Origin of the sequence: Yimella lutea (assembly GCF_006715095.1) — a bacterium.
GTDB classification, from domain to species: Bacteria; Actinomycetota; Actinomycetes; order Actinomycetales; family Dermatophilaceae; genus Yimella; species Yimella lutea.
Genome location: NZ_VFMO01000001.1, coordinates 1,086,397 through 1,541,619, shown reverse-complemented (window position 1 = coordinate 1,541,619; position 455,223 = coordinate 1,086,397). Strand labels below are relative to the sequence as shown.

General features: G+C 66.7%; 451 protein-coding genes, 8 tRNA genes and 3 pseudogenes (2 of these 462 cut by a window edge). 168 read left to right on the top strand and 294 right to left on the bottom strand.

What is annotated here, in order from left to right:
* The 4 genes from FB459_RS07330 to FB459_RS07315 form a co-directional block, all read right to left on the bottom strand.
* Positions 1-289: the beginning of a TRM11 family SAM-dependent methyltransferase gene (locus tag FB459_RS07330; RefSeq protein ID WP_170221771.1), read on the bottom strand. It extends 662 nt beyond the left edge of the window; only the first 289 of its 951 coding nucleotides appear in the window; it begins with the start codon at positions 287-289; its stop codon lies beyond the left edge, outside the window.
* Between the two features lie 93 nt (positions 290-382).
* Positions 383-2,029: an alkaline phosphatase D family protein gene (locus FB459_RS07325; protein ID WP_141927987.1), complete on the bottom strand. Its 1,647-nt coding sequence runs from the start codon at positions 2,027-2,029 to the stop codon at positions 383-385.
* A 118-nt stretch (positions 2,030-2,147) separates the two neighbouring features.
* Positions 2,148-3,191, bottom strand: a complete 1,044-nt coding sequence (locus tag FB459_RS07320) for an LLM class flavin-dependent oxidoreductase (RefSeq protein ID WP_141927986.1) — start codon at positions 3,189-3,191, stop codon at positions 2,148-2,150.
* Between the two features lie 49 nt (positions 3,192-3,240).
* Complete coding sequence (locus tag FB459_RS07315) at positions 3,241-3,462, bottom strand: hypothetical protein (protein WP_141927985.1); 222 nt, start codon at positions 3,460-3,462, stop codon at positions 3,241-3,243.
* A 202-nt stretch (positions 3,463-3,664) separates the two neighbouring features.
* On the opposite strand from FB459_RS07315, the gene FB459_RS07310 reads away from it, so the two are divergent.
* Entirely contained in the window at positions 3,665-4,114 is a 450-nt protein-coding gene (locus tag FB459_RS07310; RefSeq protein WP_141927984.1) for an META domain-containing protein, read from the top strand.
* A 69-nt stretch (positions 4,115-4,183) separates the two neighbouring features.
* Here the strand turns inward: FB459_RS07310 and FB459_RS07305 are convergent, their stop codons facing one another.
* The 5 genes from FB459_RS07305 to FB459_RS07285 all read right to left on the bottom strand — a co-directional run bounded on the left by FB459_RS07305 (position 4,184) and on the right by FB459_RS07285 (position 10,824).
* Positions 4,184-6,655: a polyribonucleotide nucleotidyltransferase gene (locus tag FB459_RS07305; RefSeq protein WP_141927983.1), complete on the bottom strand. Its 2,472-nt coding sequence runs from the start codon at positions 6,653-6,655 to the stop codon at positions 4,184-4,186.
* Between the two features lie 179 nt (positions 6,656-6,834).
* Entirely contained in the window at positions 6,835-7,104 is a 270-nt protein-coding gene (rpsO, locus tag FB459_RS07300) for a 30S ribosomal protein S15 (protein WP_129624911.1), read from the bottom strand.
* A gap of 122 nt (positions 7,105-7,226) precedes the next feature.
* Positions 7,227-8,051, bottom strand: a complete 825-nt coding sequence (locus tag FB459_RS07295) for an ECF transporter S component (RefSeq protein ID WP_141927982.1) — start codon at positions 8,049-8,051, stop codon at positions 7,227-7,229.
* Positions 8,048-9,676 carry an ABC transporter ATP-binding protein gene (locus tag FB459_RS07290; RefSeq protein ID WP_141927981.1) on the bottom strand — a complete coding sequence of 543 codons (1,629 nt, stop codon included), beginning with the start codon at positions 9,674-9,676 and terminating at the stop codon, positions 8,048-8,050. Before FB459_RS07290 ends, FB459_RS07295 begins: the two co-directional genes overlap by 4 nt.
* Positions 9,673-10,824, bottom strand: a complete 1,152-nt coding sequence (locus FB459_RS07285; RefSeq protein WP_141927980.1) for an energy-coupling factor transporter transmembrane component T — start codon at positions 10,822-10,824, stop codon at positions 9,673-9,675. Before FB459_RS07285 ends, FB459_RS07290 begins: the two co-directional genes overlap by 4 nt.
* Before the next feature lie 87 nt (positions 10,825-10,911).
* Between FB459_RS07285 and FB459_RS07280 the strand changes: the two genes are divergently transcribed.
* The gene (locus FB459_RS07280; RefSeq protein ID WP_141927979.1) at positions 10,912-11,490 is read left to right on the top strand and encodes a hypothetical protein; all 579 of its coding nucleotides are present in this window, start codon (positions 10,912-10,914) and stop codon (positions 11,488-11,490) included.
* A 363-nt stretch (positions 11,491-11,853) separates the two neighbouring features.
* Here FB459_RS07280 and FB459_RS07275 read toward each other — a convergent pair whose 3' ends face one another.
* The 7 genes from FB459_RS07275 to FB459_RS07245 form a co-directional block, all read right to left on the bottom strand.
* Positions 11,854-13,206 (bottom strand): prenyltransferase/squalene oxidase repeat-containing protein, encoded by a 1,353-nt coding sequence (locus FB459_RS07275; RefSeq protein WP_141927978.1) that lies wholly within the window; start codon positions 13,204-13,206, stop codon positions 11,854-11,856.
* A 238-nt stretch (positions 13,207-13,444) separates the two neighbouring features.
* The gene (gene mrdA, locus FB459_RS07270; protein ID WP_246092359.1) at positions 13,445-15,490 is read right to left on the bottom strand and encodes a penicillin-binding protein 2; all 2,046 of its coding nucleotides are present in this window, start codon (positions 15,488-15,490) and stop codon (positions 13,445-13,447) included.
* Positions 15,487-15,975, bottom strand: coding sequence for a rod shape-determining protein MreD (locus tag FB459_RS07265; RefSeq protein ID WP_141927977.1), 489 nt, complete (start codon positions 15,973-15,975; stop codon positions 15,487-15,489). Before FB459_RS07265 ends, mrdA begins: the two co-directional genes overlap by 4 nt.
* A complete protein-coding gene (mreC, locus tag FB459_RS07260) occupies positions 15,972-16,805 on the bottom strand; it encodes a rod shape-determining protein MreC (protein ID WP_141927976.1) in 834 nt (277 codons plus the stop codon). The genes FB459_RS07265 and mreC overlap by 4 nt, the downstream gene beginning before the upstream one ends.
* Position 16,806: 1 nt before the next feature.
* A complete protein-coding gene (locus FB459_RS07255) occupies positions 16,807-18,135 on the bottom strand; it encodes an aspartate aminotransferase family protein (protein WP_141927975.1) in 1,329 nt (442 codons plus the stop codon).
* A 49-nt stretch (positions 18,136-18,184) separates the two neighbouring features.
* Positions 18,185-19,213, bottom strand: coding sequence for a rod shape-determining protein (mreB, locus tag FB459_RS07250; protein ID WP_281279542.1), 1,029 nt, complete (start codon positions 19,211-19,213; stop codon positions 18,185-18,187).
* 34 nt (positions 19,214-19,247) lie between these two features.
* Positions 19,248-19,508 carry a hypothetical protein gene (locus FB459_RS07245; protein WP_141927974.1) on the bottom strand — a complete coding sequence of 87 codons (261 nt, stop codon included), beginning with the start codon at positions 19,506-19,508 and terminating at the stop codon, positions 19,248-19,250.
* 195 nt (positions 19,509-19,703) lie between these two features.
* Here FB459_RS07245 and FB459_RS07240 point away from each other — a divergent pair, with 195 nt between their 5' ends.
* Positions 19,704-20,246 (top strand): MarR family winged helix-turn-helix transcriptional regulator, encoded by a 543-nt coding sequence (locus FB459_RS07240; protein ID WP_141927973.1) that lies wholly within the window; start codon positions 19,704-19,706, stop codon positions 20,244-20,246.
* Positions 20,247-20,321: 75 nt separating this feature from the next.
* Here the strand turns inward: FB459_RS07240 and ndk are convergent, their stop codons facing one another.
* The 7 genes from ndk to FB459_RS07205 all read right to left on the bottom strand — a co-directional run bounded on the left by ndk (position 20,322) and on the right by FB459_RS07205 (position 28,136).
* The gene (gene ndk, locus FB459_RS07235; protein WP_141927972.1) at positions 20,322-20,744 is read right to left on the bottom strand and encodes a nucleoside-diphosphate kinase; all 423 of its coding nucleotides are present in this window, start codon (positions 20,742-20,744) and stop codon (positions 20,322-20,324) included.
* Positions 20,745-20,770: 26 nt separating this feature from the next.
* Positions 20,771-21,610: an undecaprenyl-diphosphate phosphatase gene (locus FB459_RS07230; protein WP_129624898.1), complete on the bottom strand. Its 840-nt coding sequence runs from the start codon at positions 21,608-21,610 to the stop codon at positions 20,771-20,773.
* On the bottom strand, positions 21,610-21,993 hold the full coding sequence (locus tag FB459_RS07225; RefSeq protein WP_239702110.1) for a DUF4233 domain-containing protein: 384 nt from the start codon (positions 21,991-21,993) through the stop codon (positions 21,610-21,612). Before FB459_RS07225 ends, FB459_RS07230 begins: the two co-directional genes overlap by 1 nt.
* Complete coding sequence (locus FB459_RS07220) at positions 21,990-23,381, bottom strand: bifunctional folylpolyglutamate synthase/dihydrofolate synthase (RefSeq protein WP_141927971.1); 1,392 nt, start codon at positions 23,379-23,381, stop codon at positions 21,990-21,992. Before FB459_RS07220 ends, FB459_RS07225 begins: the two co-directional genes overlap by 4 nt.
* On the bottom strand, positions 23,378-23,908 hold the full coding sequence (locus tag FB459_RS07215) for a GNAT family N-acetyltransferase (RefSeq protein ID WP_129624896.1): 531 nt from the start codon (positions 23,906-23,908) through the stop codon (positions 23,378-23,380). Before FB459_RS07215 ends, FB459_RS07220 begins: the two co-directional genes overlap by 4 nt.
* Positions 23,905-27,231 carry an isoleucine--tRNA ligase gene (gene ileS, locus FB459_RS07210; RefSeq protein ID WP_129624895.1) on the bottom strand — a complete coding sequence of 1,109 codons (3,327 nt, stop codon included), beginning with the start codon at positions 27,229-27,231 and terminating at the stop codon, positions 23,905-23,907. The genes FB459_RS07215 and ileS overlap by 4 nt, the downstream gene beginning before the upstream one ends.
* 338 nt (positions 27,232-27,569) lie before the next feature.
* Positions 27,570-28,136 carry a GAD-like domain-containing protein gene (locus FB459_RS07205; RefSeq protein WP_168990161.1) on the bottom strand — a complete coding sequence of 189 codons (567 nt, stop codon included), beginning with the start codon at positions 28,134-28,136 and terminating at the stop codon, positions 27,570-27,572.
* A gap of 138 nt (positions 28,137-28,274) precedes the next feature.
* Between FB459_RS07205 and valS the strand changes: the two genes are divergently transcribed.
* The 10 genes from valS to FB459_RS07155 all read left to right on the top strand — a co-directional run bounded on the left by valS (position 28,275) and on the right by FB459_RS07155 (position 38,874).
* Positions 28,275-30,914, top strand: coding sequence for a valine--tRNA ligase (gene valS, locus FB459_RS07200; protein ID WP_129624893.1), 2,640 nt, complete (start codon positions 28,275-28,277; stop codon positions 30,912-30,914).
* Between the two features lie 120 nt (positions 30,915-31,034).
* Positions 31,035-31,721: a DUF4129 domain-containing protein gene (locus FB459_RS07195; protein WP_141927970.1), complete on the top strand. Its 687-nt coding sequence runs from the start codon at positions 31,035-31,037 to the stop codon at positions 31,719-31,721.
* On the top strand, positions 31,714-32,205 hold the full coding sequence (locus tag FB459_RS07190) for a hypothetical protein (protein WP_141927969.1): 492 nt from the start codon (positions 31,714-31,716) through the stop codon (positions 32,203-32,205). Before FB459_RS07195 ends, FB459_RS07190 begins: the two co-directional genes overlap by 8 nt.
* Positions 32,202-33,188, top strand: a complete 987-nt coding sequence (locus tag FB459_RS07185) for an AAA family ATPase (RefSeq protein WP_141927968.1) — start codon at positions 32,202-32,204, stop codon at positions 33,186-33,188. The genes FB459_RS07190 and FB459_RS07185 overlap by 4 nt, the downstream gene beginning before the upstream one ends.
* Entirely contained in the window at positions 33,181-34,455 is a 1,275-nt protein-coding gene (locus tag FB459_RS07180) for a DUF58 domain-containing protein (protein ID WP_141927967.1), read from the top strand. The genes FB459_RS07185 and FB459_RS07180 overlap by 8 nt, the downstream gene beginning before the upstream one ends.
* Positions 34,452-34,979 (top strand): hypothetical protein, encoded by a 528-nt coding sequence (locus FB459_RS07175; RefSeq protein WP_141927966.1) that lies wholly within the window; start codon positions 34,452-34,454, stop codon positions 34,977-34,979. Before FB459_RS07180 ends, FB459_RS07175 begins: the two co-directional genes overlap by 4 nt.
* Before the next feature lie 85 nt (positions 34,980-35,064).
* Positions 35,065-36,084: a siderophore ABC transporter substrate-binding protein gene (locus FB459_RS07170; RefSeq protein WP_141927965.1), complete on the top strand. Its 1,020-nt coding sequence runs from the start codon at positions 35,065-35,067 to the stop codon at positions 36,082-36,084.
* A complete protein-coding gene (locus tag FB459_RS07165; protein WP_141927964.1) occupies positions 36,081-37,094 on the top strand; it encodes an ABC transporter permease in 1,014 nt (337 codons plus the stop codon). Before FB459_RS07170 ends, FB459_RS07165 begins: the two co-directional genes overlap by 4 nt.
* Positions 37,091-38,119: an iron chelate uptake ABC transporter family permease subunit gene (locus FB459_RS07160; RefSeq protein ID WP_141927963.1), complete on the top strand. Its 1,029-nt coding sequence runs from the start codon at positions 37,091-37,093 to the stop codon at positions 38,117-38,119. Before FB459_RS07165 ends, FB459_RS07160 begins: the two co-directional genes overlap by 4 nt.
* The gene (locus tag FB459_RS07155) at positions 38,116-38,874 is read left to right on the top strand and encodes an iron ABC transporter ATP-binding protein (RefSeq protein ID WP_141927962.1); all 759 of its coding nucleotides are present in this window, start codon (positions 38,116-38,118) and stop codon (positions 38,872-38,874) included. The genes FB459_RS07160 and FB459_RS07155 overlap by 4 nt, the downstream gene beginning before the upstream one ends.
* Before the next feature lie 68 nt (positions 38,875-38,942).
* Here FB459_RS07155 and clpX read toward each other — a convergent pair whose 3' ends face one another.
* From clpX to FB459_RS07130, 5 genes are all read right to left on the bottom strand, one after another.
* The gene (gene clpX, locus FB459_RS07150; protein WP_129624883.1) at positions 38,943-40,217 is read right to left on the bottom strand and encodes an ATP-dependent Clp protease ATP-binding subunit ClpX; all 1,275 of its coding nucleotides are present in this window, start codon (positions 40,215-40,217) and stop codon (positions 38,943-38,945) included.
* 204 nt (positions 40,218-40,421) lie between these two features.
* The gene (locus tag FB459_RS07145; protein ID WP_129624882.1) at positions 40,422-41,069 is read right to left on the bottom strand and encodes an ATP-dependent Clp protease proteolytic subunit; all 648 of its coding nucleotides are present in this window, start codon (positions 41,067-41,069) and stop codon (positions 40,422-40,424) included.
* A 29-nt stretch (positions 41,070-41,098) separates the two neighbouring features.
* Complete coding sequence (locus FB459_RS07140; protein ID WP_129624971.1) at positions 41,099-41,686, bottom strand: ATP-dependent Clp protease proteolytic subunit; 588 nt, start codon at positions 41,684-41,686, stop codon at positions 41,099-41,101.
* Between the two features lie 269 nt (positions 41,687-41,955).
* Positions 41,956-43,329 (bottom strand): trigger factor, encoded by a 1,374-nt coding sequence (tig, locus tag FB459_RS07135; RefSeq protein ID WP_141927961.1) that lies wholly within the window; start codon positions 43,327-43,329, stop codon positions 41,956-41,958.
* A gap of 41 nt (positions 43,330-43,370) precedes the next feature.
* Positions 43,371-43,444, bottom strand: a tRNA-Gly gene (locus FB459_RS07130).
* Between the two features lie 115 nt (positions 43,445-43,559).
* On the opposite strand from FB459_RS07130, the gene FB459_RS07125 reads away from it, so the two are divergent.
* Positions 43,560-43,633, top strand: a tRNA-Pro gene (locus FB459_RS07125).
* A 65-nt stretch (positions 43,634-43,698) separates the two neighbouring features.
* Here FB459_RS07125 and FB459_RS07120 read toward each other — a convergent pair.
* The 5 genes from FB459_RS07120 to FB459_RS07105 form a co-directional block, all read right to left on the bottom strand.
* Positions 43,699-44,685, bottom strand: coding sequence for an IS3 family transposase (locus tag FB459_RS07120; RefSeq protein ID WP_170221769.1), 987 nt, complete (start codon positions 44,683-44,685; stop codon positions 43,699-43,701).
* Positions 44,682-45,170, bottom strand: coding sequence for a hypothetical protein (locus FB459_RS17230; RefSeq protein WP_170221731.1), 489 nt, complete (start codon positions 45,168-45,170; stop codon positions 44,682-44,684). Before FB459_RS17230 ends, FB459_RS07120 begins: the two co-directional genes overlap by 4 nt.
* Positions 45,171-45,319: 149 nt before the next feature.
* Entirely contained in the window at positions 45,320-46,450 is a 1,131-nt protein-coding gene (locus tag FB459_RS07115) for a PP2C family protein-serine/threonine phosphatase (protein ID WP_141927959.1), read from the bottom strand.
* Between the two features lie 129 nt (positions 46,451-46,579).
* Positions 46,580-47,047: a ribose-5-phosphate isomerase gene (locus tag FB459_RS07110; protein WP_129624879.1), complete on the bottom strand. Its 468-nt coding sequence runs from the start codon at positions 47,045-47,047 to the stop codon at positions 46,580-46,582.
* Between the two features lie 16 nt (positions 47,048-47,063).
* The gene (locus FB459_RS07105; RefSeq protein WP_129624970.1) at positions 47,064-47,681 is read right to left on the bottom strand and encodes a mycothiol-dependent nitroreductase Rv2466c family protein; all 618 of its coding nucleotides are present in this window, start codon (positions 47,679-47,681) and stop codon (positions 47,064-47,066) included.
* A gap of 147 nt (positions 47,682-47,828) precedes the next feature.
* On the opposite strand from FB459_RS07105, the gene pepN reads away from it, so the two are divergent.
* Positions 47,829-50,402: an aminopeptidase N gene (gene pepN / locus FB459_RS07100; RefSeq protein ID WP_129624878.1), complete on the top strand. Its 2,574-nt coding sequence runs from the start codon at positions 47,829-47,831 to the stop codon at positions 50,400-50,402.
* A 60-nt stretch (positions 50,403-50,462) separates the two neighbouring features.
* On the opposite strand, the gene malQ is transcribed toward pepN, so the two are convergent.
* Positions 50,463-52,673 (bottom strand): 4-alpha-glucanotransferase, encoded by a 2,211-nt coding sequence (gene malQ, locus FB459_RS07095; RefSeq protein ID WP_141927958.1) that lies wholly within the window; start codon positions 52,671-52,673, stop codon positions 50,463-50,465.
* Positions 52,674-52,742: 69 nt separating this feature from the next.
* Here malQ and FB459_RS07090 point away from each other — a divergent pair, with 69 nt between their 5' ends.
* Genes FB459_RS07090 through FB459_RS07080 form a run of 3 tightly spaced genes read left to right on the top strand, consistent with a single transcriptional unit; the run spans position 52,743 to position 55,895 of the window.
* Positions 52,743-53,654: a mechanosensitive ion channel family protein gene (locus FB459_RS07090; RefSeq protein WP_141927957.1), complete on the top strand. Its 912-nt coding sequence runs from the start codon at positions 52,743-52,745 to the stop codon at positions 53,652-53,654.
* 53 nt (positions 53,655-53,707) lie between these two features.
* Complete coding sequence (locus FB459_RS07085) at positions 53,708-54,124, top strand: globin (RefSeq protein WP_281279541.1); 417 nt, start codon at positions 53,708-53,710, stop codon at positions 54,122-54,124.
* A gap of 46 nt (positions 54,125-54,170) precedes the next feature.
* A complete protein-coding gene (locus tag FB459_RS07080; protein ID WP_141927956.1) occupies positions 54,171-55,895 on the top strand; it encodes a glycoside hydrolase family 13 protein in 1,725 nt (574 codons plus the stop codon).
* A 54-nt stretch (positions 55,896-55,949) separates the two neighbouring features.
* Here FB459_RS07080 and FB459_RS07075 read toward each other — a convergent pair whose 3' ends face one another.
* Together FB459_RS07075 and FB459_RS07070 are read right to left on the bottom strand one after the other, a co-directional pair.
* Positions 55,950-56,567 carry a DUF8185 domain-containing protein gene (locus FB459_RS07075; RefSeq protein ID WP_141927955.1) on the bottom strand — a complete coding sequence of 206 codons (618 nt, stop codon included), beginning with the start codon at positions 56,565-56,567 and terminating at the stop codon, positions 55,950-55,952.
* The gene (locus FB459_RS07070) at positions 56,564-57,010 is read right to left on the bottom strand and encodes an acyl-CoA thioesterase (protein WP_141927954.1); all 447 of its coding nucleotides are present in this window, start codon (positions 57,008-57,010) and stop codon (positions 56,564-56,566) included. Before FB459_RS07070 ends, FB459_RS07075 begins: the two co-directional genes overlap by 4 nt.
* A gap of 48 nt (positions 57,011-57,058) precedes the next feature.
* On the opposite strand from FB459_RS07070, the gene FB459_RS07065 reads away from it, so the two are divergent.
* Positions 57,059-58,009: an acyl-CoA thioesterase gene (locus FB459_RS07065; RefSeq protein WP_129624872.1), complete on the top strand. Its 951-nt coding sequence runs from the start codon at positions 57,059-57,061 to the stop codon at positions 58,007-58,009.
* A 110-nt stretch (positions 58,010-58,119) separates the two neighbouring features.
* On the opposite strand, the gene FB459_RS07060 is transcribed toward FB459_RS07065, so the two are convergent.
* Positions 58,120-58,521: a hypothetical protein gene (locus FB459_RS07060; protein ID WP_129624871.1), complete on the bottom strand. Its 402-nt coding sequence runs from the start codon at positions 58,519-58,521 to the stop codon at positions 58,120-58,122.
* A 388-nt stretch (positions 58,522-58,909) separates the two neighbouring features.
* On the opposite strand from FB459_RS07060, the gene FB459_RS07055 reads away from it, so the two are divergent.
* Together FB459_RS07055 and FB459_RS07050 are read left to right on the top strand one after the other, a co-directional pair.
* Positions 58,910-59,545 carry a TetR/AcrR family transcriptional regulator gene (locus tag FB459_RS07055; RefSeq protein WP_170221767.1) on the top strand — a complete coding sequence of 212 codons (636 nt, stop codon included), beginning with the start codon at positions 58,910-58,912 and terminating at the stop codon, positions 59,543-59,545.
* Complete coding sequence (locus FB459_RS07050) at positions 59,538-60,740, top strand: ABC-2 transporter permease (protein WP_141927952.1); 1,203 nt, start codon at positions 59,538-59,540, stop codon at positions 60,738-60,740. The genes FB459_RS07055 and FB459_RS07050 overlap by 8 nt, the downstream gene beginning before the upstream one ends.
* Here the strand turns inward: FB459_RS07050 and FB459_RS07045 are convergent.
* Positions 60,701-61,021, bottom strand: coding sequence for a MerR family DNA-binding transcriptional regulator (locus tag FB459_RS07045; RefSeq protein ID WP_141927951.1), 321 nt, complete (start codon positions 61,019-61,021; stop codon positions 60,701-60,703). The two genes, FB459_RS07050 and FB459_RS07045, sit on opposite strands and share 40 nt — an antisense overlap.
* Positions 61,022-61,107: 86 nt before the next feature.
* Between FB459_RS07045 and FB459_RS07040 the strand changes: the two genes are divergently transcribed.
* Complete coding sequence (locus FB459_RS07040) at positions 61,108-61,695, top strand: GNAT family N-acetyltransferase (RefSeq protein ID WP_141927950.1); 588 nt, start codon at positions 61,108-61,110, stop codon at positions 61,693-61,695.
* Here the strand turns inward: FB459_RS07040 and FB459_RS07035 are convergent, their stop codons facing one another.
* Together FB459_RS07035 and FB459_RS07030 are read right to left on the bottom strand one after the other, a co-directional pair.
* Positions 61,696-62,235, bottom strand: a complete 540-nt coding sequence (locus FB459_RS07035) for a GNAT family N-acetyltransferase (protein WP_246092357.1) — start codon at positions 62,233-62,235, stop codon at positions 61,696-61,698. It lies immediately after the preceding gene.
* A gap of 156 nt (positions 62,236-62,391) precedes the next feature.
* A complete protein-coding gene (locus FB459_RS07030; protein ID WP_141927949.1) occupies positions 62,392-63,996 on the bottom strand; it encodes an HNH endonuclease signature motif containing protein in 1,605 nt (534 codons plus the stop codon).
* Between the two features lie 155 nt (positions 63,997-64,151).
* On the opposite strand from FB459_RS07030, the gene FB459_RS07025 reads away from it, so the two are divergent.
* Together FB459_RS07025 and FB459_RS07020 are read left to right on the top strand one after the other, a co-directional pair.
* A complete protein-coding gene (locus tag FB459_RS07025) occupies positions 64,152-64,919 on the top strand; it encodes a class I SAM-dependent methyltransferase (RefSeq protein WP_246092355.1) in 768 nt (255 codons plus the stop codon).
* A complete protein-coding gene (locus FB459_RS07020) occupies positions 64,916-65,443 on the top strand; it encodes a GNAT family N-acetyltransferase (protein WP_141927948.1) in 528 nt (175 codons plus the stop codon). Before FB459_RS07025 ends, FB459_RS07020 begins: the two co-directional genes overlap by 4 nt.
* A 9-nt stretch (positions 65,444-65,452) precedes the next feature.
* On the opposite strand, the gene FB459_RS07015 is transcribed toward FB459_RS07020, so the two are convergent.
* The 7 genes from FB459_RS07015 to FB459_RS06985 all read right to left on the bottom strand — a co-directional run bounded on the left by FB459_RS07015 (position 65,453) and on the right by FB459_RS06985 (position 73,418).
* Complete coding sequence (locus FB459_RS07015; RefSeq protein ID WP_141927947.1) at positions 65,453-66,301, bottom strand: DUF402 domain-containing protein; 849 nt, start codon at positions 66,299-66,301, stop codon at positions 65,453-65,455.
* Positions 66,302-66,378: 77 nt separating this feature from the next.
* Entirely contained in the window at positions 66,379-68,061 is a 1,683-nt protein-coding gene (gene ettA / locus FB459_RS07010) for an energy-dependent translational throttle protein EttA (RefSeq protein WP_129624866.1), read from the bottom strand.
* Positions 68,062-68,117: 56 nt separating this feature from the next.
* Entirely contained in the window at positions 68,118-68,540 is a 423-nt protein-coding gene (locus FB459_RS07005) for a single-stranded DNA-binding protein (protein ID WP_129624865.1), read from the bottom strand.
* A gap of 130 nt (positions 68,541-68,670) precedes the next feature.
* Entirely contained in the window at positions 68,671-70,317 is a 1,647-nt protein-coding gene (locus FB459_RS07000; RefSeq protein WP_141927946.1) for a GTPase family protein, read from the bottom strand.
* On the bottom strand, positions 70,314-72,026 hold the full coding sequence (locus tag FB459_RS06995) for a dynamin family protein (RefSeq protein ID WP_129624863.1): 1,713 nt from the start codon (positions 72,024-72,026) through the stop codon (positions 70,314-70,316). The genes FB459_RS07000 and FB459_RS06995 overlap by 4 nt, the downstream gene beginning before the upstream one ends.
* 61 nt (positions 72,027-72,087) lie before the next feature.
* A tRNA-Arg gene (locus FB459_RS06990) sits at positions 72,088-72,164 on the bottom strand.
* A gap of 39 nt (positions 72,165-72,203) precedes the next feature.
* Positions 72,204-73,418: a PrsW family intramembrane metalloprotease gene (locus FB459_RS06985; RefSeq protein ID WP_141927945.1), complete on the bottom strand. Its 1,215-nt coding sequence runs from the start codon at positions 73,416-73,418 to the stop codon at positions 72,204-72,206.
* A gap of 41 nt (positions 73,419-73,459) precedes the next feature.
* Here FB459_RS06985 and orn point away from each other — a divergent pair, with 41 nt between their 5' ends.
* Positions 73,460-74,107: an oligoribonuclease gene (orn, locus tag FB459_RS06980; RefSeq protein ID WP_425472372.1), complete on the top strand. Its 648-nt coding sequence runs from the start codon at positions 73,460-73,462 to the stop codon at positions 74,105-74,107.
* Positions 74,108-74,183: 76 nt separating this feature from the next.
* Positions 74,184-74,259, top strand: a tRNA-His gene (locus FB459_RS06975).
* A 57-nt stretch (positions 74,260-74,316) separates the two neighbouring features.
* Here FB459_RS06975 and FB459_RS06970 read toward each other — a convergent pair.
* Positions 74,317-76,038 (bottom strand): YihY/virulence factor BrkB family protein, encoded by a 1,722-nt coding sequence (locus FB459_RS06970; protein WP_141927944.1) that lies wholly within the window; start codon positions 76,036-76,038, stop codon positions 74,317-74,319.
* A gap of 178 nt (positions 76,039-76,216) precedes the next feature.
* Here FB459_RS06970 and FB459_RS06965 point away from each other — a divergent pair.
* The 3 genes from FB459_RS06965 to FB459_RS06955 all read left to right on the top strand — a co-directional run bounded on the left by FB459_RS06965 (position 76,217) and on the right by FB459_RS06955 (position 78,649).
* A tRNA-Lys gene (locus tag FB459_RS06965) sits at positions 76,217-76,292 on the top strand.
* A gap of 121 nt (positions 76,293-76,413) precedes the next feature.
* Positions 76,414-77,451 (top strand): L-threonine 3-dehydrogenase, encoded by a 1,038-nt coding sequence (gene tdh / locus FB459_RS06960; protein WP_141927943.1) that lies wholly within the window; start codon positions 76,414-76,416, stop codon positions 77,449-77,451.
* A 1-nt stretch (position 77,452) separates the two neighbouring features.
* Positions 77,453-78,649, top strand: a complete 1,197-nt coding sequence (locus tag FB459_RS06955) for a glycine C-acetyltransferase (RefSeq protein WP_141927942.1) — start codon at positions 77,453-77,455, stop codon at positions 78,647-78,649.
* A gap of 49 nt (positions 78,650-78,698) precedes the next feature.
* On the opposite strand, the gene FB459_RS06950 is transcribed toward FB459_RS06955, so the two are convergent.
* The gene (locus FB459_RS06950; RefSeq protein WP_129624966.1) at positions 78,699-78,995 is read right to left on the bottom strand and encodes a GroES family chaperonin; all 297 of its coding nucleotides are present in this window, start codon (positions 78,993-78,995) and stop codon (positions 78,699-78,701) included.
* 22 nt (positions 78,996-79,017) lie between these two features.
* The gene (locus FB459_RS06945) at positions 79,018-79,290 is read right to left on the bottom strand and encodes a DUF3618 domain-containing protein (RefSeq protein ID WP_129624858.1); all 273 of its coding nucleotides are present in this window, start codon (positions 79,288-79,290) and stop codon (positions 79,018-79,020) included.
* A gap of 76 nt (positions 79,291-79,366) precedes the next feature.
* Here FB459_RS06945 and bcp point away from each other — a divergent pair, with 76 nt between their 5' ends.
* Both bcp and FB459_RS06935 read left to right on the top strand, forming a co-directional pair.
* The gene (gene bcp / locus FB459_RS06940) at positions 79,367-79,834 is read left to right on the top strand and encodes a thioredoxin-dependent thiol peroxidase (RefSeq protein ID WP_129624857.1); all 468 of its coding nucleotides are present in this window, start codon (positions 79,367-79,369) and stop codon (positions 79,832-79,834) included.
* Between the two features lie 100 nt (positions 79,835-79,934).
* A tRNA-Leu gene (locus FB459_RS06935) sits at positions 79,935-80,016 on the top strand.
* A gap of 171 nt (positions 80,017-80,187) precedes the next feature.
* On the opposite strand, the gene rdgB is transcribed toward FB459_RS06935, so the two are convergent.
* From rdgB to FB459_RS06900, 7 genes are all read right to left on the bottom strand, one after another.
* Positions 80,188-80,793 carry an RdgB/HAM1 family non-canonical purine NTP pyrophosphatase gene (rdgB, locus tag FB459_RS06930; protein ID WP_129624856.1) on the bottom strand — a complete coding sequence of 202 codons (606 nt, stop codon included), beginning with the start codon at positions 80,791-80,793 and terminating at the stop codon, positions 80,188-80,190.
* Positions 80,790-81,554 (bottom strand): ribonuclease PH, encoded by a 765-nt coding sequence (rph, locus tag FB459_RS06925; RefSeq protein ID WP_141927941.1) that lies wholly within the window; start codon positions 81,552-81,554, stop codon positions 80,790-80,792. Before rph ends, rdgB begins: the two co-directional genes overlap by 4 nt.
* A 65-nt stretch (positions 81,555-81,619) precedes the next feature.
* Positions 81,620-82,657: a S66 family peptidase gene (locus FB459_RS06920; RefSeq protein WP_246092352.1), complete on the bottom strand. Its 1,038-nt coding sequence runs from the start codon at positions 82,655-82,657 to the stop codon at positions 81,620-81,622.
* 29 nt (positions 82,658-82,686) lie between these two features.
* Positions 82,687-83,469: an MBL fold metallo-hydrolase gene (locus FB459_RS06915; RefSeq protein WP_141927940.1), complete on the bottom strand. Its 783-nt coding sequence runs from the start codon at positions 83,467-83,469 to the stop codon at positions 82,687-82,689.
* The gene (gene murI, locus FB459_RS06910) at positions 83,466-84,290 is read right to left on the bottom strand and encodes a glutamate racemase (RefSeq protein ID WP_141927939.1); all 825 of its coding nucleotides are present in this window, start codon (positions 84,288-84,290) and stop codon (positions 83,466-83,468) included. Before murI ends, FB459_RS06915 begins: the two co-directional genes overlap by 4 nt.
* Before the next feature lie 82 nt (positions 84,291-84,372).
* The gene (locus tag FB459_RS06905; protein WP_141927938.1) at positions 84,373-85,143 is read right to left on the bottom strand and encodes a fumarylacetoacetate hydrolase family protein; all 771 of its coding nucleotides are present in this window, start codon (positions 85,141-85,143) and stop codon (positions 84,373-84,375) included.
* A 4-nt stretch (positions 85,144-85,147) separates the two neighbouring features.
* A complete protein-coding gene (locus FB459_RS06900) occupies positions 85,148-86,008 on the bottom strand; it encodes an SGNH/GDSL hydrolase family protein (protein ID WP_141927937.1) in 861 nt (286 codons plus the stop codon).
* Between the two features lie 103 nt (positions 86,009-86,111).
* On the opposite strand from FB459_RS06900, the gene FB459_RS06895 reads away from it, so the two are divergent.
* A complete protein-coding gene (locus tag FB459_RS06895) occupies positions 86,112-87,008 on the top strand; it encodes a 3-methyladenine DNA glycosylase (protein WP_141927936.1) in 897 nt (298 codons plus the stop codon).
* Positions 87,009-87,127: 119 nt separating this feature from the next.
* Here FB459_RS06895 and cimA read toward each other — a convergent pair whose 3' ends face one another.
* From cimA to FB459_RS06830, 13 genes are all read right to left on the bottom strand, one after another.
* Positions 87,128-88,723: a citramalate synthase gene (gene cimA, locus FB459_RS06890; RefSeq protein ID WP_141927935.1), complete on the bottom strand. Its 1,596-nt coding sequence runs from the start codon at positions 88,721-88,723 to the stop codon at positions 87,128-87,130.
* A gap of 326 nt (positions 88,724-89,049) precedes the next feature.
* A complete protein-coding gene (locus FB459_RS06885) occupies positions 89,050-90,147 on the bottom strand; it encodes a branched-chain amino acid aminotransferase (RefSeq protein ID WP_141927934.1) in 1,098 nt (365 codons plus the stop codon).
* 102 nt (positions 90,148-90,249) lie between these two features.
* The gene (locus FB459_RS06880) at positions 90,250-91,320 is read right to left on the bottom strand and encodes a 3-isopropylmalate dehydrogenase (RefSeq protein WP_141927933.1); all 1,071 of its coding nucleotides are present in this window, start codon (positions 91,318-91,320) and stop codon (positions 90,250-90,252) included.
* Positions 91,321-91,720: 400 nt separating this feature from the next.
* Positions 91,721-92,755: a ketol-acid reductoisomerase gene (gene ilvC, locus FB459_RS06875; RefSeq protein ID WP_141927932.1), complete on the bottom strand. Its 1,035-nt coding sequence runs from the start codon at positions 92,753-92,755 to the stop codon at positions 91,721-91,723.
* 54 nt (positions 92,756-92,809) lie between these two features.
* Positions 92,810-93,322: an acetolactate synthase small subunit gene (gene ilvN / locus FB459_RS06870; protein ID WP_129624844.1), complete on the bottom strand. Its 513-nt coding sequence runs from the start codon at positions 93,320-93,322 to the stop codon at positions 92,810-92,812.
* Between the two features lie 34 nt (positions 93,323-93,356).
* On the bottom strand, positions 93,357-95,252 hold the full coding sequence (locus FB459_RS06865) for an acetolactate synthase large subunit (protein WP_246092351.1): 1,896 nt from the start codon (positions 95,250-95,252) through the stop codon (positions 93,357-93,359).
* 172 nt (positions 95,253-95,424) lie between these two features.
* Positions 95,425-95,928: a SixA phosphatase family protein gene (locus tag FB459_RS06860; RefSeq protein ID WP_141927931.1), complete on the bottom strand. Its 504-nt coding sequence runs from the start codon at positions 95,926-95,928 to the stop codon at positions 95,425-95,427.
* A gap of 2 nt (positions 95,929-95,930) precedes the next feature.
* Entirely contained in the window at positions 95,931-96,932 is a 1,002-nt protein-coding gene (locus FB459_RS06855; RefSeq protein ID WP_141927930.1) for a hypothetical protein, read from the bottom strand.
* A gap of 4 nt (positions 96,933-96,936) precedes the next feature.
* Positions 96,937-97,884, bottom strand: coding sequence for a 2-hydroxyacid dehydrogenase (locus FB459_RS06850; RefSeq protein WP_246092348.1), 948 nt, complete (start codon positions 97,882-97,884; stop codon positions 96,937-96,939).
* Between the two features lie 84 nt (positions 97,885-97,968).
* Positions 97,969-99,474, bottom strand: a complete 1,506-nt coding sequence (gene gatB, locus FB459_RS06845) for an Asp-tRNA(Asn)/Glu-tRNA(Gln) amidotransferase subunit GatB (protein ID WP_141927929.1) — start codon at positions 99,472-99,474, stop codon at positions 97,969-97,971.
* Positions 99,474-100,988 carry an Asp-tRNA(Asn)/Glu-tRNA(Gln) amidotransferase subunit GatA gene (gene gatA / locus FB459_RS06840; RefSeq protein ID WP_141927928.1) on the bottom strand — a complete coding sequence of 505 codons (1,515 nt, stop codon included), beginning with the start codon at positions 100,986-100,988 and terminating at the stop codon, positions 99,474-99,476. Before gatA ends, gatB begins: the two co-directional genes overlap by 1 nt.
* Before the next feature lie 56 nt (positions 100,989-101,044).
* Positions 101,045-101,341, bottom strand: a complete 297-nt coding sequence (gene gatC, locus FB459_RS06835; RefSeq protein ID WP_129624839.1) for an Asp-tRNA(Asn)/Glu-tRNA(Gln) amidotransferase subunit GatC — start codon at positions 101,339-101,341, stop codon at positions 101,045-101,047.
* Positions 101,342-101,403: 62 nt separating this feature from the next.
* Positions 101,404-102,936 carry an SDR family NAD(P)-dependent oxidoreductase gene (locus FB459_RS06830; RefSeq protein ID WP_141929445.1) on the bottom strand — a complete coding sequence of 511 codons (1,533 nt, stop codon included), beginning with the start codon at positions 102,934-102,936 and terminating at the stop codon, positions 101,404-101,406.
* Between the two features lie 91 nt (positions 102,937-103,027).
* Here FB459_RS06830 and FB459_RS06825 point away from each other — a divergent pair, with 91 nt between their 5' ends.
* Positions 103,028-103,747 carry a hypothetical protein gene (locus FB459_RS06825; protein ID WP_141927927.1) on the top strand — a complete coding sequence of 240 codons (720 nt, stop codon included), beginning with the start codon at positions 103,028-103,030 and terminating at the stop codon, positions 103,745-103,747.
* Between the two features lie 24 nt (positions 103,748-103,771).
* Here the strand turns inward: FB459_RS06825 and FB459_RS06820 are convergent, their stop codons facing one another.
* Genes FB459_RS06820 through FB459_RS06795 form a run of 6 tightly spaced genes read right to left on the bottom strand, consistent with a single transcriptional unit; the run spans position 103,772 to position 109,556 of the window.
* Positions 103,772-104,221, bottom strand: coding sequence for an NUDIX hydrolase (locus FB459_RS06820; RefSeq protein WP_141927926.1), 450 nt, complete (start codon positions 104,219-104,221; stop codon positions 103,772-103,774).
* Positions 104,222-104,230: 9 nt separating this feature from the next.
* Positions 104,231-105,139, bottom strand: coding sequence for a DUF3626 domain-containing protein (locus FB459_RS06815; protein ID WP_141927925.1), 909 nt, complete (start codon positions 105,137-105,139; stop codon positions 104,231-104,233).
* Between the two features lie 9 nt (positions 105,140-105,148).
* On the bottom strand, positions 105,149-105,655 hold the full coding sequence (locus FB459_RS06810; RefSeq protein ID WP_141927924.1) for a mycothiol transferase: 507 nt from the start codon (positions 105,653-105,655) through the stop codon (positions 105,149-105,151).
* Positions 105,648-107,846, bottom strand: a complete 2,199-nt coding sequence (gene ligA, locus FB459_RS06805) for an NAD-dependent DNA ligase LigA (RefSeq protein ID WP_246092346.1) — start codon at positions 107,844-107,846, stop codon at positions 105,648-105,650. The genes FB459_RS06810 and ligA overlap by 8 nt, the downstream gene beginning before the upstream one ends.
* Before the next feature lie 14 nt (positions 107,847-107,860).
* Positions 107,861-108,871: a uroporphyrinogen decarboxylase/cobalamine-independent methonine synthase family protein gene (locus FB459_RS06800; protein ID WP_246092345.1), complete on the bottom strand. Its 1,011-nt coding sequence runs from the start codon at positions 108,869-108,871 to the stop codon at positions 107,861-107,863.
* Between the two features lie 10 nt (positions 108,872-108,881).
* Positions 108,882-109,556 carry a septum formation family protein gene (locus tag FB459_RS06795; RefSeq protein WP_246092534.1) on the bottom strand — a complete coding sequence of 225 codons (675 nt, stop codon included), beginning with the start codon at positions 109,554-109,556 and terminating at the stop codon, positions 108,882-108,884.
* Here FB459_RS06795 and FB459_RS17760 point away from each other — a divergent pair.
* Positions 109,495-109,794, top strand: a complete 300-nt coding sequence (locus tag FB459_RS17760) for a hypothetical protein (RefSeq protein WP_246092582.1) — start codon at positions 109,495-109,497, stop codon at positions 109,792-109,794. The genes FB459_RS06795 and FB459_RS17760 overlap by 62 nt on opposite strands.
* 13 nt (positions 109,795-109,807) lie before the next feature.
* On the opposite strand, the gene FB459_RS06790 is transcribed toward FB459_RS17760, so the two are convergent.
* Complete coding sequence (locus tag FB459_RS06790) at positions 109,808-110,482, bottom strand: septum formation family protein (protein ID WP_129624832.1); 675 nt, start codon at positions 110,480-110,482, stop codon at positions 109,808-109,810.
* Between FB459_RS06790 and FB459_RS06785 the strand changes: the two genes are divergently transcribed.
* Complete coding sequence (locus FB459_RS06785) at positions 110,472-110,864, top strand: hypothetical protein (protein WP_141927921.1); 393 nt, start codon at positions 110,472-110,474, stop codon at positions 110,862-110,864. The genes FB459_RS06790 and FB459_RS06785 overlap by 11 nt on opposite strands.
* Here FB459_RS06785 and mnmA read toward each other — a convergent pair.
* Entirely contained in the window at positions 110,836-111,918 is a 1,083-nt protein-coding gene (gene mnmA, locus FB459_RS06780; protein WP_141927920.1) for a tRNA 2-thiouridine(34) synthase MnmA, read from the bottom strand. The two genes, FB459_RS06785 and mnmA, sit on opposite strands and share 29 nt — an antisense overlap.
* Entirely contained in the window at positions 111,918-113,120 is a 1,203-nt protein-coding gene (locus FB459_RS06775) for a cysteine desulfurase family protein (protein WP_425472371.1), read from the bottom strand. The genes mnmA and FB459_RS06775 overlap by 1 nt, the downstream gene beginning before the upstream one ends.
* 99 nt (positions 113,121-113,219) lie before the next feature.
* On the opposite strand from FB459_RS06775, the gene FB459_RS17225 reads away from it, so the two are divergent.
* Complete coding sequence (locus tag FB459_RS17225) at positions 113,220-114,359, top strand: hypothetical protein (RefSeq protein ID WP_170221615.1); 1,140 nt, start codon at positions 113,220-113,222, stop codon at positions 114,357-114,359.
* 42 nt (positions 114,360-114,401) lie between these two features.
* Here the strand turns inward: FB459_RS17225 and FB459_RS06765 are convergent, their stop codons facing one another.
* From FB459_RS06765 to FB459_RS06740, 6 genes are all read right to left on the bottom strand, one after another.
* Complete coding sequence (locus FB459_RS06765) at positions 114,402-115,634, bottom strand: alpha/beta fold hydrolase (protein ID WP_141927918.1); 1,233 nt, start codon at positions 115,632-115,634, stop codon at positions 114,402-114,404.
* Between the two features lie 75 nt (positions 115,635-115,709).
* On the bottom strand, positions 115,710-116,666 hold the full coding sequence (locus FB459_RS06760) for an electron transfer flavoprotein subunit alpha/FixB family protein (RefSeq protein ID WP_141927917.1): 957 nt from the start codon (positions 116,664-116,666) through the stop codon (positions 115,710-115,712).
* A gap of 26 nt (positions 116,667-116,692) precedes the next feature.
* Positions 116,693-117,472 (bottom strand): electron transfer flavoprotein subunit beta/FixA family protein, encoded by a 780-nt coding sequence (locus FB459_RS06755; RefSeq protein WP_129624826.1) that lies wholly within the window; start codon positions 117,470-117,472, stop codon positions 116,693-116,695.
* 113 nt (positions 117,473-117,585) lie between these two features.
* Positions 117,586-118,110: a hypothetical protein gene (locus FB459_RS06750; RefSeq protein ID WP_141927916.1), complete on the bottom strand. Its 525-nt coding sequence runs from the start codon at positions 118,108-118,110 to the stop codon at positions 117,586-117,588.
* Between the two features lie 112 nt (positions 118,111-118,222).
* Positions 118,223-119,011, bottom strand: a complete 789-nt coding sequence (locus FB459_RS06745) for an enoyl-CoA hydratase/isomerase family protein (protein ID WP_141927915.1) — start codon at positions 119,009-119,011, stop codon at positions 118,223-118,225.
* On the bottom strand, positions 119,011-119,592 hold the full coding sequence (locus FB459_RS06740) for a hypothetical protein (protein ID WP_141927914.1): 582 nt from the start codon (positions 119,590-119,592) through the stop codon (positions 119,011-119,013). Before FB459_RS06740 ends, FB459_RS06745 begins: the two co-directional genes overlap by 1 nt.
* A gap of 34 nt (positions 119,593-119,626) precedes the next feature.
* Between FB459_RS06740 and glgX the strand changes: the two genes are divergently transcribed.
* Positions 119,627-121,768: a glycogen debranching protein GlgX gene (glgX, locus tag FB459_RS06735; RefSeq protein WP_141927913.1), complete on the top strand. Its 2,142-nt coding sequence runs from the start codon at positions 119,627-119,629 to the stop codon at positions 121,766-121,768.
* 227 nt (positions 121,769-121,995) lie between these two features.
* On the opposite strand, the gene FB459_RS06730 is transcribed toward glgX, so the two are convergent.
* Both FB459_RS06730 and FB459_RS06725 read right to left on the bottom strand, forming a co-directional pair.
* Positions 121,996-122,862: a hypothetical protein gene (locus FB459_RS06730; protein ID WP_141927912.1), complete on the bottom strand. Its 867-nt coding sequence runs from the start codon at positions 122,860-122,862 to the stop codon at positions 121,996-121,998.
* Positions 122,863-122,951: 89 nt separating this feature from the next.
* A complete protein-coding gene (locus FB459_RS06725; RefSeq protein WP_141927911.1) occupies positions 122,952-123,608 on the bottom strand; it encodes a DUF6318 family protein in 657 nt (218 codons plus the stop codon).
* Positions 123,609-123,731: 123 nt separating this feature from the next.
* Between FB459_RS06725 and FB459_RS06720 the strand changes: the two genes are divergently transcribed.
* Complete coding sequence (locus tag FB459_RS06720) at positions 123,732-125,423, top strand: HNH endonuclease signature motif containing protein (RefSeq protein ID WP_141927910.1); 1,692 nt, start codon at positions 123,732-123,734, stop codon at positions 125,421-125,423.
* A 310-nt stretch (positions 125,424-125,733) separates the two neighbouring features.
* Here the strand turns inward: FB459_RS06720 and FB459_RS06715 are convergent, their stop codons facing one another.
* Complete coding sequence (locus FB459_RS06715; RefSeq protein ID WP_141927909.1) at positions 125,734-126,156, bottom strand: hypothetical protein; 423 nt, start codon at positions 126,154-126,156, stop codon at positions 125,734-125,736.
* Positions 126,146-126,514 (bottom strand): hypothetical protein, encoded by a 369-nt coding sequence (locus tag FB459_RS06710; protein WP_141927908.1) that lies wholly within the window; start codon positions 126,512-126,514, stop codon positions 126,146-126,148. The genes FB459_RS06715 and FB459_RS06710 overlap by 11 nt, the downstream gene beginning before the upstream one ends.
* A gap of 204 nt (positions 126,515-126,718) precedes the next feature.
* On the opposite strand from FB459_RS06710, the gene FB459_RS06705 reads away from it, so the two are divergent.
* From FB459_RS06705 to FB459_RS06680, 7 genes are all read left to right on the top strand, one after another.
* Positions 126,719-129,259 carry a glycogen/starch/alpha-glucan phosphorylase gene (locus FB459_RS06705; protein ID WP_141927907.1) on the top strand — a complete coding sequence of 847 codons (2,541 nt, stop codon included), beginning with the start codon at positions 126,719-126,721 and terminating at the stop codon, positions 129,257-129,259.
* A gap of 88 nt (positions 129,260-129,347) precedes the next feature.
* A complete protein-coding gene (locus tag FB459_RS06700) occupies positions 129,348-131,354 on the top strand; it encodes an alpha-1,4-glucan--maltose-1-phosphate maltosyltransferase (RefSeq protein ID WP_141927906.1) in 2,007 nt (668 codons plus the stop codon).
* Positions 131,355-131,359: 5 nt separating this feature from the next.
* Positions 131,360-133,081: a maltose alpha-D-glucosyltransferase gene (treS, locus tag FB459_RS06695; RefSeq protein ID WP_141927905.1), complete on the top strand. Its 1,722-nt coding sequence runs from the start codon at positions 131,360-131,362 to the stop codon at positions 133,079-133,081.
* Between the two features lie 11 nt (positions 133,082-133,092).
* Entirely contained in the window at positions 133,093-137,022 is a 3,930-nt protein-coding gene (glgB, locus tag FB459_RS06690) for a 1,4-alpha-glucan branching protein GlgB (protein WP_141927904.1), read from the top strand.
* 93 nt (positions 137,023-137,115) lie between these two features.
* Positions 137,116-137,280: a hypothetical protein gene (locus tag FB459_RS17220; RefSeq protein ID WP_170221762.1), complete on the top strand. Its 165-nt coding sequence runs from the start codon at positions 137,116-137,118 to the stop codon at positions 137,278-137,280.
* Positions 137,281-137,292: 12 nt separating this feature from the next.
* Positions 137,293-138,927, top strand: coding sequence for a phosphoglucomutase (alpha-D-glucose-1,6-bisphosphate-dependent) (gene pgm / locus FB459_RS06685; RefSeq protein WP_141927903.1), 1,635 nt, complete (start codon positions 137,293-137,295; stop codon positions 138,925-138,927).
* Positions 138,928-139,053: 126 nt separating this feature from the next.
* Positions 139,054-139,605: an AAA family ATPase gene (locus tag FB459_RS06680; RefSeq protein WP_170221759.1), complete on the top strand. Its 552-nt coding sequence runs from the start codon at positions 139,054-139,056 to the stop codon at positions 139,603-139,605.
* An 87-nt stretch (positions 139,606-139,692) separates the two neighbouring features.
* On the opposite strand, the gene FB459_RS06675 is transcribed toward FB459_RS06680, so the two are convergent.
* The 11 genes from FB459_RS06675 to FB459_RS06625 form a co-directional block, all read right to left on the bottom strand.
* Entirely contained in the window at positions 139,693-140,931 is a 1,239-nt protein-coding gene (locus FB459_RS06675) for an ATP-grasp domain-containing protein (protein ID WP_141927901.1), read from the bottom strand.
* Between the two features lie 27 nt (positions 140,932-140,958).
* Positions 140,959-141,714, bottom strand: coding sequence for an esterase family protein (locus FB459_RS06670; protein WP_141927900.1), 756 nt, complete (start codon positions 141,712-141,714; stop codon positions 140,959-140,961).
* Positions 141,711-142,703: an alpha/beta hydrolase gene (locus FB459_RS06665; protein ID WP_141927899.1), complete on the bottom strand. Its 993-nt coding sequence runs from the start codon at positions 142,701-142,703 to the stop codon at positions 141,711-141,713. The genes FB459_RS06670 and FB459_RS06665 overlap by 4 nt, the downstream gene beginning before the upstream one ends.
* 15 nt (positions 142,704-142,718) lie before the next feature.
* A complete protein-coding gene (locus FB459_RS06660) occupies positions 142,719-143,657 on the bottom strand; it encodes a tetratricopeptide repeat protein (RefSeq protein WP_141927898.1) in 939 nt (312 codons plus the stop codon).
* A 199-nt stretch (positions 143,658-143,856) separates the two neighbouring features.
* A complete protein-coding gene (locus FB459_RS06655; RefSeq protein ID WP_141927897.1) occupies positions 143,857-145,194 on the bottom strand; it encodes a cytochrome P450 in 1,338 nt (445 codons plus the stop codon).
* A 53-nt stretch (positions 145,195-145,247) separates the two neighbouring features.
* Positions 145,248-145,748 (bottom strand): GNAT family N-acetyltransferase, encoded by a 501-nt coding sequence (locus tag FB459_RS06650; protein WP_141927896.1) that lies wholly within the window; start codon positions 145,746-145,748, stop codon positions 145,248-145,250.
* Complete coding sequence (locus tag FB459_RS06645) at positions 145,745-146,053, bottom strand: thiamine-binding protein (RefSeq protein WP_129624802.1); 309 nt, start codon at positions 146,051-146,053, stop codon at positions 145,745-145,747. Before FB459_RS06645 ends, FB459_RS06650 begins: the two co-directional genes overlap by 4 nt.
* Before the next feature lie 19 nt (positions 146,054-146,072).
* A complete protein-coding gene (locus FB459_RS06640) occupies positions 146,073-146,387 on the bottom strand; it encodes an NAD(P)H-dependent oxidoreductase (protein ID WP_246092343.1) in 315 nt (104 codons plus the stop codon).
* Between the two features lie 64 nt (positions 146,388-146,451).
* The gene (locus FB459_RS06635; RefSeq protein ID WP_141927894.1) at positions 146,452-148,206 is read right to left on the bottom strand and encodes an NAD(P)/FAD-dependent oxidoreductase; all 1,755 of its coding nucleotides are present in this window, start codon (positions 148,204-148,206) and stop codon (positions 146,452-146,454) included.
* Between the two features lie 17 nt (positions 148,207-148,223).
* Positions 148,224-149,183, bottom strand: coding sequence for a methylmalonyl Co-A mutase-associated GTPase MeaB (gene meaB, locus FB459_RS06630; RefSeq protein ID WP_141927893.1), 960 nt, complete (start codon positions 149,181-149,183; stop codon positions 148,224-148,226).
* A 29-nt stretch (positions 149,184-149,212) separates the two neighbouring features.
* Positions 149,213-150,421 (bottom strand): acetyl-CoA C-acetyltransferase, encoded by a 1,209-nt coding sequence (locus FB459_RS06625; RefSeq protein ID WP_141927892.1) that lies wholly within the window; start codon positions 150,419-150,421, stop codon positions 149,213-149,215.
* A 110-nt stretch (positions 150,422-150,531) separates the two neighbouring features.
* Between FB459_RS06625 and mce the strand changes: the two genes are divergently transcribed.
* Entirely contained in the window at positions 150,532-150,975 is a 444-nt protein-coding gene (gene mce, locus FB459_RS06620; RefSeq protein WP_141927891.1) for a methylmalonyl-CoA epimerase, read from the top strand.
* Between the two features lie 156 nt (positions 150,976-151,131).
* Here the strand turns inward: mce and FB459_RS06615 are convergent, their stop codons facing one another.
* A complete protein-coding gene (locus tag FB459_RS06615; protein ID WP_141927890.1) occupies positions 151,132-151,431 on the bottom strand; it encodes a hypothetical protein in 300 nt (99 codons plus the stop codon).
* A gap of 1 nt (position 151,432) precedes the next feature.
* Positions 151,433-153,094 carry a 3-hydroxyacyl-CoA dehydrogenase family protein gene (locus FB459_RS06610; RefSeq protein ID WP_141927889.1) on the bottom strand — a complete coding sequence of 554 codons (1,662 nt, stop codon included), beginning with the start codon at positions 153,092-153,094 and terminating at the stop codon, positions 151,433-151,435.
* Positions 153,095-153,161: 67 nt separating this feature from the next.
* On the opposite strand from FB459_RS06610, the gene nucS reads away from it, so the two are divergent.
* A complete protein-coding gene (gene nucS, locus FB459_RS06605; RefSeq protein ID WP_141927888.1) occupies positions 153,162-153,857 on the top strand; it encodes an endonuclease NucS in 696 nt (231 codons plus the stop codon).
* Positions 153,857-155,401, top strand: a complete 1,545-nt coding sequence (locus FB459_RS06600; RefSeq protein WP_141927887.1) for a gamma-glutamyltransferase — start codon at positions 153,857-153,859, stop codon at positions 155,399-155,401. Before nucS ends, FB459_RS06600 begins: the two co-directional genes overlap by 1 nt.
* Before the next feature lie 3 nt (positions 155,402-155,404).
* Here FB459_RS06600 and FB459_RS06595 read toward each other — a convergent pair whose 3' ends face one another.
* Positions 155,405-155,770: an STAS domain-containing protein gene (locus FB459_RS06595; protein ID WP_211345146.1), complete on the bottom strand. Its 366-nt coding sequence runs from the start codon at positions 155,768-155,770 to the stop codon at positions 155,405-155,407.
* Positions 155,771-155,960: 190 nt separating this feature from the next.
* Between FB459_RS06595 and FB459_RS06590 the strand changes: the two genes are divergently transcribed.
* The gene (locus FB459_RS06590) at positions 155,961-156,572 is read left to right on the top strand and encodes a cob(I)yrinic acid a,c-diamide adenosyltransferase (RefSeq protein ID WP_141927885.1); all 612 of its coding nucleotides are present in this window, start codon (positions 155,961-155,963) and stop codon (positions 156,570-156,572) included.
* A gap of 51 nt (positions 156,573-156,623) precedes the next feature.
* Here the strand turns inward: FB459_RS06590 and FB459_RS06585 are convergent, their stop codons facing one another.
* The 4 genes from FB459_RS06585 to FB459_RS06570 form a co-directional block, all read right to left on the bottom strand.
* The gene (locus FB459_RS06585) at positions 156,624-157,049 is read right to left on the bottom strand and encodes a DUF2550 family protein (protein WP_170221757.1); all 426 of its coding nucleotides are present in this window, start codon (positions 157,047-157,049) and stop codon (positions 156,624-156,626) included.
* Positions 157,050-157,060: 11 nt separating this feature from the next.
* Positions 157,061-157,336: a F0F1 ATP synthase subunit epsilon gene (locus tag FB459_RS06580; protein ID WP_141927884.1), complete on the bottom strand. Its 276-nt coding sequence runs from the start codon at positions 157,334-157,336 to the stop codon at positions 157,061-157,063.
* 119 nt (positions 157,337-157,455) lie between these two features.
* Positions 157,456-160,101, bottom strand: a complete 2,646-nt coding sequence (asnB, locus tag FB459_RS06575) for an asparagine synthase (glutamine-hydrolyzing) (RefSeq protein ID WP_141927883.1) — start codon at positions 160,099-160,101, stop codon at positions 157,456-157,458.
* An 80-nt stretch (positions 160,102-160,181) separates the two neighbouring features.
* Entirely contained in the window at positions 160,182-161,207 is a 1,026-nt protein-coding gene (locus FB459_RS06570) for a peptidoglycan-binding protein (protein ID WP_170221756.1), read from the bottom strand.
* A gap of 165 nt (positions 161,208-161,372) precedes the next feature.
* Between FB459_RS06570 and FB459_RS06565 the strand changes: the two genes are divergently transcribed.
* Entirely contained in the window at positions 161,373-161,771 is a 399-nt protein-coding gene (locus tag FB459_RS06565) for a VOC family protein (RefSeq protein ID WP_141927881.1), read from the top strand.
* 4 nt (positions 161,772-161,775) lie between these two features.
* On the opposite strand, the gene FB459_RS06560 is transcribed toward FB459_RS06565, so the two are convergent.
* The 17 genes from FB459_RS06560 to FB459_RS06480 form a co-directional block, all read right to left on the bottom strand.
* Positions 161,776-162,432 carry a hypothetical protein gene (locus FB459_RS06560; protein ID WP_141927880.1) on the bottom strand — a complete coding sequence of 219 codons (657 nt, stop codon included), beginning with the start codon at positions 162,430-162,432 and terminating at the stop codon, positions 161,776-161,778.
* A gap of 33 nt (positions 162,433-162,465) precedes the next feature.
* Entirely contained in the window at positions 162,466-163,452 is a 987-nt protein-coding gene (locus FB459_RS06555; RefSeq protein ID WP_141927879.1) for a peptidoglycan-binding protein, read from the bottom strand.
* Between the two features lie 165 nt (positions 163,453-163,617).
* Positions 163,618-164,943: a uracil-xanthine permease family protein gene (locus FB459_RS06550; RefSeq protein WP_141927878.1), complete on the bottom strand. Its 1,326-nt coding sequence runs from the start codon at positions 164,941-164,943 to the stop codon at positions 163,618-163,620.
* Between the two features lie 118 nt (positions 164,944-165,061).
* On the bottom strand, positions 165,062-166,519 hold the full coding sequence (gene atpD / locus FB459_RS06545) for a F0F1 ATP synthase subunit beta (protein WP_129624786.1): 1,458 nt from the start codon (positions 166,517-166,519) through the stop codon (positions 165,062-165,064).
* 19 nt (positions 166,520-166,538) lie between these two features.
* Complete coding sequence (locus FB459_RS06540; RefSeq protein ID WP_141927877.1) at positions 166,539-167,450, bottom strand: F0F1 ATP synthase subunit gamma; 912 nt, start codon at positions 167,448-167,450, stop codon at positions 166,539-166,541.
* A 53-nt stretch (positions 167,451-167,503) separates the two neighbouring features.
* Entirely contained in the window at positions 167,504-169,138 is a 1,635-nt protein-coding gene (atpA, locus tag FB459_RS06535; RefSeq protein WP_141927876.1) for a F0F1 ATP synthase subunit alpha, read from the bottom strand.
* Between the two features lie 73 nt (positions 169,139-169,211).
* Positions 169,212-170,024, bottom strand: a complete 813-nt coding sequence (locus tag FB459_RS06530) for a F0F1 ATP synthase subunit delta (protein WP_141927875.1) — start codon at positions 170,022-170,024, stop codon at positions 169,212-169,214.
* Positions 170,024-170,623, bottom strand: coding sequence for a F0F1 ATP synthase subunit B (locus FB459_RS06525; RefSeq protein ID WP_425472370.1), 600 nt, complete (start codon positions 170,621-170,623; stop codon positions 170,024-170,026). The genes FB459_RS06530 and FB459_RS06525 overlap by 1 nt, the downstream gene beginning before the upstream one ends.
* Positions 170,624-170,690: 67 nt before the next feature.
* The gene (locus tag FB459_RS06520; protein ID WP_115923601.1) at positions 170,691-170,903 is read right to left on the bottom strand and encodes an ATP synthase F0 subunit C; all 213 of its coding nucleotides are present in this window, start codon (positions 170,901-170,903) and stop codon (positions 170,691-170,693) included.
* Between the two features lie 87 nt (positions 170,904-170,990).
* Positions 170,991-171,821: a F0F1 ATP synthase subunit A gene (atpB, locus tag FB459_RS06515; protein WP_129624782.1), complete on the bottom strand. Its 831-nt coding sequence runs from the start codon at positions 171,819-171,821 to the stop codon at positions 170,991-170,993.
* Positions 171,822-171,891: 70 nt separating this feature from the next.
* Positions 171,892-172,170, bottom strand: coding sequence for an AtpZ/AtpI family protein (locus FB459_RS06510; protein ID WP_141927874.1), 279 nt, complete (start codon positions 172,168-172,170; stop codon positions 171,892-171,894).
* Positions 172,167-172,631 carry a Cg1360 family ATP-synthase-associated protein gene (locus FB459_RS06505; RefSeq protein WP_141927873.1) on the bottom strand — a complete coding sequence of 155 codons (465 nt, stop codon included), beginning with the start codon at positions 172,629-172,631 and terminating at the stop codon, positions 172,167-172,169. Before FB459_RS06505 ends, FB459_RS06510 begins: the two co-directional genes overlap by 4 nt.
* Positions 172,632-172,742: 111 nt before the next feature.
* Positions 172,743-173,843 (bottom strand): glycosyltransferase family 4 protein, encoded by a 1,101-nt coding sequence (locus FB459_RS06500; RefSeq protein ID WP_141927872.1) that lies wholly within the window; start codon positions 173,841-173,843, stop codon positions 172,743-172,745.
* Positions 173,844-173,914: 71 nt separating this feature from the next.
* Positions 173,915-175,192, bottom strand: a complete 1,278-nt coding sequence (locus tag FB459_RS06495; RefSeq protein ID WP_141927871.1) for a serine hydroxymethyltransferase — start codon at positions 175,190-175,192, stop codon at positions 173,915-173,917.
* 8 nt (positions 175,193-175,200) lie between these two features.
* Positions 175,201-176,031, bottom strand: coding sequence for an L-threonylcarbamoyladenylate synthase (locus tag FB459_RS06490; protein WP_141927870.1), 831 nt, complete (start codon positions 176,029-176,031; stop codon positions 175,201-175,203).
* Entirely contained in the window at positions 176,028-177,200 is a 1,173-nt protein-coding gene (locus FB459_RS06485; RefSeq protein ID WP_141927869.1) for a PLP-dependent cysteine synthase family protein, read from the bottom strand. Before FB459_RS06485 ends, FB459_RS06490 begins: the two co-directional genes overlap by 4 nt.
* Before the next feature lie 64 nt (positions 177,201-177,264).
* Positions 177,265-178,251, bottom strand: coding sequence for a GNAT family N-acetyltransferase (locus FB459_RS06480; protein ID WP_170221754.1), 987 nt, complete (start codon positions 178,249-178,251; stop codon positions 177,265-177,267).
* A gap of 74 nt (positions 178,252-178,325) precedes the next feature.
* Here FB459_RS06480 and FB459_RS06475 point away from each other — a divergent pair, with 74 nt between their 5' ends.
* The gene (locus tag FB459_RS06475; protein ID WP_141927867.1) at positions 178,326-178,895 is read left to right on the top strand and encodes a pentapeptide repeat-containing protein; all 570 of its coding nucleotides are present in this window, start codon (positions 178,326-178,328) and stop codon (positions 178,893-178,895) included.
* Positions 178,896-179,129: 234 nt separating this feature from the next.
* On the opposite strand, the gene prmC is transcribed toward FB459_RS06475, so the two are convergent.
* The 3 genes from prmC to rpmE form a co-directional block, all read right to left on the bottom strand.
* Positions 179,130-179,981, bottom strand: a complete 852-nt coding sequence (gene prmC, locus FB459_RS06470; protein WP_129624772.1) for a peptide chain release factor N(5)-glutamine methyltransferase — start codon at positions 179,979-179,981, stop codon at positions 179,130-179,132.
* Positions 179,978-181,072 carry a peptide chain release factor 1 gene (prfA, locus tag FB459_RS06465; protein WP_129624771.1) on the bottom strand — a complete coding sequence of 365 codons (1,095 nt, stop codon included), beginning with the start codon at positions 181,070-181,072 and terminating at the stop codon, positions 179,978-179,980. The genes prmC and prfA overlap by 4 nt, the downstream gene beginning before the upstream one ends.
* A 98-nt stretch (positions 181,073-181,170) precedes the next feature.
* Positions 181,171-181,383, bottom strand: coding sequence for a 50S ribosomal protein L31 (rpmE, locus tag FB459_RS06460; RefSeq protein ID WP_129624770.1), 213 nt, complete (start codon positions 181,381-181,383; stop codon positions 181,171-181,173).
* 249 nt (positions 181,384-181,632) lie between these two features.
* On the opposite strand from rpmE, the gene FB459_RS06455 reads away from it, so the two are divergent.
* Positions 181,633-183,501: an N-acetylmuramoyl-L-alanine amidase gene (locus FB459_RS06455; RefSeq protein ID WP_141927866.1), complete on the top strand. Its 1,869-nt coding sequence runs from the start codon at positions 181,633-181,635 to the stop codon at positions 183,499-183,501.
* 121 nt (positions 183,502-183,622) lie between these two features.
* On the opposite strand, the gene rho is transcribed toward FB459_RS06455, so the two are convergent.
* The 5 genes from rho to lysA form a co-directional block, all read right to left on the bottom strand.
* Complete coding sequence (gene rho / locus FB459_RS06450) at positions 183,623-185,725, bottom strand: transcription termination factor Rho (RefSeq protein WP_141927865.1); 2,103 nt, start codon at positions 185,723-185,725, stop codon at positions 183,623-183,625.
* 179 nt (positions 185,726-185,904) lie between these two features.
* A complete protein-coding gene (gene thrB / locus FB459_RS06445; protein WP_129624767.1) occupies positions 185,905-186,834 on the bottom strand; it encodes a homoserine kinase in 930 nt (309 codons plus the stop codon).
* A complete protein-coding gene (gene thrC, locus FB459_RS06440) occupies positions 186,834-187,919 on the bottom strand; it encodes a threonine synthase (RefSeq protein ID WP_141927864.1) in 1,086 nt (361 codons plus the stop codon). The genes thrB and thrC overlap by 1 nt, the downstream gene beginning before the upstream one ends.
* A 6-nt stretch (positions 187,920-187,925) precedes the next feature.
* Positions 187,926-189,227 carry a homoserine dehydrogenase gene (locus FB459_RS06435; RefSeq protein ID WP_141927863.1) on the bottom strand — a complete coding sequence of 434 codons (1,302 nt, stop codon included), beginning with the start codon at positions 189,225-189,227 and terminating at the stop codon, positions 187,926-187,928.
* Between the two features lie 4 nt (positions 189,228-189,231).
* Positions 189,232-190,569 (bottom strand): diaminopimelate decarboxylase, encoded by a 1,338-nt coding sequence (gene lysA / locus FB459_RS06430; protein ID WP_141927862.1) that lies wholly within the window; start codon positions 190,567-190,569, stop codon positions 189,232-189,234.
* A 356-nt stretch (positions 190,570-190,925) separates the two neighbouring features.
* On the opposite strand from lysA, the gene FB459_RS06425 reads away from it, so the two are divergent.
* From FB459_RS06425 to FB459_RS06370, 13 genes are all read left to right on the top strand, one after another.
* Positions 190,926-190,997, top strand: a tRNA-Arg gene (locus FB459_RS06425).
* Between the two features lie 98 nt (positions 190,998-191,095).
* Positions 191,096-192,274: a sensor histidine kinase gene (locus FB459_RS06420; RefSeq protein WP_141927861.1), complete on the top strand. Its 1,179-nt coding sequence runs from the start codon at positions 191,096-191,098 to the stop codon at positions 192,272-192,274.
* Between the two features lie 9 nt (positions 192,275-192,283).
* Positions 192,284-193,009 carry a LytR/AlgR family response regulator transcription factor gene (locus FB459_RS06415; RefSeq protein ID WP_141927860.1) on the top strand — a complete coding sequence of 242 codons (726 nt, stop codon included), beginning with the start codon at positions 192,284-192,286 and terminating at the stop codon, positions 193,007-193,009.
* Positions 193,009-193,392, top strand: a complete 384-nt coding sequence (locus tag FB459_RS06410; protein WP_129624761.1) for a DUF485 domain-containing protein — start codon at positions 193,009-193,011, stop codon at positions 193,390-193,392. Before FB459_RS06415 ends, FB459_RS06410 begins: the two co-directional genes overlap by 1 nt.
* Positions 193,389-194,894 carry a sodium/solute symporter gene (locus FB459_RS06405; RefSeq protein ID WP_141927859.1) on the top strand — a complete coding sequence of 502 codons (1,506 nt, stop codon included), beginning with the start codon at positions 193,389-193,391 and terminating at the stop codon, positions 194,892-194,894. The genes FB459_RS06410 and FB459_RS06405 overlap by 4 nt, the downstream gene beginning before the upstream one ends.
* Before the next feature lie 196 nt (positions 194,895-195,090).
* Positions 195,091-195,429 carry a DUF485 domain-containing protein gene (locus tag FB459_RS06400; RefSeq protein ID WP_129624759.1) on the top strand — a complete coding sequence of 113 codons (339 nt, stop codon included), beginning with the start codon at positions 195,091-195,093 and terminating at the stop codon, positions 195,427-195,429.
* Complete coding sequence (locus FB459_RS06395; RefSeq protein ID WP_141927858.1) at positions 195,429-197,075, top strand: solute symporter family protein; 1,647 nt, start codon at positions 195,429-195,431, stop codon at positions 197,073-197,075. Before FB459_RS06400 ends, FB459_RS06395 begins: the two co-directional genes overlap by 1 nt.
* A gap of 93 nt (positions 197,076-197,168) precedes the next feature.
* A complete protein-coding gene (gene acs, locus FB459_RS06390) occupies positions 197,169-199,106 on the top strand; it encodes an acetate--CoA ligase (RefSeq protein WP_246092533.1) in 1,938 nt (645 codons plus the stop codon).
* A gap of 156 nt (positions 199,107-199,262) precedes the next feature.
* Positions 199,263-200,279, top strand: coding sequence for an ABC transporter ATP-binding protein (locus FB459_RS06385; RefSeq protein WP_246092342.1), 1,017 nt, complete (start codon positions 199,263-199,265; stop codon positions 200,277-200,279).
* The gene (locus FB459_RS06380) at positions 200,279-201,067 is read left to right on the top strand and encodes an ABC transporter permease (protein WP_141927855.1); all 789 of its coding nucleotides are present in this window, start codon (positions 200,279-200,281) and stop codon (positions 201,065-201,067) included. The genes FB459_RS06385 and FB459_RS06380 overlap by 1 nt, the downstream gene beginning before the upstream one ends.
* Positions 201,068-201,194: 127 nt before the next feature.
* Positions 201,195-205,121 carry a multifunctional oxoglutarate decarboxylase/oxoglutarate dehydrogenase thiamine pyrophosphate-binding subunit/dihydrolipoyllysine-residue succinyltransferase subunit gene (locus FB459_RS06375; RefSeq protein ID WP_246092341.1) on the top strand — a complete coding sequence of 1,309 codons (3,927 nt, stop codon included), beginning with the start codon at positions 201,195-201,197 and terminating at the stop codon, positions 205,119-205,121.
* 19 nt (positions 205,122-205,140) lie between these two features.
* A complete protein-coding gene (locus FB459_RS17215; protein ID WP_168990149.1) occupies positions 205,141-205,314 on the top strand; it encodes a DUF6104 family protein in 174 nt (57 codons plus the stop codon).
* Complete coding sequence (locus FB459_RS06370; RefSeq protein WP_141927853.1) at positions 205,311-205,982, top strand: GDSL-type esterase/lipase family protein; 672 nt, start codon at positions 205,311-205,313, stop codon at positions 205,980-205,982. The genes FB459_RS17215 and FB459_RS06370 overlap by 4 nt, the downstream gene beginning before the upstream one ends.
* A 25-nt stretch (positions 205,983-206,007) precedes the next feature.
* On the opposite strand, the gene FB459_RS06365 is transcribed toward FB459_RS06370, so the two are convergent.
* Genes FB459_RS06365 through rfbB form a run of 3 tightly spaced genes read right to left on the bottom strand, consistent with a single transcriptional unit; the run spans position 206,008 to position 209,392 of the window.
* A complete protein-coding gene (locus FB459_RS06365; protein ID WP_141927852.1) occupies positions 206,008-207,474 on the bottom strand; it encodes a sugar transferase in 1,467 nt (488 codons plus the stop codon).
* Between the two features lie 17 nt (positions 207,475-207,491).
* Entirely contained in the window at positions 207,492-208,343 is an 852-nt protein-coding gene (gene rfbD, locus FB459_RS06360) for a dTDP-4-dehydrorhamnose reductase (protein ID WP_141927851.1), read from the bottom strand.
* A complete protein-coding gene (rfbB, locus tag FB459_RS06355; RefSeq protein ID WP_129624751.1) occupies positions 208,340-209,392 on the bottom strand; it encodes a dTDP-glucose 4,6-dehydratase in 1,053 nt (350 codons plus the stop codon). The genes rfbD and rfbB overlap by 4 nt, the downstream gene beginning before the upstream one ends.
* 83 nt (positions 209,393-209,475) lie before the next feature.
* Between rfbB and rfbA the strand changes: the two genes are divergently transcribed.
* The 8 genes from rfbA (at position 209,476) to FB459_RS18035 (ending at position 214,874) form a co-directional block, all read left to right on the top strand.
* On the top strand, positions 209,476-210,366 hold the full coding sequence (gene rfbA / locus FB459_RS06350) for a glucose-1-phosphate thymidylyltransferase RfbA (protein ID WP_141927850.1): 891 nt from the start codon (positions 209,476-209,478) through the stop codon (positions 210,364-210,366).
* Positions 210,363-210,959, top strand: a complete 597-nt coding sequence (locus FB459_RS06345; protein WP_211345145.1) for a dTDP-4-dehydrorhamnose 3,5-epimerase family protein — start codon at positions 210,363-210,365, stop codon at positions 210,957-210,959. The genes rfbA and FB459_RS06345 overlap by 4 nt, the downstream gene beginning before the upstream one ends.
* 224 nt (positions 210,960-211,183) lie before the next feature.
* Complete coding sequence (locus tag FB459_RS06340) at positions 211,184-212,095, top strand: ABC transporter substrate-binding protein (protein ID WP_141927849.1); 912 nt, start codon at positions 211,184-211,186, stop codon at positions 212,093-212,095.
* A complete protein-coding gene (locus FB459_RS06335; protein ID WP_141927848.1) occupies positions 212,095-213,036 on the top strand; it encodes an amino acid ABC transporter permease in 942 nt (313 codons plus the stop codon). The genes FB459_RS06340 and FB459_RS06335 overlap by 1 nt, the downstream gene beginning before the upstream one ends.
* Positions 213,033-213,869: an amino acid ABC transporter ATP-binding protein gene (locus FB459_RS06330; RefSeq protein WP_141927847.1), complete on the top strand. Its 837-nt coding sequence runs from the start codon at positions 213,033-213,035 to the stop codon at positions 213,867-213,869. The genes FB459_RS06335 and FB459_RS06330 overlap by 4 nt, the downstream gene beginning before the upstream one ends.
* Positions 213,870-213,880: 11 nt before the next feature.
* A complete protein-coding gene (locus FB459_RS06325; protein WP_141927846.1) occupies positions 213,881-214,222 on the top strand; it encodes a S24 family peptidase in 342 nt (113 codons plus the stop codon).
* A gap of 75 nt (positions 214,223-214,297) precedes the next feature.
* On the top strand, positions 214,298-214,699 hold the full coding sequence (gene sodN, locus FB459_RS06320; protein ID WP_129627272.1) for a superoxide dismutase, Ni: 402 nt from the start codon (positions 214,298-214,300) through the stop codon (positions 214,697-214,699).
* A gap of 52 nt (positions 214,700-214,751) precedes the next feature.
* Entirely contained in the window at positions 214,752-214,874 is a 123-nt protein-coding gene (locus tag FB459_RS18035; protein WP_281279536.1) for a hypothetical protein, read from the top strand.
* A gap of 71 nt (positions 214,875-214,945) precedes the next feature.
* Here FB459_RS18035 and FB459_RS18210 read toward each other — a convergent pair whose 3' ends face one another.
* Positions 214,946-215,020 carry a 50S ribosomal protein bL37 gene (locus FB459_RS18210; RefSeq protein ID WP_370447367.1) on the bottom strand — a complete coding sequence of 25 codons (75 nt, stop codon included), beginning with the start codon at positions 215,018-215,020 and terminating at the stop codon, positions 214,946-214,948.
* A gap of 418 nt (positions 215,021-215,438) precedes the next feature.
* Here FB459_RS18210 and FB459_RS06315 point away from each other — a divergent pair, with 418 nt between their 5' ends.
* Both FB459_RS06315 and FB459_RS06310 read left to right on the top strand, forming a co-directional pair.
* Complete coding sequence (locus FB459_RS06315) at positions 215,439-216,677, top strand: HD-GYP domain-containing protein (protein WP_141927845.1); 1,239 nt, start codon at positions 215,439-215,441, stop codon at positions 216,675-216,677.
* On the top strand, positions 216,674-217,945 hold the full coding sequence (locus FB459_RS06310; protein WP_141927844.1) for an HD-GYP domain-containing protein: 1,272 nt from the start codon (positions 216,674-216,676) through the stop codon (positions 217,943-217,945). Before FB459_RS06315 ends, FB459_RS06310 begins: the two co-directional genes overlap by 4 nt.
* Positions 217,946-217,971: 26 nt before the next feature.
* Here the strand turns inward: FB459_RS06310 and rsrA are convergent, their stop codons facing one another.
* The 4 genes from rsrA to FB459_RS06290 form a co-directional block, all read right to left on the bottom strand.
* Complete coding sequence (gene rsrA, locus FB459_RS06305; RefSeq protein WP_141927843.1) at positions 217,972-218,244, bottom strand: mycothiol system anti-sigma-R factor; 273 nt, start codon at positions 218,242-218,244, stop codon at positions 217,972-217,974.
* Positions 218,241-218,948: a sigma-70 family RNA polymerase sigma factor gene (locus FB459_RS06300; protein WP_141929440.1), complete on the bottom strand. Its 708-nt coding sequence runs from the start codon at positions 218,946-218,948 to the stop codon at positions 218,241-218,243. Before FB459_RS06300 ends, rsrA begins: the two co-directional genes overlap by 4 nt.
* 231 nt (positions 218,949-219,179) lie before the next feature.
* Entirely contained in the window at positions 219,180-219,824 is a 645-nt protein-coding gene (locus tag FB459_RS06295) for an alpha/beta hydrolase family protein (protein ID WP_246092340.1), read from the bottom strand.
* 3 nt (positions 219,825-219,827) lie between these two features.
* Positions 219,828-220,661 (bottom strand): SOS response-associated peptidase, encoded by an 834-nt coding sequence (locus tag FB459_RS06290; protein ID WP_141927842.1) that lies wholly within the window; start codon positions 220,659-220,661, stop codon positions 219,828-219,830.
* 51 nt (positions 220,662-220,712) lie between these two features.
* On the opposite strand from FB459_RS06290, the gene aroA reads away from it, so the two are divergent.
* The 4 genes from aroA to hisN are packed head-to-tail and all read left to right on the top strand — an operon-like array spanning position 220,713 to position 225,647.
* The gene (gene aroA, locus FB459_RS06285) at positions 220,713-222,014 is read left to right on the top strand and encodes a 3-phosphoshikimate 1-carboxyvinyltransferase (RefSeq protein WP_141927841.1); all 1,302 of its coding nucleotides are present in this window, start codon (positions 220,713-220,715) and stop codon (positions 222,012-222,014) included.
* A gap of 3 nt (positions 222,015-222,017) precedes the next feature.
* Positions 222,018-223,031 (top strand): ribosome small subunit-dependent GTPase A, encoded by a 1,014-nt coding sequence (gene rsgA, locus FB459_RS06280; RefSeq protein WP_141927840.1) that lies wholly within the window; start codon positions 222,018-222,020, stop codon positions 223,029-223,031.
* 10 nt (positions 223,032-223,041) lie between these two features.
* On the top strand, positions 223,042-224,802 hold the full coding sequence (locus FB459_RS06275; protein ID WP_141927839.1) for an FUSC family protein: 1,761 nt from the start codon (positions 223,042-223,044) through the stop codon (positions 224,800-224,802).
* 47 nt (positions 224,803-224,849) lie between these two features.
* On the top strand, positions 224,850-225,647 hold the full coding sequence (gene hisN, locus FB459_RS06270) for a histidinol-phosphatase (protein WP_141927838.1): 798 nt from the start codon (positions 224,850-224,852) through the stop codon (positions 225,645-225,647).
* Between the two features lies 1 nt (position 225,648).
* Here hisN and FB459_RS06265 read toward each other — a convergent pair whose 3' ends face one another.
* On the bottom strand, positions 225,649-226,992 hold the full coding sequence (locus FB459_RS06265; RefSeq protein WP_141927837.1) for a M16 family metallopeptidase: 1,344 nt from the start codon (positions 226,990-226,992) through the stop codon (positions 225,649-225,651).
* On the bottom strand, positions 226,989-228,263 hold the full coding sequence (locus FB459_RS06260) for a M16 family metallopeptidase (RefSeq protein ID WP_141927836.1): 1,275 nt from the start codon (positions 228,261-228,263) through the stop codon (positions 226,989-226,991). Before FB459_RS06260 ends, FB459_RS06265 begins: the two co-directional genes overlap by 4 nt.
* Before the next feature lie 153 nt (positions 228,264-228,416).
* On the opposite strand from FB459_RS06260, the gene FB459_RS06255 reads away from it, so the two are divergent.
* The 4 genes from FB459_RS06255 to FB459_RS06240 all read left to right on the top strand — a co-directional run bounded on the left by FB459_RS06255 (position 228,417) and on the right by FB459_RS06240 (position 234,143).
* Positions 228,417-229,661 (top strand): FHA domain-containing protein, encoded by a 1,245-nt coding sequence (locus tag FB459_RS06255; RefSeq protein ID WP_141927835.1) that lies wholly within the window; start codon positions 228,417-228,419, stop codon positions 229,659-229,661.
* A gap of 87 nt (positions 229,662-229,748) precedes the next feature.
* The gene (locus FB459_RS06250; protein ID WP_141927834.1) at positions 229,749-232,355 is read left to right on the top strand and encodes an FHA domain-containing protein; all 2,607 of its coding nucleotides are present in this window, start codon (positions 229,749-229,751) and stop codon (positions 232,353-232,355) included.
* 85 nt (positions 232,356-232,440) lie between these two features.
* On the top strand, positions 232,441-232,920 hold the full coding sequence (smpB, locus tag FB459_RS06245; RefSeq protein WP_129627308.1) for an SsrA-binding protein SmpB: 480 nt from the start codon (positions 232,441-232,443) through the stop codon (positions 232,918-232,920).
* Between the two features lie 32 nt (positions 232,921-232,952).
* On the top strand, positions 232,953-234,143 hold the full coding sequence (locus FB459_RS06240; RefSeq protein ID WP_141927833.1) for a PQQ-dependent sugar dehydrogenase: 1,191 nt from the start codon (positions 232,953-232,955) through the stop codon (positions 234,141-234,143).
* Here FB459_RS06240 and FB459_RS06235 read toward each other — a convergent pair whose 3' ends face one another.
* The 8 genes from FB459_RS06235 to FB459_RS06200 form a co-directional block, all read right to left on the bottom strand.
* Positions 234,144-235,442, bottom strand: a complete 1,299-nt coding sequence (locus FB459_RS06235) for a M23 family metallopeptidase (RefSeq protein ID WP_170221750.1) — start codon at positions 235,440-235,442, stop codon at positions 234,144-234,146.
* A gap of 26 nt (positions 235,443-235,468) precedes the next feature.
* Positions 235,469-236,374, bottom strand: coding sequence for a permease-like cell division protein FtsX (ftsX, locus tag FB459_RS06230; RefSeq protein WP_246092339.1), 906 nt, complete (start codon positions 236,372-236,374; stop codon positions 235,469-235,471).
* A 16-nt stretch (positions 236,375-236,390) separates the two neighbouring features.
* Positions 236,391-237,116 (bottom strand): cell division ATP-binding protein FtsE, encoded by a 726-nt coding sequence (gene ftsE / locus FB459_RS06225; protein WP_141927830.1) that lies wholly within the window; start codon positions 237,114-237,116, stop codon positions 236,391-236,393.
* Positions 237,117-237,445: 329 nt separating this feature from the next.
* Positions 237,446-238,552 (bottom strand): peptide chain release factor 2, encoded by a 1,107-nt coding sequence (gene prfB / locus FB459_RS06220; RefSeq protein WP_141927829.1) that lies wholly within the window; start codon positions 238,550-238,552, stop codon positions 237,446-237,448.
* An 87-nt stretch (positions 238,553-238,639) separates the two neighbouring features.
* The gene (locus FB459_RS06215; RefSeq protein ID WP_141927828.1) at positions 238,640-239,119 is read right to left on the bottom strand and encodes a pilus assembly protein TadG-related protein; all 480 of its coding nucleotides are present in this window, start codon (positions 239,117-239,119) and stop codon (positions 238,640-238,642) included.
* Positions 239,116-239,577 carry a pilus assembly protein gene (locus FB459_RS06210; protein ID WP_141927827.1) on the bottom strand — a complete coding sequence of 154 codons (462 nt, stop codon included), beginning with the start codon at positions 239,575-239,577 and terminating at the stop codon, positions 239,116-239,118. The genes FB459_RS06215 and FB459_RS06210 overlap by 4 nt, the downstream gene beginning before the upstream one ends.
* Entirely contained in the window at positions 239,574-239,981 is a 408-nt protein-coding gene (locus FB459_RS06205; RefSeq protein WP_141927826.1) for a TadE family protein, read from the bottom strand. Before FB459_RS06205 ends, FB459_RS06210 begins: the two co-directional genes overlap by 4 nt.
* The gene (locus FB459_RS06200) at positions 239,950-240,153 is read right to left on the bottom strand and encodes a hypothetical protein (protein ID WP_211345143.1); all 204 of its coding nucleotides are present in this window, start codon (positions 240,151-240,153) and stop codon (positions 239,950-239,952) included. Before FB459_RS06200 ends, FB459_RS06205 begins: the two co-directional genes overlap by 32 nt.
* 228 nt (positions 240,154-240,381) lie before the next feature.
* Here FB459_RS06200 and FB459_RS06195 point away from each other — a divergent pair, with 228 nt between their 5' ends.
* From FB459_RS06195 to FB459_RS06185, 3 genes are read left to right on the top strand one after another with little or no spacing between them, the layout of a single operon-like run.
* Positions 240,382-240,570, top strand: coding sequence for a hypothetical protein (locus tag FB459_RS06195; RefSeq protein ID WP_141927825.1), 189 nt, complete (start codon positions 240,382-240,384; stop codon positions 240,568-240,570).
* Positions 240,567-240,821, top strand: coding sequence for a hypothetical protein (locus FB459_RS06190; RefSeq protein ID WP_141927824.1), 255 nt, complete (start codon positions 240,567-240,569; stop codon positions 240,819-240,821). The genes FB459_RS06195 and FB459_RS06190 overlap by 4 nt, the downstream gene beginning before the upstream one ends.
* Positions 240,822-240,851: 30 nt before the next feature.
* Positions 240,852-241,184: a hypothetical protein gene (locus FB459_RS06185; RefSeq protein ID WP_141927823.1), complete on the top strand. Its 333-nt coding sequence runs from the start codon at positions 240,852-240,854 to the stop codon at positions 241,182-241,184.
* 360 nt (positions 241,185-241,544) lie between these two features.
* Here FB459_RS06185 and FB459_RS06180 read toward each other — a convergent pair whose 3' ends face one another.
* From FB459_RS06180 to FB459_RS06090, 21 genes are all read right to left on the bottom strand, one after another.
* Positions 241,545-242,282: a potassium channel family protein gene (locus tag FB459_RS06180; protein WP_141927822.1), complete on the bottom strand. Its 738-nt coding sequence runs from the start codon at positions 242,280-242,282 to the stop codon at positions 241,545-241,547.
* Between the two features lie 121 nt (positions 242,283-242,403).
* A complete protein-coding gene (locus FB459_RS06175; protein ID WP_141927821.1) occupies positions 242,404-242,787 on the bottom strand; it encodes a hypothetical protein in 384 nt (127 codons plus the stop codon).
* Complete coding sequence (locus FB459_RS06170) at positions 242,780-243,100, bottom strand: hypothetical protein (RefSeq protein WP_211345142.1); 321 nt, start codon at positions 243,098-243,100, stop codon at positions 242,780-242,782. The genes FB459_RS06175 and FB459_RS06170 overlap by 8 nt, the downstream gene beginning before the upstream one ends.
* Before the next feature lie 321 nt (positions 243,101-243,421).
* Entirely contained in the window at positions 243,422-244,264 is an 843-nt protein-coding gene (locus tag FB459_RS06165) for a hypothetical protein (protein WP_141927820.1), read from the bottom strand.
* On the bottom strand, positions 244,261-244,428 hold the full coding sequence (locus FB459_RS17210; protein WP_170221748.1) for a hypothetical protein: 168 nt from the start codon (positions 244,426-244,428) through the stop codon (positions 244,261-244,263). Before FB459_RS17210 ends, FB459_RS06165 begins: the two co-directional genes overlap by 4 nt.
* The gene (locus FB459_RS06160) at positions 244,425-244,685 is read right to left on the bottom strand and encodes a hypothetical protein (protein WP_141927819.1); all 261 of its coding nucleotides are present in this window, start codon (positions 244,683-244,685) and stop codon (positions 244,425-244,427) included. The genes FB459_RS17210 and FB459_RS06160 overlap by 4 nt, the downstream gene beginning before the upstream one ends.
* Positions 244,682-244,951: a WhiB family transcriptional regulator gene (locus tag FB459_RS06155; RefSeq protein WP_141927818.1), complete on the bottom strand. Its 270-nt coding sequence runs from the start codon at positions 244,949-244,951 to the stop codon at positions 244,682-244,684. Before FB459_RS06155 ends, FB459_RS06160 begins: the two co-directional genes overlap by 4 nt.
* Complete coding sequence (locus tag FB459_RS06150) at positions 244,948-245,151, bottom strand: hypothetical protein (RefSeq protein ID WP_141927817.1); 204 nt, start codon at positions 245,149-245,151, stop codon at positions 244,948-244,950. Before FB459_RS06150 ends, FB459_RS06155 begins: the two co-directional genes overlap by 4 nt.
* Entirely contained in the window at positions 245,148-245,423 is a 276-nt protein-coding gene (locus FB459_RS06145; RefSeq protein ID WP_141927816.1) for a hypothetical protein, read from the bottom strand. The genes FB459_RS06150 and FB459_RS06145 overlap by 4 nt, the downstream gene beginning before the upstream one ends.
* Before the next feature lie 308 nt (positions 245,424-245,731).
* Entirely contained in the window at positions 245,732-246,808 is a 1,077-nt protein-coding gene (locus FB459_RS06140) for an AAA family ATPase (RefSeq protein ID WP_211345141.1), read from the bottom strand.
* Entirely contained in the window at positions 246,805-247,017 is a 213-nt protein-coding gene (locus FB459_RS06135; protein WP_141927815.1) for a hypothetical protein, read from the bottom strand. The genes FB459_RS06140 and FB459_RS06135 overlap by 4 nt, the downstream gene beginning before the upstream one ends.
* The gene (locus tag FB459_RS06130; protein ID WP_141927814.1) at positions 247,014-247,325 is read right to left on the bottom strand and encodes a hypothetical protein; all 312 of its coding nucleotides are present in this window, start codon (positions 247,323-247,325) and stop codon (positions 247,014-247,016) included. The genes FB459_RS06135 and FB459_RS06130 overlap by 4 nt, the downstream gene beginning before the upstream one ends.
* Positions 247,318-247,650: a hypothetical protein gene (locus tag FB459_RS06125; RefSeq protein WP_141927813.1), complete on the bottom strand. Its 333-nt coding sequence runs from the start codon at positions 247,648-247,650 to the stop codon at positions 247,318-247,320. Before FB459_RS06125 ends, FB459_RS06130 begins: the two co-directional genes overlap by 8 nt.
* Positions 247,647-247,859, bottom strand: coding sequence for a DUF6011 domain-containing protein (locus FB459_RS18205; protein WP_425472291.1), 213 nt, complete (start codon positions 247,857-247,859; stop codon positions 247,647-247,649). Before FB459_RS18205 ends, FB459_RS06125 begins: the two co-directional genes overlap by 4 nt.
* Complete coding sequence (locus FB459_RS06120) at positions 247,856-248,203, bottom strand: hypothetical protein (protein WP_141927812.1); 348 nt, start codon at positions 248,201-248,203, stop codon at positions 247,856-247,858. Before FB459_RS06120 ends, FB459_RS18205 begins: the two co-directional genes overlap by 4 nt.
* The gene (locus FB459_RS06115; protein WP_141927811.1) at positions 248,200-248,406 is read right to left on the bottom strand and encodes a hypothetical protein; all 207 of its coding nucleotides are present in this window, start codon (positions 248,404-248,406) and stop codon (positions 248,200-248,202) included. Before FB459_RS06115 ends, FB459_RS06120 begins: the two co-directional genes overlap by 4 nt.
* A gap of 146 nt (positions 248,407-248,552) precedes the next feature.
* On the bottom strand, positions 248,553-249,071 hold the full coding sequence (locus FB459_RS06110; protein ID WP_141927810.1) for a hypothetical protein: 519 nt from the start codon (positions 249,069-249,071) through the stop codon (positions 248,553-248,555).
* Positions 249,072-249,135: 64 nt separating this feature from the next.
* Entirely contained in the window at positions 249,136-250,503 is a 1,368-nt protein-coding gene (locus tag FB459_RS18200) for a recombinase family protein (RefSeq protein ID WP_141927809.1), read from the bottom strand.
* An 18-nt stretch (positions 250,504-250,521) separates the two neighbouring features.
* The gene (locus FB459_RS06100; protein ID WP_141927808.1) at positions 250,522-251,379 is read right to left on the bottom strand and encodes a type II secretion system F family protein; all 858 of its coding nucleotides are present in this window, start codon (positions 251,377-251,379) and stop codon (positions 250,522-250,524) included.
* The gene (locus FB459_RS06095) at positions 251,376-252,236 is read right to left on the bottom strand and encodes a type II secretion system F family protein (RefSeq protein ID WP_129627339.1); all 861 of its coding nucleotides are present in this window, start codon (positions 252,234-252,236) and stop codon (positions 251,376-251,378) included. The genes FB459_RS06100 and FB459_RS06095 overlap by 4 nt, the downstream gene beginning before the upstream one ends.
* Entirely contained in the window at positions 252,233-253,459 is a 1,227-nt protein-coding gene (locus FB459_RS06090) for a TadA family conjugal transfer-associated ATPase (RefSeq protein WP_141927807.1), read from the bottom strand. Before FB459_RS06090 ends, FB459_RS06095 begins: the two co-directional genes overlap by 4 nt.
* A gap of 193 nt (positions 253,460-253,652) precedes the next feature.
* On the opposite strand from FB459_RS06090, the gene FB459_RS06085 reads away from it, so the two are divergent.
* Positions 253,653-257,786: a type VII secretion EssC family protein gene (locus FB459_RS06085; RefSeq protein WP_141927806.1), complete on the top strand. Its 4,134-nt coding sequence runs from the start codon at positions 253,653-253,655 to the stop codon at positions 257,784-257,786.
* Here FB459_RS06085 and FB459_RS06080 read toward each other — a convergent pair.
* The 5 genes from FB459_RS06080 to FB459_RS06060 all read right to left on the bottom strand — a co-directional run bounded on the left by FB459_RS06080 (position 257,705) and on the right by FB459_RS06060 (position 263,186).
* Positions 257,705-259,369, bottom strand: a complete 1,665-nt coding sequence (locus tag FB459_RS06080) for an HNH endonuclease signature motif containing protein (protein ID WP_141927805.1) — start codon at positions 259,367-259,369, stop codon at positions 257,705-257,707. The two genes, FB459_RS06085 and FB459_RS06080, sit on opposite strands and share 82 nt — an antisense overlap.
* 72 nt (positions 259,370-259,441) lie before the next feature.
* Entirely contained in the window at positions 259,442-261,484 is a 2,043-nt protein-coding gene (locus FB459_RS06075; RefSeq protein ID WP_141927804.1) for an NADPH-dependent 2,4-dienoyl-CoA reductase, read from the bottom strand.
* Positions 261,485-261,492: 8 nt separating this feature from the next.
* Positions 261,493-261,897, bottom strand: coding sequence for a nuclear transport factor 2 family protein (locus FB459_RS06070; RefSeq protein ID WP_141927803.1), 405 nt, complete (start codon positions 261,895-261,897; stop codon positions 261,493-261,495).
* Positions 261,894-262,430, bottom strand: coding sequence for a PadR family transcriptional regulator (locus FB459_RS06065; RefSeq protein ID WP_141927802.1), 537 nt, complete (start codon positions 262,428-262,430; stop codon positions 261,894-261,896). The genes FB459_RS06070 and FB459_RS06065 overlap by 4 nt, the downstream gene beginning before the upstream one ends.
* 48 nt (positions 262,431-262,478) lie before the next feature.
* Positions 262,479-263,186, bottom strand: a complete 708-nt coding sequence (locus tag FB459_RS06060; RefSeq protein WP_211345140.1) for a YflT domain-containing protein — start codon at positions 263,184-263,186, stop codon at positions 262,479-262,481.
* 87 nt (positions 263,187-263,273) lie between these two features.
* On the opposite strand from FB459_RS06060, the gene FB459_RS06055 reads away from it, so the two are divergent.
* From FB459_RS06055 to FB459_RS06030, 6 genes and pseudogenes are all read left to right on the top strand, one after another.
* Complete coding sequence (locus FB459_RS06055) at positions 263,274-264,089, top strand: transglutaminase-like domain-containing protein (protein WP_141927801.1); 816 nt, start codon at positions 263,274-263,276, stop codon at positions 264,087-264,089.
* Positions 264,086-264,799: an SDR family oxidoreductase gene (locus FB459_RS06050; RefSeq protein ID WP_141927800.1), complete on the top strand. Its 714-nt coding sequence runs from the start codon at positions 264,086-264,088 to the stop codon at positions 264,797-264,799. The genes FB459_RS06055 and FB459_RS06050 overlap by 4 nt, the downstream gene beginning before the upstream one ends.
* Positions 264,800-265,014: 215 nt before the next feature.
* Complete coding sequence (uvrA, locus tag FB459_RS06045; RefSeq protein ID WP_141927799.1) at positions 265,015-267,381, top strand: excinuclease ABC subunit UvrA; 2,367 nt, start codon at positions 265,015-265,017, stop codon at positions 267,379-267,381.
* On the top strand, positions 267,378-267,713 hold the full coding sequence (locus FB459_RS06040; protein WP_141927798.1) for a hypothetical protein: 336 nt from the start codon (positions 267,378-267,380) through the stop codon (positions 267,711-267,713). The genes uvrA and FB459_RS06040 overlap by 4 nt, the downstream gene beginning before the upstream one ends.
* Positions 267,714-267,820: 107 nt before the next feature.
* Positions 267,821-268,648: pseudogene (locus FB459_RS06035) on the top strand (oleate hydratase); the annotation flags it as partial.
* A gap of 54 nt (positions 268,649-268,702) precedes the next feature.
* On the top strand, positions 268,703-269,440 hold the full coding sequence (locus FB459_RS06030) for a hypothetical protein (RefSeq protein ID WP_141927796.1): 738 nt from the start codon (positions 268,703-268,705) through the stop codon (positions 269,438-269,440).
* A gap of 71 nt (positions 269,441-269,511) precedes the next feature.
* Here FB459_RS06030 and FB459_RS06025 read toward each other — a convergent pair.
* Positions 269,512-269,588: transfer RNA gene (locus FB459_RS06025), tRNA-Met, on the bottom strand.
* 182 nt (positions 269,589-269,770) lie between these two features.
* Here FB459_RS06025 and FB459_RS06020 point away from each other — a divergent pair.
* Genes FB459_RS06020 through FB459_RS06010 form a run of 3 tightly spaced genes read left to right on the top strand, consistent with a single transcriptional unit; the run spans position 269,771 to position 271,829 of the window.
* Entirely contained in the window at positions 269,771-270,517 is a 747-nt protein-coding gene (locus FB459_RS06020; protein WP_129626986.1) for an ABC transporter ATP-binding protein, read from the top strand.
* Positions 270,514-271,248, top strand: a complete 735-nt coding sequence (locus FB459_RS06015; RefSeq protein WP_129626988.1) for an ABC transporter permease — start codon at positions 270,514-270,516, stop codon at positions 271,246-271,248. The genes FB459_RS06020 and FB459_RS06015 overlap by 4 nt, the downstream gene beginning before the upstream one ends.
* Positions 271,245-271,829 (top strand): TetR/AcrR family transcriptional regulator, encoded by a 585-nt coding sequence (locus FB459_RS06010; protein ID WP_170221746.1) that lies wholly within the window; start codon positions 271,245-271,247, stop codon positions 271,827-271,829. The genes FB459_RS06015 and FB459_RS06010 overlap by 4 nt, the downstream gene beginning before the upstream one ends.
* On the opposite strand, the gene FB459_RS06005 is transcribed toward FB459_RS06010, so the two are convergent.
* On the bottom strand, positions 271,830-274,871 hold the full coding sequence (locus FB459_RS06005; protein ID WP_141927794.1) for a UPF0182 family membrane protein: 3,042 nt from the start codon (positions 274,869-274,871) through the stop codon (positions 271,830-271,832). It lies immediately after the preceding gene.
* Positions 274,872-274,985: 114 nt separating this feature from the next.
* On the opposite strand from FB459_RS06005, the gene FB459_RS06000 reads away from it, so the two are divergent.
* The gene (locus FB459_RS06000; RefSeq protein ID WP_246092337.1) at positions 274,986-275,594 is read left to right on the top strand and encodes a PPA1309 family protein; all 609 of its coding nucleotides are present in this window, start codon (positions 274,986-274,988) and stop codon (positions 275,592-275,594) included.
* Between the two features lie 4 nt (positions 275,595-275,598).
* On the opposite strand, the gene FB459_RS05995 is transcribed toward FB459_RS06000, so the two are convergent.
* Positions 275,599-276,741, bottom strand: a complete 1,143-nt coding sequence (locus FB459_RS05995; RefSeq protein ID WP_141927793.1) for a YlbL family protein — start codon at positions 276,739-276,741, stop codon at positions 275,599-275,601.
* Positions 276,738-277,160, bottom strand: a complete 423-nt coding sequence (locus tag FB459_RS05990) for a molybdenum cofactor biosynthesis protein MoaE (protein WP_129626996.1) — start codon at positions 277,158-277,160, stop codon at positions 276,738-276,740. The genes FB459_RS05995 and FB459_RS05990 overlap by 4 nt, the downstream gene beginning before the upstream one ends.
* 179 nt (positions 277,161-277,339) lie before the next feature.
* Between FB459_RS05990 and FB459_RS05985 the strand changes: the two genes are divergently transcribed.
* Positions 277,340-278,776: a zinc-dependent metalloprotease gene (locus tag FB459_RS05985; protein ID WP_141927792.1), complete on the top strand. Its 1,437-nt coding sequence runs from the start codon at positions 277,340-277,342 to the stop codon at positions 278,774-278,776.
* Positions 278,773-279,372 (top strand): NUDIX hydrolase, encoded by a 600-nt coding sequence (locus tag FB459_RS05980; RefSeq protein WP_141927791.1) that lies wholly within the window; start codon positions 278,773-278,775, stop codon positions 279,370-279,372. The genes FB459_RS05985 and FB459_RS05980 overlap by 4 nt, the downstream gene beginning before the upstream one ends.
* On the opposite strand, the gene FB459_RS05975 is transcribed toward FB459_RS05980, so the two are convergent.
* Positions 279,305-279,853, bottom strand: a complete 549-nt coding sequence (locus tag FB459_RS05975) for a M48 metallopeptidase family protein (RefSeq protein ID WP_141927790.1) — start codon at positions 279,851-279,853, stop codon at positions 279,305-279,307. The genes FB459_RS05980 and FB459_RS05975 overlap by 68 nt on opposite strands.
* A 171-nt stretch (positions 279,854-280,024) precedes the next feature.
* On the opposite strand from FB459_RS05975, the gene FB459_RS05970 reads away from it, so the two are divergent.
* Together FB459_RS05970 and FB459_RS05965 are read left to right on the top strand one after the other, a co-directional pair.
* Positions 280,025-280,780: a hypothetical protein gene (locus FB459_RS05970; RefSeq protein ID WP_129627008.1), complete on the top strand. Its 756-nt coding sequence runs from the start codon at positions 280,025-280,027 to the stop codon at positions 280,778-280,780.
* Positions 280,781-280,935: 155 nt separating this feature from the next.
* Entirely contained in the window at positions 280,936-282,246 is a 1,311-nt protein-coding gene (locus FB459_RS05965) for an ABC1 kinase family protein (RefSeq protein ID WP_141927789.1), read from the top strand.
* A gap of 132 nt (positions 282,247-282,378) precedes the next feature.
* Here FB459_RS05965 and FB459_RS05960 read toward each other — a convergent pair whose 3' ends face one another.
* The 4 genes from FB459_RS05960 to nudC all read right to left on the bottom strand — a co-directional run bounded on the left by FB459_RS05960 (position 282,379) and on the right by nudC (position 286,286).
* On the bottom strand, positions 282,379-282,684 hold the full coding sequence (locus tag FB459_RS05960; protein ID WP_141927788.1) for a WhiB family transcriptional regulator: 306 nt from the start codon (positions 282,682-282,684) through the stop codon (positions 282,379-282,381).
* A 104-nt stretch (positions 282,685-282,788) separates the two neighbouring features.
* Positions 282,789-283,016: a hypothetical protein gene (locus FB459_RS05955; RefSeq protein ID WP_141927787.1), complete on the bottom strand. Its 228-nt coding sequence runs from the start codon at positions 283,014-283,016 to the stop codon at positions 282,789-282,791.
* A 136-nt stretch (positions 283,017-283,152) separates the two neighbouring features.
* Positions 283,153-285,273, bottom strand: a complete 2,121-nt coding sequence (locus tag FB459_RS05950) for an ATP-dependent DNA helicase UvrD2 (RefSeq protein ID WP_141927786.1) — start codon at positions 285,271-285,273, stop codon at positions 283,153-283,155.
* Entirely contained in the window at positions 285,270-286,286 is a 1,017-nt protein-coding gene (gene nudC, locus FB459_RS05945) for an NAD(+) diphosphatase (RefSeq protein WP_141927785.1), read from the bottom strand. Before nudC ends, FB459_RS05950 begins: the two co-directional genes overlap by 4 nt.
* A 41-nt stretch (positions 286,287-286,327) precedes the next feature.
* Between nudC and FB459_RS05940 the strand changes: the two genes are divergently transcribed.
* Complete coding sequence (locus FB459_RS05940) at positions 286,328-287,482, top strand: phosphotransferase (RefSeq protein WP_129627022.1); 1,155 nt, start codon at positions 286,328-286,330, stop codon at positions 287,480-287,482.
* Between the two features lie 5 nt (positions 287,483-287,487).
* On the opposite strand, the gene FB459_RS05935 is transcribed toward FB459_RS05940, so the two are convergent.
* The 3 genes from FB459_RS05935 to moeB form a co-directional block, all read right to left on the bottom strand.
* Positions 287,488-290,847 (bottom strand): ATP-dependent helicase, encoded by a 3,360-nt coding sequence (locus tag FB459_RS05935; protein WP_141927784.1) that lies wholly within the window; start codon positions 290,845-290,847, stop codon positions 287,488-287,490.
* Complete coding sequence (locus FB459_RS05930; RefSeq protein WP_141927783.1) at positions 290,847-293,978, bottom strand: ATP-dependent helicase; 3,132 nt, start codon at positions 293,976-293,978, stop codon at positions 290,847-290,849. The genes FB459_RS05935 and FB459_RS05930 overlap by 1 nt, the downstream gene beginning before the upstream one ends.
* Positions 293,979-294,048: 70 nt before the next feature.
* Positions 294,049-295,221 carry a molybdopterin-synthase adenylyltransferase MoeB gene (gene moeB, locus FB459_RS05925; protein ID WP_141927782.1) on the bottom strand — a complete coding sequence of 391 codons (1,173 nt, stop codon included), beginning with the start codon at positions 295,219-295,221 and terminating at the stop codon, positions 294,049-294,051.
* A gap of 62 nt (positions 295,222-295,283) precedes the next feature.
* On the opposite strand from moeB, the gene FB459_RS05920 reads away from it, so the two are divergent.
* The 3 genes from FB459_RS05920 (at position 295,284) to FB459_RS05910 (ending at position 296,741) form a co-directional block, all read left to right on the top strand.
* The gene (locus FB459_RS05920) at positions 295,284-295,919 is read left to right on the top strand and encodes a TetR/AcrR family transcriptional regulator (RefSeq protein WP_370447364.1); all 636 of its coding nucleotides are present in this window, start codon (positions 295,284-295,286) and stop codon (positions 295,917-295,919) included.
* Between the two features lie 63 nt (positions 295,920-295,982).
* Entirely contained in the window at positions 295,983-296,204 is a 222-nt protein-coding gene (locus FB459_RS05915; RefSeq protein WP_129627033.1) for a DUF3107 domain-containing protein, read from the top strand.
* Positions 296,205-296,453: 249 nt separating this feature from the next.
* The gene (locus tag FB459_RS05910; RefSeq protein WP_141927781.1) at positions 296,454-296,741 is read left to right on the top strand and encodes a GlsB/YeaQ/YmgE family stress response membrane protein; all 288 of its coding nucleotides are present in this window, start codon (positions 296,454-296,456) and stop codon (positions 296,739-296,741) included.
* Positions 296,742-296,811: 70 nt separating this feature from the next.
* Here FB459_RS05910 and FB459_RS05905 read toward each other — a convergent pair whose 3' ends face one another.
* Complete coding sequence (locus FB459_RS05905; RefSeq protein ID WP_141927780.1) at positions 296,812-297,537, bottom strand: ferritin-like fold-containing protein; 726 nt, start codon at positions 297,535-297,537, stop codon at positions 296,812-296,814.
* 197 nt (positions 297,538-297,734) lie between these two features.
* On the opposite strand from FB459_RS05905, the gene FB459_RS05900 reads away from it, so the two are divergent.
* Positions 297,735-299,471, top strand: coding sequence for a DEAD/DEAH box helicase (locus tag FB459_RS05900; RefSeq protein WP_141927779.1), 1,737 nt, complete (start codon positions 297,735-297,737; stop codon positions 299,469-299,471).
* Entirely contained in the window at positions 299,468-300,493 is a 1,026-nt protein-coding gene (locus FB459_RS05895; RefSeq protein ID WP_141927778.1) for a helix-turn-helix transcriptional regulator, read from the top strand. Before FB459_RS05900 ends, FB459_RS05895 begins: the two co-directional genes overlap by 4 nt.
* A 276-nt stretch (positions 300,494-300,769) precedes the next feature.
* Here FB459_RS05895 and FB459_RS05890 read toward each other — a convergent pair whose 3' ends face one another.
* Positions 300,770-301,618, bottom strand: a complete 849-nt coding sequence (locus FB459_RS05890; RefSeq protein ID WP_141927777.1) for a PHP domain-containing protein — start codon at positions 301,616-301,618, stop codon at positions 300,770-300,772.
* A gap of 163 nt (positions 301,619-301,781) precedes the next feature.
* Here FB459_RS05890 and FB459_RS05885 point away from each other — a divergent pair, with 163 nt between their 5' ends.
* From FB459_RS05885 to FB459_RS05875, 3 genes are read left to right on the top strand one after another with little or no spacing between them, the layout of a single operon-like run.
* The gene (locus FB459_RS05885; RefSeq protein ID WP_141927776.1) at positions 301,782-302,285 is read left to right on the top strand and encodes a hypothetical protein; all 504 of its coding nucleotides are present in this window, start codon (positions 301,782-301,784) and stop codon (positions 302,283-302,285) included.
* Between the two features lie 9 nt (positions 302,286-302,294).
* Entirely contained in the window at positions 302,295-303,014 is a 720-nt protein-coding gene (locus tag FB459_RS05880; protein WP_141927775.1) for a DUF1795 domain-containing protein, read from the top strand.
* A 25-nt stretch (positions 303,015-303,039) separates the two neighbouring features.
* On the top strand, positions 303,040-304,524 hold the full coding sequence (locus FB459_RS05875; RefSeq protein ID WP_141927774.1) for an aminopeptidase P family protein: 1,485 nt from the start codon (positions 303,040-303,042) through the stop codon (positions 304,522-304,524).
* A gap of 376 nt (positions 304,525-304,900) precedes the next feature.
* Here FB459_RS05875 and FB459_RS05870 read toward each other — a convergent pair whose 3' ends face one another.
* A complete protein-coding gene (locus FB459_RS05870) occupies positions 304,901-306,202 on the bottom strand; it encodes a hydroxyacid-oxoacid transhydrogenase (RefSeq protein ID WP_141927773.1) in 1,302 nt (433 codons plus the stop codon).
* Positions 306,199-307,116 (bottom strand): TetR-type transcription factor C-terminal domain-containing protein, encoded by a 918-nt coding sequence (locus tag FB459_RS05865; protein ID WP_141927772.1) that lies wholly within the window; start codon positions 307,114-307,116, stop codon positions 306,199-306,201. Before FB459_RS05865 ends, FB459_RS05870 begins: the two co-directional genes overlap by 4 nt.
* 174 nt (positions 307,117-307,290) lie before the next feature.
* On the opposite strand from FB459_RS05865, the gene FB459_RS05860 reads away from it, so the two are divergent.
* Genes FB459_RS05860 through FB459_RS05835 form a run of 6 tightly spaced genes read left to right on the top strand, consistent with a single transcriptional unit; the run spans position 307,291 to position 313,582 of the window.
* Complete coding sequence (locus FB459_RS05860; RefSeq protein WP_141927771.1) at positions 307,291-308,244, top strand: cyclase family protein; 954 nt, start codon at positions 307,291-307,293, stop codon at positions 308,242-308,244.
* A gap of 28 nt (positions 308,245-308,272) precedes the next feature.
* Entirely contained in the window at positions 308,273-309,958 is a 1,686-nt protein-coding gene (locus FB459_RS05855) for a long-chain-fatty-acid--CoA ligase (protein WP_141927770.1), read from the top strand.
* Positions 309,959-309,967: 9 nt separating this feature from the next.
* On the top strand, positions 309,968-310,444 hold the full coding sequence (locus tag FB459_RS05850; RefSeq protein ID WP_129627074.1) for a hypothetical protein: 477 nt from the start codon (positions 309,968-309,970) through the stop codon (positions 310,442-310,444).
* Between the two features lie 30 nt (positions 310,445-310,474).
* A complete protein-coding gene (locus FB459_RS05845) occupies positions 310,475-311,788 on the top strand; it encodes a magnesium transporter MgtE N-terminal domain-containing protein (RefSeq protein ID WP_129627077.1) in 1,314 nt (437 codons plus the stop codon).
* Complete coding sequence (locus FB459_RS05840) at positions 311,785-312,417, top strand: DUF1003 domain-containing protein (protein ID WP_129627080.1); 633 nt, start codon at positions 311,785-311,787, stop codon at positions 312,415-312,417. Before FB459_RS05845 ends, FB459_RS05840 begins: the two co-directional genes overlap by 4 nt.
* 28 nt (positions 312,418-312,445) lie before the next feature.
* Positions 312,446-313,582, top strand: a complete 1,137-nt coding sequence (locus tag FB459_RS05835) for an Mrp/NBP35 family ATP-binding protein (protein ID WP_129627083.1) — start codon at positions 312,446-312,448, stop codon at positions 313,580-313,582.
* Between the two features lie 10 nt (positions 313,583-313,592).
* Here the strand turns inward: FB459_RS05835 and FB459_RS05830 are convergent, their stop codons facing one another.
* From FB459_RS05830 to sigE, 4 genes are all read right to left on the bottom strand, one after another.
* Positions 313,593-313,967 (bottom strand): twin-arginine translocase TatA/TatE family subunit, encoded by a 375-nt coding sequence (locus tag FB459_RS05830; RefSeq protein WP_129627087.1) that lies wholly within the window; start codon positions 313,965-313,967, stop codon positions 313,593-313,595.
* 79 nt (positions 313,968-314,046) lie between these two features.
* The gene (locus FB459_RS05825) at positions 314,047-315,075 is read right to left on the bottom strand and encodes a S1C family serine protease (protein WP_168990295.1); all 1,029 of its coding nucleotides are present in this window, start codon (positions 315,073-315,075) and stop codon (positions 314,047-314,049) included.
* Between the two features lie 291 nt (positions 315,076-315,366).
* Positions 315,367-315,867, bottom strand: coding sequence for an anti-sigma factor family protein (locus FB459_RS05820; RefSeq protein ID WP_129627093.1), 501 nt, complete (start codon positions 315,865-315,867; stop codon positions 315,367-315,369).
* Positions 315,864-316,517 (bottom strand): RNA polymerase sigma factor SigE, encoded by a 654-nt coding sequence (gene sigE, locus FB459_RS05815; protein ID WP_129627120.1) that lies wholly within the window; start codon positions 316,515-316,517, stop codon positions 315,864-315,866. Before sigE ends, FB459_RS05820 begins: the two co-directional genes overlap by 4 nt.
* A gap of 218 nt (positions 316,518-316,735) precedes the next feature.
* Here sigE and FB459_RS05810 point away from each other — a divergent pair, with 218 nt between their 5' ends.
* Complete coding sequence (locus tag FB459_RS05810; protein WP_129627096.1) at positions 316,736-317,368, top strand: O-methyltransferase; 633 nt, start codon at positions 316,736-316,738, stop codon at positions 317,366-317,368.
* 71 nt (positions 317,369-317,439) lie between these two features.
* On the opposite strand, the gene FB459_RS05805 is transcribed toward FB459_RS05810, so the two are convergent.
* A complete protein-coding gene (locus FB459_RS05805) occupies positions 317,440-317,607 on the bottom strand; it encodes a DUF3117 domain-containing protein (RefSeq protein ID WP_115923734.1) in 168 nt (55 codons plus the stop codon).
* Between the two features lie 234 nt (positions 317,608-317,841).
* Between FB459_RS05805 and FB459_RS05800 the strand changes: the two genes are divergently transcribed.
* The 4 genes from FB459_RS05800 to FB459_RS05785 are packed head-to-tail and all read left to right on the top strand — an operon-like array spanning position 317,842 to position 321,252.
* Entirely contained in the window at positions 317,842-318,627 is a 786-nt protein-coding gene (locus FB459_RS05800; protein WP_129627099.1) for a PaaX family transcriptional regulator, read from the top strand.
* Between the two features lie 38 nt (positions 318,628-318,665).
* Positions 318,666-319,457 (top strand): enoyl-CoA hydratase-related protein, encoded by a 792-nt coding sequence (locus tag FB459_RS05795; RefSeq protein ID WP_129627102.1) that lies wholly within the window; start codon positions 318,666-318,668, stop codon positions 319,455-319,457.
* 25 nt (positions 319,458-319,482) lie between these two features.
* Entirely contained in the window at positions 319,483-319,929 is a 447-nt protein-coding gene (locus tag FB459_RS05790) for an NfeD family protein (protein ID WP_129627105.1), read from the top strand.
* Positions 319,930-321,252: an SPFH domain-containing protein gene (locus FB459_RS05785; protein WP_129627108.1), complete on the top strand. Its 1,323-nt coding sequence runs from the start codon at positions 319,930-319,932 to the stop codon at positions 321,250-321,252.
* A 192-nt stretch (positions 321,253-321,444) separates the two neighbouring features.
* Here FB459_RS05785 and FB459_RS05780 read toward each other — a convergent pair whose 3' ends face one another.
* From FB459_RS05780 to dapE, 5 genes are read right to left on the bottom strand one after another with little or no spacing between them, the layout of a single operon-like run.
* The gene (locus tag FB459_RS05780) at positions 321,445-322,686 is read right to left on the bottom strand and encodes a hypothetical protein (RefSeq protein ID WP_141927769.1); all 1,242 of its coding nucleotides are present in this window, start codon (positions 322,684-322,686) and stop codon (positions 321,445-321,447) included.
* A complete protein-coding gene (locus FB459_RS05775) occupies positions 322,683-323,270 on the bottom strand; it encodes a DNA-3-methyladenine glycosylase I (RefSeq protein ID WP_141927768.1) in 588 nt (195 codons plus the stop codon). The genes FB459_RS05780 and FB459_RS05775 overlap by 4 nt, the downstream gene beginning before the upstream one ends.
* Before the next feature lie 9 nt (positions 323,271-323,279).
* A complete protein-coding gene (locus FB459_RS05770) occupies positions 323,280-323,576 on the bottom strand; it encodes a DivIVA domain-containing protein (protein ID WP_129627724.1) in 297 nt (98 codons plus the stop codon).
* Between the two features lie 37 nt (positions 323,577-323,613).
* Positions 323,614-324,366 (bottom strand): LOG family protein, encoded by a 753-nt coding sequence (locus FB459_RS05765; protein WP_129627733.1) that lies wholly within the window; start codon positions 324,364-324,366, stop codon positions 323,614-323,616.
* Positions 324,367-324,416: 50 nt separating this feature from the next.
* Positions 324,417-325,511, bottom strand: coding sequence for a succinyl-diaminopimelate desuccinylase (gene dapE / locus FB459_RS05760; RefSeq protein ID WP_129627721.1), 1,095 nt, complete (start codon positions 325,509-325,511; stop codon positions 324,417-324,419).
* Positions 325,512-325,574: 63 nt separating this feature from the next.
* Between dapE and dapD the strand changes: the two genes are divergently transcribed.
* Both dapD and FB459_RS17520 read left to right on the top strand, forming a co-directional pair.
* Positions 325,575-326,546 carry a 2,3,4,5-tetrahydropyridine-2,6-dicarboxylate N-succinyltransferase gene (dapD, locus tag FB459_RS05755; protein WP_129627718.1) on the top strand — a complete coding sequence of 324 codons (972 nt, stop codon included), beginning with the start codon at positions 325,575-325,577 and terminating at the stop codon, positions 326,544-326,546.
* On the top strand, positions 326,543-327,568 hold the full coding sequence (locus FB459_RS17520; RefSeq protein WP_211345139.1) for a hypothetical protein: 1,026 nt from the start codon (positions 326,543-326,545) through the stop codon (positions 327,566-327,568). The genes dapD and FB459_RS17520 overlap by 4 nt, the downstream gene beginning before the upstream one ends.
* A gap of 208 nt (positions 327,569-327,776) precedes the next feature.
* On the opposite strand, the gene FB459_RS05745 is transcribed toward FB459_RS17520, so the two are convergent.
* The 3 genes from FB459_RS05745 to fdxA all read right to left on the bottom strand — a co-directional run bounded on the left by FB459_RS05745 (position 327,777) and on the right by fdxA (position 330,683).
* The gene (locus FB459_RS05745) at positions 327,777-329,063 is read right to left on the bottom strand and encodes a citrate synthase (RefSeq protein WP_141927767.1); all 1,287 of its coding nucleotides are present in this window, start codon (positions 329,061-329,063) and stop codon (positions 327,777-327,779) included.
* A gap of 168 nt (positions 329,064-329,231) precedes the next feature.
* A complete protein-coding gene (dapC, locus tag FB459_RS05740; RefSeq protein WP_141927766.1) occupies positions 329,232-330,344 on the bottom strand; it encodes a succinyldiaminopimelate transaminase in 1,113 nt (370 codons plus the stop codon).
* Between the two features lie 12 nt (positions 330,345-330,356).
* The gene (gene fdxA / locus FB459_RS05735; RefSeq protein ID WP_129627706.1) at positions 330,357-330,683 is read right to left on the bottom strand and encodes a ferredoxin; all 327 of its coding nucleotides are present in this window, start codon (positions 330,681-330,683) and stop codon (positions 330,357-330,359) included.
* A 64-nt stretch (positions 330,684-330,747) separates the two neighbouring features.
* Here fdxA and FB459_RS05730 point away from each other — a divergent pair, with 64 nt between their 5' ends.
* On the top strand, positions 330,748-331,746 hold the full coding sequence (locus tag FB459_RS05730; protein ID WP_141927765.1) for a GNAT family N-acetyltransferase: 999 nt from the start codon (positions 330,748-330,750) through the stop codon (positions 331,744-331,746).
* A gap of 356 nt (positions 331,747-332,102) precedes the next feature.
* Positions 332,103-333,920, top strand: a complete 1,818-nt coding sequence (locus FB459_RS05725) for an HNH endonuclease (protein ID WP_141927764.1) — start codon at positions 332,103-332,105, stop codon at positions 333,918-333,920.
* 12 nt (positions 333,921-333,932) lie between these two features.
* Here FB459_RS05725 and FB459_RS05720 read toward each other — a convergent pair whose 3' ends face one another.
* From FB459_RS05720 to FB459_RS05710, 3 genes are all read right to left on the bottom strand, one after another.
* Positions 333,933-334,781, bottom strand: a complete 849-nt coding sequence (locus FB459_RS05720; RefSeq protein ID WP_141927763.1) for a siderophore-interacting protein — start codon at positions 334,779-334,781, stop codon at positions 333,933-333,935.
* Between the two features lie 77 nt (positions 334,782-334,858).
* Entirely contained in the window at positions 334,859-335,686 is an 828-nt protein-coding gene (locus FB459_RS05715) for an ABC transporter permease (RefSeq protein ID WP_141927762.1), read from the bottom strand.
* Complete coding sequence (locus FB459_RS05710; protein WP_129626230.1) at positions 335,683-336,579, bottom strand: ABC transporter ATP-binding protein; 897 nt, start codon at positions 336,577-336,579, stop codon at positions 335,683-335,685. Before FB459_RS05710 ends, FB459_RS05715 begins: the two co-directional genes overlap by 4 nt.
* Positions 336,580-336,710: 131 nt before the next feature.
* On the opposite strand from FB459_RS05710, the gene FB459_RS05705 reads away from it, so the two are divergent.
* Together FB459_RS05705 and FB459_RS05700 are read left to right on the top strand one after the other, a co-directional pair.
* On the top strand, positions 336,711-337,928 hold the full coding sequence (locus FB459_RS05705; protein WP_141927761.1) for a sensor histidine kinase: 1,218 nt from the start codon (positions 336,711-336,713) through the stop codon (positions 337,926-337,928).
* A complete protein-coding gene (locus FB459_RS05700) occupies positions 337,925-338,566 on the top strand; it encodes a response regulator (RefSeq protein WP_211345138.1) in 642 nt (213 codons plus the stop codon). The genes FB459_RS05705 and FB459_RS05700 overlap by 4 nt, the downstream gene beginning before the upstream one ends.
* A gap of 34 nt (positions 338,567-338,600) precedes the next feature.
* Here FB459_RS05700 and FB459_RS05695 read toward each other — a convergent pair whose 3' ends face one another.
* The 4 genes from FB459_RS05695 to typA form a co-directional block, all read right to left on the bottom strand.
* Positions 338,601-341,438 (bottom strand): FAD-binding and (Fe-S)-binding domain-containing protein, encoded by a 2,838-nt coding sequence (locus tag FB459_RS05695; RefSeq protein ID WP_141927760.1) that lies wholly within the window; start codon positions 341,436-341,438, stop codon positions 338,601-338,603.
* Positions 341,439-341,448: 10 nt separating this feature from the next.
* Positions 341,449-343,272 (bottom strand): VanW family protein, encoded by a 1,824-nt coding sequence (locus FB459_RS05690; protein WP_170221744.1) that lies wholly within the window; start codon positions 343,270-343,272, stop codon positions 341,449-341,451.
* Positions 343,273-343,350: 78 nt separating this feature from the next.
* Positions 343,351-343,863 (bottom strand): flavin reductase family protein, encoded by a 513-nt coding sequence (locus FB459_RS05685; RefSeq protein WP_246092335.1) that lies wholly within the window; start codon positions 343,861-343,863, stop codon positions 343,351-343,353.
* A gap of 27 nt (positions 343,864-343,890) precedes the next feature.
* Entirely contained in the window at positions 343,891-345,792 is a 1,902-nt protein-coding gene (gene typA, locus FB459_RS05680; protein ID WP_141927757.1) for a translational GTPase TypA, read from the bottom strand.
* 203 nt (positions 345,793-345,995) lie between these two features.
* Here typA and FB459_RS05675 point away from each other — a divergent pair, with 203 nt between their 5' ends.
* The 5 genes from FB459_RS05675 (at position 345,996) to FB459_RS05655 (ending at position 351,947) form a co-directional block, all read left to right on the top strand.
* On the top strand, positions 345,996-347,657 hold the full coding sequence (locus FB459_RS05675) for an ABC transporter substrate-binding protein (protein WP_141927756.1): 1,662 nt from the start codon (positions 345,996-345,998) through the stop codon (positions 347,655-347,657).
* Positions 347,658-347,763: 106 nt separating this feature from the next.
* The gene (locus FB459_RS05670; RefSeq protein ID WP_141927755.1) at positions 347,764-348,774 is read left to right on the top strand and encodes an ABC transporter permease; all 1,011 of its coding nucleotides are present in this window, start codon (positions 347,764-347,766) and stop codon (positions 348,772-348,774) included.
* Positions 348,775-348,781: 7 nt separating this feature from the next.
* Complete coding sequence (locus tag FB459_RS05665) at positions 348,782-349,753, top strand: ABC transporter permease (RefSeq protein WP_141927754.1); 972 nt, start codon at positions 348,782-348,784, stop codon at positions 349,751-349,753.
* Positions 349,754-349,758: 5 nt separating this feature from the next.
* Positions 349,759-350,799 carry an ABC transporter ATP-binding protein gene (locus FB459_RS05660; RefSeq protein WP_246092334.1) on the top strand — a complete coding sequence of 347 codons (1,041 nt, stop codon included), beginning with the start codon at positions 349,759-349,761 and terminating at the stop codon, positions 350,797-350,799.
* Positions 350,796-351,947, top strand: coding sequence for an ABC transporter ATP-binding protein (locus FB459_RS05655; RefSeq protein WP_141927753.1), 1,152 nt, complete (start codon positions 350,796-350,798; stop codon positions 351,945-351,947). Before FB459_RS05660 ends, FB459_RS05655 begins: the two co-directional genes overlap by 4 nt.
* A gap of 64 nt (positions 351,948-352,011) precedes the next feature.
* On the opposite strand, the gene FB459_RS05650 is transcribed toward FB459_RS05655, so the two are convergent.
* From FB459_RS05650 to FB459_RS05640, 3 genes and pseudogenes are all read right to left on the bottom strand, one after another.
* Positions 352,012-352,962 (bottom strand): L-lactate dehydrogenase, encoded by a 951-nt coding sequence (locus FB459_RS05650; RefSeq protein WP_141927752.1) that lies wholly within the window; start codon positions 352,960-352,962, stop codon positions 352,012-352,014.
* Between the two features lie 41 nt (positions 352,963-353,003).
* A complete protein-coding gene (locus tag FB459_RS05645) occupies positions 353,004-353,426 on the bottom strand; it encodes an NUDIX domain-containing protein (protein ID WP_141927751.1) in 423 nt (140 codons plus the stop codon).
* Positions 353,423-354,898 (bottom strand): annotated as a pseudogene (locus tag FB459_RS05640) (DHA2 family efflux MFS transporter permease subunit). Before FB459_RS05640 ends, FB459_RS05645 begins: the two are co-directional and overlap by 4 nt.
* 150 nt (positions 354,899-355,048) lie before the next feature.
* Between FB459_RS05640 and FB459_RS05635 the strand changes: the two are divergent.
* Complete coding sequence (locus tag FB459_RS05635; RefSeq protein WP_141927750.1) at positions 355,049-355,780, top strand: VIT1/CCC1 transporter family protein; 732 nt, start codon at positions 355,049-355,051, stop codon at positions 355,778-355,780.
* A gap of 91 nt (positions 355,781-355,871) precedes the next feature.
* On the opposite strand, the gene FB459_RS05630 is transcribed toward FB459_RS05635, so the two are convergent.
* On the bottom strand, positions 355,872-357,554 hold the full coding sequence (locus tag FB459_RS05630; RefSeq protein ID WP_141927749.1) for a formate--tetrahydrofolate ligase: 1,683 nt from the start codon (positions 357,552-357,554) through the stop codon (positions 355,872-355,874).
* Between the two features lie 137 nt (positions 357,555-357,691).
* On the opposite strand from FB459_RS05630, the gene FB459_RS05625 reads away from it, so the two are divergent.
* The 4 genes from FB459_RS05625 (at position 357,692) to FB459_RS05610 (ending at position 361,658) form a co-directional block, all read left to right on the top strand.
* Positions 357,692-358,867 carry an acyl-CoA dehydrogenase family protein gene (locus FB459_RS05625; protein ID WP_141927748.1) on the top strand — a complete coding sequence of 392 codons (1,176 nt, stop codon included), beginning with the start codon at positions 357,692-357,694 and terminating at the stop codon, positions 358,865-358,867.
* A 6-nt stretch (positions 358,868-358,873) separates the two neighbouring features.
* A complete protein-coding gene (locus tag FB459_RS05620) occupies positions 358,874-359,947 on the top strand; it encodes an acyl-CoA dehydrogenase family protein (RefSeq protein ID WP_141927747.1) in 1,074 nt (357 codons plus the stop codon).
* 52 nt (positions 359,948-359,999) lie between these two features.
* Positions 360,000-360,869 (top strand): universal stress protein, encoded by an 870-nt coding sequence (locus FB459_RS05615; RefSeq protein WP_141927746.1) that lies wholly within the window; start codon positions 360,000-360,002, stop codon positions 360,867-360,869.
* A gap of 114 nt (positions 360,870-360,983) precedes the next feature.
* A complete protein-coding gene (locus FB459_RS05610; protein ID WP_168990261.1) occupies positions 360,984-361,658 on the top strand; it encodes a DsbA family oxidoreductase in 675 nt (224 codons plus the stop codon).
* Between the two features lie 3 nt (positions 361,659-361,661).
* On the opposite strand, the gene FB459_RS05605 is transcribed toward FB459_RS05610, so the two are convergent.
* A complete protein-coding gene (locus FB459_RS05605) occupies positions 361,662-362,108 on the bottom strand; it encodes an SRPBCC family protein (protein WP_129626190.1) in 447 nt (148 codons plus the stop codon).
* A gap of 97 nt (positions 362,109-362,205) precedes the next feature.
* Between FB459_RS05605 and FB459_RS05600 the strand changes: the two genes are divergently transcribed.
* Together FB459_RS05600 and FB459_RS18115 are read left to right on the top strand one after the other, a co-directional pair.
* Positions 362,206-362,658 (top strand): Fur family transcriptional regulator, encoded by a 453-nt coding sequence (locus FB459_RS05600; protein WP_129626188.1) that lies wholly within the window; start codon positions 362,206-362,208, stop codon positions 362,656-362,658.
* A complete protein-coding gene (locus tag FB459_RS18115) occupies positions 362,651-363,304 on the top strand; it encodes a hypothetical protein (protein ID WP_211345137.1) in 654 nt (217 codons plus the stop codon). The genes FB459_RS05600 and FB459_RS18115 overlap by 8 nt, the downstream gene beginning before the upstream one ends.
* A 73-nt stretch (positions 363,305-363,377) precedes the next feature.
* Here the strand turns inward: FB459_RS18115 and FB459_RS17205 are convergent, their stop codons facing one another.
* The 4 genes from FB459_RS17205 to FB459_RS17510 all read right to left on the bottom strand — a co-directional run bounded on the left by FB459_RS17205 (position 363,378) and on the right by FB459_RS17510 (position 366,819).
* Positions 363,378-363,554, bottom strand: a complete 177-nt coding sequence (locus FB459_RS17205) for an MFS transporter small subunit (RefSeq protein WP_168990254.1) — start codon at positions 363,552-363,554, stop codon at positions 363,378-363,380.
* The gene (locus FB459_RS05590; RefSeq protein ID WP_141927744.1) at positions 363,551-364,960 is read right to left on the bottom strand and encodes an OFA family MFS transporter; all 1,410 of its coding nucleotides are present in this window, start codon (positions 364,958-364,960) and stop codon (positions 363,551-363,553) included. Before FB459_RS05590 ends, FB459_RS17205 begins: the two co-directional genes overlap by 4 nt.
* A gap of 351 nt (positions 364,961-365,311) precedes the next feature.
* Positions 365,312-366,196 (bottom strand): polyphosphate kinase 2, encoded by an 885-nt coding sequence (ppk2, locus tag FB459_RS05585; RefSeq protein WP_246092333.1) that lies wholly within the window; start codon positions 366,194-366,196, stop codon positions 365,312-365,314.
* Between the two features lie 119 nt (positions 366,197-366,315).
* Positions 366,316-366,819 carry a flavin reductase family protein gene (locus FB459_RS17510; protein ID WP_211345136.1) on the bottom strand — a complete coding sequence of 168 codons (504 nt, stop codon included), beginning with the start codon at positions 366,817-366,819 and terminating at the stop codon, positions 366,316-366,318.
* Positions 366,820-367,054: 235 nt separating this feature from the next.
* On the opposite strand from FB459_RS17510, the gene glsA reads away from it, so the two are divergent.
* Positions 367,055-368,029: a glutaminase A gene (glsA, locus tag FB459_RS05575; RefSeq protein WP_141927742.1), complete on the top strand. Its 975-nt coding sequence runs from the start codon at positions 367,055-367,057 to the stop codon at positions 368,027-368,029.
* A gap of 53 nt (positions 368,030-368,082) precedes the next feature.
* Here the strand turns inward: glsA and FB459_RS05570 are convergent, their stop codons facing one another.
* From FB459_RS05570 to FB459_RS05545, 6 genes are all read right to left on the bottom strand, one after another.
* Complete coding sequence (locus FB459_RS05570; protein WP_246092332.1) at positions 368,083-368,385, bottom strand: type II toxin-antitoxin system VapC family toxin; 303 nt, start codon at positions 368,383-368,385, stop codon at positions 368,083-368,085.
* A gap of 996 nt (positions 368,386-369,381) precedes the next feature.
* On the bottom strand, positions 369,382-370,665 hold the full coding sequence (locus FB459_RS05565; RefSeq protein ID WP_141927741.1) for a hypothetical protein: 1,284 nt from the start codon (positions 370,663-370,665) through the stop codon (positions 369,382-369,384).
* Positions 370,662-371,873: a DUF4365 domain-containing protein gene (locus tag FB459_RS05560; RefSeq protein WP_170221742.1), complete on the bottom strand. Its 1,212-nt coding sequence runs from the start codon at positions 371,871-371,873 to the stop codon at positions 370,662-370,664. Before FB459_RS05560 ends, FB459_RS05565 begins: the two co-directional genes overlap by 4 nt.
* The gene (locus FB459_RS05555) at positions 371,873-372,700 is read right to left on the bottom strand and encodes a TIGR02391 family protein (protein WP_141927739.1); all 828 of its coding nucleotides are present in this window, start codon (positions 372,698-372,700) and stop codon (positions 371,873-371,875) included. Before FB459_RS05555 ends, FB459_RS05560 begins: the two co-directional genes overlap by 1 nt.
* A gap of 9 nt (positions 372,701-372,709) precedes the next feature.
* On the bottom strand, positions 372,710-373,492 hold the full coding sequence (locus FB459_RS05550; protein ID WP_141927738.1) for a PIN domain-containing protein: 783 nt from the start codon (positions 373,490-373,492) through the stop codon (positions 372,710-372,712).
* 319 nt (positions 373,493-373,811) lie between these two features.
* The gene (locus FB459_RS05545) at positions 373,812-374,573 is read right to left on the bottom strand and encodes a DUF7669 domain-containing protein (RefSeq protein ID WP_141927737.1); all 762 of its coding nucleotides are present in this window, start codon (positions 374,571-374,573) and stop codon (positions 373,812-373,814) included.
* 112 nt (positions 374,574-374,685) lie between these two features.
* Here FB459_RS05545 and hsdR point away from each other — a divergent pair, with 112 nt between their 5' ends.
* The 4 genes from hsdR to FB459_RS05525 all read left to right on the top strand — a co-directional run bounded on the left by hsdR (position 374,686) and on the right by FB459_RS05525 (position 377,932).
* Entirely contained in the window at positions 374,686-376,326 is a 1,641-nt protein-coding gene (gene hsdR / locus FB459_RS05540; RefSeq protein ID WP_141927736.1) for an EcoAI/FtnUII family type I restriction enzme subunit R, read from the top strand.
* A 4-nt stretch (positions 376,327-376,330) separates the two neighbouring features.
* Positions 376,331-377,053, top strand: coding sequence for a type I restriction-modification enzyme R subunit C-terminal domain-containing protein (locus FB459_RS05535; RefSeq protein ID WP_141927735.1), 723 nt, complete (start codon positions 376,331-376,333; stop codon positions 377,051-377,053).
* Between the two features lie 72 nt (positions 377,054-377,125).
* Positions 377,126-377,320, top strand: a complete 195-nt coding sequence (locus FB459_RS05530; protein WP_141927734.1) for a type IV toxin-antitoxin system AbiEi family antitoxin domain-containing protein — start codon at positions 377,126-377,128, stop codon at positions 377,318-377,320.
* Between the two features lie 15 nt (positions 377,321-377,335).
* A complete protein-coding gene (locus tag FB459_RS05525; protein WP_281279533.1) occupies positions 377,336-377,932 on the top strand; it encodes a site-specific integrase in 597 nt (198 codons plus the stop codon).
* A 67-nt stretch (positions 377,933-377,999) separates the two neighbouring features.
* Here FB459_RS05525 and FB459_RS05520 read toward each other — a convergent pair whose 3' ends face one another.
* Genes FB459_RS05520 through FB459_RS17740 form a run of 3 tightly spaced genes read right to left on the bottom strand, consistent with a single transcriptional unit; the run spans position 378,000 to position 382,245 of the window.
* Entirely contained in the window at positions 378,000-379,673 is a 1,674-nt protein-coding gene (locus FB459_RS05520; protein ID WP_141927733.1) for a UvrD-helicase domain-containing protein, read from the bottom strand.
* Positions 379,670-381,610, bottom strand: coding sequence for an ATP-dependent nuclease (locus FB459_RS05515; RefSeq protein ID WP_141927732.1), 1,941 nt, complete (start codon positions 381,608-381,610; stop codon positions 379,670-379,672). Before FB459_RS05515 ends, FB459_RS05520 begins: the two co-directional genes overlap by 4 nt.
* Positions 381,607-382,245 carry an ImmA/IrrE family metallo-endopeptidase gene (locus FB459_RS17740; protein ID WP_246092331.1) on the bottom strand — a complete coding sequence of 213 codons (639 nt, stop codon included), beginning with the start codon at positions 382,243-382,245 and terminating at the stop codon, positions 381,607-381,609. Before FB459_RS17740 ends, FB459_RS05515 begins: the two co-directional genes overlap by 4 nt.
* Positions 382,246-382,251: 6 nt before the next feature.
* On the opposite strand from FB459_RS17740, the gene FB459_RS17735 reads away from it, so the two are divergent.
* Positions 382,252-382,695 (top strand): hypothetical protein, encoded by a 444-nt coding sequence (locus tag FB459_RS17735; protein WP_246092330.1) that lies wholly within the window; start codon positions 382,252-382,254, stop codon positions 382,693-382,695.
* Here the strand turns inward: FB459_RS17735 and FB459_RS18195 are convergent.
* From FB459_RS18195 to FB459_RS05480, 7 genes and pseudogenes are all read right to left on the bottom strand, one after another.
* Positions 382,633-382,764: pseudogene (locus FB459_RS18195) on the bottom strand (helix-turn-helix domain-containing protein); the annotation flags it as partial. The gene FB459_RS17735 and the pseudogene FB459_RS18195 sit on opposite strands and share 63 nt — an antisense overlap.
* Before the next feature lie 98 nt (positions 382,765-382,862).
* Complete coding sequence (locus FB459_RS05505; RefSeq protein WP_141927730.1) at positions 382,863-383,480, bottom strand: hypothetical protein; 618 nt, start codon at positions 383,478-383,480, stop codon at positions 382,863-382,865.
* Between the two features lie 246 nt (positions 383,481-383,726).
* Positions 383,727-384,806, bottom strand: a complete 1,080-nt coding sequence (ychF, locus tag FB459_RS05500; protein WP_141927729.1) for a redox-regulated ATPase YchF — start codon at positions 384,804-384,806, stop codon at positions 383,727-383,729.
* A 98-nt stretch (positions 384,807-384,904) separates the two neighbouring features.
* Complete coding sequence (locus FB459_RS05495) at positions 384,905-385,474, bottom strand: hypothetical protein (RefSeq protein WP_141927728.1); 570 nt, start codon at positions 385,472-385,474, stop codon at positions 384,905-384,907.
* A 16-nt stretch (positions 385,475-385,490) separates the two neighbouring features.
* On the bottom strand, positions 385,491-386,216 hold the full coding sequence (locus FB459_RS05490) for a class F sortase (protein ID WP_141927727.1): 726 nt from the start codon (positions 386,214-386,216) through the stop codon (positions 385,491-385,493).
* A gap of 34 nt (positions 386,217-386,250) precedes the next feature.
* Positions 386,251-387,024, bottom strand: coding sequence for a CHRD domain-containing protein (locus FB459_RS05485; protein WP_141927726.1), 774 nt, complete (start codon positions 387,022-387,024; stop codon positions 386,251-386,253).
* A 170-nt stretch (positions 387,025-387,194) separates the two neighbouring features.
* Positions 387,195-388,547: an MFS transporter gene (locus tag FB459_RS05480; RefSeq protein ID WP_141927725.1), complete on the bottom strand. Its 1,353-nt coding sequence runs from the start codon at positions 388,545-388,547 to the stop codon at positions 387,195-387,197.
* 107 nt (positions 388,548-388,654) lie between these two features.
* On the opposite strand from FB459_RS05480, the gene FB459_RS05475 reads away from it, so the two are divergent.
* Positions 388,655-389,854 carry a DNA recombination protein RmuC gene (locus FB459_RS05475; RefSeq protein WP_141927724.1) on the top strand — a complete coding sequence of 400 codons (1,200 nt, stop codon included), beginning with the start codon at positions 388,655-388,657 and terminating at the stop codon, positions 389,852-389,854.
* A 1-nt stretch (position 389,855) separates the two neighbouring features.
* Here FB459_RS05475 and FB459_RS05470 read toward each other — a convergent pair whose 3' ends face one another.
* Positions 389,856-390,365 (bottom strand): DUF4188 domain-containing protein, encoded by a 510-nt coding sequence (locus tag FB459_RS05470; protein WP_141927723.1) that lies wholly within the window; start codon positions 390,363-390,365, stop codon positions 389,856-389,858.
* Between the two features lie 64 nt (positions 390,366-390,429).
* Here FB459_RS05470 and FB459_RS05465 point away from each other — a divergent pair, with 64 nt between their 5' ends.
* Positions 390,430-391,017 (top strand): TetR/AcrR family transcriptional regulator, encoded by a 588-nt coding sequence (locus FB459_RS05465; protein WP_141927722.1) that lies wholly within the window; start codon positions 390,430-390,432, stop codon positions 391,015-391,017.
* 7 nt (positions 391,018-391,024) lie between these two features.
* Complete coding sequence (locus tag FB459_RS05460; protein ID WP_141927721.1) at positions 391,025-392,278, top strand: threonine/serine exporter family protein; 1,254 nt, start codon at positions 391,025-391,027, stop codon at positions 392,276-392,278.
* A 109-nt stretch (positions 392,279-392,387) separates the two neighbouring features.
* Here the strand turns inward: FB459_RS05460 and FB459_RS05455 are convergent, their stop codons facing one another.
* Entirely contained in the window at positions 392,388-393,422 is a 1,035-nt protein-coding gene (locus tag FB459_RS05455; RefSeq protein WP_141927720.1) for a 4-hydroxy-3-methylbut-2-enyl diphosphate reductase, read from the bottom strand.
* A 252-nt stretch (positions 393,423-393,674) separates the two neighbouring features.
* Here FB459_RS05455 and xseA point away from each other — a divergent pair, with 252 nt between their 5' ends.
* Positions 393,675-394,913: an exodeoxyribonuclease VII large subunit gene (gene xseA, locus FB459_RS05450; protein ID WP_141927719.1), complete on the top strand. Its 1,239-nt coding sequence runs from the start codon at positions 393,675-393,677 to the stop codon at positions 394,911-394,913.
* Positions 394,914-394,923: 10 nt separating this feature from the next.
* Positions 394,924-395,181 carry an exodeoxyribonuclease VII small subunit gene (locus FB459_RS05445; RefSeq protein WP_141927718.1) on the top strand — a complete coding sequence of 86 codons (258 nt, stop codon included), beginning with the start codon at positions 394,924-394,926 and terminating at the stop codon, positions 395,179-395,181.
* Between the two features lie 62 nt (positions 395,182-395,243).
* Here FB459_RS05445 and FB459_RS05440 read toward each other — a convergent pair whose 3' ends face one another.
* Entirely contained in the window at positions 395,244-395,846 is a 603-nt protein-coding gene (locus tag FB459_RS05440; protein WP_170221740.1) for a DUF4245 domain-containing protein, read from the bottom strand.
* A 120-nt stretch (positions 395,847-395,966) separates the two neighbouring features.
* On the opposite strand from FB459_RS05440, the gene glpX reads away from it, so the two are divergent.
* Entirely contained in the window at positions 395,967-396,956 is a 990-nt protein-coding gene (gene glpX / locus FB459_RS05435) for a class II fructose-bisphosphatase (protein ID WP_141927716.1), read from the top strand.
* Between the two features lie 14 nt (positions 396,957-396,970).
* The gene (locus FB459_RS05430) at positions 396,971-397,894 is read left to right on the top strand and encodes a carbohydrate kinase family protein (RefSeq protein WP_141927715.1); all 924 of its coding nucleotides are present in this window, start codon (positions 396,971-396,973) and stop codon (positions 397,892-397,894) included.
* 70 nt (positions 397,895-397,964) lie between these two features.
* Here the strand turns inward: FB459_RS05430 and FB459_RS05425 are convergent, their stop codons facing one another.
* From FB459_RS05425 to FB459_RS05395, 8 genes are all read right to left on the bottom strand, one after another.
* Complete coding sequence (locus FB459_RS05425) at positions 397,965-398,720, bottom strand: energy-coupling factor ABC transporter ATP-binding protein (protein WP_211345134.1); 756 nt, start codon at positions 398,718-398,720, stop codon at positions 397,965-397,967.
* Positions 398,717-399,478, bottom strand: coding sequence for a cobalt ECF transporter T component CbiQ (gene cbiQ / locus FB459_RS05420; RefSeq protein ID WP_141927713.1), 762 nt, complete (start codon positions 399,476-399,478; stop codon positions 398,717-398,719). The genes FB459_RS05425 and cbiQ overlap by 4 nt, the downstream gene beginning before the upstream one ends.
* Positions 399,479-399,483: 5 nt before the next feature.
* Positions 399,484-399,843: a PDGLE domain-containing protein gene (locus FB459_RS17200; protein ID WP_170221737.1), complete on the bottom strand. Its 360-nt coding sequence runs from the start codon at positions 399,841-399,843 to the stop codon at positions 399,484-399,486.
* Complete coding sequence (locus FB459_RS05415) at positions 399,840-400,532, bottom strand: energy-coupling factor ABC transporter permease (protein ID WP_170221735.1); 693 nt, start codon at positions 400,530-400,532, stop codon at positions 399,840-399,842. The genes FB459_RS17200 and FB459_RS05415 overlap by 4 nt, the downstream gene beginning before the upstream one ends.
* Positions 400,533-400,738: 206 nt before the next feature.
* A complete protein-coding gene (locus tag FB459_RS05410; protein ID WP_141927712.1) occupies positions 400,739-402,043 on the bottom strand; it encodes an ABC transporter ATP-binding protein in 1,305 nt (434 codons plus the stop codon).
* A gap of 42 nt (positions 402,044-402,085) precedes the next feature.
* The gene (locus FB459_RS05405) at positions 402,086-402,949 is read right to left on the bottom strand and encodes a carbohydrate ABC transporter permease (protein ID WP_141927711.1); all 864 of its coding nucleotides are present in this window, start codon (positions 402,947-402,949) and stop codon (positions 402,086-402,088) included.
* A gap of 3 nt (positions 402,950-402,952) precedes the next feature.
* Positions 402,953-403,903, bottom strand: coding sequence for a carbohydrate ABC transporter permease (locus tag FB459_RS05400; RefSeq protein ID WP_246092329.1), 951 nt, complete (start codon positions 403,901-403,903; stop codon positions 402,953-402,955).
* Complete coding sequence (locus FB459_RS05395) at positions 403,900-405,219, bottom strand: extracellular solute-binding protein (RefSeq protein WP_141927710.1); 1,320 nt, start codon at positions 405,217-405,219, stop codon at positions 403,900-403,902. The genes FB459_RS05400 and FB459_RS05395 overlap by 4 nt, the downstream gene beginning before the upstream one ends.
* A gap of 258 nt (positions 405,220-405,477) precedes the next feature.
* Here FB459_RS05395 and FB459_RS05390 point away from each other — a divergent pair, with 258 nt between their 5' ends.
* Genes FB459_RS05390 through FB459_RS05375 form a run of 4 tightly spaced genes read left to right on the top strand, consistent with a single transcriptional unit; the run spans position 405,478 to position 409,396 of the window.
* Positions 405,478-407,163, top strand: coding sequence for a fumarate hydratase (locus FB459_RS05390; RefSeq protein WP_141927709.1), 1,686 nt, complete (start codon positions 405,478-405,480; stop codon positions 407,161-407,163).
* Between the two features lies 1 nt (position 407,164).
* A complete protein-coding gene (locus tag FB459_RS05385) occupies positions 407,165-407,656 on the top strand; it encodes a beta-class carbonic anhydrase (RefSeq protein ID WP_141927708.1) in 492 nt (163 codons plus the stop codon).
* Between the two features lie 36 nt (positions 407,657-407,692).
* A complete protein-coding gene (locus FB459_RS05380) occupies positions 407,693-408,550 on the top strand; it encodes an SCO6745 family protein (protein WP_141927707.1) in 858 nt (285 codons plus the stop codon).
* A gap of 3 nt (positions 408,551-408,553) precedes the next feature.
* On the top strand, positions 408,554-409,396 hold the full coding sequence (locus FB459_RS05375; RefSeq protein ID WP_141927706.1) for an MOSC domain-containing protein: 843 nt from the start codon (positions 408,554-408,556) through the stop codon (positions 409,394-409,396).
* A gap of 111 nt (positions 409,397-409,507) precedes the next feature.
* Here FB459_RS05375 and glmM read toward each other — a convergent pair whose 3' ends face one another.
* Positions 409,508-410,857, bottom strand: coding sequence for a phosphoglucosamine mutase (gene glmM, locus FB459_RS05370; protein ID WP_141927705.1), 1,350 nt, complete (start codon positions 410,855-410,857; stop codon positions 409,508-409,510).
* A gap of 186 nt (positions 410,858-411,043) precedes the next feature.
* Here glmM and FB459_RS05365 point away from each other — a divergent pair, with 186 nt between their 5' ends.
* Complete coding sequence (locus FB459_RS05365) at positions 411,044-411,577, top strand: winged helix-turn-helix domain-containing protein (protein WP_141927704.1); 534 nt, start codon at positions 411,044-411,046, stop codon at positions 411,575-411,577.
* Positions 411,578-412,168: 591 nt separating this feature from the next.
* On the opposite strand, the gene rpsI is transcribed toward FB459_RS05365, so the two are convergent.
* From rpsI to truA, 3 genes are all read right to left on the bottom strand, one after another.
* Positions 412,169-412,675 (bottom strand): 30S ribosomal protein S9, encoded by a 507-nt coding sequence (gene rpsI, locus FB459_RS05360; RefSeq protein ID WP_129626130.1) that lies wholly within the window; start codon positions 412,673-412,675, stop codon positions 412,169-412,171.
* Between the two features lie 33 nt (positions 412,676-412,708).
* Entirely contained in the window at positions 412,709-413,158 is a 450-nt protein-coding gene (rplM, locus tag FB459_RS05355) for a 50S ribosomal protein L13 (RefSeq protein WP_129626128.1), read from the bottom strand.
* A gap of 250 nt (positions 413,159-413,408) precedes the next feature.
* Positions 413,409-414,239, bottom strand: coding sequence for a tRNA pseudouridine(38-40) synthase TruA (gene truA / locus FB459_RS05350; RefSeq protein ID WP_141927703.1), 831 nt, complete (start codon positions 414,237-414,239; stop codon positions 413,409-413,411).
* A gap of 163 nt (positions 414,240-414,402) precedes the next feature.
* Between truA and FB459_RS18030 the strand changes: the two genes are divergently transcribed.
* Complete coding sequence (locus tag FB459_RS18030; protein WP_281279531.1) at positions 414,403-414,537, top strand: hypothetical protein; 135 nt, start codon at positions 414,403-414,405, stop codon at positions 414,535-414,537.
* A 202-nt stretch (positions 414,538-414,739) separates the two neighbouring features.
* Positions 414,740-416,107: a M1 family metallopeptidase gene (locus FB459_RS05340; RefSeq protein WP_170221733.1), complete on the top strand. Its 1,368-nt coding sequence runs from the start codon at positions 414,740-414,742 to the stop codon at positions 416,105-416,107.
* A gap of 163 nt (positions 416,108-416,270) precedes the next feature.
* Here the strand turns inward: FB459_RS05340 and FB459_RS05335 are convergent, their stop codons facing one another.
* From FB459_RS05335 to rpsJ, 38 genes are all read right to left on the bottom strand, one after another.
* Positions 416,271-417,797 (bottom strand): serine/threonine-protein kinase, encoded by a 1,527-nt coding sequence (locus FB459_RS05335; RefSeq protein WP_141927701.1) that lies wholly within the window; start codon positions 417,795-417,797, stop codon positions 416,271-416,273.
* An 87-nt stretch (positions 417,798-417,884) separates the two neighbouring features.
* Positions 417,885-418,418: a 50S ribosomal protein L17 gene (gene rplQ, locus FB459_RS05330; RefSeq protein WP_129626118.1), complete on the bottom strand. Its 534-nt coding sequence runs from the start codon at positions 418,416-418,418 to the stop codon at positions 417,885-417,887.
* Positions 418,419-418,460: 42 nt separating this feature from the next.
* The gene (locus tag FB459_RS05325; RefSeq protein WP_129626116.1) at positions 418,461-419,480 is read right to left on the bottom strand and encodes a DNA-directed RNA polymerase subunit alpha; all 1,020 of its coding nucleotides are present in this window, start codon (positions 419,478-419,480) and stop codon (positions 418,461-418,463) included.
* Positions 419,481-419,620: 140 nt separating this feature from the next.
* Positions 419,621-420,229: a 30S ribosomal protein S4 gene (gene rpsD / locus FB459_RS05320; protein WP_129626114.1), complete on the bottom strand. Its 609-nt coding sequence runs from the start codon at positions 420,227-420,229 to the stop codon at positions 419,621-419,623.
* 29 nt (positions 420,230-420,258) lie between these two features.
* Positions 420,259-420,663, bottom strand: a complete 405-nt coding sequence (gene rpsK / locus FB459_RS05315; RefSeq protein WP_129626112.1) for a 30S ribosomal protein S11 — start codon at positions 420,661-420,663, stop codon at positions 420,259-420,261.
* A 77-nt stretch (positions 420,664-420,740) separates the two neighbouring features.
* Entirely contained in the window at positions 420,741-421,112 is a 372-nt protein-coding gene (gene rpsM / locus FB459_RS05310) for a 30S ribosomal protein S13 (protein ID WP_129626110.1), read from the bottom strand.
* Positions 421,113-421,343: 231 nt separating this feature from the next.
* The gene (gene rpmJ / locus FB459_RS05305) at positions 421,344-421,457 is read right to left on the bottom strand and encodes a 50S ribosomal protein L36 (protein ID WP_019286332.1); all 114 of its coding nucleotides are present in this window, start codon (positions 421,455-421,457) and stop codon (positions 421,344-421,346) included.
* 71 nt (positions 421,458-421,528) lie between these two features.
* Positions 421,529-421,750: a translation initiation factor IF-1 gene (gene infA / locus FB459_RS05300; RefSeq protein WP_006946284.1), complete on the bottom strand. Its 222-nt coding sequence runs from the start codon at positions 421,748-421,750 to the stop codon at positions 421,529-421,531.
* 148 nt (positions 421,751-421,898) lie between these two features.
* The gene (locus tag FB459_RS05295; protein WP_141927700.1) at positions 421,899-422,621 is read right to left on the bottom strand and encodes a hypothetical protein; all 723 of its coding nucleotides are present in this window, start codon (positions 422,619-422,621) and stop codon (positions 421,899-421,901) included.
* A gap of 21 nt (positions 422,622-422,642) precedes the next feature.
* Entirely contained in the window at positions 422,643-423,704 is a 1,062-nt protein-coding gene (locus FB459_RS05290; RefSeq protein ID WP_129626106.1) for a sulfate/molybdate ABC transporter ATP-binding protein, read from the bottom strand.
* Entirely contained in the window at positions 423,701-424,495 is a 795-nt protein-coding gene (locus FB459_RS05285; protein ID WP_246092328.1) for an ABC transporter permease, read from the bottom strand. Before FB459_RS05285 ends, FB459_RS05290 begins: the two co-directional genes overlap by 4 nt.
* An 11-nt stretch (positions 424,496-424,506) precedes the next feature.
* Positions 424,507-425,235, bottom strand: a complete 729-nt coding sequence (gene modA / locus FB459_RS05280; protein ID WP_246092327.1) for a molybdate ABC transporter substrate-binding protein — start codon at positions 425,233-425,235, stop codon at positions 424,507-424,509.
* A 32-nt stretch (positions 425,236-425,267) separates the two neighbouring features.
* Complete coding sequence (locus tag FB459_RS05275; protein ID WP_141927698.1) at positions 425,268-425,675, bottom strand: TOBE domain-containing protein; 408 nt, start codon at positions 425,673-425,675, stop codon at positions 425,268-425,270.
* A 248-nt stretch (positions 425,676-425,923) separates the two neighbouring features.
* Complete coding sequence (map, locus tag FB459_RS05270) at positions 425,924-426,790, bottom strand: type I methionyl aminopeptidase (RefSeq protein ID WP_141929430.1); 867 nt, start codon at positions 426,788-426,790, stop codon at positions 425,924-425,926.
* A 7-nt stretch (positions 426,791-426,797) separates the two neighbouring features.
* Positions 426,798-427,370 (bottom strand): adenylate kinase, encoded by a 573-nt coding sequence (locus FB459_RS05265; protein ID WP_205744761.1) that lies wholly within the window; start codon positions 427,368-427,370, stop codon positions 426,798-426,800.
* A gap of 129 nt (positions 427,371-427,499) precedes the next feature.
* Positions 427,500-428,879, bottom strand: coding sequence for an NAD(P)/FAD-dependent oxidoreductase (locus FB459_RS05260; RefSeq protein ID WP_141927697.1), 1,380 nt, complete (start codon positions 428,877-428,879; stop codon positions 427,500-427,502).
* 107 nt (positions 428,880-428,986) lie between these two features.
* On the bottom strand, positions 428,987-430,294 hold the full coding sequence (gene secY, locus FB459_RS05255) for a preprotein translocase subunit SecY (RefSeq protein ID WP_141927696.1): 1,308 nt from the start codon (positions 430,292-430,294) through the stop codon (positions 428,987-428,989).
* 201 nt (positions 430,295-430,495) lie between these two features.
* Positions 430,496-430,960, bottom strand: a complete 465-nt coding sequence (gene rplO / locus FB459_RS05250) for a 50S ribosomal protein L15 (RefSeq protein ID WP_129626096.1) — start codon at positions 430,958-430,960, stop codon at positions 430,496-430,498.
* Positions 430,960-431,142, bottom strand: a complete 183-nt coding sequence (gene rpmD, locus FB459_RS05245; RefSeq protein WP_129626094.1) for a 50S ribosomal protein L30 — start codon at positions 431,140-431,142, stop codon at positions 430,960-430,962. Before rpmD ends, rplO begins: the two co-directional genes overlap by 1 nt.
* The gene (gene rpsE, locus FB459_RS05240; protein WP_129626092.1) at positions 431,142-431,840 is read right to left on the bottom strand and encodes a 30S ribosomal protein S5; all 699 of its coding nucleotides are present in this window, start codon (positions 431,838-431,840) and stop codon (positions 431,142-431,144) included. Before rpsE ends, rpmD begins: the two co-directional genes overlap by 1 nt.
* Positions 431,841-431,877: 37 nt before the next feature.
* The gene (gene rplR / locus FB459_RS05235) at positions 431,878-432,258 is read right to left on the bottom strand and encodes a 50S ribosomal protein L18 (protein WP_141927695.1); all 381 of its coding nucleotides are present in this window, start codon (positions 432,256-432,258) and stop codon (positions 431,878-431,880) included.
* Positions 432,259-432,261: 3 nt separating this feature from the next.
* Complete coding sequence (gene rplF, locus FB459_RS05230) at positions 432,262-432,801, bottom strand: 50S ribosomal protein L6 (RefSeq protein WP_129626089.1); 540 nt, start codon at positions 432,799-432,801, stop codon at positions 432,262-432,264.
* Between the two features lie 25 nt (positions 432,802-432,826).
* On the bottom strand, positions 432,827-433,225 hold the full coding sequence (rpsH, locus tag FB459_RS05225) for a 30S ribosomal protein S8 (protein ID WP_129626087.1): 399 nt from the start codon (positions 433,223-433,225) through the stop codon (positions 432,827-432,829).
* 118 nt (positions 433,226-433,343) lie between these two features.
* A complete protein-coding gene (locus FB459_RS05220; protein ID WP_115923839.1) occupies positions 433,344-433,529 on the bottom strand; it encodes a type Z 30S ribosomal protein S14 in 186 nt (61 codons plus the stop codon).
* Position 433,530: 1 nt separating this feature from the next.
* Positions 433,531-434,103 (bottom strand): 50S ribosomal protein L5, encoded by a 573-nt coding sequence (gene rplE / locus FB459_RS05215; RefSeq protein WP_141927694.1) that lies wholly within the window; start codon positions 434,101-434,103, stop codon positions 433,531-433,533.
* Positions 434,103-434,444 carry a 50S ribosomal protein L24 gene (gene rplX, locus FB459_RS05210; protein ID WP_211345133.1) on the bottom strand — a complete coding sequence of 114 codons (342 nt, stop codon included), beginning with the start codon at positions 434,442-434,444 and terminating at the stop codon, positions 434,103-434,105. The genes rplE and rplX overlap by 1 nt, the downstream gene beginning before the upstream one ends.
* A gap of 3 nt (positions 434,445-434,447) precedes the next feature.
* A complete protein-coding gene (rplN, locus tag FB459_RS05205; protein WP_129626083.1) occupies positions 434,448-434,816 on the bottom strand; it encodes a 50S ribosomal protein L14 in 369 nt (122 codons plus the stop codon).
* A 251-nt stretch (positions 434,817-435,067) separates the two neighbouring features.
* Positions 435,068-435,373, bottom strand: coding sequence for a 30S ribosomal protein S17 (rpsQ, locus tag FB459_RS05200; protein WP_141927693.1), 306 nt, complete (start codon positions 435,371-435,373; stop codon positions 435,068-435,070).
* A 2-nt stretch (positions 435,374-435,375) separates the two neighbouring features.
* Complete coding sequence (gene rpmC, locus FB459_RS05195) at positions 435,376-435,636, bottom strand: 50S ribosomal protein L29 (protein WP_129626079.1); 261 nt, start codon at positions 435,634-435,636, stop codon at positions 435,376-435,378.
* Positions 435,636-436,055 (bottom strand): 50S ribosomal protein L16, encoded by a 420-nt coding sequence (rplP, locus tag FB459_RS05190; RefSeq protein ID WP_129626077.1) that lies wholly within the window; start codon positions 436,053-436,055, stop codon positions 435,636-435,638. Before rplP ends, rpmC begins: the two co-directional genes overlap by 1 nt.
* The gene (gene rpsC / locus FB459_RS05185; RefSeq protein ID WP_141927692.1) at positions 436,055-436,927 is read right to left on the bottom strand and encodes a 30S ribosomal protein S3; all 873 of its coding nucleotides are present in this window, start codon (positions 436,925-436,927) and stop codon (positions 436,055-436,057) included. Before rpsC ends, rplP begins: the two co-directional genes overlap by 1 nt.
* A gap of 3 nt (positions 436,928-436,930) precedes the next feature.
* Positions 436,931-437,299, bottom strand: coding sequence for a 50S ribosomal protein L22 (gene rplV, locus FB459_RS05180; protein WP_129626246.1), 369 nt, complete (start codon positions 437,297-437,299; stop codon positions 436,931-436,933).
* Between the two features lie 62 nt (positions 437,300-437,361).
* The gene (rpsS, locus tag FB459_RS05175) at positions 437,362-437,643 is read right to left on the bottom strand and encodes a 30S ribosomal protein S19 (RefSeq protein WP_129626073.1); all 282 of its coding nucleotides are present in this window, start codon (positions 437,641-437,643) and stop codon (positions 437,362-437,364) included.
* A 3-nt stretch (positions 437,644-437,646) separates the two neighbouring features.
* A complete protein-coding gene (gene rplB, locus FB459_RS05170; RefSeq protein WP_129626071.1) occupies positions 437,647-438,483 on the bottom strand; it encodes a 50S ribosomal protein L2 in 837 nt (278 codons plus the stop codon).
* Between the two features lie 25 nt (positions 438,484-438,508).
* Complete coding sequence (gene rplW / locus FB459_RS05165) at positions 438,509-438,817, bottom strand: 50S ribosomal protein L23 (protein WP_129626069.1); 309 nt, start codon at positions 438,815-438,817, stop codon at positions 438,509-438,511.
* Positions 438,814-439,815, bottom strand: coding sequence for a 50S ribosomal protein L4, sunset domain variant (gene rplD, locus FB459_RS05160; protein WP_246092531.1), 1,002 nt, complete (start codon positions 439,813-439,815; stop codon positions 438,814-438,816). Before rplD ends, rplW begins: the two co-directional genes overlap by 4 nt.
* Entirely contained in the window at positions 439,812-440,480 is a 669-nt protein-coding gene (gene rplC, locus FB459_RS05155; RefSeq protein WP_141927690.1) for a 50S ribosomal protein L3, read from the bottom strand. Before rplC ends, rplD begins: the two co-directional genes overlap by 4 nt.
* Positions 440,481-440,495: 15 nt before the next feature.
* Positions 440,496-440,804 (bottom strand): 30S ribosomal protein S10, encoded by a 309-nt coding sequence (gene rpsJ / locus FB459_RS05150; RefSeq protein WP_006946210.1) that lies wholly within the window; start codon positions 440,802-440,804, stop codon positions 440,496-440,498.
* Positions 440,805-441,455: 651 nt separating this feature from the next.
* On the opposite strand from rpsJ, the gene FB459_RS17195 reads away from it, so the two are divergent.
* A complete protein-coding gene (locus tag FB459_RS17195; RefSeq protein ID WP_170221731.1) occupies positions 441,456-441,944 on the top strand; it encodes a hypothetical protein in 489 nt (162 codons plus the stop codon).
* The gene (locus tag FB459_RS05145) at positions 441,941-442,927 is read left to right on the top strand and encodes an IS3 family transposase (RefSeq protein ID WP_170221729.1); all 987 of its coding nucleotides are present in this window, start codon (positions 441,941-441,943) and stop codon (positions 442,925-442,927) included. The genes FB459_RS17195 and FB459_RS05145 overlap by 4 nt, the downstream gene beginning before the upstream one ends.
* A 233-nt stretch (positions 442,928-443,160) precedes the next feature.
* Here FB459_RS05145 and FB459_RS05140 read toward each other — a convergent pair whose 3' ends face one another.
* Complete coding sequence (locus FB459_RS05140) at positions 443,161-444,030, bottom strand: type IV toxin-antitoxin system AbiEi family antitoxin domain-containing protein (RefSeq protein WP_141927688.1); 870 nt, start codon at positions 444,028-444,030, stop codon at positions 443,161-443,163.
* A gap of 64 nt (positions 444,031-444,094) precedes the next feature.
* Here FB459_RS05140 and FB459_RS05135 point away from each other — a divergent pair, with 64 nt between their 5' ends.
* The 5 genes from FB459_RS05135 to FB459_RS05115 are packed head-to-tail and all read left to right on the top strand — an operon-like array spanning position 444,095 to position 448,398.
* Positions 444,095-444,970, top strand: a complete 876-nt coding sequence (locus FB459_RS05135) for an SIR2 family NAD-dependent protein deacylase (protein WP_141927687.1) — start codon at positions 444,095-444,097, stop codon at positions 444,968-444,970.
* On the top strand, positions 444,928-445,857 hold the full coding sequence (locus FB459_RS05130) for an ABC transporter ATP-binding protein (RefSeq protein ID WP_246092326.1): 930 nt from the start codon (positions 444,928-444,930) through the stop codon (positions 445,855-445,857). Before FB459_RS05135 ends, FB459_RS05130 begins: the two co-directional genes overlap by 43 nt.
* Positions 445,854-446,771, top strand: coding sequence for an ABC transporter permease subunit (locus FB459_RS05125; protein ID WP_141927685.1), 918 nt, complete (start codon positions 445,854-445,856; stop codon positions 446,769-446,771). The genes FB459_RS05130 and FB459_RS05125 overlap by 4 nt, the downstream gene beginning before the upstream one ends.
* Positions 446,768-447,682, top strand: coding sequence for an ABC transporter ATP-binding protein (locus FB459_RS05120; RefSeq protein ID WP_129626054.1), 915 nt, complete (start codon positions 446,768-446,770; stop codon positions 447,680-447,682). The genes FB459_RS05125 and FB459_RS05120 overlap by 4 nt, the downstream gene beginning before the upstream one ends.
* Positions 447,679-448,398 (top strand): ABC transporter permease, encoded by a 720-nt coding sequence (locus tag FB459_RS05115; RefSeq protein WP_141927684.1) that lies wholly within the window; start codon positions 447,679-447,681, stop codon positions 448,396-448,398. Before FB459_RS05120 ends, FB459_RS05115 begins: the two co-directional genes overlap by 4 nt.
* Before the next feature lie 61 nt (positions 448,399-448,459).
* On the opposite strand, the gene ppsA is transcribed toward FB459_RS05115, so the two are convergent.
* The 3 genes from ppsA to FB459_RS05100 all read right to left on the bottom strand — a co-directional run bounded on the left by ppsA (position 448,460) and on the right by FB459_RS05100 (position 453,166).
* A complete protein-coding gene (gene ppsA, locus FB459_RS05110) occupies positions 448,460-450,835 on the bottom strand; it encodes a phosphoenolpyruvate synthase (protein ID WP_141927683.1) in 2,376 nt (791 codons plus the stop codon).
* A gap of 35 nt (positions 450,836-450,870) precedes the next feature.
* Positions 450,871-451,704 (bottom strand): pyruvate, water dikinase regulatory protein, encoded by an 834-nt coding sequence (locus tag FB459_RS05105; protein ID WP_240796033.1) that lies wholly within the window; start codon positions 451,702-451,704, stop codon positions 450,871-450,873.
* A gap of 190 nt (positions 451,705-451,894) precedes the next feature.
* On the bottom strand, positions 451,895-453,166 hold the full coding sequence (locus tag FB459_RS05100; RefSeq protein WP_281279530.1) for an aspartate aminotransferase type Ic: 1,272 nt from the start codon (positions 453,164-453,166) through the stop codon (positions 451,895-451,897).
* A gap of 202 nt (positions 453,167-453,368) precedes the next feature.
* Here FB459_RS05100 and FB459_RS05095 point away from each other — a divergent pair, with 202 nt between their 5' ends.
* Positions 453,369-454,208, top strand: a complete 840-nt coding sequence (locus tag FB459_RS05095) for a hypothetical protein (RefSeq protein WP_141927682.1) — start codon at positions 453,369-453,371, stop codon at positions 454,206-454,208.
* Between the two features lie 142 nt (positions 454,209-454,350).
* A protein-coding gene (locus FB459_RS05090) for an endonuclease domain-containing protein (RefSeq protein ID WP_141927681.1) crosses the window boundary here: on the top strand, positions 454,351-455,223 show its 5' portion. 18 nt of this gene lie beyond the right edge of the window; the window shows 873 of its 891 coding nt (coding positions 1-873); the start codon lies at positions 454,351-454,353; its stop codon lies off the right edge, out of view.

Sequence of the window (455,223 nt, the reverse complement as noted above, 5' to 3'; positions counted from 1 at the left end):
CCCGGACGATCCCATCCCGTACGGTGGGGTCCTTCTCATGGACCCGGAACGCGACGTCGCCGTCGAATCCGGCCGCGCGGCACAGCTTTTCAGCATCCTCCAGCGGCGCTCCGGGCGACCAGGACATGGCCACCCTGTCGACCATGGGGTTCGAGCGGACCACATCGATCTCGTCCACGGTGACTGTCAATTCACCCTCGCCGCTGACGACCGCTCGGGCGCCCGCCTGCTGCAGGTCGCCGCGCAGGAGGTCTTCGAGGCCGACGGCACAGGTGACGATCAGATGCATCCCCCCATCTTCGCCGAGTGGCCGGGCCATGAACCACCGGCCGGGCTATATCCCGGCCACCAGGTCATACCCCGGCCACTCGACAAGACGGTGTCAATCGATGAGAACCGTTGCGACGCGGACGAGCCCCGGGTTGTCATAATCGTCACCCTCGACGTCACCGCGGGCCCAGGTGAGCAGCAACCGCGGACCGAGTACCTCGACGCGGGCCAGGTTGTTGTCGAACCACGGACCGTGGGTGGTCTCCCAGTCGAAATCGGGCTTCTTGACCTTGGGGAACTTGCTGACCAGCGAGCGCATCGGGCCGCCCATCCAGCCCGCGAGCGTGCCCTGCAGCATGCGGACGTGGCGCGGCAGCGGGTTGCGGATCGGCGAGCAGACGGCCTGGACGATCTTGGACTCGATCGGCTCGCGGGTCCTGGTGACCTCGTTGACGTAGGAGTTGTGGACGTCGCCGGACAGGAAGGTGATCGTGGCGGGCGCCTTGCCGCGCTCGCCGCGCGCCACCTGCATCACCATCTGCGAGACGTCGCGAAAGGACTTCTCGAACGCGGCCCAGTGCTCGAGGTCGACGGCCTGCCGCACCTTCTCACCGAGCTTCGCCAGGCGAGGACGGTCACCCTGCGCCCAGGTCTCGTTCATCGACTCCAGGTCGTGGATTCCGGTCGGGAGCAGGAAAGGCAAGGACGATCCGATGAACAGGTGCTGGCAGTCGCCGCGCATCTGCTCGTCGAGCCAGGCGAGTTCGTCGGCGTCGAGCATCGCCCGGTGGTCCGGACGCAGGTCGCGCGCCGCCCGTGAATCGATCACGATGACGCGGGACTCCCCCAGGTCACGGGTGAACGAGAAGCGGTACGTGGTGGGGTCCTTGTCGACCTCCTCACCGAACGCGTCGACGACCTCCGTGAGGTCGAGCTCGCTCGAATCGCGGTGTGCAGCAATGATCTTCCAGATCTTGTCGTCCTGCAGCGCCTCGTGGTCGAGGTTGCCGGCGTGCTGATAGATCCAGTACGAACCGAGGGCGCCGACGATGCGCTCGTGCCACCACGGCTTCTTGTTCATCTCCTCGTGCCAGGCGGCCGAGGTGTTCCAGTCGTCACGGACGTCGTGGTCGTCGAAGATCATCGCGCTCGACAGCGTGGACAGCAGCCACCGGTTGGCCGGTTCGGTCCAGGCGAGGCGGTAGAGCTCGGCGTACTCGATGAAGTCCTTGACCTCCTCGCCGGGCGGGTCGTCGAGGCCTCGCCGCTTCTCGATGAAGTCGCGCATCTGCGGCGAGGTGTCGTCGGCGTACAACTGGTCACCGAGGAAGAGAACGAAGTCGGGCCAGTGGTCGGGGTTGCGCCGCATCTCGTACGCATACGAACGCATCGCGTCGACGCCGTGCAGGTCGGTGCCCTCCTTGTCGTGCGACACCGAGGTGCGGCACGAACCGAACAGGAAGGACGCGTCCTTGGCGGGGTCGAGCGTTGCGATCCGGCTCGGCGGGAACTCGCTGTCGGCTTCGGGCCAGACCTGCCGGTCGCCGAGATCGACCGAATAGTCCTGGATGCTGGCCGGCTCGAGGCCGTCGACGAGCACGATCGCGTAGTGGTGTCCGTGCGCGGAGAAGGTCTGACACGACCACTCGCGCCCCTCGCTGCGAACGGTCACCCGGCAATGCTCGTCGGTCTCGACGAAGATCGTCGCGTTCGTCTCGCCCACATAGCGCAGGACGGGACCAAGAACCAATGAAGCCATGCCCTCATCCCACCACTCGAAGGGGCCTGGAACGGCTGTCCGAGACCGACGAGTCCATCACGCCTCTACACCCGAAGTTCAGCGTTCCGGTCGCCATCACGACCGGAACCGGCGTCGTTCAGCCGATCGGATCGCCCTGCACCGGACCGTCGGTGTTCGGCTTCCACCCGAGCGCCGGCGCGACATGTTCGGCGAACGAACGCAGCACGTGCAGGTTGTACTCGACGCCCAGCTGAGCCGGGATGGTCAACATCAGGGTGTCGGCCGACATCACCGCCGCGTCGTCGCGCAATTGTTCGATGAGCACGTCCGGCTCGGCGGCGTAGGTCTTGCCGAACGTCGAGCGGAAGCCGTCGATCACACCGACCTGGTCGGCGCTGTCGCCCGATCGCAGACCGAAGTACATCTGGTCCTGCGCGTTCATCAACGGAAAGACGCTGCGGCTCACCGAGACTCTCGGCGTCCAGTCGTGCCCGGCGGCCTTCCACGCAGTGCGGTAGCGATCGATCTGCTCCGCCTGCAGGTCACCGAACGCCTGGCCGGTGGCCTCGGTGAGCAGGGTGGAACTCATCAGGTTCACGCCCTGTGCCGCAGCCCACTCGGCGGTGTCACGGCTACCCGCTCCCCACCAGATCCGACGGTCCAGCCCCGGTGCGTGCGGTTCGATGCGCAACTTCTGGCCGGGACCGAACTGGGCCGGGTCGGCGTCGGCCACCGGCACGCCACGTACGGCGTCCATGAAACGTTCGAACTTCGGACGCGCGATGTCGGCGCCGCGGGGGTCGGCGGAACCGGTGTACCCGAACGCCTCCCAGCCGCGCAGCGCCGGTTCGGGTGACCCACGACTCACGCCCAGCGCCACCCGGCCGTCCGACAGCAGGTCCAGGGCCGCCGCTTCCTCCGCGAGGTAGAGCGGGTTCTCGTAGCGCATGTCGACGACGCCGGTGCCCACCTCGATGTTGTCGGTGCGCGCAGCAATGGCGCTCAGCAGGGGCATCGGGGACGCCGCCTGCTTGGCGAAGTGGTGCACGCGAAAGTACGCGCCGTTGACGCCGATCGCGTCGGCACCGACCGACAACTGCACGGCCTGCTGCAACATCTCGCGGGCTTCGTAGCCGGAGAAGCCGTAGTGGCCGAAACTCAAGAAACCGAAAGCCTTCATGGATACGACAACCACGGGCCGGTCGTTGCTGTTCCAGGGTCCTGCCCGACTACGCGCGGGGCAGCAGGAACCTCGTCCCACTACCGAGCACCGATGGCTTTCCACTGTCGGGAACTGCGAGCAGCAGCATCAACACAGCAGGGCGGCGCAGGCTGTGGGTGGGTTGCGTCGACCCCTTCATCACCTTGGCGACCTCAGGGCTGAACCAGAGCTCGTACTTGTCGGACGCAGCCGTCCAGTCGCAGTCGAGGGTGACCATGGCGAGCGTCATGGCTCCGGTCCGTTGCATCCGAACCGCCTGGGTGCCGACCAGCGTGGCCTTGCGCGCATCCGATCGAGCCCGGTCGCCCCAGCCTGCACAGTCGTAGCTGATCCGCACCCGATCGGTGACCGGAATATTTTTCTGACCACCGATTTACACAGGTAAGCACTTCGTAAAGGCTGTCGGCCGACTCGTAGGGGACAATGGTTTCGTGATGGGAGCGAGGAACAAGCGCATCGCGGCCGGCGGTGTCGCCGCAGCCGGCCTTGCTGCCGCCATCGCGTGGTCCTCCTCTGCGGAGTCGAATGCCGGACTCACCGGTCGCTCCTGGACGCTCGCCTCGGTCGCCGAACCCGGCTCTCCCAGTCAGGACGCGTCCGGCTCCGGCGCGCGAATCCAACTGAGCGGCAACAACATCGAGGGCAGCGACGGCTGTGCACCGTTCAGGGGCAAACTTGTGGAAACGGCGGACGCTCGCTATTCGACGGACGCCGTCGCGGTGGCGACGGTCGCCTGCCTCAACCCACAGGCCGGCAAGGGCGCCTCGATCGAGGCAATGAACGCGTTGCTGGGCACGGAAAACTTCTCCCTGACCTCCAAGGACGGACGCCTGGTTGCGACGACGGACGACGGCTGGCGCCTGGTGTTCGACCGCCGCTGACCGCAACCGCCCACGCACGACGAAGGCCGCCGACCCTTTCGGATCGACGGCCTTCGCCTGGAGTGAGGATCACTCGGAGTCGGAGTCCGACCCCTCGTTGTTGTCACCCTCGTCGTTCTTGCGGCCACGTCCGCGACCACCACGACGGCGACGGCGACGCTCGCCCTCACCATCGCCCGACTCGTCCGAGGAACCCTCGGCGTCGGCGTGGTTGTCGCCCTTGACCTCGTCGGCCTGGGTGTCGACCTGAGCTTCGGACCGGTCATCGGACGCCGGGGCGTCGGCAACCGGGCCGGTGGCGGCGTCCGGCACATCGGACGAAGCGGCCGGGGCCGAGTCGTCGGAGGAACCTGCAGCCTCGACCACGGCAAGCGAGAGCTTGCCGCGCGGGTCGATCTCCTTGAGCTCGACCTGGACCTTCTGGCCGATCTTCAGGACGTCGTCCACCGAGTCGATGCGCTTGCCACCGACGAGCTTGCGCACCTCGGAAATGTGCAGCAGACCATCCTTGCCCGGCGTCAGGGAGACGAACGCACCGAAGGTGGTCGTCTTGACGACGGTGCCCAGGAAGCGCTCGCCGACCTCGGGCATCTGCGGGTTGGCGATCGCGTTGATCGCCGCGCGCGCAGCCTCGGCCGACGGACCATCGGTCGCACCGATGTAGACGGTGCCGTCGTCCTCGATGGAGATGTCGGCGCCGGTGTCCTCCTGGATCTGGTTGATCATCTTGCCCTTCGGGCCGATGACCTCACCGATCTTGTCGACCGGCACCTTCACCGCGATGACGCGCGGAGCGAACGGCGACATCTCGTCGGGAGCGTCGATCGCCTCGTTCATCACGTCGAGGATGTGCAGGCGCGCGTCGCGGGCCTGGGTCAGCGCACCGGCGAGCACGTCGGCGGGGATGCCGTCGAGCTTGGTGTCGAGCTGGATCGCGGTGACGAACTCCTTGGTACCGGCGACCTTGAAGTCCATGTCACCGAAGGCGTCCTCGGCACCGAGGATGTCGGTCAGCGCGGCGTACTGCACCTCGCCGTCGACCTCCGCGGAAACCAGACCCATGGCGATGCCGGCGACCGGGGCGCGCAGCGGCACACCGGCGTTCAGCAGGGACAGGGTGGACGCGCAGACCGAGCCCATCGAGGTCGAACCGTTGGAGCTGAGCGCCTCGGAGACCTGACGGATGGCGTACGGGAACTCCTCGCGGGTCGGCAGCACCGGCATGAGCGCACGCTCGGCCAGGGCGCCGTGACCGATCTCGCGGCGCTTGGGCGAACCCACGCGGCCGGTCTCACCGGTCGAGTACGGCGGGAAGTTGTAGTTGTGCATGTAGCGCTTGCGCGACACCGGCGAAAGGGTGTCGAGCTGCTGCTCCATGCGCAGCATGTTCAGCGTGGTGACACCCATGATCTGGGTCTCGCCGCGCTCGAATATCGCCGAGCCGTGAACGCGCGGGAGCACCTCGACCTCGGCCGAGAGCGCACGGATGTCCTTCAGGCCACGGCCGTCGATGCGCACCTTGTCGCGCAGGATGCGCTCGCGGACGAGCTTCTTCTGCAGCGAACGGAACGCAGCGGAGATCTCCTTGTCGCGGCCCTCGAACGGACGGCCTTCGCCGCCCAGGTCGGCCTTCAGCGAGTCCTTGATCTCGTCGAGTCGGTGCTCGCGCTCCTGCTTGTCACCGATCTGCATCGCAGCTTCGGTGTCGGCGAGGCCGGCCTGCTCGACAGCCTTGTAGGCGTCGTCCTGGTAGTCCAGGAACAGCGGGAACTCCTGCACCTCCTTGGCAGCCTTCGAAGCAAGCTCCGACTGCGCCTCACAGAGCACGCGAATGAAGCCCTTGGCGGCCTCCAGACCCTGGGCGACGACCTCTTCGGTCGGCGCCTGAGCACCCTGGTTCTTCACCAGGTCCCAGGTGGACTCGGTCGACTCGGCCTCGACCATCATGATCGCGACGTCGTCGCCGACGACCCGACCGGCGACGACCATGTCGAAGGTCGAACGCTCGATGTCGGAGAAGTTGGGGAACGCAACCCACTGACCGTCGATCAGCGAGACGCGGGTGGCACCGATCGGGCCGGAGAACGGCAGACCGGAGATCTGGGTCGACGCCGAGGCGCCGTTGATCGCCAGCACGTCGTACTGATGGTCGGGGTTCAACGACAGCACCGTGATGACGACCTGGACCTCGTTGCGCAGACCCTTGACGAAGGCCGGACGCAGCGGGCGGTCGATCAGACGGCAGGTGAGGATCGCGTCGGTCGAGGGACGACCCTCGCGACGGAAGAAGCTGCCGGGGATCTTGCCGGCGGCGTACATGCGCTCTTCGACGTCGACCGTCAGCGGGAAGAAGTCGAACTGGTCCTTCGGTTGCTTGCCGGCCGCAGTGGTCGCAAGCAAGGTGGTCTCTTCGTCCAGGTAGCAGAGCACAGCTCCACCGGCCTGCTTGGCGAGGCGTCCGGTCTCGAACCGGACCGTACGAGTGCCGAACTTGCCGTTGTCGATGGTGGCTTCGGCGAACGTGATTTCTGGACCCTCCATGTGGGCCCTCCTGTTCTTCTCAATCTCGTCGCACATCGTCGTTGTGTGCGAACGGGCTTTCTTCTCAAGGGGATCGGGTGAGGCGACGCATTCGGTACGTCCTACCTCGCGGACGGTCCCCTCCTACGCGACAAGGCGATCCACCCGCAGGTGGATCGCCTCGTGACGCAAGTCTTCAATTATCGGCGCAGGCCCAGACGCTTGATCAGCGAACGGTAACGCTCGATGTCGATCTCCTCGAGGTAACGCAGCATGCGCTTGCGCTGACCGACCAGGAGCAGCAGACCACGACGGCTGTGGTGGTCGTGCGGGTGCTGGCGCGAGTGCTCGGTGAGCTCACGAATGCGCTCGGTGAGCAGTGCGACCTGCACCTCGGGCGAACCGGTGTCGCCTGCGGCGCTGCCGTACTCGGCAACGATCTCGGCCTTACGGGCGGTGGTGAGTGGCATGTTGCGGCGACTACCTTTCGTCATGTTGTTGCGCGGTGCACCTGGGCTTGTTCACCAGGGCGCTCTGGATCCGCGGCCGTTGGACGGCATTGCCAAAGGTACCAGCGGCCCGGCGTCCCGCCCTAATCGGCGAGGCTCGTCGGTCGACCGAATGCTGCCTTGCGGGACGCGCGACGCAGGGTGAGCAGGATCGGACGTCCGGTGATGGCGATCAGGACGGACGTGGTGATCGCGCGGCCGAGGTCCCAGCCGAGGGACGTGGCCAGGTTGAACGCCAGGAAGTGCTTGAGGTTGGTCAGCAGCGGACCACCGGGAACGACCGAGATCGCGGGCTCCCCGGTCGTGCCGAGGGGCCAGAAATAGAAGTTCAGGATCCAGCCGTACAGCAGGCTGGAGATGATTCCGTAGCCGATCAGCATGAAGATCTCCGCCCGTCCGCGCAGCGGTGGCAGCAGACCGGCGCCGAGCGCGATCCACCCCGCCCCTAGCATCTGGAAGGGCAGCCAGGGACCGATGCCCGCGGTGAGGATCGCCGAGGCGAACATGCTCGTACATCCGAGGACGAAGCCGAAGCCGGCGCCGAAGACCCGTCCGGACAGCACCAGCAGGAAGAACATCACCTCGATGCCCCCGGTGCCGGCGCCGAGCGGCCGCATCATCGCGTCGACGGCCGACAGCACACCGAGCATCGCGATCGCTTTGGAGTCGATGCCGCCCTCGCTCACCTCCGACAACACGACCGCCAGCAGGAGCGGGAGCATCAGTGCGAACAGCAACGGAGCATCATTGGTGTGCGAGGCGAGCGTCGAGTCGGCCGTGATGAACAACGGCCACGCGAACCCGATCACGCCCACGATGCTGACCAGCGCGATCGCGAGCGCGGAGCGCGGACGCAACGGGATCGCCTTCGCCCGACCGCTGGGTACATGCGTGGTGGTGGCCGTCATGAGCGCGCGCGCCTGACCTGGTCGACGGTCAGCAACGGCAACGGCGCCAGGATCTTGGCCATCTGAGGCGCGAACGCAGGCGAGCCGAGCAGTACGTCCGAGGTCGTTCCGGACGCGACCACGTCGCCATCGGCCATGAAGATCACGTCGTCGGCCGTTTCGGCGATGAACTCGACATCGTGGCTGGACACGAGTACGGCCTGGCCACGATCGGCGCACGTCCGCAGCGTCGCGCGCAGGGCCGCCTTGGCGGCGTAGTCGAGGCCGCGCGTGGGTTCGTCCAGCAGCACGACCGAGGGTCGGGCGGTCAATTGGACGGCGAGCACGAGAGCCAGGCGCTGACCTTCGGAAAGGTCGCGCGGGTGCCGGTCGAGGACGATGTCGGGCACCATCTCGCGCAGCAGGCGCTCGCAGGTGCCCGACGGTGCGTCGCTCTCGGCGTCCGCCTGAGTGCACTCAGCGCAGACCGTGTCGAGATAGAGCAGGTCACTCGCACTCTGCGGCACCAACCCGACACGCGAGCGGCGTTGCGGCACAGCGATCTTGGACGGTTCGACCCACGTTCCGTCGGCGTCGACAGTCACCGTGCCGGACGCCGGACGGGTGGCTCCCTGCAGCGCCCACATCAGCGTGGACTTGCCGCACCCGTTACGCCCCATGAGTGCGGTGATGCCGCCTCGACGCAGTTCCAGGTCAACATCGTTCACCGCGGTGAAGTCGCCGTAGGTGACGCGAATTCCCTTGGCACGCAGGGCGACCGGACCGCTGGTGAGGTTCGCGGGTGGCTCCAGGTCGTCGTGTTGTTCGAGTTCGGTGTGCAGTCCGCGTGCTTTGCGCCGCGCGTCCCGCACCGACAGCGGCAAGGGTGACCAGCCCTGGTCACGTCCGAGTTCGACGACGGGCGGCGCGACCGTGGCGGTGCGCATGATCTCGGCGGGCTCCCCCACCTCGACCAGCCCGTCCCGCGTGACGTGGATGAGCGTGTCGGCGTACTGCAGCACGCGCTCGATGCGGTGCTCGGCCATGACAACCGTGACCGACAGGTCGTGCACCAGCCGGGTGATCGTCGCCAGCACGTCCTCGGCTCCGGTGGGGTCGAGCGCGGAGGTCGGTTCGTCGAGCACGAGCACCTGGGGCTGCAGGGTCAGCACGCTGCCGATGGCGACACGTTGTTGCTGTCCCCCGGACAGGTCACGCAGCGCCAGATGCCGCAGGTCGGCGATGCCGAGCAGGTCGAGCGTCTCCTCGACGCGCTTGCGCATCACCTGCTGCGGGATGCCGAATTGCTCCATCGCGTAGGCGAGTTCCTCCTCGACGGTGTCGGTGACGAACCCCGCGAGCGGGTCCTGCCCGACATACCCGATGAGGTCGGCCATCTCCCGCGGCAGATGGTCGCGGGTATCACGTCCGTGTACCCGCACGTGCCCGGTGAGCAGTCCGCCGGTGAAGTGCGGCACGAGTCCGTTGATCGCGCCGAGCAGCGTCGACTTGCCCGACCCGGTGCGTCCGACGAGCACCGCGAGTTCACCTTGCTCCAGTTCGATGCTCACATCGCGTACTGCGGGTGTGGGTTCGTCGGCGTAGGTGATGGTGACGCGGTCGAACTCGATCGCCGGGAAGCTCATGAGATCTCCTGCATCTGCTGGTTCTGTCGGGGTCCCCGCTTGGGTTTGGGCGGCAGCGGCGGGGTGACGAAGGCCGGCAACGCCGCCACGAGCAGCCCGAGCACCGCAGTGAGCGGCACGAGCGGGGTGCCGAGGGTCGGCTCGAGCGGCATGATCGTCGCGAGCGGGTTTCGTTCCAGCGCAACGATCATCGCGACCAGAGCGGTGACCCCGCACAGCGACACGATCGTCTCGGCGGACTTCCACGGATCCGACCGGTACACCGAACGCGGCACTCGACGTCCGCCCCACCAGACCGCGAGCGCGCCGAGCACGAGGCCGGCCACTGTCGCGACCGTCGCCCACAGCGGGATGGCCTGGTCACCGCGATCGTCGAGCAGTCCGTAGAGCCCGACACACACCGCCATCAGCCCGCCGAGCGACAGCACTCCGATGAGGCGGCGGTCACGATGGCTCACCGAGAGGCGGGTGCCGAACCCGCGTGAGTCCATCGAGGCAGCCAGCAACAACGAACGGTCGAGGGTGTCCTGCAGGACCGGGAGCGCGATCACGCGCAGGGCACGCACCCCCTTGACCGAGGTCCCGCGAAGTTCTCGCGCCCGGGCCACACGCTTGGCGCTCTCGGCCAGTTGCGGGACGACGGTGAGCGCGATGACGACCGCGGTGCCGATGTCCCGGACGGCAGCGGGCAGCGCGCGCAGCAGACGCCGCGGGTTGGCGAGCGCGTTGGCGGCGCCGAAGCAGAGCAACATGGTCGCCAGGCGCAGGCCTTCACACAATGCCGCGATGAGGTCTTCCAGCGGGATCGGGCCGAGCAACTGGATACCCGCAGCCCAGGACGGAAGGTCGACCGTCGGCAGGGTCACCAGGATCGTCGGGCCGGCCTTGGATCCGATCAGCACGAACAGCACCATGCGGGTGACGATGACGAACAGTCCCAGCCAGGCGTACATCGTGAACGATCTCGCCCACGGTGCGTCCGGACGGCGCGCGATCACGACGAGGACGACGACGGTGAGGGCCAGGAGCAGGAGCACCGGGTTGGTCGTGCGGGTGACCGCTGCCGCGAGGCAGCATGCCCACAGCCACCAGGCGCCCGGGTGTACGAACCGGGCAGCCTGGGCCGACGACCGACCCGGTGTGCTCACTCCTGCGGTCGACGGCGCAGCGCCAGCACGCCCGCCAGGCCGGCGAGCGCGACCGTGGCACCACCGCCGATCAACAGGCCGAGGTTCGTGCCGCCGCCACCGGAGTTCGTGCGCTGCGAGGCCGCGACCTCGGTGCGCTGCCCAGTCGCCGCCGGGCCATCGACGCTGGAGGTGGCCGGGGCCTGCGTCGAGGCAGCCGATGACGGCTGCGCACTGGCCGCGGACGTCTTGTCAGCGGCACTCGAACTCGCCGTCGCCGACGTGGATCCTTTGGGTGAATTCGACTGTGCCGCAGCACTCTTCGAAGCGCTCGAGGACGCCGAAGCACTCTGCTTCGGCGAGGCCCCGGACGCTGTCGAGCTCGGCTGCGTTCCCGCCGGCCGGCCCGAGGTCGACGACGATTTCGAACCCGACGTCGGACGTGCCGCGTTCGACGACGGACGGGGCGCAGTGCTTGTCGGCCTGCTCGTCGGCCTGCTCGTCGAACTGCTGGTCGACGTGCTCGACGGCCGCGGCGCCGTGGTGCTCGGTCGCGGAGTCTGCGTCGGGGTGGCGGTCGGTTTCGGCGCCGAGGGCACCACCGAGGGCGCTCCCCCGGACCCGAACCGGAAGCCGATCCAGGTGCCGGCCGGAGCCGAGAACGTGGCGACGCCGGTGTTGGAGTAGGTCCACCCCGAGCCCGCGCGACCGTGGAAGAAGGCCCAGTAGGCGCTGGCCGGAGCAGTGCGCATACACGGGTCGGAGGTCGGGTTGCCGTCGATCCGGCACAGGAAGTAGCCGGGCTGCAGTTGCGCCCGCTGCGGGGTGTGTCCCGCCGCGCGCAATGCATCGAGCGCGGAACCGTAGGAGCCCGGGGCGCAGCGGGTGCTGGCTCCCCCGGTGTACTGCACGACCACGGTCACACCCGAGCAACTCGCAGCGGCGGTCCGCACCGAGCTGCTTGCCTGCCCATGTGCAGGAGCGACGCCGATGAGAGCGAATGCGAGCGTGAACGCAGCCAACAGTCGCACCCAGACCCGCGTACGGGAATCAGCGACGACGACGGCCATGAGCCACTGCCCCCGCACCGATGCTTGCGAAGAACGCGCCGACGCCGGCCAGCACGCCGAGGTCCGCTCCACCGTCGGAGGAGGTCGGACCGTCGGTGACAACCGGCGGACCGGTGACGATCGACGTGGTCGAGGACATGGTCGAGGACGTGGTCGCAGTACCGGCCGAGGTCGTCGTCGTGCTGGATGTCGTGCTGGATGTCGTGCTGGACGTCGTGGTGGATGTCGAGCTCGACGGGCTCGAGGTCGAACTCGGCGAAGCCGTAGCCGTGGGAGACGAGGTCGGGTTCGTTCCGCAGTCCAGTGCCGCGACACCGGCGGAGCCGCCCGCAATGGTCCGGACGTAGGGCGTGAGGGTGAGCGCCAGCATCGCCTGCGGGGTCGCGCGCGTCTCCTGGTCGGTGACCACCGCGCGGGAGCCGGCGGCGATCTTCGCATCGAACGCCGGCTTGTCGTAGGCGATCGCACCGCGCAGCGCAGCGGGCGCCGAGCAGCCGAACTGGAGCGTCTTCACGAAGGCCTTCGCCTTCGCCGCGTTGTCGGTGCGGCCGGCCAGGGTGAAGGCCACGGCGGCAAGTCCGGCGCTGTTGGAGTTGGGGCTCTCGGTCGAGGTGCCACCGCGCACTCCACCCGATGCGACCTGCTGCGTGGCCAGGTAGCCGGCGGCCTTCGACACCGCGGTTGTGCGGCCGTTGGCCGCGAGAGCCTGCACGGCGAACGAGGTCACATCGGAGTCACTGGTGCACTTCGCTGCGCCGAGTTCGAGACGGAAGCCACCGTCGGCGCACTGCTGCGCGACCAGGAAGTCGATCGCCTTGGTCGGGACCGCCTCACCGGAACGCTTGAGCGCGATCAAGGCCCACGACTGGCCGATCGTGTTGGAGTAATCGCCGTACTCGGACTTGTCGCTGAAACGACCCGCGGCGGTCTGCATGCTCTTGAGCTTGGTCAGCAGGGCGCCGGAGGGACGGCCGGTGGCCTGCAGCATCACGACCTGCTTGGCAAGCGACCCGGCATACGCCTCGGAACCGGCTCCGTAGTACGAGGTGCCGTTGGCGACCAACCAGTCGGCGGTCTTGGAGATCTGCGCCGTGCCGGTGCCGGTACCGGCAACACCGAGCAGAGCGTCGATCGTGAGGCCGTAGTCCGGGTAGCTCTCGCCACCGAACTCGGCGTTCAGGTAGTTGCCCTTCGCGGCGAGCTGGCCCGCCATGAAGGCGGACGCGGCGTCATCAGGGGTGGTGGCGGCGTGGGCCGGCGCGATGGCGAGCGCAAATGCGGCAAGGGTCGCGGTGCCCGCGAAACCCGCACGGGCGGTGGTGAGGAGAGTCATGGTTCCTTCTTCCAGACGGCCCTGGGCGCGGGCCGCCGAAAGAGGTTCGGCGCTCGCCCGTAGACCTCGACGGGGATGTGAGCTGACATCGGCTAAGGAGCTCCGGCTCGTTCCTCGTTGCCGAGGAACCTACGGTTGCGGGTCAGCGCCGGACTTGGACCGGCTTTCCCCCCACTGATGCGCAGCATCACTCTACTCGCCCGTGCCGAGCCCATGAACCACCCTGCACATCGCGAACTCAGGGGCGGGTGCGCAACACGTCCCAGATCTGGCGGGCAGCCGGCACCGCAGCTCGCGCTGCGAGACCGCCTTGTTCGATCATGACCACCACGACGTACTGCTTGCCGCTCCTGGTCTTCGGGCCGTACGAGGCGAACCACGCGGTGGCGTCCTTTCCGTACACCTCACCGGTGCCGGTCTTGCCCGAGATGGGGTAGTCGTCGGGGAAATCGACGAACGCCGGGTGCGCGGTGCCGGTCGGTTCGGTGACGACGCGGCGCAACCCGTCGGTGAGAACCGTCTGAGCGGCGGCCGACAACACGAGCCGCCCGTTGGCGACCGGCGAGATCCGTGAGGCGGCAGAACCGTCCGAGGTGCGTGTGGCCGCGGCGACTTGCGGTTGCCAGATGGTGCCGCCGTTCGCAACGGCTGCATACCCGACCGCCAGCTGCAGCGGCGAGACGAGCATGTCTCCCTGTCCGATCGAGAGGTTCACCGCGTCGCCGGCCTGCCATTGATAACCGTAGGAGCAGTTCTCCTGTGCCAACTTCTTGAAGTACTCCGCCTGCTTCGTGTCAGAGACCTCGGGGTAGCCGCTCTTGGCCCGGCGACACATCGATGCCTTCGTGGTGTTCCAACGCTCGAGCTTCCACGCGCGGCTGGGGACATTGCCCGCCACTTCACCGGGCAGGTCGATGCCCGTGCGTCGGCCGAAGCCGAACTGCTTCGCCATCTGCGAGTACGGATCGGTCTTGCTCACGTCGCCCTTCAGGCCTCCCTCGGAGATCCAACGGGCGAACGCCCAGCGATAGAACACCGTGTCGCACGACACCTGCAGGGCCGCCGGCATGTCGATGGCGCCGAAGGCGGCCGACTCGTAGTTCTTGAAGACCCGGCTGCCGACCGTCACCTGCGAGGAGCACTCGTACCGCCCCTTCGGGTCGACGCCGGACGCGATGGCCGCCGGCATGGTGACCGCCTTGAACGTGGACGCCGGTGGTTGCAGAGTTCCGATCACCCGGTTGGTCAGCGGATTGTGTGCCTTCGGATCGCTGAGCTTGCGGTACTCCGCCGCGGTGATGCCCCCGGTCCACACGAGTGGGTCGTACGTCGGGTTGCTGGCCATCGCGACCACAGCCCCGGAGGACGCGTCCAGGACGACAGCCGCTCCCCCGGTCACCGGTCGTTTCGCCGTGCGCAACCGACCGATCGTCTCGGCGAGTGCGGACTCGGCGGCCCGTTGCACCGGCACGTCAAGGTGCGTCAGGACGTCCTGGCCACCGACGGCCGGGGTGGTGCTGACCGTCCTGACCGGCAGTCCGCGCGCGTCGACAGCCAGCACGGTGCGTCCGGAGGTGCCGCGCAGCACCTTGTCGTAGCTGGACTCCAGTCCGCTGCGGCCGAGCAGGTCGGCGGCGTTGAGCGACGAATCACGTTGCAGGTCAGCGGCATTGGTGCGTCCGAGGTAGCCGACCACCTGAGCGGCATTCACTGCCGACGGTGCCGGGAACCGGCGTACCTGCTGCTGACGCACAGCCAGTCCCGGGAAGTCCTCCGGACGCTCGAGCAGTGTCATCGACAGCCCGGGGTCGACGTTGCTCAGCACGGGTATCGGCTCGACGGGGCTGCCGGAGAAGCACACCGGTGCCGGCGGGGCGTCCTTGGTGCCGCACGCCTTGGTGCGCCCGAGCATCTCCTCGACGTCACCGCCGATCAGGCGCTGGACGCGAGTGAGGACCGCGCGCCCACCGTCCCGGCTCTCGGCGAGGGTCGTCGGGTCCATGGTGAGCACCCAGGTGGAACCATTGGTGACCAGCGGTGTCCCGTCCGCGGCCAGGATGCGGCCGCGGGTCGCGGGGGCGTCGACGGTGCGCGTGTTGATCCGTTGTGCGGCCTGCTTCATCGCGGGACCGTCGACCACCTGCAACTGGAACAATCGTCCTGCAAGCACGCCGAGCACGAGCACGGTGATGACCAGGATCGCCCAGATGCGGGCTGTGTACGGCGCTGCGACGTTCGCCCGGTAGCCACGCGGATACTCGATCGAGTCGCGACGCCACCTCACGCCAGACCTCTTGCGACCAAGTAGGACTCCGCTCGGATCACGAGTGGCACGATCACCGCGCCGGCCAGTGCGGTACAGACGATCAATGCGGATGCATGGGTCAGGTTCGGCGTCTGCCCGGCAGCGAGCGAGGTCAGCAGACGCAGCAACTGGATCCCGGTGGCCGCGAGCGCCACGGTGACGATCGGCACCAGGATCGAGGCACGCACCGAGCGCTGAAGCACCCCACAGCCGGCACCGACAGCAGCGTGGGTCAGGGCGGTGAGACCCAGCGGTGCCGAACCCGGTGGCACCAGGTCGACCGTCAGCCCGGCCGCGAGGCCGAACAGCGCACCGGCCTGAGTGCCGGAACTCAGGCCCACTGCGACGACGAGGACGAGCACCAGATCCGCCGGTACACCCCCGGACGGAAGCACGGTGACGGTGAGCAGCGCGGCGAGCGACAACAGCAGCGCCCGCAGGACGGTGAGTCGGCTGGGGATCACGAGCCGCCCCGGATCGCCGGACGCGCGGGAACACTGCCCGCAGGGAACACGACGCCGACGAGGTCGAGGCGCGTCGGGTCGACCGCCGGTCGGACGACCGCGGTCGGGCCGCCCTGTCCACGGTCGGGATCCACGGCGACCACCGTGCCCACCGGAACCTCGCGCACGAACGGGGTCTCCTCGATGCTGCCGAGGGTGGTGACCCGGTCTCCGACCTTCGCCGGCGTCAGACCGGCGATCCGTACCGTGAGCAGTCCTGCTTCACGGCCGGGCAGTCCTGCGGGGGCGGTGGAAGCGAGCGAGGCGAGCAGCCGGTCGTCCCCCACCCGTACGCCGACCACGCTGGACGGGTCGGTCAGCAGTTGAACGGTCGCCGAACGGGTGCTCACCAAGACGACCCGGCCGACAAGACCTCCGGCCGCTATCACCGTGAGGTTGGTCCGGACACCGTCGCTCGACCCGGCATCGATGGTGACCTGTTTCAACCTGCCGACAGTGACTCCGGGGGTGAACCCGATGACCTGCGCCGCGACGAAGGTGCGACCGTCGGCCGCCGCCGATCCGCGCAACGTCCGTAACGCGGCCAGGTCGGCAGCGTTCGATCTCGTGTCTGCGGACGACCGCCGGGCCTCGTCCCGTTCGCGCGTGAGCCGCGCGATCTCGTCGTCGTGCCCGGTGAACACGTCCTGTACCGGAGAGACGATCTCGGCGGCCGCTCGGCGCAGCGGGGCGGTCGCCGAGGGCGCCGCCTGGTCGACGACGGCGATCGCCAGGCACCCGGCCAGGCCGACGGCGAGGACCCGCCGTCGGGTCTGTGGCCGGAACGCCATCTCAGCCTTGAGCCTGCGCGTCCCCGACCTCGAGAGCGGCGTCGAGAATGGTTAGCCCCTCCCGCAGTTGGTCGTCGGGGATGTTCAGGGCGGGCACGACGTGGATCCGGTTGTAGTTGACGAAGGGCAGCAGACCGTTCTTCTTGCACTCGGCGACGACCGCGTCCATCGCCGGGCTCGATCCGCCGTACGGTGCGAGGGGTTCGCGAGTTTCCTTGTCCCGCACCAGTTCCAGCGCCCAGAAGGCGCCGACACCGCGTACATCGCCGAGGCAGGCATGGTCGCCCGCCATCTTCTGCAGGGCCGGCCTGATGATGTCGTCGCCCAGGCGGCGGGCGTTCTGCACCATCCCCTCCTCGCGCATCGCGTTGATCGTGGCGACAGCGGTGGCACACGCCAACGGGTGTCCGGAGTAGGTCAGGCCACCCGGATAGGGCTTCTCGGCGAACGACTCGAACACCTTCGGCCCGACGATCACACCGCCGAGCGGGATGTATCCGGACGTGATGCCCTTGGCGAACGTGATGAGGTCGGGTTCCACGCCGTGGTCGTCCAGCGCCAGCCAGTTGCCGGTGCGGCCGAAACCGGCCATCACCTCGTCGGCGATGTAGACGATGCCGAACTCGTCGCACAGGTCGCGCACACCCTGCAGATATCCCGGCGGCGGCGGCATGATGCCGGCGGTGCCGGGGATGGTCTCCAGCAGGATCGCCGCGATCGTGGACGGACCCTCCAACTCGACGGTGCTGCGCAGGTGGGCCAGCGCGCGCTCGCACTCCTCCTGCTCGGTGGTGGCGTGGAACTGCGAGCGGTACAGGAACGGACCGCGGAAGTGGACGATGCCGGCGTTCCCGTAGTCGCTGGCGAACCGGCGCGGGTCGCCGGTGGCATTGAGGGCGGTCTGGGTGCCCCCGTGGTAGCTGCGGTAGCGGGTCAACACCTTGATGCGTCCGGTGTGCAGCCGCGCCATCCGGATCGCGTGCTCTATCGCCTCCGCGCCGGCATTGGTGAAGAAGGTGTGGTTCATGTCACCGGGTGCGATCTCGGCGATCAGGCGAGCAGCCTCGGAACGCTCGGCGTTCGCGTGCGCCGGCGCGATGGTGCACAGCTTGGCCGCCTGGTCCTGGATCGCCTTGACGACCTTCGGGTGCTGGTGACCGATGTTGGTGAACACCAGTTGCGAGGTGAAGTCCAGGTAACGCTTGCCCTCGTCGTCCCACAGGTAGGAGCCCTCGGCGCGGTCGACCACCATCGGGTTGATCTTGCGCTGAGCCGACCAGGAGTGGAAGACGTGGGCGCGGTCGAGTTCGAAGGCGCGGGAGGGGCTCATCGGGTTCCTTCCGGGTTGCAGGACACGAGTGGATTCGAGGGCGGAGAAGTCAGTACCGCTTGCTGTCTACCAGCACTCGCTGCAGGGTGCCGAACTCCTCGACACATCGTCCCGCACCGCGAGCGACCGAGCGCAGCGGCTCATCGGCCACGCGCACCGGTACGCCGAGTTCATGGCGCAATCGCGCGTCGATGCCGCGCAGGAGTGACCCGCCGCCGGTGAGCACGATGCCGTGATCGAGGACGTCGCCGGCCAGTTCGGGCGGGCAGACGTCCAACGTCGCGCGCACCAGTTCGCAGATCTGCAGCAGCGGCACGTCGATCGCCCGCCGCACCTCCTGGGAGGTGACCGTGACCGTCTTGGGCAGGCCGCTCACCAGGTCGCGCCCGCGCACCCGCATGGTGCGTTCTTCACGCAGCGGGAACGCCGATCCGATCTCGACCTTGATGTCCTCGCTGCTGCGCTCCCCCAGCAGCAACGAGTACTCGTTCTTCACGAACGCGACGATCGCCTCGTCGATCTCATCGCCGCCCACCCGGATCGAGCGGGCCTGGACGATGCCGCCGAGGCTGATCACGGCGACGTCCGTCGTGCCGCCGCCGATGTCGAGCACCATGCTCGCCTTGGCCGCTTCGACCGGGAGTTCGGCGCCGAGCGCAGCCGCCATCGCTTCCTCGATCACGTAGACCCGGCGGGCGCCGGCACGGGTGGCCGCATCCTCCAGCGCCCGGCGTTCGACCCCCGTGACCTCGCTCGGCACGCACACCACCATGCGCGGACGCAGCAGTCGGGACGGGTGCACCTGGGCGATGAAGTAGCGCAGCATCCGTTCGGCGACGTCGGCGTCGTTGATCACCCCGTCGCGCAGCGGCCTCATCACGTCGACGTGGCCGGGCGTCCGGCCGAGCATCTCGCGGGCCTTGGATCCGGCCGCGATGAGCCGTCCGGTGCCTACTTCGAGCGCGACGACCGACGGCTCGTCGAGCACGACGCCGCTCCCGCGCGCGTAGACGACGGTGTTGGCGGTGCCGAGATCGACTGCTAGGTCACGCCCGGTGGGCAGCAGTCGGCGGGTCACCAACTGATCGTAATTGGCTGCGCCGGTTGCCCGTTCAGTACCCGCGGTACGACCCCTTGATCGCGTCGAGGATGGCCGGGTGCAACAGGGTCGACGGCGGCATCATGAGCTGTGCCCGATCGGGCGGGAAGGTCTGCGCCGCGAGGAGCACCCGCGAGTCGACGAACCTCATCGCAGATGCATCGCCGGGCACCGCTACCCGCGGCGTGCTGCGCGCGGCGAGGTGGAATCCCCAGTCGCCGAAGCTCGGCACATCGACGTGATAGGCGGCGGTCTTCAGGCCTACACTGCGCAAGGTGGCCTGGATGGTCCAGTAGGCCCGCTGGCCAGGGGGACGACGGCCGGGTCGAGGTCGACCGGCGTCACCTGCTGAACACCGGGGTACTTCAGCACCCGCGCTGGGCCCCGTTTTTGGCCCGGTTCCGACAATCGCGCCCGGTGGGCCGGACGTCGTGCGCAGCAGAGCCGCAGCGGTGGCACACTTGAGGGGATGAGTCCTTCCAAATCGAGACGTAAGTCGGTCCGTCAGGAGTACGAGGCCGAGGTCGCGGCGTACGTCGAAGCGGGCGGCAACGAGCAGGTCCAGCGGGTGATCACGGCCGTTCAGGGCCTCACCCGCAAGCTGTCTCAGTGGTACGCGGTGAGCCTGTCCGAGGTCGGTCTGACCAGCGGCGAGTGGTCGGTGTTGTCCAACCTCGCCCTGCAGCCGCGCGACACCGCCGTCACGCCGTCCCATCTCGCCGAGGCGGTGGCAGTGGCCCCGTCGTCGATGACGCACCGCCTGGACAAGATGGCCGAGCGCGGGCTCATCGAGCGCAGCCCCGACCCCACCAACCGCACGCGGGTGCTGGTCACGCTGACCACGACCGGGTGGGAGACCTTCCGACAGGTCATCCGCGAAAGCGACCTGCTGGAGTCCGACGTGCTGGCCCGCCTCACCGGGCCGCAGCGCGAGCAGTTGGCCACCCTGTTGGAGAAGGCGATCGCCGGGCTGGACGACCTGTCCTCCACCCGCGATCAAGCAGCTGGCTGAACCCACCCACGTCCGGGCAACGCACGGGGCCCGTCACCGATCGGTGACGGGCCCCGTGCGTTGCTCCGAGAGTGATCAGGCGAACCAGATGCCGATCTCCCGCTCTGCGGATTCCGGCGAGTCCGAACCGTGCACGATGTTCTCCTGCACCTTCTTGCCCCAATCGCGACCGAGGTCGCCGCGAATGGTGCCGGGAAGCGCGGCCGTCGGATCGGTCGCTCCGGCAAGGATACGGAAGCCCTCGATACAGCGCTGACCCTCGACGACCACGAAGGTGGCCGGACCGCTGCTCATGAAGTCGACCAGCGGTTCGTAGAACGGCTTGCCTTCGTGCTCGGCGTAGTGCTGAGCCAGTCGCTCGCGATCGGGCGTCATCACCTGCAGGGAGGCGAGGGTGTAGCCCTTGGCCTCGATGCGCCGCAGCACCTCCCCGGTGAGTCCACGGCGGTAGCCGTCGGGCTTGACGATGACCAGGGTGCGTTCGATCTGCTCGCTCACGGTGCAGAGCCTAGGACACCGCGTCGTCACGCCACCGGCGGGGCGCTGTCGATCACACCGAAGCCGAGCAGCACGAACAGGATGATCGCCAGGATGATCCGGTAGAAGACGAACGCCTTGAAGTCGTGGGTCGAGATGTAGCGCAGCAGCCAGGCGATGACCGCGTACCCGATGAGTCCGGAGATGACGGTCGCGATGACGATCGGCCACCATCCGTCCGGGTTCGGCTTACCGGCGATGTCGGCGAGTTCGAAGAAGCCGGACGCGAGCACGGCCGGGATGGCGAGCAGGAACGAGTAGCGCGCGGCGTCCTCGCGGCGGTACCCCATGAACAGCCCACCGGCGATCGTTCCGCCCGAGCGGGAGACACCCGGGATCAGCGCGCACGCTTGGGCCAGTCCGAACATGACACCGTCACGCGCGTTGAGGTTCTCCAGCGTCTTGCGCTGCGACGCGGTCGAGTCGGCGACCGCGATGACCAGGGCGAAGACCAGCAACATCGTCGCGGTGACCCACAGGTTGCGCACCGGCCCGTGGATGACGTCCTTCAGCAGGACTCCGAGCACGCTGATCGGGATGGTGCCGATGATGACCCACCAACCCATGCGCGCGTCAGGGTCGCTCCTTGGCACCTTGCCGACCAACGACAAGGCCCACTGCTTGATGATGCGGACGATGTCGCGCCAGAAGTAGACGAGCACGGCCGTCTCGGTGCCCAGCTGTGTGACGGCGGTGAAGGCCGCCCCGCCGCCGTCGTTGTCGAAGAACAACCGGCTGACGATCAACTGGTGCGCCGACGACGAGATCGGCAGGAACTCGGTGAGTCCCTGCACGATGCCGAGCACCATGGCTTGGAAGAAGTCCACTACGAAGCTCCGGAGAATTCACGGGTCAGTCGGTCCATCTTCCGACCCTGGACGAGCGCGGTGATCCACAGAGCACCGAAGACCAGACCGACGAAGAACATCATCGGAACGATGAATGCCGCTGCCAGGGTAGCCACTTCGATGACCCATCCGAGCGTCACACCCCACGGACGACGCATCGCGCCGGCGGCGACGATGCACAGCACGGCGAGCACGCACCCGACGACGAGGTAGGTGGTGTGCGAGGAATCGTCCTGCGCCTTCGCCATGCCGTAGGCCACGAGTGCCCCGAAGAAGACCACCAGCGATTGCGAGCCGATCACGATGGCGGCGAAGCGCCGCGTCATCTTCTCCCCGACGCCGTGGAAGAAGACGTCCCTCACGTGTCGGTCACCCCGAGTGCAGCGCGGACGTCGGCGGCCGTCACGACGGAGCCGGTGGCCAGTACGCCACCGCCGACACCGCCCTGTTCGTCGGCGAGATTCGCGGCCTTGTCGATCGCCGCCACCAGATGCGGCTCGACGTGCACCCGGTCCGCTCCGAACACCTCGGTGGCGAGCTCACCGAGATCGCGCGGGCTCATCGAGCGCGCCGAGGAGTTGCGGGTCACCACGATCTCGTCCAGCACCGGCTCCAACTGCTCGAGCATCGATTCGGCGTCCTTGTCGCCCATGATCGCCACAAGTCCGATGAGCCGGGTGAAGGTGAACGAGTCGTTCATCGCCTCGCGCAGCGCGAGCACGCCGCCGCCGTTGTGCGCGGCGTCGACCACGATCGTGGGTGAGCGGCGGACGATCTCGAGCCGTCCCGGAGAGCTCACTTCGGCCAGCGCGGTCTGCAGCACGTCGCGGTCCAGCGGCTGTTCCCCGCCGCCGATGAACGCCTCGACGGCGGCGATCGCCATGGCTGCGTTGTGAGCCTGATGCTCCCCGAACAGCGGCAGGAACAGGTCGGCGTACTGACCGGCCAGGCCCTGGACGGTGATCTGCTGACCGCCGACCGCGGTCTCGCGTTCGGTGATGCCGAAGGAGATGCCGTCGCGTTCGAGCTCGGCGTCGACCTCCTGGGCTCGTTCCCGGATGAGTTCGTCGGCCTCGGGCAGTTGGCGTCCGACGATCGCGATGGAGTCGGGCTTGATGATGCCGCGCTTCTCGGTGGCGATGTCCTCGACCGTGTTGCCGAGCAGGCGCTGGTGATCGATGGAGATCGGGGTGATCACCGACACCTTCCCGTCGGCGACGTTGGTGGCGTCCCACACTCCCCCCAGGCCGACCTCGACGATCGCGACGTCGACCGGCGCATCCGAGAAGGCTGCATAGGCGAGCACGACCATGACCTCGAAGTAGGTCATCCGCGGGCCACCCGCGGCCTGCGACTTCTGGTCGACCATCTCGATGAAGGGCAATGCGTCGTCGTAGACGTCGATCAACCGCTGCGGTTCGATCGGCATGCCGTTCAAGGAGATCCGCTCACGCATGTCGTGCAGGTGCGGTGAGGTGAACCGTCCGGTCGACAGACCCATCTCCCGCAGGATCCGCTCGATGATGCGCGTCGTCGTGGTCTTGCCATTGGTGCCGGTCAGATGGATCATCGGGAAGTTGTGCTGCGGGTCCCCCATCAACGTCATGCACTCGGCGACCCGGTCGAGCGAGGGCTCCGGATTGTTCTCCGGGGTACGCGCGAGGATCTCGGCTTCGATCTCCCGGATCCGCTTGTGCACCTCGAGCTTGCGCGCGGCCTCGAGTTGGGCGGCGTCAGGACGTGGGGTCATCGGTCGTTCTCCTTGGGGTTGCGCATCTTGGGGTCGCGCAGTTGCAGCCGCACCCAGATCGAGTCCGGGATGCCGGAACCGCCGTGTTCGCGCTCGTACTCCACGAATCCGTGACGCTCGTAGAACGTCGCCGCGTGATCGTTGCCGACCAGGTAGGACAGACGGACCTGCTCGTAGTCCTCGCTGTGCGCGCGATTGATCGCCGCGGTGAGCAGGCGGTGTCCGAGCCCGGCGCCCTGGGCTTCGGGGACGACGTACAGCTTCCAGATCATGAAGTGTCCGTCGAGTGGGCCGAACGAGGTCATGCCGACGATCTCGCCGTCCACCTCGGCGACCAGGACGCGTCCGGCTCGGATCGCGGGGATCGTCGCCTCGTCGGTCCACCACTTCGACAGCCCCATCGCGACGTAGTCCTTGCCGGCGATGGGCGCGTAGGTGGCGGGCCAGGTGCGCAGCCCGACCTCGATGACCGCCTGCAGGTCCTCTCCCCCGGCCTGCCGGATCACCGCGGCCGGCGCCTGGTTCACGACCGGGCTCCGGAGTCGACCTTCTTCAGCGCGACACTCGCCTTCAGTCCGTCGGACAGCGTCATCGGGGTGGCGTTCGGCAACACCTGGTCACCGCCGGCCGCACCGAGTTGGACGGCGAGGGTCTCGCCCATGATCAGGCCCTGGTGCTCCAGCACGGCTTGCCACACCGGCTCGTCACCGATGATCGCGACGCTGATCCGGTCGCTGACGTCGAGGCCGGCCTCGCGACGGGCCTGCTGGACGCCGCGGACGACGTCGCGGGCGATGCCCTCCGAGCGCAGCGCGTCGGAGACCTCTGTGTCGAGCACGACGAACCCGCCACCCGGCAGCATGGCGGGCGCCTTGGCCTGCGAAGCACCCTGGGAGACAACGGTTTCGAGCGTGTATTCGCCCTCTTCGAGGGCCAGACCACCGCTGGTGACCGTGCCGTCGTCGGCGACCGACCAGTCCTCGCTCTTGCTGCCTTTGATCGCGAGCTGAACGTCCTTGCCCAAACGCGGTCCGGCCGCACGGGCGTTGACGGTGAGTCGACGGGTGAGACCGAAGTCCTCCTCGGACGCATCCGCCAGGTCGACCAGGTCGACCTTCTTGACGTTGACCTCGTCCGCGATCAGTGCGGCGAAACCTTCGATGGCCGCGGGGTCGGGCACCACGACGGTGAGCCCGCCGAGCGGCAGGCGTACGCGTAGGTTCTCCGCCTTGCGCAGGCTCGAGGTGGTCGAGCAGACCGCACGGACGCGGTCCATCGCGGTGACCAGTGCGTCGTCGGCCGGCAGGTCGTCCGCGACCGGCCAGTCGGTCAGGTGCACCGAACGTCCTCCGGTCAGGCCACGCCACACCTGCTCGGCGGTGAACGGCAACAACGGCGCGGCGACGCGGGTCAGCGTCTCCAGCACGGTGTACAGGGTGTCGAAGGCCTCTTCGTCGGCGTCCTTGCCCACCGACCAGAACCGGTCACGGGAACGACGGATGTACCAGTTGGTGAGCACGTCGGCGAAGGCGGCGATCGAGTCACACGCACTCGCGACGTCGTACGCGTCCAACTGGTCCTGCACCTGGTGCACCAGCACGCGGGTCTTGGCGAGCAAGTAGCGGTCCAGCACGTTGGTGGACGCTGTTGACCACTTCGCCTCGTACCCGGCGGCATTCGCGTACAGGCTGAAGAAGTACCAGCTGCTCCACAGCGGCAGCATCACCTGACGCACGCCGCCGCGGATGCCCTCCTCGGAGACGATCAGGTTGCCGCCGCGCAGGATCGGGCTGGACATCAGGAACCAGCGCATCGCGTCCGCGCCGTCGCGGTCGAAGACCTCGTTGACGTCGGGGTAGTTGCGCAGCGACTTGCTCATCTTCTGGCCGTCGGAGCCGAGCACGATGCCGTGGCAAATGACGTTCTCGAACGCCGGACGGTCGAACAGCGCGCCGGCGAGCACGTGCAGCGTGTAGAACCAGCCGCGGGTCTGACCGATGTACTCCACGATGAAGTCGGCCGGGTAGTGGTGCTCGAACCAGTCGGCGTTCTCGAACGGGTAGTGCACCTGGCCGTAGGGCATCGAACCGGAGTCGAACCATACGTCCAGCACGTCTTCCACCCGGCGCATCGTGGACCGCCCGGTCGGGTCGTCGGGGTTGGGACGGGTGAGCTCATCGACGAACGGACGGTGCAGGTCGGGTTCGCCGTCGGTGTTCTTCGGCAGGGTGCCGAAGTCGGCCTCCAACTGCGCGAAGGAGCCGTAGACGTCGACCCGCGGGTACTCCGGATTGTCCGACTTCCACACCGGAATCGGGCTGCCCCAGAAGCGGTTTCGTGAGATCGACCAGTCGCGGGCGTTCTCCAGCCACTTGCCGAACTGGCCGTCCTTGACATTGCCGGGCACCCAGTTGATCTGCTGGTTATTGGCCAGCAGCTGCTCCTTGATCGAGGTGACTGACACGAACCACGACGACACCGCCATGTAGATCAGCGGGTTACGGCAACGCCAGCAGTGCGGGTAGCTGTGGTCGTAGGTCTCGCGCCGCAGCAGCACGGTGCCCTCGGTGACCGCGCCACGCTCGCCGTCGCCACGGGTGGCAGCCCGCAGGTGGTCGATGACATGCGGGTTGGCGTCGAAGACCTGCATGCCTTCGTACTCCGCCACCGGGTAGGTGAACGCGCCGTTGGGCCCGACCGGGATCACCGGGGCCATGCCCTCCCGGTCGGTGACCATCATGTCGTCCTCGCCGAATGCACCGGCGCTGTGCACCAGCCCGGTTCCGTCGGTGGTGGTGACGAAGTCGGCTTCGACGACCCGGAAGGAGTTCTCGTGGCCGAGGTAGTAGGAGAACGGCGGCGTGTAGGTGGCGCCGAACATGTCGCGGCCCTTGAGGCGGCGCACGACCTTGTCGGCCCACTCGGCCTTGGCGTCGCCGAACAACTCCTTGGCGTAGCTCTGCACCCGCGCCTCGGCGATGACGTAGCGCTCGGTGCTACCGGTGAAGTCGGACTCGACCACGACGTAGTCGATGTCGGGGTGCACCATCACCGCGAGGTTGCTCGGCAGCGTCCACGGCGTGGTGGTCCAGATCAGGAAGTACGCACCTTCGAGTTCACCGCTGCCGCAACGGAATCCCACAGTGACCGCGGGGTCCTGGCGCATCTGGTAGACGTCGTCGTCCATGCGCAGTTCGTGGTTCGACAGCGGGGTCTCGTCGTTCCAGCAGTACGGCAGCACCCGGAAGCCTTCATAGGCCAGGCCCTTGTCGTGCAATTGCTTGAACACCCACAGCACCGATTCCATGAAGGTGGAATTGAGTGTCTTGTAGTCGTTCTCGAAGTCGACCCAGCGGCCCATGCGGTTGACATAGGCCTCCCATTCGTCGGTGTACTTCAGCACCGACGAGCGCGCGGCCGCATTGAACTTCTCGACCCCCATCGCCAGGATCTCGTCCTTGGTTTTCAGACCCAGCTGGCGCATCGCCTCGAGTTCGGCGGGCAGACCGTGGGTGTCCCAACCGAACCGGCGCTCGACCTTCTTGCCACGCATGGTCTGGAAGCGCGGGACGACGTCCTTGGCGTAGCCGGTGAGCAGGTGGCCGTAGTGCGGCAGCCCGTTGGCGAAGGGCGGACCGTCGTAGAAGACGAACTCGTTGGCCCCGTCGACGCCCGCGTCCCGCTGCTCGACGGACGCCCGGAAGGTGCCGTCCTCGTCCCAGTAGCGCAGCACTGCCTGCTCGATCGCCGGGAAGTTCGGGGTCGAGGAGACACCGGCGGCCGTGGTAGCTGCAGTGGTGCCGGTGGACTCGCCGGAGTCGGCGGTGAGGTCGACCTTGGGGTACGCCATCGGGTGCGTCTCTTTCGCGTGATCATCAACTCGGTCATCGATCGAGGACGACGTCGCCGGAATCGTCCGGCAGCACCGCGGTACCACCCCGCTTTGCCGCAGCAGATGCTGCGACCGCTTGTTCGTGAGCTGTGACGGGCTCGTCCCGTCCGGGTCTACTGGGAGCTCGCGCTCTGTTCTTCCGGAAGCTCGCCGCTGATGACGGCTCGGACGCTTCTGCTGCGCAGTCTACGCCTGCATCGGGCAGCTTCTCCAACCCGCCGGCGAACGTCCTACTTCCCGGCCGAACCTATTGGGTGTACTCAGTGGGTTCGGCGAAACAGTAGGTTCGCGGAGGGTCAGCGGTTGGCTGCGGTGCCTTCGTGGATCTCGGTGAGCTTTGCGATGCCGTCGGCGAGATCCAGGGTGTCGGGGCCGACGTGCCCGCCGAGGCTGAGCGGCGGGTTGAAGCAGTAGATCTGTCCTTCGTCGAGTTCACCGAACTGCGAACGAGCGCCCCCGCGCGGACCTTCGAGATCGGCCAGGTGCGAGGACGAGCTCGGCAGGTGGTCGTTGAAGAATCCGACGACATCGGGCGCGACGAAGTTGTTGGTCACGAAGTGCGGGTCGAGGCACTGCACCGGGCCGTCGCCCTCCACGTGGTAGACGTGACCGAAGCTGGTCACGGCGAACGGGATGCTGCGGACGTCGCTGCCCAGCCAGCGCTGCAGCACCGGCGTCCACTCGGCCGGGTCGACCAGCGCGATGCGCTGTTCGCCGTAGAAGCCCAGGCCGTGGGTGCTCCACAACTCCACAAGTTCCTGCGGCGCGTGCTGCGCCGCGTACTCCAGGAAGGCGCGGCCGGGCACCTCGACGTCCGAGTCGGGGGCGTAGGTGTCGAGGAAACGCTGCACGGTGATGCTCATGCGCCACATGCTAACCAGCGCATCGCCGCAGCGCGGGCGTACAAGGGGATGGACGAGGGAGCACGGCGGTCGGTGCGAGGCGCCGAGCACTCGAAACCCGGGTGAAACGCACCCCGGGCGGATGGGAACATAGGCCGCATGACTGACGCCAACGCCACGCCCACCAGGGTCCCCGACAAGCCCACCGTCGACGGCTTGGAGGACAAGTGGGGAGCGGTATGGCAGGAGCAGGAAACGTATGCGTTCGACCGCGAGCGTGCGCTGTCGCTGCCACGTGAGCAGGTCTTCTCGATCGACACACCCCCGCCGACGGCGAGCGGCAGCCTGCACGTGGGCCACGTCTTCGGGTATACCCACACCGACTGCATGGCGCGCTACCAGCGGATGCTCGGCAAGGAGGTCTTCTACCCGATCGGCTGGGACGACAACGGCCTGCCGACCGAGCGCCGCGTCCAGAACTACTACGGCGTGCGCGGTGACCACGGTGCCGCCTTCGACCCGAACTTCACCCCGCCGTTGCAGGGCGCCGAGGGCAAGTCGGTCAAGGCCGCCGACCAGGTGCCGATCAGCCGTGCCAACTTCATCCCGCTGTGCGAAGAGCTCACGGCCGAGGACGAGAAGTCGTTCGAGTCGATGTTCCGCACTCTCGGCGCGTCGATCGACTGGAGCCAGACCTATCGCACGATCGACGACCGTTCACGCGCCGTGGCACAGCAGGCCTTCCTGCGCAACGTCGAACGCGACGAGGCCTATCAGGCTGAGGCGCCCGGACTCTGGGACGTCACCTTCCAGTCCGCGGTCGCCCAGGCCGAGCTGGAAGCACGCGACTACCCCGGCGCGTTCCACAAGGTGAGCTTCCACAAGCCGGACGGCGGCACGGTCGAGATCGAGACGACCCGTCCGGAGCTCATCCCTGCCGTCGTCGCCCTCATCGCCCACCCGGACGACGAGCGGTACCAGGACCTCTTCGGCACCACCGTCACCTCCCCGTTGTTCGGTGTCGAGATCCCCGTGCTCGCCCACCAGGCGGCGGAGCCGGACAAAGGCGCGGGCATCGCGATGTGCTGCACCTTCGGTGACCTCACCGACGTCATGTGGTGGCGCGAACTGCAGCTGCCCATCCGTTCGATCATCACGCGCAACGGCCGTATCAGCGGTGAGACTCCGGAGTGGATCACCGGCGGCGCCGGAGAATCCCTCTACGTCGAGCAGCTCGCGACCAAAACGGTGCATTCGGCCCGCGAGGCGGTCGTCACCGCCCTGCGCGAGAGCGGCGATCTGATCGGTGAGCCGGTGAAGACGCAGCGCAAGGCCAACTTCTTCGAGAAGGGCGACAAGCCGCTCGAGATCGTGACCAGCCGGCAGTGGTACATCCGCAACGGCGGACGCAGCAAGGAGTTGCAGGACGAACTCATCGCGCGTGGCCAGGAGATCGACTTCCACCCCGCGTTCATGCGCAGCCGCTACACCAACTGGATCAGCGGGCTCAACGGCGACTGGTTGATCAGCCGACAGCGCTTCTTCGGGGTGCCGTTCCCGGTCTGGTACCCGCTCGATGCAGAGGGCGAGACCGACTACGACCACCCGATCCTCGCCGCGGAAGAGACCTTGCCGGTCGACCCCCAGACTGACGTCCCGCCCGGGTACGACGCCGAACAGCGAGGTGTGGCAGGCGGATTCGTCGGCGACCCCGACATCATGGACACCTGGGCGACCTCGTCCCTCTCTCCGCAGATCGCGACGGGGTGGCCGGTCGCGAGCAACGCCGGTGAGCGCAACGACGCGGAACTCTTCGCGAAGATCTTCCCGATGGACATGCGTCCGCAGGGCCACGACATCATCCGCACCTGGCTGTTCGCGACCGTCGTCCGCGCCCACTTCGAGAACGGCACGGTCCCGTGGACCGGCGCCGCGATCAACGGCTGGATCCTCGACCCCGACCGCAAGAAGATGAGCAAGTCGAAGGGCAACGCGGTCACGCCCGAGGAGGTGCTGCGCCAGCACAGCGCGGACGCCGTCCGTTACTGGGCGCTCGCCGGACGCCTCGGCGTCGACGCGGCCTACGACGAGAGCCAGATGAAGGTCGGTCGGCGGTTGGCGATGAAGCTGCTCAACGCAAGCAAGTTCGCGCTCACGATGGGCGATGTGGCCGACGACGCCCCGATCACCAACGAACTCGACCGGTCGGTGCTCGCGAACCTGCGCGAGGTCGTCGAGCAGGCCACCAAGGGCTTCGAGACCTGGGACTACACCCGCAGCCTCGAGGTCACCGAGACCTTCTTCTGGACCTTCTGCGACGACTACATCGAGTTGGTCAAGGACCGCGCGTACGGCGGTCAGGGCGAGGCGGAGGCGGCGAGCGCCCGCGCCACGCTCCGCCTGACGCTGAAAACGCTGCTTCGTCTGTTCGCCCCGTTCCTGCCTTACTCGACCGAGGAAGTCTGGTCGTGGTGGCAGGAGGGCAGCGTGCACCGGCAGGCGTGGCCGAGCCTCGAGGAACTCCGAACCGACGGGGACCCGACGGTGCTCGGCGCCGTCGGTCAGGCGCTCGCGGGCGTCCGTAAGGCGAAGTCGGACGCCAAGATGGGCATGCGTGCCGAGGTGAGTTCGGTGACCTTCGCCGGGCCGGCCGAGATCACCGACCGGGTCCGTGCGGGCGAGGCCGACCTGCGCGCGGCGGGCAAGATCACCGCGCTGCAGTACGCGGACGGCGAAACGTTCGAGGTGCGCGACGCAGAACTGATCCCGCCGCCGCCGAAGACACCCGCGCAGAGCTGAACGACGTGCAACGCGGATCCTGTTGATCATCGACGGGGTCCGCGTTCATGTTCCAGGCCCGCAGATCGGCCCAGGATCCAGTTGCAGGACAACGTAGGACGTGACGCATAGGGTCGGTGCATGAGTCGACGGGAAGCGCGCGCGCCGTGGATGGTGCCCGTGTTGGTCGCCTCCGCGGTCTTCGGGTTGGCCACTGTTGCGGTTGTCTCCACCGGTGACCCGGTCATCGGCACGCCTACCGGCAGTCGCCCGGAGCGGCAGCCCCGACAGACGCCGACGCGCACCGACATCCCGAAACCGCCGACGGCCGGTGGCGGTGACTCGACCCCGTTGGCCTTCACCGAATGGGTGATCAAGGCGATCGTCGTGGCCGCCGCAATCGCGCTGTTGTGCTTGCTTTTGCTCGGGGTACGTGCATTGTTCCGACTGCGCTGGGAGCGCACCGTTCCGCAGCCGGAGCAGGACAGCAAAGCGGCGATTGAGGAGACGGTCAGCCGCAGCCGGGAGCTGCTGCGCACCGACACCCCCTCGAACGCGGTGATCGCGTGCTGGACGGCTCTCCTGGAGGGGGTCGCGGCACTCGGACTGCAGGCGCACCCGTCCGAGACGGCCACAGATGTGATGCAGCGGGTGATGTCCGACCTGGATGTCGACGACGACGCACTCGACGAACTGGCCGACCTCTACCGCGAGGCGCGGTTCTCCGACCACCCACTCACCGACGAACATCGCCTCGTTGCGCAGGACGCCCTGGACCGAGTCCAGCACTCGCTCGGAGCGCGAGAAGAGGTCGGGACCCGTGAATGAGCCCGAGTTCCGGCGTTGGCTCAAGCGCATCGCGATCGGCGCAGTGTTCGGTGCGAGCTTCTGGGCCGTGCTGCGTGTGTTCGACACCCCGGCGAACCTTCCGGCGCTCATCGCGGGCGGCATCGTGATCGCCGTCTGCACCGGTTACGTCCGCGATGTGCGAGAGGGGTGGTCGATCACGAACAACCTGCACACTCGGGACGAGAGCTACGAACCGTCCACCCGCAACGAGGGTCGCCTGTTCACCCTGCACAACCTCTGCTGCGACGTCACCGCCAAGACTCACCGGGTCGGGCACGCCGATCGAAACCTTCAACGGTCACTGCGCACCGTGGTGGAGCATCGGATCAATCCCTCCGGGGCACAGTTCGTCTCGTTGAAGGAACTCCCCCAGGAGTTGCGCGCCTACCTGGAGTCCGATCCCCCGCCCCGCCTGACCCGCGCCGACCTCAACGCCATCGTCGATCGAATCGAGCAACTATGACCCAGCACCTCACCGTCGCCGAGACCGCGGATCTTGCCGCCCGCCTCCTGGACCGGGTCGAAGAGGTGGTCGTGGGCAAACGTGGTCCGCTGGAAACCGTGCTGGCGACCGTCCTCGCCGGTGGGCACGTGCTGCTCGAGGACAACCCCGGACTCGGCAAGACTCTTGCCGCCCGCAGCCTGGCCCAGGCGCTGGGTCTCGACTTCACCCGTGCGCAGTTCACACCCGACCTGTTGCCGTCCGACCTCACCGGGTCGTTCGTGTTCGACCAGTCCCGAAGCGACTTCGACTTCCGACCCGGCCCCGTCTTCACCGGACTGTTGCTCGCCGACGAGATCAACCGAACGCCACCCAAGACGCAGGCTGCGCTGTTGGAGGCGATGCAGGAACGCCAGGTGACTGTCGAGGGACGCACTTTCCCTCTCCCGGAACCGTTCCACGTCCTCGCGACCGCGAACCCCGTCGAGTACGAGGGCACCTATCCCCTGCCCGAGGCACAACTCGACCGGTTCCTCACCCGCGTCTCGTTCGGATACCCCTCTGCAGCAGACGAATTGGGGGTCCTCACCCGGCGGATGGAACGCCAACAGGAGGCGACCGTCCTGGACGCCGTCACCGACCCGGCCGGCCTGCTCGCCATGCAACGGTCCGTCGAGCAGGTTCACGTCGAGGACACCGTCCGCGCATACTGCGTGAACCTCGCTTCGTCGACCCGCAGTCACCAGCACGTCCTCATCGGCGCATCACCCCGAGGATCATTGGCGCTCATGCTCGTTTCGCGTGCGATCGCGGTGATCCGCGGCCGGGACTTCGTCACCCCGGACGACGTCAAGGCCATCGCCCCCGCCGTACTCGGTCACCGGATCAATCTGCGCCCGGAGCTGTGGATGTCGAATCTGTCCACGTCGACCATCGTCGACGAATTGCTGTCGAGCGTTCCGGCGCCTTCGGTGACCGTCGCACCCGCCCGCGTCGATGGTTGAGGACAATCCCACCCGCTGGGTGCCGAGTTCTCTGCTGCTGCAGCTGATCCTGTGGGCAGGCGTGCTGCTCGCGGCCGCTGTCGCGTTCCGCCGAGCCGATCTGCTCGTCCTTGGTCTGCCCTTCGTCGTGTTGAGCACGTGGTGCATCGCCACCCGCCCGAGGTCCCGACCCACGGTCCGGCATGGTTTGGAACGGACGGCCCCGACCGAAGCCGAGCGCACCAGGTTGATCGTCGAAGCGCGCGGTCTGGACGGCGCGGAGTCGTGGACCGTCCAGACGGACCGGACGGCACGGGTGCGCTGGGACAAATCCGTGACATCGGCCCTGGCGGACGTCGACCGGATCGAGCTGACCTGGTGGCCGAGCCGAACCGGCCCGGTGTGGGTCGGCGGCGTCCACGTTCAGTTCTCGTCACCGTGGGGCGCCTATCGCTTCGGTGCGCTCCACCTACCGCCGCTCGAAGCGAGAGCCCTGCCCCGTGCCGAGGCTTTCGACAGTCGCACCCCGGTGCCACATCCGATCGGCCTCGTCGGCCTGCACCGTTCGAGTCGTCCCGGTTCCGGCACCGAGTTCGCCGACGTGCGCGAGTTCCGGCCGGGAGACCGGCTGCGCTCGGTGCACTGGCCGCTGACCGCTCGCACGGGCACGTTGCACAGTCGCACCAACTACGCCGAACAGGACGCCGAAGTCCATCTCGTGGTCGACGCTTCAGTCGACTTCGGTGACCGGTCTCGAGGCACCACGATCGACACCGGCCTGCGGGCGGCAGCGGGCATCAGCGAGTTCTTCCTGCGCCAGGGTGACCGGGTCGGGCTGCGAGTGGTGGGCAGCGAACGACCGTTGAATCTGCGACCGTCCCTCGGTCTGCAGCACCGTCGCCGTGTGCTCGATCTGCTCAGCGCCGTGAACCCCGGCCGGCTCGGTGATCGAGATGCGTCCGGCTTGCGATGGAACATTCCGTCGGGAGCCACGGTCGTCATGATGTCGCCGCTGCTCGGTCCATTCGCCTCGACCGTCGCGGCCACCCTCGCAGTACGCGGTCTCACCATCGTGGTCGTCGACACTCTGCCGACCGAACCACTCGACACAGTGCAGGATTCGGGACACCTGATCGCCATGAGGATCCGGCTTCTCGAGCGGCAGATGGAGATCGATGCCCTGCGTCGTCGCGGAGTGCCGGTGGTCGCGTGGCGGGGGCCGGGAACGCTGGACGATGTCATGCGCCGGCTGGCTCGGCGACCTCCCGCGCGGGCGGCTGCCCGATGAGCCGGCTGCTGTCCCGATGGGCGTCGATGCACCGGGATCGCCGCATCGCGCACCTGACGGCGTGGATGTTCGTCGCGCTGTTCGCTGCTGTCACCACGTTCGGCGGAGCACCCGATCCCATACCCCTGATCACTCTCGCCGTGGCAGCGTTGGTCACCGCCTTCGAGACCACCGGCGCCTGCGTCGGCCTGCTCGGTCTGGCCGCCGTCTGGACCTGGGTCTCCGCCGGTTTCGCCCCCGACACCTGGTGGAGCCTGCCCGCGGCGCTGTGCATGCTGGGGTTCCAGTGCTGCTTCCTGCTGGCGACCGACGGCGCAGATCAGACGTCGATCGCGAGACCGGTGCTGAACCGCTGGGTCACTCGTACCCTCACAGCGAGCGCTCTCGTCGCAGCGGGCGCATCCCTGGTGTTGGTCGCCACCGGCGCACCGCGTCCATCGGCCGGCTGGCTCGTGCCGCTCGGACTGTTCGTGATCGCCGCCACCTTCGTCGCCGTCGCACGTACGCACGGGCCTGCCAACTGACCGACCAAGTAGACCCCCGGGTTGACGATTAGGTGACCCTTAGTTACCTTAGGCACACCTAATTCAGTCTCGGAAAGGTTCCACCGTGCTCGTCTCCGCTTCACGCTCAGCCCGCACCATCGCCCTGACCGCCGCACTCGGCCTGGTGCTCACCGCCTGCGGCTCTGCGGACGCCGAGAAGAAGACCGAGGCTGCTGGCGCCGGTACCGGCCAGAACTCCACGACCTCCGCCAGCAAGGCCAACGGCCCGGTGACCGTCAAGGACGCTCAGGGGCGTGCGGTGAAGGTCGCCGCGAACCCCGGCAAGGTCGTCGTCCTCGACTGGAGCGTCGCCCGCAGCCTGACCCAGCTCGGTGTGCCGATCGCCGCCGTGCCGAAGCCCAACGGTGAACTACCCACCGACTTGACGCCGCTGAAGTCGGTCAAGACGGTCGGCACGCTGTTCGAACCCGACTATGAGGGCATCGCCGAACTCGAGCCCGATCTCATCATCATCGGCGGCCGTTCGGGTAATGCGAAGGTGCTGAAGGAAATGAGCAAGATCACTCCCAATGTGATCGACATGTCCGTGCGCACCGATGACCCGAAGCAGCGCATGGAGGTCGTCGCCGACCGCTACGAGACGCTCGCCTCCATCTGGGGCAAGTCCGCGCAGGCCAGGACGAACCTCGCCGCGATGGACAAGTCGATCAGTGATGTCAAGACCAAGGCCGCCAAGGCCGGCGGCACGACGATGTTCGTCCAGGTCTCCGGCGGGAAGGTCGCCGCGTACGGGCCCGGCTCGCGCTTCAGCGCCGTCTGGTCCGAGTTCGGATTCAAGCCGGTGAACGCACCGTTCAAGAAGGACGGCGGTCACGGCGAGGAGATCAACCAGGAGTTCTTCCTGAAGTACAACCCCAGCCGCATCGTGGTGCTCGACCGCAGCCGCGCGATCGGCCAGTCCGGCAAGCCCGCGCTCGACGTGTTGAACTCCGGGCTGGTCAACAAGACCGACGCCGCGAAGAACAAGAAGATCTCCACCGTCGACGGCTTCTCCTGGTACCTCGCCGCGGACACGCCGCTGTCCTACATCGCCGCTGCGAACGACCTCACAAAGGTGCTGTGAGCGCTTCGGCCACCGCAGTGAAGGCGTCCGGGGAGGGTCGTTCGCTGCGTCCGTCCCCGGTGTCCGTGGCCGGCGTCCTGGTCGTCGTCCTGAGCGCACTGTCGCTCGGTGTCGGCGTCGCGGGCGTCGGCCCGCTCGACGTCTTCAGCCCGAACGCCGCGCAGTGGGAAATCCTGCGCGTCTCGCGCATCCCTCGATTGGTCGCGCTGCTGCTGGCAGGTGCCGCCATGGCGGTCGCGGGTCTGATCATGCAGCGAATCACCGGCAACCGCTTCGTCTCACCGAGCACCTCGGGCACCGTCGAGGCCGCCGTGCTGGGCGTCATCGCCAGCGCGCTCCTCGTCCCGTCCGCCGGCCTGCTGGCGCAGATGGGTTTTGCGATCGGTACCGCGATCATCGGCACCATCGGATTTCTCTTTCTGCTGCAGACCCTGCGCCGGGCCGACACGCTCACCGTCGCGCTCGTGGGCATGATGTACGGCGGTGTCCTCGGCGCGGTCGGTGCCTACCTGGCTTACCAGGCCGACCTGCTGCAGATGCTCGAACTCTGGACGACCGGCGCCGGTTCGTCGCTGCGCGAAGGCACCTACGAACCGCTCTACCTGGTGCTCGCCGTCGGCGCGATCGGCTATCTGTTCGCCGACCGCTTCACCGTCGTCGGTATGGGTGAGGACGTCGCCACCAATCTCGGTGTGAAGTACCGCAGCGTCCTGTACATCGGCCTGGTGGTGGTCTCGATGATGGCCGCGCTCGTCGTGGTCGTCGTCGGGGCGATCCCCTTCCTCGGCCTGATCGTGCCGAACATCGTCTCGATGATGCTCGGCGACAACGTCCGACGCGTGCTGCCGATCACCGCGCTGGCCGGCGCCGGTTTCGTCGTGGCTTGCGACCTGGTCGGACGCCTGGTGCGCTTCCCGTACGAGGTGCCGTTCGCAACCATCGCCGGCATCATCGGTGCCGCCGTGTTCATCGTGCTGATCCTGCGGGCTGCGCGAGGTGACCTGCGATGACCACGACCGCCACGCGTCCTGCCGATCACGCACCTGCCGACCGGCCGATCGTCACCGAGTTCGAGCGTGCCCGCCGCCGTCGGATCCACACCGGACTCCTGGTTCTGGCGGCCGTCGCCGTTGCCGCCGTCGCGGTCTACCAGTTCTGGGACCTGCCGAGCGCCAGTTCCTACGCGCTGGACCTGCGCCGTCGCCAGCTCGCGAGCCTGGTCATCGCCGGCGTCTCGTGCGGTGTCTCGGCCGTTCTCTTCCAGACCCTCGCCGGTTCTCCCCTGCTGACTCCCGGAGTGATGGGATTCGATGCGCTGTACGTCCTGCTCGGCACGCTGATCGTGCTGATGCTCGGCACCGACACGCTCGTCGGGATGTCACCGGTCACCACGACTGTTCTGAATGCCGCAGCGTTGAGCCTGTTCGGCGTGGTTATCTTCGGGCTGCTGTTGCATGTCTCCGGGCGCAACCTTGTAGTGATGGTGCTCATCGGGATGGTGTGCAGCGCGTTGTTCTCCTCGTTGGGGTCCTTCGCCTCCCGGATGCTGTCCCCCACCGACTTCCTGACCGTGCAGGACATCATGTTCGCCTCCTTCAGTACGGCCGACGAGTCGGTGCTGAAGGCGACAGCAGTCCTCACCGCCGTGGCTGTGGCGGCATGCGTTCCACTGCTGAAGTACCTCGACCTGCTGAACCTCGGCACCGAGCGCGCGATCATCCTCGGCCTGCGCTACCGCTTGGTCGTCGGTCTGACGCTCACGGTGATCACCGTGCTGGTCGCCAGTTCCACGGCACTGGTCGGACCGATGACCTTCCTCGGCCTGATCGTCGCCAATGTCGCCCGCCAGGTCGTCGCCTCCCCCGGGCATGGTCCGTTGATCCTCGGCGCGATGCTGGTCGGCATCTGCGCCACGGTGTTCGGTCAGTTGCTGGTCAGCCGTGTCCTCAACTTCGGCGCGCCGCTGTCGGTCGTGATCAATCTGATCGGCGGCGCCTACTTCATCTACCTGCTCATGAGGAGAGTCCGCCTGTGATCGAGCTCCACGACCTCACCGTCCGCTACGACGAGGCCACCGTGCTCGACGTCCCGTCCTTGTCGATCCCGGACGGTCGCTTGACGGCGCTCGTCGGTCCGAACGGCGCGGGCAAGTCGACGCTGCTGTCGGTGACCGGGCGTCTGCTGAAGCCCACCAACGGGCGCGCCCTGGTCGGCGGGCTCGACGTGCAGCACAGCCCCAACGTCGAGATCAGCAAGGTCGTGTCGATCCTGCGGCAGGAAAACCACCTCACCGCGCGGCTGACCGTCGCCGATCTGGTCCGCTTCGGACGTTTCCCGCACTGCAAGGGACGCCTGCGCCCCGAGGACCACCGCCACGTCGAGGAGGCGATCCGTTTCGCCGATCTGGTCGACCTGCGCGACCGCTACCTCGACCAGCTGTCCGGCGGCCAACGACAACGCGCGTTCATCGCAATGGTGCTCGCGCAGGACACCCCGCACATCCTGCTCGACGAGCCACTGAACAACCTCGACATCAAGCACGCGGTCGCGATGATGCAACGCCTGCGCTCACTGGTGCACGACCTCGGCAAGACCGTCGTCGTCGTGCTGCACGACATCAACATCGCCGCCGCCTACTGCGACCAGATCATCGCGATGCGCGACGGTCGGGTGCTCGCGCAGGGCTCCCCCGAACTCATCATCGACCCGGACGTGCTGCGTGAGGTGTACGAGGTGGACGTCGAGGTGCTCGAGGCGCGCGGACGCCGCGTGGCCGTCTACTTCGAGTGAGTCCGCCACGCGACCAAACAGATCGGCCCCCTCGAGATGGATCTCGAGGGGGCCGATTTCGTTGTCTGTCAGGCAGATTCCTTGCGCTGCGTGCGCTTGCGGGGCTCGCGCTTCACGATCGTCGGCAGGACGTTGTCGAGCACGACCTCACGAGTGACCACAACACGAGCGATGTCGTCGTCACTGGGGACGTCGAACATGACCGGCATGAGCACCTCTTCCATGATCGCGCGCAGGCCGCGAGCGCCGGTGCCCCGCAGGTTCGCCTGCTCGGCAACGGCCTCGATCGCGTCCGGGGTGAACTCCAACTCGACGCCGTCGATCTCGAACATCTTCTGGTACTGCTTCACCAACGCGTTGCGCGGCTCAGTGAGGATCGACACCAGGCCGTCGCGGTCGATCGGCTCGACAGTGGTGATGACCGGCAGACGCCCGATGAACTCGGGAATCAGACCGAACTTCATCAAGTCCTCGGGCAGCACCTCGGCGAAGCTGGACATCGGGTCGGACGCCTGACGCAGTTCGGAGCCGAAGCCCAGGCCCTGCCGGCCGGCGCGGCTCTCGATGATCTTCTCCAGGCCGGCGAACGCTCCACCTACGATGAACAACACATTGGTGGTGTCGATCTGGATGAACTCCTGGTGTGGGTGCTTGCGTCCGCCCTGCGGGGGCACCGAGGCGCTGGTGCCTTCCAGGATCTTCAGCAGCGCCTGCTGCACGCCCTCGCCGGAGACGTCGCGGGTGATCGAGGGGTTCTCGCTCTTGCGGGCGACCTTGTCGATCTCGTCGATGTAGATGATGCCGGTCTCGGCCTTCTTCACATCGAAGTCGGCGGCCTGGATCAGCTTCAGCAGAATGTTCTCGACGTCTTCACCGACATAACCGGCCTCGGTCAGCGCGGTGGCGTCGGCGATCGCGAACGGGACGTTGAGCATGCGGGCGAGGGTCTGCGCCAGGTAGGTCTTGCCGCACCCGGTCGGGCCGATCAGCAGGATGTTGCTCTTGGCGATCTCGACACCGTCGGCGTCCTTCTTCGGCGCCTGCTCGGCGGCCTGGATGCGCTTGTAGTGGTTGTAGACCGCGACGGCCAGCGAACGCTTGGCGGGAGTCTGACCGATGACGTACTGCTCGAGGAACTCGAAGATCTCCTTGGGCTTGGGCAGCTTCTCCAGGCCCAGCTCGCTGGTCTCGGCCAGCTCTTCCTCGATGATCTCGTTGCACAGGTCGATGCACTCGTCGCAGATGTAGACGCCCGGTCCGGCGATGAGCTTCTTGACCTGCTTCTGGCTCTTTCCGCAGAACGAGCACTTCAGCAGATCGCTGCTCTCTCCCATACGTGCCACGCGCTTCCTTCTCCCTGCTCGACTCGTCATGCGTCCTTGGTTCGCATGACTCGGACGACGCTACCTGCTGGCTACGACATCCACCTTCATTGAACCCCGGTGTCGGGCGTCGCGTCACTCGTGTCCGCCGAGGGCTTAACGCTGAGGGCCCCGATCCACCCGGGATCGGGACCCTCACCTCACGTGCGCACCATCACCGGGCGCTCACGGCTGAAGCGAGGCCTTACGCGAAGCCAGCACCTCGTCGATGAGGCCGTACTCCTTGGCCTCGGCGGCGGTCAGGATCTTGTCGCGTTCGATGTCACGCTCGACCTGCTCCTTGGAACGGCCGGTGTGCGTGGCGATCGTCTGCTCCAGCCAGTCACGCATCCGGAAGATCTCGTTGGCGGTGATCTCCAGGTCGGAGGCCGTACCGCCCGAGCCCTCCATCGCCGGCTGGTGGATCAGGATGCGCGCGTTCGGCAGTGCGAACCGCTTGCCCGGTGCACCCGCGCCGAGCAGGACGGCGGCAGCCGAGGCGGCCTGACCGATCACGAAGGTCTGCACATCCGGCTGGATGTACTGCATCGTGTCGTAGATCGCGGTCAGCGCGGTGAACGAACCACCCGGGCTGTTGATGTACATGAGGATGTCGCGGTCGGGGTCCTGGCTTTCCAGCACGACCAACTGGGCGATGATGTCGTCCGCGGACGCGTCGTCGACCTGCACGCCGAGGAAGATGATGCGGTCCTCGAACAGCTTGTTGTACGGGTCGGACCGCTTCATGCCGTACGAGGTGCGCTCCTCGAACTGCGGAAGGATGTAGCGGTTGCTCGGCGGCACGTAGAGCCCGCCCTGGTTGTTCGAATTCATCTGTGCTCCAAGCCGATTCATCGAGTAGCTCATGCCTGCACCTCACCCGGGGCGTCGACCGAACGCTCGAAGACGTGGTCGACGAAGCCGTACTCCTTGGCCTCACGGGCCGAGAACCAACGGTCGCGGTCGGAGTCCTTCTCGACCTGGTCGACCGACTGGCCGGTGTGCTCGGCGATGAGTTCGGCGAGTTCCTTCTTCATGCCCAGCAGCAGTTCGGCCTGGGTACGGATGTCGGAGGCCGTACCGCCGATACCACCGGAGGGTTGGTGCATCATGATGCGCGCGTGCGGGGTGGCGTAGCGCTTTCCCTTGGTGCCGGCCGAGAGCAGGAACTGGCCCATGGAGGCAGCCAGGCCCATCGCCACGGTCGCGACGTCGTTGGGAATCCAGTTCATCGTGTCGTAGATCGCCATACCTGCGGTCACCGAACCACCGGGGCTGTTGATGTACAGCCAGATGTCCTTCTCCGGGTCTTCGGCCGCCAACAGCAGCAGCTGCGCGCAGATGGCGTTCGCGTTGTCGTCGCGAACGTCCGAGCCCAGGAAGATGATGCGTTCCTTGAGCAGCCGGTTGTAGATCTGGTCGTCGAGGCCGGCGACCGGCTGGGTGGCCATGCCGACCGGCGTGCCGACCGGCGCGTTGCTGCGCTCCGTCATCGTTACTCCATCTGTTCGTTCTTCGTTCCTACGGGACCGATGTCCACTTCCACTCGACCCTAACGCGCACCACCGACGGTTTCGTCCCGACCCGGACCCTTGTTCGCCCTGAGCGCAAGACCCACCGGCCGCACGTTCTTCGGTCGGTCCACCCCGGGGACGGCGAAGGCGCACGAGCGGGTGCTCGTGCGCCTTCACGCGGTGTTCGCGCAGTGTGCGGAGCCTGATCAGGCGTCCTTCGTGCCCTCGTCCTCGGCCGAAACATCGGCGGTCTCGGTCTCGCTCTCGATGTCGTCCTCGTCGCTGCCGTCGAGTTCGCCGTCGAAGTGGTCCTCGACCTCCATCTCCTGGTTCAGGTCGACGGTGTTGCCGTCGGTGTCGACAACCTCGACCTTCTCCAGGACGGACGCCAGCGCCTTGCGCCGACCGACCTCGGACATCACCTGCGGCACCTGGCCCTGCTGGTCGAGCGCCTGCGCGAAGGTGTTCGGGTCCATGCCGTACTGCTGCGCCGACATGATGAGGTACTCGATGAGTTCCTCCTGGGAGACCTTGACGTCGTCCTGGGCCACGATCTTGTCCAGCAGGATCTGCGACTTCAGCGCCCGGCGGGTCGACTCGTCGACCTCCGCGCGGTGCTCGTCGTCGTCCATGCGGCCTTCGCCCTCGAGGTGGTTGTTGACCTCGGCGTCGATAATGCTCTGCGGCAGCGCGATCTCGACATTCTCGAGCAGGTGCTCCAGCACCTTGTCACGCGCCTGCACACCCTGCTGGAAACGCTTGGAGTTCTCCGCCTGCTGGCTCAACTGCTCACGCAGTTCGTCCATCGTGTCGTGCTCGGAGGCCATCTGGGCGAAATCGTCGTCGAGTTCGGGCAGCTCGCGCTCCTTGACCGCCTGCAGCGTCACGGTGCAGGACGCGTCCTGACCCTCGTGCTCGCCACCGGCCAGCGCCGCGGTGAAGTCCTTGGACTCGCCTGCCTTCAGGCCCTCGAGTGCCTCGTCCATGCCCTCGAGCATGTTGCCCGCACCGACCTCGTAGGAGATGCCCTCGACGCTGTCGATCTCCTCGTCACCGATGGACGCCTTGAGGTCGATCGTCACGAAGTCGCCCTTGGTGGCGGCGCGCTCGACGGTCTTCAGGGTGCCGAAACGCTCACGCAGCGCCTCGACCTCGGCGTCGACGTCCTCGTCGGTGACCTTCAGCGGATCGACCTCGACCTTGATGGCCGACAAGTCGGGCAGGTCGAACTCGGGAAGCACGTCGACCTCGGCGGTGAAGACCAGCGGGTCGTCGCCCTCGGTCGGAGCGCCGGTCACGTCGACCTCGGGCTGACCCAGCGGCTGCAGGTCGTTCTCCTCGATGGCCTGGGCGTAGAAGTTCGGCAGGGCCTCGTTGATCGCCTCGCTGACGACCGCACCGCGGCCGAAGCGCTGCTCGATGATCCGGGCCGGCACCTTGCCCTTGCGGAAGCCGGGGATCTGAACCTGGTTGCCGATCGCGGTGTACGCGGCGTCCAGGCTCGGCTTGAGCTCCTCGAACGGCACCTCGACGGTCAGCTTGACCCGGGTCGGGTTGAGGGTCTCGACGGCGCTCTTCACTACAGGCACTCCAAAGGGTTGGGAACGGTCTCGCTCATTACTGGAGCGGGCGACGAGAATCGAACTCGCGTAATCAGTTTGGAAGACTGAGGCTCTACCATTGAGCTACGCCCGCACGGAACATCGGCGACCTTCGCGTCGGGCGGCCCGACGTCCGGTCTGATGTACCGAGGGGTTAGCCTACCTACTCTGCCGACCGCAGCAAAAACCGGTCGGCAGACATACCGATACGGGGTATGGCGCAGCTTGGTAGCGCGTCCGCTTTGGGAGCGGAAGGCCGCCGGTTCGAATCCGGCTACCCCGACGTCCGGGCTTCGCCTGTAGTAGATGCGCGAGTTATCGACGGTCGCGCAGGTCATACGGAATGAATCAAGCTGTTTGGGACAGCTGTGGGTTGGGTGTGTTGGGTTTGTTGATCCAGACGGTGTCTGGGGGCATGTGCGTGATCGGCGGTTTGTGGTGCCGGGCGGTGTGCTTGGCGGCGTAGGCGGCTTTGGTGGTTGCCCACTGGTCGTGGGTACTGCTCCAGGTGCCGTGGTGGACTCGGGCCGGGGTGTGTCCGGCGAGGCCGGCGTGGTGGTGGCGGGTGTTATACCGGTCGAAGAACTCGGCACTCCACTGCCGCGCGTGTTCTAAGGAGTCGAACTCTTCGGGGTAGTCCAGGTCGTACTTCACCGTTTTGAACAACGCCTCGGCGAACGCATTGTCGTTCGACACCCGAGGGCGTGAGTACGAGGCGTGGACGTGCATCGTGGCCAGCAGTTCTCGCACGGTCCCGGCTCGCATCACGCCACCGTTGTCGGCATGGATGACCTGCGGTGTGCCCTGCTGGGCGGTGAACGCGTTGTTGAACAGTTCCTGGGTGAACCGGTGGTCCTCGACGTGCTCGACGCGGTACCCGACCACGTACCTCGAGTACAGATCGATCATCGAGTACAGCTTGAAACTCATCCGTCCTGGACCGGGCAGGTTGGTGATGTCCCAGCACCACACTTGTCCCGGGGCGGTGGCGTGCAACCGGGGAGTGGACCGTGCACCGTACCCGCGGTGCGCGGTGTGCCGGCGGCGATCACTGGACTGCCCTTCGCGACGCATGATGCGGTGCATCGAGGGCAACGAACACAGGTACACGCCCTGATCCAGTAGTTCGAAGTGTGCCTGCCGGATCGATAACCCTGCCAACTCGACCGTGTTGAGGGCCTGCACCACGGCCTTCGCCTCGGCAGCGGTGACACGGTTGGGGTACGCCCGTTCCGTGTGGGGCACCACCACCCCGATCCGTGGGGGCGGATTGAGATATCGGTAGTAGGACGACCGAGCGATCCCCAGCCAGGCACAACCCTGGACGATGCTCACTCCGGCATGGCCGAGGGCCGTGACGGTATCGGCGGCAACCTCGAAGTATCGGGGTCTCTCAACCAGTCCGGCATCCCCGGGCGGGGTGGTGGTTCCTCCTGGTTGGGGCCCGCGCTCTTGGCCAATCCCTCCAAGAGCGCGGCAGCTTTTCCCAGCAGTTCCACCGCGGACTGCGATTGCTCCAGTTCTTGTTGCAACCGCTGGTTCTCACGCCGCAACCGTTCCAGCTCAACGCGTTCGTCATATTTCAACACGTGCCTCGCTACCGTCGTTGGCTCTTTGGTGGCCGGGTCGACCAACCGGCCAGCGTCCCGCCACATCGACCACTTCTTGATCGAGAACGGCGTGACACCGACCCTACGCAGGAACGCGGCCTTCGCACCACGCTCGAGGCACTGGTCATGCTCCAGCAGCAGAGCCCACCGCTGCTCATCAGTGAAAGCCGCATGACGCGACGGACGAAACGGCACCTCATCAGAAACCATCAGGGAAATCCTTTCCCCACCCAGCTGTCTCACAACAGCCTGACGCACTGGGGCATAGCGTGCGCAACTGTCGTGGACTCGCGCGTTGCCGAATACGAGGGCGAAATCGACGGCCTGAAAAGCCGCCGAGCCGAAGTCGGCGAGAGGGGTCAGTTACGGCGCAGGACGACGACCGTGCGGTCGTCGGTCTCGCCGGCCCGGGCGGTCTGGCAGATGCGCTTGGCCGAGCCCACGATCGAGGAACTGATCTCGCGCTCCGCATGACCGAGCATGCGGTCGATGCCCTGGGAGATGTCGACGTCCTTGTGCTCCACGACGCCGTCACTGAACAGCACCAGGATGTCGCCGGGCAGCAGTTGTCCGCGCACCCGGGGGTAGTCGCGCTCGGTGAGGTGGTCGATGATGCCGAGGACGACCCCGGCCTCAGTGGTCATCGCTTCCCAGCGTCCGGCGCCGGCGTGAAACTGCACGGCGGCCGGATGCCCGGCCGAACCGAGCGAGAAGGCACCGTCGGCGAGGTCGACGGCGACGTGGGTCGCGGTCGCAAAACCGTCGGTCCAGCCCTGACGGACCAGGTAGTCGTTGATGGCGGGCAGGACGCGGGACGGTTCAAGGGCACCGAGCAGACCGGAGACCGCGCCACCGAGCAATACGGCCCGGGATCCGGCGGTCGAGCCCTTGCCCGACACGTCGAGCACCGCAGCATTGAAGACTCCGCTGACCTCGCAACCGACCACGACGTCGCCGCAGAACGCCTCGTCGTGAGCGGGCATGACCGCGCTGTCGAGACTCCAGCCCGGTGGCAGGTCGGGCATGTGGGTCTGCACCTCGTGCCGCTGGCGTAGGTCGGTGAGCAGGGTCGCCGCAACCTGGTGGGAGATGCCGCTGCTGCGCGTCCAGGTGCGGTCCAGGGCCGCCACGATGGCGGCGGTCACGCCGATCGCGATCGCGCTGGTGGCCGCACGCTCGGTGAGGTCGGGGGTGCGGATGAAGGCGACCAGGACGAACGCCAGACAGCAATAAGCGAGCGCGACCCCCATGAGCCGGCCACTGAGCATCAGACCGCTCGCGAGCACCGGCGGGAGGAAGAGGCCGTAGCTGTAGTCGGGACGAACCTCGAACAACAACACCAGGAAAGTCGCGATCGTGACGATTGCGGCGGTGATGATCCAGGCCGAGCGTGGCAGGTCGAAGGTGGGTGCCGCCGTCCGCTGCCGACGCAGGAGCCAGCGCATCGGCCGGGACGACAGTCCCGGTGACAGCGATTGCTCGATTCCCATGCCGCAACGCTAACCGTCCGGCGATGTATAGGGAAATGAAGTTGGACAAATCCATACCCGTTTCTCCCCCATCGAGCCGCGAGGGGCGTACCCTGCCCTCCCGCCAAGCACCCGTGCGGGTGTGTCGGGCTAGTCCTCGGCGGGCAACTCTCCACTGTTCTCATACGCAGTCACCATGTCCAAGCGCCGCTGATGACGGGCAACTCCGGCGTACGGCGTCTCGAGGAACACTTTCACCATCGCCTGGGCCTGTTCCTGGGTATGGAAGCGTCCACCCAACGAGATGATCTGAGCGTCGTTGTGCTCACGGGCGAGCTGCGCCAACTCCGTCGAGTAGCACAGCGCCGCGCGGATGCCCTTCACCTTGTTGGCCGCCATCTGCTCGCCGTTGCCGGACCCGCCGAGCACGATGCCCAACGATCCCGGGTCTGCGGCGACACCTTCGGCGGCGCGCAGCACATAGACCGGGTAGTTGTCATGCTCGTCGTACTGCGCCGGACCGTGGTCGACGACCTCGTGGCCCTGCTCGACCAGCCATTCGACCAGGCCGCGCTGCATCTCGTAGGCGGCGTGGTCGCCACCGATGTGAACTCGCATGAGGCTTCTCTCTCTTTCAGCTGAAGTCGGGGTCGGCGTCGCGGGTGCGCTTGAGTTCGTAGAAGCCGGGCGTGCCGGCGACCAGCAGGCAGCCGTCCCAGAGCTTGCCGGCGGCCTCGCCCTTGGGTGCCGGGGTGACCACCGGGCCGAAGAACGCGACGCCCTCGAACGCCACGACCGGCGTCCCGACCTCGTCACCGACCAGGTCGATCGCCCGCTGGTGCGAAGCACGCAACGCCTGGTCGACCTCGTCACCGGGGACGTTCTCGGCGCGGTCGATCAGATCGGCCGGCAGACCGGCGTCCTCGAGCGCCTCGACGCAGACCTGACGCAGGTCCTTCTCGTCGCGTCCGCGGCCTTCGAGGTGGATGCGCTGACCCATCGCGTCGTACAGCTTCTTACGGACGTCGTTCCGCTCGTCCTGCGGCACCGAGAGTTCGGCGGCGATCACCGTTCGCACCGGCAGCCACCCGCGGTCGAGCATCTCGCGGTAGCTCTGCGGCAGATCGCGGCCCTCGTTGAGGACGCTGAGCGACATCACCGACCAGGTGACGTCGACGTCACGGACCTGCTCGACCTGCATCATCCAGCGGGAGGTCATCCAGGCCCACGGGCACATCGGATCGAAGAACATCTCGGCCGTCTTTCGGCCGCCCTGCGGGGCGTCGGTGTCAGTCACGTGCTCATCCTGCCAAACGCGTCGGACGCCCGCGTGGGAGCATGTCGTCCGCGTGCGCCCGACGAAGTGCTCACGTCCGGATCCCCACGAAGGAGTTCATCGGTGGCAACCACCAACCTGACCCGTACCGAGGCCGAGGGCCGCTCGACACTGATCGACGTCGCGTCCTATGACGTGACCCTCGATCTGACGAGCGAGGAGAAAACGTTCGGATCCGTCACCGAGGTGGTCTTCACCGCCGAGCAGGACGGCGACACCTTCATCGACTTCGTCGACGGCACCGTCACCGGCCTCGAACTCAACGGCGAATCGCTCGACGCCGCCGGCAGTTACGACGGTGCGCGCATCGCGTTGACGGTGCGCTCCGGCGAGAACCGGCTGCGGGTCGAAGGCACCGGCACCTACATGAACACCGGTGAGGGCCTGCACCGTTTCGTCGACCCGGTCGACAACGAGGTCTACCTCTACAGCCAGTTCGAGGTCGCCGACTGCCGCCGGATGTTCGCCGTGTGGGATCAGCCCGACCTCAAGGCCACGTTCCGCTTCACCGTCACCGCGCCCGCCCATTGGCAGATCGTCTCCAACCAGCCGACCCCCGAACCGCAGCCCGCCGAGCACACCTGGCGCGACCCTTCCGGCAACGAGCGCCCGACCGCAACCTGGTCGTTCGGGGCCACCCCGGTCATGTCGTCCTACATCACTGCGCTCGTCGCAGGCCCGTACGACGTCGTCCGCGACAGCGTCTCGACCCGTCGCGGCGAGGTGCCGCTGGCGATCTACTGCCGCAGGTCGTTGAGCGAGTTCCTCGACTCCGACAACGTGTTCGACTGCACCAAACGCGGATTCGAGTTCTTCGAGAACGAGTTCGACTGCGAGTACCCGTTCGAGAAGTACGACCAGATCTTCACCCCCGAATACAACGCGGGGGCGATGGAGAACGCCGGCTGCGTGACCTTCAACGAGATCTACATCTTCCGTTCGAAGGTCTCGGACGCGAAGATCGAACGCCGCGCGCTCACGATCCTGCACGAACTCGCGCACATGTGGTTCGGCGACCTGGTCACCATGAAGTGGTGGAACGACCTGTGGCTCAACGAGTCGTTCGCCGAGTGGGCGTCCACCGTCTGCCAGGCGGAAGCGACCGAATGGGACGAGGCCTGGACGACCTTCTCGATCTTGGAGAAGACCTGGGCCTACAACCAGGACCAGCTGAGCTCCACCCACCCGATCGTCGCCGACATCGGCGACCTCGAGGACGTCGAGTCCAACTTCGACGGCATCACCTACGCCAAGGGTGCGTCCGTGCTGAAGCAACTCGTCGCGTACGTCGGCCGCGACCGGTTCGTGCAGGGTCTGCGCTCCTATTTCGCCAAGTACGCGTGGGGCAACACGACCCTGCCCGACCTGCTGACAGAACTTGCGGACGCCTCCGGCCGCGACCTGAAGGCGTGGTCGGCGCTCTGGCTGGAGACCGCGGGCGTCAACACCCTCACTCCGAAGCTGGAGACGGGCGACGACGGCACGATCTCGTCCTTCGTCATCGAGCAGACGGCCACCGAGGAGCTCCCGACACTGCGCCCGCACCGCCTCGCTGTGGGTTGCTATGAGCGCCAGGGCGATTCGTGGGTTCGTACCAACCGCGTCGAGGTTGACGTGGACGGCGCGAGCACGAGCGTCGACGCACTCGTCGGCACGACGCATCCCGGCGTGATCCTGCTCAACGACGACGACCTGGCCTATGCCAAGATCCGCCTGGACGACGCGTCGATGGCGGCGGTGATCGAGCAGCCCGAAGGGTTCGACTCACTCCCCCGCGCGCTCGTGCTGGGTGCCCTGTGGGACATGACGCGTGATGCGCAGCTGCGTGGCCGCGACCTCGTCTCGGTGCTCCAGGTGCTCGTCGGCAAGGAGACCCACTCGGGAATCCTGCGGATGATGCTCACCGTGCTGCGCCAGCTGACCGAGCTGTACATCAGCCCGGACGCGCAGGACGAGGTGCGTGCGCACGTCACCGCCACGTTGCGCGAGGCCGCGTCCCAGGCAGCTCCTGGTTCGGACGCCCAGTTGCAGCTCACCGAGGCGTTCGCCGCGTACGCGTCCACCAAGGACGATGTCGCGTTGGTGCGAGGTCTGCTGTCGGGTCAGGAGTCGTTCGAGGGCCTGGCGATCGACCAGGATCTGCGCTGGTCGTTGCTCACGTCACTCGCCGCCGCAGGGGCCGCGCAGGAGGACGAGATCGCCGCCGAGGAGCAGAAGGACGCGACCGCCAGCGGCAAGGAACGGGCCGCCCTCGTGCGGGCGGCGCTGCCCACCCCCGAGGCGAAGGCCGAGGCGTGGAGCAAGCTGGTCGAGACTCCGGGTCTGCCCAACCAAACGATCGAGGCGATCGGCAAGGGTCTGCAGCGGGTGCACGACCGGCAACTGCTCGCCCCCTATGCGGACAAGTACTTCGCCATGCTGACTTCGATGTGGGCAGACCGAACGTTCCACATCGGTCAGAGCATCGCCAACCTGGCGTTCCCGGTGTCGCTGACCTCGCCGGATCTGCTCGGTGCAGCTCAGCAATGGCTGGACGAGAACGCGTCCGCGCCGGCCGGTCTGGTGCGTGTGGTGACCGAGCACCGCGACGACGTCCAGCGGGCCCTCACCGCGCAGGCATACGACGCTACGCTCTGATCCATCGCACGAAACGCACGGCCCCGCTCCGATCGGAGCGGGGCCGTGCGTTTCGTGCGGTCAGTTCTGCGGCTCGGCGTCGCGGTGGTTCACGCATCGGATCAGTCGCTTGGCGCGACGACTGATCATCACCTCGTCCAGCGTGACCAGCTTGTGGTTGCCGTCTGCAAGAGGCAGACGCCAGTTCGGGTACTCCTCGTCGGTACCCGGCTGGTTGATCGTGCGCACGTCACCGACCAGGTCGTTCACCGAGACTCCGAGCATCTTGCTCGGTGCCCATGCGAGGTACTTGTGCAGGGCGTCGACCTGCTCCTCGATGCCGGCCTTCTCCTTGAGCAGACCCCGCTCGCGCAACTCCGACAGCACTGCCTCGCGCTGAGCGTCGTCCTCGGCGATCTCCTCCTCCAACGGACGAGTGAGCAGACCAAGTTCGTGACGCACCGCGATGTGCTCTCCCTGCAGGTACCCGGCGGTGGGCGGCAGGTCGTGCGTGGTGACGCTCGCCAGGCACAGCGACCGATAGGTCTCGGGGGCACGCGGAGCGGAGCCGTCCTTGCGCTCGAACCACAGGATCGACGTGCCGAGCAGGCCGCGCTCCAGCAGGTAGTCACGGACCCAGTCCTCGACCGTGCCGAGGTCTTCGCCGATCACGACGGCGCCGGCGCGCTGGGCCTCGAGCGCCAGGATGCCGACCATCGCCTCGTGGTCGTAGCGCACGTAGGTGCCGTTCTTCGGGGACTCCCCGCGCGGCACCCACCACAGACGGAAGAGTCCGAGGATGTGGTCGACGCGGATGCCGCCTGCCATGCGCAGCACGGTGCGAAGCATGTCGCGGAACGGCGCGTACCCGAGTTCGGCCAGGCGGTCCGGGCGCCACGGCGGCTGGCTCCAGTCCTGCCCCATCTGGTTGTAGTCGTCCGGCGGGGCGCCGACGCTCACCTGGTGGGCGAGCACGTCTCCGAGCGCCCAGGCGTCCGCGCCACCGGGGTGCACGCCGACTGCGAGGTCGTGGACGACGCCGACACCCATGCCGGCGGCGCGCAGTTCCCGCTGGGCATCGGTCAACTGGCTCTGCACGATCCACTGCAACCAGCACTGGAACTCGACCTCGTCGGCCAGACGTTCCCGCTCGGCAGCAACGGCCTCGCTGCGTGGGTCGCGTAGCTCCTGCGGCCATGTCTCCCAGGGCAACCCGCGGTCGACGACGATGGCCGACCAGGTGGCGAAATCGATGAGGCCCTGGCCCTCGCGGGTCACGAACTCCTCGAACTCGCGAGCGCGGCGGTGCGTGCGTTCGGTACGGAAGATCATCCGCAGGGCGGCCCGCTTGGCCTCCCAGGAGCCGTCACGGTCGAGCTGAGCGAGCTTGTTCAACCGGCGGGCGTCGTCGCTGTGCCACTCCACGAGTTGGTGTTCGGCTGCGGACAGGTAACCGATCTCCGGTACTTCCTCGACCCGGATGTACATCGGGTTGACGAAGCGGCGCGAGGTCGGCAGGTACGGCGAGGGCTCCATCGTCGCGACCGGTTCGGCGGCGTGCACCGGGTTGATCAGTGCGAAGTCGGCACCCTGGCGAGCGCCCCAGGTACCGAGTTCGGCGAGGTCGGCGGCGTCGCCGATGCCCCACGAACGCTCGGAACGCACGGTGTACAGCTGGGTCATCAGACCCCACACGCTGTCGTTCTCCAGCGCGGCCGGCAGGCTGACCTTCTCCGGCGTCACGATCACCGGCGCGCGGTGCTCCTGCGTCGGGCGGGGTGTGGCCTTCGCCCCGTCGGTCGTCGCTACGGACTCCGCGGCGGGCGCTGCGTCGTCCACCGGCTTCTGTCCGACCGACACGATCAGTTCGTGATAACCGAGCGGCAGGTCGCCGGGCAGTTCGATCGTGGTCTCGGCGACCATCTCGCCGTCGATCTCGCGCGGTTCGACGAACCGTTCGACGACGGCGACCTCTCGAGTGCGCCCGTCCTCCAACCGCAGCCTTGCCTCGCTGGGCGCCCCGTCGGCTGCATGCAACGCGACCCACGGCGTCCAGCCTTCGCGCAGGACGATCACACGTGGGACGACGCGGCGCCACGGCTCGAGTTCGCGCTGGGCAAGCGCTGCCCGGGCGGACTGTTCGTCGGATGCGTCCACGTCGAACACGCTCAGCACGGTGCTGATGGTGTGGGCGGACACCTGGACGTGGTTGCCCTTCCAGTCCCAGTAGTCGGTGGCGACGCCGTAGGCGCGGGCGAGGTCGATGAGCGTGCTGGACGGGGCGTCGGACATGGCCGCAAGTTTCGCACGCCCGGCGGAGCCTGACGAACCTTGTCTCGCCCTCCTGCGAAACTTGGCCACATGCCCGACTTCACCGTGAGCGACCAACTGCCGGTCACCATCTGGGACCGGCTCCTCGGCACTCCCTTGATGATCGCCGGGATCGTCGTGATCGCGCTGTTCCTGCGCTGGGTCGTGCACCGCGCGATCCGCAAGGTGATCGCGATGATGGAGCAGCGATCGGCCGAACGGGTCACGAGCGGACGCGCGACGCGGGTGCTGCGGCAGGCCACCGGCCTGGACAACGAGCGACGCAAACAACGCGCGGCGACGGTCGGTTCACTGTTGCGATCGATCTCGACAGTCCTCATCTTCACGATCGCCGCGCTGACGATCATGGCCGAGTTGGGCGTGCCGCTCGCTCCCCTGCTGACCTCGGCCGGCATCGGTGGTGTCGCCCTCGGCTTCGGGGCACAGAGCCTGGTGAAGGATTTCCTGTCCGGGATCTTCATGATCATGGAGGACCAGTACGGAGTCGGCGACGTGATCGACACCGGTGAGGCGATCGGCACGGTCGAGGAGGTCACGCTGCGAGTGACCCGGCTGCGCGACGCGGCCGGTGTCGTCTGGTACGTCCGCAACGGCGAGATCATCCGTATCGGCAACAAGTCTCAGGGCTGGGCCGTCGCACTCATCGACATCCCGATCGCCTACGACCAGCCGGTGGAGAAGGCTCTCGACACCCTGCGCACCGTCACCCGCACCATCGACGACGAATCCCCGTGGAAAGAGGTGTTGCTCGAGGAACCGCAGGTCGCGGGTGTCGAGTCCGTCAGCGGTGGCGTCGTGACGCTACGGATCATCGCCAAGACCGTGCCGGGCGAACAGTACGCGCTGTCCCGTGAGGTGCGCGAGCGCAGTAAGAACGCCTTGGACGCAGCCGGCATCCGCGGTCCTGCGCTGCCGCCGTACTCGGCGGGTGCCGGTATCTGAGCCGTACTGCCTCCCCTGCGGGATCGCAAACCGCGGTTTGAAAGACTGGCGGCGTGACCGAGCAGACGACGTACTACGAACTCATGGGTGGCGAAGCCACCTTCCACAAGCTCGTGCACGAGTTCTACAAGGGTGTCGCGGACGACCCGGAGTTGCGCGCGATGTACCCCGAGGAGGATCTCGGCCCCGCCGAGGTGCGGCTGCGCATGTTCCTCGAACAGTATTGGGGCGGTCCCACCACCTACTCGCAGCAGCGCGGCCACCCACGGCTTCGGATGCGGCACATGCCGTTCGTGATCACTCCGGCCCAGCGCGACCGCTGGTTGCTGCACATGATGAACGCGGTCGACACGCTCGACCTCGAACCCGCACTGGAGAACCTGCTGCGCGATTACCTCACGCGGGCCGCCTACTCCCTGGTGAACGCACCCGAGGATCGCCCGGACGTCACCGGCCTTTCCCAGGCCTGACCAGCGGCCCCGATTTGTGTGAGGGGCCGCACGAGGACGAAACTTGATGACCGTGACTTCCGCCAAACTCGACCTGTCTCAGACCGGCACCACCCTGCACCGCGGTGCCACCGATTCCGCTTGGTGGCGCAGCGCGGTGATCTACCAGATCTACCCCCGCTCCTGGGCCGACGCCAAGGGCGGTGGCGTCGGTGACCTGAAGGGGATCACCTCGCGCCTGCCCTACCTGCATGATCTGGGTATCGACGCCGTCTGGCTGTCGCCGTTTTACACCTCCCCCCAGGCGGACGCCGGCTACGACGTCGCCGACTACCGCGACATCGACCCGATCTTCGGTACGCTCGACGACGCGAAGAGCCTTGTCACCCAAGCACACTCGCTCGGCCTACGAATCATCGTCGACCTTGTGCCGAACCACTCGTCCGACGAGCACGAGTGGTTCAAGGCCGCGTTGGCCGCAGAGCCGGGCTCCCCCGAGCGCGATCTCTACATGTTCCGCGAGGGCAAGGGCGAGAACGGAGAAGAGCCGCCGAACAACTGGCAGAGCGTCTTCGGTGGGCCGGCCTGGACCCGTGTCACCGAGGCCGACGGACAGCCCGGGCAGTGGTACCTGCACCTGTTCGACCCCAAGCAACCCGACTTCAACTGGCAGAACCCGCGCGTGCGCGAGGAGTTCGAGTCGATCCTGAAGTTCTGGCTCGACATCGGCGTCGACGGCTTCCGGGTGGATGTGGCGCACGGCCTCATCAAGCAAGAGGGTCTGCCCGACTGGACCGGCGCGATGAACATGCTCGACCTGACCGACATGGAGAAGCAGCACCCGCCGATGTGGGACCAGGACGGCGTCCACGAGATCTACCGCGACTGGCGCGCGATCCTCGACTCGTACAACACGACCGGGGACGACTCCAAGGACCGCATCATGTGTGCCGAGGCCTGGGTCGACCCGCCCTCGCGCGCGGCTGCCTTCGTCCGCCCGGACGAGTTCCACCAGGCCTTCAACTTCGACTTCCTGCAGGGTGCCTGGCGCGCCGAGGACCTGCGCGAGGTGATCGAGAAGTCGTACGCGGCGAACGACAGCGTCGGCGCACCCACCACCTGGGTGCTGTCCAACCACGACGTCGTGCGTCACGCCAGTCGCCTAGGTCTGCCGATCGGGCGCCCGCGTCCGAACGGGATCGGTGCCGATGACGAGCAGCCGGACGCGGTTGTCGGTCTGCGCCGGGCGCGCGCCGCGACGACGCTCATGCTGGCCCTGCCGGGCGGCTCGTACCTGTACCAGGGTGAGGAACTCGGCCTGCCCGACCACACCTCGATGCCGGACGAGTTCCGTCAGGATCCGACCTTCGCGCGGACCGGGGGCAAGGAACTTGGCCGCGACGGCTGCCGCGTCCCGATGGCCTGGGAGAAGGACTCACCCGCGTTCGGCTTCAACACCACCGGTGAGACCTGGCTGCCGCAGCCGGAGGTCTACGGATCGTTGGCCGTCGACCAGCAGGACGGCGTAGAGGACTCCACCTTGGAGCTTTACCGCACGCTGCTGCGTATCCGTCGCGAGCGGGACCTGGGTGAGGGTTCGATCGTGGAGCTCGACTCCCCCGCCGACACAGTCGTGTTCCGTGTCGAGTGCCGCGCCGAGCAGACCTACGTCGCCGTCAACCTAGGCTCTGATCCGTTCGAACTCTCTTCTGGCGCAACGGTTCTGGTGTCCAGCGAGCCTGGCGTGACGACCACTCTGCCTACGGACACGGCGGTCTGGTTCACCGCCTGACCGGCCGCCTCGGAATCCGCGCGGACCCCCTTCGGTTCGCGCGGATTCTTCGTTTCAGCGGGTCAGCACGAACCCTGCCGGGGTGCTGAGGCGTCCCCACCGACCGCACCGATGCCACGAGGCTTCGTCACCGACGAGGAAGCCGAGCGCGTCGGCGGCGAACGCTGCGCCCGCAGGCATGCCTTCCTCTGGAACACGTCCCCACACGCGTTCGCGGAGGTTCGCGACCGCGGCTGCACCGGCGACGACCGGAGTGCCCACGGCGACCTCGGCGATGCCCTCACGTGCGATCTCCTGCAGGCGCGCGACGGCGATCGTCGCTGCGGGCTCCCAGCCTGATCGAGGCGCGGAGATACCCAGCCAGGGCGCCGAAACCTGTTGCGGCGGAACGGAAAACACAGTCTCGACGCCGCGTGCCAGACGGTCGCGCACGGAAACAAGCGCCACAGCGATGTCGAGGTCGGCGGGCTGGGTGAGCCGCTGCACCCGCAGGCCCAGGGTCAGTCCGGTATGAGTGAGACTGCGTCCGGGCAGAACCTCGACCCAGGACGCCAGCACCGTGCCGGAGGCCTGCAGTCGCAGGGCACCATCGGGGGCCACACGCAATGCGCGCCGGATGAAGGTCGCGAAGTCGTCCGCCGATCGTTGATCCTCGAAGTGGAGCGTGGTCATCGGGTGCGGCGCTTCATCGGCACCGGATCACCGAAGAATTTCTCCAGGTCGGCGCGCATCTCGGGCGAAATGCGGGTGGGTCGCTGGGTCTCGACGTCGAAGGTGACCAGCGTTCCCTCCGAGCGGGCATACACGGTTGCGTCTTCGTCGCGGCAGGAGAGCACCTCGTAGGCGAGGTCGAACGAGGCACCCGCGATACGCGACACCCACATCGCGATGGTGATCGTCGGACCGCGGTACGGCAGCTGCTGCAGGTAGTCGATCTCGCTGCGCGCCACCAGCAACGGCTGCTTGTCGTGGCCGAGATCGCCGAACCAGTCGCGCATGCCGAGCACACGCGCCTCCTCCAGCAGGCGGAGGTACTGGACGTTGTTGACGTGGCGGTTGGCGTCCATGTCGGACCAGCGCAACGGCACGTCGATGTAGTACGGACGTTTCGGCATGGGTCCATCATCGCAAGTGCCCTACCCGTGGGTCGCTAGAGTGTCGGCGTGACTTCTTCCGGCGACACCCCTGACCTCGACGCCGTCGCGGACCTGCTCGATGTACTCGACCTCAAGCACGAGGGAACCACGCGCTTCGGCCCGCTGGACGCGTCCACCGACCCGGACGACAACCACAGCCACGAGATGGACTTGTACGTCGGTCGCAGCCAGGAGACCCCACACAAGCGTGCATTCGGCGGTCAGGTGCTGGCTCAGTCGGTCATGGCCGCGGGTCTCTCCATCCGCGCGAACGCCGGGCTCGACGAGCGCCCCATCCACTCCCTGCACGCCTACTTCATCCGCCCGGGTGACTCGCTCAAGCCGATCAGTTTCGCCGTCGAGAACTTGCGCGACGGGCGGTCGTTCTCGGTCCGCCGGGTGTACGCGATGCAGAACGGTCAGACGTTGCTGTCGGCGACCTTGTCCTTCCAGGTGCCGGCCGAGGGGCTGGAACATCAGTCGGAGATGCCATCGGTGCCTGAACCCGACCGGGTGCGCACCACGCCGCAGGAGCTCGAGGGCATCGACCACCCGGTGGCCGACCACTGGCGCAGTCGCTCGATCGATGTCCGCACCGTCGAGGGGGCGCTGTTCTTCCAACCGGGCCGACAGAAGTACGCGGCGCAGAACGTCTGGATGAAGACGATCACGCAGTTGCCAGAGGACCCGCTGATCCACGCCGCCGTGATGGCGTATGCCTCCGACTACACGCTGCTCGAGTCGGTGCTTCGCAAGCACGGTTTGGTGTGGTCGGACCCGCGCCTGCGCGCAGCCAGCCTGGACCACTCGATGTGGTTCCACCGTCCCGGGCGAATCGACGAATGGCTGCTCTACCAGCAGGAGTCGCCGTCGGCCTCCGGTGGGCGCGGCTTGGGCATGGGTCGTCTCTACGGTATCGACGGGACGCTGCTATGCACGGTCGCGCAGGAGGGCATGTTGCGCCTGAAACAGGACTGACGAAGTCGACAGGACCCGCTCTGGTGCAGCGGGCCTTTTCGATTTCGAACGCAACTCAGCGGACTGCATTTGCCTCGATCGCGTCACGCACCCACTGCCGGCATACGGGATCAGAGCAGCGTCGCCGGGGCGTCCTTGTGCGCGCGCCAGTAGAGGCTGCCGGCGGCGATGCCGATCGCGAGGCCGGCGATGAAGGCGCCCATGGCGGTGTACTTCACGAACACTAGCGGTGAGAGTGCCACGGCAATCAGCGCGATTGCGGCGATGGCGGCCGGGTGCAGCTTCAAGACGACTTTGTAGGCCAGGATCCCGAGGATGTTACCGATTACCCATCCGGCGATCGGGTCGGTCAGCCAGGCCGGGTCGGGCAGCAGACCCTTCTGCGGCTGGAAGATGGCCAGCATGCCCACCAGGATCACTAAGGCACCGATGTCGATGAGCAGCCAGGTGGCGGCGGCGACGTGGTGGAAGCCTGGACGTTCGTTCAGTGGGGTGCGGGTGCGCTCTGCCATGGGCTTCTTCTCCTTGCGGTGGACGCGGCGAGCTTACCAGCGGGTAGGGTCCGCTGGTGGGATGTGCTTGGAGATTGACGCCTTGGTCGACCCGGCCGCTTGCTTGAATAGGGACTGATTCACGCAGCAAATGCCCGACCTGTGTGGGGTCAAGGCGGCGTACGGGCGAACCCCGCCATCACGGATCATGAAGACCGCACTGGACAGGGACGCCGACCCGGCACCCACGATCCCCACGCGGCGGTTCTCGGGCCCCCTCCGGCGGTTGCGGCCGGGCGGAGGTTTCCTAGTTCCCGCTGCTGTAGTGCATGGCCTCCTCCTCCAACATCCCTCAAACTGAGCGAACTCATTTCTGAGTGCGCTACTGCTATTTGCGTATGATCAGAAGGTGACGTCGACTACACAGGCCCCGCATCGAAGTAACCCAGTTCCGGGTGGGCGCCGTGAAGCAGCGAAGTCCCGCAAGCGTGCCGCGATCCTTGTCGCTGCGCAGGCGCAGCTCGCCGAACACGGTTACGACCGGATGACCGTCGCCCACGTCGCACAGGACGCCGGCATCGCTATCGGAACCTTGTTCACGTACGCCGCCACGAAGGCTGAACTCTTGATGATGGTCACCGCCGACCGCTGGTCGGACTTCGTACCTTTGACGATCCAGTCGGCACCGCCAGGCGATCCTGTACGTGCGCTGCGACACCTGCTCGCACCATTCGTCGACATCGCACTGCGTGAGCCGGCGACAACGGTCGCCGTGGCCCGAGAACTCCTGTTCGGCCAGCCCGGCCCCCACCGCCAAGCCGTGCTCTCCCTCGTCGCCGATCTTGAAGCGGCGATGGCCCGCTTACTTGCTGAAGCCGGAAGCACACGAGCCGCCGAGGCAGCCACCATGCTGTTCGCGGGTGTCCTGTTCGAAGCCAACCGGGCACGCGACCGGCGAATCATCCGCGCCGACGACATGGACGAACGGGTCGAACGTCTCATCGAAGCCTGCCTGCCCCGCAACGAATCGAGCACCCATGCCTGAGCTCCCCACCCCTGACCAGACCCCCCGACACCGGGCCCCCGACGAGGACGAGCAGGTGCCGGGCGAGGACACCCATTGCGCGGGCGACGCCCCACCGAAGGAAACGACGCCGGTGGGGTCGTCGCCGGCCCTTACCGACGGCCCCCGTCCGGGCTACGAACGCAGCGCCGACGAACCGGTCCGTGAGCGTCTGCGCGACATCTTCGGCATCTCCTCTCTCGGGCTCGTCATCGGAGCCTTCCTCCTGCACCTGGGTTTCATCGCCTCCTATGTGGGCGCCTTCCACCAGCAGCAGCCGCACGGACTCCAGGTCAGCGTGATCTCCGACCACAACTGGCAGTCCTACGTCGCCAACCAACTGAACGCGATCCCCGGGAAGCCGGTGTACGCCTACGCTGAGACCGACCTGGCCACCGCGAAGAAGATGCTCACCGAACGGCGCCGCCAAGGCGTCTACCTGTTCAACCCCAACGGGAACACCGACACCCTTCTGGTCGCGTCCTCCGCCGGATCATCGGACGCGGCAGCAGTCGAGCTCATCTTCCAGCAGGTGGCCGCCAAGCAGGGGCGCTCGGTACAGATGACGGACATCGCGCCGGTGCAACCCGGAGACAGTCGTGGCATCACCGGCTTCTACCTGGTCACCGGCTGGCTGGTCGGCGGTTACCTGATGGCTTCACTAGTGGGTCTGAGCCGAGGCGGCAAGGCCCGCAACTTCCGGCGCATGCTGTGGCGTCTGGCGCTGTGCGCGGTCTATGCGGTGCTTGCCGGACTACTCGGCACCCTGATCGTCGACCAGTGGCTCGGCGCACTGACCGGCCACTACTGGCAGCTGGCCGCGATCGGGATGTTGCTGTCGGCGACCGCCTCGATCTTCACCATGGGCATGGAGGCAGTCTTCGGCGTTGTCGGCGTCGGGATCGCGATCCTGCTGTTCGTCGTGTTGGGCAACCCCTCCGCCGGCGGGGCCTTCAACTACGAGGTCCTTCCCCAGCCGTGGCGCTTCATGGGTCAGTGGTTGCCGAACGGTGCAGGAGTCGACGCCGTTCGCAGCGTCGTCTACCTCGACGGTTACAGCCTCGGCTTCCACCTCTCAGCCATGGCCTGGTGGCTCGCGGTCGGCCTGCTGGTCTTCCTGCTCGCAGCCAACAACACCTACTGGGGCATTCGGCGACCGATGGACCAGGCCGACTGAGGCACAGAGCCTACGTGCTCACGACCGGAGCGCGACCTGCAACGCCACAGCGAAGCAGGCAAAACCGGCGCGCCTCGTAACCGCCACAAGGACCGGCTGCGCGCGTCGCTCCAGCGCTGCTCGGCCTCCGCTTGTGCTTCCTCCAAGCCCTCACCGAAAAACTTCTTCATGTCCTCGGTGTGCAAGCGGTAGCCGCCCAGCGAGCGCTCGCTCGGCACGCACAGTCCGATGCGGTCGTAGTGGTGCAGCGTTCGCACCGTGAGCCCGAGAGAACGCCACATCTTCGACCGTCATCGATTTCCGTCATGGGACGACCTTCCGGGGTTGACGTCGCGTGAGGGTCAAGTCCGCTGCGAGAATCGGCGACATGGATCTGTCACCCGTCACGCTGACCGGACGTCTGGTACGGCTCGAACCGTTGTCCCTCGATCATCACGACGGTTTGGTGGAGGGGACGCAGGACGGTCAGATGTGGGACCGCTGGTACACGTCCGCCCCCGCCGCGGACGGTGTCGCGCCGATGATCGAGCAACGGTTGGCGATGCGGGATGCCGGAACAATGGTTCCGTTCGTTGCAGTTCGGTTGCGGGACAACGCGGTTCTGGGCATGACCTCGTTCTACGACATCCGGCACGACGTACCGCGACTGTCGATCGGGTACACGTGGAATCGTGAATCGGCCCATGGCTCGGGCACGAACCCGGAGTCGAAGCTGCTGCTCATGACGCACGCTTTCGACGTTCTGGGTTGCGCCGCAGTGCGATACGAGACCAGCTGGTCGAACCAGCAGTCCCGTACCGCGATCGAGCGACTCGGCGCGCGGCTCGACGGCGTCCTGCGCGCCGACAAGGTGGAACGCAACGGGGCGCTGCGCGACACCGTCGTCTACTCGGTGCTCGCTCACGAGTGGCCGTCGGTCAAGGCCAACCTGGAGCACCGTCTGCGCCACCGGTGATCAGCCGGCGATCCGGCTGTACAGGTACATGTCGCGACGCTGGTCGCCGACCCATTCCCAGCTGCGGAGCAGCCCTTCGCGCTCATAGCCGCAGGCTTCGGCGGTACGCCAGGAGCCCTCATTCCACGGCTCGACATACAACTCCAGTCGATGCACCTGATCGAATCGGAGCGCCCAGTCCGTGATCGCGGCCAGAGCTGCCCGCGCGCGTCCCTGACGTCGCTGCGCCGGTACGATCCAGTACCCCACCGATGCTCGGCCGAAGCTCAGGTTTCGTAGCGCCAGGCTCAGTTGACCCACGGCATCGTCGGTGTCGCGATCAGCGATCGCGAACGAGTAACCCCACCCCTGGGAGAATCGTCCGTGCTGACGCGCCAAGTAGGCCTCCAGTTCGGCCGGCTCAGGATTGCTCGGGACCGTGGTGATCAGCGGAATCAGTGGATCGTCGCTCACTGACGCGACCAGCGGCGAATCCTTGGGTGCGAACTGTCTGAGTCGGATCGAGCCGGTCTCGATGAGCGGCATGTGGTCGGTGAGCACGTCCCCACTATGCCGCTCGGAGAGGGCCCTGCGGGTGGACGAAGGCTGGCACTGAGGCGTCGCTTCACGGCTGGTTGAGCCATGCGCCCGACGAAGGAGGGCGCATGCGCCGAAACCCGGTGACCTTGAACGGTTACCCGACCATACGGGGCTGATTCATGAAGCGTCGTGCACGGAGTCGGGGTAGGTGACATACGTGCGGCCCGTGCGGGAGGTCCAGCTGCAGACTCCGTCGTCGCTCATGTGGTAGTCCCAGTGCTTTTTGGTCTTCGCGTCATGGTGGTGTCGGCAGAGTGCGGCGAGGTTGTGCCCGTCAGTGGGTCCCTGCGGCCATTCGACGACATGATCGATGTCGCACCTGATGGCGGTCCTAGTGCACATGGGGAACCGGCAGGTTTGGTCGCGTTGTTGGACGAACTCCCTCATCCTTGATGTCGGCTCGTACGCCGTCGTCGAGGTCTCGCAGGTGACTCCGGTGTCGGCGTCGACCAGTGCTCGGGTGAGGCGGCAACCGAACTGCTCGATCAACGCGTCGAGCACATCGGGCCGGATGAACCCGATCCCGGCGATCCGTGCCCAACCGGCTTTGTACGCCCGGGCGGTTTCACCTGTTTCTGAAGCGAATTCAAAGTCGTCCGGGCCTCGCGGTGATGAGGCGGACTGTCCGGGTGGTGGTGATCCGTCGTCCGGGGACGCCTCGGGCTCGTGTTCCGCGTCGTCGGTGGCACGCTTGGCCGCTGTTGCAGCCTGTTGCTCTTCACGAACGACAGGGATCTGGATGACGACCTGGTAGCTGACGTCGGCGCCTTGGGTGACGAGGTCGTGCAACGCGCCGAGGCGCAGTTGTCCGAGCGTCGGCTTCGATTCTCCGGTGTCGCTGCTCTCACTCGGGGATGGGTTCTTGGACCGTTGATCAGCCAATTGGTCGACGGCTCCGTAGATGCGGGCGATCTGGTCGGCCGGTCCGATGGCGCACAGTTCGGCCATGCCCGGGATGTCGGAGGGGCGCACCCAGACACCGGTGGCTTCTTTGGCTTCCTTCTGGCGGGTCTTCTTCGCGGCTTCCTCTTCCCACTGGGTCACCAGCGCCCGCGCGGCGGTCTTCACTTTGAGGAAACCCCAGGTGTTGAAGCCTTTGGTGTCGAGCAGGTGCTGCTCGACCCGGCGGGACGTCTCGGGTGAGGCGTTCACCAGTTCCGAGGCAACGAGGCTGACTTTCCAGTACGGGATTGAACCCTCGACCGCCGCGGCGAGCAACCCGGGAGTTTTGGTGCACGTATCGATGGAGTTGCTCATCTTGATCGACGCAGTGCGGGGTGCCATCTGACAGGCAGCCGCCACGTCGGTGTCCGCGAACGACGCCTGATGACCGAGCGCGTCCTCGACCTTCGCAGTGACACCGGTGTCGGAATCGACCAACTCTTCATCGATCGCGGCGTACCGCGCCATCGCCATGGCTTGAACGGCTTGCGAGGTGGAGGCGAGGTGCGCGGATTGGGTGATGGCTTCTTCGAGCATGAGGTGATCGCCGGGGTCGATGGGCCGTCCGGTGGCAATGGATCCGGTGTTGCGCACGGCGTCTGATTCGAGCCGGTGAAACGCTTCCCGGGACAGCCGGTTCGCGAATGTCAGGACTTCCGCGGGTGACCCCAAAGCGTTCAGAAGCTGGTTCAACAAACGCTGCTTCGGGTCTGAAAGTGCTTGCAGCAGAACGAATTCCACCGGTGAGACCGGTTCGTAGAACTCGTAGCTGATGGCCATGAAGAAACTCTAGGCGGGACCACCGACAACCTCTCTTGCCTTGACGTTCGCCAACAACAAGGGGGATGGAAGTCGGCCCGCGGGGTCGGTCGGCGGATACGCCATCGTCCGGAATATCGCTCGCGGCTCAGATCTGTGGTTGATAGACAAGCTCCGTGGAAGAGCAACTACTGGAGCGCTGGCGAGCCGAAGAACGCGACCAACCCGAGGGCTGGGACTTCTCCTCCTTGGATGACCGGATGACCGAGTCGCAGGAGCCGTGGGATCTCGACGCTCAGTACCGTCAAGCTCTGGGCAACGCTCAGCACGTGCTCGACATGGGGACGGGCGGTGGCGAGTACCTCCTCCGGTTCGCCGATCTTCTTCCCGCCGACACCACCGCTACTGAGGGTTGGCAGCCGAACATCTCTGTCGCACAGCGCAATCTCGCCCCGCACGGCATCGAGGTCATCGAGTACGGCGCGCCGGACGAGGACGTCGACTCGGTGCGAATGCCGTTCGCCGACGACCGTTTCGACTTGGTCCTCAACCGCCACGAGTCGTACTCGCCTCATGAGTTGGCACGCGTGATTGCGCCGGGCGGCACCGTGCTGACCCAGCAGGTCGGCGGCGACGAGTGCGCGGAGATCGGCGGGTGGTTCGGCCAGGCTGCAGCCCTCCCCCACGTGAACTTCGCACAGTTCCGAGAAGAACTGCAGGACGCCGGCTTCTCGGCGGTCGACGGGGCCGAACACGTCGGCGTCTACACCTTCGAAGATGTCGCTGCGCTGCTCGCCTACCTGCAACTCGTGCCATGGGAGACACCCGACGACTTCAGCGTCGACCGGTACCAGGATCGACTGCTCGACCTCCACCGACGAAGTTCCGGCGGACCGATCACAATGACTCGAAAGCGATTCTGGCTCAAAGGAGTTCGACAATGATCATCCGACCCGAGACCCCAGCCGACTTCCCCGCGATCCGGAAGGTCGTGACCGAGGCGTTCGAGGCGCAGGCCGAGGCCGACCTGGTCGATCGCAGCCGCACCGGCAGCGAGTACCGACCTGACATGGCGCCGGTCGCCGTCGAGGCCGACCAGATCGTCGGCCACGTCATGATCGACGGGTGTTGGGTTCGCGGCGAGCACGGTGATCGCGAGATCGTCATGCTCTCGCCGCTCGCCGTACTGCCATCCCATCAGCAGCACGGCATTGGTTCGACGTTGATCAAGGCTGCTCTCGACGCCGCCGATGAGGCAGGTGAGCCGCTGGTCACGCTCGAGGGATCCCCGTCCTTCTACGGCAAGCGCGGGTTTGTCTTCGCCGGCGATCACGGACTGTCGCTCCCGATGCCGGACTGGGCTCCCCACGAGGCCGCCCAGGTCTACCTCCTGAGCAGGTACGACCCGGAGGACATGTCACTGCAGGGAAGGGTCGTCTACCCGCCGTCCTTCGACGAACTGGGCTGATTCGCCGGCTCAGCCAGTCAGTTCCCTTGTGCGACGGACGATCTCGGTGTCAGGGAGCAGCAACGACCGATCGAGTTCTTCCGGCGGCAGCCAGACGTGCCAAGGCTGGGACATCGGTGCGGACAATGGCTCGATCATCGTGCGCACTGCGTATTCGCCGATCGATCGGACGGCGTTGGCCTGCTCGGGTGTGTAGCGGCCTTGGGCCACGGCGGCGTCGAGTTCGTCTGCGTCCTTGAGCCAGACGTCCTGCGTGCCGTCCCGTCCGGCGTCGACCCACAGGTCGAGAACGAGGTCGGACGAATGCGTTCGATCTTCACCGGTGACCGGACGGGAATGCGGGAGTTCCAGATTGACGTACCAGCCATCGAACTGCCCCTCGCCCGACCAGAAATACCACACCGACCAGGGCATCCCGACCGGCGCAACCCGCAGCACACCGTGTCCTGTCCAGGACCGCTCGGCCATCTTCCACGGCAACGTGAACCGTTGCTCGATGGGGACCTCCCGCGCCCGGCGGTCGTCGATTCCGACGGCGGCAAGACCGGCGGCGCCGCTAGGGATCCATGCGACGAGGGAGTCGGCATCGTCCGCGACGACCCGGGCTGTGTCGATGCTGCGGCTGTAGTGCCAAGTGATCTCCTGGCCGAACGGGAATCGTTCGCTCGTTCCGTCGTCCACCACGAGAACGGTCCCGGTGCGGTCTCGCACGTCCGCCTCGGCGCGGCACAACTCGATCGCCTCCGCCACCGGGATCGGATCAGCGACGATCGGCTCCCACCCCTCGCCGCGGCGTCCGATCAGAGTGATCGTTCCGCCACTGGGCGTGACGTCGGTCGATCCGATGGGAAGTCTCACGGCCACGAACCTACCCCGAACGAAACGAGCGCCCCGGAACCGTGTGGTTCCGGGGCGCTCGTTGTGCTGACTCGAGGTCAGTCGCGGGTCAGCTTGCGGTAAGTGACGCGGTGCGGACGAGCCGCCTCGGCACCGAGGCGCTCGATCTTGTTCTCCTCGTAAGAGTCGAAGTTGCCCTCGAACCAGTACCACTTGGCCGGGTTCTCCTCATCGCCTTCGTAGGCAAGGATGTGCGTCGCGACGCGGTCGAGGAACCACCGGTCGTGGCTGATGACCACGGCGCAGCCCGGGAAGTCGAGCAGCGCGTTCTCCAGCGAACCGAGGGTCTCGACGTCCAGGTCGTTGGTCGGCTCGTCGAGCAGCAACAGGTTGCCGCCCTGCTTGAGGGTCAACGCCAGGTTGAGGCGGTTGCGCTCACCACCGGAGAGCACGCCGGCCTTCTTCTGCTGGTCGGGGCCCTTGAAACCGAACTGCGACACGTACGCACGTGACGGGATCTCGACCTGACCGACCTGGATGTGGTCGAGCCCGTCGGAGACGACCTCCCACAGGGTCTTCTCCGAATCGATGCCGCCGCGGCTCTGGTCGACGTAGGAGATGTTGACGGTGTCGCCGACCTTCACCTCTCCGCCGTCCGGCTCCTCGAGGCCGACGATCGTCTTGAACAGGGTGGTCTTTCCGACACCGTTCGGACCGATGACGCCGACAATTCCGTTGCGGGGCAACGTGAACGACAGTCCGTCGATGAGAGTGCGGTCGCCGAAGCCCTTCTTGAGGTTCTTGACCTCGATCACCTGGGCACCCAGCCGCGGGCCCGGCGGGATCTGGATCTCCTCGAAGTCGAGCTTGCGAGTGCGGTCGGCCTCGGCCGCCATCTCCTCGTAGCGCGCCAGACGAGCCTTGCTCTTGGTCTGGCGGGCCTTGGCGTTCGAGCGAACCCACTCGAGTTCGTTCTTCAGACGCTTGGCGAGCTTGGCGTCCTTCTTGCCCTGCACCTGCAGGCGTTCCTGCTTCTTCTCCAGGTAGGTGGAGTAGTTGCCCTCGTAGGGGTAGAGGCGACCGCGGTCGACCTCACAGATCCACTGCGCAACGTTGTCGAGGAAGTACCGATCGTGAGTCACGGCGAGTACGGCACCGTGGTAGGCCTCAAGGTGCTGCTCCAGCCAGGTGACCGACTCGGCGTCGAGGTGGTTGGTGGGCTCGTCGAGCAGCAGCAGGTCGGGCTTGGACAGCAGCAGCTTGCACAGTGCCACGCGGCGACGCTCACCACCGGAGAGCACGGTCACGTCAGCGTCCGGCGGCGGGCAGCGCAGGGCGTCCATCGCCTGCTCGATCTGGGAGTCGAGATCCCAGGCGTCGGCGTTGTCAATCTTCTCCTGGAGCTTGCCCATCTCCTCCATGAGGGAGTCGAAGTCGGCGTCGGGCTGGGCCATCTCCTCGGAGATCTCGTTGAAGCGGTCGAGATCCTTCTTGATCTGACCCATGCCTTCTTCGACGTTGCCGCGAACGTCCTTCTCCTCGTTCAACGGCGGCTCCTGCAACAGGATGCCGACGCTGTAACCGGGCGACAGGCGAGCCTCGCCGTTGGACGGCTGGTCGAGTCCGGCCATGATCTTCAAAATGGTCGATTTGCCCGCGCCGTTCGGGCCGACGACGCCAATCTTGGCGCCGGGGAAGAACGACATGCTCACGTCGTCGAGGATGACCTTGTCGCCGACGGCTTTGCGCGCCTTGGTCATGGTGTAAATGAACTCAGCCATGCCCGTCAGGCTATCGGTGGGCGCGGCGCCCTCCCAATCGAGCGCCGCACCCGTGGTCAGGCCGGCACGCCCTCGCGCTGCATCTGCTCCTGTCCGACCTCGCTTGGCTCCTCCCGCTGGGGACGTCGGAACTGGGCGGTGCCGCGGCTGAGGTCATGCCCGACGGTGGACGCGGTGACGACGACCTTCTGCCGCTGGCCGCCGTCCTGGCCCTGCCAGGAGTCGACACTGATTCGACCGGTGACGATCACCGGGTCGCCCTTGTGCAGTGAACTCATGACGTTCTGCGCGAGGTGGTTCCAGCAGTCGACGTCGTAGAACGTGGTCGACAGGTCGCGGTACCCGCCCGTCTCCTTGTCACGGGTCGACGGAGTACACGCGACGGCGAACCTCGCCTTGCGCGATCCGCTGTCGAAGTCGTGCACCTGCGGGTCGGCGGTGAGGTTGCCGGTGATGGTGACAGTTGCGTGGTTGCCCATGGTTCTTCCCTTCGAGGATTGCCGGCCGACCGTTCGGCCTGGTCGAACCTTCGTCCCGGGCGCGGGGATGCGAAAGCCGCCGCCGTCCGGGTGTGGACGACGGCGGCCTCGATCGTGGGCTGTGGAGAACTCAGCGTGCCGCCTGGTCGAGCGCCTCGCGAGTCGCCCGGTGCTCGGCGAGCACGGCTCGCACGGGCGCCACCAACTTGATCTCACCGACCTCGGACACTGCGTCGCGCAGGCGGCGTTCGGCGGCAGCGCGCCGACGACGTCCGCCCTTGGCGGCGAGGAAACGCGAGAGCACCGCAAGCAACAGCCCGAGCAGGAGCCCGCCCGCGAGCATGAGCACCGGGATCGGGATCCAGCCCCACGTGGGCACATCGAGCTGAATCTGAGCAAAGCCAAGACCTGCCAGCAGCAGCAGCCACAGCAGACCGGCGAGGGCGATCGCCGCGAAGAGCCACTGCAGCATCGAGAACACGGTCCACCAGACCGGGTCGCGATCGCGCAGCTTGGTACCCATCACCGCCTGGTCGAGCGAGTCGCGTAGGTCGTCGTTCTGCGGCGAAGCGGCGTCGTACACCGCGTCCGCCCAAGGCTGCGGGAGCCCCTCGGCGGCCCGCTCACCGAGCCGGCGAGTCGCCAGGTCCACCGCCGCCAGAGCCGCCGGCGAGGCGGGCGGCAGCGAGGAACGGCCGAGAGCACGCTGCCCCTCGGACCGGCTCAGCTGCGAGGCGACCTTGTCCAGGCCCAGGCGAGAAAGCGGCGCCGGGCGGAGCTTGTTGGCCCACCGGGTGAACGGCCACCCGCCGTGCGCAGCAGCGCGCTGCCGGTAGTCGCGTTCGACAGCCTGACCGATGACCGGCACGGCCGCGGCCTTGGCGAGGGCATCGGTGAGTTCGTCACCCGTTTTGCGCCCGAGTTCGGGCTCGGTGTCGGCGACGTGCTTGCGCAACTCGACCGCCTGCACACGCAGGTCGGCCGCCAGCCGCTGGTTGGCGGCATTGCGGTGGGCGACGACCTTTCCCAGGGTGGTGCGCAGCTCGTCCAGGCCGATGCCCTGGGCGGCCGAGGTGGCGAGCACCTTCACCCCGCTCAGACCATCACGCTCCAGCAGCTTCTCCAGGTCGGCGATGCAGGCCTTGGCCGCCTCGCGGCTGAGCCGGTCGATCTGATTGAGGACGACGATCGTCACCGCCGCGTGGCCGGCCATCGAGCGGATGTAGTCGTCGTGCAGGACGGCGTCGGCGTACTTCTGCGGGTCGGTGACCCAGATGAAGACATCCGACAGCTTCAGGACGCGGTCGGCCTCGTGCCGGTGCGCGATGACGTTGGAGTCGAAGTCGGGAAGATCGAGCAGCACGAGACCGTCGAGCGTCCCGGTGGTCGGTGCGGCGAGCGGCACCTGGTGCCGGGCTCCCACCCCGACCCAGTCGAGCAGCGGACCGGACGGATCCTCCCCCCAGACCGCAGCGGCGGCCTGAGAGGTGGTCGGACGCCGTGCACCGATCCTCGAAACCGGTTCGCCGACAAGCGCATTGAACAGGCTGGACTTGCCGCTTCCGGTCGCTCCGGCAAGTGCGACGACCGTGCGTCCACCGGCAATGCCACTGCGTTCGGCGACCTTGCGCTCCAGGTCGCGAACAACCGCGACATTGGACGCCGGGAGTCGCTCACCGCCGTGCTCGATCGCTGTCTCCAGCGCCTTGCCACGCTGCTGCAGCGCCTCGTTGCTGACGACGCCGCCAGACTTCCGCTTGAACAGATCGGGGCTCATCGTGCCGCCTTCACTGCCGCGAGCGCCGGGCCGATCCGGTCGTCCGTGGACGCCTGGCCGATCTCATCCGACAGCACTTTCTCGAACCGCTGCTCCTCGGCCTCGAAGAGTTCTGTGGTGCGCTCGAGGAGCAGGCGACGCGCCTTCGCGCTGAGCGTGCGCACCGCCTGATCACCGAAGATCGCTTCGAGCAGTCGCTGCGCGAGCACCGCCGATCCACCGGCGATGCCGACCTCGGCCCCGGTCAGGCCGGCGGTCGCGGAGAACGAGATGAGCATGAGCATGACCGCGATGCCGTTGATACCGAAGGCGAGGAACCGTGCGGTGGTGCGCCGCGAACCTGCTTCTTCACGCACCATGTCCATCACGTCGCCCTGCCAGTCGCGAACCGCACGCTCCACCTGCTCTCCGAATCCCTTTGACGCAGAGCCCAGTTCGCGATGCTTCTCGATGATCGGCGCCCCGCCGGGAGTGGTGCGCCAAGCCCGCGCCGAGGCGATCGCCGCAGTCTCCGCATGGTTGACCAGCAGAGCCGCGACGCCGGAATGCAACGCCTCGCCGAGGTTCTCGGCGGGTTCGGCACGCCCGCGTCCACGCAGTGCTCCGACGACCCGGTCTCGCATGCGCCCGACGCCTGCTTCGAGCTGGCGCAGCAGTTCTCCCGTGCCGACGAACTCCTGCCAACGCGCGAGCACCTCGCCACGCAGCAACGAACCGTCCTGGACACCTTCCTTCACGCCATCGAGCGCCGCGGAGTACGCCTGCTGCGGAGCCTGACGCAATTCGTCTGCGGCAGAACGCTGTTCCTGCGACAGCGACTGCAATGACCGACCGCGTTCGTTCAAGGAGTCCAGCGCGCCGTCGAGCGTGCGTCGGATGACGATGCTGCGGGCGTGAGCATCGGCAGCGAGGGAGCTCAGCCACCCGCGGATGCGAGTCACCTCGCTGACCGGAAGCATGCCGGTCTTGGACAACGTCGACTCCGCAACGGCGAAGACCGGCGACTGACCGAGTCCGCGCTCCATCAGCATCCCGGCGAGGTCGGCACGCACCTCCTCCATCGCGTCCATCGGCACCCGGTCGAGCACGACCGCTACCGACGTCCCGCGATGGATCGCCTGCTGCAGCAACTCCCACGGCACGGCGTCGGCGTAGCGGGTGGCGGTGGTGACGAAGATCCAGAGGTCGGCGGCACTGAGCAGCTGCCGGGCCAGGTCACGGTTCGCGGACACGACCGAGTCGATGTCGGGCGCATCCAGCAGCGCGAGTCCGCGCGGCACCGAAACGCTGGCGACAAGTCGCAGCGTGTTCGGGTCGTGGGCTCCGGCGGAGTCGCCGGTCAGCCGGGCCAGCTCGGGCAGGATGCGCTTGGTGGTGAACCAGTGCGCGTCGTCGGGGTGGTGGATGAGCGTCGATGCACGCGTGGTGGGTCGCAGCACGCCGGGCGTCGTCACGGTCTCCCCCACGATCGAGTTGACGAGGGTCGACTTGCCCGCACCGGTGGACCCACCGACGACCGCCAGCAAGGGCGCGTCGAGGGAGTTGGCGCGCGGAATGATGTAGTCGCGCAACTGATTCAGCAGATCACCACGACCGGCACGGGCCTGCTCGGCACGCGGGGTCTCCAACGGGAAGTGCGTCCCTTCGACGGCTGCTCGCAGTTGGTCGAGAGCGGCAGGCAATCGGGACGGATCAGGGACTTGACTCACGGGTAGGAGTCTAGAGTCCGCTGCGACCCCGGACGCCCACACCGATGGACCAACCTGCGGATGGCGCCCCCTGCAGGACTCGAACCTGCGACCTAGGGATTAGAAGGCCCTTGCTCTATCCAGCTGAGCTAAGGGGGCAACGGCGGGAAGTCTAGACCGACCCGCCGGTGGACGCGGTCAGCGCAGCGGGGTGCGCATCGGCGGGCGACCGATCGGCGTCCACTCGTAGTGCCGGTAGAGCGGTGTGCCGAGGAACGGGCGACGCAACATCCACAGCGCTTCGAGCAGCTTGTGTTCACGTGCGAACGAGTCGGGTCCGTGGTCGCCGCGGTTGATCCGGGCCCGCAGCATGGCCAGTTCGCTCGCGATGTCCTGGAACTGCTCCATCTGGAGTTCGAGCGTTTTGCCACCGTGGGACTTCGCCCAGGCACGCGCGTACCGGCGCTCCGACATGGACGCGAGCATCCGTACCTCGGGCGGAGACAGCCACGAACTGTCGACGTATCCCGACAGTTGCTCGCCGATCCTGGCCGACTCCCGGCGCCGGGCGATCACCAACAGAGCCACGAATGCACAGAACAGCGGCACCTGCACCAGGACGTAGGTGAGCAGCCAGCCCTCTTCGGCGAGGATCGCGAGCGCGTTCCATCCCATGTGCAACATGACGGCGCAGACGAAGCCGATGAGCGGCGGCAGGACGCGCATGGCGAATCCGCGGGATGTGGCCGCGATCCCCACGCCGATCCCGATGCAGATGGTGAACATTGGATGTGCGAACGGACTCATCAACACCCGGACGATGAACGTGCCGAACAGGCCCTCTTCACCGGAGTCGGCATAGCCGTTGGCGAGGTAGACAATGTCCTCGACGAACGCGAAGCCGGCCGCACACAGGCCGGCGTAGACCATTCCGTCGACGATGCCGTCGATCTCCTTGCGGCGGAACACGATCAGCAGGATGAGTGCCAGACCCTTGAGGGCCTCCTCGACCGGCGGAGCGACGAAGATGGCGACCGGAGCGTTGTTCTCCGCCGTCGCCCCGATCAGGTAGCCACCGATGTCGTTGAGCAGTGCGGCACCGACCGTCGCGACGCACGCCCCCCACAGGAACGCGAACAGCAGCATTCCCCACGGCTCGGGTTCGAACCGGTCGAGCCACAGGAATACCGGTACGACGATGCCGAGCACCACAAAACCTGTCGCGATGCCCAGAACCGTTGCGGTCAGCCCGGATTGAGCGTGCAGACTCGCCAGAACCACAGCGAGGCAGAGCCCGAAGAAGACGATCCCGATGGTCCAGGAGATGGCGCGACGCAGCAGCGGACGCCGTCCGTTGAGGTGTGCGAGCTGCGCTCTGGACAGCGTCCGGACACTGTCCGGTGGGATCCCCATGGCGAAGACCCTACCGACGATCGGCTTCGTGCGGCTCTAGGCTGCAGGGTGTGAGTGAGGACAAGACGAGCAACGAACGCATCATTTGGATCGATTGCGAGATGACCGGCCTCGACCTCGAGGCGGACGCCCTGATCGAGGTCGCGGTACTGATCACCGACTTCGAGCTGAACCAGATCGGTGACGGCATCGACGTCCTCATCAAGCCCGAGCCGACCGCGCTCGAGCAGATGAACGAGTTCGTCCGCGACATGCACACCAGCAGTGGGCTGCTCGACGAACTCGACCAAGGCGTGACGATGGCCGAAGCCGAGCAGCAGGTGCTGGAGTACATCCGCCAGCACGCCCCGGAAGCCGGCAAGTGGCCGCTCGGCGGCAACTCCGTGGCCACGGACCGCGCGTTCCTGGCCCGCGACATGCCGGAACTGACCGCCCACCTGCACTACCGCCTCATCGATGTGTCATCGATCAAGGAGTTGTCGCGTCGCTGGTTTCCCCGCGCGTACTTCAACGCGCCGAAGAAGGGCGGCGGTCACCGCGCCCTGGCCGACATCACCGAGTCCATCGCCGAACTGCGCTACTACCGCGAGGCGGTGTTCGTGCCCCAACCCGGGCCAGACTCCAAGACGGCCCGCGCGCTGGCCGCCAAGCACGTCGTCGGGAACGAAAGCGAGACCACATCCGGCTGAGCCGGGGTTGGTCAGAAGCACTGTCGGAGAGCAGGTAGGATAGTCCGCGCTGCCTCACGTAGGCGGCATCTGCATGGTGGGTGTAGCTCAGCTGGTAGAGCACCGCGTTGTGGTCGCGGTGGTCGCGGGTTCAAGTCCCGTCACTCACCCCATGTGAGAAGGCCCGATGACCAATCGTCACCGGGCCTTCTTCGTGCCTGTCGCCGCGGTCAGAGTCCGCGAGCGGCGTACCAGTCGTTGCGTCGCTTCTCCCGCTCCGTGGCGACCTGCTGTTCCAGCACGCTCGGCGCCGGGGGCGCACCCTGCGGCCCTTCCGCCTCACCCGGAACGAACGCCTTGCTCTCGGCGGTCGGTTCGAACGCCTTCTTCTCGCGTGCCTCCTGTGCCTTGGCTGCGTTCGCCTCAGCCTGCTCCACCTTGAAAGCCTGACGACGGGACTCGCGCTCGGCCAGGATGCGGTCGCGCTCGGCACTCGGACGCGGGGCGAACTGCGCGCGCACGGCGTCCACCGCCTCCCACTCCTTGGCCAACGGCAAGGCGTCCTTGTGCGCCTTCTCCAGTTCGCGCCGCTCCTTCTCCTTCTCGGCCTGCTTCTTCTTGACCTTCGCCTCCTGCGCGGTCTTACGTTCACGCACCTTGCGCTCCTGCGCGGCGGCGATCAACGCTTCCTCGCGACGGGCGTCACGTGAGTTCTGGACGTAGACGGCGGCGTCGTTCGGGTCGGTCGGCATCGACTCACGGGTGCGCGTGGGTCGCGTCAGGACGGTAGCCGGCTCACGGTCGACCGGCGCCGAGCCGTTGCCCACCTTGCCGTGCTGGCTCGGACCCATCGCCAGCCCGAAGTCGCGCGCGGTGGCGGTCTCGGCATTGTCACGGCCGGTGTAGGCGTCCATGCTTCCTCCGGAGTTCACTCGCAGCTCGATCGCGTCGGCGACCTGCTTCTCGTCCTTCTCGATCTTCTTGTCGATGCCGTCGGTGTCGCGGGCCGGCAGCAGGATCAGGCGTTCGGCCGGGAGCCCGGACTTCAACTGACGGGTGCGCAGCAGTTCGGCGTCGAGTTCGGCACCGAAGAGCATCGCGAGGTTGGTGATCCACAGCCACAACAACAGGATGATGGCGCCGGCGAACGCACCGTAGGTCTTCTGGTAGCTCGCTCCCTGGGTGAAGCCGATGTACATGACGAGTGCGATCGAGGCGAGCACCCAGACGATGAAAGCGACCATCGCGCCGGAGCTGAACAGTCTGCCCTTGGCCTTGCGAACGTTCGGCGTGGCGCGGTACAGCATCGAGATGATGCCGATGACGACCAGAGCGACGAATGGCCACTTGACCAAGTCCCATACGAAGACTGCAGTGCTGCCCAGGCCTATCGCGTTACCGACTTCCTCGGCCACGCCGCCGCTCAGCACGAGAGAAAGAGCCACCAACACGATGAGGATGACCTCGATCGCCGTGATGAGCAACAGCGTGCCCTTCAACTTCACGAACGAACGACCCTCGTCGACCGCGTAGATCTTGTTGAGGGCCCGGCTGAAAGCGCCGACGTAACCCGACGCCGACCACAACGCACCGGCGATACCGATGAACAGAGCGAGTCCACCACCGGGGGTGGCCTGGACATTGTCGATGAACGTGGTGACCGTCGACAACTCGCTCGGGCTCTTGCCGATGATGCGACCGATCGACTCCACCAGCTTGTTCGTCGTCTCCTTGCCGTCACCGAAGATATTCAGCAGCGAGATGACGGCGACGAGTCCGGGGAACAGCGATTGCATCGAGTAGTAGGTCAGGGCAGCCGCGACGTCGGTGCACTGGTCCTGGGAGAACTTGGATCGAGCGCGCCCGAACGCGACCTTCCAGTCGGGCTTGGCGGGTGACTCCGGGGGTTCGTCGAACGGCCGGTCAATCACTTCGTCGTGCAGGACGGTCATGGGTTTCAGGTCCTCCGAGGCAGACAGTTACTACCAGGGAACCTACCGAGAATCGGGGCCGCGCGGGCATTCGCGCCCGGTGGCACTTGGTCGCGACACGGCGAGCGCGCGCTTTCAACCGGCCGCGCTCAACCGATTTCACACTGGCCCGGGCCGTGGGGTAATGTTCTTCCTCGTTGCGCCATTAGCTCAATTGGCAGAGCAGCTGACTCTTAATCAGCGGGTTTGGGGTTCGAGTCCCTGATGGCGCACCAGTCACGAAGGCCAGGCAATCCGCCTGGCCTTCGTCGTTATTCGCGCACGCCGCAAGTGTGCGTGGACACCCACGACGCGCCGCTGTTGTCTTCATCACACTTCCTGGCAAGATGGCCGAACGTGCGTGCATTGGCCAAGACATCGGCAGCCCCCGGACTTGAACTCATCGACGTTCCAGAACCCGCCGTCGGCCCCGGCGAGGTGAAGATCCGGGTGCTGCGAGCAGGTTTGTGCGGCACCGACCTGCACCTGCAGCAGTGGGACGACTGGGCGTCCTCGATCGTCAAACCGCCGCTGGTCATCGGCCACGAGTTCTACGGCGAGGTCGTCGGGATCGGTCCCGGCGTCGACAGCGTGACCGTCGGGCAGCGTGCGTCCGGTGAGGGCCACGTGGTCTGCAACGAGTGTCGCAACTGCCGCGCCGGCCGGCGACAGGTCTGCATCCGTACCAACAGCGTTGGTGTCAATCGCGACGGCGTGTTCGCCGACTACGTCGTGATCCCGGCGTCCAATGTGTGGGTGCAGCCGGCCGACATCGATCCCGACCTCGGTGCTGTCTTCGACCCGTTTGGCAACGCCACCCACACTGCACTGTCCTTCCCCATGGTCGGCGAGGACGTCCTCATCACCGGCGCCGGACCCATCGGCGTGATGGCGGCCGCGATCGCCAAGCACGTCGGCGCACGGCACGTCGTGGTCACCGACGTCTCCGACTACCGCCTCGAACTGGCCCGCGGCGCCGGCGCCGACCGGGTCGTCAACGTGGCGCAGCAACGGATCGCCGACGTCCAGAGCGAACTGGGCATGCGCGAGGGCTTCGACGTCGGCCTGGAAATGTCGGGCAACGCGCAGGCAATGGCCGAGATGATCGACAACATGAACCACGGCGGACGCATCGCGATGCTCGGCCTACCCGGTGACGACTTCGCTGTCAACTGGGGCCGGGTCATCACACACATGCTCACGATCAAGGGCATCTACGGCCGCGAGATGTACGACACCTGGTACGCGATGAGCGCGATGCTCTCGACCTCCCCGGAACTCAAGCGCGCCGTACAGTCGGTCATCACCCACCGTTTCCCCGCCGAACAATGGCAGGACGCGTTCGCTGCGGCCCGATCGGGCAACTGCGGCAAGGTCATCATGGATTGGAGCTGAGATGTACGCCATCAAGGACCAGCTGAGCGCGTCGTTGCGTGAGATCGACGACGCCGGACTCACCAAGCGCGAGCGCGAACTGACCACCCCGCAGTCCTCCCACGTCGCCACCACGGCCGGCGAGGCACTGAATTTCTGCGCGAACAACTACCTCGGTCTCGCCGACCACCCCGACGTTGTCGCTGAGGCGCGAAAAGCGTTGGACGAGTGGGGTTTCGGCATGGCCAGCGTGCGTTTCATCTGCGGCACCCAGACCCAGCACCGCGACCTCGAACGCGAACTGGCCGACTTCTCCGGCACCGACGACGCGATCCTCTACTCCTCCTGCTTCGACGCCAACGGCGGCATCTTCGAGGTGTTGTTCGAGGCGCAGGACGCGATCATCTCCGACGAGCTCAACCACGCCTCGTTGATCGACGGCATCCGCCTGTCGAAGGCCAAGCGGTTCCGTTACAAGAACGCCGACATGGACGATCTGCGCACCCAGTTGCAGGCGGCGAAGGACGCGGACGCGCGCCGCGTGGTCATCGTCACCGACGGCGTCTTCTCCATGGACGGCTACTACGCGCCGCTGGAACAGATCTGCGACCTGGCCGAGGAGTTCGGCGCAATGGTCATGGTGGACGACTCGCACGCCGTGGGTTTCGTCGGCGAAGGCGGACGCGGCACGCACGAGCACTGCGGCGTGATCGACCGCGTCGACATCGTCACCGGCACCCTCGGCAAGGCCCTCGGTGGCGCTTCCGGTGGCTACGTCGCCGCACACCAGGAGATCGTCGACCTGCTGCGCCAGCGGTCTCGTCCGTACCTCTTCTCCAACGCCGTCGCGCCCTCGGTGGTCGCCGGGTCGCGCAGGGCACTGGAGCTGGCTCGCTCATCGGGCGAAGGACGCGCGCAGCTGCGCCGCAACACCGAGCTGTTCCGTGAGCTGATGACCGACGCCGGTTTCGAGTTGCTTCCCGGCTCGCACCCCATCACCCCGGTGATGTTCCCCGGCGAGGACGGAGCGCGCCAGGCCGCACAGGTCGCCGATGCGATGTTGCGGCGTGGCGTCTACGTGATCGCCTTCAGCTACCCGGTCGTCCCGACGGGCAAGGCCCGCATCCGCGTCCAGCTGTCCGCCGCCCATTCGGAGGACGACGTGCGCACCTGCGTCCAGGCGTTCATCGACGCGCGTTCCGAGGTGCTCGGCTCCTGAACCGAAATGACTGCGGGGCAACCGATTCGGTTGCCCCGCAGTCATTTTTTCACAGATAGAGACCGGTCGATCCGTCGTCCACCCGCTGGGCCGCAACCGCGTGCAGGTCGCGTTCGCGAAGCAGGATGTACGTGCGGCTCTGCAGTTCGACCTCGGCCTTCTCGTCCGGGTCGTACAGCACCCGGTCACCCAGCTGCACCTGCCGGACGTGTTGCCCGACGGCTACGACCTCGGCCCAGGCCAGTCGCTTGCCCATCGCCGCAGTGGCCGGGATGACAATGCCGCCACCGGACCGCCGTTCGCCGCCCTCACCGTCCGCCTTGACGAGCAGACGGTCATGCAGCATCCGAATCGGAAGGTTGTGCTCCTCAGCCACGGAGACGGCGCAGCAGGCCGAGCACGAGCAGGAACGCTCCGGCTCCGCCGACCATCTTGCCGACCTTGTCCTCGGCGACGTCGCCGTCGGAGGTGCGGGTCATGTCGTTGGCCTTCAGCTTGAGTCCCTCGACCTGACGCTTGGCAACCTCCTTGGGCTGCGCGCGGAAGGCGAGTTCGTCGATGGTGCTTGCCAAGCGCTGACGGGACGCCTGGAGTTCGGCCTCGATCTCCTTGGCGTTCTTCGGTGCCGGCTTGTCGGCCATGGGGTTACTCCTTGAGGTTCGTGGACTGCCTGAGACGATAACGCAGACAGACCCGCCAGTACGTTCGGAGGACCCCATGACTCGTCTCGCAATGTCGGATCCCGCACCCGACTTCACCCTGCCGTCCAGCGAGGGCGGATCGGTGTCACTGTCGGACTACCGCGGACGCCACCTGGTGATCTTTTTCTACCCGGCCGCGATGACCCCCGGCTGCACCAAGGAGGCCTGCGACTTCCGCGACAGCCTCGCCGGCCTGGCCGAGGCCGGCTACGACGTCGTCGGCATCTCCCCCGACCCTGTCGCCAAGCTGGAGAAGTTCGTGGAGCAGGAGTCGCTGACCTACCCGCTGCTGTCGGACGAGGACAAGTCGGTGCTCGAGGCGTACGGCGCCTACGGCGAGAAGAAGCTCTACGGCAAGACCGTCGTGGGCGTCATCCGCTCCACGATCGTCGTCGACCCCGAGGGCAAGGTCGAACTGGCGAAGTACAACATCAAGGCCACCGGCCACGTCGCGTCCCTGAAGAAGGCCCTCAAGCTGGCCTGAGCCGCGTCCTGCAGAAATCCGCGCACCTCCTGGATCGACGCATGTTCCTACCTGCGCGGAATCCACGCAGGGATTCCGGTGATCTAGTCTTGGTGCGCTTGCGCGAGTGGCGGAATTGGCAGACGCACCAGGTTTAGGTCCTGGCGCCTTCGGGTGTGGGGGTTCGAGTCCCCCCTCGCGCACTTTCGGTCCCCGACGCAGACTCGCTTGCGAGCGATGAACGGCAGCGTGGACGCGGCCAGGACATACGCGCCAAGCGATGAGATCTGGTTGAAGAGCTGGAAACCGTCCGCTCCCAGTCGTCGGCGTAGCGCCGCGTCACGCTGCGGTCGCGCACCCGCTGCGCGATCGTCTCAGGTGAACAGCCGGACGAGGGTGGGCACCAGCGCACGGAAGGCCTGGCCGCGGTGAGAGGCGGCGTGCTTCTCGGTTGCGGTGTACTCGGCGAACGTACGGCCGTCAGGCAGTTCGAAGATCGGGTCGTACCCGAACCCGTTGGTGCCGCGCTGCTCTCTGGTGAGCCGTCCGTCGACGACCCCGGTGGCAGAGTGCAACGCACCGTCCGGCATCGCGAGCACCACCGAACACTCGAAGCGAGCGATCAGCTTGTCGATCGGCACGTCGGCGGTCTGCGCGAGCAGCAGGTCGATGTTGGCCTGGTCGTCGCCGTGACGTCCTGCCCAGCGCGCGCTGAACACACCTGGACAGCCGCCGAGCACGTCCACCGAGATTCCTGAATCATCAGCAACCGCAGGCAGATTCAACTTCTCGGTCGCGTACTTGGCCTTCAGGGTGGCATTCTCGATGAAGGTCAGCCCGGTCTCCGGAACGTCCTCGAGTTCGGGGAAATCTCCCACTCCCACCACGCGCAGCCCGTCCAGCGCGGGCTCGGAGTCGATGAGCCCCTGCAGGTCGGCGATCTTGCCGGCGTTGCGGGTCGCGAGGACCAGGTCGCTCATCGTGAACGCTCGCGGGCGGGCGTGTCCAGCGCTTCCTGCTGCAGACGGGTGAGGTCGCCGATGCCCTTGGCGGCGAGATCGAGCAGCGCGTTCAGTTCGTCGCGGTCGAAGGGTGCACCCTCGGCAGTGCCCTGCACCTCGACGAAGCCACCGGCACCGGTCATCACGACGTTCATGTCCGTCTCGGCGGTGGAGTCCTCCGGGTAGTCCAGGTCGAGGACCGGAACGCCCTTCACCACGCCGACGCTGATGGCGGCGATGGATCCGGTGAGCGGCTGCGCGTTCTTGGCGATCAGGCCCTTTGCCCGGGCGTCCTCGATCGCGTCCTGCAGGGCCACGTACGCCCCGGTGATGGCTGCGGTGCGGGTACCACCGTCCGCCTGGAGGACGTCGCAGTCGAGCACGATCGTGTTCTCCCCCAACGCTTTCGTGTCGATGATCGCCCGCAGCGAGCGTCCGATCAGCCGGGAGATCTCGTGTGTGCGGCCGCCGACCTTGCCCTTGCGCGATTCGCGGTCACTGCGGGTGTTCGTCGAGCGCGGCAGCATTTCGTACTCGGCGGTGACCCACCCGGTTCCACGGCCCTTGAGCCAACGCGGCACACCTTCGGTGAATGATGCGGCGCAGAGCACCCGGGTCTTGCCGAACTCGATGAGGACGCTGCCCTCGGCGTGGTCGAGCCAGTTGCGGGTGATCTTGATGTCGCGGAGTTGGTCGTTCGCGCGGCCGTCGTGTCGGGTCTGAGGAGTGGCGTCGGTCATGCGCTCCAGACTAGGACGCGAGCCATCGGACGCCAACGGCATGCAGCGCCGCGCGGATCACGCGTTCACCGCAGCGTCTGCGAGATCTTCCGTCGGCCGGCGTCCACCGTGACGGTCGCCAGCCCGCCGTTAACGAACGACATGTACGGCGGCACGTGGCCGAAGTCCATGTCGGCGATGATCGGGATGTCGAGTCGGGCGAGTGCGTCGATGGCGGCGTCGTGCTGGCTCATGTACTGCGCGTCCCGAGCCGAGGTGCGCCCCAGCAGCACGGCGTTGGCGTTGTCGAACCAGCCGGCCAGTCGCATCCCGTGCAGCGCGCGGGCGACGTCGTAGGCGCCCTGTTCGCAGACCTCCAGATAGACCAGCAGACCATCGGACGCGTGCTGCTGGCCGAACGCCCGCACGTCGCCGTACGCCGTTCCGGCCAGCGGCGACAACACCTCGACACAGCCGCCGATCAACCGTCCGCTGATCTCCAAGGACGAGGGACCGTGCAGCACCTTCCACGAGGTCGGCACGTTCAGCGGCATCGTCGTGGGAGTCGGGTCCTTCTCCCAGTCGTCGAAACCAGGCGGACGCCGGTGGGTCGCGGCGCGCTGCGTGAACGTGCCGCCGGCAGGCGTTGCCGCCGCGACCCACCACGGCGCCAATCCCTGCGGCAGGTCGTACGGAGTGTCCATCAGATTGTGCCCGTGCAGGGTGGCCAGCCCGGTGCGCAAGGTCAGGGCGAGTAATTGCGTACTCGTGTCGCTGAAGCCGACCAGCCAAGTCGGTTCGGCGGCACGGATCGCGTCGTAGTCGAGCAGGTCGATCAGGTCGATGGACGTCTCCCCTCCCCACGGCGGCACGACCGCGCTGATCGAGGCGTCGGTGAGGAAGGCGTTGAGTTCTGCGGCGCGCTCCGCGACGGGTGCGCTGACCTGCGTGCCACCACGCAGACAATTGCCCTCGATGACCTCGAAACCCTTGTCCCGCAACCACTTCAGCGCGAAGTCGAGTCGCCCCTGGTGACGAGGTTCGCACCCGGCGGACGGCGCTGTCACAGCGATCGTGTCGCCGGCCTGCAGGGGTTTCGGGTAACGGACCATGTGTTCAGCCAAGCCCGAACCCTCCCGCGACGCAAGCCAGTTCAGATGTCGTGGACCTCGTCGGAGACGGCCAGCTCCACCTTCGAGGGCCAGACCTGCGCTGCCTGGGCGCGACAGACCTCCGGGTCGTTCCAGGCCGGGATGTGGGTCAGCATCAGGCGTTGGACTCCGGTTGCGGCCACGGCAGCTTCGGCCGCACGCCGTCCGGTGAGGTGGATGTCGCGTACCTCATCGCGCTCCTCGCAGAACGCCGAGTCGGCGAGCACGAGGTCGGCGTCGCGCAGCAGGGGCAGCAGATCAGGGGTGCTGTCGGTGTCGCCGGTATAAACCAGCACCTTGCCGTCGGCCTCGACGCGGAAGCCGAACGCCTCCACCGGGTGATTGACCCGGTGCGGAGTGATCGTGAACGGGCCGACCTGGAACGCGTCCAGCGAAACCAATGTGCGGAAATCGAATTCGCTGTCCATGCCGTGCGGGTCGGATGCCTCGCAGAGCGTCACCCCGTTCGCGCGGGACATGCGCGCGGCGGTGTCCTGCGGGCCGTAGACCGGCACGCGCGGCAGGGGGCCACGTGTCGGGTGGTACTTGGTGACGACGAAGAGTCCGGTCAGGTCGAGGCAGTGGTCAGGGTGCAGATGACTGATCACGATGGCGTCGATCGCGTCGAGTTCGATGTGCCGCTGTAGCGCGCCGAGCGAACCAGGGCCCATGTCGAGCACGAGGTTCCAGGTGCGTCCCTCGTGCTCGGACTGCACCAGGTAGCTGGACGCCGGAGAGTTCGGGCCGGCGAAGGAACCGGAGCAGCCGATGATGGTGAGCCTCATCCGGTCACTCCCACCTGATGGAAGTTGTTCTCGAACACGTCGTCGAACTCGGGCGGCAACCCCAGGAACCTCTTGGACAAGCGGCGGAACTCCTCAGGGTCTCCGGTCGTGGTGAACGACAGGCCGGGCATGCCGTCCGATGCCGGCGCGAGCAGGTCGCGATCGGCCAGCACGCGGTAGACGTCCTTGGCGGTCTCCTCGGCGGACGACACCAGGGTCACCCCGTCACCCATGACGTACGAGATGACACCGGTCAGCAACGGGTAGTGGGTGCAGCCCAGGACGACGGTGTCGACGCCGTCCTGTTGCAGTGGTTCGAGGTATCCGCGAGCGACCTCGAGCAGTTCGGGACCACCGGTGATGCCGGCCTCGACGAACTCCACGAACCGCGGGCACGGCTGCGAGCGCACGTGCAGATGGGGCGCCGCGGCGAACGCGTCCAGGTAGGCACCGGACTGGTGGGTGCCCTTCGTGGAGATGACACCGACCCTGCCGGTGCGAGTGGCGCTCACGGCGCGGCGGACCGCGGGGCGGATCACCTCCACCAACGGCACGTCGTAGCGTTCGCGCGCGTCGTGCAGCACGGCGGCGGACGCGGTGTTGCAGGCGATGACGAGCGCCTTCACCCCATGCGCAACCAATCGATCGAGACACTGCAGCGCGTACTCACGGGTCTGCGCGATCGGACGCGGTCCGTAGGGTGCCCGCGCGGTGTCGCCGAGGTAGGCGATCGATTCGTGCGGCAACTGATCGAGCACAGCGCGCGCGACGGTCAAACCGCCGTAACCGCTGTCGAAGATCCCGATGGGTGCACCAGACACCGAACCAGGTTAGGGCCGGTCGCGGACCGTGCCGAATCAGATCGACGTGCAAATGGTCACAGCATGACCACGGGCCGACGGCTCAGTGACGCACGTAGGGGTTGGCGAGCGTGCCGATGTCCTGCACCTCGACCTCGACGCGCTGACCAGGCTGCACCGGACCGATACCTTCCGGCGTGCCGGTCAGGATCACGTCACCGGGCAGGAGCGTGAACGCCTGCGATGCGTACGAGATCAGCGTCGGGACGTCGTGGATCATGTCGGCCGTCGTACCGTCCTGCACGGTCTCGCCGTCCAGCCGGGTGCGGACCCGCAGATCCGAGAGGTCGAGGTCGGTCTCGATCCACGGTCCGATCGGGCAGAACGTGTCGAACCCCTTGGCCCGGGCCCACTGACCGTCCGACTTCTGCAGGTCGCGCGCGGTGACGTCGTTGGCGCAGGTGTAGCCGAAGATCGACTTCGCAGCCTCTTCGGGCGACACGTCGCGGCACATGCGTCCGATGACCACGGCCACTTCGCCCTCGTAGTCGACCCGTTCGGACTGCGGCGGCATGACCACCGGGTCGTCCGGACCGATGACGGCGGTGTTGGGGATGAGGAACATCATCGGTTCCTTCGGCGGCTCGGCGCCCATCTCCTGTGCGTGGGCCGCGTAGTTGCGACCGATGCCGATCACCTTCGACCGTGGGATGACCGGTGCGAGCAGGCGCACCCGGTCGACCGTCGTCGTGACTCCGGTCAGTTCGATCCGGGTGTACAGCGGGTCGCCGCTGATCTGGGCGATCTTCTCGCCCGCCCCGTCGACGAGTCCGAAGTAGGGGTCTTCACCATCGGTGTATCGGCAGATTCGCACCAGGTCAGCTTACTGAGGGCGCCGCCGGACGCTTCGGCCCGTGCACCAGCGGGGTCACGGTGTCCGCCATCAGCGCGTACCCCATGTCGTTGGCGTGGATGTCGCCCTTGCTGCACATCCAGGTGTAACCGCAGATCATCGCGACGTTGGTGGGCAGTCCGTTCGGCTGCAGGCTCCAGTCGTTGCTGCGGAACGCCGTCGCGACATCGGCGACCTTCGCGTCGGCGGCCTTGGCCGCGTACGAGATCGAAACGTTGAGCTGCCCCTGCAACATGGTCGACAGTTGCGCGAGTTGCGGGTTGCCGGCGGCCCAGGCCGCGAGGAACGGGTTGTAGTAGTTGAGGACGACGATCTGGGTCTGGGCGCCGCCCGCGGCCCGCAGGGCGGTGGTGATCTGCGGCAGGTTGCGAGCGACGGCGGTGAGTCCGGCCTGAACGCACGGCATGTCGACAGCACCGCCCTTCACACACCGCTGGACGTCATTGGCACCGATGTTGAGCGTGATCAGCCGGACCTTGCCCTTCTGAGACCTGATCAGATCGACGGCAGCCTCCAACTGGCTTTGACCGTCCGGGTAGGTGCACCGGCCGTCGGCGATCATGCCCGTGCTGGTTTCACCGCTGCAGGCAAGGTTGACGAGTTTCGCGCCGCGGTACTTGTCCCGCAGGTTGGCGTACACGCCGCCGACGTAACCGCCGTCCTTGTCGTCACCCAAGCCGGGTTGGTACCCGGCGGCGAGCGAATCCCCCAGTGCGACATAGGTTCCGGACGACGCATGCGAATTGTCTGCTCCGGCGAATGCGGCCGGTGCGGCGGTGAATCCGGCGACGGCGAGTACTGCTGACAGTGCGATGGAACGCTTCATGGGGGTGCTCTCCTGGCGGGGTGTGATCTGGCTCACTCTGCCACGTCGGACGTTTCCCGGCTCCGATTTCCCGGCTGCGTTTGCACCCGACTACCGTGCTCGCGTGGCGCAGGTGCTCTCGCAGGACGACTGGCGAGCCCGCTCGCTCGCCCACGAGCGGCGGGTCGACGCCTCCGTCGCCGCACACATTCACCGTCGCGATCGCGGTCTGAAGCACCCCATCGACGACTTCCTCTTCCAGTACTACCCGTTCAAGCCATCGCACCTGCGTGTGTGGCACCCGGGCGCCGGAGTCGTCCTGGACGGAGCTCAGGAACGGTCCGACTGGGCGTTCTACCGAGTGGACGACGGGGGCGCGTCCGTCGACGTGCCCGCGTTCATCGAGCGCAAGGGCGAGGTACTCGAGTTGGCTCACCGGCTGCTGTCGGTGACATCGGAGCGTCCGATGCAGTTGTCGTGCTTCGGGATGCACGAGTGGGCGATGGCCTACCGCACGCCTGCGGACGAGGTGCGCCACGCACAACTGCCCCTTCGCCTGGGGCATGCCGGCACCGACGACGTGGTCGATTCGCACGATCTGCGGTGCACCCACTTCGACGCCTACCGCTTCTTCACCCCGGACGCCGTTCCTCGCAACTCGGCTGTGCTAGAACGTGATTCACAGGCGAACTTCGAACAACCAGGTTGCCTGCACGCGGGCATGGACCTCTACAAATGGGCCTTCAAACTCAGCCCGCTCGTGCCGAGTGAACTGGTGATGGACTGCTTCGACCTCGCCCGCGAGATCCGCCTGCTCGACATGCGAGCCTCCCCGTACGACGTCACGTCCCTCGGCCACACCCCGGTAGCCGTCGAGACCCCTGAAGGGAAGGCCGAGTACGTCCGCCAGCAGCGAGCGTTCGCCGACCGCGCCCGTCCCCTGCGTCAGCGACTGCTCGCGGTGCTGGACGTTCCTGCTTCCCTTTGGTGCGCACCCGTGCGCGCAATCGTCGAATCGTAACCGGGAGATCGACCCACGTCCGACCGTTGTTCCAGACCACGGCTGCCCACAGCCGGCATCGAGGTGACGGGAAGTGCACGAGGGAACGCCGTGTACGCAGTCACCTGGTGCATTTCGAGTTACCTCGGCTGAACCCCGCGCTTGAGCAAGCCGTAGCTGAAGGAGTCGACGAGGGCGAGCCAGCTGGCGTGGACGATGTTTGGAGCGACGCCGATGGTCGTCCAGGTGCGGTCGGCGTCGCGGGTCTCGATGAGGACGCGCGTGGTGGCGTCCGTGCCGGTGGCCGCGTCGAGGATGCGCACCCGGAAGTCGATCAACTCGAAGGACGCCAGTTCGGGGTAGGTGGCCGAAAGTGCTTCTCGCAGAGCGTGATCCAGCGCGTTGACGGGACCGTTCCCCTCCCCCGTCGCCACGTGCCGCTCTCCCGCAGCGTGGATCTTCACCGTCGCTTCGGCCAGCGCGGGCAGGTCACCGGGCGACGAGTCGATGATGCACCGCCACGACTCGGTGTCGAAGTAGCGCGGCCGGGCGCCGTCCACCTCCTCCACCAACAGGAGTTCGAAGGACGCGTCCGCGGCGTCGAAGGTCCAGCCGTCCTGCTCCATGCCCTTCACTCGCTCGACCACCCGCGCGAGAAGCTCCGGACGGTCGGTGAGGTCGTAGCCGAGCTCCTTGCCCTTGAGTTCGATGCTGGCGCGACCGGCCATGTCCGACACCAGAGTTCGCATCGAATTGCCGACCAGAGCGGGATCGATGTGCTGGTAGAGATCAGGGTCGACCCGCAGCGCCGAGGCGTGTAGCCCGGCCTTGTGCGCGAACGCGCTCGCACCGACGTACGGCTGCCGCCCGTAGGGGGCGATATTGGTGATCTCACTGATCGCGTGGCTGAGGTGCAGGGCGTTCCGAAGCGCGTCCGGATCGATGATGTGGCGGCCGAGCTTGAGCTGCAGATTGCTGACGACCGTCACTAGATCGGCGTTGCCGGTGCGTTCGCCGTACCCGTTGACCGTGCCCTGCACGTGCATCGCCCCGGCCTGGACTGCTGCGATCGAATTGGCGACGGCGCAGCCGGTGTCGTTGTGGCAGTGAATGCCGAGCTGTGCGCCGGTGGCGTCCTGCACCTTCTGGACGACCTCGAACACCTGGCTGGGCAGCATCCCACCGTTGGTGTCGCACAGCGCCACCACCTCGGCGCCGGCGTCTGTCGCACAGCGGACGACGTCGGATGCGTACGCCGGGTCGGCGAGGTAGCCATCGAAGAAGTGCTCGGCGTCCACGAACACTCGCCGACCCTCACCGACGAGCACCGCCACCGTGTCGCGGACCATTGCGAGGTTCTCCTCGAGCGAGGTGCGCAGCGCATCCTGAACGTGCCGTACGTGAGACTTGGCGACGATGGTGACGACCGGCGTCCGAGCATCGAGCAGCGCTCGCACCTGAGGGTCGTCGGCCGCGTTGCCGTGTGCCCGCCGGGTCGACCCGAACGCCGCAAGCAGAGCGTTCCTCAACGGCACCTCGCCGGCTGCGGCCAGCTTGAAGAACTCGGTGTCCTTCGGGTTCGCCCCCGGCCACCCGCCCTCGATGAACCCGACACCCAGGTCATCGAGCAGCCCGGCGATCGTCAGCTTGTCGGCGACCGAGAGGTTGAGTCCCTCCTGCTGAGCGCCGTCGCGCATGGTGGTGTCGTACACGTGGAAGGTGTCTGCGGGGCTCATCGTGGAGTCCTGGTCTTCTGGGGGCTTGGTGTCTGCCGAGCCCCGGCTCTTCGCCTCGTTCCGGGTGCGGGTGGCCCGGCAAACGAAAAACCTCCCGGGGTAACGGGAGGTTGCGCGTCGAGCCGGGCTCGACGCGCTAGCAAATAATGAGGGCGGAGGTGACCGCGTGTCCCATGATTGCCATGCGGACATCATGCCGACGTCCAGGCAGCGGTGTCCACGCCGTGGGTCCGCCGTCTCGCGATGCGGTCGCCCACCTTCTCGCACGAGACGCGCGAACCGGCCACAGATGCATGATCTGTGACCGGTTCGACCGACGTGGGCACTCAGGCGAGACGGGTCATCCAGCCGTGCGTGTCCTCGGTGCGTCCGTACTGGATGTCGAGCAGTGTCTTGCGGATCTTCATCGCGATCTCGTCCCTGTGCCCCTCGACGCGGTGGTCGCACGAGCCACCGTCCCACTTGAGTTCGCCGACGGGAGTGATCACGGCAGCGGTGCCACAGGCGAAGATCTCGGTGATCTCGCCGGACTCGGCGCCGTCCTTCCACTCCTGGATCGGGATGCGACGCTCCTGTGGTTCGAGGCCGAGGTCCTTGGCCAGCTCGAGGATCGAACTGCGCGTCACTCCCTCGAGGATGGTGCCGGTGAGTTCCGGAGTGACGATGCGGCCGTCCTTGTAGACGAAGAACAGGTTCATGCCGCCGAGTTCCTCGATATAGGTATGCGTCGAGGAGTCGAGGAAGACCGCCTGGTCGCATCCGGCGGCGATGCCCTCCAACTGACCGGCCAGGGAGGATGCGTAGTTGCCGCCACACTTGGCGGCGCCCGTGCCCCCCTCGCCGGCGCGCGCGTAGTCGTTGGAGATCCACAACGACACCGGCTTCACGCCACCGGGAAAGTACGACCCGGCGGGCGAGGCGATCACGCAGTAGGTGACCTCCTTCGAGGGGCGAACCCCGAGGAAGGCCTCGGACGCGAACATGAACGGACGTAGGTACAGCGAGGTCTCCGCGCCATCCGCCGCCTCTGGCACCCAGTCGATGTCGGTCTGCACCAACGCCTTGAGCGAGTCGACGAAGTCTTCCTCCGGGAGCACCGGCAACGCCAATCGCTTTGCGCTGCGGGCGAATCGGGCAGCGTTGGCCTCGGGACGGAAGGTCCAGACCGAGCCGTCGGCGTGCCGGTAGGCCTTCATGCCCTCGAAGATCTCCTGCGCGTAGTGCAGCACCGCAGCAGCCGGGCTCATCTGGATCGGGCCGAACGCGGTCACTTCGGCGTCGTGCCAGCCCTCGTCCTGGCTCCACTTCGCCAGCACCATGTGGTCGCTGAAGTGGTCGCCGAAGCCGGGGTTCGCCAGGATTGCAGCACGATCGGCGACGCTCGCCCGGTCCTGACGGGGGTTGGAACTGAACGACAAGGACATCGCGGATCCTCCTGCAGGTTCGCCGCGCTGTGATGGGCCGGCGGAGAAGACGTGTGGGTGTGACTCAGATTACGCCGCCGCCAGCATCGCGGACGATCGGCCTCAGGCGAGCGTCGCGGCGATCGCCTCACCGATCTGCGCGGTCGAGCGCACCTGGTCTCCTCGCGAGGCGAGATCGGCCGCGACCGCATGCTCGATGCGCCTCGCTTCGGCCGTACGACCGAGGTGCTCCAACAGCATCGCGACCGACAGGATCGTCGCCGTCGGGTCGGCCTTGCCCTGGCCGGCGATGTCGGGAGCTGAACCGTGCACCGGCTCGAACATCGAGGGGGTGCTGCGGTCGGGGTTGATGTTGCCGGACGCCGCCAGCCCGATACCGCCGGTGACGGCCGCCGCGAGGTCGGTGACGATGTCGCCGAACAGATTGTCGGTCACGATGACGTCGAACCGGGACGGGTCCTGCACCAGGTAGATCATCGCTGCATCGATATGGGCGTAGTCGTGGGTGACGTCGGGGAACTCGGCACCGACCTCCTCGACCGTGCGGCGCCACATGTGCCCGGCGTACGACAGCACGTTGTGCTTGTGCAGCAGGGTCAGCTTCTTGCGCTCACGAGCCTGCGCCCGCGCGAACGCATCGCGCACGACGCGCTCAGCGCCGAAACGGGTGTTGACGCTCACCTCGGTGGCCAGTTCGTTGGGTGTGCCGACGCGCAAGGCGCCGCCGTTACCGGTGTACGGACCTTCCGTGCCCTCGCGGACGACGACGAAGTCGATGCCCTGCGGCGCAACGGAATTCACGTCCAGGGGACTCTTGACGCCGGGGAACAGCTTGGCCGGACGCAGGTTGACGTGGTGGTCCAGTTCGAAGCGGATGCGCAGCAGCAACTGGCGTTCGAGCACTCCACTCGGCACGCTCGGGTCGCCGATGGCACCGAGCAGGATCGCGTCGTGGCCGCGCAGTTCCTCCAGCACGGAATCCGGCAGCGTTTCCCCCGTCGCGTGCCAGCGGCGCGCACCCAGGTCGTACTCGGTGCGGGCCACCTTGGCATCGCAGACCGCGTCGAGCACCTTGAGACCTTCGGCCACGACCTCCGGGCCGATGCCGTCCCCGCCGATGACGGCCAGATCGATGGTATCCGCAGTGGCGTTCCGGCTGCCCGTCTCACTCATGCCCACATGCTAGATCGGCGTCTTGCATGGTGGTACGCGTGTCTCATATTTCGATAGCTGAAGTGCAACGAGAACCGCCCCTCGCCCGTGTGGGGCGAGGGGCGGTTCTCACGAGAGACTCTCGGATCAGTCGCGCAGGTCCATCGACTCCTGGAGTGCGCGGCGTGCGTCCATCTGCTCTTCGGTCATTCTCATCAACCCTCGGAATATCGCCTGCCCGCGGGGGCAGCGGTGTCAATGCAGGTAGTGCGAGGTCCGGGCGGTGCGGGGTTGCGCGCTCGCCGGGCCGGTCAGCCTCGTCCACCGTGATCGACGGTAAGACGAGAACCGATGCTACTCACGGGTTCGATGGTGGGCAGCCCGCTTTCACGACGTGGACAGTCAGTGCATGCCGTGCTGATCAGCGTGCGGCCGAGCCCTCGACGTAGTCGGAGTCGGTCGAGCCGTCCTTGATCCAGCTCATCAAGCCGCGCAGCTTCTTGCCCGTGGCCTCGATGGGGTGCTGAGCACCCTTCTCGCGCAGCTGCTTGAACTCCGGCGCGCCGGCGTCCTGGTCGTCGATGAAGCGCTTGGCGAAGGCACCGTTCTGGATGTCCGCAAGGACCTCCTTCATGTTCTCCTTCACCCGCGGGTCGATGACGCGCGGACCCGAGACGTAGTCGCCGTACTCGGCCGTGTCGGAGATCGACCAGCGCTGCTTGGCGATGCCGCCCTCGACCATGAGGTCGACGATGAGCTTGAGCTCGTGCAGGCACTCGAAGTAGGCGACCTCGGGCTGGTAACCGGCCTCGATGAGGGTCTCGAAGCCGTACTGCACCAGCTGCGAGGCGCCCCCGCAGAGAACTGCCTGCTCACCGAACAGGTCGGTCTCGGTCTCTTCGGTGAACGTGGTCTTGATGCCGCCGGCACGCAGGCCGCCGATTGCCGCCGCGTACGACTTGGCGAGGTCCCACGCCTCGCCGGACGCGTCCTGCTCGACCGCCAGGAGCACCGGCACACCGCGGCCGTCGACGTACTCACGACGCACCAGGTGCCCAGGTCCCTTCGGGGCGACCATGAGGACGTCGTTGTCGGCGCCGGGCTTGATGTAGTCGAACCGGATGTTGAAGCCGTGGCTGAACAGCAGCGCCGCACCCTCGGCGAGGTTCGGCTGGATCTCCTGCGCGTACAGACGGCGCTGCACCTGGTCGGGAGCGAGGATCACGATGAAGTCGGACTGCTTCACGGCTTCGGCGACCGGCAGGACGGTCAGGCCCTCGGCCTGTGCCTTCGCCGCGGAGCTCGAGCCGTCGCGCAGGCCGACGACGACCTGCACTCCCGAGTCGCGCAGGTTGAGGGCGTGCGCGTGCCCCTGGCTGCCGTAACCGATGACAGCGACCTTGCGGCCCTGGATCACCGACAGGTCAGCGTCTTCGTCGTAGAACATGTCAGCCACTTCTGGTTCTCCTCTTGTTGCGAATTCGATTGAAGTTCTTGGGGTTTCGGAAACTCAGCCGGCTTTGCGGGCGCGGTCGGTGATCGACCGTCCACCGCGTCCGACGGCCACCAGACCGGATTGCACGAGCTCGCGGACGCCGTAGGGTTCGAGCACGCCCAGGAGTGCGCCGAGCTTCTCCGGCGTGCCGGTCGCCTCCAGCACCACCGAGTCGGTGGTGACGTCGACGACGTTGCACCGGAACATCTGGGTGATATCGAGGATCTGGCTACGGGTGGCGGCGTCGCTGCGCACCTTGATCAACACCAGTTCGCGCTGCACGGAGGCCGCCTGTTCCAGTTCGACGACCTTGAGCACCTCGATGAGCTTGTTGAGCTGCTTGGTCACCTGCTCCAGCGCCTGCTCCTCCACATCGACCACGACGGTCATGCGGGAGATCTCCTCGAACTCGGTCGGCCCGACCGCGAGCGAGTCGATGTTGTAGCCGCGTCGGGAGATCAGCCCGGCGATGCGCGCGAGCACACCCGGTTTGTTCTCGACCAGCACCGAGAGTGTGTGGCGCGCCATCAGTGCTCTCCTCGAATCAGGTTGCCGCCGAACATCATTCGCCCTCTTCCTCACGGTCGAAGACCGGCGCCATGCTGCGCGCTATCGTCACCATGTCGTTGCTCACGCCGGCGGGCACCATCGGCCACACCATCGCGTCCCGCTCGACGACGAAGTCGATCACCACGGGGACGTCGTTGATCTCCATCGCCTGCTGGATGACGGTGTCGACGTCCTCGGGACGCTCGCAGCGAAGGCCGACGCAGCCGTAGGCATCCGCGAGCTTCACGAAGTCGGGCACCCGCGAACCGATGGCAGTGTGCAGGTCGGTGTTGGAGTATCGCTCGCCGTAGAACAGCGTCTGCCACTGGCGCACCATGCCGAGGGAACTGTTGTTGATGATCGCGACCTTGATCGGGATCTTGTTGATCACGCAGGTGGCCAGCTCCTGGTTGGTCATCTGGAAGCAGCCGTCACCGTCGATCGCCCACACCGTGCGCTCCGGTTCGGCGACCTTCGCACCCATCGCGCCCGGCACCGCGAAGCCCATCGTGCCCAGGCCCCCGGAGTTGATCCATGAGTTCGGGCGCTCGTACTGCACGAACTGCGCCGCCCACATCTGGTGCTGACCGACACCGGCGACGTAGGTCGCCTCAGGGCCGGCGATCGCGCCCAGACGCTCGATGACGTACTGCGGCGCCAGGGCGCCGTCCTCGTCCGGCTCGATGAAGCCGAGCGGGAAATCGCGCTTCCACTTGGTGGTGCGCTCGCGCCAGGCGTCGTAATCACCGATCGGTCCGTCGACTGCCTTGAGCATCTCGAGCAGGTCGTTGATGACTTCCTTGCAGTCGCCCACGATCGGCACATCGGCCACTCGGTTCTTGGAGATCTCGGCCGGGTCGATGTCGGCGTGGATGACCTTCGCCTCGGGGGCGAACGACTCCAGAAGACCGGTGACGCGGTCGTCGAAGCGGGCGCCGAGGGTGATCAGCAGATCTGACTTCTGCAGCGCGGTCACCGCGGAGACGGATCCGTGCATGCCGGGCATTCCCAGATGCAGGTCGTGACTGTCGGGCACAGCGCCGCGAGCCATGAGGGTGGTCACCAGCGGAATCCCGGTGAGCTCCACCAGTTCTCGCAGCTCTTTGGCTGCGCCGCCGCGGATCACACCGCCGCCGACGTAGAAGACCGGACGCTTGGCGGCCCGGATCAACTCGATCGCGGCGCGAATCTGTTTGTGGTGCGGCTTGGTCACCGGACGGTAACCGGGCAGGTCGACGGCCGGCGGCCAACGGAAGGTGGTCTTGGCCGTCAGGGCGTCCTTGGTGATGTCGACGAGCACCGGACCGGGGCGGCCGCTGCTGGCGACGTGGAAGGCCTCGGCAATCGCGCGCGGGATCTCGTCCGCGTCCGTCACCAGGTAGTTGTGCTTGCTGATCGGCATCGTGATGCCACGGATGTCGGCTTCCTGGAAGGCGTCCGTACCGATCACCGCCGAGTTGACCTGACCGGTGATCGCGACCATCGGGACCGAGTCCATGTAGGCGTCCGCGATCGGGGTGACCAGGTTGGTGGCACCGGGCCCGCTGGTCGCCATGCAGACACCGACGCGACCGGTTGCGGACGCGTAACCCTGCGCGGCGTGTCCGGCGCCCTGCTCGTGACGCACCAGAATGTGGCGCACCTTCACCGAGTCCAGCAGCGGGTCGTACGCGGGCAGGATCGCTCCGCCCGGGATGCCGAAGACGGTGTCGACACCGACCGCTTCGAGTGCCAGGACGAGGGCCTGGGCGCCCGTCACATCAGCGATCTCCTGAACGCCCTGCGGGACGCGAGCCGCTACCTGGGCCGGCGACGGAACAGGCTGTCCCGGTCGAGCGGCGGGTCGGATCGTGGTGTCTGTCACGGCAACCACCTTCTGCGTGTGTTCGGTCATTTCGGACTCGGACATGAAAAAACCCTCCGGCCCGAAGGCAGTGAGGGTGGGCGCGTCGACCGACCGGAGTCAGCTGACGCGCTTGGGAAGTACGAGAATCCGTGCCATGTGTCGATCTTCGTCCGCGACCTGGGCGACCGTCAACTATGTGAGACGGTCGTCTCACATAGTGATCGGGTGACGCTGGTCACCCGCGCCCGACGAAGACCTGTTCGAGTTCGGTGGCGCCCGGGGCGAGGTCGGCCCACTCCCCCTCGATGCGGAGGACGGCGACCGCGCTGGTGGCGAAGTGGTCGACGAAGTCGACAGCGGCGTTTGCCTCGGTCAGCGCGGCGGCGATCGCCGGCACGCCCGGCGCGTGGCCGACCAGAGCGACGCAGTGCGCGTTCTCGGGGGTCTCGCGCAGCACCTCCAGCAGCGTTCGCGGCGAGGCGTCGTAGATGCGTTGTTCATGGTCGACGATCGGTCCGACGCCGGAGGCCTCGACGATCGCAGCCCAGGTCTCGCGCGTCCGGGTCGATGTGGAACACCACACGAAGTCGGGGCTGAGGGACTTCTCGCGAAGCCAGTCGCCGACCGCCCGGGCGTCCAGGACGCCACGCTCGGTGAGGCAGCGTTCGTGGTCGGTGGTCGAACCGTGGGGTTCGGCCTTGGCATGACGGATCAGGATCAGAGTGCGGTCCGTGGTCATGGCTAGAGCATGTCACTGCGTCCGTGCCGGTGGGCACCCGGATGGTTCGCAGAGCCGGTCACGCAGAGCAGAACTGCGAGCGCCGCCCACCAGACGAAGCCCGCCCAGTGCGATGCGGACAATGATTCGCCGAGCTGGACGACCTGCCGGACGCCGGAAACTGCGAGCCCCGGAGGTGTCCACGGCCCGATCGGCTGCCAGAGCACATCGGCGCGTCCGAACCCTTCGGCACCGGCTCGGCTCGGACTGGCGGCGACGAACGTCAGCGCGAGTGCCCACCCGACCAGGCCGGCGGGACCCGCGAGGGCGAGCGCTGCCCGGGCAAGCAGTGCCGAAACAGCGAAGGTTGCGGTACCGATGACGAACAGGCGAAGCGCGTGCTGAGCCCACGCCGGAATCGTCAGTGCTGCGATTCCTACCGAGACAGCAACCACCGGGGCTCCCGCGACCAGGGTGATCGCGACGCCCCTCAGCTGTCCGTGCACGGACTCGTGCCCGCGCCGAACGGCAAGAGTGAAGGCGAGTCCGCAGAACAACCAGGAGAGTGCCAGGTGGTACCCGTGCCGTCCCGCGTGGTCCTCCCTCGACGGCGTCGTGATGTCGGCTGTGACGACGGTGCGTGATGACGCCCGCTGCACCGCCTCGGCGACCACACGCACTGCTGCGGTCGCTTCGACCCCCTGTGCCGAACTCACGGTCAGCGAGTCCTGCGGCTTGGTCGGATCGACCAGCAGGACGCCTTGGGTACGGTCAGCCCGAAGGTCCGCCAAGGCATCGGCCTCGGTGCCACCGAGATAAGCCCGGACGGGGTGTCCGTCGACGGTGTTGATCTGGTTGGCGACGTACCCGGCCCAGGTGTGTCTCGGCGAGACCACGACGAGTGACGGCGTCTGTGGCGTCGATTGCAGGAGGACGAACCCGGCGAAGAGAAGTGCCTGCACGAGTGCGATCCAGCCCACTGCTGTCACCACGCGCAGCACGTGGTCGCGTCGGTCGTTCTGCACGGTCTCAGTCGCCGACGACCACGACGTTGCTGAGTTCACCTGTGGCAATGAAGTGAGGAATCTCCCTGCGCAGCAGCCGAATCAACCGTGGCGTGAACGCCGTCGTCGCACCGCCCACATGCGGTGTGATCAGCACGCCGCGCGTCGTCCACAGGGGGTGATCCGCAGGCAAGGGTTCCGGATCGGTGACGTCCATCGCTGCTCGGACGTGGCCGGTTGCGCAGGCACGCTGCAGGGCGTCGGTGTCGACGATGCCCCCGCGGGCGACATTGACGACGAGCGCGTCGTCGGGGAGTGCGGCAAGGAACTCGTCGTCGACGAGGTGCCGGGTGGCGTCGGTCATGGGCAGGATCAGGAAGACGATCTCGGTCGCCGGTAGCAGCTGATCGATCTCGTCGATGCCGTACACCCGATCCACCAGGTCGTCGCCGGCCCGCGCCCTGGACGCCACGACGGTGCAGTCGACCTCCAGCACCTGCAGGCGGGAGACGAGCATCCGTCCGATGGAGCCGTAGCCGATCACCAACGCCTTCCGGTCGGCCAGGGAGGGTCGGCCGGCGAGCCGCAGCCACTGCCCCGACTGCTGCGCGCGGACGGCGTCCGGGATCGCCCGTTGGGAGGCGATGGCCAGCCCGATCGCCAGTTCGGCGGTGGACGTGTCGTGAATGCCTCGGCCGTTGGCAAGAGCGACGCCGGACGGTAGGTACTGCAGGGCGTGCTCGAACCCGGCAGTCGCCAGTTGCACAGCCTTCAGGCTCGGCAGCTCACACAGGTGCTCGAGTCGCTTCGGGTTGGACATGTACGGCGGCACGACCAGTTCGATGTCGTCCCGCGGTGGCGCGTCCTTCATGTCCCAGACGACCAACTCCACTCCGCCGAGGTCGGTCAGTTGGTCGGCCCAGTCCTGCTGGGCAACGCTGACGACAGTGCGGGCTGCGCTCTTCTCGGTCACGGCCCGACGCTATCGCGCGAAGCGTTCGCCGAAACGCGTTGCGCCCGGACCGCGAGAGTCCGGGCGCAACGATGCAATCGGCGTTCAGCTGAGCTTGGAGATGATCAGCTCGCGCGCCTTGGCGGCGTCGGCCTGACCCCTCATCTCCTTCATCACCTGACCGATGAGCGCACCGGCAGCCTGCACCTTGCCGTCGCGCACCTTCTGCGCCACGTCCGGGTTGGCTTCGATGACCTTGTCGACGGCGGCTTCAAGAGCGCTGTCGTCCTGAACGAGTTCGAGTCCGCGGGCGTCGGCGACCTGGGTCGGCGAACCCTCGCCGGCGATGACGCCCTCCATGACCTGGCGGGCCATCGAGTCGTTCAGACGTCCGGCCTTGATCATCGAGTCGAGCTCGGCGATGTGAGCTGGGGTGACGCCGAAGTCGGAGACGGCCTTGCCCTCGTTGTTCGCGCGACGTGCGAGATCTCCGGTCCACCACTTGCGGGCGGCGGCGGGTGACGCACCGGCGGCGACAGTCTCCTCGATCAGTTCGACGGCGCCGGCGTTCAACACGTCGCGCATCTCCAGATCGCTGTAGCCCCAGTCCTTCTGCAAACGCTTGCGACGCTGGGCCGGCGGCTCGGGCAGGGTGGTGCGCAACTGCTCGACGCTCTCGCGAGTCGGCGCGACCGGTACGAGGTCGGGCTCGGGGAAGTACCGGTAGTCCTCGGCGTCCGACTTCGGTCGACCGGACGTGGTGACTGCGGTGTCCTCGTGCCAGTGGCGGGTCTCCTGCAGGATCGATCCGCCGGAGTTGAGCACCGCTGCGTGCCGGCTGATCTCGTAACGCACCGCACGCTCGACCGAACGCAACGAGTTGACGTTCTTGGTCTCGGTGCGGGTGCCGAACTTATCCGCGTCCTTGGGCATCAGCGAGACGTTGGCGTCGCAGCGCATCGACCCCTGCTCCATCCGGACGTCGCTGACCCCGAGTGCCTTGATCAGGTCACGCAGCGTCGAGACGTACGCCTTGGCAATCTCCGGCGCACGCTCACCGGCGCCGGTGATCGGCTTGGTGACGATCTCGATCAGCGGGATACCGGCCCGGTTGTAGTCGATGAGCGAGTACTCAGCACCTTGGATGCGGCCGGTCGAACCGCCGACGTGCAGCGCCTTGCCGGTGTCTTCCTCCATGTGGGCGCGCTCGATCTCCACCCGGAAGACGGTGCCGTCCTCCAACTCGACGTCGAGGTAACCGTTGAACGCGATGGGCTCGTCGTACTGGCTGGTCTGGAAGTTCTTCGGCATGTCCGGGTAGAAGTAGTTCTTCCGGGCGAAGCGGCACCACTGCGCAATCTCGCAGTTGAGCGCCAGGCCGATGCGGATGGCCGACTCGACGCCCTTCTCGTTCACCACGGGCAGGGCGCCGGGCAGACCGAGGCAGACCGGGCAGACCTGGGTGTTCGGCTCGGCGCCGAACCCGGTCGCGCAGCCGCAGAACATCTTGGTGTTGGTGTTCAGTTCGACGTGCACCTCGAGACCCATCACCGGGTCGTACGTGGCGATCGCCTCGTCGTAGTCGACGACGTCATCGACGTGGGTGCTCATCAGTTCGCCGCCTTTCCGCCGAGTGCCGGCGCCTTCGTGAGAATCGGAGCGCCCCACTGCGACAACAGCATTCGCTCCAATGCGGCGCCGACTTCGTACAAACGCTCGTCCTTGGTCGCCGGCGCGAGGATCTGGAACCCGCTGGGCAGGCCGTCCTCGGCGAGGCCGTTCGGGATGGACATGCCCGGGATCCCGGCAAGGTTCGCGGGGATGGTGGCGACGTCGTTGAGGTACATCGCCATCGGGTCGTCCAGCTTCTCCCCCATCTTGAACGCCACGGTCGGCGCCGTCGGGGTGACCAGCACGTCCGCCTTCTCGAACGCGGCGGCGAAGTCGCGCGCGATCAGCGTGCGCACCTTCTGCGCCTGGCCGTAGTAGGCGTCGTAGTAGCCGGAACTGAGCGCGTAGGTGCCCAGGATGATGCGGCGCTTGACCTCGTCGCCGAAGCCGGCGTCGCGGCTGGCCGCCATGACCTGCTCGGCGCTCGGGCTGTCGACGCCGTTCGGCGGGACGCGCAGGCCATAGCGCATCGCGTCGAACTTGGCGAGGTTCGAACTCGCCTCGCTCGGCAGGATCAGGTAGTACGCGGCCAGGCCCTTCTCGAACGAGGGGCACGAGACCTCGACGATCTCGGCGCCGGCTTCTTCGAGCAGCTTCACCGACTCCTCGAAGCGAGCCCTCACCTGCGGCGCGAAACCGTCTGCGGAGATCTCCTTGATGATGCCGACACGCATCCCCTGTACCTCACCGCGGCGGGCGGCCTCGACGACCGGCGGGACCGGTGCGTCGATCGAGGTCGAGTCCAGCGGGTCGTGGCCGCCGATGACCTCGTGCAGCAGCGCCGCGTCGAGCACCGAACGGGTGCAGGGGCCGGCCTGGTCCAGCGAACTCGCCAGCGCGATGAGGCCGTAGCGGGACACGCCGCCGTAGGTCGGCTTGGTGCCGACGGTGCCCGTGACGGACGCGGGTTGACGGATCGATCCGCCGGTGTCGGTGCCGATCGCCAGCGGCGCCTCGAAAGCAGCGACGGCGGCCGCGGAGCCACCACCCGAACCGCCGGGGATGCGGTCGAGGTCCCAGGGGTTGCGGGTCGGGCCGTAGGCGGAGTGTTCGGTGGAGGAACCCATCGCGAACTCGTCCATATTGGTCTTGCCGAGGATCGGCATGCCGACTGCCCGCAACCGCGACACCAGCGTGGCGTCGTACGGCGGGATCCAGCCCTGAAGGATCTTCGATCCGGCGGTCGTCGGCTGACCCTTGGTGGCGACGACGTCCTTGACGGCGATCGGCACCCCGGCGAGGGTCGGCAGGTCGGCGCCACCGGCGCGGCGCTCGTCGATGGTGCGGGCGGCGTCGAGCGCACCCTCGGCGTCGACGTTCAAGAAGGCGTGCACGTCGCCGTCGACGGCGGCAATGCGGTCGAGGTGGGCCTGGGTGACTTCGACGGCGCTGAGCTCCTTGCGGGCGAGCGCGTCGGCCAGTTCGGCCGCGGTCGAGGTGATGATGTCGGTCAAGTCAGAACCAATCGTGACGGTCTGGGCAGGTCGGTGATCTCGGGTGGAGCGCTCGCTCAGTCCTCGTCAAGGATGCGCGGCACCTCGAAGCGGCCGAGGTCGGACGCGGGCGCACCGGAGAGCGCCTCTTGCTGGGTCAGGCTCGGGCGCACCTCGTCGGGACGGGTGACATTGGTGAGCGGCAGCGGGTGCGACATCGGCGGGATGTCGTCGGCCGCGATGTCGTTCACCTGCCCGACGAACCCGACGATCTGTTCGAGTTGCCCGGCGAGCTTGTCGAGCTCGGCGTCGGACAACTGGATGCGGGCAAGCATGGCGACGTGCGCGACCTCGTCGCGGGACAGCGAAGGCATGGCATCAGTCTAGGGCGCTGTCTTCCGTGCTCAGGTCGGCCTCCGGGCTCCACCAAGGCGCATCACCAGTCGTGTGGCTCGAAGTCCTTCAAGAAAACGCCGTAAAGATCGGTGCCCCGCTCCCCTTGCACGATCGGGTCGTACACCCGAGCGGCACCGTCGACCAGGTCGAGCGGCGCATGCCAACCCTCACCGGCAATGCGCAATTTTTGGTCGTGCGGGCGCTCGTCGGTGATCCAACCGGTGTCGACGGCGGTCATCAGGATCTGGTCGGTGTCGAACATCTCCTGCGCACTGGTGCGGGTGAGCATGTTGAGCGCGGCTTTGGCCATGTTGGTGTGCGGGTGGCCAGCGCCCTTGTAGCTACGCCCGAACTGTCCTTCCATCGCGGAGACGTTGACGACATAGGCACGGCGCGCGCCCGCCTCCACCGCGGCCCGCATCGCCGGCCGAAGCCGCGACACGAGAATGAACGGTGCGACCGAATTGCACAGTTGAACCTCGAGCAGTTCCAGTGGGTCGACCTGTTCGACGGTGTCGGTCCACGAGTTGCTCGTGGCCAGATCGGGCAGCAGACCCCCGGCGTCGACCGCCGTGCCCGCGAGATAGGCCTCGAGGCTGGCGCTTCCGGCCGAGAGCACCCGTGCCGACTCCGCGGCGGCGAGCGCCGCAGCCGCGTGATGGGTGTCGTCGTTGCCGTGGTGCGCGACCGCGTCCGTGGCCAGGGAGCTGACCAGTTGCGCGGGGTGCGCCTGGCTCGTGCGGTCGAAGGTGATCTGTGTCGGCAGCCGCGAATCGTCTTGCAGCGGAAGGGTTTCGGCGTTGACAAGGTGGGAGTAGGCGCCGGGGCTGCGCCGCACCGTCTGTGCTGCATTGTTGATCAGGATGTCGAGCGGGCCGGCGGCAGCGACTTCCTGCGCGAGCGCGGCGACCTGGGCCGGGTCGCGCAGGTCGATGCCGACGACGGTCAGCCGGTCGATCCAGTCGTCCGCGTCGGGCATCGCCCGAAACCGGCGGACGGCGTCCTTCGGGAACCGGGTGGTGATGGTCAGGTCGGCGCCGTCGCGCAACAGCATGAGCGCGATGTACATGCCGATCTTGGCCCGCCCCCCGGTCAGTAGGGCACGCTTGCCGCGAAGGTCGGTGTGGGGGTCGCGCTTGGCGTGCGACTTCGCCGCGCAGGCAGGACACAGCCAGTGGTAGAACGCGTCGACCTGCGTGTACTTCGCGTGACAGATGTAGCAACCCCGCGGGAAATTCAGTTGTCCTGCAACGCTTCCCGGCTGGTCGGCTTGCAGCAGGATGCCGTTCGTCTCGTCGTCGATGCGCATCGGTGAACCCGTTGCCGTCGCCGCGAGCACTTCCTCGTCGGCTGCTCGTAGCGGCGCCTCCCTTTCCTGCCGCGCGGCGGCACGTCGGGCCTTGCGCACCCGGTTGAACATCCGCTGCGAGGCGCGCTTGACCGCCTCGATGTCGGGGTGTCCCGCAGGCAGGCCGGGCAGTTGCTCGAGCACCCGAAGCGCCGCGGCGAGGTCGTCGGGATCGATTCGCTGGGAACCGTCGACCCCCGATGCTGCGTCGTCGTCGGGAGAAATCACCACCGCAGCGTAGGCCCGATGCTCGATCGAGCCGACCTAGGCTCGGGTCGCACACAACGGATAACAACCCGTAACGAGAAACAGAGGCATGCTCATGGGCCTGTTCGGCCGGAAGAAGAAGGACGACCATGCAGGGGCGCAGCAAGCGAATGCGGCAGACGCCGCTGTGGACGCTGACCACGACGGGAGTCACCGCGAGATCGACGACTACTGGGCTCAGATCGGCGACGTCGACCATGACGTCATCACCTACCTGATCAACCCGATGTTCCAAGGGGCGCCGGCCTGGCCCAACACCCGCCAGGCCTACCGAGTGGTGCGCACGCCGAACACGGTGATCATCGCGTCCGACGGTCTCGCCGACGCATCCGCCGACTCCCCTGGCCCGGGATTCGGCTGCGAGGTCTACATCGAGTCGCCGGCCCTCGTCGGCGCCGAGTTCGAGCAACTGCGCAGCAGCTGGATGTTCGCCGCGATCGAGAACTTCGCACAGAACGTCGCCGCCATGCAGGGCATCAGCGGGCACCTGCGTCAGTACGGCGTCGCGTCGATGGAGCTGCCGTTGGACGGCACCGACATCCCCGAGGCCCTGCTCACCGAGCACGGCACCGCGGGCGCACTCATCGGCATCCCTGCCGCCGGGCGCGCCGCTCAGGTGGCGACGGCCGACGGGCCGGTCGACATCGTGCCGCTGACGATCATCGGCGCCGACGAACTCTCCGTGGTGCTCGAGCAGGGCCAGGCGGGTCGAGACAGTATCGTGTCGACGCGGCAGCAGGACGGCCGCGGACACGTCACCGTCGTCTGAACCCTCGTCGCGCGCGGCGGCGGCTCACTCGGGCGGGCCGCCGCGCAGCGCACCGACCACGACGTCGACCAAGCTCGTCCGCTCCAGGCGCTCGACCTCGGCAAGTGGAAACCAGCTGGCCTCGTCGGTGCTGCCGCCCTGCTCGGTCGTGCCGAGGGTGCCGCCGGTGATCAGGGCGAGGTGGACGACGCGAACGGCCTTGAATCCACGCTCCCCGTCGTTCTCCACGGCCGTGCGGCCCCACGAGTCCACCAGCAGCAGGGGACCCACCTCGACGTGAAATCCGGTCTCCTCGAACACTTCCCGGACGACTGCCTCCTCGACCTGCTCCTCGAACTCGACGCCACCCCCGGGCATTGTCCACTCCGGTGCGTACCGCCCTTCACCGTTCGACAGCGTGAGCAGGAGACGATCCTGCTCGTCGACGATCGCGGCGTACGCGGCGAGCCGGGTGTCGTACTCGGTGAAGTGCATGGCGCCGGTCTACCAGACGTCGCCGACGCGCCTGCGGACCAGGTCGGCGCTCCCGGCCGGCGAACCCCACTGCGCGGTCAGGTGCCACAACTGCTTCATGGGCTGCACCTCGAAGCGACCCGTGCAGACGGCGTCGCCGATGATGCGGGCGTCGATCAGATCACGCTCGGCGATCTGCAGGCCGATGCGGACCGGCTCGCCGCCGCGATAGTCGATCTGGTTTTGCAGGACGTCGGTGTGCAGCACCCGGCCCTCGTGCCACTCGATCGGCAGGCCGAGGGCCTGTGCCCGCCTTTCGACGGGAGTTGCTCGGAAGCAGGGGTCGAGGACGAGCGCCTCGACATCCTGATCGAGCAGCACTCGCCCGTGCACCTGGGCTTCGACGTAACCGTCCAGCGGGTCGTACAGGACTTCCTGGTTGTTGTCGCCGGTCTGCATCGACTCCTCGTGATGGGTCACGGCGTCCCAGAGTCCGAATCGGCGCGCGGTGGCGAACCTCGCCGGCGACAGCGCAGAGTCCGGGAAGCAGAAGGTGGCCCGGTCGAGCATGTGTTCCTTCAACCGAAGATGGGCCGATCCGAATCGTGGCGCACCGCCGAGCGTCCGATACCGGTGGTTCAACGCGCCGTACTTCGGACGCTCTCCTGCCGGTGCTTCGTCGTAGGCGCCGCCGAACAGCGATTGCTCCCAACGCCACCGGTCGCCCCCGATGTGTGCGGTCAATCCGCCGTTGGACGTGCCTGTGACGAACTGGGAGCGGTACTCGCCGTCGGCGAGCATCGCTTCGAGGATCTCGACTCCGCCGAACCCGCGATCAGGGTGAAAGTTGAAGGTGATGCGGTGATGCCTCGCAAGGGGCTCCCCTGCACAGCGAGGGTCGACATGTGCGACTGCGTCGCGCGCCCACTGACTCTGCATGAATGCAGGCTAGAGAGAAGTCGGCGAGTCAGTCGCGGGCATCCGGCGCAGGAGGTCGGCGGTGATGTCGAGGTGGCCGCGGTGCTGGGCAAGCTCCTCGTAGATGTGCATCAGAACGCCGCCCTTCGTCGCCACCGCAGCCCGTTCGGGTGCGGTGTAGCCGTCGCGCTCCCCTGCTCTGAGCGCGGAGGCTTCACCGTCGAAGGCGGCCAGATCGCTGTGCAGTTGCGCGCGTTGCGAGCGCACGAGAGTGACCAGGTCGGCGACGGTGCCGGACGACGTGAACTCGGCGTCGCGGTCGCGACCGGTCGTGCGACCGGCCAGTTCCGTTGCGCCCCAGTGCTCCATCACGCCGCAGCAGTGCCGGACGAGCACGTACGGCGAGTTGGCCCCGGGCAGGTCGGGACGGACGTTGACCAAGTCGTCACCGAGTCCTTCGAGCGTGGCGCACATTCCGTCGAGAGCGAGGTCGATGTGGCACAGGACGTCCTGCAGGCCGATCGCGTTGTCAGTCATCGGAATCAGCCGTCTGCGCAGGACCGTTCTCCAGAAGCTGTTTGAAACCGTCCTCGTCCAGAATCGGTACGCCCAGTTCTTCGGCCTTGGCCGCCTTCGACCCGGCGTTGGCACCGATGACGACGTAGTCGGTCTTCTTGCTCACCGACCCCGCAGCCTTGCCGCCGCGCGCGATCACCGCCTCCCTCGCGCCGTCACGGGTGAAATCCTCCAGCGATCCGGTGACCACGACCGTGAGCCCTTCGAGCGTCCGCTCGATCGACTCGTCGCGCTCGTCGGCCATCCGCACCCCGGCTGCCGCCCAGCGGTCGACGATCTCGCGGTGCCAGTCGCTGCCCTCGCCGTCGAACCACTCACGAACCGCTTCGGCGATGACAGGACCCACGCCCTCCGTCGACGACAGCGCTTCGACGTCCGCATCCCGGATCGCCTCGAGCGATCCGAACTCGGCCGCGAGCGCCCGCGCGGCAGTCGGCCCGACGTGCCGGATCGACAGCGCGACCAGCACCCGCCACAGCGGCTGCTGCTTGGCCTTCTCCAACTCCTGGAACAGCTTGTCGGTCGTCGCTCGCGGCGCGGCCGGTTTCGCCTTCGTCGCCTTGGTGAAGAAGAACGGCTCCTTGGCTGCCGGCTGCTCGACCCCGGCCTTCTTGCGGCGGCGCCACACCTGCACGTCGGCGAGGTCGTCGACCGACAGGTCGAACAGGCCTGCTTCGGACGACAGCACCGGCTTGCTGGGTTCGTCGGACGCGTCGTCGGGACGCCCGTGCTCCGGGTCGGTCAACGCGATCGCGGCCTCCCAACCCATCGCCTCGATATCGAACGCACCACGCGACCCGAGGGAGAACATCCGCTCGCGCAGTTGGGACGGGCACATGCGGGAGTTGGGGCAGCGGATGTCCTTGTCGCCCTCCTTCTCGTACGCCAATGTCGTTCCGCACGAGGGACATTCGGTGGGCATCTCGAACTCGCGCTCCGACCCGTCGCGAAGGTCGACGACCGGGCCGAGGATCTCCGGGATGACGTCTCCGGCCTTGCGCAGCACGATCGTGTCGCCGATCAGCACGCCCTTGCGCTTCACCTCGAAGGCGTTGTGCAGCGTCGCCATCTCGACGGTCGACCCGGCGACCTTGACCGGTTCCATGACGCCGTACGGGGTCACCCGGCCGGTGCGACCCACATTCACCCGGATGTCGAGCAGCTTGGTGTTGACCTCCTCCGGCGGGTACTTGTAGGCGATCGCCCAGCGAGGAGCTCGGGAGGTGTTGCCGAGCGCGCGCTGCGCCGGCACCTCATCGACCTTCACGACGATGCCGTCGAGTTCGTGTTCGACATCGTGGCGGTGCTTGCCGTAGTACTCGACGAACTGCACGACCTCATCCGGCTTTGTAACCACCTTCGAACGTTCGGTGACCGGCAACCCCCAGGCTCGCAGCAGGTCGTACGCCTGACTCTGCCGCTCGATCGTGAAGCCTTCGCGATGGCCGATGCCGTGCACCAACATCTGCAGCGGCCGGGACGCGGTGACCTTCGGATTCTTCTGACGCAGGGAGCCCGCAGCGGTGTTGCGCGGGTTCGCGTACGGCGGCTTGCCCTGCTCGACGAGGTCGGCGTTGAGCTGCTGGAACGCCTCCACCGGGAGGAACACCTCGCCACGCACCTCGACCGCCTTCGGCATCGGCGCGTCACCGTTTTCCTTCAGCCGCAACGGGATTCCATCGATCGTGCGGGCGTTGAGCGTGACATCCTCACCCGTGGTGCCATCGCCGCGGGTGGTCGCCCGGGTGAGCGCGCCGTCCTCGTAGAGCAGGTTGATCGCCAGGCCGTCGATCTTGAGTTCGCACAGGAAGTTGATATCGCCGCCGGCTTCGCGTTCGGCGCGCGAGAGCCATTCGCGAAGATCATCCTCGGAGAAGACGTTGTCGAGGCTGAGCATCCGCTCGAGATGCTTGACCGGGGCGAACTCGGTGCTGAACGTGCCGCCGACCCGCTGCGTGGGGCTGTCAGGCGAGCGCAAGACCGGGTGCTGTTCTTCCAGCGCTTCGATCCGCTGCAGCAGCCGGTCGTAGTCGGCGTCGCTGACGGTCGGTGCGTCCTTGACGTAGTAGGCGAACTGGTGGTCGTTGACCTGCTCGACCAGTTCGGTCCATTCGTGGCGGGCGGCCTCGGGTACGTCGGTCTCGTTCTGCACAGCCCAATCCTGCCTCAGGACCCCGACAGGCTCTCCGACTCCTCGCCGAGCCGTTCAGCTGCCTGCGCCAGTACCTTGAACAACGCCCGAACCGCCTCCGGGCTCGAGCCGGCGAGCCCGCAGGCGGGCGTGAGGACCGTCGTGCGCAGGTCAGCTCCGGTGAGCCCGACCGAGCGCCACGTGCGCACCAGCGAATCGCTGATCTGCTCGGGCCTGGTGACCGAACCGTCGGCGGGCACGGCACCCGCCCACAACCGGCGTCCGGACTCGACCAGTTCGGCGACCCCGTCCCACTGCCTGGGCTTGACCAGGGACGTGTCCACGGCAAGATCGAGCCCGTGGACTCGGCGGAGCAACGGCACCGGGACTCCGGGCGCGCAGCAATGCAGCACCTGGGCGGCTGCGTCCTCGATCGAAGCGACGAGAGCCGACAGCCCGTCCACGACCACCGACTGGTCGACCGGACGCACCCTGCCGTAACCGGACGCGGTCGGCAGCGCCCCGGCCAGCACGGCAGGCAACGACGGCTCGTCCCACTGCAGGATCAACTGCGCGCCGGGGACCAGACGCCGAACCGTGGCGAGCGCGCTACGGACGCCCTCGGACAGGGATTCGCGCAGGTCCCGCGTGGCACCGCGGTCGGTGAGCACTCGTTCGCCGCGCGGCAACGACACCGAGGCGGCGAGCGTCCAGGGTCCGCTCCACTGCACTTTCAGGGGGCCCTCGTACCCGTCGAACGCCTCCGCCAACTCATCGAGGTCCTCGCGAAGAAAGGCCTGGGCGCGACGGGCGTCGAGACCGTTCGCATCGGTGAGTCGCCAGCCGGACGGTTGCAGATCGACACCGAGGCCGGCGAGTCGCGCCGCAGAACGTCCGATCATGTCGGCACCCGGGCCGCGTGCGGGAAGCTCCGGCAGGAACGGAATACCGTTGCCGTCGAACAGGTCTCGCACCACGCGGACCGTCTCCCGGACGTCGGTGCCCGGCATGCTGCCGATGGCGCTGAACGCCGGGGAGTTGGTCACCCGCCCGAGGCTACTTCAGCGACGACAGTGGCTTGTTGCCGATGCCCTTCATCGTCTTGGTGACCTTCGTGCCGTCCGTCTGCACGAAGCAGGCGGTCAACTGTGTGCCCTTGGCCCACGGGTTCGGGCCGGAGCTGTTCTGCGAGATCACGATGTCGCCGCGGGTGGAGCCCAGGAAGTCCTTGCCCATCTGCCGACACTTGTCGAGGGCGGTCTTCTTCATCTTGTCCTCACCCGGGTACGGGCCGAACGGGGTGTTCTGGAACCCGCCGAACGACTCCGAGACGTGCGGCTGAGTGCACGGGATGATCTTGCCCGGATCGCCGCTCGCCTTGTCGGTGGTGCAGAAGGCGTACTTCGCCAGACCCTCCTTGGTGACGATTCCCTTCAGACTTCCCTGGACCGACTCGTATCCCGAATCGTCTGCGGTCGTCTTGGCCACCAGGCAGACGAACTGCTCGCCCGACTTCGGGTCGGCCGACGTGCCCACCTGGTCGGAGATGAGGATCGTGCCGAATGCCGGGCCACCGGTGTACTTCGGTGCCTCGCCCTGGCAGGTGTAGTTGCGCAACGATGCCCTTTTGACCAGGTCACCGGTGTGCTCGGAGTTCGGCACCACTGCGGTGACCTCGAGCTTGTGCGGCTGCGAACAGTCGACCTTCTTCGGGTCACGACTCGACTCCAGGCAATCACCGGCGGCGAACGTGCGCGGTTCGGAGGTCGGCGAGGACGACGTGGGCGAGGAAGAGGTGGGTGACGACGCCGTCGGCGACGCGGGCGACGACGGCGCCGTCGAGGTCGCAGAAGTCGGCAAACCACCGTTACCGCTCGTGCCGGGTCCCGTTCCGATCGTCGGTGCGTCCCCTCCGCCGCAGGCGGACAGAGTCAACATCGCGGCAGCAGCCACGCCCGCCATTGCATGAGTTCGCATACGCATCACTTCAGACTCCCCAGGGGCTTGTTGCCGATGCCCTTCATCGACTTGGTGACCTTGACACCGCCGACGGTTTCGACGAAGCAGGCGGTGATCGGTTGTCCACGCTTCCAACCGGAAGCCGGTGAACTGTTCTGCGAGGCGACGATGTCTCGTCGCTGGGCGCCCAGGTAACGCTGCGCGTACGGGCGGCACTGCTTGAGCATGTTCGCGTTGTGCTTGTCCAGGCCCGGGTAGGCGTCACCGAACTTGCCGGTGATGAATCCGCCGATCGACTCCGCGACGTGCGGTTGGGAGCACGGCACCATCTTCACCTTGTCGCCGCTCGGTGGCAGCGAGGTGCACAACTGATACTTCTCGAACCCGTCGGTCTTGACCGCGTTCTTGACCGATCTGGACACCTTCTCGATCCCGGTATCGGTCTCGTTGTAGAGCATCACGACACAGGCGATGCGCTCGGCGGACTTCGGATCCTTCGACGCCGAGATGCCTTGGCTCAGGAATCGCGTGCCGTATCCCGGACCGCCGGTGTACTTCGCCGCCTCGGTGAGGCAGGTGTAGCTGCGCAGGGCGTTCCGCTTCACCAGGTCGTTCGCGTACTCCTTGTTCGGCACGAGCGCACTGACCTCCATGTCGTGCGGCCGGGAACAGTCCACCTTCTCGTAGGTGCTGTACATCAAGCAATCGCCGACCGCTAGCTCGGCCGGCGCCGACGACGTCGAACTGGGCGTCGAACTGGGCGTCGAACTGGGCGTCGAACTCGGTGTCGAACTGCTCGATGACGACGAGGCGGACGAGGCAGCTGTCGAGGTGCTGGACTCACTCGAAGTCGAGGGCGAGCCGGAGTTGGGCACGACGGTCGGCCCGCCGTCGTCACCACCACAACCGGCCAACAGCACTGCCGCGGTCACGGCCATGGTGAGAATCGACTTCCTCGGCATTGTCCTGCTCCCCCTCCGACGGATGTTCGCGCCAAGGGTACCGACGTACTCAACCGGTGTGCGGATCCCACATCGGCGCAATTACCTTGTCAGCCGGTCGATCTGCCCGTACGGGTGATCGTCGCCGACCCGACGACGCGCGCGCCTTCGTACAGCACGACGGACTGTCCGGGGGCCACACCACGGGTTCGTTCGTCCAACCGGACCACGATCTCGTCCCCCTCGGCTCGCACTGTTGCTGCGAATTCCTCTCCGTGAGCGCGCAGTTGGGCACCGAGCCTGACCTCACCGATCGGTGCGGGGCCGGGCCAGCGGGTGTGGCTGCCATGGATCTCGTCGACGCCGAGAAGATCCTCGGTGCCGACGAACACGGTGTTGGACGATGGGTCGACCTGGGTGACATAGCGCTTGGCGCCGTCTGCTCGCGGCACCTTCAGGCCGAGCCCGCGACGCTGGCCTACCGTGTAGGCGAAAGCACCATCGTGCTCACCGACGACCTCGCCTGACTCGTCGACGATCGGTCCGGTCGCGGCGCCGAGGCGCGAGGTCAGCCAACCCTGGGTGTCACCGTCGGCGATGAAGCAGATGTCGTGGCTGTCCGGTTTCTTGGCCACGGAGAAGCCGCGCTCGGCCGCTTCCTTGCGGATGTCCGGCTTGGTGGTGTCGCCCAGCGGGAAGAAGGAGTGCGCGAGTTGGTCGGCGTCCAGAACCCCGAGCACATACGACTGGTCCTTGGCCATGTCGACCGCCCGGTGCAGTTCGCGTCCGTTCGGTCCGTCCACGATGCGCGCGTAGTGACCGGTTGCCACGGCGTCGAACTCGAGCGCGAGGGCCTTGTCGAGCAGGGCAGCGAACTTGATCCGCTCGTTGCACCGCAGGCAGGGGTTGGGTGTGCGACCGGCGCGGTACTCCGAGACGAAGTCCTCGACGACGTCCTCACGGAACCGGTCGGCCATGTCCCACACGTAGAACGGGATGCCGAGCTTGTCGGCCACCCTTCTTGCGTCGCCCGCGTCCTCGATCGTGCAGCAGCCACGAGCCGACTCCCGCAAGGTCGCAGCGGACTGTGACAGAGCGAGGTGGACGCCGACGACATCGTGGCCGGCATCGAGCATTCGCGCGGCACAGACCGCGGAGTCGACACCACCGCTCATCGCTGCGACGACCCGCATCAGCGCACCCGTCCCGAGTGGTGCGCACGTCGGGCGCGGTCGACGGCCGCCGGCAGTGATGCAAGGATCGCGTCGACGTCCGCGTCGGTGCTCGTGTGGCCGAACGTGAGCCGCAGCGCCCCACGGGCCTCGGCTTCCGTGAATCCCATCGCGAGCAGGACGTGGCTCGGCTGTGGAACACCCGCCTGACACGCCGACCCGGTCGAGCATTCGATGCCCGCAGCGTCCAGCAGATAGAGCAGCGAGTCGCCGTCGCAATCAGGTACGCGCAGGTGGACGTTGCCGGCAAGGCGTCCGTCGGTGTCGCCGGGCGCATACGGTCCGCTGACAGCGATGCCCAGGTCGAGCGACAGCGCGCCTTCGACCAGTCGATCGCGCAGGCCGGCGAGCCGCTTCGCCTCGACATCGAGTTCCGCGACCGCCGCGGTGAGGGCAACGGCGAGACCGCGGACATTCGCCACGTCGAGCGTGCCGGATCGCAATTGACGTTCCTGTCCCCCGCCGTGCGTCAATGGCATGAGCTTGACGTCACGTCGCGCGAGCAAGGCACCGACGCCCTGAGGTGCGCCGAACTTGTGGCCCGAGAGGCTGAGCATGTCGACGCCACTGGAAGCGAAATCGACCGGAACGTGCCCGACCGCCTGCACCGCGTCGGTATGGAATCGGACGCCGAATTCCCTTGCGACCGCGGCCAGCTCGGGAACGGGCGCGATGGCTCCCACCTCGTTGTTGACCCACATCGCCGACACCAGCGCCGTGGACTCCGCGTGCTGCTCGAGCAGGGCCCGCAGACCATCAGGACTGGGCACGGCTTCACGATCGACCTCCAACCAGACGACATCCGCTCCCCGATCGACGAGGAACTCGACCGGGTCGAGAAGGGCGTGATGCTCGGTGGTGCCGATGATCAACGTCGTGCGCTGCGGATCGGATTCGGTGGCCTGCCAGAACGAACCCTTGACGGCGAGGTTGTTGCTCTCGGTGCCACCTGAGGTGAACACGACCTCGGACGGGGCAGCTCCCATGGCCTCCGCGATCTGTTCCCGGGCCTCCTCCACCACGCGACGGGCTGCCCGCCCGGCGGAGTGCAACGAGGAGGCGTTGCCGACCACACTGAGTTGGGCGGCCACCGCTTCGACGACCTCCGGGCGGACGTTCGTCGTCGCGGCGTGGTCGGCGTAGACGTTCTGGCTCACCCGCACGAGTTTACGTCCGATCCCGGGGTGGTCCGACTCCCGCGGACGCCCGCCCATTTGCAAGACTTGACGCACCCCGACCGGAACAGCCGAGGAACATGCCCAATGACCGTCCGCCCCCGCCTGCTCGCGTTGAGCCTGACCACTGCCCTGACGATCTCCGCATGCACGTTCGGGTCGGACGATTCGAAGGAATCAGGGACCACCGACCAGGACTCAATGCCTGCGGCCGCCTGTTCCTCGGGTGAGGCTCCGAGCCTCGGCGGCAAGACGTCGGCATTCGACGCTCCGGTCGCGATCGAATCCAGCGGCGCCCTCCGCACGCAGGTCTCCGAGCCGGCGATGAGCACCACCGCGTCACCCGCCGACGGATATCGGATCGCTCAGATCAAGGTCAGCGCCCGCGTCCAGACCAACGGGGTGTTCGCCCTGCACCCCGAATCGTTCGTCCTGGCAGATCCTGACGGTCAGCGATGCGCCCAGCCGGCAACCAACCCGTTGCGTGGTGCCCTTCAGGTGAGCCAGGTCGATGAGTCGAAGGCGGTCTCGGGCGTCGTCGCGTTCATCGTCCCTGCGGAGGCCAACCTCTCCGACTACGCCGTCCACTACGTCGACAAACCCGGATCGCCCAAAGCGATCGCGTCCTGGTCCGGGAACGGATCCGCGCCGTCGCCTGCCACCGTCAACACCTGCTCGACGAACCGGTCCGGCATCAAGCTCGCCGGTGCGAAGGATCAGGAGTTCTACAAGCCGTTCACCACCGGTGACGACCCGATCTCCTTGGCGATCACGCCAAGCACACCCTGGAGCCGGGAGTTGAAACCCGGACCGAACCAGCCGAACGATGTACGTGGAGTCGTGGTGAGCCTCTACGTCGCCGCCAAGGGGTCGGTCGGCTACATCGAACGCAATCAGTTCCAGCTGATCGACGACAAGGGCAATCTCTGCCGCTACAACGAACTCGGCAGCGACGGCGAGAACCTCACCAGCGACCTCGTGGAGACGGACAAGCCGAAGCGCTACACCCTGGTCTTCTGGACGCCGAAGGGCTCCGAGGTGGCGGGCTGGAAACTGCTGTACATGCCTGAGCCGAGTGACCGGAAGGTCACCGCGACCTGGACGCTGAAGCCGCGGGTAAGTGCGTCGGACTCACCTTCGTCGTCTGCCTCGTCGTCTGCCTCGTCGTCTGCCTCGTCGTCTGCCTCGTCGTCTGCCTCGTCGTCTGCCTCGTCGTCTGCCTCGTAGTCTGCCTCGGTGCCGTCGAGAAGCACTGGGACAGGCTGAGGCTCACCCCTTCTTCACCAGCTCGATCAGTCGATCCAACACTCTGCCGTCGGCGCGCAACCCGTCGTGCAGATATTCGTTCGTGATCCACGGATGCATCCGCGGCAGCAATTGCGCTGTGGCAGTTGAGTGTTCGCGCAGTACGTAGGGATCGTCGTAATAGATCGCAGCCGCGCAGGGGACGTCGGTGCGCGCCAATGCATCGGCGTCGTACAGCTGCGGCCACTCATGGGCGGCGAGCAGTTCAGCCGCCTCCTTCAGTGGTCGCAGTCCGGACACCTCGTCCAACAGCCAGGGGAACGGGTGCTCGGCGGTCAGCATGGTGATGTCGTCCCGGTAGGACGACGGCATCACCCGCTCGCACGACCAGCCGGTGACTCCCCCGTCGGCATAACAGGCCTCGTGCAACACGGTGTAGATGGGCGTCCAGGACGGGAACGGGAGCATGGCCGAAGCGACGGCCCCGAACATCGGTGATCGCGGGTCACGCTCGAGCAGGTAGTGCAGTTGCTCCGAGCCGTATGACATGCCGAGCCCGTTACCGATCTGCCGAAAACGCCTGGGCGACAACGATGTTCCGTCCGGCAGCTTCACCGCCCCGACGTCGCAGAGCTCGACGACCCGGCGCACTGCGTCACGGTCGCCGGGGAACCTGGCGTAATGACGTTCGACCAGTTCCGCGGTGCGCTCGTAGGTCGCGGCATAGACCTCGTCGACCGGCATGCCGACCGGCGGGATGCCCCCGGTGAAGAAGACCTCCCGCAGGCTGTCCGGAGAACGGCTGAGGTAGTGCAGCGAGCAGAACCCACCGAACGACTGCCCCAGCAGGCTCCACTGCTCGACCAACAGGTGCTCGCGCAGCACCTCACAGTCGCGCACGATCGAGTCGGCACGGAAGTTGACCAAGTAGTCGGCCTGCTCCTGTGCGCTCATCCCTTCGAGGCCATCCACAGGAGTCGACAGTCCGGTGCCGCGCTGGTCGAGCAGCAGCAGTCGGTAGTCACGGACCGCGCGTTCGACGAAACCTGGACCGACGGGGTCTGTGCTCGGCCGCGGACTCTCGCCACCCGGTCCTCCCTGAAGGAAGACGAGATAGGGCTTGTCGGCCGCGTCCGGTAGGGCAATCTCCCGGGCGAAAATCTCGATGGTGGCACCCGACTGGTCGTCGTGATCGAGCGGGACCTCGAGCCGGTGATTGGTGAGGATGAGTCCGCCGCGCCGTTCGATGTCGACCATGACGCGACCGTATCCGGCGTCGGGTGACGCGAAAACGCCCGCCCCGTTTCCGGGACGGGCGCTTCGACCTGCGCGTCAGTTCTTGGACTGCTTGACCGCTTCGGTGGCCTGCGGCAGCACCTGGAACAGGTCGCCGACGACGCCGAAGTCGACGAGTTCGAAGATCGGCGCTTCCTCGTCCTTGTTGACCGCGACGATCGTCTTCGAGGTCTGCATGCCCGCGCGGTGCTGAATCGCACCGGAGATGCCGGCAGCGACGTACAACTGCGGGCTGACCTGCTTACCGGTCTGACCCACCTGGTTGGAGTGCGGGTACCAACCTGCGTCGACCGCGGCGCGCGAGGCACCCACGGCAGCGCCGAGGGAGTCGGCGAACTCCTCGACCGGACCGAAGTCACCGCCGGTGCCACGACCACCGGAGACCACGATCGCGGCCTCGGTGAGTTCGGGACGACCCGACTTCTGCTTCGGCTGACGGTCGGTGATCTTCGCGCCCTTGGCGGCGTCGGACACCTGGACGTCGAGGTTCACCACGGCCGCACCGGCCTGCGACGCGGTCGGCGGCAGGATGTTCGGCTTCACGGTGATGATCGGGAAGCCCTTGGTCACCTGCGACCTGGTGGTGTAGGAGCCGGCGAACACCGACTGTGTTGCGGTGACGGTGTCGCCGTCGACCTCGACAGCAGCCGCATCGGTGATCAGACCCGAACCGGTCTTGATCGCCAGTCGCGCGGCGGCTTCCTTGTTGTGTGGGGTCGAGGGCAGCAGCACAGCAGCCGGGGACGCCTGCTCGACGACGGCGGCGAGAGCCTCGGCGAGCGGTGCGACGAGGTAGTCCTGCACGTCGGCGTTGTCGATGACGTACACCTTCTCCGCGCCGAACTGAGCCAGACGCGGACGTGCGGCCTCGACGTTGTTGCCGACGAACACGGCCGACGGGGTGCCGATCTGACGTGCGATCGTCAGCAACTCCGCAGTGGTCTTCTTGACGGTGCCATCGGTGTGGTCGACCAGGACGAGAACTTCAGCCATGACGAATCTCCTTGTCTCGTGACTGATCAGACGAACTTCTGGGCGGACAGGAACTCGGCGAGCTTCTTGCCGCCATCACCTTCGTCGGTGACGACGGTGCCCTGCTCACGCGGCGGACGCTTGTCGGCGCCGACGACCTTGGTCCACGAGTTCTCCAGGCCCACCTGTCCCGCGTCGACGCCGAGGTCGGCCAGCGACCATGTCTCGACGGGCTTCTTCTTGGCGGCCATGATGCCCTTGAACGAGGGGTAACGCGCCTCGTCCGTCTGGTCGGTGACGCCGACGACGGCGGGCAGCGATGCCTCGAGGTTCTCGGACGCGATGTCGCCGTCACGGCGGCCGGTGACCTTGCCGTCGGCGACCGACAGTTCGGACAGCTGGGTGACCTGGGGCAGGCCCAGTCGCTCGGCCAGCATCGCCGGGACCACGGCCATCACGCCGTCGGTCGAGGACACACCGGTCATCACGATGTCGGGCGAGCCGATCTTCTTGACGGCCTCGGCCAGCACCAGCGAGGTGGCGATTGCGTCCGAACCGGCGATCGCGTCGTCCAGCACGTGAACACCCTTGTGGGCGCCCATCTGCAGCGCCTTCTTCAGCGCCTCGGCGGCACCCTCGGGACCGACGGTGAGAGCGGTGACTTCACCTTCACCGGCCTCGACGATGCGCAACGCCTGCTCGACCGCGTATTCGTCGAGCTCCGAGAGCAGACCGTCGACGCCGTCGCGGTCGGTGGTGTTGTCGTCCTCGAACGTGCGGTCGCCCTGAGCGTCCGGCACGTACTTGACGCATACGACGATGTTCATGCGCGTCCTTCTGTCGTGTTGGGCGGTGCCGCAGACACGGGCAACCGCATGGGACTGGTTTCAGCCTAACCCCATGTTACCCGCAGGTAACTATCGGGGTTGCGACAGTTCGTTCAGTTGTTGCGTATCCAGATGAGCAGCATGCCCACCAGCGTGAGAGCGACGATGATCCACGGCCCGAGCTTGTTGAGCAGTAGCGCCGAACCCTTCTGCGGCGCGCCGTGGACGACGTCGGCCTTGGCACCGAGCAGGGCATCCGCGACCGCGGCACCCAGGCACAGCAGCGCGCCGATCACGAAGATGACGACGGGCGACATGCCGATCAGCTTGTCGGTGTCCTTCTGCAGCGCGGCCCAGCCCCACAGCGTGAGGAACATGCCGAGAAGTCCGAGCAGGGCCAAAGCGATTGCCTTGGTGCGCGATCGGGACGCGGCCTTGGTGTCGGGCAGGATCACGCTCTCGGCGTAGGCGCGCGGTTCACCGAACAGCGCGAGCGGCTCCTCGCCCGTGGCCTTGCACTTGTCGTCGATCGCCTCGAGGGCCGCGTTGACGACCGTTCCGGACGCTCCGCGCTCCGTCAGCTTCGCCACGAACGGCTCCTGCCAGTCGGAGGGGATGTTCCACTGCTTGATCGTCATTTGGGATTCCTTTCTCACCCGAACATGTCGAAGGGTAGTGCCGAACCTCGCCGTGCGGCGGGTGCGGCACCACCCTTCGTGGAGCTTTGCTGCAGCGTCGCTGCGTCCGGCGTCACTCGCCGGTGAACTGCGCCTTGCCCGGACCGTTCTCGACGAACGAGTCAATGCCGATCTGCCGGTCCTTGGTCGCGAACAGACCGGCGAAGTGCGCGCTCTCGATGCGCAACGCGGTCTGCAGGTCGACCTCGAGGCCCTGGTCGATCGAAGCCTTGGCGGCGCGCAGGGCGATCGCCGGCCCGTTCACGAACGGCTTCAGCTTGGCCTTGGCCGCTCCGAGCACGTCACCGGGCTCGCAGAGTTCGTCGACGAGGCCGATCGCGAGCGCCTCCTGGGCCTCGATCATGCGGCCGGTGAAGACGAGGTCCTTGGCCTTGGCCGGACCGACCAGGCGGGTCAGACGCTGCGTCCCGCCCGCACCCGGGATCAGTCCGAGGAGGATCTCCGGCTGACCGAGCTTGGCGTCGTTCGTCGCAACCCGGAAGTCGCACGCCATGGACAGTTCACATCCTCCTCCGAGGGCGTAGCCGGCGATCGCCGCCACGGTCGGCACCGGGATGGCGGCGATCGACGCGAAGCAATCCTGCAGGCGTCCGGCCCGCTTGACCATGTCGGCGTACGATGCCGTGCGCATCTCCTTGATGTCGGCGCCCGCGGCGAAGACCTTCTCGCCGCCGTACACCACGACACCACGGACCGAGTCGTCCTTGGTCAACGCGAGCGAGGCCGCCGCGAGACCTTCCTGGATCTCCTCGTTCAGGGCGTTCATCTTCGGGCGGTCGATACGCAGCACCGCGATGCCGCCGTCGACCTGCGTGGAGACGAACTCCCCGTACGCGGTCATCAGGCCTGACCGTTCAGGCCGTCGCCCTCGCCGCCGGTCGCCGCGTGCGGACCATCGCTGGTGGCGGCCTGGTGCCACATCTGCACCGCGTGAACCACCATCTGGGTGGTCGACTGCAGCAACATCGGCAGGTCGGACTCGGGAGTGATGAGGTGCTCGCCGGTGACGACGAGGTTGCCGTTGGCGATGCCGGCCTTGATGATGTTCAGGCTCAGCGTGATGTCGTTCGCCGCGAGCAGACGCTTGTTGAGGTCGGCCGGGACGTCGTCGCCGATCTGCCACTGGCCGAAGACGCGGATCATGGCCGGCTCGCCGTCGATCGCGCGCACGAACAGCTGCTGCTCGGGGGTGCCCTCAGGGGCGTCCTCGCCTGCGGGCAGGAGGTAGCTGACGTCGCCGTCCTCGTCGACCTCGGGGTTGAGGCCGACCGAGCGCAGTGCCTCGACGACGCGGTCACGCGCGGGCGACTCATCGTTCGGGCCGGCGAACACGGGCTGACCCTCCTGAGCCTGGGGCTCGGACGGGTTGCCGTTCTGGTTTCCGGACGTCGGGAAGTTCGGCAGTGCTGTGGGATCAGTCATGGTCGCCACGGTAGTCGACCGTAGGCTTTCCCTCATGCCCACCCGACCGGTCGCTTCAGTCCCACGTTCACTCGATGCACCAGCAGCCCCGGGGGTCACTCTCACAGCCGACGGCGCCGAGTTCGCCGTCGTGGCGGAATGCGCTCGGCAGGTCGATCTGTGTCTTTTCGACGAGTCGGGCACCGAGTCACGCGTGCCGCTCACCAGGCACCGCGGCGGCGTCTGGTGCGGCGCAGTGGCCGGGGTCGGGCCCGGGACGCGTTACGCGTACCGGGCGGAGGGTCCGTGGCGACCCGAGGAGGGTCTGCGCTACAACCCCTCGAAGTTGTTGCTCGACCCGTACGGCCGCGCGGTCGAGGGAGAAGTCCGTTGGAACCCGACCGTTTTCGGGCACGAAGTGGACGCGGCGTTCAGCGGCGACGGATCAGTGCGGGACGACCGCGACAGCGCACCGGACATGCCGCGCAATGTGATCGTGGACGACCACTTCGACTGGGACGGCGACTCTCAGTTGTTCACGCCGTGGGATCGCACGGTGATCTACGAAGCACACGTGCGCGGCTTGACGATGCTGAATCCTGATGTGCCGCAGGAACTTCGGGGCACCTACGCGGGAGTCGCGCACCCGGCGACGATCAACCATCTGCAGCGGCTGGGCGTGACCGCGATCGAGCTGTTGCCGATCCACGCCTCAACCAGCGAGCCGCACCTGGTCAAACTCGGGCTGTCGAACTATTGGGGTTACAACACGCTCGGGTTCTTCGCCCCGCACGCCGGGTACGCGTGCGCGTCCGATCCGCAGAGTGCGATCGATGAGTTCAAGGGCATGGTCAAACTGCTGCACCGCGCGGGTATCGAGGTGATCCTGGACGTCGTCTACAACCACACCGCCGAGCAGGGAGCTTCGACCGGAGCCACCCTCTCGTGGCGTGGTCTCGACCAGTCGAACTATTACCGTCTCGATTCGCGTGGTCACGACGTCGACGTCACCGGGTGCGGCAACACGATCGACATGACGCACGAGACGCCGCTGCGGATGGTGCTGGACTCGCTGCGTTATTGGGTCACCGAAATGCATGTCGACGGGTTCCGATTCGATCTCGCGGTCGCGCTCGGGCGTGAGCGGGACGACTCCTTCCACCCCGACCACCCGTTCCTGATGGCCATGCGCACCGACCCGGTGCTCAGCCGGGTGAAGCTGATCGCCGAGCCATGGGACATCGGTTCGCACGGCTGGCGCACGGGTCAGTTCCCGCACCCGATGGCCGACTGGAACGACAAGTTCCGGGACGCGGTCCGCACCTTCTGGCTGCGTGACCTCGCTGCTGATGCCGCGGGCCACCCCGGGCACGGCGTCGCTGACCTCGCCATGCGCATCGGCGGTTCGCAGGACACCTTCGGCTCCCGCTCCCCCCTCGCATCGGTCAACTACGTGACCGCTCACGACGGCTTCCCACTCGCTGACCTGACGGCGTACAACTCCAAGCACAACGGCGCGAACGGCGAGGGCAACCGCGACGGTTCGGAACACAACCTGTCGTGGAACTTCGGTGTGGAGGGGCATGCGGCCGCGAACGAGGAGACCGAGACGCTGCGCCGACGGGTCGTCCGCAACATGCTCGGAACGCTGCTGTTGAGTGCGGGAGTGCCGATGCTGCTCGGCGGCGACGAGTTCGGACGCGGGCAGGGCGGCAACAACAACGCCTACTGCCAGGACAACGAGATCAGTTGGTTCGACTGGGGATTCGAGCCCTGGCAGCGCGATCTGATCGACACGACCGCCTATCTGACCTCCCTGCGTGCCGCGCACCCGGTACTGCGTCAACGTGAGTTCCTGCCCGACCACGACACCGGCTCGTCGCCGGTGCTGCGGTGGTTCGATCAGGACGGCGCCGCGATGACCTCGGATGCCTGGGCAGACGGATCGACGCGGACAGTGCAGGCACTCTTCGACGGCGACAACATCGGTGACGACAACCTGCTGCTGGTGCTGCACGGCAGCTGCGACCACGCCATTGTCTCGCTACCGTCGAGCTCGAGTGGGCACGCATGGGAACTGTTGTGGGACAGCGCGATCGACAACCCGGCGGACATCCCGTCGACGACGATCGAGCACAGCGCCGGCTACCCGATGCGCGCTGCGTCCTTGGCGATCTTCAAGGCGCCCTCCCGCTGAGCAGCACCCTGCGAAGCGGGTCGCTCGAGGTGCGAGACCCGGGTCACGCCGGTCGAGTAGGTGCGAGCCCCCAGGGCGAGCGCCGCGATCGAGACCGAGTCAGATTCACACGAACCCCGACCGGACGGCCTACTGATTCACCACACGCCGGTCGAGTAGGTGCGAGCCCCCAGGGCGAGCGCCGCGATCGAGACCACGTGAGATTCACGCGAACCCGGGCGGACGGCCTAGTTGTTCACCAACTGATTCTTCGTCGTCACGACTTGGATCTGCGAACTCGGTCCGGCCACGGTCACCGATCCCGGGATGTCCGCCCACTCGCCGCCGTCGACGGAGTACTGACCGCCGTAGGTCGTCGAGACACTGGTCACGTAGGTGCCCGACTTGTCGTATGCATGCTTGATGTCGCCGTCCGGGTACACACCGCCACCGGACTGCGTCGGACCACTCGAGCCGCCATCGCCGTAGCTGAACACGTTGTGCTTGAACGTCGGCTTGATCCGCACCTGATGGCCGAGCAGGTTCACGGTGTTGATCTCGTTCGGCTGGAATCCCGTTGCTGGATAGGCCAACTGGAAGAACGTCGGCAACGTCACGAGCGTCTTCCCGCCGATCGGCTGCATCGAGACGGTCGGCTTCGCGAACTGGGTGCGCTCCCACTGGCTGCGAATCATCGCCAACGTCAAGCGCGGACGTTGCACCGCATTCGGGACCGCCGTCGGGAAGCACGTCGTGCCGACGTTCTCCCACACGTTCGAGCGAGCTGCGTCGGGGGTCAACAGTTTGCGGTAGATCCGCGTGTAGGGCCCTTCGACGTTTGCGCCCTGGCAGGTCTCGTACGCCGCCGTACACCCGATCTCGGTCTGACCGACCGGGCTGTTGTTCCCGCACGCCAGCAGCGTGACGTACTGGTACGGCACTTCCTTGGTGACCTTTTTGCCTGCCTCGACGAATGTGGCCCTGCCCTTGGGCGGCAGGGCAGATGTTGCCGCTCGTGACAGGCCGATGTACTTTCCACCTCCGTCCGTCTTGGAACAGACCAGAGCATCGCACCAGTCGCCTCCGCTAGTCGGCGGTGTCGTCGGGGCCGCCATTGGACGAACCGGCGGAGGGGAGCCGGGGTCGGCCTCTGCCGCGCAGGTCGCCGACGTACATACCAGGACGAGGAGAGCAGGGACCAGTTTCATGCTGCTGCGTGCTTAAGTTCAGCAACACGCCATCCGGAAGCCCACCGCAATTCGAGAACGGCCTGGGCTCGACCTTCGTCCTCAGACTCGTGGAGGACTGTGCCTGTCCCATTGACAATCTGGGTAGCTGGTTGCCCTACGACGACGCCCACGACTGTCTGTGGACCCGGCAGCTTCGCCGCATCGCCAATCACGAATTGCGGGCCTGAGAACGTAGCTTTCTCGGCGATCAGCTTGTTAACGGTCCGCTGCTGGTTCTTACACGTCTTACAGCTCGGCGTAGCTAGTGGTTCCAGGACGCCGGCGTTAGGCTTTTGACCGACTTTGTTGACCGTTTCAAGGTAGTGCTTCGCGAACGCAATCGCGCCGGCGTCCGTCTTGTGCTTCGCAGCTTCGGGCACACCGGGCGCGCCGGCGTAGGTCGCGTTGCTGGTCTGACTGGTGGGCGTCGCCGATGTCGACGTGGTCTTCGAGGTCGTCGGCGACGCGGCGGAGGTCGTTGTCGATGACGGTGGGCTGGACTTCGCCGCCGGGGAACCACCCCCACAGCCGACCATCAGTCCGCACACAGCAGACGCCGCAACAAGGGGCGCAACGGTGCGCATGAATCGAGCCGTCATCAGAACCTCCAGAAGCAAGAACAGCCCTTGCATCGTGCGGCCTCCTGCCCTGGGACGGAAGATTTCCACAGGTAAGAACTTGGCAAAGTTCTGTCCCGTGCGCCCTACGCAAACCGGCCGACGGAGGTTGTCGGTGGTCCCGCCTAGAGTTTCTTCATGGGCATCAGCTACGAGTTCTACGAACCGGAGTCTCCGGTGGAATTCGTTCTGCTGGAATCGATCTCGGCACGCAAGCAGCGTTTGTTGAAGCAACTGGTCGATGCATTGGGGTCGCCGTCGGAGGTCCTGGAGTTCGCGGTTCAGATGTCGCAGGTCGCGTTCCACGGACTGCACGCAGACGCCGTCCACAACACCGGCGACATCGCCACCGCCCGACCCGTCGACGTCGATGACCATCGCATGCTCGAGAAAGCAGTGACCGGTTCCACGCAGTTGGCATCGATCTCACAGGCCGTTCAAGCCATGGCCATGGCTCGGTACGCAGCGATCGATGAGGAGTTGGTCGACTCCGACACCGGGGTCACCGCCAAGGTCGAACACCCGCTCGGTCACCAGGCGTCGTTCGCCGACACCGACCTGGCGGCTGCGTGTCAGATGGCACCCCGCACCGCCTCGAGCAAGATGAGCAACTCCATCGATGCATGCACCAAAACGCCCGGGTTGCTGGCTGCGGCGGTGGAGGGTTCGATCCCGTACTGGAAAGTCAGCCTCGTTGCCTCGGAGTTGGTGAGCGCCTCACCCGAAACCTCCCGCCGGGTCGAGCAGCACCTACTCGACACGAAAGGCTTCGACACCTGGGGTTACCTGAAGGTGAAGACCGCCGCGCGGGCGCTGGTGACCCAGTGGGAGGCCGAGGCCGCGAAGAAGACCCGCCAGAAGGAAGCCAAAGAAGCCACCGGTGTCTGGGTGCGTCCCTCCGACATCCCGGGCATGGCCGAACTGTGCGCCATCGGGCCGGCCGACCAGATCGCCCGCATCTACGGAGCCGTGGACCAACTGGCTGATCAACGCTCGAAGAACCCGCCCGCAAGTGAGGGCAGCGAGACCGGTGAGTCGAAGCCGACGCTCGGACAACTGCGCCTGGGCGCGTTGCACGACCTCGTCACACAAGGTGCTGACGTCAGCTACCAGGTCGTCATCCAGGTCCCTGTCATACGCGAGGAACGCGAGGAACGCGAGGAACGCGAGGAACAGGCTGCGACGGCCACCCAACGTGCCACCGACGACGCGGAACACGAGCCCGAGGCGTCCCCGGACGACGGATCACCACCACCCGGACAGTCCGCCACGTCCCCACGCGGCCCGAACACCACCGACCAGCCCACCAACACCCCCAGCGCTTCCAGTGCTTCCGGCGCTTCCGGCGCTTCAGGTCCCGAATCCGGCTCAACAGCAAGGAAATCGGACCACTGCTACACCACGGGGTGGGCACGCATCGCCGGGATCGGGTTCATCCGGCCCGAAGTGCTCGACGCGTTGATCGACCAGTTCGGTTGCCGCCTCACCCGGGCACTGGTCGACGCCGACACCGGAGTCACGTGTGAAACCTCGACGACCGCGTACGAGCCCACGCCGCGGATGAGGGAGTTCGTGCAACAACGCGACCACACCTGCCGGTTCCCCATGTGCACCAGGGCCGCCATCAGGTGCGACATCGATCATGTCGTCGAATGGCCCCAGGGGCCGACTGCCGGGCACAACCTCGCCGCCCTCTGTCGCCACCACCACGACGCAAAAACCAAGAAGCACTGGGACTACGAGATGAGCGACGACGGAGTCTGTACCTGGACCTCCCGCACCGGCCGCACCTACATCACCTACCCCGACTCCGTGCACGACGCTTCATGAATCAGCCCCGTACGGTCGGGTAGCCGTTCACGGTCACCGGGTTTCGGCGCATGCGCCCTCCTCCGTCGGGCGCATGGCTCAACCAGCGGTGAAGCGACAACTCAACACAAACCTTCGTCGGGCGCATGGCTCAACCAGCGGCGAAGCGACAACTCCGTACAAACCTCCGTCGGGCGCATGGCTCAACCAGCGGCGAAGCAACGGCTCAGTACAAACCTTCATCGGGCGCATGGCTCAACCAGCGGCGAAGCGACAGCTCAGCACAAGCCTTCGTCATGCTCCATGCTCAACCGGGCGGTTCGAGAACGGCTCAAACTGACCGCGACCCGCCGGCCGAGCGCGTGGAGGAGCGTGCGGAGGAACGCAGCCAGAGCAGGCCGAGGATGGGGAGGATCAGCGGGACGTAACCGTAACCCTGTCCGAAATGTGACCACACGGTCTTGTCGTGGAAACGGTCCGCGTCCAGGTAGCTCCACGTACCGACGGCGAGTACACCCAACAACTCGAATCCGATCGTCGCCAGCGCGACACGCAACCGGTCGCCCATCGCCAGCGCGACAGTCGCAATGACGTAGACGACTGCCGCGAGCGCCGACAGCAGGTAAGGAAGCGGCGGGTCGGGCCAACTCTGAGCCACCTGCATGATCGAGCGCCCCGTGGCTGCCAGCGCGAAGACGCCGTAGACGGCGACGAGGATGCGTCCCGGGCCGGCGTTCGTGCGACTACCCGGCATAGCCGCCCCACAACTGAACGAGCCGCACGGTCATCACCAGCAACCCGGTCGCTGCAACCACGAGAACGCCAGTGCCCCAACGGGTTTCACGATCAGCGAAGGCCCAGAACCCGGCGATCGGAGTGGCGATGACCATCCCGATCAGATAGGCGGCGAACACACCCTTGTTCATCTGCGCATCGGCCTCGTTCCAGGTGACCAACCCGAGCACGAGCGCGAGGATCATCAGCACCTCGACCGCGCACAGCAGATAGAACAGTGCGTTGTCGATCGCACGTCCGCGAGCGGTCAGGAAGGCGCCGTACCCGGCGAGCGCGAGTAGCGCAGCGCCGAGCAGGTAGCTGAGGGGCAGGAACACCGAGCCATCGTACGAACACCGCGGTAACGCGCCGAATCCGCCGATGTCCGCGAGACGAGAATCACCTGCCGACGCACGGTTTCGGGCTGTGGGAAGTTCAGTCGCCCTCGCTATGCTGCGGACGCGTTGCGTGTGCCCCGGCACGCGTGCGCGCAGCGAGCGGTACGCCGTTCACCGGAGCCGACCGATGGAGCAGCACCTGTCATGACCGACGTCAGCAAGAACGAGTACGCGAGCGACGAGTCGCCCACCACCGACGTGCACCGGGTGGGTCCGACCCTGCCGGTGCTGAGCGACATCGCCACCGGTGCGGTGCAGTCACCGACTCCCACGGTGGAGCGCTTCGTCAACCATTTTCTGCGCGAACTGAACTTCGGTCAGGGCGTCCTGCTATCGCGTTCGACGATCAACGACCAGTACATCGCGCTGGCCAAGACGGTGCGTAAGTACATGATGGCCGATTGGCTCGACACCGGAGCCAAGCGCCGCGAGGGCGGCACCAAGACCGTCGGCTACCTGTCGGCGGAGTACCTGCTCGGTCGACAGTTGAGCAACGCCCTGCTCGCCACCGACCTGCAGGACATCGCCGCGGACGCACTGCGTGAGTGCGGCATCGACATCGCCGACCTGCGTGCACAAGAGATCGAGCCCGGCCTCGGCAACGGTGGTCTCGGCCGGCTCGCAGCCTGCTTCATCGACTCGCTCGCCACGATGGACGTGCCGTGCATCGGTTACGGAATCCGTTACGAGTACGGCATCTTCCGCCAGACCTTCGAGGACAACCGTCAGGTCGAGGTGCCAGACTCCTGGCTCTCGCTCGGCAGCCCATGGGAGTTCCCGCACCCCGAGCGCCAGGTACGCGTCGACTTCGGAGGCCGCACCGAGCAGTACACCGACGACGAGGGCCGCGAGCGCTCGCGCTGGATCCCGGGCTGGAACGTCCTCGGTATCCCCTACCACCAGATGGTTCCGGGTTTCCGCAACCACACGGTCAACACCCTGCGTCTGTGGAGCGCGAAGGCCACCCAGGCGTTCGACCTGCAGATCTTCAACTCCGGCGACTACGCCGAGGCCGTGCGCGCGCAGACCTTCGCCGAGAACATCTCCAAGGTGCTCTACCCCGAGGACTCCACCCCGCAGGGTAAGGAGTTGCGCCTGCAGCAGCAGTACTTCTTCGTCGCGTGCTCGCTGCACGACTTCATCGAGAACACGCTGCCGCAGGACTTCGACCTGCACCACCTGCCCGAGCGGATCGTCTTCCAGCTCAACGACACCCATCCGGTCATCGCGATCCCCGAGCTGATGCGGATTCTGGTCGACATCAAGGGATTCGACTGGGACGACGCGTGGGACATCACCCGGCAGTGCTTCGCCTACACCTGCCACACCCTGCTGCCCGAGGCCCTCGAGGTCTGGTCGGTGGAGCTCATGGGCAAGCTGCTGCCGCGCCACCTGGAGATCATCTACCGCATCAACAAGAACTTCCTCGAGGAAGTCGCCGAGGCCTTCGCCGGCGACGAGATGCGCATTCGTCGCATGTCGATCATCAGCGAGCACCCCGAGCGTTCGGTGCGGATGGCCTACCTGGCCACCATCGGCTCCTCGAAGGTGAACGGTGTCGCCGAACTCCACTCCCAGTTGCTGCGCGACAAGGTGCTCCCCGACTTCTCCGGTTACTGGCCGGACAAGTTCACCAATGTCACCAACGGTGTCACACCGCGCCGCTTCGTATTCCTCGCCAACCGCAAGCTGTCCGACCTGGTCACCGACGCGATCGGTGACGGTTGGGTGACCGACCTCGAGCAGTTCAAGAAGCTCGAGCCGTTTGCCGACGACCCGAACTTCCGTCAGCAGTTCGCGCAGGTTAAGCAGGCCAACAAGGAACGCCTGTACAACCTGTTGAAGGCGCGCGACGGTCTCGACCTGCCCCGCGACGCGATGCTCGACGTGATGGTCAAGCGTCTGCACGAGTACAAGCGTCAGTCGCTCAAGCTGCTGCACATCGTCTCGATGTACGACGGCATCATCTCCGGACGGGTCTCGACCGAGTCCGTCGTCCCGCGCACGTTCGTGTTCGGTGCGAAGGCGGCGCCGGGTTACCACATCGCGAAGGAGACGATCTTCCTGATCAACTCCGTCGCACAGACCATCAACGCCGACGAGCGGGTCAAGAACGTCATGTCGGTCGCCTTCCCGGCGAACTACAACGTCACGCTCGCCGAGAAGCTCATCCCGGCCGCCGACCTGTCCGAGCAGATCTCGCTCGCGGGCAAGGAGGCGTCCGGCACCGGCAACATGAAGTTCGCCCTCAACGGCGCGCTGACGATCGGCACGGACGACGGCGCGAACGTCGAGATCCGCGAACTCGTCGGCGACGACAACTTCTTCCTGTTCGGCATGGACGAGCCGCAGGTCGAGGAGCTGCGGGCGAAGGGCTACGACCCGGAGTCCTACTACCAGTCGAACGAGAACCTGCGCGCCACGATCGACTTGCTGGCGAGTGGCCACTTCACCGGCGGCGACCGCCGGCTCGCGGCGCAGTTCGTCGACAACCTGCGCACCCAGGACCCGTTCATGGCGCTGGCCGACTACCAGTCCTACCTGGACGCCCAGGCTCGGGTGGACGAGGCGTACCGCGACTCCGACGCGTGGACGCGGATGGCGATCCTCAACGTCGCGCGCACCGGGTTCTTCTCCAGCGACCGTTCGATGCGCGACTACCGCGAGCGGATCTGGAACGTCTGAGTCCACGCACTGAGCAGACGGCCCGAACAGGCCGAATGGGGGGCCCTTCACCAGCACTGGTGAAGGGCCTTTCCGATAGGTTCGGACGGTGACTTCGGCACCCACCACAACCCAGCCCCAGTCCCCTATCGGCCGCATTCCGGTCATCGGGATCAAACCCGCCGTCGAGTGCGGAGCGTTCCCCACCAAATCCGTCGTCGGCGAGGAATTCGACGTCGAGGCGACGGTCTTCCGCGAAGGCCACGACGCCGTCAACGCGTCCGTCGCGATCACCGATCCCGACGGGCGGACCACCCTGCTTCCGATGCGCTGCACCAACCCCGGTCTCGACCACTGGGTCCGCACGATCAGCGCCGACCGCCCCGGCTGGTGGAGCTACCGCGTCGAGGGTTGGAGCGACCCGTACGGCACCTGGGAACACGACGCGACGATCAAGGTCGCAGCCGGCGTCGACGTCGAGTTGATGCTCGAGGAAGGTGCGCGCGTGCTGGAACGCGCCGTGAAGCTCGACCACGACGACGCCGACCGCACCCTCCTGCAGGACGCCGTCACCACCTTGCGCGACGAGTCCAAGGAGCCCGGCGAGCGTCTGGCCGCGGGCACCGACCCGGCAGTCGTCGAGGCAATGCACCGCACCCCGTTGCGCGACGCGGTTTCCCCCAGTCGCGAGTTCGCCTGGTGGGTCGAGCGGGAGCGCGCTCTGGCCGGCGCCTGGTACGAGATCTTCCCTCGCTCGGAGGGCGCGGAGTTCGACGAGGCCACCGGCAAGTGGCGCACCGGCACCTTCCGCACCGCGATGAAGCGCCTGCCGGCGGTCGCCGCGATGGGCTTCGACGTCATCTACCTGACACCCGTCCACCCCATCGGGTCGATCAACCGCAAGGGCCCGAACAACACCCTGACCGCCGGTCCGGATGACCCCGGCTCGCCGTACGCCATCGGCAGCAAGGACGGCGGGCACGACGCCCTCAACCCCGACCTGGGTACGTGGGAGGACTTCGACGCGTTCGTCGCCGAAGCGGAGCGGCAGGGCATGGAGGTTGCGCTCGACCTTGCGTTGCAGTGCGCCCCCGACCATCCGTGGGTCACCGAACATCCGGAGTGGTTCACCACGCGCGCCGACGGCACGATCGCGTTCGCCGAGAACCCGCCGAAGAAGTACCAGGACATCTACCCGCTCAACTTCGACAACGATCCCGAGGGCATCTACGCGGAGATCCGCCGCGTCATGCAGGTGTGGATCGACCACGGGGTCAAGATCTTCAGGGTCGACAACCCGCACACCAAGCCGGTCGAGTTCTGGCAGTGGCTGATCGACGACGTCGCCAAGGACCACCCGGACGTCATCTGGCTGGCCGAGGCGTTCACGCGTCCGGCCATGATGCACACGCTCGGCAAGATCGGCTTCCAGCAGAGCTACACCTACTACGCCTGGCGCAACGAACCCGAGGAATTGCAGGAGTACGTCGAGGAGCTCGCCGGCGACGCGGCGGCCTACATGCGTCCGTCGTTCTGGCCGACGACCCACGACATCCTCACCCCGTACATGCAGTTCGGCGGTCCGACCGCCTGGAAGCTGCGGGCCGCGCTCGCCGCGACGTTGGTGCCGACGTACGGCATCTACGCCGGGTACGAGTTGATCGAACACGTCGCACGTCCGGGCGCCGAGGAACAGATCGACAACGAGAAGTACGAGTTCAAGAACCGTCATTGGGAGGACTATGAGCCCGGCGGCGCCAAGGAAGGGCAGACCCTCGCGCCCTACCTGACCCGGCTCAACCAGATCCGCCGCGATCACCCGAGCCTGCTGTGGCTGCGCAACATCACCTTTCACAAGGTCGACGACTCCTCGCTGATGGTCTTCTCCAAGAAGCGCGGCGACGACGTCGTGATCGTGGTCGCCAACCTCGACCCGCACTCCACCCGCGAGTCCTGGGTGCACCTCGACCTCGAGGCGCTGGGACTGCACGAGGGCGAGGCGTTCACGGCGCACGACCTGATCACCGACGCGCACTGGCACTGGGGCGAGCACAACTTCGTCCGCCTCGGTGTCGACGCCGAACCCGTCCACATCATCGAGCTGCGGAGGTACTGAGCACGATGAGCGTCCAGGGATTCAACCTGCAGCAGCCCGGCCTCAAGCACGACCCGCAGTGGTTCCGCAAGGCGGTCTTCTACGAGGTGCTCGTGCGCGGCTTCGGCGACTCCACCGGCAGCGGATCGGGCGACTTCACCGGTCTGCTCAACCGCCTCGACTACCTGCAGTGGCTGGGTGTCGACTGCCTGTGGCTGCCGCCGTTCTACGCCTCGCCGTTGCGCGACGGCGGCTATGACATCGCCGACTACAAGGCGATCCTGCCCGAGTTCGGCACGCTGCCGGAGTTCACCGAGTTGGTCTCGCAGGCGCACGCCCGTGGCATCCGCATCATCACCGACTTCGTGATGAACCACACCAGCGACCAGCACCCGTGGTTCCAGGCTTCACGCAGCGACCCCGAAGGTCCGTACGGCGACTACTACGTGTGGTCCGACACCGACGACAAGTACACCGAGGCGCGGATCATCTTCGTCGACACCGAGGTGTCGAACTGGACCTTCGACCCGGTGCGCCGCCAGTTCTTCTGGCACCGCTTCTTCTCCCACCAGCCGGATCTCAACTTCGAGAACCCGAAGGTGCAAGAGGAGATGTTCGACATCGTCCGGTTCTGGATGGACCTCGGCATCGACGGGTTCCGACTGGACGCGGTGCCCTACCTGTTCGAGGAGGAGGGCCACAACGGCGAGAACCACCCGAAGACCCACGAGTTCCTCGCCGAACTGCGCAAGATGGTCGACACCGAGTACCCCGGACGCGTGCTGCTCGCCGAGGCGAACCAGATGCCGCACGAGGTCGTCGACTACTTCGGCACCGAGGAAGCACCCGAGTGCCACATGTGCTTTCACTTCCCCGTCATGCCGCGGCTGTATTACTCGCTGCGGGAGGAGAAGGCCACGCCGATCATCAACGTGCTGGCCGAGACTCCACCCATCCCCAAGGGGACGCAATGGGGCACCTTCCTGCGCAACCACGACGAGTTGACGCTGGAGATGGTGACGCCGGAGGAACGGGCCGCGATGTACGGCTGGTACGCCCCCGACCCGCGGATGCGCGCCAACGTCGGCATCCGGCGACGGCTCGCCACGCTGCTCGACAACAGCCGCGCCGAGATCGAACTCATCCACGCACTGCTGCTGTCCTTGCCGGGCTCGCCATGCCTGTACTACGGCGACGAGATCGGTATGGGTGACAACATCTGGTTGGACGACCGCGATGCCGTCCGCACCCCGATGCAGTGGTCGCCCGACCGCAACGCCGGCTTCTCCACCGCCGACCCGGGCAAGTTGTACCTGCCGGTGATCAGCTCGCTGGTCTACCACCACAACAGTGTCAACGTCGAGGCGCAGATGGCGCACTCGTCCTCGCTGCTGCACTGGGTGCGCGAGATGCTCGCCATCCGCGCGCAGTACCCGGTGTTCGGTCTGGGCGATTTCGTCGTCCGCGAGACCGACAACGACACGGTGCTGGCGTTCACCCGCACGATCGCTGCCGAGGACGACCCGGACGACCAGATCTCCATCCGTTCGGTGCTCTGCCTGAACAACCTGTCGTCCAGCCCGCAGTCGGTCACCATCCAGTTGGGCTCGGAGTTCGCCGGGGCCCGACTGCGTGACCTCTTCGGCGGCGCGCACTTCCCGGTCGTCGGCGAGGACGGCAACGCCACCTTCACCCTGGGCTCACGCGACTTCTTCTGGTTGTCGCTGCGCCCTGTCGGAAGCGAGTGAACTGATACCTGATGGCCATCTTGCACAAGGCGACCCTCGAGCCGTCGAAGAACGAACTCATCGAGGCCTGGATCGGCGAGCAGCGCTGGTACACAGGCAAATCCGGCACGCCTGCGTTGTCGGTGATCGGGAGCTATCGCTTCGACGATCCTGCCGGCGAGGTCGGGGTCGAGGTGTCGCTGGTGCTCGACACCTCCGGTGCCCAGCCGACCCTGTTCCAGGTGCCGCTGACCTACCGTGGCGCCCCACTGGAGGGTGCAGAGCGCGCACTGGTCGGCACCACCGAACACTCGACCCTGGGCACGCGCTGGGTGTATGACGGCTGCAACGACCCGGTGTTCGTCACCGCGCTGCTGGAAACGATCGTGACCGGCGGCCGGCACGCCGATGTGCAGTTCGAGGAGGGCACGCAGGATCGTCCGCAGGGTGTCTTGCCCGCGTCGGTTCGGGTGCAGGGCAGCGGTACTCGCGGCCGCAGGATGCCGACCGTGGTCCGCACCAAGGTGTTGTCGGGTGAGCAGTCGAACACCTCGATGATCATCGACACCGAGGACCGCGCCGGCGATCGACGCACCGTCATCGTGAAGCTGTTCCGCGTGCTGCAGGACGGCCTCAACCCGGACGTCGTGTTGCAATCGGCGATCTCCGCCGAGGGCTCGAATCGGGTGCCCGCGACTATCGGCTATCTCACCGGCCAGTGGCCGGACAACACGATCGGCACCGGACACGCCGCCGGTCACCTGGCGTTCGTGCAGGAATTCCTGCCCGACGTCCGGGACGCGTGGCGCGAGGCACTCGAGGCCGCCGAGGCAGGCACCGACTGGTCGGCGAACGCCCGGGCTCTGGGCGTCGCGACCGCCGAGGTGCACACCGTGCTCGCCGATGCGATGCCGACCGCGACGGTCACTTCGGCGCGGGCTGAATCAGTCGTCGCCGAGATGCGCCGCCGGTTCGACGTCGCGGCGCGCGTGCACTCCGACATCAACCGGCACCGTGCTCGCTTCGAGCAACTGCTCGACAGCGCGAAGGACGCGAACTGGCCTGCGCTGCAACGTATTCACGGCGACTACCACCTGGGCCAGGTGCTCGACGTACCGAACCGCGGATGGGTGCTGCTCGACTTCGAAGGCGAGCCACTACGTCCGCTGCGCGACCGCAACAACCTCGACTGCCCGCTGCGCGATGTCGCGGGGATGCTTCGTTCGTTCGACTACGCCGCCGCCTCCGTCGACGGTGACCGGGCCGACTGGGCCGCCGCCTGCCGGGACGCCTTCCTGGCCGGCTACGAAGAAGCGTCCGGTGTCCGCCTGGCCGATCACGCGCCACTCGTCACCGTCTTCGAGGCCGACAAGGCCGCGTACGAGGTGCTCTACGAAGCACAGAACCGTCCGACCTGGTTGCCGATCCCGGTAGGCGCGCTCGACCGTCTGCTCGCAGACAACTCCACCGACTCGGCCGCGCCCGCCGACGGCACCGCGTCCGTCATCAACAGCGAGGAGACTGCTGTGAACTCCGATACCGATACCGTCGATCGGCCGGCCCCGCCGCGCCTCGACCCCGACGCCGCAGCGGCGGTGCTGCGTGGCGTGCACACCGACCCGCACAGCATCCTGGGTGGTCAGCGCGATGAGAACGGTGTGTACGTCCGGGCGCTGCGTCCGCTCGCAAGGACCGTCGAGGTACAACTCGAGGACGGTTCGCGCGTCCCGATGGAGCACGACACCGACGGCATCTGGTCGGCGCGCATCGACGGCGACCAGGAACCCGACTACCGCATCGTCACCACCTACGAGGACGGCGTCGAGCACGTCGCCGACGACTCGTTCCGCTTCCTGCCCACTCTGGGTGAGATGGACCTGCACCTGCTCGGCGAAGGCCGTCACGAGGAACTCTGGAACATCCTCGGTGCCCACGTTCGCACCTACGACGGTCCGGCCGGGAAGGTCACCGGTACCTCGTTCGCCGTGTGGGCCCCGAATGCGTTGGGTGTCAGGGTGATCGGCGACTTCAACCAGTGGGACGGTTACGCCCATCCGATGCGTCGACTCGGCGGCACCGGTGTCTGGGAGATCTTCGTCCCCGGTGTCGGTGCGGGTACCCGGTACAAGTTCTCCGTGCTGTGCGCCGACCGCGTCTGGCGCAGCAAGTCCGACCCGATGGCGCAGCAGGCCGAGACCGCTCCGGCGACGGCGTCCATCGTCGTCGACTCGCACTACGAGTGGCAGGACGAACAGTGGCTCGCGCACCGCCTCGAGAACGACCCGCACGACGGCCCGATGAGCATCTACGAGGTGCACCTGGGTTCGTGGCGTCAGGGCATGAGCTACCGCGACATGGCCGAGCACCTAGTCAACTACGTGAAGGACCTCGGCTTCACGCACGTCGAGTTCATGCCCGTGATGGAGCACCCGTACCCGCCGTCGTGGGGCTACCACGTGACCGGTTACTACGCCGTGAACTCCCGCTTCGGCTCGCCCGACGACTTCAAATACCTGGTGGACTCGTTGCACCGCAACGGAATCGGCGTGATCCTCGACTGGGTGCCAGGTCACTTCGCGACCGACGAGTGGGCGTTGGCGAAGTTCGACGGCACCGCGCTGTACGAGCACCCCGACCCCCGCAAGGGCTGGCACAACGAGTGGGGCTCCTACATCTTCGACTTCGGTCGCCCGCAGGTGCGCAACTTCCTGGTCGCCAACGCAATCTTCTGGTTGCAGGAGTTCCACGCCGACGGTCTGCGCGTCGACGGTGTGGCTTCGATGCTCTACCTCGACTACTCGCGCAATCCCGGCGAGTGGATCCCGAACAAGTACGGCGGCCGCGAGAACCTCGAAGCAGTCCAACTGCTGCAGGAGACGAACGCGACCGCGTACCGGCGTGTGCCGGGCACGGTGATGATCGCCGAGGAGTCGACCTCCTGGCCCGGCGTCACCAAGCCGACCAGCGCCGACGGCCTCGGCTTCGGGTTCAAGTGGAACATGGGCTGGATGCACGACACCCTCGACTACTTCGCCGAGGCCCCGATCAACCGCGGTCATCACCACCACAAGCTGACCTTCGGTCTGGTGTACGCGTTCAGCGAGCAGTTCGTGCTGCCGATCAGCCACGACGAGGTCGTGCACGGCAAGGGCTCGCTGCTGCGCAAGATGCCCGGTGATCGCTGGCAGCAGTTGGCGAACCTGCGGGCACTGCTCGGCCACATGTGGGCCCACCCCGGCAAGCAACTGCTGTTCATGGGTTCGGAGTTCGCACAGGAGTCGGAGTGGGCCGACGGCCGCAGCCTCGACTGGTGGCTGCTTGACCAGCCTGCTCACTGGGGCGTGCACGCCCTGGTGAAGGACCTCAACCGCGTCTACAAGGAGCACGAAGCGCTCTGGGGCCAGGACAACAAGGGCGAGGGTTTCCGTTGGGTCAATGCCGACGACGAGTCGGGCAACACCTACTCCTACCTGCGTCTGGGACGCGGTGTCGAGCAGGAGCGTGACGTCCTGCTGGCGATCACCAATTTCTCCGGCGTCGAGCACGCCGACAAGCGAGTCGGGTTGCCCCGCAAGGGGATCTGGCGCGAGGTGCTCAACACCGACGCCGCTCACTACGGCGGCGGCGGGCGCGGCAACCTCGGTGCCGTCGAGGCGACCGAAGAACCGTTCGACGGTCTGCCATACTCGGCGACGATCACCCTCCCGCCGCTGTCGACGCTGTGGTTCGTGGCTCCCGCGGCGGACGCCGACGACGCCACTGAACAGCGCACCGTGGCCGATGACACACAACCGGTGACGACAGCGGACGAGGGCGCGCAGCTGGTGGCCGGAGCCGTAGTCGGTTCGGGCGACGACTCCGAGTCCGTCCAGGTCGACCAGATCTCCCAACCCGAACCCACCGAGGGCAACAACCTCGACGACTCCGGGACGACGTCCGTGAAGTCCACCGATGTCGGATAGCCGGCATACCCGGCCATAACCCGGGAAGTGCCGACAGAGATCGCTCGTACCGAATCCGGTCCGGGCAATCTCTCTCTCCCGGAAGGCGTTTCAATGCACCTGTCCCGCCGTCAGTTCGCAGCACTCGTCACCGCCGGGGCCGGTGCGAGCACGATCGGTTCGGTCTCGGCCGCGTCCGCTGCCGGCAGGACACGTCCGCCTCGGTTGATCGGCCTGACGACGTCGGCCGTGCGCCCGCACACACGGGCGCACGGCTGACAGACTGAAGGCATGAGCCACGAACGCGCGGGCCAGGTTGCCCAGTCCTCGGATCTGACCGACATCGACGCTCTCGTCCGGGCGTACTACGACGTGTCGCCCGACCCGGAGAACGTCGACCAGCAGGTGGTGTTCGGCACCTCCGGGCACCGCGGGTCGTCGCTGAAGGGTGCGTTCAACGAGGCGCACATCCTCGCGACCACACAGGCGATCGCCGACTACCGCCGAGACAAGGGCTACGACGGGCCGCTGTTCATCGGCCGTGACACCCACGGTCTGTCCGAACCCGCGTGGGCGACGGCGCTCGAGGTGCTCGTCGCGAACGACGTCGAGGTGCTGGTGGACGACCGCGACGGTTTCACTCCGACCCCCGCTGTCTCCCACGCGATCCTGCGCGCCAACGGCGGTCGCACCACGGGCCCGGGTCTGGCCGACGGCATCGTGGTGACGCCCTCGCACAACCCGCCCGCCGACGGCGGCTTCAAGTACAACCCTCCGCATGGTGGACCCGCCGACAGCGATGCCACCAAGGTCATCGCCGCAGCCGCCAACGATTACCTGAAGGCCGGCCTCGACGGTGTGCGCCGCACGGCCGACGCCCGTTCTGCCGCAAAGGGATACGACTTCCTCGGCACCTACGTCGACGACCTGCCCAACGTCATCGACATCGAAGCGATCCGCAATGCCGGCGTCCGGATCGGCGCCGACCCGCTCGGCGGCGCGTCGGTCGCGTACTGGTCCGAGATCGCCGAACGCCACGGTCTCGACCTGACCGTCGTCAACCCGGACGTCGACCCGGCCTGGCCGTTCATGACGCTCGACTGGGACGGCAAGATCCGCATGGACTGCTCCTCCCCCTACGCGATGGCGTCCCTAATCGCCCAACGCGACACGTACGACATCGCCACCGGCAACGATGCCGACTCCGACCGGCACGGCATCGTCACTCCGGACGCCGGGCTGATGAACCCGAACCACTACCTGGCCGTCGCGATCCAGTACCTCTACGGCGGAGCGCGGCCGAACTGGAAGAGCGACCGGGTCGGCAAGACCCTCGTGTCGTCGTCCATGATCGACCGCGTCGTCGCGTCGATCGGTGCGACCCTGTGGGAGGTGCCGGTCGGCTTCAAGTGGTTCGTGCCCGGCCTGCTCGACGGCTCCGTCGGCTTCGGTGGCGAGGAATCCGCCGGTGCGTCCTTCCTGCGCATGGACGGCACCGTCTGGACCACCGACAAGGACGGCATCCTGCTGGCGCTGCTCGCCTCGGAGATCCAGGCTGTCACCGGCAAGAGCCCCAGCGTGCACTACGCCGAGCTCACCGAGAAGTTCGGCGCACCTGCCTACGAGCGCATCGACGCACCGGCCGATCGTGAGCAGAAGGCGAAGCTCGGGGCCCTCTCCCCCGACGACGTCCCTGCGGATTCCGTTGCAGGAGAGCCGATCACCGCGAAGTTGACCGAGGCCCCGGGCAACGGTGCGGCGATCGGAGGACTCAAGGTCGTCACCGAGAGCTCGTGGTTCGCCGCGCGTCCGTCGGGCACCGAGGACGTCTACAAGATCTACGCCGAGTCGTTCAAGGGTGCCGACCACCTCAAGCGGGTGCAGGACGAGGCCAAGCAGATCGTCGATACCGCCCTCGGCTCCTGAGCGAAAGTCCGCAGAACTCGCGGGTCGATTGAGCAAACCCGCGGACACTGCGTTCGCGACCGTCCGCACGACTCGCGGGTCACCCCCGCGAGCCTGAGGACTTTCGGTACTGGAATGGTTGGAAACGTGAGTGAGCAAGGACGCCTGTTCGTCATCGCCGGCATCCCCGGTGCCGGCAAGACCACCGTCGGACGGGCGCTGGCGCGGGCACTGCCCAAAGCGGTGTTCGTCGACGGCGACCTGATCGGCGACACCGTGGTCAGCGGCAAGGAAGTGATCTCGGAGCCACCGAGCATCGAAGCGATCGAGCAGCTGCTGCTGCGGTACGCCGGAGCCCTGACCCTCGCCGACGTCTACCGGTCCGCGGGATTCGACGCGGTGATCGCCGACGACATCATCGGTGACCGTCTCGACGACTTCCTCGAGCTCGCCGAACCCGAACCGGTCCATCTGGTCGTACTGCATCCCTGTGCTGACGTCGTTGGGGAGCGATCACCCGTGCGCGACCAGAGCATTCCTGACGACGGTCTCACCACGCTCGATCACTGGAACGTCCTCGAGCACCAGACCGGCCGCCTCGGGCTGTGGCTCGACACCAGCACGATGTCGAATGCGATGGCCGTCACCACGATCCTGCGTAATCTCGACCAAGCACTCATCGTCGCCGACACCGACTGACGGGAGCGCCCGCGAACCTACTACTTCTCGGCCGAACCCACCGAGTGGGCTCAGTAGATTCGGTCCCGATCAGTGGGCTCGCGAAGATCAGCCGAGGATCTTGGCCTCGTCCTTGGCCCACAGACCGGTCAGCCCGCGGAAGTGGCCGAGGAACTTCTCGTGCTCGTGCGGCGGGTAGGTCGACTTGACCGTCTCGACCAGCAGCCGGTCGAAGTCGTCCGAGAGCACCCAATCGAGCACCATCTCATCGACGTGGCCGAGGCTCTGCTCGCAGAATTCGCGGTACTTCTCGGTCTCGAAGTGCTCGTCGGCCAGTTGCTGGTAGCGCTCCAGCTTCGCCTTGTACGGAACATCCTTGTCGGCGACCTCGAACCACGGCTCGGTGTCGACCAGTGTCTTCGCCTTGCGCCCGGTGACCATGCAGAAGATCGACCACTTCAGCAGCGACTTGATCGCCCACGGGAAGTAGTAGTGCAGCGAGGTGATCGCGACGTCCGGGCAGGCGTTGGCGTAGTCGATCGGGTACACGACTCCGTCCTTGACCAACATCTCGCAGCTGTTGAACTCCCAGCGGAAGAACGCGTTGACCGTCTGCGCGATCGTGCGGGCCTCGGCGCCGACCTCCGGCGACAGGAAGTCGTAGGCGACTTCGTAGCGGTTGTGCATCGGCTCGTCCGGCCGGAACTTCATCACCATCGTCTCCGGCCCGATGGTGAGCGCCCGGGCAAACACCTCGTAACCGTCGACGGCCTTCTGCAGGTGCATCAGCATCTCGCCGGACTCGTCGTACGCCGCGTGCAGATCGCGCTCGTCACGGATCATCGACACACCGCGCCAGGCACCGCCGTCGAACGGCTTCATGAACATCGGGTAACCGAGTTCGGCAGCAACCGAGTCGAGGTCGAAGGACCGGTTGTACTTGCTGGACGTGTACGCCCAACGGACGTTGTCTAGCGGGTTCTTGTACGGCACCAGGACGGTCTCGGGCACGTTCATACCCATGCGCATCAACGCGCAATACGCCGCGTGCTTCTCCATCGCCTGGAAGGTGAACGGGCTGTTCATCAGGTAGACGTCGTCCATCAGCGCGACCTTCTTCAGCCACTCGCGCGGGTGGTAGTACCAGTGCGCGAGCCGGTCGATGACAAGGTCGGTGCGCGGACGATCGCGCAGGTTGAACGGCTCGATCGTCATCCGCTCCGTGCGGATGTCGTGCGTCGTCCCGTCGGGTGCGGTGATCGGGCCGACCCGGCGCACGAGTTCCTCGAACGCCTGGGGCCAGTCCTCTTCCGCGCCGAGCAGCAGACCGATGAGGTGTTCGGACATTCGATGTCTCCTTCGTCGAGGCGGTGGTCAGCAGAAGCGGGGCAGGTGATGGGCCAACTGCTTCTGCCACCAGGGCCAGTCGTGGGCGCTGTCGTGGCCCCATACATCAAGCTCGTGGGGAATTGCCTTGCGTTCCAACAGTTCGGCGAATTCACGGGTCGAGGGAAGGGACCGGGTCGGGTGCCATTCGAAGGGGCCCTCTCCGACGACCAGGAGCACGGACGCGTGCTGCCGGATCCAGTCGAGATGCTCACCTTCCATTCCGGCGACGTAATGCATCGGGTTCGCGAAGTACGTCGCGTCACCGGTTTCGCCCCACCCGTGCCAGGTCGTGACGTCGTAGTTGCCCGAGAGTCCGATGCCGAGGCTGACCGCCTGCGCGTGCGTCAGTGCGAAGTGCACCGCGTGGAAGGCGCCCATCGAGACACCGACGGTGATCATCGGCAGCCGTGTGCCGAGCTGCTGCTCGATGTAGGGCAGCACAGCCTGCTCCAGCCACCGGTTGTACACCTGGTGGCGAAGCGCACGTTTCTCGGTGGGGTGCTCGTCGGCCGACCAACTCCACCCGTCGAGGGAGTCCACACAGAAGAAGCTGACCCGCCCGGCATCGACGAGGTCCTGCACGGCCGCGACCATGCCGTTGTTCGCGAAGTCCTCCGCCCGGCCGGCCTCACTCGGGAAGACGAGCACGGGACGACCGAAGTGGCCATGGCGGATCACACCGAGTGACTCCTCGGCGCCGGGGACCTGGAGTTCGACGCGCTCACCTGACACGTGTGTCATCCAACCGCACTCCACGCCTCGCGCAAGAGGTTCGGCAACATCGGGTCGAGACTGTCGCGCCAACCGGTCCAGTTGTGCAGGTCGTTGAACCTCTCGTACGCCACGTCCCAACCGCTGTTCATCAGCCCGAGGGCGAGTGGCGTGTTGAGCCGTTCGTTGCCTTCACGGGCACCGCAGACCATCCCGATGTGCAGATCGTTGCGGACGGTGGTCGCGCTGATGCCGGCGACCTCCCTCGTGATGCGGTCGAACCAGCGGAATGCGTTGTCGCTCTTGTCGATCCGTGCGTCGAAGAACGATCCGGACTGGCTGAACACCACACCGACGCGGGGATCACGCATGCCCACGAGCATCGAGGTGAGCCCGCCGAGACTGGCGCCGGCGACGGCTACCGGCGCGTCGCTGGGAAAGCGTTCCTGCAGCGCGCCGAGCGCGCGTCGAACCGTCCGCAGGTAACCGGGCGAACCGGAGTACCACTGCATCCGGCGGGGTGCGTCGGCGAGCACGATCCGAAATGCGGGAAGGGTGCCTGCGGCGATGTGCGACCCCGCCCATCGGTCGATCCGGGCGTGGTCGAGATAGCCCGAGCCGTCGTGGCACCACAGCACCGGCGCCGGGTCACGAGACCGCAGTCCGGACGGTGTCCACATTCGCACCGCGAGAGGGGCGGCGAGGGCGCTGGGGAGTTCGAGCGTCGTCAGCCGTCCGCGTGTCGCGGGTGCGCTCAACCAACCTGGTTCCCGGTAGTCGCTGCGATGCCACACCGAACGCGGACCGAAGTCGGTCTCGACGACGTCGTAGTCCGGATGGAGCACCCTCCTGCCGCGGCGTCCGACGCCGAAGGCGAACTCCAACCGCTGGATTCCGTCGGGCGAGACCGTGCGCTCCCACCCTCCGTCGACGAACCGGCACGGCCCCCCGACCGGGCCCGCGTCCAGGCTGACCTGCGACCAGCGTCGGTCGGGGTCGGGCAGGCGAAACGTGGGCACGGGTCTCGGGCCCGATCAGTACAAAGCCGACATCAACGACGTGCGCGCCTTCTTCACCCGCGGGTCGGTCGCACCGACGACATCGAAGAGGCCGATGAGATGTTCGCGGGCCTGGTTGCGCTCGTCGCCGGAGGTGGCCTTCACCAGGTCGATCAACCGGGCGAACGCGTCCTCGATGTGACCTCCGAGGACGTCGAGATCGGCGACCGTGGTCTGCTTGGCGACGTCGGTCGGAGCGTCGGCGGCAGCAGCCCGTGCCTGCTGCAGATCGACACCCTCGGTGCGCTTCAGCAGGGTCACTTGACCCATTCCCAGGCGAGCGTCCTCGTCGTCCGGATTCGCCTGCAGCGCAGCCTGATAGGCGGCGATAGCGGCGTCATAGTCACCGGTCTCGATGGCCTCGTACGCCTTCTCGTGATGCTCGTTCAGGGGCTCTTCCTCGGCATCGTCCGGCTCGGGAGCATCTGCAGCGCCCTGGACGCGACCGGTGATGCCGTTCTGCTGGGCAGCCTGCAACACCTGGTCGAGCACCGCGCGGACGTTCTCGTCGGACTGCTCCCCGACGTACAACGGCAGCGGCTGACCGCCGATGATCGCGAGCACCATCGGTACCTGTTGCACCTGCAGGGCCTGACGCAGTTGCAGGGCCTGCGTGATGTCGGCGACCGCGAGCAGCAATTGTCCGCCGTAGCTGTTCACGATCGCAGCGAGCGCGTCGACGTGCGCACGGCTCTGCGGCTGGCTCGAGGACCACAGCGCGAGCAGAACAGGCACCTGCATCGAGCGCTGGGCGGCGTCGTTGAAGCTACGGTCATCGACCTCGACGACGTACGAGCCGCCCGCTGCCGAGGTCGGGGCGCCGGCGGGCGGTGCCGCCGGGCGAGCAGGCTTGGCGAGAGCGGACAGGTCGACCGCGCCGCGCAGAGCGGCAGCGTTGAGCGGATTGTTGGACATGCGCCCATTGTGACCGATCCACAGGTGCCGATCAGATGGGCATCCCGCGGATCCACTCCATCCGTCCGTCGTCAAGGTGGATCTCGACGTCCGCCACTGCGACGGCCTGCGGGTCGTGCGTGGTCACGACGACGCAGGCACCTTCGTCTCCGCCAACCGGTTGGAAGTCGATCACGGTTGGGTCACGCTCGTGTCGTCATCACACAGGTGTTGGGCTGAGCGAGTTCGAACTCCGTTGTGCCGCCCCGATTTTTGCCGGCAGATGCTCGAATCCGCGTAAGACTCGAGTCGTGCGCCGCTCCCGTCCCGGCAGGAGGCGGAGGCCAGGGTAACGCTCGTAGAGCGAGCGAAGACCGACTTCGGCCTCCATCCGTGCGAGCGCCGCGCCGAGACAGAAGTGCCGACCGGCGGAGAAGGAGAGGTGATCGCGAGCATTCTCGCGCGCGACATCGAACGTGTCGGGGTCGACGAACACCTTCGGGTCACGATTGGCTCCGGCGAGCACCGCCGTAATCAGCTGGTTGGGTCGAGTTCTGGCTCCCGCAATCTCGCCGTCGCGCAACGTACTTCTCCCGGTAAGCAGCACTGGGGGATCGATCCGGAGCACCTCGTCGACGGCGTTGGGCCACAGCTGCGGCTCCTCGCGCAGTCGCCTCAACTCGTCCGGGTTGTCCTCGAAGAGGGCAATGGCATTGCCCATGAGATTGACGGTCGTCTCGAAACCCGCAGCGAGGACGAGGCCGGCCGTCGACTTCAGCTCAATGTCGTTGAGGGCCCCTTGTTCGTCGCGGACGGCGACGAGTTGGCTCATGAGGTCGCTGCCGGGACTGCTGCGCAATCTTTCGATGTGCTGGTCGAGCCAGGCGTCGAACTCCTGCAGAGCCGCCTCGACATCCTGGGTAGCCCGCCAGGAAAGCCCGAAGTCCAGACTGGGAGCGGCCCCGGTGCCGAGCTTCAGTACGTAGTCGTGATCCTGCGCCGGCACGCCGAGGATCTGCGAGATGACGATCACCGGCAACTTGGCGCAGTAATCCTGAGCGAGGTCTACCTCGGGTCGACCCTCGAGATCGTCGAGGAGATCGTCGGCGATCTGCTGCACCTGGGTGCGGAGGGCTTCGACGGCGCGGGCCGTGAAGACGCGGGTGACCAGCTTGCGGTAGCGCGTGTGGTCCGGCGGCTCAGTCGCCAGTAAGGAGGGCGGACGCAGCGGGTGCAGGAAGTCGATCTTCGCCCAGTCGAGGAGGCGCCCGGTGCGCGTCTCGGTGTTCAGCGGAAAGCCGGTGCGGACATCGTTGGAGGACAACACTTCTCGCACCGCAGCGTGATCGGCGGTGATGTAGCCCAGCCGCGTCGGAACCATCGGCCCACTGGCCTGCACCTCGGCGAAGATGTCGGCGAGTGCGGCCGTCTCGTGCCGCTCGGCAGCGAAGAACAGGCGCGCTTGCAGATCCCCACGCTTGGCCGCGACGCGCACGAGATTGCGAGGCAGCGCATGCTCGAACGACCATCGGACCGCGAACTTCGGAACGACCTTCATGATTCGATGCTAAGGCGCCTTCTACGTCTGTAGTGGGTTCTGGGTGAACTGCCTCACATACGCGACATCCTGATCAGGTCGACCCCGAGGTCGTCATCGCGTTTGCGGCCGCCGTCGTCGCGGAAACCGTTGCGGCGATAGAACGCCTGCGCGCGGTGGTTGCCGTCGACCACCCAGAGATGCGCGGCCCTGCGCCCCAGCGCCCGATCAACCAGAGCCTGAGCGACGCCGGTGCCGTGGTGTGCCGAAACCACGTTGAGCGCCCACAGTTCCAACGGCGTGGGCGGATCCTCGTCGCGGGATTCGTCGACCGTAATGAAGCCGACCAGCTCTGCAGTGCCGCGGTGCTCGGCCACGAACGTGCGACGCTGCGGCGGCGTGGTCTCGATGATCGTGCGCCAGCGGTCGGCACGCGTGCCTGGATCGAGCGCCGCGAGAGCCTCGTGTGTCATCAGCCCTCGATACGCCTCGCGCCAGATCTGGACGTGTGCCCGGCCCAGCGCGTCCGCGTCCGTCATTCGGGGACGCCGGATCTGGTACTCCGAAAGGCTCATCCGTCGCCCGCCCAATGCTGCTGCACGCGGGCGACCTTTGCGGTGATCTGGCCGGTGTGGCCGGGCCGGAGGTCGGCCTTGACGACGAGACCAACTCGTGGGCTGGTGGCCATGACGGCTTCAGTGGCACGCTTGATCACGTCCATGCATTCGTCCCACTCCCCCTCGATGGTGGTGAACATCGACCCGAGTTCATAGGGAAGGCCGCAGTCGCGAACGACCGCGAGCGCGTCTGCGACGGCGCGGCTCACCGAACCGTTCGGGTCGTCGGTGGTGGACGGTGCGACGGAGAAGGCGAAGAGCATCCCTTCACTCTAGGCGGGCTCACGCGGCGACCACCTTGCGCGCCGCCTGCTCCAGCGCTACGAGCGTGCGAGTCAGGGTGTCGTGCACGGCGGCGTCGTCGAGGTCGAGTTCCTTGAGCGCGAAGAGCGCCGACGGCCCTACCGGAGCGGCCCCCGCGACGGTGACCACCAGATGGACGTGCTCCTGCACGGTGTCGGTCACATGCGCTGCTGTAACGACGGCAATCGGCTTGTCCCGCAACGAGGATCGCCAATACGGCCGCGATGCCCAGTCGAGCGCGTTCTTCAGCACGGCGCTGAGCGTGCCGTTGTTGGCCGGCGCGAACAGCAGCACCGGACCTGTGCGCGTGCCGGCAGAACCTCGCGGCTGCTGCCGGCACGCGCACACCGTGCTCTGGTCAGGCGGTGGTTCCGACCGTTCCGACCGCGCCGACCATGTCGGCAGTGTCATCGACAGAAGTGTCGCCGGAGATCGATCCCTCGGACACCGTCGCGATGTACTCGTGCACCAACGGCACCGCAGCCGCGCCCTCTCCGCTGGCCGACGCGACCCGCTTCATCGAACCGGATCGGATGTCACCGACGGCGTACACACCCGCAACGGTGGTCTCCAGTGGCGCCGGCGGGCAGCCGTTTCGCCAGGTATCCATCGGCACGTCGCGTCCGGTGAGCACATAACCGGCGCCGTCGCGAGCCACCTCGTCGGGCAGGAAGTCGGTGCAGGGGTGCGCCCCGATCAGGATGAACAGCCCGCAAGCCTCCTTGGTGACCTCCTCGCCGGTGACGTTGTTGCGAATGCGCAGCCACTCCAGGTGGCCCGATCCCCCGGCATCGACGACCTCGGCGTTGCCGGCGACCTTGATGCGCGGGTTGGCCTCGATCTCACGGATGAGGTAGTCGGACATCGTCTCGGTCAGGTCGGCGCGACGCACCACGATGGTGACCACGCGGGCGAACTTCGCAAGATGCACCGCGGCCTGACCGGCCGAGTTGCCACCGCCCACCACGACCACGTGACCGCCGGCGCACTCGCGCGCCGCCGACGTGGCCGCACCGTAGTGGACACCGAGCCCGACGAGCTCGTCGATCGACGGCACACCCATCCGGCGATACTTCACTCCCGAGGCCACCAGCAGTGCCCGCGCACGCACGCGTCCTTTCGCGGTGAGCAGCACGTGCGGAGTTCCGTCGGTGCCGAGCTCGACGCCGGTGACCCGGCAACCCGACCGCAGGTCGGCGCCGAAGCGCGACGCTTGGGTGCGAGCCCGCTGCGCCAGCCGCATGCCGGAAATGCCACGCGGAAAGCCGAGGTAGTTGCGGATCATCGAGCTCGAACCCGCTTGTCCGCCAATGGCATCGCCATCGAGAACGACCGTGCGCAAACCTTCGGACGCACCGTAGACCGAGGCGGCCAGCCCGGCCGGGCCGCCGCCGACGATCACCAGGTCGAACACCTCGGCGGACAGGTCGGTCGAGGTGTCGGTGAAGTAGGTCGAGACCTGCGCGATGGTGGGATTCTGCGACAGCCCGCCGAACGGTGAGCTCACCAGCGGGTAATCGATCTCACCCTCGTGACCGGTGCTACGCAGCTGTTCGATGATCTCGAGCCCGACCTCGCTGTCGGGGCTGGAGGTGCGGGTCGGCACGCCTTGACGATCGAAGAAGTCACGCAACCGACCGAGCGCCGCAATGTCGGGCGGCGAGACGAGTTCGACGGCCGCGACCACGGGGCCGGCGGAGGTCCATGCCCAGTCGGACAGCAACTCGGTGACCGCGGTGTGAAACTCCTCGTCGCGCACGCCGCGCGGCACGGTCAACGGCGTGTCCAAGCGTCCGGCGGCCATAGCCTCGCGCACCACCGTGCGGGTGTGTCGGAACTCGCCCCAACCGAGCAGCAGCACGCGCTTCACCGTCGGGCTGAGCGCGTGGATGCAGTCGAGCGCGACGAGCCCCGGGGTGTCGGCGAGAGAGGACTCCGCGGCGACGAGTGCGATCTGTCCGTTGAACGCGATCGCCCGCTGTGCCTGCCGCAAACCGTCGGCGAGGGTCGGCACGACCACCACCTCATAGTCACGCTTGTAGCGGGAGAACTCCCCCTCCATCACCTCGGCGTACTGCGCTGCGACCACGAGGATCATTGGCTTGATGGTCATACGAATTCCGTTGTCAGTCATAAGTTCTCAATCAATCGATCGGCTGCGATGTAGGGGTCGGCCGTGCCGGCCACCACCTGCTCGGCGAGGTCGTCGAGATCGCCGCCCTCGCCAGGCCGCGCCATCCGCGCCCGCAGCAGACGTAGGGCGATCTGCTCGATCTCCGAACGCGCCCGCGCGGTGCGACGCCGCCCCAATTCTCCGCTTTCCTTCGACCACGCGAGGTGCTTGTCGAGCGCGGCCATGACATCGTCGACTCCGGTGGCCTTCTCGGCCACCAACTTCTCCACCGACGGACGCCACAAACCCGGCTCGGTGCGGTCGCCGAGGCTGATCATGTGGCGCAGGTCGCGCACCGTCGCATCGGCACCCTCCCGGTCGGCCTTGTTGACGACAAACACGTCGCCGATCTCCAGAATTCCCGCCTTCGCGGCCTGCACCCCGTCGCCCATGCCAGGTGCGAGCAACACCAACACGCTGTCGGCGAGGCCCGCGACCTCGACCTCGCTCTGCCCGACGCCCACCGTCTCGACGAAGATCACGTCGCAACCGGCAGCATCGAGCACCCGCAGCGCCTGCGGTGTCGCCCAGGACAACCCGCCCAGATGACCCCGGCTGGCCATCGAACGCATGTAGACGTCGGGGTCGAGTGCGTGGTCGACCAGGCGGATGCGGTCGCCGAGCAGCGCACCGCCGGAGAACGGCGAACTGGGATCGACGGCCAGCACCCCGACCCGCTGCCCGCGGATCCGGAACGCCCGCACCAGCGCGTTGGTGGTGGTCGACTTGCCCACACCCGGCGAGCCGGTCAGACCGATGATCCGCGCCTTGCCGGTGTGCGGTGCGAGTGCCGCCATCACTTCCCGCAATCGCGGGTCGGCGTTCTCCACCAGCGTGATGAGACGGGCGACGGCCCGGGGAGATCCACCCCGGGCCGCCTCCACCAACGAAGGGACGTCGACCTGACGACGACTCATCGACGAATCCTCTTGTCCCGCAGCGAAACTCAGGCCTTCGGGACGCGGACAAGCAGGGCGTCGCCCTGTCCGCCGCCGCCACAGAGGGCGGCCACACCGACGCCACCGCCCCGACGGGCGAGTTCGAGCGCCAGGTGCAGGTAGATACGCGCGCCGGACATGCCGATCGGGTGACCCATGGCGATCGCGCCGCCGTTGACGTTGACCTTGTCGGCGTCCAGACCGAGCTGCTTGGTGGACGCGAGACCGACCGCGGCGAACGCCTCGTTGATCTCGATGAGGTCGAGGTCGGACGGCGCGATGCCCTCCTTCTCACACGCGACCTTGATCGCGTTGGCGGGCTGCGCCTGCAGGGTGGAGTCGGGACCGGCGACGACGCCGTGAGCACCGATCTCGGCCAGCCACTTCACACCGAGCTCCTGGGCCCTCGCCTTGCTCATCACGACGACGGCGCAGGCGCCGTCCGAGATCTGCGAGGCCGATCCGGCCGTGATCGTGCCGTCCTTGCTGAACGCCGGACGCAGCTTGGACAGTGAGTCCTCGGTGGTGTCGGCGCGAACACCTTCGTCGTTCTTGAACTCGATCGGGTCGCCCTTGCGCTGCGGGATCGAGACGGTGACGACCTCGTCGTCGAACAAGCCGTCCTTCCAGGCCTTGGCGGCGAGCTGGTGGCTGCGCGCGGAGAACGCGTCCTGCTCGGCGCGGGAGAACTCCTGGTCGGCGGTGTTGGCCGACTCGGTCAGGTTGCCCATCGCCTGGTCGGTCAGCACGTCCCACAGACCGTCGTAGGCCATGTGGTCCTTCATCGCGACGTCGCCGTACTTGAAGCCCTCGCGGCTCTTGGTCAGCAAATGGGGCGCCTGGCTCATGGACTCCTGGCCGCCCGCGACGACGGTGTCGAACTCGCCCGCGCGGATCAGCTGTGCTGCGAGCGCGATGGCGTCGACACCCGACAGGCAGACCTTGTTGATCGTCAGCGAGGGCACGGTCAGCGGGATGCCACCCTTGGCTGCGGCCTGACGAGCCGGCATCTGACCGGCGCCGGCGGTCAGGACCTGGCCCATGATCACGTACTGCACCTGGTCACCGGACACACCGGCCTTGTCCAGCGCACCCTTGATCGCCAAACCGCCCAGGTCGGATCCGGAGAAGTCCTTCAACGAGCCGAGCAACCGGCCCATGGGGGTACGGGCACCGGCGACGAGGACCGGCGTACGAGCGTCGTCAACAGCAGTCATTCGAGTTCACTTCCAGCGACGTTGATGGATGAGGCGTTCGCGTCAGCTGCGCCTTGCCGGCTCGGCGCAATCAGGCCTCCGAGCCGTGATTTCCACCATAGTCTGGAGCCATGAATTCGCTGCCGTCGCCTCTGTTCGAAGCCATCGACCATGTCGGGATCGCGGTGCCCGACCTCGACGCCGCGATCGAGTTCTACCGAGACACCTACGGGATGACCCTCGCTCACGAGGAGACCAACGAGGAACAGGGCGTCCGCGAAGCGATGATGACCGTCGGCGACCCTCAGGCGCCGCACGCGCACATCCAGTTGCTCGCGCCATTGTCCCCCGACTCCAGCATCGGCAAGTTCCTGGATCGTTCCGGCCCGGGTATCCAGCAGATGGCCTACACCGTCAAGGACGTCGAAGCTGCCTCGAAAGCCTTGCGGGACAAGGGGCTTCGGTTGCTCTACGACGAGCCACACCGTGGCACAGCCGGATCGCGGATCAACTTCATCCATCCGAAGGATGCCGGTGGCGTGCTGGTCGAACTCGTCGAGCACACGTCCCACTGAGCGTCCGCAGCGCGCACGCGTCGACCCGCGTTTTCTACAGACTTGCGGGTGGCGTTCACCGTGTACCAGTAGGTAACAGGTCATCCTCGGCGCATGGACCGCAGAACACTGGCCTTCATCGCCCTCGCCATCACGATGCTCAACACCGGGGACTGCTCAGCGCCACGATCCCTTCGGTGGACGCCGGTCCCGCGCCGCCCAGCACGGCGTGTGCCAGTGCCGCCGGTCGGTGAGATCACCGAGCCCTTCGGCCGGCCACACCACCACATGCGCGAGGGCACTGCTCAACTGCTGCTGACAGCCCGGACACACATACACCCGGCCGTTGCTGTTGCCGCGCACCGACCGCACGTTCCACCGCTGACCGAGGTAGCTGTCGATCCGGATGCCGACGTCGAGCAACCGGGACAGGTCCGGCCGCTCGGGCCGATCCTTGCGGTGGTTGCGCCGGGGCACGTCAGGCCGACGTGTCCGTGAAGTCGCGACCGCTCATCATCTGCTCGTCGAACAACGGTGAGGGGCTCAGGCCCGGCTCGCGGGTCTCGTCGTACATCCGCAGCAGGCCCAAGAGCACCGCGTCCGCGCCCATCTGGTCGATGTAGGCGAACGGACCCTGCGGGTAGCCGCACCCTGCGGTCATCGCGGTGTCGACATCGGCGACGCTCGCGTAACCGGAGTCGACCATCTTGACCGCGTCGTTCAGATGCGGCAACAGCAGCGCGTCGACGACCAGGCCGGCACGGTCGCGGGCGACCATCGTGCGCAGGCCGGCAGCAGCGAGGGTGCCGTGGACCAGGTCCACGGCACTCTGCTCACCCGACCGCCCGATCTCGACGACCTGACCGGCCTTGGTGGCCGCATGCAGTCGGACGACGACCGGGCGCACGTCCTGCGCGATGCTCCCGGCCGCGTGGAACTCGGCGTCCTCGTCGAGCACGGCGACCACGGTGCCCTCCGACAGCCCCTCGACGAGATCCCCGAACCAGGCCGCGCCTTCCTCGTGCGACTCGCACTCCCCGCCGGCACAGCCCTCCGGGCCGCACGCGCAGTCGGTCAAGCCACTGCCGACCAGGAACGCCAGGTCGACCGATTCGGGCAGCTCGTCCGAGGACGACCCGTAGGCGAGAGCCTGCACGCCACCCTCGTCGAGCACGCGCACCAGTTCGTCGGCGACGGCGCCCTCGCCGATGACCGCGACCTTAGAGGCACCCTTCGGCGTGGAAACGGGCTCGGGCGCGTCGACGACAGCGCCCGAACCGGCCTTCTCGTACTGGTAGAACCCATGGCCGGTCTTGCGACCGAGGCGACCTGCGGCGACCATCTGCTGCAGCAGAGCGGGCGGAGCGGCGGACGGCTCCTTGGTGGCGTCGTACAGGACGTCGCAGACCTCCTTGACGACGTCGAGGCCGATGAGGTCGGACAGGGTGAGCGGACCCATCGGGAAACCGATGCCGATCCGGGCGGCGTCGTCGAGGTCCTCGCGCCTGACGTGACCGGTCTCGTAGGTGCGGATCGCACGGGCCAGGTAGGTGATCAGCAGCGCGTTGGCCACGAACCCTGCCCGGTCACCGACGACGACGGGCTTCTTGCCGAGGGTGACGGCGAGGTCACGGACGGCCTCGACCAACTTCTGGTCGACCAGGATCGTGGTGATCACCTCGACCAGAGCAAGCACCGGCGCGGGGTTGAAGAAGTGCATGCCGATGACGCGCTCGGGGTGCTCGGTCGCAGCAGCGATCTGCGTGATCGACAGACTCGAGGTATTCGTCGCCAGCACCGCATCGGGCCGGACGATCCCGTCGAGCTCGGTGAAGATCGAGGTCTTGATCTCCAGGCGCTCCGGCACCGCCTCAATGACCAGATCGACGTCGGCCAGGTCGCTCAGTCGATCGCTGAAGGTTGCACGCGAGACGATCTCGTCCCGCCCCGCCTCGTCCAGCTTGCCGCGTTTGATCTGGCGATCCAGCGAGCCGGTCAGGAAGCCCTTGCCCCGCTGCGCGAGTTCCTTCGTGCCGTCGACCGCGACGACGGGAATGCCCGCCTTCACGAAGACTTCGACGATGCCCGCACCCATGGTGCCGAGGCCGATCACACCCACCGACTTGATCTGCTGCGTCATGCCCCGAAGTCTCCCAGACCGCGGTCTGCCCGATCGAGCCGGTCACCGTCCGCATTAGGCTGCCCCGGTGCGAGTTGTGATTGCCCGATGCAGCGTCGATTACGGCGGACGCCTGACCGCCCACCTGCCGATGGCCACCCGCCTGCTGATGGTCAAGGCTGACGGCTCCGTGCTGGTGCACAGCGACGGTGGCTCCTACAAGCCGTTGAACTGGATGACTCCCCCGTGCTCGTTGGTCGAACTCGATCCGACGGACGACGAGCGCACCGAAGGTGTCGACAAGGTGTGGTTCGTCCAGCACGCCAAGAGCGAGGACAACCTGCGCGTGCGCCTGTACGAGGTGCTGCACGACACCAGCCACGACCTGGGCATCGACCCGGGCCTGCGGAAGGACGGTGTGGAGGCGCAGCTGCAGGAACTGCTGGCTCAGCACATCACCACGCTCGGCGACGGATACACGCTGATCCGACGTGAGTACATGACCGCGATCGGGCCGGTCGACATCATGTGCCGTAATGCCGACGGTGCAACCGTGGCCGTCGAGATCAAGCGTCGGGGCGACATCGACGGCGTCGAGCAGTTGACCCGCTACCTCGAACTGCTGAACCGTGATCCGGTGCTGGCGCCCGTCGAGGGTGTTTTCGCTGCGCAGCTCATCAAGCCGCAGGCTCGTACGCTCGCTCAGGATCGTGGAATCCGTTGCGTGACACTGGATTACGATGCGCTTCGCGGTATCGACGACGCCGACTCCCGGTTGTTCTGATGGCCGAGGACGAGCTCTTCCGGGGCCGCGGCGGCGCCGTGGCCGCACCCAATGCACTGGCGGCGCAGGCCGGTCTCGATCTCATCCACCTCGGCGGCACGGCCGTGGACGCTGCCATCGCGGCGATGCTTGTCACCTACGTCAGCGAACCCGGAATCGTCTCTGCGCTGGGTGGAGCGTTCGTGAACATCTGGCCGGACGGCGGCGACCCGATCGTCGTTGACGGCAACTGCGAGATGCCCGGGCGCGGCCTGCCGAGCACCCGCTTCGGCGGTGGCCTGCGCGAGATCGATCTCGACTACGGAGGCGGCATCACGATCTACGCGGGCGCCGGCTCCGTAGCGACCCCAGGATCGTTCAAGGCCTTCGAGGAGGCCCATGCCCGGCACGGGCGTGCATCGTGGGCCGACATCATGGCTCCGGCGATCGAGATCGGACGCCGCGGTTTCCGGCTCGGCGCCGCTGCGGCGAGCTACCTCGGAATCGTCGGCCAGGCGCTCTACGGATTCGACCCGCAGACCCGGAAGGCACATTTCGTCGGCGATCACCCGGCGACCGTGGGCACGATGCTCACTGTGCCGGAACTCGCCGACACCCTGGATCTGCTTGCTTCAGAAGGGTTTTCGCTGCTCTACGGCGGGGATCTCGGACGCCGGGTGGCCGATCATCTCCAGGCGAACGACGGGCTCATCACGCTGGGGGACCTCTCGGCTTACGAGGCGCGGGTGCGTCCGGCGACGGTCGACCGGGTCGGACCGTGGCGGCTCGCTACCAATCCCCCACCCTCGATCGGCGGGCCGGTCCTGGCCACCATGCTTCGCCTGATCCAGCGACGCGGGGCCACCGCGGACGACGTGCTGCAGGTGCAGCGCGAGGTGTTGACCTATCGGGCCCGCAGCCTGGATGCCGCCGCGGATCTCGAGATCGCCGGGGCCGACCTGTTGCGCGCCTTGGAAGGCAATGACCTGGCCACCTTGCCCACGTCGACGGACACCGCTCACGTGAGTGCGGTCGACAGTCGAGGCAACGCGTGCGCACTGACGTCGTCCGCCGGGTACTCCTCCGGCGTCACCGTGCCCGGCACCGGACTCGTGCTGAACAACTGCCTGGGCGAGCCGGAACTGAACCGCCGAGGGATTCATGCGGTGGCTCCCGGCACCCGGCTCGCATCCAACATGGCGCCGACCACCGGGCAGGACGACGACGGCGCGATGCTTGCCATCGGGAGTCCGGGCGCCGACCGCATCACGACCGCCCTCATGCAGGTACTCGCTGCCCACTGCCTGTCCGATGTCGCGCTGCAGGACGCGATCAACGCACCGCGTGCACATGTCAGCGTCGACTTCTCGTCTCGCTCGATCCGACTGGAGACCGAACCGGACGAAGCGCTGGAAGCTGCCGCCGCACGGATCGACGCACCGCACGTGGGGCATGCCCGCCACGCGATGTACTTCGGCGGAGTGGCCGCGGCCAAGCGTCGCCCCGACGGTGACCTGCAGGCGGCAGCCGATCCGCGACGCGCTTCGGCAACCGCGGTCGGTTGAGCGTCAGGCGGTTGCGGCGACCGGAGGCGTCGTCCAGGTCAACACGCGACTGAGCTTCGTGCTGCGGATGACCCGGTCGAGACGGGGCGACACATCCGTCAGCACCAGATGGCGACCAGCTTTCGCCGCCCGGCGATCCGCGCCGACCAGCACGCCGAGTCCGGCCGCATCGATCACCTCGGCTCCGTGCAGCCGAACCCGCAATTCACCCTCCCCGGAATCGATGGCGGCGCTCAGCGCGTCGCGGACGACCGAGATGGTGTTGACGTTGAGCTCGCCGATGACCGCGAGTTCGGTGCCCGGGAGGACCTGATGGACCTCGAATCCGGGCACACTCTTGTAGCGGTGAGGACGAGTGGATCGGGCCACGAAGTCCGACATTGGAACCCCCAAGTTCCCAAGGTGCGGTGTCTGTGCGTCCATTAGGCCACCGCTTCGGTGGAATTCACACCAGGGTGGGGTCACGGTTTCATCACGTATGTGATATTACTTCGGCGCCGAATCCTGGTCGAACGACCGAGCAACTCCCGCCCGAGGCGAGGCATGGCACGATCGGGCCATGGTCATCCTCAGCCGCATCTACACCCGCACCGGCGACAAGGGCACGACGGCCCTCGGCGACTTCAGCCGCACCAGCAAGACCGACCCGCGACTGGCGGCCTACGCCGACACCGACGAGGCCAACAGTTCGATCGGAGTCGCGGTGGCCTGCGGCGACCTCGGGGAAGCTGTCGACAAGACTCTCTTCCGCGTCCAGAACGATCTGTTCGACGTGGGCGCCGACCTCTGCTCCCCGCTGGTCGCCGATCCGGAGTACCCGCCGCTGCGCGTCAAGCAGGACTGGGTCGACCAGTTGGAGCAGGACATCGATCGCTACAACGAGGGATTGGAGACGCTCCGCTCGTTCATCCTGCCCGGGGGCAGCGCGGGTGCAGCGCACCTGCATGTGAGTCGGACGGTGGTCCGCCGGGCGGAGCGGTCCACCTGGGCTGCGATAGAGACGTACGGCACGGACGAGGCACCGGCCGGATCGGCGAAGGGCAGCGGTGGAGTGAACCCCTTGACCGCCGCCTATCTCAACCGGCTCAGCGATCTACTGTTCGTGCTGGCGCGGTACGCCAACGTGGACGTAGGTGGGGATGTGCTGTGGGTGCCGGGCGGCGAACGCTGACCGAACCGCGCAGGGCGACGAAGCTCGAGATCCCGCAGTTGCTGGTAGCGCCTAGTAGCGCCCCGAGTTGAAGCCGGGCGGGGACGATTCCGACCACGACCGCAGCTGGGTGTAGTCGCCGCGGCTGATCGCAAGACGGTGCACCTCGCCGCCGACCGTGCAGTCGACGAGCACCGGCTCCTGGATCACCGACGGCACCTTCTCCGCGGCCAGAGGCGGACCGAACTCGGCGTCCTCACGTCGCACCGTCCAGCCGGGTGTGAGGCCGATCCCGAGCACCGGGAACCACTCGATCGACGCAGCCTGGGTTCGCGTCATGCCCATCACCCAAAAATCCCCACGGCGGCGAGCCATGAGGATCATCAGGTGGTCCTTGGTGATCAACCAACGTCGGACGATCACCCAACAGACGAAGGCTATGGGGAGCGCGAAGAGCACACCGAGGACGACCTCCGCGGTGAGCAGGACGTCGCCCAAAGCCGTCTTTCTCAGGCGTCCAGGCCGGAGGCGTCGATCGCGTCGGAAACGACGGTGACCGAGTTGTGGTCGACCGAGATGAATCCGCCGTCGACGGTGACCACCATGCGCGAACCGCTCACCGGTTCGATCCGCACCTCGCCGGACTCGGCAAGAACCGACAACAGGGGCGTGTGGTCGGGCAGGATGCCGAGCTCGCCCTCGACGGTACGCGCGTAGAGCGCCGAGGCTTCGCCCTCCCAGACCTTGCGGTCGGCGGCGACGAGCTGGACGTTGAGGGTGCTCACGTGGACGATCTCCTGGGAGGTACGGCTGGGGTTGAGGGAAGTCTACCGGCCATCCGCACACTGCGACGACGGGCGTCCGGCCTACCGGGTGACCTTGCGGGGTGACCTACGGGGTGGGGTCAGTCGACGACGACGATCGCCATCGGAGTCTGCTCCGACCCCTGCCCGAGCGGGTTGTCGGCGAACATCTCCTCGAAGCGGCCCTGGTCGCCCGGGACGTCGGACCCGAGAACGTTGCGGCCGATGTCGTTGGCGTCCATGACGATCGTTCCGCCGAAGGTGTCGCGGTAGGCCTGCGGCACACGCGAGCGGATCTGCTCGGACAGCCGAGCGGCAACCTCATCGGGGTCCTTCGGTGCCAACTTCGCCGAGACGTTCGAGGGGTAGGCGGAGTACTCCGTCGGTCCGTCGATCGCCCGGATGTCATTGCCCACGAGTTCGTAGAACAGGCCCTTCTTGCCCAGCACCTTGCCGACCGCGCCACCGGCGCTGGCGTACAGGACGCGCGGCAGGCCCGCTTCCTGGATGGCCAACTGCATGGTGAACGGCGAGCCCAGGCCGATACCTGCGGGCGTGCGGGTCACGTACTTCGACAGCACCCGCGCCGGCCGTCCGACGTTGATGTCCCAGATGAAGTACGAGCGACCCTGAGTGATCGCGATGATCTTCTCGGAGATGAAGAAGTACCACTGCTTGCCTACCATCGCCTGCGAGTGCTCTTCGTCGGCGCCGAGCGTGGCGAAGAAGCGATCGATGTGCTCCATCACGAACGGGTCGAGATCGGTGTCCTTGTCGACCAGTTCGCTACGCAGGGGGTAGCGGGTCACCTGCTCGCCCAGGCTCGTGGTGAGCGCGAGCTGCTTGTCGGCGTTCGGCTCGAGGTCGGTCTTGATCCGTACCGGACCCTCGTCGATCACCTCGGGCTTGTCGTCGAAGAACTCGCGCAGCCACAACTCGACGTTGAGCAGACGCCAGAAAGTCATCGAGTCCACGCCGTTGGTGCCCTTGATCCAACCCTCGAAGGCGTGCAGCACCTCGTTCTGGTCGAAATAGGGACGGTTCGCGAACTCCTCGGACAGGAAGATGTTGTAGAAGTAGTTCTTCAGCCGCATGAACCACTCGCCCTGCGGAGTGGTGAAACCGATCTTGTTGCGGCGGCGGTTGATCATCTCCGGGAGGAGCCCGCGGGTCGCGTCACGCAGCACACGCTTGTTCCAGCCGTCCTTGATGATCGCCTCGTCGGACAGGCTGAAGATGAACTTCACGACCTCCTTGTCCAGGAACGGCACGCGTCCCTCGAGCGAGAAGCGCATGGTGTTCTTGTCCTCGTAGCGCAACAACGAGGGCAGCGAGTTGTGGAACAGGTCTTCGATCAACCTCAACTTGAGGTTGTTGCCTTCGGTCGCGAACTTCTCCCCCGCGTACTTCGAGGAGAACTCCGAGTTCATGAACGCCGTGGCCGGGATGACCTTCTTGCGCTTGATCTTGTCCTGCAGCTTGAACCGACCCAGGCGGTAGAGAACGTCGAGGCTCTTGGACAGTTCGAGCGCGGCATCCTTCTTGCCCTGGGCCTTGAGCTGGCGCAGGTAGACGAAGTAGTACGGGATGTAACCGGCCATCATCTCGTCGGCGCCCTGACCGTCGAGCAGGACGGTGACGTGGTTGGTCGCCTCGCGCATCACCTGGAACTGTGCGTACGGCCCGGAGGAGATCAGCGGCTCCTCCTGGGTACGGATGAAGTCGAGCAGATCCTGCTTGAACTCATCGGCCGTCGGCAGGATCTTGTGCGAGTCGACCTGCCCCTCGCAGATGTCGAGCACCGCGTCGACGTACTTCTCCTCGTCGTTCGCCGAACCTGGAAACACCGCCGAGAAGGTGTTCTGGCGTGCACCGACCGACTTGGTGGTCGCATCGCCCTGATTGAGCAACTGGTTGATGATGACGGCGACGGCGGAGGAGTCGAGCCCACCGGACAGGGACGTGCCGACCGGCACCTCGGACTGCAGGCGCAGGCGCACCGACTCGAATAACCGCTCCTTGTACTCGGCCGCGGCGGCGTCGTCGTACGGACGCTGCTGCTTACCCAGCTCGGCGAGTTCTTCACGCAACCGGGTGAACATCCGGCGCTCGACACCGGAGGCGTCCACGGTCAGCATCTCGCTCGGCTCGAGGCGATCGATGCCGGCGAAGAAGGTCTCGCGGCCGTCCTCGTGGATGCGGAAGCGCAGGTAGCGGTAGAGGGAGCGTTCGTTGACGGCCTTGGTGTACAGGCCGCTGGCCAAAATCGACTTGATCTCCGAGGAGAACAGCAGGGTGTCGCCGACCTGGGCCAGGTAGACCGGCTTGATGCCGAAGTGGTCGCGGGACAGCGTCAGCCGCTGCTCCTGGGCGTCCCAGATCGCCAGGCCCCACATGCCGTTGAACCTGTCGAACGCGTCGCCGCCCCACTCGGCGAAGGCCTGCAGGACGACCTCGGTGTCGGAGTCGGTGGTGAAGGTGTGGCCGAGCGCTTCGAGTTCGGTGCGTAGGTCGAGGTAGTTGTAGACCTCACCGTTGTAGGCGATCGTGTAGCGCCCGTCGGCGGTCTGCATCGGCTGCTGACCGTGCGCCACATCGATGATCGACAACCGCCGGTGGCCCAGACCGACGGGGCCTTCGATGAAGCTGCCCTCACCGTCCGGTCCGCGGTGCACCTGGCAGTCGTTCATCTTGCGCAGGACGGCTTCGCTGCCGCCCGGACCGTAGTAACCGACGATTCCACACATGAGCTCAATCCTAGGCGGACGCAGGGTGTGCCCCGATCCCCGCCACGCTCGTTGCCGGTCACTGCGCGCGATTACTCGATTCAGGAGCAGTAGCTGTCGGGCATCTGCTGGGGTGTCGTCTTCGTCCACGGCGTACACATCTGCAGGCCTCGCTCGCTGAGACCCGCCTTGATCGCCGGCAAGGTGCTCGTGTCGGTGCCCATGTGGTTGAGATGGACCACGACCGTGCTGCCGGGTTGGGCTCGGGCGATGATCTCGTCGGCTGCCTGCATCGGCGACTTGTTGTTCCAATCCTCGGGGTCGAGGTTCCACATGCAGTTGCGCTTACCGTGCTTGGCGAACACCGCTTCGACGCGGTCGTCGTGTGCGCCGTACGGCGGACGCACGAAATTGCTCTCGATGCCCGGGCGGGAGATCTGTTGTGCGATCTCCTCGTCCGACAGCTTGGTCATGTCCTTGTGTTCGTAGCCGTGGTCAATCACGAACATGCCCTTGTCGCGGGCATAGTCGACGTCGACTCCCTTGTCCCCGACCGCGTTCCCGCTGGGAGCGACTCCGATACCGATGTTGTTGTCCTTCGCCGAGTCGACGAGGGCGCGGAAGTTCTCGGAGGTCGGTGAGTAGTCGTCGAAGACAAGGAGCACCTTGTCGCCGGCGTTGCCACAGCGGTACTTGTCGTAACCGCCCGCTGTTCCCTGTCCGGACGGGGGTTGCGCCGCAGCCGGAACGGAGTCGGCGGCCAACGCGGCCCAGGTCTTCGATCCGATCACCCCGTCGATCTCGAGTCCGGATTCCAGCTGGAACGCACGCACCGCAGCTTCGGTGGAGGCGCCGAACTCGCCGTCGAGCGGAGCGTCGGTGACGAACGCTCCGTGCACCTGCAGACGGCGCTGCGCCTGCGTCACGCAACTACCCTCGTCCTGCAACCGAAGCGTGGGCCGCTCGGCGACAGCGGTCGAGCTCGAGCAAGTGACCTGCCCGGAGTCGGCCGACGCCGCCGAAAGGGCTAGCCCGGTTCCACCGAAGACCGCCGCGGCCGTGAATCCGACGACGAACGCCCGACCGACGGTGTTCCTGGTGCGCTCGGTTCGCTGCTGAACTCGCATGGTGTCCTCGCTCCTCGTGGTGACGAGGACCCTTGACCCCGTCGATCTGAACCGGAGGTGGGACACGCAAGCCACGGCATCGGCTCCCCCGCAGCCATGGGGAGACCTGCCCATTGCCGCGGAAACTCATGTGCGCGCGGAACTCCTGAGCGGCAGAGTCATCGCATGACGGTATTCATCTCGCACCTGACGATCGATTGCCACGACGCCTACGCCCTTTCGACGTGGTGGCGGCAGACGCTGGGCTTCCGGGACATCCCCGGTGACCCCAACGAGCCCGGTCACGAAGAATGCATGATCGAGCACCCCGAGTCCGGTCAGCGACTGTTGTTCATCGAGGTGCCCGACGAGGAACTACCGGCCAAGCGGATCCATCTCGACGTCCGCCCGCTTGAACGTTCCCGCGACGACGAGGTGGAGTGGCTGATCGGCCGAGGAGCGGGCTTCGTGGCCGACCGACGCGGCATCCACGGAAGCGGCAGCGGGTGGGTCACGCTGGCCGACCCGGAAGGCAATCAGTTCTGTGTGCTGCGTTCGCATTCCGAATCGGGTTCTGCGAATTGAGGATTCAGCCGGCCGCCGGACCGGTCTGGCCACCGAAGGTCGATATCAACGCCTCGACGATCGGACGGCAATTGCGCTGGACGACGTCTGCGGGGACCCGCGGAAGGTTCTCCTCCCAGTCGAGCATGGGCGAGCCACGCAGCTGCAGCATCCGGGACGGACGGCCCATGAACAGCAGGTGGAGGTGCGCGCCACCGTCGCCATACTTGGCCAACTGGACGCGTCCGACGCTCGGGAGATCCTCGATGGCCGCGGAGATCGTCGTCATCAACGGCCCGATCCCGGCCGCGACTTCAGGCGGCATGGTCGGCAGATCACAGTGCGTCATCGGACTGAGCCAGAGCATGATCGGCAGCCCCGAACCGAACAGATCGGTGGACAGCTTCCAGTTCTCGTTCCACCACACCAGACGGTCGTCGCTCTTCGGTTCGAACGGGTCCGCGCACCAACATTCGTCCTCGTTTTCGCCCCGACGATCCGGTTCGGAGTCGGCCAGCGGTGCGAGCGGCTTGATCCGAAGAGAGTCGATCTCGAACGGGAAGATGTCCCAACCGGGCATCTCCTCCACCGCCACCGGCAGCCGCCGGTCGGGACCGAGGGCGGCCTCGACCCGGGCGTAGAAGTCCGCGATGGTTTCCGGCCCGCTGCTGGGTGCATCCATGACTGCGAGTATGCCGTCATGGATGCACCGGCGTCAGCAGTAGGTCGGCGGCATGTGCTCACGGGTCGGACCGCTCCACGGAGCACACATCGTCAAACCGCGGTTTGCGAGTCCTTTCTTGATGTACGGCAGGGTGCTCGCAGTGGCGCCCATGTGGTTAAGGTGCACCACCACGGTGCTGCCCGCGGAGGCATTGCGGACGATGTAATTCGCCGCCGACCAGGCCGATTTGCCGTCCCAGTCGCGCGGATCGAGGTTCCACATGCAGTTGTACTTGCCGTTCCTGGCCAGCACGGACGACACCCGGGCGTTGTACGCGCCGTACGGTGGCCGCACGTAGTTACTGCGGACATAGGGCTGAGTGATCTCCCACTGGATCTGCGAGGACGACAACCGGGTGAGGTCCTTGTGGTCGTAGGTGTGATCGACCACGAGCATCCCGTTCGCGCGGGCATATGCCGGGTCGGCTCGGCCGGCCCGCACGGCGTTTCCGTTCGGTGCCACTGCGATGCCGATGTTGTTCGCCTTCGCCGTCGCCACCAGGTTGCGGTAGCCACGCATGCTCGGCGAGGCGTCGTCGAAGACCAGCAGTACCTTGTTGCCGTTGTTGCCGCAGCGCGTCGTGCGATAGGTGCCGCCTGCCCCGCTCGAAGCCGTACCCACCAATGTCGACCACGTCACCTGACCGACGATGCCGTCGACGTGCAGCCGGCGCACCTGTTGGAATCGTTTGACCGCCGTGACCGTGCCGGGCCCGAAGGACCCGTCCGCGCCGCCGGTAACCGAGATTCCGTGGCTGATGAGCCGGCGCTGCAACTCGGTCACGCAACTCCCGACGTCGCGGTATTCCAGTACCGGACGCTGTGTGGCCGGCGTACCGGCGGAGCACGAGCGGACTGCTGCCTTGGCCGGATTCGCCGAAATCGCCACACCGCCTGCGGTGAGCGCGGTCGCCGTGACAGCAGCTGCGGTGGCGAGCTTGATCGTTCTGGTGCGTTTGTCGATGCCGAAGATGTGCATGGTGTCCCCCTTGAGGTGCACCGGTGGCGGCGGCCCCCCGACCGCTCTCTGTCCACCGATGCCCCGTGAGACAGACAGTCCTCCACCGGTTGCCGCGGCGCCATGGGCACATCTGCCCGTCGCAGGTACTCGAACTGGACCTGCGAGGGGCGAGCAACTGGTCGGTCAGGCCTTCGGGGTCCTGTGCTCGGCGTCCAGCAGGTCCGAACGTCGGCTCTCGGGGTCGGGCAGATTGCCGGAGACGCGGTTGAGCACGTTCATCAGGTGGTAGCCGAGCAGCACAGTGACCGTGCCCAGCGCGATGCCGGTGAAGGTCTGGTTGCCGATCTTCCACTGCAGGTCCGCGATCGCGATGATCAGTCCGGCGGCCGCCGGCATGAGGTTGATCGGGTTGCCGAAGTCGACGTCGTTCTCGATCCAGATCCGTGCACCGAGCAGGCCGATCATGCCGTAAAGCATCACCCCCGCCCCGCCGAGCACACCCGTCGGAACGGTGGCGATCGCCTCACCGAACTTCGGGCAGAAGCTCAGCAACACCGCGAAGCAGGCAGCAACCCAGTAGGCCGCGGTGGAGTAGACCTTGGTGGCCGCCATGACACCGATGTTCTCCGCGTACGTGGTCGTGCCCGATCCACCCGCGGATCCGGCGAGCGTGGTGACGAGACCGTCGGCCATCAAGGCGCGGCCCGACACGTCGTCCAGGTCACGCCCGGTCATCTGCGCCACCGACTTCACGTGGCCGATGTTCTCGGCGACCAACACCAGGACGACGGGCAGGAAGAGCAGGATCGCGGACAGCTGGAACGACGGAGCGTGGAAGGGCGGCAGGCCGAGCCAGGACGCGTTCTGGACCTTGGTGAAGTCGACCTCGCCACGAGCGGTTGCGGTGAGGTAGCCGGCGATGACGCCGATCAGGATGCCGAGGCGCCCGATCAGCCCGGGGCCGACGACCGTGACGATCGCGATGACCAACAGCGTGACCAACGCGCTGACCGGGGAGACCAGGAAGTTGTTCTTGGCGGGCCCGGCGAGGTTGAGTCCGATGAGCGCGACGATCGCTCCGGTCACTGCCGGCGGCATGAGCACACGCAGCCAGCCGGCACCGACCGTCTGCACCAGCAGTCCGACACCGAACAGCAACAGGCCGGTGACCACCACTCCGCCCAGCGCCGCGCCCATTCCGTGGCTGGTCATGGATGCCTGGATCGGAGCGATGAACGCGAACGACGAGCCCAGGTAGCTCGGCACCCGGCCGGCGGTGAGCAGCAGGAAGAGCATCGTGCCCAGACCCGAGAACAGCAGGGTCGTGGCGGGCGGGAAACCGGTGATCAGCGGCACCAGGAAGGTCGCACCGAACATCGCGACGACGTGCTGTGCGCCGATACCGATCGTGAGTGGCCAACTCAGCCGCTCGTCCGGCGCCACCACCTGCCCCGGATCGATCGAGCGTCCGTCACCGTGCAGCGTCCAGCCGAGTCCATTCACGAGCAGTCAGTCTAGAGTCGAGCGCGGCTCCCGGATGACGCGGATGTCCCCGGCCCCGGCGGCGAGAACGAAGAACGCGGCCCCACCGAGGTGGGAGCCGCGTGCTTCGCGAAACTGTGAGGACTCAGCCCTCCAGTTCCTTGGCCTTCTTCTCGACGTCGTCCAGGCCACCGCACATGAAGAATGCCTGCTCCGGGAGGTGGTCGTAGTCACCGTCGGCGATCTTGGTGAACGCCTCGATGGTGTCCTCCAGCGGGACCGTCGACCCTTCGATGCCGGTGAACTGCTTGGCGACGTAGGTGTTCTGCGACAGGAAGCGCTGGATACGACGGGCCCGGTTGACGAGGATCTTGTCTTCTTCGGAGAGCTCGTCGATACCGAGGATCGCGATGATGTCCTGAAGCTCCTTGTTGCGCTGCAGGATTCCCTTGATCCGTACGGCGGTGTTGTAGTGCTCCGCCGAGATGTACCGCGGGTCGAGGATGCGCGACGTCGAGGTCAGCGGATCCACGGCCGGGTAGATACCCATCGAGGCGATGTCACGCGAGAGCTCGGTGGTCGCATCGAGGTGGGCGAAGGTGGTCGCCGGTGCCGGGTCGGTGTAGTCGTCGGCCGGCACGTAGATCGCTTGCATCGAGGTGATCGAGTGACCACGCGTCGAGGTGATCCGCTCCTGGAGCACACCCATCTCGTCGGCCAGGGTCGGCTGGTAGCCCACGGCGGAGGGCATGCGGCCCAGCAGAGTGGAGACCTCGGAACCGGCCTGGGTGAAGCGGAAGATGTTGTCGATGAACAGCAGGACGTCCTGCTTCTGCACATCGCGGAAGTACTCCGCCATGGTCAGAGCCGACAGGGCGACGCGCAGACGCGTGCCCGGCGGCTCGTCCATCTGACCGAAGACGAGGGCGGTTTGACCGAGAACGCCGGCCTCCTCCATCTCGACCATCAGGTCGTTACCCTCACGGGTGCGCTCACCGACACCGGCGAACACCGATACACCACCGTGGTCACGGGCCACACGGGCGATCATTTCCTGGATCAGAACGGTCTTGCCGACACCGGCACCACCGAACAGACCGATCTTTCCACCCTGCACGTACGGGGTGAGCAGGTCGATGACCTTGATACCCGTCTGGAACATCTGGGTCTTGGACTCGAGCTGGTCGAAGGCCGGAGCCTTGCGGTGGATGCCCCAACGCTCGTTGACCTCGAGGGTTTCGCCCTCTTCGAGGTTCAGGCAGTCGCCGGTGGCGTTGAAGACCTTGCCGAGGGTGACGTCACCGACCGGAACCGAGATCGGCCCGCCGGTGTCCTGCACCTGCGAACCGCGGACGAGGCCGTCGGTCGGCTGGAGCGAGATCGCACGAACCATGTTGTCGCCGATGTGCTGGGCGACCTCGAGGTTGACGTTCTTGGTCTCTCCGCCGAGCTCGACCTGGGTCGTGAGCAGGGCGTAGATCTCGGGCATCGAGTCGACGCTGAACTCCACGTCGACGACCGGGCCGATCACACGCGAGATGCGACCGACACCGCCGGGCTGCTGGGCCTGGTCGGCCTCGTGCTCGGTAGTAATGGTGCTCATTGATTTTTCCTTCTCGTCATCAGCTGGCGTCGGCGAGTGCGCTGGCGCCACCAACGATCTCGCTGATCTCTTGGGTGATTTCGGCCTGACGTGCCTGGTTGGCCAGTCGGGTGTAGGTCTTGATGAGTTCCTCGGCGTTGTCCGTGGCCGACTTCATCGCGCGCTGGCGCGCGGCCAGCTCGGACGCAGCCGCCTGCAACATCGCGTTGAAGATCCGCGACTCCACATACTTCGGCAGGAGCGCATCCAGCACGCCGGACGCGTCCGGCTCGAACTCGTACAGCGGCAGCAGGTCGTCGGGCTTACCGTCTGCGTCGGCGTCGACCACGCCCTCGACGACCTCCAGCGGCAGCAGGCGAAGCGCCAACGGTTCCTGGACCACCATGCTCTTGAAGCGGGTGTAGACCACGTGCACCTCATCGACGCCGCCGTCCTCGGAACCCTTGACGAACTCCTCGGTCAGGCGCTGACCGATCTCGCGGGCCACGTCCGGGGTCGGGCTGTCGGTGAAGCCGCTCCACTCCGCAGCGAATTCACGCCGGCGGAACTTGTAGTAGCTCACCGCCTTGCGACCGACCAGGAAGGGCACGACCTCCATGCCCTCGCCGCGCAGGTGCTCGATGAGCTCCTGGCTGCGCTTGATCGCGTTGACCGAGTACGACCCGGCCAGACCGCGGTCGCTGGTGAGGATCAGCACGGCCGCGCGCTTGGGCTGCTCGCGCTCGGTCGTGAGCACGTGCTCGACGTCCGAGTGAGTCGCGAGAGCCGAAACGGCGCGGGTGAGGGCGGTCGCGTAGGGCGTCGACCGCTCGACTGCCTGCCGGGCCTTGACCACCCGGGACGCAGCGATGAGCTCCATCGCGCGCGTGATCTTCTTGGTGGCCTGGACCGACCGGATGCGCTGGCGGTAGACCCGCATCTGCGCTCCCATAGGCGTTCCTTCCTTGTCGCTGTCGAACCGTCAGTAGGTCGTGAACAAGCGCGTCAGCGCTTCTGCTTCACGATCTGCTGCTGGTTGATCTGGTCCTCGGTCAGCTCGTCGAAGCGCTCCGAACCCTCACCGCCGTGATCGGGCGTGGAGCGGAACTCCTTCTTGAAGTCGGCCATGGCGTTCTCGAGCGTCTTCTTGCCGTCGTCGTCGAGCTTGGTGGTCTCGCGGACTCTCGACAGGAAGTCGCCGTGGTTGCGCCGCAGGTAGTCCAGCCAGTCGGACTCGAAACGGGCGACGTCCTCGGTCGGCACCTCGTCCAGCTGTCCGGTGGTACCGGCCCAGATGGAGGCGACCTGCTCCTCGAGGGAGTACGGGGAGTTCTGCGGCTGCTTGAACATCGCCATCAGACGCTCACCACGGGCCAGCTGACGACGCGACGCGGCGTCGAGGTCCGAGGCGAACATGGCGAAGGCCTGCATCTCGCGGAACTGCGCCAGGTCGACCTTGATCGAACCCGTCACACCCTTCATGGCCTTGGTCATCGCGGCACCACCGACTCGGGAGACGGAGATACCGACGTCGACGGCCGGACGCTGGTTGGAGTTGAACAGGTCGGACTGCAGGAAGATCTGACCGTCGGTGATCGAGATGACGTTGGTCGGAATGAACGCCGAGACGTCGCCACCCTTGGTCTCGATGATCGGCAGACCGGTCATCGAACCGGCACCGAGCTCGTCGGACAGCTTCGCGCAACGCTCGAGCAGACGGCTGTGCAGGTAGAGCACATCGCCCGGGTAGGCCTCACGGCCCGGCGGGCGGCGCAGCAACAGCGACATCGCGCGGTAGGCGTCGGCCTGCTTGGTCAGGTCGTCGAAGACGATCAGGACGTGCTTGCCCTGATACATCCAGTGCTGACCGATGGCCGAACCGGTGAACGGGGCCAGGTACTTGAAGCCGGCCGGGTCACCCGCGGGAGCGTTGACGATCGTGGTGTACTCCAGAGCGCCCGCCTCCTCGAGGGTGGTGCGCACCTCGGCGACGGTGGAGTTCTTCTGGCCGATGGCGACGTAGATGCAGCGGACCTGCTTCTCCGGGTCGCCGGTCTCCCAGTACTCCTTCTGGTTGATGATCGTGTCGGTGGCGATCGCGGTCTTGCCGGTCTTGCGGTCACCGATGATCAGCTGGCGCTGGCCACGGCCGATCGGGGTCATCGAGTCGATCGCCTTGATGCCGGTCATCAGCGGCTCGTGCACCGACTTACGCGAGACGACGTTGGGAGCCTGCAGCTCCAGCTCACGACGCTCGTCGGTCTTGATCTCGCCGAGGCCGTCGATCGGGGTACCCATCGGGTCGACGACGCGACCGAGGTAGGCGTCACCGACGGGAACCGAGAGGACCTCGCCCGTGCGCTTGACCTCCTGGCCCTCTTCGATGCCACCGAACTCACCGAGGACGACGACACCGATCTCGTGGACGTCGAGGTTCAGGGCGATGCCCAGCGTGCCGTCCTCGAACTGCAGCAGCTCGTTGGTCATGCAGGTCGGCAGGCCCTCAACGTGGGCGATGCCATCGGCGGCGTCGGTGACGCGGCCGACCTCGTCGCGCGAAGCCGCGCCCGGCTCGTAGGACTGGACATAACGGTCCAGAGCAGCCCGAATGTCTTCCGGACGGATGGAGAGCTCCGTCATCATCTTCTCCTTCATATGGGCCATGGCCCGCGGGTCAAGCTGTCAGGTGGTTCGAGGTGGTACCGAGCTGCGATCAGCCCGCCATGTCGCGGCGGACGTTCTCCAGTCGGCTCAGGATGGTGCCGTCGATGACCTCGTCACCGACCTGGACGCGGACGCCTCCGACGACCTCGGGGTCGATGACGACGTTGGTCATGACCTCGCGCCCGTAGAGGTTGTGCAGGGCACGAGCCAACCGGTCGCGCTGCTCGGGGGTGAGCGGTGTGGCCACGGTGACGATCGCGGTGAGCTGCTGACGCACCGACGCGGCGACGCGCAGGTAGTCCTCCAGCACGCGCTCGTACCGGCGGCCGCGCGGGTGCTCGGCACCACGGGCTGCGAGGAACGCGGTCTCCGGCTCGGCCTTGCCGTCGAGCAGTGCGTGCACCAGCGAGGCCTTGTCGGCGCCGGCACGCTGCCGGTCCATGAAGGCGTCACGCAGGTCCGCACTACCGGCGACGGTGCGCTCGAAGCGGAACAGCTGCTCCTCGACCTCGTCGATCCGACCACGACGGTCGGCGGCGGCGAAGGCCGATGCGACGGCGAGTTCCTCGACGGCGTCGGAGGCATCTCGGTCCTTGGTCCACCGCTGCGAGGAGACCTCGCGCAGCAGAGCCAGAACCGGGTCGCCGACCTTGCCGCCGAACACCGTGTCGACCAGCCCGGCGCGGCTGGACGCGTCATGCGTCGAGTCGGTGAGGGCCCGGCGCAAGCCGGCATTGCCGTCCAGCACGTCGACGGCGGCGAAGAGCTCGCGCGACGTGTCGGCCGCGTCCGCTCCCTCGCTGAGTCGGCGTCCGAGCTCGGACCGGACGTGGGCGAGTGCGCTCCGGGAGGCTCCCTGCATCAGTTGCCTGCCTCGGAACCGATCGTCGTCGGCTTCACGTCACCGGACTCGAGCTCGGCGAGGAACCGGTCGACGATGCCGCGCTGACGCGCCTCGTCCTCCAGCGACTCTCCGACGATCTTGCTGGCAAGCGTCGTCGACAGCGCGCCGATGTCGGACCGCAGCGAGACGGCTGCCTGCTGGCGGTCGGCCTCGATCTGCTTCTTGGCGGAGTCGACGATGCGAGCTGCCTCGGCGTTCGCCTGCTCGCGCATGTCCGCGACGATCTGTGCACCCTGGGCGCGCGCGTCCTCACGGATCTTCGCGGCCTCGTCCCGGGCGTGGCTCAGCTGTGCTTCGTACTGCGCCTTGGCAGCCTCGGCCTGCTTCTGAGCCTCCTGCGCCTGCTCCATACCGCCTTCGATGGCGGCGGTGCGCTCGGCGTGGGCCTGCTCCAGCTTCGGCACGACCTTCGTCTTGACGATCCACAGGAACAGACCGAAGACGATGAGGCCGAAGACCAGCTCAGGAATGTGCGGCAGGATCGGCGCCTGGCTGTGCTCGGGGTCTGCACCCTCCGCCAGCAGGGCCGCGGCCTGGGCCGCTGCGCTGGAATTGATCACGTTGTGCTCCTCGGTATCACCAGGACATGGCGGCGCTGATCAGTCCGCCTGTCCTGCGCGGGTCTTACAGGAAGAAGAGGACCAGACCGAAGATGGCAAGGGCCTCAGCCAGCGCGAAGCCGAGGATAGCGATCGGGCGCAACAGGTTGCCGCTCTCCGGGTTACGGGCAACGCCGGAGATGTAGGCGGCGAAGATCAGACCGATGGCGATCGCCGGGCCGATGGCGGCCAGGCCGTAGCCGATGGTGCTGAGGTTTCCGCTGAGTTCACCAGTCATTTTGGGTAGTGCCTCTCACATTGTGTGGGATGGACCAGAACGAACTGTTCGCTCTGGGCGATTGTGGGGTTTGTGTTCAGTTGTTGATCAGTGGTCGTCCGCGAGGGCGCCACCGATGTACGAGGCGGCCAGAAGGACGAAGACGTACGCCTGCAGGAACTGCACCAGGGCCTCGAACGCGGTCATGATCGCTGCCATGATCCAGGCGGGGATCGCGACGAACTTCAGCCCGATCGCATCCTGGTTGAACAGTTCCCAGCCGCCGAGGATGAACACCACGAGCAGCATGTGTCCGGCGAACATGTTGCCGAACAGACGCAGGGAGAGCGTCACCGGGCGGGTGATGAAGAACGTGAGCAGCTCCAGCGGCACGATCAGCGGAAGCAGCCAGCCCGGAACGCCCGGCGGGATCATCCACTTGATGTACTTGCCGAATCCGCCGTGCTTCTTGATGCCGACGTAGTGGTAGACGACGTAGACGAACAGCGTCAGCGCGATCGGGAAGCCGACGCGGGCCATCGTGGGGTTCTGGAACGGCGGGATGATGCCCATCCAGTTGTTCAGCAGGATGAAGACGAACAGGCTGAACAGCAGCGGGACGAACCGCATGAAGTCCTTGGACCCGATCGAGTCCTCGGCGACGCCGCCGCGGATCGCGTGGTAGACCTGCTCGGTGAGGTACTGCCCCTTGCCTGGGACGACGGACGCCTTACGGGTGGTGGCCAGCAGCCACCAGAGCAGCAGTGCGGTCGCCACCAGCATCACGATCATCGGACGGGTGATGGCGAGGGTGAACTCGTATCCGCCCAGGTCGACGGTGCCGAACTTGACCAGCGGCTGCCAGAAGTCCTCGGGCTTCGGGGGGAATCCGCCTTCGGCCGACACAGCTGTCGGCACGCTCAGCGCGGTGAGGCTCACGCGTTCTCCTCGTTCACGGTGGTGGTCAGGGGCTCAAGAAGATCTCGGGGCACAGCCGTCGGCCGATGCATCACGCGTCACCTTCAGGGGTCTTGGGGGCTGCGGAGCTGTCGGCGTCACCCGGACTGTTACCGGGGTTACCGTATCGGATCCACACCAGGTACATCGACAGGGCCATCCCCAGCAGCAGTCCGAGCAGCGTCAACCACGGCTTCGTGTCGAGCCAGCGGTCGGCGAACCATCCCACGGCGGTATAGAGCAACGGCCCGGAAATCAGGATCGCGGTGACGTTGGACGCGAGCTGATCGGATTTCGCATGGGTCGGACGCGTGATGCGGGAGGAACTCATCGGCTCGCTCCCGGAAGCGCGACATCGAACATCGGGGTGCGCGAGCGCATGAAGCCCCACAGTTGTCCCCCGAGCCAGACCAGCGCGGCCACGAGAGCGCCGAGCGCCACGCTGCGCGAGTCGAGTGCAGGCACGTTGGTCAGGAACAGCAGCGCGGGGAACATCAGGCTGACCTGGAGGCAGTAGATGCCGAGCGCGCCGGCCATCGAGGAGTTCGGGTGCAGTGACTCCAGCACCCAGCGGATGCCGACGTAACCCATGAGGAAGATCAGTGCGCTGACGGCGACACCCGCGCTCGCTCCGAGCAGGCCCTCGACGCCTCGCGCGAGGTAGCCGACCACGGCTGCGACAGGGAGAAGGGCGGCAGCTGCGAGGACTCCCCCGCGGAACATCATCGGGACGGCAGAACGGTCTGCGGACGCGGGGCTGCTGGTCGCAGCGCGCACTCGCTTCGCGGTCATTGATCGGCCCTCAGAACTGGTGGTGACGGGGGTCAGAAACTCTGGTGTGCCGCGGAATCGTCGCCGGGTAGGCGGCATCGCAACGGGTGGTCCAGGTGCTTGTGAAAGTTATCACAAGGACCTCCTACGGCCCAATTTCGGCAGCCCCAGGGTGAGCGCCAGGCACACGAGCAGGCCGACGACCAGGAACACTGCGGCGTACTCGGCCTGCACGAACGCGAACAGCAACGCTCCCCCGCTCACCACCATCGACCACGCGTAGAACAGCAGCACTGCCTGCCGGTGTGGGTGACCGATGCCGAGCATCTTGTGGTGCAGGTGCTTGGCGTCCGGCTTCCAGAACTTCAACCCGCGGCGGCGGATGGCGAGCAGGACGTCCAGGATCGGCACCGCGAGGATCGACAACGGCAACGCGATCGGTAGCCAGAAGGCCACCAGCGCCGAACTGCGCTGCGGCGCGATGCTCGGGTCGAAATTGCCGGTGAAGGAGATCGTGGCGGCCGCGAGCAGCAGACCCAGCAACAGCGCGCCCGCGTCACCCATGAACAGCTTCGCCGGGTGGAAGTTGTGCGGCAGGAAGCCCAGGCAGCACCCGACCACGGCCGCCGACAGGAACGCCGAGGTGGAGAACACCGATTCCACATTGAGTTCCGGCGGCAGGGATGAATAGGCCCAGATGAAGAAGGCGGCTGCCGCGATCGCGACCATTCCTGCGGCGAGCCCGTCCAGGCCGTCGGCGAAGTTGACCGCGTTCGTCGTCGCGATGACCACGAAGATCGTGAGGGCGAGCATCACCGGCTGCGGCAGGATCGTCTGCGCGCCGCCGTACGGCACGAGATAGAGCTGGATGCCGGCGAACGCCATCACCCCCGCGGCGATCATCTGCCCGGCGAACTTGGTGATCGCGTCGATCTCGATGAAGTCATCGACCGCCCCGAGCGCGGTGATGAGCACCGCGCCGATGAGCACGCCGTACAGTTCGCCTTCATCGTAAAGCCCTGACAGATAGGGCAATTGGGACGCAACCGCGGCTGCGGCGAGAAAGCCGACGAGCATGGCTACACCGCCCAGCCTGGGCACCGGGATCGAGTGCACGTCGCGTCCCCGCACCGGGGTGACCGCACCGAAACGAACTGCCGCCCACCGGATCGCCGGGGTCGCCAGGAACGTGATGGCCGCAGCAACCACACAGATCAGCAGATATTCACGCACGGTCGGTCAGCGAACTTCTCTCGGTCGTCGTGCAGACAGCCCCGCACGACCGGCGGGGCTGCCCGAAATGCTCAGCTACGAGGGTAAGCCGGGAAGCGCTTGCAGAGGTCCTCGACGCCGCCGCGCACCTCTTCGGAGATCGCGCTCTCGGGGTTGCCGTCGCCCTCGGTGATCGCCTTGTGAATGAGCTCGGCGATGACCTTCATCTCCTCCACGCCCATGCCCTGGGTGGTGACCGACGGCGTGCCGACGCGGATGCCGGACGCGATGTTCGGCTTCTGCGGGTCGAAGGGGATCGCGTTCTTGTTGAGCACGATGCCGGCTGCGTCCGCACGCTTCTCGGCGTCGGCTCCGGTGACGCCCACACCTTGCAGGTCGTGCAGCGACAGGTGGGTGTCGGTGCCCCCGGTGGTCGGGCGAATGCCCTTCTCCCCCAACGAGGTCGCCAGTTGCTGGGCGTTGGCGATGACGTCCTTCGCGTACTGCGCGTACTCCGGGGTCGCGCACTCCTTGAAGTTGACCGCCTTCGCCGCGATCGTGTGCATCTGCGGGCCGCCCTGCATCATCGGGAACACGGCCTTGTCGAGTGCCTTCGCGTGCTCCTCCTTGCAGACCAGCGCACCGGAGCGCGGCCCACGCAGCACCTTGTGCGTGGTGAAGGTGACGACGTCGGCGTAGGGCACCGGGCTCGGGATCGCCTTACCGGCGACCAGTCCGATGAAGTGCGCGGCGTCGACCCAGAAGATCGCACCGATCTCGTCGGCGAGCCCCCGGAAGAACTCGAAGTCGATCAACCGCGGGATCGCGGAGCCGCCGGCCAGGATGACCTTCGGCTTGTGCTCCTTGGCGAGGCGCTCGACCTCGGCGTAGTCGATGTCCTCGGTCTCCTTGTCGACGCCGTAGTGGACGGCGTTGAACCACTTGCCGGAGAAGCTGACCTTGGTGCCGTGGGTCAGGTGGCCACCCATCGGCAGCGCCATGCCCAGGATCGTGTCGCCCGGCTGCATGAACGCCCCGTAGACGGCCTGGTTGGCGCTCGCGCCGGAGTGCGGCTGCACGTTCGCGTGCTCGGCCCCGAACAGCTCCTTGGCACGCTCGATCGCGAGGTTCTCGGCGCGGTCGACCACCGAGCAGCCACCGTAGTAGCGACGTCCGGGGTATCCCTCGGCGTACTTGTTGGTGAGCGTCGATCCCAGCGCCGTGATGACGGCCGGGCTGGAGAGGTTCTCACTGGCGATCAACTGCAGGCCGCTGCGGATGCGGTCGACCTCGGCCACCAGCACGTCGGCGATCTCGGGGTCGAACTGTTCGAGCGCGTCGTAGTCGGGGCCGTAGAAGGGCGTGGTCATCTGTGTATTCACCTCGTGGTCGGGTCTTGCGGACGGTCGTCAGGGAGTTCTCGGAGATCTTCGGATTGCTCACGTTCTGCGTCGTCGTCGTGCTTGGCGAGGTCGATCGGACGATCGTCGGTGTGCTCCGGTATGCGCTCGCCGGTCTCGGGGTCGACCGACGGGTCGGGCTCCTCGCTGAAGCCGGCGTTCGGGTCGACCAGCTCGACCGAACCGAGCACCTCGCGCAACTGCTCCGCGCTGATCGCTCCTTCGCGCAGCAACTCGGGGTCGGCCTTGGTGCAGTCGAGAATCGTCGACGGTGTGCCGCCCTCGCGCGTGCCCGCGTCCAGGTAGACCTCGACGGACGGGCCGAACGCGAACCCGGCCTCGGCGATGGTGGTGATCGTCGGCTGACCGGTGCGATTGGCGGAGCTGACGGCCATCGGCCCTACCTGCGAAAGAAGGTCCTTGGCGAACTCGTCGTCCGGGATTCGAAGTGCCACAGTGCCGTTGGTGTCACCGAGGTCCCAGGCGAGGGACGGCTGGGCACGCAAGACGAGCGTGAGTCCGCCGGGCCAGAAGGCTTCGATCAGCCGGCGTGCGTACGACGGGACGGCGGTGGCGAGGCCGTCGACCGCGGCCGGGTCGGCGATAAGCACCGGCGGAGGCATCTCGCGTCCGCGTCCTTTGGCGTTCAGCAACGCGTCGACGCCGGACGCACTGAACGCGTCCGTGCCGATGCCGTAGACGGTGTCGGTCGGCAGCACGACGCACTGGCCCATGCGGGCTGCCTCGACAGCTTTCGCGATGCCTTCGCTGCGGCCTTGCTCGGTGGCGAGGTCGAAGACCGGACTCACTGCACACTCCTTGACGGGGTCGGACTCGTTCCGGACGAGTCTCCCGCATCTGCGGCGACGACCGCATCCAGGTCTGCCCACTCCCGGCGACGGAACGCACCGATGAGCTTCTCCCGGTAGACATCCATGTCGATCCCGTTGTCCCGCAACCAGGTCGAGTCGTAGTAGGTCTGTTCGTAGCGGCCGCCGCCGTCACACAGCAGGGTGACGATGCTGCCTCTCTCCCCGCGCGCCTGCATCTCGCAGGCCAGTCGCAGCGTGCCGACGAGGTTGGTGCCCGTCGAACCGCCGGCGAACAGTCCGGTGTGCTCACGCAACAGGTGCACGGCCGCGATGGACGCAGCGTCCGGCACCTTGATCATCCGGTCGACCACGCCCGGCGCGAACGACGGTTCGGTGCGCGGGCGTCCGATGCCCTCGATGCGTGACCCGCCGCAGATCGTGCGGCCGGCGTCGTGGTCGACCCAGCCGTCGAAGAAGACGGAGTTCTCGGGGTCGACGACACACAGCTTGGTGTCGTGCCCCTGGTAGCGCAGGTAGCGACCGATCGTCGCGCTCGTGCCGCCGGTGCCGGCACCGACCACGATCCAACTGGGGACGGGATGGGGCTCGCGCTCCATCTGGTCGAAGATCGACTCGGCGATGTTGTTGTTGCCCCGCCAGTCGGTGGCTCGCTCGGCGTACGTGAACTGATCCAGATAGTGACCGCCGGTCTCGTCGGCGATCTGCTGCGCGCGCTCGTACACCTGCGCGCCGGTGTCGACGAAGTCGCAGGTGCCGCCGTACCGCTCGATGAGTTCGATTTTGCGCCGACTGGTCGTGCCCGGCATCACCGCGACGAACGGCAGACCGAGCAGACGGGCGAAGTACGCCTCACTGACCGCGGTCGACCCGCTGCTCGCCTCGACCACCACGGACCCCTGACGGATCCAGCCGTTGCACAAGGCGTACATGAACAGGCTGCGGGCCAGACGATGCTTGAGGCTTCCGGTGGGGTGGGTCGATTCGTCCTTGAGGTAGATGTCGACACCGAACCCGTGGGGCAGGTGCAACGGGATGAGGTGGGTGTCCGCGGAACGGTTGGCGTCGGCCTCCACCTGGCGGATCGCCCAGGAGACCCAGGCACGTTCGTCGTCGCAGCACTGTGTGACGTCGAAGGTTGCCGGCATGACTGCGATCGTAGGCCCCGGGTGAGTCACGCCTCACACCGTGGCCGCAACCCGGCGGTAACGCTCAGATCCGTCCTTCGCACTCGTACAGCACGTCGGCCGCTTCGAAACCGAACTTCGCGTTGGTGGCGCGCATCGCCACGTTGGAGTCGGCGATGAAGGTCTGCAACATCGTGCGACCGTCGCGTACTCCGTCGAGTCGGCGCAGGTTGTCGGCCTTGAGCGCCTGCCCGATCCGTCGTCCGCGGTGTTCAGGTAGGACGAGCGTGTCCTCCTGCACCATGACTCGATCACTGTCCTGCATCAATATCTCTGTGTAACCGACCGATTCGCCGTTCACCATCGCGAGCGCGGTGACCGATGTCCAACCGCGCTCGACCAAACGCCGCTGACTGTCACGTTGCCGTTCGAGGTCGAGGTCGAGTGGTCGGCGACTGAGCTCGCCGCGTGGCACGTCCTGCTCCATCTGCTGCTGCAGCACGAGCAACTGCGCCTCGTACTGCTGCGGACACGGACCGACCCACCCCGCGATCTCGATGTCCGTGTCGAGCGGTGTGTCGAGCGGTGTGTCCATCGAGACGACCGGGAGTTCGAGCAGGTATCTGGTCTCGACGTTCGCGACCGCGAGTCCGTGCGCCGCGGCGAACCGGCCGCCGCGAGTCTCGGAGAAGTCCTGCCCAGGCAGTCCGTACACCTCGGTGTCGACCGTCGTTCGACGGCACTCGACCAACCGGTTCCGCAGATCCGCCGCGAGCGCTCGCCCGTGCCCACGGCCGGTGCGGTCGCCCTGTACTGCCAACTCGATGGACGCGGAATCGGTGTTCTCCCGGTTGGGGAGCGTGGCGTCCGCAGCAGCGACGATCTCCCCGTCGACCAGCCCGACCAACGCGATCCGGTCGGAGTACGTGGACGGGTTCTCGAACCTGTACAACGCCTCGTGGATCCCCGACCACCAGACCGGTGGACGACCGCCGGTGTAACCCTCGAACAGCACGTCGTGCCACGCGCGGATCTCAGCACGATCATCGGTGTTCAGTTCCCGAATCTCCATGATTGCCAGCCTGGTTGCCACCATCCTACGGCGCAACCCATTTACCTGTCGGGGTGAGATGGGAAGGTTGCGCCATGGAGATCGCCGACCGCCCGCTGGATCGCACCGAGCTCGAACGGATCCTGAACCAAGCTCGTGAGCCGGTTGCGCTGGTGCGTTGCGACCTGAGCGGTGCCAACCTGCGCGACCTCGATCTGACCGAGGTCACGTTCGACGAGTGCGCGCTCGACGGCGCGTTGTTGGACGGGGCTGCGCTGGGTGGGGTGATCTTCACGGGTTGCCGGATGACCGGTGTCTCGATGGAACGCACGCGTGGGCTGGGGTTCGAGATCCGCCGCTCCAACCTCTTCGCCGCCAACCTCATCGGTGCCGTTCTGGCCAACGCCGACCTCACCGGCTGCCGGTTCACCGAGGCTGTCCTGCGCAGCGCGGATCTGCACGCGTCCGTGTTCGACGGGTGCGACCTGACCGAGGCCGATCTGCACGCAGCGAACCTGAGCGACGCCGACCTTCGGGGCGCTCGCCTCGGTGAGTGCGATCTCGACCGGCTGCGTGCGCTGAAGGGCGCGATCCTCACCCCGAATCAGGCGAGCGACATCGTCGCCGATCTCACGGGAGCACAGATCGTCCCCATCGGCGACTGACGCCGCCCGATCGTTCTCGGCGTCATCGTCGCCGTCGCCGGCGTCATTTTCATCACCGGTGCGGTTGCGCTGCCGGACAGCATCGCCAACAACCTCGCACCCGAGACCCTCGGATGGATCCTGTTGGCCGCCGGCGTGCTGCTGGTGCCTTCACTGCTGGCGACCCGCCGCCGCAAGACCACCGTCGTCGAACGCAACGTGGTGACCGACCGTCCGCTGGACGGTCGCTGAGGTTCACGCGGGCCGACGGGCCATCGCGAAACGGGGCCGACCGGTGAGGTCGGCCTCGTCCCTTGTCTCGACCCAGCCTCTGCGACTCAGCGCCCCTGGCAGCGAGTCACCCTGTGTCTCAGCATGTTCCATGATCAGGACGCCACCGGGACGCAACAGATCGAAGGCGCGATCCGCCACTTCCAAGGGGATGCGCAGCCCGTCGTGGCTGCCGCCGTACAGTGCGATCTCCGGGTCGTGATCACGCACTTCGGGATCGATCGGCACCATCCCCACCGGGATGTACGGCGGGTTGCTGAGCACCACGTCCACCTGGCCGAGCAGGTCCGGAAAGGCGTGTTGGGCAGGGCCGTTCACGATCTCCACATCGAGCGCGAGCCGGTCCCGGTTCGCGGCGGCCCATGCGTACGCGTGCTCGGAGAGCTCGATCGCGTGCACCGACAGGTCGGGGCGTTCCTGCTTGACCGCGAGCGGGATCGGCGCGGCGCCGGTGCACAGGTCGACCAGAACTCCGCCGTGCGGCGCGTGGGCCAGTCCGAGGTCGACGATGAGCTCCGTCTCCGGACGCGGCACGAAAACCCCTGGCCCGACACGGAGTTCGAGGTGGCGGAAATGAGCTCGACCGGTGAGGTGCTGCAAGGGCACACGCGCCGCCCTTTCGTCGACGAGCGCTTCGTAGCGAGTCGCCACCTCGTCGGGGAGCACGTCGCCCATCAGTGCAGCTCGACGAAGTTGCTCGCCGGTCTTGCCCCATGCATGCTCCAGCAGCAGGCACGCGTCAGCACTCGGCGACGCAATTCCGCTGCCGGCCAAGCGTTCTGCGGCGGCGCGCAGGATCGACCGCAGTTCGCTCACTCGCTGCTGCCCGCAGCCACGGCGGCCATCCGTGCCGCTTCGTCGGCCTGGACCGCGGAGTCGATCACCGCGGCGAGATCTCCGTCGAGCACGGAGTCCAGGTTGTACGACTTGTACCCGGTGCGGTGGTCGGCGATGCGATTCTCGGGGTAGTTGTAGGTGCGGATCCGCTCCGAACGATCCATGTTGCGTACCTGGGACTTGCGGGCCGCGGATGCCTCGGCGTCCTTCTTCTCCTGCTCCAGCTGGCGCAGCCGAGCCTTGAGCACGCGCATCGCGGACTCCTTGTTCTGCAACTGCGATTTCTCGTTCTGGCAGGACACGACGACACCGGTCGGCAGGTGGGTGATGCGGACCGCGGAGTCCGTGGTGTTGACCGACTGACCACCGGGACCGGAGCTGCGGTAGACGTCGATCTTCAGGTCATTCGGACCGAAGACGATCTCGTCGTCGTCACCCTCGTCCAGATCGGGCATCACCAGGACCCCCACGGCCGAGGTGTGGATGCGTCCCTGCGACTCGGTGGCCGGCACACGCTGGACACGGTGCACACCGCCCTCGTACTTCAGGCGCGCCCATGGCGCCGTACCCGGCTCCATGACGCCCTTCGCCTGGATCTGCAGCCGCACGTCGGTGTACCCGCCGAGATCGGACTCGGTGCCGTCGGTGACCGACGCTCGCCAGCCGGCCTGTTCGGCATAGCGCAGGTACATCCGCACCAGATCGGCCGCGAACAATGCGGCCTCGGCGCCGCCCGCCCCGGCCTTGACCTCGAGGATGACATCGCGGTCGTCGTCCTCGTCGCGCGGCAGCAGCAACGTGCGCAGCTTGGCCTCCGAGCGTTCGACCTGCTGGGTCAGAGCGGGTAGTTCCTCGGCGAAACCGGCGTCGTCGGCGGCGAGTTCCTGGGCCGTCTCCAGGTCGTCCTGCGCGGCCTGCCATGCATTGACGGCGGCGACGGTCGGCCCAAGGGCGGCGTACCGCTTGTTGACCTTGCGCATCAGGACCGGGTCGGCCAGCACCTCGGGATCGGTCATGCGACGTTCGAGTTCGGCGTGCTCGGCGACGATCGCCGCGGCGGAATCCAGCATGTGCGTCCTAGTTTCAGGTGCTCTCGGAGTGCTTCGGGGATGGGGTGAAACGCGAAACGCCGGTTCCGTCGAAGGACGGAACCGGCGAATCGAAGAAGCTACTTGGACTTGTTCCCGTAGCGCTGCTGGAAGCGGGCCACGCGACCACCGGTGTCGAGGATCTTCTGCTTACCGGTGTAGAACGGGTGGCAGTTGGAGCACACTTCGGCGCTGATGCGGCCGGACTCGGCGGTGCTGCGGGTGGTGAACGTGTTGCCGCAGGTGCAGGTGACCGTGGTCTCGGCGTAGTTCGGGTGAAGGTTCTTCTTCACGGCTTCTCCTAAGTCTTCAGGCTGTTTCCCGGGTCGTCGGGCGGGATGCGCGACGTGAACCGGGGCCAAGGGACAAGTCTGCCAGAGTAGGCGGACCTCCTCCAAAACGTCGGACTCGTGGTGTTCATTCCCGAAGCCCGGGCGGGGGCTTGATTTCGCCACGTACTGGGACAAGTTGGAAGTTTTACCCTCCCTTGACCAACGCGGTGCCATGGTGAGCACTTCCCCACCCCCCGCCCTGGAGGATCCATGTCATCCCTCTCCCGCCGTTCGTTCCTGTCCGCCACCGTCGTCGCAGGCGCCATCGCTGCCATGCCGAAGGCACTCGCCGTCGACGAGACCTCCGTCTTCGCCGATGCCGGCCGCGAGTTCGCCGTTCCGCCGGCCCTCCTCGCGGCGATCAGCTACGGACAGACCCGCTGGTCCGACCACGCCGGACGCCCCAGCCGCAGCCTCGGATACGGCCCCATGCATCTGGTCGACGGCGCGGCGGCCGCGCAGCAGCGCGCCGCCGAGGGCAAGGACGACAGCGCCGCGATCGACACCTTGGGCGCCGCGGCCGCAGCGTCCGGCATCTCCGCCGACACGCTCCGCACGGACGCCGCGAGCAACATCCGTGCCGCTGCAGCGCTGCTCGCCGCACGCCAGCGCGCGAACGGTGGCGTCGTCGGTGCATCCACCGATCCCTCGTCCTGGTACGAAGCCGTCGCCACGACGAGCGGCCTGAGTACCCCCGCCGCACAGGTGCAGTACGCCGACGACGTCCTGGCCGATCTGCGGTCCGGTATGTCGGTGAGCGTCGGGCGTACCCGCTACTCGGTGGGCGCTCAGCCCGTCGGCTCCCCCGGCAAGGGCCGTGACCGGGTGGTTGCCCGCGCCAAGTCCGGGCGACGCCCCACCGGTCCGGTCGATGCTCCGAACGGTCTCGGCGTCGAATGGGTGCCGGCGCCGTACGAGCTGTACGGACCGACCGAGGTCGACTACGGCAACCACGACCTGGCGTTCCGACCGCGCTCGCCGCAGCTCACGCATGTCGTCATTCACGACACCGAGTGCAGTTACGAAGTCGGCATCAAGCTGGTCACCGACCCGACGTACATGGCGTGGAACTACTCGATCCGTTCGTCCGACGGTCACATCGCCCAGCACCTGCAGACCAAGGACATCGGCTGGCACGCCGGCAACTGGTACATGAACATGCACTCGGTCGGGCTGGAGCACGAGGGCTTCGCCGCCCAGGGCTACAACTGGTACTCCGAGGTCATGTATCGCCGCAGCGCCCGGCTCACCCGGCACGTGTGCCGCACCTACGGCATCCCGATGGACCGCGCACACATCATCGGTCACGACCAGGTGCCCGCTCTGACAACCTCTCGGATCCGCGGCATGCACTGGGATCCGGGCCCCTTCTGGGACTGGGAGCGTTACTTCGAACTCATGGGTGCACCGCTGTCGAAGGGCACCGTGGGACGCGCACCGAAGACCGGCGACGTCGTCCGCATCCTGCCCGGGTTCGAGGACAACGTTCAGGTCGTGCAGGGTTGCAGCGGCGTCTGCGTCGAGGGCACCGACCACGGCACCAACTTCGTGCCGTTGCGGTCGGCCCCGGACGCGTCCGCGCCTCTGGTCGTCGACCCCGGCCTGAAGGCGAGCCCGTCGACCACGCAGGTCTCGGACATCGGCGCCCGCGCGGCCGCCGGCACCGAGTACGCGGTCGCCGAGGTGCGTGGCGACTGGACCGCGGTCTGGTACCTCGGCGCGATCGCGTGGTTCCACAACCCGGTCGACGCGCGCACTGCGCGCGTGGTCAAGGGCGGACGCACGGTGACACCGAAGGGTGCCACCGCACCGGTTTATGGATCGGCTTACCCGGAGGCCAGTGCCTACGCGAATCCCGCTGAGGCGCAGCCGATCTCACCGCTCATCTACACGATGAAGGCCGGGCAGACCTACGTGCTGTCCGACGACTCGGTGCCGACCGACTACTACAAGGCGAAGACGTTCTCGTTGGAGACCCCCGGCGACCACGTCAACACCGTGGGCCGCACGAAGTACTACCAGGTGAACCTCGGACACCGCGTCGCGTTCGTGCAGGCGGCCGACGTCGAGATCAGCTAGTTCATCCCCGAAAGTCCGCAGAACTCGCCGTCGACTCGCGAGTTCTGCGGACTTTCGCGAAGAAGCCCGGCCACCCCATGGGAGTGGCCGGGCTTTTTCGGCGCTGAGCCTGTGAACAGCCTCAGTCCTCGTCGTCGAGCTTGATGGACGAGGTCTGCTGCACCTGCATGAGGAACTCGACATTGCTCTTGGTCTTCTTCAGCCGGTCGAGCAGCAGTTCGATGCCCTGCTGCTGATCGAGTGCGGCCAGCACACGACGCAATTTCCACATGATCTTCAGCTCGTCCTGGCCGAGGAGGATCTCCTCGCGGCGCGTGCCGGAGTTGTTGATGTCGACCGCCGGGAAAATACGACGGTTGGCCAGCTGACGGTCGAGCTTGAGCTCCATGTTGCCGGTGCCCTTGAACTCCTCGAAGATGACCTCGTCCATCTTCGAGCCGGTCTCCACCAGCGCGGTGGCGAGGATGGTCAGCGAGCCGCCGTCCTCGATGTTGCGCGCGGCACCGAAGAACTTCTTCGGCGGGTAGAGCGCCGCGGAGTCGACACCACCGGACATGATGCGTCCGGACGCGGGTGCCGCCAGGTTGTAGGCACGGCCCAGCTTGGTGATCGAGTCGAGCAGCACGACGACGTCATGACCGAGCTCGACCAGACGCTTCGCCCGCTCGATGGCGAGCTCGGCGACGATCGTGTGGTCATCGGCCGGGCGGTCGAAGGTGGAGGCGATGACCTCACCCTTCACCGCACGCTGCATGTCGGTGACTTCCTCCGGACGCTCGTCGACCAGGACGACCATCAGGTGGCACTCGGGATTGTTGGTGGTGATCGCGTTCGCCAGCGACTGCATCACCATCGTCTTACCGGCCTTCGCCGGAGCGACGATCAGGCCACGCTGGCCCTTACCGATCGGCGCGACGAGGTCGATGATGCGGGTGGTGAGCTGATTCTGCGTGGTCTCCAGGCGCAGGCGTTCCTGCGGGTACAGCGGAGTAAGCTTGCCGAACTCGACACGCTGGCCGGCCTGCTCGGAGGTCATCCCGTTGATGGAGTCCAGACGCACGAGCGCGTTGAACTTCTGACGAGCCGGGATCTGCTCGCCCTCGCGCAGCGCACGCACCGCACCGACGACGGCGTCGCCCTTGCGCAGGTTGTTCTTCTTAACCATGCCGAGCGGCACGTACACGTCGTTCGGCCCCGGCAGGTAACCGCTGGTGCGCACGAACGCGTAGTTGTCGAGCACGTCCAGGATGCCGGCCACCGGCACCAGGACGTCGTCCTCGCGCACCTGGGTGTCGACGTCGCCGAACTCCTCGGCGCGGTTGCGGCCGCGCTTGCGGTCACGTCCGCGCTGACGGCGGCGGTTGCCGCCACGGTCGTCCCAGTCGTCGCGGTTGCCGCCGCCACCCTGGCCCTGCTGGTTGGACTGCTGCTTGGACTGCTGGTTCGACTGGTTGCCGCCCTGCTGGTTCTGGTTGTTGTTCTGGTTACCGCGGCGGTCGTTGCCGCCCTGGTTACGGTCCTGGTTACGGTCCTGGTTTCCGCGCTGGTTGCGGTTGCCACCGTCCTGGTTGTTGCCGCCCTGGTTGCGGTCGCCATCCTGGCGGTTGTCGCGGTTCTGGCCGCCGCCCCGGTTGTCCCCACGGCTCTCGCCACGGTTGTCGTCACCGCGGTTGTCCGAGCGATCGTCAGAGCGGTTGTCATCACGGTCCTGACGACGATCCGACTGACCCGCAGTGTTCTGCTCGCTGTCGTACCTGGTGTCGCGCTTGGAGTCGTGGTCAGCACCCTGCTGCGGGGCCTGCTCGTCCACGCCCTGGCGGGGCGCCCGGGCACGTCGGTTGCGGCGCTCACCCTGCTGGTCGCCCTGCTGGTCGCCCTGCTGACCGGACCGGTCGTCGCGGCCCTGCTCGGTGCGATCTTCGCGCGCGGACTCGAGCTTCGGCTCGGTCGCGGGCTGTGCAGCCGGCAACTCGGCCTGCTGCGGTGCCCCGGCCTGCGCCTTGGCGGCCCGCGGAGCTCGCTCAGCCGGCGCGGAGGGACCGTCCGAGGATCCGCCGCGGCTCTGGATCGCCGCGAGCAGGTCGCTCTTGCGCATCTTGGAAGTGCCGCTGATCCCCATCGAGCCGGCGAGTCGCTTCAACTCATCCAGCTTCAGCGTGCCCAGGGATCCGCGAGAGCCCGACGCGGCAGCTGCCGTCGTCGCCGACTCGGTGGTTTCAGTCACGAAGGTTCCTTCCCCCTCGTCAATCTCGATCTGACGATCGATCGGGGTTCTGCCTCGAAGAGGCTCTGTGTTGAACTCGGCTGCGCATCAGAGATCGATGTCGCAATCGCGAGAGTGAATACACCTGGGGCGTGCCGGAGATCCGGAACCTCACTCGGTGCGTTCACCAATCTACACGCTCACCGTGAGTTGTGTGACACGACCCGCACACCGTGCGTGGCGATTCCCGGACGCAGCAATATCCAGTCGTCGTTCGGCGCCGAGAGATCGCGCAGGGACTCGCCAACGCCGAGCACCAGCACGGTCGGCCCGGCACCGGAGATGAAGGCCGCGTGACCGTGACCGCGCAACGAATCGACCAGCGCCATGCTTGCGGGATAGGCCGGCCGCCGGTTCTCCTGGTGCAACCAGTCGGCCGTTGCCGGCAGCAGTCGACCGGGGTCCGTCGTCAATGCGTGCACCAGCAGCGCTGCACGGCCTGCGTTCCGGGCGGCGTCGGCCAGCGTCACCTGAGCCGGAAGCGCGGCACGCGCCTTGTCTGTGGAGAGCGTGAATCCGGGCACGAACACCGCGACGTCGACGTCCGGGTGCAGCCCGGGCCGAGCGGTGCGCCAGGCCTGATCCTGCTCGTCGAACCAGGACGAGGTGAACCCGCCGTACACACTCGCGGACGCGTTGTCGGGGTGGCCTTCGAGCGCACTCGCGACGTCGTTGACCAGTGTGATCGAGTCGTCGTCGAGTTCGCCGCGGACGAGTGCGCAAGCAGCTGCAACGCCCGCGACGATTGCCGAAGCGGACGAGCCGAGGCCCCTCGAGTGCGGAATCTCGTTGCGACACAACAATTTCAGACCGGCGGGAGGTTCGACCTCAAGGCGCTCCCAGAGTGCAAGCATGGACCGGTGGACCAGGTGACGATCGTCGAGCGGCACTTCACCCGCGCCGGCGCCTTCGACCTCGATGATCAGCCGGTCACCCTCGACGCTCGCTTCGACGACATCCCGGATCTCGATCCCCAGACCGAGCGAATCGAAGCCCGGCCCGAGGTTCGCCGAACTCGCCGGAACGTCCACCCGAACGTGACGTCCAGGCTCGATCACGTTGCGGCTCATCAGGATTCGAGGCCGAGCGCCCGCGCGACCGACACGACGTCGACCGATACGCGGGTGGGCTGCACATCGGAACCGTCCGCGGTCCGAAGCGCCCACTGCGGGTCCTTCAAGCCGTGGCCGGTGACCGTGCAGACGATGCGAGCACCGGGCGGGATCCGTCCGGCCTCGTGCATCTTCAGCAGTCCGGCGATGCTCGCGGCAGAGCCCGGCTCGACGAAGATGCTCTCGGTGCTGGAGAGCAAGCGGTGCGCGTGCAGGATCTCGTCGTCGCTGACCATGTCGATGACGCCGCCGGACTCATCGCGCGCGGCTTCGGCCTGCTTCCACGACGCCGGGTTACCGATGCGGATCGCTGTCGCGACGGTCTCGGGATCGTCGACCGGATAACCGCGCACGATCGGTGCTGCACCTTCGGCCTGGAACCCCCACATCATCGGTCGCTTGGTGGCGACGGGAGTGCCGTGCGCGGAATCGACGGCTTCGCTGTAGCCCTTCCAGTACGCCGTGATGTTGCCGGCGTTGCCGACCGGGAGCACGTGGATATCAGGGGCGTCGCCGAGCACATCGATGACCTCGAAGGACGCCGTCTTCTGACCCTCGATCCGGGCCGGATTGACCGAGTTGACGAGTTCGACGGGGTACGCCTCACCGAGCTTGCGGGCGACGCCGAGGCAATCGTCGAAGTTGCCGTCGACCTGCAGCAACGTGGCACCGTGCGCGATCGCCTGGGACAGCTTGCCCATCGCGATCTTGCCGTCGGGCACCAGCACCGCGCAGGTCATACCCGCCTTGGTCGCATACGCGGCCGCGGACGCACTGGTGTTGCCGGTCGAGGCGCACACGACGGCCTTCGCTCCGGCCTTGGCAGCCATCGAGATCGCCGTCGTCATCCCGCGGTCCTTGAACGAACCGGTGGGATTCATGCCCTCGTACTTGACCCAGACGTCCGCACCGGTGAGCTCAGTCAACCCTTCGGCGTGGATCAGCGGTGTGCCGCCCTCGCCGAGCGTGATGACGGGCGCGCCGTCGAGCATCGGCAGCCGGTCGGCGTACTCGCGGATGACCCCGCGCCACAGATGTGCCATATCGTCCTACTCCCCCTCGACGCGAAGCACCGAGCCGACCTCGCGTACGTCCTCGGATGCCTTGAGTCGCTCGACGACGTCGGCCAGGTCGGCCTCGCTCGAGCGGTGTGTGATCAGGTGCAAGGTCGCCAGACCGTCCTGCGAACGGCGCACTCCCTGCCGCATCGACTCGATTGAAACGCCTTGCTCGCCAATGGTTTTCGCGATGTTCGCCAGGACACCAGGCTTGTCCTCGACGTCCAGTCGGATGAAGTAGGCGGTCTTCGATGCGCCGATCGGCTCGATCGGCAGGTTCGCGTACGACAACTCACCGGGCCCGCGGCCGCCGGTCACCTTGTGACGGGCCGCCTGCACGACATCGCCGAGTACTGCGGAAGCGGTCGGGTCGCCGCCGGCACCCGGACCGTAGAACATCAGCTCACCGGCCATCTGGGTCTCGACGAAGACAGCATTGAACGCCTCGCGCACCGACGCGAGCGGGTGGCTGCGATCGATCAGCGTCGGATGCACCCGGACGTTCACAGCCTGCGAACCGCCCTTGTCGACCAGTTCGGCAATCGCGAGCAGCTTGATGACACAGCCGATCCGTCGGGCCGCGCGAATGTCGTCGGCGGTGACGCCCATGATCCCCTCGACGTGGACGTCGCAGGTGCGGACGCGGGTGTGGAACGCCAGCGAGGCCAGGATCGCAGCCTTCGCCTGGGCGTCGTGGCCCTCAACGTCGGCGGTCGGGTCGGCCTCGGCGTACCCGAGTTCCTGGGCCTCGGCGAGCACATCGGCGAGCTGTGCACCGGTGCGGTCCATCTTGTCCAGGATGAAGTTCGTGGTGCCGTTGACGATGCCCATCACGCGGTGGACGCTGTCCCCCGCGAGCGAAACGCGCAGCGGTCGGATCAGCGGGATCGCGCCTGCGACGGCGGCTTCGTAGTAGAGATCGACACCGTGTTCCTCGGCGAGCTCGTAGAGCTCGGCGCCGTGCTGGCCCAGCAACGCCTTGTTCGCGGTGATGACACTCGCACCCGACTCGATCGCCTTCTGCAGCAGCGATTTTGCCGGCTCCATGCCACCCATGAGCTCGATCACCAGGTCGGCCTCGGTCACCAACGTCTCGGCGTCGGTGGTGAACAAGGAGGCGTCCAGGCCGGTTTCGGAACGGTCCTTTCCGGTGTCGCGCACGGCGACCCCGACGATCTCCAACGGGCGACCCACTCGAGCAGCGAACTCGTCCTTCGCCTCCGACAACCGGCGGGCGACTGCTCCCCCGACGACTCCACAACCGAGCAGCGCGATCCGCACCGACTCCGACATCTGACTACTCACTCTCCAGCAACAACAGGTCCTCAATGGTCTCGCGGCGCACCCACGGCCGCGCACCCGCCTCATCGACCGCAATGACCGGCGGACGCGGCACGTGGTTATAGGTGCTCGCCAGCGAACGGCAGTAGGCGCCGGTCGCAGCCACCAGCACCAGGTCATCCGCGCGAATATCGCTCGGCAGCAACACATCTCGCACGACGATGTCGCCCGACTCGCAGTGTTTGCCGACCACCCGGCTCTGAGCAGTCGCTTCGGCATGCCGGCCGGCGATCTCGCAGTGGTACTCGGCGTCGTAGAGCACCGGACGTGCGTTGTCGCTCATGCCACCGTCGACCGCGACGTAGGTGCGGGTGAGTTGGTCGTCGACGACGACCTGCTTCACGGTGCCGACCGTGTACAGCGTCATACCGGCCGGACCGATGATCGACCGGCCCGGCTCGATCGAGATACGCGGAACCTCGGTTCCGGCTGCGACACAAGCTTTCTGGACGATGGAAGCCAATTGGTCGGCCATGACCGACGGCGCGAGCGGAACATCACTCGGCAGGTAGGCGATGCCGAACCCGCCGCCGAGGTCGAGTTCGGGAAGCGTGACGCCGTGCTCCTTCGCGACCGCTAGCTGCAGCCCGATCAGCCTTTCGGCGGCAACCGCGAAACCGTCCGACTCGAAGATCTGGGAGCCGATGTGGGAGTGGAAACCGAGCAGTCGGAGCTCGTCACGTGCCAGAACTTTCCGGACCGCCTCGGCCACTTGGCCTTCGATGCTGAACCCGAACTTCTGGTCCTCGTGAGCGGTGGCGATGAACTCGTGGGTGTGGGCTTCGACGCCGGTCTTCACCCGCAGCATCACCTTCGCAATCACGCCGATTCGGGCGGCCGCGTCCGCGACCCGTTCGATCTCCTCGAAGGAATCGACGACGATGCGTCCGACGCCGTACGCCAGGGCTGCGTCGATCTCGTGCACCGACTTGTTGTTGCCGTGCACGCCGATCAACTCGCCGGGCACTCCTGCCCGGACCGCGACCGCGAGTTCGCCGCCGCTGCACACGTCCAGTCGCAGACCTTCCACGTGCACCAACTTCGCCATGGCGACCGAGAGGAACGCCTTGCCGGCGTAGTACACGTCGCATTCGGTGCCGATGCCGCGGAAGGCTCGGGCGAACTCGTCCCGGTACTCCCGAGCGCGCGAGCGCGCGTCATCGACATCGACGAGGTAGGCGGGTGTGCCGAAGTCTCGAGCGAGGTCACGGACGTCGCGTCCGGCGACGGCGAACGACCCGTCCTGGGTGCGGGTGGTGTTGCGGGAGAAGACCGGAGTCTGAGCTGCGTTCATCGGCGCCAACGCTACCGATGGGCGCAGCCGGCTCGCGGGATCACTCAGAAAGTGGACGGTGCGAACCGACCGGGCAATTGCGTTGGGCCGCGATCGTCATCGACCGCTACGCCGGCCAATGACATCGGATCCGTCAAGCAGCCGAGGCGTTCTTGTAATGGTGACAGGTCCGCGATCAACCGGACCATGCCCTCGGGCAGGTTCATCCAGGTCAATGATTCGTGTGGCCGGACGGCGTCTTCCGTGTCGTCCAAGACCTCACCACCGAACATCGCCATGATTCGCCGCCGGCTCTCTTCGGAACGGCACCGATGCGAGGGATTCTCGTTGCTGCTGATACGGTTGGCGGCTGCTGGGCCCCCTTAGCTCAGGGGATAGAGCACCGCCCTCCGGAGGCGGGAGCGCAGGTTCGAATCCTGCAGGGGGCGCTTTCTCGAACGGCCACCGACTGCGCCGCAGGCGGTGGCCGTTCGCATGTCGCGGGGATATCCGCCCTCGGACGCTGCTCGGCGCCTACGCTCGCCGAATGACCAGCCCGGAGCCCGTGACGATCGTCCTCGCGATCGGTGCTGCGCTGGTGATCCTGTTGCTGTGGCAGGTGCTGCGCCGCCGCAATCTGCAACGAGGTTTCGTCAGTGAACGCGACCGGGCGACGTACGAAACCCTGCACACGGCGTCCCTCGCCGGACGGCACCTCGGTGACGGACTCGACCAGGAGACGGCCCGACGGGCACTCCCTCACCTGCGCGAACTCCTGGCCACGCCCGCCCTCGCGCTCACCGGCAGCCGAGAGGTCCTGGCGTGGGACGGTGTCGGCGACCACCACCGGGCCGAGGTGCACGAAGCCGCGGCCGAGCACCTCGGTGACGGCAAGGTCGCGGTCATCACGACCCTCGACTGCGACGACCCGGACTGTCCGGTGCGAACGGCGGTTCTGGCCCCGATCCGGGTGCGCGACACCGTCGTCGGGCAGTTGGTCGCGTGCGGCGAACAGCCGAGCGCCGGGCTGGCCCGGGCCACCGAGGAGGTCGCCGGCTGGATCGCGACCCAGGTCGAGCTCGCCGACCTCTCGGCCGACCGCACCCGCGCCATGGAAGCCGAACTGCGGGCCCTCCGGGCCCAGATCAGCCCCCACTTCATCTACAACAGCCTCGGCGCGATCGCCTCGTTCGTGCGCACCGACCCCGACCGCGCCCGCGAACTGCTGCTGGAGTTCGCCGACTTCACCCGCTACGCCCTGCGCCAGGGCGGCGCGACCGCCACGCTCGCCGAGGAGATGCGCAACGTCGAGCGCTACCTCGTGCTCGAACAAGCTCGCTTCGGCGAGCGCCTGCAACTGCGGATGAAGGTCGCGCCCGAGGTGCTCGCGGTCCGTGTGCCCTACCTGGCCATCCAACCGCTGGTCGAGAACGCCGTCCGGCACGGCCTGGCCCCGAAGGCGGGCACCGGCACGGTCACGCTCACCGTTCGGGACATCGGGCCTGAAGCAGAGATCAGCGTCGAGGACGACGGTGTCGGAGCCGAACCCGAACGCATCAGGCAGGTGCTCGACGGGCACGGGCGCAGCGGGTCGGTCGGACTGGGCAACGTCGACGCGCGCCTGCGACAGACCTACGGGGACGACCATGGCCTCGTCATCGAGACAGCTCGCGGCTCAGGCATGAAGGTGAGTTTCAGGGTGCCCAAATTCGCGCCCGAGGCCTAGGTTTACCCCATGTCCGCAGCACCCCTGTCCGTGCTCGTCGTCGACGACGAGGCACCTACCCGGTCGGAACTCGCCTGGCTGCTCGACCAGGACGAGCGCATCGGCACGGTCCTGCAGGCGGCCAGCGGCGGCGAAGTACTCGACCTGCTCGACTTCACCCCCGTGGACGTCGTGTTCAGCGACATCAACATGCCGGGCCTGGACGGCATGCAACTGGCCCGCGTCATCGCCCGGCTGCCGCAGCGCCCGCAGGTGGTCCTGGTGACCGCCTACGACGAGTACGCCGTCGACGCCTTCGCGATCGACGTCGTCGACTACGTGATGAAACCGGTCAGACCTGAACGTCTCGCACAGGCGGTCGGCAAATGCGTCGGAGCCACCGCAGCTCAGGCCGAACCCGAGGGCGAACGCATCCCCGTCGAACGCGGCGGTGTCACGCGTTTCATCCTGCGTTCCGACGTCCGGTACGTCCAGGCGATGGGCGACTACGCCGAACTGCACACACCGGACGGCACCCACCTCGTCCGGATCCCGCTGAACACACTCGAGGAGCGTTGGGCCGCAGCAGGATTTGTCCGTATCCACCGCTCCACGCTCGTCTGTACCCGCTTCGTGTCCGAGCTGCACATGGACGACGGGCGCTGCTCGGTCACCGTCGACGGCACCTCACTGCAGGTCAGCCGCCGGCACACCCGCGAACTGCGGCAGCACCTGTTGCAGCGTGGAGAGATCTGATGGAGCACGCGGCGCCACGCGTCCGCATCACCAGTTCCCGCGCGCCGACCGGCAACCCGGCCGGCCAGAGCCTGCGCGACGAGATCAACTCGCAGACCGAACTCGGTGAGGTGTACGTCGAGGGCTTGATGCGTGCCCAACTGCGGCTCGCATTGCGAGTCCTCGCCGTGGGAATCGTCAGTCTCGGCGGCCTGCCGTTGCTGTTCCACTTCGTGCCGGCAACCCGGCATGTCACGTTCGCCGGGGTGCCGTTCGCCTGGTGGGTGCTCGGTGTGCTCGTCTACCCCGCGGCGGTGCTGATCGCCCGCCAGTACGTCCGCGCATCGGAGCGGTTGGAGCTGGAGTTCACGACGATGGTGACCCGACCGGTGAGCAGGCGGTGACCTCCACCTGGTCGCTCGTCGCGATCGCGACGGTCTGCGTACTCACCTCCGGTCTCGGCCTGGTCGGATTGCGGTTCACCCGCGGCACCAGCGACTTCTACGTCGCCGGGCGAACGGTCTCCCCCTGGCGCAACGCGAGTGCCATCGGTGGTGAATACCTTTCTGCGGCAAGCTTCCTCGGTGTCGCAGCGCTGATGTACGACAACGGCCTGGACACGCTGTGGCTCCCCGTCGGTTACACCATCGGCTACCTCGTCCTGCTCGTCCTCGTCGCTGCACCGCTGCGTCGCAGTGGGGCGTACACACTGCCCGACTTCGCTCAGCTGCGACTGGAGTCGAAGGCCGCGCGCAGGGTCTGCTCAGTGTTCGTGGTCGGCATCGGCTGGCTCTACCTCATCCCCCAACTCCAGGGCGCGGGCCTGGTGCTCAACCACGTCACCGGATGGCCCCGCTGGGTCGGCAGCACCCTGGTCACCGTGCTCGTCACGTTCAATGTCGCGCTCGCCGGGATGCGGTCGGTCACGCTCGTCCAGGCGGCTCAGTACTGGCTCAAACTGACTGCGCTTGTCGTCCCCGCGTTCGTGATGCTCGGCGTGTGGCTGCGCGACGACCGTCCCTCGGCGCCTGCCGGCACCGACTGGTGGGACCCGCTCACCGCGTCCGCGAACACCGACAACCTCTACGCGACCTACAGCCTGCTGATCGCGTTGTGCCTGGGCAGCATGGGTCTGCCCCACGTCGTCGTGCGCTTCTACACCAATGCGACCGGCCGGGAGGCCCGCCGAACGACCGTGGCGGTGCTTGCCCTGCTGGGCATGTTCTACGTCTGGCCGCCGATCTACGGCTGGCTCGGACGCATCTACCTGCCTGGCGACGCACCTGGGATGCGGGACACGATGGTGCTCCGGCTGCCCGGCGCCGTCCTGCCCGGCGGCGTCGGCGATCTGTTGTCGGCCCTGCTTGCCGCGGGAGCGTTCGCTGCATTCCTGTCCACCGCGAGCGGCCTGCTGATGGCGGTCGCCGGCGTCCTCGATCAGGACATCGTCCGACCGTTGGTGCGTCGCCGTCACCCCAGCGTGAAGCCGAGTCAATCCTTCCGTTTCGCAGTGATGTTCGCGATGCTCGTGCCGTTCACCGCCGCGGTCCTGCGTAGCCCGTTCGGCATCTCGATGGTCGTCGGTTACGCATTCGCGATCGCGGCCGCCACCTTCGCGCCGCTGGTGGTGCTCGGTGTGTGGTGGCGCAGCCTCTCCCGCGCCGGCGCGATCGCCGGAGTGCTCACCGGCGGCTTCACGACGGGCGCCTGCGCCGCAGTGGTGCTGGCCGGAGGCGTCGGGACCGAGGGTCTCGCGCGACAGTTGCTGACCGCACCGGCGGCGTGGACGACGCCCCTCGCGGTGTTCGTGATGGTCGTCGTCTCGCTCGCCACGCCGAACAGCGTCCCGGCCTCGACCGGACGCATCATGGCCAGGTTGCACGTGCCCGAAGCCGTCGCCGACTGACGAAAGCGTCCCGCCGTTCGGCGCAGCACCCGAACCGCTCGCCGCACGAGTCGATTCCGCACGCCGAACCGTGCGACCCGTCCGGCGCAGCACGCCCGGAAGCGGTGGCGAACCGGAACCCGCAGGAAGAAAGTATGTGACACCGATCACACGGTTCCCCGTGTGGCAGTCCATACCCGAAACCGGAGGTGACTCGGTGAGCAACGACGGTGCTCCGAAGGTCGACGATCGCTTCATCGCGGTCCAGCAGTCCCCCGAGTTCGCCGAACTTCGCAAGAAGTTCCGCGCATTCGTCTTCCCCGTCACGGCCTTCTTCCTGGCGTGGTACTTCCTGTTCGTCCTGCTGTCGATCTACGCGCCCGGATTCATGGGCACGAAGGTGATCGGCAACATCAACATCGGCATCCTGATGGGCCTGGGACAGTTCGTGACGACGTTCGCCATCACGTTCATGTACGCCCGCTGGGCCAACCGTGAGTTCGACCCGCGCGCCGACGCCATCGGTGCCCGCCTCGCCGGCGACAAGGACTTCTGATGGGCACTCAACTGATCAGTCTCGCCGCGGCCGACCAGGTCGGCAGCCCCGTCCTGAACATCGCGATCTTCGCCGTCTTCGTCCTGGTCACGTTGACGATCGTGGTCAAGGTCGCGTCCGGCACCAAGACCGCGGGCCAGATGTACACCGGTGGCGCCTCGTTCTCCGGCAAGCAGAACGGCATCGCGATCGCCGGTGACTACCTCTCGGCGGCCTCGTTCCTCGGTATCGCCGGCGCCATCGTGTTGCAGGGCTACGACGGCTTCCTGTACTCGATCGGCTTCCTGGTCGCCTGGCTCGTCGCCCTGCTGCTGGTCGCCGAACTGATGCGCAACACCGGACGCTTCACGATGGCCGACGTGCTGTCGTACCGCCTGAAGCAGCGCCCGGTACGCATGGCCGCTGCGACGTCCGCGCTGGCCGTGTCGTTCTTCTACCTGCTCGCCCAGATGGCCGGAGCCGGTGGCCTGGTGTCGCTGCTGCTCGGTGTGAGCGGCGAGACCGCGCAGAACCTCGTCATCGCCGTCGTCGGCGTCATCATGGTGCTCTACGTGATGATCGGCGGCATGAAGGGCACCACCTGGGTGCAGATGATCAAGGCCGTCCTGCTCATCGCGGCGACCTTCATCATGACGGTCTGGGTGCTCGGCAAGTACGGCTTCAACATCAGCAAGCTCTTCGAGGCCGCGGTCAACGAGAACCCGAAGGCCGGGGAGAAACTCCTGTCGCCGGGCCTGAAGTACGGCAAGGACTCCACGACCAAGCTCGACTTCGTCTCGCTCGCCCTGGCTCTGGTGCTCGGCACCGCGGGTCTGCCGCACGTGCTGCAACGCTTCTACACGGTGCCCACCAGCAAGCAGGCACGCAAGTCGGTCGAGTGGGCCATCTGGCTCATCGGTGCCTTCTACCTGCTGACCCTGGTCATCGGCTACGGCGCCGGCGCCCTCGTCGGACCGGACAAGATCAACGCCGCTCCCGGAAAGGCCAACGCAGCGGCCCCCCTGCTCGCATTCGAACTCGGCGGCTCCCCGCTGCTGGGCATCGTGTCCGGCATCGCGTTCGCGACGATCCTCGCCGTGGTCGCTGGCCTGACGATCACCACCAGCGCCACCTTCGCGCACGACATCTACAACCAGGTGATCAAGCACGGCAAGGCGACGCAGGAGTCGGAGGTCAAGGTCGCCCGCATCGCCGCGGTCGTCGGTGGCGTCATCGCGATCGGCGGTGGCATGCTCGCCAAGGACCAGAACATCGCGTTCCTGGTGGCCCTCGCGTTCGCCGTCGCGGCCAGCGCGAATCTGCCGACGATCCTCTACTCGCTCTTCTGGAAGCGGTTCAACACCCGCGGCGCGGTGTGGAGCATCTACGGCGGTCTGATCACCGCGATCGGCCTGATCATCTTCAGCCCGGTCGTCAGCGGTAAGGGCGCGGATCCGAAGACGGGCAAGACGCTGTCCATGCTCCCGGCGGACATCGACTTCCACTGGTTCCCGCTGGACAACCCGGGCATCGTCTCGATCCCGGTCGGGTTCTTCCTCGGCTGGCTCGGCAGCGTCACCAGCAAGGAGTTCAACGCTGCCAAGTACGCCGAGATGGAGGTCCGTTCCCTGACCGGACACGGGGTTGCCGAGGCGATCGATCACTAGGAAGCTGGGTGTGGGGTGCGTCACGGCGCACCCCACACCCCGCACAGCACCCGGGCGGCCACACCACCCCCACCGCCCAATTCGTCGATGAGGATGAGGATTTTGAGCGAGACCAGCTACGCACCCGACCCGGACTTCGCTGCTGCGGCCAACGGCAAGGCAGAACTGTTCGAGCAGGCCGACGCCGACTTCGAGGGTTTCTGGGCCGACCAGGCCCGCGAGCGCATCACCTGGGCCAAGCCCTTCACACAGACCCTCGACTGGAGCAACGCTCCGTTCGCCAAGTGGTTCGCCGACGGTCAGCTCAACGTCGCCCACAATTGCGTCGACCGCCACGTCGAGGCGGGCAACGGCGAACGCGTCGCCATCCACTTCGAGGGTGACCAGGGCGACACCCGCACGATCACCTACGCCGACCTGCAGCGTGAGGTCTCCAAGACGGCAAATGCGTTGCAGGAGTTGGGGATCAATAAGGGCGATCGGGTCGCGATCTACATGCCGATGATCCCCGAAACGATCTTCACGATGCTCGCGTGCGCTCGACTCGGCGCACCGCACTCGGTGATCTTCGGTGGCTTCTCCGCCGACGCGCTGCACACCCGCATCGTCGACGCGGACGCGTCCGTCGTGGTCACCACCGACGGTCAGTGGCGCCGCGGCAAGCCCGCACCGCTCAAGGCTGCCGTCGACGAGTCGCTCACCAAGGGCGATCACCCGGTCAAGCACGTCCTCGTCGTGCAGCGGACCAAGGGTGAGGTGGCCTGGAACGACGACCTCGACCTGTGGTGGCACGACGTGGTCGACCGCCAGTCCGACGAGCACACCGCCGAGCCGATGGACGCCGAACACCCGCTGTTCATCCTGTACACCTCGGGCACGACCGGTAAGCCGAAGGGCATCCTGCACACGTCCGGCGGTTACCTGACGCAGGCCGCGTACACGAACTCGATCGTGCACGACGTGCACCCCGAGACCGACGTGTACTGGTGCACCGCCGATGTCGGCTGGGTCACCGGCCACTCCTACATCGTCTACGGACCGCTGGCGAACGGCGCCACGCAGGTGCTCTACGAGGGCACCCCCGACACTCCGCACCAGGGTCGTTGGTGGGAGATCGTGCAGAAGTACGGCGTCACGATCCTCTACACGGCACCCACCGCGATCCGCACGTTCATGAAGTGGGGCAACGACATCCCGGCGAAGTTCGACCTGTCGTCCATCCGCCTGCTGGGTTCGGTCGGCGAACCGATCAACCCCGAGGCGTGGCGGTGGTACCGCGAGAACATCGGTGGCGGTAAGGCGCCGATCGTCGATACCTGGTGGCAGACCGAGACCGGCGGCATCATGATCTCGCCGTTGCCCGGACTGACCACTCTGGAGCCGGGTTCGGCGCAGAGGCCGATTCCCGGCATCGCGGCCGAGATCCTGGACGACATGGGTGAGCCGTTCACCGAACCGGAGAAGGTCGGCTACCTGGTGCTCACCAAGCCGTGGCCCGCGATGCTGCGCACCATCTGGGGCGACGACCAGCGCTACCGCGACACCTACTGGAGCCGGTTCGGTGAGAAGTACTACTTCGCCGGTGACGGCGCCAAGTACGACGCCGACGGCAACATCTGGCTGCTCGGCCGCGTCGACGACGTCATGAACGTCTCGGGTCACCGACTGTCGACCGCGGAGATCGAATCCGCCCTGGTGTCACACGAATCCGTGGCCGAAGCCGCGGTGGTGGGAGCCACGGACGAGACCACCGGCCAGGCCGTGTGCGCGTTCGTCATCCTGCGCGAAGGCTTCGAGGACGACGGCGACGACACCGTGCAGGAACTGCGCAACCATGTCGCCAAGGAGATCGGTCCGATCGCCAAGCCTCGGCAGATCCTGGTCGTTCCCGAACTGCCCAAGACCCGCTCGGGCAAGATCATGCGCCGTCTGCTCAAGGACGTCGCCGAGAACCGCGAGGTGGGCGACGTCACCACGCTCGCCGACTCCTCGGTGATGAACCTGATCAAGGACGGCATGGCCAAGGGCTGAAGTCTGCGATCGAACGCCCCACGTCCCCTCGGACGTGGGGCGTTCGTCGTCTCGCCGCAGTGCCGTCGCGGGACGGCCGCGGGGCTGTTGGTCGGACTCACCCGAGCGGATGATGGGATGGGTCCTGTTCAGGTACGCGTCGACAGGGGTCCCCACGTGTCAGCTCCACCAGCCAGCGCTGCGCCGAAAGCCGGACGCGGACGCATCGAGGTGCACAACCTCACCAAGTCGTTCAAGGGCTTCCGGGCCGTTGACGACCTGTCCTTCAACGTCGAACCGGGCCGGATCACCGGCTTCCTCGGGCCGAACGGCGCCGGCAAGACCACGACGCTCCGCATGATCCTGGGGCTCATCCGGCCGACGTCCGGCGGCTCCACCATCGGCGGCGTCCCGTACGTCAAGCTCGCCGACCCGCTGCGCACCGTCGGCTCGGCACTCGAGGCCACGAACTTCCACCCCGGACGCACCGGACGCGATCACCTACGTGTGCTCGCCACGTCCGCCGGCCTGCCGAAGAGCCGCGCCGATGAACTCCTCGAACTCGTCGGCATCCCGGCGGCTGCGAAGAAACGCGCCGGCGGCTACTCGATGGGTATGCGTCAGCGGCTCGGACTGGCCGGCGCACTGCTCGGCGACCCGGACATCCTGGTGCTGGACGAGCCGGCGAACGGTCTGGATCCCGAGGGCATCCGCTGGCTGCGCGGGTTCCTGCGCCACCTGGCGGCCGAGGGCAAGACCATCCTGGTCTCCAGCCACCTGCTGTCCGAGGTCGAACAGACGGTGGACGACGTGATCATCCTGGCCAACGGCAAGCTGATCCGCCAGGGGCAGATCGACGAACTACGCGGCGAACCGAAGGTGCGCGTGCGCACGCCCGGCGCCCGTGAACTGGCCGAGGCGCTCACCGCGTCCGGTTTCCGGGTCGAGCCCGGCGAGGAGGCGGGGATCGTGGTGGCCTACAGCGACAACCCCGCCGCGGTCGGTGACGTCGCGTTCCAGGCACGCGTGCCGGTGCACGAACTCGCCCGTCAGCGCGCCGACCTCGAAGCACTGTTCTTCGAACTCACCAGCCAGGGCACCGCGCGCAACCGCAACCTGGGTGACGCGCCCGGCCCCGAAACGGGGGCCGGCGCACCGCAGGACCAGGCTCCGACAGAAGGGGGCGTGCGCTGATGGGCCGCGCGATCAAGGCAGAGATCCAGAAACTGATGACGACCCGCCTGTGGTGGGGGATGGCGATCGCGTTGTTCCTGTGCGGGGCGCTGTTCGCGTTGCTGTTCGGCTCGATCTCCCAGACCGACTCCGATCAGGAAGGGATGCCGACGTTCACACCCCTGCAGATCGCGATCAACACCTATACCAGCGGTGTCGGCTTCGGATACGTGTTCCTGATGGTCATCGGCATCATGACGATCGGCTCGGAGTATCGGCACAAGACGATCACCGGCACGCTGTTGGCCGAACCACGACGTCCGGTCATGATCGCCTCGAAGGTGATCGCGCTGCTCGGTTTCGGTGTGCTGTACGGCCTGGTGTTCCTCGCCGGATCGGTCATCACCGGCGCGACGATCCTGTCGGCGCGTGGGATGCAGGCGTTCCCCGAAGCAGGCACGCTCACCCGTTCGCTCCTGCTGGTGCTGCTCGTACTCGGCCTCTGGGCGCTCATCGGACTCGGCCTGGGCGTGATGATCCCTAACCAGGTCGCCGCGATCCTGGTCGGCGTCGGCATCGCGTTCATCCTCGAACCGATCCTGTCGGTGGTCGGCACACTGATCGACGGTGGCCGCGACGTGGTGAAGTTCTTCCCGAGTCAGGCCACCAATGCGGTCCTCGGTGGGTACAACGGCGACCCCGAGAGCGTGATGCTGAACTGGTGGCAGGGCACGCTGATGTTGCTGCTCTACGCGGCCGTCTTCGTGGCCATCGGGACGTGGTTGACCAACCGCCGCGACGTCGCCTGAGACACAACGCAACAGCACTCGACCCACACGGGCGAACCCCAGCCTGCAGGCGTAGGCTGGGGTTTGTCTGTGTGTCACCCCACACGGGCGATTCGATCGGCGACACAAACGAAAGAGGCGCATCAGCGTGTCCCAGCCTTCCGAGCCGCTCGCAAGCTTCGGCCCCAACGAGTGGTTGGTCGACGAGCTCTACGAGCAGTACCTGCAGGACAAGAACTCGGTCGACAAGGCCTGGTGGAGTTTCTTCGCCGACTACGAACCGAGTGCCGAGTCCGGCTCGAGCAACGGCTCGTCCAAGAGCTCCTCGAACGGCAGCGCCGAGAAGACCGCCGAGAACACTGCGGACAAGAACGGCGAGAAGGCCGCTGCGAAGCCGTCGAAGGACGCTTCCGCGAACAGCTCCGAGAGGGACAAGGCTCGGTCCGCCGAGGGCAACGCCGAAAACGTCCAGCCGGGCGATTCCAAGGCCGCCGACGCCGACCCGTCCGCCGCTCCGCAGGCCAAGACGGAGAAGTCCCGCTCCGACCGCAACCCCGGCCGGGTGCCGACCCTCGACCCCAAGCAGCACGAGCTGTCCAACGCCCGCCCGATCTCCCGTGACGGTGGCGTTGCTCCGGTCCAGTCCGTCGACGCCGAGGACGAGAAGGTGCCGTTGAAGGGTGTCGCCGCCCGCATCGTCACCAACATGGAGCAGAGCCTGGAGGTGCCGACCGCGACCAGCGTCCGCTCGGTGCCGGCGAAGCTGCTCATCGACAACCGCATCGTCATCAACAACCATCTCGCCCGCAGCCGCGGCGGGAAGGTGAGCTTCACCCATCTGCTCGGGTACGCGATCGTCAAGGCGCTCAAGCTCGTTCCCGACATGAACAACGCGCTGGCCACCGACGACAAGGGCAAGCCGGTGCTGGTGCGCCCGGGCCACGTCAACTTCGGCCTGGCGATCGACCTGGCGAAGGACGACGGCACCCGCACGTTGGTCGTCCCGAACATCAAGAACGCCGAAGCGATGGACTTCGTGCAGTTCTGGACGGCGTACGAGGACATGGTGCGTAAGGCGCGCACCAACACCCTCACACTCGAGGACTACCAGGGCACCACGATCACCCTGACCAACCCGGGCGGCATCGGCACCGTGCACTCGGTGCCGCGCCTGATGAAGGGCGCCGGCGCGATCATCGGAGCTGGTGCGCTGGAGTACCCCGCCGAGTGGCAGGGCGCCAGCCTCAACACCCTGAACAAGAATGCGGTCAGCAAGGTCCTGACGCTGACCAGCACCTACGACCACCGCATCATCCAGGGTGCGGTCTCGGGTGAGTTCCTGAAGGTCGTCCACCAGCTGCTGCTGGGCGAGGACGGGTTCTACGACGACATCTTCCAGGCGATGCGGATCCCGTACGAGCCGGTCCGTTGGGTGCGCGACATCGACACCAGCCACGACGACGACATCAACAAGGTCACCCGCGTGCACGAGTTGATCCACGCCTATCGGGTGCGCGGGCACCTGATGGCCGACACCGACCCGCTGGAGTACAAGCAGCGTCGTCACCCCGACCTCGACATCACCAACCACGGCCTGACGCTGTGGGACCTCGACCGCACCTTCCCCACGGGAGGGTTCGGCGGCGAGCCGTTCCTGAAGCTGCGCAAGGTGCTGGGCATCCTGCGCGACTCGTACTGCCGCGGCGTGGGTATCGAGTACATGCACATCCAGGACCCCGAGCAACGCCAGTGGATCCAGGGCAAGGTCGAGGTGCCCTACGAGAAGCAGACCTCGGCCGAGCAGCTGCGCATCCTGCGCAAGCTCAACGCCGCAGAGGCGTTCGAGACCTTCCTCCAGACCAAGTTCGTCGGCCAGAAGCGCTTCAGCCTCGAGGGTGGCGAGTCGGTCATCGCGCTGATGGACCGCATCATGTGCGAGGCCGCCGACGAGGGTCTCGACGAGATCTGCATCGGTATGCCGCACCGCGGGCGCCTGAACGTGCTGGCCAACATCGCCGGCAAGTCCTACGGCCAGATCTTCCGTGAGTTCGAGGGCACCCAGGACCCCAACTCGGTGCAGGGGTCGGGCGACGTGAAGTACCACCTGGGCACCGAGGGCGAGTTCGTCTCCGACGCGGGCAACAAGACCAAGGTCTACCTCGCCGCCAACCCCTCCCACTTGGAGGCCGTCAACCCGGTGCTGGAAGGCATCGCGCGCGCCAAGCAGGACCGCATCAACCTTGCCGGCACCGCGTTCACCGTGTTGCCGATCCTGTTGCACGGTGACGCTGCGTTCGCCGGTCAGGGTGTGGTGGCCGAGACGCTGAACCTGAGCCAGCTGCGCGGGTACCGCACCGGCGGCACGATCCACGTCGTGATCAACAACCAGGTCGGTTTCACCACCGCCCCGTCGCAGTCGCGTTCGTCGACCTACTCGACCGACGTCGCCCGGATGATCCAGGCGCCGATCTTCCACGTCAACGGCGACGACCCGGAGGCGTGCGTGCGCGTCGCCGAGCTGGCCTACGAGTTCCGTCAGCGCTTCCACAAGGACGTCGTCATCGACATGGTGTGCTACCGCCGCCGTGGCCACAACGAGGGCGACGACCCCTCGATGACGCAGCCGCTGATGTACAACCTCATCGAGGCCAAGCGCAGCGTCCGCAAGCTGTACACCGAGGCCCTCATCGGCCGCGGTGACATCACCCCGGACGAGGCCGAGGCCGCCCTGCGCGACTACCAGCAGCAGCTGGAGCGGGTGTTCGTGGAGACCAAGGAGGCCAAGAAGCAGGCTGCCGCCCCCTCAACCCCTGACGCCTCGACCGGCACCGACGCCGAGGGCCACGGTGGCCTGGAGCGTCCGTCCGCGCAGACGGCCGACGACGCGACGGTCGACGGGCGCAACCGCTCGACGGCGATCAGCGAGTCCGACCTGCACAAGATCGGTGAGACCTGGGTCAAGCCGCCGGAGGGCTTCACCGTCCACCCGAAGCTCGCCAAGCTCATGGCCCGCCGCAACGAGATGGTCCACAAGGGCGGGATCGACTGGGCCATGGGCGAATTGGCCGCCTTCGGCTCGTTGTTGATGGAAGGCATCCCCGTGCGCCTCGCCGGCCAGGACAGCCGTCGCGGCACCTTCGTGCAGCGTCACGCCGTCCTCATCGACAAGGTCAACGGCAACGAATGGACGCCGCTGCGTTACCTGTCCCCCGACCAGGCCTGGTTCTGGGTGTATGACTCCCTGCTGTCGGAGTACGCCGCACTCGGGTTCGAGTACGGCTACTCCGTCGAGCGTCCGGATGCGCTGGTGCTCTGGGAGGCTCAGTTCGGTGACTTCGCCAACGGCGCCCAGACGATCATGGACGAGTTCATCTCCTCCTCGGAGCAGAAGTGGGCGCAGCGCTCGTCTGTCGTGCTGCTGCTGCCGCACGGCTACGAGGGTCAGGGTCCCGACCACAGCTCGGCCCGCATCGAGCGGTTCCTGCAGATGTTCGCCGAGGACAACATGACGATCGCCTACCCGAGCACGCCGGCGAGCTACTTCCACCTCCTGCGTCGCCAGGCGTACGCGCGTCCGCGCCGTCCGCTGATCGTGTTCACGCCCAAGCAACTGCTTCGCCTGAAGGCGGCGACCAGCAGCCCCGAGGAGTTCACCAGCGGTGTGTTCCAGCCGGTGCTGCCGGACGCCACCAAGCCCGAGGCCTCGCAGGTCGACCGGGTGCTGCTGGCATCGGCGCGTGTCGTGTACGACCTGGAAGCCGAGCGCGAGAAGCGTGGCGACACCAAGACCGCGATCGTCCGGGTCGAGCAGTTGGCCCCCATTCCCGCCAAGGAGATCGCCGAGATCATCGGCCAGTACCCGAACGCCGAGCTGGTGTGGGTGCAGGACGAGCCCAAGAACCAAGGTGCGTGGCCGTTCATGGCGCTCAACCTGCCGGAGGCTCTGGCCGAGTTCGGCGAGACCCGCGGACTGCGCGTCGTGTCACGTGCTGCCGCGGCCTCGCCGGCGACCGGATCGCCCAAGCGTCACGCGGCCCAGCTGGCCGAGTTGGTCGCTTCGGCGTTCGACCGCTGACCGGAACGGCCGAGTACGGATGTACTTCACCGACCGCGGAATCGAAGAATTGGCGAGTCGGCGTGGCGAGGAAGAGGTCAGCCTGGAATGGTTGGCCGATCAGCTGCGCGCTTTCGTCGATCTCAACCCGGAGTTCGAAGTGCCGGTCGAACGGCTGGCAACATGGTTGGCTCGCCTGGATGACGACGAATGACGAGTGAGGATCGAGTGACCCAGAACGACGAACGGCGTCAGCCGGAGTTCAACCCGAGCGCCGAGTTCCAGGTGGTCGAGGGTCCACGCCGGGTCGGAGTGTGCTTCGTCGGCGACGAGTACGTTGCAGGACTCGGCGACCCCAAGGCGCTCGGTTGGGTTTCGCGGGTCGTGGCCCGCACCCCGCACGCCGGAGTCGACCTGGCCGCGTACAACCTGGGCGTCCGTGGCGACAGTTCGACCGAGGTTCTCGCCCGGTGGCAACAGGAGTCCGAGCCGCGATGGCGCACCGCGAACGAGCGGCGCCTGGTCATCGGTTTCGGTGCGGGCGACATCGAGCAGGACCTCTCGACGGCACGCTCGCGCCTGAACCTCGCCAACATCCTGGACGACGCGTCGTCTGCGGCCATCGCGACCTTCGTCGTCGGGCCGCCGCCCACCCAGGACAACGAGTTCAACGAGCGCCTGCAGCTGCTGGTCGATGCGCAGGCGGACGTCTGTTCACGCCGCGGCGTCACCTACGTCGACTGCTTCCGCCCGTTGCTCGGGCACGACCAGTGGCAGTCCGATCTTGCTGCATCACCCGACGGCCTGCCCGGGCAGGCCGGTTACGGCCTCATCGCCTGGCTCGTGCTGCACGCCGCCTGGCAGTCCTGGCTCGACCTCTGAGCCTGACCCGCCCGATCACGCTCGATCAGTACGCGCCGTCCTTCGCCAGGACGGCGCGTACTGTCTTGACGAGGATGAGCAGGTCACCGGTCATCGACCAGTTCTCCACGTAGTACAGGTCCTTGCGCACACTCTCGTCCCAGGTCAGGTTGGAGCGTCCACCCACCTGCCACGGCCCGGTGATGCCGGGCTTCACGTACAGCCGTCGATGCACGTGCTGGTCGTAAGTCTCGACTTCGGCGGGTAACGGCGGACGGGGGCCGACCAACGACATGTGCCCACGGATCACGTCGAACAGCTGCGGCAGTTCGTCGATGGAGTAGCGGCGGATGAACCTGCCGGTGCGCGTGACACGCGGGTCGTCCTTCATCTTGAACAGGATCTCGTTGCCGTCATGGTCCTCGCGCAACGACTGCAGGCGGGCCTCGGCATCGGCATCGGTGACCATCGAGCGGAACTTCGTCATCCGGAAACGGGAGCCGTTGACCCCCACGCGCTCCTGCCGGTAGAACGCGGGACCGTGGTCCTCGAGCTTCACCGCAAGTGCGGTCACGATCATGATCGGAGCCGCCAACAGCAGCATGCAGAGCGCGACGACGAGGTCGAACGCTCGCTTTCCGACGTACTTCATCCCGGTGTAGCGCGGCATCTCCACGCTGATCAACGGCAGACCCTCGACCGGCTTCCAGTGGATTCGCGGACCGGCGATATCGGTCATGCGGCTGGCGAGCACCAGATTGCACTCGGTCTCTTCGAGATCCCAGCCGAGATCACGCAGGAAGGTCGGACCGGTGGAACTTTGACCGGCGACCACCACGACATCGGCACCGACCACCATCGCCGCCCTCGCGGCGTCCTCCGGCCGGCCGACCTCGGGCAGGACGCTGCCGTCGGCCAACCGGAACTCACGGGACTGACCTGCGGTCGCGACCGCCACGACCTCATAACCCGCGATCGGGGTCCGCCGCACGGTGTCGACGACGTAGCGGACCTCGACCGGTGAACCGACCACGAGCGCCCGCTCGACCCACTCCCCACGCCCCCGACGCCGGACCAGCACCCGGCGCTGCACGACCCGTCCGATCAACAACAGGAGCAGACCGAGCGGGAAGGCCACAGCAAGGAATCCGCGAGCGAACGCGACCTTGAACAGCGTCGCGAAGATCGCCACACCGCCGAACAACGCCCACGTCGCACGGGCCAGGTCGCGGTATTCGGTCGAGCCGACGGCCACGACCTTCATGCTGTAACCGCCGAACGCTGCGATCGCGATCAACCACGCCAAGCCGAGCGCGATACCGGTCTGGCTGTACGACAGGTCGCCGAGCCCGGCGACCTTCGCACCGCGCGGATCGCCGAAGCGCATGACGACTGCCAACCACATCGCCAGGGCGATCCCGAGCACGTCGCCGGCCAGCAGGCGTGCTTGAAGGGACCGGCGCCAGTTGATGTGCGTGGAACCGGTGACCGTTCGCTCGCCCAAGGTCGTCATACGGGGCCGTTCATCCCTCACGTGCCCCGTGTCACGACCGGCAGTGCGGCGGCCAGGCGTTCGTTCCAGGGGCCGATGGGCTCGATCCCGTTCGCGTCGAACGCGTCGTGGCCCAGGACGCTGTTCGCGGGACGGGGTGCCGGTACCGGAAACTGATCGGTGGTGATCGGAGCGACTCGTCGGGCCTCGAGGCCGGACAGGGTGAAGATCTCCTGCGCGAACCGGTGCCAGGAGGTCGAGCCGGAACTGGTGCCGTGGTAATAGCCACCCGGGGCCCCGGAGTTCACGAGTCGGACGATGAGTTCGGCCAGGTCACGGGTCCAGGTAGGCTGCCCGACCTGGTCCGCGACGACGGTCAACGTGTCGCGTTCACCGGCCAGCCGCAGCATGGTCTTGACGAAGTTGCCCCCACCGGCGCCGTACAACCATGCCGTCCGGACCACATAGGCGTCCGGACTTGCTTGCCGCACAGCCCATTCGCCCGCGGCCTTCGTACGACCGTACGCCGAAGCAGGTGCTTGCGGAGCGTCCTCGGGCCACGGCTGGTCACCGTCACCGGGCATCACGTAGTCGGTCGAGACATGCACCAGTCGGACACCGGCAGCCGCGCACGCGACCGCGACGTTGTGAGCGCCGACCGCGTTGATCATAAACGCCTCGCCCTCGTGCTCCTCGGCCTTGTCGACCGCGGTCCATGCCGCACAGTTCACCACCACGTCAGCGTCCCGCACCGCGTGCGTCACCGCTCCCGGAACCCGGATATCGCAGTCCGCACTGCCCAGAGCCCAAAAATGCTCTCCCGCCTGCGCCAACACCGACTGCAGGTCCTGACCGAGCATCCCGTGCCCGCCCAGCAACACCCACCTCATCGATCAGCACCCATGGGACCCGGGGAAGTGCCGGTCGAAGTGCCGGTGGACAGGACCTGTTGGGTGCGGGCGTACTTGTCCTCGACCGCTTGCTTCACCGGACGCCACCAGGCTTCGTTGGCCTGGTACCACTCGACCGTCGCGGCCAAACCCTCATCGAAGCTACGGTAGGTCGGTTCCCACCCCAGTTCGGTGCGCAGCAGGGTGGAATCGATCGCGTACCGCAGGTCGTGCCCGGCCCGGTCGGTCACCTGATCGAACGCGTCCGGCTCTTGCCCGAACAGCACCAACAGTTTGCGCACCACGTCCAGGTTGTTGACCTCACCATCAGCACCGATCAGATACGTCGCACCGATCCGGCCACGATCCAAGATCGCCCACACCGCACTGTTGTGATCATCGACATGGATCCAGTCGCGCACATTCAAACCCTGCCCGTACAGCTTCGGGCGCACCCCATCGATCAGGTTCGTGATCTGCCGCGGAATGAACTTCTCCACATGCTGACGCGGACCGTAATTGTTCGAACAGTTCGAGATCGTGGCCTGCACCCCGAACGACCGAACCCACGCCCGCACCAACAAATCCGACGCACCCTTGGTCGACGAATACGGCGAGGAGGGGTTGTACGCCGTGGCCTCGGTGAACCGGCCCGGGTCCTCCAACTCCAGATCGCCGTACACCTCATCGGTCGAAATGTGGTGATACCTCACCCCATGCGCACGGACCGCTTCCAACAACGTGTACGTGCCGATCACATTCGTATCCAGAAACGGGCGCGGGTCAGCCAACGAATTGTCGTTGTGCGACTCCGCCGCGAAATGCACCACCGCATCCGCACCCGCCACCACACCGTTCACCAGGTCAGCATCCGCGATATCGCCCTGGACGAACTCGACCTCATCCAGCACGCCGTCCAGGGACGCCTTCGACCCCGCATAGGTCAACTTGTCCAACACCGTGACCCGCACATCCGGCCGCGTCCGCCGCGTCAGCTGAACGAAATTGCTGCCGATGAACCCCGCCCCACCGGTCACCACGATCCGCACGAAAAAAGCCCCACTCCACGCTCGACTCGACGCCGGAACAGACGCCCGCGCAAGCCTACCGGCCAACCCATAGACTGCCGCGGGTGAAGGGAATCATTCTCGCTGGCGGGTCAGGCACACGACTGCACCCGATCACTCGCGGCATCAGCAAACAACTCATGCCGATCTACGACAAACCGATGATCTACTACCCGCTGTCAACCCTGATGATGGCCGGCATCCGCGAAATCCTGATCATCACCACACCCCACGACGCCGAGCAATTCCAACGCCTGCTCGGCGACGGATCCCAATGGGGCATCGAGCTGACCTACGCCGTACAACCCTCACCCGACGGCCTCGCCCAAGCCTTCATCATCGGCGCCGACTTCATCGGCAAGGACAACGTCGCCTTCGTCCTCGGCGACAACATTTTTCACGGCACTGGACTCGGCACCCGCCTACGCGACCACAACAACCTCACCGGCGGGCTCATCTTCGCCTACCACGTCCCCAACCCCACCGCCTACGGGGTCGTGGAATTCGACGAACACATGCGCGCCGTGTCCATCGAGGAAAAACCCACCTACCCCAAATCGAACTACGCCGTCCCCGGTCTCTACTTCTACGACAACAACGTCATCGACATCGCCCGCAACCTACAACCCAGCACCCGCGGCGAACTCGAGATCACCGGCATCAACGACGCCTACCTCCAACAAGGCACCCTGCAAGTCACCGTCCTACCCCGCGGCACCGCCTGGTTCGACACGGGCACCTTCGACGGCCTCATGTCCGCCTCCCAATTCGTTCACGTCGTCGAAGAACAACAAGGACTCAAAATCGGGTGCATCGAAGAAATCGCCTGGCACAACGGTTGGCTCGACGACGACACTCTGCGACAACACGCCGACGACCTCACCAAAAGCGGATACGGCCTCTACCTACACCGCATCCTCGCCGAACCCCGACGCGAAGGACGACTCGCCCGATGAACATCGAACCCCTCGCCATCGAAGGCGCCTACGTCATCACCCCGCGCCAGTTCCCCGACGACCGCGGCGTATTCATGGAAGGCTTCCGCGCCGACAAACTCGCCGAACACCTCGGCCACCAGATGCAGGTCCTGCAGACCAACATCTCCGTCTCCAGCGCCGGCACCGTCCGCGGCATCCACTACGCCGACGTACCACCCTCACAAGCCAAATACATCACCGCCGCCTCCGGCGCCCTCATCGACTACATCATCGACATCCGCGTCGGCTCCCCCACTTACGGCCAATGGGACTGCGTCCTGCTCGACAGCGACTCCCGCAAAGCCGTCTACCTGTCCGAAGGACTCGGTCACGCCTTCTGCGCGCTGCAGGACGACACCACCGCCGTCTACCTCTGCTCCGCCGTCTACAACCCCGAACGCGAACACGGCATCCACCCCCTCGACCCCGCCATCGGACTCACCCTCCCCGACGGAATCGAACCCACCCTCTCCCCCAAAGATCACGCCGCACCCAACCTCGCCGACGCCGAAGCACAAGGCCTGCTGCCCACCTACGAAGACTGCCTCAACTACCGCAACTCGCTGCGCTGAACAACGGTCGCTGCGACACGGCGGACAATCGCGCACGAGTTCGACGGCTCAGTCGGTGAGTCCTCGCCGCTGCGCCAGCGGCACCGTCCGGTCGGCGACCGGACGAACAGGCGGTCACAGCGGCATCACACTTTCGGCGAATCCGAAGCGACTGCACGGCAACGGTGCGAAGATCTGCGCACATTCGGGCCCGCTCGGGTCGTCGATCTGCAAGGAGTTCCACCATGGCACTGGTCCACTCGCGTTCACGTATCGCTCTGGCCACAGCAGTCGCTCTCACCTTCGGTCTCACCGCCTGCGGTTCGGACAGCCTCGAGGAGGGCACCAGCAGCGCAAAAGAGTCGGTGAAGAGCGTCGCCAAGGACACCTCGCTCGCCGACAAGGTGCCGGCTGCCCTGAAGAGCAAGGGCACGCTGACTATCGGTACCGACGCGTCCTACCCGCCCAATGAGTACTTCGACACCGACGGCAAGACGATCGTCGGAATGGACATCGAATTACTCGACGCGGTACTCGGCAAGCTGGGACTCAAGGCGAAGTACGTCAACGGCGGCTTCGACTCGCTCATCCTCGGTGTCGGATCCGGCAAGTACGACATGAGCGTCTCCTCGTTCACCATCAACAAGGAGCGCATGCAGCAGGTCACGATGGTGAGCTACCTCAAGGCCGGCAGCCAGTGGGTCGTGCCGAAGGGCAACCCGAAGAAGATTTCGCTCGACGACGCCTGCGGAAAGACGGTCACCGTCCAGAAGGGCACCGTCCAGGTCACCGACATGCAGGCCCGTAGCAAGAAGTGCACCACTGGCGGCAAGGGTGAGATCAAGCTGCTCATCGAACAGGACCAGAGCAAGGCAACGCTGAACCTGTCCGCAGGCAAGGCCGACGCGATGGTGGCAGACCTCCCGGTCTCGGTCGACGCCGTCAACAAGAGTGGCGACAAGCTCGAACTGCTCGGTGAGAACTACGACACCGCCCCCTACGGCTACGTGGTCAAGAAGGACCAGAACGAGTTCGGCAACGTGCTTGTCGAAGGCTTGAAGGCCATCAAGAAGGACGGCACCTACGACCAGATCCTCAAGAAGTGGAAGGTCGACGGCGGCGCCATCGACGACTTCGCGGTCAACCCCTCGGTCTGATGACCACTCGGACACACAACGACGACCGGCCGGGTGAGATCAACGCCCGGCCGGTCCGGCACCCGTGGCGCTTCGTCGCCGTCGCGGGCATCCTGATTCTCGTCGCGATGTTCGTGAGCTCGTTGCTCACCAACGACCGGTGGAATCTTGAGTTCGTCCCGAACGTGATGAACTTCAGCCCCGTCCTGCGTGGCCTGGTACAGGGCACGATCGTCTGCACGATCGGCGCGATGGTTCTCGGCGTCACTCTGGGCATCCTGCTGGCGGTCATGCGACTGTCGGGCAACCCCGTCCTTCGCGGCGTCGCCTTCGCCTACACCTGGTTCTTCCGCGCCGTCCCCCGCCTCGTCCTGCTGGTGATGCTCGGCGTGGGCGCCGGATTCCTCTACCCCAAGCTCGACGTCGGCATTCCGTTCGCGCAGCAGATCTTCGGAATCGACACCCCGCTGGTGTTCGGCTCGATCGACGTCAACGCGTTGTCCAACGGAATCGCAGTCGGCATTCTCGGGCTCGGCCTGTCAGAAGCCGCCTATATGGCCGAGATCGCGCGGGCCGGCATCCTGTCGGTCGACAAGGGCCAATCCGAGGCCGCTCAGGCACTCGGCATGAGCAACGGCAAGACCATGCGTCGCGTCGTGCTCCCGCAGGCGATGCGCGTGATCGTCCCGCCGACCGGCAACGAGACGATCGCGATGGTCAAGGACTCCTCACTGCTCGTGGCAGTGCCGGTGTCCAACGAGCTCTGGTTCCAAGTCACCCAGGTGGCCAACAACACCGGCCGAATCATGCCCGCCTACGTCGCCGGATTCCTGTGGTACCTGATCATCTGCTCCATCCTGATGGTCGGCCAGTACTTCCTGGAGCGACGCTTCGGACGCGGCTACGGCACCCAGACGAACAGCTCACGAAAACTCACGATGATCGGCAAGGGATCCGCATGACCACCGGCACCCACGTGCAGCCGCTCGTCCACGCGGTCAACGTGACCAAACGCTTCGGCGACAACAAGGTGCTCAAGGGCATCGACCTCGACGTCCGCGAGGGCGAGGTGGTCTGCCTGCTCGGTCCGTCGGGTTCGGGCAAGACCACGTTCCTGCGCTGCATCAACCAGTTGGAGTCCATCAACGGTGGACGCATCTGGGTGGACGGCGACCTCATGGGGTACGAGGATCGCGGTGGCACGCTGCACCACCTACCCGACAGGAAGATCGCCGACCAGCGTCGCGAGATCGGGATGGTCTTCCAGCGATTCAACCTGTTCCCACACATGACGGCGCTGGAAAACGTCGCCGAGGCGCCGGTGCACGTCAAGGGTGTCGGCAAGAAGCAGGCACGCGACGAGGCACGCACATTGCTCGAGCGGGTGGGTCTTGGCGACCGCTGCGACCACTACCCCGCGCAGTTGTCGGGTGGCCAGCAGCAGCGGGTCGCGATCGCCCGCGCTCTCGCGATGCACCCCAAGTTGATGCTGTTCGACGAGCCGACCTCTGCGCTCGACCCCGAACTTGTCGGCGAGGTGCTCGACGTGATGCGCGAGCTGGCGCAAGGCGGGATGACGATGATCGTGGTGACCCACGAGATCGCGTTCGCCCGTGACGTCGCCGACCGTGTCGTCTTCATGGACGCCGGCGTGGTGGTCGAGCAAGGAGAGCCACGCGAGATCATCGCCCGCCCACAGCACGAACGCACCCGCACCTTTCTGCGTCGCATCCTTGCCGAGCAGGACGAATCGCCGACACGGGAGCCCGACGCACCCAACCTCACCAAGGGCTGAGCGGGACGCGAATGTCGTTGTCCCGCTTCAAGATCGGCCTCGCCATCGTGCGAGGCCGATCCATGTTGCCCACCTATCAGGACGGCGACCGGCTACTGGTGCTGTACGGCGCCCGTCCCCGTCCCGGACGCGTCCACCTGGTGCAGTTACCACCGTCACCGGCCGGTCCGCGTCCGCTGGCCGTCAAGCGGGTCCGTGGTGAGACACCGGACGGATGGTGGGTCGAGAGCGACAACCCTGCCGAGGGCACAGACTCCCGAACGGTCGGCGCCATCGCGTCCTGCGGGATGGTCGCCGCGGTGATCGGCGGACGACCGTTGCCCCGCCGCCCACTCGGTCGCCGCGCGGAGTAAGTTCGATCTCGACAGGGCTTGCTCGGCTGCTGCCGAGCGGGCCACGCCCAGCGAAAACCCACGGGAAGGACTTTCATGTTCCGCCGTTTCATCGCCCCCACCGTCGAGGTCAGCGCCCACTGCGACCTGCCCTGTGGCGTCTATGACCCCGCTCAGGCCCGCATCGAGGCCGAGTCGATCAAGGCCATCATCAAGAAGGTCGCCGACAACGACGACCCGGACTTCCGCACCCGCGCGATCCTGATCAAGGAACAACGCTCCGAGCTGGTCAAGCACCACCTCTGGGTGCTGTGGACCGACTACTTCAAGCCGCCGCACTTCGAGAAGTACCCCGAGCTGCACACCCTCGTCAACGAGGCCACCAAGCTCGCCGGCGCCAGCGGCACCAAGGGTGAGCTGGACGAGAAGGTCGCCGACGACCTCCTCGCCAAGATCGCCGAGATCGATCGCATCTTCTGGGAGACCAAGAAGGCCTGAGCACCGCTCCCGGTTCGAAGGGGCACGACCGTCGCGGTCGTGCCCCTTCGTCATGTTCAGGATCGGGTCCGACCAGGACGACCCACGCGTCCAGGCGTACGACCCGGACCCGTTCGAGGACCACACCCACGACGAGGTCGGGTCGTCCGGCAAGCACGCCCCACGCACGACCTGACGTCCGACCGGCAGGAACGGCGAAGGAGCGGTGCAGATGCACCGCTCCTTCGTCATGTTTGTGCGATTCGCTCAGGCGTTGGGACGCTTGCCGTGGTTGGCACCCTTGCCCTTGCGCGCACGACGCTTACGACCGCGCTTGCTCATGGTCTGCTCCTGAATGTCGTCCAATGGCCGGGCAGGCCCGGCAAACTCCGTCAGTCTCCCACACCGGCACCCGGAGGCAGAAATCACCTGACGTTCACTGCAGGTCACCCAGCCTGAACATCTGTTCAAGGATGTGTGACACATGGCATAATGAAGGACTGCGCTCGACCGAGCGCATGACTACAGCATTCAGGTGGACCATCTATGAACGCCTTCCTCGAACTGCTTGCCGCCATGCTGTCCGGCGGGCAGACCACGTCCCCCACCTCGATTGTCGGATGGCGTCCGCCGGGCGGCAACTGATCCCCTGATCGGAAACATGAACACCACTACGGCGCCGCCCCCCAGCGGCGCCGTACCGGCTTCCCCGACAGATCCACGACGAGCAGCTCTAGGCAGCGCCACCCCACTCACGACGGTGCTCGGCGTTGCACTGTTCGGCGCGATCATCGCGTGCACGCTCATGGGCGACGGCGTTCAGGACTCGGTCACTCTCGTCCTGCTCGTCTGCGTCGCATGGGTCGCCGAGTCGTTCTCCGCCTTCGCCCAGCGGTTCGCTTCAATGTCACTGACGTCGACCCTGATGGGTGTTGCTGCTGTGCTCTGCGGACCGGTCGGTGCGGCCGCCCTGGGAATCATCGCCGCCAGCCTCTTCCTTAGCACATGGTCATCCCGCGTCCGGGCGTTCAACGCAGTGATGACCGGCTGGGTCGGCATGGCCGGCGGCGTCGTGTTCAGTGTCATGACCGATGCCGGGACCGGTCGGCGGCCATGGATCAGCGAGCACATCTCGACGCTTTCGTTCCCGATGTTCGTGGCCACCCTGGTCATGCTGCTGGTCAACGCCCTGCTGCTGAGCGCGGTCATCCACATCACCGCCGGGGTGCCGTACAACGTGTCGCTGCGCGACTTCGGACGCAGCAGCTCGCTGCTGTTCCTCACCGGCGGCCTCATCTCCTACCTGGTCGTGGTGCTGTGGGTCGGTGCTCGCATCGGGCCGTTCACGGTCCTGGTCATGGCACCTCCGCTGCTGCTGGCGCAATGGGCCTACTCCTCCCTCGCCGCCGAGGCATCCAACGTCGACCACGCCGTCGAGGCGCTGGTGTCCGCCCTCGAACTCCACCGTCCGGGGTCTCGCCGCCACGGCGAGCTCGTGATGGTGATCGCGGAGGAGATCGGCAATGTGCGCGGTTTGTCCGAAGCCGACGTCCAGGACGTCCGCCATGCAGCACGCCTGCACCACCTGGGCACCATCGACCCCGATCGCCCGAACATCATCACCGTCGACCGTGAGTCCGCCCGTAGCGGAGCAGGCCTGCTCGACGGCGTCGACTTCCTGAGCAGCGTCCGGAAGGTCATCGCCACCCAGTCCGACCCACTGGGTGCGCCGGGCAACACGTCGGTGACAGGGGTGCTGGCCACCGCCGATGCGCTGGCGTCGATGCTCGAGCACCGGCTCATGGAGCTCGGCCGCGACGCAGGCGTCGATTCCACGCTGATCTGCGAGTGCATCGAGGCCGTTGCCCGACGCGACGAACTCGACCCGGCCGCCCGTCAGGGCATGTCCGCTGCAGCCGGCGGAACCCTGCCTGAGCAGATCATCCAGAAACTCGCCTCGCCGTCCCCGTTGGGGGTCCACGAGGGTGCCGTGGGATGAGGAGTCGTCAGCCGCTGGTCGATCGCGCGATCGTTGTGCTGAGCACGGTCGTGCTGCTCGTCGCGGCTGCCACGCTCGCCCTCAATCCGGCACAGGCACTTGCCGACGCGGGTTGGCGTCTGGGCGTGATGACCATCGCGCTCGCCCTGGTCGTCCCGCTGCATCTTCGACTGCCCAGCGGCACGGACGCATCGCCACTGGCGCCGTCCATCGGACTGGCGATGGTGCTGACTCCGTTGTCGACCGCTCAGAATGACCTGACCGGCACCGCTCTGGTGGTCGTCGCCCTCGCGGTCGGAACGATGGTCGGGGTGGGTTTGTCCTCGTTGCTGGGTCAAGGCCGCACCTCGTTGGCGATGCTCGGCAGCCGCCTCATCGGCGCAACGGCAGCCGCCCTGCTGTTCCGCAACATGCCGATCATCGACGGCGAATCGCCGGCTTCGGCTGCTCAAGGATGGCTCGACGATCCGTGGCGCACGGCGCTGGCGATGACCCTTTGCGGCCTGGTGGCGATCGCCGTCGACCTCGGGCTTCTCGTGCTGCGCACTGCCGCACCGGGACGCCTTGGCACCCAGGGCGAACAACTTGCCCGCGAGATCGGTCCGGTCTGGCTCGCGGTACTGGGCATCGCGGTCGCGATCGCGCTGGGGTTCGGCCCGCTCGATCTGTGGTCGGTGCCGGTCATGGCCTCACCCCTGTTGCTTATGCGAACCGCTCTTCGCCGGCAGGCGGGGATCGTCCGGGTGCGCCACGACGCCATCGCCGCGCTGGGGCAGCTCACGGACGGCACGGGCTACACCACCACCGGCCACGGGCGTCGGGTTCGTGACCTGGCGCGCGAGGTCGGCCTGCAGTTGATGCTGAGTGACCGGGAGCTACGCGACCTGGAGACGGCGGCACTGATGCATGACGTGGGCCAACTCGGATTGACCGACCCGATCCCGGGCGGCGCCACCAGCGAAGCCGCACCGTCCGACCAGGCCGCGATCGCAATCGCAGGAGCCCGAGTCGTCCGGACCCTCGGCGGGATGGAACGGGTCGCCGAGATCATCGAGCAGCAGACCACGCCGTACCGCAATGTGCGCGAGTTCGGCGAGGACGTCCCGATCGAGTGCCGCATCCTGAAGGTGTGCAACGCCTACGACGACCTCACCCAGGGACGTCCCGAAGCGCGGGCCGAGGCCATCGAGCGGATCTCGCTGGGCATGGGCTACGAGTACGACCCGGACGTCGTCGACCTGCTGACCCACGCCGGCACCACCCGCTGACGGCGAAGCAGGCCGGACGGACCGATTCAGTCGATGCAGTGGACCTCCACCGTCGTGACCTGGATGCTGATCCGCTGCATGATCTGCGTGCGCAGGGCGACGGGCGCCGATTCGCACTGGCAGGAGCGACGCACGAGCGCCTTCATGATCGCGTCGCGCTGGTACTCGTCCAGGCACGGCGGGCAGTCGGCCAGGTGCTCCTTGAGCGCGGCGCACTCCGCGTCGGTGAGTTCACCGTCGAGGTACTCGCCCAGGTGCTGCAGGTAACTGTCGCACCCGTGGGCCCCGTCGAACATCATGCGTCGTCACCCTTGATGAATCCGCGCTCACGCGCGTAGTCGGTGAGCTTCTCCCGCAGCATCCGGCGTCCGCGGTGCAGGCGCGACATCACGGTGCCGATCGGGGTTTCCATGATGTCGGCGATCTCCTTGTAGGAGAAGCCTTCGACATCGGCGAAGTAGACGGCCAACCGGAAGTCCTCCGGGATGTCCTGCAACGCGCGCTTCACATCGGAGTCGGGCAGGTGGTCCAGCGCCTCGGCCTCGGCGGACTTCAGGCCCTTGGACGTGTGCGCCTCGGCACGTGCGAGTTGGTAGTCCTCGATCTCGGCGGCGTCGGACTGCAACGGCTGCCGCTGCTTCTTGCGGTAGTCGTTGATGTAGGTGTTGGTCAGGATGCGGTACAGCCACGCCTTCAGGTTCGTTCCCGGCTTGTACTGGTGGAACGCGGCGTACGCCTTCGCGAAGGTCTCCTGGACGAGGTCCTCGGCGTCGGAGGGGTTGCGCGTGGTGCGCAGTGCGGCGCTGTAGAGCTGGTCGAGGTAAGGCATCGCGTCGCGTTCGAAGCGAGCCAGGCGCTCGGCCGGCGATTCCGCGGACACGTCGACGGTGCCGCCGGAGACAGCGGTCTTCTCGTGGCTGCGGTCATCGTCGTCGCCGTCGGCCACGTCGTCCGGCAGGTCGGTTGGCACGGTCGCCGTGCTGAAGGATCGATCCTGAGTCATCGTGGTCCAGCCTAACGCCGACCGCTGACGGTCGGTCTCCTTCGGCTTGGCCGGTAGGCCGAGACCGTTGGGCGCCGGCTGGGGCGCGGCGTCGTACGCCACGTCGTCGGGCGCGCAGGGTGCGGCAAACACGCTCGGTTTCCTCCTCCCGTGCGAGCACTCACCCGCACGCTCAGGCCAACACCCGTCGGGACCTGATCATTCCGGCCTCACCCGACCCAGACGCGCGGTTCAACGGGCGAGTGTGCCGAGCCAGTCCCGCACCGCAGCCACGACGTCGTCGGGCTGCTTGCTGAAGCCGTGCGCCCCCTTGCACGCGAAGACCGGCAGCGCGTCACCGAACTCGTCGTGGAAATCGTCCGGACGGCCGAACGGGTCGGTTGCTCCCTGCACCACCGCGATCGGCAGCCCGGCATCCAGCACGCCACGCACCTCGCACGCGCGGCCCCGGTCGGACTTGCCGGCCCCGCTCAGCGGGAACGACAGGGCCAGCACGGCGTCCGCACCCACCTCGACCGCGGTGCGACAGGCGACCCGGGCACCGGCGGACCGGCCGCCCACGACCAACGGACCGGGCAGCTTGCCGCGACCCGCGGTGAGCGCCGCGATGATCGTCGCCCATGCCACGTCCAGTGTTCTGGGCGGCGTCGCCAGCTTGCGTCCGGCAACCCGCCAGGGTTGCTCGACACGGACGTAGTTCCAACCGTCGGCAACGAGGGTACGGAGCGCAACCAGGTCGGGCGCTTCGATCCCGCCGCCGGCACCGTGGCTCACCACAACCGTGCCGCGAGCATCCGTCGCACGCTCGATGTGCGCTCGGCCGACTCCCTGAGGAGTGTCGATCTCCGTGATCTGCAGCCTGGTCTGCACCGACATCCGCTACGCCCCGATGATCTCGCCGGTGGTCGGGTCGGTGACTCCCCGAAGCTCGTCCCGGCCGATCGGCAGGGTCAACTGCTCGCCGTTGTTGCGTCCGGAACCGACTGCGGACGAGACCGGCCACGCCTCGAAACGGCCCGGCGGAGGCGATTCGAGCAGCGCGCGCACCTCGTCCGGGTCCTTGGTGTCCGGGTCGAGCCAGTGCTGCCACACCTCGCGGTCGAGCACCAGCGGCTGACGGTCGTGGATGCGGTCGAGGCCGGCCTCGGCCGCGGTGGTGATGATCGAGAACGTCGTGAGCCACGCGTCCGGGTCGTCCGCGTCCTTGCTCTTGTCGCGCCAGAACTCATAGACACCCGCGAACGCACAGTGCTCGCCGTCGCCACGACGGATGAAGAACGGCTGCTTGCGCGGCTTGCCCTTCGCGTCGGTCGCGGTCTGACTGACCTGCCACTCATACCAACCGTCAGCCGGAACCAGGCACCGCCGATCGACCGCGGCCTTCGCGAATGCGCCCTTGTCGAGCAAGGTCTCGGATCGAGCGTTGATCATTCGCAGACCGACCTTGGTGTCCCTGGACCACGACGGCACCAGACCCCACGTCAGCAGGCGCAGCTGACGGACCGGTGCGTTGTCGGGATCGTCTTTCGGAACACGCGTCAGCACGACGGTCGACTGCTTGGTCGGAGCCATGTTCCAGTCGGGCGCACCGGCCGGCGGTTGCTGTGGGTTCACCAACACCGATCGAGCGTGCTCATCGGTGCGGTCCTCGTCGACATCGAACTCGTCGGCGATGTCGTCCGGGCTGAAGCTGGCTGCGTATCGCCCACACATGTGGCCAGCCTAGAGCCGCGCACGTGCGCTCTCGCACTACCGTTGGACCCGATGGATCCGCATACTCCCACCGGCGACTGGCCGGCACCGACCGCCCCTGGCCCGCTCGACTCGACCGTGCTGGTGCCCGGTTCGAAGAGCCTGACCAACAGGTACGCAGTGCTCGCGGCACTTGCGACCGACGCCTCGCGGATCACCCGTCCGCTGGTCTCGCGCGACACGACTTTGATGATCGACGCCCTGCGCAGCCTCGGCACGCAGGTGATCGAGGAGGAGGTCGACGACGAACCGAGTTGGCTGATCGAACCACTTGCCCTGCGCGGGCCGGCCCGTATCGACTGCGGTCTCGCCGGCACCGTTATGCGCTTCCTGCCGCCGGTCGCCGCTCTCGCCGACGGCGAGGTCTCCTTCGACGGCGACCCGCACGCGCGTAACCGTCCGATGGCGCCGGTTCTCGGTGCGCTGCGTGACCTTGGGGTCGAACTGCGCACCGAGGGCGCCGAGGCTCTCCCCTTCACCGTCGTCGCAAACGGCTCGGTGCGCGGTGGCACGGTGCTGATCGACGCGTCCGGTTCATCGCAGTTCGTGTCGGCGCTGCTGCTGGCCGGTGCCCGCTTCGAGCAGGGCATCACCGTGGTCCATGACGGCAAACCGTTGCCGTCGTTGCCGCACATCGCGATGACTGTCGAGGTGCTGCGCGATTCCGGTGTGGTGGTCGACGATCTGGACGCGAACACCTGGCGGGTCGAACCGTCCGAGGTCTGCCCGGTCGAGGTCGAGGTGGAGCCCGACCTTTCCAATGCGGCACCGTTCCTGTCCGCGGCACTGGTCGCCGGAGGGTCCGTGCGCGTGCCGGGCTGGCCGCAGTTCACGACGCAGGCGGGCGACGCGATCCGCGACATCCTGGACGCGATGGGCGCCGACGTGAGCTTGGACCGCGACGGTCTCACCGTCAGCGGCGACGGACAGATCTCGGCGGTCGATCTCGACCTGCACGACGTCGGTGAACTGACCCCCGTGGTCGCGGCGCTCGCCGCGCTCGCCGATTCCCCCAGCCAGTTGCGCGGCATCGCACATCTGCGCGGCCACGAGACCGATCGCCTGGCGGCGCTCACCGCCGAACTGAACGGTCTCGGCGGCAAGGTCACCGAGACCGACGACGGCCTGCGCATCGATCCCGCGCCACTGCACGAGGGCGTCTTCCACACCTACGGCGATCACCGCATGGTGATGGCCGCCGCAGTGCTGGGCTTGCGGGTGCCCGGAGTCGTGGTCGAGGACGTCGCGACCGTGGGCAAGACGCTTCCCACCTTCACCCGGCTCTGGGGTCAGATGCTCGGGCGTCGGGACTGATCCGTGGGCGGACGCTACGACTACGACGAGTCGCGCATCGGCGTGCGTCCGAACCGGCGCGGTACCCGTCCGCGCACCAAGGACCGCCCGGCGCACAAGGACGCGATCATCGGCATGGTGACCGCCGTCGACCGAGGACGCTGGACCGTGCTGGTCGACGATCACCCGGTCACCGCGATGCGAGCGCGCGAACTGCACCGCAGCCCGATCGTTCCGGGCGACCGCGTGGGACTCGTCGGGGACACGTCCGGCACCGAGGGCTCCCTCGCCCGCATCATCCGGATCGAGGAGCGCGACACGTTCCTTCGCCGCACCGCCGACGACACCGATCCCGTGGAGCGGGTGCTGGTAGCCAACGCCGACCAGCTGGCGATCGTCACCGCCCTGGCCGATCCGGAGCCGCGTCCGCGGATGGTCGACCGATGCCTGGTCGCCGCGTACGACGCCGGCATGGAGCCGCTGCTCGTGCTCACCAAGGCCGACCTCGCCGATCCGGACGAGTTCATGAGAACCTATGCGGGACTAGATGTTTCGTACGTCGTCACCGAGGTCAGGGACGACGGCACCATCACCGGGCTCGACGCCGTCCACGAGCGGGTCCACGATCGGATGACCGTTCTGGTGGGGCACTCCGGAGTCGGCAAATCGACCTTGGTCAATGCCCTCGTGCCCGGGACGGACCGGGCCGTCGGACACGTCAACGCCGTCACCGGACGCGGCCGACACACCTCGACCTCGGCCATCGCACTGCCGCTGCCCGAGGGCGGCTGGGTGATCGACACCCCGGGCGTCAGATCGTTCGGTCTGGCCCACGTCGATCCGGCTTCGTTCATCGACCACTTCCCCGAACTCGCGGCGGGCACCGAGGAATGCCCACGCGGGTGCACGCACGACAACGAGTACTGTGCGCTGGACGCCTGGGTCGCGGCCGGCCACGCCGGCGATTCCGGGCCGGCCCGGTTGGAGTCGCTGCGCCGCTTGCTGCGTTCGCGCCTGGGCAACCCCGAGGACGAGTGACGGTGCTGCGGTGGCGATCGGGTTGAGCACCGCCGGCTCCCACCTGTCGGCGCTCGCCGAGATCAAGTCGGCGCCGGGTCAGTGGAAGGTCGCCCTTCGCGCGACCGCGATGACGACGGTGACCGTACTGGTCGTCTGGGCCACGCTGGGCAAGGAACTCGCGCTGCTGTCGATCATCGGGTCCTTCATCGGCAACACCGCGATCCGCCGCCCGTGGCGCGCTCGGCTGCACATCCTGCTCTGGATGGACGCCGCCTACCTGATCGGTTGCGCGATCGCGGTGCTCATCGGCGACAACCCCGTGCTGTTCACGCTGTCGATGACCGCCATCGCCATGACGGCGGTGCTCGGCTACAACGCACTGATGGCCGACCCACCGGGACCGATGTTCCTCATCATCGGTCCCGCGATCGCCTCCTACCTGCCGACGATCGGGGTGGGCGCCTGGCAGGTGATGGCGGTCTGCGCACTCAGTTGCCTGGTCGCGTCCGTCACGACGTTGGTGCTACATCCGCGCGCCAAGGAGTCCGCCGAAACCCTCGCTGTGGCGAAGGCTGCCGATGCGGTCGAAGACCTCACCGAGGCGACGGACAAAGCTTCGGACGACGCCCTCGAACTGGCCCGACTGCGGGACGCCGCCTACGCGGAGGTGCTTGCCGCGAGCATGACGCTCGCCGAAGCGTCCGGACGAAATCCTGTTGGGCGACAGTGGCATTCGTTGCTCATCGAGCTGCGCAAGCTGCACTTCGAGGTCATCGACGAGGTCGCCGAACGGTGGCTGCCGGGAGCGGTCGTCGAGGTCGAGGCGGGTGCTCAGCGCAGGTACCTGGGTGCCCCACCGGTGGAGTACATGCTGCGCTGGGGACTCTCTCCACGGTCGCTGCCGTGGCTGGCCGCCCGCCGCATCGGCATGGCGATCGCGCTCACCTGTGCCGTCTCGTACGGGCTGCAGTTACACCATCCGTTCTGGGCGGTGATGACGACCGCTCTGGTGATGTCACTGGGCACCGACCGCCTGTCCCTCACCCACCGCGGACTGCACAGGATGCTCGGCACACTTGCCGGCATCGTCGTGTTCATCGGCGTCCACGCGCTGCACCCGCCGCTCGAGGCCGCGATCGCGATCTGCCTCGTGCTGGTCTTCCTGGTCCAGTGGACCGCCGTACGCAACTATGCGATCGCCGCCTTCTTCGTGACCCCGATGGCGCTGCTGGTGACCACCACAAGCAACGAGGGGCAGGCGGTGGGTGACGTCGTCGGCGAACGCATCATCGACACACTCATCGGCGTCGGAGTGAGCCTGCTGGTGATGTGGGCGACCGACCGACGGGCGCCGATCGCTTTGGTACGCAGGCAGTTCCGGCGGGTGCTGCGAGTGACCGCTGACCTGTTGGAGCTCCTGGCGGCAGGCGATCAAGCATCCGAGACGGGGTTCCGGGTGCGGCGCGACCTCGCCTACGAGCAACTGCAGGCGGCCCGCATCCTGAAGATCGCCCAGGAGGACCTCCCCGTGACGCTCGGATCCTGGTCCCGGGTCGAGATCACCGTCAATCAGCTGGTCTTCACCGCTCTCGTGGCCTGTTGGCTGCGCGACCCGACCGAGCACCTGGACGCTGCCGGGATGGCCACACGTCTGCGCACCGTGATCCGTGAGTTGCCGCCGGTCAGCACGCGTCTGGTCGACGCCGATCAGTTGTGCGAACAGTTGGACACCGTGCTGGGCATCGGTGCGCCACAGCTCCCGCTCCGCACCGTCCAGGCGGACGACTGACGCGCAGGTCCCGGCGCCACCACAGCAGGGTCGCTACGGTCGTCCTCGTGAGTTACTCCGATGATGTCCGTATCGCCCACGTGATCGCCGATGCGGTCGAGCCGACGACGATGGGCCGGTTCCGGGCCGACGACCTGATCGTCAACGCCAAACCCGACCTGACACCGGTGAGCGACGCCGACATCGCGACGGAGGAGATCATCCGCGCTCAGCTCAAACGGGCCCGCCCGCGCGACGCCGTCGAAGGCGAGGAACAAGGCCTGGTCGGCGAGGGTCCGCGTCGCTGGGTCGTGGATCCGATCGACGGCACCAAGAACTACGTCCGCGGTCTGCCGGTCTGGGCGACCCTCATCGCCCTGGTCGAGGACGACGAGCCGGTGGTCGGCCTCGTCGCCGCCCCCGCACTCGGGCGCCGCTGGTGGGCGGGCAAGGGGACCGGCGCCTGGACCGGACGAAACCTGCAGAGCGCCAAGCAGATTCACGTGTCCAAGGTGTCGCGGATCGAGGACGCCTCGATGTCGTACGCCAACGTGCGCGACTGGGACGCCCACGGCAAGCGCGAAGCGATGCTGCAACTGATGGACGATGTCTGGCGCAGCAGGGCGTACGGCGACTTCTGGTCGCACGTGCTCGTCGCCGAGGGCGCCGTCGACATCGCGCCCGAGCCCGAACTCGCCACCTACGACATGGCTGCGTTGGTGCCGATCGTCACCGAGGCCGGTGGCCGGTTCACCGGCCTCGACGGGAAACCCGGCTGCTGGAGCGGCAACGCGGTCAGCAGCAACGGCCTGCTGCACGACGAGGTGCTGCACCGCTTGGGAACGTCGGGCGCACCCGAGGCGTAGGTCAGACGACCGTCAGATCGCCGATGCCGAGCGCACCCACTTGGTCGGCGTACTTATCGGCATCACCGACGAGCACGATCGTCCGAGGCTGCGAACTCCATTGCTGCCAGGCCGAGTTCACGTCCTCGAGGGTCAACGACCGCATGGCCGCGAGGTAGTCGGTGATGAACGAGGTGTCCAGGCCGACGAAATGGAGCGACGCTGCCTCGTCGGCGACCGCGTCCGCAGTGGCGTACCGGGCGGGAGCCGTCATCGACAGGAAATCGACGCCCTCGCGCAGCTCCTCGGCGTCCAGACCGCCGTCGACGCCGTCGAAGATCTCCCCCAGCAGCCGTAACGAATCGGGCGTGGAGTCCGCCCGCACCGAGCCCGCGACGATGAACTGCCCGAAGTCGGACCGCGGTCGGAAACTGCCGCGCATCCCGTAGGTATAGCCCTTCTCCTCGCGCAGCACCCGGTCGATGCGGGCGTGCGGCGAACCGCCGACGGCGTACGACAACACCGGGTAGGGCGCCCACTGCGTGCCGTTCTCGCGGGCCGGGCCCAACCAGCCGAGGTGGATCTCGGTCTGCACCGAGCCCGGACGGTCGACGAAGACGACGCGGTTGCGGTCGTCCGCGGGCTGGTCGGATGCGACGTCCAGCGTCGGCGCGGACGTCTGGGAGTGCCAACCGCCCAGCGTCCGGTTCAACGCAGCGAGCATCGTTTGTTCGTCGAAGTCACCCGCCACCACCACGAACGCATCGCCCGGGCGCACCCAGTCGGCGTGAAAGCGTGCGCAGTCCTCACGGGTGAGGTCGGCAAGCGACTCGCGCGTTCCCCCGGTGGGCCGGGACAACCGCGACTGCGGGGTGAAGAAGGTACGGACGAACTCCAACGTCCCGCGGTAGCCGGGGTCGGCGAGATCGTGGTCGATCTGCGAGATCCGTTGCAGGCGATGGCGATTCACCTCCTGCTCAGGGAAGGCCGGTTGGGTGAGGCATTCCAGCGCGAGCCCGAAGCCGGTCTCGACGTTGCGGGTGGTCGCTTCGAGGTCGAGCCAGATGCCGTGCTGGGTGACGCCCGCGTGCAGCGCGATGCCGTTGCCCTCGAACAGTTCGGCCATCTCGTCGGCGGAGTGCGATGCGGTGCCCTCGTCCATCGTCCGGGAGACCATCGTCATCACCCCTTCCCGGTCGCGCGGCTCGGCGGCCAGCGGAACCGGGAGGTTGAGACGGGTGGAGGTGACGTGTTGTCCCGGCAACGGATAGAGCGCGACCTGCAGTCCGTTGTCGAGCGTGTGCTCGCTCGCCTGCGGGAAGGTCCACGGCGCGGGCGGGTGCACCTCGGGTCGGGCGGCGTTCATGCTGCGGCTCCCTTCTTGTGGACGACGACAGCTCGGGAGCCGGGCCGCATCCATTCACTCGCGACCCGGCGTACCTCATCGGCGGTGACCGTCGCGGCGTCGTCCAGGTGGGTGTTGATGAACTGCGGGTCGTCATGCAGCAGCGTCGACTGGCTGATCGTGTCGGCCCGCTCCTCGTGCACGGCGAGCGCCTGCAGCCAGCCGCGCTCGAAGTCGGCGAAGGCGGCCTTCATCTCGGCGCCGGTCGGGCCCTCGTCGGCCAGACGGGTGAGTTCCTCGCAGATGACCTCCTCGACCCGGTCGATGCTCGAGTCCTCGGCCGCGTCCGCTGTCAGCAGGCCGAGCGAGACACCGTCGAGCAGACCCATGCAACTGCGCGAGACGTGGGTGGCGACCTGCTCGCTGCGGACGGCCCGCCGGTACAGCCGCGAGGTGGCCAGGCCCGAAAGGATGTCGAACGCCGCCTCGGCGACCAGGTAGTCACGGGTGTGGTCGGGCGGGAGTCGGAACGCGAGGTAGAGCCGGTCGTCGGGTACGTCGTCCGTGCGCTCGAAACGTAGCGGCGCCGTCAACGGCGGCAACGGTTCCGTGCGCGGGGCGAGCGCGATGTCGGCGCGCGGGATACCGCCGAAGTACTTGTCCGCCAACTCGATCCCCTGTTCGGCACCGACGTCGCCGACCAACGTGAGCACGGTGTTGTTGGGGCCGTAGTGCCGCTTGAAGAAGTCGTGGACGTCGTCCAGCGTCGCCGCGTCCAGATCGGCCATCGAGCCGATCGTGGAGTGGTGGTAGGGGTGGTCCTCGGGGAAGACGAGGCCGTAGAGGTCCTCCAACGCGTGCCCGTACGGCCGGTTGTCGTAGCGCTGTTGCTTCTCCTCCTTCACCACGTCGCGCTGATTGTCCAGGCAGGTCTGCGTGACGGCATCCAGCAGATAGCCGTGCCGATCGGCTTCCAGCCAGAGCGCGAGATCGAGCACGCCGGTCGGGACGGTCTCGAAGTAGTTGGTGCGGTCGAACCAGGTCGTCGCGTTCAGCCGGGAGCCGTGGCCCATCAGGACGCGCATGTGCTCGCCCTCGGCGACATTGCGCGACCCCTGGAACATCAGGTGCTCGAACAGGTGAGCCAGTCCAGTGCGGCCGGGCGTCTCGTGACGTGAACCGACGTTCACCCAGAGGTTCACGGCGACGACCGGGACGCTCGGGTCGGGCGCGACCACGACGCGCAGTCCGTTGTCGAGGGTGTGGTCGTGCACATCGAAGTCCAAGGGCATGGGCGCCACCCTAAGCGGGTGGAACCGCCGTGCCCTGACGGGCGTCGGGGCAATCGTCCGGCATTCGTCCTCACGGGTGAGTTGCCCGGTAACCTGAACCGACGTCCGGCCGGTGCGCCGGACCGCAGATCGTCAACGAAAGTCGGAGACCTGATGAGCACCTCGCACGACCCGCAGTTCGGCAGCCACCCGGCCGCCCCCGCGCACGGCGGTCACGGCGCTCCGGCGCAGATCGTCTGGCAGGACACCTCGCCCGGTGCGACGCCCGCGTGGACAGGCCCGGCCGCCTTCGGCGCCGAGAGCGAGAACGCGCCGGCCGAAGCAGCCGCACACGAGGAACCGAAGTCGCTGTCGTCCGCCTGGGCCTCGTGGTCGCGGACGCAGGAGCCGGCGGCCTCCGATGCTCCCGCCCGGCGCGACAGCTTCACGAACGACCGGAATGACCGACGTGATGACGTGCGCGTCGATGAACCGGTGGCACAGCAGCCGGTCGAGGATTTCGCCTCGCAGGAGCAGGTCGCGCAGGTCGAGCCTGATTCCGACTCCGAGGACCCACGTGAAGCACAGGCGCCGGCCCACGAGCCGAACGTCCCGCAGACCTCGCACGACCAGCACGACCAGCACGAGCACCATGTGCCCGACGAGCAGTCCTCGGGCCTGAGCCTGAGCAAGGACGAAAGCCACCGCGACGAACCGAACGACTTTGGTGCCCCGGCGGACGGTCAGGCCACCATGCACCACCGTCCCGACGACGACGACTTCGGCGGCGAGGACCGGCGTGGACCGGACGACGGATCGCAGGGCGGCTACGACCCGTACGCCCGTCCGGCGCAGCAGCCCGAGCCGTTCGGTGGCCACGACGACCGCGCCCCCGGTGAGGTGCACCGCCCGCCGATGGACGGGCCGCAGGCACAGCCCTTCCAGCGGGACGCCTCGTACCCGGCGCAGGGGCAGCCCCAGGGTTATCAGCAGGGCTACCAGCAAGGACAGGGCCAGGCCGAGGCGCAGGACGCCTGGTCCGCCCACCACCAGGGACTGGCGGCCGAGAGCCCGATGGCGACCGACCCGTCGGCGGGTGACGCGATCCCGGCTCCGCCCGCGAACGATGCCCCGGGCGAGTCCGGTGCAGGCTCCACGGCCACCGACTCCGACGACGATGCACTGACCATCGGGCGTGGACGCGATAACTCGATCGTCCTCGACGACATGTTGGTCTCGCGCAAGCACCTGCGCATCACCGCCGACGACGAAGGACTGCTGTTGGAGGACCTCGGCAGCCGTAACGGCACCTATGTCAACGGACGCCGGGTCGAGCGCTCGCACCTGCAGGAAGGCGACCGGATCGGCGTGGGTGGCACTACGTTCGAGGTGCGCGACGGCTGGCTGGTGACGATCTGATCTCACGAGACGGAGACCGCTTGTTGATCGATTGTTCGAACCTGCCGCGAGTACGCACATGACCACCACGACCAGGGGGACGGGTCGATGACCGATGTCCGCATCACGTACGGCGACAACTCACGCCGTATCGCCAACAACCAGATCCTGACCATCGGCCGCAGCCGCGACAACGACCTGATGATCACCGACGCGGGTGCTTCGCGCCGGCACGCCCAGGTGCGCCGCACGGGTGACCGGATCGAGGTCACCGACCTCGGCTCCTCCAATGGCACCTTCGTCGACGGTCAGCGGATCAGCGGGCCCACGATCGTTGCCGCCGGTGGACGCGTCCAGTTCGGCGGTCTGGATGCGCAGCCGATCGGTGTCGTGATCCGTGACTCGGGTACCACCGGCGGTTCCACGAGTGCGCCGATGCCCTCGGCGGGAGCCCGCATGCCCGGTCCCGGCTCACGCCCGGTGACCGGTGGCCCTTCGGGACCGACCGGACCCACGCGTCCCGGCGGTGGTCCGAGCGGACCCTTACCCAAGCGCCTGCCCGCGACCTCGTCGGTGCCTCGCGTCCCCTCTCACACCGGTGTGGTGTTCGACCGCTACCAGTTGCAGGATGCGATGCGGGCGCCGTCCGACGGTCGCCCGACAGCCTTGAGCGGCGCCGCTCCTCAGGTGCTGGCTCCTGCCGGCGGGCCGGGCGGACAGCGCGGCCCGGGCGGCCCGGGCGGTGCAGGCGCCCCGGGCCCGGGTGCGGCTCAGGGCACGCTGACCATCGGTCGCGGCCTGGAGAACCAGGTCGTCGTCGATGACCTGTTGGTCTCCCGGGTGCATGCTCGCCTGGTGCCGAACGGTGTCGGGTTCGACGTCCAGGACCTCGACAGCCGCAACGGCACGTACATCAACGGTCAGCGGATCACCGCGGGACGTCTCGGCGAGGGCGACCTGCTGGCCGTCGGTCACTCGCGGTTCACGGTGTTGCGCGGTCAGCTCGTCGCCAGCCTCGACGAGGGTGACGTCAACTTCGTCGCCAACCATCTGACCTTCGAGTTGCCGAGTGGCAAGAAGCTGCTGGACGACATCTCGTTCGCCCTCGAAGGGTCCAGCCTGCTCGCGGTCATCGGCCCGTCGGGCGCCGGCAAGTCGACGCTGTTGAAGGCGCTGACCGGTTCGCAGCAGGCGACCGAGGGCGAGGTCTACTACGACGGACGAGACCTGTACGAGAACTTCGACGACCTGCGTCACCGCATCGGAGTCGTGCCGCAGGACGACGTCGTCCACCGCCAGCTCACCGTCAAGCAGGCGCTGCGGTTCGCCGCGGAGCTCCGTTTCCCGGACGACCTCGACAAGCACCTGCGCGACCGCCGGGTCGATGAGGTCATGGGCGAACTCGACCTCACCGCCCACGCCGACACCCGGGTCGACAAGCTGTCCGGTGGCCAGCGCAAGCGCACCTCGGTCGCGCTCGAGTTGCTGACCCGACCCTCGCTGCTGTTCCTGGACGAACCGACGTCCGGTCTCGACCCGGGCCTGGACAAGCAAGTCATGCACACGCTGCGCGGCCTGGCCGACGGCGGTCGCACAGTCGTGGTGATCACGCACAGTGTCGCCAACCTCAACGTCTGCGACAAGGTGCTGTTGCTGGCGCCTGGTGGCAAGGTCGCCTACTTCGGACCGCCCGACCAGGTCCTGCCCTTCTTCGGGCTCTCCGACCACGCCGACGTGTTCACTCAGGTCGCCCGCGATCCCGAGGGATCGAAGCAGCGCTTCAAGGCCTCCCCGCTCGAGGCCGAGCAGATCGAAGCACCGCTGTCGGCTCGTCGTCCTGCGCAACGTCCGCTGGAGAAGCCGCCGAGGCAGCAGTCCATCGGTTCGCAGTTGTCGACGCTCGCGCGGCGGCACCTCAAGGTGATCTTCGCCGACAAGGGTTACACCGCGTTCATGCTGTTGCTTCCGGTCGTGCTCGCCGTCCTGGTGATGGTCGTCCCGAGCAAGCACGGACTGGCCACTCCGCCGGCCGATCAGATCAACACCGCCGAACCACGCGTCCTGCTGGTGGTGATCATCGTCGGGGCGCTGTTCATGGGCACGGCGGCGAGCATCAGGGAACTGGTCGGCGAGCGCGCCATCTTCACCCGGGAGAAGGCGGTCGGTCTGTCACCGGCGGCGTACCTGTGGAGCAAACTGGCGATCTTCGGCTTCCTGACGCTGCTGCAGTCGATCGTGCTGGTCGTCCTGGTGACGTTGGTCAAGCCCGGTCCGTCGTCGGCGGTGATGTTCGGCAGCGGACTGATCGAGTTGATCATCGCCACCTGGCTCACCGCTTTCTGCGCGGTCGCGCTCGGCCTGTTGATGTCGAGCTTCGTGACGACCAGCGAGCAGGTCATGCCGCTGCTCGTGGTGTCGATCATGACGCAGATGGTGCTGTGCGGTGGCCTGTTCCCTGTCGACGGGCGAGCGGTCATGGAGCAGCTGAGTTGGTTCACCCCGGGTCGCTGGGGGTACGCCGCGGCCGTGTCCACCGTCGGTCTGCAGGACTGGATCCCCGACGGCGAACAGTTCGCCGCCTATCGTGCCGACGTCGATGACCCACTGTGGTCGCACTCCTCCGGCACCTGGATCCTGTGCGTCGCGATGCTGCTGGTGCTCGCGGCCGTCTTCACCGCGTTGACCCAGTGGCGGTTGCGCAAGACCGCCGACTGATCAGCACCACAAGCAGCCACACCCTGGGCAGCCCCACCGACAATTCGGTGGGGCTGCACCCGTTTCGGCACGTATCCTTCTCGGTATGCCCCGTGAAGCCGGCAAGAAGATCATCGCCAACAACAAGAAGGCGCGCCACGACTACCTCATCGAGGAGACGGTCGAGGCGGGCCTGGTCCTCATGGGCACCGAGGTGAAGAGCCTGCGCATGGGGCGCGCCAACCTCACCGACGGTTTCGCCGGCGAACGCAACGGCGAGCTGTGGTTGGAGAACGTCCACATTCCCGAATACCTGCAGGGCACCTGGACCAACCACTCGGCCAAGCGCCGTCGCAAGCTGCTGATGCACCGCGCCGAGATCGACAAGCTGATCGCCAAGTCGCGCGAGTCCGGGCACACGCTCATCCCGCTGTCGCTGTACTTCCTCGACGGCAAGGCGAAGGTCGAGATCGGCCTGGCGAAGGGCAAGAAGCTGCACGACAAGCGGCAGTCGCTGCGCGAACGGCAGGACAACCGCGAAGCCGAGCGGGCGATGTCGAACGCGTTCAAGCGCGGTCGCAGGTAGGCGCGATGCGCAGGCGCACGGCAGGAACGGTCATGGTGGCCGCGCTCCTGCTCGCGAGCTGCACCTCGGGGTCACCCGGCTCCGGCGAATCCTCACCCTCAGGCTCTGGCGGGTCCTCACCGTCGACCACACCGTCGACCACACCGGCGGGCTCCGACTCCCCCAGGCTCACCGTCCGGCCGGTCGCCGGCGGGCTGGAGCACCCCTGGGATCTTGCGTTCCTGCCGAGTGGCCAGATGTTGGTGGCCGAACGATCGGGCCGCCTGTCCCTGCTGTCCTCGACGCGGCCCGGGGCACAGCGCACACCCGTCGCTGCCGACCTCGACTCTCTGAACGCACGCGGCGAGGGTGGTCTGATGGGTCTGGTGCTGATGCCGGACTTCGCGACATCGCGTCAGTTCCTCACCTGTGAAACCCACCGCGAGGTCGACATCCGTCTCGTCGTGCGGAAACTCTCGCCGGACGGTCGCAGTGCCGACCGCGTCCGCGATCTGTTGACCGGGCTCCCTGTTGCCGGCAGCGGACGTCACTCGGGCTGCCGGATGGACTACGGCACGGACGGCATGTTGTACGTCGGCACCGGAGATACGGCGGATGCGGCTGTGCCGCAAGACCGCTCGAGCCTCGGCGGGAAGGTGCTGCGGATCGATCCACGCACCGGCAAAGTGCCTGCGGACAACCCGTATGCGTCCTCCTCGAACGCCGGCGAGCGCCTGGTGTGGACGTACGGTCACCGCAACGTCCAGGGCGTGGCCGTACGCGGGTCACGGGTGTACGTCGCCGAACACGGACCCGACAAGAACGACGAGATCAACCTGCTGCGCAAGGGCGCCAACTACGGCTGGGACCCCAGCAAGGGCGGTAGCCAGGACGACTACGACGAGTCGGTGTCGATGACCGACACCGACCGCTTCCCCGACGCGGTGCCGGCCGTGTGGTCGTCCGGCGACATGACAGAGGCGATCTGTGCGGCGACCTTCCTGACCGGCAAGCAATGGAAGAACTGGGACGGCGCACTCGTCACGACGGCGCTCAAAGGTTCGAAACTCCTTGTGTTGCACCTTGATTTGTCGGGGACGAGGGTGGTCTCGACACAGGCTCCGAAGCCGGTGAACGAGGCGTACGGACGCCTTCGTGCAGCCCGTCAGGGTCCGGACGGCGCGTTGTACGTGACCACCAGCAACGGCAGCGACGACCGCGTCCTGCGGATCAGCGCCGGTTGATCAGCCGATCCAGCTGCGGGGGTCGACGGCCTGTCCGTCATTCAACGTCGTGTAGTGCAGGTGACAACCGGTGGACCGACCCGTGGTGCCGACGTACCCCACCAGCTGGCCCTTCTTCACCGTGCCGCCACGGACGGCGAACGCCGACAGGTGCTCGTACATCGTGGCGAGGTTGACCCCACGGACGAACCCGTGGTCGACGACCACGTAGTTGCCGGCCACGCTGTTGTAGGTCGCGGTGACCACCTCGCCGGCGGCGGACGCGTACACCGGCGTCCCGCAGGCCAGGGCCCAGTCGACGCCGGCGTGCAGCATCCATATCTTCAGCACCGGGTTGCGACGCATGCCGAACTCGGACACGATCGAACTCGGTGACGCGGGCGGCTCGAGGAAGCCGCTGCTGCGGCTGGGCGCACGCGGGGCAGCCGCCGGTGGCGGCACGGCCATGCGTGCCTGCCGGGCCGCTTTCGCGCGGGCTGCGGCGCGCGAGGCCAGCACCCGGCCCAGGCGGGAGGACTCGCCCTTCTGCCAGGCCAGCAGCTTCAGGTCGGCCTTGCGCTGCCGTTCGAGGGAGTCGCGTTGGGTGATCTGGGTGCGTCGCAGTGACTCCAGGCGGGTCTTGGCGGACCGCGCGTTGTTGCGAGCAGTCGTCGCCGCGGTCACCGCGGTGCCGGCCTGCACCTTCAGCCGGGCGACTCGCCGGCTGGCAGCACCGAGCCGGTTGATCGCAGCGGTCTTGGACGCCTTCTCCCCCGCCAGGCTCGTCAGGACGCCGTTCTGCTGGCGCATCACGATGTCGGCCAGTGACATCGTCTCCGACGGGTTCTTGCGACTCATCAGGATCTGGAGCGTGAGGTCGAAGGACCCCAGACCACCGGTCATGTAGCTCTGCCGCGCCACACCACCCACCAGACGTTTGGTCCTGACCTGATTGGTGTTGATCGTGGTCAGGTCACCGCGGGCCCGACGCTCCTCGGACTGCGCGATCTTGAGCTGGCTGTTGACACCCTTGAGGTGGTTCTCGGCGCCGGTGAGCGCCTTCTGCTTGGTGCCCAGGTCGGTACGTGCCTTCGCCAGCAGGCCGTCGGTGCGACGCAGTGCGTCCGAGGCAGCGATCAACTGACGACTCACGGCGTCGAGCCCGCCGGCCGTCGCGATGATCTGCCGGTCGATCTTGGCCTTCTGGTCGCCGGGATCCTCCGCTGCCGCGTTTGCCCCGCCGGGAACGAGCATCATCAGTGCCGCGATGGCTGCACCGCGTCGCAGGGTCGGGCGCAGACCTCGTTCAGTTCGCTCCACGTCGCTTGTGCCTTTCTGCGTCACACCTACACCCTCACCACACGGCGCAGGCTCAACCATGAGACGAGGATGGACAACACGACGGCTCCACCCACCAACCAGGGTAGGACTTGCCACACCTCGTCCGCACCGATGAGCGCAATAACGTCACCCCCGCGACCCTCGGCCGAAAACAGATCGGCCACGCCCTTGACGACCAGCAGCCACAGCGCAACCCCGGCCAGCACGGCACCAAGTAGAGCAGCCAGGACCACCTCGATGACGAACGGCAGGTAAATGGTCGTGGCCGAGGCGCCCACCAGGCGCATGATCTCGACCTCGCGCCGTCTGCTGAACGCCACTTGTCGCACCGTCGTACTGATCAGCAGGATCGAGCACAGCACCATCAGCGCCGCGAGACCGACGGCGGCGACGCTGAGCACACCGAGCAGCTTGAAGAAGGTGTCGAGCACCTTGCGCTGGTCGGTGATCGCCTCCACCCCGGGCGATCCGTCGATGGCAGCCACCACCTCGGCGTAACGGCTGGGGTCGGACAGCTTCACCCGGAAGGACGCAGGCATGGAGTCAGGACCGACATCGCCCAGGTAGGGGCTGTTCTTGAACTGCTGCTTGAACCGTTCGTACGCCTGCGCGGCGGACTCGTAGTGGATCTCCTCCACCAGCGGCTTCATGCTCTCCAGGTCACGCTTGACCTGGTCGCGTTGTGCCGGGGTCACCGCACCGTCGACGCACGAGGCGGCCGCCGAGGAGTCCTTGGTGCACATGAAGATCGAGACCTCGACCTTGTCGTACCAGTACCCCTTGGCCATCGTGACCTGCTTCTGGGCAAGCAGACCGAGACCGAGGAAGAACATCGACACCATCGTGACCAGCACGACGGAGATGATCATCGACATGTTGCGGCGAATTCCGCTGCCCACTTCGCCGAGCATGAACCGCAGTCGCACCTCAGTTCACCAACCGTCCGCGCCGACGGACGCCGGGTTCAGGCTCGGCGATGTAGCTGCCGAGTTGCTCGTCGCGCACCAACTTGCCATTGTGCAGTTCGATGACCCGCTTGCGGAACAGGTCGACGATGCGCTCGTCGTGGGTTGCGACCACGACGGTCGTACCCGTCTTGTTGATCCGCTCCAGCACCTTCACGATCTCAGTGCTGGTGTCAGGGTCCAGGTTTCCGGTCGGTTCGTCGGCCAGTAGAATCTGGGGCTTCTTCACCATCGCCCGCGCGATCGCGACGCGCTGCTGCTCGCCGCCGGACAACTCGTGCGGTCGCCGTTTGGCCAGGCCGTCGAGGGAGACCAGTTCGAGGATCTCGGGCACCATCTGCTTGATCCGGTGCCGCTTGGTACCGAGCACTTGCAGGGCGAACGCGACGTTCTGCGTGACGGTCTTGTTCTCCAGCAACCGGAAATCCTGGAAGACGACCCCGATGTCCCGGCGCAGTTGCGGCACGTGCCGGTCGGGCAACGTACGCAGGTCGCGGCCCGCGACCAGGATCGCGCCGCGGGACGCGGTGATCTGGCGGGTCATCAACTGCAGCATCGTCGACTTGCCGGAGCCGGAGGTCCCGATGAGGAAGGCGAAGTCGCCGCGCCCCACGTCGATCGACACATCCGCCAGTGCCGGGTCGGTGCTGACTGTGTACCGCTTGGTGACGTTCTCGAAGGTGATCATGCGGGTTCGAGCAAGGCCTCACGTCGGTCGGATGGTGCGGCCGCAGCGAGATCCTCGCCGGGGCATCGCCACCGTACGCCGCGGTAGCGTCCGGCCCCGGACGGCACGCCGGACGCCCGGCCAAATGGCGTTGCGGCATGGTCCTGACGCATGGGCAGGTCTACCCATGGTGCACGCTCGCGGGCGGCTGGCGCGGCGGTGTCGTGACCGCGGCGATGACGATCGACAACCACCACTGATCGGCTCGCCGGCTACAAAGGGGATCGGCTCGGACATCCATCGATGTCCGAGCCGATTGTCGTGCAATCACTCGCGAAAAACGCTGTGCGTCAGTCTTTTTCGCCGGTGCGCTTCCAGCGGATGCCGGCCTCGATGAAGGCGTCGATCTCGCCGTCGAAGACTGCCGAGGTATTGCCGGTCTCCTGCTCGGTGCGCAGGTCCTTGACCATCTGGTACGGGTTCAGCACGTACGAGCGCATCTGGTCGCCCCAGCTCGCGGTGGAGTCGCCCGCCAGTTCCTTGCGCTGTGCGGCCTCCTCCTGGCGCTTGAGCAACAGCAGTCGGGACTGCATGACGCGCAGGGCGGCGGCGCGGTTCTGGATCTGGCTCTTCTCGTTCTGCATCGAGACGACCACACCGGTCGGGATGTGCGTCATGCGCACCGCCGAGTCGGTGGTGTTGACGCTCTGGCCGCCGGGGCCGCTGGAGCGGAAGACATCGATCTTGAGCTCGTTCTCGGGGATCTCGATCGAGTCGGTCTGCTCGATCAACGGGATCACTTCAACCGCGGCGAAGCTGGTCTGGCGTCGGCCCTGGTTGTCGAACGGGCTGATCCGCACCAGGCGGTGGGTGCCGGCCTCGACCGACAGGTGTCCGTACGCGTAGGGCACGTTGACCTCGAAGGTGGCCGACTTCAGGCCGGCCTCCTCGGCGTAGCTGGTGTCCATCACCTTGGTCGGGTAGCCGTGACGCTCGGCCCAGCGCAGGTACATGCGCATGAGCATCTCGGCGAAGTCGGCGGCGTCGACGCCACCCGCTCCGGCGCGGATCGTGACGACGGCCTCGCGCTGGTCCCATTCGCCGTTCAACAGGGTGCGCACTTCGAGTTCGCCGACGGCCTTGCGGATCGAGATCAGCTCACGCTCGGCTTCGGCGAGGGTGTCGGCGTCGTTCTCCTCGGTGGCCATCTCGACCAGTACCTCGAGGTCGTCGATGCGCTGGTCCATGGTCTCGATGCGCTCGATCTCGGAGTTGGCGCGCGAAAGAGCGCTGGTCACCTGCTGCGCCTTGTCGGGGTCGTCCCAAAGGTCGGGGGCGCCGGACTGCTCCTCGAGGTCGGTGATCTGAGCCCGGAGCGCGCCCATGTCGGTCACGTCACTCACCGACTTCATCGTCGCACGAAGTTCCTTCAGTTCCACCGCAAAATCAACAGCCACAGTCGGCAAGCCTACGGCAGTGCCGCGCACTTGCCGAACCTACTGATGCGCGCCGAGCCCACCTGGCAGACCCAGTGGGTTCGGCACTCACGGTAGGACGATGGAACGTGCTCGTGACTCGACGGTCACCGATACCTCGGTGCCGAGGAACGACAGGAAGCCCCCGGTGATCGGCGGCCGGACCAGTGCCTGGACGCGTACGACGGCCGTGTTGTTGCCCGGTGCCGAACCGTTCACCACCTGCCAGGCCTGGACATTCGCCGGCACCTCCTGCCGGGACAGGCTTCCCTGCGCTGCCTGGCCCACTCGTGCGTCGGTCAGTGGCACTCCTCCCGCCAGCCCGCCCCGGTACACCGATCCTTCGTCCACGCTGTCGGCCGCTTCGAGGGCCGCGGAGTCGGCTGCGTTCAGCACCCGCATCTTGGCCAACTGAACTGCCGTGACGTCGATGCCACCCACGACAAGGAGGCCGAGTATCGCGAACAGTCCGGCCGCGAGGACGAAGATGCGTCCACCTTCGGGGTCTCGCTGCAGACGGGTGACGAGCGCGCGCACGAGCCACCTCATTCGCGGTACTTCCCCACCGATTCGACGTGAGTGCTGGTCATGCGCACGGAGGTGGGAACCACTGCCCCGAGGAAATCGGGCACCAGCGGGAGATCGACGTCAACAGCGGTGCGCACGGTGACCTGGGCGCCACGGGTCAGGCACGGCGATGCTGAGCAGGCGACCGTCATATCGCCGCTCAGACCATGATCGGCGAACACCAACGCCGCCCCTGCATCGGCGCGTCCGGCCGCGCTCGCGTCGTCCGAGGCGGTGACGTACATGCGGCCGGCTTCGCGCGCCGCCCCGGAGACCGCGTAGGCCCCGGCCTGCATCCTGGACAAGGTGATGACCAGATAGAAGACCGGCAGTGTGAGCAGCACACCGACGACGAGGAACTCCAGCACGGCGCTGCCGCGTTCGGGTTCCCGCAATCGGACGCGTATCCGCTCGACCAGCGTGCTCAGAGCATGCCTCATTGCGCCTCCGCGTACGCCCGCCCGGACACTTCGAGCCCGCCTGGTGGACCGAAAGGCCCGAGCACCGGAAGTTGCGCACGCACCTTGATCACGACGACGCGCGCACCGCCTTCGGTCGTCTCACTCGCACTCACGTCACTGGAGAACCGGTCGTCCAAAGCTTGATCGATCAGGCCACGGGTTCGATCGGCACCGGCAGCCGGTGTCGAGTCGGCGCGAGCACCGTAACGGGCACCCTCGACGGCGTACGCCGTCAAAGAGTTGCGCACGAACAAGGCGAACCCCACCTGGAACGCACCGAGGAAGAGCACGACCAGTAAAGATCCGACCATCGCGAACTCCGCGACGGCGCTGCCCCGTTCGCGATCGGACTCATTTTCCGCCGTTGACGCCGTGGATGGCATTGTCGAACAAGCTGGTGAGCTGAGGCTGGGCGAACTGCCAGATCGCGGTGACCAGTCCTGCGGTCATCAAGGTGATCAGAACCCAGCCCGGCACGTCGCCGCGCTCACCCTCGCCGCGCAGCTCGACCAGTCGGCGCAGCATCCGGTCGGACATTCTCTGCAGACCGCTCATTGTTCCTACCTCCGTGTTTTCCCTTGAGACACAATGCAATTCACATCGTGAGTTTGAGCGCGGACAGCCCTGGCCAGACCGCGAAGAGGATGGTCACCGGCAGGACGAGGAACACCACCGGAACAGCAATAGCAACGATAACCCTGTACTCGACATGAGTGCGGCCCCAGCGAGTGCGCTAACACTCCACTGAGGCCTCGGCTTCAACCGCTAAAGGGAGCGGGAACCGTGGGATCGATCGTATCCGTGTGGGTGTCGTTGTGCACCTACCTGCAGGGCACCGCGTTGCTTGCCGTCCTCGGCGCTCTCATCGTCGCGGTGCTGCGCCTGCACTACTTGCTTCACCGGACTGAGCAGCCGTCACTTTCAACGACACCTGCGCCCGAGGTTGAGCACCCGGCTCGGTGGTCGGCGTGACCTGGCAGGAAAAGCGCAACGGCTGGATCGGCGTCGATGGGCAGACCATCCGCAGCGCCGACACCTTCACCGAGGTTCACATCGAGTGGAACGTACCCGAGCGCTCCGACGCCGTAGCGGTCCAACTCGCTTGGTATGAGGGCGAACTCGCCCTGCACGTCCGAACCGATGAATGGGCCGTGCTCACCAAGCGCACAGCACTCGACGTTGCTGCCTCCATCATCCGGCTCGCCAGTCAGATGGACGACTAAACACCAACCCAACCGAAAGGAAAACTGACCATGCCCGCACAACGCATCACGCCGATTGAGCTCCGGATCACCGAAGGGTCGAACGATCTCTACTTCTCCGAGAACTCCGACTTGAACGACCTCATGGCGACCACTCGCCCGACGTGGCCGCGACTCCCGATCAACGCCGAAGGCGGCTTCGTCCTCATCGCGCTCGACTGTGACGGTGACTTCGATCAGGTCGTTGTCGCACCGCCCACCGGGTCCGACCGCTCGCACACCGTCGAAATGATGCTCAGCGCCCGCGACGCAGCGCATGAGGTATATCGCGCTCTCGACTACATCGGGTCCGGCAACGAGGTGCCCTCGCTCTACAACAACTGAGAACGATTCTCGCGGCGTCCTCCCTCACGGTCCTAGCCGCCAACCAACTCAGCGACCGCCTCGACAAAAGTCCTACAGCCGCGCGTGCGGGGAACGCGGTAGCACGTAGTCAGTAGTCCGGCCGGATGCCCTACGTGTCCAGCACAGCCTGCTCTCGTCTCGGGAGCGGGCTAGAAGTGTTGGCCCCTTCCGAGTGGGGTGGCTGGATCGGGGGTAACCCTGGTGGGGGATGCCAGAACTCTGCCCACCGCCAGGTGGTCCGCGCCTGCGAAGTGAATGCCGATCACGACACCCGCGCCCAATCCCTGCAGGTCGGCAAGTCTGCCGCCCCCGTAACCGAGGTGAGGATCTGAGGCACTATCAGGTGGTCCGCGCCTGCGAACTGTCTGCTTGACCGGCTCGCAGCTCGGCGATCTCTCGCCGCAGCGCACGCAGTTCCACCAGCACGTCGTCGGACGCGGCCTCTTCCTCACGCACGCGGTCAGCCAGCCATGACGCCAACGTGGCGGTGACAGTTCCGAGCAACGCGATGCCACCCACCATCAGCGCCGCCGCGATGAACCGCCCGGTGGTGGTCACCGGGAACGTGTCGCCGTAACCGACCGTGGTCATCGTGGTCAACGCCCACCACCACGCATCACCGAACGACGTGATCGAAGCATCCGGGTTCAACCGCTCGGCGTCGAGCACGGCCAGCGCCGCAACGAATGACAGCAGCACCGAGCCGCCGGCCAGGTACACAGCCACACGGCCACGGAGACCAACCGACGCGCGACGGTTCAGGACGTTCAGCAAGGTCACCAATCGCAACAGCCGCAGCGGACGCAGCAGCGGGAGTGCGATGACGGCCAGGTCGAGCAGGTGCCGCAGCACCCAGCGACCACGGTGCTGGGCGAGCAACAGGCGCACAACGTAGTCGAGGACGAACAACGCCCACGCCAGCCACTGCGCCACTTCGCAGACCGCGCGAACGGTGGCGCCCACATCGGGCCACAGGATCGGCAAGGCGTACGCCACCAGGAACGCGACCGCAGCCGCCATCAGGGGCCACTCAGTGGCGCGCTCCCAACGCTCAGCACGCCCGGTTCGTTCACTCATGAGCCGCAGCCTAGGTGCCGTCGCCGGATCGGGGGTCGGGGAAGCCAAAGCGAACAGCCCTGCCCTGCAGGTCCGCTACGTCTGCAAAACCGATGCCCGAATGCTCAACTCGCGCCCATCGTCAATAGAGCGGCAACCAGCCCGGACCAAGGTCGGGGCGTTCACTGCTGCGGCCCTCGAAGAACTCCACCAGGGCATCACTCCCCGACGACAGCAAGTAGTGCTTGGACCACGGGCGGCGGGTCCGTGCAAGGTTGCGGGCGTTGCTCGCGGGACGCTCCTTGCTTGCCCAACCAGACTCCACAGCCCACGCGTCGACAGCCTCCTGCCAGGCACGCCGGGCACGGTGAGCACGACGACCAGGGCGAAACGTCGCATCCTGTTGGTAGGCCGGCTCCCGAACCTCATCGCTCCACACCTCGATGCACGGGCCTGACTGCAGGTGCGCCGGCAACCCATAGGCGGCACGCGGGGTCGGCTGCCTGGCCGCCCGACGCCTACTCATCGCCGACGATCCTCCACCCCAGCGCAACCAGGGCACGCGGCGACAACCCCAGCGACTCGGACGCGTGCCGCGCCTCGAGGGCCTGCCATGACGCGGCCTTGCCGCTGAAAATCGCGGTCTCGTAGGCGACCAGCACACCGACCACGCCGCGGGCGCTGTCGTCCCATTGCGTAGCCTGCGGAGACTCCCACAGCTCGGCCCAGCGTTCTCGCTCGGCATCGGTCCAGTCGCGGCCCTTCGGCATCTCGGGCACCGGCAACTGACAGCCGCCCGCCGGAAGGTCGATGAGGGCGTTACGGGGTCCGCTGCTCACCGGGCGACGGTGCGCTCGAGAGTGCGGTTTAGCGGCGTTACGTGGGGTCGGCATGGGCGGTTCTCCTGTCGTGTGTGGTGGTCGTGAGGGGCGTCCAGCGGGGGTTGAGCGGTACGCCGGAGGTTTATTCGCCTCCCCGGCGGGCGGTCAGAGAGTCGGCCTGGCCCCTCGCCCCACCCCCTCGGCGGGTCGGTGCGGTTGGTGGGGAAGCGTGCGCCGCGCAGGTGCGTCTTAGCGGGAGAAAGAACCGCGCTCGACACCTTCGCTCCTGTGATCGGCCTGTCGGTGACGTTGACGCGGCGCACGCTGGTCTGTGTCGGGTCAGTTGACCCGCTGCTTGACGAACTTGCCGGTCTCGGGGTCGAGCACGCTGCCGAACTCGGAGCCGTCGATCGGGTTGCTGGTTCGGCCCTGGGCGGCGGCGGTGGTCCAGCTCGTGGCGGTCACGCGCCCGGTCTGGTCGGTCATCACCCATTCGTCGGTGTTCGGGTTGCGGTGCATGGTCTGCGGGCCGTCGTCGGTGTGATGTTGCACGACGTCAAGCCGTGATCCGTCACGGGCGATCCAGGCCAGCGGGTCGGCCTTGGTGGTGCCGGTGGCCGTGAGCGCGGCGGCCAACGGGTCGGCGTCTCCTTCGGTGGCGGCGGCGAGGGTGTCGACTTCGGCGGCGGCGTCGTAGTCGTTGAGCGAGTCGGCGAGGTAGTGCAGCACGCGCCCGATGGGTGTGAAGCTCACTTCACTGTTGGACATGGGCAGCACGTTCGCCGGCGGGGTCGGCTCCGTTGCCGGGGTGCCGGTCAGGCGGCGGGCGTGTACGGCTCGTAGCGCGACGGCGTGCTCAGCGTCGATCGCGCCCTGCCATTCGAGCATCGCCGTTACCCACGGTTGTGCAGCGAGCACCCGCTCGAACTCTCGGCGGGCGGCGGTCGTCGCCTTGCGTGCGTCGCCGGCCTCGGCGGTGTGCCGGGTCTGGAGGTAGTGCCGTGCCCATGCGAGCCGGCGGGCGGCCCGCCGGGTGTTCTCGGCCTCGGCTTCGGCCTGGGCCTGCCGTTCGAGGTCTGCAAGCTTGGCGCGGTCGGCTTCGGTCGATGCCGCGGTGTCGCTCTCCGCGGTGGCGATCCGGTTGCGAACCTCGGTGATCTGGTCAGCGGTGTTGGTGTTCATCGGTTGTTCTCCTTGTGTGTGGTCGTGCTCGGGTTGGCAGTCAGCGCGAGGCGTGCGGCCAGGTCGGCAGCGTCGTCGGTGTTGTGGCTGTCGAGTGGATGCTGCCGGTCGGGTTGCTGGTCGATCGCTGCGGCGAGCCGCTGCAGCGCGGTCGGGTCGGTCATGGGTGTTGCTCCTTCGGTTGGTGGGCGGTTCGCCCGGTGGGTGGATCGGTTTGTGAACCCGCGCTGACGTACTTCTCCGGTGGTGCCGTGGTGGCAGCCAGCGCGAGTGTGTGGGGGCAGGCGGGTCGGTCGGTGGTGCCGTGGGTAGCGCAGACCCATCGGATGCGGTGACTTGTTCGGCGGATGCGTACGCGGGTGCCGTCGACCGTGGCGACCGCGTGGTGCTCGTCCCAGCGCAGCACGTCCACGGTGTTCACTGCTCCGCAACCGTTCGCCGTGAGGCACGCTCGCCGTAGTCGCGTCCGGCCCACACGCCGAATGAGGCTTTGAGTTCACCGGCGGCTGCAGCGCACTCGGCCAGGACGGAGCACCCTGCACACCAGCGGGCGGCCTGCGCCCGGTCCTCGGTGTCCTCCGACAACCACAGTTCGTGCGCGCCGGGCTCACCGCAGCGGGGCCGGTCACCTGCCTCGGCCATGCGCACCAACGCCTGCGTGAGTGCGTCCGTGGCCGTGGTCGTCATGCCATCCGCCGATCGCTCGCCGGCACCATCTCGGGTGGTGTCGCTGACCGTGTGGTGAACAACCGCAGATCATCGACGACCGCCCGCAGTTGAGCGTCACGACGTTGCTGCCGGGTACGTTCGATCACGCGGCCGACGATGTATGCGTCAGCGGTGACCACCAGCAGCGTGCCGATGTGCAGGGCGTCCAGGGCGTTCACTTGTCCGCCTCGGTGATCGCGTGGTGCATCTCGCCGATGAGGTCGGCGGGGTCGGTCAGCACGTAACCGCCTCGGTCGTGTCGCCCGTGCGTCTCGCACTCGCTTGGGCAGTGGCCGGCGCGGTGTCCGAGGTAGGACCGCACAACCTCGGGGTTCGGGTCGGTTCCGCCTCCGTGGCTGTGGACGTGGCCGCAGTGCGGGCAGACCAGCCGCAGAGTCCATCGGCCGCCGATGTAGACGGCGACAGAAAGCGGTGCTTCGGGGTTCTTCACTTCGCTCTCCCTCGGGGTTGTGCGCTTGGTGAGGTCAGCCCGGCGGCACTGGGCCTTGATGCGCTGGTGCTCAATGCGCTCGGCCCAGCAGGTCGAGCAGACCGCCGGTTGGTTGTTGGTGGGTGTTCTGCACGACTGGCAAACGGGGGGCACGCTCTCGGTGGGTTCGATGGGTGAGTTGTGACCCAAATGCCCGTGACCCGTGCCCGTGCCTATAGAGAGGGGCACGGGGGCACGGTCACTTTCGGGCGTTTTTGCCCGTGCCGGGGGCACGGTCGGGGCACGGTCGGGGCACGGGGGCACGCTGGTCATTCCTGACCCCCGTTCTCGCCGGGGTACGGCTTCACCAAACGGTGAGGCGTCGGGCTCACGTAGCCGTCTGCGATGAGATGTGACAGCGCCGTGCGGATTGTCTCCGTCTTGCCCGTCACGACATCGCAGAGAACGCGTTGTGCGAGTCCTTGCGGGTGCTCGGTGAGGGTGTCGGCGACGCGCTGCATCATCATCGTGGGCCGGTGAGCTTCGCGGGCGCCGTCCTCGGGTGCTCGAACTTCGCCGACGATGCATGACTCGTCCGGATCGCTGGCGTCGATCACCAGGTCGGCGAACCAGTGCAGACCACCGGACGCGGGGCGTGCATCCTTCCGAAGGTCACCGGGCCGGTCCTTGGCGATGAGCACCGAAGACCGACCGACCAGGCCGCGCCCGAACTTGGATCGGTTTTCGAGCACGTACGCGGCACCGTCGAGCGCGTTCAACTTGTGTACTGCACCAATGGCATAGCGTCCTCGGCCCTCTGCCGACTTCGTGACGTGATCGAGTGAGACGACGGCGGCGCCGTAGGAGGTCAGCGGACGCACCAGCAACCGCCCAAACATGGCCGCGTCCTTGTTGTTGAGCGGGTCGAGGCCGTGCAACGTCATGCCCTCGGTAATGCCATCGAGGATCACCAGCGTCGGCGCCCGCGACGACATGAAACCGGCCAGGTCGATCCGTGCCAACGCGTCGGTGATCGCTTCCTCAGGTCGGAAGTAGTGGAACCGTTCCGCGATGACTTCGGGCGGAACACCGAGTGTCAGCAGGCGCCACACAACCGGCCCTTCCGCGTCCTCGAAATCGATGTAGCCGACGTGGTGGCCGGCTGCCATTTCGTCGGCAGCGGCGATGAGGGCCAACCAGGTCTTTCCACCCTCCGATTCGGATGCGATCGTGTGAGCCTTGCCGGGGTAGAACAGGCCGCGCCCGTCCGAGCGTCGTCCGATGGTCGCTGTCGGTGCCTGCCACTTGCCGGCGAGCACTTCGGCGAGGTCGACCGGCTGCCAGGTTCGCCGGGTCAGCACGCCGTCCTCGTCGTAGCGGTCGGCGTCGACACTGTGCAGACTCATCGCGGATCACCTTCGATCAGGCGCACGTCGTAACCCTCGTGCTGCAACATGCTCAGCACGTCCGACAACCGCTCTCGGCGGACCGCACGGGCCCGCACGACGCGATCGTTCGTGGACGGCACGCCGTACCGCTTGAACACCTCGGAGACGTGCCCACGAACGAACACGTATCGGATACTCGACCCCGCGTAAACGCTTGCGTGCTTCACGCGGCACCACCCCGCAGGGAGTCATGCACGGCGCGGCGGTGCGTCTCACGCGCTTCTTCCAGCCGCTCGGCAACCTCGGCCCACGGATCGTTCACCGGGTCCACGTTGAGCGCGTCCCAGAACGGGTGGCGATCGCCGCCAGCGGCCGAATGCACCACAGCACGGGCAGCCTCGAACTCGGCGTTAGCGATGTCCTCCGCAGCGCGCAGCCCATCGGCGAAACCGGCGTCATAACCGGCCTGGTGGGTGTCCTGCAGGAACGACAGCGTGAACATCGGCACCTCGGCCACCTGCGTCGGCTCAGACACTGCGGCCACCGCCGATCACCGGCTGCAGGAAGTCACAGCACCGGGTGCACAGATCGAACGTCACCCGCGCCGGCATCCCGTCCACGCTTGCGTTCCAACACCATTCGCGCCGGGACGGCCACTCAGCCTCGGCACGGCACAACCAACAGCGCGTCGAGCACTGACACCCGTACTCGTCTCGGCAGACCTCGCCGCCGTCGCACCCGGCGACCGCCAGGATCACGCCAGGCCGGATGAGGCCGGCGTCGATCGCCGCACCCAACACCATGTCGGCCTCGAACTCAGCCAGGGTCAGGACCGTGCTCGGGTTCAGCAGTGTGCTCATCGGCTCTCACCGCCCAACTCGGCGACGAAACAGACCGGGCCGATGCCACGCTCCACCGACTTCTCAGCGCGCAGCGGGTGACGACACGCACGGCACCTGATGGTTGGCTCGTCGGCGTGATCCGGCTCTATAATGGAACCGGATTCGCCGCCATGAATCTTCTGAGACGCCGCCTTCGCCGGGCGGCGTTTCCCTTTGTCGAGACTCACTCGCGACCACCCCGCAGCACCCGACGCACGGCGCTCTCGCCGGTCGGGTCGGAGTAGCAGAGTCGGTAGTACACCGAATCGAACTCGTGCTGGGTCGCACCCGTGAGCGCAACCGCGTTCGCCAGGTACGCGCCGAACGAAACACCCTTGGTCGCAACGATGTTCACGTAGTCACGGCACAGCCGGCCCACCCTCGACGGCGACAACCGGACACCCGTGCGTTCGAGCATCCCGTGCGTCTCGCGGGTCAGGGTCTCCACCGTGGGCACGGTCTGGTCCTGGTCTCGGTCCTCGTGGTTCGACCGGATGTTGCGGGCGGCCGACTCGGCCGCGTAGGTGGTCACGCTGCACCGCCGCGCAATAGCACAGCGAGGCGGTCACGCTGCTCGGGTGTCAGTGGCGGGGCCTCGGCCACCACCTTGGCGATGTGCTCGGCGAGCTTCTCGGCGCGGTACGAACGTCGCGCCTCGATGAGTTCAACATCATCGGGTGTGCGACCACGAGAAAGAGCCGCGACTTTCGCGCGGTAATGAGTGGATGCTGCCACTTCGCTGCTGCCTTTCGGGCATGGGAAATCCCATTGCCCGCGGTTAGCGAAGCGCGTTCACGGAAGCCTTTGCTTCGGCGGCCAGGTCGAGAGCCCAGCAGTTCTATGCGTAAGCTATCACGCCGGAGCAGCAACGTGCCACGTGCTCACCTCGGCGTGTTGTGTCGCCGGTTGAGCCATGCCGCGATGAACTCCGGCGTGATGGTGGTGTGACCGTTGGCACTCACCTGGTTGAGCATCAACTGCAAGTCGCTATCCCTGATTTGCACGGATGCGTGACGACCGGCGCGCTTGCATCGTTGGCAGGTGAGGTCATGTGTCTCGTGCGTGGAGCGCTTCACCTTCGGATCGTCAATACCGCTTGGCCAAGGCTCGGACGACTCGCCAGCCCCCGCCGGACGCAGCATCTTGCTGAGCGATTGAGGGCCGCTACCAAGGAACTCGTGAGTGTCGTCATCAATGACGGCCGGAGGTTCGTACACGCGCTCAGGTGACGGCGGTAGGCCAGTCAGCCAGTCGGGCAGATGGTCCTCGTTCTCGGCAGGCAGCTCCCCAGCATCTCGCCTGCGCTCCCACTCCTGCCGTTCACGGTGTCCCTGCGCGTTGGGAGCACCCACCAGTTCCCAGCGGAACGTGCCGCCTCGTCCGGTTCCGAATAGACGCACTCGTGCGGGCTTCTTGTGTTTGCTACAGACAACCCGCACGAATCGCAGTTCTCTCGGCATCGATCTACGCTTTCCACTCGATGCGAACGGTTCCAGGATCGAACCGAGTTCCTTTGCCAGCGGCCAGAATCCGAATCTCTACCAGGGTCTCAGCGACCGCCCGGCGCTGTTTCGCGCCGAGCTCGGACCAGGCCGCCCGCACGTCCGGCGCATCGGCGAGGTCGGCCACGGGCGAATCGCCCAGAGCCCTGGAAATGCTCCGCTCCAACACGTCGATGCGGTGCCCGAGCTTCTGCGCCTGTTCGCGTACTGCGTCCGGCGACAGCAGTCCATCCGCCAGCAATGCCGCGAGCCCATCACGGCGGCTGCGCAACTCGTCGACCTCCGCCTGCAGTTCCATCACGTCCGGCTTCACGCCCAGCAGCGAAGCCACGTCCTCGGACTCGATGCGACCAAGAATCACACCTTCTACCAGCGCATCGACGTCAGCGAGTTTGCGCGTCCGCTTGCACTTCTTGCACTGGTAGACGTGGTACTTCGTGCCCGTGCGGGTCCAGGCGATCGTCGCGTACATGCGCGACTCGTCCGCTTCGCAGATCAGCGCACCCGATAACCAGTGCTTCAACCGCGTGTCGTTGGTCAGGCGGCGTTTCGGGTCACGGAGCATCGCGGTCAGACGGTCGAATTCTGCCGGTTGCACGATCGGTTTCCACGGTGCATCGCCATAGGCCTCGCCGTTGTAGACGATGCGTCCGGCAACGCGAGGGTTGGTCAGCACGCGCCGCAGCGCCGTCACGGTCCACGGGTGCCCGAGCGTCGTCCTGACACCCCGGCCGTTCAGGTCGCGGGTGATGCTCGCAAGCGTGTGCCCGGCAAGCACCTTCTTCGCGGCGTCACGAATCTCCTTCGCCTCGGCGGGGACGATTCGGACGTCATGGCCGTCACGATCGAAGCCGAACGGTCGTCGGGTCCAAATCGAAATGCCGCGCTCGGCTCGCTGTCGATTCGCGGCCCGCTGCCGAACGCTCTTCTGCTCGACCTCGTATCGGGCCGCGCTCCCGAGCATTCCGGCGAGCATGCGGCCCGCCGGCGACGTCAGATCGATGTCACCAGCGTTCACCGCGAGGATGCGCAGGGAGCGGGTCTCGGCCAACTCCACCAGGTCGACCAGATCACGCAGGCGACGATAAAGGCGGTCGGTGTGCCAGCAGATCAGTACGCCGAACTCATTGCGCCCCAGGCTTTCTAGCATCCGGTCCCACTCGGGCCGCGGCTTCCCGCTTGACGCCGACTTGTCGTTGTCGACGTACGTCCCGACGACAGTGCAGCCCGCCCGCTCGGCCAATGCTTCACAGTCGGCGAGCTGCCGCGCGATGGCACGTCGATCGTCTAGGCGGTCCTCCGACTGACGGAGGTAGATGGCGGCTCGCACAAGATCAGTGTACGGGTTCTAGTTGACAATCGCTACCATCATCGCCAGTTCCCGCCGGCCACCCAGTTCGATGAGTTCCTGCTTGGCGGCGTCACGCGCGTCCTGCGCCTGCGCACGCATCACGTCAGCGAGGGGTGTTCCGCGTTCGAGAGCGACCACGATGCCGTCGACGAACCGAGCCAGGCTGGCGAGCCCGGTGCGGTCGGCGAGACCCTGCAACGCTTCCGGCAGGCTGGCGCCGGCACGTGCGTCGATGAGACACCGGCGCAGTTCGCTCGACAGCTCCCCCTTCGACAGACGAGCCACACGTTCCAGAGCAGCCGCCGCACCTTCGCCAGCAGTGACGGCGAGCGCCAGGAGTTCTGCGACTGCGGGAAATTCGGCCAGGATCTGGCGGTCGCGCTTCTCAGCTGCTCGAGTGAGCAGTTGGTCACGCAGGACGACTCCTGCACCCGAGGCGATGAGCACCAGCAGCACTGCGGTCACCGGCGACTGCGATCCGGACGCCATCCGCAAGGACACCCAGCCGGTGGCGGCGAGCGCCGCGACACAGCCGTACATCGCCTGCTCAGCCCGGAAGTCCTCCACGGACGCGTTGCTGCCCGCTCGTTCGAGCCGGCGACGCACCGAGACACTTCCGCCCAGCACGGAGTCGACGACACCACCGGCCTTGCGTAGCAAGGAGTTCCACAGTTGGTCGGACGCGATCGGGCCGCCGAGGTACTTGGAGGGACGTGGCCGCTCGGCGACGTAGGGTGCGATCCGGTCGGACAATGTCAACCGTCGGCGCATCGGCAGGCCCTGCCACAGCAACAGCACTCCGGCGGCCGCCACCAGTCCGCACAGGGCACCGATCCACCCGAGGTTGGCGGTCATGCCATCACTCGGATCTCGCTGGGCAGCCGGCCGATCCGGCGCATGATCCGGTAGGCAGCGAACGACACCAGGCCGCCGATCGTCAGGATCGCCACCCCTGTTCCGCTGCTGTATGCCTGCAGGCTGCTGCCGCGCGTGGCCAACATCAGCAGCACCAACCACGGCGCCACGAGTGCCAGTCGAGCGGCGTTCACAGTCCAGGACTGCCGCGCCTCCAACTCAGCGCGGGTGCGCGCATCGTCGCGCAGGAAGGTCGACAGGGTGCGCAGCAGTCGCCCGAGGTCGGTGCCACCTACCTCGCGTGCCAGCCGCAGCGATTCGACCAGTCGGTCGGCCACCGGGTCGGCGAGGCGCTGCTTGAGATCGTCCAGGCATCGCTGGAAGTCACCCGAGGTTCGATACTCCTGGGCGAATTGCGCGAACGCCGGTCGCAGCTCCTCCGGTCCGCGAATCGCCAACTGCGCCAACGCTTCGGGCAGGGCAAGCCCGGCGCGGACCGCGGAGGCAATGTGATCGACCGCGTCCGGCCAGAGTTCACGGCGGTTGTGCCGCCGTTTGTGTGCCTGGCTACGGACGAGCGCGATCGGGCCGTAGCCGGCAAGGACGGCGAAGCAGAGTGCCACCGGAATCACCCCGGTGGCCGCCATGGCGACCAGGAACACCAGCAGCGCACTTCCGCCGCAGATGAAGGTGAGCATCGGCAGGGAGAATCCGCGAACGCCGCTGACCGCAAGGTCGCTGCGCAACCGGTCGACGGCGGTGACCTTGGACTTCGGCTTGGCTTGCATACGCGGCCAGAAGGACCAGTAGATGCAGAAGACGCCCAGGCCGAACAAGACACTGACGACCGGGATCATCGTCGGTCCCCCAAGAGGTCGGCGACGTCGTACCCGGCGCGCGCGAAACGTTCCTGGTGCGGCGGGAATCCCTCGCCCCGCACCAGTTCCCCGTCACGCCGTACGAACAACTCGGCCAATTCGATGACGCTTCCCTCGAATCGCCCTGGTACCGCGGCGATCTCCCGAACAACACGCTTCCCGTCGCGTTCGAGCCCGACGTGCACGATCAAGTCGATCGAGCTGGCGACAGTCGGCATCACGAACTGCGAACCCACATTCGGTCCGGCAAGCAGCGGCAGCGTGCACATCTTCACCAGTGCCTCGCGTGCGGAGTTGGCGTGCAGGCTCGCCATGCCGGGTAAACCGCTGTTCATTGCGATCAGCAGGTCGAGGCTCTCCTCCTGGCGCACCTCACCGACGATGATCCGGGAGGGGCGCATGCGCAGCGCTTCCTTGACCAGGCGCCGCAGCGGGATCTCCCCGGTGCCCTCGAGACTCGGTTGGCGGCATTGCAGCGCTGCCCAGTCACGCAGATTGAGCTTCAGCTCGAAGACTTCTTCGCAGGACACCACCCGCTCGGTGGGTGGGATCGCGGCTGCCAGACAGTTGAGCATCGTCGTCTTGCCGGCTTGCGTACCTCCAGTCACCAGGATGTTGAGGCCACTGGCGACGGCGGCTCGCAGAAACTGGGCTGCGTGCCGGTTGAGTGAACCCAGCGTGACCAGATCGTCCAGCGAGTGTGCTCTGGCGACGAACTTTCGGATGTTGATGTACCAGCGGCCCGGGGTCACATCCGGAATCGCGACGTGCAGCCGGGACCCGTCCGGCAAGGTTGCGTCCACGAACGGTGAGGAAAGGTCGACCCGTCGACCGGACGGCTTGAGCATCCGCTCGACCAGATTGCGGACGTCGTGCTCTGTCAGGATCGTCGGGGTGAGTTCGGATACGCCGTGTCGCGCCACGAAGACCCGGTTCGGATCGTTCAGCCAGATCTCCTCGATCGTCGGGTCGTCGAGGTACTGCTGCAGTGCCCCGAAACCGAGGACGGAATCGAGCACACTGCGTGTGGCGACATCACGGTCACCGAGCGGCTCGAGCCCACCGTGCAGCGTGCGCTCCTCGTAGTCCTGAACGACGTCGTGCACGAGCGAGTGCAGCGAGGCACGGTCCCCGACCGGGTCGAGGCGACGTCGACGAATGAGTTCGCGGACTTCGCCCTCGATGACCTGGATACCGTTCATGCCCCTTGCCTTCCTGCCGCTCGGCACCTACCGGCGGCATGAAGCACATGAAACGCGCTCCGAAGCCGGACCGGAACACTCATCCACAAAATTTGGGGTCCGGCTGGCGTGTTCTTGACCATCTGTTGACCTTCGAGCGCTTATCCACAGGCCCACCGGCAGCGAAACCCGTCTCGGGCGATACTCCGCGCCCATGGCACACCTGCAACGAGCTGAGTCCTCGAGCATCCGACGGATCGAACTGGCCCTGAGCATCGTGGGTGCGGAGTCGACCGTCCACGACGTGCGAATCGCGGCGGCGCCCGACTCGACGTGGGCAGAGGTCCGGACCGCCATGATCTCGTCGGGTTGTCCGGTGCCGAGCCGGGTGTGGATCGGACGGGACGAACTCACCGACGATCTCCTCATCGGCCACATCGCACATGGTTCGGTCCTGTCGTTCCGACCCACCGCAGCAACGCCTCATGGACTGCTGGCCCTTGAATGCATCCACGGCCCGCAGGTCGGCGCGCGACGATGGCTCGACCGCCGGCCGCTGACGATCGGCAGGGTTGAACCTGCGGTCTTTCCTCTCGACGACCCGGACGTGTCGCGACTGCACTGCGCGGTGGCCCTGGACGCCGGTCGGGTCACCGTCCATGATCTCGATTCGACGAACGGTACGCAGATCGGCGGCCGGAAGATCGGTGCGGTCGCATCGGGGTCGGAGCTGCGCGTCGGTGACGAACTGAGGGTCGGCAACTCCACGCTCACACTCAGCGCACCACCTGCAGGGCGACGCCCGGTACAGGACGCGAGGGTGCCGGTTCGGCGTCCGCCGACGCGTTCCGCCCCACCACCGCAGGTGCGGCTATCCGCCCCGACCCGCCCGCGACGTCCGGATCGACGCACGATGCCGTGGATCGTGATCCTGCTCCCGCTCGTGATCGGTGTCGGCCTCGCGTGGTGGATGAAGACGATGATGTTCCTCGCCCTCGCCCTCTTCAGTCCCGTGCTGATGCTCGCCCAGCACCTGTCGGACAAGCGCGACGGACGACGATCTCGCGGACGAGACATCGATGACTACAACAAGGCCCTGCAACGTCACCGGGAACGGGTCGCCCGCACGTTGCTGGCCGAGCACGCGATCAGAATCCGCGCACTCCCAGGTCTCAGCGATGCATTCCGCACCATCGAGACCCTCGACCGGCGATTGTGGCACCGACACCCGGCCGAGTACGGGTACCTGCACTGGCGAATCGGTCGCGGCACCATCGCCTCCGGGCTGACCGTGGTACGCGAGAGCGCCGAGGACGAGCGGGTGCCGCTGCCGGACGCGCCCGTGACGGTCGATCTCGCGGCGCACCGCGTCGTCGGCGTGGCCGGTCACGACCATCGACGTGCTTTCGAGAGCCTGCTGGTCCAGGCCGTGGCCTGGCACTCACCGGCGCACCTCCGGATCGCAGTCGTCAGCCACCGCCGGCTCGACGAGACCGAGCTGGGTTGGCTCCCCCACCTGCGACCCGTGCTCGACCGTCCCGCGGCGTTGTTCGACCTCGACCATCCGGACGCCCTCGCCGACTTCGTCCGCGGCCTTCCGGTCTGCTCCCCGGACGATCGTTCACAGGATCCGCCGAGTCTGCTGCTCATCCTTCTTGACGCGGAGTTCACCTGCGCTGCAAAGGCATTGACCGAAATCATCGGCGATCCGAAGCGTCACCGTTGCAGCGTCGTCGCGTTCGGCGAGAGCGAGACCGAGTTGCCCGACCGAGCCCATCCGATCGTCCGGTTGCACTCCTCGACACGGACGACGGTACTCGCCGATGACGTCACCGACTGTGTCCCCGATCTGCCGGCCACCGGACTGCTCGATCGTTCGGCGAGGCTCCTCGCCCCCGCACACGACATCTCGTCGATCGATGTCAACGGCACTCCACCGACACAGGTCGGACTGGACGAGGTATGGCGCTCACACCTGGGCACAGACCTGCTCGATATCGCTGCACTTCAATCGAACTGGCCCCGTCGACCGGTGATGTCCGTCCTCCTCGGTGCCACGGCGTCAGGACCGGCAGTCACCGACCTGGTGGTCGACGGACCGCACGCGCTACTCGCCGGCACGACCGGCGCGGGCAAGTCGGAACTGTTGCAGACGCTCATCGCTTCGCTGGCTGCCGCCAACCGTCCGGATGCACTCAACTTCGTCCTCATCGATTACAAGGGCGGCGCAGCTTTTCGCGAGTGCGCTGCGCTGCCCCACACAGTGGGGCTGGTGACCGATCTTGACGGGCATCTCACCGAGCGCGCACTCGTGTCTCTGCAGGCCGAGCTCCAGCGCCGTGAACGATTGCTTGCTGCAGCCGGCGCGAAGGACCTGGACGACTATCACCGCGATCCGAGCGCCCCGACCATTGCGCGCTTGTGCCTCATCATCGACGAATTCCGCGTACTGGCAGAGGAATTGCCTGGCTTCGTCGACGGTCTGGTGAGACTGGCGACCGTGGGGCGATCGTTGGGTGTGCACCTGGTGCTGGCGACACAGCGTCCGGCCGGCATCGTGTCGGCCGACATCAGAGCCAACGTCAACCTGCGCATCGCGCTGCGGGTGCGTGACGACGGCGACTCCCAGGACGTCATCGACACCATGGACGCCGCCCGAATCCCGGCGTCGTCCCCCGGACGGGGATACCTGCGCTGCGGCGGTGGTGAGTCCCAGCTGTTCCAGAGCGCGCGAGTCACAGTGCCCGCGCTACGGCGCGACAGCATCTCGGTGGGTGAGTTCGGTCGACCTACCCAGCACTGCGGAACCGCAGACGAGTCGATCCTCACCCGGCTCGCGCCCCTGCTCAAGGATTGCGCAGAACACCTCCGGATCACCGCTTCGCCGCCTCCGTGGCTCCCGCCACTGCCGGAGGCAGTGACACGACGGACCCTCGACGGACGCGACTCAGTGACCGTCTACGGCGCAGAATCAGCGGGCTACCGATTCGGCCTCGCCGATCGCCCGCACCGACAGGATCAGCCGGCCATGGTGTGGTCGCCGCCGACCGATCAGCACCTTGCGATCGTCGGTGGTCCGCGCAGTGGACGATCGACGGCAGTCCGCACCCTGTTGGCCGAGGCCCTCTCCCAGGACGACGCCCCGCACGTCTACGTGCTCGATCTCGGGCGGTCGTTGGCCGATATGGGCAGCCATTCGCGCGTGGGAGCCGTCGTCAGCCCGGATGAACCGAGTCGCGTCGAACGAGTACTGGAGTACGTCACCAACGAGATCGCCGGCCGTCGACGACATCCGGAACGGGGGCGTCAGCGGCTGATCCTGGTGATCGACGGCTGGGACGTGCTCGACGATCTCGCCGACGACGCGGCGCTCTTTCGCCTCATGGACCTGGCGACCACGATCCTGCGCGACGGTTCATCCGCCGACGTGCACGTGTTGGCGACCGGGGGACGCGGATTGCTGACCAGCCGCTCTTTGTCACTGTTTCGTTCCCAGATCGCACTGGCGATGGCCGACAAGGACGATCTCGCGACGATCGGGGTCCCTCGCGATTGCATCCCCTCAGACATGCCACCCGGGCGCGGTCTGACGGTGCCGGACGGGACAGAACTGCAGATCACGCTTCCTGCCGAGCTGCCTGCATGCTCCGTGCCGACCGGCATTCACCGCATCGATGCGGTCCCGACCGCAGTGCCTGTCACCGGCCTGGCTCCGTCTCAGGGAATCGCCGTCGGGGCCGGCACCGAGGGCACGGTCGCCCTCCCCCTCGGACGGCTCGATGATCTGGTCGCGATCATCGCGGGGCCACCCCGCAGCGGACGCACCACAACCCTCCTCACGGTTGCCGAACAGCTGCACGGGCGTCCTACCTGCTGGATCTCCACCGACACCCGCGCTGACCTGCCCGACGACGTCTTCCAACCGGAAGACGGGACACAACTGGCCGAGTGGCTCGCTCGCGATCCGACCGGCCTGCTCCTGATCGACGACGTCTGTGCGTTGGTCGACTCGGAGATCGAGGAGTCGCTGGCCCGCTACGCGGCCAAGGCGAGCAGCACCGGAGCCGTCGTCGTCGCGTCGGGAGACATCGATCAGCTCTCCGGCAACTACCGGGGACTCGTCGGCGAACTGCGGCGTCGCGGCACAGGCGTGCTGCTGATGCCGAGCCGCACCGACGGTGAACTGTTCGGGCTCCGATGCCCCAAACTCGACCGTCCGCGTCCGGGCAACGGATTCCTGGTCCACCGCGGAGAACTCACCGAACTTCAGGTCGCCCAGGTCGCGGCGCCCGCACGATCGAGTCCGGACGGACCGGGCGATGAATCGTCGTTCACCGAGTCCGGGTAGGTGACATATGTGCGGCCGGTGAGGGAGGTCCAGGTACAGACTCCGTCGTCGCTCATCTCGTAGTCCCAGTGCTTCTTCGTCTTCGCGTCGTGATGGTGGCGGCAGAGTGCGGCGAGGTTGTGCCCGACAGTCGGCCCCTGGGGCCATTCGATGACGTGGTCGATGTCGCACCTGATGGCGGTCCTGGTGCACATGGGGAACCGGCAGGTCTGGTCGCGTCGTTGGACGAATTCCCTCATCCGCGGCGTGGGCTCGTACGCGGTCGTCGAGGTTTCACACGTGACTCCGATGTCGGCGTCGACCAGTGCTCGGGTCAGGCGGCAACCGAACTGCTCGATCAGTGCATCGAGGACTTCGGGCCGGATCAACCCGATCCCGGCGATCCGTGCCCAACCGGCTTTGTACGCCCGGGCGGTTTCACCTGTTTCTGAAGCGAATTCAAAGTCGTCCGGGCCTCGCGGTGATGAGGCGGACTGTCCGGGTGGTGGTGATCCATCGTCCGGGGACGCCTCGGGCTCGTGTTCCGGGTCGCCGGTGGCACGTTTCGTTGCAGCCGTGGCGGCCTGTTCCTCACGTTCCTCGCGCACGACAGGGACCTGGATGACGACCTGGTAGGTCACGTCGGCGCCAGCGGTGACGAGGTCGTGCAACGTGCCGAGGCGGAGTTGTCCGAAAGTCGGCTTCGACTCACCGGTCTCGCTGCCCTCACTTGCGGTCGGGTTCTTCGAGCGTTGATCAGCCAACTGGTCCACGGCACCGTAGATGCGGGCGATCTGGTCGGCCGGCCCGATGGCGCACAACTCGGCCATGCCCGGGATGTCGGAGGGACGCACCCAGACACCGGTGGCTTCTTTGGCTTCCTTCTGGCGGGTCTTCTTCGCGGCTTCCTCTTCCCACTGGGTCACCAGCGCCCGCGCGGCGGTCTTCACCTTCAGGTAACCCCAGGTGACGAAGCCTTTGGTGTCGAGCAGGTGCTGCTCGACCCGGTGAGACGTCTCGGGTGAAGCGTTCACCAACTCCGCGGCAACGAGGCTGACTTTCCAGTACGGGATCGAACCCTCGACCGCCGCGGCGAGCAGACCAGGTGTCATGGTGCACGCATCGATGGAGTTGCTCATCTTGCTCGACGCAGTGCGGGGAGCCATCTGACAGGCAGCCGCCAGGTCGGTGTCGGCAAACGACGCCTGATGACCGAGCGCATGCTCGACCTTCGCGGTGACCCCGGTGTCGGAATCGACCAACTCTTCATCGATCGCGGCATACCTCGCCATGGCGATCGCCTGCACGGCTTGTGAGGTGGACGCCAACTGGGTGGAGCCTTTGATGGCTTCCTCCAACAGCCGCATGTCATCGACATCGACAGGGCGGGCAGTGACGATGTTGCCGGTGTTGTGGACGGCGTCAGATTCGAGCCGGTGAAACGCTTCCCGGGAGATCCGGTTCGCGAACGTCAGCATCTCCGCGGGTGACCCCAAAGCGTTCAGAAGCTGGTTCAACAAACGCTGCTTCGGGTCCGAAAGCGCTTGCAGCAGAACGAATTCGACCGGTGAGACCGGTTCGTAGAACTCGTAGCTGATGCCCATGAGAAGACTCTAGGCGGGACCACCGACAACGTCCCCTGGCCGGAAACCGGGACCGCTGTGGGCGAGAAAAATCTAGAGCCGCGCAGCCAGTTCGGTCGCCTGCTTGATCGCCCGCTTCGCGTCCAGTTCAGCCGCGACGTCCGCGCCACCGATGACGTGCACCGGCTTGCCGAGGGCCTCGGTGAGCGGCACCAGGTCACGCACCGACTCCTGCCCGGTGCACAGCACGACGGTGTCGACGGGCAGCACCTTCGCCTCACGCTCGGACTTCTCGTCCTTCGGGTCCACGGGCACGGTGATGTGCAGACCGTCGTCGTCGACACGCACGTACTCAGCCCCACCGACGAACTGCACGCCGGAGTCCTTGAGGGTCTGGCGGTGCACCCATCCGCTGGTCTTGCCCAGGCCCTTACCGTGCGCAGAAGCCTTGCGCTGCAACAGGATCACCTCGCGGCGCGGAGTGATCTTCACCTTGTCGGTAAGGCCGCCGCGCTCCTGTTCGGGATCGGTGACACCCCACCGTTGCATCCAATGATCGAGGCTCTCCCCCACGTCGTGCAGCAGGAACTCACTGACGTCGAAGCCGATGCCGCCGGCACCCATCACGGCAACGCGCTGCCCGACAGGGACGCCCTCGCCGACCACCTGCTGGTACGTGACCACCTTCGGGTGGTCGATGCCCGTAATCGATGGCACGCGCGGCTCGACACCGGTGGCGAGCACGACCTCGTCGAAGTGCCTCAGGTCGTCGACGCTCGCGCGAACTCCCATGTGCGTCTTGACGTTTCGCAGATCGAGCATGTGCTCGTAGTAGCGGATCGTCTCGACGAACTCCTCTTTGCCGGGGATCTTCGCGGCCAACTTGAACTGGCCACCGATCTCTCCAGACTCCTCGAACAACTCGACGCGGTGCCCGCGCCCGGCTAGCTCCACGGCGGCGGCAAGCCCGGCGGGGCCGGCACCGACGACCGCGATGTGCTTCACGGTCCGCGTCGGCAGCAGCACGAGTTCGGTCTCGTGGCCCGAGCGGGGGTTGAGCATGCAACTGGCGCGCTTGTTCGCGAACGTGTGGTCGAGGCAGGCCTGGTTGCAGGCGATGCAGGTGATGATCTCCTCGGAGCGGCCCTCCTGCGCCTTCTTCACGAACTCCGCGTCGGCGAGCAACGGACGTGCCATCGACACCAGGTCGGCCTGGCCTGACGCGATGATCTCCTCGGCGGTCTCCGGCTTGTTGATCCGGTTGGACGCGACGACAGGGATACCGACCTCGTCCTTCAATTTCGCTGTCGTCCAGGCGAATGCGGCGCGGGGTACCGAGGTCACGATGGTCGGTACGCGTGCCTCGTGCCAGCCGATGCCGGTGTTGAGGATCGTCGTACCCGCTGCCTCGAGCTTCTTGGCGAGTTCGGCGGTCTCCTGCCAGGTCTGCGCATTGTCGACCAGGTCGAGCAGGCTGATGCGGTACTGCAGGATGAAGTCGTCGCCGACGAGTTCCCTTGTGCGAGCGACGATTTCGACCGGGAAGCGCATCCGCTTCTCGGCCGTGCCGCCCCACGCGTCCGTGCGGTCGTTGGTGCGGGCGGCGAGCATCTGGTTGATCAGGTAGCCCTCCGATCCCATGATCTCGACACCGTCGTAGCCGGCGTCCTTGGCCAGCTTCGCCGCCTTCGCGAACGCCGACACCGTGTGGTCGACCTGCTTGGTCGACATCGCCCACGGCCGGAACGGCGTGATCGGCGATTTCTTGCGCGACGGCGCAAGGTTGAACGGGGTGTACCCGTAGCGGCCGGCGTGCAGGACCTGCAGCAGGATCTTGCCGTCGTAGGCGTGCACCGCGTCGGTGACGACCTGATGCTTGTCGGCCTGCCGTGCGTTGGTCATCTCGCTACCGAAGGGCAGCAGCCACCCACGCTTGGTCGGCGCGTAGCCGCCGGTGACGATCAGTCCGACACCACCGCGAGCACGCTCGGCGAAGTACGCCGCGAGCTTGGGCAGGTCCTTGAGCTTGTCCTCCATGCCGGTGTGCATCGAACCCATCACGACGCGATTGCGCAGTTCGGTGAATCCGAGGTCGAGCGGGCTGAGCAGGTGCGGGTACGGCTGCGGTTTCGTCATCGGTGAACTCACTCCTGTGAATCGGTCATGTCGGCCGCGGCCTCGGCCAGGATCTGGTCGAACTGTGCGCCCATGGCCTCGGCGAGCGCATTCGCGCCGCGCAGCGGACGGACCATCACCATGAACTCGGTGATCAACCCGTCCGGTCCCACCGTGATGAAGTCGCAGCCGTTGACCTCCGTGTCACCGACCATCGCCCGGAAGATCAGTGCGCTCTGCCGGCCATCGACGATCTCGCGCTCGTACCGCAGATCGGTGAAGACGCGCATCACCCCACGCAGGATTGCGGCCGTGACCGCCTTGCCCTCGTACGGCTTGAATGCCACCGGGCTGATGAAGCGGACGTCGTCGGCCAACAGCGCGGCCATTGCGTCGCAGTCGTGGGCCTCGGCGGCTTCGCGGAACTTCTTCATCTCTGCCCCAATGTCTCGATGATCTCGTCGCACCAGTCGATACCGTTGCGTTCCAAACGGATTCCACCTCGTAGCGCGAGGTAGGGGCCGATCTCGTCGTCGGCGAGTTCAGCCGGATCGGCGAAGTACTTGCGGCGGCTGGCTTCGTAGCCCGCGAGCGCGTCCTCGTGCTGCTGCCGCCGGTCCCGGACGGCGCCCAGCACCGTCGCTCGGTCGATCAGGTGCAGCGCGCGGATACGGACGGCGAACTCGCTGCGCACAGCCTCAGCGGGCGTCGGTCGGGCCGACCAGGCGAGGAGTTCGGCGTGCCCGGTCTCGGTGATCGCGTGCACCTTTTTGTCCGGACGCGCCCCCTGGGACACGCGTTCGGTGCTCACCCAGCCGTCGGCTTCCATTCGGGCGAGCACCTTGTAGATCTGCTGGTGGCTCGCCTTCCAGAAATGCCCGATGGACGCATCGAACCGGCGCGCGAGGTCGTATCCGGACGCCGAGCGTTCGGCGAGCGAGACGAGGATCGCGTGCTCCAGTGCCACGCGACGAAACTACTATGCAACTCGCTGTTGTGCAACGAGTTGCATAGGTTATCCCTGGGTCGGCGTTTCCGGCTGCTGCGGCGGCTGCTGCTGGTACTGTCCGTAGCGCCGCTCGGTCGCCGGCCGGCTCTGCTGTCCCTCGGGCGTCGGCTGCGCAGTCGCCCCGCCACGACCGTCGTTCAACGACTCGCTGTAGGTGCGCTGCGGACCGTCATCACGGGGAGCGTACGTCGTTTCCTGCGCAGCCAGCGCCGCGCGACCCGCGTCGCCGCCCATCTGAGACAGCAGTTCACGCGCCTGATTGACGCTCTTGTGCTCGACCAGCACTTCGTACTTCGTGGCGACCACCTGAGACACCGAGGTGAAGTCGCGACGGCCCCGGGTTGCGGCGTAACCGATGGCCGCCCAGAACGCTCCGAAGAGCGCACCGAGCAGCACCGTGGACAGGATCATCGACAGGCCGTTCTCGTTGGAGAACAGGCTGAAGATCAGTCCGACGAACGCACCCAGCCAGGCACCGGACGCCAGGCCGCCCAGCAGCACGCGTCCCCAGGTCAGACGCCCGGTGATCCGCTCGACCTGCTTGAGGTCGGTGCCGACGATCATGCACTGCTGCACCGGGAACTCGTGGTCGGACAGGTAGTCGACCGCCCGCTGCGCCTCCTCGTACTCGCTGAAGACACCCAGCGACATCGGGTAGTCGAGGGTCAGCTTCGGAAGGTGGGCGTTGTTCGGGCGCATGCCAGGCGTGCTCATGCCTGCATTGTACCCCTGCGGGGCACCGCAGCGCTGTCGTCCCCACCTAGAGTGAGCAGGTCCCCCGATCCAACGAACAGGAGCGTCGTGTCCACTCGCACCCTGCAACTCGGATGCACCTTCCGCTACTCCTCGCTGGCACCCACCGCCGCCGTCTTCCAGGTGGCAGCGCAGCCGTCCGACACCGTGTCGATCAAGGACGAGAACTGGACGGTCACCGACGACCTCCCGTTGCACCACTTCCGCGACGTCTATGACAACCCGTGCACCCGCCTCACCCTGCCGATCGGGGTCACGACACTCAGCTACTCGGCCCTGGCCACAGTTCCGGACGCGTTCGACTCCTGGGACGAGGACGCCCCCGAGATGGCGCCCACCGACCTCCCGGACGACGTGCTGCTCTACACCCTGACCAGCCGCTACTGCTTGCCCGATCTGCTCGGCAACCAGGCGTGGAAGCGCTTCGGCACGATGAAGCCGGGTTACCAGCGGGTTGCGGCGATCAACACCTTCGTCAACCAGTGGCTGAGCTACACGACCGGCTCGACCACGAGCACCGCGACATCGGTCGACACCTTCGCCAGTGGCCAGGGCGTCTGCCGCGACTTCGCGCACCTGATGATCACTTTCTGCCGGGCGATGAACATTCCGGCCCGGTACGTGCATGGCTACATCAGCGAGATGGACGTCGAACCGACCGGCCGTCCGTACGACTTCCACGCCTGGACGCAGGTCTGGCTCGGTGATCGTTGGTGGGACTTCGACCCGCGCTGGGACAGCCCACGCAAGGGACGAGTTGTGATCGGCATCGGCCGTGACGCCGCCGACGTCGCGATGGTGACCACCTACGGAGCGCCCTGGATGCAGCTGATGACCGTCACCAGCAAGGAGGCCACCGAATGACCCGCCCGAGCGTGCTTGTCACCGGAGGCACCCGAGGGATCGGCGCCGCCGTGTGTGCCGCTCTCGCGCCCGACCATCACCTGATCATCGGCGGACGTGACCGAGATGCTGTCGAATCCGCTTGTGCCTCCTACGAATCCGCCCAGCCCTTCATCTGCGACCTAGCCGACGAACAGTCGACGGCGGGCGCCGTCGCCGCGCTGGGACTCGACCGCCTCGACGCCGTCGTGCACTCGGCAGGCGTCGCCGGCGGTCAACGCACCGAGGACTCCTCGCGTGAGATCTGGCGAAGAATGTTCGAGCTCAACGTGATTGCAGTCTCCGACCTCACTCGCCTGCTGTTGCCGGCCCTACGGGCCACTGAGGGCACGATCGTCACGATCAACTCCGGCTCGGGCCTGAAGGCGTCCGGCAAGGGCGGCCATTACCCGGCGACCAAGTTCGCCCTCACCGCGCTGACGGACGTGCTGCGCGAGGAGTTGCGCCCCGACGGCATCCGCGTCTGCTCCGTGCACCCCGGACGCGTCGACACCGACATGCAGCGCGAACTTGTCGCGTCCGAGAACCGGCCGTACGACCCGCTGGAGTTCCTGCGCCCGGAGTCGGTGGCGACCGCTGTCCGCACCGCGCTCACCGCGACGCCGGACGCGACCTACGAAACCATCTCGATCCGTCCCGCGCCCGCGGCGACGAACCGGCGACCATCGTAAGGATTCCGGCGCGATTCGGACGGCCGCCGAGTCCGGCGGCAGCTCCGAGACCAGGAGCATCTCGGCTGACAGCCGTGCACACCGCCTCGGCCCGTCACGCAAACACGCATCTGCTGCACCCAGGTCCGCCGCGGACGAGTCTCAGTGACGATGGCGTTCGGGCAGCGCGATAACTTGTCGTCGACGACACCGAGGGCGACCGACAGGGGCAGCACGTGACCACCGATGCGACCGATGGCTTTGTGCATGTTCGCGGTGCCAATGAGAACAACCTGCGCAATATCGATGTGGACATTCCTCGCAACGTGATGGTGGCGTTCACCGGGATCTCTGGGTCGGGGAAGTCGTCGCTGGCCTTCGGCACGCTGTACGCCGAGGCGCAGCGCCGCTACTTCGAGTCGGTAGCGCCCTACGCGCGCCGGCTGCTGCAGCAGGTCGGCGCCCCGCACGTGCAGGAGATCACCGGCCTGCCGCCTGCGGTCGCGCTTCAGCAGCGCCGGGGCGCGGCCACCTCGCGCTCGTCGGTCGGCACCATCACCACGCTGTCCAACCTGCTGCGGATCCTCTACTCGCGGGCCGGCGATTACCCGGCTGGTGCCGATCACCTCGCGGCCGAGGCGTTTTCGCCCAACACCAGCGCGGGCGCGTGCCCGCGCTGCCACGGCCTGGGCGTCGTCCACGACGTCACCGAGGAGTTGCTCGTCCCGGACCCGTCACTGAGCATCCGTGAAGGGGCGATCGCCGCCTGGCCGGGCGCGTGGCAGGGCGCCAACCTGCGCAGCATCGTGATGGGGCTCGGCATCGATGTCGACAAGCCGTGGCACAGTCTCAGGAAGCGGGACCGCGACTGGCTGCTGTTCACCGAAGAGCAGCCCTCGGTGCTCATCGAGCCTGAACCAGGTCGCGTCGACCACGGCTACTACGGCAAGTTCTGGAGCGCGCGCAGCCACGTCATGCACGTGCTGGCCGACTCCACGAGCGAGCGGATGCGCGAGCGGGCCATGCGGTTCGTGGAGGAAGCGCCCTGCCCGGACTGCCAGGGCAGTGGACTACGGCCCGAAGCCCTCGCGGTGACCTTCCTCGGGCGTTCCATCGCCGAGGTCAACGACCTGCCCTTCACAGCGCTGGTGACTCTGCTGCGTCCGGTCGCCGAGCGGCCCGCGGGTGCCGACGAGGTCGCGTCGCGGATCTGCACTGACCTGGTCGCGCGCGTCGAGGTGCTCCTAGATCTGGGCCTGGGTTACCTGAGCCTGGGACGGAGCTCGACGACGCTGTCGCCTGGAGAGGCGCAGCGCCTGCGGATCGCCACGCAGCTGCGTTCGGGTCTGTTCGGGGTCGTCTACGTCCTGGACGAGCCCTTCGCCGGACTGCACCCGGCCGACGCAGAGCCCCTGCTGGATGTCCTGGACCGCCTCAAGGCGTCTGGCAACACGCTGTTCGTCGTGGAGCACGACCTCGACGTCGTACGACGAGCAGATTGGGTCGTCGACATCGGCCCGGGTGCGGGCGAGGCCGGAGGTCGGGTGCTTCACAGCGGCCCTGTCGCGGACCTCGAAGAGGTTACGGATTCGGTCACCAGCGCCTACCTGTTCGGTCGCTCTGAGCGGCTTGTGCACGATGCGCGGGCCCCGCAGGGCTGGCTGCGACTGACCGGCGTACATCGCCACAACCTGCGCGACGTGTCTGTCGACATCCCGCTGTGCGTGCTGACCGCCGTCACCGGGGTGTCCGGGTCCGGCAAGTCGACCCTGGTCACCCAGGTCCTGGCCGAGGACCCGACTGCTCGTGAGTCGTTCGACCGACTGGTATTGGTCGACCAGCGCCCGATCGGCCGGACGCCGCGGTCCAACCTCGCGACATACACGGGGATGTTCGACGCCGTGCGGAAGCTGTACGCCGCCACGGACGCGGCCCGGGCTCGTGGCTACGGCGCCGGCCGCTTCTCCTTCAACGTCGCCGGGGGCCGGTGCGAGACCTGTCAGGGCGAGGGGTTCGTCTCCGTCGAGCTGCTCTTTCTGCCTGGCACCTACGCTCCCTGCCCGACGTGCCACGGCGATCGCTACAACCCCGAGACGCTCCAGATCACCTATCGCGACAAGAACATCGCGGAGGTCCTCGCCCTGTCCGTCGACGATGCCGCGAGATTCCTCGCCGACGTGCCGACCGTTGCACGCAGCCTTCGGACGCTGCGCGAGGTGGGCTTGGGATATCTGCGACTGGGACAGCCTGCGACCGAACTGAGCGGTGGTGAGGCGCAACGCATCAAGCTCGCTACCGAGCTCCAGCGGGCGCACCGAGGCCACACTCTCTACCTGCTCGACGAACCCACCTCAGGACTGCACCCCGCCGACACCGCGCTGCTGCTGCGCCAGCTGCACCAGCTCGTCGACGCCGGCAACACGGTGGTTCTCGTCGAGCACGACCTCGACGTGATCGCCACAGCCGACTGGGTCATCGACCTCGGCCCGGGCGGAGGAGACGCCGGCGGTCGAGTCGTCGCGACCGGGACGCCGGCCGACATCGTGCAGGCCGACGGGAGCGTGACCGCGCCCTACCTCGCGCGGCGGCTCGAGCGGACATGAGCTGGCTGCGATCGCCGCTGCGCACGTCGAAAAGGATGACGACATTGACCGTCTACCTCGCTTGGACCTCGGAAGACCTGGCCGACCTAGCCGACCTGGAGGGGCCGTGGCATGAAGCGATGCTTATTGCCCCGGGACTTATCGCCGTGAACAGCACTGAATCGCTGTCAGCCGTCTATCACGCCATCAAGTGGTCCCTGCGACGTGAGGCTTCGCTCATCGTGGTCCCGGTGCACCAGATGCCCAAGTCGCGGGGCATGGCCGCCGGAACGACTACCTGGTTGCGTGAGCGGACCGCGAGGCATCCGACTGGCGCGGGTGAGCATGCCTGACTTCGTCTGAACGATCGCCACTGCGTCGACGGAGCCATACCGGACTCCTTACCCAGGCGCCAGTCTCCCAACGCGGCCCGTGTCACCCGCCCGTGGCCCCGGCGATCGCGAGGTCGTGGGACCTGTGGAAGAAGGTCGCCCACAAGGACCCGGCATTCGGCCGCCCGGAGGTCTTGTGCAGCAGCATTCCCGAGACGAAGTGGGAGTCGGCGACGGTCACGACCCTCGATGAGCGGATCCCCGAGCAGATCCGCCGAATCTGCGGCCGTGACCCCCTCTCCAGCCGCACCGTGACCGGCGGGATCGTCACGGCGCGCGACTCCTCGTGGCTCCTGTCGTGGACGGTCAACCGTCAGCCGCAGTTCAAGGCCCAAGACCCCGGCCAGGTCGTCGTCTGGGTCTACGCCCTCTTCAGCGACGTCCCCGGCGACTACGTGAAGAAGTCGATCCAGGAGTGCACGGGCGAGGAGATCGTCCAGGAGTGGCTCTACCACATGGGTGTCCCCGTCGAGGAGATCCCCGAGCTGGCGGCCGACGGCGCGACCTGCGTGCCCGTCATGATGCCCTACGTCACGAGCTTCTTCATGCCGCGCAAGGCCGGCGACCGCCCCGACGTCGTCCCCGAGGGGGCGCAGAACTTCGCCTTCATCGGCCAGTTCGCCGAGACGAGCCGGGACTGCATCTTCACGACCGAGTACTCCGTCCGCACCGGGATGGAGGCGGCCTATTCGCTAGTCGGCATCGAGCGAGCCGTCCGCGAGGTGTGGGGGTCGACCTACGACGTGCGGGCGCTCCTCGACGCCTCTGCCCGACTCCGCGGCGGCTACCCGATCAAGGTCCCTGGCCCCGGGCGGGTGCGCTCCACGCTCGTCGACCGGCTCGACGACAACCAGATCGGACGCCTCCTCGAGCAGGCCGGGCTCCTGCGCGGCTGAGCGCCAGGCGCCGGCCGTGCGGCCCGCCTCGATGGCGACTCGCCGGGCGAGCCGGTGCTCACGCCGGATCTCGGCCTCGCGCTCCCGACGCCGGTCCTCCTCGCTCTCGGTGGGCAGCGTGGGGACCAGCCGGGAGTGGCCAGCCCCTTCGACCGCGACGAAGACGAAGTACGCCGAGGCCGCGTTGCCCCGGACGGGGAACCGACCTATCTGGTTGTTGAGCTGAAGCAGTGGACGGACGCGAGGCTGTTCGAGGACAGCGACTGCGTCGTCAGCGTGCCTGGCTACTCGCGCCCTGTAAGCCACCCCGTTGACCAAGGGCGCGGTTACTGCGAACACCTCACCGACTTCGCCATGAGCCTCCGTGGCAACGAGGGTCGCGTGCGCGGAATCGCCTACTTGCACAACGCAACCGATGCCGGGGTGCGCGATTTGTTCGCGAAGCCGCAGGACGAGTTCAGGCGGCTCGTCACGGGTCAGCGACGGGGCGCGTTCAGGGAGCCGTTGCGCACCACGTTCGCCGGTGCAAGCGGCGCGGAAGCTGCCGACCAACTCACCGGCAGTCGGGTCGCACCGTCCAACCACCTCATGGCTCTCGCAACTGAGGAGGTGCAGCACCGCGAACAGTTCGTGCTGCTCGACGAGCAACTCAATGCGTACAACTACGTGCTGCACTGCGTCAACGACGCTCGTCGCCGCAACACCAAGACGGCGGTGATCCTGTTTGGAAACCCCAGGGCGACCCGATCATCGCGACATCACGCCGCACAGCGAAAAGATCCTCGGAGCTAACTCCGAGGATCTGTTCGATGCCGCTTCACTCCACGATGACCCTCAGGTCGCCAGTTGGAGTAAAACGGCTTTGGTAGCGGGGGCAGGATTTGAACCTGCGACCTCCGGGTTATGAGCCCGGCGAGCTACCGAGCTGCTCCACCCCGCGTCGGTATGTCCATAACCATAAATCACCGGTTCGCCGTTCACCAAATCGACAACTCACCGTCATCCGGAGGCGAGCGCGGCCAGTGCTGAAAGTCCGTGCGCCTCAACGCTGTTCGACCAGCGCGAACACCGTCGACCACGCAGCCCTTGACTTCGAGCCGACATTCGAGGACATTTCAACACATGATGAATTCAACGCCTGATGAGTTCTCCTCGCGGGCGGCAGTCTCCGCGCGTGACCTCGTCGTCAGCCGCTCCGGCAACGAGGTTCTGCACGGCCTCACCTTCGAGGTACCGCGCGGGACGGTCGTCGGGCTGATGGGACCCTCCGGCTGTGGCAAGACGACACTGATGCGCACGATCGTCGGGGTCCAGAAGATCGAACGCGGAGAACTGACCGTGCTCGACCACTCCCCGACCGACGCCGGGCTGCGTCGCAAGGTCGGCTACGTCACCCAGGCGGTCAGCGTCTACCGCGACCTCACCGTGCGCGACAACGCTGTCTATTTCGCTGCACTGCAAGGCTTTTCGAAGCACGACGCCGATCGAGCGATCGAGACCGTCGGGCTGGGCGAGTTCGCCGACCGCCCCGTGGAGAACCTCAGCGGCGGCCAGGCGAGCCGCGCATCCCTGGCCTGCGCGCTCGTCGGCGAACCGGAGCTGCTCGTGCTCGACGAGCCCACTGTCGGACTCGATCCGCTGACCCGTGAGGACATCTGGGCCCACCTGCGCGGGCTGTCCGAAGCCGGCACGACGCTGCTGGTGTCCAGCCATGTGATGGACGAAGCCGCCCGTTGCGACAGCGTCATGCTCATGCGCGACGGTCGCCTACTGGCCCATCTACCGCCGGACGACCTGCTCGAACGCACCGGCAAGCACTCCATGGAGGACGCGTTCCTCGCCCTCATCCGCACTGGAGGCAACCGATGAACCCGCGAATCGCAACTGCCACGATCAAACGCATCCTGCAGCAGTTGAAGGCCGATCACCGCACCATGGGGTTGATCGTGATGGTGCCGACCCTGTTGCTGACGCTCTTGTACTTCGTGTTCAACGACGAGCGCACCTTCGACCGGGTCGCGCTCACCATGCTCGGCATCCTGCCGATGCTCGTGATGTTCCTGGTCACCAGCGTGGCCATGCTGCGCGAACGCACCAGCGGCACACTCGAACGCCTGCTCACCACTCCCCTGCACCGAGCCGATCTGCTGATCGGCTACGCGGTCGCCTTCGCGGTGACCGCGCTCGTCCAAGGGCTGGTCCTGGTGGCTGTGACGCACTGGCTGCTCGGCGTCGACCCGGCCGGGCCGATCGCCTGGGTGCTCCTGGTCGCGGTCATCGCCTCGATCGTCGGTGTCGCCACCGGCCTGCTCGCCAGCGCGTTCGCCCACACCGAGTTCCAGGCCGTGCAGTTCATGCCGCTCGTCATCGGCCCGCAGATCTTCCTGTGCGGGTTGTTCGCACCGCGCGAGGGAATGCCGACCGTCCTGGAGTGGCTCTCGGACCTCCTGCCGATGACCTACGCGGTCAAGGGACTGCAGGCGATCGGTTCGCAGGCCGACCCGTCGGCGGACGTCCTGACGAACGTCGGTGTTCTCGCCCTCTTCGCGCTCGGCGCGTTGGCTCTGGCCGCATGGTCGATGCCGAGGCAGACCAAGTGAGCCGCCGCACCGGACGCCGCTCCGCAGGCTCGAGCGCGAAGGACGACATCCTGGACGCGGCACGAGAACTGTTCAGCACCAACGGTTTCGACCGCACGACGCTGCGCCGGGTGGCCGACGAAGCAGAGGTCGATGTGGCACTGATCAGCCACTACTTCGGCAACAAGCGCGGACTGTTCGTGGCGGCGGTCGAGTTCCCGTCGGACCCGGCCGTGGTGCTCGAGCCGGTCCGCACCTGCCCGATCGACGAACTCGCTGCGACGGCGTTGCGCCAGATCCTCACCGTGTGGGCCTCACCGGCCGGGCCGAGCATCGTCGCCCGGTTCCGTCAGGCTCTCATCAACGGCGAGGACGAACTCGTCCGCGGCCTGCTGACCGGCGTCATCCTGGCCCCCATCCGCGAGCGCCTGGACGACCATCGGGCCGTCGAACTGCGACTCACCCTCTTCGCCAGTCAGATCGCCGGGTTGCTGGTGACCCGCCAGATCCTGGGGCTCCCTGCGGTCCGGGACGCCGAGATCGACGAACTGGTCGACGCCGTCGCGCCCAACCTGCAGCGCTATCTGACGGGCGAACTCTGACTAACGCGTGGCGGACGCCGGTGCTGCGGACGGGCGAGCCGTGGCAGGCGCAGACGGCGACGGGCTGGGCGAGGGCGACGGGCTCGGAGACGGTTGGGTCGGCGTGCCCGCAGCTCCGTTCAACCGCACGGCTCGGTCGAGCGCGGCCTTCATCTCGTTCATCGCCTTCTGGTAGCCGGCCAGGTCACCCTTCTTGAGGGCGTCCTGCCCACGCGTCCACGCGCTGTTGGCGTCCGAGAGAGCCTTGTCGACGGTGTCTGATTGATCGGGCTGCTTGTCGTCGTCGTCGCTGCCGGCGGCGCTGGCACCGAACAGATCGTCGAGCGCGTTCTCAAGAGTCACGCCCCAGGCAAGCTTGTTGCCGAACTGCACGACAACCGCCCGTTGTAGCGGGAATCCCGTTGTGCCGGAGGCCTTCACGTAGATCGGCTGGACGTACAGCAGCCCGCCCGCGAGGGGAAGCGTCAGCAGGTTGCCGCGCTGCACTCGGTCACCGTTGGCCTGCATGAACACCGACAGCGTCTGGGGAAAGGTCGTCGATGCCTCGTTGGAGGTGTTGACGTCGTTCTGGAACTGCGCGGGCCCCTTGATCGTGACATTACGAGGCATCGTCCACAGCCGCATCGTGCCGTAGCTGCCGTTCGGCTGACCGGGTCTCGGCGTCGCATCTGAGTCGACGGCGAGGTACGCAGCGAGGTTCTGCCGGCTTTGACCGCCGCTGCTGACCGGGATGTAGGACGAGGTGAGCGAATAGGTGGGTTGCTGCACCCCCGGCATGGAGATCGACAGGTAGTACGGCGGCTGCTGACCGCTGCCCGCCCGCGTCGGGTCGGCCGGCACCTGCCAGAAGTCCGTGCCGCTGAAGAAGGTCGCCGGGTCGCTGACGTGGTACTTGCCGAGAATCTCGCGCTGCACCTTGAACAGGTCCTCGGGGTACCGGACGTGCTCACGCACCGCCGTCGGCATCTGCGACAGCGGCAGCACCGTGCCACCGAACGACTTGCGCCAGACCTTCAGGACCGGGTCCTGCTCGTCCCAGGCATACAACTTCACCGAACCGTCGTACGCATCGACCGTCGCCTTCACCGAGTTGCGGATGTAGTTGATCGACCCCTCGCGGATCGAGCGGACGTTGTCGGCGTTGTTGGTGATCGAGTCCTCGGTCGAGGAATCGAGCGACGACATCTGGGAATACGGGTAGCGCGCGCTCGTGGTGTAACCGTCGATAACCCACTGGATGCGTCCACCGGCCATGATCGGGTACGGGTCGCCGTCGACAGTGAGCCAGGGAGCGACCTTCTTCACCCGGTCCGAAGGGTTTCGGACGTCGAGGATGCGCGACTGTTCGTTGATGCTGTCGGAGAACAGGAAGTTGTACTCCTGGTACTTGGCCGCGTACGCGAGCTTGCGGAACACCCCGCCGAGCGCAACGCCGCCGTTTCCGGCGTAGGTGGTGCGACGCTCGCCGCCGGTGCTGCTGTCGGGGTAGTCGAGTTCGGCCGGAGCCGCACCCTCCGGTCCGCCGACGATCGAGTAGTTCGGCGACATCTCACCGAAGTACACCCGCGGCTCGAACTTTCCGACCTTGCTCTGCTGCGGCATCGTCGAGGCGAGCCAGTTGGGCTGGCCCTCGTCACCGCGCTGGTTGCCGTACGCCGCGACCACGCCGTACCCGTGCGTGTAGACGGTCTTCTCGTTCACCCAGTTGCGCTGTCCCGCAGGGATACCCGACTGATCCAATTCGCGGACGCCGACCACGACGTCGGTCTCCTTGCCGTCGACCTTGTACCGGTCGACATCGAGCACGTCGGCGAACTGGTAGTACTGCTTCTGGCCCTCGTACTGCCGGAAGGTCGGCGAGATGATGTACGGGTCGACCAACCGGATGCCGGGAATCGCTGCTGCGTCCTTGCGACGTTCGGCCGGCTTGGCGGCCGTCTCCGGCTGCTGATTGGTCGCCACCAGGTTGGTGATCCCGTACGCCTGTTTCGTGGCTTTGATGTTGTGCACGATGTACGGCGACTCCAGCGCACGCGCGTTCGGGTTGACCTTGAAGTTGGCGATGATCGTGGGGTAAATCGCCGACAGCACCAACGTGAGTACGACCATCGAGGACAGGCCGATGACCGGTAGGCGCCAGGTACGCGTCCAGATCGTCGCGATGAACATGCCGGCGCACAGCACGGCGGCGACCGCGAGCACGGTCTTGGTGGGGATCTGCGCGTGGTCGGCGGTGTAGTCGATACCGGTGATCAGCCGCGCATCCTTCGTGGTGAGGGCATACCGGTCGAGCCAGTAGGCCGCCGCCCGGACGAGAACGAGGCCGGCCGCCGCCAGCGACAGATGCAGCCTGGCCGCCGAGGTGAATCGGGAGCCGGGTTCGCGGGTGAGCGAGATGCCGCCGTAGATGTAATGCACCACCACCGCTGCGACCAGAGCAAAGATCAGCACCATCGTCAGCAGCGCGGTGACCAACTGCCACCAGGGCAGGCTGAACACGAAGAAACCGATGTCCCTGCCGAACTTGGGATCCTTCACCCCGAAGTCGCTGCGGTTCCACCACAGCAGAAAGGTCTTCCACTGACTACCGGCGACTCCGGCGCCGAACAGACCGATCAGGATCGGGATGCCGTTGAACGCAGTCGACCGCGCCGGCTCCACCAGCGCGCGGTAGCGCTCCATCGCGTCGGGTTCGATAGACCCCGGCGGAAGGAAAGGACGGTGTCGGTAGGCCAGTCGCATGCTCAGCCACACCAGGCCCGCCGTCAGCAGGAAGCCGGCGATGAACAACCCGCTCCTGGCCAACATCTCGTTACGGAACACCTGCGAGTAGCCGATGGCGTCGAACCACAACTTCTCGGTCCACAGGCGAGCCCCGAATCGGATCGCGAGGTAACCCAGGAACAGCGCGACACCCAGCATCAGCCAGCGCCGGCGTCCGGCCCCGCGTCGCCGCGCTTCGTCCAGCGCGGTCCACGCGTCGTCGCGTCCGCCCGGCCCGTCTCCCGAACCGCTGCGTGCGTTGTCGTCGGCCGAACTCACGTGTACCTCCGTCGGGCTTCGCGCCAACTGGCGTCCTGGAGACCTTAACCCGGCGACCCCGCCGAAGGACCGCCGGTTCGCCGTGATCAAGACCTGTGCGAGACGATGACGCACATGACCGACGAGCAAGCGCCCGATCAGCCGATCTCCGAGCAGCCCCTGGACCAGCCCGAGTCACAGCCCGAGTCACAGCCCACGGCCAAGCCGCTTCTCAGCCCGTTGGGTGAGTGCGCCGTCGACACCGAACGTCACGTCGCCGCGGCCGGCTGGGACCAGGCGCCGCGCCTGTTCGCTCTCGCGACCAACTCTGCGCTGCTGGCCAACGAACCGGCACTCGCCGATCAGTTGAAGGGCGCCGACCCGGACTCCCTCAGCGCCATCGAGCAGGAGGGCATGCCGCGTACCTCGTCCATCGAGTCGATGCTCGGACGCCTGGCGTGGCCGCCCGAGGTGGAGGGTGTGCTGCTGGCGATCGAACGCATCGTGGTGCCGCCGGAGGCCGAGAACGACCTGCCCGACAACGCCGAGCAGGCCGCCGAGGTGCTGGCCGCGCACCCCGACCGTCGCGACGTCCGGCTGCTGGTCGGTGTGCTGCGCGACGGTGAGGCGATCTGCCTGCTGCGGCAACGCGAACACGACGAGGACGACAAGGTCGCCGTGGGCACGGACATCGCACCAGGCTTGGTCGCCGCACTGCGGGCCAGTCTCGACGACGAGGACTGACGCCTTATTTCGTGCAGGCGGGGAATCCGGTGGTCTCGCCCTTGGCGATCTTCGGCATGACGGCGAGTGCCTCCTTGAGGCTCGCGACCTTGATCACCGTCACACCGTCCGGCTCGTGGCCGACGACCTCGTCGCAGTCGGACGCGGGCGCGAGGAAGTAACCGACCCCGGCGTCCTTCGCACCGACCATCTTGTGGCGCACTCCCCCGATCGGCCCGACTTCGCCCATCTCGTTGATCGTGCCGGTGCCGGCGATCTTCTTGCCGCCGGTCATGGCGCCGGGCGTGATCTTGTCGTAGATCGCCAGGGTGAACATCATTCCGGCCGACGGTCCGCCGACATTGCCGGCGTTGACCTTCACCTCGAACGGCATCGTGTACTCCGGGTCGAGTCCGATACCGAAGACCGCCCGTCCGTTCTGGGCGGCAGCCGTCTTCGCCGACACCGACACTGTCTTTCCACCGCGCAGCACCTGGACGGGCACCGACGAACCGGGTTTCACGCCGTCCATCGCGGCGTGCACGGACGCGAGGTCGGTGACCTTCTTGCCGGCGATGCTCAGCAGTTGGTCCTTCACCACCAGCGCCTTCCCCACGGGCGCGCCCTCGGCGATCATGCCGACGAGCACCTTCTGCGGCACCGTGAAGCCGGCCGAACGCATGGCGACGACCTCGGCAGTCTCCTGCGAGTCGGTCATGTCGGCGGCGTTCTTCTGCTTGATCTGGTCGCCGCTGACGTCCTTGGGGAACCACGCCTCCTCGGGCTCGATCTGCGCGTTCTTGTCCAGGAACTTCGCCTGGAGGTACTCGATCACCGAGACCGGATAGTTGGGTCCGCCGGCGAGCGAGACGGTGGTGAAGTCGAGCGACCCGGACGTCGGGTAGGTCTTGGCGCCCTGGATCGCGATGACGTCCTTGCCGTCGACCTTCCCGAGAGTGTCGGTCGCCGGGCCGGGCCGCAGGATCACGACCGGCACCTTGATGATCGACATCAAGGCGATCGCGATGACGACCAGCACGGTGACGGCGATCAGCAGAACGTTGCGGAACGACAGGCCGCGCCGGCCGGCCGTCGATTGCGCGGACGGCTGCCCTTCGGCGTGTTCGGGCGATGGGTCGTGCGATCGGTCGGGCGTCGGTGCGCTCACAGGCCGACCCACTCGTCCGAACCGTCCGCGAAACTCTGGTGCTTCCAGATCGGCACCGTCAGCTTGAGGTCGTCGATCAGGCGGTGGCACGCGTCCAACGCGGCGCCACGGTGCGGCGCGCTCACCGCCACGACCACAGCGAGGTCACCCACCTGCAACGAACCGACGCGATGGACCGCTGCCACCTTGCTCACCTCGTCGCTCAGCACCTGCTCGCACACCCGCCGCAATCCGTCAACGGCACTGGGATGCGCCGAGTACTCCAGCCCGTCGACATCCTTGGCGTTGTCGTGGTCACGCACGACTCCGACGAAGAGTCCGATGCCTCCCGCAGCGGGGTCCTGGACGGCCGTCAGCACCTCGTCCACGGACAAAGGGGTGTCGCGGACGTCGGTCAGCGTGACCCGCGCTTGGTTCATCAGGACTCCAGGTGCTTCTCGGGCGGCGTACCGACGTAGCGTAGGCACTGTGGGCTCGACTTCTCGAACCTGGCACCGGGAACGATTCGCATCGCCGTGTGGTTGACCCGAGCAAGTGACCTACGACCAACAGACCGGACCGAGGATCAGACCCACGATCCGTTGCGCGAAGGAACGAGATGAACCCCGAAGAGCGCCCCGACGACGTACCCGACCTCAACGAGTTGCTCAAGCACCTGATGGGCGGCGGCGACGACATGCGCGAGGCCATGTCCGAGCTCGGCCTCGGCCACATCGATCCGGCCATGTTCGCCCAGATGCAGCAGCAGATGGCCGCGATGATGGCGGCGCCGTCCGACGGCAGCTTCAACATCGAAGCCGCCCGTGACGTCGCCCGCCGCACCGTCTCGACCGAGGGCGACCCGAGCGTGTCGGCCGCAACGGCCAAGGACGTCGACCAGGTGGTGATGGTCGCCAACCTGTGGCTCGACCAGGTCACCGACTTCGCCTCGACCGGAGCCGGCAAGGCGTGGAGTCGTTCGGAGTGGGTCGAGGCGACGATGCCCACCTGGCGCCGCCTGGTCGAACCCATCTCGGACGCCGTCAACGCCGCCGTCATGCGCGCGATGCGCGACCAGATCGGCAATCTCGGCGCCGAGCAGTTCGGCATGCCGCCGCAGATGATGGGTCAGCTCGAGCCGATGCTCGGTCGGATGAGCAGTGCCGTGTTCTCGATGCAACTCGGCCAGGCCGTCGGCACGCTCGCCGGTGAACTGGTCACGGGCACCGAGGTCGGGCTTCCCCTCGTCGAGGGCAACCCGGTGGTGATCATGCCGACGAACGTCGCCGCGTTCGCCGACGGACTCGGTATGGACGCCGGCGAGATCCACCTGTACCTCGCGGTACGCGAAGCGGCTCGCACGCGCCTGTTCCAGAACGTGCCCTGGCTCGGCCCGGCCCTCATCGCGGCCGTGCAGTCCTACGCCGCCGACATCTCGATCGACACCGAGGCGATCGACGAGGCCATGCGCAACGCCGACATGCAGGACCCGGCTGCACTGCAGGAGTCGATCTCCGGATCGATCTTCCGCCCGGAGCCGAGCGAGGCCCAGAAGCGCACCCTCGCTCACCTGGAGACATTGCTCGCCCTGGTCGAAGGCTGGGTCGACACCGTGAGCGACCGTGCGGTGCGCCCGCACCTGCCGCACGCCGACGCCCTGTCCGAGGCGGTTCGCCGTCGCCGCGCGACCGGTGGTCCGGCGGAGAAAGTTTTCGCCAGCCTGGTCGGACTCGAACTGCGCCCACGTCGCATGCGTGACGCCGCCAATCTCTTTGCCGCACTTGAGGATTCCAAGGAAACGGCGGGCCGCGATGGGGCCTGGAAGCACCCCGATCTCGCTCCCGGCGCCGACGACCTCGACGACCCGATGGGTTACGTCAACGGCGAAAAGGAGCAAGCCCGAGAGAAGCCTGCACAGCCGGACGAGATGGACGACGCGCTCGCCGCATTGCTGGCACAGGGCCGCGAGGAGATGGAGTCGGAGAAGTCGGACTCCCCGGCCGACGAGCCCGGCAACGGTGACGGCGACGAGTCCGGCGACGATCCCAAGGCATGAGCTTCGAACACCTGCAGGCGGACGTCGTCCGCCTGCTGGAGCATTGGGACGCGCCCACTGCCGAACTGAACGACGTGCGCGAGGAGTACCTCGCACACCTGGCGGTTCATCCGGACGCGGTGAGCCGCGACGGAGTGTCCGACCACCTGACCTGCGGTGGCTTCGTCTTCGACCCGAGGCTGGAGCATGTCGCGTTGATCATGCATCGCAAGGCCCGGCTGTGGCTGCAGCCGGGCGGTCACTTCGAAAGTGATGACGCCGGCGTCATCGATGCCGCGGTGCGCGAGGTGCGCGAGGAGACCGGGCTACCGGTCGATGTCGCGAACGCGATGATCGTCGACCTGCACCATCATCAGCTCTCGGCTGCGTTCGGCCGCTGCACCTCTCACCGCGACGTGCGGGTCGCGATCGTGCTGGACGAACCGGCCGAGTGCGTCGTCTCCGAGGAGTCGGACGCTGCCGCGTGGTGGCCGGTGGACGCGATCCCGCAGCCGACCGATCCCGATCTACCCGCGACCGTACTGCGGATCAGGGATCTGCTGGCTCGTCGGGCAGGTCGTCCATCGGCACCGGCGGCAGCCCCGAGCCGAAGCTGACCCCCGCGAGAAACGCCTCTGCGCGTTCGAGCTGCGGATAGCGCGCCACGAGCGCCTTGAAGGCCGGCCCGTGGTCGGCGTGCAACAGATGCGCTAGTTCGTGCACGAGCACATGGTCGATGACGTACTGCGGCATGTTCTGCAACCGGTCCGACAGCCTGATCTGCTTCGAACTCACCGAGCACGAACCCCACCGGCGTTGCTGGTTGCCCACCCAACGCACCGATGCCGGCACTGCTTTGCCGTGGAGGTAACGCTCGGACAACACCTGCGCCCGCTGCATCAACGCTTGGTCGGACGCGGCCGGGCGGCGTTGCTTTGCCATCACCCGACGCACCAGCCCAGGGACGAGACGGTCGAGCTCGGCCGAGGAGATGGCGCCCGGCACCCGCACCACGACGCGTCCGTCGATCAGCGTCGCCGAGAGCGTCGAGCGGCGGCGGGAGGAGCGGACGATCTCTACCTCAGGCGTTGGTTCCATGCCGGTGAACCTACGTCCGAGCACCGACACGGCACGAATCGTCCACCGCCTCGCTCAGAACCGGCACCATAAGCCGGGCGCTGTGGAGAACCGGAACCGGCTCGGTCGATCAGTGGCACTCTGACCCGACGCCCCGGTCACAGCCATCCTCCACGTCACGGAGAAACCACCATGATCGAACCGATCACCCTGTCGCCCAACCGTTCTCGCGCGCTGCGCTACGACGAGTCACATCTGTTGATCGGCTTGGGAGCACGCTCACCCCAGGTCGTCGGGCCGTTCCGACCCGCGGTGATCAACCGCATCGTCGCTGCCGGCGCCCTCACCCGTTCGCAGTGGGCGACCGCCTTCCGCGGACTCGACGCACGCGCCGCCGACGCACTGCGCGACGCGGTCACTTGCACGCTGCCGCCGGATCTGCGCGGACTCGACTTCGCGGTGCACGGGTGTGGCCCGGTGGCTGTCGCGATCGCGCACCTGCTCGACCAGCTCGGCGCCACCGCGAATCCGCACCTGCCGATGCTGGGCATCACGGTCGGCGCACCCGGCGCACGCCTGGGCCCGGGAGTCTCACGATTGGTCGTCGAAATCGGCCCGGATCAGATCGTCGTCGGACCCCTGCTGCAGGCGGATGCCGGTCCGTGCGAAGGGTGCCTGAACGCCCGACGGCACGATCTCGACCGGCGCTGGGAACGCCTTCGTCCCCAGGTGCTCGGCAACGATCTGTACGACGACGAACCCACCACATCTCCCGAACTCGCCCATGTAGCAGTCGGATTCGCCGGGCTGGTCGCACGCGGCCTGATGAGCGACAACCCGCTTCCCATCGGCTCGGCGATGTCGGTCTCCAGTTCGCTCGGCCGAGTCATGCATCACGTCTGGCCGATCCACCCGCTGTGCGTGTGCCAGGCGCAGCAGGCGGGGTGATCCTGCCTTCCCGGTCGCATCTTGTCGTCCACGTCGCATCTGGTGCCGTCGGCGCTGCCAGATCCGACCCGGACGACCGGAGGTGTTCCAGATGTCCGGACGTGAGCGGGACGCCGGTCAGCCGGACTCAGCCCACCGTCAGTCACAATGTCCCCATGACGGATCTTCCTCGCAAGGCCGTCGTGCGAACCGCACGGCTGGCATCGCTACCTCTGGGGATAGGGGCGCGGGCCGCGGTCGGGTTCGGCCGCCGGGTGGGAGGTGCGCCCGCCGAAGCCGTCACCGCCAAGATGCAGGAGCAGACAGCCGCACAGCTGTTCAAGGTGCTCGGGGAGCTCAAGGGCGGAGCGATGAAGTTCGGGCAGGCGTTGTCGGTCTTCGAGGCCGCGCTGCCCGAGGAACTCGCCGCGCCGTACCGCTCGATGCTGACCAAACTGCAGGACTCCGCGCCGGCCATGTCACAGGAGTCGGTCAACAAGGTGCTGCGTGAACAACTGGGCACCCGCTGGCGCGGCAAGTTCGAGTCGTTCGAGAACACGCCGGTGGCCTCGGCCTCGATCGGTCAGGTGCACCGAGCGGTCTGGAAGGACGGCCGTGAGGTGGCGGTCAAGGTGCAGTACCCGGGAGCAGCCGAAGCGATGCTCTCCGATCTCAACCAGTTGGCACGCGTCATGCGCGTCTCGACCTCGTGGGTTCCCGGGCTGGATGTCGTGCCGATCCTGGACGAACTACGCGCCCGGATGAGCGAGGAGACCGACTACCGCCTGGAGTCGGTGATGCAGGAACAGTTCGTCGAGGCTTATGCGGGCTCCGAACACTTCGCCCTTCCCCACGTCGTCCACGCCACCGACCTCGTCCTGGTCAGCGAATGGGTCGAGGGCACCCCGCTGTCACGGATCATCGCCGAGGGCAGCCAGGAAGAGCGCGACCTGGTCTCGCGTCGTTACCTGGAGTTCCTGCTCGGCGGGCCGGGACAAGCGGGGTTGCTGCACGCCGACCCGCATCCCGGCAACTTCCGACTGCTGCCGGACGGGCGCCTGGGCGTGCTTGACTTCGGCGCGGTCAACCGTCTTCCGGACGGATTGCCGCCGGTGCTCGGCGAACTGGTCACGCTCGCGTTGGAGGAGGATGCCGAGGGCCTGCTGGACCTGCTGCGGGAAGCCGGGTTCGTGAAGTCGTCGATCGACATCGACGCCGACCAGCTGCTGGAGTATTTCGCTGTCCTCATCGAGCCACTACGGCACGACGAGTTCGAGTTCACCCGCACCTGGCTGCGCAGCGTGTTCAACTACATCAACGACCCGCGCAGCTCCCAGTTCAGTGTGGGCCTTCGCCTCAATCTTCCGCCGGAGTTCGTGCTGATCTACCGCACCTGGTTGGGCGGGGTGGCGGTGCTCTGCCAGATCGACGGCACCGTGCCGGCCCGCCGGATCTTCGCCGAGAACGTCCCCGGCGCCGACTTCTGAGTCAGCCCGCGACGAGAGCGCAGGGGTGGTGGGCGTGGTGCGTCCCCCGAAATCGCACCACACTCATCACCCCTGCGCCCTTGCCGACCTGCTGTCGACCGTTCACCCGACTTCCGCCGGACGAGACGGTGGTCATGCCGCGATCGCGTTCTTGCGCGGACGTCCACGAGGACGCTTGCGCGCGATCACGACGCCGGCCTGGAACAGCTCGCCGCCCCAGACGCCCCACGGCTCACGCCGGTCGACGGCTCCGGTGAGGCATTCACGCTGCAGCGGGCACGTGCCACACAGCGCCTTGGCGAACTCGATGTCGTCCGGCCGCTCGGCGAACCACATCTCCGGGTCGTTGACCTGGCACGGCAGTTCGATCCCGTCCTCCTGAGAGTCGATGGCCTGGTCGATGAAGTCACGGAGCCCCGTGTCTATCGCTTCGAACATGTCTGTTGATCTTTCGTAGTCGTGTGCTTCGTCCGCGGAATACACGAAGGCCGCGGACCCTGTCAGGGTTCCGCGGCCTTTGAAAGAGGACCGTCAATCTGCGATCAGATCGAGACGGTGACCTCCTGCCGCGGAGGTTTTTCGACATCGGTGCCGAAGAAGGGGGCATTGCCACTGCGCTCACGCGAGTACTCGGCGGCGACCATCGAGACGACGGACACACTGCTCCCCTGGGTCGAGGCAGAGATGCCTGCGAGGGTCGGCGAGGACGAGTGCGCAAAACGCAGATCGGACAACAGGCCCGTCTTAGTGCACATGGTCTTGGTCTCCATCAGGCCAACCCTCCTCTCGACTCATCAACGACCCCAGCACACCCACGAAGGGGCCGGGCTGAACGTGTCTCAGGCTACGTGCGCCTTCTCACACGGGGCAACTTATTTAACGACCAATTTCTCGATGCAGTAAAGCTCAGTCGGATTCCATTGCAGCACAAGACTTTTCGATCATGTCATCGGCAGGCTCGCCGCGCAGGACGCCCAGCACCGACGGTCCGTAAACCTTGAGCTTGCGGGCGCCCACCCCGGAGACCCCGACCAATCCACTCTCGTCGACCGGACCGCGCTCGGCGATCGCGATGAGGGTCGCGTCGGTGAAGACGACGAACGCCGGCACCCGCTGGCGGTCGGCGACGCCCTTACGCCAGGTGCGCAGAGCCTCGAAGGTCTGTTCGTCGTAGGTGGGCGGACAGTCACTGCAACGGCCGATCTTTCGCTCGGCCGCCGTATAGAGATCCTTCGCGCAGGTGCGGCAGCGCACCAGCTTGGCGCGCTCGACCTTCTTACCCCGACCCGTCGAGCGCTTCTCGCTGCGCTGCCGCGGCGCCACACCGTCGAGGATTCCGTCGGCGGCGTGCAGGAAGCGCGAGACCGAACGGGTCGGCTTGCCGCCCGGTTGACGTGCCTGCGCCCAGGTCAGCACCAGGTGCTTGCGGGCACGGGTCAGGCCGACGTAGGTCAGTCGGCGCTCCTCCTCGATCGCTTCGGGGCCTTCGGCATGCGACAGCGGCAGCAGGCCGTCGGAGCATCCCGCCAATACGACGGCGTCCCATTCCAGGCCCTTGGCCGCGTGCAGGGAAGCGAGCGTGACCCCCTCGACGGACGGCGCGTGCTGCTCGGCCATCCGTCGGTCGAGTTCGACGATGAGGTCTGGCAGGCGTGCCTGCGGGTTCGCGGTCACCAGATCGTCGGCGACGGTCGCGAGGGCTTCGAGCGATTGCCAGCGTTCGAGCAGGGCCCCGCCGGTGGGCCGCTGCGGCGACCATCCGGCCGCGGTGATGACGTCACGCACCAGCGCACCCAAGGGCGCCGAACCGTCGTCCGAACGAGCCGCACCTCGCAGTAGGACCACGGCCCGCTTGACCTCGTCACGACGGAAGAAGCGTTCCCCGCCGCGCACGAGGTAGTTGATGCCGGCTTCGGCGAGCGCCTGTTCGAGCGGCTCCGACTGTGCGTTGATGCGGTAGAGGACGGCGATCTCGCTGGGCGGAACGCCCTGCGCGAGCAGCGTTTTGATGCGCTGGGCGATGCCGGACGCTTCGGCGACGTCGTCGGCGAACTGGTGCAACTCGACGGCCGGACCGTCGTCGGACTGCGCCTGCAGTTGGGCGTATCCCCCGTCCTTGGCGGCGCCGAGCACGGCGTTGGCCAACTGCAGCACCTGCGGGGTCGAGCGGTAGTTGCGCACCAGGCGAACGGTCTGTGCGCCGGCGTGCTTGGTGGCGAACTCGCGCAGGTGTCGTGGCGAGGCACCGGTGAAGGAGTAGATCGTCTGCGCCGGGTCACCGACCACACACACGTCGCTTCGGTCGCCGACCCACAGATCGAGCAAGGTCTGCTGGACGCGGTTGACGTCCTGGTACTCGTCGACCACGAAGTGGCGGTATTGCTCGCGGACGGCGCGCGCCACGTCATCCCGCTCGACCAGGAAGCCGGCCATGAGCAGCAGGACGTCCTCGAAGTCGATCACGTGGCGCCCCGACTTCACGTCCTCGTACATCTCCCACAGACGCGCCATCGCGATGTGGTCGAGGTCGGCGACATTGCGCCCCGCCATGGCCGCGTGCCGCGCGTACGTCTCGGGAGTGAGCATGCCGACCTTGGCCCACTCGATCTCGGAGGCGATGTCGCGGATCGCCACCCGATCCAGCTGCAGCCGTAGCCGAGCCCCGGCTTCGCCGATCACCGGCGCCTTCTGCCCCATGATCTGCGGCGGAGCCCCGCCGATGACCTTCGGCCAGAAGTAACCCAGCTGCCGCAGGGATGCTGCATGGAAGGTGCGCGCCTGCACCTTGTCGAGCCCCAGTCCGCGCAAACGCGTGCGCATCTCTCCCGCCGCTCTGGCGGTGAAGGTCACGGCCAGAACGCGTTGCGGTTGGTAGGCACCGCAGTGGACGCCGTAGGCGATCCGGTGGGTGATGGCGCGGGTTTTACCGGTGCCGGCGCCGGCGAGAACGCACATCGGACCGAGCGGGTTCGAGGCGACGATCCGTTGCTCGGGATCGAGGCCGTGCAGTACCTCGTCGGGCGTCACGAGACGTCTCCGGGCTGCGCCGGCAGCGCCGCGCCGTACCAGCGCTCGATGAGGTGGCGAGCGATCGACAGGCGCGGCGGGACCGTAAGTTCGCCGCCGGCCAACGCGTCCACCAACTGGGCCCGCGTGAACCAGCGGGCAGTGCGGATCTCCACCGGATCAAGGCGCAACCGCGTCTCGTCCGTGCGTGCGGCGTAACCGATCATCAACGAGGCCGGCATGGGCCACGGCTGGTTGCCGACGTACTCGGCCTCCACGATCGGCAAACCCACTTCCTCCATCACCTCCCGAGCCACGGCGGCCTCCATCGACTCACCTGGCTCCAGGAAACCAGCGAGCACCGACATGCCCGTGGGAAGCACGAACCGGGTGCCCTGGGCCAGCAACAGCCGGTCGTCCGGATCGACCACCGACATGATGACCGCGGCATCCGTGCGCGGGAAATGATGGTGCCCCTCATCGCAGGTCATGACCCAGCCCGCTTTGGTCAGTGCGACGGGGCGTCCACAACGGGCGCAGAACCGTTGTGTGGCAACCCAGTTCGCCATGGCGACCGACGTTGTTGCCAAGCCGAGATCGGCGACGGGCAACCCCGGTGCCAGCGATCGCAGGCTGCGGTGCGTGCGCTCGCTCTGACGGGCGAGGTCGTCCGGATCAGTGGTACCGGCATCGCCGGGCACCTTCTGCTCCGGGACGTCGAACACGGCGACGAAGTCGGCTCCCTCCTGTCGGCCGAGGTACGCAGCCGGAAGGTCGCTGTCGGCCGGCTGCGGAGCCCGCAGCAGCAACCGCACCACATCGCCCTGGGTGGTGACCGGCATTCGCTCACCACGCAGGTGCAGTACCCGGGTCCGGGGCGACGACAACAGGCTCTGCAGCAGCGATGGATCCTCCCGGCGCAAGGAGTCACGGTCGAGGATGCTGCGCGACAGCATCAGATGCGCGTGCCGGTCATCCCCGCCGGGGGTCGGAACGAGATCTGAATCGCGATGAGTTGGGGACGAATCGGCCACGGCTCCCAGGCTAGGCGACCGTATCCGCGTACCGTGAGGCCGTGCTTCGCAGTCCCTACGTTCTGGCCGCCCTCGCCGATGCAGCCCTCCCCCGCGTGCAGCCCCGCTCCGTGGTCGCGCTGCCGACCCGCGTGACCGACAAGTACCAGCAGGCCCGGGTCGAGTCGTCCGACGGGCAGCCCTGGACCGTTCGCGTCTCGCGCAACGCGGCGGCTGCGGCTGCCGCCGAGCAGGCCGGCAGTTTCACCCGCCTGCTCGCCAAGCGGGTGCCCTTCGCGGTGCCCGTGGCCGAGGGACGGATGACGCTGGCCGATCGCAATCTGGTCACGGTGGCCCCGCAGCTTCCTGGCGACCCGATGGTGTGGCGCGGCCTGACCGGCGGCAGCCGGGAGGCGATCGAGGTCGGACGCGCCCTGGCCGCCCTGCACGACGTCGACCCTCGAGTTGCAGATGAAGTCGGGGTGCCCAGCTACGACTGCGACGGCTACCGCTCGCGCAGGTTGGCGATCCTCGACCGCGCCGCCGGTACCGGACTCGTGCCCTCGGCCCTGCTGGCCCGCTGGGAACGGGCCCTGGAGGAAGTCTCGCTCTGGCGCTTCCCGACCTGTGTCACGCACGGACCGCTCGAAGGTCATGACGTCTTCTGGGGGTCGGACAAGGTCTGCGCGATCGCGTCCTGGGAGAACGCCGCGGTCTGCGACCCGGCCGACGATTTCGCGGCCCTGTGGGTGCTGGCGCCGTCGGAGGCCTTCGACACCGTGCTCGAGTCCTACTCCGCGGTGCGCACGGAGGCACCGGACAAGCACCTGGAGCGACGCATCCGGCTCAGCGCCGAACTGCAACGCATCACGGTGCTGCTGGACGCCGTCGCCGCCGACGACGACGCGCTCATCGACCGCCGGGCTGCCGCTCTTCGCCGGCTCAACGAACAGACCTCCGGTGACGAAAGCCTGATGCCGGCACCCCCGCGCAGGTCCAGAGCGGTCACCGCCGACCAGTTGGACGAACTCGCCGGCGAGGACAGCGTCGACGTCGACAGTGCGTCGCCCGAGCCGGATGTTCGTGACGACGACTTCGCGGCCACCGACGCCGTCACCACGGACGCCCGTACAACGGACACTTCGGCCGAGGACGAACAGCACCTGCGCGACGACGACACCGTCGAAATGCAGATCAAGCGCGACCCGAAGAACTGAATCCGCTACTCCTGCAGCGGGATAGCGGTGATCAGCCGGTCGATCGCGTCGTCGCCGGGCAGTTCCGGGCGTACCGTCTCACCCGTCGCGGCGTAGTAGAACGCGGCCTTCACCCGCTCCGGCTCGATGCCGCGTAGTCGTGCATACGCCAGCCGGTAGGCCGCCAACTGCAGGACACGTGCCGAACCGCTGAGGCCCGACGGCGGACGACCGGTCTTCCAGTCGATGATCAGATAGCCATCGGCGTCCTCGAAGACCGCGTCGATCCGACCGCGCACCGACACCCCGGCGACCCAGGTCTCGATCGGCACCTCGATGGCGATCGGGGCACGTCCGGCCCATTCGGAGGCGAGGAAGTTGGCCTTCATCGTCTCCAGGTCGGCGTCGACGTCGGCGTCCAGATCGGCGAACCCGGGCAGTTCGTCGATGTCGACGAGGGCCGCCTTCGAGTAGTGCTCCTCCACCCAGGCGTGGAAGCGGGTACCTCGGCGCGCTGCGTACGCGGGCGGGGAAGGCATCGGCCGGCGCAGGTCGAGCGCGAACTTCTCCGGGTCGCTCGCCAACGCCACCACCGACGAGGCGGACAAATGACCGGGCAACTGGACGGTCGGCACCCGCACCCCGGTGCCGACCGCGCGTTCGTGCAGCAGGGTGCGTAGTTCGCGTCGCCGACGACGTTCGGCATCGGAGAACGGACCGTCGACCTCCAGAGCGCCGAGGGGATCGGGGCCGGCCGCTGGTGTGATCTCCTGCAATGCGTTCAGCACGTGTTCGCGGCCTTCGAGCAGCGCGCTGCGACGCCGGGCCAGCGGGTCGTCGGGCCACACCATGGACAGCCCGTCGACCAGCCGGGGATTCGTCGCGTCCGGGTCTGGATCGGGTGAATTCGGTTCGAAAACAACGTGTCCGGCGTCGATGACGTCGCGCAGGAAGCGGGAGGGCAGGCGGCATTTGCTCCCCGAGAACCACACGGACGAGGTCATCAGCATCGAGTGCTTCGCCCTGGTGAGCGCGACGTACGCCAGCCGCCGCTCCTCCGCGAGGCCGTGCTCGCCGTTCGCCTCGCGGAACTTCTTGTACTCATCGCGCAGTTCGACGAGGTCGGCGAGTTCACCGATGGGCAGCGACGGCAGCCCGTCGCTGTCGCCCCGCAGGTCATAGGGCACACCATCGAGGCCGACCGTCCAGCCCTTCTCCTCCAGCACCCAGGTGCTGCGGTCGTTCGGGTCGGTCTTGGCGCCGACACTCCATCCCTGCAGGTCGGTGTTGTAGGTGGCCGACCGGCGGTGGTTGGGGAAGACGGTCTCGGTCATCCCCGGAATCGCGACGTGATCCCACTCCAACCCCTTGGCGGCGTGGATGGTGAGCACCTGAATCGCCGCATTGTTGGACTCGATCTCGGCCTTGTCGAGGCCGCGTTCTTCGTCCTCGGCTGCATCCAGCCAGGACAGGAAGCCGCCGAGCGTCGGGCGGTCGGCACTGGCGGTGAAGTTCATCGCGACGTCGGCGAACGCGTCGAGGTGCACCCGCGCCGTCTGCGGGGTCACTCCGGGCCGCGACATGACCTCGATGTCGATACCGAGTGCGCGTTCGGCCTCGCCGGTGAGTTCGGCCAGCGGGAGACCGGTCAGACGGCGCAGGCTGCGGATCGCCAGCGACAAACCGGAAAGTCGCTCTCGAGCAACAGAACTCATCGGATTTCCGGCCGGCCCGGCCCAGTCGACCGGCGGCAGATGATCCAAGGCTTCGACCAGGGACGGCCGATCGCGGGTGTCGGGCTCACGGTCCTGTTCGGTGCGCGGAACCTGTGGTCTGCCGTCCTGTTCGATGCGCCGCGACCAAGCGGCGAGGACATCGAGGTCGGCCGCACCGAGCCGCACCAGCGGGCCGGTGAGCAACCGGATCAACCGGTCGCCCCGGGTCGGGTCCTGAACCACCCAGAGCAGGCTCACCAGATCGGCGACCTCGGGCGTCATCAGCAGACCGCCGACGCCGACGACCTCGACCGGCAGGTCAGCGCGATCGAGCGCGTCGATCATCAACGGGAACAGCGAGCGTTTGCGGCACAGGACAGCGGCCGTCGGGTGATCGCCGTTCTGGTCGGGTTGCCACCGCTGCGCGAGCCACGCAGCGACGTGATCGGCTTCCTGCTCGATCGTCTCCAGACGGGCAGCGAACACTGCCCCTTCACCCGCGGTCTCGGCTGCCTGCAGGGCGGGCACGGCCACCGGGCTCCCCTGCCGCAGCGGGGCGGCCACCACGTTGGCCGCGGCCAGGATCGCCCGGTCGTTGCGCCAGCTGCGCGACAGCGGTCGGACGGCGGCGTCACCGCAGGCGTCGGCGAAGTGTGCGGGGAATGATCCGAGCGTCGTGGCACTGGCCCCGCGCCAGCCGTAGATCGACTGGTGCGGGTCGCCGACGGCGGTGACCCGCACCGGCTCGTCCTCGGCCACGAAGAGATTCTTCAACAGCTGCAACTGTGCCTCGCTGGTGTCCTGGAACTCATCCAGCAACACCGCCTTGAACCGGCGCCGCTCCAACTGACCGACCCCGCCGAATCGCGACGCCAGGTTGGCCGCGAGACCCATCTGGTCGGCGAAGTCGAGTGCTGACCTCGCCTGCTTGAGCTGCTGGTACCGCTCCACGAGCGGCAGAACCGCCAGTCGCGCTCGCATCGCAGCCACGAGGTCGCGGTAGTCGGGGTTGGACGCCTTCTTCAGCCGCCCGGCCTCCTGCAGATCCTCCAACCCGTACAGGATCGCCTCGATCTCCAGCCGCAGGTCCTGCGGCGTCAGCAGGTGCTCGGACATCTCACCCGACAACGCGACCACGGCTGCGGTGACAGTGGATTCGACCTTGTCGACATCGTCCATCGGCCCGTCGTAGCCATGCACGACCTCGGCGGCGTACTGCCAGGCCGCTGCCTCGGTGAGCATTCGGGAGTCGGGCTCGACGCCGAGGCGCAGGCCTTGCTCACGCACGAGTCGGCCGGCGTAGGAGTGGTAGGTGAGCACGGTCGGGCTGTCGGACAGCCCGAGCGTTCCGTCGGCGTCCTGCTGCGGCACCCAGAGGCCTGCGGCACGCAGCGCGCGCAATTGACGAGCGACGCGTTCGGCCAATTGGCCTGCTGCCTTGCGGGTGAAGGTGAGCCCGAGCACCTGATCGGGCTGGACGAAGCCGTTGGCGACCAGCCACACCACCCGGTTCGACATCGTCTCGGTCTTGCCCGAACCCGCACCTGCGACCACCAGCATCGGGGCGTCCGGGTCGGCCTCGATGATGGCTCGCTGCTCGTCGGTCGGCGGGAACATGCCGAGCCGGCGCGCAATCTCGAGGCTGCTGTGCATGACAGCCGTGCTGCTCATCAGCTCGACTCCCCTTCCTGAAGTACCGGGCAGGCCGCCCGCACCGAGCAGGTGCTGCATTGCTTGCCAGGAGTCGCGGTGAACTCGGCGGCACCCATTCCCTCGGCGGTGGCGTGCAGCAGCCGGTCGGCCCATTCCGGATCTTCGGTGGACGACAGCGGCACCTGCTGCTGCAGGTTGTAGTCCTCCTTGACGCCCTTGCCCGAGCCCTTGCCCACCTGCAGCAATGCCGCCCCGGCGGAGGTCTCGTCGGCTCCGAAGGCACCGTGCTCGACGGCCCACTGGTACGCGCCGAGTTGCGGGTGTTCGGCGACTTCCTTACCGGACGGTGCGGACCCTCCGGTCTTGAGGTCGATGACCCGGATGCCCTCCGTCTCGTGCCGCTCGATTCGATCGACCTGTCCGGCCAGGCGGACGCGTCCGGCGCCGACCTGGAAGTCCTGTTCGACGCCGATCGGGGTCCACCCGCCGGCGGCCGCCTGGTCGACGTAACGGTGCATCCGCGCGAGCATCAGCGAGGCCAGCCGGAACTGCTGCCGACTGATCCACGACTCGCCGAGACCCAAACGGCCCCAGCGGTTCCGTAACGCCTGCTGCATGCGATCGGGATCGGTGTCGGCGTACTCGGCCGCGATCTCGTGCACCAGGATCCCGATGTTCGCCGCACCCTGGTCAGGACCGTCGCCACCACGGGAGGTGAGAAACCAGCGCAGCCCACAGGTGCCGAAGTCGGCCACCTTCGAGGGTGAGACCCGCACCGGCTGATCCACCCGCCGCACCGGATCGGTCGACGTGAGTTCGTGAAAGGCCCACCACTGATCGAGGTCGGCGCCAGCGACGTCGCGGTGCGCGAGTTCGGCGAGCAGCCGAGCCGCCTCGACCGGGGTGAGTTCCCCCTGCGGACCGGACTCGGGAACGACGAGTTCACGGCGAAGCTCGGCGACCATCGACCGCAGGTTCAACCCGCGTCCGACATCGGTGTGCTTCCTGCCGTCCGGATCGTCGATCGGGTCGACGATGTCAAGATAGACGCTCGGCTGCTCCTCATCCGATCGAACCGCGGTGATCAGGACCCGCTCTGAGGCGCGCGTCAACGCGACGAGGAACTGCCGGGTCTCGTCGTAACGCACCGCCGCGGCCTGCGAGCGCAGATCGGCAGGGCGTCCGGTGAGCGCATCGACCAACGCTTCGGATCCGAGCAGCGAACCGCGCAGCCGCAGGTCGGGCCACACCCCTTCCTGCACTCCGGCGAGCACCACGAACTGCCACTCCTGGCCGGCGGCCGCCTGAGTGGTCAGCAGATCCACCGCGTCCTGCGCCGGGGCCGAGGAGGTCAGCCGGTCACCGGCGACCTCCTGGTCACGGATGTGGTCGAGGAAACCGGCCGGTGACGCACCGGGCAGCCGGTCGACGTAGGACGCCGCCGCCCCGAACAGGCCGACGATGGCGTCGAGGTCGTGGTCGGCACGGGCGCCCGAGGTGCCACCGGCGAGCGCCGCGCGTGACCACGGACCGGCGACACCGGCGGCGATCCACATCTCCCACAGGACGGTCTCCGCGGACGCATCCGGCGCCTGCCACGCGGCCGTGCCCGCCGCAAGGACGGCGGAGATGCGCAAGAGGCCGACCGCGTCCGGGCCGACATCGCCGAGAAACTCGGGTCGGTGCACCGTCTCGACCAACAGTTCGTCGCTGGAGCGACTGCCTCCGTCGGCCAACTCTGCCGAGCGGAGGGCACGACGAAGACGCCGGATGGACAACGAATCCATATGTGCCAGAGGAGAACTCAGCACATCGATGATGTCGTCGGGGGTCCAGTCGGGCACCCGACCCGCGGCGAGGTCGGCCACGACTTCGAACAAGGTGAGAAGCGGTCGGACTGCCGGTTCGTCACGCAGCGCGATGACCGTCGGCGGCATCGCCACCGGCACACCTGCACTCTGCAGCACCCGACGCAGCGCGGAGATGCGGGCCTGCCCCCGCGTGATCACGGCCATCTGCGACCACGGCACGGAGCTCTCGAGGTGCGCACGGCGCAGTTCGGCTGCGATATGAGCCGATTCCTGACTCACCGCACGCAGCATCGCCACCTCGACCGACCCTTCACGTGCGGCAGCGGACGGGCTCCGGTGCTCGCCGCCGGCCACCGAGCCGATGCGTGCGGTCACCCGCGCGGCTGCTTCGCGGATGGTGCGCGGCGAACGATGAGCGGTGCCGAGTTCGAACCGGGCCGGTGAGCCGGCGCGCTCGGCGAGATCGAGGAACAGCCGCGGGTCGGCGCCGCGGAAGGTCTGCACCGCGACATCGGGATCGCCGATCAGCATCAACCGGGTCGTCGGTCCGGCGAGCAGCGACACCAGTCGTGCTGCGGCTCGAGTGAGTTCCTGTGCGTCGTCGACGACGATCAACGCGAACTCCCGGTGCAGTTGCTCGAGTTGGTCGGGCATGGCCTCCAGCAGGTCGGCCGCACCGCCCATGATCCAGGCAGGGTCGTAGGCTCCCGGCCGGGACAGAGCCGTGACCTGGTCGTACTCGTCGAGCACGTGTGCGGCAGCGATCCACTCCTGCCGTTCGTGCTCCTCACCGAGCAGACGCAGGTGGTCGGCATCGACACCCCACTCGACCGCACGCATGAGCAGGTCTCGTAGCTCGTGCCGGAACCCTCGGGTCGCCAGCGCCTCGTGCACGAAGTCGGGCCAACGCGGGCCGGGCACCTCACCGGACGCGTGCCCGGCGAGCAGGTCACGCAGAATCACGTCCTGCTCGGGGCCGGTCAACAGACGGGGCGCCTCCCGCCCCTCCACTGCAGCAATCCGGCGCAGGATGCCGAAACCCAGCGCCTGGGGAGTGCGCGCCATCGGTGCGCTGGAGGTGTTCGCCAGACGTGCTGATGCTCGCTCCCGCAGCGCGCCGGCACGAACGCGGGTCGGCGACAGGATCACGCAGGAGTCAGAAGGCACTCCTGCATCGACGGCGTCGACGACTGCTTCGACCGCGAGCAGGCTCTTGCCGGTGCCCGGCGCGCCCAGCACCAGACGGGTCGCCGCGGGACTCGACACCGCAGCACCCTGGGCGGCGTCGAGAACGGGAGCCTGCACTGCGTCGGGTGCGCAACGGACCAGTTCGACCATGCCAGCCATCACACCAGCCGCCACCGACAACCTCGGGCGTGGGCCGGACGAGGCCCGCCCCAGGACGCGCTCAGGCGGGGTCGAGGGCCGGATCGACGGCGGCGGCCCAGGCCAGGATCCCGCCGTCGAGGGAGCGCGCGTCGATGCCGCGCTCCAGCAGCAGACGTGTTGCTTCGGCGGACCGGACGCCGGAGCGGCACATCATGACCAGCGGCAGCCCATCGGCCTCGGGGGCGGCGCCCTGCCGGATGTCGTCCAGTGGCAACCACTGCGAACCGGCAACGGACGCCTGCTCCCACTCCTGCGCCGAACGCACGTCGACCAGCCGCACCGCGCCCGAGGCGAGCAGCCGCCCGGCTTCGACCGCATCGACCATGGGCACGACCTCGACCCGGTCGGTCGACGACGCGGGATCCTCGTCACGGATGTCGATCGGCACCGCGTCCGGGCCGCAGACCAGGCATGACGGGTCGGCGGCGACAGGGATCTGCGACCACTCGAACGCGAGCGCGTCGAACACCGCGATCCGACCCACCAGCGGGTCGCCCAGACCGAGCACGAGCTTGAGTGCCTCGGACGCCTGGGCTGCTCCGAGCAGACCCGGCAGAACTCCGAGCACACCGGCCGCAGCACACGAAGGGGCAGCCGCCGGGTCGGGCATCACCGGAAACAGGCACCGCAGACACGGCCCCTCCCCCGCAGACCACACCGTGAGCTGGCCGTCGAACTGGTTGATCGCCGCCCACACCAGCGGCAGACCGAGCAGCACACAGGCATCGTTGAGCAGGAAGCGGGTGCCGAAGTTGTCGGTCGCGTCGACGACCACGTCGTGATCGCTGCACAGATCGACGACATTGGCGGCGTCAAGTCGCTCACGGACGGCGACGATCCGGACGTCCGGGTTCAACTCGCCGACGGCTCGTGCGGCCGAGTCGACCTTCGCCGTCCCCACATCGCCGGTGCGGTGGATCACCTGACGCTGCAGGTTGCTGAGATCGACCTCGTCGTCGTCGACCACGGTGATCGTGCCGACGCCGGCAGCCGCGAGGTACTGCAGCACCGGCGCGCCCAGACCACCTGCTCCGATGACGAGCACCCGGGCGTCCAGCAGACGGCGCTGACCGGCCGGGCCGACGGACGGCAGGGACAGATGGCGCGCGTATCGGCGCACCTGGTCGTCATCGAGAACGCCGACCGGATTCACCACCTGTGATCTGCCCTGTTCCGATGCTTCACCATCCATGCCGTCCAGCCTAGATCTGTGCATAAGATGACGAACTGACCGGCGAGTAGAACTTGGAGGTAATGATCGTGGGCGACTCGTCTGACACGACTGCGCGCGGTGGTCGGCTGCCTCGTTCGGCTCGGCGGGCCCAGCTCATGGAGGCCGCCCAGTCGGTCTTCGTCGAGGCGGGCTACCACGGCGCGGCGATGGACGAGATCGCCGAGCGCGCCAATGTCAGCAAACCGGTGCTCTACCAGCACTTTCCGGGCAAGCTCGACCTCTACCTCGCCCTCCTGGAGCACCACACGCGTGAGGTGCCCGAGCTGGTGAATGCCGCCCTCACCTCCACCGAGGACAACAGCGACCGGGTGGCTGCGGCGATCAGCGCGTTCTTCCAGTTCGTCGAGCGCAAGGACGCCGCCTTCCGGATGGTGTTCGAGTCCGACCTGATCAACGAGCCGGTCGTCGCCGCCCGGGTCGAGCGGATGGGCACGCTCAGTGCGACCGCAGTGTCCGAGGTCATCGCCGAGGACACCGGCCTGCCGCCCGAGCAGGCGATGGTGCTGGGCGTGGCCCTGGTGGGAATGGCGCAGGTCGTCGCGCGGTTCTGGGTGTCGCAGGAACCCCGCATGCCGCGACAGGAGGCCGAGCGTCTCGTCACGGTTCTCGGCTGGCGCGGCATCGCCGGGTTCCCCAAGACCGCCGACCAGGACTGACCTCTCGCCGAGAGCCGACATAGGCTCGGAGCAGAACCGGCCCGAACAGACTTCAGGAGAGCCATGGAAATCCGCATCGGAGTGCGCAACATCGCGCGCGAGATCGTCATCGAGTCCACCGACTCCGCCGACCAGGTACGCGAGCTGATCACCAACGCGCTGAGCGCGGGCACCGCGATCACGCTCACCGACGAGAAGGGCCACACCGTCGTGGTGCCGGCCGAGGCGCTCGGTTACGTCGACATCGGCTCGGAGCAGGAGCGGCGCGTCGGCTTCGGCAGCTGAGCCCCGCAAACACGCGTCAATCGGTCACGGCCTCACTCGAACGAGTGGGGCCGTGACCGTATCGTTACCAAGGTGGGGTTGACCGCAAACCACACGTCAGTCATTCGGACGAGTAGTTTCATCATCAGGCAAGTGAAGAGGCGGCTATCAGTGCGCCAATTCGCTTGCAACACAGCAAGACCCGAACCACACCTCCGGGTTTCGGGAAGGTGGCCCCAGACGGGCCAGATTCCACAAGGAGTCACCACCATGATCATGAACATCATCACCTGGATCGTGATCGGTCTCATCGTCGGCGCTCTCGCCCGCCTGGCCGTTCCCGGCAAGCAGAACATCAGCATGGTCGTCACGATCCTGCTCGGTATCCTCGGTGCCCTCATCGGCGGATTCATCTCTTACTCGTTGCTCGACATCGACGACAACGGCGGCATCCAGTGGATTCCGCTGATCATCAGCGTCCTGGTCGGCGCTGCCCTGGTCATCGGCTACACGAAGATCGCCGGCGGTCGGGGAATCGACCGCAACTCTCGCGTCTGACACGCACAGCACGACGACGAAGCCCGTCGCCCCTCACTGGGCGGCGGGCTTCGTCGTCGTTCGGCGGTACTCAGGCCGACAGGCCCAACGCTTCCATCCGCTTGGTGTGTGCTTCGGTGATCCGGGTGAACAGGTGCATCACCTCGGCGAGGTCGAGACCGCGCCCTGAACCGTCGTCGACGAGCAGTGCGGTGAGTTCGTCATTGTCGGCGGCCGCGCGCTGCGCCTGCGACAGTGCCTCCCCCACGATTCGCCTGCCCCACAAGGCCATCCGTGCGGCCAGCTTCGGGTCGCGGACGATCGCTGCTTCGAGTTCCTGCTTGGCGTAAGCGTAGTGATCGGCGTCGTCCAGCACCTGCTCGACGAGGGCGCGGGTCTGCGGATCGACGAAACGCCCGCACTCGGCGTAGAAGTCCGACGCGATCGACGAACCGGCGTAAACCTTCATCAGGCCCTCATACCAGTCGGTGGGCTGGCAGCGGCGGTGCCATTCGTCCAGCGCCGGGCGGAACCGCGCCATCGCCTCATGCGGCTTGGCACCCAACTCCTCCAGGCGGGCGGCGAGCAGCTTGTGGTGCTCGAACTCGCGGATGGCGACCTCGGTCAGCCGCACCTTCTTCACGGTCGAGGGTGCGCGATCGGCGTCGGCGACCACGGTGAAGAAGCTGACGAGTTCGCCGTACGCCAGCATGCCCAGCAGCGAAACGACGCCGGCGCGGAAGGTCGGGTCATCGAGGTCCTGGGCGCTCCTCGCGGGGCGTTCGACGGTTTCGGAAGGGTTCAGGTCATCGGCCATGGCCGTGATGCTATCCACCTGCGGCTACGATTGCCTTGTCAACAACGGTGCCCGGTCGGCACACATGACACGCATCGAACCATCGGCGGCCCCGAGGCCGCCCGCGAAGACTCCCGATCGGCTCCCCTCAAGTCACGCCTGTGCCGCACCCGCGTCCGCACGGCGTAGACGCCCGATCGAAGGAATCGACCACACCCATGACCGACATCAACACCGAACCCACCGCTGAAACCACCACTGAGCCCGACGCCAAGCCCGACGCCAAGCCCGACGCCGAGCCCACGATCGCCGAGGCCGACATCGTCACCCTCGATGCCTCCGACGCTGCGCCGGCACCTGTCGTCGAGCAGACGTTCGCCGACTTCGACGTCCGTCCCGGCATCGTCGCCTCGCTCGCCGACGCCGGCATCCTGGCTCCGTTCCCGATCCAGTCGATGACCCTGCCGGTCGCATTGGGCGGGCACGACATCATCGGCCAGGCCAAGACCGGCACCGGCAAGACGCTCGGCTTCGGCGTGCCGCTGCTGCACCGGGTCACCGGCCCGGACGAGGACGGATTCGACACCCTCACCGTGCCGGGTGCACCGCAGGCGCTGGTCGTGGTGCCGACCCGCGAGTTGGCCGTCCAGGTCACGAACGACCTCAAGACCGCGTCCACGCGCCGTTCGGTGCGCGTCGAGGCCGTCTACGGCGGACGCGCGTACGAACCGCAGATCGCCGCTCTGAAGCGTGGCACCGAGGTCGTCGTCGGCACGCCCGGCCGTCTGATCGACCTCAGCCAGCGCGGTGACCTCGACCTGCGCAATGTGAAGGTGACCGTCCTCGACGAGGCCGACGAGATGCTCGACCTGGGCTTCCTGCCGGACGTCGAGAAGATCCTCGCGATGACTCCCGCCTCACGCCAGACGATGCTGTTCTCGGCCACCATGCCCGGCGCCGTCGTCGCACTCGCGCGCCGATACATGACTCAGCCGACCCACATCCGCGCGATGACCGAGGACGGCGGCAACGCCCACACGGTCAAGGCGACGACCCAGTTCGTCTATCGCGCCCACGCGATGGACAAGGTCGAGATGCTGGCCCGCATCCTGCAGGCCAAGGGCCGCGGCCTCACCATCATCTTCACCCGCACCAAGCGCACCGCCGCCAAGGTGTCGGACGATCTCGCCGAGCGCGGGTTCGCCGCAGCCGCGATCCACGGTGACCTCGGCCAGGGCGCTCGCGAGCAGGCGCTGCGTGCGTTCCGCTCCGGCAAGATCGACACGCTGGTCGCGACCGATGTCGCAGCCCGAGGAATCGACGTCGACAACGTGACCCATGTCGTCAACTACCAGTGCCCCGAGGACGAGAAGACCTACGTGCACCGCATCGGACGCACCGGACGCGCGGGCCAGACCGGCACCGCAGTCACGTTCGTCGACTGGGACGACCTGCACCGCTGGACGATGATCAACAAGGCCCTCGACCTCGGCATCCCGGAGCCGGTGGAGACCTACTCCTCCTCCGACAACCTGTTCACCGACCTCGACATCGACCCCTCGGTCACCGGGAAGCTGCCGCGCTCGGCGCGTAACCGTGCCGGCCTCGATGCGGAGGAACTCGAGGACCTCGGCGAGGTCGGTGCATCGGCCGGCAACCGTGCTCGCGGGTCCGGCCGTGCCTCCAGTGCAGGCCGTGGCCGCAGCGGCGGCAACGGACGTGGCGGCCGCGACGGCGAGCGCCGCTCCGGTGGACGCGGCAGTGGACGCGACGGTGGACGCGACGGTGGACGCGACGGTGGACGCGACGGTGCGTCCGAGAGCGCACCGAAGCGGTCGAAGGACGACAGCGGGTCTGCGAGTGGCGAAGGTGCTACACGGCCGCGTCGCCGTCGCCGGACCCGCAGCGGGAACGCCGGCGGAAACGGTGACGCGTCGGGCAGCACTTCGTCGTGAGCACGCAGCGGCCGTTCTCCGATCGGGTCGTGAGCCATCTGCGGCTCGCCGATCACCGGCTGCGCACCTCCGAACCGGGCTCGAACCGGCGCCGTTACTCGATCTGCCGAATGACGCTGCACAACATCGCGCCGATCGACAGTTTCTACCTGGGCTTCTTCCACGGTGAAGACACGGTCGTGATCCCGTACATCTACGACCACGACCGGCACCTGCAGCCGGACGTGACCAAGTTCGGCAAGGGTGGTCTGTCCCACTGGATCCGCAGCAGCGGGCGGCCGTACCTCTTCCGCTCCGATGACGGTGCGCTGCTGAGTCGGACGATCCCGTTCGGCGACCCGGACGAGATCTCCGCCGACGCGGTGATCGTGCCGCTGAAGGACCCTGACACCGGTGACATCACCGGACTGATGTCGATCCAGAGCCTGACGCCGGACGTGTACGACGACGAGGTCGTTCACGCGGCGCTCTGGCTCGGGGAGGCACTGATGCTTGCGCAGGCTCGCGACCGCCACGTCGGAGCCGCACCCGAGGCGCTGTACTCCTTGCATCCCGAACTCAACAGCGCGATGTCGGGCGACCCACGAGAACGCTTCGTCCAGATCACCGACCAACTCGAGGCGGCCTACCGTCGGACCGGGGAGATCGCTCGGGCCGTCGAGGAAATCGGCGACGACAAGTTGCTCCGTGACATCGCGGCCGTACGCATGACGCTCGAGCAGACCCAGGTCGACATGGCCGAATGGATGCTCACCCAACCGTTGACCGCCGGCGCGGTCGACGATCAGCAACCGGTGCGGGTCGATCTGACTCCGCGCGAGCACCAGATCGCGACGATGATCGCCACCGAGCAGCTGACGAACGCGCAGATCGCAAAGGAACTCGGCATCTCGCTGAAGACAGTCAAGACACATGTCGGCAGCGTGCTCGGCAAGCTGGGCGTCGGCCAACGCTCGGCGATCGTCTTCGCGATGGCCGACCTGCTGGCCACGTCTCCTGCGGAGCCGCGCAAAAGGTCCTAGGACCCTCGCCGGCGAACCTACGTCGAAGTCTCATGGCGACGCTTGAGGATACCCGGCACGATGTTCATGGCGGAGATTCGAGAAAGGGTCCGATGTTCCATCGGCCTCGAAGGACCACCACGCGGTAGCCAGCATGCAGGGGGGATGCTGGCTACCGGTGTTTCCCGAGCCGCTCAGGCGGTCGGCCCGGGCGGCTGCAACGCTGCGGGGGTCGCCCCGGCAGGTCCTAGACCTACTCCGGGTACTGAACCGATGGCGCCGAACGGACCCACCGACTCATGGCACGAACGCCTCGGTCGGTCCGCTCGCCAGAGCCAGCAACCGCTCGAACTCGGCGCGGTCCGTGGTGTTCTCACCCAGACGGTTGGGCTTGCCGGCCCCGTGATAGTCACTGCTGCCGGTACGGATCAACCCATGACGGGTCGCGTACTCCAGCGCGTGGGCCCGCTGCGCCGGCCCTTGGTCACGGTGATCCACCTCGATCCCTGCGAGCCCGGCTTCGATCATCGCCTCCGCCGTGGCGTCGGCGACCACCCGTCCGGTGACGTGGGCGAACGGGTGGGCGAGCACCGGCACCCCGCCCGCCGCCAGCACCAGTTCGACCCCGCGTACCGGATCGACCGCGTAATGGCCGACGTGGTACTTGCTGCCGGAGAACAGAAACCGGTCGAAGGCGTCCGCCCGGTCGGCCACGGCACCGATCTGCACAAGCGCGTCCGCGATGTGCGGACGTCCGATCGTGGCGCCCTGCGCGACCTGCGCCTGCACGTGTTGCCAGGTGAGGCCGGTGTCGGGTTCGAGCAGGTCGACCATCGCCATGGCGCGCCCCTCGCGGGAGATCCGCGCCTTCTCCATTTCGCCCAACAGCCCGCTGTGCTGCGGGTCGACGAGGTAACCGAGCAGATGCAGACTCAGGTGATCGATCTCGCAGGAGATCTCGATGCCGGGGACGAAGCCGATCCCCACGTCCTGCGCGGCGCTCCGGGCTGACTCCCAGCCGGAGGTCGTGTCGTGATCAGTCAACGCCACGACGTCGAGACCGGCTTCCTGCGCCGACCGGATGACGTCGGCGGGAGTCTGGGTTCCGTCGGACTCGATGGAGTGGGTATGGAGGTCGATGCGCACCCCAGCAGGCTACGCCGCAGGCCCAATCGCACAGGCCGGGCAGGGAATCAACGAGGCCGAGCCACCGGGCGGAGGAACGGCTACTGTCGGTGCGACGTCAGACGTCGTGGCGCGATGACCGCTCGCTGCCCACGTGGATGACGCTCGACTCGAAGAGGAACTGATGAACGACGCACCCCGGCCGCTGCGGCGCGCCGTGCTGCTCATGTGGGTCGGTGCCACCCTCTCCGCGCTCAGCGCCCTGGTGGCATCGACGCTGCGCGACGATATTCGAGCCGGACTCGAGGAACGTGGCCGCACCCACCCCCGGGAGCGGCTCACGGCGATCGAGGTGGACGAAGCGACGAGCACGATGGTCACCGTGCTGGCTGTGTCCGCCTGCGTCGCAGCAGCCATCTGGCTGGTCATGGCCTGGCTGAACCGACGTGGACGTCGGTGGTCGCGCATCGCCGCGACCGTGCTCGCGCTGTTCGCGCTGCTGCACACCTGGAGTCTGCTGACACGCGGCTATCCGTCGCCGGTGGCGACCGTGCTCGCGCTGGCGGTGGCTCTCGTGGGGGTGGCGGCAGCGGCACTGCTGTGGCATCCGGAGAATGCTGAACATTTCGCGCGCTCAGAGGTATCCCGCACTACCCTGAACGCCCGGCAGGACCGCACCACGGTCTAGCCTTACGGCATGCGCCTAACTGCCTGCCTCGCCACTGCTGCCACTGCCGTCCTGCTGACTTCGTGTGCCTCCGATGCGCCGGTCACGGTCAACTCCTCGACCAACTCCTCGACCAACTCCTCGACGAGTTCCTCGACCATGTCCTCTGCCACAAGTTCGACGACGACCGAGTCGCCCTCCTCCTCGACGTCCAGCAGCACCTCCTCGAGCTCCAGCCCGCAGTCCTCCTCGCCGAGCGAGAGCCCGACCAGCTCGGCATCGAGCAGCGCAGGCGGCGGGCTGCCGGCGGGCGCCGAGGCCGACAGCAAGAACGAGTTCCACGTCACCAAGCCGGCCGGTTGGGCCAAGGCGACCGTGCCGAACGCCCAGATCGTCCTCGCGATCAAGGCCGACAAGCCGACCGGTGGCGTCTTCAGCAACTTCAACGTCGTCAGCACCCCGGGAGCCCCGGGGCAGAACCTCGATGCCTACGTCAACGCCGGCGCCACGCAGATGCGTCAGCAGAACGCCACCGTGACCCCGGTGGCCGACCGAAAGATCGCCGGCGGCGATGCCAAGGGCTACGTCGTCAAGCGCACGGTAAGCGGCAAGGACATGTCGCAGACCCAGTACTTCACCCAGAAGGGCAACACGGTCTACATCTCGACGATGACCAACGCCACGAGCGAGAAGGCTGCGGGTGACAGCGCGATGAACGCGATCCTCGGCTCCTGGACCTGGACGAGCTGATCCATGGCCGTGCGACGATGGTCGGGTGAGTGAAGAGCAGAAGAAGCCCGAGCACCGAAGCCGTCCGTACACCAAGGCATTCCGCGAGTTCGTCGCGTCCGGTTGGGCCGAACGGGACATCAGCGTGCCCGACCGCGCACGGGTGGCCGATTTCGCGGCCGACCGGCGCGCGTCGGCCAGCGCCGATTTCGCCGGTCGACGACTGGTCGTGCCTGCCGGCGGCCTGAAGGTCCGCAGCAACGACTGCGATTATCAGTTCCGGCCGCACTCGGCGTTCGCCCACCTGACCGGCCTGGGCAGTGATCGCGAACCCGATGCGGTGCTGGTGCTGGAGCCGACCGAATCCGGCCACGAGGCCGTGCTGTACTTCCGTCCGCTGGCCGGGCGCGACACCGAGGAGTTCTTCGGCGACTCGCGCTACGGCGAGTTCTGGGTCGGCGCCCGCCCGACGTTGGAAGACATCGAGGCCGAGCTGGGTGTGACAGCTCGGCACATCGACGAGCTGCCCGACGCGCTGGCCAAGGATGCCGGCGCCGTCCAACTCGCCGTGGTGCGTGACGCCGACCGCGACGTCACCGCGTTGGTCGACAAAGTGCGCAGCGAAGCGGGTGTCGAGCAGCAGGAGACGACGCTCGACGACGAGCTGGCCCGCGTTCTTTCCACCATGCGTCTGATCAAGGACGACTGGGAGATCGAGCAGATGCAGGACGCGGTGGACGCCACCGAGCGTGGTTTCGAGGCGGTCATCGCCGACCTGCCGAAGGCGTTGGAGAGCGGACGCGGCGAGCGCTGGGTGGAGGGCGTCTTCGGACTGGTCGCCCGCCACGAGGGCAACGGCGTCGGATATGACTCCATCTGCGCCTCCGGTGACCACGCGAACACGCTGCACTGGATCAAGAACACCGGCGAGGTGAAGGACGGCGACCTGCTGTTGCTCGACGCCGGCGTCGAGGTCGACTCGCTCTACACCGCCGACATCACACGCACGTTGCCGATCAACGGCACGTTCTCCGAGGTGCAGCGCAAGATCTACGACGCGGTGCACGCCGCCCAGGAGGCCGGCATCGCCGCGGTGAAGCCGGGCAACAAGTTCAGCGATGTGCACGCGGCCGCGATCCGGGTCATTGCCGAGCACCTGTTCGAGTGGGGCCTGTTGCCCGAGGGAGTCGATGTCGAGAAGACGCTCGACACCGAAGAGGGCCAGTACCACCGTCGGTGGATGGTGCATGGCACGAGCCACCACCTAGGTATCGACGTCCATGACTGCGCGCTGGCCCGCAAGGAGGATTACATGGACGCCGAGCTCAAGCCGGGCATGATCCTGACCGTCGAGCCGGGGTTGTACTTCAAGGCGGACGACCAACTCGTGCCGCAGGAGTTCCGTGGCATCGGCGTCCGAATCGAGGACGACGTCCTGGTGACGCAGGACGGGCACCGCAACCTGTCCGATCACATGCCACGCAGCAGCTCCGACGTCGAGGAGTGGATCGCCCGGGTGCAGCGCGGCTGATCGGCCCCACGACGAAGGTCCTCAACCGAATTCGGTTGAGGACCTTAGTCATGTGCGAGGAGGCTGCTGTGCTGGCAGCGGCTTCCCGAAGAATCAGCGGCTGAACAATCCGCGCAGGGCGCTGGAACGCGACTTCTCCGTGCGGTATGCATCTGCAGCCTTGACGATCGCCAGCTGGTGGCGCGTGAACGGCATCTGACCGAGCATCACCGGCCTCCTCTCCTGGGTCTCGTCGGTGGCCTTGATGTTCCCTATCGTACATTTCGATATCGAAAACTTCCAATTTGAAACAACGAGACCTTCGACACATTCCTTCCCCGGACGACAGCCGCCCGCCGAGAATTCGGCGGGCGGCTGCGGTCGGGTCGTCACCAGCTCACCAGAGGTTCAGACTCCGCTCGAAAATGCCTGCGATGTCTTCCTCGGTCACCGGCTTGGGAGAGGTGGTGAGCAGACGCTGCTGCTTCATCGTCCCCTCCACCAGGTCGGAAATGTCGCTACTGTCGTAGCCGACCGCGCCACACCCGTTCGGGATGTCGATGTCACGCATGAGGTCGATGAGGACGGTCGGTAGCAGTTCGGCGTCAGGGACGCAGTCGTAGTTCTTGTCAGCACCGGCCGCGAGCAGCCGGGCTGCTTTCAGGTGCCGCTCGGGGTCGGCATCGAACGTGAACCGGAAGGCCTCAGGAGCCGTGAGCGACACCGACATTCCGTGCGGCACCATCGGCTCGTGAGAAGGGTAGTCCTTCGGGTGGAAGTCCTTGACCCGGCCGGCGATCGGATAGGCGTTCGCGTGCGGGATGTGCACGCCGGCATTCCCGAAGCCCATGCCGGCGAAAGTGGCGGCGAGCGCCATGTCCGCACGTGCGTCCAGGTTGTCTCCGTCATGGACCGCCGTGCGGAAGGACCCGGCCAGCAGCGCCAGTGCCTTCTCCGACCACATGTCGGCGATTGGGTTCGACCCGCAGTAGGGCACCCGCTCGTGCGGTTGCTTGTGCTCGTAGGAGGTGTACGGACGCGCGGTGTACGACTCGAGGGCGTGGCACAGGATGTCCATCCCGGCGGCGGCGGTCACCCCGGCCGGCTGGGTGAGCGTGACCATCGGATCGATGACGGCCATCGTCGGACGCAGCCGGGCGTGACTGATCCCGGTCTTCACCTTGAGCGAGAGCACATCGAGCACACAGATGGTCGTGCTCTCCGAACCCGTACCGGTCGTGGTGGGGACGGCGACCAGCGGCTTGAGCGGGTTCTGGGGCGCCTTGCCACCACCGACGGGCGCGTTGATGTAGTCCATCAGTTCGCCCTCGTTGGACGTCATCAGGTTGATTGCCTTGGCGGTGTCGATGCTGCTGCCGCCCCCGACGGCGACGAACGCGTCCCATGGGCCGTTCGACCGGCCGTAGTCGACGGCCTCACGCAACGAGTCGTCGGTGGGCTCGACATGTGTGCCGTCCCAGACGATGGCCTCGATGGCGAACTGACCCATCTGGTCGGCGACGCGCTGCGCGACCCCGGCTTCGGCGACGCCCGGGTCGGTCACGACCAGGACGCGCTTGGCACCGGTCAGGCTGAGGTCGTAGCCGATCTCGTCGGCCGCGCCGGGACCGAACTTCAGCTGCGGCGCACCGTAGGTGAAGACGCTCTCCGGGGACTGTGGCGTGGGAAGGGTGCTCATCGTGTGGCCTTTCGGGATCGGGTTGCGGGTTGACGTCTCTGGGTGACCATGGCGACTGCGGCGTCGGCATAGTCGACGGCGATCAGTTCGGGGCTGATCGAACCGTCGTGGTGGATCCACTGTGCGATCGAGGTGCACATGGTGGAGATCGAGTTGCCGAGTGTCACCACGAGGCGGTCGGCATCGGGGTCCTCGCGCAGAGCGGCGCGGATGTCGTCATCCAGCATCCTCTGCACGTCCTTGCGGTACCGGGTGATCCGGCTGCGGTCCGACGGCGCGAGACTGCGCATCTCGCTGGCACCGAGGAAAGCCAAGCGGGGACGCCGGGCGTGGTAGAGCGCGAGGCATTCGACCGTGCGATGCAGTCGCTCGTCGGCATCCGGTTCCCCGTCGCGGGCGGCTTCCAGGCGCCAGAAGAGGTCGGCCATCGTGAGGTCGAGCAATGCAGGCAACATGGACTGCTTGGACCGGTGATAGTGATAGAGGCCGGCCACGCTGAGCCCCGCACAGTCGGCGATGTCGCGGATCGACGCTCCGTGAAAACCCTTCTCGCAGAACGCGATCAGCGCACCGCTCAGTGCTGGGTCGAGCGGGAGATCGTGGAATGTGCGCCAGTCACCGGCGCCGCTGTCCGGCAGGTCGGGCCATGAAGCAAGACCCTTGGCTGTCGCCGGCGGATGCGGGAGGTCGCCCACATCGCCGGGCTCGAGCAGCCGCGGCGCGGACACGTCGAGCTCGTCGGCGATGTGGAACAGCCGGTCCACCGAGAGCGCGGTGTTGCCGTTCTCGATACCGCTGAGTGTCGCCGGGCTGACCTCGAGCCGAGCGGCGAGGTCGCGCAACGAGATTCCCTGTCGCTGCCGGTGCGCGCGCACCGATCGCCCCACGCGCACGCCCGTGGTGATCGTCGACATGTGTTCAGGCTAGATGAACATGATGATCTGCGAAAGAGTTGTTGGACGAGCGTCTACCTGGTGAGAATCTGGCTGGATCCCTGTTGACATCCCGTCGTCGGCTTGTGACGCTGACCACACACGTCAAATACGACCGAGCGGGCGTTCGGCCCGCTTCTCACTGCGGAGGTCCACATGTCAGACGCCATCAGCCTCGACGAACTGCTCAAGGACTCCCCCTCGAACTGGGGCAAATGGGGCCCGGACGACGAGGTCGGTTCGCTGAACTACCTCACCGATCAGGAGGTGTTGCGTGGCATCAAGTCGGTCACCAAGGGCGAGGTGCACACCCTCCAGCGCTTGATCAACGACCCGAAGGGCGACCCGGTGTGGCCAGGCCGCGCCCCTGCGGAGCGCACAATGCTGCTGGACGAGGCCACCTGGGACAGCGACGACGCACCCCAGTACCCCGGCGGCCTGCACTACGCCGACGACAAGATCAACGCCTTCCTGCAGGGCTCCACGCAGTACGACGCCCTCGGCCACGTCTGGTACGGCGGCAAGCTGTGGAACGGCTACGACGCCCGCACCACCGTCGGCGGCATGGACAAGGCCAGCGTCGAGCCGATCGCGCAGCGCGGTGTCGTCGGACGCGGCATCCTGCTCGACATGGCGCGGTTCGTCGGCAAGGACGCGATGGACAAGGGTGAGACCTTCACCCACGAAGACCTCGTCAAGTGCGCCGAGGCCCAGGGCACGACGATCGAGAAGCACGACATCATCGTGATCCGCACCAACTTCATCCAGCGCTTCTTCGACGAGGGTGAGAAGTTCTACGAGGGCTTCAACGAGCCCGGCCTGGTCTACAGCCCCGAACTCGTCGAGTGGTTCCAGGACATGGAGATTCCAAACCTGGTCACCGACACGATCGCCAACGAGGTCACCTACGACCCGAACAACGGCGTCGCCCTCGTGCTGCACAACGCGCTCATGCGCAACCTCGGCGTCACGCTCACCGAGATCTGCGACCTGGAGACGCTCGCGGAGTCCAGCGCGCAGGACAAGCAGTACACCTTCCTGTACGCCGCCGCTCCCCTGAAGGTGCACCGCGCCACCGGTTCGCCGGTCAACCCGCTCGCGATCAAGTAGCAGCGAGCACGAGAGGACCTGACGCAGAATGAGCAACGCCGAGCACCCCTGGCTGTCGCGATACGAGGACGGTCAGCCGCACAGCATCACCGCCGACCGACCTGACATGTTGTCGCTGTGGCGTGAAGCCGTGAAAGCCGCACCGGACGACACCGCCGTCCTGTGGTTCGACCGCGCATTGTCCTGGAAGGAGATCGACGAGCGATCCGACACGCTCGCAGTCTTCCTGCAGGAGAGCGGTTTTGCCGAGGGTGACCGGCTTGCTCTCTACCTGCAGAATCATCCCGCTTTCCTCATCGGGTTGGTCGCCGCGTGGAAGGCCGGTGGCTGCGGCGTCGCGATCAACCCGATGAGCAAGGCTCGCGAACTCACCTACCTGCTGGGTGACTCCGGTGCCGTGGCGGTGCTGTGCCACGACGAGCTGTACGACCAGGTCGTCGCGGGCGTGGTCGAAAGTGGGCAGACGTCCGTCCGCACCGTGGTCAGCGTCAACCCGCTCGATGAACAGAGCCGCGACGACGAGCGCCTGTTCGCCGACGTCCGCCGGGGCGACGCCCCCGAGGGCACGACCGCGCTGTCGCGAATCATCGAGGAGTACGCCGGGCGCGAGCCGAGGACGCGCACTCCTTCCCCGGACGACATCGCGGTGCTGACGTACACCTCCGGCACCACCGGTGTACCGAAGGGTGCGATGAACACCCACGCCAACATGGCGTTCAACTCCTCCACCTATCTGCGGTGGATGAAGCTCACCAGCGAGGATCGCGTGCTCGGCATCGCACCGCTGTTCCACATCACCGGGCTCGTCGGGCACGTGGGGGCGGCGATCGCGGCTCGTTGTCCACTGGTGCTGGCCTACCGCTTCGAGCCGAACGTCGTGCTCGACGCCTTGCGTGAACACCGCCCGACGTTCACCATCGGATCCATCACGGTCTTCATCGCGCTGTCCTCGACACCCGGCGTCAGCAAGGACGACTTCTCCTCATTCCGGCTGATCTACTCCGGTGGCGCACCGATCGCGCCGGCGGTGACCGACCGGTTCGAGAAGCTGTCCGGTCACTACATCCACAACGCCTACGGTCTGACCGAGACGAACTCGCCGACGCACTGCGTGCCGGCTGGATCAAGGGCTCCGGTCGATGAGGATTCAGGTGCACTGTCAGTGGGAGTCCCGGTGTACGACACCGTTGTTCGCATTGTCGGCGAGAACGGCGAGGAGCTTGCGCCGGGTGAGGTCGGCGAGATCTGCAGCAGTGGTCCACAGGTCATCCCGGGCTACTGGAACAAGCCGGAGGCGACCGCGGAGTCCCTGCCGGGCGGCGAACTGCGCACCGGTGACGTCGGATTCATGGACACGGACGGCTGGTTCTACATCGTCGATCGCAAGAAGGACATGATCAACGCGTCCGGCTACAAGGTCTGGCCGCGCGAGGTCGAGGACGTCCTCTACACCCACCCGGACGTCCGGGAGGTCGCGGTCGTCGGCGTGCCCGACGAGTACCGCGGTGAGTCGGTGAAGGCGTACGTGTCGCTCAATGACGGCTCGTCGACCACCCCCGAGGAACTGGTGCAGTTCTGCAAGGAACGCATGGCCGCCTACAAGTACCCGCGACACGTCGATCTGATGGACGAACTGCCCAAGACCACCACGGGCAAGATCCTGCGCCGGCAATTACGCGACGACGCGAAGACGGGTTCGGCTGCGAGTCAGTAGTCTGCGCCCATGAGCGAGGTTGGTGCGGTGCTCCCCCGGTCGGCAATCAGCTGGCTGGTCGTAGAGGGTCGACCGTGGCCGGTGTGGCACGCCGTCGACGGCAGTCGGTTGTACGTCGTGAGCGGCCCCGACGAGCAGCAACTGCCCGTGCTGCCTGCGCAGATCGAGGTCATCCTGCGTACCAAGGACACCCGCGCCCGGGTCGGCCCGGTGCCTGCGAGCGCGTTCCGGCTGCGTCCGGGCGTGCCGGCCTGGGAGCCCGCGATCACCGCTCTGATGGGCGCGCGCCAAGGCGCTCCGGGTCAACAGGTGCTGGACCGGTGGAAGGCCTCCTGTGCGGTCTGGGCGATCGACGTCGATGTCGACGCCCCGGTCCCGCAACCCGGCGCGACCGAGCCTTCCGGTGCCCGTCCGCCGGAGCAGACGCCCGCCACGACCGACCGTTGGCGGCCACGACACTTCGGACGGCTACGCCGCAGACACTGAATCCCCTTCGGGGACATAGGCTGACCTGTTGTGAGCACCCGGATCTTCGTGTCGAGAATCGCCGGGCTGACCGTGCTCGACCCCCTGGGCGACCGCGTCGGCCTGGTCCGCGACGTCGTGGTGAGTTTCACCGGTCGCAATCCCCGCGCCATCGGCCTGGTCATCGAGGTGCCGGGCAAGAAGCGCGTCTTCCTGCCGATGACCCGCGTGACCAGCATCGACCCCGCAGCCCTGATCAGCACGGGTCTGGTCAACATGCGCCGGTTCGAGCAGCGCGCCACCGAGACGCTCGTGCTCGCGGAGATGTTCGAGCGCCGGGTCACCGTGAATGACCCGGACGGCAGCTTCGAGGCGGTCGTCGAGGACATCGCGATCGCGCGCAATGCGCGCCGCGACTGGATCCTGACCAAGGTGTTCGTCCGGCAGAGCGGCCAGGCGCAGTCGTCCACCAGCCGGGCCGTGTCCCGGTTGATCCGCCGGCGTCCCGGCACGACCTCGCTGGTCGACCTCGATCAGGTGCAGGGCCTGCGCCGTCAGTCCGGGGCGCAGAGTGCCGAGCGCCTGCTGGAGACCTACGAGGACCTGCGCGTGGCCGATCTCGCCGAGGTCATCCACGACCTCAACCCCAAGCGCCGGGCCGAGGTCGCTGCTGCGCTCGACGACAGCCGACTGGCCGACATCCTTGAAGAGCTGCCCGAGGAGGATCAGATCGAGATCATCGGCGGCCTCGAACGAGGACGGGCCGCCGACGTCCTGGAGGCCATGGAACCGGACGACGCGGCCGACCTGCTCGCCGACCTACCGCCGGAGCAGGCCGAACACCTGCTGCAGTTGATGGCCCCGGACGACGCCGCCCCGCTGCGCCGGTTGATGACCTACGAGGAGAACACCGCCGGCGGCATGATGACGTCCGAGCCGGTGATCCTGGGCCCGGACGCCACGATCGCCGAGGCGTTGGCGATGATCCGCCGCGAGGAACTGGCGCCGACGCTCGCCTCAGCAGTCTTCGTCTGCCGCCCACCGCTTGAGACACCGACCGGACGCTTTATCGGCCTGGTGCACGCCCAGCGACTGTTGCGGGAACCGCCGAACACGTCCGTCGGGATGGCGGTCGACCAGACGGTCGAGGCGATCCCGGTGGATGCCAACCTCGAGGAAGTGACGCGCACGCTGGCCACCTACGACCTTGTCGTGTTGCCCGTGGTCGATGAGAACGGGTACCTGTTGGGCGCGGTCAGCGTCGACGACGTGCTCGACCACATCCTCCCGGACGACTGGCGCGAAGGTCGGCACGACGTCCGCAGCGCTTCCTCCGTCAACCGTTCGGGAGGTGGTCTGCGATGAGCGAACGTGCCGAGCGCCCGGACAAGAAGATCGACCGCAAGCAGACCGTGCGGCGCGAGACGTCGAGTTCACGCCTGGACCAGCCGCGCGAACTGCGGCGACGGTTCTTGCCACGGCCCGGCGTCGATGCCGAACGGTTCGGGGTGCTGTCCGAGCGGTTTGCGCGGTTCATGGGAACGCCGGCGTTCCTGCTCTACATGACGGTGTTCGTCGCCCTCTGGCTGGCCTGGAACACCTTCATGCCGGAGGCGGCGCAGTTCGACCCGCGTGCATTGAACTACACCCTGCTGACGCTGATCCTGTCGTTGCAGGCGTCGTACGCCGCTCCGCTGATCCTGCTCGCGCAGAACCGACAGGACGACCGTGACCGCGTCGCTCTGGAACAGGACCGTGGACGCGATGAGCGCAACCTAGCCGACACGGAGTTCCTCACCCGCGAAGTCGCATCGCTGCGACTTGCGTTGCGCGACACCGCAACTCGCGACTTCGTCCGAAGCGAGCTGCGCAACCTGCTGGAGGAGATGGAGGAGCGCGGGATTCTCGGCCAGCCCACGGAGTCCGAGCAGAAGCCGCGCAAGAAGAAGGACAAACCGCAGCGGAGTGAGTCAGGCACGGCCGCATTGGGGTGATCGCGCTCAGGCGCCTACCATGGAGAGCATGTCTGTCGCCCCCACACTCGATGCCGTCCGCGCTGCACTCGCGACCGTCGAGGACCCCGAGATCCGAAAGCCCATCACCGACCTCGGCATGGTGGAGAGCGTCGACATCTCCGACTCCGGCCACGTCAGCGTCACGATCCTGCTGACGATCTCCGGCTGCCCGCTGAAGAGCAAGCTCACCTCCGACACCACCGCTGCCGTGCAGCGGGTCGAGGGCGTCACCGGCGTCGAGGTGCGTCTCGGCGTGATGAACGACGAGCAGCGCGCAAACCTCAAGGCGTCGCTGCGCGGCGGAGTTGCGGAGAAGGAGATCCTGTTCGCCAAGCCCGGTTCACTCACCCGGGTGTATGCGGTCGCGTCCGGAAAGGGTGGTGTCGGCAAGTCGTCGGTCACCACCAACCTCGCTGCTGCGATGGCCCAGAACGGCCTTCGGGTCGGCGTGGTCGACGCCGACATCTACGGCTTCTCGGTGCCGCGCATGCTGGGCGTCGACCAGAAGCCGACGCAGGTCGACGACATGATCCTGCCGCCGATCGCCAACGACGTGAAGGTCATCTCGATCGGGATGTTCGTCCCCGGCAACCAGCCGGTCGTCTGGCGCGGCCCCATGTTGCACCGGGCGTTGCAGCAGTTCCTCGGCGACGTGTTCTGGGGCGACCTGGACGTGCTGCTGCTGGACCTTCCGCCCGGCACCGGTGACATCGCCATCTCCGTCGCGCAGCTGATCCCGACCGCGGAGATCCTGGTTGTGACCACCCCGCAGCAGGCAGCCGCCGAGGTCGCCGAGCGCGCCGGTTCCATCGCGCTGCAGACCAAGCAGCGCATCGCCGGTGTCATCGAGAACATGTCCTGGCTCGAACTGCCCGACGGCACCCGCCAGGAGATCTTCGGATCCGGCGGTGGCCGGGCCGTCGCAGACTCACTGTCGCGCTCGGTCGGCGCGTCCGTCGAACTGCTCGGTCAGATCCCGCTCGACACCGCGTTGCGTGAGGGTGCCGACACCGGCGCCCCGGTCGTCCTCTCCCGTCCTGGCTCCCCCGCCGCAGTCGCGCTGCGCGCGATCGCCAAGGGCCTCGGGACGCGTGCGCGCGGGCTGGCCGGACGTTCGTTGGGCCTCACCCCGAGCGTCCGCTGACGCTCGGCACTCAGGTCGCGTCGACGTCGTACGGCGTGGGTCGGTCGGGGTCATAGCGCGTGGGTTCCCAGGTGGACCCCATGTCGTCCATCACCGGGTCGTGCTCACCGGGAACCTCGCCAGCATCGTCGTCCTCGTCGAACAGCGCCTGCCGGACGATCTTGCGAGGGTCGTACTGACGCGGGTCGTACTGCCGCCAGTTGATGTCGGCGTACTCGGGGCCGATCTCGTCCTTGAGCTGCGACTTCGCGCCTTCGGCATACTCGCGTGCCTGCTTAACCCAGCCGCGCAACTTCGCCACGTATTCGGGTAGTCGCTCGGGGCCGATCAGAAAAGCGGCCAGGCAGACGAGAAGGACGAACTCCCAGGTGTCGATACCGAACACTGGTGTTCTCTCCTTCCCTCGTGCACAGGCCGAAGCACAGCCTACGACGTCCGGCGCACCGCAGGCGCCGGGTGGCGATTCAGCTGCCGGCTCCCGTGCGCATCGTCACCGACTTCTGCTCCTCGCCGGTCTTGAATCCCACCGTGATGGTGTCGCCGATCTCCTTGGAACGCAACGTCACCAGGAAGGTCTTTGGGTCCTTGGTGGCCACACCGTCGATCGAGGTGATCACATCGCCCTCCTTGACACCGGCCTTCGCAGCCGGCCCGTCGGGGTTGATCTTCGAGACCTTCACACCGTCGCCGGAATAGCCGGGGTCGAAGTCGAGACCGATGACCGGGTACTCGGCCTTGCCCGTACGAATGAGTTGGTCGGACGTGCGCCGCACCTGGTCCGCCGGGATCGCGAAACCCAGACCGATGCTTCCTCCGCTGCGCGAGGAGTAGATCGCGGAGTTCACGCCGATGACCTTTCCCCGCAGATCCAACAGCGGGCCACCGGAGTTTCCCTGATTGATCGCCGCGTCGGTCTGGATCGCGTTCATGTAGGAACGGGAGTTGGACTCACTGCTGGCACCTCCGGACGAATCGTCGTCGCCGGTGACCACGGGCCGATTCAGCGCACTCACGATGCCGGTGGTGACCGACCCGGTGAGGCCGAGCGGAGCACCCACCGCGATCACCGACTGACCGACCTTCAGGTCGTCGGACTCGCCGAGTTCCAGCGCCGGAAGATCCTTGCGCTCCACTTTCAGGACCGCGAGGTCGTACGTCGGGGAGACCCCGACGATCCGCGCGTCCGCTTCCGACTGGTCGGAGAACAGGACCTTGAGGCCGGCACCGTCACCACCCGCGGACGCGACGTGGTTGTTGGTGACGATGTAACCGTCCGAGCGCAGCACGAAGCCGGATCCGCTGCCCCGCGGCACCCCCGACGAACTGCTGATCCTGATTGTGACGACGCTCGGCAGAGCCTTGTTCGCGATGGCTTCGACATTGCCGGCGGCTACGTCTGCGGATGATGAATCCTGTCGACCGGCAAGTTCACTGCCGACATACCCGCCGACGCCGCCGCACAACAGAGCAAGCAGCGCGGCGCTCGCGATCAACAGACCGGCCCGCCTGGGACGACGTGGCGCGGGTGCCTGCGGACCATCACCTGGACCAATAGCAGGACCGAGCACCGGCGGCGCCGGAAAAGGGCCGGGGGCGCTGCCTGTCGGGTTCCCTGCGCCGGAGGTGGGCGTGGCCGGCCCGTGCGGGTGCGGGGCATCGCCCGGGCGCGGGACGGGAAGGGGTCTGGATCGCGGGTCCTGCGACATGGTGTCCATTCTCGATCGTGACCCGGTCGTGCACCGACGCGGGGGGAGAGGCCGGTCGGGACCCGCTCGCCGCGGGGACTACGGACGCGGCGAGCCGGGAGCGTTCTGCTCGAAACCGATCACCCGCGCCATCGGCGCCTGCCCCGTGGCTGGCTGACTGCGCATCACCGGCATGCGAGCGGGCGTGCCGCTCTGCACCGGAGCATGAATGGCGACGACGGCCGCGCTGATGCAACCGACGACGGCCAGCGCCGCGATACCGATCGGCTTGCGCGCGGAGACGTACTGAGCGGGCGCGTGGCAGGGAATCGTCGCCGGCGACTTCGACGAGGATCGTCGGGCCGGCATCGGCTGGGTCGGCAGATCACCCAGACTGAGCAGTCCGGCCATGAAGTCGGAGTCGCCGCGAGGCGCGTTGGCCGGAACCCCGCGCATCCGACCGATGAGATCCCGCTCGGCAGCCACCTTCGACCGACAGCACTGGCACGCGACCAGGTGCCGCTCAAGGACGGTTGCCGTCTTGGCGTCGAGGACTGCGTCGACGTAATCGACGAGCACGTCGTGCTCGGGACAGATCATCCGCCGACCTCCACGGGCCGCCCCAGACCGAGACAGGTACGAGCCGGAACGACCGGTTCGACCGGGCGAACCGCGGGGTCGCGGTGCGCCAGGGCGGCACGCAGTTGGGCGCGGCCGCGGTGAATGCGGGATCGGACGGTGCCCAGCTTGACGTCCAGCGTCGCGGCGACTTCTTCGTAGGACAGACCCTCGATGTCGCAGAGCACGACCGCGGCGCGGAAGTCGGGCGACAGTGCATCGAGCGCACGCTGGATGTCGTCGTCGAAGTGTGCGTCGGCGTACAACTGCTCCGGGCTGCCGGTGCGGCTGACCAGCCGGGCGGCGGCGTCGTCGGACAAGGCGTCGAACCGGATGCGCTGCTTGCGGCGCATCTTGTCCAGGAAGACGTTGGTGGTGATGCGGTGCAGCCAGCCCTCGAAGGTGCCGGGACGGTATGAGCCCAGGGAGCGGAACACCCGGACGAAGACATCGTGCGTGAGGTCTTCGGCGTCGTGGACATTGCCCGTCAGGCGGTAGGCCAACCGGTAGACCCGCGTGGAGTGCTCGGCGACGATCTCCTCCCAGGTCGGCGGCTGCCAGCCTGCCGGGGCCTGGTCGGGCACCACTGTCTTGGTTCGCTTCAACGTCGTCCTATCGGGCGTCGCGGTCATGTCGTTGTCCCCCAGTTCATCCAGTCGTTGCGCGGCTCCAGCCTCACCCACCCGGCTGTGTGTCAGCTGTGTGACCGCGGTACAGCTGCTGTCGATCCCACCGACTGGACGCCCGTGAGCGTCATTCGGTTCAACGATCGGTCTCGCCTGTTTGTTTCCCCTGGTCGATTCCGCATCCATTTTCGCACTGTCGGGCGCGCCAAGTAGATTTGTCAGCCATGACATCCATGCGACCCGGTACCTGGACCTACGCCGAGGAGTTCACGGTCGAACCGGAGCACATCGAGCGCGCGCGATCCCGTGGCGACGAGCTCGGATGCGTCCCCGTCGGCACCGGCACGGGAGCGGCCCTGCGCATGCTTGCCGCGTCCTGCCAGGCCCGGTCTGTCGTCGAGATCGGCACCGGTGCCGGCGTGAGCGGCCTGTGGCTGCTGACCGGCATGCCGTCCGACGGCATCCTGACCACCATCGACATCTCCAGCGAGCATCAGCACGCCGCCAAGCAGGCGTTCGCCGAGGCGGGCTACCCACCACAACGCACCCGCACGATCGTCGGCAGTGCGCTGTCGGTCCTGCCCCGGCTCACCGACGGTGGCTACGACCTGGTGCTCGTCGACGGCGAGAAGACCGAGTACCCCCAGTACGTCGAGCAAGCGCTGCGCCTGTTGCATCCAGGCGGGGTGCTCGCGATCGACAACATGCTCTGGCACGACCAGGTCGCCGACCCGACCGCTCGCGACGAGGTCACCCGTACGCTGCGCGACCTCGGCAAGCAGTTGCGCGACGACTCAGATCTCGCGACCACGATGCTGCCCGTCGGCGACGGACTGCTGGTCGCGATCAAGCGCTGACCGTCCGGAACAGCACGAAAGTCCCGTGGATCAGTTGATCCACGGGACTTTCCGTCATCTGTACCGGGTGATCAGCCGATGCAACCCTTGATCGCGTCGCCCAGCGCCTGCGCCTCTTCGGCGTTCATCTCGACCACGAGTCGGCCACCGCCTTCCAGCGGCATGCGCAGCAGGATGCTCCGGCCTTCCTTGGTGACTTCGAGCGGGCCGTCGCCAGTCCTCGGCTTCATCGCCGCCATGGGTGCTTCCCCTTCCGCCGTGTGGCTTTCGTGACGGGCGCGTCGGCATCCACACAGTTCGTTTTTGTCTTGCCGATGACTCGGTGACGCACCCTTTACGCCGACCATTATCCCCCAGTGCGGGCGCAGGGAGGAAATTCGGTGGTCAACGAATTGCAACGATCCCCCGACCGGCCCCGGTCTGTCGCAACGGCGCCCATCCCACGCCTCGACAGACCGTGGCAGCATGTGGCCATGCTCGCCAGGTCCGCCGTCTTCGACATCTACGGCGACCACCTGCTGTCGAGCACGAAGTGGGCCCCCGTCGCGGCACTCGTGCAGCTCACCGGCGTCATCGACATCGCCCCGGCGGCGACCCGCACCGCGATCTCGCGCATGGCCCGCGAAGGCTGGCTCACCGCCCAGACCCGGGACGGCGCGCGCGGCTACGCGATGACCCCACGGGCCGCGCAGCGCCTGGCCACCGCCGGACAACGGATCTACGCCGACCACACGCCCGAGTGGGACGGTCGGTGGCACATCGTCGTCGTCGAACACAGCGGCGACAGGTCGGCTCGAGCCCGCGTCCGGGCCTCGATGGAGTACCTGGGCTACGCCAGGCTGGCCGTCGACACCTGGATCGCTCCCCGTGCGAGCGACGACCTCGCAGGCACCCTCGGGCCCGGCTATCGCGAGTTCCACTCAGAGTTGTCCGGTGACCCGCGGCAGTTCGCGTCGTCGATGTGGGACCTGGAGCAGATCGCCGACGCGCACCGACAGTACGACCGCTGGCTGACCGAACTGGTGCAGGGTTTCCCCGACGATGCGAGCGACGAAGAGCGTTATCTGACAAGGACGCTCGCAGTTCACGAGTGGCGCAAGTTCCTGTTCCGTGACCCCGGTCTGCCACCCGAGGTTCTACCCGACGCATGGCCGGGCACCGTTGCGTCCGAGCGCTTCCGCGACGTGGCCGCCCGGCTGCGGCCGGGAGCGTCGGCGTACGTTGAGTCCTGTATCCGCACCGCACTCGGCCGGGCCTGAAAGCCCGTCCGTGGCCTGACCAACCAAGGAGAACGTCCATGACCGAGGCCCCTGTCGTCGTGGAGCGGGACGGCGGTGTCGCGACCGTTCGGATCAACCGCCCGAACGAGATGTGCGCGCTGGACATCCCGACCAAGGATTTGCTGCTGTCGTCGTTGCAGGCGGCTGCTGAGGACCAGAGCGTGCGAGTCGTCGTGCTCACCGGCACCGGCCGCGCCTTCTGTGTCGGCCAGGACCTCAAAGAACACCTGGGGCTGCTCAAGCTCGGTTCGGACGCACTCGACACCACCGTGGAGGAGCACTACAACCCGATCGTCGAGTTGCTGTCAACCATGAACAAACCGGTGATCGCCGCGGTCAACGGTGTTGCTGCCGGCGCAGGCGCTGCCTTCGCCTTCGCCGCCGACCTACGCGTGCTGCGCGCGAGCGCTGGTTTCAATCTGGCGTTCACCGGTATCGCTCTATCCTGCGACTCCGGGTCCTCGTGGACGCTGCAGCGTCTGGTCGGTATCGCCAAAGCGAAGGAGCTGCTGTTCTTCCCGCGCACCGTCAAGGCCGACGAGGCTCTCGAACTCGGGTTGGCGACCACGGTCGTCCCCGACGATGAATTCGATTCCGCCGTCGCCGAATTGGCTCAGCGGTTAGCATCCGGACCAACGATCGCGTACGGATCCGTCCGGCGCGCGGTCGGATTCGCGGCAACTCATGAGCTGTCCGAATCGTTGGCCAAGGAAGCCGAGTTGATGAAACTCACCGGGGGCACGGCCGATCACCGATCGGCCGTGGACGCGTTCATCGCGAAGAAGCCACCGGTGTTCGAGGGACGCTGAGCACGAAGTCGAGGAAGTAGGGCACATGGACTGGACGACACTCTTCTGGATCGTCGCCGGACTCGCCCTGATCGGGCTCGAGGTCCTCGGCGGCGAGTTCGTCCTGCTCATGCTCGGCGGTGGCGCTCTCGCAGCAGCCGGCACCTCCGCGGCCGGCGCCGACACCTGGGTCAGTGCCGTGGTGTTCGCAGTCGTCTCGATCTCCCTGCTGCTGCTGGTCCGTCCGCCCCTCAAGCGACACTTCCTGTCCGGACCGATGCACGCGATGAACACCGACGCCCTGCTCGGCGCACGCGCAGAAGTGGTCGAACAGGTCACCGAGGACGGCGGCCTGGTGCGGATCGGCGGCGACATCTGGACAGCTCGTCCGGCTCGACCGGACATGACCTTCGAACCCGGCGAGAAGCTCGTCGTGGATCGGATCGACGGTGCTGTTGCCGTCGTTGACAGCGACAATTTCGGGGAGAACTGAATGGAACCATTACTCATCATCGCGGCGATCATCGCCATCCTGGCGGTCATCATCGTGGTCAAGTCGGTGGCCGTGGTGCCGCAGGCGGAAGCAGCCGTCGTCGAGCGACTCGGCCGATACACCAAGACGGTGTCGGGGCAGCTGCTGTTCCTCATGCCGTTCGTCGACCGGATCCGCGCTAAGGTCGACCTGCGCGAACGGGTGGTGAGCTTCCCCCCGCAGCCGGTGATCACCGAGGACAACCTGACGGTCAACATCGACACGGTCGTCTACTTCCAGGTGACCGACCCCCGCTCTGCGGTCTACGAGATCAACAACTACATCGTCGGCGTGGAGCAGTTGGCCACCACCACTTTGCGTAATGTCGTCGGTGGCATGACGCTGGAGGAGACGCTCACCTCCCGTGAGGTCATCAACACCCAGCTGCGTGGCGTCCTGGACGAGGCCACGTCCCGCTGGGGTCTGCGCGTCGCCCGTGTCGAGTTGAAGTCCATCTTCCCGCCGCCCTCCATCCAGGAATCGATGGAGAAGCAGATGAAGGCGGATCGCGAGAAGCGTGCAACCATCCTGGCCGCCGAGGGTCACCGCGAGTCGGCGATCAAGTCGGCCGAGGGTGACAAGCAGAGCCAGATCCTCGCCGCAGAAGGTGCCAAGCAGGCCTCCATCCTCGCCGCCGAGGGTGACCGTCAGTCGCGCATCCTGCGCGCCCAGGGTGACCGTGCCGCGCTGTACCTGCGGGCCCAGGGTGAGGCCAAGTCCATCGAGAAGACGTTCGCCGCGATCCGTGCGGCCAAGCCGACGCCCGAACTGCTGGCGTACGAGTACCTGCGACAGATCCCGGAGATGGCCAAGGGCGAGGCGAGCAAGGTGTGGGTCGTGCCGAGCGACTTCGGTTCGGCGTTGCAGGGCTTCGCGAAGTCCTTCGGACAGCAGAGCGACGACGGCACCTTCCGCTACGAGATGCCGTCCTACGAGGACGTCCCCAAGGTGGACGAGGACGAGGTCGAGGAATGGTTTGACCTCAGCCGCGACCCGGCTGTCGCCAAGGCCGTCGCCGAGGCCGAAGCCGTCGCCCGTCAGTCCGTCGCCGGCGACATCATGGAGGAGGACGCCAAGCGTCGCTCAGAGCGCCGTGCCGACCGTCAGGCAGCCAAGGACCAGGCGGCCGCGGAGAACCAGCAGCCCGCCGCGCAGAATCCACGGGCGATCACCGGCGGTGACGGTGGCTCGACCCAGGCTCACCCGACGCTGCCGCCGCAGCAGACTCCCGACGGCTTCGGTCAAGGCGTCCAGTTGCCCAAGCACCCGGGGCAGCACGACTGACCCATCCGCTTCACCGAACAGCCCCGCCGGTCGCCGGCGGGGCTGTTCGTCTCGGACGTTCCTCATCTGGTCTCGATCGCGGCACTCCGCTAACGCTCCGCACCTACTCGACCAGCGTGTGGGTGAGTCTCGTAACGCTCCGCGCCCACTCGACCAGCGTGTGGGTGAGTCTCGTCCTAATCTGCCTTGGTGTCAGATCGCGCTGTCGGCGGGCGGGGTGAAGTGCAACAGTTCGTCCACCCACCAGATCTGCCAGCCGAGGAAGACGACAGCCCAGGCGGCGGTACGCCAGCCGACCAGCAACCGGTCCCCCGACCGCTGTTGCGCGGCCCCGACCAGGATCGCGGTGATCGGCCAGAGGAACAGCAGGAAACGGAAGGTGCTGCTCCAGACGTCCACGATGGCCAGCAGGTACAGCGAGTACGACACCATCCACGCGCGCAGCACGAAACCCAGTCCGCGCGACCAGGGCCCCGTCATCATCATGAACACGACGGTGACCAGGACGAAGAGCACGATGACGCCCTTGCCCTCACCGAACAGGATCTGGAAGTTGGTGTACCAGGGCTTGAACGGCACGACGTCTCCGGCACGCCACCCGGCCTGGGTGCGCGTGTAGGCGTCCAACTCCCCTGTGCGCCAAGCAGCCACGGCCGGCCAGGCAAGGCCGCAGATGCCGGTCGCGATCAACGTCCCTGACGCGCCCAGGACGTCACGAGGGCGCAGCCGCAGATCGTGCCGCTGCAGCACCATTCGCAGCAGCACCGCCAGCACGACCCCGACGAGCGACAGAGCGATCGGTCGTTCAAAGCCGAGCAGCAGCGCGGTGGCGCTCGCCGTCAACCAGCGTTCCCTGGTGATCGCCCACAGGAAGATGGTCAGCAGCAGAATCCCGAGTGACTCGGTGTAGGTCATCTGCAGCACCGGCGACGAGGGCGCTACCGAGAACAACAGCGTGGCGGCGAACGCGCCGCGCGCACCGATCCGTTCACGCAACAGCACGCTCATCAACACGACAGCGGCACCGGCACAGGCGATCGAGATCAGTGATCCCGCGGCGCCGAACGACAACCCGCTGACCAGCATCAGTCCCGCTGTCATGGCCGGGTAGAGCGGCAGGAACGCCCAGGTGTTCTGCGCGACCTCGCCTTCCTGGTCGAGCGGCAGCACCTTCGGGTAGCCCTCACGGATAATCTGCTCGTACCACTTGCCGTCCCACGAATGGACGATGTCCCAGTAGCCGAGCGGTCCGCGCTCCTCCCGGTAGGCGACCACCATCTCGCCCGTGTGCGGCGCAATGCGGGCCATCAGCACCGCCGAGAACAACCGCGCGAGCAGGAACACACCGAGGACCCACCAGCCCAGGTGGGCGTCGACGGACCGACCCAGACGCTGCTGGACGCGCATCAGCGCGGAACAGGCTGCCAGGCTCATCGCGGCTCTGCGTGCCGGTGACAGCCGGCGAGATGATCGTCGACGAGACCGCATGCCTGCATTGCTGCATACATGGTGGTCGGCCCAACGTGCGCGAAACCGTTCTGTTTCAACGCTTTCGACAGTGCCACAGACTCTGGTGTCTGAGCCGGCACGTGGCTGAGGTCTGTCGGCGGACGGTGGTGCCGCGGGGCGAACGACCAGACGAATTCGTCGAGTCCGCCTCGCTCACGCAGGGTGAGCGTCGCCCGCGCGTTCGTGATCGCCGCGTCGATCTTGCGCCGGTTGCGCACGATGCCGGCATCCTTCAGCAGTCGGTCGACGTCGCCCTGGTCGAAGCAGGCGACTGCATCGGGGTCGAACTCGGCGAAGGCCACGCGGAACGCGGGTCGTTTGCGCAGGATCGTGATCCACGCGAGGCCGGACTGGAATGCCTCCAGGCAGATCCGCTCGTACAGCGCCTGCTCACCGTGTACGGCCCGGCCCCACTCGTCGTCGTGATACGCGAGATAGAGCTGATCGGACCCGGCCCACGCACAACGTGCGATGCCGTCCGATCCGATGACGATTGCGTTGTCCCCCAAGGAAATTCTCTAATACTCGATGCGCTGGTCCCGCTCGGCACGCAGACGGGCGATCTCGGCGTCGCGGTCGTCGAGCGCCTCACGGAGGCGGTCGAGCACGTCGTCGACCTGCCCCATGCGGTAGCCGCGCACGGTCTGGTCGAAGCGCAGGGACGCGACGTCGTCCGAGGTCAGGTGGCCGTCGGGCAGGGTCTCGAAGGGTGTCGTGGTGACCGCGTCGTCCATGAACCCGCCGAAGCGTCCCATGACAGCGGCAACCGCCAGGCCGGCCACGACCACGAGCAGGACGATGAGAACGACGATCACCCGGACAGGGTAATGCCCGGAGGCCTCGCGATCCGACTCACGCCGGAGGGTGCAGCAGGCGGTCCTCACGGATGATGATCTCGACCGCCTCGGCCGGGTCGTCGACGATCTGCAGTCGCTTCACGTCGTCCGGCGAGATCATCCCCTCGGCCAGCAGCGTTCCGGTGACGAAGTCGAGCATCGGGGTCCAGAAGTCTGCGCCCAGCAACACCACCGGGAAGCTGGTGATCTTCTGCGTCTGCGCGAGCGTAATCGCCTCGAAGAGTTCGTCGAGCGTGCCGAATCCGCCTGGGAGCACAACGTATCCCTGCGAGTACTTCACGAACATCGTCTTGCGGACGAAGAAGTAGCGGAAGTTCACACCGAGATCGACGTACTCGTTCAGGCCGGTCTCGAAGGGTAGTTCGATGCCGAGTCCGACGCTGACTCCCCCGGCCTCGCAGGCCCCCTTGTTGGCTGCCTCCATCGCGCCCGGTCCACCGCCGGTGATGACCGCGTAGCCGGCTTCGGCGAGCAACCGTCCGACCTGCACAGCCTTGGCGTAGTGCTCGCTGCCGGGCTGGAGGCGGGCCGAGCCGAACACGCTGATCGCCGGTCCGAGTTCGGCGAGCGCGCCGAATCCCTCGACGAACTCCGCCTGGATGCGCATCACCCGCCAGGGGTCGGTGTGCAACCAGTCGGAGTCGGGTTGGCGATCCAGCAGACGCTGGTCGGTGGTGGTGTGGGGCACCTGCGAACCACGCAGCGTCGTGGCCCCGCGGCGGTAGCCGCGGCGTTCGATCTCGACCATCTCGATCTCGGCGCGAGTCATGCCGATCGGCTCCTCCCCCTTGGCTGCGTTCATCGTGCCTGGCTCCCATCCGCGAAGTCGGGCGACAGCCATCGCCGCATGGCCTCCAAGGCGGCGGTGATCTGATCCTCGGGGCAGCGTTCGTCGTCGGTGTGTGCCAGGTTCGGGTCGCCGGGCCCGAAGTTCACCGCCGGGACGCCGAGCGCCGAGAACTGTGCGACGTCCGTCCAGCCCTCCTTGCCGACGACCGGGAGTGCGAGCGCGTCGACGAACCCCTTGGCGGCGGGCTTGTCGAGGCCGGGCTTCGCCCCGTCGGCGGCGTCCTTGACCTCCATCTCGTACCCGGCGAAGACCTCGCGCAGATGGGCCAGCGCCTGCTCGGTGTCGCGGTCGGGTGCGTACCGGTAGTTGACCGAGACGACGCATCGGTCAGGGATGACATTGCCCGCGATGCCGCCGGCGATACCGACCGCGTTCAGCGCCTCGTGGTAGGCGAGGCCCTCGACGTCGACCGTACGTGGCTCGTACGCGGACAGCCGGGCGAGGATCTCCCCCGCCTCGTGAATCGCGTTGTGTCCGTTCCACGGTCGTGCCGAATGAGCGGCGATGCCCTTGGCCGACACGTCGACCTTCATCGTGCCCTTGCAGCCGCCCTCGATCCCGCCGTCCGTCGGTTCGAGCAGCACCGCGAAGTCGGCCTGGAGCCAGTCGGGGTGATTGCGCACGAGCCGGGCCAGGCCGTTGAACTCGGCTTCGATCTCTTCGCAGTCGTAGAAGACGTAGGTGACGTCGCGGGTCGGTTCGGGCACTCCCGCCGCGAGCGCCAGCTGCACCGCCACCCCGCCCTTCATGTCGGTCGTCCCACGCCCGAGGAGCATCCCGTCGACCCGGCGCACGGGAACGTTCGGCGGGTCGGTGATCGGGACGGTGTCGATGTGCCCGGCGAGCACGACGCGCTCTTCGCGGCCGAGGTCGGTGCGGGCGACGATCGCGTTGCCGTCCCGCTGCACGCTCAGATGCGGCAGTTCGCGCAACGCCGCCTCGATCGCGTCCGCGATCGCCTGCTCGTCCTTGCTCACCGATGGAATGTCACACAGGGCGGCGGTCAAGGTCACGACATCCGTGTTCAGGTCGAGAGAAGCCATGGAACACATCTTGTCGGACGGTCGCTACCGGGCTCCGCGGGGAGTCTCACCTAGCCTTGAGGCATGACCGAGCAGCGCAACGCCTGGGGCTACGGCCTGGCCACGATCACCACCGACGACCGGGTGCTCGACACCTGGTTTCCCGCCCCGCGACTGGGGCAGGCCCCGGCGGACGATCCGTATGGTGCACCTTCCGAGCTGGCCTCCCAGGTGCGGGAGGACCCGCGCCGCCAGGTGCGCACGAAGGTGGTGCTGACCAGCATCGACCTGGACGAGGCACCCAAGGACGCCTCGGACGCCTACCTGCGCCTGCACCTGCTCTCCCACCGGATCGTGCAGCCCAACTCCATGAACCTGGACGGACTGTTCGGCGTGCTGCAGAACGTCGTATGGACCAACCTGGGCCCCTGCGCCCCGGAGAACTTCGAGACCGTCCGGATGCGCCTGCGGGTCGACGGACCGGTGCAGGTCTTCGGTGTCGACAAGTTCCCGCGGATGACCGACTATGTGGTGCCGAGCGGAGTCCGGATCGCCGACGCGGACCGCGTCCGTCTGGGTGCGCACCTGGCCGAGGGCACCACGGTCATGCACGAGGGCTTCTGCAACTTCAATGCCGGCACCCTGGGCACCTCCATGGTCGAAGGCCGCATCGTGCAGGGCGTCGTGGTCGGTGACGGCTCCGACATCGGCGGCGGCGCCTCGATCATGGGCACCTTGTCCGGCGGTGGCACCGAGCGGGTCAGCATCGGCGAGCGTTGCCTGCTCGGCGCGGAGAGCGGCATCGGGATCGCGCTCGGCGACGACTGCGTGGTCGAAGCAGGGCTCTACATCACCGCCGGCACCAAGGTCACCATGCCCGACGGTTCGGTCGTGAAAGCACGCGAACTGTCCGGCGGATCCAACATGCTGTTCATCCGCAACTCCGAGACCGGCACCGTCGAGTGCCGTGCCCGCGAGGGGAAGGGCATCGAGCTCAACGAGGCCCTGCACGCCAACACCCACAGCGGCGACCACACCACCGGCGCCCGAGCGTGATCTTCGGACGCAAACGGCGCCGCGACGAAACCACGGAGCTGTACGACCGGCATCACAACGGCTCCGCCGACTCCTACGGCGACCCCTACGGCGACCCCTACGGCGATGCCGACAGCGACTGGGACGATGAGGACGCCCTTCACCTCGGCGACGCGCGCTTCGAGTCCGATCACCGGCGCACTCGCCTGACCAGCACGCTCGGCTGCTTGCTACCGCTGGGCTTGCTGGCTCTCATCGCCGGTGGTGGCTTCTACGGATATCAGCGGGTGCAGGACGCCGTCGGATCCAACTCCTGCAAAGTGCGTGACGACCGCTTCGACTACCAGTGGAGTCCGGAGCAGGTGGCCAACTCGGCCACGATCAGCATGGTCGGTACCGACGTCCTGCGGCTGCCCACCAGGGCGAGCCAGATCGCGAACGCCACCGCGATACAGGAGTCGAAACTGCGCAATCTGCGCAGCGGTGACCGGGACTCGCTAGGACTGTTCCAGCAGCGTCCGAGCATGGGCTGGGGCACCGCCGAGCAGATCCTCGACCCGGTGTACGCCAGTCGCCGGTTCTACGCCGCTCTGGTGAAGGTCGACCAATGGCAGACCCGGCCGTTGACCGAAGTGGCCCAGGATGTGCAGCGCTCCGGTTACCCGGAGGCGTATGCCGATCACGAGACCCAGGGTCGAGTGCTGGCCACCTCCTTCGAGGGGAAGTTCCCCGAGTCGTTGGGCTGCCGACTGGACGACCCGACCGAGCCGGGCTCTCCTACCGACGTCGTCGCGAAGCTTCGCGAGCAGACCGGGGTGACCGCCACACCGAGCGGCAAGTACGTCACGGTGCGTGCACAGTCCACGAAACAGGCGTGGGGTATCGGCCATTGGGCCGTCGCGCATGCGCAGTCCGAGCAGATCAGCTCGGTCGTCGTCGGCGGGCGGGCCTGGAACCGCACGTCCGACCGCTCCGGCTGGACGTGGGACAAGGCGACCAATCCGACGGCCTCCGCGACGACGGTGCGTATCGAACTGCACTGAGCGGGGTTGTGGAACTGCAAGCCGACCCCAGCACACCCCAATCCGGTCGTCCTGTTGCACGGCACGTTCTCCAACCTCGGTCAGAACTTCGTGGCGATGTCGCCGATGCCCCTCGAACTCTGACGGGCCCGCACGCAATAACGACCGGATCCCTTTACTACCGCTGTAGTAGAGGGATCCGGTCGTTATTGAAACCGCTCGGTGTGGGTCAGGCGGACGGGTAGTCGCGCTCGGTCTCACCGATGTAGATCTGGCGCGGACGGCCGATCTTGGTGGCCGGGTCCTCGACCATCTCGCGCCACTGGGCGATCCAACCCGGCAGGCGGCCGATCGCGAACAGCACCGTGAACATCTCGGCCGGGAAGCCCATCGCCTTGTAGATGATGCCGGTGTAGAAGTCGACGTTCGGGTACAGCTTGCGCGACACGAAGTAGTCGTCGGAGAGCGCGATCTCCTCCAGCCGGCGAGCCATCTCCAGCTTCGGGTCCTCGACGCCGAGCGCCTCGAGCACCTCGTCGGCGGCCTTCTTCACGATGGCCGCACGCGGGTCGTAGTTCTTGTAGACACGGTGCCCGAAGCCCATGAGCTTCACGCCGTCTTCCTTGTTCTTGACCTTCTCGACGAACTTGTCGACGTCGCCGCCGAAGTCGTTCTCGATGGTGTCGAGCATCTCCAGCACGGCCGAGTTCGCGCCACCGTGCAGCGGGCCGGACAGCGCGTGGATGCCGGCCGAGATCGAGGCGAACAGGTGCGCGTGACCCGAACCGACCAGACGGACGGTGGAGGTCGAGCAGTTCTGCTCGTGGTCGGCGTGCAGGATGAACAACTGGTCGAGCGCCTTGGTGACGGTCGGGTTCGGGGTCCAGTCCTCGGTCGGGTAACCGAAGGTCAGACGCAGGAAGTTCTCGACGAGGTCGAGGTTGTTGTCCGGGTAGAGCGTCGGCTGACCGGCGCTCTTCTTGAACGCGTAGGCGGCGATGGTCGGCAGCTTGGCCAGCAGCCGGATCGTCGACAGCTCGATTTGCTCCTTGTCGGTGATCGAGAGGGAGTCCTGGTAGAAGGTGCCGAGCGCGGACACCGCGGCCGACAGGACCGACATCGGGTGCGCGTCACGCGGGAAGGCGGCCAGGAGGTCCTTGAGATCCTCGTGCAGCATCGTGTGCCGCTGGATCTTGCCAGTGAACTCCTCGAGCTCTTCCTTGGTGGGAAGCTCGCCGTAGATCAGCAGGTAGGAGGTCTCCAGGAAGGTCGACTTCTCGGCCAGCTGATCGATCGGGTAGCCGCGGTAGCGCAGGATGCCCGCGTCGCCGTCGATGTAGGTGATGGCCGACTTGCAGGATGCGGTGTTGACGAATCCGACGTCGAGCGTGACATTGCCGGTCTCTTTCAACAGAGCCGAGATGTCGTAGCCGTCGTTGCCCTCGGTCGCCGGGATCACGGCGAACTCGAGCTTCTTGTCACCCGCAGCGAAGGTGGCCGGAGCGGTGTCAGTCATAAGGGAAATGCCTTCCGTCCTCGCGAAAATCCGGCGCAGACGCCGGTTGCTGAGCCTGACGACGACGGTACCCCAGCACTGCACCGGCAGATGGGGCACCCCGGGTGTCAAGAATTACAGTTCTGCAGACGTAGTGAAACGCGTCCGCCGCCCACCGGCCAACCGTGATCAATCGGCGGTCAGACGCGCCGCCGCCTGCTCGATCCGCTCGTCGGGGGCGGTCAGCGCGACGCGGACGTGGGCTGACGCAGCTGCGCCGTAGAAGTCTCCGGGTGCCACCAGGATTCCCTTGCCGGCGAGTTCGTCGACAGTCGTCCGGCACGGTTGCCCTTTGGTCGCCCACAAGTACAGACCGGCCTCGGAATGGTCTGTGCGCCAACCGGATTCTCGCAGTGCGCCGAGAAGGGTGTTTCGACGCGAGCGGTAGCGCTCCTTCTGGATGGCGACGTGCTCGTCGTCCTGGACCGCGGCGAGCAGGGCACGCTGCACCGGCCAGGGCGCCATCATCCCGGCGTGCTTGCGGAAGTCGACCAGCCTCTTGACCAGAGCCGGATCACCGGCGACGAACGCCGCCCGGTAGCCGGCCATGTTCGACTGCTTGGACATCGAGTAGACCGACAACAGGCCGGTGTGGTCGCCGCCGCACACCCGCTCGTCCAGGATGCTCGGCGTAGTGAGGTCGTCGACATCGTCACGCCAGTCCAACTCGGCGTAGCACTCGTCGGACGCGACGATCACGCCGCGCTCACGGGCCCACCGGACCACCTTGGCCAGGTGATCGATGGGCAACACCTGACCGTGCGGGTTGCCAGGAGTGTTGAGCCACAACAGTTTCGGAGCACGCGGACCGAACTGAACGGTCGACTGAGCAGGCACCGGGGTCGCTCCGGCGATGCGCGCCCCGACGTCGTACGTCGGGTAGGCGATCTCGGGAAAACTGACAGCATCTCCCGGCCCGAGGCCCAGGATCGTCGGCAGCCAAGCGACGAGTTCCTTGCTACCGATGGTCGGTATGACGCCGTCGGGGTCGACACCGGGCGCATTGCGCCGGCGCGCGAACCAGGCCGAAATCGCCTCGCGCAGATCGGGGGTGCCCCAGACCTGCGGGTAGCCGGGCGCATCCGCGGCCGCGATCAACGCGTCACGGACGACCTGGGGGGTCGGGTCGACGGGCGTGCCGACCGAGAGGTCGACAATGCCGTCCGGATGCGAGTTCGCGACAGCCTTGGCCTGCGCCAGGGTGTCCCAGGGAAAATCAGGAAGATGACGATCGACGGGCACGCGCCGGCCGGATCACTCGTCGTGCGACTGCGGCGGCAGCGCCGCGATCAGCGGGTGGTCCTTGGGGATGAGACCCATCTTCGCCGCGCCGCCGGGGCTGCCGAGGTCGTCGAAGAACTCGACGTTGGCCTTGTAGTAGTCGGCCCACTCCTCGGGGGTGTCGTCCTCGTAGTAGATGGCCTCGACCGGGCAGACGGGCTCGCAGGCACCACAGTCGACGCACTCGTCCGGGTGGATGTAGAGACTGCGTTCACCTTCGTAGATGCAGTCGACGGGGCATTCCTCGATGCACGCCTTGTCCTTGAGGTCGACACAAGGCTGGGCGATGACGTACGTCATGAGGAGTCCTCCTGATGATGATGGACCGGCTGGTCACTTTCTGCTGACCTAGTATGCAAGCCGTATGGGCGACGAGCGTACTAAGTCTCACCTTCCCTGGCCGGTTCGTGTCGGACGCAGGGTTGCGGTCCGTCGCCGACTTCTTCCGAGCGACCCGACCGGCGCCGTGTTCACCGACGTGACCGGCGAGCTGCTCTGCGCGGACGGCAGCGGGATCGAGGTCGATTCCCGGCACGGACGCGTTCGTGTCGAGTGGGCCGACGTCGTCGCGGCCAAGGAGATTCCGCCGAAGGCATCACGTCGTGGTCATCCGCACCGCACCGTCCCCATCGACGACCTGCAACGACTGATGGTCGACGGCCTGCCGCCGCTGACCAGCGAGCATCTCGGCGATTGGCTGCTGCGCAGCGCCGAAGGATTCACCGGACGAGCCAATTCCGTTCTTGCCGTTGGCGATTCAGGCTTCTCGCCTTCGGACGCGATGGACCGCTGCGTGGACTGGTACGCCCGCCTCGGACTGCCTGCGTTGTTCCAGATCGCCGGCCCAATCGGTTTCGATCCATCGGATCACCCGGTGGTGGCCGAGATCGACCGGCGCGGCGGACGTTGCTCGCCGCGGGTCGCTGTCATGACCGCGGCGGTACGCGAGATCGCGCTGGCGCGATCCGCAATAGGCGTCACCGTCGATGCCACAACTCGACCGACGGACCAGTGGTGGAGTGCGGCGAGTCCGCGCACGATCGATCGACGAACCGTCGCCGCACGCGTTCTCGCCGGGGTCGAGGACGGCCGATACCTGACGCTCTCCGACACCGCGCCGCGCGCGAACACCCGCCTCGCATACTCCCCCGGCTGGGTCGGACTCTTCGACCTGCACGTGGCAGAAGCGTTTCGCGGCAAGGGCTTCGGGAGGGCCCTCGTCGGAGCTGCTGCCCGCGAAGCCGACCGACGCGGCGTCCGCTCGATGTATCTGCAGGTGAGCAGCGACAACGCACCGGCCATCGGGCTCTACGAATCGCTCGGGTTCAGCACGCACCACGAGTACATCTACGCCCGTCTCTGAGTCACTGGCGTTTTCGCCCCGCCGGTTGAACCGAACACCCGTCACGCGCGCTGAGCCCGCGTCCTAGGGAGAGGGCGCACGCAGCGCCGCTGGTTGAGCCGAGCACCCGAGGGACGAGGGCGTACGCAGCGCCGCCGGTTGAGCCGAGCACCCGAGGAACGAGGGCGTACGCAGCGCCGCTGGTTGAGCCGAACGCCCGAGGGACGAGGGCGTACGCGCCGAAACCAAGGCAACAATCCACGGCCACCCGACCACCCGTTCTCCACAACCCGCGAGTAACCAATTCGGTTGTCCACAAACGACATTCATCCGGTCACACCATTCCAACTCTATTCGAACAGGTGTACGATGTAGGCATGTCGAACACCACGACGAAACCCCTCGGACAGGACGCGATCACCCCGCGCGATCTGCTCGAAGCAGTGATGCTCGAAGACGGTGTCGACGCAGCCATCGAACTGGCATCGCACCCCGAACTGGTACCAGGCGCGAACCCCGCCACCATCCAACTGCTCATCGCCCAATTGCTGGCACACAACGTGTTCGAACGCCTCAACAGCGACGACCCGTTCACCGTGGACGCAGCCGGCGACAAGTTCTTCACGCAGGACGACCTCACCGGTCTGAGCGGGATCGACCAACAGACGGCCGGTGAGCAAGGTGATGGCGGCCAGGGTGACGACGAGGATCACTGGGTGACACAGACCCGGCAGTTCGAGGAATCGATCCGGGTGGCGCACTCGGTGATGAACACCGCCGGTGCCGTCCGGGCGATCTCGATCAGTCAGTACGCACGCTGGGACGCTCACGACGTGACTTGCACTGACTTCGTGCAACACGAGCCGGGGCATGTGGGTGAGTTCGCTGCTGATGGTGTCGCGGCCGAACTGCGCCTGTCCTGCATCGCCGCGTCGCAGCTGGTGCGCAAATCGGTGTGGGCAGCCACCAAAACACCGGTCCTGCTCACGGAGGTGGCTGCTGGTGTGGCGAACCTGGACACCGTGACCGCGGTCGCGACCGAACTGCAGGACGCCCGCCCCGACACCTGCGAACTCATCGAAGACACGATCCTTCAACGCGAGATCCACTGCCGGGGTGCGGCGTCCGCACGCCGTTCCACCCGCACCCTCGTCACCAGGTTCGAGGCGGCTGCCGCCCGCAAGACCCACAAGCGGACGAAGGCGCAGCAGACCGGGGTGTGGTTCGATCCCCACCCCACCCCCGGGTTGGCGTCCTTCACCGCGGTCCTGCCCGATGCGCAGGTCGCGGAGATCTGTGACCTGGTCGAGAAACGCGCCTACGATCTCAAACGGTCCGACACCAGTGAAGACGCTGCCGAGAAACTCCTGGGTGAGTACCGGGCCGACGCGTTGTACGAGATCGTCACCCGCAACCTGAACTACATCCTTGATATTCAGATCCTTACCCCCACCGCATGCCAGGGCTGCAGCAACAACTCTGCGGACGCGAACAGGAACGGCGATTCCGGTCGTGACCGCGGCAAGGAGGACAGTGGCGATGACGGCGACGACGGCCGCTTAGGCGGCAACCCAGGCGGCAACCCCGGCGGTGGCGGGAACGGTCCCGGCGGCACCGGCGGTGACACACCCGGTCCCAGCAAGGGGAGGTCATCCAAGAAGACCGTGACCCGCGGCGAAGCACTCGGACTGTTCACCAGCAAACGCAACGCCAAGAACTGCGGGGCGAACAGCGTCACGAACAGCACTGCGTTAGGAATCCATCACCGCGTCGGCGCACTGTCCGGGTACGGGATCGAAGCACTCATCCAGAACGCCACCACGACCACCACCACCGGGGTCGAATTCAACCCACTCACCGGCGAACTCATCCACCAGGACACCTCACAGGCGTACCGACCACCCGAGACGATGCGCCGCAGGATCCAAGCCCGCGATCAACACTGCCGAGCACCCGGGTGTGCCCGGCACGCAGTGTTCACCGACACCGACCACGTCACCGCCTACCAACGCGGCGGACCCACCACCGACACCAACCTGCAATGCCTGTGCCGACACCACCACAAAATGAAACAAAGCGGCTGGCAGGTGGTCATGAACACCGCCGGCGTGTGCACCTGGACCACACCCACCGGCCGCACCTACACCACCGAACCCGGACTCCTACAGACCTACCGGGACACCGAAGGCCTCTGATCCGTCGCCGGGTCAGTGTGCCTCTTCGAGCGCGGACTCCTCGGCCTCGAGTTGCTCGACGAATTCACGCTTGCCCGCCTGCCAGGCGTTCTCGTCCTCCCCGGTACGCCAGTAACCGGAGATCGAAACCTGGTCACGCGGCAGGCCCCGTTCGATGAACAGATACTTGCGCAGGTCCTTGATCATGTCGGCGTTGCCGTGGACGAACGCGTGCACCTCACCATCCGGCCAGTCGGCACGACGCACCGCAGCAGCGAGACTGTGCCCGTGGCCGAGACGCTCCTCCTCCCGGTGCACCCAGGCGATCTCGACACCCTCCCCGGCCGGCATCGGGATGTGCGAATCGACGTCGCGAACCTCGACGAAGACCTTCGCCGAAGCTCCGGCGGGAAGTCGTTCGATGGCGGCGGCGATGGCCGGCTGCGCTGACTCGTCACCGATCAACAGGTGGACGTCGGCGCCCGGGCCCGGCGCCCACGCACCGCCCGGACCCATGAATCCGATCTGATCCCCCGGCTGCACGCGCGCGGCCCACGGCCCGGCGATGCCGGCGTCCCCGTGAACGACGAAGTCGAGCGCCAGATGACGGGTGCTCGGGTCGAACCAGCGGATCGTGTAGGTGCGGGTCACCGGCCACTGCTCGCGCGGACGTTCCTCGCGAATGAGTTCGGGATCGAACGGCCACGCGTAGTCGGCGCCCGCCGGCGGGAAGAGCAACTTCACGTAGTGGTCGGTGAACTCCAGTTCCCCGATCTGCGCCAGATCGTCCCCGGTAACGACCACCCGGACGAGTTGCGGTGCCACTTGCTCGGTGCGGACGACGGTGACGGACTTCGGGACGCGGCGCGGACGATCAGACATAAGGTGAGCCTAACTTCATGCGAACGGGGCCCTGTCGCTCCCCCTGAAGAGCGACAGGACCCGTGGCACTCGCGAGCTCAGGAGCTCTTGACCTCGCTGCGCACCATCCGCCAGATGCCGAGGGTCAGCGGCAGTACCAGCCAGATGAGCACGGAGACGGCAAGCTTGGCCCAGTCGTCACCTTGCATCTGCGCATCGAACAGCGGCTGCAGAGTCTGGCCGGTGTCGGCCCACTCACCGACCGTGCGCATCCAGGAGACGGAGGCGACCATCGACCAGACGATCGGCAGGAACAGGTAGGTGACGATCGCGCCGGGGGTGTTCTGGATGAGCGCACCGAACGCGAAACCCATACCGACATTGATCAACTGCGCGACCAGGATGCCGACGACCACCTGCCACGAGACCGACCACGACGGGTCGGAGCCTCGCACCACGTCGGTGAGCAGCGTGAAGCCCGCAGCCATGAGCGCACCGAGTGCGACGATGGCGAAGCCGGCGATGAGGACTGCCAGCAGCTTCGAGACGGCGACCCGTGCCCGCTTGGGTTCGAGGGTGAAAGTCACCAGCCCGGTGCGCTGCGACCATTCGGTGGTGACGGCCATGATGCCGAGGATCGGCAGGAGGAAGCTCTGCGGAATGATCGTCGCACCGAGGAAGTTGCCGAAGTCCTTGTTCGTGTCCGCCTTACCGGTGAACGCGAGGATCGCGACAACGACGGCCGTCACCAACGCGATGCCGATGAGCAGCCAGCGCCCGCTGCGGGTGTCGATGAGCTTGCGCAGTTCGACGGAGACCAGGCGCATGAACGGCACTCGGGATACCTCGCCCGGATCGAGGCGAGACGGCAGCCGGACACCCGACAGTGCCTTGTCGAGGTGCTGGTCGGTGGTGGCGTTGCTCATGCTGCGACCCCTTCTCGGGCGTCGCCCGCGGTGAGTTGGAGGAACATGTCCTCGAGCCCGGCGGCGCCGGCACTGGTGAGTTCGGTCAGGACGATCTGGTGCTGCAGCGCAACCTTGCCCACAACGATCGGTTCCGCGTCGACGCGCAGCTTCTGCCCCACAGCGGTCACCGAAACGCCTTGTCCGGCAAGAGCTTCACCCAGGCGCTGGTTGTCGGTGCTGGTGACCGAAGTGCCTGCTGTAGCGAGCAGTTCCTGCTTGGCCCCCTGTGCCACGATGCGACCGCGGCCGATGACCACGAGGTCGTCCGCGATCACCTCGATCTCGTGCAACAGGTGTGAGGACAGCAGCACGGTGCCGCCCTCGTCCGCGAAGCCACGCAGCAGACTGCGCATCCAGCGAATGCCCGCCGGGTCGAGTCCGTTGGCCGGCTCGTCCAGGATCAGCACCTTGGGGTCACCGAGCAGCGCATGGGCGATCCCCAGCCGCTGGCGCATGCCGAGCGAGTAGTTGCGCACCTGACGCTTCGCCTCGACGGGGGTGAGGCCAACGACTTCGAGCAGTTCGTCGACCCGCCCCTTCGGCAGACCCATCGTGCGAGCGCCGAGAGTAAGTACCTCACGTCCGGTGCGCCCCGGGTGCTGGGCCGACGCATCGAGCAACACCCCCACGTGGCGGCCCGGGTTCGGCAGCGCGGTGTACTGCCGCTCGAGAATGGTCGCAGTACCGGCGGTGGGTGGTGTCAGCCCGACCATCATCCGCATGCAGGTGGACTTGCCGGCACCGTTCGGACCGAGGAAGCCGGTGACCCGGCCGGGCTCGGCCCGGAAGGTCACGTCGTCCACGGCGCGATGCGCTCCGTAGGTTCTGGTCAATCCGTTGACTTCGATCATGGTGACCATCCTTCGCGTCCGAGGACGCCGGCGCATCGGCCTCGGGGATGCACCTGGTGCGACTTTCGTAGGGGGTCGGCTGCGACCAGGGACGGATATTGGCCTGCCCCGCCACTGCCTACGCTGGAGCGATGACCGCAGCTCTTCGTCCCTCCGCACCGCAGGCACCGGCGCATTCGTCGGGACGCTTGAGGCACGCCTGGGGCGAGGCATGGCGCTTCGGCTCGGCGACGATCCTGAGCGTCGTGCTCGTGCTGGTGCTCGCCACCAGCAACTACCCCGGCTACGAAGCCGAGTCGCGTTGGTGGATCGTCGAGATCGGGGCTGGCCTCGCCTCCCTGGGCCTGCTGTTCTTCCGGCGTCGCCGGCCGATCGCGATCTGTGCCTCGACGATCGTGCTGTCGTCGGTGGCGGTCGCAGCGGTGCCTCCTGCGGCGATCGCCTTCATCTCGTTGAGCACCCGCCGCCGGTGGGCGGAGATCGTGGTCGCATCCATCGGGTGGCTGGGCGGCCAGGTCGTCTACGAACTGCTGCACCCCATGCCGCAGCGCTCCACCGCCGACATCATGAGTTCCGTCATCATGTCGCTCCTGAGCACGGCCTTCTGTGTGGCTGTCGGCGTCGCGATCGGCGCCCGCCGGGAGTTGGTCGCCAACCTACGTCGCCAAGTCCAGGCCGCGGGCGAACAGGAGAAATCACGCGTCCAGCAAGCCCGACTAGGTGAACGCAGCCGCATCGCCCGCGAGATGCACGACGTCCTGGCTCACCGGATCTCGCTGGTGGCCATGCATTCCGGCGCGCTCGCTTATCGCACCGGATTGTCCGAACAGCAGGTGCGCGAGGCCGCAGAGATCATCCGCGACAACTCGCAGATTGCGCTGACCGAGCTGCGCGAGGTGTTGGGCGTCCTGCGCGACGCCGAGAACGTGGGCATCGAACCGCCACAGCCCAATCTGTCCGCCGTCCAGGCTCTCGTGCAGGACACCCCGACCGGCGACGGACCGATTGATCTCGTCATCCATGGGGACCTTGACGACATCCCGGAATCGTTGTCTCGCAGTGGTTTCCGGGTCGTGCAGGAGGTGTTGACCAACCGACGCAAGCACGCGCGTGGGGTCCCGATCACGATCGACATCGATCGCGACGAGGTAAGCCTACGCATCCGCACGAGCAACCCCGTCACCCGACAGGAGACCGGTCTGCCGGAATCAGGACTGGGTCTGTTGGGACTCACCGAGAGGGTGGAACTTGCGGGCGGCTCGCTGCACTACGGCATCGACCGATCGGAGCGGTTCGTCGTGAAGGCGGTGCTGCCCATGCTGCGCGACAGTGAGAAGGTCGGCGTGTGATCCGGGTACTGCTGGTCGACGACGACGCTCTGGTGCGCGCCGGGCTGCGGATGATCCTCGGCGGCGCGCCCGACATCGAGGTGGTGGGTGAGGCGACCGACGGTGCTGCCGGGCTCGATATCGCCCGCGACTGTAAGCCGGACGTCGTACTCATGGACATCCGGATGCCGGTGATGGACGGCATCAACGCCACCGCGACGCTGCGTGCGGCGGACGACGCGCCACACGTCATCGTCCTGACCACGTTCGACGCCGACGACCTCGTGGTGCAGGCATTGCGCGCCGGTGCCGGCGGCTTCCTGCTGAAGGACTCGCGACCCGAGCGTCTCGTCGGCGCGGTCAAGGCGGTCTGCGAGGGCGAGCCGGTGCTCTCCCCCAGCGTCACCCGGCAACTGGTCGACCGGGTCACTGCATCCACGCCCGACAACCCCGCGAACGCCGCCCGCCTGGAGCGACTCACCGATCGCGAGCACGAAGTTGCGGTCCTGATCAGCCGCGGGTTGTCCAATGCCGACATCGCGGCCGATCTCTACATGAGCGTCCCCACCGTGAAGGCCCACGTCTCGCGCATCCTGGCCAAACTCGACGCCGGCAACCGCGTCCAGGCGGCGATCATGGTGCACGAAGCGAGCCGCTGACCCGCTGCTGCTCGATCGCCGAGGTGCCCGGCCCTCAGAGCGCTTGGTCGAGGATCTGTGCCAGGTGAAGACCCTTGCGATCGGCGAGGTCATCGGCCTGGGTCCGGCAGGAGAAACCGTCAGCGAGCAGGACGGCGTCAGGTGAAGCTTCGAGCGCAGGGAGCAGCTGTTGCTCCGCGATCTTGACCGATACCTCGTAATGCCCTTGCTCCACACCGAAATTGCCGGCAAGACCGCAGCAACCCGACAGTCGCCGGACGTCGGCTCCGGCAGCCTTGAGCAACTGCGCATCGGGTGACCAGGTCATGACCGCGTGATGGTGGCAGTGCGGCTGGGCGATGATCGCGCGACCGGACAGGTCCGGTGCACGCCAGTCGGGCAACGACGACAGGAACTCCGCCAACGTGAGAACCGCGCCCGCCACCCGGTCGGACGCCTCGCCGCCGATGAGTTCGTGGGCATCGCTCCGGTACACCGCCGTGCATGACGGCTCGAGACCCACGATCGAAAGCCCTTGTGCTGCAGCGAGATCCAGCTCATCAATGGAACTGCCGAGGGTCTCCTTCGCCTCATCCAGCTGGCCGGTGCTGATCAGTGTCAGCCCACAGCATCCGTCCCGCTCGATGATGACCGGTTGCGCACCAGCGGCACGCAGAACCCGGACCGCAGCCGCTCCGGTGTCGGGCGCGAAGTAGTCGGTGAAGGTATCGACCAGAAGAACGACCTGGCCGGGTTCGACGTTCGCCGCATCGAACAGCGGCACACCGTTGTCGCGACACCAGGCACGGAAGGTGCGCGGTGCCAATCGCGGGATGGAGCGACGGGGGTCGACGCCGGCCAGCTTCTTGGCGAACGCGAACCTGTCACCCACGCCACTCAGCGTCGAAGCAAGACGAGAAGTCTTGCGGCTCAGGCGAACCCACTGCGGCAGACGGCCCAACGAGTAGTGCGACGCCGGACGTCGCTTGCCCTTGTACGTCTGGTGCAGCACCTCGGACTTGTAGGAGGCCATGTCGATGCCGGTCGGGCAGTCGGACAGGCAGCCCTTGCACGACAGGCACAAGTCGAGAGCGTCGTGCACCTCGGGCGCGTCCCAGCCGCTGACGAGTTCTCCGTTGAGCATCTCCTGCAGGACACGGGCGCGGCCTCGCGTGGAGTCCTTCTCCTCGCCGGTGGCGAGGTAGGAGGGGCACATGACTCCGTGCGTGCCGCTGTTGTCGGCGCGGCACTTACCGACGCCGGTACAGCGGTGGACCGCTTGCGCGAAGTCGCCGCCGTCATGCGGGTAGCGCAGCGCGAGCGGCACCGCGGGCTTCCTCGCCGCAGGGATGCGCAGGTGTTCGGTCGGAGCATCTGGGTCGACGAGCACTCCGGGGTTGAGCAGACCGTCGGGGTCGAAGATCTGCTTGACCCGAGCGAACAGTTCGATGGCCTGCGGTGAGTACATGTGCGGCAGTAGTCCGCTGCGTGCACGGCCGTCCCCGTGCTCCCCGGACAGCGAACCGCCGTACTTCGCGACGAGCTCGGCCGACGCGTCCAGGAAGTCACCGAACCGGGATGTCCCTCCCGGCGCGGCCAACGGGAAGTCGATCCGAATGTGCAGGCACCCGTCACCGAAGTGACCGTACGGAAGCCCGGAAAGATCGTGCTCGACCAGCAGGTCGTCGAACTCGCGCAGGTACGGACCGAGTTCCGCCGGCGGAACGGCTGCATCCTCCCAGCCGGCATGGGCCGGCAGATCCCGCGGTGAGCGTCCGGACAGTCCGGCGCCGTCCTCACGCACCCGCCAGAGCGAGGCAGAAACGACGGGATCAGTGACGATCATCGAATCGAGGCAGGACCCTTGTGCCACAACGAGTTCGGCCTGACGCTGCAGTTCCCCGTCGTCCTCACCGGCCAACTCGACGAACAGCCAGCCGTCTCCGCGCGGCAGCGGCGGTACCGCGGCCGGTCCGCGTCGGGCGGCGAGGACGTCGACGATCCGGCGGTCCATCCCCTCGACGGCGATCGGCGCGAACGGCAACAGCCCGGCCGCGGCATCGCCGGCGTCGTAGATGTCGGCGTAGCCGAGCACGATCAACACGCGCCGTCCGGGTTCCTTCACCAGTCGGACGGTTGCCTCGGTCGCGATGGCCAGCGTCGCCTCCGACCCGGAAAGGAACCGTGTGACGTCGAAACCGTTCTCCGGCAACAGTTCCTGCATCGCGTACCCGGACACCTGACGTCCGAATCGGCCGAACTCCTGTCGGATCAGCGCCAGCGAGGAGCCGACCAGCGCGTCCAGTTCGCCGAGCACCGGCGCGGACGCCGACACAGCGCTGCGAAGAGCACCCACGGACGTTCGCAGCACGGTGCCGTCGGCGAGCGCCGACTCGAGCGCGAGCAGGTTGTTCGAGGTCTTGCCGTAGCCCAATGCCCTCGATCCGCACGCGTTGTTGCCGATCATGCCGCCGATCGTGCAGCGGGTGTGCGACGAGGGATCAGGACCGTACCGCCACCCGGCAGCGAGCGCCTGTCGTTGCAGGGCTGCATGGACGATACCCGGCTGGACGACGGCAATACCTGCCTCCGCGTCCAGGGACAGCAACGTGTTCATATGCCGCGAGAAATCAAGCACGACCCCGCTGCTGATCGCGTTGCCGGCACAGGACGTGCCCGCTCCCCTTGCCACGACCGGGAGCCCGAGCTCACGACAGACTGACAAGGTCGCGAGCACCTCGTCCCGATCGTGCGGACGCACGACCGCCGTCGGCATCAAGCGGTACAGCGAGGCGTCGGTCGAGTACGCGGCGCGGTTCGTGCCATCGGCCAGGACATCACGGACTCCGGCCCGGCGCAGGGCGTCGGCAGCGATCGAAGGGGTGGTGCTCACGCCTCAGAATCTACTTCTTGGTCGACGTCGCCGCCGGTGCGGTCGAGGAGGGAGACACCGAGGCAGACACCGGTGCGGTCGGTGTGGTCGGTGGACTCGACGCAGCCGCGCCCGTGGCCGACGCCCGTGGCGCCGTCGAGGTCGACGGGGCGTTCGGGTCAGGGCCGCAGACGACCTTGTCGGACGGGATGTAATTCGTGGTGTTCGCCTCGTTCTTGACCACCTTGCCCGAGAGGTCGGTGACGACACGGGTGACGGTGACCTTGAAGCCCTGAGCCGGCGCCTGCACCTCGCACCCCTTCTTGGTGATGTAGCGAGTCTTGGGCTCGGTGAATGCGAACTGGGGTCCGGTGTTCGTCGAGACGTTGAAGGTCTTTGTGCCGTACAACCTGATCACCGCGGCGCTGTCCTGCGTGCCGGCTTCGATGCGGATCGGGCGGCCGGTGTCGTTCGTCCACCGCAGGTCGATCGTGGGCACCCAGAGCGTGGACTCGCGTCCCATAGGGTACCGCGGGATCCAATAGGCGTGTGGTGTGTGCTCATCCAGACGGACTCCTGCAAAGAATGCGGCGTTGTACATCGTCGTCGAGACCTGCGAGATGCCACCGCCGGTGCCCTTCTCGTGGATGCCGTCGACGAGCACCCCGGCCTCGACGTAGCCGTTCGCCTTGGTGATCGGAGTCAGTGACTGCAGAAGACTGAACTGCTCACCGGGTGCGATGACCATGCCGTTGATCTTGGCCAGCGCGACCTGGATGTTCTTGGTGCGGGATTCGTTCTGGGCACCGCCGGGGTAGCGCGACACGAACTCGGAGATCTTCTCCGTGCCGAGGTTCTTCAGGTCGGCGGCCACCATCGCCGCCTTGACCGGCTTGGACTTCAGCGTGAGGGTGCGGGTCGGGTCGGTCAGCGCCTTGATCAGCAGCGGGCCGGCGCCTGAAGGGTCCACCTCGGAGCCGTTCTTGGCTCCCACGATGCTGCCACCCGGACCGTAGTGCGCGTTCTCCGCAGGTGTGGTGAGTTCACCGGACAGGGTGTCGAGCACTTCGCGCAGCTTGGCCTCGTCGATCACCGGCTTCAACGTGCCGTCCTGGACCTTGGCGCTGAGCACGGCGCTGAGCGCGACGGGCGTGATCTTGGAGGTCTTGGCGCCGACCTTGACGGTGACCGGCCCGCTCATCGCCGGGCCGGCGAAGTCCTTCACGAAGGCGTCGATCTCGGCATTGGTCAGCGGCGGCTCGACGTGGCCGATGGTGGCGGTGTAACCGGTCTTGGCCGGCCAACCCTTCGCGATCTGCTGGGCGACGGCGTCGGCGCGGATGCCTGTGCCGTCCTTGGAACGGACGACGTCGACCTTGCCGCTGTTGAACTTCACCGACCCGTTGACGGCGGACCCTTTGAAGGTGCCGGCGGCCGCGGTGATCGCAGCAGCCAACTTCTGAGTGTCGGCCTTCGCCGTCAACGACCGGTTCTCGCGCGCGCCGAACAGGTGCTTGCCCACCACGGACGGATTCAGCGAGAACCCGGTGAGTCCGTCGGCCGCGCGTCCCGGATCGAGCCAGAGACCGGAACGGGCGGCGTCCAGAGTGAACTTCTTGCCTTCGGCGCTCACGGTGATCGGACGATTCATCATCGAACGCGTTCGGGTCGAGACGGCGTCCTCGGCCTTCGCCTTCGTCATGCCGCCCACGTCGACGCCTGCAATCGTGGTGCCGTCGGGGATCTTGTCGGTGACGGCGGCAGCAGTGCCAACGTAACCCAGACCCAGGACGACCGCCGTGCCACCGGCGGTCGCGGCGATCCAGCGGCCCCGACGCGAAGGCTTATCACTCACTGCGTTCTCACCCATCTGTCCATGCCTTGATCCGTGCCGACCCTCGGTTGTCGCCGGGCCACACCGCGCAGGCGGGATCTACTTGTAGCTGCCGAAGCGGCCCCTGAAATAGACCAGCGCCTCCCCCGGCTGGTCGGCGATGTGCAACGACAGTACGTCGCCGACCACGATCGTGTGGTCGCCGGACACAAGCGTGTCACCGGTTCGACACACGATCGTTGCCAGCGCGCCGTCGAGCAACGCGACACCCGTCTCGTCACGGTGATGCGGCACCCGATCGAGCTGACTGTGCAGGGGGCGCCCCCGCGTCGAGAGCCACACCGCGGCGGCGCGCTGCGAAGCGTCCAGGATGTTGACGCTCCAGACACCCGCGGACATCACGGCGTCGTGGAAACGAGCCTCCCGCTCCACGCAGATCAGCAACCGCACCGGATCGAGCGACACCGACGTGACGGCATTCGCCGTCATCGCGTGGTCGTGCCCGTCGGCCACAGTGGTGACGACGGTGACCCCGGTGACCAGACGTCCGATCGCCTGCCGGTAGGCGTCGGGGTCGACATCCACCGGTAGGCCGTCAATACTCTGGTTCATGGGGGTCACCATCTAATTACGTTGCGCTCAGGACTTCTCGGCGTTACGCGCCTTCGATGCAGCGCGGTTGCGCTCACCGGCGTCGAGAATCACCTTGCGGATACGGACGCTCTCGGGCGTGACCTCCACGCACTCGTCCTCGCGGCAGAACTCCAGGCTCTGCTCCAGCGACAGCTTGCGCGGCGGGATGACCTTCTCGAAGTTGTCGGCCGAGGAGGCACGCACGTTGGTGAGCTTCTTCTCCTTGGTGATGTTGATGTCCATGTCGTCGGCGCGGGAGTTCTCGCCGACGATCATGCCCTCGTACACCTCGGTGCCGGGCTCGACGAACAGCACGCCGCGCTCCTGCAGGTTGACCATCGCGTACGCGGTGACCGGGCCGGTACGGTCGGCGACCATCGAACCCGACATGCGGGTGACGATCTGGCCGTACCACGGCTCGTAGCCGTCGAAGACGTGGTGCGCGATGCCGGTGCCGCGGGTCTCGGTGAGGAACTCGGTGCGGAAGCCGATGAGGCCGCGCGAGGGCACCTTGAACTCCATCCGGATCCAGCCGGTGCCGTGGTTGGTCATCTGCTCCATGCGACCCTTGCGCGCCGCGAGGATCTGGGTAATCGCGCCGAGGTACTCCTCCGGCGTGTCGATGGTCAGGGCCTCGACCGGCTCGTGCGTCTTGCCGTCGATCTCCTTGGTGACCACCTGCGGCTTGCCGACGGTCAGTTCGTAGCCCTCACGTCGCATCTGCTCGACCAGGATCGCGAGCGCCAACTCGCCACGGCCCTGCACCTCCCAGGCGTCCGGACGCTCGGTCGGCAGGATGCGCAGCGACACGTTGCCGATGAGTTCGCGGTCGAGGCGGTCCTTGACCAGGCGGGCGGTGACCTTCGCACCACGCACCTTGCCGGCCAGCGGCGAGGTGTTGGTGCCGATCGTCATCGAGATCGCCGGCTCGTCGACCGTGATGAGCGGCAACGGGATCGGATTCTCCGGGTCGGCGAGCGTCTCACCGATGGTGATCTCGGGGATACCGGCGACGGCGATGATGTCACCCGGACCGGCGCTGTCGGCGGGCTGACGCTCCAGGCCCTGGGTCATCAACAGTTCGGTGATCTTCACCTTCTGCTGGGTGCCGTCATGACGGCACCAGGTGACCTGCTGGCCCTTGTGCATCTCACCGTTGTGGATACGCAGCAGCGCCAGGCGTCCGAGGAAGTTGCTGGAGTCGAGGTTGGTGACGTGTGCCTGCAGCGGAGCGTCGTCGTCGTACGACGGTGCCGGGATCGTCTCCAGGATGGTCTTGAACAGCGGCTCCATCGAATCGCCTTCGGGCAGTTCGCCGTTCGCCGGACGAACCGTCGAGGCGACACCGTTCTTGGCGGACGCGTACACGACCGGGAAGTCGAGTTGGTCCATGTTGCCCTGCGCATCGTCGAGCAGGTCCATGAACAGTTCGTAGGCCTCTTCCTCGACCTCCTCGATGCGCGAGTCGGGACGGTCGACCTTGTTGATGCACAGGATCACCGGCATGTGCGCGGCGAGGGCCTTGCGCAGCACGAAGCGGGTCTGCGGCAACGGGCCCTCGGACGCGTCGACGAGCAGCACGACGCCGTCGACCATCGACAGACCACGCTCGACCTCTCCGCCGAAGTCGGCGTGGCCGGGGGTGTCGATGATGTTGATGGTGATGTTCTGGCCGTCGGCGGCGGGGCCGTCGTAGCTGATCGCGGTGTTCTTGGCGAGGATCGTGATGCCTTTCTCGCGCTCGAGGTCACCGGAGTCCATCACCCGCTCACCGGTCGTCTCGACGGTTTGGCGTTCGGAGAACGCACCCGTCTGCCAGAGCATCTTGTCGACAAGAGTGGTCTTGCCGTGGTCGACGTGAGCAACGATGGCGACGTTTCGAACGTCGTCGCGGGTCTTCAAGGGCATGACCGCGATTGTCTCATCCCGGGCACACTGCTTCCGACCACAGACCGTCGGTCCCCGACCGCGCACGGCCTGACCGGACACCAGGACTCAGATCGGTAACGGCCTGGATGGGGCTGGTGTGTTTGTCCTCACGTGCGGTCTAGGGTCACCACATCCGTACGGAGCGGGGTCATGCTGCCCGCCCACCCCGATGAGGAGAAAAGATGCAGACCTCCAGGAAGGCCTCCGCGCTCGCGGTTGTCAGCGCAGCCGCGCTGGTGCTCAGCGGCTGTGCCGAGTCCAAGCGCGAAGAGGGTGGAAAGGGGTCCGAGAGCGGCGGCCAGTCGAACGCCACGATGACCTTCGCCGCCGCGGGTGCGCCCAAGACCTTCGACCCCTTCTACGCGACCGACGGCGAGACCTTCCGCGTCGCCCGTCAGATCTTCGACGGCCTGGTCAACTTCAAGCCTGGCACCGCCGACCTCGCGCCGGGCCTGGCCACCAGCTGGATTCCCAGCAAGGACGGCAAGACCTGGACCTTCAAGCTGCGCACCGGAGTTAAGTTCACCGACGGGACGCCGTTCAACGCCGAGGCCGTCTGCAAGAACTTCGAGCGGATGGACAAGCAGAACGAGGCCGGCCAGACGGCGGCCGTGTACTGGTCGGACAACATGGGCGGCTTCAACAAGTCCAAGGACGACCTCTACCAGGGCTGCACCCCCAAGGGCACCGACTCGGTCGAGCTGAAGCTGTCGCGTGCGACCTCCAAGTTCCCGTCGCTGCTGGGCCTGCCGGCCTGGTCGATGCAGAGCCCGACCGCGCTGGACAAGTACAAGGCCAACGACGTGAAGGCCCAGGGCGACGGCATCACCCAGTCGGAGTACGCCGCCAAGTACCCGACCGGCACCGGTCCTTTCAAGTTCGAGAAGTACGACGTCCAGAACAAGACCATCACCCTCGTCCGCAATGACGACTTCTACGGTGACAAAGCCAAGGTCGGCAAGCTGGTCTTCAAGATCATCCCCGATGGCACCTCCCGCAAGCAGGCGCTGCTGGCCGGCGATGTCGACGGCTACGACCTGCCCAACCCGGTCGACTGGGACTCGCTGAAGAAGGCGGGGATGAACCTCGAGATCCGCCCCGCGTTCAACATCCTCTACCTGGGTCTGAACCCGACCAAGAACCCGGCCCTGAAGGATCTCAAGGTCCGTCAGGCGCTGTACCACGCGATCAACCGCGAACAACTGGTCAAGAACCAGCTGCCGGAGGGCGCGACCGCCGCCACCCAGTGGTACCCCAAGACTGTCGACGGCTACAGCGACTCGGTCATGAAGTACGACTACAACCCGGAGAAGGCCAAGCAGTTGCTGAAGGAGGCCGGACAGTCCAGCCTCTCGATCGACCTGTGGTACCCCTCCGAGGTCACCCGGCCCTACATGCCGGACCCGCAGAAGATCTTCCAGGCGATCAAGGGCGACTGGGAGAAGGCCGGCATCAAGGTCAACGCCGTCACCAAGCCGTGGAACGGCGGCTACACCGACGGCACGGCCAACGGCGCCTCGCCGGCATTCCTGATCGGTTGGACCGGCGACTACAACACGCCGGACAACTTCATCGCGAACTTCTTCATGGGCAAGCAGATGGGCATCTCCGCCTACCCGTGGGGCGCGCAGTTGAAGAAGGAGATCACCGACGCCGACAGCATCGTGAACGCCGATCAGCGCACCGCTGCGTACAAGAAGCTCAGCGAGAAGCTGATGAAGGAGTACGTGCCGGGTCTGCCGATCTCGAACTCGCCGCCGGCGATCGTGTTCGGCAAGAACATCAGCGGCATCGTCGCCAGCCCCCTCACCTCCGAGGACTTCGCGACGGCCGTCAAGAAGTAAGCAGGCTTCGACCTGACGAACGGCGGCGGCCGTGCCCTAGTGTTGCCGGGCACGGCCGCCGCCCGTTTCGGCCCCTTCCGCCACCTTCGCACGAAAGGTTCCCGCGTTGCTGCGATACATCGCTCGCCGGGTGGTCCAGATGATCGGCGTGATGTTCGCGCTGTCACTGTTGATCTTCGTGTGGTTACGAATGCTGCCCGGAGGCACCGTCTCGGCGATGCTGGGCGAGCGAGCCACACCTGAACGCGCCGCGCAACTGCGCAAGACCCTCGGTCTCGACCAGCCACTCCCCGTCCAGTACTGGAAGTTCCTCACCAACGCCCTGCAGGGCAAGTTCGGAGTCAGTTCCCAGGTGCAGGCCGGTTCCGACGCCATGGACGTGTTCCTCACCCGCCTCCCGGCCACCATGGAACTCGCCGGCCTCGCGATCGTGATCGCACTGATCACCGCGATCCCGCTCGGATACCTCGCCGCCAAGCGCCGCGGAGGTATCTTCGACGCGCTCGGCATCGGCGTCTCGCTCGTCGGTGTGGCCGTGCCGGTCTTCTTCCTCGCGGTGGTCCTCAAGCAGTTCTTCGCGGTGGAATGGCACCTCTTGCCCGTGTCCGGGCGCCAAAGCCCTGAGCTCGAGGCAACCCGCGTCACCGGCTTCTTCATCTTCGACGGACTGATGACACGGGAGTTCGATGCCGCGTGGGACGCCTTCAAACACCTCATCCTGCCCGCGATCGCCCTCGCGACCATCCCCTTCGCAGTGATCTTCCGGATCACCCGTGCCGCGGTGCTCGACGTGCTGGACGAGGACTTCATCCGCACCGCGGAGGCCAAGGGCCTCAAGCCGAGCACGATCCGCACCCGCCACGTCATGCGCAACGCCATGCTCCCGGTCGTCACCACGGTCGGCCTGCAGGTCGGCGGTCTGCTCACCGGTGCGGTGCTCACCGAGACCGTCTTCTCCATCCCCGGACTCGGCGACGCCATGAAGGTGGGCTTCCAGGAGCGCGACTTCTCGGTGGTCCAGGTACTGATCATCATGGCCGCACTCACCTACGTGCTGGTCAATCTGCTGGTCGATATCGCCTACGCCTACATCGACCCTCGAGTCAGGATTCGGTGATTCGACCATGGTCTTGAACAGCAACTCCAAGAAAGCCCGCATCGACGAACTCGCCGAGCGTGCGGCCGTCCAGGACGGACTGGACGGCGGTGGCATCAAGGACGGCGAAGGAGTAAGCCTGATCGCGAGCGCCTGGGCACGGCTGCGGCGCAACCCGATGTTCATCGTCGGGGCGATCATGGTCGCCCTCATCTTCCTGGTCGCGCTCCTCGCCGACGTGCTGGCGCCGCACGATCCCACGGTCCGCTACCTCGCCGACAAGGTGAGCCGGGCGAACAACCCCGTCCCGGGAGCGGAGCCGGGCTATCCGCTCGGCGCCGACGACCTCGGGCGTGACCTGCTCAGTCGTCTGATCCACGGGTCCCGCAACACGCTGATCATCGCGTTCGGAGCAACCGGCCTGGCCTTCTTCGGCGGTCTGGTACTCGGCACCCTGGCGGGCGCCTTCGGCGGATGGATCGACTCGGTGGTGATGCGCGTCGTCGACATCATGCTGTCGCTGCCCTCGCTGTTGCTCGCGTTCTCGATCGCGGCCCTGTTCGGACGCGGCTCGCAGACCACCGTCATCGTCGCCATCGGCATCGCGATGATGCCGACCTTCGCGCGCCTGCTGCGCGGCTCGATGATGGCGCAGCGCTCCAGCGACCACGTCCTGGCGGCGCGCTCGCTCGGCGTGAAGAAGTCCGCGATCGTTTTCCGGCACATGCTGCCCAACTCCCTGTCGCCGGTGCTGGTGCAGGCCACCATGGTGTTCGCCACCTCGATCATCGACGCAGCGGCGCTGAGCTTCCTCGGCGCCGGTAACCCCGACGACACCAAGCCGGAATGGGGCCAGATGCTCGGCCTGGCGCAGGAGTACTTCGACACCTTCCCGCACATGGCCGTCTACCCCGCGTTGTGCATCATCGCTGCCGCCCTCGGTTTCACGCTCATGGGCGAGTCCCTGCGTGAGGCCCTCGATCCCAAGTCCCGGAGGTGACCACGGTGACCATCACCGCTGATGCCAACCCCGACCGTCCGGCAGCGTCCGCCGACATCCTGCTGCAGGTCCGTGACTTGACCGTCGACTTCGGCACGAAGGGCAGCAAGCCCTTCCGTGCGGTCGACCACGTCTCGTTCGACGTCCGCCCCGGCCAGACGGTCGGTCTGGTCGGTGAGTCCGGTTGCGGCAAGTCGGTCACCTCGATGGCGATCATGGGCCTGTTGCCCAAACGGGGTAATAAGGTCTCGGGCACCGTTCAATTCGAGGGCACCGACCTGCTGTCGCTGTCCGACAACCAGATGCGCGAGCGCCGCGGCCGCGACGTCGCGATGATCTTCCAGGACCCCCTGTCGTCGCTGAACCCCGTCGTCCCCCTCGGTATCCAGGTCACCGAGGTCATCGAGCGGCACCGTGGACTCTCCCGCAAGCAGGCCATGCCCGAGGCCAAGGAACTGCTCGACAAGGTCGGCATCCCCGACCCGAATCGGCGGCTGAAGGAGTACCCGCACCAACTGTCCGGCGGTATGCGTCAGCGCGCGCTGATCGCGATGGCGCTCGCCTGCAAACCACGCCTGCTGATCGCCGACGAACCGACGACCGCCCTCGACGTCACCATTCAGGCGCAGATTCTCACCCTGCTCTCAGAACTCGTGCGTGACTCGGGTACGGCGCTGGTGATGATCACCCACGACCTGGGTGTCGTCGCCGGCCTGTGTGACGAGGTCAACGTGCTGTACGGCGGACGTATCGTCGAACGCGCCGCGCGGCACGACCTGTTCGCGCAGCCTCGTCACCCGTACACCTACGGTTTGCTGGAATCGATCCCCCGGTTGGACGCGGCCCGTGGCCGGCTCAATCCGGTGCCCGGTTCGGTGGCCGACAACCTGCCGTGGACCTCGGCATGTGCGTTCGCGCCCCGGTGCTCGCAGCCCATCGCTCGTTGCACCGAGCAGACCCCCGAGTTGGAACAGATCGAACCCGGACTGGACGGCGACCGGCTGCTGCGCTGCTTCAACCCGATCGAAGGAAAGGACCGCCGATGAGCACCGCCACCACCGCGCACGGCCGCTCGCAGCATTCGCCCGGCGACGACGTGCTGGTCGAGGTCACCGGTGTCAAGGTGCACTTCCCGATCAAACGGGGAGTGGTCTTCGACAAGACGGTCGGCTATGTGTACGCGGTCGACGGCGTCGACCTGCAGATCAAGCGTGGCGAGACGTACGGTCTGGTCGGCGAATCCGGTTGCGGCAAGTCGACATTCGGACGTGCGTTGCTACGCCTGGAAGACCTGACCGAGGGCACGGTGATCTTCGACGGCGTCGACGTCGCCTCGCTTCAGGGTGAGGAACTGCGCCGCAAGCGCAAAGACATGCAGATGGTCTTCCAGGACCCGCTGTCCTCCCTCGACCCCCGCCAGACCGTCGAGGCGCTGCTGCTCGAGGGCATGAACGCCCACGGACTCGCGAAGGACAAGGCAGCCGCCAACAAGCGGCTGCGCGAACTGCTCTCCGCGGTCGGCCTGCCCGCGGCAGCGCTGAAGAAGTACCCGCACGAGTTCTCCGGTGGTCAGCGTCAGCGCATCGGCATTGCCCGCGCGCTCTCGGTCGACCCGAAGCTCATCGTGGCCGACGAACCCGTGTCCGCGCTCGACGTCTCGGTGCAGGCCCAGGTCATCAACCTGTTGGAAGACCTGCAGGAAGAGTTCGGCCTCACCTATCTGGTCGTCGCGCACGATCTCGCGGTGGTTCGCCACATCAGTGATCGCATCGGCGTGATGTACCTCGGTTCGCTCGTCGAGGAGTCGGACGCCGACGATCTGTACGCGCACCCGCTGCACCCGTACACGCGCGCCCTGATGTCAGCCGTCCCGGTGCCCGACCCCGTCGTCGAGGACAACCGCGAGCGGATCATCCTCGTCGGCGACCTGCCGAGCCCGGCCAACCCGCCGAGCGGCTGCCGATTCCACACGCGGTGCCCGTGGAAGCAGGAGTCCAAGTGCGACACCGACCGTCCCGAACTGCGCATCGTGCAGATCGACGGCGTGCCCCAGGGACACCGGGTCGCCTGCCATTACGCCGAGCAGATCGCGTCCGGGGAGTTGCAGCCGCACGAGGTCAAGGCGGTCGCCACCGACCAGACCGGTGACTCCTCCGATGAGGCCGGGTCGATGTTCGAGCCCGAGAAGCTGTAGGCCGGAAAGACGCGTGCGACGTGGTCGTCCTGTGCAAGGCGACCACGTCTCACGCGTTCTCGGTTCAGACCTCGGGCCAGAACTCGCGCATGACCGTCCGTAGCGTGTCTGCGCTGGCGGTGAAGCGCTGCGTCTCCTGCTCGTCCAGGTCGAGCTCGACCACCTCGCGCACCCCGCGGCGGCCGATGCTGGCCGGCACCCCGATGTAGATGCCCTCCTGGCCGTACTGCCCTTCGAGCAGCGCGGACACCGGCAGCGTCACCTTCTGGTTCGACAGGATCGCCCGGGTGATGCGGGCCAGCGCCATGCCGATGCCATAACTGGTAGATCCCTTGGCGGCGATGATGTCGTAGGCGGCGTCCCGCGTCCGCACATAGATGTCCTCAATGTCGGCCTCGATCTGCGGGTTCGCCGCGATGCGCTTGGCGAGGGAGCGGCCCGCGATCGACGCGGCGCTCCACACCGGCAGCTCGGAGTCGCCGTGTTCGCCGATGATCATCGCGTGGACGTTGGTAGTGGCCACCTCGAAGTACTGCGCCAGGTTGTACCGCAGTCGCGCCGTGTCGAGGCTGGTGCCCGATCCGAGCACCTGTGCCGACGGCAGACCGCTGTGCCGCCAGGTGGCGTAGGTGAGGATGTCGACCGGGTTCGTGGCCACCAGGAAGATGCCGTCGAACCCGGACGCCATGACCTCGCTGACGATGTCCTGGGTGATGCGGACGTTAGTGCCCACCATGTCGAGCCGGGTCTGGCCGGTCTTCTGAGCAGCACCGGCACACAGCACGACGATGGCGGCGTCCCTGCACTCCTCGTAGCCACCGTGGGTGACGGTGATCGGACTCGGCGCCCACGCCTCGCAGTGGTTGAGGTCGGTGACCTCGCCACGGGTGCGGTTCTCGTTGGTGTCGAGCAGCACCAGTTCGTCGGCGATGCCCTGGTTGACCAGCGCGTACGCGTAGGCGATGCCGACCGCGCCGGCACCGATCAGGACGACCTTGTTCTCGACGTACTTCATCGGGCTCTCCCCTGCCGACGGATGCGCTGACGGGGCCGAGCCTACGAGCCCGCCCGTGACCAACGCGAATGCAGCAGGTGAACGATCGGCAGATCGTCGCGCAACCAGCCCACGTCGAACAGGTCATCGAGCGGCAGCCAGCGCAACTCGTCGTGATCCTCCAGTGGCGCGGGTACGCCCGAGGTGATGACAGCCAGGAAGACGAACATCAGATAGTTCTCGCCGAGCGGCCAACCGCCGTCCTCCGGACCGGGCACGTCGTCACCGAGATGGACGTGAACTCCCAACTCCTCCAACAGTTCTCGGTGCATCGCCACCTCGTGGCTCTCACCCTCGTCGACCTTGCCACCGGGGAACTCCCAGCCGCCGGCAAGGGCTGCGGGGGCTGACCTGCGGGCCGCGAGCAGAAGCGTCGGTGCAGCCAGATCGTCGACGATCGCAGCCCCGACGACGTGCCGGTTCACGCGTCCGCCCTCACACCGTGCGGATCAGTGAAGAACAACACGGCGACGACGCCGATGAGGACGACGGCCGCCGGCAGGTACAGCGATTCACCCATCGCGCGGGAGAACTCGTGGGCGACGTGCGGGATGTGACCGATCGATCCTCGGGCGGCGCCCGGTTCCGGTGAGGTCAACCCCACCCCCGCGCCGAGCCGGTCGGCCAGTCGAGCCTCCATCAACGAGGCGATCGCGGCACTGCCGAGCACCGCGCCGACCTGGCGGGTGGTGTTGTAGACACCCGAACCGGCGCCGGCTCGCTGCGGCGGCAGGGTGCGCGTTGCGGTCACCGACAGCGGTGACCACATGAAGCCGTTGGCGACGCCCAGCAGCAGGATCGGCATCAGCACGAGCCACAACGGCGTGTCTCGGTCGAGCAGATACCCGAGCCACACCAGCGCCACCACGAAGCAGGAGAGCCCGAACCCGGCGAGAATCCGCGGATGCATCCGGTCGACCAGGCGTCCGACGAAGGGTGCGAGCGCGGCGGTGAGCAGGGCCATCGGTGCGAGCAGCAGCGCCGCCTGGGTCGGCGTCCAGCCGCGCACCACCTGCGCCCAGAGCATGATCGGGAACGCCATCGCGGTGATCGCCAGTCCGACGGTCGCGATCGCCACGTTGGCAAGAGAGTAGTTGCGGTTGCTGAACAGGACCAGCGGCACCAACGGCTCGGATCGGTTCACCCGCTACCAGTACACGAAGGCGGCCAGGACGAGCAGTCCCCCGATGATCAGCAGTGGCACCGAGATGAACCCCGTGATGGTGCCCCAGTCATAACGCTGTCCCTCCTGAATACCGAACACCACCAGGAACATCCCGACCGCCGACAGCCCCACACCGAGCAGGTCGAAGCGATGCGACTGCACCGACAGGTCGGGCACCAGTCGCCAGGCCAGCACGAACGCGAGCACCCCGATCGGCACATTGATGATGAAGATCCATTCCCAGCTGAGCTCGTCGATCAGCACGCCGCCGAGGATGGGACCCACGAGCGTCGCGACTCCCGCGGTCGCGCCCCACGCACCCATCGCGGCGCCACGTCGTTCGGCCGGGAAGATACGCGTGATGATCGTCATCGTCTGCGGCGACAACAGGGCTGCGCCGACGCCCTGCACGACGCGCGCGGTGATGAGCCCGCCGATGGACGACGTCAGGCCGCACCACAAGGACGCAAGCGTGAACACGGTGAGCCCGACGAGGTACACCCGCTTGGGACCGAAGCGGTCGCCGAGGCGGCCGGTGATCAGCAGCGGCGTCGCGTACGCGAGCAGGTAGGCGCTGGTCACCCACACCACCCCGGTGATGTCGGCGCCCAGTCCCTCGATCAGCGCCGGCGTCGCGACCGAGACGATCGTGGAGTCGACCAGGATCATGAAGAACCCGAACAACAGCGCGAACAGTGCGCGCCAGGAATCCTTCAGATCATCGGTTGCCATGCGGCAACGATAGGCCCGCTGCCGGCTGCTCAGATGAGCCTTCCCTTCGTGGACACCGCCTGATCGCCCGAGCACAGTTGGATGGAGCGCTCCGTGCACAGTTGCGTGCACACTTGCGTGCACAGACAGACGACGCGAGGGAGGAACGGCATGAGCACCGACGCCACGACAGCGGACGCCGTCGTCCCGCACCCCGACGAACCGCACACCGAGAGCACGGCCAGCCGGCTCAACTGGTTGCGCGCCGCAGTGCTGGGTGCCAACGACGGCATCATCAGCGTTGCGGGGCTGGTCATCGGTGTCGCCGGTGCGACCAACGACCGTCAGTCCTTGTTGGTCGCGGGCAGCGCCGGACTGGTCGCGGGAGCACTCTCCATGGCGGCCGGCGAGTACGTCTCGGTCAGCACTCAGCGCGACGGCGAGAAAGCGTTGATCGCCAAAGAGATTCGCGAGCTGGAGGAGATGCCCGAGGAGGAACTCGAGGAGCTCACGCAGATCTACCAGAGCAAGGGTCTGGATCGCGAGCTCGCGGAACAGGTCGCGGTGAAGCTCACCGCCAACGACGCGCTCGCCGCGCACGCCGAGGTCGAACTCGGGATCGATCCCGACGAATACACCAACCCCTGGCACGCCGCCTGGGCCTCGATGGGCGCGTTCACTCTCGGGGCGCTGCTGCCGGTGCTGGTCATCCTGCTGCCGAGCAGCATCAACGTGCCGGTGACCTTCCTCGCGGTCGCCATCGGTTTGATGATCACCGGCGCCGTCAGCGCCCGTCTCAGCGAGGCGAACGTGCGCGCCGCCGTCCTTCGCAACGTCCTCGGCGGATCGCTCGCGATGGCCGTGACCTTCGGCATCGGCAGCCTGGTCGGCACCGGAGTCTGACTCACGTCTGACTCGCCGAGTGGCCGAGCTACGGTCGGGTGGCCGGGTTATGTCCCGGCCACCGGTTCACAGCCCGGCCACTCGGCGAGTCTCAGAACAGACCGGTGACCTGACCCTCCGCATCGACCGAGATACGTTCTGCGCCAGGAGTTTTCGGCAATCCGGGCATCGTCATGATGGTGCCGCAGACGAAGACGACGAAGCCTGCGCCGGCGGCGAGACGGACCTCCCGCACCTCGAGGGTGTGTCCCGTGGGCGCTCCACGCAATGCCGGATCGGTCGAGAAGGACATCTGGGTCTTGGCGACGCAGACCGGCAGGTCGCCGTACCCCTCCGCCTCGAGTGCGGCGATCTGCCTGCGGACCGCGGCCGGGATGTCGACCGAACCCGCGCGGTACACGCGCGTCGCAACGGCGTGCAGCTTCTCCTCCAAGGAGACCTCGTCGCCGTAGGTGAACTGCAGGTCGGGTGACGGGCTCTCGGCCACGGCGAGTCGGACGGCGCGCGCCAGGTCGAGTGCACCTTCGCCACCGTCGGCGAAGTGGGTCGCGAGTTGCACCGACACCCCGCGGTCGGCCATGCGCTTGCGCAGCAGGTCGATCTCGGCGTCGGTGTCGGAGGGGAAACGGTTGATGCCCACGACGACCGGCAGACCGAAGACGTTCTGGATGTTCTCCAAGTGGCGGTAGAGGTTCAGCAAGCCGTCGTCCAACGCCTGCAGGTTCTCGGTCGTCAGATCGGCCGTGGCAACGCCGCCGTGGTACTTCATCGAACGGATCGTCGCAACGATCACGACGACGTCCGGACGCAGCCCGGTCATGCGGCACTTGAGGTCGACGAACTTCTCCGCGCCGAGGTCGGCACCGAAGCCTGCTTCAGTCACGACCCAGTCTGCGTGTGCGAGACCGGCATTCGTCGCCATAACCGAGTTGCAACCATGCGCGATGTTCGCGAAGGGACCGCCGTGCACGAACGCCGGGTTGCCCTCGAGGGTCTGGACGAGGTTGGGCGACAACGCGTCCTTGAGCAGGGCTGTCATCGCGCCGTCGGCCTTCAGGTCAGCCGCGGTCACCGGCTTGTTGTCACGCGTGCGGGCCACGACGATGCGTCCGATCCGTTCGCGCAGGTCCTCCAGGGAAGTGGCCAGACAGAAGATCGCCATGATTTCCGAGGCCACGACGATGTCGAACCCCGACTCGCGCGGGATGCCGTTGATGACGCCGCCGAGTCCGATGACGATGTCGCGCAGCGCCCGATCGTTCACATCGAGCACCCGCTTGAGCAGAATGCGCCGCTGGTCGATGCCGAGCTCGTTGCCGTGGTGCAGGTGGTTGTCGAGCATCGCAGCCAAGAGGTTGTGAGCCGCTGCGATCGCGGCGAAGTCGCCGGTGAAGTGCAGGTTGATGTCGGCCATCGGGTTCAGCTGCGCGTAACCACCGCCGGCCGCGCCGCCCTTCATCCCGAACACCGGACCGAGCGAGGGCTCGCGCAGGCAGACGATCGCGTTCTCGCCCAGTTGGTTGAGCGCGTCGGTGAGACCGACGCTGGTCGTCGTCTTGCCCTCGCCCGCCGGGGTCGGACTGGTCGCGGTCACCAGCACCAGCTTCGAACCGGGCCTGCGCTGCGAAGCGGCGACGTGTCGCACGTCGACCTTGGCTTTGTGATCGCCGTACTTGTACAAGGCCCGAGCCGGGATGCCGGCTCGTTCGGCGACGTCTTCGATGGGCCGCATGGGGGTGGCGGCGGCAATCTCCACATCACTGGGTTGCGTCATGGATCACACTCTGCCGCACCCGCTCCGGCGACGCAGCGGATGCCGGACCGAACTCGACTAAGCAAACGCTTACCAAGCCGGGATCGAACGTCTACCGTGGGAACAACCACTGCCGTCCGATGGATCGAGGCTGAACGATGCAACGCCAGTTGACCGACGAGGACCGGGCTTTCCAGCAGGAAATGCGCCAGTTCTTCACCGAGACCGTTCCCGAGGAGCTTCGCTCCGGCCTGTCCAAGGACGGCGAGGTCGACCCCGACGTCATGCGTCGCGCCCAGCGGTTGCTCAACGAGCACGGCTTGGCCGTCCCGCACTGGCCGACCGAGTTCGGTGGCAAGGACTGGACCGAACTGCAGCGGCACATTTGGCGCACCGAGATGCAGGCGGCCGACGTCCCGCCGCCGCTGGCGTTCAACGCCAACATGATCGGCCCGGTCATCGCCTCCTTCGGCTCGCAGGAGCAGAAGGAGCGCTTCCTGCCGCCCACCGCGAACCTCGACATCTGGTGGTGCCAGGGCTTCTCCGAGCCGGACGCCGGCTCCGACCTGGCCTCGTTGCGCACCACCGCCGTCCGCGAGGGCGACGAGTACATCGTCAACGGTCAGAAGACCTGGACGACGCTCGGGCAGTTCGCCGACTGGATCTTCTGCCTGGTGCGCACCGACCCGAACGCGCCGAAGAAGCAGATGGGCATCTCGATGTTGCTCATCGAGATGAACTCCCCCGGCGTGACCCTGCGTCCCATCAAGTTGATCGACGGCGGCCACGAGGTCAACGAGGTGTTCTTCGAGAACGTCCGCGTGCCGGCTGACCAGCTCGTCGGCGAGGAGAACAAGGGGTGGGACTACGCGAAGTTCCTGCTCGGCAACGAGCGTGTCGGTGTCGCTCCCGTGGGCTCGATCAAGCGCAAGCTTGCTGACGCGAAAGCCTATGCAGCACAGACGAAGACGGCGACCGGCACGATGCTGGACGACCCGCTGCTCGCGGCCCGGATCGCCGAGCTCGAGGCCGAGGTGATGGCCCTCGAGGTCACCGTCATGCGCGTCGCGGGCAACAGCAAGGAGGGCAGGCCGGACCCGGTGTCCTCGATCCTGAAGTTGCGCGGCAGCGAGTTGCAGCAGGAGGTCCTCGAACTCATCACCGACATCGCCGGACCGGCGTCGCTGCACTGGACGCCGACCGACGACATCGAGGAGTGGGCAGCGCGCTCCACGCCCACGTACCTCAACTTCCGCAAGGCATCCATCTACGGCGGATCCAACGAGGTGCAGCGCAGCGTCATCTCCGGCGGCATCCTCGGACTGAAGGGCTGAACAACCATGGACTTCGCCTACGACGACGAACAGAAGGCCCTGCAGAGCGCGGTGCGCGAGATGGCGAATCGCCTTGTGCCGCAGGAAACTTCCGGTGATGTACCGGTCGGTCCGCGGCCGCTCGACCGGGACGCCTGGACGGCCATCGCCGAGATGGGCTTGCTCGGTCTGCCCATCTCCGAGGACGCCGGCGGCATGGGCGCGAGCCCGGTCGAGGTCTCCATCGCCGCGGCCGAACTGGGCGCTGCCCGCCTCGAACTCCCCTACGCCGACGCCATGGCGGCTGCCGTGATGATCGCCCGTGGCGAGGGCGGCGACGACCTGCTCGAGTCGATCGTCGACGGCAGTTCGGTCGTGCTCACGGCACTGGCCGAGCCCGGCCGCGCCTGGGACCCCGAACACCCGGAGGCGACCGCGACCAAGTCCGACGACGGATGGACGATCACCGGTCACAAGCTCGGCAACAACGACCTGACCGAGGCCGACGCCGTCGTCACCACGGCGCAGTGCCCGGATGAGGGCTGCACCTGCGTCTTCCTGGTCAGGGAACCGAAGGCGTCCGGCGCGAGCGTCTCGTTCGAAAGCGCCGAGGCGATCCGCCTCGGTGACCTCGACCTGCTCACCGAAGGCCTCAATGTCGGCATCATCGCGCTCGGCGGTGAAGCGCTCGGCGCCATGGGTGCGGCGCTGCGCTCGACCGTGGAGTACCTCAAGACGCGCAAGCAGTTCGGCGTGCCGCTGGCGGCTTTCCAGACGCTGACCCAGCGCGCTGCCGACATGTACGTCAGCGTCGAACTGGCCCGCAGCACAGTAAATTTCGCGTCGATGGCCATCACCGACCACCCGGGTGACAGCGCGACCGCGTCCCGGCTGAAGCTGATCACCGGGCGCACCGGTCGCCACGTGGGACAGGAAGCGATCCAGTTGCACGGGGGCATCGGCATGACCGCGGAATACTCGGTCGGCCACCACACCACGCGACTGACGCAGATCGAGCACACCTTCGGCGACAGCCGGTACCACCTGGCCCGCCTGACCGCCGGAGTGCGCGAACACGACATGGTCGACGTCCTGGCTTGAGCCCGACTCCGTTCACTACAATTGATAGTAGGAACGAGTGGGAGGTTCAGCCATGATCGTCGTCGGCTACAACGACACCCCGGACTGCGAACGCGCGCTCGAATGGGCGGCCAGTGAGGCACGACGCAGCGGCGACAAGCTGCGCGTCGTGTCCGCCACCGGAATGCCCACGTTCGCGGACGCCGGCGCAGGGGTGATGATCGACCGCCAGGTCATCGAGGACGGCGCCGCCGAGATGGCGAAGATCGGTGCGGAGAAGGCGTCCGCGCTAGGTGCGTCCGACGTCGAACCGCACCACTCGCTCGGCAACCCGGCCGAGATCCTCGTCGAGGCGGCTGAGGGTGCGCGCGTGATCGTGCTCGGCAGTCGCGGACGCGGTCCGGTGCTGTCGGCTCTGCTCGGTTCGGTCTCGTATGCCGTTGCAGCACATGCGAAGTGCCCGGTCGTGGTGGTCCGCGCGGATGCACCGTCCGTCGGTCCGCAACACCCGATCGTGGTCGGGGTGGACGACTCCAAGCCGTCCCAGCGGGCCCTCGCGATGGCCTGCGAGGTGGCCGCCGAACGCGGCGCGCCGCTGCACCTGGTGGCCGTGTGGTCGCAGCCTGCCGCGACCATCGCAGCCGCCTCGTACGTCGACGGCGCGGTGCTGATGACCGCCGGTGAAGGCATCCACGAAGCGGTCGAGGCCGAGTTGCGCGGCACTGCTGCTCGGCTCCGGACGGATCACCCCGACCTCTCCATCACCGCCGAGGTGATCGAGGGCGATCCAGCGTCCGCTCTCGCCGCCGAGGCCGACCGCGTCGGCGCCTCGATGCTCGCCATCGGCACACGCGGTCGCGGCGGGTTCCGCGGCATGATGCTGGGCTCGGTGAGCCACGGTGTCCTGCACTCCGCCAAGTGCCCGGTGGCGATCGTCCGCTGACCACAACGAGTCCGGTTCGAGTGTCATGGGGGATGAGGCGTGTCTGCCTCATCCCTCATGACACTCGCGGGCCCCGGCGGGAATGCGGAGGCGGTCCCCGGCTTTGATAGTGGCATGAACGTCGACATCTGGTCCGATCTCGCCTGCCCGTGGTGCTTCATCGGCACCGAACGTTTCCACCAGGCGCTGGCCGATTTCGAGGGCCGCGACGACGTCCGGGTCATCTGGCACAGCTACCAGCTCGACCCGAACCTTCCCGAGCACTTCGAGGGTTCGGAGATCGACTACCTGACCGAATCCAAGGGCATGCCCCGCGACCAGATCGAGGCGATGACCGAGCAGGTCGCCGGCGTCGCCGCTGCCGACGGTCTGCAGTTCGATTACGCCAACCTCAAGGTCGCGAACAGCCGGCTGGCACACCACCTGGTGCACCTGGCTCAGTTGCGCGGCGTTGCGACCGAGGTCAATCGCGCGCTCTTCGCTGCGCACTTCGAGCACGGCGAGGACATCGCCGACAAGGACGTGCTGACCCGCATCGGCACCGAGCACGGGCTGTCCGCGGACGAGATCGGTGAGGCTCTCGGCTCCGAGCAGTACGACACCGCGATGCGCTCGGACACCGATCAGGCCAAGGGCATCGGGATCAACGGCGTACCGTTCTTCGTCGTCGACGGACGCTTCGGCGTCAGCGGTGCACAGCCGGTCGACACCTTCGCCAAGGCGCTCACGCTTGCCCTCGAGGACGCCCCCGAAGGCGGCGGCTGCTGCGGCGGAAGCTGTTGCGGCTGAGGTCTATTCGACCGCAGCTGCCAGTCGGTCGATCGAACCCAGCAACCGTTCGGACGTCGTCCAGCGCGCCCGTTCGAAGCGCTGTTCGTCGGTGAGGCCGGTCCAGTCGTAGGTGTGCGTCACCCGGGTCGAGCCGGTGTCGATCGGTTCGAGTTCCCAGCGCCACAGATGGCCCGCCTGCGGCTCGCCGACACCGGAGGGCTTCCAGGCGATCAACCGACCCTCCTCGAACTCGACGACGTGGTTGTCGCGTTCCTTGCCCTTCGTCGTGGTCATCCGGAAAACATCACCGACCTGGTGAACCCGTTGTCCTGCAGCGGCTTTCGAGAGGTTGTCGTTTCCGTCCCACTCCGGCTGCCGGGCAGGATCGGCGATGAGTTCGAAGATGACGTGCGCGGGTGCGTCGATGACGCGGGTGGCCGAGACGACCCGTTCCTGGCTGCTGTCCATGCGCCCACTGCAGCACAGTGTGGCGGCGTCCACAATGGGAGACCGTTCACCTGCCTGTTTTGAATCGTTCAAGAAAACGGGATAGACAGGAGGGGTGATGACCGAGGAGCTCGACCGCAGCCTGCGTGAGGCCGGCCTGCGCGTGACTCGCCCTCGCGTCGCCGTGCTCGACGCTGTCCGCGCCAACCAACACGCGGACGCGAGTGAGATCCTGCGGGCTGTACGCGCACAGTTGCCGGCCGTCTCGCACCAGGCCGTGTACGACTGCCTGTCGGCGCTGACGGCGTCCGGCTTGTTGCGCAAGATCGAACCCGCCGGCTCCCCCGCCCGGTACGAGTGGCGACGCGGCGACAACCATCACCACCTGGTCTGCCGATCCTGCGGGGTGATCGCCGACGTCGACTGTTCGGTCGGCCACGCACCCTGCCTGACGGCGAACGACGACCACGGTTTCGTCATCGACGAGGCCGAGGTCATCTACTGGGGCATGTGCCCCGCTTGCACGACCGCCGGTTCAACCCTGACGAAGTCAGGAATCACAAATGACTGATGTGTCCGACCCGATCGAGACCACGACGATCGAGGAGACCAACGACCAGGGCGAGGCCAAGGAGGCCCGCTGCCCGGTGACCCACAGCGCGGCAGCGGACCCCGACCACAACAAGCGGTGGTGGCCGAACCGCCTGAACATCAAGATCCTCGCCAAGAACTCCCCGGCCCGTAACCCGCTCGGCGAGGAGTTCGACTACGTCAAGGCGTTCGAGGCCCTCGACCTGGCCGAGGTGAAGAAGGACATCGCACACGTGATGACCGACTCCAAGGACTGGTGGCCGGCCGACTTCGGCACCTACGCCCCGTTCATGATCCGCATGGCCTGGCACGCCGCCACCGCCGGCTCCAAGGTGGGCGTGCTCACCGACCGCGAGGGTGCGCTGACCAACGACTTCCTGGTCACGCTGCTGGACCTGGAGACCTCCTGGGAGCGCGGCGAGGGCGACCTCTACAACGGCAAGAACGCCACGTCCGGTGCCACCTTCACCGGTAGCCGCGCCGACCTGGTCTTCGGTGCGAACTCCGAGCTGCGCGCCGTCGCCGAGGTGTACGCCTCGGACGACGCGCGGGAGAAGTTCACCCGCGACTTCGTCGACGCTTGGGTCAAGGTCATGGAGCTGGACCGCTTCGACCTGCACCGCTGATTGATCGAATCAGCCTGATTCACCACTGAATCGGCCGGCCGGGATGACTCCCGGCCGGCCGATTCGCGTTTGTTCAGGCGAACAGCTTGGACGCCTTGATGACGGCCTGCCACAGCCCGTAGAGCAGCGGCATCGCGACGAGCGCCCACGCGAGGGCGACCATCAGCGGACTGGTGCTCGCGTGCTGACCCGGCACCTGCTCGTGCCGGACCTCGTCCCGGGGTTCTTCCCGAATCTCGTTGTTGCTCATTCGAATCCTCCCGTGGTCGCTGCGGCTGCATCGCGCGAGCGGTAATTCTTCTCCGGCTCGGCGAGCTGGTCGAAGTGCTTCTCGTTCACGACGGTGATCAGCAGGTTGGCGACGAAGCCGACCGCCAGCACACCGACCATCGTGAACATCGCCGGACGGTAATCGGCCGCCGTGAGCGATCCTGGCTTACCGGCGGCATCCAGGAAGCCGTTGATGATCAGCGGTCCGGCGACACCCGCCGCCGACCACGCGGTCAGCAACCGGCCATGGATCGCGCCGACTTCCAGCGTGCCGAAGAGGTCCTTCAGATAGGCGGGGACGGTCGCGAAGCCGGCGCCGTAGAAGGAGATGATCACCAGCGCGAAGACGACGAACATCCACGTCGCCTTGTGTCCGGTCGAGGCGAGCAGCAGGTACATGACCGCTCCGACACCCAGGTACAACATGTAGATCGGCTTGCGTCCGATGTAGTCCGACAGTGCCGACCAGACGAAGCGTCCGCCCATGTTGGCCAGGCTGAGCATGCCGACGAACCCGGCCGCGACGGCTGCGGTGATCGCCGAGCTGCCGCCGCTGCGGAAGAAGTCCTGGATCATGGGGGCGGCCTGCTCGAGGATGCCGATACCGGCAGTCACGTTGCAGAACAACACGATCCACAACAGCCAGAACTGGCGGGTCTTGATCGCCTCGTTCGCCCGCACCAGTGCGCCGTTTCGTCCGGGATGGTGGGCGACGGTGTCGTCGTGTCCGCCGTATCCCTGCGGCAATCTGATCAGTGCGACACCGATCATCATGAAGATCAGGTAGATGACGCCGAGCGTCAGGAAGGTCATCGTCAACGCGTGCGTCGAGGCGACCGAACCCTTCGCGGTGGGGTCGAAGTCACCGTCGAAGCGCTGCATCAGCGAGTTCGACAGCGGCGCGGCGACGAGGGCGCCACCGCCGAATCCCATGATCGCCATTCCGGTCGCGAGGCCCGGGCGGTCGGGGAACCACTTGATCAGCGTCGAGACCGGTGAGATGTAGCCGATGCCCAGACCGATGCCGCCGAGAATGCCGTACCCGAGGTAGAGCAGCCAGAGCTGACCGGTGGCGATGCCGAGCGAGCCCACCAGGAAGCCGGTGAACCAGAAGACGGCGGAGACCAGCATCGCCCGTCGCGGACCGTTGCGCTCGACCCAGCTTCCGCCGATCGCCGCGGACAGACCCAGGCAGACGATCGCGATCGAGAAGACCCACGCGACCGCGGTCTGTGAGGAGTCGAAGCGGGCCACCAATGAGGCCTTGAAGACGGAGAACGCGTACACCTGCCCGATCGACATGTGTACCGCGAGCGCCGCCGGCGGAATGAGCCAGCGGCTGTAGTCCGGTGGTGCGACCGAGCTCGGTTTGTCCAGGAACGCCATCGTCCCTCCTTTCGTTTGTGCCATGCATCACACCACGCCTTGATAGCGAGCGGCGCACTGCCACACCGTGCTTCTCGCCGACCGGACCGGAACGCACGACGAAAGGGCCGGACCCAGTGAGATAGACGAGCACATGGGCCGACGCTGCGGTGAAAAAGGGCAATCTTGCCGTCGGAGCCCACTCTGACGATCGCCTGATTGGCGATCGTGCCGTCCTTGACGTAGTTGAGGTTGGACGCGCCCGGTCGTGGGTTTCCCGAGCGTGCCCGCCGAACTCTGGACCGCGCCGGACCGGCCGCCGCAGGCTCGACGAAACTGTGACCTGAAACGCGGGGGGGCGGGGACCGCCGATCAGTCGCCGACGGTGTGCTTCGCGCGAGTCACGATCTTCGGGTCGGGGGCGAAGACGACGGACTCGTCCTTGTCCTCGTAGTCGAACTGGTGCAGGAAGGCGCGCATCGCGTTGATGCGAGCCCGCTTCTTGTCGTTGCTCTTCACCACGATCCAGGGCGCGTACCGCTTGTCGGTTAGCTCGAAGTTGGCTTCCTTGGCCTTGGTGTAGGCCTCCCACCGGTCGAGGCTCTCCAGGTCCATCGGCGACAGCTTCCACTGACGCACCGGGTCGATCTGGCGCAGCGCGAAGCGGGTGCGCTGCTCGTCCTGGGTCACCGAGAACCACAACTTGGTGACGGTCGTGCCGCTCTCGACGAGCATCCGCTCGAAGCGGGGCGCCTGGCGCATGAAGACGTCGTACTCCTCGTCGGTGCAGAAGCCCATGACGCGCTCGACACCCGCGCGGTTGTACCAACTGCGGTCGAACATCACGATCTCACCGGCGGTCGGCAGGTGGTTGACGTAGCGCTGGAAGTACCACTGGCCCTGTTCGGTGTTGGACGGCTTGTTGAGCGCGACCACACGGGCGGCACGCGGGTTGAGGTGCTCGACGAAGCGCTTGATCGTGCCGCCCTTGCCGGCGGCGTCGCGGCCTTCGAAGACGATGACGTGCTTGGCGCCGACGTCCTGCGTCCAGTACTGGAACTTCAGCAGTTCGACCTGCAGCTTGTACTTCTCCTCCTCGTACACGTCCCGGTCGAGAAGCTCTTCGTACGGGTAGCCCTGGCGCCAGGTCTCGACAGCCTTGCCGTCGGGTGCGATCAGCACCGGGTCTTCCTCGCTCGCGCCGGCGACCGAGTAGCCCTCGGTCTTCAGCTTGTCGATGTACTCACGAAGGTTCATGTGCTGCACCATGAGTCCATTCCATCACCCCGGCGACCTTTCGGCGCCTGTTACGGACGAATACCTGAAACCGATTCCGGCGCAGCGCAATTCCCGCGTGAGCGGCTATTCGCTGCCGCTCAGGACACGCGCGAGATGTCCGTCCACCGCAGCGAGCCGACGCACTGCCTCCTCGGCCGGGATGTCCAGCAGTACGGAGGCAATGGCCGACTTCGCGTTGCCGTCACAGGCTGCGAGCGCCGCAGCGGCGGCGGCGTCGTCGTGCCGGTCGTCTCGGTCACGATGCGCAAGGCGCGACGTTGCAGCTTCGCGTTGGTCGCCACTACGTCGACCATGAGCGTGCCGTGCACTTTGCCGAGACGGATGTCCGGCGTGTCTGCGTCGGCCAGGTAAAGACGCGTGGCGGCCTGCTGCGGGTCGCGGTGCAGTTGCAGCGCGTGCAGCATGATGAGGACGTGGTCGCCCGCGTCGATCTGCGCGTGGCGGTCGACGGTGAATGATGCGAGCGCCTGCGGAAGGACCGCGGCCCCGTCGGCGCAGATCGCGAACTCGATGCCCTCGAAGCGCGACGCCGTCGGACGCGACAGAAGTGAGACCAGATCGGCGTGCCGATCACCCAGCACGCTGATGCCCCCGGCGCTTCACCTCTCGCAGGACCGGCCCTATCGTCGAGGTCCGGGAGAACGCGAGCGAGACCAACAGCGGGTCGAGAGACCGACGGCAATGAGTTGGCGAGCATGCCGACCACCCGTCCGTCGATCTGCGCGCGTACGAGGGCTTGACCGAACCACTGCGGGTGGCTGAACACCCGCCACACTCGATGTCCTGATCGGCTGTCTCCGACCGTAGGCTCGAACGATGGCTGAGAACTTCGACGAGTACCTCGCACGCACGCTGGACGAACTGCGGGACGAAGCCGGCGGCGAGGTCGAGCAGGCACCGGCGGCGCTCGCCGAGGCCGACCCCGGCCTCTTCGGCGCGGCACTGTGCACCACGGACGGCGAGATCCACTCGGCAGGAGATGACGAGCACGAGTTCACCATCCAGTCGGTGTCGAAGGCTTTCGTCTACGCAATTGCGTTGCAGGAGCACGGAATCGGCGAAGTGTTGCGCGCTGTCGACGTCGAACCGTCCGGCGAGGCGTACAACGTCGTCTCGGTCGAACCCGAGAGCAAGCGTCCGCGCAATCCGATGATCAACGCCGGCGCGCTGACCATCCACGGCCTCGTCGCAGGAGCCAAGGCGAAGCCGGAAGAACGGGTCGACCGCATCGTAGAGCGGCTGTCCGCGATGGCCGGACGCAAACTCACGGTCGACGAAGACGCCGCGAAAGATGAACTCGCACAGGCGAATCGGAACCTCGCGATCGCTCACATGCTGCGTGCCGAGGACGTGCTGCCGGACGACCCGTTCGAAGTGGTGACCGGTTACACCCGCCAGTGCTCGATCCTGGTGACCGTTCGCGATCTTGCGACGATGGCGGCGACCCTGGCCAATGGCGGTTACCGGCCCGGCACCGAGGAACAGATCATGCCCGTCCACGTCGCCCGTCAGGCGATGAGCGTGATGATGACCTGCGGCATGTACGACTCGGCCGGCGACTGGATGTCCGAGATCGGCATTCCTGCCAAGAGCGGTGTCGCCGGTTCGATCGTCGGTGCCCTCCCCGGTCGCGCCGGTCTGGCCACCTATTCACCGCGGCTGGACGCCCACGGCACCAGCGTCCGCGGCCGTGCGGCCTTCAAGCGCCTCAGCGACGAACTCGACCTGCACCTGCTGGATGACCCGCACCGTCAGGACACGCTCTGGCACCGGCTGTCGAAGAAGAAGTAGCCGGCTGAACCCGGCAGTGTTTCGATGCCCTGTCGCAGTGCCCAGGCCGGCAGTCAGCCGCCGACATGACTCCACGGATTGATGAGCGCCACCCCCATCGGTTCGAAGTCCGCGACGTTGCGTGTGATGACGGTCAGTCCATGCACGGTGGCCGTCGCTGCGATCAGAGCATCCCGCTCGGGCCGCGGGTCCGGGACGTGAAGCCGTGCCGCCCGCTGGGCTACCGGGACGTCGATCGAGGGTATCCGGCCGTCGAACACTGCGAGCAGGTCGTCCTCAAGCCATGTGCGCAGACGCTGCGCTTGCTCCACGTCCCGACGACCGAGGCGGGCGATCCCCATCTCGACCTCGAGCACACGCCGGCTCGCCGCGATCCGTGATCACCACCGGACCCCGCGCAGCCTCCCGCTTGGCCGCGCTGACGTCGCGATTGAACTCGCGTGCACTCATCGTCGTCATGACCGAGCGTCCTGTAGGAACGTACCTACCTCAGGGGTGCGTCGACCCTCCCAGCAAAGGACAAGTAAGTCATGCAGGCGCAGGGTGACCTTTGAGGCCACCATCGCTCTCAGTGCTTCCAAGGCGTGCGCCAAGGCCTACGCAGAGAACGCGAGCATCCCCCAGCGACATCTACCAGCACGTCCAATTGACGAGCTGGAAGAAGTGCCGTTCGTTAACCTCGGGCTTTGCGGGCCACATGTCGTACGACTCAAGTCCGAGCGAGCGAACGATCCTGGCCGTGATGCCGGCCCCCTGCTCCTCAACCCCGCGTACGACGGCATCCTCAGGCGACTCGCCCTCGGCGATCGACACAGCGGGCACCTGCACACCGGTGATCCCGATCGAAAATCTTCACGCGCGAAGACGAGCAACTTCAGACATTGAAGCGGAACGATCACGCGGGGTTTCGGCTGTTGTTGGTCATCGCCGGTCGGTGCCGGAAAACACGGTTTGACCTGCGGAAACACGTTCACCGCAGCGTTGAGCGTCGTTGACGATCGTCGGTCTCGGCCGGACTTCTTGCGGACTTCTTGCGGACTGAGGGTAGGCGAGCCACACCCTTGAATGAGCTCCTCCGCCTGATCTTCTCCGGACTCTCGGGCAGGGCAGCGAGTGCCACAATGGCCCCTGACGGCAACAGCGCTGACGGCCGAGCAGTCCGCGTACTGCACGCATGAACTCGTCATGGGTGTCGTCGTGCCCGAGCCTCCCCCTAAACCAGTGCGAGGACCGGGTAAGGGCGTCGGCGCGGCGACCAACAACTCGACGAGTGAGAGTGGCACGTCAAGGCGTGCACCAATCACGAAGACCGTGGGCTAGGCAAAGCCCCACCCAATGTTCGCTTCGCGCCGTCAGGCATCGTTATCGTCCAACCCCAAGATCGCATCGATGTCGGGCGGCGTCACGTACGCGTACTCGAACTGAGGTTGCGGAACACCGGTCCACTCGGACGCTTTGAAGATGTGCTTCTTTCGGATCGACCCGGGTATCGCGATCTTCGCGGAGGCAGTCGTTGACCATTCCTTCGCTTCGATCTTCGGGAGCTTCGAGCTGTCCGCTTCGGACGCAGGCGTCTGAATGATCCGGAAGCTCGCCGTGGGCTCGAGCTGCAACCCGGGGACGTGGAACGTCGCCTGCTCGTAAGTGGTCTTGGTGACCTTGAGAATGAGCTCGCCCCGACAAACGATCTTGGTTGGCCATACCGCCCACTGCTCTGTTGCCGGAGGCGGCTTGGAAAGCACGAAGTCGAGCGTGGCCCCTTCATCGATGTACGAGCCGGTCAGCGACACGGTCTTGCCGGGACCAGGTAACACGTCGGTGAGCTTGAGGGTCCCGTTGATCCTGAGTTCCTGTGCGTCGAGGCCGCCCCCGAACACCGTGCGGGTGAACGAGCAGTCCCGCTCGATGGTGGCGCCGTTCATGATGAATCGCCCGCTGATGGTGGCGTCTCGCAACCTGAAGTCGACGAGATGGGCGTAGGTGAGGTCGAAGTCGCACGTCGCCCACAGGGCGTCCGTGCCAGTGACCCTGTTGCTAATGAGATCACTGACCGTCCGGCGCACCTGTTGGTCACCGTCGTCGGGCAACTCAACTGGGTAGTGCTGCTCCTCCGTGTAGGTCTTCATCTGCGGTCGCATCCGGAGCAGCGCGCAGAGAACGTTGACACATGTTTGGCGCTGCTCCGGCCAATCATCCGCCAACCGAGCCAACGAGTAGACCCCGGCGAGCCTGACCGCTGCGTTGGCGTTGCCGAGCTGCGAAGCGGCGTCTTGAAACCGCTTCCCCAACGCCTCGGAGTCGAGTCGCTCAGCGGTAGCTCGCGACGTCTCGGCGTTGAGCGCCACCGAGTCCTCGGCAGCCTTTGCCGACCGCTCCGACGCTTGGGAACTCTTCTTTGCGGCATTGGCTGACGCACGAGCGGCCTCGGCTGACTCCCTACCGGACCTTCTCTGCAAGATGGCTGCGAAGAAGGCGACACCCGCTGCCAGTACCGCTGCGATGAGGGTGAGGTACGGGACCCATGCGGGCGTGGACGAGGGCGTGGTCGCCCCACCGCCTCCCTCGAGACCGGGACTCGGTGACGGCATCGGCGTCGGCACGGAGTTCACGAGTTCGACGAGCAGGTGCAACGTCATGAGCTGGCCTTCTTGGCTGCGGAATTACTAGTCGGCGCTGCGCCCCTCTTGTTCGCTGCGGCGGTCTTCTTAGCCGGTGCAGCCTTCGTCGCCTTAGCGGGAGCTTCTCTGGCAGGACGCTTCTTGATCACCTTGGGCACGGCCTCGGGTCTGTACTTGAGCCCAGGATGATCGTCCATCAAGACGGCGAGAGCGGTTGGTAAGCGCCACTCACGACAAAGCTCCTCGTACATACGCCCGAGGTTCGCTGCGCGGTTGAATGACTGGATCAGCTGCATTGCCACCGCCATCAGACGGCCAGCGCTGTGCGGCTCGCGAAGCTGGGGCAAAGCCGCCTGGAGGGTGAGAAAGTCCTTCTGAACGTCGTCGAGGGGAGACCAGTAGGCTGGTCCGCTTGGCTCCCAAATGTCGAGGCGCAGGTTGGATTTCAGGAAGACCTCGAGCATCGTGATGATGTCGTCCGGGACAGGTAGCGCGGCGTCGTCATCCATCGCCCAGGTCAGGTGCAGCAGCTGATCATGGACGTAGTCCATCTCATGGCTTTGATAGCTGAACGTGTTGAACGCCGAGTAGAACTTCGGACGTCGAGCGAGCAGCCAGAGATACCCAATGCTGTCGTCGTCTCGGTCGAGAACGTTCCACGTCGGCAGGTGAACGGTGATGTGTTGGTTTTCGGCGGCGTAGTTCGGGTTGTTAGGCAGCAGCACCTTGGAGATGTAGTCGTTCAGACACAGGTAGTAGACGTCCCCGGTGTCGACCGCGGCGACGCACAGGAGTACGGGGACGGCGTTGCCCATCGCCTCGACGGTCATTAGCTCGCCCACCTCGAGGGAACACGCAACAACCCTGAACTCGACGGCATCCCCTTCGCCAGGATCTGGGACGTACTTGGCCACGTTGCCTCGGCTATGGGCGACGTGCCTGACGGTCTTGAGCGTCGCCTGAGACTTCACCTGAACGAAGAAGTGCTCCCCCAACGTATCCGCCGCGGTTGGGTCATCGGGCACCCAATCGAAGACCTCGACGTGAAGGTCGATACCGAAGTCTTTATCGACCTTCCTAACCAACCATTGCCCAGGCATGGCGTCCGCGACGATCTTCTCCCCCACGTCGCCTTGCAGCAGCGTGGAGTTGCGCCGCTTGCGGTGAGCTGGCTTGGCGGGCGCCTTCTTGGCGGTCTTCGTTGCCCTTGTCTCCCTTGCCGCCATCAGGCCTCTCCATCCGCCTCGACGAGATCGCACTGGCTGACCCACCCGGCCAGAAGACTCAACGTTGGCAGATTCTCCAGGGCACATTGCTCTTCCCACTCCCCTGTCGTGTGGGTCGCCAGGTTGCGCACGAGCATCTGCACACCAGGAGCGAACTGACGCAGGCCGTCGTTCATGTTCTTCACGGTGCGATCGGTCGGATCACCGGCCCATCGCAACCGCGGCTTGCTAGGTGCCGGCGGCTTGTCCGAGAAGACCTCTTGCCAGAGCGCAGTCTCGGCTACGTCGAAGCGACTCGTGCGCACCTTGACTTGGGAGGCCAGCGACTCCGCAGCAGCGGCGACAGCCTGACGGAAGTGGCGGTCCTTCCAGAGCGGCGCAGCCGAACCCCAGATCAGTGGGTGCATCGCCTCGGCGCCCAGGATCGGTGGTGCCTCGGCCTCCGCCTCGAGGATCATTCCGTCGAGGCGCCCGATCATTTGATCGCATGCGTCTAGGATGTTGCGCGGTTCGAGTACCGGTTTCGGCTGTGCCATCGACGCCCAGGCTGCGATCGGGTCTACACGGCCCACTTTTTGCACCTCGTAGTAGCACCCGGTGAGGCCAGGGGCCTTCGCAGCCCGCCCCGCCGCTTGCCCCACCGACGTAGCGAGATGTGCGATCTGCTCGTCCGTTGACCCCTCCCGGGGCAGGATCGCGGGAGCAATGCCGCGAGCCATGAACTGGTTGAAGACATGGGCTTCCAGGTACTCCTGCAGCACCTCCTTGAACTGGATCACGGCCGTCTGCACGGAGCGCAGATACTCCGGGTTCTTCCTGGCTTCCACGTGTCCCCGCTAATTGTTCGTGCTGATGACGTCGATGCCGGCTACGGCAGCAGCGAACTTCATGCCGTTGTCGCTCGTCACGATCGCGACGTTCCGATCGGTGACGCCCTTCAACGCTGACGCTCGCTCGATCAGCTCCCTGTCTGGGTCCCCGGCAGGAACGTGTCCGACCGAATCGAGTAGAAGCTCCATCGTCACCGCTCTCGGGTGAAGAGTCACGACGTCCATGGGTCGAGCGAAGAGCACGCCCAACTCTCTCGATGTGCGGCGCGCACGATCTCGAACAGCTTCCTTGTTGTTGCGGCTCACGACGTTGTTGGCCGGCGAGCGCTTGTGGCGGTCCAACTCGCGGATCACCACCATCGGGATCACGACCCGCACGTCGTCCGAGGTTGGGATCAGGGCCTTCCAGTCCAGCTCGTCGAACGGCTCGTCCTGGTGGAGCAAGACGTTGGTGTCCGGGACCAGGACGGAGGGCGAGTACGACTTCGGAAGGGCATTGCACCGTGCGTCCAGGTCCTTCAGGGACTGGAGTAGGACGTCGAACGCCCTCATCCGATCGGTCAGCTCGGCGCTGATCACTCCGTTGATGAGCGAGTGGCTGTCACCAGCGTGCAGCTGCAGCAGTGTGTCGTGACGAAGCGTAGCGATCAGAGACTCAAGCTCGAACAAGCCGAACGTCGAGCCGAGAACCTCGGAGGCCAGAGGCGCCCACCGCTGGTAGGTCGCGAGGCTCTCCTCGGCGGATGACTGGCGGACCCTCTCCAGTTCGTACTTCCAGTGCTGAACCATCTCGATAGCATTCGAAAGCGGGACCCCCGGAAGAGGAACGATTGCAGGAAGCAGCACGTGGTTCCCTTCCTTAGTTCATGTAGATGAGCTGGCGGCGGCTTGCGGTTACACGTCTTGCAGAGGCTGACTCTTTCACTGGCGGGGCCATCGCATGAGCGTCGGGCGTCGTTGGTGATCTCTGTTTCTGCCGGATTCCTTGCGGGACTACTTGCGGCCTGGGGAGGTGTTGCGCGCCTCCGCATCTGGTCGAGCTCGGCGATCACCGCTTCGGCCTCAGAGTCGGAGTGAGGCCTCGCCTCGATCCGCTCCGCAGCGAGGACTAGTCGATACGCTCGACTCCGCCGTTCTGCGAGACCACCCAAACCTCGATGGCCGCCGCGCGCAACGACAGAGCTGTGTCCGCGTACAAAGCCCGGTACACAGGGAAGTCGGGGAAGCACATCACCGACAGCGAGTCGGGCTCTTGCGTCCGAAGTCGCATGGCCGGCACCAGCGCGTGCGCGTACCACTTCTTCGCCTGCTCCTTGGGTGTGCTGGTCTTCACCTGGCCCTTCTTCGGACCGGCGACATAGAAGCGAGACGGGTAGCCCTTCACCTCAACCCCGAGGCGCTGACCGTCGCGCTCGGCAACGACATCGAGGCCGTGCTCGCGCGTCGCCGTGTTCGCCGTTCGGACGATGGTCCATCCCTCATCAGCGAGCCATTCAACGAGAAGGCGCTGGGTGTTCTCCTCCGTGTGCCACTCCGACGCCGGGTCCCCCTCTGCTGGGACAGACGGCAGCGGTGTAACCGCCGGAGCGGGGACATCTGCTCGCCAGCCTTCGATCTCCTCGGGGCGCGCTCGCCGGAACAGACCTCGGTCGAGCTTGGTCAGGAACGGCTCCTTGGACGAGAACTGGGAGCGGTTATCCACGTTCCAAGATGCGCCGCGGATGTGAGTGCGAATGGTCCGCTCGTTGGCCTTGTCGGGCGCGTGGCGGCGAAACCACGAGAGCGCCTCTTGCGAAGTGAAGGCCCCGGACTGGGTCGCGGCGTAGTCCCGGAGGAGTTCCCACACCGTCATCGTTTCTATGTCGCTCACGCCGCAAGAGTTCCACAGGCCTCCGACAGCGCGCGTGCTTCCGTGCTGCGTTCCGGCCCTCTTGGACGCCAAGTTCCGGCGGCTCCACTGCGCGTCCCCTTAGCCTTTGAGCATGACGGGGCGAAACGAGCGGGACACCTGCCGCGAGTTCGTCGTTCCGAGATTGGTGGAGTCCGGCTGGGCGGACAGCTTCCGCACCGAGTACGTGGTCCGCTCGGACCTTGCCACCAACACCACCCTCGGTGGCGATAGCCGGGTCGACTACCTGCTTGAGATCGTGCCCGGCCTGCCCGTTGGGGTGGTGGAGGCGAAGCGCGAGTACTCGAGCCCCGGACAGGGACTCCAGCAGGCCATCGAGTACGCCGTCGCCCTCGACCTCCCGACAGCGATCGCCTCGGACGGTCACGCCATCATCGAGCGCGACCTATCGACGGGGACCGAGCGACACCTGGACGCCTTCCCGACCCCACCCGAGCTCTGGGACCGATACGCCCGCCACCACCACCTGGATGAGGAGGCGCGGTCGGCGCTCTCCCAGCCCCTCTCGCAAACCCTGACCAACGCCGACGGATCCATACGGCAGCTGCGCTACTACCAGGTGGTCGCGATCAACCGCGTCCTGCGTGCCATCCTCGCCGGCGAGCCTCGTGTGCTGCTGCTGATGGCCACGGGCTCTGGCAAGACCCTCACCGCACTACAGCTCTGCTGGAAACTCCTCTCGTACTGGCGGGCTGTCGATGCCGAGCGACCCCGACGAATCCTCTACGTCGCTGACCGCGACGCGCTCATCAAGTCCCCGCTCAATGGCTACTTCCGACCCGTGTTCGGTGAGGGCGCGACGCGCATCCAGGGGCACGCCGTCATGGGTCGAGAGATCTACTTCGCCACCTACCAGTCGTTGAAGAACAGCAACGACGCTGAGTCGACGTTCGAGGGCTACCCGCCGGACTTCTTCGACGTGGTGATCGTCGACGAGTGCCACCGCGGCTCCGTGCCCGGGTCATCGTGGCGTGCGGTGCTCGACCGCTTCACGTCCGCAGTCCACCTCGGCCTGACCGCCACGCCAAAACGCGACGAGAACGTCGACACGTACGACTACTTCGGCGAGCCGGTGTTCGAGTACTCCCTGCGCCAGGGCATCGAGGACGGCTACCTCGCCCCGTACACCGTGCGGCGCGTCGTACTGACTCCCGATGCCGAAGGCTGGCGGCCCGATCCAGGCGAGGTCGACACCTTTGGTCGGGACATCCCGGATGGTCTCTACACGACCCGTGACTTTGAGCGCCTCGTGTCTCTCCTGCGCCGAACGGACGCTGCGGCTCGGCACCTCACTCAGATCTTCCGCGATCGCCCCGGGCGTGCCGTCGTGTTCTGCGTCGACTCCGAACATGCGGAGCAGATGCGGCAGGCCATGGTGGCGCACAATCTGCCGGAGGTGGCGGCCGATCCCTTCTGGGTGGTCCGGATCGTCAGTGCCGAAGGCGAGACCGGCCGGCGTCAACTCGACCGATTGTGTGACCCGGAGTCGTCGTCCCCCGTCGTCGCCACGACATCGCGGATGCTGTCCACCGGCATCGACGTCCAGGACCTGAAGTACGTCGTCCTGTTTCGCCCGATCGGCTCGATCGGTCGAGTTCAAGCAGATCGTCGGACGAGGTTCGCGTCTGTACCCCGACAACGACAAGTACTCCTTCGAGATCGTGGACTACGTTGGCGCGTCTGTCCTCTTCTCCGATCCAGGCTTCGATGGTGAGCCGGTGCGCATCCGGACCGAGCGCATCGACGAGTGCGGCGAGATCGTCGAGAGCGACGCCGGAGACGTCGCCCCCTCGATGCCGTCGCTGGGCGAACCGGAGCCCGACTCCGACCGCAGCCAGTCCGAGGGAGAACTCGACCAGCCCCCAGCGCGGAAGTACTACGTCGACGGCACGGAGGTCACGGTTACCGCCGAGGCCTACTACGTCGCCGACACCAGCACGGGCGCCCTCCGCCTCGTGGAGTACGCGGACTATCTGGCCGGCCAGGTCCGCGTGCTGTGTCCGACCATCGATGATCTTCGCGCACGCTGGGCCGATCCCCAGCTACGTGCGGTTCTGGAGGAGGGCCTCGCGTCCCGCGGCGTCTCCATCGAGGAGATGGCGAGGCGCCTCGAGCTCTCGACCGATACTGACCCGTTCGACGTCCTCGCACACGCGGCATGGAACGTCCCCCAACGGACCAGGGCCGAACGCGCTCGGCTGGCGCGCGAGGACCACGCCAACGATCTCGAAGCGCTGGTGCCGACCGCGCGCGAGATCATCTCCGCCCTCCTCGACCGCTACGAGGAGTACGGCGTCGAGGAGATGACCCACGTCTACGCCTTCCAAGTGCCGCCCTTGAGCAACTTCGGCTCACCGGTCGAAGCGGCACGGCACTTCGGCGGTGTCGAGGGGTGGCGTCAGGCAATCAGCGAACTTCAAGAGTGGCTGTACTCAGCGTGAGTTTTACTTTAGCGACGCGGGCTACGTAGAACTAAAGTCTATATTGAGTTCGCGTGGTGCTATGCTGAAGCCGTGGCCGGCACACGACAGGACCTAAGGCTGGCCCTCCAGCGCCTTGCGTTCAGCCAGGTTGGCTACTTCACCGCCGCCCAGGCGCTCGACCTTGGCTACAGCTATCAGGCACAGAAATACCACGCCGACAGTGGCAACTGGCTGCGTGTCGACCGCGGCCTCTTCCGGCTTCCCGACTGGCCCCTCTGCTCCTGAGGACCTCCGGAGGAGGTGGGGCAGCTCATGGCCGTGGCCGACGACCGGTTCCAGCCGTTCATCGCCCTCTGCGCCTTCGCCGGCCTGCGGCTCGGCGAGGCCGCCGGGGTCCAGTTTGGCGACGTCGACTTCCTCCGCAGGTCGCTGAAGGTCTCCCGCCAAGTCCAGCGCGTCAACGGCGGCGCGATCGACGTTCGGGCCCCGAAGTACGGATCAGAACGCGTCGTCTACCTCGCTGACAGCCTGGTCAACGTGCTCGCCGAACACGTCACCACTCACGGCACCACCGGCAAGGATCGGTGGCTCTTCGGCGGGGAGGGTGACAACCCTCCGCACCAGAACACCGTCGGCTACTGGTGGCGCAAGACGCTGCGCGACGCCGGCCTGTGCGGCATCAAGCTTCACGACCTGCGGCACTTCTACGCTTCCGGGCTCATCGCCGCAGGGTGCGACGTGGTGACTGTGCAACGCTCGGTCGGCCATGCGAAGGCGACCACGACGCTCAACACCTACGCCCACCTCTGGCCGACCGCCGAGGACCGCACCAGGAACGCAGCGGAGTCGATCATGTCCGCCTCTCTCGGCGCGGCCGCCGTGATGCTCGCCGAGTAGAGCAACGGACCGCAGTCACCGGGGGTATGGCACTCCCATGGCATCCTTTGCCGCAGATAGGAATGCCTCAGAAGGGTTGCTCGTCCCTACGGTCGTCATCCGCATAGGCGAGGAACTCGGCGTGAGTGGACCGGTTCTCGCGCCAGTACTTGACGGGGGTGCTCGGCCTCGCGCGAAAGTCGACACTTGTCATTACTAGTTCTTCCTTGGCTCGCGAGATCGCGACGAAGAATTCCGATGTAGCCGCGTCGCCCCAGAAGAGCTCCTCCTCGACTCCAAGCACAATCACCTTCTCAAACTCGAGGCCCTTGCACTTGTGGATCGTCAGAATCCGCACCGCGTCTAGTTCGGATAGCCGCTTGAGTGCTTCCACAGGGCTCCCGTCTACGGCCAACTCTCTTCCGAGCGCCTCCATAGCGCCTTCAATGACCTCATCAAGTCGGGTGCCTTGTTGGTAAGCCGGCGACAAGGCGTTGATCACTGGGCGCGTCACGACGTCCAGGAACTCGGTGATGACTGGCCGCCAGGCAGCGACGTCTTCTCGCGCGAACGAGGGCATCTGGACCCGTGCCCGCGCGCCCCGGAGTACTCGCTTGAGCTGGCTGTCGAACTGACGCGCTGCTTCTTCAGATGCGCTGGCGCGCGAGGCGACTCGCACCAGTTCGGCGTACGCCTCGGGATTGCGCTCGCCAGCCACGACCCACATGAAGTTGAAGATCATTGCCGCGGCGGGCTCGGCGGCTAGATCTTGACTCTCCTGCTCGTTGCGGTACGCAATGCCGCGATCATGGAGTTCCTCCGCAAGCGCCTCGGTCACCTGCTTGGACTGCTGGCGGACCAAGACTGCTATCTCGCTTGGCGGCACGCCATTATCGAGCCAGCCATCGATGAGATCCACGACTGCCGCTGCTTCTTCGATCTGGCTGTCGAAATGGAGCACGCGAATGACACCCTCGTCGCCCAAGAGGTCCTCATCTGGGCTGGCGGCTGCGGGATCCATGTCCGCGATCATGCGGTTCTGCATTCGACGAAGGCGCGGCGCGGCCCGGAAGTTCTGGTAGAGAGGCAACGACGCCGCGCCAAAGTCTTCAGAGAACCTCTTCATGATCCCGTCGAGAGCGCCGGCCCAAGCCATGATTCGTTGCTTGACGTCCCCGACAGCTGTCAGCTTCGCGTTCGTGCCCAGGAAGGCGGTTCTCACGAGCTGATACTGGTTCCTGGTGGCGTCCTGGAACTCGTCCAGAAACACGTGGCTGTAGGTCTGGCGCAGAGCGCCTCGGGCGTACGAGTTGTTCTCCAGGATCTCGAGTGCGAGTGGAACGAGGTCATCGAACGTGATCTGCACGCCGTGGACGCGAGTGCCAGCATCGATGCGATAGTCGGGCTGCAGCTCGTTCTGACCAGTTAGCGCTGGCCGGTAATTGTCGATCAGGTGCTTGGCGAAGGCATGGAATGTGAAGCTGTCGAACCGTGCCGCGTGCTGCGCTCCCGATCGCTTGCGTACACGTTCCCTGAGGTTTCGGGCGGCGTCGACCTTGAAGGAGATGGCGAGAATCCGCCGTGGGTAGGGGCACTCACCGGTACGCAACAGGAAGTCCGCGCGCTGCGCCAGGAGTTCGGTCTTGCCGGCGCCCGGGCCTGCAGCGACGACAACGCTCAAGTCGGTTGTGGTCGCGGCGGTGAGCGCATTGGGCTCGAGGGTGAGGTCATCGACGGGCCGCCAGTCCTCTGCCCGGATCACTCGGGCAACTCCGCTAGCTTCGCCTCTACCTGCTCGACCAGTCTGGCGAGTACGTCAGGGAGACCATTGAGGAGCTCCTCGTCGGTCAACCGGGATAGTGCCGCGAGGTGCGTCGCTGGCTTGCTCGCGAGGTCGAACTTGGCGTGGTAGTCGTCGAACAGGTCTAGGAGGTCATCGCCGAGCCGGTCCTCATTGACGTGGCTCTTGCCCAGCACGGCGACAATTGTCGACTCGTCAGGTGTGGATTCCTCGACTTCATACGCATCCGGGTATGCCTCAAGCATCATCAGGTCAAGGTCGAGAGGTGCCGAGAAGAAGACACCTCGACGCTCGAGCGCCGCAACCGGACCGCGACCGGCCTCGTACTTGGGATCGTCCAGCTTCGGGAAGTCAGTGTCGTCGTTCCACTTAGGAAGAGCACTGATCGCCTCCTCCTTGAACGGCGGGGTCGCGTTGATCTTGTTGACCTGCCGCAGCGCGTTGCGAACACGCCCCCATCCGCCGTGGAAACGCCCCGAGTCGAGGTCGAGTAGCGTGACGAACGGAATCTCCAGCCCATTCAGCAACCGCCAGAAGTGATTGACGTGGCGACCACCTAACGGCACCACAGAGACCGATGCGTCGTCTTCCGCAACACCTGACGCCGCCAGGACACGTGGCAGGACAACCTGCTCACTGTCTCCCTCGCCCAACACAACCAACCTGGAGAAGTAAAGCTCCGGGTAGGCCTGGACAGCCTCCCGGACGTATTTTGCCGCATCCTCATCGTCGTCAGGCAGGATGATGCGGCGCACCGCCGTTTCTCGCTGAGCGTCGAGGCGGAGGAAGCAGATCGACTCAGGGTGAACCCGGCGCAGCAGTGCTGGTGTATGGGTGGCGATGAGTGCCTGCACGTCGCCCTCCTCACAGGCTCCGCGCAGCTGTCGAATGATCCGACCAAGGTATTGAGGAGCAAGGCTGTTCTCGGGCTCCTCGAGCGCGATGAGGGTGTGGACGGGCGGCCGCAGGCGATCGGGGTCCAGCGACGGTTCCTTGCCGGCGAGTACTTGCCGAGCCAGCCCCTGCCATGCAAGCACCATCGAGATGTACAGCAGGGACTTCTGGCCGTCGCTGAGCCGTTCAAACGGCAATGGCGCCTCGTGGTGCGACGGAGAGAAGGTCACCGTCAGCTGACGCAGGACTCCCTCAAGCTCACCACGCCCGAAGGCAATGGAGGGATCGGCGAAGAAGGACCCCGTGTGCAGCCCCGCCCACTCCTCCGCCAACTGGGTGCCAATTCTCGCAACGGCGGCGTTGCCGACGAGCACGTCGGTTACGTCGGCCATGAGGTCGTTCAGTGAATCGCGTTCGGTACTCCAGTCGGCCGCCCGAAGGGTGCGGCCTATGAGCGATGCGGTCGTGTATGAGATGTGGTCGGCGGGGTCCCGGCGCGCCGGAAGATAGTGGACCTCGATGTGGCCGCGGTCGTATCGCGACATGTCCGCACAGCTTGTTGGCTCGTCGTCCTCGTCGACAGCTAGGACGTACTCGATCTTCTCGTCGATCTCGCCATCCGCTGCGAGGACCGCGGTCAGGCGGACTCGCACCTGAGGAACAGCGTTCTCGCTCTGGATCGTCATGTGCGAGAAGTTCGGCGGAACGGATGCGTGCACATCGTCGCTGTCTGCCTCGCGAAACTCGATGTCAACCTCAAGCCACAGTCTGGGCTGCTCGGCGTGAACCTCGCGAGCCGTCCGGTCGACTGGCACGTGGAAGTCCTCAACTCGGATCTTGCGCTGCGCGAGAATCGGGCTAAAGAGTCGCGAGAGCGCTTCCAAGACCGCTGTCTTGCCTGCTCCGTTAGGCCCTAGGACATAAGTGACGTCCTCGAGCTCGATCGCGGTCGGTCCAGGACCGAACGACTGGAAGTTGCTGAGACGGAGCTGAGAAAACCTCATCGCCGGTCTCGGCTCCCCTTGGGAAGCGCTCCGGATCGTCGCCGGGCCGACAGGTCGAGCACGTCGGCATCGAGGCTCGACAGTGGTTCCCATGACACCCAACTCTCGAAGTAAGAGCGTCCCAGACCGCACTGCTGTACCGCCGCGCTCAGAGCGTCGGCGTCACCTAGGAATCGCCGCTCAAGCGCCTGCTTCATCCACACGGCGCGCTCGTTGCCGACTGTCACGGGCTCGTTCTTGTTCCAGCCTCTTGCGGATATCTGCTTGTACAAGCTGCGGGCCTGATCGGCGTCGATGCGGCCCAGGTTCTGAAGTCGCACCACCATCGCCTTGATGGCGACGCCCCACCGGCCCTTGAGATTGGCGAGGGTAGTGAGCGTGACTCGACCACCCAAAGCCTCTAGGTCACTAAGGAACGCGTCCCCAGGGAGAAGGAACGCGCCGGCGAAGCGATGAGCCTGCTTCTCAATCGCCTTGGCCTGCTCAGCTGTGCCAGGCGGAGGCCAGGTGGCGTGCATAGTGACGTGGCCGAGCTCGTGGGCGAGGGTGAAGCGCTGGCGGTCTCCTGGGACGCCACCGCCCGGCGCCGGACGGCTCGCCCTCAGAACTGAGACCCCGTCGACGTGCATCGACATGCCCAGGTGCTTCCCGAGCTCGCTATCGAGGGGCAGAACTACACATCCGAGACGCTCGGCAGCTCGGGTCACGTTCGGCACCCATTTGACCGGGTCGACCCCGGCTTCCTCGCGAACCTCGAGTGCGAACTCCTCGATGTCGTCGTCGTTGTTAGGATCACCATCGAACAACGGCAGCCGCTCCGGGATTCGCCTGAGGTGAAGCTGACCGATGAACTCCATCGCAAGCAGAGTGTCAGCGACGTACTCGTCGACAGTCTTCTTCGGGGCGTCGGCGTAAGCGCGAAGCCAAGGGCGGGTGTAGAGCTGGTCGGGAAGCGGACGGCCGAGCACGTCGGTCGAGCAGTCAAGGGCGTGCGCGAGCCGCACCGCCGTCTCATCGTCGACTTGCTGGTGACCGCTTTCGATCCGATTGAGAAGGCTGACAGACGTGTTCAGTTGGGCGGCTAGGTCGGACTGCGTGGTGGCACGGGCGGTGCGGAGGCGGTTTAGACGCCCGCTGTCGAGGTAGGCGTGCACGATGACCTTCCTTCGTGGCTCAGGCGGGCCGAGCAGTGGCGCCTGGGGATGGTGGCGGTCGGGGGAAGTGGCTGCCAGGGTGACGGGCCGGGGTGCGACTACATCGCCTGGCCAATCTCGCCCTCTGCGGTGTCGTCCTCGTCGTCGTCGAAGCTGACACCGAAGTCATCCTCGTCGTCGGGCTGGAAGCCGGTGTTGGGATCGATCGGCGCCGTAGCGGTACCAAGCGGGGTAATCGGGCCAAGACGAAGACGCGGGACACGGTCGTCGGTCAGCCCGTCGACACGGGCCGCGAAGATGTCGACGATCATGCCGGTGTCGTCGACTGTGTAGGCCATCACCCACCTCTCGTGCCGGTACAAAGAGTCGGGCTCGGCGTCGGAGATGGTCATGATGGATTCGGAGGTGCAGAGGATGTCGTAACCACCCGTCTCAGGGTCCGGGTCAGCCTTGAGCACCCGGAACCTACGGTCGGTGTGGTCTTCTTCGACGAGGCACTGCACGTCGCAACCGCCCCCGACGACAGGGATCCGACCGAGACCGAGGCCAGTCGCGCGCTCGTCGATCGTGCTGAGGACGAGTTCACGTCCCATGCTGGACTGCGGCCGCCTTGTCCTTCTAAAGGCACGGTCTGACTGGACAGCCTTCTCGATCTTGTGGCCGCGCTCGCTGAACGCCTCGAGGATGCAGTCGGCGAGCTGGTGCATGAGATCCATGCGACTACTGTGACATTTCGCGGAAAGTTTTTCAAGCGATTGTCGCTTTGCGTCTTGTCGCCCCTCGACTCGGCGACCTCGAGGGAGAGTGCGTACCGGGCCTGATCCCGCCGACCCGACCGGCTCGCAGCACAACGCGACTGGCGTCCGAATCTGCTCCTCATCGACCGCGTGGCGGAGTTTCCTGCGGACTGCGTGCGGACCGCAGGGGCCTACATTCACTCTGACCTGGACAAACACGCCGATTCACACGTTGAAGCGGAACTCCACCACGTCGCCGTCCTGCATGACGTAGTCCTTGCCCTCCATGCGGGCCTTGCCCTTGGCGCGGGCTTCGGCGACGGAGCCGGTCTCGACGAGGTCGTCGAAGGAGATGATCTCGGCCTTGATGAAGCCCTTCTGGAAGTCGGTGTGAATGACACCGGCGGCCTGCGGCGCGGTCCAACCCTTGCGGATGGTCCAGGCGCGGGTCTCCTTCGGACCTGCCGTCAGATAGGTCTGCAGGCCGAGAGTGTTGAAACCCTTGTGCGCCAACTGATCCAGACCCGGTTCCTCGATGCCGACTGATTCCAGCAACTCACGCGCTTCGGCGTCGTCCAGTTCGGCGACCTCGGACTCCAGCTTGGCGTTCAGGAAGATCGCGTCGGCGGGAGCGACGAGTTCCTGCATCTTCGCTTGGAAGTCATCGTCGGTGAGCTGGTCCTCGTCCACGTTGAAGACGTAGATGAACGGCTTGGTGGTCAGCAGACCGAGTTCGCGGACGGCTTCGAGGTCGATCTCGCCCGGGTGCTTGGACAGCGGGTCACCGGTCTCCAGGATCTTCTGGGCGGCGACGGCGGCGTCCAGGACGGCCTTGTCGGTCTTCTTGCCCTTGACCTCCTTCTCCAGACGCGGCACGGCCTTCTCCAAGGTCTGCAGGTCGGCCAGGATGAGCTCGGTGTTGATCGTCTCCAGGTCGGACGATGGTTCGACCTTGCCGTCGACGTGGTGGACGTCGTCGTCGACGAAGGCGCGCACCACCTGACAGATGGCGTCGGCCTCGCGGATGTTGGCCAGGAACTTGTTGCCCAGCCCCTCACCCACCGAGGCGCCCTTGACGATGCCGGCGATGTCGACGAAAGAGACCGTCGCGGGAAGGATCTGCGCGGAACCGAAGATTCCGGCGAGCACCTTCAGGCGCGGGTCGGGCAACGGGACGACGCCGACATTGGGCTCGATGGTCGCGAACGGGTAGTTCGCGGCGAGCACATTGTTCTTGGTCAGAGCGTTGAACATGGTGGACTTGCCGACGTTGGGCAGTCCGACGATTCCGATGGTGAGGGCCACGGGACAAGGAGTCTACCGACCCCTTCGCCAACCCCTGCACGTGCACGCACCCAGCACCACATCCCCGCCCGGTGATGGTCGGGGAGGTTCGGTGATGTTCAGTGATGTTCCTTCCAGCACGCAATGACGTCGGCAGCGATGGAGTAGGCGAACTCCACCCGGCTGCGCTTGAACGGTCCGATCGGATCGTCCATCCCGGTGCTGTCGACGCGAAGGGTGAACGCGTCCCTGGCGAACAGGACGATGCCCGGGTCGGCCTGAGCCGCAGGCAGACCGAAGGCCGCGAGCCCAGTGATCGGGCGGGAGCCGGCGATGCTCGAACGCTGCTGCGCAAGGCTCTGGGTCGCGGCGGTCGGCGACCGGTGGGCCAGCACGGTGAGTACCAGCGGGCCGTCCGCCAGCCGGAAGGTGCACACGAACTGCTTGCCGTCCCAAGTGCTCGCCCCCCGGGGTTTGGACCCGAGTTGCAGATGTCGCTGCAGGCTGTCCTGGATCTCCGGCCCGCACACCATCGAGGCGGCGTCCGGCGCAGCGCCGGACGACGTGCCCCCCGAGCTCTTCACGACCGCGCTCGGCGGCGTGGTCGCCTGGGTCGACGACGATTGTGCTGAAGAAGCACATCCGGTGAGCGCGAACAAAGTCAGGGCGAGTACCGGTGCGCGGCGCATGATTCCCTCCGTCCGGTCACGCACGGTGCGAACTCATCAACCGCGCGTAAACCACGATGTTGTCCTCGTAATGGCCGACCGACCGGTCGAACTTGCCGCCGCAGGTGATCAACCGCAGCCCGGCGTGATCGAGATTTCCGTAGACCTTCAGGGTCGGGAACTCCGCCTTGTGGTACTGCTCCACCCCTTCGACCCGGAACACCGCGACGATGCCATCGGCGCGGGTGACCGACACGGTCTCACCCGGCTTCAACTCACCCAAGCGATAGAAAACGGAAGGTCCGGCTTTCTGCGAGTCGACGTGGCCGACAATGACAGAAGGGCCGATCTCACCGGGTGTCGGCGAGCGGTCGAGCCAGCCGGCGGGCGTCTGCAGGTCAGCGGGTGGAATGGCCACCACACCGTCGGCGTCCAGTCCATAAGAAGTAAGGGGCTCGCGGCTCATCGAAATCGCCGGCGCATCGAGCCGAACCGGCCGCGACCGGCTGATGACCGGACCCTTCGTCGCCTTGGGAGCGGCCGCCCCCGAACCGGACGCGGGCCCCTGCCCGGGGGTGGAAGGCGCCGGCACGGTGGACGGCTCCCCTTCAGCCGCCGGCAACGATGCGGCGGCCGAAGGGGAACTGGGCGGTGCGGGAGCCCGCAGGGCGTGCACCACCAGCAGCGATCCGACGAGCGCCATCAGTACCGCGACCACCAGGACGAGACTTCTTCCCATCGGCCCGGACAGCTGGGTTCTCATGACAATCTCCGCTCGTCGGATCGCTGTTCGGGGCTCAGTGCTGCTTGCTGAAGCGTCGACGCGTCACCAGCAACGCACCCGCGCCCATGAGCAGTACTCCGCCACCGGCGTAGTACGCGCCGGTGTCACCCGAACCGCTGGCGGTGCTGCCACCACCGGTCGGCACACCGCCGTCAGGCATCTCGTTCATCTGCGAGCGGTTGAGCTTTCCGCACAGTGCCGGCGATGTGGCGGCCAGCGGCAGGGACGGCACGAGGTCGCTCTTCGCGGCTCGTGCGGCCGCCGGGATCTTCGCCGGGTCGAGCCCGTGGACGACGACCACGGCGGTCCCCTTCTTCAGCGCCTCCACCGACTTGGCGTCGAGGGAGATGGTGCGCTTGTAGGTGTACTCGGAGCCGCTGGGCGCCGCTTTGACGTCGACGCCGGCGGCCGGGCTGGTGTCGCCCTTGACCGAAAGCGTGGTGACGATGCCGCCGTAGTGCGGAGCGCCTTCGGTGGTGCTGACCACGCCGTCACCGTTGCTGTCTGCGGACGTGTCGGGGCACATGCCCATCGCGCCGCCGTGGATGTGCTGAACGTGCGGGTACGGCGCATCCATGAACGTACTTGCCAGGCCCGACACCTTCTGGGTGACCGTGGCCTGGTTGCCCTGCAGCGTGAGCCAGAGCGAGCCGGACGCACCGGACCCGTTGATCGGGGCAAGGTTGGCCTCATAGGTCCAACCCGTGTCGGCCTGAGCTACCGGCAGCACTGTCGCACCCGCCGCGAGTGCGGCGATCGGAGCGAGGAGAAGCATCTTGGAATTCATCGTTCGGCCTTCCTGGAATGCGGCCGACCCGGTGTCGACCGTTCAGACTCGGGAGCCGCGTGCGCGGTGACTGCCGCGGTGCTCGTTCCCGGCCTTGCTCCAGTGATTCGGAGCGGGGTGGGAAACGGATTGGAACAATTTTCCTTCGTCTCGGACGAACCCCGTCTCGATCAGTTGCTCTGCAGCTCTCTGCCCTTCCATTCCGGCAGTCCGAGGGCCGCGAACATCGCCACGGCGAATGACACCGCGATCAGGACGAAGGTCGTGCCGGTGCCGTAGTTATCGTGCACCCACGGCACGAGCAACGGGCCGATGATGGACGCGATCCGGCCGAACGCCGTCGCGCTGCCGCTGCCCGTGGCACGCATCGTCGTCGGGTAGACCTCGGGGGTGACCGCGTAGAGCGCACCCCACGCACCGAGGTTGAAGAACGACAGTAGGCAGCCGGTCAGCAGGATCGCCGACTCCGAACTCGATTGCCCGAACGCGATGGCCGAGGCCGCCGACCCGAGCAAGAAGGTGGCGAGGGTGAACCGGCGTCCGATCTTCTCGATCAGCACCGCCGCAACCGCATAGCCGGGCAACTGGGCGAGCGTGATCCACAGCGTGAACTCGAACGACTTCGCCATCGGGAAACCCTGCGCGACCAGGAAGGTCGGGATCCACAGGAAGGCCCCGTAGTAGGAGAAGTTCACCCCGAACCAGGTGAGCCAAAGCGCGACCGTGCGTCCGGCAAAACGCTTCTCCCACAACGCTTTGATCGACGGTTTCGCAGCGGGCGGCGGTGTCGGTGACGGCACGGGTTCTATCCCGGACGCCTCCTCGAAGCGCCGCACCGACGCTTCCGCCTCGTCGATCCGTCCGGCTTTCTCCAGGAAGCGCACTGATTCCGGCAGTCCCCGGCGGACGTAGATCGCATACAGCGCCGGGACGACACCGAGCACGAGCGCCCAGCGCCAGCCGTTCTCCTGCGGCACGACGTAGTAGCCGATGAGCGCGGCGAGGATCCAGCCGACCGCCCAGAAGGCTTCCAACAACACGACCATGCGCCCCCGGATCCGAGCCGGCGCGTACTCGCTGACCAACGTGGACGCGACCGGCAATTCAGCGCCGAGGCCCAGGCCGATCACGAAGCGGAACACGATGAGCATCCAGAAACCGGTCGACAACGCCGAGAACCCGGTCGCCAGGCCGTAGACGATCAAGGTGAGCGCGAAGACGTTACGCCGGCCGATGCGGTCGGCGAGGTATCCGCCCATCGACGCGCCCACGGCCATGCCGATGAAGCCGACGGACGCGATCCAGGAGATCTCCGCGGTCGACAGGCCCCACTCCTGCTTGATGGCGACCATCAGGAAGGAAATCAGTCCGACGTCCATGGCGTCGAGGGCCCAGCCGATGCCGGAGCCGCCGAGCAACCGTCCGTGCAGTTTGTTGAACGGCAACCGGTCGAGCCGTTGGCTGCGGGTGAGCTCGCCATTGGCGACGCTCCTGGTGCCCTCAGTGCTGACGGCGCTGGACATAGGTCCTCCTGGGTGCGGGTGCGGTGCGAAATCTATCGCCCCGGTGACTCGCGTGCGGCAGTTCGCCGCCTACGGTGCTTGTCGGTGGTCGATGCAAGGCTGAAGTCATGAGTCAGATCGGGTTCTTCGTCCTCGGCATGGTCGTCGGTGCTGCGGTGGCCGCAGTGGTGCTGTGGTCCTGGTTGCGCACGCGGTACGAGGCGCGCATGGTGGGCGCGACCACCGAGGCCGGGCTACTGCGCGAGAGGGTGATCGACCTCGAAGCAGCGCTGGGTGAAGACCAGCAGACCGCCCAGGCACTGGCCCCGCTCTCCTCGACGCTCGCCCGGGTGGAGCGGCAGGTGGAGGCGCTCGAACGCGACCGCGCGTCCCAGTACGGCGCCCTCGGTGCACAACTGCGCGCGGTCAACGAAACCACCGGCGCGCTCCATCAGCAGACCGCGGTGCTCGCCGGTGCGCTCAAGTCCTCGAACACCTCCGGGGCCTGGGGTGAGATGCAACTGCGCCGGGTGCTTGAGCACGCCGGCCTGATCAAGCACTGCGACTTCGACGAACAGGTGCGCGCAATCAGTAGGCACGGCAAAGACATTCGCCCGGACGCCGTCGTCCGCCTTCCCGGTGGCAAAGTGCTCGTGGTCGACTCGAAGGCACCGATCCAGCACTTCCTCGCGGCGCAGTCCGGCGAGGTCGACGACACCGAGCGCGAGCGTCTGCTGCGCACCCACAGCACCGCCCTGCGCGGCCACGTCGAGGCGCTGTCGGCCAAGGACTACTGGAGCGGCTTCGCGACGACGCCCGAGGCGGTGCTCTGCTTCGTGCCGTCCGAGGCGATCCTCGCGGCGGCGGTCCGTACCGACCCCGACCTGATCGATCGCGCGATGGCGCGCCGGGTACTGCTGGTCTCCCCCGCCACCTTGCTGAGTGCCCTGCAGACCACGGCGCTGGTATGGCGTCAGGACGCGCTGGAGTCCAATGCCCAGGAACTGCTCACGATCGGACGCGAGCTGTACGAACGCCTCGGCACCCTGGGCAGGCACACCCATCGCATGGGCGACTCGTTGCGCCGGTCGGTCGAGGCGTACAACGCGATGGTCGGCACGCTCGAAGCACGTGTGCTGGTGTCCGCGCGGCGGATGGAGTCGCTGGGTCTTGCTTCCGAGCCAGTGCCCGACGTGCCGCCGATCGAGCAGGCACCGCGCCCACTGACCGCCGCTGAACTCATCGACGCGCTCGACGACGAGGTCGGCCGACCGGCCCTCGACTTCGGTGCCCCACCGAGCACGCAGCGCGGGTCCGAATCGGCCTGATTCAACCGGTGAGCTGCCTGCCGGTTCCGGCTTCCTGCATGCGCCGGCGAGCCGTCGTGGTGCCCGCCCCGACCGGTCGAACCCCGACGGCCTTACCGAGCCCGAACGCCGGCATGTTCGCGTAGACCGTCTCGTGACTGCCGGGCGAGATCTCGTAGGTCTCGTGCCAGATGCCGACCGTGCCGTCGTCGCCGACGCGCCGCATGAACGCGCGCCACGGCTCGAGGTGGGGAGCCTCACGGTCGGAGGCGAAGTCCTGCAGGTGCTGCACGGAGCGCCAGTAGGTCAGCGCGAGCGTGGTACGGCCGAACCACAGGTCGTACGCCATCATCCCCACCTCGGGCCGCTGCGCGAGGTACTTCAGCATCTTCGGCATCGCGGTGAAGACCGGCGCCCACCGATCCGGCCGATGAATCGCGTTGAACCGCATACCGATCAAGAACACGACCGCTGCGTCGACCGGCTGGTTCGTGTATCGGCCGCAGTGGATCCCGCTGCCCGTCCGTGCCATCGCGCACCACCTCTTCGAGTTTCAGAACGACGTTATAAAACAAGGTTATGAGACGATTCGAGGTATGGCAAGACCCCAGGTGTACGACGATGCGCTGCGAACCGGACTGATCGGTGTCGCGACCGAGCAACTGGCCGACGGTGGCGCAGACAGCCTGTCGCTGCGGCGCGTCGCCGGCGCCGCCGGGACCTCGACGAACGCCATCTACACCTTGTTCGGCGGAAAGAACGAACTGATCGAGGCCGCCGTCGTGGACGCCCTCTCCAGCTTCGCCGCAGCCCAGGAGTCCGCACCGCTGAGCGACGATCCACTGGTCGATCTCCGATCGCTGAGCGACGCCTATCGACGATGGGCCATCCAACGCCCTGCCCTCTACGCGGTCATCTTCGGCGGACGTCTGGGCCAACCGGTCGAGACCGGTCGCACGATTCAGGCGGGCGAGCGCGCCCTCGCCCCCTTGGTCGCTCGCGTCGCACGAGCAGTCGACGCCGGCATGCTGCGCCCCGAGGATCCCGAGCTCATCGCTCGCGCCATCTGGGCCGCCGTGCACGGCGCCGTCTCGCTGGAGAGCCAGGGACTGGCTGACGAATCGCTCTACCGCGCGGTCGAGGCCGCCCTGCTGCGCGGTTGGGCACCGGACCCTCCGCAATAATCGGCGGGTGAACCGAGCCAGTGACGACCAGGTGCGCCAACTGCTGGTGTACCTGTCTGCAGCACTCATCGCCGGCGGCGCCGGATCGCATGAGGTCGAGCGGGATATTCGGGTCATCGCCACTCGACTCGGACACCCGGGCGTCCAGCTGCACGCGCAGCCGGTCGGCGTGGCGCTGTCGCTCGGCCACGGCAAACCCGCGACCTATGAGTCCGTCGAGGGTCCGCTGCGTCTCGATCAGTCCGCAGCGGTCGCTGCGATCCAGCAAGGCCTTCTGGCCGGTTCGATGGATCCGGATGAAGCCCTTCTGCGCCTGCGGGGCCTTCGCGCCCAGCCGCACCGACACCCCGTCAGCGGGATGTACTTCGGCGGTCTGTGCGTCGGCGTCGGGCTGGCCCTCATCCTGCAACCGTCCTGGGCAGCGGTCGCGTTCGGAGCACTCATGTCGCCGTTCGTCGCGATGCTCATGCGCGGCACGGGACGCGGGCTGCTACCCGCTGCCCTCCTTCCATGCGTGGCTGCGTTCGGAGTCTCGCTCGCCGCGTTCTGGGCGTACCGACACGGTTACGTGGCAAGTCCATTGCGCACCCTCCTGCCGCCGGTGGCGGTCTTGCTTCCCGGCGCAACGATCGTGACCGGCCTCTCTGAGCTGGTCAATGGTGCGGTCGTCAGCGGAACAGCCCGATTGACTTCGGGCGCAACGCAATTGGTGATGTTCGCAATCGGCATCGTCGGCGCCGCTGCACTGTTGGACGTCGACGCCGGAGCCCTGCAGAACGCCCGCACCGACGACCTCGGCTGGTGGAGCCCGGCTCTCGGACTGCTGCTGGTGACCGCCGGGATCTGCTTGCAGGAGTCCGTGCCTCGGACCATCGCGCCCTGGGTGCTGTTGGTGCTCGCCGCGACGATGACCGCTCAGCTGATCACCCAAGCACTGACGAACACCGCCTGGACCGGTGCCTTCGTGGGCGCGATCGTTGCGAGCGTCACTGCGTGGTCTGTCGCGGTGCTTCGCCGGGGGTTGCCCCGCATGGTGCTCTTCCTACCGAGCTTCTGGCTGCTCGTGCCAGGGTCGATCGGCCTGGTCTCGGTCGCTCAACTCGGGCTGGAACCGGAGCTTTCCGGCCCGACCGCAGCTCTCGCGGCCGGCGTGATCCTCGCGGTCGCCCTCGGCCTGGTGATCGGCACGACGCTGGCCCGTTTGGTGCGCCTGGCCTACGTCGCGGCACGGTCCCGGCGGGCGAGTGCCGCCGCCCGCTGAAGCTTCGGCCAGATGCCTGGGGTGACGAGAACCGCCCGCGTCAGGACGCGAGCGAATCTCGATACCCCGCGCCACTGGCGCCGATGTCAGCGACGGCGGAGGAATGACCTCAGTGCAGTGAGCCGGCGTCGTGGCGCACCTTGTCGGCGTCCGCGCCGTTCTTGGCCTTGAGGTCGCGACGTAGTTCGTTCGGGAGCGAGAACAGCAGGCTCTCCTCGGCGGCCACGATCGGCTTGACGTCCTCGTAACCGCGCTCGGCCAGGTAGCTCAGCACATCGCGCACCAGCACCTCCGGCACCGATGCACCGGAGGTGACGCCGACCGTCGAGACGCCCTCGAGCCACGCTTCGTCGATCTCGTCGGCGTAGTCGACCAGATACCCGGCCCGGGCGCCGTGCTCGACGGCCACCTCGACCAGGCGCACCGAGTTGGAGGAGTTGCGGCTGCCGACCACGATCATCAGATCGGTGTCGGGCGCCATCTGCTTCACCGCAAGCTGACGGTTCTGCGTGGCGTAACAGATGTCGTCCGAGGGCGGATCCTGCAGCTTGGGGAACTTCTCCCGCAGCCGGCGCACGGTCTCCATCGTCTCGTCGACCGACAGCGTGGTCTGCGACAGCCAGACGACCTTCTCCGGATCGCGCACGGTGACCTCGTCGACGTGGTCAGGGCTCTCCACGAGCGTGATGTGCTCGGGTGCCTCGCCGGACGTGCCGACGACCTCCTCGTGGCCCTCGTGCCCGATGAGCAGGATGTCGAAGTCGTCGGACGCGAACCGCTTGGCCTCGCGGTGCACCTTGGTGACCAGCGGGCAGGTGGCGTCGATCGTCTTCAACGACAGCGCAGCGGCCTCGTCATGCACGACCGGCGCGACTCCGTGGGCGGAGAAGATGACCGTGGCGCCCTCGGGTACTTCCTGGGTCTCGTCGACGAAGATCGCCCCACGCTTCTCCAGCGTGGTCACCACGTGCTTGTTGTGCACGATCTCCTTGCGGACGTACACCGGCGGTCCGTACAGGTCGAGCGCCTTCTCGACGGTGATGACCGCGCGGTCGACACCGGCGCAGTACCCCCGCGGCGCAGCCAGCAGGACGCGCTTGGTGTCGGTGCTCTCAGCGCGAACGGTCTCGGTCGTCGAAGTCATGCTTGCCATGGTAGGTGAGCGAGCGCCGCGTCCCGAATTGCAGCCACCCTGCGATCTGTCTCACATCGCGAGATCTTCCCGACTCCAGGCAACCGTTCACCGCGGTCACGGCGTCGATGGTTATGACGCGGACACGGGGGTGCCGCGCTCACGGGGGTGAAGGGTCCCGCGTATGTCATTCAGGGGAGGACATACGCGGGACCTTTCCATGTGCCCACGTCGGCAAGACGAACGCGGCTTATTCTCGGCAGCGTGACTCCCCTGCCCGAGAAGGCCGCCGACACCACGGCCGACGAGCCATGGCCGCTGCGCCTGCTGAGTATGAAGATCGGCGACTACATCGACAAGATGTCACCGGTCTGGGTCGAGGGGCAGCTGGTGCAGGTCAACCGCCGTCCGGGAGCGCCCACCGTCTTCCTCACCCTGCGCGACGCCGACACGGAGTTGTCGATGTCGGTCACCACCCACGTCAACACGCTGAACGCGATGGGACCGTCCGTGCAGCCGGGCGCTCGCGTGGTGATGCATGCCAAGCCGACCTTCTGGTCGCGCAACGGTTCGCTGCAGTTGGACGCGCGTCAGATCCGCGCCGTGGGCATCGGCGAACTGCTCGCCCGGGTCGAGCGCCTCAAGCAGTTGCTGCGCAGCGAAGGGGTGTTCGATGCGTCCCGCAAGCGGCCGCTGCCGTTCGTCCCCAAGACCGTCGGACTCATCTGCGGACGCAACAGCGCGGCCGAGCGCGACGTGGTCGAGAACGCTCGGCGCCGTTGGCCGGCCACGCGATTCGAGATCCGGCAGGTTGCCGTCCAGGGGTCGTCGACGGTCGAGGAGGTCACCACCGCGCTGAGCGAGCTCGACGCGCATCCCGACATCGATGTCATCGTGATCGCCCGAGGCGGCGGATCGTTCGAGGATCTGCTGCCGTTCTCCAACGAGACGATGATCCGAGCGATCTCGTCGGCGCGCACCCCCGTGGTCAGCGCCATCGGGCACGACGTGGACAGTCCGTTGCTCGACTTCGTCGCCGACGTCCGCGCGTCCACCCCGACCGACGCGGCAAAGCTGATCGTCCCCGACCTGCAGGAGCAGCTTGCCGGTGTTCGCCGGTTGCGCGAGACGGGTGCACACAGCCTGCACCGGCGCATCTCCCACGAACGCCAGCGGATCGACATGCTGACCAGCCGTCCGGTGCTCGCCGACCCGCAGACGATGGTGCAGACGCGCCGCGAGGAGATCGTCCGACTGCAGGAACGCGCACGACTTCGGTTGTCGCACAGGCTCGAACGCTCGCACGACAGCGTTACGCACCTGCAGGGGCAACTGCGCGCACTGTCGCCGCAGCAGATCCTTGAGCGCGGGTATGCGGTCGTGCGTCAGGTCGACAGCACCGTGATCACCGACGTCGCGGACGTCTCAGCGGACGACCTGCTGCGGGTCACCGTGGCGCGCGGCGACTTCGCCGTCCGTCCCGTCGCGGAGCCCGCGTCGTAGGCTGGCACGCATGCCGAAGCAGCAACCGAAGACCGAAGCAGCCGCCGCCGGCGACGAGTTCGCCGACGTGAAGGAACTCGGTTACGAAGAGGCGAGGGACGAGCTGGCCCGCATCGTCTCGACGTTGGAGGCCGGCTCGGTGTCGCTCGAGGAGTCGATGCGGCTGTGGGAGCGCGGCGAGGCCTTGGCCAAGCACTGCCACACCTGGCTGGACGACGCGCAGGAGCGGGTGCAGCAACTCACCGGCGACGAGCCCGCCGACGACTGACCTCGCTACATCCGTAGTAAACGAAACCGGTTGCTACCAGGACCGATTGCCGAGGGCGAACCTCAGGACGTCTTGGCCGGCTTCAACAGCGAGGCGAACTTCTGCAGCTCGGACCACTCGCCACGACCGGTCACAATCGTCGAGAGGCCGTTCAACGGATCCTTGCGCACCAGCGACGACTGCTTGTTGCTCGAGCGGTACAGCTTGGTCCACTCGGCACCATCGACCTGCACCGTGCCTTGCGGTTCGGCGTAGTTGGTCTGGTGCTTCACCCACATCTCGGTGGGTTCGGCCGTCTGCTGGACGGCGATGTACTTGCTGTCGGGCAGGTCGTAGCCGGCCTGCCAGGTCGGTGGCTGGTTCTGGAAACGGATGACCCGGACGTTGGCAGGGATCCACTCCTTCGGCGCCGGCTGCGGGTAGGACACCTGCCACTTCAGCGAGATGTTGGTCTCGCGCGCGATGGCGGCGACGTCGACGCCTTCGCGATCGATCTTGTTCACCCGGGGAATCAGCGCGTTCCAACCGATGACGCCGAGCATGACGACGAGCATCGAGATGATCATGCTCTTTGCGTTACCGCGCATACCCCGTCGCTTCGGTGCCGGCTGCTGCGTGCCGGGCTCCTGCGGGTGCTGCTGCGTGGCGGTTTCGTCGACGGTCACGCCGTCCATCGTCCCTCATCGCGGGCGTGACCGCGCCATCGACTACCCGGATCGGACGGTGGCGCACGCCACATGGCCGATAGGCTCAGCCCAAGCCCCACGCCCGTTCGAAGGAGACCCATGTCCGAACAACCGTCGATCTCGATCAAACCCGACCGCAACCTCGCGCTCGAACTGGTGCGTGTCACCGAGGCCGCCGCAATGGCCGGCGCACGATTCGTGGGCCGTGGCGACAAGAACATCGCCGACGGCGCTGCCGTCGCAGCCATGCGCGAACTGATCTCCACCGTCGCGATGAACGGCGTGGTCGTGATCGGTGAGGGCGAAAAGGACAACGCGCCGATGCTGTTCAACGGCGAGCGTGTCGGTGACGGCACCGGCCCCGAGGTCGACGTCGCGGTCGACCCGATCGACGGCACCACCCTCACCGCGAAGGGCATGAACAACGCGGTGTCGGTCATGGCGGTCTCCGAGCGCGGTTCGATGTACGACCCCAGCGCGGTCTTCTACATGGACAAGCTCGCGGCGGGCCCGGAAGCGGCCGACGTCGTCGACATCCGCTTGCCGGTCGCCGAGAACATCCGACGGGTCGCCAAGGCCAAGGGAATGAACCGTTCCGACGTCACCGTCGTGATGCTCGACCGCCCGCGCCACGAGGAGCTCGGTCGCCAGGTGCGCGACGCCGGCGCCCGCATCCGCTACATCAGCGACGGCGACGTCGCCGGCTCGATCATGGCCGCCCGCGAGGGCACCGGTATCGACCTGCTGCTCGGTATCGGTGGCACCCCCGAGGGGATCATCAGCGCGTGCGCGATGCGCTGCATGGGTGGCGTCATCCAGGGTCGTCTGTGGCCCGTCGACGACGACGAGAAGCAGCGCGCGATCGATGCCGGTCACGACATCGACGCGGTGCTGTCGACCAACGAACTGGTCAAGAGCGACAACTGCTTCTTTGTCGCCACCGGCATCACCGACGGCGAACTACTCAAGGGCGTCCACTACGAAGGTGGCGGCGCCACCACGCAGTCGCTGGTGATGCGTTCCACCAGTGGCACCATCCGGATGGTCGAGGCCCGGCACATCGCGGCCAAGGTCGACGACTACCGCTGAGCGGAATCTTGATCATGCGGACGTTGGTGGTCGGTGAGGCGCTTGTGGACGTCGTGCGCCCGGTGAACGGCGAGGTCGCCGAGCATGTCGGTGGGTCGCCGCTTAACGTCGCCATAGGGCTGGCCCGGCTCGGGCACCCGGCACAACTGGCCACGTTCATCGGGGACGACGACCGCGGCGCCGCGATCCGCGCGCACCTCGCCGCGGACGACGTCCAGTTGGTGGCCGGCAGCGACGGTGCCGAACGTACGGCCACCGCGGAGGCCGTCCTCGACGAGACGGGTGCGGCGACGTACACGTTCGACATCGACTGGCAGGTGCCGTACGAGCTTCCCGCGGCCGAGCACCTGCACACCGGATCCATCGCGGCCGTACTGCAACCGGGCGCGTCCGCCATCCGCGAGGCGTGTTTCACCCAACGCGCCCACGGCACCATTTCCTACGACCCGAACTGCCGTCCGCAGCTGATGGGTGAGCCGGGCGACGCGCGGTCCGACATCGAGCAGTTGGTCGGGCTCTGCGACGTGGTCAAGGCCAGTGACGAGGATGTGCGCTGGTTGTACGGCGAGGTACCGGTCGAGGAGATCGCGCGCCTGTGGGCGCAGCTCGGTCCGGCCTTGGTCGTCGTGACGCGGGGGTCCGACGGTGCGGTCGCCTGCCTGCCGTCCGCCGGCTCCGACGATGCGGTGAAAACCGTTGCCGGCCAATCGGTTTCGGTGACCGACACGGTCGGTGCGGGCGACTCGTTCATGTCCGGGCTATTGAGCGGCCTGTCGGACGCCGGCTTCCTGGGCAGCCTCGCAGCACGGTCCCGGTTTCAGAAAGCCGGCTGGGACGACGTCCTGCCCGCACTCGAACGTGCAGTCGCGGCGGCATCGATCACGGTGTCCCGTGCCGGAGCCAACCCGCCGACCCGAGCAGACCTCGCAATCGACTGAAATCCGCGTGAGTTTGTGCCCTTCGCCGGGCCCGGCGAAGGGCACAAACTCACGCGGATTTGGTTGGGGTTCAGTCGGTGGCGCGCTTGAGGCCACGCACGTCGAACCCGAAGGGCATCTCGAGACGGTGGCGCTTCATCAGATCGTCGTCCGACAGCAGGTCGACGGTATGGCCGTCGGCGGCGATCACGCCGTCCGACAGGATCACCGATCGCTCGCACAGTTGCACCGCGTACGGCAGGTCGTGGGTGACCATCAGCATCGTCACATCGAGCGACTGGACGATCTCGGCGATCTCGCGGCGTGAAGCCGGGTCGAGATTCGAACTCGGTTCGTCCATGACCAGGATCTCCGGCTCCATCGCAAGCACGGTCGCGATGGCGACGCGACGCCGTTGACCGAACGACAGGTGATGCGGCGGACGCCCCGCGAACTGGGCCATACCGACCAATTCCAGAGCGTGCTCGACCCGCTGCTGGAGTTCGGCTCCGCGCAGCCCCAGGTTGCGCGGTCCGAACGCGACGTCCTCCCCCACCGTCGGCATGAACAACTGGTCGTCGGGGTCCTGGAAGACGATGCCCACGCGGCGCCGGATCTCGAGCAGGTTCTTGTCGTCGACGGGCATCCCGGAGACAGCCACCGACCCCGCCCCGGCGCGCAGAATCCCGTTGAGCTGCAACACAAGTGTGGTCTTGCCGGCACCGTTGGGACCGAGCAACGCCACCCGCTCGCCACGGTGCACGTGCAGATCGACACCGAACAGCGCCTGGTGGCCGTCCGGATAGGCGAAAGCCAGTCCGCGGACGTCGAGAACAGGTGTGCTCACAGCAGGTGGCTCACGATGGCGACGGTCGCTGCAAGAACCGGGACGGTGAGACCGAGGATCCATGCCCGGGCACTCACGTGTTCTGCTTCGGCGCGCGGCATCCGCCCACCGTACCCGCGCGACAACATGGCCAAGTGCACTCGTTCGCCGCGCTCGTAGGAACGGATGAACAAGGCGCCGGCGGTGGACGCAAGCACCGGCCACTGACGCACCGATGTGGCTGTGAATCCTCGGGATTCACGTGCCATCCGCATCCGGCGCAATTGATCGGTCACGACGTCCAGATAGCGCACGGTGAATCCAAGGATCTGCACCAGTTGCTGCGGCAACCGCAACCGGTCCAGGCCGCGGACGACGTCCGGCGCCTCGGTCGTGGCCGCGAACAACAGCGACGCGAGCACGCCGAGCGTCCCTCGGGCCAGTAACGCGAGACCGGCATGCAGGCCGGGTTCGGACACCGTGACCCCGAGCAGCTGCGTCCGCGGACCGGTGGACACGAATGGCATCAGCACCGCAAACACGACGAACGGCACCTCGATCCACATCCGACGCACCAGGGAGGTCACCGGCACCCGCGCGACGGTGATCGCACCGCCCAGCAGCAGAGCGTGGACTCCGAACGCCCACCAGTTGCTCGTGCTGGTCGCGACGACCGACACGACGAACAGCGCCAGTGCCACCAGCTTGACCTGCGGTGCGAGCGCGTGCACCGGCGAGTGACCGTGCCAGTGCAGGGCGTGCCCGTGCGGACCACCCAAAGCGGTCAGTCGTTCTTGCGCGAGCTGCGGCGCAGCAGCCAGATGAGACCGGCCATGATCGCGGCAACGACGATCAGACCGGCCAGACCCGCGAGTCCCCCCGACACTCGCGAGTCCGCCACACCGCTGACCGTGTAGTCGGCGAGCGGTGAGTCTGCAGTCTGATGGTCCTTCGCGGAGTCGGCGAAGCCGAGCGACTCGGCGACGTACTCCAGACCATCAGGATTGGCGGACGCGTAGAAGGACACGACGCCCGCGAGAAGGATGCTGACGATTGTCCCGACGATCAGGACCGTGCGGGTGGAGACCCGCTTCATGGACGATTCGCTGTGCGGCTCGGCCGTCTGGTCGAGATCGGTGCTCATGCGGCCACCTCCGTGCGGCGGATGACGAGTTCGTTGTCGGCCCGGTAGCGGCGCGCGCCGTACACCAGGTCCGGACGTGCGGCGAGCACGGACGAGACGGCGAGCGTCGTGATCAGCGCCTCACCCAGGCCGATCAGCAGGTGCCAGCCGAGCATCGTGACCGCGAGCTTGCCGAGCGGGATCGGGGCTTCGCCGCCGATGGCGTACAGGCCGGTGAACGCCAGCGCAGCGGCCGGGACGCTCAGCAACGCGGCGACGAACGCGGCGGGTGGCACCATCGTCCGCTTCTTGGGAAGAACGGCCTGCAGTCCACGGAAGACCAACCAGCCGGCCCAGACACCGACAATGCCCATCAGCACGACGTTCGTGCCGAGCGCGGTGATGCCGCCGTCGGCGAACAGCAGCGCCTGTACGAGCAGCACGACGGTCAGCGCAAGGGTTGCCGTGTACGGACCGACCAGGATCGCGGCGAGCGCGCCGCCGAGCAGGTGACCCGAGGTGCCCGCGCCGACCGGGAAGTTCAGCATCTGCGCGGCGAACACGAACACCGCGACCAGACCGGCGAGAGGTGCAGCGGCCTCGCTGAGTTCGCGGCGTGCTCCGCGCAGCGCGAGAGCCACGCCGCCGGCGGCGATGACGCCCGTGCCGAGCGACGTCGGTACGTCGAGGAATCCGTCGGGTACGTGCATGCGAAGGACCCTACTCCTTGATGCGACCCAGTCGCATATGTTTCCCCCGGATCCCCGCAAACCTACTGGTCCAACGCGTCCCTACCTCACACACCTAGTGGGTTCGCACGCGTTCAGTAGCTTCGCCGAGCTGGAGTGAACGGCAGAAGGTGGACGGGCAAGGCCCGCCCCGGCGAACCGGGACGGGCCCTTTGGTGTACCTGCGGTCAGGACGCCCGCGAGGAGCCACCGTCCCGATCACGGCCGCCGGCGTGCGCCGGGGTGTTCGAGGACTTCGCCTCGAGCGCCTTGGCCCGATCGAGGGCAGCCTTGCGCTGCTGCTCGGAGTCGCGAGCGATCTCGGCCGCCTTGTCGTCGTCGCGGGTCAGGTTGTCGCCGGACTCGGGATCAAAGACGTGCATCAACGACGGGTCGAAGATCAACTCGGCGTCGTCTCCCTCGAGCACCCGCGAACGGGAGTCGAGGTTGACGATCATCTGGGTGCGCATGCCCTCACCGTCGAGGTCGCGGTCGAGTTCCTCGAGCTTGTCGCGCACCGCGGAGTCAGCCTCGAACGGGATGTAAGCGTACTGCTCGTTGCCCAACCATTCGGTCTGGTCGACGTTCGGAGTGAACGTGACACCGTCGATCTTGTCGCCCAGCGAGGCGTCCTTGATGTGCTCGGGACGCAGACCGACGATCACCAGATCCTTGCCCTTCACCTTGGCCGCAAGATCGCCGTCCATAAGGACGTCGACGAACGGCAGGTGCAGGGTGTCGCCATCAACCCGCGCGGGCAGGAAGTTCATCGGCGGCGAACCGATGAACCCGGCGACGAACAGGTTGATCGGCTGTTCGTACAACTCCCGCGGCGATGCGCACTGCTGCAGCACACCCTTCTTCAGCACCGCGACCCGGTCGCCGAGGGTCATCGCCTCGGTCTGGTCGTGGGTGACGTAGATGGTGGTGATGCCGAGGCGGCGCTGCATACGCGCGATCTCGGTACGCATCTGACCGCGCAGCTTGGCGTCCAGGTTCGACAGCGGTTCGTCGAACAGGAACGCGTCCGCGTCACGGACGATCGCGCGACCCATGGCCACACGCTGCCGCTGACCACCGGACAGGTTGGCCGGCTTGCGCTCGAGGTGCTCGTTGAGCTCCAGCATGTCGGCGGCGGCCTGCACCTTGGACTTGATCTCCTCCTCGCTGTGCTGACCCTTGGCCAGCCGCAGCGGGAAGGCGATGTTCTCCCCCACCGTCAGGTGCGGGTAGAGGGCGTAGTTCTGGAACACCATCGACAGGTTGCGGTCACGCGGCGCGAGGTCGTTGACCCGCTTGCCGTTGATCAGCAGGTCACCGGAGGTGATGTCCTCCAGGCCCACGACCATCCGCAGCAGCGTGGACTTACCGCAACCGGACGGGCCGACGAGGATCATGAACTCGCCGTCCGCGATGTCCAGCGATACGTCGTTCACTGCCGGGAAGCCGTCACCGTACTTCTTGACGATGTTCTTCAACTCGATGCTTGACATGGAATCTGCCTTTCGAAAACAGGGCGTACGAGATGTGCCCGGTCAGCCCTTGACGGCACCGGAGGTGAGGCCCGAGACGATCCGGCGCTGGAAGAGCAGCACGAGGATGACGACGGGGATGGTGACGACGACCGCGGCCGCGCAGATGGCGCCCGTCGGCTGTTCGAACTGGCTGGCGCCGGTGAAGAAGGCCAGCGCAGCCGGGACGGTCCGCGCGTTCTCCGAGGTCAGGTTGCTGGAGAACACGAAGTCGTTCCAGGCGGTGAAGAACGCGATGATCGCGGTCGTGAACACACCGGGTGCGGCCAACGGGGCGATGACCTTGGTGAAGGCCTGCCAACTGGTTGCGCCGTCGACCTGCGCCGCCTGCTCCATCTCCCACGGGATCTGCTGGAAGAAGGCAGACAGCGTCCAGATGGACAACGGCAGGGTCAACGCCAGGTACGGGATGACCAAACCGGGCATCGTGTCGAACAGGCCGATCTGACGCCACAGGTTGAACAGCGGAGTGACCATCGCGATGACCGGGAAGAACGACACCGCGAGCGCCGTGGTGAGGATCAGCTTCTTGCCCGGGAAGTCCAGTCGGGCGATGGCGTACGCACAGAACGTCGCCAGGATCACCGCGATGAAAGTCGCGAGCAGACAGATGATGATCGAGTTCCACAGGGCCGGCTTGAAGAGTTCACCAGCACCGTCGGAGCTGAAGATCAGCTTGTAGTTGTCCCAAGTGGGTTCCTTGGGCCAGAAGTTGCCGAACGAGCTCTTGTCCGGGTTGGTGAGGTCGCCCGGCTTCTTCAGCGAGGTCGCGAAGATCCAGATGATCGGAATGATCGTCCAGATCATCACCGGGATGGAGAAGGCGAACATTCCCCACTTTGCCTTGTTGCTGACGTTGGTTTCCATGGATCAGCTCCTCCCTCCACCGGCCAGGTCGACCTTGAAGCCCTTGACGAAGATGCCCGCGATGATGAGCACGATGATGAACAGGATCACGGCGAGCGCGGAGCCCATGCCGATCTCGACGCGTTCGACCGTTTCCCGGCCGACCAGCATCGACAGCGTCGTGGTCTTGTTCGCACCACCGGTCATCACCACCGGGTTGTCGTAGATACGCACCGCGTCGAGCGTGCGGAAGAGGGTGGCGACCATGATCGCCGCCTTCATGTTCGGCAGGATCACCTTGGTCAAACGCTGCCACCAGGACGCACCGTCGACCTTCGCGGCCTCCTCCATCGCGCCGTCCACCTGGGCCAGACCGGCCAGCAGGAGCAGCGAAACGAACGGGGTGGTCTTCCAGATCTCCGACAGGCAGATGATGAACAGCGCGCTCCAGCGTCCGCCGAACCAGTCGTAGTTGAGGTCCCAGGCGCCGAAGCTCAGCGTGTGCAGCCAGTGGTTGATGAATCCGGTGTCCGGTTGCGCCGCGTACAACCACGCGAACGCGGAGACAACGGTGATGATCGCGTACGGAATCAGCACGATCGTGCGCAGCGTACGCCGCGGAAGCACGACCTTGTTCATCAGCAACGCGATCGCGAAACCGAGGATCAACTCGAACACCAGCGTGACGACCACGATGAAGAACGTCGTCATGAACGCCTCCCAGAACAGGCCGTCACCCAGAGCGGTGACGTAGTTCTGCAACCCGACGAACTTGCGTGCGCTCGGGTCGGTGAGGCGGTAGCTGAACAGCGACAGGTAGATCGCGTACGCGATCGGGTAGAGCGTCACCAGCAGCATGATGACGAACGCGGGGCCGGCCAGCTTCCATCCGAGCGACCGCTCACCCTTCGCGCGGTCGGAGAGTCCGCCCTTGCGCTTGCGGGTGTCGGCAGCGGCTTCTGTAGCGGTACTCACAACAGTGCCTTTCCGTTGAGGACCTCGCCGATGTACTTCTGGGTGCTCGCCGGGGTCTGCGGGGTGAGCGCCCCGGGCGGGCTGAACCGCTGCTGCAGCGCCAACGAGATGTCACCCCAGTACTGAGTGAGCGGACGCGGTGCGGCGTTGTCGAGGTTCTCCCGGATCAACTTCGCGATGCCGCCGGGGAAGGCCTTCTCCACACCTGCGTCGTCGAAGACCTTCTTGCGGCTGGCGGGGTTGCCCGACTTGGTCATGTAGATGGTCTGGTTCTCCTGGTTCGTGATGCAGGAGATCGCCTGATAGGCCAGGTCGGCATGCTTGGATCCCTTGCCGACAGCGAGCTGGATGCCGCCGTACGGGGGCTTGGACTCCTCGCCCGCTGAGACGCGCGGGTAGAGCGCGGCACCGACGTCCTTCTTGTCGGTGTTGGCGAGTGCGCCGTAGGTGTAGGGCCAGTTGACCAGGAACCCACCGTTGCGTCCGTCGAACAGACCGAGCGACTCGGTCTCGGTCGACGAACCGATCGCCGGACCGGCCACGCCGGACGTCGCGACCTTGCGGATGATGTCGGCGGCCTTCTTGCCGGCTGCGCTGTCGATGCCGAGCTTGAGGTTGTCGTAGGTCTCGCCGGGGTTCTCGACGATCGCGCCGCCGGCACTGGTGATCAGCGCATTGATCCACACCGCGTAGCCCTCGTAGAGCTTGGCCTGGACGCCGATCTGGGTGTTGGTCTTCTTGGCAGCTTCGATCAGCTGGTCCCAGGTGACCGGCTTGTTCTGCGGGTCGAGTCCGGCCTTCTGAGCGACCGACTTCTTGTACCAGAGCAGCTGGGTGTTGGCCCAGAACGGCACCGACACGAGCTTGTCCTTGTACATCGACGCGTCGACGGACGACTGGACCCGGTCTTGCTTGAACTGCGCCTGCAGGTTGTCGGGCACCGGTGCGTAGTAGTCGGCCGCCGCGAACTCGGTGGAGAACGCCGGGTCGACGCTCATGATGTCCATCGTCTTGTCGCCTGCGGCGAGACGGCGCAGCAACTGCAGTCGCTGGTCACTCGCGTCGTTGGGCAGCAACTGCACCTTGATCTTGTACTTACCCTTGGATCCGTCCGCGCAACGCTTGGCCAGGTAGGCCTGACCACCCTTCGCGGCCGACGGGTCGGCGTTACCGACGTCGGGGTTGATGTACCAGGTGAGGGTCGGGGTGCCCCCGGCGGAGTCGTCGCTGCCGCACGCAGCGAGCCCCATGCTGGCCACGAGGGCAGTCGCCGCGATGAACGCGGCACTGCGCCGAGGTGGCGTTCGGCCTGTCATGTGATCGCTCCTGTCGTGTCCTTTCGAGTGATCGGCATGTCCCACCACCCGCATGTGACAAATGTCACGACAAACAGACCTTACTGATGGTTGGGTCATTCGGACCGTATCGCCGGTAACGGTTTTGGTCTCGATCCGGACACGACGGCTATCCGACCGGAACCCCGTCGTCGTTCCAGGCGTAAGCGCCCGATCCTGCCGCCGGGCATCCTCGGCACGGGAATACGCTGGTCCCGCATCGACGACAAGGAGCAAGCGATGGCCGAATTCGCCTACGAGGACCTGCTGCCCATCGGGCCCGACACCACCACGTACCGCAAACTCTCCGACGAGGCAGTCCGCACCGTCGAGGGTCCCGGCGGCCGAACCTTCCTCGAGGTCGATCCTTCGGCTCTGCAACTGCTTGCGTCCACCGCGATGCACGACATCGCGCACTACCTGCGCCCGGCGCACCTGAGCCAGCTGCGGGGAATCCTGGACGATCCGGACGCGTCCAACAACGACAAATTCGTGGCACTCGACCTGCTGAAGAACGCGAACATCGCTGCCGCCGGCGTGCTACCGATGTGCCAGGACACCGGTACCGCAATCGTCATGGGCAAGAAGGGATCTCAGGTTCTCGTCGAGGGTGACGCCCCGGACGAGGCGGCGCTCAGCCGCGGTGTGTACGACGCGTACACCAAGCTCAACCTGCGCTACTCACAGATGGCTCCGATCACCACGTGGGAGGAGAAGAACACCGGCTCCAACCTGCCCGCACAGATCGAGTTGTACGCCGACACCCAGGCCGGGCACGAAACGACGTACAAGTTCCTGTTCATGGCCAAGGGCGGAGGCTCGGCGAACAAGTCGTTCCTCTACCAGGAGACCAAGGCGATCCTGAACCCTGACGCGATGCTGAAGTTCCTCGACGAGAAGCTCCGCTCGCTGGGTACGGCCGCGTGCCCGCCGTACCACCTGGCGATCGTCATCGGCGGCACGAGTGCCGAGTTCGCCCTGAAGACAGCCAAGTACGCGTCCGCGAAGTACCTGGACGAACTGCCGACCAGTGGCTCGATGACCGCGCACGGCTTCCGCGACACCGAGCTCGAGGAGCGCGTGCTGGAGCTGACCCGCAATTTCGGTATCGGTGCGCAGTTCGGCGGGAAGTACTTCTGCCACGACGTGCGGGTGGTGCGCCTGCCCCGCCACGGCGCCTCGTTGCCCGTCGCGATCGCGGTGTCGTGCTCGGCCGACCGCCAGTGCCTGGGCAAGATCACGCCGGAGGGAGTGTTCATCGAACAGCTCGAAACCGACCCCGCGCGCTTCCTGCCCGAGACCACGCACGAGGAACTGGAGGACAAGGGCTCTGACGATGTCGTCGCGATCGACTTGAACCGACCGATGCCCGAGATCCTGGCCGAGCTGTCCAAGCACCCGGTCAAGACCCGACTGTCGCTCACGGGCCCGCTGGTCGTCGCCCGCGACATCGCCCACGCGAAGATCAAGGAACGCCTGGACGCCGGCGAGGAGATGCCGCAGTACCTCAAGGATCACCCCGTCTACTACGCCGGACCGGCCAAGACCCCCGAGGGCTACGCGTCCGGCTCCTTCGGCCCGACCACAGCCGGCCGCATGGACTCCTATGTCGACCAGTTTCAGGCCGCAGGTGGATCGATGGTGATGCTGGCCAAGGGCAACAGGAGCACGAAGGTCACCGACGCTTGCCACGCGCACGGCGGCTTCTACCTCGGATCGATCGGTGGCCCCGCTGCTCGCCTCGCGCAGGACTGCATCAAGAGCGTCGAGGTCGTCGAGTACGAGGAACTCGGTATGGAGGCGATCTGGAAGATCGAGGTCGAGGACTTCCCCGCGTTCATCGTGGTCGACGACAAGGGCAACGACTTCTTCGCTTCCACCGCGAGGCCGACCGCATTCACCATCACCACACGACTGGGGCTATGACATGGCATTCGACGACCTGCTCGAAGCGAACCGTGCGTTCGCAGATGCGTTCTCGCTCAAGGGATTCGACGGCATCGCGAAGGCCGGTGTCGCCGTTGTCACCTGCATGGATTCACGTATCGACCCGCTCGGCATGCTCGGCCTGAAGCCCGGTGACGCGAAGATCTTCCGCAACCCCGGCGGACGCGTCAACGAGCCGGCCCTCGAGGCCCTGGTGCTCGCGGTGCACCTGTTGAACGTCAACCGGATCGTCGTCATCCCGCACACCAAGTGCGCGATGGCGGCGCAGACCGAAGACGAACTGCACGCCAAGATCAACGAACTCACCGGCACCGACTCCACCTGGCAGCGATTCCATGTGGTCGACGACCAGCGCAAGGCGCTGCGCACCGACCTGATGAAGGTGCGCAGCCACCCGTTGATCGGCGAGCGCGCCGAGGTGGGCGGGTTCATCTACGACGTCGACACCGGCCTGCTCAACCCGCTCGACTGAAGCCGGCTCAACCCGCACGGGGCGTAGGGTCGGCGCATGAGCTCCTTGATGGCCCGCGCCGCGTACGAGACCCTCGAGCCGTATCACGTGCTCGCCTACTTCAACCCGCACAACGAGGCCGCTCAGCAGTCGCTCGGCCTCGACCCGCTCGGCCTCTATTTCGGCGGACGCGCCGCACCGCTCGGACGGTGCACCGCAGCGGTCGTCGCGGCCACGTTCTACAACTTCAATCCGGCATACGTGAACCACGGTTGGAACGCGGCGCTGACCGCCGGCCTGCCCGAGGTGGACGCAGCGCGGACCCGTGCGGTGGATGCATCCCTGCGCGATGCGCTCGGTGACCGTGTCGAGGCTCCCGAACTCAGCGAGATGGTCGGCGCGCTGCGCGTCGCGATCGGCGAAGCGTCCTACGCCGGACGCCCCCTGGCCGCTGCGTGGGCCTTCGCGCCGTGGCCGGACGAGCCGCACCTGCAGTTCTGGCACGCGATCGCGATCGCCCGCGAGTACCGCGGCGACGGTCACGTGGCGGCACTCGTCCTCGCCGGTCTCTCCCCCGCTGAGGCGTTGGTCTTCCATGAGGCCCCGCACCCCGACCCCGACCTGCGCCGACGCACCCTCGGGCGCAAGATCTCGCAGAAGACCCGCGGGTGGTCGGACGCCGATTGGGACGGCGCCGCAGAATCGTTGCGCGCCAAGGGAGTTCTTGGCGCCGACGGTGCGATGACCGACGCCGGCGCGAAGCTCTACGACGAGATGGAACGCGAGACCGACCACAGCGCAGCCTCGTTCTGGGCGCACGTACCCGATGCCGCCGGTCTGTTGGACAAGGCGAAACCGTTCGTGAAAGCAGTCATCGACACCGGCTACCTACCGGGCACCAAGCCGAAGAGCTGATCGATGCGGGTCGTCTCCCTGGCCGTCCACCCCGTCAAGAGCACCGCGATCCGACCGGTCGAGAAGGCGTCCGTCACCCGTGCCGGACTGGCCGGCGACCGCGACTGGATGGTCGTCAACGACTTCGGCGAGTTGATCTCCGCCCGTGAATTCCCGCCGCTGTTCAGCGTCGTGGCCGACAACGCTGCGACCGGGCTCGCCCAGGTGGCGCTGAAGCTGTCGGCGCCCGGCATCGAGCCGCTCACCGTCGACCTTCCGCACGACGACGAGGAATGTTCGGTGCGAATGTTCACCCGTCCGCCGATGACCGCGCGGGCCGCCGGTGCGCAGGCGGACGCCTGGCTCGACCGCGCCCTCGGCACCCGGGGATTCCATTTGGTGTGGTGCTCGAATCCGACTGCACGACAATTGAACCCGGAGTTCTCACGACCGGACGACCATGCCGCTTTTCAGGACGGCTACCCGGTCACCCTGCTGTCGACGGCGTCCGTCGCTCGATTGCAGGACTGGGTGACCGAACACGCGGTGGAACGCGGCGAGGATGCTGCGACCATCGGATCCGACCGCTTCCGCTCGAACATCCTGATCGACGGCGTGCCCGAGGCGTTCGCCGAGGACGGATGGAGCGGCGTCCGTATCGCAGAGGTCGACTTCCGGGTCGCCAAACGGGTCGACCGATGCGTGATGACCACGATCGATCCACAGACCTATCGCACGGCGAAGGAACCAATCAGAACCCTTGCGCAGCACCGGCGTTCGGGCGGCAAGACCTGGATGGCCGTTGCCCTCATCCCCGACTCCGAAGGGGAGATCTCCCTCGGCGACGAGGTCATCCCCCACACCTGAAAGTCCGCACAACCGGCGACTCCACCCGCGCGTTCTACGGACGGAGGAAATCGACTGTCCGCAGTTCTTCGAGATCAACTCGCCAGAACTGCGGACTTTCGGGTGGTGGCTCTAGAGGGCCAGCTCTGCTTGGACCACCTGCGCCAGACGCGCGGTCACCGACTCGGCGAGCTCAGCGGTCGGGGCCTCGGCCATCACCCGGACGACCGGCTCGGTACCCGAGGGACGCAGGAGCACGCGTCCGTCGACGCCGAGCTCAGCGCTCGCCTGCGAGATTGCTTCCTGCACAGCGGCATTGCTTCCCACAGCCGCCTTGTCGACGCCCTTGACGTTGATCATGTGCTGCGGCAGGCGGGACATGACGGTGGCAAGTTCGGCCATCGTGCGGCCGGAGGATGCGACCTGCGCCGCCAGCATGAGTCCGGTGAGCACCCCGTCACCGGTGGTGCCGACGTCGGTCAGGATGACGTGGCCGGACTGCTCGCCGCCCAGGTTGTAGCTACTGCGACGCATCTCCTCGAGCACATAACGGTCACCGACCGCGGTCTGCTTGACCGTGATGCCATGCTTTTCCATCGCCTTGTGCAGCCCCAGGTTGCTCATCACGGTGGCCACCAGGGTGTCACCCGCGAGCGCACCGCGCTGCTTCATGCCGACCGCGAGGATCGCCATGATCTGGTCGCCGTCGACCTGGGTGCCGGACGCGTCGACCGCGAGGCAGCGGTCGGCGTCGCCGTCGAAGGCCACGCCGAAGTCGGCACCCGCCTCCACGACGGTCGCCTGGAGCTTGTCCAGGTGGGTGGAGCCGTAGCCGTCGTTGATGTTGAGACCGTCGGGCTCGGCGCCGATGACGGTGACCTTCGCACCTGCGCGGCGGAACGCATCCGGGCCGACCTCGCTGGCCGCACCGTGGGCGGCGTCGATGACGACATGCAGCCCGTCGAGCGAGTGCGGCAGCGACGAGAGCAGCCGATCGGTGTAGCGCGCAGCACCTTCGGTGAACGGGCGGACGCGTCCGACGGCGGCACCGGTCGGGCGGTCGGGGGTGGCGTCCATCGCGTCTTCGATGCGGTCCTCGACCTCATCAGGCAGCTTGTGGCCACCGAGAGCGAAGAACTTGATGCCGTTGTCCGGCATCGCGTTGTGGCTTGCCGAGAGCATGACGCCGAAGTTGGCGCCGAGGTCTGCGGTGAGGAACGCGACGGCAGGCGTCGGCAGAACGCCGACGTCGTACACGTCGACTCCACTGGAGGCCAGGCCGGCGATGACCGCCGCGGAGAGGAACTCACCCGAGGCGCGCGGGTCGCGTCCCACGACCGCGGTCATGCGTTCGCCGCCGCCGGTGATCGTGCGTCCGAAGACCCTGGCTGCTGCCTCGGACAGCCGCAGCGCCTTGTCGGCGTTGATCACCGGGCCGTTGGCCAGTCCTCGTACTCCATCGGTGCCGAACAGACGCGTCACTTACTCACCTAGCTTCGATCGATGCCGGAGCCACGACGGACCCCTTGTCTGACTTGCTCACACTCCCTTGGGCTCGCAGCCCTGAGGCGGAGCATCCGGACGAGTGTACGCCCGACGGCGTCCGGTGCCACCGATCCGGCCACGGCCGACGCGCTGACCAGGCACGACGGCCTAGGATCGAGGGCGATGTCACAGCCACGCAGGGCCCTCGCCCACCCGCTGCGGTCGCGCATCGTCGCGCACCTGCGCATCGACGGTGCCGCCACCGGAGCCGAGCTGGCCCGCGTCCTGGAGACCAACACCGGCGTCATCAGCTACCACGTGCGCGTGCTCGAAGCGGCCGGCCTGGTCGAGGACACCGGCTTGGGCAACGCCAAGACCCGGGTCTGGGCGATCGCCGACGACGAGGACGACGACGAGTCCTTCGACGACGTCGCGGAGGACGACCCCACCGGGCGCTGGCTCGATCACGACTACGTCGACCATTTCGCCCAGCGGGCGCACCGCTGGATCGACGATCAGGACGCGTGGGCTTCGATCTGGCAGGAGTCGTGCGGCCTGCGCGATGCGCCGGTCCTGGCGACCGAGGAACAGTTCGTCGCTTATCTGGCCGAGCTGGACGAGCTCAACGAGCGCTACCGACGCATCGGTGCGGGTAGCCCTGGAGCCAAGCGGGTGGCGGTCTTTCTCGCGCCGTATCCCGTCGACCCGCCGCAGTAGCTCGTTGGGCCTTCGGGGCCGGGCCTTCGGGGCCGGGCCTTCGGGGCCGGGCCTTCGGGGCCGGGCCTTCGGGGCCGGGCCTTCGGGGCCGGGCCTTCGGGGCCGGGCCTTCGGGGCCGGGCCTTCGAGTGGTCGCCATTTCGGGCGGTTCCGTATCGCCTTCCGGCGCCGGACTCCCCGTTGGCCTGAGTTTTCAAGCAGGCTTCGAAGGAGAGGAGGCGCGGGCTCTTGGTGCCGTGTTGCGTCCTTGAGTGGTGCGGCGATGCGCACCTTGCGCACGGATGCGCAGGTTACGTACGCACGCCCGGGTTACGTCCGGATGCGCACGTTATAACCTGCGCATCCGGACGCAGCGCGGGCACCTGTACATAACCTGCGCATCCGTACGTACGGTGCGCATCGATGACGGCCGAGAAAGGCGAGAAAGCGTCGAAACCCGGGCATCCCTCCTCGTCCGAAGCCTGCTTGAGCACCGGACGCCACGAGAAGTCCGGCGCCGGAAGGCGATACGAAACCGGCGCAAGAAGACAGAACAGAACGACGAACGCCCCGTCGCACTGAGCGACGGGGCGTTCGAGGAAAAGCGTCGGATCAACGCTTGGAGTACTGCGGTGCCTTACGGGCCTTCTTGAGACCGGCCTTCTTGCGCTCCGGGACGCGAGCGTCACGGGACAGGAAGCCTGCCTTCTTCAGGGCCGGACGGTTGAGCTCCTCGTCGACACCGTTCAGCGAACGGGCGACACCCAGGCGGACGGCGCCGGCCTGGCCGGAGGGGCCACCGCCGTGGACGCGCACGAGCACGTCGTATGCGCCGTCGAGCTCGAGCAGCGTCAGCGGCTCGTTGACGATCTGCTGGTGCACCTTGTTGGGGAAGTAGGCCTCGAGCGTGCGGCCGTTGATCTTCCACTCGCCCGTTCCCGGGACGATGCGGACGCGGGCCACGGCCTGCTTGCGGCGGCCGGTGGCACCGCCCGGTGCCGAAGCGGACGGGCGGCGGGTCGGCTCGCTCGTCGGGGCCTCGGTGGACTCGCTGGTGTACGAGCTCAGGGTGGGCTCGTCGGCCTCGAGGGCCTCGTTGTCGATCTGCTGGTCAGCCACGATTCTCCTTGAAAACTATGTAACCGGGGGCGCTTACTGCGCGACCTGGTTGATCTCGAACGGAACGGGCTGCTGCGCAGCGTGCGGGTGTTCGGAACCCGTGTAGACCTTCAGCTTGGCCAGCTGGTTGCGGCCGAGCGAGGTGTGGGGCAGCATGCCGCGGACGGCCTTCTCGACGGCCTTCGCCGGGTCCTTGGCCATGAGCTCGGTGTAGGACACCGACTTCAGGCCACCCGGGAAGCCCGAGTGACGGTAAGCGCGCTTCTTCTCCAGCTTCGCACCGGTCAACGCGACCTTGTCGGCGTTGATGATGATGACGAAGTCACCGGTGTCGATGTGCGGAGCAAAGGTCGGCTTGTGCTTGCCGCGCAGCAGCGTCGCGGTCTGGGCCGCGAGGCGGCCGAGAACGACGTCGGTGGCGTCGATGACGTGCCACTTGCGGTCGGCCTGAGCGGCGACGGTCGTGGGCGTGTAGGTACGCACTCGTCTTTCCTTCTGGTCTGTCGGGTGGTCCGCTCGGTGGAGCGGATCGGCCTGCCGCACTGGGCGCAGGCAACTGTTCAATGATAGGGAGCGCACGAGCGTCCACCCAAATCGGGCGATTCCCTTGCGTAGCAACGAAATCAAACCGCTTGGGGCGACGACCGCGCACTGCCGGACGATCAATTGCACAACTTCTGTGCAAAAAGTCCACGCGGCGGTGGCATCGCGCGCGGCCTCGAACCGCGGCTGATCAATCGAGCGTGCGCACCGATCGAGCCTGTTGGGCGCGATCGGCCAGCTCGGCGTCCGGCGGATAGGCAACTTCTTCGAGGCTGAGGCCGTGCGCCGGCATCACCGCCACACCGGGATCACGGACGGCGGCCGTCAGCACCTGTGCGGGCCAGTCGACAGGACGCCGCCCCTCCCCGACCGGGACGATCGCACCGACCAGGGCACGCACCATCGAGTGGCAGAAGGCGTCCGCGACGACAGTGCCTTCGAGCACACCGTCAGCAGCGCGCGCCCAGTCGTGGCGCAGCAGCGTCCGGACGGTGGTGGCACCTTCGCGCTTCTTGCAGAAGGCGGCGAAGTCGTTGAGCCCCAACAGTTTCGCGGCTGCTTCGTCCATCGCGTCGAGGTCGAGGGGGGACTTGATCCAGACGGTGTCGCGCCGGCGCAGCGGGTCACGGAACGCGTCGGCGTCGGCGATACGGTAGAGGTAGCGACGCGAGCTGGCAGAGAAGCGAGCGTCGAAGCCCGGCCGAGCAAGCGACACTGAATGGACGACGACGTCGTCCGGCAGCACTCCGTTGAGACGCGTGACTGCGGCGTCCACCGGGTCGCGGTCCGAGCGCCCGGGCAGCTTGGCCAGCAGTTCTTCGTCGACGTCCAGGTGGCAGACCGAACCGCGCGCGTGCACGCCTGCGTCGGTACGTCCGGCGACCGTGAGTTTGGGTGCATCGGCGCGCAGGATCGTCGCCCAGGCCTTGGCCAGTTCGTCCTCGACCGTGCGCCGTCCGGGTTGCGCAGCCCAGCCGGAGAAGTCCGTGCCGTCGTAGCCGAAATCCACCCGTAGTCGCACGTCGGCAGCCTAACGACTCGCGGAGCCGGTGGCCGCCCTGAACCGCAAAGGGATGTTTGCAAGTCGTCATGGACGATGCACTGACCCACCGCGAGGCCATCGCGGCCCACCGAACCAGTTCAACTACGTCGGCGGACTCCTCGGCGCCGTGATGACCGGGGCCGTGGGCAACGACAACCTGCGCCTCGGGTTCGCGGTGCCGATGGTGCTCGTTGCTGGCGATCCTGCCGCTGGCCAAGGCTTTTCGAACCTGAGTGTCGGCAGCGGCGTCTACCCTGAGGACCGTTCCGAATCCTGAGGGGAAAGCAATGGACGTACGCCGGCGCAGCCATCGAGCCACCCGACTGCTCGCACTCGCCCTCGCCGGGTCCCTCCTTGCCGGGTGCAACGGGATCGACACGTCGGTGACCCCGGCGCCCACGTCGAGCGGCACGTCCGAACCGAGCGGCCCGGACACATCGCCGTCCGGCGATCGGCCGTCGGAACCGAACCTGCCTCCCGTGCCCGACAAGCCGTCGGATCTGTCTGCGGCACAGTCGAACCCGGTCGAGGACAGTTACTACCCGCACCGCGGTGAGCCCTACCTCGACACTCTCCACTACGACCTCGCGCTCGACTGGAAGCCCAGCACGAAGACGCTCAGCGGCAAAGCGAAGATCACCTTCCGGGTCACCGAGCAGCGCACCCACGTCCAGTTCGACCTCGGTTCCCCGCTCACCGTCAACGCGACCACTCTCGACGGAAAACCGGTCACCTCGAGCCGCGGCGACAGCGTCCTCAAGATTGCGACCGGCATGCTCGACAAGGGCAGCCGCCACGAACTCGTGGTCGACTACTCCGGCACCCCGGCGCCCGTCCCCGCACCGTCCAAACGCAGCGACCAGGACGAAGGGCTCGGCTTCACCGTGTCGCCCGACGGCACCGCCTGGACGATGCAGGAGCCGTTCGGGGCGTTCACCTGGTACCCGGTCAATGACCAGCCGGCCGACAAGGCGTTCTACGACGCGACACTCACTGCTCACGAGGGCACGAAGGGCGTGTTCAACGGTCGCCCCGGCCCGGAGAAGGTCACCGGCGAGACCAGCGTGCGCAGGTTCCACCTCGATCAGCCGGCATCGTCCTACCTGACCACTGTGGCCTTCGGTGATTACGCGCTGCTCACCGACAAGGGTCCTCGCGATCTGCCGCTGTTCTACTGGTACCGCCCCGATCGCTCCGACCGAACGCGTGTCGTCGACGGTCTGAAGAAGTCGCCCGAGATCCTGACCTGGCTGGAGAAGTACCTCGGGCCCTACCCGTTCGCGACCGGCGGCTCGCTGATGGTGCCGTCGGATTCGGCTATGGAGACCCAGACGATGAACACGATGGGCGACAGCACCGCGAATCAGCGCGAATACTTCCTGCCCACCCTCGCCCACGAGTACGCACACCAGTGGGTCGGTGACGTCATCTCCCCGGTCGACTGGCGTGACGTGTGGCTGAACGAGGGTCTGGCTCTCTTCCTCCAGGCGAAGTACGAGGACCACGCCGGCTTCTCGCCGTACGAGATGACGATGAGTGGTTACCGGTCGATGGAACCCGGTCTGCGCCGTCAGTCCGGCCCTCCCGGCAAGTACGACAAGGACGACTTCGCAGCCTCCAACGTCTACGTGTGCGGGGCCGTGATGTACGACCGCATGGCCACCGCCTACGGCGACAAATTCTGGGCGGCGCTCAAGACCTGGCCGTCGGTCAAGAAGTACGGCAACGTCACCCGCGACGACCTCATCAAGCACTTCAGTGACAAGATCGGCGTCGATCTGAAGACCTGGATCACCACGTGGTTGGAGAGCGAGACGACGCCGACGCAAGAGCCGCCGGCCGCCTGACAGATGGGTGCGGATCCACGGTGGTCGAGTAGGCGCGACCCACGGTGGTCGAGTAGGCGCGACCCACGGTGGTCGAGTACGTGCGGATCCACGGTGGTCGAGTAGGTGCGGAGCGTTAGCGGAGTGCCGCGATCGAGACCACGCCACCTCGACGGGGAAGCGCTCAGAACGGGGCGGCTGCGATCCAGTCGTACAGCTCGGAGTAGCTCAGCGAGCCATCCTTCGTGCCCACCTGGATGTGGATGTCCTTCTTGTCAGCAGCGTTGTACCGCACCAGGATCCAGCTGCCCGCCACCGGATCGTTGAGGTGGTAGCTACGCAGCTTCGTGCCGTGCGCGACGACCGGGAGCGGTGGGACGCCGTCGACCATCGCGTCCTGTGCGCGTTGCCCGTCCCCCGGCTTGTAGACCACCAGATCGACATCGATCACCGGCTTGCTCGGTCCCTGCTGCCGCACCGCGCAGATGAACCGGTACGAGCTCTGCACCTTACGGAACGACTTATCCTCGTCGTTCGGCGAACACAGCATGTTCTGGTAGCCCTCGGCCGACGGTGACTGTGGGAAAAGGTTCGGCCACATCGCCAGCACCGGAGCACCCTTGCGCCACAGATCGTCCTCGGTGGGCTTCGTGCTGGTCGAAGCGGTCGTGCGAGTGGCGGTGGTCGTGCCGATCACCATCCGTTTCTGGTCCGCGTCCGCCCCCAGCACCTGCCACAGTCCGACTCCGCCGACCCCGAGGAGCGCAGCAACACCGACGGCCGGCAGGAGCATCCGATTCCGCTTCGTCGCAGCAGGCACGGCAGGGGCCGCCAGGCTCGTCCGGAAGTGCTGCATCAACTGCGCACAGTTGTCGTACCGATCAGCAGCGTGCTTGCTCATCGCCCGCTGCAGTGCGACGGCCGCGGCCTTCGGAATGTCGGGACGCTCGACGTCCGCCGAAGGTATCGGGGCGTTCAGGTGACCCATGATCGCCGTCCGCGCCGGGCCGGGGTACGGGCCGTGGCCGGTCAGCAGGGCGAACACGGTGCACGCCAGGGAGTACTGGTCGGACCGCCCGTCGGTCGGATCACCGGCGAGTTGTTCCGGGGACGCGTACGCCGCGGTCGCCCGGACGCCGTCCAGGCTGCCGGTGATGTCGACCGGCGCGGTGGAATCCTCGCCGGGCGAAGTACCGCCCACGTCCGCTGCTTGTTCCAACCGGGCGATGCCGAAGTCGGTGATCAGCGCACGTTCGGACTGCCCGTGCTCGGCGCGGGCAAGCATGATGTTGGCAGGCTTCACGTCGCGATGCACCACGCCGCGGCGGTGTGCAGCGTCCAGTGCTTCGGCGATCTGCGTCCCGATGTGCACCACACGACCCAGCGGCAGCGGACCGTCGCTGCGCAGCAGGCTGTCGGCGTCCACCCCGTCGATGAGTTGCATGGAGATCCACGGGTGGCCGTCCTCGATGCCGCGATCGAGCACTCCGACGATGTTCGGGTGGTCCAGCCGCGCGATGGTCTCGGCCTCGCGCTCGAAGCGGGCAGCGGCACCTTGGTCGGTGGCGTCCGCCGTCAGTAACTTCAGCGCCACCTGGCGTGGCAGGCGCGGATGATCGACCGCGTACACCGCGCCCATGCCACCGGCGCCCAGACGTCGTTGCACCCGGAAGCCGGCGAAGATCTCCCCCTGCCGGAGCGTCCTGCCCATGACGCAGGACCCTAGTTGCAGATTCGGCAGATGCGAACCGGCGCCGCTCCCTCTCGGGAACGACGCCGGTCACGCGTGCGTGAGGACTCAGGCCTCCTGCTGGACCTTTTCGCCATCGGCCGGCTCGGAGCCGGCCGCAGCGTCCTCGGTGTCGCCCAGGGGCGCGGGAGCGGTCGCCTCGTCAGCAGCCTCCGCGTCCTTGGCGGAACGCTTGGTGGCAGCCTCGGCCTCGGCGACGACAGCGCGCTTCGGCTTGGCGTTGACGGGCTCGCGGACGAGCTCGATCACGGCCATCGGCGCGTTGTCGCCCTTGCGCGGCGCGATCTTGGTGATGCGGGTGTAACCACCCTGACGGTCGGTCATGTCCGGCGCGATCTCGACGAAGAGACGGTGGACGACACCCTTGTCACGAATGACGGTCATCACGCGACGACGGGCGTGCAGGTCACCGCGCTTGGCGAAGGTGATCAGACGCTCGGCCAGCGGACGAAGGCGCTTGGCCTTGGCCTCGGTGGTGGTGATCCGGTCGTGCTCGAACAGCGACTGCGCCAGGTTGGCGAGGATGAGCCGCTCGTGCGCGGGACCGCCACCGATGCGGGGGCCCTTGGTAGGGGTAGGCATGATTTCTCCTGTTGGTCTTTGCTACGCGAAAAGCGTTGCGGCTCAGTACTGCTCGTCCTCGGCGAAGCTGATCTCGTCAGCGTCGTCCTCGTAACGGTCGGCAATCGCGCTCGCGTCGAACCCGGGCGGGCTGTCCTTGAGCTGAAGGCCCATCTCGTGCAGCTTGTCCTTGACCTCGACGATCGACTTCGTACCGAAGTTGCGGATGTCGAGAAGGTCGGCCTCACTGCGTCCGACGAGCTCACCCACGGTGTGGATGCCCTCGCGCTTGAGACAGTTGTACGAGCGGACGGTGAGATCGAGGTCCTCGATCGGCAGTGCCATGTCGGCGGCCAGCGCGGCGTCGGTGGCCGACGGACCCATGTCGATGCCCTCAGCCTCGACGTTGAGCTCGCGAGCCAGACCGAACAGCTCGACCAGCGTCTTACCGGCCGACGCCATCGCGTCGCGGGGAGCCATCGAGTTCTTGGTCTCGACATCGACGATCAGCTTGTCGAAGTCGGTGCGCTGCTCGACACGGGTGGCTTCCACCTTGTAGGTGACGGCCAGCACCGGCGAGTAGATCGAGTCGACCGGGATGCGACCGATCTCCTGGTCTGCGGACTTGTTCTGGTTGGCCGAGACGTAGCCGCGACCGCGCTCGACGGTCAGCTCCATCTCGATCTTGCCCTTGTCGTTCAGGGTGGCGATCACCAGGTCGGGGTTGTGCACCTCGACACCGGCCGGCGGCGCGATGTCCGCCGCGGTGACGACGCCCGGGCCCTGCTTGCGCAGGTACATGACGACCGGCTCGTCGTGCTCGGAGGAGACGACCAGACCCTTGATGTTCAGGATGATCTCGGTGACATCCTCCTTGACCCCGGGGATCGTGGAGAATTCGTGCTGCACACCGTCGATGCGCAGGCTGGTGACCGAGGCACCCGGGATGCTCGAGAGCAGGGTGCGACGAAGGGAGTTGCCGAGGGTGTAACCGAAGCCCGGCTCGAGCGGCTCGATGACGAACCGGGAGCGGTTCTCGGAGACAACTTCCTCCGAGAGGACGGGACGCTGTGCGATGAGCACGTTGTTTCCTTTCCACAGGCGACCGCTATTTGACGCCTGACGAAACCTGATCGGGCTCTGTCCCCCGGATCAGGGTTGTGCCGTGAAGACCGACCGATTCCCGGGTTCGCTTGCAGGACAAGCGAACCCGAGAAGTCGAATCAGTTCTTCGAGTAGAGCTCCACGATGAGCTGCTCGGTGAGCGGCACGTCGATCTGCTCGCGGGTCGGCAGCTGGTGGATCAGCACCTGCAGGCTGCCCGGGACGACGTGCATCCACGCCGGGATCGGACGGTCGCCGACGGTCTCGCGGGCCAGCTGCAGCGGGAACTTCTCGCGCGACTTCTCACGGACGGTGATGATGTCGTACTGCTCCACGCGGTAGCTCGGGACGTCGACGCGCACGCCGTTGACCTCGAAGTGACCGTGGCTGACCAGCTGGCGGGCCGCACGACGGGTGCGGGCCAGACCGGCGCGGTAGATCACGTTGTCGAGGCGCGACTCGAGGATGATGAGCAGGTTCTCACCGGTCTTGCCGGAGCGGCGAGCCGCTTCCTTGTAGTACCGGACGAACTGCTTCTCCATGACGCCGTAGGCGAAGCGAGCCTTCTGCTTCTCCTGCAGCTGGGTCAGGTATTCCTTCTCCTGCACCCGACCGCGGCCGTGCTGGCCGGGCGGGAAGGGACGCATCTCGAAGTTCTTGTCGCCGCCGACGAGGTCGGTCTTGAGGCGACGCGACTTCTTGGTGATGGGACCGGTGTAACGGGCCATGTCATTTTCTCCTTGAAGTTCTCGTCAGCTCAGCTGCGACGCTTGGGCTGGCGGACACCGTTGTGCGGCTGCGGGGTGACGTCGGAAATCGCGCCGACCTCGAGGCCGGCCGCGGCCAACGAGCGGATCGCGGTCTCGCGGCCCGAACCCGGGCCCTTCACGAAGACGTCGACCTTGCGCATGCCGTGATCCATGGCGCGGCGGGCAGCAGCCTCAGCAGCCATCTGGGCGGCGTACGGGGTGGACTTACGCGAGCCCTTGAAACCGACCTGACCGGCCGAGGCCCACGAAATCACTGCACCGGTGGGGTCAGTGATGGAAACGATGGTGTTGTTGAACGTGCTGCGGATGTATGCGTGACCAGCGGCAACGTTCTTCTTCTCCTTGCGGCGCACCTTCTTGGCGCCCGCAGCCGTACGGCTCTTGGGAGGCATGAACTTTCTCCTACGGGTAAGACTTCAGCGAATGGGTTGGCACGCGAGTGCGTGCCCGACTGGCCGGAAGGCCTGGATTACTTGGCCTTCTTCTTGCCGGCGACCGTCTTCTTCGGACCCTTGCGAGTACGAGCGTTGGTCTTCGTGCGCTGGCCGTGGACCGGCAGGCCACGGCGGTGGCGCAGGCCCTGGTAGGAACCGATCTCCACCTTGCGGCGGATGTCCGCGGCAACCTCACGTCGCAGGTCGCCTTCGAGGCGGTACTGCTCCAGGTTGTCGCGAAGCTTGACGAGTTCCTCTTCGCTGAGGTCGCGAACCCGGGTGTCCGGGTTCACGCCCGTGGCGGCGAGCGCCTCGGCGGCGCGGGTCTTGCCCACACCGTAGATGTACGTGAGGCCGACCTCGACGCGCTTGTCGCGCGGCAGGTCGACACCGATGAGTCGTGCCATGTCGGCTTTCTCCTGTGCTTTTCGTCCGGAGGTCTGGTGCAGTCGCCGGTCCCGTGTTCACTCAGGAGTGAGTGGTGCGGGTCTTCGGCCTCCGAGCCGAAGGTGACGTCCTGTTCCTCAGCTGAGGAACGGGGGTCGGGCGCTGCGATGGTTCGCCTCGTCCAGGTGAACGGGGCGATCTTCAGTTTTTCGTCTGCGTCTTGCTCGAAGACACGACTCGTGCGGGTTTGGTCAGCCCTGGCGCTGCTTGTGGCGAGCGTTCTCGCAGATGACCATGACCCGGCCGTTACGGCGGATCACCTTGCACTTGTCGCAGATCTTCTTGACGCTCGGCTGGACCTTCATCTGCCTACTGTCTTCGGATCAGGCCGCGACTCACCCATCACTGGACAGGTCTCGGCGGTGTGCGATTGCGATCAGCGGTAGCGGAAGACGATGCGGCCGCGGGTCAGGTCATACGGGGAAAGCTCGACCACAACACGGTCCTCGGGGAGGATCCTGATGTAGTGCTGACGCATCTTTCCCGAGATGTGTGCGAGCACCTTGTGACCGTTCGTGAGCTCCACCCGGAACATTGCGTTCGGGAGAGCTTCGACGATCGTGCCCTCGATCTCGATGACACCGTCCTTCTTGGCCATATCCTCCACATACTCACTGGTCAACGGTTCCGCCCCGGATGGGCGGCCCTGTGGTTGCGGATCGGGGTGTTGTCAAGACATACCGAACCGACGCACCAGCTTACGCCGGGTGGCCCACTGCGCCCAAATCGAGCGGATTCGGGTGGGCTCAGCGGACGATGCGGTCGGGCGTGTCCTCGCCGAGGGCCAGCAGGTGCAGGTCGTCCGCGGTGATCAGCAAAGTCGCGACCGCGTACTCGACCAGCACCATCCGACGGTTCACGGCAAGATCGCTCTCCGATCCGCGCAGACCGCGGACGCCGGCGCGCGCGAGTTTGTCGCACACGTTGTCGAGCTTGCGGTTGAACTTGGTCTGCGTCCACCCCAGTCGCTTGGCGGCGTCGGCGGAGGTCGGGATCTGCCACGCACCCGACCCGCTGTACTTCAGCATCGGCTCGGCGAGTGCGACGATCGCCTGCAGCTGCGAGACGGTGAAGGTCGTCGGCGCGATCGTGGTCTTGCCGCGGCCGGGATCGACGACATGCGGCGTGGACTCGAAGATGTCGGTGTTCGTGGTGAGTTCGAGTTCGTAGGTGGTTGCGCCCGCGGAGAAGGTGACCACCGACGGCGAGAACACGATCGGGACGCCGGCACCGGGCGCGACGGTCGAGCGCATCAGGCCGCTGCCGCCGGTGATGGTCGCGGGCAACCTACTGCCGACGTTGTGCATCCACCACAGCCCGTCGCGATGCGCGAACTCCAGGAAATGACGGTGCAGGTACCCGTTGTCGTCCAGTTCGAGGTCGCCGGTGCGCCCGACGGTGAACGTGCGTTCCGGGGAGACCTCGAAGATCTCGCCTGCGAAATCGATCGTGAGTCTCGCCCCTGACATGGGCGTCAGTGTGCCACGGACTCAGGACGGATAAATCGTCACGGCCGTCGCCTTCACCGAGTAGAAGGCGCGCTTGCCCGGGTACAGGTCCAACTCCCCCACCGAGGACGCGGTCAGGTCGGCGAGCAGGGTGTGTCCGGCGCGGTCGTGCGCGCGTACCCGCACCTGCGCATCCCGCGGTTCGAGCTCGACGACGGTGACCTCGAAGGTGTTGCGCGGACTGCCGTGCGGCGGCGTCTCGTACACGGCGACGGCGTTCGGGCTGAAGACCGCGAGCGCCGACTCCCCCGTCGCGAGCTGCTCGGTCGGTGCCCCGGAGACGTCGACACCGTGCGCATCGACCAGGTGGGTTCCGGACGCTGCGGTGCCGTTGATCAGGTTGAGTCCGGCGATACGAGCGGTGAACGGAGTACGCGGGCGGGCGATGACGTCCTGGGTGGGGCCGTCCTCGACGATTCGTCCGTGGTCCAGCACGATCAGCCGGTCGGACAGCAGCAAGGCGTCGAGGACGTCGTGGGTCACGATCAGCGCGGACCTGTCGGCGAGCACCCGCTTGAGAACGCGACGTAACAACGGGGCGGCTGCGACGTCGAGGGCCGCCATCGGTTCGTCGAGCAGCAGCAATGACGGTCTTGCGGCGAGCGCCCGCGCGATCGCGACCCGTTGCGCCTGCCCACCGGAAAGCTGCGCCGGCCTGCGGTCGACGAACTCGGACGCGTCGACCTCGTCGAGGAAGGTCTCGGCGGTGGCGCGTGCCTGCTTCGCCGTCGCGCCCGACGCCCGTGGGCCGAAGGCGACGTTGTCGAGCACCGACAGGTGCGGGAACAGCAACGGATCCTGGGCCAGCAGGGTGACCCCGCGGGCGTGCGGCGGCACGAAGGTCCTCTCGTCGAAGAGCGTGCGATCGTCGAGGACGGCGCGGCCGGTGTCGGGACGCAACAGCCCGGCGATAAGCGACAGCACCGTCGACTTGCCGGCGCCGTTCGGGCCGAGGATCGCGACGTGCTCCCCCGGCTTCACCTCGAGCGCGACGTCGAGCCCTCTGGTTTCGTGGGATGCCCGCAGCGACAGAGCCCCGGTCATCGGTCCCGCCTGCCCTGCGCCAGTGCGACGACGAGCACCGCGACCACGACCAGGACGAGGGAGAGCGCGACCGCGGCGTCGGCGTCCGACTCACGTTGCAGGTAGATCTCCAATGGCAGGGTGCGGGTGACTCCCTGCAGGCTGCCGGCGAAGGTCAGGGTTGCCCCGAACTCACCGAGCGAGCGGGCGAACGCGAGCACCGCTGCGGACAACACCCCGGGCAGCACCAGCGGCAGCGTCACCCGGATGAGCACGAAGGTCGGCGTGCCGCCGAGTGTGGAAGCCACCTGTTCGTAACGCTGACCGACGCTGCGCAACGTGCCTTCGAGGCTGAGCACGAGGAAGGGCAGCGCCACGAAGGTCTGGGCGAGGACGACTGCGGTCGTCGAGAACGCGATCTGTACGCCCAGGACGTCGAGCGTGCTGCCCAGCAGACCGCGTCGCCCGAACGTGTAGAGCAGCGCGATACCGCCGACCACCGGCGGCAGTACGAGGGGTAGGAGCACCAGCGATCGAACGACACGTTGTCCGGGAAAACTGTTGCGCGCCAACACCATTGCCATGGGGGCGCCGAGAATCAGACAAAGGACGGTGGAGGCGCTCGAGGTCCTCAGGCTGAGGACGAGAGCGTCCCGCGACGCATCCGAGGTGACCAGTCCGGGGAAACGCGCCCAGTCGACCTTCGCAATCATCGCGACCAGCGGCAGCAGCACGAACACCGCCCCCAGGGCCGCGGGTGCGTAGACCCACCGCGGCAGGCCGGTGTAGTCCGATCGCCGCGTTGTGCGCACGGGTTCGCGCCTCACTCGACCCGGAACGCTTGCTGGAAGCCGGCGTGCCCCAGGACACTCTGCCCCTTCGGCGCGGCAACCGCACCGATGAATGCCTTCGCCAGATCGGACTGCTCGCTCGCGCGGAGGACGGCGATCGGGTACTTGTTACGCGCCGCCGTCGACTGCTCGAAGTCGATGCCCTCGACCTTGCCCGCCGCGCCCCTGACATCGGAGTGGTAGACGAGGCCGGCGTCCGCCTCGCCGGTGACGACCTTGTTCAGCACGTCGGTGACCGACGACTCCTCGCTCACCGGTTTCAGGGTGAGGCTCGCGGCACGCAGCACCTTCAGGGTCGCTGAACCACACGGCACCTGCGGCGCGCAGACCACGACCTTGATGCCGCTCCCGGTGAGGTCGGCGAGTGAGTTGATCTTCCTCGGGTTCCTCGGCGGCACCGCGATCTGCAGGATGTTCGAGGCGAACACCGTGGAGCCGCCGGCCAGCAGTCCGTCGTCCGCGACCTTCTTCATGTTCGCTGGATCTGCCGATGCGAAGACGTCGGCCGGCGCGCCCTGTTTCAACTGAGTGGCGAGGTCGGAGGACCCGGCGAAGTTGAACTCCACCGTCACGCCGGGGTTCTTCTCCTCGAAGGTCGCGCCGATCTCGGTGAAGGCCTGTTTCAGCGAGGCCGCCGCGTAGACCCGCAGGACCTTCGCGTCCGGTTCGTCGCCGGAGCAGCCGGTGGTACCAGCGGCCACTGCCACGCACACAACGACCGCCGAGAATATCTTCACGAGATGCCCCCGGCGGTCTCGACGATGACATTGGTCGACTTCACGACGGCGACCGCGACCGAACCGGGTTCGAGGCCGAGTTCGCGGGCGGCCTCGCTCGACATGAGCGACACGACGCGGAAGGGTCCGCACTGCAGTTCGACCTGCGCCATCACCTTGTCCATCATGACCTCGGTCACGATGCCGACGAACCTGTTGCGCGCCGAACGTCCGACGGACGACGGGTCGGCCATGGCGCCGGACGGGTGCTCCTTGGCGAACTGTGCGAGGACGCGTCCGTCGATCACCTTGCGATTGCTGGCGTCCGTCGTTGCCGGGAGGCTGCCGTTGTCGACCAGCCGGCGGACCGTGTCATCACTGACCCCGAGGAACGCAGCGGCGTCCTTGATCCGTATCTGCGGCATTGTCGAATGCTACAGGTCTCATTTGCGGAGATCTGTGCATGAGTCGCTTCGAGCATGCCAGCGGTTTCGGCGCGTGCCCCTTCGTCCCTCAGGCGCCCGGCTCAACCAGCGAAAAGGTTCGGCTCACCCGTCCCCGCTGGTTGAGCCATACGCCCGACGAAGGAGGGCGTATGCGCCGAAACCACGGTGAGATGCGCTGGTAGGCGACCACAGAAGCTTCCGAGAAAATCAGCGGTCCCGGCGCGAGGTCAGTCGGCGAGCGGGCCGAAGGGCAGGCCGCGGGCTTCCAGTTCGGCTCGTCCACCGTCCAGAGAAGTCAGCACCCACAGACCGTCGTCGGTCAGCGCTACCGTGTGCTCCCAGTGCGCCGCCCGCGATCCGTCCTCGGTGACGACCGTCCAGTCGTCGCCCAACTCGTGGGTCTCGTAGGTGCCGAGCGTCACCATCGGCTCGATCGCGACTGTCGCGCCGGCGCGGATCTGCGGGCCCTTGGCCTTCACGCGCTCGTTGTAGACCGTCGGCTCCATGTGCATCTCACGGCCGATGCCGTGGCCGGTGTAACCGTCGACGATCTCGAACGCGACCTCGAGCCCGTCGGCGTTCATCGCCTGCTGCGAGGCTTCGATGGAGTCCTGGATGTCGCCGCCGAGTTCGTAGATGCCGCGGCCGGAACGCAACCCGCCGATGCCCGCCCACATCGAGTCGTGCGTCGCCTTCGAGAGCGCGACGTCCTGCGGCCGGGCGTGCAGGTCACCGCCGACGATCAAGGAGATCGCCGAGTCGCCGTGCCAACCCTCGACGATCGCGCCGCAATCGATGGAGACCAGGTCGCCGTTGTTCAACAGCCGCTCACCCGGGATGCCGTGCACGACTTCCTCGTTCACCGAGATGCACAGCGAACCCGGGAAGCCCTGGTATCCCAGGAAGGACGGCGTCGCACCCTGCGCACGGATGAACGCTTCGGCGAGCGCGTCGAGGTCGCCGGTGCTGATGCCGTCGACCGCCGCGGCCCGCACCTCCTGCAGGCACTGCCCCACCACGAGGCCGGCCTTGCGCATGAGCCGCAGCTGCTCCGGCGTCTTGACCGGCAGCTTCTCCTTGCCGAGTCCGAACATCACGTGCTTACTGCGCCACCTTCGCCAACGCGCCTTCGATGCGCTCGGTGACCTCGTCCATCTCACCCTCGCCGTCGACGGCGACCAGCAGGTCGCGCTCGCGGTAGAGCGTGGTCAGCGGCTGCGTCTCCCGGACGTAGATCGCCTGACGGTCGCGGATGACGTCCTCGGTGTCGTCGGTGCGGCCGGAGGTCTGGGCACGCTTGAGCAGACGGGCGATGAGTTCCTCGTCGTCGACCTCGAGCTCGAGCACGGCGTCGATCTTCTTGCCCTCGGCGGCGAGCATCTCGTCCAGCGCCTGGACCTGGGCCGGCGTGCGCGGGTAACCGTCGAGCAGAAAGCCGTTCTGCGCGTCGTCCTGCTTCAGGCGGTCGGCCACGATGGCGTTGGTGAGGTCGTCGGATACGTAACCACCGGCGTCCAGGATCGACTTCACCTGCTTGCCGAGTTCGGTCTCGTTCTTGATGTTGGCGCGGAAGATGTCACCGGTCGAGATGTGCGGGATCTCGTGGCGCTGCGTGATGCGCTCGGCCTGCGTGCCTTTGCCGGCGCCGGGCGGGCCGATGATGATCAGTCGCATCTAGCGAACCTCCGAGTTCAGGGTCGAGTTGCCTCGACCATGGGAAACACATGGAAACACTGGGCGCAGCCTACCGAGCGGCACGGCCCCGCTGCCTCGCAGGTCAGGTGCCGGACACTGCGGCACGACTCAGGAGTGCGGCCCTGTTTCGCCGCGATCGGCCAGTGCAGCCGGCGTACCGTCGCCCTCGATGGCCACCGGCGAGGCGTCACCCTCTGCCATGAGGTGCTGCATCTGCTCCGGACGCAGCGTCTGCGCGGTCGGGGTGTCGCCGACGATCGCGTTGTGGCTGCGGTGCCAGAACAGGTAGCGCGCGCCGAGGTTGACCATCGCGGCAGCGCGGTTGCGGACCCCGAGGAGCGTGAACACGTGCACTCCGGTCCACACCACCCACGCCGGAAAGCCTTGCATCCGAGGCAGATTCGTCGCTTCGGCCACTGCGGAACTGCGTCCGATGGTGGCCAGGATGCCCTTGTCCTTGTACTCGAACGGGGCGGTCTGCTCACCGTTCATCTCGTTGCGGATCAGTTTGGCGACGTACGCGCCGCCCTGGAGCGCGGGCTGCGCGAGCTGCGGCAACGCGCGGTCGCCGTCCTCGACCGAGATGTCTCCGACCGCGAACACGTTCTTCAGTCCCTTGACCCGCAGGTGGTCGTCGACCTCGATGCGTCCGCCCCGCCCCTGCGGCACGCCCCAGTTCGCCACCTCGTCCGGCGCCTTGATCCCGCTGGCCCAGATGACCACACCGGCCGGGATGAACTCGCCGTCGTTCACGACGACGCCGTCGCTGCGCACCTGCTTCACCGTGGTGTTGAGGCGCAGGTCGACGTCACGCTTCTCCAGCGAACGGCGCGCGTAGTCGCGGCTCTTCTCGCCGAACGCAGCCAGTAGGTGCGGCGCCATCTCGATCAGCGTCACGTGCGTGCGGCTGCGTTCGAGCTCGGGGTAGGTCACCGGCATGTCGTTGTTGCGCAGTTCGGCCAACGCGCCGGCGGTCTCCACACCGGTCGCTCCCCCACCGACCACCACGACCCGGACGTCCTCGCCCTTGCGGTGCGCGGCGGCGTACTCCAGCCCGGTGAACAGACGATCACGCACCTCGAGCGCCTGCGCGCGGGTGTAGAGCGGCAGTGCGTGCTCGTCGGCGCCGGGGATGCCGAAGAAGTTCGCGGTCACGCCGGTGGCGATCACCAGGTGGTCGAAGTCGACGGACTCCCCGCCCTCAAGCTTGACCTGTCGGGCGCCGTGGTCGATCGTCTCGACGTCGCCGTTGATGAACCGGACCCGCGGATTGTGCTCGCGCACCGCACGCAGGAACCACGTGACATCGCCGGGGTTCAGGGTGGCGGTGGCCACCTGGTACAGCAACGGCTGAAAGGTGTTGTACGTGTGCCGGTCAATGAGGATGACATCGACATCCACCTTGCGCAGTGCCCGGACGGTCGACAGACCTCCGAACCCACCACCGAGGACGACGACGCGCGGCTTACGACCAGTGTGCTCACCCATGCCCTAAGCCTAGGCGGATCCGATCGGCTACCCAGCGTTCCAGGGATGTGATCTACGCACCTCGCCGCGCTGTCGCGATGCGGGACGGTCGGCCCGCGTGAGACGACCTATCGCAGGAAACCTTCGTAGTGATGCTGCTGCAGCTTGGAGTCGATCTGCTTGACCGTCTCCAGACCGACACCCACGAGGATGATGATCGAGGCGCCACCGAACGGGAAGTTCTGGTTGGCGTTGACCAGCGCCAGCGCGACCAGCGGGATCAGCGCGAGGACGGCGATGTAGAGCGCACCGACCGCGGTGATGCGGTTCAGCACGTAGCCGATGTACTTCGCGGTCGCCGAGCCGGCGCGGATGCCCGGGATGAACGAGCCACCCTGCTTGAGGTTGTTGGCGACGTCGTCGGGCTGATAGGTGATCGAGACGTAGAAGAACGTGAAGAAGATGTTCAACAGCGTGTAGATCGCCATGTACAACCAGTGGTCACCGCGGGCCAGGTGTTCGTTGACCCACAGCCCCCAGCCTTTGGTCTGGTCGGCGAAGGTCGCGAGCATGACCGGCAACGACAGCAACGAGCTGGAGAAGATGATCGGGATCACGTTGGCCATGTTGACCTTGAGCGGGATGTAGGTGGATGTGCCACCGTACGAACGGCGTCCGATCATCCGCTTGGCGTACTGCACCGGGATACGGCGCTGACAGTTCTCCACGAACACGACGGCCACGGTGATCGCCATACCCAGCAGGCAGACGAGGATGAACTTGCCCCAGCCCTGGTCCTTGATAGCCCAGACGGAGCCGGGGACGGCGGCAGCGACAGCCACCAGGATCAGCAGCGACATACCGTTTCCGACACCGCGCTCGGTGACCTGCTCACCCAGCCACATGACCAGACCGGTACCGGCGGTCAGCACGAGCACCATGATGATCAGCGTCGGCAGACTCTTGTCGGTGGTGATGGTGGAACAGGTGTCGGCCGTTCCGCCGATGAGTCGATAGGGGGCGTTCGCCGCGCCGGTGACCAGCGTCGAGGACTGCAGCAGGGCCAGGCCGATGGTCAGATAACGCGTGTACTGCGTCATCTTGGTCTGACCGGACTGGCCTTCCTTCTTCAGTTCCTCGAAACGCGGGATGACCACCGTCAACAGCTGCACGATGATGCTCGCGGTGATGTACGGCATGATGCCGAGCGCGAACACCGAGAACTGCAACAGGGCGCCACCGCTGAACAGGTTGGCCAGGCCCAGCAGGCTCTGCTGACCGCTCGCCGCGGACTGACAGGCCTGCAGCAACTGGTAGGAGATGCCCGGGGTCGGCACGTGCGAGCCGAGTCGGAACAACGCCATGATCGCCAGCGTGAACAGGATCTTCTTGCGCAGGTCGGGCGTTGTGAACGCCCGTCCGAAGGCAGAAAGCAAAGGATCCTCCTGAGCAAGCGCCGCCGCGGCGGCAGCCGGCCGATCCCGGCCGAAGTCGAATGTGCCGCGCCGGTGCGCGCAGCCTGGGAAAACTAGCGGAACTCTACTTGTAACGAATATCCGCAGACGACTGTGCCCCAGGACGATCGGGCCGTTGCGGGCCCGCCGCCTGGGGCGACAGTCATCGGGTCTGCCGACCGATCACGCTGCGGTGATCGAACCGCCGGCGGCCTCGATCTTGTCCTTGGCCGAAGCCGAGAACTTGGTCACGGTCAGGTCGACCTTGACGGAGATCTCGCCGGTGCCGAGCACCTTGACCGGCTGGCCCTTGCGGACCGCGCCCTTGGCCACGAGATCGTCGATCGTCACGGTGCCGCCCTCGGGGAACAGCGCCGAGATCTTGTCGAGGTTCACGACCTGATAGGTCACCTTGAACGGGTTCTTGAAGCCCCGCATCTTCGGCAGACGCATGTGCAGCGGCGTCTGGCCACCCTCGAAACGCTCCGGCACCTGGTACCGAGCGCCGGTGCCCTTGGTACCGCGTCCGGCGGTCTTACCCTTGGAGCCCTCACCACGACCGACACGGGTCTTGGCGGTCTTGGCACCGGGGGCAGGACGCAGGTGGTGCACCTTCAGTGCGTGCGTTTTCTGCTCGTTGTCAGCCATCAGTCAATCTCCTCAACGGTCACCAGGTGGCGCACCGCGCGGACCATGCCACGGATCTCCGGGCGGTCCTCCTGCTCGACGGTGTGGCCGATGCGCTTGAGGCCCAACGTCCGCAGGGTCTCGCGCGCCTTCGGCTTGTTACCGATATCCGAACGGATCTGGGTCACCTTCAGCGTTGCCATCACGCACCTGCCTTCTCAGCGGACTTCTCCGCAGCAGCAGCGGCCATGGCGCGCTGCAGCGCGACCGGGGCGACGTGGTCCAGCGGCATACCGCGGCGAGCCGCGACAGCCTCGGGACGCTCGAGGCCCTTGAGGGCCGCGACGGTGGCGCCGACGATGTTGATCGCGTTGTCCGAGCCGAGCGACTTGGACAGCACGTCGTGAACACCGGCGCACTCCAGGACGGCGCGCACCGGACCACCGGCGATGACACCGGTACCGGGAGCAGCCGGACGCAGCAGGACGACGCCTGCAGCAGCCTCACCCTGGACCGGGTGCGGCACGGTGCCACCGATCATCGGGACGCGGAAGAAGTTCTTCTTCGCCTCCTCGACAGCCTTGGCGATGGCGGCCGGAACTTCCTTGGCCTTGCCGTAGCCGACACCCACGGTGCCCTGGCCGTCGCCCACCACGACGAGCGCGGTGAAGCTGAACCGGCGACCACCCTGCACGACCTTGGCCACGCGGTTGATCGCGACGACGCGCTCCAGGTACTGGTTGCGGTCGTCGTTCTGGTTGCCACGACGGTTGTCGCGACCGCCGTCACGTCCACCACGGCCACCACGGCCGCCGCGGTCGTTGGCGTTGTTGTTGTTGTCGCTGTTCTCGGGGCCGCCCTGGGCGGAGCCAGCGGCACCTCGACGCTGGGGTCCAGCCATCAGTGGTTCCTCTTCTCAGCAGTGTTGGTCATGTGCATCACAGCGTCAGACCACCCTCGCGGGCGCCGTCGGCGATGGCGGCGACACGACCGGCGTACCGGTTACCGCCGCGGTCGAAGACGACAGCCTCGATACCGGCGTCCTTGGCGCGAGCAGCCAGCAGTTCGCCGACCTTCTTCGCCTTGGCGGTCTTGTCACCGTCGAACGAGCGCAGGTCGGCCTCCATGGTCGACGCCGACACGAGGGTCTTGCTCTCGGTGTCGTCGACGATCTGCACGAAGACGTGACGCGAACTGCGGTTCACGACCATACGGGGACGAGCGGTCGTACCCGAGACGCGCTTGCGCAGACGGAAGTGACGACGGTTACGAGCAGCAGCCTTGCTGTTCGAACGCTTGACGATACGTGCGTTTGCCATGGCTTACTTACCGGCCTTTCCGACCTTGCGGCGGATGTGCTCACCCTCGTAGCGCACGCCCTTGGCCTTGTACGGGTCGGGCTTGCGCAGCTTGCGGATGTTCGCAGCAACCTCGCCGACCAGCTGCTTGTCGATGCCAGTGACCGAGAAACGGGTCGGGTTCTCGACGGCGAACGTGATGCCCTCGGGAGCCTTGACCGTGATCGGGTGGCTGTAGCCCAGAGCGAACTCCAGGTCGGAGCCCTTCGCGGTCACGCGGTAACCGGTGCCGTGGATCTCGAGCTTCTTGGTGTAACCCTCGGTGACGCCGACAACCATGTTGTTGATCAGGCTGCGGGTCAGTCCGTGGCGCGAACGCGATTCACGCTCGTCGTTCGGGCGCGACACCTCGACGGTGCCGTCCTCGCCCTTGGCGACGGTGATCGGCGACGGAACGGTCAGGGCGAGCGAGCCCTTGGGGCCCTTCACCGCGACGTCCTGACCGTCGATGGTCACGTCGACACCGCTCGGCACGGGAACCGGAAGACGTCCAATACGAGACATGTCTTATTCCTCCTTCGTTCCCGGATTACCAGACGTAAGCGAGGACTTCCCCGCCTACACCCTTGGAAGCGGCCTGCCTGTCGGTCAACAGGCCGGACGACGTCGAAATGATCGCGACACCCAGTCCACCGAGAACCTTCGGCAGGTTGGTGGACTTTGCGTACACGCGCAGACCGGGCTTGCTCACGCGGCGGACGCCGGCGATGGAGCGCTCCCGGTTGGGGCCGTACTTGAGGTCGATGATCAAGGTCTTGCCCACGGTCGCTTCTTCGACCCGGAAGTCCGCAATGTATCCCTCGGACTTGAGGATCTCGGCGATGTGAGACTTGAGCTTCGAAAACGGCATCGACGTCGAGTCGTGGTGCGCCGAGTTGGCGTTCCGGACTCGGGTCAGCATGTCCGCAATCGGATCTGTCATGGTCATTGGGCTGTCCCGCCCTCCCTCACCGCGGTTTCAGCTCGCGATTGTTCGCGGCCGACCTTCGGTGTAGATCTGAAACTGATGAATGAGTGTGCTGTCGTTCCGTCGCCGTAGCGACGGATCACCAGCTGGACTTGGTGACGCCGGGCAGTTCGCCGCGGTGAGCCATCTCGCGCAGGCAGATACGGCACAGGCCGAACTTGCGGTACACCGAGTGCGGGCGACCGCACCGGTTGCAGCGCGTGTACGCGCGAACCGCGAACTTCGGCTTGGCGTTCGCCTTGTTGATCAGGGCCTTCTTCGCCATGTCACTTCTCCTTGAAAGGGAAGCCGAGCTGACGCAGCAGCGCGCGACCCTCGTCGTCGTTGGCAGCAGTGGTGACGACGGTGATGTCCATGCCACGCACGCGGTCGATCTTGTCCTGGTCGATCTCGTGGAACATCGACTGCTCGTTCAGACCGAAGGTGTAGTTGCCGTTGCCGTCGAACTGCTTCGGCGACAGGCCACGGAAGTCGCGGATACGCGGGAGAGCAACCGAGACCAGGCGGTCCAGGAACTCCCACATGCGGTCGCCGCGCAGCGTGGTGTGCGCACCGATCGGCATACCCTCGCGCAGCTTGAACTGCGCGATCGACTTGCGGGCCTTGGTCACGGCCGGCTGCTGACCGGTGATGGCGGCCAGGTCCTTGATGGCACCCTCGATCAGCTTGCTGTCACGGGCGGCGTCACCGACACCCATGTTCACGACGACCTTGACCACGCCGGGCACCTGCATGACGTTCGCGAAGTTGAACTCGCTCTGCAGGGCCTGCTTGATCTCGTCGTTGTAGCGCTGCTTGAGGCGCGGCATCGATTGGGTGGTGGTTGCGGTTTCAGTCATCACAGGTCCTTACCCGAGCGAACGGACACGCGGGTCCGGACGGTCTTGTTGCGACCGTCGCGATCGACGGTCTCGACACGGGTCTTGATGCGGGTCGGCTTGCCGGTCTCGGGGTCGACGATCATCACGTTCGACACGTGGATCGGCGCCTCGACGACCTGGATGCCACCGCTGGCCTGGCCCGGCTGGCCGGCGCGCAGGTGCTTGGTGACGCGGTTGACGCCTTCGACGACCACACGCTCGGTCTCGGAGTTCACCGAGATGACCTTGCCCTGCTTGCCCTTGTCGGGCCCGCTGATGACCTGAACCAGGTCGTTCTTCTTGATCTTCATCTTCGCCATGAGTCAGAGCACCTCCGGTGCGAGCGAGATGATCTTCATGAACTTCTTGTCGCGCAACTCGCGGCCCACCGGGCCGAAGATGCGGGTGCCACGGGGGTCACCGTCGTTCTTGAGGATCACCGCGGCGTTCTCGTCGAAGCGGATGTAGCTGCCGTCCGGACGACGGCGCTCCTTGCGGGTGCGGACGATGACGGCCTTGACCACATCGCCCTTCTTGACGTTGCCACCCGGGATGGCGTCCTTGACGGTCGCCACGATGGTGTCACCGACGCTGGCGTAGCGACGACCAGAGCCACCGAGCACACGGATGCAAAGGATTTCCTTGGCACCGGTGTTGTCGGCGACCTTCAGTCGCGACTCCTGCTGGATCACAGTTCTTCTCCTGTCGTCTCACCGGTTCTCGAGACCCGATCGGGTCCGAGCCTTGCGGAACGGATACATGTACATCTCAGGTTCGGCGCTCTCATGTCGACGCTCCGTGGGATCCACGGAGCGGAAGCATGTGCGTGAACGCTGAGGGTTTGGGCGCCGTACAGCGACAGTCCAGTCTACGGTCTGTCGCCGTACGGCTCCAAATCACGTCGTCGCAGCCAGGTGCTGAACACCCACCACGACGACGAAGATCACTTCGCCTTTTCGAGGATCTCGACCACGCGCCAGCGCTTCTGCGCCGACAGCGGACGAGTTTCCATGATCAGGACGCGGTCACCGACGCCACACGAGTTGTCCTCGTCGTGCGCCTTCAGGCGGTGCGTCTTGCGCATGACCTTGCCGTAGAGCGCGTGCTTGACGCGGTCCTCGACCTCGACAACGACGGTCTTGTCCATCTTGTCGCTCACCACGAAACCCTGACGGGTCTTGCGGTAGTTACGGTCTCCACCGTGTCCGAGGTTGTCGGTCACCGTTTCCTGCTCCGTCTTCTCAGCCATGTTCAGCTCACCTTCTCGTCGGAGTCGGACTCGGTCTTCGCGTCCCGGCCGATGCCGAGCTCGCGCTCGCGCATCTCGGTGTACAGCCGCGCGATGTCCTTGCGGACGGCGCGCAGTCGCGAGTTGTTCTCCAGCTGACCGGTGGCCGACTGGAAACGCAGGTTGAACAGTTCCTGCTTGGCTTCCTTGAGCTGGGAAACGAGTTCCTCGTCACCGAGCTCGCGCAGCTTCGCCGGCGCGAGGTCCTTGGAACCAAGAGCCATCAGAAGTCACCACCTTCACGTGCGACGAAGCGGCACTTCATCGGCAGCTTGTGCATCGCCAGGCGCAGGGCCTCGCGAGCAACTTCTTCGGACACACCGGACAGCTCGAACATGACGCGGCCCGGCTTGACGTTGGCGACCCACCACTCCGGCGAACCCTTACCGGAACCCATGCGGGTCTCGGCCGGCTTCTTGGTCAGCGGGCGGTCCGGGTAGATGTTGATCCAGACCTTTCCGCCACGCTTGATGTAGCGGGTCATCGCGATACGAGCGGACTCGATCTGACGGTTGGTGACGTAGGCCGGCTCGAGAGCCTGGATGCCGTAGTCGCCGAACGCCACGGTGGTGCCGCCCTTGGCTGCACCGGTCCGCTTGGGGTGGTGCTGCTTACGGTGCTTCACACGACGCGGAATCAACATCAGGCGTCGCCTCCCTCAGAGGTACTCGTGCTCGGGGTCTCGATGGTCGCGGCAGCCTCGACGGTTGCCTCCACCGCAGCCTCGGTGGACTCGGCAGGAGCCTGGTCGCGACGACCACGGTCGCCTCCGCGCTCGCCACCACGTCCACCGCGGTCGCCGCCACGTGCCGGACGGTCGTCCCGGCGACGCTGCGGACGCGACGGAGCGGCAGCCTGCTCGCGAGCCAGTTCCTTGGCGGTGAGGTCACCGTTGTAGATCCAGACCTTCACACCGATGCGGCCGAACGTCGTACGGGCCTCGTAGAAGCCGTAGTCGATGTTGGCGCGCAGGGTGTGCAGCGGAACACGGCCCTCGCGGTAGAACTCGGTGCGGCTCATCTCGGCGCCGTTCAGACGACCGGAGACCATCACCTTGATGCCCTTGACGCCGGCCCGCTGAGCGGACTGGATGCTCTTGCGCGTGGCGCGACGGAAGTTCACACGAGCAGCGAGCTGCTCGGCGACACCCTGGGCGACCAGCTGAGCGTTGGCCTCAGGGTTCTTGACCTCGAGGATGTTCAGCTGAACCTGCTTGCCGGTGAGCTTCTCCAGCGACGTGCGCAGGCGGTCGGCTTCGGCGCCGCGGCGTCCGATGACGATGCCCGGGCGAGCGGTGTGGATGTCGACGCGGACGCGGTCGCGGGTGCGCTCGATCTCCACGTGGGAGATTCCGGCGCGTTCCATGCCCTTGGACATGAGCTTGCGGATCGCGACGTCTTCCTTCACGTAGTCGCTGTAGCGCTGACCCTCTTTGGTGCTGTCAGCGAACCAACGGCTGTTGTGCTCGGTCGTGATGCCGAGGCGGAAACCGTTCGGGTGGATTTTCTGACCCATGTCTCAGCGGCCTCCGTCCTTCTTCTCGGGCTGTGCGACGAACACGGTGATGTGGCTCGTGCGCTTGTTGATGCGGCTCGCGCGGCCCTGGGCACGGGGGCGGAACCGCTTCATGGTCGGGCCCTCGTCCACGAACGCCGAGGTCACCACGAGGGTGCGCTCGTCGAACGCAACAGAGTGCTTGTCGGCCTGCACGCGTGCGTTGGCGATGGCGCTGTTGAGCACCTTCAGCACCGGCTCGCTCGCGCTCTGCGGCGCGAAGGTGAGCACGGCGATCGCTTCCTGGGCGTTCTTGCCCCGGATGAGGTCCACGACGCGGCGGGCCTTCATCGGCGTCACACGGACGAACCGCGCCTGCGCCTTGGCTTCCATCGCCTGTCCTTTGCTTTCGGTAGTTGCAGTCATGCTGGTAGTCACCAGGTCTCGCCCCCGCGTCAGCGGCGGCGGCCCTTCTTGTCGTCCTTCTCGTGACCCTTGAAGGTACGAGTGGGGGCGAACTCGCCCAGCTTGTGGCCGACCATCGACTCGGTCACGAAGACCGGGACGTGCTTGCGGCCGTCGTGCACGGCCAGCGTGTGGCCGAGCATCTCCGGGGTGATCATCGAGCGACGCGACCAGGTCTTGATGACGTTCTTGGTGCCGGCTTCGTTCTGGACCTCGACCTTCTTGGCGAGGTGGTCGTCGACGAAGGGACCCTTCTTCAGGCTACGAGGCATCTCTTAGCGCTTCTTTCCAGTACGACGGCGACGGACGATCATCTTGTCGCTGCTCTTGTTGGGCCGACGGGTGCGGCCTTCCTTCTGTCCCCACGGCGACACAGGGTTACGACCACCGGAGGTCTTGCCCTCACCACCACCGTGCGGGTGGTCGACCGGGTTCATGGCGACACCACGGACGGTCGGGCGCTTGCCCTTCCAGCGCATACGGCCGGCCTTACCCCAGTTGATGTTGCTCTGCTCGGCGTTGCCCACCTCGCCGACGGTGGCGCGGCAGCGCACGTCGACGTTGCGGATCTCACCGGACGGCATACGCAGCTGGGCGTAGGGGCCGTCCTTGGCGACGAGCTGCACACGCGAACCGGCCGAGCGGGCGATCTTCGCACCGCCACCGGGCCGAAGCTCGATGCAGTGGACGACCGTACCGGTCGGGATGTTGCGCAGCGGCAGGTTGTTGCCGGGCTTGATGTCGGCGCCGACACCGTTCTCGATCGTGTCGCCCTGGCTGAGCCTGTTCGGGGCGATGATGTAACGCTTCTCGCCGTCCGCGTAGTGCAGCAGCGCGATGCGCGCGGTGCGGTTCGGGTCGTACTCGATGTGAGCGACCTTCGCCGGCACGCCGTCCTTGTCGGAACGACGGAAGTCGATCACCCGGTAAGCGCGCTTGTGGCCACCGCCGATGTGGCGAGTGGTGATGCGGCCCGAGGCGTTACGACCACCGGTCTTCGGCAGCGGACGCACCAGGGACTTCTCGGGGGTCGAGCGGGTGACTTCGACGAAGTCGGCCACGCTCGAACCACGCCGTCCCGGCGTCGTCGGCTTGTATTTACGGATACCCATTGTTAGTCCTTGTCCTCGCCGTCGTTCAGCTCGCGGAGCCGAAGATGTCGATGGAGCCTTCCTTCAGGGAGACGATCGCGCGCTTGGTGTCCTTGCGCTTGCCCATCCCGAAACGGGTACGGCGCGTCTTGCCCTTACGGTTCAGCGTGTGGACCGAGTCGACCTTGACGTCGAAGATCTGCTCGACGGCAATCTTGATCTCGGTCTTGTTGGCGCGGGGGTCCACGACGAACGTGTACTTACCCTCGTCCAGCAGGCTGTACGACTTCTCGGTCAGCACCGGCGCGACGAGGATGTCGCGCGGGTCCTTGCCGACGTTGAACTGCGTGCTCACTTGTCGTCCTCCTTGACCTGCTGAGCCTTGGCTCCACCGGCCGGCTCGAAGCCTGCGGCAGCCGCGGCCTCGGCGGTCGTGAACCACACCTCGGCGGTGGTCGCGTCATACCAACGCGAACCGGCGACGTGGTACTTCATCGAGTCCTTGTTGCCCTTGACGGTGAACTTCACCGGGTCGGGCGATGCGCCACCGGCCAGTGGTGCGGCCGAGTCGGAGCCGAAGCCACCCTCGGTCACCTCGCCGCCGGCCTCGGCCGAAGCCTCGGTCGTGGCGGTCTCGTCAGTGTTGTCGGCGGTGTCGGTGTCGACCAGCGCGGCGGGAGCGGACGCCTTGGCGGCACCCTTGTCCAGCTTCGCGGCCTGCGTCGGGCCGGCCAGGAAGCTCTCCAGAGCGGCCTGGGTGAACACGACATCGTCGGCGCACAGGACGTCGTAGGTGTTCAGCTGGTCGGCCCACAGCACGTGGACGTCGGCCAGGTTGCGCACCGAGAGCGTCGAGATCTCCTCGTTGCGTGCAAGCACGACGAGCAGGTTCTTGCGGTCCGACAAACCACCGAGCAGGTTCGCGGCCGACTTGGTCGACGGCTTGTCACCCTCGACGATCGCGGTCAGCACGTGGATGCGGCCGTGACGCGCCCGGTCCGAGAGGGCTCCGCGCAGGGCGGCGGCCTTCATCTTCTTCGGGGTGCGCTGGCTGTAGTCACGCGGCTGCGGGCCGTGGACGATGCCACCACCGGCGAACTGCGGCGCACGGGTCGAACCCTGGCGGGCGCGGCCGGTGCCCTTCTGGCGATACGGCTTGCGTCCACCGCCGCGCACCTCGGCGCGCGTCTTGGTGGAGTGAGTGCCCTGACGGGCAGCGGCCAGCTGAGCCACAACAACCTGGTGGATCAGCGGGACGTTCGTGGTCACGTCGAAGATCTCGGCCGGCAGCTCGACGGAGCCCGACTTCGAACCCGACGGGTTCAGGATGTCAACGGAAGTCATCGAAATCAGGCGTCCTTCTGAATCGACTTAGCAGCCGTGCGCACCAGGACGACGCCGCCGCGGGGACCGGGAACGGCACCCTTGACGAGCAGCAGGCCCTTGTCGGCGTCCACGGCGTGGATCGTGAGGTTCTGGGTGGTCTGTCGCACGCCGCCCATACGGCCGGCCATGCGCATCCCCTTGAAGACACGGCCCGGGGTGGCGCAGCCACCGATCGAGCCGGGCTTGCGGTGGTTCTTGTGCGCACCGTGCGAGGAGCTCACGCCGTGGAAGCCGTGACGCTTCATGACACCGGCGAAACCCTTGCCCTTGGTGCGACCGACGACGTCGATCTCCTGGCCGGTCTCGAAGGTGTCGACCGTGATCTCCTGGCCGAGCGTGTACTCGGCAGCGTCAGCGGTGCGGATCTCGACGACGTGGCGGCGCGGCGTCACGCCGGCCTTCTCGAAGTGACCGGTCAACGGCTTGGTGACCTTGCGCGGGTCGATCGCACCGAAGGCGATCTGGACCGCGTGGTAGCCGTCGGCCTCTTCGCCGCGCACCTGCGTGACGACACAGGGGCCGGCCTGGATCACGGTGACCGGAACGAGAAGGTTGTTCTCGTCCCACACCTGGGTCATGCCGAGCTTCTCGCCGAGAACGCCCTTGACGGAGCGCTCAGTGGTGTGAGTCATGAGTCACTCCCCCTTTCAGAGCTTGATCTCGATGTTGACGTCAGCCGGGAGGTCGAGACGCATGAGCGAGTCGACTGCCTTGGGCGTCGGGTCAACAATGTCGATGAGCCGCTTGTGCGTACGCATCTCGAAGTGCTCGCGGCTGTCCTTGTACTTGTGCGGCGAACGGATGACGCAGAAGACGTTCTTCTCCGTCGGGAGCGGCACAGGGCCGACCACCGTTGCGCCGGCACGAGTAACCGTGTCGACAATCTTGCGCGCCGAGCTGTCGATGACTTCGTGGTCATACGACTTCAGCCGGATGCGGATCTTCTGTCCCGCCATCTTGTCGCGTCTCTCTCTCGCCGTACTTCTATTACATCTGTCAATTGGCCGGCCTTTTCGGGCTCCGGCCCCGACCCCCGCGGTCGGGTGTGTCGCACCTGCTTCGCAGCACAGCGCACACGTTTTCACCGAGTGGCGGGGTGGGCCGGTCCGTAGAGACCGGGGCTTGTGCCGTTGTCACTAGGCCAAACTTCGCCTCAGCGCCAACGAAGATTCCGCACTTCGCCCGGGTTGAACCGGTCGAACAGATGCGACATCACGCAACAAGCAACTTGTCCAGTGTGCCATGCAGTGGCGTACGCGCCAAATCGAGGCGTTGTGGTGCTGGGCACCTTCGTTGTTCGGGGCGTTGTGGTCGGGTTTTCGGGCAGTTTCGTTTCCCCGTCCGGCTCTCGGTACTCGCCTTCGCAGACGGGTTCCGTATCGCCCTCCGGCGCCGGGCTTCTCGTGGCGTCCGGTTCTCGAGCAGGCCTTGAAGGAGGCGGGTTTGGGGCTTGCGCTGCTTTCTCGCGTTCGCGGCCGGCAACGATGCGCACCGTAGGTACAGATGCGCTGGTTACGTACAGGTGCCCGCGCTGCATCCGGATGCGCACGTTATACCCAGTGCGTCAGGCTGTTGTGAGACAGCTGGGTGGGGAAAGGATTTCCCTGATGGTTTCTGATGAGGTGCCGTTTCGTCCGTCGCGTCATGCGGCTTTCACTGATGAGCAGCGGTGGGCTCTGCTGCTGGAGCATGACCAGTGCCTCGAGCGTGGTGCGAAGGCCGCGTTCCTGCGTAGGGTCGGTGTCACGCCGTTCTCGATCAAGAAGTGGTCGATGTGGCGGGACGCTGGCCGGTTGGTCGACCCGGCCACCAAAGAGCCAACGACGGTAGCGAGGCACGTGTTGAAATATGACGAACGCGTTGAGCTGGAACGGTTGCGGCGTGAGAACCAGCGGTTGCAACAAGAACTGGAGCAATCGCAGTCCGCGGTGGAACTGCTGGGAAAAGCTGCCGCGCTCTTGGAGGGATTGGCCAAGAGCGCGGGCCCCAACCAGGAGGAACCACCACCCCGCCCGGGGATGCCGGACTGGTTGAGAGACCCCGATACTTCGAGGTTGCCGCCGATACCGTCACGGCCCTCGGCCATGCCGGAGTGAGCATCGTCCAGGGTTGTGCCTGGCTGGGGATCGCTCGGTCGTCCTACTACCGATATCTCAATCCGCCCCCACGGATCGGGGTGGTGGTGCCCCACACGGAACGGGCGTACCCCAACCGTGTCACCGCTGCCGAGGCGAAGGCCGTGGTGCAGGCCCTCAACACGGTCGAGTTGGCAGGGTTATCGATCCGGCAGGCACACTTCGAACCACTGGATCAGGGCGTGTACCTGTGTTCGTTGCCCTCGATGCACCGCATCATGCGTCGCGAAGGGCAGTCCAGTGATCGCCGCCGGCACACCGCGCACCGCGGGTACGGTGCACGGTCCACTCCCCGGTTGCACGCCACCGCCCCGGGACAAGTGTGGTGCTGGGACATCACCAACCTGCCCGGTCCAGGACGGATGAGTTTCAAGCTGTACTCGATGATCGATCTGTACTCGAGGTACGTGGTCGGGTACCGCGTCGAGCACGTCGAGGACCACCGGTTCACCCAGGAACTGTTCAACAACGCGTTCACCGCCCAGCAGGGCACACCGCAGGTCATCCATGCCGACAACGGTGGCGTGATGCGAGCCGGGACCGTGCGAGAACTGCTGGCCACGATGCACGTCCACGCCTCGTACTCACGCCCTCGGGTGTCGAACGACAACGCGTTCGCCGAGGCGTTGTTCAAAACGGTGAAGTACGACCTGGACTACCCCGAAGAGTTCGACTCCTTAGAACACGCGCGGCAGTGGAGTGCCGAGTTCTTCGACCGGTATAACACCCGCCACCACCACGCCGGCCTCGCCGGACACACCCCGGCCCGAGTCCACCACGGCACCTGGAGCAGTACCCACGACCAGTGGGCAACCACCAAAGCCGCCTACGCCGCCAAGCACACCGCCCGGCACCACAAACCGCCGATCACGCACATGCCCCCAGACACCGTCTGGATCAACAAACCCAACACACCCAACCCACAGCTGTCCCAAACAGCTTGATTCATTCCGTATAACGTGCGCATCCGGACGTAACCCGGGCCTTTGTACGTAACCTGCGCAAATGGACGTAACCTGCGCAACTTCGAACTCCCCGTCCCAGGTAGGTGACGTGGGCAAGCAGAGCCACGCACCCCGGTCCGTCCAAAGCCGGCTTGAAAACTCCACACCCTGGAAAGCCCGGCGCCGGAAGGCGATGCGACACCGCCTGAGAACACAGCACTACCGGGCCACACTCACGACGCCCGAGCAACCGCCTCGCGGACGAGGGTCGCAACGCGCCCAGGGATCTTCAGATCGGACCACACAACGCGGACGACGATCCAGCCGAGCGAGCGCAGGTGATCTTCGCGCTTCTTCTCCTGGAACACCGAGTCGCCGTTCTCGTACTTCACCTTGCCGTCGAACTCGATGAGCACGTTGTGACCGATCACGCGGAAGTCGGCGCGATACCCACGGCCGGCGGGCGTCCACTGTCCCGAGTCAGGCACGTCGAACTGCGGCTCATAGGCGACGCCGGCGAGTCGCAGTTGCAGAGCGGTCAAAGTCTCACCGGGAGATTCGTGGCGGCGGTCGATCTGCTCGACCACCTGGGCCGTCGCGACCCGGCCCTTGCGTCGCAGGAACGCCGGCGCGCACAGTTCGAGGTCGTCGGGTCGGAGCAGGCCTCGACGCCAGGCAGCGTCCGCAGCGGCGAGCGCGGCCGGCAGATCGGTCTGAGCAACCTGCAGAGCCGCGATCGCCGGGTGTTCGACGCCGTCCCGAGGTTGCAGCTCTCGAGCGAGGGCTACGTGCAGGTGCAGGTCACCGAGACGGCGTGACTTCCCCGCGACCGTCCTCGACAGGTGCACCACCGACAGATCCCGATCGATCGTCGGCAATTCCCAGTGGACGAGCGCCGACACGTGGCTGATGACCGCTCGGCCGGCGTACTCCCGTTTGTACGCGATCGCGCGAAGACGGTGAGCGTCCTCGTCGTCCGCAGCGGCGCGGGTGGCAAACCACCCTCGCCGCAGACGTGTCCATTCACCGGTCGCGACGAGTCGGCGCACGTCCCGGGCGCCGAGTCCACGCGACTGCACCTCTTCCCACGACACGACGTCCATCGGTACATGGTGCGCCCGATCCGCCGATCCTGCCGAGGGCCCTGTGGACAACTACCGTGAACGCATGACGAACGTGCTGGACGAAGTACTCGAGGTGGCCCGGGACGCGCGGCGGGTGGTGGTGCTCACCGGTGCGGGGATCTCGGCCGAGAGCGGGCTTGCGACGTTTCGCGACCCCGAGGACGGGCTGTGGAACCGCTACGACCCGATGCAGTTGGCGAGCATCGATGCCTGGGACGAGGACCCGGAGATGGTGTGGGCCTGGTACCTGTGGCGGTTCGAGCGGCACCATCAGGTGGAGCCGAACGCAGGACACCGGGCGCTGGCCGACTGGGAGGAGGGGGCCGACGTCCTGGTGGTGACACAGAACGTGGACGACCTGCACGAACGCGGCGGCAGCAGCGATGTCGTCCACCTGCACGGCAACCTGTCGGCGTTCCGGTGCAGCGACTGCGAACGTCCGTACACCGATCGCGTGGACGTGCCGCACGAGCCGGTCGAACGGCTCGCTCCCCCGAGTTGTCCGGCGTGCGGCGGGCTGGTGCGTCCGGGCGTCGTGTGGTTCGGCGAGATGCTCCCGCCGGACGCGTTCGACCGGGCGGTCGAGGAAGTACAAAGTGCCGATCTGGTGCTCACCGTCGGCACCTCCGGCATCGTCGCGCCGGCGTCGCTGCTCCCGAGGTTCGCCGGGGCTCGGGGCGTGCCGGTGATCGAGATCAACCCGAATCCGACCGAGCACAGCGACGAGGTGACCCACGTCTGGCGGGCACCGGCAGCGAGCGCCCTGCCCGCGCTGGTGCAAGCGATCCGGGCGACCGGAGCGCGCCTTCCGGACGCTGTCGATGAATGGGCATACGCTGCGGACGAATCGTTCCGGCTGATAAGGGGGTGCCGACGGTGCAATCCGCGCAGGGGTTCGTCATCGAGACGGACCGACTGACCAAGCAGTACCCCGGCGTGCGCGCCCTCGACGACCTGAGCCTGCGGATCCCCGCCGGCGTGACCGGAGTCGTCGGCGTGAACGGTGCCGGTAAATCGACCCTCATCAAGGTGCTGCTCGGGCTGCTTCCGGCGACCAGCGGATCCGCACGCGTCCTCGGACTCGACCCCGCCACGCAGGGTGCAGAGATCCGGTCGCGCGTCGGTTACATGCCCGAACACGACTGTCTGCCAGGCGATGTCAGCGCGGCCGACTTCGTGATGCACATGGCGTTGATGTCCGGGCTGCCCCGTACGGCCGCCCGCGAGCGCACGTCCGAGGTGTTGCGCCACGTGGGGCTGGACGAGGAACGCCACCGCGCGATGGGCGGCTACTCCACCGGCATGAAGCAGCGGGCCAAGCTCGCGCAGGCGATCGTGCACGACCCGAGCCTGGTCTTCCTCGACGAGCCGACCAACGGACTCGACCCGCGCGCCCGCGACGACATGCTCGACCTCATCGCACGGGTGGGCAGCGACTTCGGCATCTCGGTCGCGGTGACCAGTCACCTGCTCGGTGAGCTCGAGCGCACCGCCGACCACATCGTGGTGATCGACGCCGGCTGCCTGCTGCGCGCGTCCGCCACGTCCGAGCTCACGCACACGACCGGCACGGTGTTGGTCGAGGTGCTGGGTCCGGCGGGCAGTGACCGCCGGTTCGGGCAGGCGCTCGTCGACCACGGCCTGCAGGCCTGGCCGGCCGGCGAACAGGTGCAGGTGCGCATCGATCATCCGGAGGCACTGGACGTCGTCCGCGATGTCGCCGTCGATCTCGGGCTCGGACTCGTGCGGGTGCAGGAGATCCACCACACCCTCGAAGAGGTCTTCCAACAAGGGGCTGACGCATGAGCACGCCGAGTCGCCAGGGCGTCATTCACGACCTGGGATATCGCGGATTCCAGGGACGCCGCCTGGGCACGGGTGCGATCCTGCGCGAACTGTTCACGGTCTCGCTCGGGCATGCGTTCGGCGTCGGTCGCTCCGGCAAGTCCAAGGTGATGCCCTGGCTGATCGCCGGCCTCATGCTCATCCCGGCGGTCGTGCTGGCGGGCATCATCGTCCAGCTCGGACGGATGTCGCTGACCGACCAGGCCGAGCTGTTCGCGCCCCTGTCCAACTACTTCGGCTTCCCGTATTGGACGCAGCTGTTGATCACGGTGTTCGTGGCGACGCAGGCGCCGGTGCTGTTCGCGCGCGACCTGCGGTATCGGACGATCGTGCTGTACTTCGCGCGTCCGGTGTCGCGGACGATGTTCGTGCTGACGCGATTGGCCGCACTGGCCACCGCGATCTTCCTGGTCGTGGCCGTGCCGATGACCATCTGGTACGGCGTCGCGATGACCTCCGAACTCGACCGCGGGGTGCACACCCGCAACTACCTCTCCGCATTGTTCGGGGCGCTCTTGCTCGCGCTGATCCTGGCCGCGATCGCCGGGTTGGTGTGCACGCTGACGACGCGCTCCGGGCTTGCCGTCGCCGCGGTGATCATCGTGCTGATGGTGACCTCGGGCATCGTCACCAGCGCGCTGAGCATCACCTACCAGAGCGAGCATCCCGCACGCGGGCAGATCCCGGCGTCATTCAATCCCTTCACCGCGGTCGCCGAACTCGTCGCCGGGCTCTTCGACCAACCGACGCCCAACCCGACCATCCCGAGGCCGACCGGAGTGGGAGTGCCTGCGGCCGCTGCGGTCTGTGTGGTGTGGGTGGTCGCACCGACCTTGCTGTTGATCCAGCGGATGCGAAAGGCGGCATCGCTGTGAGCGACCTTGTGCTGCAATCGGTTTCGCGGTGGTACGGCAACGTCGTCGCGGTCAACGACGTCTCCATGGACATCCGTCCCGGCATCACCGGACTGCTCGGCCCGAACGGTGCCGGCAAGTCGACGTTGCTGTCGATGATGGCCGGACTCCTTGCTCCGTCGGCCGGCAGCGTGACACTCGACGGACGTCCGGTGCGCGGCGACGTCGGCATGTATCGCCACATCGGACTCGTGCCGGTGCAGGAACCGATGTACGACTTCCTCACCGGCGAGCAGTTCGTGCGGCTGAACGCCGACCTGCACCGACTCCCCCAAGCAGAGGCCGCGACCAAGCACGCGGTGGGGTTGGTCGCTCTGGCCGACGCGGCCGATCGCAAGATCTCGACCTACAGCAAGGGCATGCGCCAACGCATCAAGGTGGCCGCGGCGCTGGTCCACGATCCCGCGGTGCTGCTGCTCGACGAACCGTTCAACGGCATGGATCCGATCCAGCGGCGCTCGATGATGAGTCTGCTGAATTCGTATGCGGCACAAGGGCGCACGATCGTCTTCTCCTCGCACATCCTGGAGGAGGTCGAGCAATTGGCGCGCCAGGTGGAGGTAGTGGTCTCCGGACGGCACGCGGCGTCCGGAGACTTCGCGGCCATCCGACGGTTGATGACCGATCGTCCGAACCAGTACCGAATCCGTAGCAGCGACAACCGATTACTTGCGACCTTGCTGATGCGCGAAGACACCGTGCGCGGCGTCCGGGTCAATGGCGAGAAGTACCTCGAGGTCGAAGCCGACGACTTCGGACGCTTCGCGACGGTGGTCGCGAAACTCGCCCGTGATGCCGACGTCCGACTCTTCGAACTGATCCCGACCGACGAATCGCTGGAAAGCGTCTTCAGTTACCTGGTGGGCCGATGAACATTCCGATCCTGCGCCTGGCCGTCCGCTCGTTGTTCGGGCGGGCCCGCGCCATCCTGCTGTTCCTCATCCCGGCGTTGTTGTTGCTGCTCGCCACACTGATCCGGGTCGCCGACGGTGACACCCTGTCTCCCGGCGATGCTCCCCTGGTGCTCGTGCGGACGTTCGGCATCGGCATCGTCGTGCCCGTCGTCGCGCTCATGGCGACCACGACGTTGATCAACTCCGAGTTCGATGACGGTTCGATCATCTACCTGCTGACCAAACCGGTGTCGCGGCTGTCGATCATCGCGACGAAGGCGTTCGTGGTGTTGCTGTGCACGCTGGTGTTCGCGGCGGTGCCGATGATGATCGCCGCGTTGATCATGGTCGGCGTGCAGGACGACCTCTGGCTCGGTGCGCTGCTCGGCGGCGTGACCGCGTCCGTCGCGTATGCCGGGATCTTCACCACGCTCGCGACCTTACTGAACCGCAGCGTCGTCGGATGCCTGGTGTACTGGCTGGTCTGGGAAGCGAGCCTGACCTCGCTGATCTCGCCGGCGGCCTGGCTCTCGGCTCGCGCCTGGGGCACCAGCGTCCTGCACTCCGTCGCCGACGTGGGCCAGAAGGTGCACCCGCCGGTGCGGTTCGGGCTGATCGCCGCCGTGTTGTGCCTGATCGGCGGTGTGCTCATCGCCGGCCGCAAGCTGTCACACACCACGATCTCCGACGTCTGAGGTGCTCAATACGCCGGACTTGACCACGAGCACCCGACCACGCCGGCTCCGGCGTCGGTTATCAGGCCTTGACGTGCTTGGCCAGACGCAACCAGGTCTCGACGACGGTGTCGGGGTTCAGCGACATCGACTCGATGCCCTGGTCGAGCAGCCACTCGGCGAGGTCGGGGTGGTCGGACGGACCCTGGCCGCAGATGCCGACGTACTTGCCCTGCTCACGGCAGGCCTTGATCGCCATCGACAGCATCGCCTTGACCGCGTCGTCGCGCTCGTCGAACGAACCCGCCACCAGCGAGGAGTCACGGTCGAGGCCGAGAGTCAGCTGGGTCATGTCGTTCGAGCCGATCGAGAACCCGTCGAAGTGCTCCAGGAACTGGTCTGCGATGACCGCGTTCGAGGGCACCTCGCACATCATCACGACCTGCAGGTCGTTCTCGCCGCGCCTCAGACCATGCTGGCCCAGCAGCTCGATGACGCCCTTCGCCTCGGCGATGGTACGCACGAACGGAATCATGATCTTCACGTTCGTCAGGCCCATGTCCTCGCGGACGAACCGCAGCGCCTCGCACTCCATCGCGAAGCAGTCGGCGAAGTCCTTCGACAGGTACCGCGACGCACCGCGGTAACCGATCATCGGGTTCTCCTCGTGCGGCTCGTACGCCTCACCACCGAGCAGGTTGGCGTACTCGTTCGACTTGAAGTCGGACATCCGGACGATGACCGGCTCGGGCGCGAACGCCGCCGCCAGCATCGACACACCCTCGGCAACACGCTTGACGAAGAACTCGCGCGGGCTGTCGTACGCCGCGATCTGCTCCTCGATGGCCGCCTTCAGCTCAGGGTCCTGTTGGTCGAGTTCGAGCAGCACCTTGGGGTGGATGCCGATCTGGCGGTTGATGATGAACTCCAACCGCGCCAGGCCGATGCCCTTGTTCGGCAGGCGGGAGAACTCGAACGCCTGGTCGGGCGTGCCGACGTTCATCATGACCTTGACCGGCAGGTCCGGCATCTCGTCCAGAGCAGTCGTGGTGACCTCGAAGTCGACCATGCCCTCGTAGACGAAACCGGTGTCACCCTCGGCGCACGACACCGTGACCTCGGCGCCGTCCGGAAGGTTGCGGGTCGCATCGCCGGTGCCGACAACCGCCGGGATGCCGAGCTCACGGGCGATGATCGCGGCGTGACAAGTGCGTCCACCACGGTTGGTGACGATCGCGCTCGCCTTCTTCATGATCGGCTCCCAGTCGGGGTCGGTCATGTCGGCGACCAGCACCTCGCCGGCCTGGAACTGCGCCATGTCGTCGATCGACTTCAGGCTGCGGACGGCGCCGGCACCGATCTTCTGACCGATCGCGCGGCCCTCGATCAGCACGTCGCCGCGCGACTTCATCGTGAATCGCTCCAGTTGCGAACCGGATTCGCGCGACTTCACCGTCTCCGGACGGGCCTGGACGACGTAGATCAGGCCGTCGAGTCCGTCCTTGACCCACTCGATGTCCATCGGGCGGCCGTAGTGCTCCTCGATCTTCACCGCGTGACGGGCAAGCTCCTCGACGTCCGCGTCGGTGATGCTGAAGCGAGCCTGGTCGACCGGGTCGACATCGACGGTCTCGATCGTGCGACCGACCGACTTGTCGTCGGTGTAGACCATCTTGATCGCCTTGCCGCCGACGCCGCGCTTGAGGATCGCGGGCTTGCCGGCCGCAAGCGCCGGCTTGTAGACGTAGAACTCGTCGGGGTTCACGGCGCCCTGGACTACGGCCTCGCCCAGACCGTAGGACGACGTGATGAACACGGTGTCCTTGAAGCCGGACTCGGTGTCGATCGTGAACATGACACCGGACGAACCGATGTCGGAGCGCACCATCTTCTGGATGCCGGCCGACAGCGCGACGACCGAGTGCTCGAAGTCGTTGTGGACGCGGTAGGCGATCGCGCGGTCGTTGTAGAGCGAGGCGAAGACCAGCTTGATCGCGTGCAGGATGTTGTCGATGCCGTGGATGTTGAGGAAGGTTTCCTGCTGCCCGGCGAAGGACGCGTCCGGAAGGTCCTCGGCCGTCGCGCTCGAACGCACCGCCCAGCTGACCTCGTCCCCGTGCTCGCCGGCGAGCTTCTCGTAGGCCTCACGGATCTCGGCCTCGAGGTCGGTCGGGAACGGCTGCTGCTCGACCGCGCTGCGGATCTCGTTGCCGACGCGGGCGAGTTCACGAACGTCGTCGACGTCGAGCGTCTTCAGCATCCCGTCGATGCGCTCGGCCAGACCCGACTCGATCAGGAAGCGGCGGTAGGCGTCCGCCGTCGTGGCGAAACCGCTCGGGACGCGCACGCCCGCCTTGGACAGGTGCTGCACCATCTCACCGAGGGAGGCGTTCTTGCCGCCGACCAACTCGACATCGTGCATGCCGAGGTTCTCGTACCACTCGATGTTGCTGCTCATTGCAGGTCCTTCCGGAAGGGCCGTGTAAACGGTCGTCAGTGAACGCGATTGAGTTTGAGGGTCTGCATGATCACGGCCGCCATCTCCTCGATCGACATCGTCGAGGAGTTGATGAACGGGATCTTGTGCGCGCGGAACATCGCTTCCGCACGACGCAGTTCGAACAGGCACTGGGCCTGGGAGGCGTACTTGCTGCCCGGACGTCGCTCGTTGCGCACCGCGGACAGGCGGGCCGCCGTCGAGATCAGCCCGAAGCACTTGTCGGCGTACGGCGCGATCGGACGCGGCAGCTTGGCTGACTCGAGGTCTTCGTCGACCAGCGGGTAGTTCGCCACGAAGACGCTGTGCTGGAGGGCGAGGTACATCGTGGTGGGCGTCTTGCCGCACCGCGACGGTGCCAACAGGATGACCTCGGCCTTCTCGATCGCCCGGAAGCTGGCGCCGTCGTCGTGCTCGATGGCGTACTCGACCGCTTTCATGCGCGAGTCGTACCGGGCCTGGTCGCGGACGGCATGTGCCGAGCCACCCTTGTGCGCGGCCTCGGCGTGCAGCACCTTCTCGACCTCGTCCAGCTGTGAGCCGAACAGGTCGATGAACGCGCACTGGGTGCGCATGAGTTCGGAGCGGATCTGCTCGTCGGCGACAGTGGAGAACACCAACGGAGTGACGGTGTCGGTCTTGGCCGCGTCCAGCATCTGCACGACCTCGCCGGCCGCTTCGACGGAGGTGATGAACGGGATCTTCTGCCGCACGAACGTGACGTTGGGGAACTGCCGAAGAATCATGTTGCCGAGGGTCTCGGCGGAGATTCCGGTACCACCGGCGAGGAAGAACGCCGGCGTCGGCTCCACGTGGCCTTGGTCACTCACAAGACACACTGTCCCACACCCTTTGTGGTATTTCCTACCGGGTCGGATCGTCAGAATGTCCCGACATTTCGGACGCGCTGCTTTCGTGGTGGTGTCGGTTTCGGGCGGTTTCGTATCGCCTGAGTAGGCGACCGTCACCGGGTCCCGAACGCGGCGCTCGCCCATGCTCGTCCAGCGTGCTGGGGGTAGCTCAGTTCTTGGAGAGGTACTCCCCCGCCGCGAGCAGGACGCAGGTGGCCACGCCGTCCATCGCGACCTCGACCTCTTCCAACGGGGGCATGGTCGGGGCCAGGCGGATGTTCTCGTCGTCGGGGTCGGTGCCGAGCGGGAAGCTGGAGCCGGCGGGGGTCAGGGCGATGCCCGCTTCTTTGGCCAGCTGCACCACGCGGGACGCGGTGCCGGGCAGCACGTCGAGGCTGACGAAGTAGCCCCCGATCGGCTTGGTCCACTCGGCGATGTCGTGCTCGGCGAGGCGTTCGGTGAGGATGCGCTCGACCGCCTCGAACTTCGGCGCGATGATCTCGGCGTGCTTGCGCATGTGCGCGCGAACCCCGTCGGCGTCCTTGAAGAACTCCGCGTGCCGAAGGTGGTTCACCTTGTCGGGGCCGATCGAACTCATACCCACGTGCTTGAGGAACCAGCCGATGTTCTCGGTGGACGCGGCCAGGAACGCGACGCCCGCGCCGGCAAAAGTGATCTTGCTGGTCGAGGCGAACAGGATCGGACGGTTCGGGTTGCCGGACGACGCGGCGAGCGACAACACGTCGACCGACTTGGTCTCGACGTCCGTGAGGTGGTGCAGCGCGTAGGCGTTGTCCCAGAAGATCTTGAAGTCAGGGGCGGCGGTCGGCATCGCCAGCAGCTTCGCGGCGACCTCCTGGCTGACGGTGTCGCCGGTCGGGTTGGCGTACGTCGGCACGACCCACATGCCCTTGATGGACGCGTCGTCCTTGACCAGCGCGGCGATCTTGTCGGCGTCCGGGCCGTCGGCGTTCATCGGGACGGTGACCATCTCGATGCCGAAGGAGTTCAGCAGCGAGAAGTGGCGGTCGTAGCCGGGCACCGGGCAGATGAACTTGATCTTGTCCTCGCCGCTCCACGGGCGCTCGCTGTCGACGGCGCCGTGCAACAAGCAGTCGACCAGCACCTGGTGCATCAGCGTGAGGCTGGAATTACCTTGCGCCACAAGCTGATCCACGTTCACACCGAGCAGTTCGGCGAAGATCTCGCGGAGCTCTGTGAGCCCGTGCAATCCGCCGTAGTTACGGGTGTCGGTGCCATCGGCGGCCACGTAGCCGGTCGGCAGCTTCAGCAGTTCGTTCGACAGATCGAGCTGCTGGGCGGACGGTTTGCCCCGGGTGAGGTCCAGCTTAAGACCGCGCGACTTCAGTTCGTCGTACGCGGACTTCTGCGCCGTCATGAAGGCGGCGAGTTCTTCGGCGGACAGGTCGACAAGGGCCACAGCAGCTCCCGGATTGAAGTAACCAGACGGTCGCCCATTCTTCCAGCCTCGCCGGACCGTCCGTGCACGGGATCGCGCGGTGAGACGGCGAACGACGGTGCCGATGTCCCGGTCGGCGCGACCGTCTTGGAACCCGCTGCCGGGTGCCGCCGTCGCAACCACGGTTCACACCAATACAGCTGATCCTTGAGGGGGATTCGTCATGCGCACCACAAAGCGCGTCGCACTGTCCGCAATCGCACTGAGCACCGCACTCGGCCTGACCGCGTGCAACAGCAAAGACGCACCGACCGCCACCAGCACGGCGTCCTCGACGTCCTCGACCTCCGAGTCGCAGAACTCGTCCGACTCTTCGAGCACGACGTCGGAGTCGGCGTCGGAGACCTCGCAGGGTGGCTCCGAGCAGGGCGGCGAGGAGAAGCCGACGTCCCAGCGTGAGGACAAGAACGACAAGTCCGCACTGGACGCCAGCGTGAGCGCCATCCCGTCCGGTCCGCTGACCAAGGCCGAGATCGTCAAGCTGGGTGGCTACCGCACCGCCGGCGGCGACCGCGGCGACTTCTACTCCGTGCTGCACGTCGACTCCTCGGGCCGCGGCCTGGTCGACATCGAGTACGTACTGCTGGACGCGTCCGGCAACGAGGTCGGCACCGTGAAGGACAGCATCTCGGTCAACAAGGGCACCAACGTCATCAAGGTGACCCGCGCGAGCGGCGAGTTGCCGGCGTCGGCCAAGAAGGTGCGTTTGAAGATCACCAAGAATGCCGAGAACAGCTACGCGACCGTCACCGAGGTGGACCCGAACATGAAGGTCGCCCAGGACCCGGCGACCAAGACCGCCATCGTCTCGGGCCGGTACAAGACCGACGGCAAGGGCGGCAACACCTCGATGACCGCCATCTGCTCCGACGACCAGGGCGTTGTCCAGGCAGCCACCTCGCCGACCAAGCAGTTGCGCACGGACGGTTGGAACGATTACGAGGTGAAGTTCCTGATGGCCGTCGACAACTTCAAGCCGACCAAGTGCTACGTCGGTAGCTGATCGGCAACCCAAATCGCGACGGTCGCGCTTTACGCCCGAGTACGGACACGTACTACGGCGTAACGCGTGACCGTCGCGCTTTGGTGGTGGACGGTGTGGAGAACTCCGAAGCGACCGCCATGTCCGTGCCAAGGTCTGCCGCATGCACCAGGTGTTCACCCGCAAGGAAGCATTGGCCGCCGGGATCGAGGGGCGGCAACTGCGCGGCCGCCGGTACCGGGCGTTGTCGCGTGGTCTGTACTGCCGCGCCGACGCCGCACCGTCCGAGACACAGATCGTGGCCGCGTTGCTCCGCAAACTGCCGGCCGCGGAGTTCGCCTGTCGGCAGACCGCAGCCGTTCTGCTCGGCGCCGTCGTGCCGCGAAGCAGTGTTGTTCATCTCGGTTCCGTCGAACGACGAAGTTCGAAACGGGACGACGTGCAACTGCACTGGTATCGCAAGCCACCGACGCTGACCGAGCGAGGCGGGATCGACGTCACCACCGGAGCACAGACATTCGCCGACCTGTCCACCGAGCTGCCGTTCGTCGACCTGCTCGTCCTGGGTGACTCGCTCGTGCAGGCCGGGGCGATGACGATCGAGCAACTCGCCGAAACCAGCTTCGACCATCGCACGGGTGCGTCGTCCGCGCGGGCGGTGGCAGGCCTCGTCCGTGCCGGGGTCGAGTCGCCGTACGAAAGCAGGACGCGGCTGCTGCTCGTGAGTGCCGGACTTCCCGAGCCGCTCGTCAACCACCCGATCCGGGACGACACGGGCCACGTCCGTCGGCGCATCGACCTGGCGTACCCGGAGTTCAAGATCGCGATCGAGTACGACGGACGCCATCACATCGAGCGTGAGGGCCAGTGGCGCAGCGACATCCGGCGGCGCGAGGAACTCGAGGCCGACGGATGGATCTTCATCGTCCTCACCAGTCGCGACATCCATCGCCAGCCGGCGGACGCCGTGAGTCGCGTGGCCGATGCGCTGAACCGGCGCGGTCACCCGACGTCCGTGAACCACGTCGGTTGGCGC

Coding starts and splice junctions, on each gene's coding strand:
- FB459_RS07325 (WP_141927987.1), bottom strand. CDS start 2,029: ATGGCTTCATTGGTTCTTGGTCCCGTCCTGCGCTATGTGGGCGAGACG.
- FB459_RS07320 (WP_141927986.1), bottom strand. CDS start 3,191: ATGAAGGCTTTCGGTTTCTTGAGTTTCGGCCACTACGGCTTCTCCGGC.
- FB459_RS07315 (WP_141927985.1), bottom strand. CDS start 3,462: ATGACGCTCGCCATGGTCACCCTCGACTGCGACTGGACGGCTGCGTCC.
- FB459_RS07305 (WP_141927983.1), bottom strand. CDS start 6,655: ATGGAGGGTCCAGAAATCACGTTCGCCGAAGCCACCATCGACAACGGC.
- rpsO (WP_129624911.1), bottom strand. CDS start 7,104: ATGCCACTCACCACCGCCCGTAAGGCCGAGATCGTTGCCGAGTACGGC.
- FB459_RS07295 (WP_141927982.1), bottom strand. CDS start 8,051: ATGACGGCCACCACCACGCATGTACCCAGCGGTCGGGCGAAGGCGATC.
- FB459_RS07290 (WP_141927981.1), bottom strand. CDS start 9,676: ATGAGCTTCCCGGCGATCGAGTTCGACCGCGTCACCATCACCTACGCC.
- FB459_RS07275 (WP_141927978.1), bottom strand. CDS start 13,206: ATGACTCTCCTCACCACCGCCCGTGCGGGTTTCGCGGGCACCGCGACC.
- mreC (WP_141927976.1), bottom strand. CDS start 16,805: ATGGCGTTCCGGCCACAGACCCGACGGCGGGTCCTCGCCGTCGGCCTG.
- FB459_RS07255 (WP_141927975.1), bottom strand. CDS start 18,135: ATGAGCCCCTCCCGCGCCTTCGAACTCGACCGCGCCCACGTCTTCCAC.
- FB459_RS07240 (WP_141927973.1), top strand. CDS start 19,704: ATGAGTCCTTCCAAATCGAGACGTAAGTCGGTCCGTCAGGAGTACGAG.
- FB459_RS07220 (WP_141927971.1), bottom strand. CDS start 23,381: ATGACCCCACGTCCTGACGCCGCCCAACTCGAGGCCGCGCGCAAGCTC.
- ileS (WP_129624895.1), bottom strand. CDS start 27,231: ATGGCGTACCCCAAGGTCGACCTCACCGCCGACTCCGGCGAGTCCACC.
- FB459_RS07205 (WP_168990161.1), bottom strand. CDS start 28,136: ATGAGCATCACCGTGCAGCGTTTCCTCGACACCTACGCCCCCGACTCG.
- valS (WP_129624893.1), top strand. CDS start 28,275: ATGACTGACGCCAACGCCACGCCCACCAGGGTCCCCGACAAGCCCACC.
- FB459_RS07195 (WP_141927970.1), top strand. CDS start 31,035: ATGAGTCGACGGGAAGCGCGCGCGCCGTGGATGGTGCCCGTGTTGGTC.
- FB459_RS07185 (WP_141927968.1), top strand. CDS start 32,202: ATGACCCAGCACCTCACCGTCGCCGAGACCGCGGATCTTGCCGCCCGC.
- FB459_RS07180 (WP_141927967.1), top strand. CDS start 33,181: ATGGTTGAGGACAATCCCACCCGCTGGGTGCCGAGTTCTCTGCTGCTG.
- FB459_RS07175 (WP_141927966.1), top strand. CDS start 34,452: ATGAGCCGGCTGCTGTCCCGATGGGCGTCGATGCACCGGGATCGCCGC.
- FB459_RS07160 (WP_141927963.1), top strand. CDS start 37,091: ATGACCACGACCGCCACGCGTCCTGCCGATCACGCACCTGCCGACCGG.
- FB459_RS07145 (WP_129624882.1), bottom strand. CDS start 41,069: ATGAATTCGAACAACCAGGGCGGGCTCTACGTGCCGCCGAGCAACCGC.
- FB459_RS07140 (WP_129624971.1), bottom strand. CDS start 41,686: ATGGCCACCCAGCCGGTCGCCGGCCTCGACGACCAGATCTACAACCGG.
- FB459_RS17230 (WP_170221731.1), bottom strand. CDS start 45,170: ATGGTTTCTGATGAGGTGCCGTTTCGTCCGTCGCGTCATGCGGCTTTC.
- FB459_RS07115 (WP_141927959.1), bottom strand. CDS start 46,450: ATGGGAATCGAGCAATCGCTGTCACCGGGACTGTCGTCCCGGCCGATG.
- FB459_RS07110 (WP_129624879.1), bottom strand. CDS start 47,047: ATGCGAGTTCACATCGGTGGCGACCACGCCGCCTACGAGATGCAGCGC.
- FB459_RS07105 (WP_129624970.1), bottom strand. CDS start 47,681: ATGTTCTTCGATCCGATGTGCCCGTGGGCCTGGATGACCTCCCGCTGG.
- malQ (WP_141927958.1), bottom strand. CDS start 52,673: ATGTCCGACGCCCCGTCCAGCACGCTCATCGACCTCGCCCGCGCCTAC.
- FB459_RS07090 (WP_141927957.1), top strand. CDS start 52,743: ATGCCCGACTTCACCGTGAGCGACCAACTGCCGGTCACCATCTGGGAC.
- FB459_RS07080 (WP_141927956.1), top strand. CDS start 54,171: ATGACCGTGACTTCCGCCAAACTCGACCTGTCTCAGACCGGCACCACC.
- FB459_RS07075 (WP_141927955.1), bottom strand. CDS start 56,567: ATGACCACGCTCCACTTCGAGGATCAACGATCGGCGGACGACTTCGCG.
- FB459_RS07070 (WP_141927954.1), bottom strand. CDS start 57,010: ATGCCGAAACGTCCGTACTACATCGACGTGCCGTTGCGCTGGTCCGAC.
- FB459_RS07060 (WP_129624871.1), bottom strand. CDS start 58,521: ATGGCAGAGCGCACCCGCACCCCACTGAACGAACGTCCAGGCTTCCAC.
- FB459_RS07050 (WP_141927952.1), top strand. CDS start 59,538: ATGCCTGAGCTCCCCACCCCTGACCAGACCCCCCGACACCGGGCCCCC.
- FB459_RS07045 (WP_141927951.1), bottom strand. CDS start 61,021: ATGTGGCGTTCTCTCGGGCTCACGGTGCGAACGCTGCACCACTACGAC.
- FB459_RS07040 (WP_141927950.1), top strand. CDS start 61,108: ATGGATCTGTCACCCGTCACGCTGACCGGACGTCTGGTACGGCTCGAA.
- FB459_RS07030 (WP_141927949.1), bottom strand. CDS start 63,996: ATGGCCATCAGCTACGAGTTCTACGAACCGGTCTCACCGGTGGAATTC.
- FB459_RS07020 (WP_141927948.1), top strand. CDS start 64,916: ATGATCATCCGACCCGAGACCCCAGCCGACTTCCCCGCGATCCGGAAG.
- ettA (WP_129624866.1), bottom strand. CDS start 68,061: ATGGCTGAGTTCATTTACACCATGACCAAGGCGCGCAAAGCCGTCGGC.
- FB459_RS07005 (WP_129624865.1), bottom strand. CDS start 68,540: ATGGGCAACCACGCAACTGTCACCATCACCGGCAACCTCACCGCCGAC.
- FB459_RS07000 (WP_141927946.1), bottom strand. CDS start 70,317: ATGAGCCCCGATCTGTTCAAGCGGAAGTCTGGCGGCGTCGTCAGCAAC.
- FB459_RS06985 (WP_141927945.1), bottom strand. CDS start 73,418: ATGGGGATCCCACCGGACAGTGTCCGGACGCTGTCCAGAGCGCAGCTC.
- FB459_RS06970 (WP_141927944.1), bottom strand. CDS start 76,038: ATGACCGTCCTGCACGACGAAGTGATTGACCGGCCGTTCGACGAACCC.
- FB459_RS06955 (WP_141927942.1), top strand. CDS start 77,453: ATGTACGCCATCAAGGACCAGCTGAGCGCGTCGTTGCGTGAGATCGAC.
- FB459_RS06950 (WP_129624966.1), bottom strand. CDS start 78,995: ATGCTGCATGACCGTCTGCTCGTCAAGGCGGACGGTGAGGGCGGCGAA.
- FB459_RS06945 (WP_129624858.1), bottom strand. CDS start 79,290: ATGGCCGACAAGCCGGCACCGAAGAACGCCAAGGAGATCGAGGCCGAA.
- bcp (WP_129624857.1), top strand. CDS start 79,367: ATGACTCGTCTCGCAATGTCGGATCCCGCACCCGACTTCACCCTGCCG.
- rdgB (WP_129624856.1), bottom strand. CDS start 80,793: ATGAGCGACCTGGTCCTCGCGACCCGCAACGCCGGCAAGATCGCCGAC.
- rph (WP_141927941.1), bottom strand. CDS start 81,554: ATGACCGACGCCACTCCTCAGACCCGACACGACGGCCGCGCGAACGAC.
- FB459_RS06915 (WP_141927940.1), bottom strand. CDS start 83,469: ATGAGGCTCACCATCATCGGCTGCTCCGGTTCCTTCGCCGGCCCGAAC.
- FB459_RS06900 (WP_141927937.1), bottom strand. CDS start 86,008: ATGAAGCGTTCCATCGCACTGTCAGCAGTACTCGCCGTCGCCGGATTC.
- cimA (WP_141927935.1), bottom strand. CDS start 88,723: ATGAGCCCCGCAGACACCTTCCACGTGTACGACACCACCATGCGCGAC.
- FB459_RS06885 (WP_141927934.1), bottom strand. CDS start 90,147: ATGTCCTTGTCGTTCAGTTCCAACCCCCGTCAGGACCGGGCGAGCGTC.
- FB459_RS06880 (WP_141927933.1), bottom strand. CDS start 91,320: ATGAGTGAGACGGGCAGCCGGAACGCCACTGCGGATACCATCGATCTG.
- ilvN (WP_129624844.1), bottom strand. CDS start 93,322: ATGGCGCGCCACACACTCTCGGTGCTGGTCGAGAACAAACCGGGTGTG.
- FB459_RS06865 (WP_246092351.1), bottom strand. CDS start 95,252: ATGTCCGAGTCCGAAATGACCGAACACACGCAGAAGGTGGTTGCCGTG.
- FB459_RS06860 (WP_141927931.1), bottom strand. CDS start 95,928: ATGACCACGGACCGCACTCTGATCCTGATCCGTCATGCCAAGGCCGAA.
- gatB (WP_141927929.1), bottom strand. CDS start 99,474: ATGAGCACCCACGTCGATGACGTCGTCGACTACGACGAGGCGATCGCC.
- gatC (WP_129624839.1), bottom strand. CDS start 101,341: ATGCCTTCGCTGTCCCGCGACGAGGTCGCGCACGTCGCCATGCTTGCC.
- FB459_RS06825 (WP_141927927.1), top strand. CDS start 103,028: ATGCTCATGGGCCTGTTCGGCCGGAAGAAGAAGGACGACCATGCAGGG.
- FB459_RS06820 (WP_141927926.1), bottom strand. CDS start 104,221: ATGCACTTCACCGAGTACGACACCCGGCTCGCCGCGTACGCCGCGATC.
- FB459_RS06815 (WP_141927925.1), bottom strand. CDS start 105,139: ATGCAGAGTCAGTGGGCGCGCGACGCAGTCGCACATGTCGACCCTCGC.
- FB459_RS06810 (WP_141927924.1), bottom strand. CDS start 105,655: ATGACTGACAACGCGATCGGCCTGCAGGACGTCCTGTGCCACATCGAC.
- FB459_RS06790 (WP_129624832.1), bottom strand. CDS start 110,482: ATGTACAGCACCTACGAGAAGGTGGACTGTTCCCGGCCGCACGACATG.
- mnmA (WP_141927920.1), bottom strand. CDS start 111,918: ATGCGGGTCGTCGCAGCGATGAGCGGTGGTGTCGACTCCGCGGTCTGT.
- FB459_RS17225 (WP_170221615.1), top strand. CDS start 113,220: ATGACCGTCCGCCCCCGCCTGCTCGCGTTGAGCCTGACCACTGCCCTG.
- FB459_RS06765 (WP_141927918.1), bottom strand. CDS start 115,634: ATGGTCGACATCGAACGGCGCGGCGGACTCATCCTCACCAATCACCGG.
- FB459_RS06760 (WP_141927917.1), bottom strand. CDS start 116,666: ATGGCTGAAGTTCTCGTCCTGGTCGACCACACCGATGGCACCGTCAAG.
- FB459_RS06755 (WP_129624826.1), bottom strand. CDS start 117,472: ATGAACATCGTCGTATGCGTCAAGTACGTGCCGGACGCTCAGGGCGAC.
- FB459_RS06750 (WP_141927916.1), bottom strand. CDS start 118,110: ATGACGATCAAGCAGTGGAACATCCCCTCCGACTGGCAGGAGCCGTTC.
- FB459_RS06745 (WP_141927915.1), bottom strand. CDS start 119,011: ATGACCGCGTACGGGGAGTTCGTCTCCACGCAGGTCGACGGCGGCATC.
- FB459_RS06740 (WP_141927914.1), bottom strand. CDS start 119,592: ATGACTGATCCCACAGCACTGCCGAACTTCCCGACGTCCGGAAACCAG.
- glgX (WP_141927913.1), top strand. CDS start 119,627: ATGCCCACCCGACCGGTCGCTTCAGTCCCACGTTCACTCGATGCACCA.
- FB459_RS06730 (WP_141927912.1), bottom strand. CDS start 122,862: ATGGCGGCCCCGACGACACCGCCGACTAGCGGAGGCGACTGGTGCGAT.
- FB459_RS06725 (WP_141927911.1), bottom strand. CDS start 123,608: ATGCAAGGGCTGTTCTTGCTTCTGGAGGTTCTGATGACGGCTCGATTC.
- FB459_RS06720 (WP_141927910.1), top strand. CDS start 123,732: ATGGGCATCAGCTACGAGTTCTACGAACCGGAGTCTCCGGTGGAATTC.
- FB459_RS06715 (WP_141927909.1), bottom strand. CDS start 126,156: ATGCCGGGTAGTCGCACGAACGCCGGCCCGGGACGCATCCTCGTCGCC.
- FB459_RS06705 (WP_141927907.1), top strand. CDS start 126,719: ATGACCGACGTCAGCAAGAACGAGTACGCGAGCGACGAGTCGCCCACC.
- treS (WP_141927905.1), top strand. CDS start 131,360: ATGAGCGTCCAGGGATTCAACCTGCAGCAGCCCGGCCTCAAGCACGAC.
- glgB (WP_141927904.1), top strand. CDS start 133,093: ATGGCCATCTTGCACAAGGCGACCCTCGAGCCGTCGAAGAACGAACTC.
- FB459_RS17220 (WP_170221762.1), top strand. CDS start 137,116: ATGCACCTGTCCCGCCGTCAGTTCGCAGCACTCGTCACCGCCGGGGCC.
- pgm (WP_141927903.1), top strand. CDS start 137,293: ATGAGCCACGAACGCGCGGGCCAGGTTGCCCAGTCCTCGGATCTGACC.
- FB459_RS06675 (WP_141927901.1), bottom strand. CDS start 140,931: ATGTCCGAACACCTCATCGGTCTGCTGCTCGGCGCGGAAGAGGACTGG.
- FB459_RS06670 (WP_141927900.1), bottom strand. CDS start 141,714: ATGACACACGTGTCAGGTGAGCGCGTCGAACTCCAGGTCCCCGGCGCC.
- FB459_RS06660 (WP_141927898.1), bottom strand. CDS start 143,657: ATGTCCAACAATCCGCTCAACGCTGCCGCTCTGCGCGGCGCGGTCGAC.
- FB459_RS06655 (WP_141927897.1), bottom strand. CDS start 145,194: ATGAAGGTCGTTCCGAAGTTCGCGGTCCGATGGTCGTTCGAGCATGCG.
- FB459_RS06650 (WP_141927896.1), bottom strand. CDS start 145,748: ATGAGCCTTTCGGAGTACCAGATCCGGCGTCCCCGAATGACGGACGCG.
- FB459_RS06645 (WP_129624802.1), bottom strand. CDS start 146,053: ATGCTCTTCGCCTTCTCCGTCGCACCGTCCACCACCGACGACCCGAAC.
- FB459_RS06635 (WP_141927894.1), bottom strand. CDS start 148,206: ATGACCATCAAGCCAATGATCCTCGTGGTCGCAGCGCAGTACGCCGAG.
- meaB (WP_141927893.1), bottom strand. CDS start 149,183: ATGAGTCGTCGTCAGGTCGACGTCCCTTCGTTGGTGGAGGCGGCCCGG.
- FB459_RS06625 (WP_141927892.1), bottom strand. CDS start 150,421: ATGACTGCTGTTGACGACGCTCGTACGCCGGTCCTCGTCGCCGGTGCC.
- mce (WP_141927891.1), top strand. CDS start 150,532: ATGAATTCGCTGCCGTCGCCTCTGTTCGAAGCCATCGACCATGTCGGG.
- FB459_RS06610 (WP_141927889.1), bottom strand. CDS start 153,094: ATGACGCAGCAGATCAAGTCGGTGGGTGTGATCGGCCTCGGCACCATG.
- FB459_RS06600 (WP_141927887.1), top strand. CDS start 153,857: ATGGCCGAGGACGAGCTCTTCCGGGGCCGCGGCGGCGCCGTGGCCGCA.
- FB459_RS06590 (WP_141927885.1), top strand. CDS start 155,961: ATGGTCATCCTCAGCCGCATCTACACCCGCACCGGCGACAAGGGCACG.
- asnB (WP_141927883.1), bottom strand. CDS start 160,101: ATGTGTGGAATCGTCGGTTACTACGGTCCGGGCGGCAGCGAAGCCGTC.
- FB459_RS06570 (WP_170221756.1), bottom strand. CDS start 161,207: ATGCGAGTTCAGCAGCGAACCGAGCGCACCAGGAACACCGTCGGTCGG.
- FB459_RS06565 (WP_141927881.1), top strand. CDS start 161,373: ATGACGGTATTCATCTCGCACCTGACGATCGATTGCCACGACGCCTAC.
- FB459_RS06560 (WP_141927880.1), bottom strand. CDS start 162,432: ATGGATGCACCCAGCAGCGGGCCGGAAACCATCGCGGACTTCTACGCC.
- FB459_RS06555 (WP_141927879.1), bottom strand. CDS start 163,452: ATGCACATCTTCGGCATCGACAAACGCACCAGAACGATCAAGCTCGCC.
- atpD (WP_129624786.1), bottom strand. CDS start 166,519: ATGAGCACCATTACTACCGAGCACGAGGCCGACCAGGCCCAGCAGCCC.
- FB459_RS06540 (WP_141927877.1), bottom strand. CDS start 167,450: ATGGGAGCGCAGATGCGGGTCTACCGCCAGCGCATCCGGTCGGTCCAG.
- atpA (WP_141927876.1), bottom strand. CDS start 169,138: ATGACGGAGCTCTCCATCCGTCCGGAAGACATTCGGGCTGCTCTGGAC.
- FB459_RS06530 (WP_141927875.1), bottom strand. CDS start 170,024: ATGCAGGGAGCCTCCCGGAGCGCACTCGCCCACGTCCGGTCCGAGCTC.
- FB459_RS06520 (WP_115923601.1), bottom strand. CDS start 170,903: ATGACTGGTGAACTCAGCGGAAACCTCAGCACCATCGGCTACGGCCTG.
- FB459_RS06510 (WP_141927874.1), bottom strand. CDS start 172,170: ATGAGTTCCTCCCGCATCACGCGTCCGACCCATGCGAAATCCGATCAG.
- FB459_RS06505 (WP_141927873.1), bottom strand. CDS start 172,631: ATGACCGCGAAGCGAGTGCGCGCTGCGACCAGCAGCCCCGCGTCCGCA.
- FB459_RS06495 (WP_141927871.1), bottom strand. CDS start 175,192: ATGACCACGCCCTTCTACGGCCCCGACTACGACGCGCTCGAACAGTTC.
- FB459_RS06485 (WP_141927869.1), bottom strand. CDS start 177,200: ATGCCGGCAACCTTCGACGTCACACAGTGCTGCGACGACGAACGTGCC.
- FB459_RS06480 (WP_170221754.1), bottom strand. CDS start 178,251: ATGGAGATTCGGGAACTGAACACCGATGATCGTGCTGAGATCCGCGCG.
- FB459_RS06475 (WP_141927867.1), top strand. CDS start 178,326: ATGGAGATCGCCGACCGCCCGCTGGATCGCACCGAGCTCGAACGGATC.
- prfA (WP_129624771.1), bottom strand. CDS start 181,072: ATGCTGGATTCCGCCGCGGCGATCGTCGCCGAGCACGCCGAACTCGAA.
- FB459_RS06455 (WP_141927866.1), top strand. CDS start 181,633: ATGTCATCCCTCTCCCGCCGTTCGTTCCTGTCCGCCACCGTCGTCGCA.
- thrB (WP_129624767.1), bottom strand. CDS start 186,834: ATGAGCCGCAACGTGATCGAGCCTGGACGTCACGTTCGGGTGGACGTT.
- thrC (WP_141927864.1), bottom strand. CDS start 187,919: ATGGCACATCTGTGGCGCGGGGTCATCCGCGAGTACGCCGACCGGCTG.
- FB459_RS06435 (WP_141927863.1), bottom strand. CDS start 189,227: ATGTCGGAGTCGGTGCGGATCGCGCTGCTCGGTTGTGGAGTCGTCGGG.
- lysA (WP_141927862.1), bottom strand. CDS start 190,569: ATGAACGCAGCTCAGACTCCGGTCTTCTCCCGCAACACCACCCGCACC.
- FB459_RS06420 (WP_141927861.1), top strand. CDS start 191,096: ATGACCAGCCCGGAGCCCGTGACGATCGTCCTCGCGATCGGTGCTGCG.
- FB459_RS06415 (WP_141927860.1), top strand. CDS start 192,284: ATGTCCGCAGCACCCCTGTCCGTGCTCGTCGTCGACGACGAGGCACCT.
- FB459_RS06410 (WP_129624761.1), top strand. CDS start 193,009: ATGGAGCACGCGGCGCCACGCGTCCGCATCACCAGTTCCCGCGCGCCG.
- FB459_RS06395 (WP_141927858.1), top strand. CDS start 195,429: ATGGGCACTCAACTGATCAGTCTCGCCGCGGCCGACCAGGTCGGCAGC.
- acs (WP_246092533.1), top strand. CDS start 197,169: ATGAGGATTTTGAGCGAGACCAGCTACGCACCCGACCCGGACTTCGCT.
- FB459_RS06380 (WP_141927855.1), top strand. CDS start 200,279: ATGGGCCGCGCGATCAAGGCAGAGATCCAGAAACTGATGACGACCCGC.
- FB459_RS17215 (WP_168990149.1), top strand. CDS start 205,141: ATGTACTTCACCGACCGCGGAATCGAAGAATTGGCGAGTCGGCGTGGC.
- FB459_RS06370 (WP_141927853.1), top strand. CDS start 205,311: ATGACGAGTGAGGATCGAGTGACCCAGAACGACGAACGGCGTCAGCCG.
- FB459_RS06365 (WP_141927852.1), bottom strand. CDS start 207,474: ATGACGACCTTGGGCGAGCGAACGGTCACCGGTTCCACGCACATCAAC.
- rfbD (WP_141927851.1), bottom strand. CDS start 208,343: ATGAGGTGGGTGTTGCTGGGCGGGCACGGGATGCTCGGTCAGGACCTG.
- FB459_RS06345 (WP_211345145.1), top strand. CDS start 210,363: ATGAACATCGAACCCCTCGCCATCGAAGGCGCCTACGTCATCACCCCG.
- FB459_RS06340 (WP_141927849.1), top strand. CDS start 211,184: ATGGCACTGGTCCACTCGCGTTCACGTATCGCTCTGGCCACAGCAGTC.
- FB459_RS06335 (WP_141927848.1), top strand. CDS start 212,095: ATGACCACTCGGACACACAACGACGACCGGCCGGGTGAGATCAACGCC.
- FB459_RS06330 (WP_141927847.1), top strand. CDS start 213,033: ATGACCACCGGCACCCACGTGCAGCCGCTCGTCCACGCGGTCAACGTG.
- FB459_RS06325 (WP_141927846.1), top strand. CDS start 213,881: ATGTCGTTGTCCCGCTTCAAGATCGGCCTCGCCATCGTGCGAGGCCGA.
- sodN (WP_129627272.1), top strand. CDS start 214,298: ATGTTCCGCCGTTTCATCGCCCCCACCGTCGAGGTCAGCGCCCACTGC.
- FB459_RS18035 (WP_281279536.1), top strand. CDS start 214,752: ATGTTCAGGATCGGGTCCGACCAGGACGACCCACGCGTCCAGGCGTAC.
- FB459_RS06310 (WP_141927844.1), top strand. CDS start 216,674: ATGAGGAGTCGTCAGCCGCTGGTCGATCGCGCGATCGTTGTGCTGAGC.
- rsrA (WP_141927843.1), bottom strand. CDS start 218,244: ATGATGTTCGACGGGGCCCACGGGTGCGACAGTTACCTGCAGCACCTG.
- FB459_RS06300 (WP_141929440.1), bottom strand. CDS start 218,948: ATGACTCAGGATCGATCCTTCAGCACGGCGACCGTGCCAACCGACCTG.
- FB459_RS06295 (WP_246092340.1), bottom strand. CDS start 219,824: ATGTCGGTGCAGACCAGGCTGCAGATCACGGAGATCGACACTCCTCAG.
- FB459_RS06290 (WP_141927842.1), bottom strand. CDS start 220,661: ATGTGTGGGCGATACGCAGCCAGCTTCAGCCCGGACGACATCGCCGAC.
- aroA (WP_141927841.1), top strand. CDS start 220,713: ATGGATCCGCATACTCCCACCGGCGACTGGCCGGCACCGACCGCCCCT.
- FB459_RS06265 (WP_141927837.1), bottom strand. CDS start 226,992: ATGAACGCCGCCCGACCCGAGGTGCACCCGCCCGCGCCGTGGACCTTC.
- FB459_RS06260 (WP_141927836.1), bottom strand. CDS start 228,263: ATGCCCTTGGACTTCGATGTGCACGACCACACCCTCGACAACGGACTG.
- FB459_RS06255 (WP_141927835.1), top strand. CDS start 228,417: ATGAGCACCTCGCACGACCCGCAGTTCGGCAGCCACCCGGCCGCCCCC.
- FB459_RS06250 (WP_141927834.1), top strand. CDS start 229,749: ATGACCGATGTCCGCATCACGTACGGCGACAACTCACGCCGTATCGCC.
- smpB (WP_129627308.1), top strand. CDS start 232,441: ATGCCCCGTGAAGCCGGCAAGAAGATCATCGCCAACAACAAGAAGGCG.
- FB459_RS06240 (WP_141927833.1), top strand. CDS start 232,953: ATGGTGGCCGCGCTCCTGCTCGCGAGCTGCACCTCGGGGTCACCCGGC.
- ftsX (WP_246092339.1), bottom strand. CDS start 236,374: ATGCTCGGCGAAGTGGGCAGCGGAATTCGCCGCAACATGTCGATGATC.
- ftsE (WP_141927830.1), bottom strand. CDS start 237,116: ATGATCACCTTCGAGAACGTCACCAAGCGGTACACAGTCAGCACCGAC.
- FB459_RS06215 (WP_141927828.1), bottom strand. CDS start 239,119: ATGAGGTGGCTCGTGCGCGCGCTCGTCACCCGTCTGCAGCGAGACCCC.
- FB459_RS06210 (WP_141927827.1), bottom strand. CDS start 239,577: ATGAGGCATGCTCTGAGCACGCTGGTCGAGCGGATACGCGTCCGATTG.
- FB459_RS06205 (WP_141927826.1), bottom strand. CDS start 239,981: ATGCCATCCACGGCGTCAACGGCGGAAAATGAGTCCGATCGCGAACGG.
- FB459_RS06200 (WP_211345143.1), bottom strand. CDS start 240,153: ATGAGCGGTCTGCAGAGAATGTCCGACCGGATGCTGCGCCGACTGGTC.
- FB459_RS06185 (WP_141927823.1), top strand. CDS start 240,852: ATGCCCGCACAACGCATCACGCCGATTGAGCTCCGGATCACCGAAGGG.
- FB459_RS06180 (WP_141927822.1), bottom strand. CDS start 242,282: ATGAGTGAACGAACCGGGCGTGCTGAGCGTTGGGAGCGCGCCACTGAG.
- FB459_RS06175 (WP_141927821.1), bottom strand. CDS start 242,787: ATGAGTAGGCGTCGGGCGGCCAGGCAGCCGACCCCGCGTGCCGCCTAT.
- FB459_RS06165 (WP_141927820.1), bottom strand. CDS start 244,264: ATGAACACCAACACCGCTGACCAGATCACCGAGGTTCGCAACCGGATC.
- FB459_RS17210 (WP_170221748.1), bottom strand. CDS start 244,428: ATGACCGACCCGACCGCGCTGCAGCGGCTCGCCGCAGCGATCGACCAG.
- FB459_RS06155 (WP_141927818.1), bottom strand. CDS start 244,951: ATGACGACCACGGCCACGGACGCACTCACGCAGGCGTTGGTGCGCATG.
- FB459_RS06140 (WP_211345141.1), bottom strand. CDS start 246,808: ATGAGTCTGCACAGTGTCGACGCCGACCGCTACGACGAGGACGGCGTG.
- FB459_RS06125 (WP_141927813.1), bottom strand. CDS start 247,650: ATGAGCACACTGCTGAACCCGAGCACGGTCCTGACCCTGGCTGAGTTC.
- FB459_RS06100 (WP_141927808.1), bottom strand. CDS start 251,379: ATGACCGCCAACCTCGGGTGGATCGGTGCCCTGTGCGGACTGGTGGCG.
- FB459_RS06095 (WP_129627339.1), bottom strand. CDS start 252,236: ATGATCCCGGTCGTCAGTGTCTTGTTCGGCCTGGGCGTCTTCTGCATC.
- FB459_RS06090 (WP_141927807.1), bottom strand. CDS start 253,459: ATGAACGGTATCCAGGTCATCGAGGGCGAAGTCCGCGAACTCATTCGT.
- FB459_RS06085 (WP_141927806.1), top strand. CDS start 253,653: ATGGCACACCTGCAACGAGCTGAGTCCTCGAGCATCCGACGGATCGAA.
- FB459_RS06080 (WP_141927805.1), bottom strand. CDS start 259,369: ATGGGCATCAGCTACGAGTTCTACGAACCGGTCTCACCGGTCGAATTC.
- FB459_RS06075 (WP_141927804.1), bottom strand. CDS start 261,484: ATGACGAAACCGCAGCCGTACCCGCACCTGCTCAGCCCGCTCGACCTC.
- FB459_RS06070 (WP_141927803.1), bottom strand. CDS start 261,897: ATGAAGAAGTTCCGCGAAGCCGCCGAGGCCCACGACTGCGACGCAATG.
- FB459_RS06060 (WP_211345140.1), bottom strand. CDS start 263,186: ATGAGCACGCCTGGCATGCGCCCGAACAACGCCCACCTTCCGAAGCTG.
- FB459_RS06050 (WP_141927800.1), top strand. CDS start 264,086: ATGACCCGCCCGAGCGTGCTTGTCACCGGAGGCACCCGAGGGATCGGC.
- FB459_RS06040 (WP_141927798.1), top strand. CDS start 267,378: ATGAGCTGGCTGCGATCGCCGCTGCGCACGTCGAAAAGGATGACGACA.
- FB459_RS06020 (WP_129626986.1), top strand. CDS start 269,771: ATGATGAATTCAACGCCTGATGAGTTCTCCTCGCGGGCGGCAGTCTCC.
- FB459_RS06015 (WP_129626988.1), top strand. CDS start 270,514: ATGAACCCGCGAATCGCAACTGCCACGATCAAACGCATCCTGCAGCAG.
- FB459_RS06000 (WP_246092337.1), top strand. CDS start 274,986: ATGACCGACGAGCAAGCGCCCGATCAGCCGATCTCCGAGCAGCCCCTG.
- FB459_RS05990 (WP_129626996.1), bottom strand. CDS start 277,160: ATGAACCAAGCGCGGGTCACGCTGACCGACGTCCGCGACACCCCTTTG.
- FB459_RS05985 (WP_141927792.1), top strand. CDS start 277,340: ATGAACCCCGAAGAGCGCCCCGACGACGTACCCGACCTCAACGAGTTG.
- FB459_RS05980 (WP_141927791.1), top strand. CDS start 278,773: ATGAGCTTCGAACACCTGCAGGCGGACGTCGTCCGCCTGCTGGAGCAT.
- FB459_RS05975 (WP_141927790.1), bottom strand. CDS start 279,853: ATGGAACCAACGCCTGAGGTAGAGATCGTCCGCTCCTCCCGCCGCCGC.
- FB459_RS05970 (WP_129627008.1), top strand. CDS start 280,025: ATGATCGAACCGATCACCCTGTCGCCCAACCGTTCTCGCGCGCTGCGC.
- FB459_RS05965 (WP_141927789.1), top strand. CDS start 280,936: ATGACGGATCTTCCTCGCAAGGCCGTCGTGCGAACCGCACGGCTGGCA.
- FB459_RS05960 (WP_141927788.1), bottom strand. CDS start 282,684: ATGTTCGAAGCGATAGACACGGGGCTCCGTGACTTCATCGACCAGGCC.
- FB459_RS05955 (WP_141927787.1), bottom strand. CDS start 283,016: ATGGAGACCAAGACCATGTGCACTAAGACGGGCCTGTTGTCCGATCTG.
- FB459_RS05935 (WP_141927784.1), bottom strand. CDS start 290,847: ATGAGCAGCACGGCTGTCATGCACAGCAGCCTCGAGATTGCGCGCCGG.
- FB459_RS05930 (WP_141927783.1), bottom strand. CDS start 293,978: ATGGTCGAACTGGTCCGTTGCGCACCCGACGCAGTGCAGGCTCCCGTT.
- moeB (WP_141927782.1), bottom strand. CDS start 295,221: ATGGATGGTGAAGCATCGGAACAGGGCAGATCACAGGTGGTGAATCCG.
- FB459_RS05920 (WP_370447364.1), top strand. CDS start 295,284: ATGATCGTGGGCGACTCGTCTGACACGACTGCGCGCGGTGGTCGGCTG.
- FB459_RS05915 (WP_129627033.1), top strand. CDS start 295,983: ATGGAAATCCGCATCGGAGTGCGCAACATCGCGCGCGAGATCGTCATC.
- FB459_RS05910 (WP_141927781.1), top strand. CDS start 296,454: ATGATCATGAACATCATCACCTGGATCGTGATCGGTCTCATCGTCGGC.
- FB459_RS05905 (WP_141927780.1), bottom strand. CDS start 297,537: ATGGCCGATGACCTGAACCCTTCCGAAACCGTCGAACGCCCCGCGAGG.
- FB459_RS05900 (WP_141927779.1), top strand. CDS start 297,735: ATGACCGACATCAACACCGAACCCACCGCTGAAACCACCACTGAGCCC.
- FB459_RS05885 (WP_141927776.1), top strand. CDS start 301,782: ATGAACGACGCACCCCGGCCGCTGCGGCGCGCCGTGCTGCTCATGTGG.
- FB459_RS05880 (WP_141927775.1), top strand. CDS start 302,295: ATGCGCCTAACTGCCTGCCTCGCCACTGCTGCCACTGCCGTCCTGCTG.
- FB459_RS05870 (WP_141927773.1), bottom strand. CDS start 306,202: ATGAGCACCCTTCCCACGCCACAGTCCCCGGAGAGCGTCTTCACCTAC.
- FB459_RS05865 (WP_141927772.1), bottom strand. CDS start 307,116: ATGTCGACGATCACCACGGGCGTGCGCGTGGGGCGATCGGTGCGCGCG.
- FB459_RS05860 (WP_141927771.1), top strand. CDS start 307,291: ATGTCAGACGCCATCAGCCTCGACGAACTGCTCAAGGACTCCCCCTCG.
- FB459_RS05855 (WP_141927770.1), top strand. CDS start 308,273: ATGAGCAACGCCGAGCACCCCTGGCTGTCGCGATACGAGGACGGTCAG.
- FB459_RS05850 (WP_129627074.1), top strand. CDS start 309,968: ATGAGCGAGGTTGGTGCGGTGCTCCCCCGGTCGGCAATCAGCTGGCTG.
- FB459_RS05840 (WP_129627080.1), top strand. CDS start 311,785: ATGAGCGAACGTGCCGAGCGCCCGGACAAGAAGATCGACCGCAAGCAG.
- FB459_RS05835 (WP_129627083.1), top strand. CDS start 312,446: ATGTCTGTCGCCCCCACACTCGATGCCGTCCGCGCTGCACTCGCGACC.
- FB459_RS05820 (WP_129627093.1), bottom strand. CDS start 315,867: ATGATCTGTCCCGAGCACGACGTGCTCGTCGATTACGTCGACGCAGTC.
- sigE (WP_129627120.1), bottom strand. CDS start 316,517: ATGACCGCGACGCCCGATAGGACGACGTTGAAGCGAACCAAGACAGTG.
- FB459_RS05810 (WP_129627096.1), top strand. CDS start 316,736: ATGACATCCATGCGACCCGGTACCTGGACCTACGCCGAGGAGTTCACG.
- FB459_RS05805 (WP_115923734.1), bottom strand. CDS start 317,607: ATGGCGGCGATGAAGCCGAGGACTGGCGACGGCCCGCTCGAAGTCACC.
- FB459_RS05800 (WP_129627099.1), top strand. CDS start 317,842: ATGCTCGCCAGGTCCGCCGTCTTCGACATCTACGGCGACCACCTGCTG.
- FB459_RS05795 (WP_129627102.1), top strand. CDS start 318,666: ATGACCGAGGCCCCTGTCGTCGTGGAGCGGGACGGCGGTGTCGCGACC.
- FB459_RS05790 (WP_129627105.1), top strand. CDS start 319,483: ATGGACTGGACGACACTCTTCTGGATCGTCGCCGGACTCGCCCTGATC.
- FB459_RS05785 (WP_129627108.1), top strand. CDS start 319,930: ATGGAACCATTACTCATCATCGCGGCGATCATCGCCATCCTGGCGGTC.
- FB459_RS05780 (WP_141927769.1), bottom strand. CDS start 322,686: ATGAGCCTGGCAGCCTGTTCCGCGCTGATGCGCGTCCAGCAGCGTCTG.
- FB459_RS05765 (WP_129627733.1), bottom strand. CDS start 324,366: ATGGTCGAGATCGAACGCCGCGGCTACCGCCGCGGGGCCACGACGCTG.
- dapE (WP_129627721.1), bottom strand. CDS start 325,511: ATGGCTTCTCTCGACCTGAACACGGATGTCGTGACCTTGACCGCCGCC.
- dapD (WP_129627718.1), top strand. CDS start 325,575: ATGACCGAGCAGCGCAACGCCTGGGGCTACGGCCTGGCCACGATCACC.
- FB459_RS05745 (WP_141927767.1), bottom strand. CDS start 329,063: ATGACTGACACCGCTCCGGCCACCTTCGCTGCGGGTGACAAGAAGCTC.
- fdxA (WP_129627706.1), bottom strand. CDS start 330,683: ATGACGTACGTCATCGCCCAGCCTTGTGTCGACCTCAAGGACAAGGCG.
- FB459_RS05730 (WP_141927765.1), top strand. CDS start 330,748: ATGGGCGACGAGCGTACTAAGTCTCACCTTCCCTGGCCGGTTCGTGTC.
- FB459_RS05725 (WP_141927764.1), top strand. CDS start 332,103: ATGTCGAACACCACGACGAAACCCCTCGGACAGGACGCGATCACCCCG.
- FB459_RS05720 (WP_141927763.1), bottom strand. CDS start 334,781: ATGTCTGATCGTCCGCGCCGCGTCCCGAAGTCCGTCACCGTCGTCCGC.
- FB459_RS05715 (WP_141927762.1), bottom strand. CDS start 335,686: ATGAGCAACGCCACCACCGACCAGCACCTCGACAAGGCACTGTCGGGT.
- FB459_RS05710 (WP_129626230.1), bottom strand. CDS start 336,579: ATGATCGAAGTCAACGGATTGACCAGAACCTACGGAGCGCATCGCGCC.
- FB459_RS05705 (WP_141927761.1), top strand. CDS start 336,711: ATGACCGCAGCTCTTCGTCCCTCCGCACCGCAGGCACCGGCGCATTCG.
- FB459_RS05685 (WP_246092335.1), bottom strand. CDS start 343,863: ATGAACCAGAGTATTGACGGCCTACCGGTGGATGTCGACCCCGACGCC.
- typA (WP_141927757.1), bottom strand. CDS start 345,792: ATGCCCTTGAAGACCCGCGACGACGTTCGAAACGTCGCCATCGTTGCT.
- FB459_RS05675 (WP_141927756.1), top strand. CDS start 345,996: ATGCAGACCTCCAGGAAGGCCTCCGCGCTCGCGGTTGTCAGCGCAGCC.
- FB459_RS05665 (WP_141927754.1), top strand. CDS start 348,782: ATGGTCTTGAACAGCAACTCCAAGAAAGCCCGCATCGACGAACTCGCC.
- FB459_RS05655 (WP_141927753.1), top strand. CDS start 350,796: ATGAGCACCGCCACCACCGCGCACGGCCGCTCGCAGCATTCGCCCGGC.
- FB459_RS05650 (WP_141927752.1), bottom strand. CDS start 352,962: ATGAAGTACGTCGAGAACAAGGTCGTCCTGATCGGTGCCGGCGCGGTC.
- FB459_RS05635 (WP_141927750.1), top strand. CDS start 355,049: ATGAGCACCGACGCCACGACAGCGGACGCCGTCGTCCCGCACCCCGAC.
- FB459_RS05630 (WP_141927749.1), bottom strand. CDS start 357,554: ATGACGCAACCCAGTGATGTGGAGATTGCCGCCGCCACCCCCATGCGG.
- FB459_RS05625 (WP_141927748.1), top strand. CDS start 357,692: ATGCAACGCCAGTTGACCGACGAGGACCGGGCTTTCCAGCAGGAAATG.
- FB459_RS05620 (WP_141927747.1), top strand. CDS start 358,874: ATGGACTTCGCCTACGACGACGAACAGAAGGCCCTGCAGAGCGCGGTG.
- FB459_RS05615 (WP_141927746.1), top strand. CDS start 360,000: ATGATCGTCGTCGGCTACAACGACACCCCGGACTGCGAACGCGCGCTC.
- FB459_RS05610 (WP_168990261.1), top strand. CDS start 360,984: ATGAACGTCGACATCTGGTCCGATCTCGCCTGCCCGTGGTGCTTCATC.
- FB459_RS05605 (WP_129626190.1), bottom strand. CDS start 362,108: ATGGACAGCAGCCAGGAACGGGTCGTCTCGGCCACCCGCGTCATCGAC.
- FB459_RS05600 (WP_129626188.1), top strand. CDS start 362,206: ATGACCGAGGAGCTCGACCGCAGCCTGCGTGAGGCCGGCCTGCGCGTG.
- FB459_RS18115 (WP_211345137.1), top strand. CDS start 362,651: ATGACTGATGTGTCCGACCCGATCGAGACCACGACGATCGAGGAGACC.
- FB459_RS17205 (WP_168990254.1), bottom strand. CDS start 363,554: ATGAGCAACAACGAGATTCGGGAAGAACCCCGGGACGAGGTCCGGCAC.
- FB459_RS05590 (WP_141927744.1), bottom strand. CDS start 364,960: ATGGCGTTCCTGGACAAACCGAGCTCGGTCGCACCACCGGACTACAGC.
- ppk2 (WP_246092333.1), bottom strand. CDS start 366,196: ATGAACCTTCGTGAGTACATCGACAAGCTGAAGACCGAGGGCTACTCG.
- glsA (WP_141927742.1), top strand. CDS start 367,055: ATGGCTGAGAACTTCGACGAGTACCTCGCACGCACGCTGGACGAACTG.
- FB459_RS05565 (WP_141927741.1), bottom strand. CDS start 370,665: ATGACGTTGCACCTGCTCGTCGAACTCGTGAACTCCGTGCCGACGCCG.
- FB459_RS05560 (WP_170221742.1), bottom strand. CDS start 371,873: ATGGCGGCAAGGGAGACAAGGGCAACGAAGACCGCCAAGAAGGCGCCC.
- FB459_RS05550 (WP_141927738.1), bottom strand. CDS start 373,492: ATGGTTCAGCACTGGAAGTACGAACTGGAGAGGGTCCGCCAGTCATCC.
- hsdR (WP_141927736.1), top strand. CDS start 374,686: ATGACGGGGCGAAACGAGCGGGACACCTGCCGCGAGTTCGTCGTTCCG.
- FB459_RS05515 (WP_141927732.1), bottom strand. CDS start 381,610: ATGAGGTTTTCTCAGCTCCGTCTCAGCAACTTCCAGTCGTTCGGTCCT.
- FB459_RS17740 (WP_246092331.1), bottom strand. CDS start 382,245: ATGTCGATGCACGTCGACGGGGTCTCAGTTCTGAGGGCGAGCCGTCCG.
- FB459_RS05505 (WP_141927730.1), bottom strand. CDS start 383,480: ATGGATCTCATGCACCAGCTCGCCGACTGCATCCTCGAGGCGTTCAGC.
- FB459_RS05495 (WP_141927728.1), bottom strand. CDS start 385,474: ATGCGCCGCGCACCGGTACTCGCCCTGACTTTGTTCGCGCTCACCGGA.
- FB459_RS05490 (WP_141927727.1), bottom strand. CDS start 386,216: ATGAGAACCCAGCTGTCCGGGCCGATGGGAAGAAGTCTCGTCCTGGTG.
- FB459_RS05485 (WP_141927726.1), bottom strand. CDS start 387,024: ATGAATTCCAAGATGCTTCTCCTCGCTCCGATCGCCGCACTCGCGGCG.
- FB459_RS05480 (WP_141927725.1), bottom strand. CDS start 388,547: ATGTCCAGCGCCGTCAGCACTGAGGGCACCAGGAGCGTCGCCAATGGC.
- FB459_RS05475 (WP_141927724.1), top strand. CDS start 388,655: ATGAGTCAGATCGGGTTCTTCGTCCTCGGCATGGTCGTCGGTGCTGCG.
- FB459_RS05470 (WP_141927723.1), bottom strand. CDS start 390,365: ATGGCACGGACGGGCAGCGGGATCCACTGCGGCCGATACACGAACCAG.
- FB459_RS05465 (WP_141927722.1), top strand. CDS start 390,430: ATGGCAAGACCCCAGGTGTACGACGATGCGCTGCGAACCGGACTGATC.
- FB459_RS05455 (WP_141927720.1), bottom strand. CDS start 393,422: ATGACTTCGACGACCGAGACCGTTCGCGCTGAGAGCACCGACACCAAG.
- FB459_RS05445 (WP_141927718.1), top strand. CDS start 394,924: ATGCCGAAGCAGCAACCGAAGACCGAAGCAGCCGCCGCCGGCGACGAG.
- glpX (WP_141927716.1), top strand. CDS start 395,967: ATGTCCGAACAACCGTCGATCTCGATCAAACCCGACCGCAACCTCGCG.
- FB459_RS05430 (WP_141927715.1), top strand. CDS start 396,971: ATGCGGACGTTGGTGGTCGGTGAGGCGCTTGTGGACGTCGTGCGCCCG.
- FB459_RS17200 (WP_170221737.1), bottom strand. CDS start 399,843: ATGAGCACCGATCTCGACCAGACGGCCGAGCCGCACAGCGAATCGTCC.
- FB459_RS05415 (WP_170221735.1), bottom strand. CDS start 400,532: ATGCACGTACCCGACGGATTCCTCGACGTACCGACGTCGCTCGGCACG.
- FB459_RS05410 (WP_141927712.1), bottom strand. CDS start 402,043: ATGTCAAGCATCGAGTTGAAGAACATCGTCAAGAAGTACGGTGACGGC.
- FB459_RS05405 (WP_141927711.1), bottom strand. CDS start 402,949: ATGGAAACCAACGTCAGCAACAAGGCAAAGTGGGGAATGTTCGCCTTC.
- FB459_RS05395 (WP_141927710.1), bottom strand. CDS start 405,219: ATGACAGGCCGAACGCCACCTCGGCGCAGTGCCGCGTTCATCGCGGCG.
- FB459_RS05390 (WP_141927709.1), top strand. CDS start 405,478: ATGGCCGAATTCGCCTACGAGGACCTGCTGCCCATCGGGCCCGACACC.
- FB459_RS05385 (WP_141927708.1), top strand. CDS start 407,165: ATGGCATTCGACGACCTGCTCGAAGCGAACCGTGCGTTCGCAGATGCG.
- FB459_RS05380 (WP_141927707.1), top strand. CDS start 407,693: ATGAGCTCCTTGATGGCCCGCGCCGCGTACGAGACCCTCGAGCCGTAT.
- FB459_RS05375 (WP_141927706.1), top strand. CDS start 408,554: ATGCGGGTCGTCTCCCTGGCCGTCCACCCCGTCAAGAGCACCGCGATC.
- FB459_RS05365 (WP_141927704.1), top strand. CDS start 411,044: ATGTCACAGCCACGCAGGGCCCTCGCCCACCCGCTGCGGTCGCGCATC.
- FB459_RS05335 (WP_141927701.1), bottom strand. CDS start 417,797: ATGGGCAGGACGCTCCGGCAGGGGGAGATCTTCGCCGGCTTCCGGGTG.
- rplQ (WP_129626118.1), bottom strand. CDS start 418,418: ATGCCTACCCCTACCAAGGGCCCCCGCATCGGTGGCGGTCCCGCGCAC.
- rpsD (WP_129626114.1), bottom strand. CDS start 420,229: ATGGCCCGTTACACCGGTCCCATCACCAAGAAGTCGCGTCGCCTCAAG.
- rpsK (WP_129626112.1), bottom strand. CDS start 420,663: ATGCCTCCCAAGAGCCGTACGGCTGCGGGCGCCAAGAAGGTGCGCCGC.
- rpsM (WP_129626110.1), bottom strand. CDS start 421,112: ATGGCACGACTCATCGGTGTCGACCTGCCGCGCGACAAGCGCGTCGAG.
- rpmJ (WP_019286332.1), bottom strand. CDS start 421,457: ATGAAGGTCCAGCCGAGCGTCAAGAAGATCTGCGACAAGTGCAAGGTG.
- infA (WP_006946284.1), bottom strand. CDS start 421,750: ATGGCCAAGAAGGACGGTGTCATCGAGATCGAGGGCACGATCGTCGAA.
- FB459_RS05295 (WP_141927700.1), bottom strand. CDS start 422,621: ATGTCAGGGGCGAGACTCACGATCGATTTCGCAGGCGAGATCTTCGAG.
- FB459_RS05290 (WP_129626106.1), bottom strand. CDS start 423,704: ATGACCGGGGCTCTGTCGCTGCGGGCATCCCACGAAACCAGAGGGCTC.
- FB459_RS05275 (WP_141927698.1), bottom strand. CDS start 425,675: ATGCCGCAGATACGGATCAAGGACGCCGCTGCGTTCCTCGGGGTCAGT.
- map (WP_141929430.1), bottom strand. CDS start 426,790: ATGTTCGGACTCGGCAAGGAGAAGCTGCCGGTCAAGACGCCGGAGCAG.
- FB459_RS05265 (WP_205744761.1), bottom strand. CDS start 427,370: ATGCGACTGATCATCATCGGCCCGCCCGGCGCCGGCAAAGGCACGCAG.
- FB459_RS05260 (WP_141927697.1), bottom strand. CDS start 428,879: ATGGGTGAGCACACTGGTCGTAAGCCGCGCGTCGTCGTCCTCGGTGGT.
- rplO (WP_129626096.1), bottom strand. CDS start 430,960: ATGGCTGACAACGAGCAGAAAACGCACGCACTGAAGGTGCACCACCTG.
- rpmD (WP_129626094.1), bottom strand. CDS start 431,142: ATGGCAACGCTGAAGGTGACCCAGATCCGTTCGGATATCGGTAACAAG.
- rpsE (WP_129626092.1), bottom strand. CDS start 431,840: ATGGCTGGACCCCAGCGTCGAGGTGCCGCTGGCTCCGCCCAGGGCGGC.
- rplR (WP_141927695.1), bottom strand. CDS start 432,258: ATGGCAAACGCACGTATCGTCAAGCGTTCGAACAGCAAGGCTGCTGCT.
- rplF (WP_129626089.1), bottom strand. CDS start 432,801: ATGTCTCGTATTGGACGTCTTCCGGTTCCCGTGCCGAGCGGTGTCGAC.
- rpsH (WP_129626087.1), bottom strand. CDS start 433,225: ATGACCATGACAGATCCGATTGCGGACATGCTGACCCGAGTCCGGAAC.
- FB459_RS05220 (WP_115923839.1), bottom strand. CDS start 433,529: ATGGCGAAGAAGGCCCTGATCAACAAGGCGAACGCCAAGCCGAAGTTC.
- rplE (WP_141927694.1), bottom strand. CDS start 434,103: ATGACTGAAACCGCAACCACCACCCAATCGATGCCGCGCCTCAAGCAG.
- rplX (WP_211345133.1), bottom strand. CDS start 434,444: ATGGCGAAGATGAAGATCAAGAAGAACGACCTGGTTCAGGTCATCAGC.
- rpsQ (WP_141927693.1), bottom strand. CDS start 435,373: ATGGCTGAGAAGACGGAGCAGGAAACGGTGACCGACAACCTCGGACAC.
- rpmC (WP_129626079.1), bottom strand. CDS start 435,636: ATGGCTCTTGGTTCCAAGGACCTCGCGCCGGCGAAGCTGCGCGAGCTC.
- rplP (WP_129626077.1), bottom strand. CDS start 436,055: ATGTTGATTCCGCGTCGTGTGAAGCACCGTAAGCAGCACCACCCCAAG.
- rpsC (WP_141927692.1), bottom strand. CDS start 436,927: ATGGGTCAGAAAATCCACCCGAACGGTTTCCGCCTCGGCATCACGACC.
- rplV (WP_129626246.1), bottom strand. CDS start 437,299: ATGGAAGCCAAGGCGCAGGCGCGGTTCGTCCGTGTGACGCCGATGAAG.
- rpsS (WP_129626073.1), bottom strand. CDS start 437,643: ATGCCTCGTAGCCTGAAGAAGGGTCCCTTCGTCGACGACCACCTCGCC.
- rplB (WP_129626071.1), bottom strand. CDS start 438,483: ATGGGTATCCGTAAATACAAGCCGACGACGCCGGGACGGCGTGGTTCG.
- rplC (WP_141927690.1), bottom strand. CDS start 440,480: ATGACTCACACCACTGAGCGCTCCGTCAAGGGCGTTCTCGGCGAGAAG.
- rpsJ (WP_006946210.1), bottom strand. CDS start 440,804: ATGGCGGGACAGAAGATCCGCATCCGGCTGAAGTCGTATGACCACGAA.
- FB459_RS17195 (WP_170221731.1), top strand. CDS start 441,456: ATGGTTTCTGATGAGGTGCCGTTTCGTCCGTCGCGTCATGCGGCTTTC.
- FB459_RS05140 (WP_141927688.1), bottom strand. CDS start 444,030: ATGGACGTCGTGTCGTGGGAAGAGGTGCAGTCGCGTGGACTCGGCGCC.
- FB459_RS05135 (WP_141927687.1), top strand. CDS start 444,095: ATGACGAACGTGCTGGACGAAGTACTCGAGGTGGCCCGGGACGCGCGG.
- FB459_RS05125 (WP_141927685.1), top strand. CDS start 445,854: ATGAGCACGCCGAGTCGCCAGGGCGTCATTCACGACCTGGGATATCGC.
- FB459_RS05115 (WP_141927684.1), top strand. CDS start 447,679: ATGAACATTCCGATCCTGCGCCTGGCCGTCCGCTCGTTGTTCGGGCGG.
- ppsA (WP_141927683.1), bottom strand. CDS start 450,835: ATGAGCAGCAACATCGAGTGGTACGAGAACCTCGGCATGCACGATGTC.
- FB459_RS05095 (WP_141927682.1), top strand. CDS start 453,369: ATGCGCACCACAAAGCGCGTCGCACTGTCCGCAATCGCACTGAGCACC.